Raw genomic sequence first — 461,373 nt, forward strand, 5'->3', positions numbered from 1 at the left:
AACCGGGTGAAATACATGGTCGTCGGCAAACCGCTGGACGAACTGCTTCCTTACATTCAGCAGAAATTCATGAAGGTTGCCGAATAGCGGCGGCCTGTCGGTGACCGTCAGTTGGGTTTAACCAGCGTCGGCGGAGAGCGTCTTCCTCAGAAAAGCCCGGTTAACCTCCAACAACCACCGCATAAAGGGCTACCCGTTGGGATACCCTTAACGCGAGGTGACCAACATGGAAGACAAACCCTATTTTTGCCCGAACTGCCGGTCCAACCGCTTCAAGTTCAGCCGGATCACCACCTTCTCCATGCCGTTCCGCAAGGACGCCATCTCCGGCGAGCTGCTGGAAAAGGACGATCCGATCCTGGTTCCGGACGAAGAGGATATGATTCAGTGCCAGGTCTGCCGGTTCACCGGCAACGAGATGCGCTTCATCAAGGCGGCGGAACGGGAACCGCGCACCCAGACGTCGGTGAATTCCTCGTATACGTGACGGACATCGCGGTATAAATAACGCACAACCGCAACGGCGTCCAATGGCTCACTGTAAGCCGGAACAACAGAAAGCCCGCCCCATCGGCTCTTAGAGTCGTGGAGCGGGCTTTTTGCGTAGTCTGCTTAGGTTTTTGGCTTATACCTGGAGATTCCAGCCGAAGGTATCGGCCACCTTACCGGTCTGAATGCCGGTGATCGCATCATACAATCTATGGGACAATTCGCCGATGGTTCCGTCGCCGATCCGCATGTCCTCCTGCTTCCAGCTCAGCCGTCCGACCGGCGAGATCACCGCCGCCGTTCCGGTTCCGAAGGCTTCCGTCAGCTTGCCGTTCTTGTGGGCTTCGGCCAATTCCTCGATGGAGATCTTGCGTTCGGTCACCGCAATGCCCCAGCTCCTCAGCAGGTCGATGACCGAGCGGCGGGTGATGCCGTCGAGAATGCTGCCGTTCAGCTCCGGCGTAATCACTTCATCGCCGACCTTGAAGAAGACGTTCATGCTGCCGACCTCTTCGATGTACCGCTGTTCGATACCGTCCAGCCAAAGCACCTGATCGCAGTGGTCCTGCTTGGCGATGACCTGGGCCTTCAGGCTGGCGGCGTAGTTGCCGGCCGTCTTGGCGAAGCCGGTGCCGCCGCGGACGGAGCGGACGTAGGCATCCTCCACGCGAATGTGAACGGGAGCCAGGCCGCCGCTGTAATAGGCGCCGCTTGGCGAGAGAATCACGGAGAAGAGGTATCGGTTCGCCGGACGAACGCCGAGGCCCGCTTCCGTGGCGATGACGAACGGACGGATATAGAGGGAAGAGCCTTCCGCATCCGGAACCCAGGCTTTCTCCACTTCGACCAAGGTGCGGATGGATTCCACGAAGAAGGCTTCATCGAAGGCGGGGATGTTCAGCCGCTCGCAGGAGATGTTGAACCGGGCCGCATTGCGGTCGGGCCGGAACAGCAGGATGCGGCCGTCTTCGGTCTTGAAGGCTTTCATTCCTTCGAAGACGGTCTGTCCATAATGGAACACCATCGCGGAGGGGTCCAGCGAGAACGGGCCGTAGGGAACGATTCGGGCGTCATGCCAGCCCTTTTCCTCGGTGTAGTCCACGAGCAGCATGTGATCCGTAAAGTATTTGCCGAAGCCGAGATGCTCCGGATCGGGCTTCGGCTTGAGGGCTTCCGAACGGACGATGCGGATATCGGTGGATTTTGCGGTTGAGGCCATGGATCATCTTCCTTTCCGACTGAAATGCCAAGAGCTTTTCTCTAACTATAAAAGAAATTGTCCGCAAAGTACAATACCGTGCGCAAAATGGAAGGCTTTGCCGCCAGGCGATCAGGAAATGAACAGGGTAAAATTCGAATATTTTGTGAAATCGGTTGATTCCCAGGTTTAATTTGCTATTTTCCAATTTGTCAATAAAATAGAGTATAGACACAACTGATTTTTCATGGGATTCAAGCGCAAACAGGAACGGTTCTCGCACTTATCTGATGGGAGGAACGGTTGATGAACATCCATGAGTATCAAGGCAAGGAAGTTCTCCGGCAGTATGGCGTTAGCGTGCCCCGGGGAAAAGTGGCGTTCACCGTAGACGAGGCCGTACAGGCCGCGGAGGAGCTCGGTTCGCCGGTTACGGTGGTGAAAGCCCAAATCCATGCGGGCGGCCGCGGCAAAGCGGGCGGCGTGAAGATCGCCAAATCGCCCGACCAGGTCCGGGTTTATGCGGAGGAGCTGCTGGGCAAGGTGCTGGTAACGCATCAGACGGGTCCGGCCGGCAAGCAGGTCAAGCGGCTGTTGATCGAAGAAGGCTGCGATATCCGCAAGGAGTATTACATCGGCTTGGTACTGGACCGCGCAACCGGGCGGATCGTGCTCATGGGCTCCGAGGAAGGCGGCATGGAGATTGAAGAGGTGGCGGCGCGTTCGCCCGAGAAGATCGTCAAGGAGACGGTCGACCCTGCCGTGGGCCTGCAGGTCTTCCAAGCCCGCCGGCTGGCTTACGCAATCGGCATTCCGGGGGAACTGGTGAACAAGGCGGTTCGCTTCATGACCAGTTTGTACACCGCTTTCATTGACAAGGATTGCTCCATCGCCGAGATCAATCCGCTCGTCGTTACCGGGTCGGGCGACGTAATGGCGCTGGATGCGAAGCTGAACTTCGATGCCAACGCCTTATTCCGCCATAAGGACATTCTCGCGCTGCGCGATCTGGATGAGGAAGACGAAAAGGAGATCCAAGCCTCCAAATTCGACCTGTCGTACATCGCCCTCGACGGAACCATCGGCTGCATGGTCAATGGGGCGGGGCTGGCGATGGCGACAATGGACATCATCCATTACTACGGCGGCGCGCCTGCCAATTTCCTGGATGTCGGCGGCGGCGCCACGGCCGAGAAGGTCACCGAAGCGTTCAAGATCATCCTGTCCGATCCTCAGGTGAAGGGAATCTTCGTCAATATATTCGGAGGGATTATGCGCTGCGATGTCATCGCCGAAGGCATTGTCCAAGCGGCCCGTCAGGTCGGGCTGAGCCGGCCGCTCGTTGTCCGGCTGGAGGGCACGAACGTCGAACTGGGCAAGAAGCTGCTGCGGGAGTCGGGGCTGGCCATCATCACGGCGGACTCCATGGCGGATGGGGCGGAGAAGATCGTCGCCGAGGTGCAGAAGGCATCCTAGAGGCCGTTAACCGGTCAGGAACCGGAACGAAGCAAACGCACGAAGCATGGGCCTTGCGGTTACTCCGAGCGATAGCCGCAGGCGGGGAGAATTCGGGGAGAAGGGTGGAAACGAAGGCATGAGCATTCTGGTAAACAAGGATACCCGCGTCATTACGCAGGGGATTACCGGCTCGACCGGACTTTTTCATACAAAAGGCGCTCTCGAATACGGAACGAACCTGGTCGGCGGCGTGACTCCGGGGAAGGGCGGAACGAACCTGGACATCGCGCTGGACAGCGGAAAAACAGTGACGCTGCCGATCTACAATACGGTGCGGGAGGCCAAGGAAGCGACGGGAGCGAACGCATCGGTGATCTATGTTCCGCCGGCGTTCGCGGCGGACTCCATTCTGGAAGCGGCGGAAGCCGATCTGGAGCTGGTCATCTGCATCACCGAGGGCATTCCGGTGCTCGACATGGTCAAGGTCAAGCGATACCTGGAAGGACGGAGAACGGTGCTGATCGGGCCGAACTGCCCCGGCGTCATCACGCCCGGCGAATGCAAGATCGGCATTATGCCCGGCTATATCCACACCCCGGGCCATGTTGGAGTCGTGTCGCGCAGCGGCACCTTGACCTATGAGGCCGTGCATCAGCTGACCGTGCGGGGCATTGGGCAATCGACGGCCGTCGGCATCGGCGGCGACCCGGTGAAGGGCTCGGAGTTCATCGACATTCTGCGGCGCTTCAACGAGGACCCCGAGACCTATGCCGTTATCCTGATCGGCGAGATCGGCGGCAGCGCCGAGGAGGAGGCCGCCGAGTGGATCGCTGCCCACATGAAGAAGCCGGTCGTCGGCTTCATCGGCGGGCAGACCGCCCCTCCGGGCAAACGGATGGGGCATGCCGGGGCGATCATCGCCGGCGGCAAAGGGACGGCTGCGGAGAAGGTGGCCGCGCTCACCACCGCCGGGATTCGCGTATCGCCGACTCCCGCTCAGATGGGCGAGACGCTCGTGGCAGCGCTCGAGGAGAGAGGGCTATTGGAAAGCTGCGTCACCGTCAAGGCTTCCGTCGGTTCCTGAGGACCTGGAGGGCTTCGTGCTTGAGGGAACTGCCCCGGTACGAAATGCCCTTGACGTCCGGCTGCACGGTCTACTATGCTTGAGAGAGCGGCGTTCGGTCGCTGTTCCTTAGCTTGCGCTCATTATCTTAATAGAAGAGTTTGGATCGGTAAGCAACCTTTCCTGGCCTACACGGCGGGAAAGGTTTTTTGTCTTGGGCCTTACGGAGGCATTCTAGCGCGGGGATAACCCGGCGAAATCGGGAGGAAGTTCGATGGAAGCACGGACGGTTTTGCTCGCATTGCAGGAAATGAAGGGAATCGGCTGGAAGACGATTCTGAAGCTGATCTCGGAGGTGGAGGACCTGTCCCGGCTGCCGCGGATGCGGCCGGACGAGCTTACCGCGCTCGGGCTTCCGGAGGGGCGGGCGGCGGCCCTGGCCGGATCGCTTCGCGAAACCGATGCGGCGGCTCTGGAAGACGGCTACGCCAAGCGGCGGATTCGGGCCGTCACGTGGCTGGACGAAGCGTATCCGCCACTGCTGCGGGAGACTTCGCAGCCTCCTTGGGTGCTCTATGCCCTGGGCAGGCTCGAGCTGCTCGACCGGCCCGCCGTCGCCGTGGTCGGAACGCGGACGCCCACCGCTTACGGCAGCCGGACGGCGGAGGAGCTGGGCCGGACGCTCGCGGAAGCCGGCGCCGCCGTCGTCAGCGGTCTCGCCCGCGGCATCGACGGCGCCGCCCACCGGGGAGCGCTCTCCGCGGGCGGCGGCACCATTGCGGTGGTCGGCGGCGGGCCGGATGTCGTCTATCCGCCGGAGCATCGCCCGCTCCATGCCGAGCTGGCGGAGAAGGGGCTCATTCTCTCCGAGTTTCCCCCGGGCACGCGCATCTCGCCAGGCTTGTTCCCGCTGCGCAACCGCATCATCGCAGGGCTGTCGCTGGCGACGGTGGTGGTCGAGGCGGCGCTCCGCAGCGGTTCGCTGATCACCGCGGATCAAGCGCTCGAGGAGTCGCGGGACGTCTTCGCCGTTCCCGGTCCGATCAGCTCGCCGAAGAGCCGGGGCGCCAACGAGCTGATTCGACAAGGGGCGAAAATCGTCACCGAACCGGCCGACATCGTCCGCGAATATCCGTCTTATTTCGCGCTGCCCGCTGCCCGCTCCTCCGCGTCCGGCAGCCTTCCCACGCTTCCGCCGCTGAGTCCGGAGGAGGCCCGATTGCTCGCCGCTTTTCCCGACGGACCCGTCACACTGGATGCGCTTCTTGCCGGGACTCAAACAAATTTTGGACATTTGCATGAACTTCTGCTAAATTTAGTTTTGACCAAAAGGATCAAAGCGCTGCCAGGTGCGGCCTATGCCAAAATAGAAGATTGCAGACAGTAAGGAGGTCGGGCGCATGGCAGATTCTCTGGTGATCGTGGAATCACCCGCCAAAGCGAAGACGATCGGAAAATATTTAGGAAGCAAATATATCGTCAAAGCCTCCATGGGACATATTCGGGATTTGCCGAAGAGCCAGACCGGCGTCGTCGTGGAACACGGCTTTGAGCCGAAGTACATCACCATCCGCGGCAAGGGAGCCATCCTGAAGGAACTTAAGGATGCGAGCCGCAAAGTCAAGAACATCTATCTCGCGGCTGACCCTGACCGCGAAGGAGAGGCAATCGCCTGGCACCTGGCCCACTATCTGAACGTGGATGAGAACAAGACGTGCCGGGTCGTCTTCAATGAAATCACCAAGCAGGCCGTGAAGGACGCCTTCAAGACTCCGCGCCCGATCAACATGGACCTGGTCAACGCCCAGCAGGCTCGACGGATTCTGGACAGGCTGGTCGGCTACAAGATCAGCCCGCTCCTGTGGAAGAAGGTCAAGAAGGGCTTGTCGGCGGGCCGCGTCCAATCCGTAGCCGTCAAGATCATCATCGACCGGGAGAATGAAATCCGGGATTTCGTCCCCGAGGAATACTGGTCGATTACCGCCAAGCTCCATCAGGAGAAGGCGACGTTCGAAGCCAAATACTACGGCTCGGACGGGCAGAAGCGGGAGCTCGGCAACGAAGCCGAGGTGCAGCAAATCCTGAAGGAGCTGGCCCAGTCCGACTTTGTCGTCGTCGAGGTCCGCGAGAAAGAGCGGCTGCGCAACCCGTCTGCCCCGTTTATCACCAGTACGCTGCAGCAGGAGGCCGCCCGCAAGCTGAATTTCCGGGCAGCCAAGACGATGTCCGTAGCCCAGCAGCTGTATGAAGGCATCGATCTGGGCAAAGAAGGAACGGTCGGTCTCATCACCTACATGCGTACCGACTCTACGCGCATCTCTCCCGTCGCCCAGGAAGAGACGAAGGAATTTATCACGGGGAAATACGGGGCTGCCTTCGTGCCCGAAACGCCCCGGGTGTACGTGAAGAAGAACGCGACCACCCAGGACGCCCACGAAGCCATCCGTCCCAGCTCGGTTCTGCGCGAGCCCGAATCGATCAAGGAATTCCTGTCCCGCGACCAGTTCCGGCTCTACAAGCTGATCTGGGAACGCTTCGTGTCGAGCCAGATGGCGTCCGCCGTGATGGATACGGTCACCGCCGACCTCGCCGCCGGCCGTCACCAGTTCCGCGCCGCCGGCTCCCAAGTGAAGTTCCCCGGGTTCATGAAGGTGTATATCGAGGGAAGCGACGACAGCGTGGCCGAGGAAGAAGGGCTGCTCCCGCCGCTTAAGGCCGATGACCGCCCGGCCGTCGAGGGCATCGAGCCCAAGCAGCATTTCACCCAGCCGCCTCCGCGCTATACGGAAGCGAGGCTCGTGCGGGCGCTGGAGGAGATGGGCATCGGCCGCCCCAGCACGTATGCGCCGACGCTGGAAACGATCCAGAAGCGCGGTTACGTCGCTTTGGAGGAGAAGAAGTTCGTCCCGACCGAGCTCGGCGAGCTGATCACGGCCCAGATGGAGGAATTCTTCCCGGAAATCATCGATGTGGAATTCACCGCCCACATGGAACAAGACTTGGACCACGTGGAAGAGGGCAAGGAAGACTGGGTCAAGGTGCTGGAGACTTTTTACGGACCCTTCGCCAAGCGGCTGGAATATGCCGAGGAAGAGATGAAGGAAATCGAAATCCAGGACGAGGTTTCCGACGTCATCTGCGAGAAATGCGGCAAGCCGATGGTCTACAAGATGGGCCGCTTCGGTAAATTCCTCGCCTGCTCCGGGTTTCCGGATTGTCGCAACACCAAGCCGATCATCAAGGACACCGGCGTGACCTGTCCGAAATGCCATCAGGGCAAAATCGTCGAACGCCGCAGCAAGAAGGGACGCGTCTTCTTCGGTTGCGACCGTTATCCCGAATGCGATTTCGTCTCATGGGACCGGCCGGCGGGAAGAGACTGTCCGGACTGCGGAGAGATGCTCATCGTCAAGAACACGAAGAATGGCCCAGTCGTGCAGTGCACGAAATGCGATTACAAGGAAGAGCCTCAAGATGAAGAGGCAACGGCCGATCTGGATTAGAAGCTAGTGATCCGAAGCGGTACCCGGAAACGGACGCCGCCGTTCCTTTGCGCTGGCAAAGGCGGCGGCGCCGTTTCTTCTTGTGCTTGAAACCGATTGGAAAGGGGAACCCAACATGAACACAAACGACCGAGTTACCGTCATCGGCGCCGGGCTGGCCGGCAGCGAGGCGGCCTGGCAAATCGCCAAACAAGGCGTCCCGGTGCGGCTCTACGAGATGCGGCCCGTCCGCAAGACGCCGGCCCATATATCCGACAAATTCGCCGAGCTGGTCTGCAGCAACTCCCTGCGGGCCAACGGCTTGACCAACGCCGTCGGCGTGCTGAAGGAAGAGATGCGGCTGCTGGATTCGCTCGTGCTGAGAAGCGCGGACAAGCACGCCGTGCCGGCAGGCGGCGCGCTAGCCGTCGACCGCGACGGCTTCTCCGGCGAGATCACCGAGATTCTCTCCAGCCATCCGCTCATCGAGGTGGTTCGCGAGGAATTGACCGAGCTGCCCGAGGGACCGACGGTGGTCGCTTCCGGCCCGCTCACGTCGTCCGCTCTCTCCGAGAAGCTGCGCGGCTTGATCGGCGAAGAATACTTGTACTTCTACGATGCGGCGGCGCCGATCGTCGAGAAGGATTCGATCGACATGGACAAGGTATTCGTCGCCTCCCGCTACGACAAGGGGGAAGCCGCCTACATCAATTGTCCGATGAGCGAAGAGGAGTTCAACGCCTTCTACGAAGCGCTCACCACCGCCGAGACCGTACCGGTGAAGGAATTCGAGAAGGAAATCTACTTCGAGGGCTGCATGCCGGTCGAGGTCATGGCCGGGCGCGGGCGGCAGACGCTTCTGTTCGGACCGATGAAGCCGGTTGGCTTGCCCGACCCGCGGACAGGCAAGCTGCCCTTCGCCGTGCTTCAGCTTCGCCAGGACAATGCCGCCGGTACGCTCTACAACCTCGTCGGCTTCCAGACCCACCTGAAATGGGGAGAGCAGAAGCGGGTCTACTCACTCATACCTGGCCTGGAGCAGGCCGAATTCGTCCGGTACGGCGTCATGCACCGCAACACCTTCCTGAATTCGCCGAAGCTCCTTGAGCCGACGTATCAGTACCGCTTGCGGAGCGATCTGTTCTTTGCCGGGCAGATGACGGGAGTAGAGGGTTACGTCGAGTCCGCCGCATCGGGTCTGCTTGCGGGCATCAACGCCGGGCGGCTCATGCGCGGGCTGGAGCCGGTGGTCTTCCCGTTGGAGACGGCTCTCGGCGGAATGGCGCATTATGTGACCCATGCCGATCCGGCGGCCTTCCAGCCGATGAACGCCAATTTCGGGCTGTTTCCGCCTCTCGGCGAGAAGATTCGCAACAAGCAGGCGAAGAACGAGAAGCTGGCCGAACGGGCGCTTGCCTCGGTCCGCAGCTTCCTGCCTTCGCTCGGGTAACCGGGCGCCCGCCGCCTGTGCGCTTTGAACTTGTATGGCCAAGCACCGTTGTGTTACGATAGGTATGTTTGTCGCATACCGACGTAACCTGACAGGTGCTTGTTTACGCCGTTCTGAATATTCAGTCAACTGCCGCCGCAAGGGGCAAAATGGAAGGAGGAGCAATAATGGGGGATTTTCACGCTACGACGATCTTCGCCATCCGGCATAACGGCAAAGGGGCGATCGCCGGAGACGGGCAAGTGACCTTCGGCGAGAACATCGTCATGAAAGCGACTGCGAAGAAGGTTCGCCGGCTGTTCCGCGGCAATGTCGTCGCAGGCTTTGCCGGTTCGGTAGCCGACGCCATCACCCTGTTCGAGAAGTTCGAGGGCAAGCTGGAGGAGCATCACGGCAACCTGCAGCGCTCTGCCGTCGAGCTGGCCAAGGAATGGCGGTCGGACCGGGTTCTTCGCCGGCTCGAAGCCATGCTCATCGTCATGGACCGCGAATCGCTCTTGCTCATCTCCGGCAACGGGGAGATCATCGAGCCGGACGACGGCATTCTGGCCATCGGCTCGGGCGGCAACTTCGCCCTGGCGGCGGGCCGGGCGCTGCACCGCTATTCGCCGGATATGGAGGCGAAGGAGATCGCCAAGGCGGCTCTGGAGATGGCGGCCGACATTTGCGTCTACACCAACCACAACATCGTGGTGGAAGAAATTTAACGCGGGAACACCCAGAAGGAGGCGGTCTTTCATGAAAAAAGAGACGGCTCTAACCCCTCGCGAGATCGTGACGGAGCTGGATAAATACATAGTCGGCCAAGCGAAGGCCAAACGGTCCGTGGCGGTTGCGCTGCGCAACCGGTACCGGCGGAGCAAGCTGGACGAGGCGCTTCGGGACGAGGTTGTCCCGAAGAACATCCTGATGATCGGCCCGACCGGCGTGGGCAAGACCGAGATCGCCCGCCGGCTGGCGAAGCTGGTCGGGGCCCCGTTCGTCAAGGTGGAGGCGACCAAATTCACGGAGGTCGGTTACGTAGGCCGCGACGTGGAGTCGATGGTGCGCGACCTGGTGGAAACGGCGATCCGCATGGTGAAGGCGGAGAAAGCCGAGGAGCTGAAGGAACCGGCCGCGAAGCTCGCCGAGGAGCGGCTGGCGGAGCTCTTGGTGCCTTATCCGGAGGCGGCCAAATCCGGCAAGAATCCGTTCGAGATGCTGTTCGGCGGGCAGACCAAGGATTCGGCGGAGCCGCCGGCCAAGGACCCCGCGCTTGAGGCCAAGCGGAAGGAGACCCTCGATCGTCTGCGGGCGAAGGAACTGGAGAACGAAACGGTGGAGATCGAGGTCGAAGACAACGCTCCCAGCATGCTCGACATGCTCGCCGGTCAGGGCAACGAGCAGATGGGGATGAACTTGCAGGAAATGCTCGGCTCCATGATGCCGAAGCGCCGGAAGAAACGCCGTCTGCGGGTGGCGGAAGCCCGCCAGGTGCTGATCCAGGAAGAAGCCCAGAAGCTGATGGACATGGACGAAGTGATTCAGGAAGCGCTCAGGCGCGCCGAGCAATCGGGGATCATCTTCATCGATGAGATCGACAAGGTCGCATCGAGCGGACGCGGCAGCGGTCCCGACGTGTCGCGCGAAGGCGTGCAGCGCGATATCCTGCCGATCGTGGAAGGCTCAACGGTCACGACCAAATACGGCGCGATTCACACCGATTATGTGCTGTTCATCGCCGCCGGGGCGTTCCACACGGCTAAGCCTTCCGACCTGATCCCGGAGCTGCAGGGCCGTTTCCCGATCCGGGTGGAGCTGTCCAACCTGAGCGAAAGCGACTTCGTGCAGATTTTGACGGAACCGAAGAACGCGCTGACCAAGCAGTACACGGCTCTGCTGAAGACGGAGGGAATCGAGATCGGCTTCTCGGACGAAGCGATTGCCGAAATCGCCAAGATTGCTGCCGAGGTCAACCGGAACACGGAGAACATCGGTGCCCGGCGGCTGCATACCATCCTGGAAAAGCTGCTGGAGGATCTGTCGTTTGAAGCGCCGGAGCTTCACCTGGAGTCCTTTACAATCACACCGGAATACGTTCGTGACAAACTGGCTGAAATTGCCAAAAATCGCGATTTGAGCCAGTACATTTTATAGGTAATTGGTCCTATTAGTAGCCCATTCGGATCAGGGCGAAACAGACCATATTGATGGGAGTTTATGGGGGTAACGAGATGAGCTTACTGGGCAAGACACGGACGCTGAACCGGCTGCTGCAAAAAGCGGCGGGCAAGGCGGTAAACTTCAGGGAAATGGCAGAGGTGCTTCGGGACATCCTCGGCGCAAATGTATTCGTCATCAGCAGACGCGGCAAGATCCTGGGCTTTGCCGTTTCCGGTCCCTTCGGATCGAAGGAAGCGGAGATCCAGATCGGACAGGAACGGAGGATCTCCGCCGATTACAACCATCGGCTGCTGAAGATCGACGAGACGCTGTCCAATACGGTAGACCCGGAGCATGCCTGGTTCGCGCCTGGCGTTCTGACCGTCATTCCGATCATCGGAGCCGGAGAGCGCGTGGGCACGCTGGTGCTGTCCCGCCCGAACGAGCCGTTTACCGACGATGACCTGATCCTCGCCGAATATGGCTCCACCATTGTCGGCATGGAAATTTTACGGGAGAAGGCCGAGGAATACGGCCAGGAAATCCGCAGCCGGACCGTCGTTCAGGTAGCGGTAAATTCCCTCTCGTACAGCGAGCTGGAAGCCGTCGAGCACATCTTCGAGGAACTGGGCGGCAAGGAAGGCTTGCTCGTCGCAAGCAAGGTCGCGGACCGGGTCGGTATCACCCGGTCGGTCATCGTCAACGCCCTGCGGAAGCTGGAAAGCGCCGGTGTCATTGAAACCCGTTCGCTCGGCATGAAGGGAACATATATCCGAATTCTGAACGATCAGCTGCTGACCGGGCTCGACAAGGCCAAGGTTCAATAAGTTGTCACAAAGCAATTGTTACCTGCGGACCAAAAACAAAGCACTATCTTCGAGAGAAGATAGTGCTTTTTTCATATTGCTGTAATTGGTGAAAAAAGGAATAATCTAAACGTACCCTAAACGCGGTTATGCGACAAAAGTTGCATTTTTCATTAACCATGTCGAATCAAGAAGGGATTGATGCGCCATCCGACGAATTACACTGCAAAGCAGTGAAGGCGGGCTTTTTGCCCGGCCGTATGAGACCCAAAAAAGACGAGGGGGCCAATGACGACTTTGCTTACAAATACCACTTTTCGGCTGTTGGAAAGCAGCATGGACGCTACCGCTCTTCGGCAGCGGGTGCTTGCCAATAATGTGGCCAACGTCGAGACGCCGAACTTCAAGCGCTCGGACGTGGATTTCGCCCAGGTGCTGAATAACCAGATGAACCAGACGAACCAAGCCTTCGCCATCGAGGCCAAGCGGACCGATCCGCGCCATATCGCGTTTACGGCGGCGGGTACCGGCCATGATCCGCGCGTTGTCACCGATGAGACTTCGGTCATGAATAACAACAAGAACAATGTCGATATCGATTCCGAAATGAGCAAGGTCGCCGAAAACCAGCTGAGCTACTACACGCTCGTGCAGCAGGCCAACTACGACATCAAGCATCTGCATACCGCGATCGGAGGGAGATGATAGTCGATGAGACTGAGCACCGGTTTTGACATCAGCGCCTCCGCGCTCACGGCGGAACGGCTCCGCATGGATGTCGTCTCTTCCAATATTTCAAACGCCGGAACGACGCGCGGCAAGCTGGTCGACGGCAAATGGGTTCCCTATACGCGCAAGATGGTCGTGATGGAGCCGAATTCCGCTTCGTTCCAATCGTATCTGCAAACGGAGATGAACAAGGAAGCGGGGCAAGGGGTCAAGGCGACCAAAATCGTCGAAGACACCGCTCCTTACAAGATCGTCTACAATCCGACCCACCCGGACGCGGACAAGGACGGCAACGTACTGATGCCGAATGTCGACGTCCTGAAGGAAATGGTCGATATGATCGCGGCGACCCGATCCTATGAAGCCAATGTCACGGCATTGAACGCCTCCAAGGCGATGGTGACCAAGGCGCTGGAAATCGGCAAATAACGCGGCATTCTCAAGCGACGGTTAAGGGGAGGACTCCTATATGATTAACCCAATTTCCATTCAGAGCCTGCAGCTGGCCAAGGGAACGGGCAACGGTTCCGTAACCGGCTCGGATCTGGCGGGGCAGTTCGGCGACATGCTGAACAACGCCCTCTCCAAGATCAATGAAGCGCAGGCCGAGTCAGACAAGCTGACCACTTCGTTCATTCAAGGACAGACCACAGATATCCACGCGCTGATGATCGCGCAGGAGAAGGTGTCTCTCGGACTTGAACTCACCGTCCAGGCACGCAATAAAATGATCGAAGCCTACCAAGAGATCATGAGAATGCAGATGTAATACAAAATCATTTATTGCCTGTTCAGATGGGGTGACACGGTGAACGAAACGATTCAACGGTACTGGAGCGGCGCTCGCGATCGGTGGGCCCGGTTTGGTAGAAACCAAAAAATAACCATTGTCGCCATTCTGCTGGTAACGGTCATCTCAGTCCCGATGCTGATCATGTACTTCTCGCGGACTGAATATTCCCTAGCGTTTACCGATTTGCAGCCCAATGATGCGGCATCGATCAAGAACTACCTGGAGTCCAGCTCCATTCCTTATCAACTCAGTACGGACGGCAAGAATATTTCGGTTCCGCGAAGCAAGGTCGCGGAGGTCAAGATCGACGTGGTTCAGCAGGGGCTGAACCAGAACGGGGCGATCGGCTACGAATCGCTGAAGGACAGCGCCTTCGGCACCACCGACCGCGAGTTTGACGTAAAGCAGCTGTCCATGCTGCAGGGCGAAGTCGAGAAGATGCTCAATACCTTCGACGCGGTTTCCCACTCGAACGTGATGGTCAACCTGCCCAAGGAATCGGTATTTCTCACCGATGAAGACAAAGAAGCTTCGACCGCAGCCGTCATTCTGACGCTGAAGCCGGGTTATGTACTCGATCAGCAGAAGATCGACACGATGTATCAATTGGTATCGCACAGCGTGAAAAATCTGCCGGTCGCCAACGTCACCATCTCGGAGGCGAATGGAGATCTGCTTCCCTACTCCAAGTCGGATGAAGCGGGCAGTGCTACGACGGCGGCATCCACGCAGTATCAGATCCGCAAGCAGTTCGAACGGGACATCCAATCGAATGTGACGCGAATCTTAAGCGAAGTCATCGGCTCGGAGGGGAAGGTCGTCCCCATCGTCATCGCCAGCCTGAATTTCGACAAGAAGACCAGCGAGGAAAACCTCGTCAAGCCCGTCGTCGACAACGAAGGCATCGCCATCAGCGTTCAGGAGATCCAAGAGAACTACTCCAGCGACGGCGCGGCCTCGGGCGGTGTGGCCGGAACCGGGGAAACGGATGTCCCCACTTATCCGTCGGGAACGAACAGCGGCAAGACGACGTCCGAGAAGGTCCAGAAGACCATCAACAACGAAGTGAACCGCATCCATAACGTTATCGAAAAAAGCCCGTACTTCATTAATGATTTATCCATTTCCGTCGGCATTGAAACACCTGAGGGTAAACAATTGTCGGACGAACTCAAAACAAACATCCAGAAGCTTCTGAAGAGCATCGTCAGCGCGTCTCTTGCCAACCGGGAAGATGCCACCCCTTTATCGGACGATCAACTTGCCTCGAAAGTTACGGTGTTTGAAAACAATTCGGTTACGTCCACGGCTGCAAGCGGCAAAAAGGCGGTCAATTGGTTCCTCCTCGGGGGAATCGGCGCGGCTGCGCTTGCCTTGGCGGGCTTCGGCGGTTACGCATTATCACGGCGCAGAAAGAATGCGGCCATCGAGGAAGCGGAGCCGGTACCGGCGCGGGTGGAATATCCGACGATCGATCTGGAAGCCGAGAGCAACGAGGCTCAAATGCGCAAGCAGCTGGAAATGCTGGCCAAAAAGAAGCCGGAGGAATTTGTCAATTTGCTCCGGACCTGGCTGGTTGACGAATAGGGGTGTCGATTCTTGGCAAAAGGGTATGCTCAACAGGGCTTAAGCGGCCGGCAAAAAGCGGCCATATTGCTGATCAGTCTTGGGCCGGAGGTCTCGGCTCAAATCTTTAAACATCTGCGCGACGAGGAAATCGAGCAGTTGACCCTGGAAATCGCAAACGTCCGCAAGGTGGATTCGGCGGAAAAAGAAACGATTCTAGCGGAATTTCATCAGATCTGCATGGCCCAGGAGTTCATCTCTCAGGGCGGCATTACGTATGCGAGAGAGATTCTGGAGAAGGCGCTCGGGCCCCAGAAGGCGATCGATATCATCAACCGGCTGACGGCGACCCTGCAGGTCCGTCCGTTCGACTTCGCCCGCAAGGCGGACCCGGCCCAGATCCTGAACTTCATTCAGAACGAGAACTCCCAGACGATTGCCCTCGTGCTGTCGTACCTGCAAGCCGACCAGGCTTCGATGATCCTGTCGTCGCTCCCTCAAGAGAAACAGGCCGAGGTTGCCAAGCGCATCGCCCTGATGGACAGCACCTCGCCGGAAATCATCGCCCAGGTCGAGCGCGTCCTGGAGCAAAAGCTGTCGGCGACGGTCACTCAGGACTACACCTCCGCTGGCGGCATCGAGGCGATCGTTCAGATTCTGAACGGCGTCGACCGCGGAACGGAGCGGACGATTCTCGATTCCCTGGAGATTCAGGACCCCGAGCTCGCCGAAGAAATCAAGAAGCGGATGTTCGTGTTCGAGGACATTGTCAATATCGACAACCGCTCGATTCAACGGATCATCCGCGACATCGAGAACGCCGATCTCCAGCTTGCGCTTAAGGTGGCGAGCGAAGAAGTGCGCGAAGTCATTTTCCGCAACATGTCGAAGCGGATGGTCGAAACCTTCCGCGAAGAGATGGAATACATGGGTCCGGTCCGGCTGCGCGACGTAGAAGAAGCCCAAACCCGGATCGTGTCGACGATCCGCCGACTGGAAGAGGCCGGAGAGATCATTATCGCCCGCGGCGGGGGGGACGATGTCATTGTCTAATCTCATCAAGCCGGACGGCTATGTGGCCTTGGAGCAGGCGAAGCTTGTCAACAACCTGGAGAAGTGGATACTGGAACGCCGCGCCGAGAGCATGAAGAAGAGTCTGGCCGATGGGGAAGAGCCCGGGGAGAATGAGGAGTTGGCCCGTACCCGCGTCATGAAGGACGAAATCATCCGCGACGCGGAACGGATGGCGGAGGAGAGGCTGCTGCAGGCGCAGGAGGAAGCCGAAGCGCTGCGCGCCCAGACCGAGTCGGAGCTGTCCGCCTGGTGGGAAGAGCGTCGGTCCCAAGACGCCGAGGAGGCCGAACAGGCGCGTAAGCTCGGGTATCAGAACGGATACCGCGAAGGCATCCTCAAGGCCGACGAGGAAGTCCGCCAGGAATATGCGGGCATGATTGAAGAAGCATCCGGCGTGTTGGAGCAGGCTTACCGGCTGAAGACCCAAATCGTTCAGGAAGCCGAGCCCTTCCTGATCGAGCTGTCTGCAGCGATCGCCGAGAAGGTGATCGGGCGGCAGCTTACGCTCGAGCCGGATTTCATCCGCGACATGGCCCGCTCGGTTCTCTCCCGTCGGAGGGAGAAGGGCGTCGTCACCCTTTGCGTGGCGCCGCAGCACTTCGCTTACTTCCATGAGGCGAGGGAGGAACTGCTGCTCGCAGTGGATTCCCAGGCGGAGCTGGTCATCCTGCCCGATTCCACGGTCGCCGATTACGGCTGCGTGGTCCGGACCGAATTCGGCAGCATCGACGCCCGAATCGATACGCAGCTGAAGGAGATCAAACAAGCGCTCGGAGCTTTGGCGGCGGGCGGGCCGACGGATAGGGAGGAAGCCCCATGACCGACCGACTCGATGCTTCCCGCTACTTGGAGCATCTCCGCCAGCTCGATCCGATCATCGTAGGCGGACGGGTGACTCAGGTCATCGGCCTCACGGTGGAGTCCGAAGGTCCCGACGCAAGCGTCGGCGATGTCTGCCTGATTTATCCCTATAAGGGAGGCAAGCCGCTGCAGGCGGAAGTCGTGGGCTTTCGCGACAACAAGGTCATCCTCATGCCGCTTGGCGAGCTGAACTCGATCGGGCCGGGCTGCGAGGTGGTGAGCACCGGCAAGCCGCTCACCGTTCAAGTCGGACACGAGCTGCTCGGCAAGGTGCTCGACGGGCTCGGCCAACCGCTGGACGGCTCCAAGCTGCCGCCCCGGATGGCCCACTACTCGACCAACAACCAGCCGGGCAATCCGCTCAAGCGTCCGCGCGTGCTGACGCCGATCAGCGTCGGCATCCGCTGCATCGACGGACTGCTGACGATCGGCAAGGGCCAGCGCGTCGGGATCTTCGCGGGCTCCGGCGTCGGCAAGAGCACCCTGCTCGGCATGGTCGCGCGCAACACCTCGGCGGATGTCAATGTGATCGCCCTGATCGGGGAACGCGGCCGCGAGGTGCTCGATTTCATCGAGCGCGACCTGGGTCCCGAGGGCCTCGCCCGCTCGGTCGTCGTCGTGGCGACCTCGGATCAGCCGGCGCTCATTCGCATCAAGGGGGCGCTGATCGCGACCAGCATCGCCGAGTATTTCCGCGACCGCGGGCTGAACGTGATGCTGATGATGGACTCGGTTACCCGCTTCGCCATGGCTCAGCGGGAGGTCGGCCTCGCCGTCGGCGAACCGCCCGCTACCCGCGGGTATACGCCTTCGGTGTTCGCCATGCTGCCGAAGCTGCTGGAGCGGTCCGGTACGGGGCCGAAGGGCTCCATTACCGCCTTTTATACGGTGCTGGTGGATGGGGACGACATGAATGAACCGATCGCGGACGCGGTGCGGGGGATACTGGATGGCCATATCGTGCTGAATCGAAACATTGCCAACAAAGGCCACTACCCCGCCATCGATGTGCTGGCCAGCATCAGCCGGGTGATGAAGGAAATCGTGCCGGAGGAGCACCAGGATGCCGCGGAATTCCTGAAAAGACTGCTTTCCACCTATAAGGATTCGGAGGATTTGATCCATATCGGGGCGTATCAGCCGGGCTCGAACCCCGAGATCGACCTCTCCCTCCAGTACATCGGTGCCATCAATCAGTTCACGCGGCAAAAGACCCATGAAAAAGTCAACTTTGAGGAAGCGCAAGAGCGGCTAGTCGCCGAGTTTGCCGGAGGTGGATCGCAGTGAATTTCCGCTACGCCTTTCAAAAAATCGTCGATCTGAAGTCGAACGAGAAAACCCAGGCCGAATGGCTGCTGTCTTCGGCGGTCACGCAGCTTCGGGAGGAAGAATCATCCCTGAGCGAGCTGCGCATCGAGCGCCAGGGCATCGAGAACCTGCTGGTGGACGCTTCTGCGGCGAGCACGACGGTCTCCGAGCTGATGCTGTTCCAGAATTATCTGACGCACATGGACCGCCGCATCGACGCCAAGCTGAGCGACGTCCTGAACGCCGAAGAGCAGGTAACCACGAGCCGGCACCATCTTTCCGAGAAGGCGAAGGAAGAGAAGGTCTGGTTCCGCGCCCGCGACAAAGCGCGGGACCTGTTCCTGGCGGATTCGCTAAAGAAGGAACAGGATGCGCTCGACGAGATGGCGATTACCCGGTTCAAGCGGCCTTCCTGACGAAGCGCGGAACGGAAGCGGGGAACAGCGAGAGAAGGTGAACGTGGTATGGATACGGAAAAGGCCGAAATGAACGCATTGGAGCGGTTCCTGCTGTGGTTTCTCGTCCCGGTCGTCTTCGGGATCGTGCTGGTCATGGTGCTCATGACCCTGTTTGGGGTGGATGTCAAGCAGGAAGCGAGGAACTTGGGCAACCGGATTCCGATTATCGAGAAGTGGGTGCCGGACAAACCCGCTCCTTCGGACGGAGAGCCCGCGACGCAGCCTCTGACGGAGAAGGCCAGCGCCAGCTTGAAGGAAAAAGAGAAGCAAATCGCCGACCTGACCGCCAAGCTGAAGGAGCAGACCGCCGATGCCGGCCAATTTCAGGCCTCCTATTTAAAGAAGGATCAGGAACTGAAGGACCTGCAAGTGAAATATGACAAGCTGCAGGAAGATTTGAAGAAGATGGAATCCAGCAACGAGGCGTACGATCAGGCCGTCTCGGAGACCAGCAAGGTCTACGCGGGGATGAGCCCCGGCAAGGCGGCCCCCATTCTCGAGGCGATGACCACGGCGGAGCAGGTACTGATCTTAAGCGGCATGAAGGCCGAGGACCAGACTCGCATCCTGGAGAAAATGACTCCCGCCAAGGCAGCCGACGTGTCGGTGCTGCTCAAGGATCAGGTGCCCGCCCGGGACCGCGAGCTGCTCGCTCTGCAGGAGCGGGTGAAGAAATTATCCACGACGACGGCCGGCACCTCCTTTACCATGAGCGACTTGGGCAAGACGGTCGCGGGCATGAACGCCAAGCAGGCGTCCGCTCTGCTGCTGGAAATGTACAAGACGAGTCCGGCGAAGGTGATCGGCGTGCTCAAGGCGGCCGATTCCACGGCGCGGTCCTCGATTCTCGACGCCATGACGGCGGCGAATGCCCAGAAGGCGGCCGAAATTTCCACCAAGCTGACCCCTTGATCGTATGCGACCTTCATACTCCACGAAAGGAGGTGAATCAATATGGATATCGGAATCGCTAATCCTATCGTCGCGGCAGCTTCCGCTCCGCCAGACGCAGGCAAAACCGGCAAGACTGCCGTTCCCGCGGGGAGCGCAGGAGCAGCCGGAACCGCCGCGGCCTCCAAGAAACCTGCGTTTCAGGACATTCTGGACCGGGTGAATGCGCATGGGGACTCCAAGCCGTTGACCGACTCGGCTGACTCGGCTTCCCCCGAGGACGCGCAAGCGTCGGCGGCGCTCTCCGAGGCGCTCATCGCCCTGCTGCAATCGCAATCGGACCAAGCGGAATCGGCTGAAGGAGACGGCCTGCTGAAGCTGATTGAAACGGCGCTCGCCCATTCGGAAGAACGGAGCAAGCTGCTGGAGTCGGATGAAGGCCAGTCATGGTTGGCGCAAGCGGCTCAGTTGCTCGGCGCCATGGGGTACCTTAACGCCAATGCCGCGATCGTGCCCGCGGTCTTGCAGCCGGAGAATGCCTCACCGTCGGGACTGTCCGCTTCCCAGACTCAACAAACCGCCGCACAGACGGCCGATCCCGTCACCGTGCTGGCCGGTCTGCTTGCCGCCATGAAGCAGGAGCCGGACGGCGTCCTTGTGTCCCAGCTCGGCGAAGGCTTCGCCAAGCTGCTATCCGCCGAAACGAAAGAATCGGCGAGCTCGCCCGACGCGTCGACTCCGGCGAGTCCGCAGGCCGGAACCGGAGCCAAAACGGAAGACCTCCTTCCGGTTCAAGTGGAAACCCGGACAGTCAAGCCCCGCCATTCCGCTTCGGCCCTCGAAGCGATGAATTTCCGCAAGGGACTGAGCGCGGAGCAACTGAAGGCACTGGCAGACGCTGCGGAAACGCCAAGCCCGGAAACGGCCCAGGCCGCCGCAAACGCACAGCCGGCGTTGACCGAAGAGTCGGCCGGAATAGCCGCACCGCTTCCGTCCGCGAAGGGCGATGCCGGCGAACCGAGCCCGGCCGCGAGTCCCTACACTGCGGCGGAGCCGCCGAAGGGCTCGGCCTCAACCACTCCCGCGGTCAAGCCGGAGGTACCGGTCAACCTGCGAAATTTCGCCGACGACGTATCCGCTTTTATGCTGAAGAGCGCGAAGCCCGGAAGCCTGGGAACCCTGACGGAAGCCCGACTGCTGCTGCGGCCGGAGCATCTGGGAGCGGTCGACGTGCGGATCACGCTGCAGAACGGTCAACTGGTCGCCCATTTCGCCGCTCAGCAATCGGCTGCGAAGGACGCGTTGGAAAACCAGATGGCGCTGCTTCGCCAAAGCCTGCAAAGCCAAGGCTACCAGGTGGACAAGCTGGAGGTAACGCACAGCCCGTCTCTGCAATCGGGGATGTTCCAAGGCGAGCAAGGCCGTCAGCCTTCCCGCGAATCGGATCAACGGAGCCGCGGCGGAGAACGCCGGAACCGCTCGGCGGAAGAGGAAGAATTTACGGTGAGCATTCCGAAGACCGACCCGCTTCGCGGGGGGATCGCCGGCGCGACCGTCGACGTCACGGCTTAACGGCCGTAAGCGGAAAGGAGGAAACGCAGTATGGCAGACGCGATTAGCACCAAGAACATGTGGCCTTATTATTCCAGCGGGAACACCGGCACCACCTCGACGTCGGGAAGCTCGCTCGGCAAGGATGAATTCCTGAAGATCCTGCTGGCGCAGCTGAAAAACCAGGACCCGATGGAGCCGCTCAAGGACCAGGACTTCATCGCTCAGATGGCCCAGTTCAGTTCGGTAGAGCAGCTTTCGAACATGGCGAGCGAGATGAAGCTTTTGCGCCAATCGACGGGGCTCAATCCCGAGCTGATCGACAAGAAAGTCACTTGGGAAGAAAAAGACGCCACCGGCGCGACCGTCACCAAGTCGGGCATCGTCACCGCCCTTTCGATGAAGAAAGGCGTCCAGTACGTCCAAGTGGACGGCAAGGACATCGACGCTTCCCAGCTCACCCGGGTCGAGAAGGCGGGGGTGTGAAGCGATGAACGAACCGATCTCGGTCGGAAGGCTATATCCCAGCCCGGTGCCGCCGGGCATCGCCAAGCGGCCGGCTCAGCCGGCAGCGGAGCAAGCCGCCTCCGGCGCCAAGTTTCAGGATCTGCTGCAGGAGCAGCTGCGCCTCAGCAAGCATGCCCAGAACCGGCTGCAAGAGCGCGGAATTCACTTGAAGCCGGAGCAGATGGAACAAATCCGTTCCGCCGTCGACAAGGCGGAGGCCAAGGGAGCGAAGGAATCGCTCGTCCTGATGAAGGATATGGCGCTCATCGTCAACGTCAAGAGCAAGACCATCGTCACCGCGATGGATGGAGCATCCATGAAGGATAACGTATTCACGCAGATCGACAGCGCCATCGTCCTCTGAGCAGCGCAGGTCGATCATTACACGGGCTGGCCCGAATCAGGAAGCCCAGAACCGCGGACCGACAGAAGCGGTTCCATTCCATACTCATTTCAGGAGGTATTCATTCCATGCTTAGATCCCTGTATTCCGGCATTTCGGGTATGCGCGGCTTCCAAACCAAGCTGGACGTCATCGGCAACAACATCGCCAATGTGAACACCATCGGCTTTAAATCGGGACGCGTCATGTTCAAGGACATCCTCAGCCAGACCGTCGCCGGCGGAACGCCGCCCACCGATGCGACCGGCGGCGTCAATTCGAAGCAGGTCGGTCTTGGGGTGTCGATCGGCACCATCGATACCGTCCACACGCCCGGCAGCGCCATGACGACCAACGGCCCCACCGATCTGCGGATCGACGGCGACGGCTTCTTCGCCGTCAAATCGACCACGGACACCGACTCGATCTATCTTACACGAGCAGGCAACTTCACCCTCGATTCCAACCGCCGGTTGGTCAACGGCGACGGCATGTTCGTCCTTGCCTCCGGCGGGGAGCCCATCCAACTGGAAGACACCGTAACGGCCTTCACTATCGGCCAGGACGGCACCATCAACTCGATCGATGCGGACGGCAATGCAACGCCGCTCGACGTGAAGATCGGGGTCGTCAAGGTGCCGAACCCGGGCGGTCTGGAGAAGCTCGGCGGCAACCTGTACCGTCCCAACACGACCGCGATGGGCGGAGAAAATGCGGAAGTGACCGTCGGGAACGCCGGCGAGGAAGGCAACGGCAAGATTATCGCCGGCCAGCTGGAAATGTCCAACGTCGACCTGACCAGCGAGTTCAGTGAAATGATCGTGGCTCAACGCGGTTTCCAGGCGAATTCCCGGATCATCACCACCTCCGACGAGGTGCTCCAGGAAATCGTCAATCTGAAGCGCTAAAGGAGCTCGGGGACCGGATGAGGTCCGGCCCCCGTCTTTTCTCCATAAATGACCTTATGTTAGGAGGGAACTTATGATTTCGGTTACGCGGCTGAACGGCAAGACCATCACGATCAACGCCCTTCTCATCGAGAGCATCGAGGAAACGCCGGATACCACGATCACCCTGACCACCGGCAAGAAGCTGATGGCTCTGGAGCCGATGACGGAGGTCAACGACCGGATTATCGCTTATTTAAAGCAAATCGGTCTGCTCGGGGCCAGCGTAATGAGTATGAAAGTGGAGGAATCGTAATGGTAAAGAAAAAGTTGATCCCGTTGGTTCTGGCTTTGCTGGTCGTTGTCGTGCTGATCGCGTTTGCGGCGGTCTGGGTGTTCAATACCCTGGACAGCAAGAACAGCATTGCCGACCCGGGTCAAAAAGCCGTGAATTCGGTCGAATCGGTAGAAGGAAAAAAGGTTTCGGCCGCCGAAGTGAAAAAGCTCACGGTCAGCATCGACAATGTCATCACCAACCTGAGCGAACCGAACAAGGCCGTCAAAGCCAGCTTCGCGTTCGAACTGAGCGGAGAAAAGGGCAAGACCGAATTCGAGAATTACGACGCGCGGGTGAAGAGCGTCATCAATTCGACCCTGGCCGACCTGACCTTCGAGCAGTTGTCCGGCAGCAAGGGGCAGGATTACCTCGCTTCGCTTTTAATGAACAAACTCAACTCCTTCCTGACGGAGGGCAAGGTCAGCCGAATCAACATCACGGAGCTGATCGTCCAATAAAGCTCCAACCAACTTTGAATTCTTCGCTACGGGGAGGTGACCGATTTGGTAGACGTACTCTCGCAAAATGAGATTGATGCGCTTCTCGCCGCCCTTTCTTCGGGTGAGATGGACGCGGAGGAGCTCAAAAAGGAAGAGACCCAGAAAAAAATACGCGGATACAATTTCAAGAGAGCTACGAGATTTTCCAAGGACCATCTCCGAAGCTTGACGCGGATACATGAGAATTTCGCCCGGTTTCTGACGACCTACTTTTCAACTCAGCTGAGGACCTTCGTCCAGATCAATGTCGTGCAGGTGGAACAGCTGCCGTACGATGAATTTATCCGATCTATTCCGAAAATGACCATTCTGAACATTTTCGAAGCGGAGCCGCTGGAAGGCCGCATGGTGCTTGAAGTCAATCCCAATGTCGCTTTCGCCATGGTGGACCGAATGCTGGGCGGCAGCGGCCAATCCACCGGCAAAGCGACGGTTCTGACCGAAATCGAAACGATGATCATGGAGAAGATGTTCGGGCGGGCTCTGGAAAGCCTGCAGGAGGCCTGGAAGACCGTGGCGGACCTCAGTCCCCGCCTCGATTCGCTGGAGACGAATCCGCAGTTTATGCAGATCGCGTCCGCCAACGACACGATTGCGCTGATTTCGCTCAGCACCAAGATCGGAGAGACGACGGGGATGATCAACCTCTGCATCCCGCACGTCGTCATCGAGCCGATGATGCCTCGCCTGTCCGTGCACCACATGTTCGTCACGCAAAAGAAGAGCAAGACCCAGGAAGAGTACGAGGCGCTTCAGGACCGGGTGAACAAAGCCCCGCTCACGATGATAGCCGAGCTGGGGGAGTCCCGGCTGACGGTGCAGGAATTCCTCAGCCTGGCTCCGGGAGACGTCATCTCCTTGAACAAGCCGGTCGAGGAGGGGTTGTTGGTCAAGATCGGAAGCCAGACCAAGTTTATCGGCAGTCCGGGTACGATGAAGGGCAAGGTCGCCTTGCAAATCACGCAGATTGCCAGCGAGGGAGTGGAAGAACATGACGAGTAACAGGGATTATTTGTCCCAAGAAGAGATCGACGCCCTGCTCAGGCAAACGTCGGACGACAGCGGTGACGCCGGCTTAGGGAGCGGCCGGCCCGAGCTCTCCCAGTATCTGTCCGGAATGGAGCAGGATGCGCTCGGAGAGATCGGCAACATCACCTTCGGCAGCGCCGCTACCGCGCTTTCGACCCTGCTCGGCAAAAAGGTGGATATTACGACGCCGCAGGTTTCCCTCTTGCTCCGGTCGGAGCTGCAGCAGGAATTTCCCAAGCCGCACGTCACCGTCCACGTCAATTATGTCGACGGCTTCCACGGCATCAACCTGCTGGTGATCAAAATCCGGGATGCTCAGGTCATTGCCGACCTGATGATGGGCGGAGACGGCACGGGGCTGGATAACACCGAACTGAACGATCTGCACATCAGCGCCGTCCAGGAAGCGATGAATCAAATGATGGGATCGTCGGCCACCTCGATGTCGACCATCTTCAATCGGATGGTCAACATCTCGCCTCCGGGAATTGATATCATGGATCTTACGGCAGAAGGAGGAAAAGCCAATCTCCCTGCCGAAGAAGTCTTTGTCAAAATTTCGTTCCGACTGAAGATCGGGGATTTGATCGACTCGAATATTATGCAGTTGCTTCCTGTCGATTTTTCCAAGGAGATGGTGAATATTCTGATGGGCGGTTCCGACTCCATCGAACCGGAGCCCGCATACGCACCGCCTTCCTCATACGCGCCGCCCGCGGCTTCCGGGCAGATGCCGGTCTCCCCTCAGGCGGATCCGGCGCCTGCTCATGTCCCGCCGGCCGCCGCAGCACCCGGAACCCCTCCGGGCTATGACTCCCAGCAGGCTCCTCCCGGTTATCCGCCGCAGCAGAATCCGTACTACCCGCCTCCCGGTTATTCCATGCCGGCGGCGCCGTACGGGTATCCGCCTTATGCCGGCCAACCGATGGGGATCCCCGCGCCGGCGCCGGGACCGCAGAATTACGGAGCTCCCGCGAACCGCAACGTCAACGTGCAGCCCGCCCAATTCAGCGGCTTCACGCCAGGGCTGATTCCGCCGGCCGAGGAAGGCAACCTCAACCTGTTGATGGACATTCCTCTTAAGGTTACGGTCGAACTGGGACGATCCAAGATGCTAATCAAGGACATCCTGCAGCTTTCCCAAGGCTCCATCATCGAGCTGGACAAGCTGGCCGGCGAGCCGGTGGATATCCTGGTCAACAACAAGCTGATCGCCAAAGGAGAAGTCGTGGTCATCGACGAGAACTTTGGGGTGCGCGTAACCGACATCATCAACCAGTGGGAACGAATTCAGAAGATCCAATAATTAGGAGGACTGTTTACTAATGTCGAATCGTATTTTGATCGTGGACGACGCTGCCTTTATGAGAATGATGATCCGGGACATTCTGACAAAGAACGGGTACGAGGTATGCGGAGAAGCCAACGACGGCGCGCAGGCAATCGAAAAATTCAAGGAATTCCGCCCCGACTTGATTACGATGGACATTACGATGCCCGAAATGGATGGAATCAACGCCCTGAAGGAAATCAAGAAGATTGATCCGAACGCCAAGGTCATCATGTGCTCCGCCATGGGTCAGCAAGCGATGGTCATCGACGCGATCCAGGCAGGCGCCAAGGACTTTATCGTCAAGCCGTTCCAATCGGACCGCGTCATCGAGGCGATTCGGAAGACCCTGGGCTAAACGGATGGGGTCCAGCACCGGCGGCATGATTTTGATGATCGTTTTTTACCTCGCACTTATCATTGGGTTATTCCTGGTCATCATCCGGCTGATTGCCAAGCGCAATCGGCTGTCCCTGCCGGGCCGGATCGTCCGAACCTTGGGCGGAGCGCCGCTCGGAAGGGATAAATCGGTGCAGGTCGTGGAGATCGCCGGAGCCTACTACATTCTCGGAGTCGGCGAGAGCATTCAGCTCGTCGCGAAGATCGAGAACCCGGACGAGCTCGACGCCATTCGGCAGATGACGCAAGGGTCGGAGCCGACGGCGCGCTCCTTTCCCACGATGGCGCAGTGGTGGGCGAGACGCAAGGAAGTCCGCAAGCCCGCGGAAGAGTGGTCGGAATTTGATCAGATTTTTCAAGACCGAATGAAGACGATGAAGGACAGTCGAAGAAGCGTCAGCGAGCTTCTGGAGCAGGAACAATCCCGTGAAGAGCGGAAGGATACGATTCATGAATAGGAAGTTTGCGACAGTTCTGCCGCTTCTCGTGATCGCGAGCTTTCTCTGGATCACGGCGGCGTTTGCGGCACCGGAAGCCACGCCAAGCCCATCGGCCTCGCCGGCCGCCTCGGCTTCGCCCGGTCTCACGGTTCCCAACCTCAGCCTTCAGGTCGGCTCGGACAGCTCGGGGGGATCGGACACCGTGTCCATTATCCTGATGCTGACGGTACTCAGCCTGGCTCCGGCCATCCTGATTATGATGACCTGCTTCACGCGGATCGTCGTCGTTCTCGGTTTTGTGCGCACCTCGCTCGGAACGCAGCAGATGCCGCCCAACCAGGTCCTGATCGGACTAGCGCTGTTCCTGACGTTTTTCGTGATGGCCCCGACGTTCGGCACCATCAACGAGACGGCGCTTCAGCCCTACTTGAAGCACGAGATCAGCCAGCAAGAGGCCTTCACCAAAGCCGCAGTTCCGCTCAAGGAGTTCATGGGTAAGCACACCGAGCCCAAGGACCTGCAGCTGTTTCAGGAGTACTCCAAGGCTCCGAAGCCGAAGAGCATTCAGGACATTCCGCTGACCAGCCTGGTGCCCGCCTTCGCCATCAGCGAATTGAAGCGGGCGTTCATGATGGGCTTTATGATTTTTATTCCATTCCTGGTGATTGATATGGTCATCTCCAGCACACTCATGGCGATGGGAATGATGATGCTGCCGCCGGTGATGATCTCCTTGCCGTTCAAAATCCTGCTGTTTGTGCTGGTCGACGGCTGGTATCTGGTTGTCGAGCAATTGCTGAGAAGCTATGGAACCTAGCCGCGCAGGAATGAGCAACAGCGGGAGACGACCCGCTTGCCGCCGAAAGGGAGGAAGACCGTGAGTGCGGAATTTATTGTGAAGCTTGCCGGTCAAGCCGTCTATACGGTGCTAAAAGCAAGCGCTCCGATGCTGGTCGTCGCCTTGGTGATCGGCCTCGTCATCAGCATTTTTCAAGCGACCACCCAGATTCAGGAGCAGACCCTGGCCTTCGTGCCCAAGATTCTCGCCGTTCTGCTCAGTCTTCTGATCTTCGGCCCGTGGATCTTGTCCACCCTGGTGGATTTTACGTACAACCTGCTCAGCAACCTGTACCAATACGGCGGATAGGAAGGGAAGCCATGGACGCGATCCTCAACGCCTTGCCTGCCTTTCTGCTTATCTTTTGTCGAATCGCCGCTTTTTTTGTCACCGTTCCGGTCTTTTCGGCTCGAAACGTCCCGACTCCCTTCAAGATCGGCTTATCGTTCTTCATCACGCTCGTGACCTACGGAACCGTATCCGGGGGGACGGTTGCCATGGACGGCATGTTCATCCTGCTTATCGCCCGGGAGACGCTCATCGGCCTTCTGCTCGGCTTCGTGGCGTATCTGTTCTTCACGGTCGTGCAGATTGCCGGCTCGTTCATGGACATGCAGATCGGCTTCAGCTTGGCCAATATCATCGATCCGATGAGCGGCACTCCGAGTCCGATCCTCGGGAATTTCAAATTCATGGTCGGCACCATGCTGTTCCTCGCGTTCGACGGCCATCATGCCCTCATCAAAGGCATTATCGGCAGCTACCGCTGGGTTCCGTTGGACAATCAAGTGTTCGCCCAGCTCTATCACGGCAGCGTAAGCGAATTTCTGGTCAAGTCGCTTTCCCAGGCCTTCGGCCTCGCGCTGCAAATGTCCGCGCCGATCGTCATCGCTTTGTTTCTCGTCGACGTGGGCTTGGGCATTCTCGCCCGCGTGGCGCCGCAATTCAACATCTTTGTGGTCGGGGTTCCGGTCAAGCTGCTGGTCGGGCTCCTGCTGCTTACCTTATTCGTCACGGCCTTTCCCATGCTGTTCCGGGAACTGTTCTCCACCATGTTCGCCGCCATGGAGAATCTGCTCCGCCTGCTCGGCGGAAGCGCCGCGTCCAAAGCCAGTGCCGGCTAAAGGGGAAATTCACGTTGTCCAGTGTTCGTTATCCGATCGACCTGCAGCTGTTTGCCGGAGAGAAGACAGAGCCGGCTACGCCCAAGAAGCGCCGGGAAGCGAGGGAAAAAGGCCAGGTGGCCAAAAGCCAGGAGCTCCCCGGGGCCCTTGTCCTGCTGGCCTGCTTTGCTTCCTTCTCGCTCTTCGGCGGTTTTATGAAGGATCGGTATTTCCTGCTGTTTCGCTCAACCTTCCAGGATTACCTGCTTTCGGAAGTCACCGTCCCGAATGTGGTCTCCCTCTTCGGGAACCTGCTGCGGGAAGGGCTGCTGCTGCTGGCCCCCATCTTCCTGGTCAGCGTGCTCGTGGCGCTGCTCGCCAATTTCTTTCAAGTGGGCGTCTTGTTCACAGGCGACCCGATGAAGCCCAAGTTCAGCAAGATCAATCCGCTTCAAGGCTTTAAACGCATGTTCAGCCCGCGCGCCCTGGTCGATTTTTTGAAATCCATCCTGAAGATGACCATCGTGGGATTCGTCGTGTACCAAACCTTCTGGTCCGAGCGGGGAAAGCTGCTCGTGCTGGGTCAAGTCCCGCTGAGGGAATCGCTCTCCTATGTGGCTGACCTGACGGTCGGCTTGGGAATCAAGATCGGTGTCATTCTGGCGATCCTCGCGGTGTTGGATTACTTCTATCAAAAATTTGACTACGAAAAAAATCTGCGCATGTCCAAGCAGGACATCAAGGATGAATATAAAAAGTCTGAAGGCGATCCCCTGATCAAAGGCAAAATCCGCGAAAAACAACGCCGCATGGCGATGCAGCGGATGATGCAGGAGATCCCGAACGCCGATGTCATTATTACCAACCCGACTCACTTTGCTGTAGCTCTGAAATACGACGCCAGCGAGATGGCGGCGCCGCGGGTGATCGCCAAAGGGGCCGACTACGTAGCGCAGAAGATCAAGGAGAGAGGCAAGCAGCACGGCATCGTGCTGATGGAGAACAAGCCCCTCGCCCGGGCACTGTTCAGTCAGGTGGAAATCGGTCAGGCGATCCCGGCGGAGCTGTTCCAGGCCGTGGCGGAGGTTCTGGCGTATGTGTATAAGCTCAAGGGGAAAGCCCGTTAACCAGTCCGATACCAGAGAGAGGAGGAACGAATCATGAAGGCGAAGGACCTTACCGTCCTGATCGGCGTCATCGGCATTATTCTCATGATGATCGTTCCCATACCGATTTTCCTGCTCGACGTTCTGCTCGTCATCAACATCACGCTCGCGATCCTGATCCTGCTCGTGGCGATGAACACCCAGGAAGCGCTGCAGTTCTCGATCTTTCCGTCGCTCCTGCTGATCACGACGCTGTTCCGGCTTGCGCTCAACGTTTCGACGACGCGCAACATCCTGGCAAAGGGAGAGGCCGGCGACGTGGTTCACACGTTCGGCTCCTTCGTCGCCGCCGGCAATCTGGTGGTCGGCCTCGTCGTGTTCCTCATCCTGGTCATCGTCCAGTTTATCGTCATCACCAAGGGCTCCGAGCGCGTAGCCGAAGTGGCCGCCCGCTTTACGCTCGACGCGATGCCCGGCAAGCAGATGAGCATCGACGCCGACCTGAACGCCGGCCTCATCAACGAGCAGCAGGCCCGCGAACGCCGCTCGAAGATCGAGAACGAGGCGGACTTCTACGGCGCCATGGACGGCGCCAGCAAATTCGTCAAGGGCGATGCCATCGCCAGCATCATCATCATGATCGTCAACCTGGTCGGCGGCTTCATCATCGGCATGATGAACGGCCAGTCCTTCACCGATTCCGCTGCGCAATATACCATCCTCTCCATCGGCGACGGCCTCGTCAGCCAGATTCCGGCTTTGCTGATCTCGACCGCTTCCGGTCTCATCGTCACGCGCGCCACCTCCGAGGGCAACTTGGCCAGCGATCTGACCAAGCAGCTGTTCGCTTACCCGAAGCTGATGTTCATCGCGGCCGGCACCCTCGTCCTGCTTGGCACCTTTACGCCGATCGGCATCTTTTCCACCTACCCGATTGCGGGGCTGCTGGTCTTCGCCGGCATCAAGATGAACGGCAACTTGAAGCGTAAGCAGGCCATGGACGATCAGCTGGAAGAAGAGCAGCAGATCGAAGAGGTACGCAGTCCCGAGAGCGTCATCAGCCTCCTGCAAGTGGACCCGATCGAATTCGAGTTCGGGTATGGCCTGATCCCGCTCGCCGACACCGGGCAAGGGGGAGACCTGCTCGACCGGATCATCCTGATTCGACGGCAATGCGCGCTTGAGCTGGGGATCGTCGTCCCCGTTATCCGAATCCGCGACAATATTCAACTAAAACCGAACGAATATGTCATCAAAATTAAAGGAAATTCCGTAGCCCGCGGTGAATTACTACTTAACCACTATTTGGCGATGAGCCCCGGCTTCGAGGACGACGCCGTCAGCGGAATTGAGACGGTGGAACCGGCCTTCGGCCTGCCGGCCATCTGGATCGACGACGCCACGAAGGAGCGGGCCGAGCTGTCCGGCTACACGGTGGTGGACCCTCCATCGGTCGTGGCCACCCATTTGACCGAGGTCGTCAAGCGGCATGCCCATGAGCTGATCGGCCGTCAGGAGACCAAAGCGCTGGTGGACAACGTCAAGGAAGCCTATCCGACACTGGTGGAGGAGCTGGTGCCCGGGGTCTTAAGCATCGGCGATATCCAGAAGGTTCTGGCCAAGATGCTGCGCGAGAAGATCTCCGTACGCGACATGGTCACCATTCTCGAAACCCTCGCCGATTACGGAACCTATACCAAGGATCCGGATATCCTCACCGAATACGTGCGTCAAGCCTTGTCGAGGCAGATTACCCAGCAGTACTCCTCGGAGGGCGATTCTCTTAAAGTCATTACGGTCGGCCCGAGTCTGGAGCGAAAGATCGCCGAATCGGTTCAGCAGACGGAACAGGGCTCGTACCTGGCTCTCGATCCGTCCTCATCCCAGATAATTCATCACCGGATCTCGGAGCAGGTGACCAAAGCCGTCCAATCGGGGCAGCAGCCGGTGATTCTGACTTCTCCAACCATCCGGATGTACCTGAAGCAGCTCCTGGAGCGCACCCTGCAGGATGTTCCCGTCCTGTCCTACAGCGAACTGGAGCCGAGTGTTGAAATTCAAAGCCTGGGAGTTGTGAATCTATGAGGGTAAAACGCTACGTGGTTGACACGATGCCCGAAGCGCTGCAGCGCATTCGCAGCGAGCTCGGCAACGACGCGGTCATCCTCAGCACGAAGGATATTCGAACGGGGGGCTTCCTCGGCTTGTTCGGCAAGAAGCGGATCGAAGTGGTTGCGGCGACGGATACCCAAGAGGGGACCGCTTCGCCTGCTTCCCGTCTGCAGCCCTCCGCTGCGCCTCCCGTCGCTTCCGCCCCGGCCGTCGTGCCCAAGCAGTCGGCCGCGAAGGCCTACGGAGGTCAGCCGGCAGCGACTCTTCCCGCTCAGACCAAACCAGCCGGGCCGCTGACCATGCCGCATGTTCCCGATGTGCTAACGGAGCGGGAGACCGCCGCCGCAGCCGGGCCCGCTCCCCAGCGTCCGAAGCCCCGTCCGGCGGTCGAAACTGCGCCGAACCCCGCTCCGCCGAACCGGCAGGCGGCCGGAGCGGCGGACAACGAGCTGGCCCGCGAAATTCGCCAGATGAAAGAGCTGATGAAGAGCCTCGCCGCCCGGGGCGATCTGCGCCAGGACAGGCATCCGCTTATCCAGCGATGGGCCGATCGGCTCGCCGAACAGGATCTGTCACCGGCTATCCTGGAGGATGTCATCGGTTCGCTGGAAATGAGAGCGGCGAGCGATCCGGATTTTCTCACCGAGGAGAAGGTCAGAGGGCAGGTCCGCTCGGTTCTCTGCGGAATCGTCGGAGGGCGGGGAGGAACGCCGATTACCCCGGAGACGAAGGTGATCAATTTCGTTGGACCGACGGGAGTCGGCAAGACCACGACCATCGCCAAGCTCGCCGCCGACCAAGTGCTGCGCTCCCATCGCAAAACCGGATTCATTACTTCCGATACGTACCGTATCGCCGCCGTGGAGCAGCTCAAAACCTATGCGACGATCCTCAATGTGCCGATGGAAGTGGTATTTTCCCCGGCGGATCTGCAAAAGGCCTTTGACCGCTTGTCCACCTGCGAACTGCTGTTCATGGATACGGCCGGACGGAACTACCGCAATGAGAGGTACGTCTCCGAGCTTCACTCGCTGCTGAATGCCCATGGCGGAAGCGAGACCGTGCTCGTTCTCAGCCTGACCAACAAGTACGCCGATATGAAGGTGATCGCGGAGCAGTTCGTGAACTTCGGCGTCGAGAAGGTGCTGTTTACGAAGTGGGACGAGACCGGCTCTTACGGTTCCATTCTCAACCTGCTCTACGACTACCCGCTCCGTCTGTCCTATGTGACCAATGGGCAGAACGTTCCCGAAGACATCACCCTGCTCACCGAAGACCTGCTGGTGGACGGGATCTTGGGAGAGCGGAGGGAATGAGCGATCAGGCTGAACGGCTGCGGAGGCTGGTCGAGTCCCGGCAGCAGGCGACTCCCGCCGCCCCGCGCCCCGATAAGGAACGGGAGACCCGGGTCATCACCGTCACCAGCGGCAAGGGGGGAGTCGGGAAATCAAATTTCACGCTCAATTTTTCCATCGCTCTTCAGCAGTTGGGGTACCGGGTCCTCATCTTTGACGCCGACATCGGTCTCGCCAATATCGATGTGCTCATGGGCATCCACTCGCAGTATTCCTTGTACCATCTGCTGAAGAAAGAAAAAAACATTTTCGACATCGTGCAGATTGGAACCGAAGGCATCCGTTTCATCGCCGGCGGGTCCGGCTTTACCGACCTGCTCAATCTCAGCGAGGCCGAACTGAATGATTTTGCCGATCAGATCGGCCAATTGAACGGCCACTTCGATTACATCCTGTTCGATACCGGAGCGGGGCTCTCCAAGGAAACGATGAAATTCATTCTGGCTGCCCACGAGACGCTCGTGGTGACCACGCCCGAGCCTACCTCGCTCACGGATGGCTACGCCGTCATCAAGATGGTTCACCAGCAGGAGGAAGCCGTTCGGTTCCGGCTGGTGGTCAATCGGGTTGCCGACGACCGGGAAGGCCAGGCGACCGCCGACAAGATCACGCTCGTGGCTAAGCGCTTTCTCGGCATTGAGATTCCCGTGCTGGGGTACGTCTATGACGATCCGCACGTTTCCCGCGCCGTCCGCAAGCAGATGCCGTTAACCGCCGCCTTCCCCGATAGCCGCGCAGCGAGGGACATTCGCAGGATGGCCGAACAGTATGCAGGCTCGCACCGGACCGAGACGGACCCGTCCGCCGGAATTCGCGGCTTCCTGTCCAAGATGCTCCGTTTGCTCGCTAATTCGAAGCCTTGACCTTCCTTACGATCAGGAAACGGAAAAGGACTACATCCAGAAACGCAAAGGAGGTTATCCGGTGCCCATTCCAAAGGAAGACTCCGTTCCGATGAAGCCGGATCGGCTGCGCCAAGCGCCGCCCTTCCAGCATTTGATCGCCATCGGCACATCCACAGGAGGACCCCGGGCTCTGCACGCCGTCCTGACCGCAATGCCAGCCGATCTTCCGGCGCCGGTTCTGATTGTTCAGCACATGCCGCCCAAGTTCACCAAATCGCTGGCCGATCGGCTAGACGCCGGCAGCGCCATTACCGTCGTCGAAGCGGAGGACGGAATGAAGGTGGAGAAGGGAGTCGCGTATCTCGCTCCCGGCGGGTATCACATGGTGATGATCCAGGATAGCTCCAATGTCTACCGGATCAAGCTGTCCACCGACGATCCCGTTTCCGGCCACCGGCCATCGGTTAATGTGCTGTTTCATTCCCTCGTTCCCTTCAGCGGCTTTAAGAAGTACGTCGTTCTGATGACCGGAATGGGCAGCGACGGGGCCAAGGGCATGCAGGAGCTCGCGCTCTCGGGTGCGGCCGCCACGATCGCCGAATCGGAGGAAACCTGCGTCGTGTACGGCATGCCGCGCGCGGCCGTCCAGCTCGAATGCGTGACTCATGTCCTTCCGCTTCACGAAATTCCCGGCAAATTGTCGGTAATGATACAGGGTTAGAATGACTCGGAGGTGCAACGCCTTTGGAACTCAATCAGTACTTGTCCATGTTTATCGATGAATCAACGGAGCATTTGCAAGCGATCAATGAAAAGCTTCTGGAACTGGAGCAAAGCCCGGAGAATCTGGATATCGTCAATGTCATCTTCCGTTCGGCGCATACGCTCAAAGGAATGGCGGCCACGATGGGGTTCGAGGATCTGGCTTCGCTCACCCACCAGATGGAGAACGTGCTGGATCTCATGCGCGGCGGAAAGCTGAGCGTGGATTCTTTCATCTTTGACGGCCTGTTCAAGAGTACGGACGCGCTGGAGGCGATGCTGGCGGATATCATCGCCGGGGGAACGGGCAAAGCCGACGTGACGGCGATCGTAGCTGTGCTGAAATCCATCGTAAACGGCGAATACAAGCAGGCCGCGGCGGCAGCCGCTTCGCCTGCGGCTAACCCGGAATCGGCGGCGGACGACGCGGTGGCGCTCGATCAGTACCAATTCTCGGTGCTGGAGCAATCGCTCGATTCCGAATTCAACGTTTATTTTATTCGCACCGAGCTCACCGACGAATGCGTGCTGAAGGCGGCCCGGGCGTATATGGTATTCCGGGAGCTGGAGGACAACGGAGAGATCATCAAATCCTTCCCGTCCGTGGAAGAGATCGAGCAGGACAAGTTTGACCGGGCCTTCTCCCTGTACTATGTGTCCAAGCTTCCGCAGGAAGAACTGGTTCACCTCATCGAAGGCATCTCGGAGATTCGTTCGGCCACGGTAACGCCGCTCGATCACGACAGCTTGCACCTGATGGCCCAGACGGCCGGAGCGGCGCAGGAGACCGCCGCCGCGGTGGAAGCTCCCGCCCGTCCGGAGGCTAAGCCGAGTGCAGCCAAACCGGAGGGGAAGGCGGCTCCGGCCGCAGGGGCCGGGCATGCGGTGGCGAACCGGACCATCCGCGTCGACCTCGACCGGTTGGATCATCTGATGAACCTGTTCAGCGAGCTCTTGATCGACCGGGTCCGCCTGGAGCAGCTCGCTTCGGAAATTCGCCGGAGCGACTTGACCGAGACCGTCGAACACATGGCCCGCGTAAGCAGCGACCTGCAGAACATCGTGCTCAACCTGCGCATGGTGCCGATCGATACGGTCTTCAGCCGCTTCCCGCGGATGATCCGCGACGCGGCCAAGACGCTCGGCAAGAAGCTGGACCTGGTCATTACCGGCGCCGACACGGAGCTGGACCGCACGGTCGTCGACGAAATCGGCGATCCGCTCGTACACCTGCTGCGCAACTCCGCCGACCACGGCATCGAATCGATCGAGGAGCGCAAGCGGCTGGGCAAGAGCGAGACGGGGACCATTCAGCTGCGGGCTTACCACAGCGGCAACCACGTCATCATCGAAGTGTCCGACGACGGCGCCGGCATCAACCGCAACAAGACGCTCGCCGCCGCGATCAAGAAGGGCGTCATCACCGAGGCGGAAGCCGAGCGGATGCCGAACGAGGAGGTATACCGGCTCTTGTTCGCAAGCGGCTTCAGCACGGCGGATAAGATTTCCGACCTGTCGGGACGCGGTGTCGGTCTGGATGTGGTGAAGACCAAGATCGAATCGCTCGGCGGGCAGATCCTGATCTCTTCCAAGGAAGGAGTCGGCACAACCTTCTCCGTGAATCTGCCGCTCACGCTCTCGATCATCGGCGCGATGCTGGTGGCAGTCGGTCCGGAGAAATATGCGATTCCGCTTAATTCCATTGTCGAGACGGCGGCGGTCGACGTCGGCAAGATTCGCCGGCTGCACGGCAACGATCATTTGGAATACCGCGGCAGCGTTATCCCGGTGGTCGACCTGGCTCAAATTCTCGAAGTCCCCGGCTACCGGCCACAGGAAGTCGGAGAGCGTAACCTGGTCATTATCCGCAAGCGGGAGAAGCTTGCGGCGCTCATCGTCAGCGATTTTATCGGCCAGCAGGAAATCGTCCTGAAGAACCTGGGCAAGTACCTGAGCAAGGTGTTCGCCGTATCGGGGGCGACGATCCTCGGAGACGGCCAGGTCGCGTTGATCATCAATCCGAATGTACTGATCAAATAAGCAGGAAACCGAACGGATCCGCCAAAAGGAGGCAGTTGCTTTATGGGTGAGGAAATCAAAGTAATCGTGTTTAAGCTCGGCAAGGAAGAGTACGGGGTGGAAGTGGAAAAGGTGGAGACCATCGAACGGATTGTCCACCTGACCCGCGTGCCGAAAACGCCTCCTTTCATTAAAGGTGTCATGAACCTGCGGGGCATTGTCGTTCCGGTTCTCGATCTGCGCGGCCGGTTCGGTCTGGCCGAAACCGAGCACACGGACAGCAGCCGCATCATTATCGTGAACGTAGGCGAGCTGAAGGTCGGCATGATCGTCGACTCGGCCGACGATGTCATCGACGTGGACAGCGGTACGATCTCCGACCCGCCGGAAATCGTCGGAGGCATCAAAGCGAAATACCTGCGCGGCGTGGCGCGGATCGGGGAAGAGCGCTTGCTGATCCTGCTCAATCTGAAGGAAGTCCTGAACAAAGGAGAACTCGTCCAACTGGAAGAGTTAGAGGTATAGTCGCGTGACGTTCAAATCATTGGCTGATTTTCACCTGGATGTCTTGAAGGAAGTCGGCAACATCGGCGCCGGCCACGCCGCAACGGCGCTGTCGACCCTCTTGGACAAGCCGGTCGACATGCAAGTCCCCCAGGTCAAGCTCGTCCCGTTCGAGGAGATTTCCGAGAGCGTCGGCGGCTCCGAGAAGGTGGTCATGGCCATCTTCCTCCGGGTAGAAGGAGAGACCCCCGGCAACATGTTCTTCATCCTGTCCATGGAATCCGCCCGCCATCTGCTTAAGCGCCTCGTCGGGCTCGAGTGCAGCGACAAGGAGGAGCTGGACGAGATGGAGTTCTCCGCCTTAAGCGAGATCGGCAACATCCTGGCCGGCTCCTACCTGACCTCGTTGGCGGATTTTACCCAACTGAACATGTTCCCGACCGTTCCCTCGCTGGCCGTTGACATGGCGGGCGCCATTCTCAGCTACGGGCTGCTCCAATTCGGCGAAATGGGAGACCACGCTTTGTTTATCGATACCAAATTCCTGCAAAATGGCGACGAAGTGGAAGGACATTTCTTCCTGATTCCCGATCCGGAATCCTTTGATCGGATTTTTGCTGCCCTGGGAGTCGCTGCCGAATGATAGAACGGACTTTGATCAAAGTGGGAATGGCCGACCTCAACGTCGCCGTTCCCGTCGGCGTGCTCAAGACGACCGGGCTCGGCTCCTGCGTCGGGCTGACCTTGTACGATCCGGTCGCGAGGGTAGCGGGAATGGCCCATGTGATGCTGCCATCCTCGGAAATTGCCAAGGAGGGCCAGCTCAACCGCGCCAAGTACGCCGATACCGCCATTCCGATGATGATCGAGCGGATGGTCGAGCTCGGAGCGGCCATCAGCCGGATGGAATCCAAGATGGCCGGGGGCGCGCAGATGTTTGCCTTCACGACCGGAGCGGGAGACACGATGAGAATCGGCCCGCGCAATGTGGAATCCTGCAAGGCCATGCTGGCACAGTACAAGATTCCCCTGAAGGGCGAAGACACGGGAGGAAGCTATGGCAGAACCATTGAATTCGATTCCGCGACCGGAATCCTGCTTATCACTAGCGTCCAGCAGGGCAGCAAGGAACTGTAGGGCATGAAGAGCGCCTTCCGTATCAGCTTGGGTCTGGCACTCTTCGGGTTTATCCTGACCTTGTTCCTGTCCTTGTCGAACAATATCTTCAGCACTTCCCTGATCCGCGCACTTGTGAGCGGCGGGCTGCTTTTCCTGGTCGGAATCGCCGTACAATGGATTCTGCGGCTGATTGCGGAGCCGGGGAACCCACTGCCGCCCATAGAACCGCCATCCGGAAGAGAGAGCATCGGAAGAACGCTCGATCTCTCCACCCCGGACGAACAGGACGAATTGAACCGCATCATCCGGCAGTCCGAAACGCCGCCGACGGCGGAAGCCGCCTTTGAGCCGCTTCATCCTCCCAAACTCACGACCAAGACCGATCAGAAGGCTCAGGACCTCGCCGATGCGCTAAGGACGATGACGGAAAAGTAAGGTGGTGACGAAGACCGTGAAAGACAGCGGGAAACCTCTCAAAATCGGAGCGGACCTGTGGAAAAGATGGAGGGAAGAAGGCGATGAGAGCGCCAAACGGGAGCTGATCGAATCCTATCTTTCCCTGGTGGATTATGCAGCCGGGCGGTTGGCCGTGGGCCTGCCCAAATCCGTTGCCAAAGAAGACCTCATCAGTACCGGCATTCTCGGTTTGATCGACGCCATCGAGAAATTTGATTATGAACGCGGGCTCCAATTCGAGACGTACGCCTCCTGGCGAATCCGCGGCGCGATGATCGACGGCCTTCGCCAGAACGATTGGGTGCCCCGATCGGTGCGGGAGAAAGCCAAGAAGATCGAAGAAGCTTATCAGGTATTGGAGCAGCGCCACATGCGCAGCGTCTCGGATCAGGAAATCAGCGAATACCTGGGCGTGAATGAAGGCGATTTTCGCCAAATGCTTCAGGAAGTGGCCGTTTCCACGATCACCTCCATCGACGAACCGGTAAAGGATGACGAGGTCGAGTCCCGGCTCGCTTACCTGGTCGACGAGAAGGCGAAGAACCCCGATCACAAGGTTACCGTTTTTTTTCAAAAAGAGACGCTGGCCAAAGCCATCGATCGCCTGACGGAGAAGGAGAGGATCGTCGTATCCTTGTTCTATTACGAGGAGCTTTCGCTCAGTGAGATCGCGGAAGTGATGAACCTGTCTCCCTCGCGGATCTCGCAGCTCCATTCCAAAGCGATTTTGCGGCTTCGGGGCGGTCTGAACCGATGGAAGGAGCAGTTGCTGTCGGAATAAGGTTTTTATCAGATTCATGGGCATAGGGGGGAAATGACGTGGGATCGAGCCGGTATTCGATTGACCATTATCTCAAGCTCAAAGTATCGGACGATAAATTGACCGCATGGATGACCTTGGAAGAATGGGACGACAGCTTTGCTTTTACGCTAGACGATATCACCCATTTTCTCCGTGCAAACGGAGTTATTTTTGGCCTGCAGCAGAAGAATTTGGCGGCGCTGGCGGCTTCTCCCCAGTCGTTCCGAAATATGCTCATGACCGTCGCCGCCGGATCGCCGCCGCGGGACGGCAAGGACGGCTCCGTCCGGCTGCTGTTCGACCTGGAGAGCTCGGCGAGGCAGCCGAAAATTCTCGAGGACGGAACGGTCGATTTCCGGGAGATGACCCGGATTCACAATGTCAATCAGGGCGACCGCATCGCCGAGCGGATTCTCGCCGAAGAGGGCGCGCCCGGCATGAACGTCAAGGGCGAACCGATCACCTGCAAGCGCGGCAAGGAAGCGCGGCTGAAGATCGGCAAGAACGTGATGGCGAATCCCGAACAGACGGTCCTCGTCGCTTCGATCAGCGGTGTGATTTCGCTCACCGACGGGGATAAAATCAATGTTTTCCCGATCTACGAAGTAAACGGGGACGTCGACTACAACATCGGGAATATTGATTTTGTCGGCTCCGTGGTCATTCGGGGAAACGTCCGGAGCGGCTTTCGGGTCAAGGCGTCCGGCGATATCCGCGTTACCGGCGGAGTCGAGGCCGCCGAGCTGATCGCCGATGGGTCCATCGAGATTTCCGGCGGTATCCTCGGCCAGAATAAGGGAATGGTCAAGGCCGGAAAGACGATCAAAAGCTCGTTCGTGCAGGAAGGAAGGGTCGAAGCGGGAGAAGACGTCGTCGTCTCGCAGAGCATCATGCATTCGATCATACGGGCGGGCAGAGCCGTGGTCTGCACCAGTGCCAAGGGCCTCATCGTCGGCGGAACGATCCAGGCCGGCGAGCGGGTGGAGGCGAGAACGGTCGGCAACTCCCTGTCGACCGTGACGGTCATCGAGGTCGGCGTGCTCCCGGAACGGCGCAACGAGCTGCTTTCCCTGCGCAGCCAGGTGAAGGAGAGTACGGAAGCGCTGCGCAAGACCGAGCAGGCGCTCGCGCTGCTCGATCCGCTGGCGGCGAGCGGCCAGCTCTCCATGGAGAAGATGGCGCTCAGGATTAAGCTGGGCCATACCAAGCGGAAGACCGTGGAGGAGATCAACGCCATGAAGGAGCGGCTGTTGGAGCTGGAGACGCTTCAGGAGCAATCCAATGCCGCCGTCGTCGAAGTGGCCTCGATCATCTACGGCGGCGCCAAGATCGTAATGGGCCGCTACACGCGGTTCGTCAAAGATCCGGTGTCGAGGGTGAAATTCCGGATCGTCGACGGAGACATCGGCATGTTCACCGGAAACTGATCCGTCGTTCTTCAAAGCGGACAGGGCTTCGCCAAAGGAGGCGAAAGAAGCATGAGCTTTAAGTCCATCGACATGCAGATCGCCGTACATAAGCATCATGAGGCCGGACGCGTACAGAGCCAGCTCTCCGAGAAGCCGGTGCTGGATCAGATGGCCGCCGCCGCCAGCCAGTTAAAGCAAGATGCGGTCGAACGGCAGCGCAGCCCGCAGGCCACCAAGGCGGAAGGGGGAACGATCAGGAACCCGGACAGCCGCAAGAAGCGCAAGGGCGAAGCGAAGAGCGCGCCGGGCGGTTCGGTTCCTGCGGCGGAGCCCGAGTTGAATGAATCCCCGCATCCGTACAAGGGCCATCGCCTGGATATCACCTTATAGCGGAGGAGCAAGGACAGGAGGCAGACATGAATATGGAACCCTGGGCGGTCGTGGTCATCATCGGAATTTTGTGCGTCGTGTTCTCGTGGTTTGTCAAAGAACAGGGAGCCCCGCATTCGTCAGCATCGGAGATCGAGGACGCCCTGGACTTGGTGTCGGCCAATCTGGAGGAGGAGAACCGCAGGCTGCTAGAGGCGATGAGCGGCATGAAGAAGGAATATGCCTTACGGGCGGAAGCTTGGGAGGATAAAGCGTCCGCGCTGGAAGCGCAGGTAAGGGAGTTGAGCGCTCAGGTGCAAAGCCTGTCCGCCGCTCGTACGGTGCAGCCTGCGCCAGCGGCCTATCCCGAAGCGGCGCACCCGGCACAAGCGGCCTCCGAGCCCGGATTGGAAGCCGGACAGGCGCATGATCTGTCCGAAGCCTTCCGCCGCCGGCGCAGCGAGCTGGAGCAGCCGGAGAGCCCGCTGCCGCATGAGCCCGCGGCAGCCGCCAAGCCGGCAGCGGCCGGATCGATCCGCGAGCGGTATCCCGAGCTGTTCCGGCTGGATGCGCAGGGGCAGTCCATCGAACAGATCGCCCGCCGCGCAGGCTTAAGCAAGGGCGAGGCCGCCCTGATCCTGCAGCTTGCCAGGCAGGAGGAAGAAGGCCATGCTTAAGAACCGCAAATTTCTGTTCGGCTTGGGAACCGGCATCATGCTCGGAGCGATCCTGGTTCAGCTGAGCTTTATCGGCTCGACCGCTTCGACGCCCGACGCCGCAAGCACTTCGCCTGCGCCGACGGCTTCCTCGCTGTTTGCCGACAACCCTTCGGCTTCACCGCAAGCGACGCTTTCGCCCGAGGAGTTGGCCTCGGCGGCCAAGCGCCAAGGGAAGGTTGTCCTGAGCCAGGAGGAATACGCCAAGCTGAAGCAGCCCGCCGCCGCTTCCTCGAAACCGGCAGAGGCAAAATCGGAGAAAAGGTATCTCTACATCTATAAGGGAATGGATTCCGACTCGGTGGAGGAATACCTGTACCAGGCCGGCGTCATCCGCGACCGGCTCGCCTTCCGGGAGCGGCTTAAGGAGAAGGGGCTTACCCAGAAGATCGTCGCCAACCTGTACGGGTTCGAGCCCGATTCCGACATCAATGCGGTAATCGCCGCACTCACGGAAGCGAAGTAGACCGGCCGATTCGCGGATAGCGCTGCGGCCGGTTTGCTTCTTTTTTACGCTTGGCGAGGGAGTGCGAACGGAATTGAAAGGCTTGTCGAAGAATGGTTGCGCTCCGTTGGTTAGCTATGGTATAGTAATTAGCGGTGTCACGAACACACACGCCTTTTAATTCGGTCGGAGGTGCTGCCGGACCGGCAGTCCCGCACGAAAATGAGAAGGGCGGAGGAACAAATAAACCATATTGAGGAGGTGTGTGAAGATGGCAGTAATTTCCATGAAACAGCTGTTGGAAGCTGGGGTACACTTCGGTCACCAAACCCGTCGCTGGAACCCGAAAATGGACAAATACATCTTCACCGAAAGAAACGGCATCTACATCATTGACCTGCAGAAGACGGTCAAGAAAGTAGAAGAAGCGTACAACTTTGTTAAGAGCGTAGCGGCTGAGGGGGGCACGTTCCTCTTCGTCGGAACGAAGAAGCAGGCTCAGGATTCCGTCAAGGAAGAAGCCGAGCGCTGCGGTATGTTCTACATCAACCAACGTTGGCTCGGCGGCACGCTGACCAACTTCCAGACGATCCAGAAGCGTATCGCCCGTCTGCACGAGCTGGAAAAATGGGCCGAAGACGGCACGTTTGAACTCCTTCCGAAGAAGGAAGTCATCCTGCTGAAGAAAGAACAGGAACGCCTTGACAAGTTCCTTGGCGGCATCAAGGGCATGAAGAACCTGCCCAGCGCCCTGTTCATCATCGACCCCCGCAAGGAACGCATTGCCGTAGCCGAAGCCCGCAAGCTGGGTATCCCGATCGTAGGCATCGTTGACACGAACTGCGATCCGGACGAAATCGACTATGTCATTCCGGGCAACGACGACGCCATCCGCGCCGTCAAACTGCTCACCTCCAAGGTGGCAGACGCCGTTGTCGAAGCTCACCAAGGCGAGCAAACGACTGCTTAAGCAAGCTTAAACTTACGAGATATAGCGGGGTGGGTTGGAGGTCTAAGAACCGACGCCCACCCTTTCTTTATAGCCTCGGCACCCGATTCGCCTATCCATTTCCCCCAATAACAGGAGGTAACACCCATGGCCGTAACTGCAGCCCAAGTTAAAGAACTTCGTGAAAAAACCGGAGCAGGCATGCTCGATTGCAAGAAAGCGCTCGATGAAGCAAACGGCGATATGACCAAGGCTTCCGAAATTCTCCGCGAGAAGGGCCTTGCCGCAGCGGCGAACAAAGCCGGACGCATCGCGACCGAAGGCGCTGTCGGTTCCTACATCCACGGCGGCGGACGCATCGGCGTGCTCGTCGAAATCAACTGCGAAACCGACTTTGTTGCCAAGACCGACGGATTCCAGGCTCTGGTGAAGGATATCGCCATGCAGATTTCCGCTACGAATCCCCGTTATGTCCGCCGCGAAGAAGTTCCCTCCGACGACATCGAGAAGGAACGCGAAATCCTCCGCGCCCAAGCCCTCAACGAAGGCAAGCCGGAGAAGATCGTCGAAAAGATGGTCGAAGGCCGTCTCTCCAAGTTCTATGAAGAATTCTGCCTGATGGAACAAGCCTTCATCAAAGACCCGGACAAGACGATCGCCCAACTGCTGAACGAGAAGATCAGCACGATCGGCGAGAACATCACCATCCGCCGTTTTGCCCGCTTTGAGCTTGGCGAAGGTCTGGAGAAGAAGCAGGACAACTTCGTCGAAGAAGTTATGGCTCAAGCCAAAATGTAATAACCGGTTCATTCGGGGAAGGGGCGCCTGGTGTGTTCCTTCCTTTGAAATGCAATCCTGCTTTTTATCCTAATCAGTGGAGGTAACCGGTTTGGAACAGCCTAAGTTTAAACGGATCGTGCTGAAGCTCAGCGGCGAAGCATTGGCCGGCCCTGTCGGGTTCGGTATCGATTCTCAGACCATTCTGTCGATCGCGGAACAAGTGAAGAGCATTCACGAGCTCGGGGTGGAAGTCGCCGTGGTATGCGGCGGCGGCAACATTTGGCGGGGGATTGCCGGAAGCTCCAAGGGAATTGACCGGGCAACCGCCGACTACATGGGCATGCTCGCCACGGTCATGAACTCCCTTGCCCTGCAGGATGCTCTTGAGAATGTGGGAGTACCCACCCGCGTCCAAACCTCTATTTCCATGCAGCAAATCGCGGAGCCGTACATCCGCAGACGGGCGATTCGCCATCTGGAAAAGGGCCGTGTCGTGATCTTCGCGGCCGGAACCGGCAACCCTTACTTCTCCACGGATACGACCGCCGCTCTGCGCGCGGCCGAGATCGAAGCGGAAGTCATCCTGATGGCCAAGAACAAAGTCGACGGCGTCTATTCCGCCGATCCCTTCAAGGACGAGACGGCGATCAAATACGAATCCCTGACTTATCTCGAAGTCATCAGCAACAACCTCGGCGTCATGGACACGACGGCCTCCTCTCTCTGCATGGACAACAACATCCCGCTGATCGTGTTCTCCATTATGGAAGAAGGCAACATTAAACGAGTGGTACTCGGCGAAAAAATCGGAACAATCGTTAAAGGGAGTGTGTGAAATGCCAGCATCCGTGAAGAAAAACGCGGAAGACCGCATGGAAAAGGCAATGACCGCCCTGAAGCGGGAAATGGCCAGCCTCCGGGCCGGCCGTGCTTCCGCATCCCTGCTTGACCGGATTCAGGTGGAATATTACGGGTCGATGACGCCGCTGAACCAAATGGCGGGCATCACCACGCCGGATTCCCGCACTTTGATGATTCAACCTTGGGACAAGTCGGCGATGGGCGCCATCGAGAAGGCGATCCTCAAGTCGGAACTGGGCCTGAATCCTTCGAATGACGGCAGCATCATCCGCATCGTCATCCCGGCTTTGACCGAGGAGCGGCGCGCCGAACTCGCCAAGATGACCCGGAAGTTCGGGGAAGAGGCGAAGGTGGCCGTCCGCAACATCCGCCGGGACGCCAACGACGACATCAAGAAGCTGGAGAAGACCGACGGGCTGTCTGAAGACGAATCCCGCCGTCATCAGGACGACATCCAGAAGCTGACGGACCGGTACATCGTGGAAGTGGATAAGATTCTCGCCGCCAAAGAAAAAGAGATCATGGAAGTGTAACGGTCTCTGCCGTTTCGACGGCACCCCATTTGCATATCGGTTCAAGAGGCGTTTTTGAGTCCCGGCCTGCCGGGTGAGAAAACGCCTTTTTCCAAAAAAAGACGAATGACGGCTCTGGCTTAGCAGTTGAGCCGCATCGGCAGCTGCGGTGGAGGTAACCATGGTTCGAATTTGGAAGAAGTCGAAGCCGGAGTCGGACGCTGCGTCCATTCCGGATCCGCATAACGTTCCGAAACACGTGGCCGTCATCATGGACGGGAATGGAAGGTGGGCGAAGCAGCGAGGCTTGCCGCGGATTGCCGGCCATCATGCGGGGATGAAGGCGGTCAAGCGGGTAACCATCGCCGCCGATCATATCGGAGTCAAGGCTCTGACCATGTATGCCTTCTCGACGGAGAATTGGACCCGTCCCCAGGAGGAAGTCGACTACTTGATGAAGCTCCCTCAGGAGTTTCTCGCGATTGAGCTGCAAGAATTGATCGAGAAGAACGTTCAGGTTCGCATGACCGGCTGGCGGGAAGGCCTGCCTGCCCATACCTTGGCCGCGTTGGATCAAGCGGAGGCGGATACCCGCCACAATACCGGACTCATTCTTAATTTTGCATTGAACTACGGCTCCCGGCGCGAGATTCTGGAAGCGGTCAAGACACTGGCTCGGGAAACGGCCGATGGACAACGCGATATCGATGCGCTGACGGAGGAGGAGTTTGCCCGCAAGCTTCTGACCTCGGGCCTTCCCGATCCTGACCTCATGATCCGCACAAGCGGAGAATTGCGGTTGAGCAATTTTATGCTCTGGCAATCCGCCTATACCGAGTTTTGGTTTTCCAACCGTTACTGGCCGGAATTCGGCGAGGCCGATTTTTATGAGGCGGTCAAAGAATACCAGCGCCGGACCCGCCGCTATGGCGGTCTGAAATGACCGAAGGGAGTTAGTGACTCATGCGCACTCGGATTATCACCGGCGTGCTTGCGGGCGGAGCCTTCATTGCCTTGCTCATGGTCGGAGGATACGCTTATGCGGCGTTGATCGCCCTTATGGCGTTGATCGGGTACGACGAATTCATCCGAATGAACAAGCTCGGACGGACCGGGGCGGCCGCGCTATGCGGCTTCGCCGGGTTAATCCTGTTTTTGCTTCCGGCCTTCGATCCCGGAACGGGTTATTTGAATACGGTGACAACGGAGCGGCTCGTTTGGTTTTTAGTATTTGCGCTTCTCGCGGTCACTGTGCTGAGCAAGAACCGCACGACGGTGGACCAAGCGGCCTATCTGTTTCTGGGAGCGGTTTACTTAGGAATCGGCTACTATTACATGATCGAGACGCGGCTTTCCGGTGAACACGGCCTCTTTTGGACGCTGTTCGTCTTCCTCGCCATCTGGGCGTCGGATGCGGGCGCCTACTTCACCGGCAGCTTGATCGGCAAAGCCAAGCTGTGGACGCTGACCAAGCTGTGGCCAGCGATCAGCCCGAACAAGACAGTGGAAGGCGCGCTAGGCGGAGCGATCCTGTCGGTGCTCGTTGCACTTGGGTTTCATCTGGCCCGGCCGGAGTGGATCAGCCTGGGCCGGGCGGCGGCGCTTGGCGTCGTCATCGCCGTGATCGGAACCCTCGGCGATCTGATGCAGTCCGCCTATAAACGGGTGAAGGGCGTCAAGGATTCCGGCAACCTGCTGCCCGGTCATGGCGGCATCCTCGACCGCACGGACAGCTGGCTGATCGTATTTCCGTTCCTTCATTTGATCGGATTGCTATAGGAGGATCACCTGTGATGAAGAGACTATCGATTCTCGGCTCCACCGGCTCCATCGGAACGCAAGCGCTCGATGTGATTGCCAACAGCCAAGAAGACTATGAGGTAGAAGCGCTGGCTGCAGGCAGCCGGGTCGAGCAGCTCGCCGAGCAGATCCGCCGGTTTCGGCCCAAGCTGGCTTCGGTACATAGCAAGGAAGACGCCGAGCGGCTCCGACTCCTGACCGATTCCTCCGTGAAGATCGTCTGGGGACCGGAAGGGCTGAAGGAAGCGGCGGCGGGCACAGAAGCGGACCTTGTGATCACGGCCGTTGTCGGCAGCATGGGCCTCGGTCCGACGCTGGCCGCCATCGAAGCGGGCAAGGATATCGGACTGGCCAACAAGGAAACGCTGGTCAGCGCCGGGCATTTGGTCACGGAAGCCGCGGCGAAGCGGGGAGTTCGGCTACTCCCGATCGACAGCGAGCATTCTGCCATTTTTCAATGTTTGAACGGAGAGAAGACCGAAGCGGTCCGCCGGCTCATCATCACCGCCTCCGGCGGCTCCTTCCGCGACCGAACCCGGGAGCAGCTGCGCGGCGTCACGGTGAAGGAAGCGCTCAACCACCCCAATTGGTCGATGGGCGCCAAGATCACGATCGACTCCGCTACGATGGTCAACAAGGGGCTGGAAGTGATCGAAGCCCACTGGCTCTTCGGAATGGACTATGACCGGATCAGCGTCCTGCTCCATGCCGAGAGCGTTATCCATTCGATGGTCGAATTCCGGGACAATAGCGTAATGGCGCAGCTCGGCAACCCCGATATGCGCGTTCCGATTCAATATGCGCTCACCTATCCCGAACGTCGGCCGACGCCGACCGAACCGCTGGATTTGACGAAGATCGGCCTCTTGCATTTCCGGGAGATGGATTACGAGCGGTTCCCGCTGCTGAAGCTCGCTTACGACTGCGGAAGGGCGGGCGGAACCCTGCCGGCCGTGTTCAATGCGGCAAACGAAACGGCGGTGGCCCGGTTTCTGAACGGCGAGATCCCGTTCCTCGCCATCGAGGAGATCATCGCCCGAACCGTGGAAGGGCAATCCCGCGAGGCGAATCCGGGCTTGGACGAGCTGCTGGAGGCCGACGCCGCGGCGAGACGCCGTGCGGCGGAAATTCGCCCCGAAGGATGATGCCGGGCATAGCAGACCCGCTCCCCGCATAGGTTTACGTGAAACGGCCCGGCTTGTATTGTTCTTTGGAATCATGGTAATCTTAGGTCAATGAAACCGAGAACCGCTTTCGGGTTGTCAAACGTACGAGCAAGGAGGGCGAGAGAATCCCTATGCATTCGATAGAAATCGGCTTACAGATCATCTTGATGTTTTTCGTTCTGGTCTCGCTTCACGAGTTCGGTCATATGTTCTTCGCCAAGCGGGCGGGGATTCTGGTTCGCGAATTCGCCATCGGCTTCGGTCCGAAGCTGTTTTCCTATAAGCGCGGAGAGACGCGGTATACGCTGCGCCTCCTGCCGATCGGCGGCTTTGCCCGGATGGCGGGAGAGGACCCGGAGATTCTTCAAGTGGCGACCGGCCAGACGGTCGGCGTCCGCCTGCAGAACGGGAAGATCGCCCAATTGTTCACCGACCGGTTCGAGCGCCTTCCCAATCTGTTGGTCGGCGAGATCGAGGACTTCGATCTTGAAGACCGGCTGTTCGTCACGCTGAAGGTGGACGGTGAAACCCACCGCTTCGATGTTCTGCCCAAAGCGGAAGTGGTGAGCGAGGGCAAAGAGACGCAAATTGCGCCGAAGGATCGTCAGTTTGGCAGCAAAACCGTGTTCCAGCGGTTTTTGACCATCTTGGCCGGCCCTGTGATGAACGTCCTTCTGGCGTTCGTCCTATTCCTGATCTATACGCTTGCGGCCGGAGTGCCGACCCACATCAAGCTGGGGACCATTGAAGCGGGCAGTCCCGCCGCTCAGGCCGACCTGAAGCAAGGCGACGTGATTCTGTCGGTAAACGGCGAGAACATCGGCTCGGACTCCAACCGTCTCGTCGAACTGATCCAGAATTCTGCCGGAGAACCGGTCCGGCTGATCCTGAATCGCGGCGGCGAGCAGATTCAAAAGGAAGTGACCCCGGTCAAGCTGGGCGACACGATCCGCATCGGAACGGCGCTGGGCTTTGAGACCCGGCGCACGCAGGCGGGCGAAGCCATCACCGGCGCCTGGAATGACATGACCTACATGACCAAGCAGATTCTGGTCGGCTTCAAGAAGCTCGTCACCGGCGACTTTAAGATGGACGATCTGGCCGGTCCGGTCGGCACCGTCAAATTTACCGCCGAGATCGCATCGGCGGGGGTAGCCCCGATGATTCGCTGGTCCGCGCTCTTAAGTTTGTATCTTGCGATCTTCAACCTGCTGCCTGTCCCGGCGCTGGACGGCAGCCGTCTCGTGTTCTTGCTGGTCGAGGCGGTGCGCGGCAAGCCGGTCGATCCGAACCGGGAGAGCTTGGTGCATTTTATCGGCTTCGCCATGCTGATGCTGCTCATGATCGCGGTTACCTACAACGATATTCTAAACCTGTTCCAGGGCTGATCGAGCGGCCCGCTGCCTGCGGCGGGGCCTGAACGATCCAAGAAACCGGAACTGGCACAACGCAATAGACGCTCGCCTCTTGAGGGACAAGAGGCGGCGTACGCATTTTTTAATAGGGGCTGGAGGTCGCCATGTCGAAGGATAATGAAAAGCAGTTTGTCAAAGAAATCACCCCCCAGAGCGAAGACTTTTCCCGCTGGTACATTGACGTCATCAAGAAAGCGGATCTCATGAGCTACTCGCCGGTTCGCGGCTGCATCGTGTTCAAGCCGGACAGCTACGAGATTTGGGAGCTGTGCCAGCGTTTTCTGGATGCCCGGTTCAAGGAGACGGGTCACCGCAACGCCTATTTCCCGCTCTTCATTCCGGAGAGCTTCTTCCAGAAGGAGAAGGAGCATGTGGAGGGCTTCAATCCCGAGCTTCCCTGGGTAACGGAAGCGGGCGGAGAGAAGCTGGAGGAGCGCTTGGCCATCCGACCCACTTCGGAGACGATGATCGGCCATATGTATTCGGAATGGATCAACTCCTACCGCGACCTGCCGCTCTTGATCAACCAATGGGCGAACGTCGTCCGCTGGGAGAAGCGGACGCAGCCGTTCCTGCGCACCAGCGAATTCCTCTGGCAGGAGGGCCATACGGCCCATGAGGACGAAGCCGACGCCCGCCGGGAAACGATGCAGATGCTCGAGATCTACCGGGAGTTCGTGGAGGAAGTGCTCGCCATTCCGGTCATCATGGGCCAGAAGACGCCGTCCGAGAAGTTTGCCGGAGCCGTCGATACCTATTCGATCGAAGCGATGATGAAGGACGGCAAGGCGGTTCAAGCCGGTACCTCGCACTACTTGGGAACGAACTTCGCCGTGGCGTTCGACATCAAGTATTTGAACCGCGAGAACGTGCATACGTTCTGCCACACGACCTCGTGGGGCGTCAGCACCCGTTTGATCGGCGCGATCATCATGGTTCACGGCGACGACCGCGGACTCGTGCTGCCGCCGAAGGTGGCTCCGACGCAGGTGGTGATGATCCCGGTCGGTCCTCCCAAGCTCCGCGAGCCGGTCGTGGCGCGCGTAGAAGAACTGCATGCGGCGCTCAAGCAAGCCGGTGTCCGCAGTAAGGTCGACGCCGACCCGAACCAGAGCCCGGGCTGGAAATTCAACGAATACGAGATGCGCGGCATCCCGCTGCGGATCGAGATCGGTCCGCGCGATATGGAGAATGGGCAAGCCGTCCTCGTCTCCCGCGTGTCGGGCGAGAAGAAAGTCGTCGCTCAGGAAAACCTGGTGGCCGAGGTTCAGGCGATGCTCGAGCAAATCCACCGGGATATGTTCGAGAAGGCCAAGCAGTTCCGCGAGGAGCACTTCACCTCGGTCGAAACCATGGCCGAGCTGAACGCCTTCCTGGAAGAAAAGAAGGGCTTTGCCTACGCCGGCTGGTGCGGATCGGACGCCTGCGAAGCGCAGGTGAAGGAAGAAACCGGCGCCACGAGCCGCAACATCCCCTTCGAGCCCGCGGTTACCAAATCGACCTGCGTCTGCTGCGGCGAACCGGCCAAGCATACCGTCGTCTTCGGTCGCGCTTATTAAGAATTTCATAAGCCGTGTTCCCAGTCGGGGCACGGCTATTTTGCATGTCGAGAACGTTTAGGGGGAAACCGATTACCATGGAAAGCGCAACCAAACAGCGGCTATCCGAAGCCGCCATTCGCAAGCTGGCCGAACAGGCCTTTCCTGGAGAGAGACTGCTTGCCGCAAGCGAGCTGACAGAAGGATATTTCAACACAGCTTATCGGCTTCACTATCAGAGTGGACGGGAAGTCATCATGAAGGTGGCTCCAAACCGGGACATGCCCGTCATGACACATGAAAAAGCGATCATGCGGGCCGAGGCGGAATGCATGCGGCTTGTTCGGGAACAGACGAATGTTCCGGTGGTGGAGGTATTGGCTTATGACGACAGCCACGTTCATTGCGAGTCCGACTGCCTGTTTATGTCTTGTATGGAAGGCCGGAGCTATAATGCCTTGCGCGACTCTCTGAGCGAGGAAGAGCGGGATCGGGTCGAGTTCGAACTTGGCGGGTATAACGCCCGGTTGAACGAAATCACGAACGACCGTTTCGGTTACTTCGGCCAACCCGACAAACAAGGAGCGGAGTGGTATCCCGTATTCGCTTCGATGCTGGAGGATTGCTTTGCCGACGCGAAGCGGCTGTCCATCGAGCTGGGCGTGTCTTCCGACGCGGTTCGTAAGCTGCTCGCGCGGGACTCGTCTTGGTTTGCCGAAGTGCGTCCCCCCCGATTGGTTCATTGGGACCTCTGGGCGGGGAATGTGTTCGTGGAGGACGGCCACGTGGTCGGCCTGATTGATTTTGAACGCTGTCTGTGGGCGGATGAGTTGATGGAGGTCGGCTTCCGATCCTTCAACCGGCACCCGCAGTATCTCGCCGGTTACGGCGCATCCGAGTTGACGAACAGCCAGCAACGACGCATTCTCTGGTACGATCTGTATCTTCACTTCATCGCGGCGCTGGAAACGGATTATCGCCAGTATCCCGATCGCGGCCTGTATGATATGGCTACGAGATCCATAAACAAGACCATGGAGAGGCTGCGGCAAGCGGACTCAACGGGCGCTTGAGTCCCACGCCATAATCCGCCTGCGCATTCATACGTCTGCCGCTACGACTCAACGAACGCTTGATAGCCGACCGGCCGAATTCACGGTACGATGTGGACATGTCAGAGGAAAGGATGGATGTTTCCATGTTCGATATGAAACAAGTGGGACAAGTCATCGGAGAGCTGCGTAAAGCCGCTAACATGACCCAGATGGAATTGGCCGATCGGCTCAGCATCAGCTATCAAGCGGTCAGCAATTGGGAGCGAGGGCTGTCGATGCCCGATATCGCCAAGCTTCCGGAGCTGGCCGGGATTCTGGGGGTAAGCGTCGACACTCTGCTCGGCGATGCACCGGTATCCGGTCTGCTTCACAGCGCATTGGAAAACCGGATGGACGAGTATTTGGAGTCGCATCCCGTCAGCGGCGAAGAGGTGGCGGAGCTGGCGCCGATCTTGAAGCCCCGACAGACGGAGCAAGCGGCGGCGCGGTTAATGAAGGGATCCAGCCTGGAAGATTTGACGGAGCTGGCGCCTTACCTCAGCCGGGAAACGCTTGACCAGTTGGCTGTCGCAGCGGCGGCGACCGGCGATACGGACGGCATCGAGGAGCTGGCGCCGTTCCTGAGCCGCGACATTCTTGGCTCCATTGCCGGCGGAATGGCCGAGCGCGGAGAAGATGTGGAGGAATTGCTGCCGCATCTGGGTCAAGCGGCGGTAGACCAGCTTTTGCTGAAATGGGCTTGGCGAGATGGGGATCTCGAAGAATTGGCTCCGTTCGCAAGCAGGGGGGCTCTGGCGGAGGCGACGAAACGGCGGCTGCAAATCGGCGACCTCGATGATGTGGAGGAGCTGCTTCCCTTCCTTGGAAAAGATCAGTTGGGAGAGCTCGCCGAGATCATCTATCGCAGGGAGGGCCTGGAAGAGCTCGAGGATCTGTTTCCCCATTTGGACAAGGAGCTCATCGTCCGCTTGGCTGTCGATGCGATGGAGAAACAAGGCATCGAGGCATTGGGACCGGTGCTGCCTTTTCTGCCGAGAGGATCGCTGGACGAGTACCTGCGCGCTAGAATGAATCCATCCCAACCGAAAGGGGATCGCTGAGATGTTCGATATGAGACTTGTAGGGCAGACCATCAACGAACTGCGCAAGAAAGCCGACATGACCCAAATGGAGCTGGCCGACCGGCTGGGCATCAGCTATCAAGCCGTGAGCAATTGGGAGAGGGGAACCTCCATGCCGGACATTTCCAAGCTTCCCGATCTTGCCGAGCTGTTCGGGGTAAGCGTGGATACGATTCTGGGGAATTCCGCTTCGGCCGGTTTGCTGCACAGCCTGATCGAGGATAATGTGGAGACCTATCTCGAAGCCCATGCCGTCGGGGTGGACGAGGTCGCGGAAGTGGCGCCGATCCTGAAACCGGCGCAGACGGAGGAGATGGTCAACCGGATCGGCGTGCCGAATCGGCTGACCGACCTGGTCGGGCTTGCCCCGTTTCTCGGCCGCGAGTTCCTTGATCCGCTTGCCGTACAAGCCGATGCGGAAGGGGATTACGACGGCTTGGTCGGCCTCGCCCCCTTTGTCAGCCGATCTGTGCTCGACGGGTTAGCCGAATCGGCCATCGGCAAGACGGGAAGATTGAACCAGCTGCAGGCACTGGCTCCGTTTGTCAGCCGGGAGGTGCTCGACCGACTGGCCGAACAGCTGGCGGATACGGGAAGGCCGAAGGATATCGTCCCGCTCGCCCCGTTTGTCAGCCGCTCTGTGCTGGATCGGTTGGCGGAAAGTGCCGCCGAGCGGGGCAGCTTCAGCCGCCTGGAGGCGCTCGCTCCGTTCGTGAGCCGGGAGGTGCTGGACCGTTTGGTCGCGGATTCGGCGAGGAGCGGCCACTATCAGAATCTAATGGCGCTTGCCCCGTTCGTCAGCCGCGAGGTACTCGACGGGCTGGCGGAGCAAGCGGCCGCGAACGGGCAGTACGTCCCCTTGTCCGGGTTGGCTCCCTTCTTGAGCCAGGAAACGCTTGCAAGCTTGGCTTTGCGCAAGTAAGGGCGAGTACGCGACCGAATCTTCTTTTTTCAAGTGGTAGAAACCCCATCAATCCGCTACAATAGAAAGAGCACGGGGATGGACCGGAGAAACGGGTCCGTTCCTTTGCTCTTTCTTTGCATCGGTTTATTCCCTTTGCGAGAGAGAGCTAACCTGAGAGACTTGAGTTTGAGGTGACCCCATTTGAGCAGCTTGGCCGACAAGAGAACACGCTTCGAGCAGTTGATGCAGTCTGCCGAAGTTCCGCAGGAAGTGGCAGCGTCCTATTTCGCCGACGGCTACATCGATCAGGTCGTAGTGAGTCCGGGGAACAAGGCCTGGACCATCCATTTGGCCAAAGAAACTCTGGTGCCTGCCGACGTCTACCGATCCTTTTGCCGGATCATTCAAGAGAAATTCCAGCATATCGCCAAGGTGCGGTTTGTCATTCGCTATGGGGAAACGACGCCCGGCGACAAGCTGGTGGAAGCCTATTGGGGAATGCTCATCGAGTGGATTCAACGCGAGGAGGTCTCCATCAACGGCTGGCTCACCAAAGCCCGCTACGACGTGGACGGCTCCCGGATCACGCTGCATTTGCTCGACCGAATCGGCCTGGATCTTGCCCGCAAGAAGCAGCTCGACAAGCTGATCATTCGCTTTTTCCGCGAATTCTTCGGATATGACTGCCAAGTGACGCTCCAGATTTCCGACAACCGGGACCAGGAGATGGAGCAGTTCGCGAAGCTGATCGAGGAAGAAGGCAACAGCGTCGTTCAAGAGATTTTCACCTCCATCGAGAGGGAGAACGAGACGGCGAAGCTGGCCGAAGCGGAGATCAAGCTCATGCTGGGCTATGACATCAAAGAGCCGCCGGTCCCCATTCAGACGATCCAGGACGTTGAAAAGAAGATTACCATCCATGGCATGGTGTTCGCGCTCGATTCCCGGGAGCTGAAGAACGGCAACATGCTGTTTATGTTCAATTTGACCGACTTTACCGATTCCATCATGGTCAAGGCATTCGCCCGCAACAAGGAAGATGCGAAGGTCTACGGCCTGTTGGAGAACGGAAAATGGATCAAGGCGCGCGGCAAGGTCGAATACGATACCTTCTCCCAGCCGCCCGAGCTGATGTTCATGCCGTCCGACCTCTGCGAGGTCTCGGCTCCGCCCGCACGCAAGGACAACGCCGAGAAGAAGCGGGTTGAATTTCACCTGCATACCTCGATGAGCACGATGGACGGCATCACCCCGGTGGATGAATACATCAAGACCGCGGCCAAGTGGGGCATGAAGGCAATCGCCGTCACCGACCACAGCACCGTCCAGGCTTATCCCGAAGCGGGCAAGGCGGGAAAGAAGCACGGCATCAAGGTGATTTACGGCGTGGAGGCGAATGTCGTCAACGACGCCGTCCCCATCGTGCTCCAGCCGGACGACCGTTCGATTGCCGATACCGAGTATGTGGTCTTCGACATCGAGACCACCGGCTTGTCCGTCGTCAACAACAAGATCATCGAGATCGCGGGCGTGAAGATGCGCGGCGACCAGGTCATCGACCGGTTCTCCACCTTCATCGATCCGCACGAGACGATTCCATACAACATCACTCAGCTCACCAATATCTCCGACGATATGGTGAAGGGCGCTCCGGAGCTCGAGGAGATGCTGCCCAAATTCGCCGAATTCATCGGCGACAGCGTCATTGTGGCGCATAACGCCCAGTTCGACATGGGCTTCATTCAGGCGAACCTGAAGCGTCTCGGGCTGCCGATTCTGCCGAACCCGATTCTGGATACCCTGGAGCTGGCCCGGTTCATGTACCCGGATCTGAAGAACCACCGGTTGAATACGCTGGCGGCCAAGTTCAAGGTCAGTCTGGAAAATCACCACCGCGCCATCGACGACGCCGAAGCGACCGGCGGCGTCCTTCATGCGATGCTGAAGGAAGGCCTCCAGGAGCGCGGGTTCTCCCGCTTATCCGCGCTGAACGATAACGTCGGCAAGGACCTTTCGAATCAGCGGCCGTTCCACTGCAACATCTACGCGCGGACGCAGGCGGGCAAGAAGAACCTGTACAAGCTGATCTCGCTGTCGCATACGGAGCATTTCAACCGCGTGCCGACCATCCCGCGCACCAAGCTGAACGAGTACCGCGAAGGGCTGATGGTCATCTCGGGCTGCGAGAAGGGCGAGCTGTTCGAGACCGTTCTGAACAAATCGCGGGAAGATGCGGAACGGGTTGCGGAATTCTACGACGTGCTGGAAATTCAGCCGCTGGACATGTACCTTCACCTCGTGGACAAGGGACTTGTCGGCAGCAAGCTGGATCTGGAAAAAGCGGTCCGCACCATCTGCGAGATCGGCTACAAGCAGGGCAAGCCGGTCATAGCCACCGGCAATGTCCATTACCTGGAACCGCGCGACAAGATCTGCCGCGACATCACGATCCACGGCATCACCGGCTTCAGTCCGCTGAAGGACCAGCGCAAGCCGGATGCGCACTTCCGCACGACCGAGGAGATGCTGGAGGAATTCGCCTTCCTCGGCGCAGAGAAAGCCCGCGAAGTCGTCATCGAAGCGACCGACCGGCTGGCGGATGAGTTCGAGGAGATTCAGCTGTTCCCGAAGAAGGGCGGCCCGACCGACAACGGCCTCTTCTCGCCGATCATGGAGGGAGCGGAGGAAGAAATCCGCAGCACCTGTTACGCCACGGCCAAAGCGATGTACGGCGAACCGGTTCCCGAGATCGTCACGGCGCGCCTGGAGAAGGAGCTAAAGCCGATCATCGGCTACGGCTTCTCGGCGAACTACCTGATCTCGGAGAAGCTGGTGAAGAAGTCCAACGCCGACGGCTATCTGGTCGGCTCCCGCGGCTCGGTCGGCTCCTCGTTTGTCGCGACGATGCTCGGCATCTCCGAGGTAAATCCGTTGCCGCCGCATTACATCTGCCCGGCCTGCAAATTCAGCGAGTTCTTCACCGACGGCCGGATTCCGTCCGGATTCGATCTTCCGGACAAGGCCTGCCCGAATTGCGGCGGTCCTCTCAAGGGGGAAGGCCAGGATATTCCCTTCGAGACGTTCCTCGGCTTCAAGGGCGACAAGGTTCCCGATATCGACCTGAACTTCTCCGGCGAATACCAGCCGGAGGCCCATAACTTCACGAAGGTCATGTTCGGCGAGAAGAACGTATTCCGGGCCGGCACAATCGGAACCGTCGCGGATAAAACGGCCTTCGGATACACGAAGAAATACGAAGAGCACATGGGCAAGAGCTGGCGAAAGGCCGAAGTGGAGCGGCTCGCCATGGGCTGCACCGGCGTCCGCCGCAGCACCGGCCAGCACCCCGGCGGCATCGTCGTCGTGCCCGATTACATCGATGTGGAAGACGTGACGCCGGTCCAATATCCCGCCGACGACACGAGTGCGGATTGGATGACGACCCACTTCGATTACCACTCCTTCGAAGAGAACCTGCTCAAGCTCGATATTCTCGGACACGATGATCCGACGATGATGCGCATGCTTCAAGACCTCACCGGCGTGGACCCGACGACGATCCCGATGAATGACCCGAAGGTGATGAGCCTGTTCAGCTCGACGGACGCGCTCGGGGTCACGCCGGATCAGATTCGCACCCCGGTGGCGACCTACGGCATTCCCGAGATGGGGACCGGCTTCGTCCGGCAGATGCTCCAGGAGACGCATCCGACAACCTTCGCCGACCTGCTGCAGATTTCCGGTCTGTCGCACGGAACCGGCGTGTGGCTCGGCAATGCCCAGGAGCTGATCAAGCGCGGCGTCTGCACCATCAAGACCGTTATCGGCTGCCGCGACGACATCATGCTCTATCTGATTTACAAGGCGGGCATGGACGCGGGGCTCGCATTCAAGATCACCGAGAGCGTCCGCAAGGGCCGCGGGCTGACAGACGAGTGGAAGGAAGAAATGAAGAAGTGCAACGTCCCGGCCTGGTACATCGACTCCTGCGAGCGAATCAAGTACATGTTCCCGAAGGCGCACGCTTCCGCGTATGTCATATCGGCGGTTCGGACCGCTTACTACAAGCTCTATCATCCGATCGCCTACTATGCCACTTATTTCTCGGTGCGGGCGGAGGATTTCGATATCGAGCTGTTCTGCCAAGGCTATGACGCTATCTTAAAGAAGCTGATCGAGATCGAGAACAAGGGCTTCCAGGCCGCCCCGAAGGAAAAGGCGATGTGCCCCATCCTGGAAATGGGGCTCGAAATGACCGCGCGCGGCTTCACGTTCAAGCCGCTCGATCTCTACCGGTCGCATGCGACCAAGTTCCTGGTCGACGGCGATTCGCTGATTCCCCCGTTCTCGGCCATCGCCGGAATCGGCGACAATGCCGCGAGGCAGATTGCGGCCGCCAAGGAGGAGGGAGATTTCCTCTCCATCGAAGACTTCCAGCGCCGCTCCCGGGCGTCGAAGACCATCGTCGAGCTGCTTACGGGCATGGGCTGCTTCCGCGGCCTGCCGGAATCCAATCAGCTGTCGCTCTTTTAAGGAAGGAACCTTTGCCGGCGATAGGCAAAGGTCCTTTTTCCGCGGAGCGGCGACCTCCCGATAATTGTAAAGGCTTTTTGCTTTACGGCTATTGTAAGGGTTCACCGGTTATGGTATAATTTTTTTTGGCAATAATGAAAGTAAACGTCCGTTTGCGAGAGAGTGGGGAAACCCACTCTTTACATTTATAAATCAGACCTCATGGCTTCTCGGCACCTATGCCGTTCTGATTTGTCGGGTAAACGGCCCGTTCATCCTGTTCACAGGGAAACGGTCAGCCGTCTATCGTCATGCGTCAGAGGAAGTTGCGGTCGGATGGAACGCGAGAAGGCCGAGCCGGCTAGCGGGAACGGACTGGAGACACACGATGGTGATAAGGGGGTTAGCCGCTTGAGCGCAAGCATCAAGTCAACCGTGGAAGCCTTTGCCCTGCCGTGGCTTACGGAGCACGGATTTGAACTGGTGGATGTGGAGTACGTCAAAGAAGGCAGCAACTGGTTTTTGCGCATCTATGTAGACAAGGAAGGCGGCATCGACATCGACGATTGCGGCCAGATCAGCGAATTCATGAGCGCGAAGCTCGATGAGCTCGACCCGATTTCGGATGCGTATTTTCTCGAGGTGTCCTCGCCGGGCGCCGAACGGCCGCTCAAGAAGCCCCAGGACTTTCTCCGGGCCGAGGGCAAGCACGTCCTGATCACCACGTATGAACCCATTCAGGGATTGAAAGAATTCGAAGGACGGCTCGCTGCGGTGACCGATGATACACTGACCGTTCAGGTGGGGAAGAAAGAGTATGCCATTCCCCGCGACAAGGTGGCCGGAGCCCGGCTCGCCATCGTGTTCTAGCGGAGAGAGGACCGCAACTATTTGGAAGGGGGAATGAAAAGCGCTATGAATACCGATTTTATCGAGGCGCTGAACGAACTCGAATCAACCAAGGGAATCAGCAAGGATATCATTATCGAAGCGATTGAAGCCGCACTGATCTCCAGCTACAAACGCAATTTCAACACCGCCCAGAACGTCCGGGTGGACATCAACCGGCAGACCGGCCTCATTAAGGTCTACGCCCGCAAAACCGTTACCGAGGATGTGCTCGATCCGCGGATGGAAATCTCGCTCGAGGCCGCCCGCGAGATCAGCGGCAGCTTCGTGCTCGGGGATATCGTGGAGATTGAAGTCACGCCGCGGGATTTTGGCCGAATCGCGGCCCAGACCGCGAAGCAGGTGGTGACCCAACGCATCCGCGAAGCCGAACGCGGCCTCATCTATAACGCCTTCATTGAGAAGGAAGAGGACATCGTTACCGGGATCGTGCAGCGGCAGGACACGCGCAGCCTGTTCGTCGACCTCGGCAAGGTGGAGGCGGTGCTTCCCTTGACGGAACTGATGCCGGGAGAGAAATTCAAGCACAACGACCGGATCAAAGCTTATATTACCAAAGTGGAAAACACGACGAAGGGCCCGCAGATCTTCCTGTCCCGCACCCATCCCGGTCTCTTGAAGCGCCTGTTCGAGCTGGAAGTGCCGGAGATTTACGACGGGGTCGTCGAGATTCGCTCCGTTGCCCGCGAAGCCGGCCTGCGCTCGAAGATCGCCGTTCATTCCCGCAACTCCGAGGTCGATCCGGTCGGCTCCTGTGTCGGCCCGAAGGGCGTCCGCGTGCAGACGATCGTCAACGAGCTGCGCGGCGAGAAGATCGATATCGTGCGCTGGTCCGATGCGGTGGAGGAATACGTGGCCAATGCCCTTAGTCCCTCCAAGGTGTTGGAGGTTAACGTGTTCGAGAACGAGAAGATGTCCCGGGTTATCGTTCCGGACCATCAGCTGTCGCTTGCCATCGGCATCAAGGGGCAGAACGCCCGCTTGGCCGCCAAGCTGACCGGCTGGAAGATCGACATCAAGAGCGAATCGCAGGCGGAGCAGGAATTCGGCCGTCCGAGGTCGCTCACCGACGAGATGCCTCAGGACTCGATCAGCATCGACTGACCGGGGGCAAGACCAAGACAGGCGGTGTAAACCATGAAGCAGCGAAAAATCCCCATGCGCAAATGCGTGGCGTGTCAGGAAATGATGCCCAAGAAAGAACTGATCCGTGTTGTCCGCACCCCGGAAGGGGAAACCGAGATTGATCTTCGGGGCAAAAAGTCGGGCCGCGGCGCCTACCTGTGCGGCAAATTGTCCTGCTTCAAGCTCGCAACGAAGAACAAAGCGCTCGATCGCGCCCTCAAGGTGCCGGTCGGAGCGGAAATCTACCGGAGGCTCGAGCAGGACTTCATCAAGTCGGAGGATGAATTTCGGGCTGTGCAGGCTGAGGCGGGAGACGGCGATGAATAATCTATTTTTCAACCGGCTGGGGTTGGCTATGCGGGCGGGCAAGGTCGTGCACGGAGATTCGGCGGTTCTCGCCGCCATCCGTTCACAGGAAGCCAAGCTGGTGCTCCTCGCAGCCGATGCGTCGGACAATACCCGCAAGAAGTTTGCCGACAAGTGCAGCCATTATCATATACCGCTTGTGGAACACGGAACCCGGAGCGAGATCGGAGCCGGGATCGGAAAAGAAGCTCGTGTAGTCGTGGCTGTCGTCGACAACGGTTTTGCCAAGCTGTTGACCGAGAGCCAGGGAAAACCTGCGGAGGTGGAACGATTTGAATAAACAAGACAATAATAAAGATAAGCTCAGGGTGTACGAGTACGCCAAATCCTTGAATATGAGCAGTAAGGAGATTATAACAATTCTTAAACGACTGAATATTTCCGTTAATAATCACATGAGCGTCATGGAGAACGATTCCGTGCAGGCCGTGGAGAAATTCTTCCACGACGTCAAATCGAACGCAGCCGCCAAGCGCGCGCAAGAGGGCGGCCAGGGCGGCAAGCCCGGCCAGGGCTCGCATTCCGGCAACTCGCCGAAGAATCAGGGCGGCCACAATCGCCCGCAGAACCAGAACGGCGCCCCGGCGGCTTCCTCCGCGCCGGCATCCGGCGGCCAGCCCGCCGTGCAGCGCGCTCAGGACGAGGCAAGCCCTTCGTCCGCGCCGCAGGGCGAGCAGCCCGTGCGCAATGACCGCGGCGGCGAACGCAACGACCGCCCGCAGGGCCAGGGCGGCTATCAGGGCAACCGCGGCGGCGGTCAAGGCCAGGGCAACCGCCCGCAAGGCCAAGGCGGCGGGTACAACCGCGACGGCCAGGGCAATCGCCCGCAGGGTCAAGGCGGCGGGTACAACCGCGACGGCCAGGGCAATCGCCCGCAAGGCCAAGGCGGCGGGTACAACCGCGACGGCCAGGGCAACCGCCCGCAAGGCCAAGGCGGCGGGTACAACCGTGACGGCCAGGGCAACCGCCCGCAAGGCCAAGGCGGCGGGTACAACCGCGACGGCCAGGGCAATCGCCCGCAAGGTCAAGGCGGCGGGTACAACCGCGATGGCCAGGGCAACCGGCCGCAAGGCCAAGGTGGCGGGTACAACCGCGACGGCCAGGGCAATCGTCCGCAAGGTCAAGGCGGAGGCTATCAGGGCAACCGTCCGCAGGGCCAAGGCGGCGGCTTCAATCGCGGCGGCCAAGGCGGCAATCGTCCGCAGGGCCAAGGCGGCGGTTTCAACCGCGACGGCCAGGGCAACCGCCCGCAGGGCCAAGGCGGCGGCCGTCCGCAAGGTCAAGGTGGCTTCGGCCAGCGTCCCGCGACCAGCGCGCCGGCTTCCTCCACGGTCAACCGTCCGGAACCTCGCCGTCTCAAGGAGAAGGAGAAGGACAAAACGCCAAACCGCAGCCACGATGCCGGCGGCCGTCCGAACCGCAATGCGTTCGTGCCCGCAGGCGTGGACGAAATGGATGTAAAAGCCAACGAGGGCGTCGCCTCCAAACGCCAGAAAACCGGCAAGCGGTACGATGACCGCGCCGGCGGCCGCAATAACCGCGGGCGGGGCAGAGGGGGAGCGCAGGTTCCCCGCAAGGAGAAGATCGACAACACCCCGAAGAAGATCATCGTGCGCGGAAGCATGACGGTCGGCGAGACCGCCAAGCTGCTGCATAAGGACCTCTCCGAGGTAATCAAGAAGCTTCTGCTCATGGGAACGATGGCTACCATCAACCAAGAGCTCGATATTGATGCCATTCAACTGCTCGCTTCCGAGTTCGGCGTGGAAGTGGAGCTCAAGATCGCCGTAGACGAAGACAACTTCGAAACGATCGAAGAAGTGGACGACGAGGCCGATCTGCATGAGCGCCCGCCGGTCGTTACGATCATGGGCCATGTCGACCACGGCAAGACCACGCTGCTCGACGCCATCCGCGAATCCAGCGTCACCGAAGGCGAAGCCGGCGGCATTACCCAGCACATCGGCGCGTACCAGGTGGAAGTAAACGGCAAGAAAATCACGTTCCTGGATACCCCGGGTCACGAAGCCTTTACCTCCATGCGCGCACGCGGCGCCCAAGTCACCGACATCACCATTTTGGTCGTGGCCGCCGACGACGGCGTCATGCCGCAGACGGTCGAAGCGATCAACCATGCCAAGGCGGCGGGTGTTCCGATTATCGTCGCCGTCAACAAGATCGACAAGCCGGGCGCCAACCCGGATAAGATCAAGCAGGAGCTCACCGAATATGAGCTGGTTCCGGAAGAATGGGGCGGAGACACCATCTTCGTCAACATTTCCGCCAAGCAGCGCACCAACCTCGAAGAGCTGCTGGAAATGATCCTGCTCGTCGCGGAAGTCAAGGAACTGAAGGCCAATCCCGATAAGCGCGCCCGCGGTACGGTCATCGAAGCCGAGCTCGACAAGGGCAAGGGTCCGGTCGTGCGCGTCTTGATCCAGAACGGTACGCTGAAGGTCGGCGACAGCTTCATCGCCGGGGTATGCTTCGGCCGCGTCCGGGCGATGGTCAACGACAAGGGCAGGAAGCTTAAGGAAGCCGGTCCGTCCACCCCGGTGGAAATTACCGGTCTCACCGAGGTTCCGCATGCGGGCGACCCGTTCCTCGCTTACGAAGACGAACGCAAGGCCCGCGACATCGCCGAGCGCCGCGCCCAGACGCTCCGCCAGTCGGAAATGGGAGCCAACGTCCGCGTCACGCTGGATGATCTGTACAAACACATCCAGGAAGGCGAGATCAAGGACCTGTTTGTCATCATCAAAGCCGACGTGCAAGGGTCCGCCGAAGCGCTCAAGAGCTCACTGGAGAAGATCGACGTTCAGGGCGCCCGCGTGAAGATCATCCATTCCGGCGTCGGTGCAATCACCGAATCCGACGTATCGCTGGCTTCGGCCTCGAACGCCATCATCATCGGCTTCAACGTCCGCCCGGAACCGCAGGCCAAGTTGGCGGCGGACCAGGAGAAGGTCGATCTGCGCCTGCACCGGATCATCTACAACGTCATCGAAGAGATCGAGCAGGCCATGAAGGGCATGCTGGACCCGATCTTCAAGGAAAGCGTCATCGGCCACGCCGAAGTCCGCAACGTGTTCAAGGTATCCAAGGTGGGATCGATCGCCGGTTGTATGGTTACCCAAGGCAAGATCAGCCGTTCGGCGGAAGCCCGACTCATCCGCAACGGAATTGTGGTATACGAAGGCAAGATCGACTCGCTCAAGCGGTTCAAGGACGACGCCAAGGAAGTCGCCCAAGGCTACGAATGCGGCATCACTCTCGAAAAATACAATGACATCAAGGAAGGCGACGTCATCGAAGCCTTCGTTATGGAAACCGTTGAGAGGTGATTGAACGATGGCCAGAATCCGAACCGGCCGGGTTGCCGAAGAGATCAAAAAGGAACTCAGCCAGATACTCCAATTGGAATTCAAGGATCCGCGCATCGGATTCCTGACCATTACCGGCGTCGAGGTCACGAATGATTTGACGCAGGCGAAGGTATACCTGAGCGTCCTCGGCTCTGAAGAACAACGGGAAGCGACGCTGAAGGCGCTGGCTCGGGGCAAGGGCTTCCTCCGCTCCGAGCTCGGCAAGAAGATCCGGCTTCGAGTCGTTCCCGAGCTCATCTTCAAATTCGACAACTCGATCGATTACGGCAGCAAGATCGAGGCGCTGCTCGCCGACCTGAACGAAGGGAAGGCCGAGGAATGAGCGGGCGTCCGCTCCCGCTGGCCGACCAGCTCGATGCGGCGTGCCGTTTTCTGCGGGAGGGAGACGATTTCCTGGTGGCGGCTCATGTCAATCCCGACGGAGACGCCATCAGCTCCACCCTCGCAGTCGGCGAGATTCTTCGCCGGCTGGGCAAGCGGTACACGTTAATCAATGAAACCGGAAACCCGCCGAAATTTGCTTTTTTGGCGGGAGACCGGGTGATTGAGGATGATTCCCTTCAGCCGAATCTTGCCTTTAGCCGGGTCGTTACGGTAGACTGTGCGGATTATGACCGGCTCGGTTCCGTTCGCCGCCATATTCTGCCGGATACTCCGCTGCTCAATATTGATCATCATCCGACCAACGACGGGTTTGGCACTGTGGCGCTGCTGCAGCCGGAAGCGGCTGCGACGGCCCAGATTCTTTATTCCTTGATCCAGAAGCTTGGACTGGAGTGGGACAAGGAGCTGGCCACCTTCGTTTATACCGGTCTTCTGACCGATACGGGCGGTTTCCGCTACGCCAACACCACGCCTGAGGTGATGGCTACCGCGTCCGAACTGCTCGGCTGGGGAGTACCGGGAAGCGAGCTGGCCGAACGGCTGCTGGAACGGCTCACCTTGAAACAGGTTCGTCTGCTGCAGCGGGGCTTGTCCAGTCTGAGCTTTTCCCATGGCGGCCGTTTGGCCTGGGTCAGCGTTTCCCATTCCGATATTCAGGAGCTGGAAGCGACGAGCGACGACTTGGAGAATCTCGTCAACTACCCCCGCAATATCGAAGGGGTGGAAGTGGGCCTCTTATTCAAAGAAATCAAGCCCGGCAGCGTTAAGGTCAGCCTGCGTTCCGCCGGTACGGTCAACGTGGCCGAAGTCGCCCGTTTGTTCGGAGGCGGCGGACATGTTCGCGCTGCGGGGTGCACCGTAGAAGGCAGTCTGGAGCATGCCGTCGAGCGGGTGACCGGGGAAGCGGGGAAAGCATGGAGCTGAAAGATTCAGAGAAGGAAGCGTACGAAGGAGTGCTTCCGGTCTGGAAGCCGGAAGGGTTTACCTCGCACGATGTGGTAGCCAAGGCCCGCCGCCTGCTCGGCATTCGCCGAATCGGGCATACCGGAACCCTGGACCCCGCCGTAACCGGCGTTCTGCCGCTCTGTGTGGGACGGGCCACCCGAGTTGTCGAATACATTCAAGAGCTTCCGAAGGAATATGAAGCCGTGCTCACCGTCGGCTATGCCACCGATACCGAAGACGCAACCGGCACCGTAACGGAGCGGGTGGAACGCGCCGAGCTCTCCGGGGAGCAAGTCGAAGCCGCCTTGAAGAGATTCGTCGGAGAGATCGAGCAAATTCCGCCGATGTATTCCGCCGTCAAAGTGGAAGGGAAGCGGCTCTACGACCTGGCCCGTGCCGGCGTGGAAGTCGAGCGCAAGCCGCGGCGGGTCGTGATCTATGAGATCGAGACGCTGTCGATGGAGCTTGACCGGCCTCATCCCGTCTTAAAGCTTCGCGTTCGCTGTTCCAAGGGAACCTACATCCGCACCCTCTGCTCGGATATCGGCAGGGAGCTCGGCTATCCGGCCGTCATGTCCGGGCTGGTACGAACCAGCACGGGCGGCATCGGCCGCGAACGATGCGTGACCTTGGAACAAATCGCGGAGAAGCGGGAGAACGGGACGCTGGAGGAATGCTTCCTTCCACTCGACGAAGCCATTGCCCATCTTCCGGCGATCCGGCTGCCGGAGAGGGAAGCCGTCTTCGCTTTGCAGGGCAGAACCGTCCGCACGGCGGGACTTCCCGGCGGCGAGGATTGGTCGGACGGGTTGAACCGGGTTTATGGTCCGGCGGACGGAGAGAACGGGGAACGGTTCCTGGGGCTTTTTCGCTACGAGAGCGTTCCAAAGCTGTTGAAGCCGGAAAAGGTGTTCACCTGATTCACGGCAGAAATTCTATAGAAGAACCGGAGAACGAACATGCGTGTAATCGAATTGAAGCAACCCTATCCCGATTCCATCGCCGGAGAGAAGGGAGTGGTGATGGCGATCGGGGATTTCGACGGGGTCCATCAAGGACACCGGGAAGTGATCCGGCGGGCGTCCGCCCGGGCCAAAGAACGGGGGCTCGCCTCCGCCGTCATGACGTTCCATCCCCATCCCCGCGAGGTTCTCGGATTGGATGTGTACCGCCAGATTCTGACCCCGCTGCCGGACAAGCTTCACCTGCTGGATCGGCTGGGCCTGGACTTTACCTTCCTCGTCCACTTCGATCAAGCGTTCTCGCAGCTCTCGCCGGAGCAATTCGTGGAAACCGTCCTGATGCGGCTGAATCCGGAGACGGTCGTCGTCGGCTTCGACTTTAAATTTGGCCGCGGCGGCGAAGGAACGCCGGATACCCTGGCCGAGCTCGCCAAGGGGCGTTTTACCGTCGAGGTGGTTCGTCCGTTTCACGCCGACGGCCGAAAGGTCAGCAGTACCCTGATCCGGGACTGCCTGCTCTCCGGCGATCTGAAGGAAGCGAATCTGCTCCTGGACCGGCCTTACGCCGTCAGCGGGGAAGTCGTTACCGGAGCAGGAAGAGGGCGTACCATCGGGTTTCCCACCGCCAATGTGCTGCCTTCCTTGCCCTACGTGATTCCCGCCAACGGCGTTTACGCCGTCCGGATCGACGCCGGCGGGCAGACTTACGGAGGCGTGATGAACATCGGAGTCAAGCCGACCTTCGTCGACGATCGGGAGCGAACGCTTGAGGTCCATTTGTTTGATTATTCGGGCTCTCTCTATGGAGAAACGGTGCGGGTCGAATTTGTTTCCATGCTTCGGCCCGAGCGTAAATTCGATTCCGTGGAGCACCTGGTGGCGCAGATCGCCCGGGATGCCGATGAAGCGAGAAAACGGCTCGAAACGGCCGAATGAAGATCTTGCTGAAGCGCATTTACTTCTCTCGGACATCTATGCTATACTGATTAACGGTATTGCTACCGAACCTTTGCTTGGATTCCCGCACTCACCGGCGGTTTCTGGGCATACGGGGATGCTTGAGAACTAACAGGATAAAGGAGGTGAGCGTACATGGCATTGACCCAGGAACGGAAACACGAGTTGATTTCCGAACATCGGGTTCACGAGACGGACACGGGCTCTCCCGAAGTTCAAGTCGCGATCCTGACGGAAAACATCACGAACCTGACCAACCATCTGCGCATTCACAAGAAGGATCACCACTCCCGCCGCGGCTTGCTCAAGATGGTCGGACAGCGTCGTAAGCTGCTGTCTTACCTGAAGAACAACGACGTGAAACGGTACAGCGCGCTGATCGAGAAGCTTGGTCTCCGCAGGTAATAAGCGAAGTGGGAAGCAACCAATGTTCCCCCGTGCGTCGCCGCATGGGGGACGAGGTTGCTTTTTCTTGGATTTCTCGGCCTTCCAGAATGCACCTGTCTTGGAGCGTTCCTTCTTCCCGAGGGACAAGCTGGATCGGCCCCTGGTGCGAGTACTCCCGTCCGGCGGAATCATTGAATACATTCCGGCGGGCGTTTTTCCTATAAGAAACCAACCGCCTATGAACGTATGGAATTAAGGACATACTGGCTAATATGCAAATTAGCCATGTCCTCGTTTTTGGAGAAGGCAAGAATTCGTTTTGTTGAGTAGGAGGCAGCTATGGAAAAGATTATTCAATTTGATTTGGCGGGCCGGACATTCAGTCTGGAAACCGGCAAATTAGCCAAGCAGGCGAACGGAGCGGTTATGGCTCGCTACGGCGACACGGCCGTTCTCTGTACGGTAACCGCTTCGTCCGAACCGAAGGACCTCGACTTTTTTCCGCTGACGGTCAACTATGAAGAACGCTTATATGCCGTCGGCAAAATTCCCGGCGGATACATCAAACGCGAAGGCCGCCCCACCCAGAAGGCCATTCTGGCCAGCCGCCTGACCGACCGTCCGATCCGTCCGCTGTTCCCGGAAGGCTTCCGGAACGATGTGCAGATCGTCAATCTGGTCATGAGCGTGGATCAGGATTGCGCGCCCGACATCGTCGCCATGATCGGTACCTCGGCAGCGCTTACCCTCTCGGATGTGCCGTTCAGCGGTCCCATCGGCGGCGTCATCGTCGGCCGGATCGATGGAGAATTCATCATCAATCCGACCGTGGAGCAGGCCGATAAGACCGAGCTGTTCCTCGTGGTAGCCGGCACCAAGGACGCCATCATGATGGTCGAGGCGGAAGCCCACGAGATTCCGGAAGAAGTCATGCTCGAAGCGATCATGTTCGGACATGAAGAAATCAAGAAGATCGTCGCCAAGATCGAAGAGTTCGCTCAGGATACGGCGAAGCCCAAGATGGAAGTCAAGCTGCATCAGGTCGATCCCCAGGTCGACCGCGATGTCCGCGAATTCGCCGCCGCCCGTCTGGTGGAAGCGGTCCGTATCAACGAGAAGCAGGCGCGTCAGGATGCGATCGACGCCGTCAATGCCGAAGCCGTCGCTCATTTCCAGGAGGCGTACGAGCTCGATGCCGACAAGATCGGCGACGTGAAGGAAGTGCTCTATGACATCGTCAAAGAGGAAGTCCGCCGCCTGATTACCCACGACAAGGTTCGTCCGGACGGACGGGCGCTTGACGAGATTCGTCCGATCAGCTGCGAAACCTCGCTGCTGCCGCGCACGCACGGCTCCGCGCTCTTTACCCGCGGCCAGACTCAGGCGCTCAGCGTCTGCACCCTGGGCGCACTGGGAGACGTTCAGATTCTCGACGGTCTCGACCTGGAAGAATCGAAGCGGTTCATGCATCACTACAATTTCCCGCCGTTCAGCGTCGGCGAAGCCCGCCCGCTGCGCGCGCCCGGCCGCCGCGAGATCGGCCACGGCGCCCTCGGCGAGCGCGCCTTGGAAATGGTGCTGCCGGATGAAGCCGAATTCCCGTACACGATCCGCCTTGTCGCGGAAGTGCTGGAATCGAACGGCTCCACCTCGCAGGCCAGTATCTGTGCCAGCTGTATGGCGATGATGGATGCCGGGGTTCCGATCAAGTCTCCCGTCGCCGGCGTAGCCATGGGTCTCATCAAGGATGGCGACCACGTGTCGATCCTGACGGACATTCAGGGCATGGAAGACCATCTCGGCGACATGGACTTTAAGGTGGCCGGCACGAAGAAGGGCGTTACCGCCATTCAGATGGACATCAAGATCGACGGCATCAACCGCGAGATTCTTGCCGAAGCGCTCCAGCAGGCCTACAAGGGCCGCCTGTTCATCATGGACAAAATGATGGGAGCGATCAGCGAACCCCGCAAGGAGCTGTCCAAATACGCTCCGAAGATCATCATCATGCAGATCAACCCGGACAAGATCCGCGAGGTCATCGGCGCCGGCGGCAAGATCATCAACAAGATCATCGAAGAAACCGGCGTAAAGATCGACATCGAGCAGGACGGCAAGGTCTACATCGCTTCTTCCAACCAGGAAATGAACGAGAAGGCCCGGTCCATCATCGAGGGGATCGTCCGCGATGTGGTTATCGGCGAGATTTACGTCGGCACCGTCAAGCGGGTTGAGAAGTTCGGCGCCTTCGTCGAAGTTCTGCCCGGCAAGGAAGGGCTCGTTCACATTTCCCAGCTGTCCACCGAGCGGGTGGCGAAGGTGGAGGATGTGGTCAACATCGGCGATACGATCACGGTGAAGGTAACCGAGATCGATCCGCAGGGCCGCATCAACTTGTCCCGCAAAGTCGTGCTGGACCCCACGGCTTCCGCCGAGATCGTCCGCACGCCCCGTCCCGAAGGCGGGCACGGCGGCCGTCCCTCGGGCGACCGTCCGCGCGGTCCGCGTCCGGAGAGAAGGCCGTAAGCCGTTAAGCAATGCGGGTCGGCCCGCCAAGGATCGCCGCTCGCCAATCGAATATAAGCAAACAGGGAGACCTTCGGTTCTCCCTTTTTTTGCATTGAACGGCCTGTCTCTCGCATCGGCTCCTCATAATGACCGCATGCTTCTAAGCTTGGCCCGCCCGGCATACGCTAGAACCAAAAGGCGCTATCATGCCCGGAAACGGAGGGATGTCCCTCATGCGGAGACCGAATGAGCGAACGGCGGTAATCCTGGGACTCTTGATTGTGTTTATTCTCTGGTCAAGCGGGCCTTGGTTGGGGATTGACGCTTATGTAGCCAAAGTCAAGCAAGAGCGGATGGGAGAGGCCAAAACCGCGCTCGGCGGGGAAAAGCCGGAGAAGCGCGGCATGACGGAGGACGAGCTGCGGGAGCGAATCCGCCAAGAAGCGGCTTCGCGGTATGTCGCTCCGGTGGATGCCCGGATCGACCGCGTGTGGAAGGCCATCCCCGGCTACAACGGGCTGGAGGTGGACGAGGCCCGAACCTTGAAGCTGGCCCTTGCCCATAAGACCGGACCGGAAGACCCGCTGCCGTTCGTCTACAATGAACGGGAGCCGAAGATCCAGCTGTCCGATCTTCCCGCCGAACCGGTCTACAAAGGCAACCCGAACAAGCCGATGGCCGCCCTGATGATCAATGTGGCCTGGGGCGAGGAATATCTGCCGGACATGCTCAATACCTTGCTTAACGAAAACGTTCATGCTACATTCTTCTTTGACGGTTCTTGGCTGTCGAAGCATGTGGAGCTGGCGAAGCAGATCGGCTCCTACGGGCATGAATTGTCTAATCATGCGTATTCCCATCCCGATATGAGCAAGCTGAGCAGGTCGTTGGCGGAAAGCCAGATCGTCAAGACCCAAGCGCTGCTTCAGGAAAAACTCGGCGTCCGGAACACGCTGTTCGCCCCGCCCTCCGGCGATTTTGACGCAGAGACGGTACAGATTGCCCATGAGCAGGGGCTGACGACCGTTCTATGGACGCTGGATACGGTGGATTGGAAGAACCCGCCGCCCTCCGCGATCCTGCGCCGCATCGCCCCGAGGCTGGAGCCCGGATCGCTGATCCTGATGCATCCGACGGCCTCCACCCGCGACGCCCTTCCCGAACTCATCCGCGCCATCAAGCAAAAGGGACTGGCCCTGGGCACCGTGAGCGAGCTTTTGTCATCCAAGCGGCTTCCCTCTCTGGAATGGAAGGGGAACCTTCCGCTCGCGGATGCCGAGTCGTTTCTCACTGGACCGAGATAATGCAAGAGGAGGTATTCCGTGATTAAACAGCAATTGTCGAATGGCCTGCGGGTCGTTCTTGAACCCATTCCCACTCTCCGTTCCGTCTCGTTCGGCATCTGGGTCAAAGCCGGATCGCGCAACGAGTCCCCGGAGCAGAACGGCATCACCCACTTTATCGAACACATGCTGTTCAAAGGCACCGACCGCCATACGGCCAAGGATATTGCCGATATCTTCGACGGCATCGGCGGCAACGTCAATGCGTTTACGACCAAAGAATATACCTGCTATTACGCCAAGGTGTTGGATGAGCATCTGCCGATCGCCGTCGACGTTCTCTCGGACATGTTCTTTCACTCCCGCTTCGAGCAGGAAGAACTGAACAAGGAAAGAGGCGTCATTCTCGAGGAAATCTCGATGTACGAAGACACGCCGGATGACCTGGTGCACGATTTGATCGCGAAGGCAGCCTACGATCATCATCCGCTGGGCTATACCATTCTGGGAACCGAAGCGAATCTCAAGCGATTCACGCCGGACACGCTGCGCGATTATATGAAAGAACGGTACCGGGTCGAGGATATTGTCATCGCCGTCGCGGGGCATTATCCGGAATCGATTCTGGAGCTCTTGGAGGAAAAGTTCGGCTCATATCGGAACACCGGCCCGGAAGCGGCTACCGAACCGCCGATCTTTCAATCGGGGCTTGAATTCTTCCGCAAAAAGACGGAGCAGAACCACATCTGCCTGTCGCTGCCGGGCTGCGGCCTGAACGACGACCGGCTGTATTCCATGATCCTGCTGAATAACGCGCTCGGCGGCGGAATGAGTTCGCGCCTGTTCCAGGAAATCCGCGAGAAGCGGGGACTCGCCTATTCGGTCTATTCGTATCATTCGGCACACGCGGACAGCGGGATGTTCACGATCTATGCGGGAACGGCTCCCAAGCAGACCGACGAGGTTCTGAAGCTGACATTCGAAATTCTGAACGAGGTCATCGAGCAGGGGCTGAGTCCCGAGGAGCTCCGCCGCGGCAAAGAGCAGATGAAGGGAAGCCTGATCCTCGGCTTGGAGAGCTCCAGCAGCCGGATGAACCGGATCGGCAAGAACGAGCTGATGCTGGGCAAGCATCCGTCGATCGACGAGCTGCTTAACCGCATCGAAGCCGTAACCCTGGAGAACGTCCGCGAGCTGACGCGCGACTTGTTCTCCCAGCCGTTTGCCGCTGCCATGGTCGGCGGCAGCGACAAGGCGATTCAAGCCGTGAGGAGGGATTCCTTTGCTTCATCAAGTTCTCATTAAGAAGCTGCCCGGCACGGAAGACATCCCTCTGCCCACGAGGATGTCCGAATGGGCTGCAGGCTTCGATCTGTACGCGGCGGTAGCCGAGCCGGTCGAGCTTAAGCCGGGCGAGCGGGCATTGATTCCGACCGGGTTCCAGATGGCTATGCCCGGCGAGCTGGAAGCGCAGGTCCGCCCGCGCAGCGGCTTGGCGCTGAAGCATGGCATCACCTGCCTGAATTCGCCCGGCACCATCGACGCGGACTACCGCGGCGAGGTGAAGGTGCTGCTGGCGAATCTGGGGACGGTTCCCTTCACGATCAACCGCAAGGAGCGGATCGCCCAGATGGTCTTTCAGCGGATTCCCCAGGTCGAACTGGCGGAAGCGGATGAGCTTCCCGAAACGGCTAGGGGAGAAGGCGGCTTCGGCCACACCGGCCGCCGGTGACGAAGCGTTCCGCCCCGCGGTTCGCCTGGATGCAGGCGAAGAAGAGGGAAAGCGAGCGAAAAAAAGCTGCCCGATCGGGCAGCTCTTTTGCTGTTCGGCGGGGCAAAATCTTGAAAAAAACGGAATCCGGGAGTAAGCTTAGTCTGCTGTGTTCGAAGCGGACGACCCTTACGGGAAAAAAGCCCATCCGATCGATATCGCGAGTAACCGGCGATAGGCGGTTCATCCTAAGCGGATAAGCCGAACGCATGACAACAAACAGGCGGCCGCAGCCGCGGCGGCCGGGAGGAAACCGTATGGACCGTTTAGCCAAAAAGTCGTTTTGGACATCGCCCTTTTTTATTTTTACGATATTGATGATCTTCAAAATTTATTTGTCCTGGTTTGTGATCTTCGGAGCCGGGGTCGAAGCGCTGCCGCTTGTGACCGCTTTGTTCTCCGTATGGACGATCTTCTGCCTGATCGAGCGGCTGGCCGGCAAGCGGAAGTACCTGTGGTATATGATTGTGGACGTCATCCTGACCTCGGTGTATTTTGCCGCCATTATGTATTACAAATATTACGGCGTCATCGTCACCTACCGGGCGCTGCAGCAGGCCAATCAGGTCACGCAGGTCAAGGGCAGCGTGTTCCATCTCATGCATCCCTACTTTTTGCTGATCTACGTCGACATCGTGGTGTTTCTGCTGCTGCAGCTGTTCGTCAAGCGGTTTCGCGGTTGGGGCAACGGAAAGACCCCCTTCCGCAGCTTGGCGACGGCGGGACTCGTCGTCTCGCTCGCCTTCTCCGTCGGCATAACTTGGTTGAACCGGGATATCGTCAACGAGGTGAAGAAGGCCCAGCACATGGGGGTCGTCAATTACGAGGTTTACACCATCGCCTCGGACTTGAGCAAGCGCTCGGCCAAGCCGTATCCGGTCACCCCGGAGATGGTCGAACAGATCAAGGGAACTACGCCGCTCAACCCCTCGGGAACGGCTGCCTTAACCGGAATCGCCAAAGGGCGGAATGTCATCGTCATTCAATTGGAAGCCTTTCAGGACATCCTCATCGACAAATCGATCGACGGGGTCGAACTGACTCCGACCATGAACAGGCTGGCCCGAGAGAACGTGTACTTCAAGAATTTTTTTCAGCAAGCGGGACAGGGCAATACCTCGGATGCGGAATTCCTGACCAATACCTCGCTGTTTGTTCCGCCGAATGGAGCCGCCTCGCAGACCTATACGGACAAAGACCTGCCGAGCCTGCCCAAGATGTTCAAGGACATCGGGTACCGCGCCGTCACGTTCCATACGAACGACGTGCAGTTCTGGAACCGCAAGGAGCTGTACGATGCGCTCGGATTCGATCACCATTACGACAAGACCTTTTTCAAGGACGAGGACTTTCTCTTCTTCGGCGCCTCCGATCCGGTGCTCTACCGCAAGACGGCGGAGGAAATGGGACGGCTGCAAAAGGAAGGCACCAAGTTCTACGCCAACGTGATCTCGATGTCCAGCCACCATCCGTTTGACCTGCCGGAAAATCGCCGGCTGATCAAGCTGCCGGACAACTACCAGAATACGTTCGTCAACGATTACATCACCGCCGAGAATTACGCCGACCATGCCCTTGGGGAGTTTGTGGACGAGCTGAAGGCCAACGGGGTTTGGGACAACAGCCTGATCGTCATCTACGGCGACCATATGGGAATGCCGGTGTACTCCTTGACCGACCACGAGAAGGGGCTCTTGAAGGAGTTCCTCGGCCGCGAATACAATTACCAGGACATGCTGAACATTCCGCTGATCGTCTCGGTGCCGGGCAAGCTGGCGGCCCATACCTACAGCCATGTAGGCGGCCAGATCGACATCCTCCCGACCATCGCCAATCTGATGGACCTGTCGCTTGCGAACCGGGTAATCTTCGGCCAGGATATTCTCAACAACCGCAACGACCTGCTGCCGGAGCGCTATTATCTGCCCTCGGGATCGTTTATCACCAATAAAGCGATCTTCGTTCCGGGAAAAGGCTACGAGGACGGGGAGACCTACCCGCTTCCGGAAGGGGAGGAGCCGCAGGGGGGTCCGAATGAAACAACCAAGGACCAATACGAACGGGCGCTCAAGCTCATCCAGCTCTGCGACGATTACGTCAAAACGCTGCCCGAACGCCCTTGAGCCTCCCTGCAATCCCGCAACGCCCATTTCAACCGCTTGCTGCCGTCCGTTCGGCACAGGCGGTTTTTTTGCGTTTAAGTCGTCGTGCGACCAGGCATCTACCCAAGTGGGGTATGCGAATCACCCATCCGCACAGAGGGGCATAGGATAGCGTATCGACAACGGCCAGAAGGGTGTGACCACATGCTTACCGGAATCCGGGTAACCATCATCGGCGGGGATGCGAGACAGCTGGAAGTGATCCGGCGGCTGAGCGAACTGGATGCGACTGTGCAAATGATCGGATTTGACAATTGGGAGTGCCGGCTCAGCGGGGTGCGCAAGGCCGAGCTGACTCCCGCAGCCGTCGCGGCATCCGACGCCATCCTGCTTCCGGCTGTGGGCACAGACGACGCCGGCCGGATTGAATCGGTTTTCTCGGCCTCCTCCCTGGTATTCACCGAGGAACTCGCGGCTTCTCTTTCTGCCGATGTGCAGATTTTCACAGGAATGGCAAAACCTTATTTGCGCGATTTGTGCAAAAGACATTCGCTCGCGCTCACCGAATTGTTCGACCGCGACGACGTGGCGATTCTGAATTCGATCCCCACGGCCGAAGGGGCGGTCATGATTGCAGTGCAGAACACCGATTTCACCATTCACGGCTCCCGCAGTTTGGTTCTCGGTTTTGGACGCACCGGCTTCACGATGGCCCGTGTGCTTCAGGGATTGGGCGCCCGTGTAGCCGTGATGGTCCGCAAGCCCGAGCATTTCGCCCGCGCCAGCGAGATGGGCTTTCATGCATTCTATCCCGACAGCCTCGCCGAGGAAGCGATGAGCGCCGACCTCGTCTTCAACACCGTTCCGTCCCTCGTCCTCACGGCGAAGGTGATCGCCAAGCTTCCGGCTCATGCGTTCGTGCTGGATCTGGCCAGTAAGCCGGGCGGAACGGATTTCCGCTATGCCGAGAAGCGGGGGATCAAAGCCATGCTTGCTCCGGGCCTTCCCGGCATTGTGGCGCCAAAGACGGCGGGAAAGATCATCGGAGAAACCCTCAGCCAGCTGCTGTCCCAGACCTTAGACAACGGGAGGAGCCCAACATGAATTTTGCCGGAATCACTGTCGGCTTTGCCTTGTCCGCTTCCCATTGCACGTTCTCCGAAGTGGTGCCGCAGATCGACCGGCTGGTGGCCGCCGGAGCGGATGTGGTGCCGCTTGCGACGCCTTCGCTCCTGTCCACGGACACCCGCTTTGGAACGAGCGGGTTCTGGCAAAAAGAGTTGAAAGAACGTACCGGAAATGATATCATTTCTACAATTGTGGAGGCGGAACCGCTCGGTCCATCCAAGCGGTTTGACGTTCTCGTCATCGCGCCTTGCACCGGGAACACCACCAGCAAGCTTGCGAACGCGATGACGGACAATGCGGTTCTGATGGCGGCCAAGGCCCAGATGCGGAATCATCGTCCGGTCGTGATCGCGCTCTCCACGAACGACGGCCTCGGTTTGAACGCCGCCAATATCGCTAAGCTTTTGGCAGCCAAATCGATTTACTTCGTGCCGTTCGGCCAGGATGCTCCCTTCGCAAAGCCGAATTCGCTCGTGGCGAAGATGGAGCTGATCCCCGAAACCTGCGAAGCCGCATTGGCCGGCAGGCAGCTGCAGCCGCTCCTCGTCGAGCGGTTCGGTTAATCGCCGGAACGAATAGGCAGAACGGCTTTTTCCGCCTGGCTTCCGGTGCACCCGGGGGCCCGGCGTATCTGTTTTTAACCACGCACCGTTGCTAGCAAGATGCCATCATCCAAGAACCGATGGGTAGGAAAAGAGGGAGAACCGTGCGGATTCTCGTGCAGAAGTTCGGTGGCACATCCGTATCGAACGCGGAAGCAAGAACACATGTGATTCGGCATATCCGAAAGGCGCTTCAGGATCAATACAAGCTTGTGGTGGTCGTCTCCGCCATGGGTCGCAGGGGAGATCCCTACGCGACGGACACGCTGTTGGAGCTGGTCTCCGGCTCGGGAGGCAAGCTGCCGGAGCGCGAGAAGGATATGCTGCTCTATTGCGGGGAAATGATCTCGGCGGTCACGCTTTGCAGCTTGCTTCACGCCGAAGGCATCACAGCCTCCGTGCTGAACGGGGGACAAGCGGGAATCCTGACCAACGATCACTTCGGCAATGCCCAGATCCTGTCGATCAGCCCGACCCGGGTGGTCGAAATGCTGGAGGATGACCAAGTCGTCATCGTCACAGGGTTTCAAGGCAGGACCGCGGCCGATGACATCACTACCCTCGGCCGGGGAGGAAGCGATACGACCGCGACCGCCCTCGGAGTCGCTCTCCATGCCGAGATTGTCGATATTTTCACGGACGTGGACGGCATTCTGACCGCCGATCCCAAGATTGTCCACGACGCGCGGCAGCTGCCGCAAATTTCCTTCACGGAAATTTGCAACATGGCCTATAATGGAGCAAAGGTCATTCATCCCCGCGCCGTCGAAATCGCCATGCAGGCGAACATGCCGGTTCGCGTACGCTCGACCTTCTCGGAATCGGAGGGCACGCTCGTCACCGGCCTGCCGGAGGCCCGGGAGCTCGGGGGACGAGTGGGCGACCGGACGGTTACGGCGATCGCCCATGTGGCGAACGTCTGCCAGATCCAAATCGTTCAGGAGGAAGGGCAATACGACCTTCAACTCCGGGTTTTTAAAGCAATGGCTCAAGAGGGAATCAGCGTAGACTTCATCAACGTCTATCCGTCCGGATTGGTCTTCACGGTCTCGGATGCCGTTGCGGAGCGGGCTGCCGATACCATAAGGGCAATGGGTTACGAACCGAAGATCCTGACCGGCTGCGCCAAGGTCTCCGTCATCGGCGGCGGCATCAGCGGCGTACCCGGCATCATGGCGCGGATCGTGGAAGCTTTAACCGAGCAGGACGTTGCCATTCTACAGTCGGCCGATTCAAACATCACCATCTGGGTGCTCGTCCACGGCGATGAGATGATCCGGGCTGTGCAGGCGCTGCATGCCAAATTTCTATTAAACGCATGAACCGCTTACTACCGGGGGAACTTCCCCCGGCTTTTGGGGCCTGATACGAACAAGCCATATAGACGGAACAAACGAAAGCCGGAGAAGAGGAAGGTCGTGAAGAAGCGAAGCGTTCGCCTTTGATACCGGATTTCTCCTAAAAAGTTCATTCCGAAAATCTGGGATCAACAGCGATCGGAATGATCTTCCATCTGTGCAGGCGTAAAATGGCAAGTTCAGTCTATATAGACAGGAACGGAGGAGCTGCTTTGGATTTCGGAAGATTGATAACCGCTATGGTTACTCCCTTTGATCAAGAGCTGCGGATCGACTGGGAGCAGTTGGAACGGCTCGTCGAGTACCTGATTGTAGAACAGAAAAGCGAAGCGCTGATCGTCAGCGGCACGACCGGAGAATCGGGCACGCTTACCGATGACGAGAAGGAAAGCCTGTTCCGCGAGACGGTACGGCTGGCCGCCGGACGCTGCAAAGTCATTGCCGGAACGGGGAGCAACGATACCGCTCACAGCATCGAAATGACCCGCAAAGCGAAGAAGGCCGGAGCGGACGGCATCCTGTTGGTTGCGCCTTATTACATCCGTCCCAGCCAGGAAGGAATTTATTCGCACTTCAAAGCGGCAGCCGAGGCGTCCGACCTGCCGGTCATGCTCTACAACATACCGGGCCGCTGCGGGGTCAACGTCGAGCTCTCCACCGTCGAGCGCCTCATGGAGCTGCCGAACGTCGTCGCCACCAAGGAAGCGCATGAAGACCTGAACCACATCACCCAGCTGCTGCTCGCGGCAAAGCCGGGCTTCAAGGTGTATTGCGGGGAAGACGCTCTGACGCTGCCCTACTTGTCGGTCGGTGCGCACGGCGTGGTCAGCGTCGCCAGCCATGTCATCGGCGCCCGGATGAAGGAACTGATCGATACTTACTTGTCCGGGGATATCGTCCGGGCTGCGGCTCTGCACCGGGAGCTATATCCCGTGTTCAAAGGCTTGTTCTTCTGCCCGCACCGCGTCGCCAGTCCGGCTCCGGTCAAGAGCGCCCTGCAGCTTCACGGCTTCGAAGTCGGCGGAGTCCGGCTGCCGCTCGTCCCTTGCACGGAGGAGGAGGCCCGGTTTATCCGCGGGCTGTTCCCCGAACGGGCAATCGTCTGACCTTCCAGAATATGACTATCAGCCGGCGCCCCGTGGCGCCGGTTTTTTTGTAGGACTGCCGGCAGCGGCATGCGGAAGGCAGGCGCGGGCAACACTAACCCCATCGACGGAAATGGACGAAATGACGGGACAAGAGCGAGGCCCAAACGGACTCCCGGAGAAGGGAAACGGGGCCCCGCTTGTAATTGCCGATTGCCATCCTGTATAATGGTACCAAGTGACTGGTGCGGGTTCATATTCGGTTTGGCATATAAAATCGTCGTCCAATTCAAGAAGGAGGAACTGTTTTGGCAAAAAAGAACGCAGACAAGCTTCAGGTCTTTGCCCTGGGCGGCGTGGGCGAGATCGGTAAAAATATGTATTGCATCCAATACGGCAACGACATTGTCGTGGTCGATTCGGGATTGAAATTTCCGGAAGAAGACATGCTCGGGGTAGACATTGTCATTCCGGACATCTCTTATCTCATTGAGAATAAAGACAAGGTTCGCGGCATCCTGCTCACCCACGGACACGAAGACCATATCGGCGGCCTTCCTTACGTGCTCCGTCAGTTGAATGTTCCGGTCTACGGAACCAAGCTGACGCTGGGACTGGTGGAAGGAAAGCTGAAGGAAGCCGGTCTCCTTGGAGAAACGAAACGCATTCTGATCGATCCGAGCTCCGAGTTGACCCTCGGCGCTTTGAAGGCCAGCTTCTTCCGGACCAACCACAGCATTCCCGATTCGGTCGGGATCGTCGTGGAAACTCCGGAAGGCGTCGTGGTTCATACCGGGGACTTCAAATTCGACCAGACTCCGGTCAACGGCCAGTATGCCGACTTGCACCGCATGGCGGAAATCGGCAAGAAAGGCGTCCTGCTGTTGCTGTCGGATAGCACCAATGCGGAGCGTCCCGGCTATACGGGCTCGGAGAAGAGCGTCGGCGCTGAGCTGGTCGATGTCTTCCGCCGGGCGAAGCAGCGCGTCGTCGTAGCGACCTTCGCTTCGAACGTCCATCGCATCCAACAAGTCATCGACGCAGCCGAAATCAACCGCCGCAAGGTGACGGTAGTCGGCCGCAGCATGGTGAACGTCGTGAGCATCGCTTCCGAGCTCGGCTACCTGCGGATTCCGGAAGGCATGCTGATCGAGCCGGAGGAAATCAACAAGATGGCCGCCGACCGGGTTGTCATCCTTTCGACCGGCAGCCAAGGGGAGCCGATGTCGGCGCTCACCCGGATGGCGCGCAACACGCACCGCAAGGTGGAAATCCTTCCGGGCGACACGGTCGTCATCTCGGCGACGCCCATTCCCGGCAACGAGAAGTACGTCGGACGGACGGTGGATGAGCTGTTCCGTCTGGGCGCTCATGTCATCTATGGCCCCGGTTCGGTATCCGGCGTCCACGTATCGGGCCACGGCAGCCAGGAAGAGCTCAAGCTGATGCTTAACCTGATGCGCCCCCGTTACTTCATGCCGATTCACGGCGAATACCGGATGCTTCGCCAGCACGGGAAGCTGGGAGAATCCGTCGGCATAGCTCCGGAGGATATCTTCCTGACCGACAACGGCGACATTCTGGAGATTCAGAACGGCGTTGCCCGCAAGAGCGGGAAAGTGCAGGCCGGCAACATCCTTATCGACGGCCTGGGCATCGGCGACGTAGGGAATATCGTGCTGCGCGACCGGAAGCTCCTGTCGCAGGACGGCATCCTGGTCGTCGTAGTTACCCTGAGCAAGCAGGAGGGAACGATTCTCTCCGGACCCGACATCATCTCGCGCGGCTTTGTGTACGTGCGGGAGTCGGAAGGGCTGCTGGAGGAATCCAGCCGGATCGTCACCAGCACCCTGAACAAATTGATGAGCGAGAACGTGAATGAATGGGCTTCCCTCAAAACTCATGTGAAAGAAGCCCTGGGACGCTTTTTATATGAACAAACCCGCAGAAGGCCGATGATTCTTCCCATCATCATGGAAGTCTGAAGCCGAACCCCATCAGTCAGTCACTTGACCGTTACCGTATGACTTAACTCCTCGGACCCTCGTCCGGGGAGTTTTTTTGAGGTTCACGCCGGAACGGAAAACTCCGGGCATACTAGAGACATTGCCATTTTGCCCAAGGAGGGAATCCCGTGGAATTTCGCAGCGAACAAACGCCTCCCGAACAGCCGGAAGATCCCCGGCGCAGCCCGACGCTGGAAAACATTCAGCAGCTCGGCCAGATCAATGTCCCCACCGTGGAGAGCAACATCTTTTGCATGTCCGTGATCGGCCAGGTGGAGGGGCATATGATCCTGCCTCCGCAAAACAAAACGACCAAGTACGAGCACCTCATCCCGCAGCTCGTGGCGGCCGAACAGAATCCCCGAATCGAAGGTATCCTGATCGTGCTGAACACGGTCGGGGGTGACGTCGAAGCGGGGCTTGCCATCGCGGAGATGATCGCCAGCCTGTCCAAGCCCACCGTCACGCTGGTCCTCGGCGGCGGGCACAGCATCGGCGTACCGATCGCCGTATCGGCCGATTATTCGATCATCGCCGAGTCTGCCACGATGACGATCCATCCGATCCGCATGACCGGCCTCGTCATCAGCGTCCCGCAGACGTTCGAGTATCTGGATAAGATGCAGGACCGGGTGAACCGGTTTATCGTCGGCCACTCCCGCATCTCCGAGGAGAAGCTCAAGGAGCTGCTGTTTAAGACCGGCGAGGTCCCCCGGGATATCGGAGCGACCGTAGGCGGACCCGACGCCGTCCGATTTGGGCTGATCAACCAGGTCGGCGGCATCGGAGAAGCGATCGCTGAACTAAACCGCCGCATCGGGGAGCGGCGCAATTCCAGGGAGCAGGCGGAGGTGCCGCTGCAATGACCCTGCATACCATCCTTCCGCATGAGCTGGTGCTGGCCGGATGGGAGGAGGCCTCGTACGCTTACCAGGATGTGGTCATCGACGGCATCGGCATGCAGGTGGAGTTCCTCGGCTCCGCCCGCGCCAAGATTATCCGGCTGTACAGCGGCAATCTGTCCGATTACTTGAACCCCCTCTACGCGCCCGGGTCCATCATCCATTTCGGTCCGACGAACGCACGCGAATAAGCCCTGGGGAAGCGGGAGACGAGCTATCTGAATCTCCGTCCGATATGCTATAATGGCTGTCGGAGGTGAAAATATTGGCAGCGACACAACGCAAGCGCAAACGAGCCAAGAACCGGGCCAAATCCGTCCTGAAATATGAATTGTACGGAATCGGCATGCTGATATTTTCCCTGATCGCCCTGTTTCGGGCGGGATCGGTCGGCCGTTCGCTGACGATCCTCACCCGCTTCTTGGTTGGGGTTTTGGACTGGGTTATTCCGCTGGCGGTGATGTATATCGCCTTTTACGTCATGATCAACCGCGCCTGGCCGCGAAAATGGACGCCGAAGAAGACCGGCCTCTTGCTGTTCTTGGCCGGTTTTGTCCTGCTCATGGAAATGGCGATGATCCGCAGGCTGGTTCCCGCGCCGGGCGATGTGACGCCCTCGTTCATCTGGAACGAAACGTGGCATACGTTGACCGAGGGCATCCGCTCCTATCCGTCCGAGAACGATATCCTGTTCCGGCAGGTGGGCGGAGGGGTAATCGGGGCTGCGCTGTATGCGTCGCTCGATTACCTGTTCAGCTATGAAGGCACGGTCATCGTCGCCGTCGCCTTATTCGCGGTGGCGGTGATGCTGGTGACCGGCATCTCCTTCGTCGAAGTGGGACGCCGCATCCGCGCCTTCTTCCGGGCGGTGGGCCGCGGCATCGGCCGCAAGCTGGCCTTTCCCGCCAAGCGCGGCGGCAAGAAGCCGAAGACGGGCGGTACCCGAAAGCCCGCTTACCTGCGCGGATCGGTAAACGACGCGCCGTTTGACGAAGAAGACGACGAGGAGAACGCCGGAGCCGTACCGCTGCCGGTGCTGAAGCAGAAGGGCCAAAAGGCGCGCACGGTGGTGGACATCACGCCGCTCCGGGAGGGTGAACCGGAACTCTCCGGCTATTCGCCGGAGGAGGACAGCGGCGGTTTTCCGGAGGAAACGCCGCTGGTCCGCGATTTTCTCGACCATGTGCAAGCCTCCTCGGAGCCGGACGAGTTTCCGCCGCCGGCGGTTTCGGCACCTCCCGGCGGAGCCGCAAAAGCGGAGCCGGAGGGATTATCCGCCGGCGAAGACGCGGGCGAGGTCATGCTCAACCTGCAGCAGATGCCGCCCGCCAAGCCTTATCAGATGCCCGGTATGAACCTGTTGAGCCGGCCGGCGAACGCCGGAAAGGGCACGGAGCTCAGCGATTACAAGGCGAATGCCCGCAAGCTCGAAGCCACGCTGGAGAGCTTCGGCGTCCGGGCCAAGGTATTGGAGGTCGTTCGCGGTCCGGCGGTTACCCGGTATGAAGTGCAGCCGGACGTCGGGGTCAAGGTCAGCCGGATCGTCAGCTTGACCGACGACATCGCCCTGGCGCTCGCCGCGAAGGACATCCGCATGGAAGCGCCCATTCCCGGCAAATCCGCCATCGGCATCGAGGTGCCGAATTCCGAGGTATCCATCGTCACCCTGCGAGAAGTGATGGAGACGCCGCTCTTCCAGGATGCCGCCGCCAAGCTGACGGTCGTGCTCGGCCGGGATATATCCGGCCAACCGATCGTGGGGAACCTGGCGAAGATGCCTCACCTTCTGGTCGCCGGGGCGACCGGCTCGGGCAAATCCGTCTGCATCAACGGCATCATCACCAGCATCCTGTACAAAGCGAAGCCGGATGAAGTGAAGTTCCTGATGGTCGACCCGAAGATGGTCGAGCTGAACGTCTACAACGGCATTCCCCATCTGCTGGCTCCGGTGGTCACCGACCCTCGCCGGGCTTCGCTGGCCCTGAAGAAGATCGTGGTGGAGATGGAGAAGCGCTACGAGCTGTTCTCCAAGACGGGGACCCGCAACATCGAAGGCTATAACACGCATGTCACCGATCCGAACAACCCGACTCCGGAAGCGCCGCTGCCGCTCATCGTCGTCATCGTCGACGAGCTTGCCGATCTGATGATGGTAGCGGCGGGAGACGTGGAGGATGCCATCTGCCGCCTGGCCCAGATGGCCCGCGCCGCCGGCATTCATCTGATTATCGCCACCCAGCGGCCGTCGGTGGATGTCATCACCGGGGTCATCAAGGCGAACATTCCGTCCCGCGTCGCCTTCGGCGTCTCTTCCCAAGTCGACTCGCGGACCATCCTCGACATGGCCGGAGCCGAGAAGCTGCTCGGCCGCGGCGATATGCTCTATCTGCCCGTCGGGGCCTCCAAGCCGGTTCGCGTCCAAGGCGCATTCTTGTCCGACCAGGAGGTGGAGGCCGTCGTCACCTTCGTCAGCCATCAGGAGAAAGCCCAATACCAGGAAGACCTTGTTCCGCAGCTCGACGAGACTCCGGAACAGGAAGACGTGTTCGCCGACGAGCTGTACGATCAAGCCGTTCAGATCGTCGTCGAAGCCAAGCAGGCCTCCGTCTCTCTCCTGCAGCGGCGCATGCGCGTAGGATACACGCGCGCGGCCCGGCTGATCGATGCCATGGAGGCAAAGGGAGTCGTCGGCCCCTACGAGGGCAGCAAGCCCCGCGAGGTGCTGGTCTCCATCGAACAGTTCCAACAGAATCAACAGGCGCGCGCCACTTCTTAAGAGGCGGCGTTCCCGTAAAGCCCTGCCGATGCGGCAGGGCTTTTTTCGCATGGGGCGGGGAGAGGACGGCGGAATAGAAATTCCCGGAGGTTGAATACTAAGGCAGACAGAGGAACCACGAACAGGAAGGAAGGGAATGCGATGACCATGAAGAAATACCGGTACCTCATCCTCTCCATGGCGCTGATTTTGGTCTTGCTCGCCGTCGTTCAGCTCAAACACCCCGGGGGACAGGCGATGCAGCCGGCACAGGAAGTCTTCAGCAAGCAGATCGTCCGATATGGAGCGACGGGCTCGGATGTGTATGAGCTGCAGGGAAGGCTTGGCTACCTCGGCTTCTACACCGGTAAGCTTGACGGAATCTACGGCTGGCGAACCTTGAAGTCGGTCAAATGGTTCCAGAGCGAATTTGGCCTTCAGGTCGACGGGATTGTCGGCGGCAAGACCAAGCTGAAGCTGTGGGAAGCGACCAAGAACTGGAAGCCGACCGGCGCTTACAAAGAGGAAACCTCCTCCGCTCCGGAAAACACCGACTCCACGGCGAGCTCGCACCCGGGCATCAGCGAGAATGACCTCAAGATCATGGCGAACGCCGTCTACGGGGAATCCCGAGGCGAACCTTACCGAGGCCAGGTCGCCGTAGCGGCCGTTATCCTTAACCGGGTCGGGGATGCGAACTTTCCGAACAGCGTATCCGGAGTCATTTTTCAGCCGGGGGCGTTCACAGCCGTTGCCGACGGCCAAATCTGGCTAACGCCGAACGAAACCTCGAAACGGGCCGTTCAAGATGCGGTCAACGGGGTCGATCCGACCAACGGCTGCACGTATTACTTCAACCCGGAGACGGCCACGTCCAAGTGGATCTGGAGCCGTCCGCAGGTCATGAAGATCGGCAAGCATATCTTCTGCAAATGACGCACGCCGTCCCGTCCGGCTTCAGTCCGGAAGGAGGCGAGGAAAGAAGCGGCCGCTCGGTTGCTTCTTTTCTTGCGCAAGGAATATAATGGATAGACCAGTATCTATACAAGGAGAGTGCTTGGATTTGACGGAACCTGGATTTCGCCGAACCACAGTCGGGAACGTCCGGCTGCATGTGCTGCCGACCGATCGTTTCAAGACGTTCGCCGTGGCGCTGTATATGGGAAGCCCTCTGAGCGAGGAGGATGTTACCCCGAACGCGGTGGCTCCGTTCGTTCTGCGAAGGGGAACCCAGTCCTATCCGACCACCCAGCTGTTTCGGGAGAAACAGGCGGATCTGTACGGAGCCGGCTTCGGCTTCGACATTTACAAACGGGGAGATTACCAGCTCGTTCAATTCCAGCTCGATATCGTCGACGACCATTATGTAAGCGAGAAGGAATCGCTGCTGCGCCAAGGCTTGCAGTTTCTCGGCGAAGCGGTGACCAAGCCCGCCCTCGAGGACGGCCATTTCGTGGCCAAATACGTAGAGGACGAGAAGGAAACGGTGCGCAAGAAGCTGGAGTCCATCATCAACGACAAAGCCCGCTATGCGGCCGAGCGATGCATGGCGGAAATGTTCCGCAACGAACCGTATCGGCTGCATCCGCTGGGTACCCTCGACGCGATTCCCGCGATCACCCCGGAGTCACTCTATGCTCATTACCGGAACACGCTGAAGAGTGCGCCGATCGATTTGTATATCGTCGGCAACACGACCGTCGAGGAAGCGAAGGCGCTGGTGGAGGAAGCCTTTGATTTTCCGGATGGAACCGCATCCCCCGCCTACCACAGCTCTTTTGCTCCGGCCCAGGTGGACCAGGTCCGAACGGTCGTCGAAAAGCTGGATGTGAATCAAGGAAAGCTGAACATGGGCTTGCGCAGCGGGATCTCCTACGGGGACGACCGCTATACCGCCGCCTTAATGTACAACGGAATTCTTGGGGCCTATCCGCACTCGAAGCTGTTTCTCAATGTCCGGGAAAAGGAGAGCCTCGCCTATTACGCGGCATCCCGCTACGACGGACATAAGGGGATCGTCACGATCCAGTCGGGCATCGAAGTCGGCAATTACGAGAAGGCAGTACGGATCATTCGCCAGCAGCTTGACGATATGAAGGCCGGCAAGTACAGCGAGACCGAGCTGAACCAGACGAGAGCGATGATTCTCAACCACCTGCAAGAGATCGGTGACTCGGCTTTTGAAATGATCGCGTTTGATTTCAATACCGTGCTGTCGGGCAAAGAACGGACGGTGGATCAGATCGCCGAGGATATCCGGACCTGCACGCCGGAGGCCATTCAGGAAGTGGCGCAGACCGTGGAGCTGGACACCATTTATTTCCTGAGCAACCGGGAGGGGGAATAAACCGATGGACGTCATCGAGATTGAACGCTTGCAGGAGAAGCTGTACAAGGAAGAGCTTCCGAACGGACTCACGGTTTATGTGCTGCCCAAACCCGGCTTCAGCAAGACCTTTGCCACCTTTACAACCGACTTCGGCTCCATCGACAACCAGTTTCGGACGAACGACGGCCGAAAGATGCGAGTGCCGGACGGGATTGCCCATTTCCTCGAGCACAAGATGTTCGAAGAGCCCGAAGGCGATATTTTTGCCACCTTCGCCTCCCACGGGGCTTCCGCCAACGCCTTTACGGGCTTTGAACGGACGACTTATCTGTTCTCGGCCACGGATCACGTCTACGAGAACCTGCTCACCCTGGTCGATTTCGTCCAACATCCGTATTTCACTGATCAGAACGTGGAAAAGGAAAAAGGGATCATCGGCCAGGAAATCAAAATGTACGAGGATAATCCGGATTGGCGCTCGTATTTCGGCTTGATCGCCGCCATGTACCGCGATCACCCCATTCGGATCGACATTGCCGGAACGGTCGAATCCATATCCCGGATCGACAAGGAAACCCTGTACGAGTGCTATCACACCTTCTATCACCCGAGCAACATGATCCTGTTCGTGGTCGGCGGAGTCGATCCCGAGAAGGTGCTTCAGCTCGTGCGCGACAACCAGGCCGCCAAAACGTTCGGCCCCCAAGGGGAGATCGAACGCTTTCAACCCGAAGAGCCCGCCGAAGTCGGCGAGAAGAACGTCGTCGTGTATTTGCCGGTCTCGCTGCCGAAGATGTACTTCGGCTTCAAGGAACCGGCCGGCGTTCCGAAGGGAGAGCGGCTCGTTCGCCGCGAGCTGGCGGCGAAGGTGATGCTGGACGCCCTCATCGGCCCGAGCACGCCGGTATATCAGACGCTCTACGACGAGCGGCTCATCTCCGATTCCTTCGGGCATGAATACAACATCGCCCCGGACTATGCCTTCTCCGTCATCGGCGGCGATACGCCCGATCCGGACCGGCTGCTCGCCCGCTTCCGCGAATTGGTCGAACCGCTTATCGCGGCCGGCATTCAAGCGGCCGATTTCGAACGCACCCGCCGCAAGCGGATTGGCTCGTATCTGCGGATGCTCAATTCGCCGGAGGCGATTGCGAACGAATTCACCCGGTTCCGCTTCAGCGGCGGCAATTTGTTCGAGCTGCTCCCGCTCTACGATTCGCTGACGCTTGCGGAGATCAACGACCTGCTGCGCGAGCACTTCGACTGGGGTCGCCTTGCCGTCTGCACGGTCAGAAGCGAGGAAGCATGAGCAAAGCTTTTCCCGAGCAGACCGTGTTGATCACGGGAGCAAGCCGCGGCATCGGCGCCGCGATCGCCGAGCGGTTCGCCACCGCCCGGTTGAACCTGATCCTTCATTATTTGCAATCGCACGAAGCGGCCAACGAAGTGGCTCGCCGCTGCATGGAGCTGGGTTCGCGGGTTCTGACGGTATCCTGCGATATCCGGTCCCGCGACCAGCTCCGGCAAATGAAGGACAAAATCGCCTCGCACGGGTTTGCGCCGCCGGATATTCTGGTCAACAACGCCGGAGTTTCCCATTACGGCCTCCTGGCGGACTTGACGGACGACGAGTGGGACCGCGTGCTGGACATCAACCTGAGGGGCTCGTTCCTGACCACCCAGTTGTTCATGGAGGAGATGGTCCGCCAGAAGTATGGGCGGATCATCAACGTGTCCTCCATCTGGGGCCTCACCGGAGCCTCCTGCGAGGTCGCCTATTCCGCCGCCAAGGGCGGACTGAACGCGTTCACCAAGGCGCTGGCCAAGGAGCTGGCTCCCTCCGGCGTTACCGTGAATGCCGTTGCGCCCGGTCCGGTGGATACCGAAATGATGAAGGGCTTCAGCGATGCGGAAAAGCAGGCGATCGAGCAGGAGATTCCGGCCGGCCGGTTTGCCCGTCCGGACGAGATCGCATCGCTGGTTTATTACCTGTCGCTTCCCGAATCGGGGTACATCACCGGCCAGATCGTCAGCGCAAGCGGCGGCTGGGTGACCTGAAGCCCGCCGAGTATCCGGTTCATTCCCGCATAAGCCTGCCCCTCCGGGGAATCCTAAGGATTGCTTTCATCCTAACCGAGAGGAGCTGTCCATCGATGGCAACGGTACTCAAATCCTTCGACAAATGGAAGAGCTTTTTGGGCGACCGCGTGGAAGAAGCGGAACGGGTCGGCATGAACGACCAGACGATCATCTCGCTCGCTACGCAGATCGGCAATTACCTGTCGGACAAAATCGATCCGGAAAATCAGGAAGAACGGCTCTTGAAGCAGATGTGGGACGCAGCGGACGAGCAGGAACGCAAGAGCATCGCCTGCGTCATGTTCAAGCTGGCCAAGAACGCCTGATCACCGGTTCGCAAGTGGTTCCCGACGGCGCAAGACCTCCCAGGCAAGACCGGGAGGTCTTCGCCGCTTCTGGGGAAAGCGAGAGTTCCCGCCCCGTGCTATTGAAGCTTGGTGTCTTATCCTGTAGAATAATGAACGAAACCATTTCTCTTCAGGAACGGGTGTTTTTTTGTGGAAATGAAGCAGTGGTACATGGAATACAAAATTCATAAGAACCGTCCGGGCCTCTTGGGCGACATCGCTTCGCTCATGGGGATGCTGGAAATCAACATCATCACCATCAACGGGGTGGAAGACCGTACGCGGGGCATGCTGCTCCAAACCAACGACGATGAGAAGATCGAGCTGCTCGGGCGGCTCCTGCAAAAGGTGGACAATATCACCATCAACGCCCTCCGGGCGACCAAGCTGGTGGATATCCTGGCCGTTCGTCATGGCCGCTACATAGAACGCGATTCCGACGACCGCAAGACCTTCCGGTTCACCCGGGATGAGCTTGGCCTGCTCGTGGACTTCCTCGGGGAAATCTTCAAGCGGGAAGGCAATCAGGTCATCGGGCTTCGCGGAATGCCCCGCGTGGGCAAGACCGAATCGATTATCGCCGGCAGCGTCTGCGCCAACAAGCGCTGGACCTTCGTCTCCTCAACTCTGCTTCGCCAGACGGTTCGAAGCCAGCTGTCCGATGACGAGATGAACCCGGGCAATGTGTTTATCATCGACGGAATCGTTTCGACCATCCGCTCCAACGAGAAGCATTTCAGCCTTTTGCAGGATATCATGAAGGCTCCTTCCACCAAGGTGATCGAGCATCCGGATATCTTCGTCCGCGAATCCGAGTATGATTACAGCGATTTTGACTATATCATCGAATTGCGCAATACGGTGGACGAAGTCATCTCCTACGATGCGTTTGCCGATCAATACGAAGGCTTTTGAATCCTTTCGGCGGCTTAAGCCGTCTACTTTAGAAGAGGACTAATCCAAGGGAGGTGACTTTCGTGTTCGAACTTGGCCAGATGCTCAAGAAGGCGAGGCTCGACAAGGGCATTTCGATCGACGATCTTCAAGAGATGACCAAGATCCGCAAACGGTACCTGGAAGCGATCGAGGAAGGCAACTTCAAGGTGCTTCCCGGGAATTTTTATGTCCGCGCGTTCATCAAAAGCTACGCCGAAGCGGTCGGACTGAATCCGAACGAAGTTCTGGGTTTATATAAGAACGTGATCCCCTCGCCGATGCCGGATGCGGTGCAGGAGCCGCTTCGCCGAAGCCGCTCCAAGCCCAAGGTGTCGATCAAATGGGGGAGCTGGGTGACCGGACTCCTGCTGTGGGCGTTTTTCATCCTGATCATCGGAGTGCTCTACTATTTCATCAGCAGGGACACGAACGACCCGGGCAAGACGCTGTCGGACCGGGATCAGAACAAAATAACCGAGAAGACCCCCATGCCGACCGCAAGCGGCATCAGCGCCGTTCTGCCGAGCGAGACGGCGACTGCGACTCCAACGCCGACTGCGACCCCGACGCCTACGCCGGAGGCGGCCGTGAAGCTGATCAAGTCGGTCGGCTCGACCGATTATTATGAGATCAGCGGACCGGCCTCCATGAAGCTCGACCTCGAGATTATCGGAGACGCCTGCTGGTTCAGCCTGGAGTCGCTTAACGACGGCAAGAAGGAATTGGTGGAGCAGGCTTCGCTCAAGGGCGGCGACAAGCGCAGCTGGGAATCGACCAAGGGGCTCTTCCTCCGCCTGGGACGGGCCAACGCCGCCAAGGTGACCGTCAACGGTCAGGACCTGCCGGTTGGGCCGAACCCCAGCACGAAGAAATTCCAGATCGAATTCAGCACCGACTCCGGAGCCGCGGGCGCCACGAACTCTCCGCAGGGTTCGGGAGACGGGGCTACGACCAAGCAAGGGAGTGAGACGGGTGGCGAATGACAATTCGTTCGACGTGGTATCGAAGATTGATATGCAGGAGCTGAATAACGCGCTGAACCAGGCGAATCGGGAGCTGGAGACCCGGTTCGATTTCAAGGGCAGCAAGAGCAGCATTACGCTCGAGAAAGAAGAGCTGATTATCGTCTCCGACGACGAGTTCAAGCTGCAGAACGTGCTCGACATTCTAACCTCCAAAATGGCCAAGCGGGGCATCTCGCTGAAGAACCTCGACTACGGCAAGGTAGAGCCTGCTTCCGGCAGTCTCGTTCGGCAGCGGATCAAGCTCCGTCAGGGAATCGATCAAGAGATCGCCAAGAAAATCAACATCATGATCCGCGATTCGAAGCGCAAGGTAACGAGCCAGATCCAGGGCGATCAGATTCGGGTTTCCGGCAAGAGCCGCGACGACCTGCAGGCGATCATCCAACTGCTCAAGCAGGCCGATCTGCCCGTCGAGCTGCAATTTTTGAACTTCCGATAAGCGGGCAACTTTGGGCGCGGGGCCGCCGGTTTACTACAGAAACCGGCGGCCCCGCTTGTTTTGACACGTTTTCGGGCATGTATTATACTTGTAACGATAGTTTAAGGGACATCATTGGAGGCTCCGCCATGACTGAAAAGATCAAGGTGGTTACGCTCGGCTGCGAGAAAAATCTCGTCGATTCCGAGATTATGTCCGGCCTCGTTCATGAGCGCGGCTTCGCGCTGACGGACAAGTCGGAAGAGGCGACCGTAATCATCGTCAACACCTGCGGATTTATCGATGCGGCCAAAGAAGAATCGGTGAACACCATTCTGGAGCTGGCCGATCTCAAGGAAACCGCGGAGCTTAAAGCGCTCATCGTATCCGGCTGCCTGACGCAGCGGTACAAGGAAGACCTCCTGAAGGAGATGCCGGAGATCGACGGGATCGTCGGCACCGGCGACTTTGATAAGATCAACGAAATCATCGACAAAGCGCTCGAAGGCCAGAAGCCGGCTTATGTCGGCAATCCGATTTTCAACTATGAACAGAAGCTGCCGCGCAAGCTGTCCACCCCGAGGCATACGGCGTATGTGAAGATCGCCGAAGGCTGCGACAATGCCTGCACGTTCTGCAGCATTCCGCTCATGCGCGGAGCTTTCCGCAGCCGCTCGATGGAATCCGTCGTCGAAGAGGTTCAAGGGCTTGCGGAGCAGGGGGTCAAAGAAATCAGCTTGATCGCCCAGGATTCCACGCATTACGGCATGGACCTGTACGGCGAGCACCGGCTTCCGCAGCTCATCCGCCGGATCAGCGAGGTGGAAGGCATCCGCTGGGTTCGCCTGCACTATGCTTATCCGGGATTCTTCACCGATGAGCTGATCGAAGAGATCGCTACGAACCCCAAAGTGTGCAACTATATCGACCTTCCGCTGCAGCACAGCGAGGATGCCATATTGAAGCGCATGCGCCGTCCCGGCAGGCAGCGCGACAGCCGCGAGTTGATCGCCAAGATCCGCGAGCGCGTTCCCGGCGTATCCCTTCGCACCTCCCTTATCGTCGGCTTTCCCGGAGAGACCGAGGAGGAATTTGAACGGCTGGTGGATTTCGTCAAGGACGTCAAGTTTGACCGGCTCGGCGTGTTTACCTACTCCCAAGAAGAGGATACGCCGGCATCCCGGCTGCCTCATCAGGTACCGGAGGACGTGAAAGAATACCGAGCCAGCCGCCTGATGGAGATCCAGCGCGAAATCGCCAAGGAAAAGCACGGAAGCCTGATCGGACAAGTCATCGATGTCCTGATCGAGAAATATGACGGCCGCAATGACATTTACGTGGGCCGCTCCCAATTCGACGCTCCGGAAATCGACGGAGAAGTCTTCGTGGCGGGATGCCGGACCAGCATCGGGGAGATCGCCAAAGTGCGCATAACACATTCGTTTGAGTTTGACCTATCCGGGGAGGAAATCGCATGAACCTGAACCTTCCCAACAAGATTACGCTGGCTCGGATTTTTCTCGTGCCGATCATCGTCATCTTCCTGCTGATCAACACCAACTTTCCGACGATCAAGATTCCGGATTCGCATTTCACCATCACGTACAATGAGATCATCGGCGCGCTGATCTTCATTCTGGCGGCCAGTACGGACAGCCTGGACGGGTATATCGCCCGCAAGAACAAGCTGGTCACCAACCTCGGGAAGCTGCTCGATCCGCTGGCGGATAAGCTCTTGGTGACCGCCGTCCTGATCTGCCTCGTCGCCCTGGACAAATGCCCGGCCTGGATGGCGATCGTCATCATCAGCCGCGAATGGGCGGTTACCATGCTGCGGCAGATCGCCGCGCTGGAAGGCCAAGCGCTCGCTGCAAGCAAGTGGGGCAAATGGAAAACGGCCACGCAGATCACCGCGATCATCGCCCTGTTGATCAATAATTTTCCGTTTGCGCTCGTGAATTTTCCGTTCGCACAGATCGTCATGTGGATTGCCGTTTTGATCACCATCTACTCGGGTATCGACTATTTCGTCAAGAACAAGAATTTGTTGAATCTTGAACACGCCTAATGCAGCCGCTCTTCTTCTGCGGCTTCCTGCTTGCTCGGCATCAGCCGAAGGGGGAAGCGCGGAAGGGGAGCTTTTCTTTCCTTCGGTTCGCCCGGAAGCGGCTGGAGCTTCTCGAAGGAATCGCCAACGAAAGGGGTACGGTAAAATGAAAGCGGAATTGATCGCCGTCGGAACCGAGCTCTTGCTCGGCCAGATCGTCAACAGCAACGGGCAATACCTGTCCCGGCAGTGTGCCGCCCAAGGGGTGGATGTCTATTATCAAACGGTGGTGGGCGATAATCCGGAGCGGCTGAAGCAAGCGTTGGCCGCTGCGGAAGACCGTGCCGACCTCATTATCTGCACCGGAGGTCTCGGCCCTACGCAGGATGACCTGACCAAGGACGTTCTGGCCGAGCGCCTGGGTCTGCCGCTGATCGAAGACCGAGATGCGATGGAGCGGATCCGCCGGCTTTTCGCCGAGCGGAATGCGGTGATGGTGGAGAGCAACGCCCGGCAGGCGATGACGCTTGAGGGCAGCGAGACCCTTCCCAACGATACCGGGCTTGCCGTCGGAACGGCGGTCTCGAAGGCAGGCAGGCACTACGTGCTGCTTCCCGGGCCGCCCAAGGAAATGAAGCTCATGTTCGAGAACTATGCGCTTCCCTGGATCCGGGAGCGGATGAGCGGCGAGCAGCCGCTGTTCAGCATCATGCTGAAATTCGCAGGCATCGGGGAATCGAACCTGGAGCATGCGCTGTTGGATTTGATTCAAGCCCAGACCGATCCCACTATCGCGCCCTATGCGAAGGAGGGGGAAGTGACGATCCGGCTGACGAGCCGCGCGGCCTCCGAAGCGGAGGCGAGGGCCAAGATGGAGCCGACGAAGGCCGAGATCGCCCGCCTAGTCGGCGAATATCTCTACGCCGAAGAGGAGGCGTCCATCGAAGAGGTCATCCTACGGCTGCTCAAGGAGCGCAGCCGTACGCTGTCGGTGGCGGAAAGCTGCACGGGCGGCCTGCTGTCCGACCTTCTTACCGCCATCCCGGGCAGCTCCGGCAGCTTCAAGGGCGGAGTGGTCTCCTACTCCAATGAGCTGAAGGCGGCGCTGCTTGGTGTGCCTGTGACGCTGCTGGAAGGGCCTGGGGCGCCTGGCGCGGTCAGCCGGGAGACGGCCCGCGCCATGGCGGAAGGTTTGCTCTCGCGGACGGGAACGGATTATGCCGTTTCCGTTACCGGCGTGGCCGGACCGGACTCCTCGGAGGGCAAGCCGGTCGGACTGGTGTATTTCGGCGTAGCGGAAGCGGGAGGCCCGACGGAAGTCTTCGAAGCCCGCTTGAACGGCAACCGCGAGACGATCAAGCTTAAATCGGCCAAATCCGCTCTCTACCATCTGTGGAGACGGCTCGGCGGCCAGGGACGATGATATAAACGGATCTTAAGATCCAATGAGCCAATCAAGTGTAATCGGAACGACATGCCGTCTGTGCAGGCGCGAACCGTGAGGTTCCGTCCCCTATAAATCCGTTTGACGGGCTTCGCGGACGGACGGTATAATAACGGCAAGGACGGACAGCGGAAGCACCGCGGCGAAGAATCGATTCTTCGCCGCGGTGCTTGTCGTTTGGCGGACGTTCAAAAAAATACGAATATATGTTCGAAAAATGCTTGGCAAACGCTTCGGAATCGGGTAAAATAAACCTATAAAGCGAGAAGGATGTGAGTCGATTGTCAGATCGTCGCGCGGCGTTGGAAATGGCACTTCGCAACATTGAGAAACAGTTCGGCAAGGGGTCCATCATGAAGCTCGGGGAATCCACGCACATGCAAGTGGAAACCATTCCGAGCGGCTCCCTGGCACTTGATATAGCGCTCGGAACCGGCGGGTTCCCGAGAGGCAGAATTATTGAAATCTACGGACCGGAATCCTCCGGTAAGACGACCATCGCCCTGCATGCGATCGCTGAGGTTCAGAAGACAGGCGGACAAGCCGCCTTCATCGACGCCGAGCATGCGCTCGATCCGCTCTATGCCCGCAAGCTCGGCATCAATATCGACGAGCTGCTGCTGTCGCAGCCGGACACGGGCGAGCAGGCGCTGGAGATTGCGGAGGCTCTCGTCCGCAGCGGCGCCGTCGATATTATCGTCATCGACTCCGTAGCGGCGCTTGTGCCGAAAGCGGAAATCGAAGGCGAGATGGGCGACTCCCACGTCGGCCTTCAGGCGCGCTTGATGTCTCAGGCGCTGCGGAAGCTGTCCGGCGCCATCAACAAATCGAAGGTAATCGCCATCTTCATCAACCAGCTTCGCGAGAAGGTCGGCGTTATGTTCGGCAACCCGGAGGTTACGCCGGGCGGACGTGCCCTTAAATTTTACTCCAGCGTGCGCCTGGACGTTCGTCGCATCGAATCCCTCAAGCAGGGCAACGACGTGATCGGCAACCGCACGCGGATCAAGGTCGTCAAGAACAAGGTGGCTCCTCCCTTCAAGCAAGCGGAAGTTGACATGATGTACGGCGAAGGCATCTCCCGAGTAGGCACCCTCGTCGATATGGGCACCGAGATGGACATCGTCGACAAGAGCGGCGCCTGGTATTCCTATGAGGGCGAACGCTTGGGCCAGGGCCGCGAGAACGCGAAACAGTTCCTCAAGGAAAATCCGAAGATCGCCGATGCGATCGAACAGAAGATTCGCGAGAACAGCAACCTGACCACCTCGGTTCCGGCTGCCCAAGACGACGAAGAGGAAGAGCAGGACGAGTTGACTTTCGAATAAACCGGAGAAGGCGTCCCGGCCTCTAGGGACGTCGCCATCCGTACCGCTTGAACCTCGATGCCGCGCCGGTGCGAACCGGTTGCGGCATTTACCCTATCAACGGATATATGGCCAGAGCAAGGAGACGGAACAAGCATGGACGAGCAGGAGAAACCGACAGCGGCCGTCATCACCCAGGTGGAGCAGCAGAAGAAGAACCGCAGCCGCTACAATCTCTATCTGGACGGGGAGTACGCCCTGTCCGTTCACGAAGACCTTCTCATCCAATACCGGTTGCTGAAGGGCGAGACGGTAGACAAGCTTCAGTTGGAGGAAATCCTGCGGGCCGACGAGAAGCATCGCGCTTATCTGGATGCGATCCGCTTCATCAGCGTCCGGGCCCGATCCGAGGCGGAGGTCCGCAAGAAGCTGGTCACCCGCGGCTATGAGCCGGAGCTGATTGCCGGGGTCCTTCGCCAGTTGGGCGAGCAGGGCTATCTGAACGACCGCGACTTCGCCGAGCTGTGGACGAAGGAGCGAATCACCTTGCAGAAGAAGGGACGCAAATGGGTGGAGCAGGAGCTCCGCCAGAAGGGCATCGAGAAGAAGCTGGTGGCCGACGCCATCTCCAAGATCGACCCGGACGAGGAGAAGGAGCAGGCCCTGGCCATTGCCGTCAAGCGCTGGAAGCAGATGAGCGGAGATCCCGCTGACAAGAAACGTAAGCTTTACGCCTTTTTGGCTCGCCGAGGCTATCCGCCGCACCTCACCTCCGATGTCGTTAAGGAAGTAACTGCCAGCGAACCCGCAGGAGAGGAATGGGAATGGGAATATTAGGGGGGAACCTCCGTTTCATCTGTCGGGAAACTTGACAAGAATCTGAACAAAAAGCTAAAATATTGATAACTCTTTATAACAAGAGGGAGATTCGCAAAGTAAAATCGCCAATTTTTACTTTTATCATTAATTCCGCGAATCGCAAGCGCCGAATCGGCCGATTCGGCACACACCCCTGATATTTGTGCATTGCCTGAAAATGGAATGGGTTGAAAACCAAACAAATCCCAAGCTAGTCTGTAGGGGAGTAGCGAGGAGGTGAAACAGGATGACCATGCCCGTATGGGCAGCGGCATTGATCGCCATCTTCGTTGGCCTAATTGGCGCTGGGATTGGATATTTTATCCGGAAGTCTCTTGCTGAAGCGAAAATTTCGAGTGCCGAGCATGCGGCCGAATTGATTGTCGAACAGGCGAAAAAGGACGCCGACGCCTTGAAAAAGGAAACGGTGCTGGAAGCCAAGGACGAAATTCACAAACTTCGTACCGAAGCCGAAAAAGAAATTCGCGAACGTCGGAACGAAACCGCCCGTCAGGAGCGGCGTTTGCTGCAAAAAGAGGAGTCGCTGGATAAAAAACACGAATCTCTGGAACGCAAAGAAGAACTTATGGCCAACAAAGAGAAGCGGATCGATGAAACGCAAGCTCAAATCGATCAGCTCTTGAAGAGTCAGGTTGCCGAGCTGGAACGGATTTCCGGACTGACGATGGAAGATGCCAAGAACATCATTCTGACGAACGTTGAACAGGAAATCCGCCACGAAACGGCCCAGATGATTAAAGAGATTGAAACTCAGGCCAAGGAAGAGGCAGACAAGAAGGCACGGGAGATCATCTCCCTCGCCATTCAGCGCTGCGCGGCCGATCACGTGGCGGAAACCACGGTATCGGTTGTCACCTTGCCCAATGAAGAAATGAAAGGCCGGATTATCGGTCGGGAAGGGCGCAATATCCGGGCACTGGAAACATTGACCGGGATTGACCTGATCATCGACGATACGCCGGAGGCGGTCATTCTGTCCGGCTTCGATCCGATTCGCCGCGAAGTTGCCCGGAATGCTCTCGAAAAGCTCGTTGCCGACGGCCGGATTCATCCTGCCCGCATCGAGGAAATGGTCGAGAAGTCCCGCAGAGAAGTGGACGAACGGATTCGCGAGTACGGAGAGCAGGCTACCTTCGAGGTGGGCGTGCACGGACTCCATCCGGATCTGATCAAGATTTTGGGCCGGCTCCGGTTCCGTACCAGCTACGGCCAGAACGTGCTCAAGCACTCCATGGAAGTTGCCTACTTGGCAGGACTTATGGCAGGAGAACTCGGGGAAGACGTGACTTTGGCGAAACGTTCCGGTCTTCTGCACGATATCGGCAAAGCGCTTGACCATGAAGTGGAAGGCTCGCATGTGGAAATCGGCGTGGAAATCGCCCGCAAGTACCGCGAGCATCCGGTCGTGATCAACAGCATTGCCTCCCACCATGGAGACACGGAAGCGACATCGGTCATCGCGATGCTCGTGGGAGCGGCGGATGCTTTGTCCGCAGCGCGCCCGGGAGCACGCCGGGAAACGCTGGAGACGTACATCAAGCGGCTGGAACGACTGGAAGACATCTCCGAATCCTTCGAAGGCGTCGAGAAGTCGTATGCGATTCAAGCTGGCCGCGAGATTCGCGTTATGGTACAGCCGGAGAAAATCGACGATACGGAAGCATTCCGTTTGGCTCGGGACATCACGAAGAAAATCGAGAACGAACTCGATTATCCGGGACATATCAAGGTTACCGTCATTCGGGAAACCCGTGCCGTGGAATACGCCAAATAAGCCAAGTCTCAAGAAAAGTGGCCGACCTTCGGCCACTTTTTCCCTTTCAGGGAAAGCTAATCGGCGACAGAACAAGCACAGGAAGGGGCAGGAGCGAGTGAGAATTTTATTTATCGGCGATGTAGTCGGCTCGGTGGGCCGGGAAGCCCTGCGCAAGCGGCTGCCCGGGCTGAAGGGTAAGCATCGTCCGGATTTTATTGTCGTCAACGGCGAGAACGCCGCACACGGCCGCGGCATAACGCGGCCTATCGTCACCAGCTTCTTCGAATGGGGCATTCATGGGATTACCATGGGCAACCATACCTGGGATCAGCGCGAGATCTATGAGTTCATCGAGGACGAGCCGAGGCTGATCCGGCCGGCCAACTTTCCCGACAATAACCCCGGCGCAGGCTGGGCCCTGCTGAAGGCAGGCGGCAAGGAGATGGCGATCATCAGCTTGCAGGGGCGGACCTTCCTGCCGCCCAGCGATTGTCCGTTCCGCAAGGTCGACGAGATTTTGGAGCGGCTGGAAAACCGGCGGATTCCGATCCTGGTCGATTTCCATGCCGAAGCCACCTCGGAGAAGATCGCCATGGGCTGGTATCTCGACGGGCGGGTCTCCGCCATCGTCGGCACGCATACGCATGTCCAGAGTCATGACGAGCGGGTCCTTCCGGACGGAACGGCCTATGTGACCGACGTAGGCATGACCGGTCCGCTGAACGGCGTGCTCGGAATGGAGAAGGAAGCCGTCTTGAACAAATTCCTAAGCGGCATGCCGGCCCGGTTCGTCGTGGATGAAGGCAAGTGGCAGCTGAACGGCGTTCTGATCGAGACGGACGAGAATACCCGCTTGGCCAAGTCGATTCAATTGATCCGGATGGACGAAGACCGCACCATCATCGAATAGGGCATATGGCCCGCTACGAAGGAGTCTCCGCGAGGGGACTCTTTGTCTTAAAGGGGTTTCGGCGGATAGTCTTGAATCGACGGATTTGTCTGTATAGGGGAATTAGCGCGCGTTCGGGCTGGCATGAATGGTCTTTTCGGCGAATAGGATGGATATTGGAAGCCATTCATCATTCCTGAGGAGGTACCTTTCATGGAAGTATTGAAAGTTTCAGCTAAATCCAACCCGAACTCCGTGGCCGGTGCACTCGCCGGTGTACTCCGGGAGCGCGGGGCCGCTGAACTGCAAGCAATAGGAGCCGGTGCACTCAACCAGGCCATCAAGGCGGTTGCCATTGCCCGGGGCTTTGTTGCTCCGAGCGGAGTGGACCTGATTTGCATCCCGGCTTTTACCGATATTGTCATCGACGGCGAAGATCGCACCGCCATCAAGCTCATTGTCGAGCCGCGTTGAATCATCTCGCAGGTGAAAAGAGGACGGGTCCTGTTTACTTTCGGGTAAACGGGATTTTCGTGCGTTCGGCGGGCTTGTCCGATCGGAGCTTCTTATCGGCACGGATGGCATTTTTTATTCTCTTGTCTTGAAAGCGATTAACACTCAATAAACAATCTCATTTTGATATCGTTTCCATCGAATAAAGCTATGCCTTTCCCAGGCCGATTTCCTTGCCTTTTGTGAAATTTTCTCATAAGCTTTGAGTAGATAATGTGACAAAGATGTTAACAATTAAAATTATTCTTCACAAACTTGCAGGATCATTCAAAGGGGATGGACGATCTGTGAAAAGGGAGTTGTCTTGGAAGATCGGCGGACAGCAAGGTGAAGGCGTAGAAAGCACGGACCGGATTTTTTCAACGGCATTGAATCGTCTCGGCTATTATTTGTATGGATACCGGCATTTTTCCTCCCGCATTAAAGGCGGACACACGAACAACAAAATCCGCATCAGCGTTGACCCGATCCGAGCCATTTCGGATGAACTCGACATTCTGGTGGCGTTTGACCAAGAGAGCATTGATTTGAACGCCGGAGAGCTGATCGAGGAAGGAGTGATCGTCGCCGATGCGAAGTTCGATCCGGTTCGTCCGGAGGGCTCGACGGCTCGGTTGTTCTCCGTCCCGATCACACAGCTGGCCGAAGAGCTGGGAACCTCTCTGATGAAGAATATGGTGGCGACAGGCGCGTCTTGGGCGCTGCTCGGCTTGCCCCTCGAGATTTTGAACAAGGCGGTGGCAGAGGAATTCAGCCGCAAGGGCGAGACGGTGGTAGCCAAGAACGTGGAGGCGGTTCGCCGCGGAGCCGACTATGTGCTTCAGCTTGCCGGAGGTCCGTTGGAAATGTTCCGGTTGGCGCCGGCCGACGGCAAACAAAAGCTGTTCATGATCGGCAACGATGCGATCGGGCTCGGAGCCGTAGCCGCCGGATGCCGGTTCATGTCGGCCTATCCGATCACCCCGGCCTCGGAGATCATGGAATACCTGATCAAAGTGCTGCCGAAGTTCGGCGGTACCGTCATTCAGACCGAAGATGAAATCGCAGCCATTACCATGGCAATCGGAGCCAATTACGGCGGAGCGCGGACGTTGACCGCTTCGGCCGGTCCCGGGCTGTCGCTGATGATGGAGGCCATCGGTCTCGCCGGAATGACCGAGACGCCGGTGGTCATCGTCGATACCCAGCGCGGCGGACCCTCGACGGGGCTCCCGACCAAGCAAGAGCAGAGCGACATTAACGCGATGATCTATGGTACGCATGGGGAAATCCCCAAGATCGTGATCGCGCCGAGCACCGTGGAAGAATGCTTCTATGACACGGTGGAAGCCTTTAACCTCGCCGAGATCTACCAATGCCCGGTCATTCTGGTGACCGATCTGCAGCTCAGCCTCGGCAAGCAATCGGCGGAGCCGTTCGACTTCAAGCGGGTCCAGATCGAACGCGGCAAGCTGGCGGACGAGATCGAACCGCGCGAGGACGGCAGCCTGTTCAAGCGGTACGAGCTGGCCGAAGACGGCATCTCTCCCCGATCCCTGCCGGGACAGAAGAACGGCATCCATCACGTAACCGGCGTGGAGCACAGCGAAGACGGCCGCCCTTCGGAGAGCGCCGCCAATCGGCAGAAGATGATGAACAAGCGCTTGTCCAAGCTGACCAAGCTGAAGATGACCGACCCGATCCGGGCCGATGCGCTCCATGAGCAGCCGGATCTGTTGCTGATCGGCATGGGCTCCACAGGCGGCACAATCGACGAAGCAAGGCGCCGGCTGTTCGCGGAAGGCATTACCTCCAACCATGTAACGATCCGGCTCCTGCATCCCTTCCCGGCGGAAGAGCTGCGGCCGCATCTGGCTCGCTGCAAGCGGATTGTCGTGGTAGAGAACAATGCGACGGCCCAACTGGCGAACCTGATCAAGATGCACCTGCCCGAGTATGCAGGGCTGCTTCACAGCGAATTGAAGTACAACGGCAACCCGTTCATGCCTTCCGAAATCTATAACGCCTGCAAGGAGATGTTCGCATGGCAACCTTAAAGGATTTCCGAAACAATGTGAAGCCGAATTGGTGCCCGGGCTGCGGCGATTTCTCGGTGCAGGTCGCGATTCAAAAAGCCGCGGCGAATGTAGGCCTCGAGCCGGAAAACCTGGCCATCGTGTCCGGGATCGGCTGCTCGGGACGCATCTCCGGCTACGTCAACGCCTATGGGTTCCACGGGGTTCACGGACGGTCGCTGCCGATCGCCCAGGGACTCAAGATGGCCAACCGCGATCTGACGGTCATCGCCTCCGGCGGCGACGGCGACGGCTTCGCCATCGGCATGGGGCACACGGTTCATGCCATTCGCCGGAACATCGACATCACCTACATCGTCATGGACAATCAGATTTACGGACTGACCAAGGGGCAAACCTCGCCCCGCAGCGCGGCCGGCTTCAAGACGAAGAGCACTCCCCAAGGCTCGGTGGAGCAGGCGTTGTCGCCGCTGGAGATCGCGCTGGCGTCCGGAGCGACCTTCGTGGCGCAGTCCTTTTCCAGCAACATCAAGCAGTTGACGGAGCTGATCGAGACCGCCATCCGGCATAAGGGCTTCTCGCTGGTGAATGTGTTCAGCCCTTGCGTGACCTTCAACAAGGTGAACACGTACGACTGGTTCAAGGAGAACTTGAAGGATGTGGAGACCATCGAGGGCTACGATCCTTCGAACCGGGTCCTCGCCATGACGGCCCTGATGGAATCGGAGGGACTGCTGACCGGATTGATCTATCAGAACAAGGCCCGTCAGAGCTATGAGGAGCTGGTGCCGGGTTTCCACCAGGAGCCGCTTGCGCATCAGGAGCTTTCCCTCAATGAAAGCCAATTCGATCAATTGGTGGCCGAGTTCCGCTAAGAGCTGATCCAGAAAAAGCGCCGAAAGAAGCGGGTTTTCCGAAAATGCGTGAAAAAATGACAGGTGTGTGATGCATCTGTCTTTTCTTTTGGGTAAAAAGGAGTACAATATAAAGGGGCTTTTTACGGGCTGCCAGTCCATCGCCCCTCAACATGTCTTCCCACTACGAGCAGGCGGCGGCAGCGGTCGTCCGCGTTGCTTTGGAAACCTAAGGAGTGAAGAGAAATGAAACAAGTTCCCGTAGGCGTATCCGCACGTCATATTCATGTAACGCAACAAGACCTGGAAACGCTGTTCGGCCCGGGCGCCGAGCTGCATGTCATGAAGGATCTTTCCCAACCCGGCCAATTTGCCGCCGAAGAACAGGTAGCGGTCATCGGCCCGAAGGGCAAGTTTGAGAAGGTCCGCATCCTCGGTCCGGTCCGCAAGGCCACCCAACTGGAAATCTCCCGTACCGACTCCTTCGCCATCGGCGTCAAAGCGCCGGTTCGCGAATCGGGCGACATTGCCGGAACCCCCGGGATCAAGATCGTCGGACCCGCCGGCGAAGTAGAACTGACCGAAGGCGCGATCGTAGCGGCCCGCCACATCCACTTCCATACGAGCGATGCCGAAAAGTGGGGCATTCAGGACAAGCAGCTCCTGACCGTTCGCGTAAACACCGAGCGTCCGCTGGTGTTTGAGAACGTCATTGCCCGCGTATCGGACAGCTTCGCGCTCGATTTCCATATCGACACCGACGAAGCCAACGCAGCGGGAGCCAAGACGGGCGATTTGGCCGAAATCATCGGCTAATCGGTCTGGGCCGGTTGTACAAAGGAATAAACCTGCTAGGCAGCCGCTTTTCCCTTTTGGCGAAAAGCGGCTTTTTGCTGCAGTTATTCCCGTTTTTCGCCATCCGTTGCGTGGAACCGGCGCTTGTTCTTATGGTATACTTGGATACTGGGCTGCGGCCCGCAAAGGCATGTTGAATGACCCGCCTAAATGATTTCCGAAGATAGAGGGTGTGATTTCATGAAGGACGAAAACCGCTCACCGGACTTAAAATCCGGCAAGGGCGAGCATGCGAAAGACTATTCCAAATACTTCGACTTCTCGGATGCGAAGCTGCTGTCGGAAGAAGAAGGCAAGGCTACGTACCGCATCAAAGGCCGCACGGTGCAGATCAATTCCCGTCCGGACTTCCGGGAAGGCAAGCGCCGGGGCAAGGAGTCGGTCGAGGTTCATTACGACTTTCAGGTTCCTGCGGATATGCGGGACATCGGAGCCGGGAAGCTCTATCACCTGACCACCTACGGCTGCCAGATGAACGAACACGACTCCGAGACCATGCGCGGTCTGCTGGAGCAGATGGGATACACCGCGACGGAGGATAGGCGGGAAGCCGATATCATCCTGCTGAACACCTGCGCGATCCGGGAGAACGCCGAGGACAAGGTGTTCGGCGAGCTGGGCCACCTTAAACATTTGAAGATCGAGAAACCGTCGCTCATTCTCGGCGTCTGCGGCTGCATGTCGCAGGAGGAAGCGGTGGTCGGCCGGATTATGAAAAAGCATCCGTTCGTCGACCTGATCTTCGGGACGCACAATATCCACCGGCTGCCGGAGCTTTTGCGCGAAGCGATGTTCAGCAAGGAGATGGTGATCGAGGTCTGGTCCAAGGAAGGGGACATCGTCGAGAACCTGCCCAAGAAGCGCGAAGGCATCAAAGCCTGGGTGAACATCATGTACGGCTGCGACAAGTTCTGCACGTACTGCATCGTTCCCTTCACGCGGGGCAAGGAGCGCAGCCGCCGTCCGGAGGATATTCTGGCGGAGGTCCGCGACCTCGCCCGCCAAGGGTTTCAGGAGATCATGCTGCTCGGGCAGAACGTCAACGCTTACGGCAAGGACTTTGAGGATCTCGAATATCGGTTCGGCGATCTGATGGAGGACATCCGTAAGATCGACATTCCCCGGGTGCGGTTCACCACCTCGCATCCCCGCGACTTCGACGACCATCTGATCCAGGTGCTGGCGAAGAAGGGCAACCTGATGGAGCACATTCACCTGCCGGTCCAGTCCGGCAGCTCGGAGATTCTCAAGAAGATGAGCCGGAAGTACAACCGGGAGCAGTACCTGGAGCTTGTGCGCCGAATCCGCGCCGTCATTCCCGATGTCGTGCTGACGACCGATATCATCGTCGGCTTCCCCGGCGAGACGGAGGAACAATTCGAGGAGACGCTGTCGCTCGTTCGCGAAGTCGGATTCGACAGTGCCTTCACCTTCATCTATTCGCCCCGGGAAGGGACGCCTGCGGCTTCCATGCCGGACGATATCGCCGAGGAAGACAAGAAGCGGCGGCTGCAGCGGTTGAACGAGACGTTGAACGAATTCAGCCTGAGCGGCAACGAGAAGCTGAGGGGACAGACCGTCGAGGTGCTGGTGGAGGGGGAAAGCAAGCAGAACCCGGACATTCTCGCCGCCCGTACGCGGACGAACAAACTGGTGCATTTTGCCGGACCCAAGGAGCTGATCGGCCGCCTCGTCCAGGTCCGCATCACCGAACCGCAGACTTGGCTGCTGCGCGGAGAATGGCTTCAGGAGCCGGCCCTGCGCCGCGCCTGAGGGGAGGGAGATTTAGATGGAACAGCGGATCAGCCGTGAGGAAATTCTTGCGAAGGCCCGCGAGCTTGCGACCAGCATCGCGAGCTCCGAGGAAGCGGAGTTTTTCCGCAAGGCGGAGGAGAAGATCGAGAAGAGCGAGCATGTTCAGCAATTGATTAAGGCCATTAAGAAAAAGCAAAAAGAGATCGTCGGCTTCGAGGCGCTCGGCAACGGGAGCATGGCGAAGCGGATCGAGCAGGAGATTGCCGTACTTCAGGAGGAACTCGACAACATTCCGCTCGTCCGGGAGTACCAGCAGATGCAGGTGGACATGAACGAGCTCCTGCAGTCCACGATCGGGGCGGTGAAGGATACCGTGTCGGCCAGGATTGAGCTGGAGCGCGACAAATAGAGCTTTACCCACAACAGGAAGCGGCCCGGAGGAAACATGGAACGGGCCGCTTTCTGCTGTCATTCGCCCATCATGAAAGGGGAACCCTATGATTCGTCTTCCCATGCTGCCCGAGAAGGGCCCCCGCCGCTGGAAGCCGCGGACCAGATCCCTCATCGGACTGCTTCTTGTACTGGCTGCCGGTATGCTCGGCTGGAGCCAGCTTCGGGGTTCGGCGCCGTCTAAATTGCCGGAGCCGCCCATGCCGAAAGAGTATGCATACGCGGCTTACTCGGCAGCCAATGGCGTGGAGCTTCATGCCATCCAGACAGACCCGGACAATGTCCAACTGGTGGCCATAACGAATAACGTTAACGCCGTTAACTACTATGGCGTCAATGGAGGATTCTTTTACGACAGCGCTCTGCTGAGCATTGCCGTCAATGATGGAATTCCCGTCATCGGCAAGGCGGGGGATTACGGCTCGGGTTGGATGAATGTGAAATACGCCCGGGGTACGCTGGTGTGGGACCGGACTGTCCGCCGATTCTCCGTCCAGCTGGCTTCCTCGGCGGAGGACCTGGCGGTCACCGACCGGAGCCGCTATTGGGCCCAGGGCGGGATCAGCATGCATCTGCAAGATGCCGGCTGGCATACGCTGGCCGAGGCGGAGCACATGCCCGGCATCGACGAGCTGCATATGCGGACGGGCCTGCTGTTCGACCGGGACAACCGGCTTCGTCTGGTCGTGACGAACAGCCTCTGCACCGCCGAGGAATTTCGCTCCGCCCTTCTCGAATGGAAGGGGAATGAACTTCTCGACGGGATATTTCTCGACGGAGACGGCTCCTCCCAATTGAAGATCAAGGAGATGCGTCTACCCGGAGACAGCCGCGCGGTTCGGCAGATGCTGGCGCTGATCCGTTGACTGGATCGTGATTCTCGTGTCTCTTCCTGCGGGAAGAGATTTTTTTTGCGGAGGGTGAACGATCGGGTCGTATTGTTCGTCTTAGAAGGGCTTAGAAGGAATCGAACCAGGGGGTGACGGAGTGGATACGGAAGCAAGTCTGGCGGAGCGCGCCCGCAGCGGCGATCTGACCGCTCTAGCCGAGCTGGTTCGGGCGAATTATTCCTTTTTGCACAGCTATCTGCTGAAGATTACCTTGGACCCCGAGAAAGCGGCCGATCTCACGCAGGAGACGCTGCTGCGAGCGGTGGAGAAAATCCGCCAATTTGACGGAACGGCGAAATTCTCCACCTGGCTCATCACCATTGCGACGAGGCTCGCCATCGACCACCATCGGCGCAAGAGCCGCGAATGGCGGTTTCTGCGCAGCCAAGCAAGGGAGGAGCCGGCCCGGCTCCTGCGCTGGCGGGTGGAAACGGCGGGAGCCGAATGGTCCGACTTGCTGGACGCGTTGGCCCGCATGCCGCAGGAGACCCGGCTGGCCGTTGTTCTCAAGCATTATTACGGCTATACCCAGCAAGAGATCGCCGCGATTGCAGGGGTGCCGGAAGGCACCGTGAAATCCCGGGTGCACCTCGGGCTGAAATGGCTGAGAAGGGAGCTGACCGATTATGAAAAAGACAAACGACAAAGACCGGCGAAATCCTGATCCGGCTTTGCTGAGCCCATTCCCGCCGAATGAAGCCGGGCGGCGAGCAAATGCCGAACCGGAAGGGAATGCGCCTCAGTCCGACGACGACGAACTGGTTCGGCGGCTGCAGACGGATCTGGCCTCGCTCGACGGCGTGCTGCCGATCCCCGAGCCGAGCTTGTCGGGTCTGGAGGCGGCGCTCGCCGAAGCCAAGGCATCCCTGCGTCGCCGCGAGCGCCGGGAGACGGCAGGCTTTTTCGCCGTCGCCGCGCTGATCTTGGCGTTCTTTTTTGCCATCGTCGGCTGGGCTCCGCGTCTCATTCTGCCGGTTCAAGCCGCCGGTGTAACCGTTCCGCTGCTGCTGCTCGCGCTGCGTTCGGCGAGGAGCGCCAAGGCGAAGAAGGTGAAGCCATGAGCGCCGTATTGGAGCTGCTGACCCGGCGTCTTCCGGATGGCGCGGCCTATAACGAAAGCCTGCCGGTCTGGGCTTGGCTGCTGATTGCCGCGCTGCTGCTGACACAGGGAACCTGGCTGTTTCGCGATGCGCGGAAGCGGGGGGCCTGGCATTGGTTATGGGGACTCTGGGGCTGCATCCAGTTTCCCACGCCGCTAATCGTCTACTGGCTGACGGTTCGGGGCGGAGCCAAACGTCTCATCAAGCGCAAGCCTTAGAAGCTTCCAAAGAAATCGGAACGAAAGGAAGGGGAAGATTCGATGGATAAGCTCGGATTCGACTGGAAGCTGCTGCTTCCCGTCTTTATTCTTCAATTGATCCTCATGGTCATTGCTGTGACCGATTTGATCCGCAGCGAGCCCGCTCGCATTCGCGGGTCCAAGTGGCTGTGGGCGATTGTGATCGTCCTGGGCGAAGTATTGGGCCCGGTCGTTTATTTCGTGGCCGGGAGGAGGAATGACCGATGACCGCAATCGCAACCGTCCAAAGCCTCACCAAGCGCTACGGAGCGGTGACCGCCGTGGACGGCATCAGCTTCACGCTGGAAAAGGGACGCTCCACGGCGCTGCTCGGCCCGAACGGTGCGGGGAAATCGACGACCCTGTCGATGCTTGGCGGCCTGCTTAAGCCGACCTCCGGCGACGTGCGCATGTCATCCCGCGATACGGATGACCGCCGCAGGAAGATCGGCTACCTGCCGCAGCATCCGGTGTTCTTCAACTGGATGACCGGACGGGAATACATGCGGTTCGCCGGCGAGCTGTTCGGCATGAAGGGCAAGCAGCTGGAGAGCCGGGCGAACGAGCTGCTCGCCCGGCTCGGCCTGGAGGACGCCGCCAAACGGCGGATCGGCGGCTATTCCGGCGGAATGAAGCAGCGGCTCGGGCTTGCCCAGGCGATGATCCATGAGCCGGAGCTGCTCATCCTCGACGAACCCGTGTCTGCCCTCGATCCGCTCGGCCGCCGGGAGCTGCTCGATCTCCTGCAGGAGTTGCGGCGGGAGACGAGCCTGTTGTTCTCGACCCACGTGCTTCCCGACGCCGAGGAGCTGTGCCAGGATATCCTCATCATGAACAAAGGAAAGATCGCGCTCGCAGGAGATATCGAGGACCTCCGCCTCTGGCACCGCAAGCCCTTGGTTACCATCGTCTCCGAGGAGCCGCTCGCCGGGTTTGCCAGCGCCATGGAAGGCGCTTCGTTCCTCCGTTCAATGGCATTGTCGGAGAACGGCAGGGAGCTTCGATTGGAGCTGAGAGAAGGTACGGATGCCCGGTCTCTGCTGCTTGCGGAGCTGGTCGGCCGGTCGATTCCGGTCGTGCGGTTCGAAGCGGCTTATTCGACGCTGGAAGCGTTGTTTATGGAGGTGGTGGGAGCATGAAGACCGGATGGGTCTTGTTCCGCAAAGAATGGTTGGACTTTCGCCGCAGCTACAAAGCGGTCTGGGTACCGCTCGTCTTCCTCGTGCTCGGCATCTCGCAGCCCGTTTCTTCCTATTTGCTTCCCGACTTGCTTAAATCCGCAGGCAACCTGCCGGAAGGGAGCATAATGCAGATTCCCGTACCGCAGCCGATGGAGGTGATGGCCGGTACGCTGTCCAACTTCAGCTCGGTGGGCCTGCTCGTTCTGGTGCTCGCCGCCATGTCCGCCGTTGCCGGAGAACGGACGAGCGGAGCGGCGGAGCTGGTGATGGCCAAGCCGGTGTCGGCCGCGGCTTACATCGTTTCCAAGTGGCTCGCCTATGTGCTGCTTTCCGCTGGTTCGCTGCTGCTGGGTTATCTGGGCGCCTGGTATTACACCGACCAATTGATCGGACCGGTCGATGCGGGCCGGGCATTCGCAGCCTTCGGCCTGTACGCTCTGTGGGTATCCGTCTACCTGAGCTTGACGCTTCTGCTCAGCGCCGGGCTACGCTCGGCCGCGGCTTCGGCCGCAGGCGCGCTCGGGGCGGCGGCGCTGCTCGGCATCCTTTCCGGCAGCCTGCCGAAGTGGTTCGGCTGGTCGCCGGGACGTCTTACCGCCCATGTCCGGGAGCTGCTGCTGACGGGAGCGCCGGGCGGGAGCTTCGGACTGTGTCTGGGCGTTTCCATCGGTCTCCTGTTGCTTATGACAGCGGGAGCGGTCTGGCTCTTTCGTCGTAATTCGTACACGGCTGCGAACGGATAAGCTGCCGGTTCGGGAACGGATCGGGTCACTTGCTTTCGCTTATCTCGTGTGAAAGAATAGAGACACGAGAAACGGTCCGCTTGCAGGACCGATCCTGCGGAAGAGAGGAAAACCGGCATGAACCCGAAGGATTCGCCGCAGGCCCTGACCCTCAACCGGTCCAGCGCCTGCCGTAAGCTCCTCCTGACCACCCTCTGCCTCGTGCTGCTTCTGGCCGGGTGCAAGCTCCAGAACTCCGAGGGCAAGAGCGGCAAGAGCATCCGACCCAGCCAGCTGACCATCGCCTTCAAGACCGTGCCCGACAAGGCCGTCACCGGCGAAGAGGCGGAGTTGGTCATCGACCTGACCGGCCCGATCACCTTCGACCAATCGGAGGTCTATATCGAAGTCAAGAAGCTCGTCGCCAGCGGAAGCGGCGAGCGGATCGATTTCGCGCTTGATTCCTCCCAGCCGGGACGGTTTGCGGCCAAGCATGCGTTCGCCGAAGCGGGCACCTACAAAGCCATGATCCATGTTTACAGCCCAGAGGTCCACAAAATGGACAATGCGGTTTTCTATGTGGAGGATAAGCCGCAGGCTTCGGCCTCCCAAGGCCAGTCGGCAAACACCGCCAACGGGCAAACGGCGGCCGTTTCGGCAGTTGCCGCCGCTGAACGGACGGCACTGGCGGCGCCGGTGCTACTGGGGAGCGGACAAGACGCGGCTACAAGGACCGAGATTCGCTTGGAGATGATCCAGGGCGAGGAGATCAACGACCCGGAGCCGGGCCCTTTCGAAGGACGTTCTTACATGGGCAACTGCGAGCTGTCCGCGTATCGGGACGGTCAGGAGCTGTACCGGTTTGCCCTGGCCGGCAAACAGAGCTTCCGCAAGCTCGGGAAGCCCTTCGCCATCCGCATCGCCGACTACAATGGGGACGGACAGCCCGATTTCACTATCGGCCAATGGGCCGGCAGCAATGGCAGCACCTTTGACCTGTACACCGCCGAAGCCGACGGCTTCCGCCTGCTCGAGTCCGGTATCTACACGGCAAGCCATGCGGATTCCGTGCTCTACCCGATGACGGGCAAAGCGGCCTTCGCCAATTATTATTACAGCCACGCCGACCCGGTCGGCTATTTCAAGACGGTGCGGGAGTGGCAGGCGCCCGCTTTTGCCAAGGGAGAACCGTCGATTGCTCCGGATACGGAGATCACCGCATTCGCGGAATCCAACTTAACTTAACCGGCTGAATGACTTCCGACTGATTCCTCTAACCCCCATACTCATAACAGGACCCCTCAACGGAATAGAGGGGTCCTGTTTTTGATACAGAGATCGACGTGCAGTGGGTAAGCCTGCCCTTGTCCCGGAGCCAATCGGTTCATTCCCAAAATGGCGCGCCGGTAAACAAAAACGCTTCCCCCTTTGCATACCGGCCGAATTCACGGGAAGCCGAATTTTGCACATCCGTCGACAGCCAATCGTAGGTACCGGGCAGACCCAGGAAGTGGATCATCGAGGTCAACCGCGTAGCGATAACGAAGCCTTCCAACCGGACTGCATATCCATGCACCGAATAATCAGGTGGCCTCCAGCGCTTCCGGTGAGGCTGAGGAAGGCGGCGACACGGCGAACTCGCGCTCTTTGGAGCTGCCGCGCATGAACAGCCAGACGCCTGCGAGCAGCAGCGCTCCCGCCGCTCCTTGCAGGGGACGAATCGCTTCTCCCAGGAGGAAATACGCCAAGATGGTCGAGCCCACCGGTTCGCCGACGATGGACATGGAAACCGTGGAAGGCTTCAGGTACTTCAGCAACCAGTTGAACAGGTAATGCCCGAACAAGGTCGGGATGACGGCGAGCAGCAGGAACATGCTGCAGTCTCGGCCAGAGTACCCGGTGAAGGCGGCTCCGGTACCCAGGTTGTATAGGGCCAGAACCGCGCCTCCCAGCAGAAAGACGAAATAGCTATAGACGAAAGCGGTCATCGATTCCCGCAGCTTGGAGCCGAGAAGGACGTGTACGACCACAGCGACAGTCCCAATCAGCGACAACAAATCGCCGTAAAGGCTGCGCTGCGACAGCCCAAAATCGCCCCAGCCGATTAGCACGGCACCGGCGATGGCGACCAACACGCCGATAACCGTCAGCGGGTGATTGCGGATTCGGAACGCCCAATACGAGCCCAGCATGACCAATACGGGCTCCAGGGCAACGATCGCCGTCGAGCTGGCGACCGAGGTGTAACGCAGGGAATTCATCCAGAAGAGAAAATGCAGGCCGAGCGCGAGACCCGACGAGGCGAGCAGCAGCCACGACCGGCCGTCGATGCGGCGGATTTCCCGGCGATGCCGGAACAGAAAAGGGGTCAGGATCGCGCAGGTGAGGAAGAGCCGGTACATGGCGATCACGGAAGCCGGTGCGGAGGACCAGCGGATGAAGATCGACGAGAAGGAGATGGCGATTACGCCGACCAGCATAAGCAGGCCAAACAGCCCGCTGCCGGACGAGAAGCGGCTGCGAAGGGAGGACATGGCGGCGGTTCCTTTCTGAAAGAAGAGTGTCAAAGACGGTTATTCCCCATTATACCGGACGCCGTTAGTCCGCGCATTCGAATCTTGGCTGGTCATATTTCCCGGCGTGTATTTCCCAGGCAACCGCAAAAACCGAGTCCGTTCCGGCCTTCTCGGCATTCGCGGCGAGAGGGAAAAGCGCAGTGTGACAAGAGTCTTGTTTCTTTTCGGCCGGGTTGTGGCTATAGGGAAATCAAAAACCGCCCCCCCAAACTACCGGGAAGGCGGCTTTTCGGAATGCGCCGGCCCCCGTTAGGATAGGCCCGGACCGCTGCTCTTGCGGCTTGCGGCAGGCCCGGAGGCCCAGCGGACCACGGTCGGGGCGAGGATCAGCAGGAAGCAGAGCGAGCCGACGACGCGTCCGGCGATCGAGATGTACATGATGCCCCGGAATTCCAGCCATTCGTAGAGCCGCATCCCGAGGATCGGAGCGAAGATGGCGGAGAGTTGGGACAGGGTGGTATAGAAAGCAATGGCCTTCTGCCGGGATGGAGCGGGCAGGATCTCCAATTGGCGGTTGAACAGCGCCTGCGTGTAACCGGCCGTGACGAAGGCGCCCATCAGGTCGATGACGTAGACCGCCTGCATGGAGGAGGCCCAAAACCACATGATCGGGTTGCAGGCAACGCCCATCGTCGCCAGGAAGATGGCCAAGCCGTTTCCCTTGCGGTCGGCGACCCGCAGCCACACCCGGAAGCCGATCAGCGAGCCGATGGCGGATGCGACCGTATCGATGCTGATCTCCATGTTGGTCGCGTGCAGCAGCTCCACCTTTACCTTGCTGAACACGGGCCACGCCATCATCCAGGCGAACGTAAAGATCATCGCGGCGGTGCAGAACAGATAGAAATCCCGACCCGCCTGAAACCGGAAGGTGTTGGTGAAGGCCTTGAGCCGTTCGCGGGCCGTCGCTCGGGGCGGCTCGGCTCCTTCGACTCCGATGCTAACGGCGGATGCGGCCGACGAGGAGGCGGCCAGGGCAGCATCCTCGCTCGGAATGCGGAAGCGAAGGAAATAGTAGCATTCGACGAGTCCGCAGACGGCGCCAAGCACATACGCGGTTTGGTAGCCGAGCGGGAACGAGTAATGGTCGATGTACCAGCCCGCCAGCAGCACGACGCCCATTCCGATAAAGTTGGAATAGACGTTGCGCTGCGCCACGACTTTATTGCGGTATTGGATCGGAATCAGCTCGCCCAGGATCGCCTGCCAGCTGACGGCCGATACGGTGTTGGCCGCGGTATACAGGCCGACGAGCACAATCAGCGTCCGCACCTGCTGGAAATGAAAATACGGCAGCAGCGCCATGAGCACGAACGACAGCCGGCTGGCGATCATGATCCCGGCGGCAATCCGCTTCTGGCTGCGGAAGCGGCCGATGAGCGCAGAAGCCGGCAGGGTGGCCAGAATGGTCATAAGGGCGGGAACGGAGTTCAACAGGGCATAATCCGTGTTGGTGGCTCCGAACTTGGCGGCGATCACCGCGAAGAACGGAACGGTAAAATTGACGCAGGAGGCCGAGGCGACGCCCATGCGCAGGTTGCTGGCGATGTTTTTTCGCAGATAGCGGTAGGTGAGATCCATGCTGCGTGTCTTCTCCTTTGAAAGAAAAGGCGCTTAGAAGCCGCGCCATGCTCCATTGTACCTTACCCGTTCGGCTCCATTCTTCCCCATCTATGAACAAATCGTGTCAGACGCGAGCCGCGGCCGGTGTCATTCCTTCCGGTTGTCGATCGCCTCCGACATCGTCTTGTCGGTCAGGTGGGCGTAGATCTGCGTAGTATCCGGAGAAGCGTGGCCGAGCTGCTCCTGCGTCCGGTACAGGTCATTCTGGAGATAATAATCGGTGGCAAAGGAATGCCGCAGTTTATGCACAGTCAGATAAGGCTTGCCGAAGCGTTTCGCGTATTTGATCACCATCTCCTGGATCGCTCGGCGAGTCATCCGCTTGCCCTCTTTTTGCCCGTTCGGTATGGTCAGGAAGAGGGCTTTTTCCTTCTTGGGGGCATGGTAGTGGGAGGAGCGCTGCTCCAGATAGAGCACAAGGTCCTCCAGGGCATCGCCGCGGAAGTAGACGGCCGTCTTGAAGGTGTCGTCGTTCTTGCCCTTGCGATAGACGTGGGCTGTCCGCTTTTTTACGTCCAGGTCGTCCACGTTGAGGTTCACGACCTCCGAAACGCGCAGCCCGGAGTTGAGAATCAGGCTGACGATGCAGGCGTCGCGGACCTTGTTGAGCTCATAGCTGTACAGCGCCTGCTTGTTCCCGGAGACGTCTTCTCCGAAGCCGCAACGGACATAATCGATGAATTCGAGAATCTCCGCCTCCTGCAGCAGCTTGCCTTCCAGCTTCGCCGCCGTATCCTTCGGCCGATGCGTCCGCTTGATCTCCACCTTGGCCATCACATTGCGCTTGAGCAGGGGATAGAAGTCCTCGTCTTCGGCGATCTGGCTGAGGTAATGAAACAGCGAACGAAGCGAAGAGAGCTTGCGAGAGATCGTCGTCTTCGTGTTCGCCCCGTCTTTCTTGGAGGCGAGAAACATCCGGAAATGGTCGATGGTGTCCATATGCAGCTTCTCCAGCACCTCGATGGGAATGTCCTGCATCCGGGCCGCATCCGTAATCCCTTCCGCCATCAGAAAATGAAAAAACGTTTCATAATCCCGCGTATACTCCAGTAAAGAGGAAGGAGAGAGATCGGGCAGCTTGTAGTTGATGAATTTTTCGACGTACCAGGGCATGGCGGGAATTCGCTTCTCCAATTCCTCCCGGTCATGGGCCTTGATGATGTTCATGGGTTCCCTCCTGTCCCGATGCTTGCGAACGAATCCGCGCTTTCATTGTACAGGATGGGCGGGGCGGGGAAAAGCGGGATTCCATTGCATTTCCGGCCAAAAGGAGCAATAATGAAGCTCGGACTTGCCAAAAAAGTCCAAGGGGGAGAGAGAAATGGGAACAAATAGGGGGAAGCTTGCCGCACCCGCGCTGGCTTTACTTGTTCTGCTGACAGGGGCGGGATGCACCAATTCCTCGACGGAACAGACGGCGTCGCCAATAACGACGCCGCAAGCGGCTTCGCCATCGCCGACCGAACTCGCGGCCGTCACGCCGACACCGACGGAGGAGCCTTCCGTCCCGGAAACGCAAACGCGGGTATCGATTACTGCGGTAGGGGATGTTTTGGTGCATTCATCGGTTTGGAAGGACGCCAAGCAAGCCGACGGCCACTTTGATTTTCGGCCGATGTTTAAGCACGTTAAACAACAGATGGCCGATAGCGACATTACCTTCGCCAATTCCGAGAGCATCATCGGCGGAGAGAGCCTGGGGCTCTCCAGCTATCCGGTATTCAACAGCCCCTTCGAGGTAGGCGACGCCCTGAAGGAGGCGGGGGTGGATATCGTGTCCATGGCCAACAACCATTCGATGGACTTCCGGGAGAAGGCTATCTTGCAGGCGACGGCCCATTGGAGCAAGCTGGGCATCCTGTATGCCGGTGTGAACCGCAGCGAGGACGAGCGGGACCAAATCCGCATCCTCGAACGAAACGGGGTCAAGGTCGCTTTTTTGGCCTATACCTATGGAACAAATGGCATTCCTATCCCTGCCGGGAAAGAGTACCTGGTTAATCTGCTCGACAAAGAACGGCTCGCGGCGGACATTCGCCGGGCGAAGAGCGAAGCGGACGCCGTCGTCGTCAGCATGCATTGGGGCATCGAATATTCCACGACGCCCAATGAAGACCAGAAGGCCTGGGCGCAGCTCGCGGCCGACGAAGGGGCCACGCTCGTGCTGGGACATCACCCGCATGTGCTTCAGCCGGTGGAGTGGGTGACGGGCAAAGAAGGCAACCGGACGCTGGTGTTCTATTCGCTCGGGAATTTCCTCGCCGCCCAGGAACAGTCCGATCCTCATCGGCAAATCGGCGGGATTGCCAAGCTTGACCTGGTCGTCCGGAAAAGCGCAGCGGGAACGGAGGCGGTGGCGGAAAACCCGACCTTCCGTCCCACCTACATTCAATTCCGCAACTGGCGCGGGTATGAGATTGTTCCGCTTAAGGAAGCTCCGCTCGATCTGCTGCCGGACCGCAGCCGATATATCAAAGACATTGCCGAGCTGATGCAGCGGTTTGCGCCTGACCTGAAAATAACGGGATAATTTTTTCGCATGCTATACGTATCAAAAAACCGCCTTCCCATGGGGAGGCGGTTTTTTTGATACCTTCCGGCGGAAGCTTGGACGGCAGTGTCAGGCGTTCCGGATGGGAAGGATGAAGGTTCACGTTAGGCGCGATTGCGGCCCATGGAGCGCAGAATCAGGCTGACGATGAACACCAGGACGACGGCTCCGATGAGTGCCGGAATCAGGTAGAAGCCACCGGTTTCCGGTCCCCATTCGCCGAGGATCAGGCTGCCCAGCCAAGCTCCGATGAAGCCGGCAATGATGTTGCCGATGATGCCTCCCGGTATGTCACGGCCCATAATCATGCCTGCGAGCCATCCGATAATCCCACCGATAATCAACGACCAAATGAATCCCATTGTTTGTTCCTCCTTTTGTATTGTGTCTAATGTATTGGGTGTTGCACCGTTCGATGGTAACTATTAACCTGTACGGCGGCACCTTAAACAGCATTGCCGAAGGAAGGATTTTCCTGTCGCCTGAAATGCCGATCCGCTGCCCCCTTCCGGCCGCTTCTAGCTGTAGTATCGACATCGGCTCCGCCTTCTATACCCGGAAGCGGGCGCGGCTGCAATACAGGCTTACCGACCGGAATCCCTGCAGCTACGGTTAAACCCCGACGCCTGGCAGGAATGAGAAAAGCCGTCCCGAACGGGGTGGACCCGCGGGACGGCTAAATTTCTTTTCCACGCTAAGCTTCATGTGTTAGGCGGTTCAAGGATAGACCTTGGCCGGATCGCGGTCCGGCATCGGCAGGAAGAGCAGGTTAACCGGCAGATTGGAGCCGAGACCGGTCATGAAGGTGATCTCGACGGTCTCGTCCTGATCGCCGGTGCGATACAGCACGCAGACCTGGTTGGGGTTGGTCAGCATGCTTTCGTCCGTGACCGGAACGACCTGCCCGTTGACCTCGGTAACCCCGGAGAACAAGCCGCCGCGGGCGTTGATCGCGACCATGGTATGGGCCTTGACCTGCAGGGTGGCACGGTAGAGAATGCCGTAATTGCCGCCGCTGTTCTCCGTGCGGCCGGTCAGCATATCGGCTCCGAACATATAGGGGTCGCGCTTGTTGTCTCCGTACAGGATGCGGTCGGCTTTGGCGCCGAGCGTCTGCTTGACGTAGAAGGTCCGGTCCGCTCCCATGAACGTACCCCGGACATGTCCGTCGCGGTCCAGGTTGGACAGAGTGGGCAGCGTCTTAAGCGGGTCGTCGCCGTCCTTGACGACGAAGGCCGTCAGGCGCACCGGCGAGGTCGTGTGAAGGTCGGCATGAATCGACAGCACGTCCTTGTAATTCAAGGCGACCGATCCGATGTTCGGCATGACCAGCTTGGTTTCTCCCGGCTGAAGCACCGTCTTGGTCTCCGTCCCCGTCAGCCGGCTCTTGAAGTAATTGGCTGCCGCCACTTTGCCGGTATAGGCACCGACCGGGTTGGGTCCGGCTTTGCCGGATGCTCCAAGGGTAACCGTCTCCGCCGTTCTTCCTTCATTCGTGGCGGCCAGGTAGATGCGCAGCTTTTGCTGCGAGGCGCTCTCGTGATAGATGAACATGCTCAGGTTGCCTTCCTGGGAGTCGCTGTAGAGAATCCCCGGCTGGGTCAAGCGTTCCGGGCTGTCGGAAATCATCAGCACCCGTTCCGTATCGGCATACTGATAAGGCACATCGGTCATTTTGAGCACGGTGCTTCCGTCGATGTTGAACTTCTTGCCGACGGGGGTGAACATCAGGTTATACTCGTCCTCCGTGAAGAGCACTTCATCGGTGACGGTGATGATTCGGCTGTAGTCGGAGGCCAGACCGTGCCGGTCTTCGACGTGCAGCGTGATCGTATGCTCGCCCGGCTCGAAATAGGCATCCTGCTTGCCGGTCCACTCCGTCTTGGCGATGGCGTTCTCGTCGTCCCCCGACATGTCGGTCACCTGTACGGGCTCCCCGATCTTGTATTCCGTCTTGTCGGTTTCAAAATAGGCGGTAGGCGGCTGGTTGGGCGGCTTCACCGTAACTTGAACCGAGTAAGGCGCGCTCCATCCGCCGGTCGCGTCATAGACGGAATGGGTGACCGTGTACGTTCCCGCCTCCGGGAAGACGGGATAATTGCCTTCCCAGCGCTCGTCGAGAATCCGATCCGGATTGGACGAGGTCGAGGTGTAGGTCACCTGGGTTTGCGTGGCGTAGATCTCGCCGGGGGTGACCCGAAAGTCTGCGGTTGCCTTCTTCTGGCCCCACGAGAGCGTGACGGTGCTGCCCGAAGCGGAAAGGGAAGAGCCCGTCGCGTTGGCCCAGGCCCGGACGGGCACCATGGTCACGCCTTTGGTCTCGTATGTCTTGCCGGTGAAGGGTTTAACGGCTCCGTTCAGCCGGTACTGCGAAGTTCCGGTCTTAAAGCGGATTTCGGTACCGCTTCCGGCCGCAACGGCTTCCTTGGTTGCGGCGTCGTACCGGACGGAATAGCCATACCGGGCGGCCAGGGTCTTGAGCGGAGCATAAGTGACTCCGGCTTGAACCTTGGCGGGCTGAAGAGAGGAATAGGCGGTCCCGTTCAGGGTGATTTTGGCCTGGTTGACGTATACGGTCAGTATGTACTCCGGCACGGTGCCCGCCGATTGGGCAGGGATAGCGGGAAAAGCCGTAAGCAGCAGGCATAGAATCAGAAGCACGGGCAAAACACGTTTGGCTCGTCTGGTTGTACCGTTCATCATACTCTCCTTTAGTGACATCAAATTTGGATGAATGAGGAAAAGGGGCGACAATGGATAGACGAGAAGAGGAAGAAAAAGTTGCGTTTTCGTCAAAATTGCTTCACATTTGTAGACAGATGCGGCATTTGCCGCTGCACAGCATATGGAAAAAGGCTTGGTGATGAATGTGGCGGCTTTGCCGATTGAAGCGGTTTTGCCGGAGTGGCGGGCAGCTTTGCGGGAACAGGGAACGGCGGTACTGATCGCTCCGCCCGGAGCGGGCAAATCGACACGAGCTCCTCTGTCGCTCCTGGAGGAACCTTGGCTAGCCGGCAAGAAGCTGCTCATGCTGGAGCCCCGCCGGCTCGCCGCACGGAGCGTCGCCCGCTATATGGCGTCTTTGCTCGGAGAAGAGGTTGGCCGTACCGTCGGTTACCGGGTGCGGCTGGACAGCCGGACAGGGCCGCATACCCGGATCGAGGTCATCACGGAAGGCATCCTCACCCGTATGCTCCAGGACGATCCGTCGCTTGACGGGGTGGGAGCCGTGCTGTTCGACGAATTTCATGAGCGGAGCCTGCAGGCCGATCTCGGACTCGCGTTGTGCCTGCAGGCCCGCGCGCTGCTCCGGGACGATCTCCGGCTAGCCGTTCTGTCGGCGACGCTCGAGCCGGAGCCGGTGGCCGAGCTGCTCGGAGGCGCTCCGCTTGTGGTCAGCGAGGGACGTTCCTATCCCGTGGAGACGGTCTACCGGGAGCGGCCGCTCGGCGACGGCTATGGGGCGCTCGAAACGGCCGTAGCCGCGACGGTGCTCGCTGCGATGGACCGCACGGAGGGCGACGTGCTGGCATTCCTGCCCGGAGCGGCGGAGATCCGCCGTACGGAGGCGGCCTTGCGCGAGCGGCTTGCCGGGGGCGGGCGGGGCGAGGTGCGTCTGGCTCCGCTGTACGGCGACCTGTCCGCGGAGCAGCAGGACCGTGCGTTGCAGCCCTCTCCCGCAGGTACGCGCAAGGTGGTCTTGGCGACGTCGATCGCCGAGACGAGCCTTACGGTCGAGGGCGTGCGGATCGTCGTCGACGGCGGCCTGATGCGCGTCTCCCGGTTCTCGCCGCGCACGGGCATGTCCCGGCTCGTCACGGAGCCGGTCAGCCGCCCGGCCGCCGATCAGCGCCGGGGCCGGGCGGGGAGGGTAGCCCCGGGCGTCTGCTGCCGGCTCTGGACGGAAGAGGAAGACGCCCGGCTCGCGCCCCGCAGCCAGCCGGAGATCCTATCGGCCGATCTCGCGCCGCTTGCGCTGGAGCTTGCCGCCTGGGGCGAATCGGACGCCGCCGGTCTCCGCTGGCTCGACCCGCCGCCTGCGGCCGCCCTGGCGCAGGCCCGCGAGTTGCTCGGCCAGCTCGGTGCGCTGGATGCGTCCGGCGCCCTGACGCCGGACGGCCGCCGGATGGCCGCGCTCGGCCTGCACCCGCGGCTGGCGAGGATGCTGCTCGAGGCCCGTCGGCTGGGCCTCGGACGCTCCGGCTGCGCGCTCGCCGCGGTGCTCGGCGACCGCGATCCCTTCCGCGGCGGCCCGGGTGCACCGCCGGACGCCGACCTGCGCGGTCGCGTCGCCGCCGTACTCGCGGCGCGGCCGGGCGGCGATTCGCCGCTCGCCCGGCTGGCGGCGGAGGCCGGGCGGCTCGCCCGCCAGCTGGCGCTGCCGGAGGGGTCGGCCGCGGAATCGGGCGAGGCGGAGGCGAGCGGACTCCTGCTCGCCTTCGCCTACCCGGACCGGATCGCGGAGCGGCGGCCCGACGGACGCTACCGCTTGTCCGGCGGCCGCGGCGCTGTCCTGCCCGGCTCGCAGGCGCTTTCCGCAGCGCCGTATCTCGTCGCGGCGGACCTGGACGATCAAGGCGCGGACAGCCGCATCCGGCTCGCCGCGCCGCTCGCCGAGGCGGAGATCGCGGAGCATGCGGCGGAGTTGATCCGGGAGGAAGCCGCGATCTATTGGGACGCCGAAGCGCAGGCGGTCCGGGCCCGGCAGCGCCGCTGCCTGGGCGCGCTCGTCCTGCGCGAGACGCCGCTTCCCGCCCCCGACCCCGAGCGGGTGCGGGAGGTGCTGATGGCCGGCATCCGCTCCGCCGGCCTGGAGCTGCTGCCGTGGACGAAGGGCGCGCGCGCCTGGCTGCAGCGCGCGGCTTTCCTCGCCCGGCTTCAGCCGCAGGAGTGGCCGGACGTCTCGGCGGAGGGCTTGCTTCGCACCCTCCCCGACTGGCTTGGCCCTTTCCTGACGGGGATGAAGAGCCGCTCCGACCTGGAGCGGCTGCCGCTGCAAAACGCGCTCGACGGCCTGCTGCCCTGGGACAAGCGGCGCCTCATGGACGAGTGGGCGCCGACCCATCTGGCTGTGCCAAGCGGCTCGCGAATTCCGGTCGATTACAGCGACCCGGAAGCGCCGGTGTTGGCGGTCCGCCTGCAGGAGGTATTCGGCCTCGCGGACACGCCCCGCATCGGCGGTGGCCGGGTGCCGGTGCTGCTGCACCTGCTGTCGCCGGCTCAGCGGCCGGTGCAGGTGACCCGCGATTTGGCAAGCTTTTGGCGAACGGGGTATTTCGACGTCAAGAAAGACTTGAAGGGGCGATACCCGAAGCATTATTGGCCGGACGATCCGACGTCGGCGGTGCCGACGAGCCGGGTGCGCCCGCGATAGGAGGAGGGGGAAAAGCGTGGACCGGCTGGCTTTTCTGATCTTGACGGAACGGGAGACGCTGCTTCCCGTATATACCCGAAGCGTGGGACATTGGGATCATCAGGAGAAGACGGTGCGCCCGGAGGGCTACCCGGCCTTCCAATGGCTCTACTGCAGCTCGGGAGAAGGCGTCCTGCGGGTGCGGGGGAAAGAGCATGCCGTCTATCCGGGAACAGGGATGTTTCTGTATCCGAATGAGCCCCACGAATACGAAGGGACGGAGCCGTGGGAGTTGGATTGGATTACCCTGTACGGCCCTGAGGTCGAGCCGCTGGCCCGCCTCGCCGATCTCACGCGTTCCGGCGTCTACAAGGTCCGCTCGCCGGAGCCGCAGCTCGCCCATCTGCGCAATGCGCAGGCGATCGCCCTCTCGCGCCGGCCGTTCGTCGGCATGGAATGCTCCAAGGCGGCTTACGCGCTGCTGCTCGATCTGGGAAACGGTCTGAGCGGAGGGCCTCCGGGCGGTTCGGAACGGGGCGCGGAGCGGCTTCAGCCGGTGTTCGATTACATGGAAGCCCATTATAAGCGGACCGTGACCCTGGATGAATTGGCGGAGGCGGCGGGCATATCCGCCAAGCACCTCTGTCTGATTTTTAAGAAAACCGTGCAGCTGCGGCCGATGGAATACCTCAATCTGCTGCGCATCCGCAAAAGCAAGGAAATCATGCTGCAGGAACGGCATGTTCCGCTCAAGGAGATCGCGCTGCGCGTCGGCTTCGAGACGCCGGGGTATTTCAGCCTGCTGTTCAAGAAATCCGAAGGCATGGCCCCCGATCTGTTCCGCAAGCTTAACCGACTAGTCTAACGAAGGAGGAAAGCCGATGGCCACCCATGAGAACGAAGAAGGACGGAAGGAAAGGGCAGAGAGCCCGGACGGGCAACAGCCGCAGCCGCTCTCTCCGGAAGACCGGGCCGCAAACGAGGCTGCCGCCTGGGCGGCAAGTCACAGCGCCCTGGAACGGACCCTGCAGGCGGGAATCCACGGAGCCCCGGAATTGCGCAAGGAAGAGAAGAACCTGTTTTTGGGCGAATTCCGCGAGCGGGTGCTGAAGACGCTGACCCGCCAGCAGATGGCCGAACCCGACGTATATGAGGAAATCCGCTCCGCCTTGAACGATCCGCGCGCCGATAAGCTGGTCATCGACGGCAGCACCCCCGACCGCCACAACGACAAATACGAAAAACTCGCGGCATCGCTCGGCAAGCCCTATACCGTCCGCCACGACACGGATTTTCAGGGGGAAATCGGCCTGTTGGTGGTCAGCGACCGGGCAATTGACGTTCCCGACGAGCAGATTCGGACCAAGTCCCGCGAGGAGAAGCTGAAGGAGAAGGGGATTCCCGAGCAATTGATCCGCGCCGCCGGCAAAAAAATCTGTGTGAAATGCTATGGTCTGATCCAGGAAAAGGCTCCCGAAGAGAAGGCGAAATACCGCGTCATGACGATGATGGACCGGTTGTTCGGCGAGAAATGTCCCGGACACGAGGAGATCGAATAGCGAGGGTGTTCGGGATTAGTACAGCAACCTAACTCTTTGGTAACAGACCAAGAACGCCTGTTCTAAAAATGTCCCATCGGGACCAAACACGACCCGACAATGTGACCGTTTTCACAAATGAGCAACCGTTTTTCCGCGTGAAATAGGCAATCGCTTTCATCGAGTGGGGAAAAAGTGAATCGGCGTCTCTAATCATGGTGAAAGCGATTTCTTATTCAAAGGTGATTCTTATCATTTCTCCGCTTTGGCAAAATCCCCTACAATTAGAAACAGGGAGGAGATAATGATGAAACAGTACTTTATCAACGCGGACCTGTACGATGAAGAGTATCAGCAGCTTTACAAGCGCGAAGAGAATGCGGAAGAAACGGAAACCGCTTACCGCTTGATCCGGGAAAAAACCGGTTCGGCGCTCCTGGTGCCTAAAACGGCCTGCCTGGAGCTGACTGCCGAAGAATATAACCGTCTGCGCGAGCTGAACGAAGGCTCCACCCAGTTTTCCCGCGAGGCCTTTGTCCTTATCTCCTCGAAGCTGGAGCAGGTTCTCCAATCGGTCTGACGGCCCGAAGGAAGGTATTTACAGATTCCGAATCATCCGCTATAATCGGTCACAGGATTAAACAAAGTCGATTATATCCAACATCAGGAAGCACCTGATTTAGCCAAACGGGCTATTTCGGGTGCTTTTTTGCGCTTACTGCCCTTTCGAAAGGAGGATGCGGAACATGAAGCTTCGCGGCTGGATCATCGGCATCGTCGGCGCAGCGCTGATGGCCGTCTCGGTCGTCGGGTATCTCCTGTTCATGCGAAACTATGACCGGAGTCAAGAGACGCTGGAAACCCTCATGCCGGTGAGGACGCTTCTGAGCGGCGAGCGCATAGAGGCGGCCGTCCTGCGCAAGGTTACGGTGCCGGTGGCGGCTCACCGGCCCGATGCAGTCCGCCGGCCTGAAGAGCTGATCGGCAAGTACGTCGTCGTCCCGATCGGCCGGGAGGAGGAGATCGCCGCCTGGAAGCTGTCCCGGGACAAGCTGGTTCCGGAGGAGGGCGAGCGCTATTACAGCTTTAAGACCGATGCGGCGGCCAATGTCAACAACATGGTAAGGCGGGGAGACCGCGTCGATGTTTGGGTCGAGCTCAAGCAGTCGGCGGGCGAACCGGGCGTGGAGCGGGCGTCGGCGCTGAAAGTGATCGAGGGCCTGCCGGTGGCCGGCGTCAAAACGGCGGAAGGCGCCGAGGTGACGGACAAGCAGGGAATGGATGCCCTGCTGGCGAGCGATGCCGCCCAACTTGCGGACTCCCGCGGGAAATCCGCAGGCAAGCCGGAGCTGAACACGTTCATCATGAACGACGAGGTTTATGCGGCCTATGCCGCAGCGGCGGCGGCGGGAACGATCCGGCTGGCGCTGCCGAATCTGACGCGGGAAACGGAAGCGCAGGCTCTGGTTACACCGGAGTTTTCCGCTTGGCTGGAGCGAAATGCGCCGTCCTCAGCCGCTTATCCCCTATCCCAGGAGGCGAATCCATGAAGCTGTTGATCGGCACATCCCATCCGGAAGCGTATTTGCGGTTTGGCGATTCCAGCCAGGGTCGCCTGCAAGCGGTAACGGTCTCGACGGCCGAGCAGGCTCTGTTCCGCCTCAGCGAATCGTTCGACCATGCGGCGTTTGAACTGCAATTGTTTGCCGATTGGTACCCATGGGAGGTGATCCGCGAGCTAAGCAAGCAACGCGGCCCCCATACGTCCATCACCTTGATTCCCGACGACAAGGTCTACGATTCCCTGTACCTGGAGGTGCTCGGGCGGCTTGCCGATTCGGCGGGAATCGCGTTGCTCCCCCAGGCATTAACGCCGCAGGAAGGAGCGGCGCTCCTGCTGGAGCGGCTGACCGATTCGCCGACGGTTCCCCGGACCGGGCAGGGCAAGGTAGTAGCCGTCTGGTCCGCCGGAAGCCGGGACGGGGCATCCACCGTCGTTGCCAATACCGCTCTCTTGCTCGCCTCTCAGACCGGATTGCGGGTAGGGCTCCTCGATTTGAATTTGAAGAACCCCACCCTGAGCGCCAACCTCAATCTGGAGACGGGCGGCAAAAGCAACGTAAGGCTCCGGCCCCGTTTGCAAACCCGAACGCTGACCCCGGAAGAGCTGCGCGCCGGCTGCATCCCTCTGCCGCGAATGAAGCAGGCGCTGGTGCTGCCCGGAACGCCGCGGAGGGATTCGGCCGGGGATTGCACCCCCGAGATGATCGATCACCTGCTCACCGCAGCGAGAAGCGCCTTCGATGTCACGCTGCTCGATCTGAATGGATACCCCGACAATGCGGCCACGGTTTGCGGTGTGCGCGGAGCCGACCTCCGCTGGCTGGTTGCCACGCCCCGGTTCGATTCCTACCGGACCTCGTGGACCGAATGGTATAACAGCTATTGGAAGTTTTGCGGTCTCAGCCCGGAAGATATCGGCCTTGTTCTGAACCGGGCGGCCGCGAAGGGGGAGGCGAACGCGGCGGCGACCTTTCTCGAAATGCCGCTCGCAGCAGAGCTTCCCGAGCTGCCCGGCGAGCATGCGCGGCGGGCGGTGGACGAAGGGGTTCCCTTCCACGAGCAAACCGGCGCCGAGCCGTTCCGGGAAGCCTTGGCTCCGCTGGCCGCCCAGGCCGCCAGAGCGGCGGGAACGGAGTGGGAACTTCGCCCCGACCGCCGCAAGACGCTGTGGCGGCGGATCGGCGGCCGCCTGGCTTGGAACTGACCGGCGCGAGGCTCGCGCGAAAGGAGGGAGAGGCCCATGGAGCCCGCGAGAATACAAGACCGGATGAAGCCCCGCCAGCCGTTTCGGCCCGACCGCTATCTGGAAGATTTGAAACAGCAGGCGGCGCTCCTGGAAAATCGGCTGCAGCGGGCGGATGTGTCCATCGGCGGGCGGATGAGCCTGACGGAAGCGGCCGCATTGGTGCATGAACACCTGACCGGACGGGCCTCCAAGGACCCGGTGCTGCACCGCGATATCCTGCAGGCCGGACTGGGCGACCCGCAGGCGAGAGAGGGCATGAAGGCGATCATTGAGACGCTCCTGATGGAATACCGGATCGACATCGACCCGGGAACCTTGATCGACGGCTGCACGCCGACCGAGAGCATCTATGCGGAAACTTGCGGCGCCAGCCTGATCGAAGATTTGCTGCAGCTGCCGGACGTCGAGGAAGTCCAGGTCATCGGCTGCGATATCTTCCTGCTGCGCAACGGAGAGCAATTCCTTCACCACCGCAGCTTTCCGTCCCTGGAAGCCGTTCGCATTCTCCAGGACCGGTTGGCTCTCTGCGGCAAGAAGCCGATCCACGAACGCCAACCGGTCCTGCAAACCTATCTCTGGAACCGGTCCCGCTTGGTCATGACCCGGGAGCCTTACACCGATGTGCCGAGCATTCACATCCGCAATTTTATCGTCAAGGACGTCAATCTCGATAAATTGGTGGAGCTGGAGACGATCGATGAGTCCTCCGCGCATCTGCTTAAGCGGCTGGTTCGCTATCATGCGAGCTTCCTGATCGGAGGCTCGACCAACACCGGCAAGACGACGTTTCTGTTCGCTCTGGCCCAGGAAACCGGCGAGCAGGAGCGGATTCGCACCTTGGAGAAGGATTTTGAGATCGCCCTGCGGGAAAGGTTGAAGGGCAAGCGAAACATTCTCGCCGCAAGAGAAGCGGAAGACCTGCACCTTACGATGGAAGAGGCCTACAAACCGCTGCTCGTCATGTCGCCCCATTGGGTAATCCTCGGCGAAGCCAAGGGAGCGGAGGTGGCACAGGCGGTGCAGGGGTCGCTTCGCGGCCATGACGTCATGGCGACGATGCACACCAAATACCGGGAATCGTTCCTGTCCGACGTGGAAGACATGATTAAGCAGGACGGGCGTTCGCACGATCATGGGGACACCCAGAGCCGCATTGCCCGGGCTTTCAACATCGTTGTTTTCCTCCGGCTGCTTCGCATCAACGGCCGGAACCGCCGGGTGGTAACGGAAATCACCGAACTGTACGTAGACGGCGAGGGGGAGGCCCGGGCCAAGCCGCTGGTGGAATGGTCGTTCGCCGACCAAACCTGGAGGCGGACCGGCGAGCCCTTAAGCACACCGCTGATCAACCACCTCATCGCTAGTGGCGCCAGCTTGAGCGAACTTCAGGAATTGGGGGTGGCCGATGTTCGCTGACGCCTCGGGAAACCCGCTGCTGCAGGAAGCGGCCAAGACGGTATTCCTCAGCCTTTGGATTGTCGGCAGCTTCCTCCTGCTGGTTCTGGTCGGTCCGCGCTTGGCCAAGAAGCGGCTGCGGCAGCGAAGAATCCGCAGCTTTCGGGAGCCTGCAAAGCCGCGTGAGGGAGGCTTCCTGCAGAAGATTGCCGGTCGGCTGCAGCTGGCGGATGAACTGGAATTTGCCGAATGGAAAATCGCTCCGGAGCTGCTGCTGGCAGGCGCGCTCGCTTTCCTCCTCATCGGAATGTTTGGTTCGCAGCTGGCGATTAAGCTGCTGCAGGAACAACTTGCCACGGGTGCAGACCGCTTTGCCCGCCTCAACCCCTGGGTGCTCAACGCCTGCATCGGGCTGATTACCGGAGCGCTGCCGATCTTCCTATTGAAGTTTGCGGTGCAGAAGAAGCGCCGCCGCATCGCGCTCAAGATGATCATGCTCACGCAGAATATCATCGGCCATTACAGCCCGGCGCTCACGTTGACGGAGGTGCTGACGAAGTCGGCCAAGACAATGCCGATCGACGTCCGCAAGGAGTGGAACCGGCTGATTCTGAATCTGCATATGGAGTCGGCCGAACAAGCCCTGCACGACTTTGCCCGCCGAATCGACAACCATTGGGCCGACGATTTGGCCGACCTGATGCTGATGGGGGCCCAATACGGCACAGATATTACCCAAGCCCTGCATAAGCTGGTCTCCAGCATGCAGAAAGCCAAGAGCAACGAAGAGAAGCGGATGGCGATGGTGGCCGCCTATCGGATCGGGACCTTGCTGATGATCGGATTTGCCGTCTTTGCCGTGCTGTTCAATTGTTATGCCGACACGGGCAACTTCCGGCATTACTTCCTGGAGTCGGGAGGCCGCCGGATCATCACCTTCGCGGTCCTGGTGCTGTTTGCGTCGCTCGCCATGGTCGTCCGCTCGGGCCGCAAGCCGTTCTGATCCAAGCCCTAGATAAAGGAGGGAAATTTATGCATCCCGAGTGGTTTTGGCGAAACGGGTGGATCCCGCCGCTGCTGTTCGCGGTGTTTCTGGCCGGGGGCGCCTTGTTCTGGTTTACCTGTCTGGGCCGAATCCGGTTCACCCGCATGAGCCGGGTCGGCCTGTGGAGAGGCAAGCGCGGCCGTATCCCACAGTCGCCGGTCCTCCGCAAACGGGAGATGGCGTTTGACGAAAGCCCGCTCCGCGTCCGGACCTTCCTGGAGCGGGCCAAGCTGGCCGGACTCGACGAGAGCTGGACGCACAGCCGGTTCCAGGCTGTCCAGGCGATCGCCTCAGGCTTGTTCGGTATCTTGGCTCTGCTCTATCGGGTCGTTCCCGTTGGAGCGGCTCCCGGCGGCGGTCTCCCGGTCAAAGCCCTGCTTTTTGCGGGCTTGGCCGCCTTGGTGGGCTGGTGGCTGCCGGAGCTGGCTCTTGTCGGCTTCGCCTCGCGGGCCCGCAGCCGATACCTCTCGGAGATTTCGATGCTGGCCGAGCGGCTTGCCTTATGCATCAACGAGAACGCCGATTTGCGGGATGTCCTGCTTCGCGCAAGCCGCCCGCTCGTCCTGCTTCGCCCGTGCATCCTGGAGCTGGCCGCCATGTGGGGGAAGAACCAGCAGGAAGCGATCGAGCGGTTCAAGGATGCGGTCGGCATTACCGAAGTGTTTCCTCTCGTCAACGCTCTGTATGCGTTAAGCCGCGCCGAGACCAAAGATGTCGTTCGGGTCCTTCGGGAGCAGGCGAAAAGCATCGAAGCCACCCTGGAGGCAGATATCGCCCGAAAGATCGAGAACGCGCCGATCTGGATCAGCTTCTATATCATGATTCCTTTCGCCTGTGTGGTGCTGCTGTTTCTCTATCCTTGGCTGATTACGGTACAAACTCAGCTGTGGAGCACATATTCCATTTCCTGAAGCAAGGAAGGATGCACATGAGCAAGCTTGTGGTCAGCGTCTTGCTGACGGTATTGATGGCCGGGGCGGTTCTGGCGGTGGTTGGAAATCAACTGCTGCCGGCGACGAACACGGCCGGGACCCATACCCGGGACCAGATTCGGCAAGCGTTTCAATAAGGCCTCAACCATTCCCATAAGAAAGCAGGTAAGACTATGTCCAAATTGATCGTAACGATTTGCCTCGCGACTCTGCTCGCAGGCGCAGCTCTCTATGTAGGCGGCAAGCAGGTAGCACCCGGCGTGGTGACCAAGGGAACGAGCATCAATTCGTCGATTACCACAGCGACGGTCAATACCACTTCCGGCGCCGCCACCGTAACCGCACCCTGATCCGGCATGAGCAAGCTGATCACGACATTGCTGCTGACCGTCTTGTTATTCGGCATGGCCGTCTATCTGTTCAACGGCGGCGGAAGCTTGAAGGAAACCCTGCGCACCGGCCATTCCAATGTCACCGGCACGGTGCGCAGCTTCGATTATGTAACCGATTAGAACCGACTGGAAGAAGACAACCCCGTCGATGCGACGGCGTTTTGTGGAACCGGCTGGAAGACGAAGGGTAGAGCGAAAGGGACGGGTGACCAAAGATGCGATTCGGAAGAAGCGGGTGGTTGGAAGAGTCGCGGCTGAAAAAGCTGTGCAAGGATGAGCGGGGAATATCCAACCTGCTCGTCATGCTGATGGTCCTGCCGGTCCTGCTGTTTCTGTGTCTGATGATCGTTCCGTTTTTCGTCTACACCATGAAGCTGGACCACCTGAACACGATTGCGAACCACGCCTTGAAGGAAGCGGAGGCGGTCGGGTATGTGAGCCCGGCGATTGAAGCGGCAACGACGGAACGAATGGAGCGGCTCGGAATGGGAGAGCTGACTGTGAAGGGTGTCATCTATCCCGATTTCGAGGGCAGTACGGAAGCGAAGGTTCTGCGGGATTCGGCGGACCCGACGATCACCCTCGTCGTCCGTTATCCGGCACCGCCGCTGACCCGGATGCTTTCGGCGATCGGCGGCTCCTCTTCCGGCGCTTCCTCGGAAGGCAAATTTCGGGTGATCTTGTATGGACGAAGCGAGGCGTACGAATGAGGAAGGGAGCGGCCATGCTGCGGGCTTTTCGGCGGAACGAACAGGGCGGGATGGCCATTTTGCTGATCGCTCTACTGGCGGTTGTCTCGTTGACGGCCCTCTGGCTGATGACCTTCAATTGGGGCAGACAGACGCTTATCCTGAACAAAACCAAGCCGATCGTAGACCAAGCCACCCGTGCAGCTTCCCTTGACGTCGATCTCGCAGAGCTGGGAGAAGGGCGGTTGGCTTGGGACGAAGCAGCCGGGGCTGCGAGTTTCCGAACCTATCTCTACCGCAATCTTCGGCTTAACGCGGATGGAACGCCCGAGGATGGTTCTCCGCTGGACCAGCCCCCTGTCATTCATACGCTGGAGTTTGTTGCTGCGCCGTCCTATCCGTTCAAGCTGCACCGAAGTGTTACGCTTCATGCCGGAACCGGCGATGAGACGACTCGCGGGGTCGATGTGACCTTGTACGGTCCTTCGGTGTTCGCCGTTGTGGAGTTCTTCTTTCGGGGCTTGGGGGAGAGCCGCGAGGAGCCGGTGGTGATCAGCAGCGTCTCCAGCATCCGGTATCGCTAGACTCGGCTTCAAGTCCGTAGGGAAGGGGAACACAAGAAAACCGCGCTGACGTCTTCTCCTGGATGGAGAGGCGCTGCGCGGTTTTTGGTCTGGCTTCGACCGGCGCTCCATTTCTTCGGAAGCCGGATGAATGACTACGACAGAGAACTTGCCACCGGAGCGGCAGCTGGGTCAAGGGAAGCGGCCGGTTTCTCCGGCACGGGTTCCTCCTCGGAGCGCCGCCATTCGGTGACGACGATGCCGATCATGATCAAGGCCGCTCCGACGATGGCTTGCGCTGCCATCCGCTCCCCGGCGACGAGGAATCCGCCGAGCGCGGCGAAGATCGGTTCACAGGCGAAGATGAGGGCGGTGTGGCTCGGCGTGGTAAACCGTTGAAAATAGGTTTGCGCCCAATAGGCAAACGTGGTGGCGAAGAGGGAGCCGGCGAGCAGGGCCAGCGCCACCCGGGGAGTGAGCAGAACCTCGGGACGGAACGCTTGGCGCCAATCCTCCGCCGCGAACGAGGAGACCAAGCAGAGCGCAGATACGGCGGCAAGCTGCACCGTTACCAGGGGATAGACGTCATGTCTGGCGGTGATCCGGTCCGTCAGGACGATATGCACGGCAAATGCCAGCGCTCCGACGAGAATGAGCGCGTCTCCCCACCGGAACGGCTCCGCTTTGTCGACGGACAGCAAGCCAAGGCCGACGAAGGCGATGCCGATGCCGATGCCCATGCTAAGGGTGATGCGGCTGCCGAAGAACATCCGGGCGATAATCGGCACCAGGATCACGAGAAAGCCGGTCAGGAAGCCGGCTCGGGAGGCGGTGGTAAACGTCAGCCCGACCGTCTGACCGGCGAAGCCGCCGTATAAAAAGATCCCGAGGATCGCTCCTGCGATCCCGGTATTTCGGGTGAACCTCCCCCGCGAAGCGGCAGGCGACAGCCGACGGACCGCCAGGAGAAGCACCGAGGCCAAGCCGAAGCGCACGGCCAGATAAGCAAAGGCCGGCATGGCATCCAGCGCGTTCTTGACCACGATGAACATCAAGCCCCAAATCAAGGTAACTCCGAGCAGTACGGTGTCTGCGACATAGGATTTCTTCAACAAAAGCCCCTCCGACCGGTTCCGCTTTTCCGCCGATTGTAGCACAGCCCCGAATCGGCGGCAATGCCCGTTTATCGTTGCCGCTCCAAGGTGTGGAGCAACGGATAACGGGGAACAGTAATAATCGTTCCTATGAAACGGGAACGCGCCGGGACAAAGCCAACTTAACAGGCGAGGAGGAAACTCATGAAACTCACGAACAACGGATCTTATCATACGCTCGGCAAAGAGGAAGTGCTGAAAGAGCTTGGCAGCGGCGATGCAGGGTTGACCGCGGAAGAAGCGGCTTCTCGCCTGGAGCGGCATGGGCGCAATGAGCTGAAGGAAGGCAAGTCTAAATCGCTCCTGCAAAAATTTTTCGAGCAATTCAAGGACTTTATGGTCATCGTCCTGCTTGCTGCAGCCGTCATCTCCGGATTTCTCGGCGAAATCGCGGACGCGGTGATTATCTTTCTGGTAGTGATTCTTAACGCTGCGCTCGGTGTCTTTCAAGAAGCCAAGGCGGAGAAGGCGCTGGACGCCCTGAAGCAAATGTCTTCACCGCAGGCGCGAGTAAAACGCAATGGACAAGTGGCCGTGGTGCAGGCGGCCGAACTCGTTCCCGGGGACATCGTCCTGCTGGAGGCGGGCGACTATATACCGGCCGATGTCCGGCTGCTTGAGGCGGCCAGCCTGAAAATCGAGGAAGCCGCGCTAACCGGCGAATCGGTCCCATCGGAGAAATCCACCGGGACGCTGACCCAAACGGACCTGGTCATCGGAGATCGGGTGAATATGGCCTATCTGGGCAGCAGCGTCACATACGGACGCGGGTCAGGGGTCGTCACGGCAACCGGCATGGAGACCGAAGTCGGCAAAATAGCGGGGTTCCTTAGCGGAGACGAGGAAGAGGTCACTCCATTGCAGCGTAAGTTGACCGAGCTCGGAAAAATTCTCACCTTCGGCGTGCTGGTCATTGCCGTGATCATCTTTGCGGCCGGAATGCTCCAGGGCAGGGGGTTCCTCGATATGTTCCTGACCGCAGTGAGCATCTCCGTCGCGGCGATCCCCGAAGGCCTGCCTGCGATCGTTACCATCGTATTGGCGATGGGCGTGCAGAAAATGGCGAAGCGCAATGCCATTATCCGCAAGCTTCCTGCCGTAGAGACGCTCGGCAGCACGGAAATCATCTGTTCCGATAAAACCGGTACGCTCACCCAGAACAAGATGACGGTTCAGCGCCTTTTTGCCGGAGGGGAGTGGCTCCCGGATGATCCTGAGGGAACAGGTACAGATGCAGCATCGCAGCGCATTCTGCAGATCATGAGCTTGTGCAACGATGTGAAAATGTCGGGAACCGGCGCGGAGGGCGAGTCGCCCAAGCTCATCGGGGATCCTACCGAGACGGCTCTCGTCGCTTATGCCCAGACCCGAGGCGTAGGGAAGCCGGAGCTGGAGGCACGGCTGCCCCGCCGGGCAGAAATTCCATTCGACAGCGATCGCAAGCTGATGACGACCTTCCATGAGGAACAGCCCGGAAGCTATTTGATGCTTACCAAGGGAGCGCCGGATATCCTGGCGGGCCGCTGTTCGTCCATCGAGATTGACGGTCAGATCGTGAGCATGAATGACGAGCATCTGAAACGCATCCATCAGGCGAACCGCCAGATGGCCGCGCAGGCTCTTCGGGTGTTGGCGATGGCCTACCGCCGGACGGGTGTCCTTCCGGATCACCTTCAGCCGGACGAGTGGGAACGGGACCTGATTTTCGTCGGACTCGCGGGCATGATCGACCCGCCCCGCGAGGAAGTGAAGGCGGCCGTAGCCATTTGCCGGGAGGCGGGCATCCGGCCGGTGATGATTACCGGCGACCACAAGGATACCGCTGCGGCGATCGCCACGGAGTTGGGAATCCTTGCCCCGGGTGACGAAGCGATTACCGGCAGCGAACTCGACAAGCTGTCCGCCCAGGAATTCGACGAAAAAGTCGGCCAGTATTCCGTCTACGCCCGTGTCTCGCCTGAGCACAAAGTGAGGATCGTCAAGGCCTGGAAGGATAAAGGCAAGGTCGTCGCCATGACCGGTGACGGGGTCAATGATGCACCTGCGCTGAAGGCGTCGGATATCGGCGTCGGTATGGGCATCACGGGTACCGATGTGTCCAAGGGCGTGTCGGATATGGTTCTCTCGGACGATAACTTCAGCACGATCGTCGTGGCCGTCGAGGAAGGACGCAAGGTTTACGGCAATATCAAGAAGGCGATTCAATACCTGTTGTCCGCCAACATCGGCGAAGTGGTGACGTTGTTTATCGCCACTCTGTTCGGAGCCGTGATTTTGTTCCCCATTCATATCCTGTGGATTAACCTCGTGACCGATACTTTTCCGGCCCTGGCCCTCGGAATGGAGAAAGCCGAGAAAGGAATCATGAAGCGCCCGCCACGGCCGGCCGGAGCGAGCGTTTTCGCCGAGGGAGCCGGGTGGACCATTCTGTACCAAGGGATACTGGAAGCGGGGATCGTGCTGGGCATCTTCTTTTATGCGCTCAACCGGTATTCTTCCCCGGAGGCGATCACCATGGCGTTCGGCACGCTCGGGTTTATTCAAATTACGCACGCCTTCAATGTCCGCTCGCAGCGGGAATCCATCTTTCGCATCGGGCTGTTGTCCAACCGCTGGCTGCTGCTGGCTGCCGGAGCTTCCTCGCTTCTCCTGCTTGTCGTCATGCTGGTGCCGGCTCTGCGCGATATCTTCAACCTGACCGCCCTGAACGGAGCGCAGTGGAGCCTCATTCTTGGAGGTGCTTTGCTATTGGTTGTGTTGGTGGAAATCATCAAGATTTTCAAGCCCCGGGAATCCTCTCTCCCTTGAGATGACAGTTGTTCTTGCTCGGGAAAGGACTGCCAAATTGGTTTTAATCCTTTTCGGTCTTGCCCGGGTTTGACCCTCCCCTTACAATGGTAGAAAAACAGTGGGGGTTTTTACCATGGAGCAAGCGGTTGAACGGGTGTTTACGGAAGCGGTGGTCCAGCGGGCGCTGCAAGCCTTCGGCTTATCGGCCGAAGGAATGAAGGAGCTGGGCAGCTTCGAGAATTACGTGTACGAAGCTTACCGGGAAGGCGAGCCTGTGATTCTCCGCTTTACCCACAGCAGCCACCGGCAGCCGGCCGAGGTAGAGAGCGAGCTGGATTGGGTGCTGCATCTGGCGCGGGAAGGCGTCGAGCTTCAGGGACCGCTTGCCGCGAGTAACGGCGCGTATGTCGTTCCGATTGCCGCCGAAGACGGTACGGTATTCAGCGCCAGCCTGTTCGAGAAAGCGGAGGGGCATCATGCGCGCTTTGCGAACCCCGAGGAATGGAACGAGCGCTTGTTCCGGGAGTGGGGCCGGAAGACGGGCGAAATCCATCGGGCTACCTGCCGCTACGTCCGTCCCGAGCATTTGCCGATGCGTTCGCATTGGGACGAAGACGATCTGCTGCAGAATGCCAGGGACTATATCGATGCGGACGATGAGTGGATGCTGGAGAAGTTGGAGGCCTTATTCCGCCACTTCAAGGGGCTTCCGCGCACGGCCGATGCTTACGGTCTGCTGCATACCGATATTCATCCCGGCAATTTCTTCGTGGACGGCGACAGGCTGCGGGTATTCGACTTTGACGACTGCTCCTACACCTGGTTCGCCCACGATCTGGCGATCCCGCTATACTACGCGACGGCATGGGCCACGCCGGAATCGTATCAAGGCGACTGCGACCGGTTCGCGGCGGACTTTTTCCGTGCATTCTGGAGCGGCTATGCCGAAGAGTATACACTCGATCCCGTCTGGCTGAACGAAATTCCGGCCCTCCTGAAGCTTCGCGACCTAACCTTGTATTTGGTCATCAAGAAGAAAGTCGGCCCCGAGGAACTGGAAAAAGACGCAGGAGCCCGGCGGATCCTGAAGGAAAACCGGGAGCGCATCGAGCGGGATGTCCCGATTGTGACGGTGGATTATCACGCTCTCCTCCAAGGATGAGCAACCGTGAAAATAGTCACAGCTTGGCCGAATGCGGAATCTTATACTAAACGGGATCGCATTCAATAAGGAAAGGCGGTAAAGTCATGCCTCTCATTACCCTGGAGCTCGGCCAAATCACGAAGGAACAGAAGGCGGCGCTCGTGAAGGAGCTCGTTGCCAAGGCGAGCGAGATCACCCACATTCCGGAACAAGCGTTCATGACCATTATCCGGGAGAATAGCATGGACAACGTAGGCAACGGCACGATGCTGCTGTCCGACCGCAAGTAAGGCAACCAACTGGAAGAAGAGAAGCTTCGGTCCGCCCGACCGGGCTTTTCTTTTTTTAGCCAAGCCTATAAAGATAAAGGGGGGAAACGCGGTGATAGGATGGACCTCGCGGCACTTTGATTTGGAGGAAGCGGCAGAAGGCGTCTACGCGGCCATCGCAAGAGAAGAGGGAGGGGCGATGGGAAATGCGGGATTCGTTGACCTCGGCGATCGGATCGTGGTCTTCGATACCTTCAATTCGCCCCAAGCCGCACGGGATTTACGCGCAGCCGCCGAACGGATGACCGGTCGAACGGAGTTTCTCGTCGTCAACAGCCACTGGCACGGTGACCACGTTCGTGGCAATCAAGTCTTCGAGGAGGCTCCGATCCTGTCCGACCCGGAAACCCGGCGACTCATGGAAGCGGAGCATCCCGCCCGCATCCGCCGTCAGCAGGAGATGCTGCCTCAGCTGGACCGGGACATCGAGGAGCTGGAGCGGCAATGGGAAACGGCTGTCGAGGCAGGCGGCGAGGAGGGGCTTTCGGCCCGGATTTCCTTTCTGAAGGAAATGCGGCTAGCGCTGCCGGAGCTAAGGCTGACGCTTCCGACCGAGACGATCGCGGCCGAGCGGCGGATCGACGGTCCAGCCCGATCGGTCCGGCTTATCTCCTGCGGAGCCGGGCATACCGCGTCCGACCTCATCGCAGAGGTTCCCGAAGCGGGCGTCCTGTTCGCCGGGGACCTCGTCAGCGTCGAGAACCATCCCATGCTGGAGGGCGGAGATCCGCCCGGCTGGGTGAACACCTTGACCAAACTGGAGCGCGCGCACTATGCTAAGGTCATTCCCGGACACGGTCCGGTCGACGGCTCGGGGTCCATTACCGCCATGAAGGCTTACCTGCAGGACCTTCTTCGGTTAGCGGGCGATCCAGCCGCCGGGGACCGGGTTCCCGACGCTTACCGCGCTTGGAAGGCCGATTTTTTGTACATACCGAACCTGGAATACATCCGGAAGAACGCCTTTCCTCAATAGAAAGAGAGTCAAACGGGAGAAAGAGATAGGGCAGGACATGTCGGCGAGGAATAAGGCGCGGAAATCAACAGCCTGGAGGAACACAGCATGTCGGACAGCAGCAGTACCGTTATTGGAGTGGATGCGGGGGGAACCCTGATCAAAATCGCATACAGCCGGGGAGCGGGAATGGAAGCGCCGCATACGCTGAAGATTCCGACTGCCCGGATCGGAGAAGCGGCAGACTGGATTGCCGGACATCCGGGGGCCCGAGTTTGCCTGACCGGAGGAAAGAGCCGCGTGCTCGCCGGGCTTCTTGGCCGGGTAAACGAAGAGCTCCGCGAGCTGGGCGAGTTCGAGGCCACCGTTCGCGGAGCGCTATATCTGTTGCAACAGGACGGTCAGGCGCCCGACTCGTTCATTCTGACCAACGCGGGTACCGGCACCTCGGTGCATCAGGTGAATGCGGACGGCTCGCACCGGATCATCGGGACGGGGATAGGCGGGGGCACGGTGTTGGGCCTGTCGTCTCTCCTGACCGGGGAGCGGGAGTTCGATGCCATCATCCGCGAATCGCTTGACGGAGACCGGGAGCGGGTCGATCTGCTCGTCTCGCATATCTATGAGGGAGCGGAGCCGCCCATTCCCGGCGATCTGACGGCAAGCAATTTTGGAAATGTCCGGACCGGCGCCGCTGCTCCCGGGAAAGCGGATATTCTGCTGTCGGTGTTGGGGCTTGTCGGCGAGACGATCACCACCGTCAGCGTCATGGCTGCCGCCATGGCAGGAACTGGCAAGGTGGTCTATGCCGGCTCTCTGTTCGAGGGCAATGCGCCGCTGTCCGCTATCGTGGAAAGGTACACGCGCATCCGCGAATGCGAGCCGGTTATGCTGCGTAACGGCGGCTTCTGCGGGGCGATCGGCGCTTGGCTTAGCTTGACGCGTTAATCCCGTCAGGGTTTTCGGGTTTTCTGAAGAATGGCGTACAGACTCGCCGGCTGGCCGGTCTGATTGAAATACAGCTCGCCGTTTTGGATGCGGTCGATGTAGAGCACGCCGTCGAGATGATCGATTTCATGCTGGATGCAGCGGGCCAGGTAGCCTTCCGCCTCGAGCGTCGATGGATGGCCCGACCGGTCCATTGTCGTGATCTTCACCCGGTTAGCCCGGCGGACCATGCCGTAATAGCCGGGATAGGACAAGCACCCTTCCGACCCGTACTGCTCTCCGCTCTGCTCCACGATGACCGGATTGATCAGTTCGATCAAGCCTTCGCCGCAGTCCATGACGATGACCCTTCTCAGGACGCCGATCTGCGGGGCGGCAAGACCCGCGCGCCCTTCGGCGGCATACAGGGTCTCCGCCAGATCGTCCAGCAGCCGGAACAGCCGGTCGTTGAATTCGGTTACCGGCTTGGCGGTTTTGCGTAAAATGGGATCTCCGAACGGGAGAATCGGTCTTGTCGTCATCTTCGGTTTCCTCTCTTAAGAACTCTTGAAATTGTCGGGACAGCCGGCTTAACCGGCCGTCGCCCCGTCCTCGACGGTAAAGCACCACAGGTCGTTCGGCGTGCAATCGAGCGCCTTGCACAGCGCATCGAGGGTTTCCGCCTTCATCTGCTTGGGCTGTCCCGTGATGAGCGCACTGAGCGATGGAGCCGACAGCTCATAGCCCGCCTTCTCCTTCAATAATCGGCCCAGCGCAGCGCCGGACCAGATTCCCCGGGCCGCCATGACTTGGCGAAGCATCCAGATCAACATGAGCGTTCATCACGACCTTTTCGAGGAGGGTTAGGCGCCGCCATAGAATGTTTGGCGGCGCCTAACCATCTTATACCGAGGCTCGCATTTCCGCAACCACACTTTAAAAAGTTAAGCCGAAAGCCGGGTTAAGCTAAGCTTTTCTCGTTTTTTTCGAAAAGGTTTACAGCGGGGAAAGCCGAGTATATGATCGGCTTAATCTTAGGTAAGGGCAGGGTGAACAGCATGGACTCCATCGATCGGGCGATTGTGGAGGCGCTCAAACGGAACAGCCGCATGTCGGCATCGGAGATTGGGAGACAGGTCAAGCTCTCCATTCCCGCCGTTTCCGAACGCATTCGCAAGCTGGAGGAAGGAGGGGTCATCGAGGGATACACCGTCAAGCTCAATCGGACGCGGATGGGTTGGAGCTTGCTGGCGTATGTCTTCGTGACGCTGGGCGATCCGGAACGGGCGCAGCCCTTCCGGGAAGCCATGGCGGAATGTCCCGCCGTCCTCGAATGCCATCACGTCGCCGGGGAATACGATTATCTGTTGAAGGTGCTGGTCGAGGATACGCAGGCCTTGGAGTCCTTCATCGGCGATTCCCTCAAGCGAGGTCAGGGAGTCCGCAAGAGCAATACGGTCATCATCCTGTCCTCCTCCAAGGAATCCATGAATCGGTGAGGGATGACGACGATGATCAAGGAAGGCTTTCGCTTCGGCATGCTACTGCAGCTGGCCGTAGGCCCGGTGTGCCTGTTTGTTTTTCAGACGGCAGCGCGCGGCGGCTTTGGTTCGGGGGAGCGGGCGGTGGCGGGCGTGGCGCTCGCGGACGGTCTCTTTATGGCGCTGGCCATGCTGGGGATTACCGCTTTTCTGGCCCGCGGACAAGTCAAGCTTTGGGCTTCGCGGTTGGGGGCGGCCGTTATCGGCTTGTTCGGGTTGGATCTGATGCTGGGAAGCTTCTCGGTCTCCGTGCTCCCTTCTTTCCAGGGCTTCTCCGCCGCATCGGGCTACGGCCCGTTTTGGCGCGGGTTTCTGCTGACGGCTTCAAATCCGCTGACGATCCTCTTCTGGGCGGGGATCTTCACCACGCGGATCGCCGAGAACCGCAGCCGCGATATCGGCTTATTCGGAATTGGGGCGCTCGGAGCGACGCTCTGCTTCCTGAGCCTGATCGCGGCGGCCGGAAGCGCGGCGGAAAGTCTGCTCGGCCCCTCCGTGATCCGCTTGCTGAATGCGGCGGTCGGGCTGCTGCTCCTCGGGTTCGCCTGGAGCAAGCTGCGCGGCCCGCAGTCCGGTTCCGGGCATTCGGGCGAGGGACTGCCGCAGGCTTCGGATGTGGGCAGCGGCTCCGAATGAGGGTAATACTAGAGTAAGAAGAGGAGGGATTGACGATGCTCGATCATTACCGGATCAGCGGCAAAAGCAAGACACCCTTGGACAAGTATGACCCCGAGGACACGGGGAAGATCAAGGACCGCGAGGAAATCGAAGAGGAATTCGAGAAGCTGAAGAAGGAATTGCGGGAGGAGCAGGAGAAGCTGTTCGCCGGCAAGACCAACGGCGTGCTCATCCTCTTCCAGGGAATGGACTGCAGCGGCAAGGACGGCGTCATCAAGAAGGTGTTGTCCGAGCTAAACCCCCAAGGGTTTCGGGCCGAGAGCTTCAAGGCCCCGACCACGGAGGAAGCGGCCCATGATTTCCTCTGGCGGACGCATAAGGTAACCCCGCCCAAGGGCTTTATCACGGCCTTTAACCGGTCTTATTACGAGGACGTGCTGATTACCCGCGTTCATAAATTGATCGACGACGATGAGGTGGAGCGACGGTTTAAGCACATCGAACGCTTCGAGAAGCTGCTGACCGACAGCGGCATTGCCATCGTCAAGCTCTTCCTGCACATCTCTTCCGATTTTCAACTGAAGAAGATTCAAGAGCGGATGGTCAATCCGGAGAAGCTGTGGAAGTTCGACCACAGCGACTTGGAGGAACGGCGGTTCTGGGACGATTACCAAAACGCGTACAACGACGTTCTTTCCACGACCTCGACCAAGCGCAACCCGTGGTATGTCGTGCCGGCCAACCACCGCTGGTTTCGCGATTTCCTGGCGCTGAAGATCATTGTCTCGGCCTTCAAGGATTTGAACCTGGCTTACCCGAAGGTCGACCTCAGCCGGTATCAATCGCTCATCGAGGACGATCCCCTGGCGCGAAAGACCGCGGAAAAGGCTGTAGAACAGCTGGAGACCGGCCAGAAAAAGTAAGATGGGGAAAGCTCGGATTTGAAAAAGCGTTCGCCCGAAGGCCGACTGCCTTCCGGGCGAACGCTTATTTCTATTGGCCGCTTACAGGCCTGGATAGCCGGCGAGCGGCCGGTTGAATGGGCCGTTAACTGCGCTCGCGGCCGGTCATCTGCTGCCAGACGGATCCGGCGGCCTCTTCGCCGCTCTCGATCCGCTGGATCGCCATGCGGATCTGCAGCCGCACCTCGAATTCGGGATCGTCCTCGGCCGCCCGCAGAGCGGGCAGCATCCGCTCGTCCCCCGCTTCGTAGAGAAAACGGGCCGCCCGCCACCGCACCAGCTTGTTGCGGTCCAGCAGAGCGGTCGCCATCGGGCCGGCAGCCTCCGGATCGCCGATGTCGGACAAGGTGTCCCCCACGGTCCGGCGAACGATGGCGGAGGAATCCTGCAGGGCGCCGTACAGCAGCTTCATCGCTTCCGGAGTCCGCACATCCCCAAGGTAGACGGCGGCGAGTCGACGGATCGATACCTTCTCATCCGCCAGCGCCGCCGCAAGCAGGGGCAGGGCTTCCTCGGACGGCTTGATCCGCTCCAGCGCCGCATAGCGGACCTGCCAATCCTCATGCCGCAACGCTTCCTCCGCTTCGGTGAGGGATACGTCCTTGCGCTCCGGGGTTTCTCCCGGCACCAGCTGCGCGGCGCCTTTCACCAGTTCCCGGAGCCGGTCGTCGGAATAAGCCGCTTCCAGCTCGGCGGCGACCTCCGCGAGAACATCCCGCAGCTCGCCGTAGCGGATTCCATGCTCCTCCAGCTTGCGCTCCTTGATCAGGTTAGGCGAAGCCAGCCCCGCTTCCATGGCCGCGGCGGCAAAGCGGGGGGGAAGCGCCAGCCGCTCCTCCGTATCGGCGGAATAAGCGCGGATCTGCATCGGAATGCCGCGGAAGTATTGCACGGCCACCCGCACCTCTCCCCAGGCTTCGGTCAAAAGCGCCTGCGGCACCCCGCCGTCTCCGGCAGCGGAAGTGCCCTGCGTATCGGCACGTTCGGCCGAGGCATCGCCGAACAGCTCGCGCACCCGGCGCAGAATCGGCTGCCAGTCGCTCTTCGGGTGACGGTCCAGGGCCATGAAGTCGGCCGCGTGGTACAAGCCGGTTACCCCGGGAATGGCCAGCAAGCCGCGAGCCGGTTCGGGGGCGCGGTCGACATCGTCCGGCGTATACGTGCGACGGTCGCCCGCAGGCAGCGTTTCATCGAGATTCAGCTTCATCGAGTTGGGACTCGGCGTCGGTTCAATGGACAACAGCTTCATGCCATTCACATCCTTTCACCGCCTAGGCGGATATCTGCTTTCTCTATAGTACCACAGAGACTCGCCCAGACCGAAAACCAGGCGGTTGTCAGCCATGACCAGCGGATTCGTCGGAGGATTCGGCTATAACAAAAGGTTCCCGGTGTAGAATCCCGAATATGCATTGCATTCCGAAAGAGCTTGGAGTAAAGTAAGTACTTGTTGTGCTCACGCAACAGCCTATATAGAGGGGGTTACCATATGTACAAGAAAGCAATGCTTGGCGCACTGATTTTGTCTTTGTCCCTGTTCGCAGCGGCTTGTTCCTCGGACAAGAAGAATGCGGAATCCGCTTCTCCGACTCAATCGGCTTCGGCCGCTCCGACTGCCGCTCCGACGGAAGACGCCGCCATGTATCAGGCGAAGGCATACATTGCCGGACGTCTTGCCGAAGAGAAGATCGGCCAGTTGTTCGGTCAAGAAACGACGGAGGACGGCAAGCCCGTCTTGAATCCGAATATCGCCACCACGAAGGCGGCGGCGGTGGATTTCCTGAATGCCTACCTGGACCCGGCTTTGACGGATAAGGTGGTCGCCTATTACATCGCCGACGATTCCAAGGCCCCGATTCTGGTCAAGGCGGAACCGTTCGTCACGGCTTCCATCCTGGCTACCGCATCCAAGGACGACGTAACGTTCTCGGGCACCGCCGACGAAGTCAAGATGACCTTGAAGGACGGCGGAGTCTACACCGCCAAGAAGAATGCCGACGGGAATTATATCATTAGCGACATTGCGAACCCGTAAGAAGAGCTCTGCTCTTGGGGAGCTCTGGCAAACCAATCGAGCATGTAAGGGAAAAGGCAATTCTCCAAGCGGCCCATCCGCCGGAGAGTTGCCTTTTTTGAGTTGGGAGAAGCACGCACGCCCTTACCCGGCGAAAATAAGACCGGTTTCCCGGAGGTAACGGCGGCAACCTTCGTAGAGGGAAATGGAGTGAAAGCATCCAGCCGGAACGTGCTCCGTTCCGAATAAAGGGCAAGACGCCTCCATTCCCCTTTTTGAGTGGGTATGGAGGCGTCTCTCGGTTTAATGCGGTCCGTCGGCCGACGGCTTGGGTCCGGGAGAGGAAACCTCGACCCGCTCGCCGCCCATACCGGCGACCGCCACAGCCGCGAAAGCGAGCGGAATCAGCGCCAAGAGAAAGATGTGGGTGATCGAGGAGGACATGGCGCTCACGATCTTGTCGAGAATCTGCGGCGGAATTTTGGCCCGTTCGGCATCCGTGAACAGGGAACGCGTGTCCCCCGAGCCGAAGGAAAGACCGCCAGACGCCCCTTGGCCGCCGCCCATTCCCTGGAATTGCTCGGCCAGCCGGTTCAGGAACGTTCGGTTCTGAATCGCGCCGAAGATGGTGATGCCGAGCGTCATGCCGAGCGAGCGGAGGAACGAGTTGGTCGAATTGGCCGTTCCCCGGAAGCGGGGTTCCAAGCCATGGCTGGAAGCGGTCGGCAGGAGCGAGAACGAGAAGCCCACTCCGAAGCCTGCCAGTGTCATATAGAGCGTCAGCAGAATTCGCGGGGTCTCCGGATCGACTGTCGATAACAGCGCCATGCCCGCCAGGAAGGCGATGATGGACAGCACCATCAGGCTGCGGAAGCTGGTCTTGGTCTGGTAGACGCCGCTGATGGCGCTCCCCACAACCGAGCCGAGCATCATCGGGGTCAGGATGAGCCCCGCAGAGGTCGCGCTGCCTCCATAGACGGCCTGGACGAAGATCGGTATGTAAATGGTCAAGATGATGAAGGTCGCGCCATACAGGAGAGCGAGGACCTGAGAATAGGCGAACAACCGCTTGCGGAACAGCCAGAAGGAAATGATGGGCTCCTTCGCCCGGCGCTCGATAAGGAAGAAGGCGACCAGGAATACCGCGAAGCTGGCGAATAACAGCAGGAGGGGAACCGAATCCCAGGCGAGCTTCTTGCCGCCCAGCTCCAAGGCGAACATCAGGCTGACGACCGAGATGACGAGGGAGGCTGCCCCCAACCAATCGATGGTTTGTTTCTCGTGAACGGGAGACTCGTGATAATAGCGGAGAATGAGCACGAGCGCCACCGCCCCGATCGGCACATTAACGTAAAAGACCCAGTTCCAGGCGATATACTCCGTCAAGTATGCCCCGAGCAGAGGCCCCAGTACGCTGGCCGAGCCGAAGGTAGCCCCAAGCAGAGCCGTGATCTTGCCGCGCTTCTCGGGCGGGAAGATATCGAACACAATCGTGAAAGCGATCGGCATGAGCGCCCCGCCGCCGATGCCCTGAAGCGCCCGGAACAAGCTTAGCTGAACGATATTCTGGGATATTCCGCACAGCATGGAGCCGATGAGGAACACAACGAGGCCGAACACGAAGAACCGTTTCCGCCCGTACATGTCGGACAGCTTGCCGAAGATCGGCATACCTGCCATGGTCGCCACTATGTAGGCCGAAGTGACCCAGATAAACTGATCGTACCCGCCCAGCTTGGAAACGATGGTGCCCATCGCGGTTGCGACGATGGTATTGTCCATTGCCGACATGAGAATGCCGAGGAGCAAGCCGGTGATGATGAACTTCAAATTGCTTTTCTTGGATTCCATTGCGCCAACTCCTTCATGAGGTCCGCCGACTTAAGCCGTCTGCGAGGTGCAGAAGGCGATCGGTTCCATTTTCCATTTTCAGTGTAAGAGGGGCATGGGGCAAAGTCAAATAACGGACAAGATTGAACGGCAGGAATAGAGGAAGCAATGGCTAATAGCAAAGTTGATTTCCGGGGTCAAGGGGCTTTTGGTCCTTTATCCGGTAAACTGGATTCAATCGTGACAGCTTGGAGAATTTTTGCACATGGGGGGACTCGGAGAACCTCTTCGAAACCGCTGTTTCGCCCGTCGGTATCCGATTTTTCGGCTGCAGCCGAGCGGATCGAAGAGGGGCCGGTAATCTTGACAGGCACTATATCTTGAAGTATTGTTTGTTTTGCTATACTACATATGGACACAATTACGGATTTGCTACAGGAAAATTCACCGAATGGAGAGCAGTGCCTCAAGGAATTGTCAAGGGGTGTATGCGCTTTATTTTTTCTGTGCTCTTGTGGCAATTGTCACATTTTCAGGTAAGGGGATAGCCATCATGCTCATGAAAATTCGCAAGCGGGACGGCCGGGAAGCGCCGTTCACCATCGAGAAAATCGGACAAGCCATCTGGAAGGCGGCTTCGGCGACGGGAGAGGCGGGCTATGAGGAATCTCTCCATCTGGCCGAGCAGGTGGCCTTGGAGCTGGAAAAGGATCTGGCCCACCGCGTCCCCCATGTGGAGGACATTCAGGATACCGTGGAGCGGACGCTGATCAAATCCGGACTCGCCGAAACCTCGAAGGCCTATATCTTGTACCGGGCGGAGCGGACCCGGTCGCGCGAAATGAACATGCGGCTGATGAAGGTCTATGAGGACCTTACCTATCAGGAAGCCGAGGCCAATGACCTGAAGCGGGAAAATGCCAACATCGACGGCAACACGGCGATGGGCACGATGCTGAAATACGGGTCCGAAGGCGCCAAGCAATTTTACGAGCTGTTCGTGCTGAAGCCGGAGCATGCCGCCGCCCACAAGCAGGGCGATATCCATATCCATGATCTCGACTTCCTGACGCTGACGACCACCTGCTGTCAGATCGACATCCAGAAGCTGTTCGAAGGCGGCTTCGGCACCGGCCACGGTGAGCTGAGGGAGCCCAACGACATCAACAGCTATTCGGCTCTGGCCTGCATCGCCATTCAATCCAACCAGAACGACCAGCACGGCGGGCAGAGCATTCCCAACTTCGATTACGGCATGGCGGGCGGCGTCGTCAAGACGTACAATCGCTTCTATAAGAAGAACCTGCTGAAGGCCGCCGAGCTGCTCGGAAACGATGACCAGGCAGCGAAGGCACGTCTGACGGAGCTCTTCCAAAGCTGGACGGAGCGCGGCATCGTTCCCCGGTTGGTTCGCACCGATGCGGAGCTCGAAGCGGAGCTGACCGAGCTGACCGAGGCATTCGGCGAACCGCTCTTGGCCCGGAAAGCACAGCAGTTTGCCCTAGCCGACGCCAAAGCCGAGACCGAGCGCAGCACCTATCAGGCGATGGAAGCGCTGATCCACAACCTGAACACCATGCACAGCCGGGCCGGAGCGCAAATTCCGTTCAGCTCGATCAACTACGGCACGGACCGCTCCCCGGAGGGCAGGCTGGTCGTCCGCAGCATCCTGCTCGCGACGGAAGCGGGACTCGGCCATGGCGAGACGCCGATCTTCCCGATCCAGATCTTCCGGGTGAAGGAAGGCATCAACTACAATCCGGGCGATCCCAACTACGATCTGTTCCAACTGGCCTGCCGGGTCAGCGCGAAGCGGCTGTTCCCGAACTTCTCGTTCATCGACGCCCCCTTCAACCTGCAATATTACCGGGAAGGGCGGCCGGAGACGGAGATTGCCTACATGGGCTGCCGCACCCGCGTGATCGGCAATATTCACGATCCGGAACGGGAAGTAACCCACGGCCGCGGCAACCTGAGCTTCACGACGATTCCGCTGCCGCGCCTTGCGATCAAGCACCGGTCGGACATCGACGGCTTCTTCGCCGAGCTGGACCAGAAGATCGATCTGGTTATCGATCAGCTGTTGGAACGCTTCGAGATCCAGGCGGAGAAGAAAGTAAAGAACTTCCCGTTCCTCATGGGACAGGGCATCTGGATCGATTCCGAGAAACTGGGCCGCGAGGATAAAATCCGCGAGATTCTCAAGCACGGCAGCCTGTCGGTCGGCTTCATCGGACTGGCCGAATGCCTGAAGGCGCTCATCGGCGAGCACCACGGCGAATCGGAGGCAGCACGCGAGCTCGGGCTCCGGATCGTCCGGCACATGCGCAAGCGGATGGACGACGCCGGCGAGCTGTACCGGTTGAACTTTACGCTGCTGGCCACTCCGGCGGAAGGCACGGCGGGACGGTTTGTCAAAATGGACCGCAAGCGCTTCGGCTCCATTCCGGGCGTGACCGACCGCGATTACTACACGAACGGCTTCCATGTTCCGGTCTATCACCAGCTGAGCGCCTTCGAGAAGATTCGCATCGAAGCGCCTTACCACGAGCTGACCAATGCCGGGCATATCACCTACGTCGAATTGGACGGCGACCCGACCTTCAACCTGCCGGCCTTCGAGAAGGTTGTCCGCGCCATGAAAGAAGCGGGCATCGGCTACGGCTCGATCAATCACCCGCTGGACCGCGATCCGGTCTGCGGCTACTCCGGCGTCATCGAGGAGAGCTGCCCGTCCTGCGGACGGACCGAAGCGGACGGCCGGGGGTCGTTCGAACGCATCCGCCGGATTACCGGATACCTGGTGGGCACCCTCGACCGGTTCAACGATGCCAAGAAAGCGGAAGAACGGGACCGCGTGAAGCATGGATAAGGAGCGCAGGATTCCGGACGGCATGCTTCGGCTGGCGGGCTGGGTGGACGATTCCATCGTGGACGGGCCCGGCCTGCGGTTCACCGTCTTCACCCAGGGCTGCCCGCATGCTTGCCCTGGCTGCCATAATCCCCACACGCACGCGTTCGAAGGCGGGACGCTCGAATCCGTTTCGTCCCTGTTGGACCGGATTCGGGCCAACCCGCTGCTCGACGGCGTCACGCTGAGCGGCGGCGAGCCCTTCGAGCAGGCGCCTGCCCTGACGGAGCTGGCGTCGGGCGCGCATGCCCTCGGGCTGTCCGTCATGACCTATTCCGGCTATACGCTGGAGCGTCTCATCGCCCCGCAAGGGGAGGCCAAGGGCTGGCCTAAGCTCCTGGCGGAGACGGACATTCTCGTGGACGGGCCGTTCGTCGCCCGCCTGCGCAACCCGCTGCTTCGCTTCCGCGGCTCGTCCAATCAGCGGATTCTCGACGCCGGGGCGTCGCTCCGGCTCGGACGCGCGGTTCCCTTGGAGGAAGAAGCGCTCCTGCAAGCGTGCTTTGCACGGATCGGGACAACCTGAAGCCATCCGGCTTCGGGTTGTTTTTTTATGGTATACTTCCAGCAGACAAGCCGACCGGGAAAGGGAGAGACAACATTGGAATACCGCTATGCAACCGTTAAACGAAACGAAGAGGATTTTGCCAGCGGCCGGGTTTTGTTCAGCGCGCACGGAACCACAGCGTTCCCTGTCCGGCTGGCGAGCGAGCTCGTGCAGCGCGGACTCGCGGAGCTGCGCCGCAAGGGGCGCACCGGTCCCTGCCGGCTGTATGATCCGTTCTGCGGCGGCGGCTACTTGACGGCGCTGCTCGGCTTCCTGCAGCCGGGCGCCTTCAGCCGCATCGACGGCGCCGATCTGAACGAAGAGGTGCTGCCGGTCGCCCGCCGCAACCTCGCGCTGCTGACTCGGGAGGGCATGGAAGAGCGAATTCGCCAGATTGGGGAACTGGCGGAGCTCTACGGCAAGCCTTCCCATCGCGATGCGCTGCAGAGCGCCGAGCGGCTGAAGGCCCTGCGGGCATCCGCGCCGGAGCCCGAGTGGGCCGTTCACCATCACGACAGCACGGGCGCCGAGCCTCCCGCCGGGGTCCGGGAGGTCGATCTCGTCCTAACCGACCTTCCTTACGGCGGGCTCGTGGATTGGCAGGGAGCTGCGGAGTCGCCCGTCCAGGCCTTCCTCGGCCAGTTGACCCAATGCCTCCATCCCGACGGTGTGGTCATCGTCGTCGCCGACAAGGGGCAGAAGCTTGCCCATCCGGCTTACCGGCGGCTGCAGGGCGGGAAGATCGGCAAGCGGCAGTTTGTCATCCTGGAGCGGGAAACCGAAGCGAACCGGATCGCCCGCTACTGGGAGGACCGGTTCGCCGAGGAGGGCGAAATCTGGAACGAAGAGCCCAGCCCCACCGCGCAGGATGCGGCAGACTGGTTCGCCCGCTCCGGCGCCAGGTCGGTGCTTGTGGCGGGAGCGGGCTATGGACGCAACAGCCGCGTCTTCTCCGACCGGTTCGAGGTAGACGGAATCGAGGTGTCGGAAGCGGCGGTCCGGCTCGGGGAGCGGTTCGACCCGTCGACGCGGTTTCTCTGCTGCTCCGTGTTTGACCCGGAAGGAGCGAGAGACCGGTACGATGCGGTATACGCCTACAATCTGCTCCACCTGTTCCTCTCGGAGGACCGGAAGCGGCTCATGGAACGGCTGCTCGCTTGGCTGAATCCGGGAGGCTTGCTGTATGTGACCGGCTTTTCCGACGAGGATGACCACAACGGCCGGGGAGAGCGCTTGGAGGAAGGCACTTTTGCGTACAAGCCGGGAAAGTACGGGCATTTTTTTACCCGGGATGAGCTTCGGGACATGGCAGCGGGGTGCGAAATTGGCGAGGAACGAAGTTGGATTGAACCGTTTCCGACCGCGGATGACCCCGGACGGGTCTATCGGATTCGCAGCTTAGCCGGGAAGAAGCGGGAATTGGAAGCCAAATGAAACGATAGCCGGGATAGAAACGTACATCGTACCATATCCTGGTAGAGGGGAGGGAACCGTTATGGGGATGGCGTTTGCAGGCGGACTGAGCCTGTTTGCCATGCTGATCAACCTGGTTTTTCTGGGAGCGGCCATCTATCTGTTTGTCCTGCTGGTCAAGCTGGCGCATCGGGGCATTCAGGCGCTTGATCTGTATATCGACGAGAAGAGAAGGTTCCGTCCCTGAAGCGGCATAGGGAACCGTCTGGGCGCTCCGCGCATACACTGCTTAGGAATCTTCCGGCAAAGGATGTTGCCCATGCCTTCCGTCGTAGGCGGCTTCAAGATCAATACGGTCGGCCCCAGCTCGATCGTTCACATCGGTGATTCGCTGATCCTCAATCCCGCCAGCACGTCCAAGACGTTTGCCGGTTCCGGCTCCTTCAATACCGGAGATTTCCCCGTCACGAACAATGCGGTAAGTGCGACCGTCACGAACGATCCGGATGGCATCGACGACTCCTTGTCCAAGGTGGCGAGCCCGTAAGATGATCGTCTATCAAACGATTGGCATTCACATGCTGCGAATCGACTTGGTGAGCAACGCCTCAGTCGTGCAGATCGGAACGGCGGGCTCGATCCAGGCTCTGGCCAATCTGCACGACACGGGAGGCTTTGGCCCGGCGGCGGAGGAAGAAACCGCAGGCGTCTCCCCGATTGTCGTCCCGCTTCCTGCGCCTCGTGTCTAGAAGGGTTGACCCGCTCCGCTTTCCCGTATGCCGGGAGTCATCCAAGCATACATTGAGGGGGAGAGGAGAGAGCGGGATGAACTGGGATGGACGGCTCTATCAACTGCAGCAGCAGGTTGCTTGGCAGAGCGGAAAGATTCTTGAGCTCGAAGCGGCGATCAAGGACTTGGCCGACAAGGTCGGAAAGCTCGGAGCGGTTCCGCAGACCCGGATTGACCGGATCGACTACCGGTTCGACCAGCTCAAGGTAGAGAAGCTGGAGGGGGCGCTCCATATCGGGATTTCGCCCGCCGGCAGCCAGGACCTGATCAAGCAGTGGCAGAGCGGCTCCAAAGAAGCCTTCGATGTCGGCTGGACTGATTCGGGCTCGCCCGGGGCCCCGCCGTCCGCCGAGAGTCCTCCGGACGACAGCTCATCCGATGACGAGGCGGATACGGCCGTCTCCGGCGCTTCCGGTTCCGCCCCTCCGGGAGGCGGGGAGGAGGTCCGATTCGGGATGCCCGGAATTCCGGCGAACGCCGACCCTTACCGTTCGGTAGATCGGTTTATGGCCGAAGAGCTGCCCCGGATGATCGAGCAATACGCCCGCACGTTCCAATTGCCGATCGAGCCCGCTTACCGGCAGGGGATGGCCGATTCGCTGCGCGGCCAGGTCGGCGACCGGATGAATTATTATTTGGCGGAGGCGCAGAAGCAGTTGGACTCCGCCGGGATTCCCGATCTGGAGCGGATCGCAGAGCAGGTCAAGCGGGATGTGGACCTGGCGATCCGCACCCACATGGAAGAAATCCGCCGGGCGGAGGAGGAAGCCGATGAACCTGCAGGTGGTCAATAAGGATATTCATATCGGCGTCATCCGGGTAATCGGCGTGGCCAGCTCGTCCCTGCTGCTCGTCGGAGACGCCTGCAACATCAACCTGTCGGCGATGGCCGATACCCCGCCCGAGGCAGTCGGACCAATCGTGCCGCTGCCGCCGCCGAGGTGATCCGGTGACGCGGCTATCCGTTATCGGCTTTATCGACATCGACAACGTCTCCTATGCGTCCACCGTGTTCATCGGGGACAACTGTGCGATCGTTCCCCGCACGCAGGCGATCGCGGTTCGGCGCGATTTCACGTCGTATTACGGCAACGAAGGAAGCTTTGCCGATTACCCGATCTTCCGCCGGCGGTGGCCGCGTCTTCCCGTCCCGACGGACGTGCGGGTCACCAAGCGGGACGAGGGCGTCATCCGCGTCGATTTCATCCAGATCAAGAGCATCTCGACCTCGGCCGTGCTGCAAGCGGGCTCGACCCACACGGTAGACGCAGAGTTCCGCGTCAAGCAGTTCCGGCAGCTCGCCTCCCAGACCCCCGGAGCGCCGGCGCCGGATGAGGTCCGCTGAAGCCCGCCTTCACGCGAGGAGTTCTCGCGGATGGCGGGTTTCTGCTATAATGAGAGCGATTCGAGGTGATACCATGGCGAAGAAGAGGAAACAAGCTCCAGTCCCGCGTCCCGAGCAGGCGGACAAGCCTGCGACCCTGGCGGATCTGATCCGCCCGGAAATCCGGGATCAATTGAAGGCGCAGGCCAAGAGCCAGGCGGAAGCCCAGCGAACGGCGGAGGAAGCGCGCCGGCTGGAGGAGCGCAAGAAGGCGGAGGAGGTCCGCAAGGCGGAAGAAGAGCGGCGCAACAACGACTTTGCCTATCTGCTGGAGAACAGCAAGCTGGACTGGAAGACGTACAAATCATCGGGCGAGTGAGTCCGGAAGGGACGGGGCAGGAATGGATTGCATTTTCTGCAAGATCGTAAACGGAGAGCTTCCTTCGAAGAAGGTATACGAGGATGAGCATGTGGTGGCGTTTCACGATATTTCGCCGATCGCCCCGGTGCATGTCCTGACCATCCCCAAGAAGCATATCGCTTCGGCGATGGAGCTGGGAGAGGGAGACGCCGAGCTGTTGGCCCAGCTTCACCATGCCATTCGGGAGGTCGCCCGAGCGACGGGAGTGGCGGAGAGCGGGTTCCGGATCATCTCCAACATCGGCTCGGACGGCCAACAGACCGTTCCGCATCTTCACTTCCACGTGATCGGCGGCCGACAGCTGGAATGGAAGGCGTAAGCAAAAAAAGGCTGTCCGCAAAGCGGGCAGCCTTTTTGCCGGGCGGGAATCCGCCGGGATTACCGAGAGGAACGAACCGGGCGGATGCGGGTCAGTTTACGGAGGATGGCCGATAACGTCTCAAGGCGTCCAACCTTTTTGCCCGATCAACCGCTTTATGTAAATACGCTTCGGCCGTTAACGCTTCATAGTCCCAATTCATCGCCTCGATGGCGGTAGCGCCGGAGTAACCCGTTTTCGCCAGCTTCTTCATCGCGGTTTCCCAATCGATAGGACCGTCGAAGGGCAGCTGATGTTGGGCCCGAGCTCCGCCGATGTCATGCAGATGCAGAGCCATCAACTGGGAGCCGTACCGATTTAATAGATCGTGGTCCGGGAAGTAGCTGTAATGATGCCCGCAGTCATAGCAGAAGCCGATCCGCCGGGAATCTACCTGTTCCAGCACATGCGCCAAATTGGTAAGGTTCCATAAGTTCTCCAACGCGACATTGACCCCAAGCCGTTCGGCGGTTTCGGCTATTCGCTTGATTCGGTCTAGTCCCAAGGCGGTATAGGGATGATTCTCATCGGGCAGATGCACCACCATCGCCGGAATCTCGAATTCGGCGCAATCGGCAACGCATTGCATATAGCAAGCGGATAAGGCTTCTCCGTCCAGATTATCCAGCCAGAGGTTATTCTGGTTGAGGACCGGTGTATGGATATTCTCGACAATAAGACCCGTTTCCCTCGCCAATTGGGGCCCGTTTCGATAATCGCCCCGACCATGCCGGTCACGGCCAAAGTCATCGCTCCACCACAGCATTACGCCGTCAAATCCGGCTTCTTTTATCAACCGATAGCGGTCCTCTATCGGCAGCTCATACCCAAACCAATCATAAATCGTAAGCATGCAACGCTTCCTCTCCTGGATATCGTGCCACTCGATTATAGCAAAAGAGAAAGCGCTTGCGATATTTTTCGAGGGTGATTTTCGTCTGCCGCTCTGAAATGCTATAATAGAAAAAGATGGGTAGGAAGGGAGAGGGTTCGCTATGATCAGTGATGAGTTGCTTGAGAAATTAAACGAACAAATGAATTTTGAGTTCTATTCCGCGCAGTCTTATTTGGCGCTTGCCGCCTACTGCGCCTCGGAGAGCTGGGACGGGTTCTCCAATTGGTTCATCCGCCAGGCGGAAGAGGAAACGGAGCACGGCATGAAGATTTTCCGGTTCATCAACGCCGTCGGCAAACGGGCCATCATCACCGGTATGGAAAGCCCGAACAACGAGATTCGCTCGGTTCTGGGCGCATTCGAAGCGGCTTACGCGCATGAGCAGGAAGTCACCCGCCGGATTTATGCAATTTCGGATATCGCCTTGGCCGACCATGAGCATGCAACCTACCAGTTCCTGAAGTGGTTCATCGACGAGCAGGTAGAAGAGGAATCGACGGTCGACAGCATCGTTCAGCGGCTGCGCCGCATCGGCAACGACGGCAACGCCCTCTTCATCCTGGACGCCGAGCTGGGCAAACGGGGCACGACCGCCGCGGCTCTGTAATCGCCGGCGATTCGCCTTGTCCGTTTAACCCGCAATGAAAGCCGTTTCGCGCTCGAACACGGGCGCGGGCGGCTTTTTTCGTCATACGCAATTTGTTGGGAATTAGCGGAAAATTATTTGAACCCCCGAGCTTCATCGGGTATACTGTTGTGCGATAATGATTCTCACCAATAGCTTCCATGAAAGAGGTCGACGCAAGTGGAGATGGACATGGAACAAGCGGCGAACCATAAGAGCCTTCAGGCCGCCTGGCTCGGACGACAGGAGTATCAAACGGCCTGGGATTTGCAGATGCGGCTGGTCCGGGAGGTGGACTTGGGAGTGCGGGAGGACACCCTGCTGCTCCTGGAGCACCCGCCCACGTACACTGTCGGCTCGCAGCGGCATCCCGAGCATCTGCTGCTCGATCGGGAGGAATTGGCCCGGCGGGGCATCGGCTTGTTCGAAATCGACCGGGGCGGCGACATCACCTATCACGGCCCCGGCCAATTGGTCGGCTACCCGATTCTTCGGCTGAGCGGACCGGGCATCGACCTGCACGCCTATCTGCGAGATTTGGAGGAAGCGCTGATCCGTTACCTGGCCTCCTTGGGCATCTCGGCGGGACGCAAGCCGGATTACACCGGAGTCTGGGTCGGCGACCGCAAGATCGCGGCGATCGGCGTCAAGGCCAATCGCAGCCGGATGCGCAGGGGCTTCGTCACCAGCCACGGGTTTGCCTTCAACATCAAGGCAGGCATCGAGAACGAGGGCTTCGCCGGTATCGTTCCCTGCGGAATCCGCGATTATGGCGTGACCTCGCTGGAGGAATGCCTGGGACGATCAATCACGGTCCGGCAAGCGGCGGTTGAGCTCTTGCCCCATTGGACTGAAGTATTTGGCTATCCGGCAACGATGTTGCCGGATCGAAGGGAGGAAGAAGCATGAGCAAGGCCAAGCTGCCCAAGCCGGACTGGATCCGGATCAAGCTCAATACGGGCGACAACTATCAGGAAATCAAGTCGATGATGCGGGACAAAACCCTACATACGGTCTGCGAGGAAGCGCGCTGTCCGAATCTGTTCGAGTGCTGGGCCAACCGGACGGCCACCTTCATGATTCTCGGCAGCGTCTGCACCCGGGCCTGCCGCTTCTGCGCCGTGAACACGGGCCTGCCGACGGAGTATGACCTCGAGGAACCGGAGCGTGTGGCCGATTCGGCGGCCCAGATGGGGCTTCGCCACTGCGTCATTACCTCCGTCGCGCGGGACGATCTGGCCGACGGTGGCGCTGCGATCTTCGCCGAGACGATCCGGGCGGTACGCCGTAAGCTGCCCTTCTGCTCGGTCGAGGTGCTGATTCCCGATTTCCAGGGAAGCCGGGAAGCCCTGCAGACGGTGATGGACGCGAAGCCCGACATCCTCAACCACAACATCGAGACCGTGGAACGGTTATCGGACCGCGTGCGCGCAAAGGCCAAGTACCGCCGGTCGCTGGAGCTGCTGCGCCGGTCCAAGGAGATGGCGCCGGCGATTCCCACCAAATCCAGCATCATGCTCGGCGTCGGCGAGGAGTGGGATGAAATTCTCCAGGCGATGGACGATTTGCGGGAGGTCGATTGCTCGATCCTGACGGTCGGCCAGTACCTTCAACCCACCCCGCAGCATCTGGCCGTCGAGAAGTATTACCATCCCGACGAATTTGCCCGGTTGAAGCAGGAAGGCCTCGCACGGGGCTTCCGCCATGTCGAATCGGGGCCGCTTGTGCGCAGCTCGTATCACGCCCACGAGCAAGTGGAGTCCGCCAAAGGGCGGGAAGCCACGGCGGCGTCGGCCCATCGGTAAAACCGAAGTCGCTTGAAGAACAACGGGTACCAGTCAGCGTCAGCGAGGGAGCAGTCCCGCGCTGGCGCTTTTTGGTTTGGCCGGATGGGCTGCCTGCCCGGTTTCGGAAATTCGGCGCCGAATGGAAATCGGCCGGCATGGGAAAGATTTCATGGGAAGAATCCGGCGGAAGGAGTGGGCGGCTTGAACAAGCGATCGAACGAAGAGAGCGGTGCGAACCTGAAGGCGCCCGTGCAAAGCCCTTTCCGGATCAGCGCATCCTTGGAGGACAACCTGAACCAGCTTGAGGATCGGTTCCGGGGCGACGAAGCGCTGTTCTTTCATCGGCTCGAGATCCGTACCGCGAAGCCGGTGCCGGGCTGTGCGGTTTTCCTCGAGGGACTGGCCAAGCCGGAACGGGTCAGCCAGTTTGTGATTCAGCCCATCCTCGGGTTTGCGGACAACGGAGAAGGGGAGAATCGGGATGTCTTGGAGCTCTTGAAAAGCCGCGCGGTTTCGGTGGGGCGCATCAAGCTGTCCGACGATCCGGATCTCGTTCTGTCGGCATTGCTCTCCGGCGACACGCTCTTGTTCGCAGAGGGCTGCGAGCGGGTGCTCGTCGTTGGAACAGCCGGGAGCAAAACGCGTTCGATTACCGAGCCCGAATCGGAGAAGCTGATCCGCGGTCCGCGCGAGGGCTTCACCGAATCGATCAGCACGAATCTGTCGCTGGTCCGCAAGCGGATCAAGCAGGATAAGCTCAAATTCCTCTACATGGAGATCGGGCAGCGGACCCGGACGAACACCTGCGTGGCGTATCTGGAGGATGTCGCGTCGGACAAAATCGTCCGGGAGCTCATCAAGCGGCTGGAGAGTATCGACATCGACGGCATCCTCGATTCCGGTACCATCCAGGAGCTGATCAAGGATAATCCCTATTCTCCGTTCGACACCGTCGGGTTCACGGAACGGCCGGATGCGGTGGCGGGCAAGCTGCTGGAAGGAAGGGTGGCGATTTTCGTAGACGGCAGTCCGAATGTCCTGACGGTTCCCTTTCTGTTGGTGGAGTACTTTCAAGTGCCTGCGGACTACTACAACAACTACATTCAAACCTCCTTTAACCGGATGATCCGGTTTCTCGGCGCGTTGCTGTCCATCAGCATTCCGGGGATCTATGTGGCGCTCGTTACCTTCAATCAGGAGATGATCCCGACACCGCTTTTGCTCAGCATTTCGGAATCGCGAAGAGGCATTCCCTTTCCCACCATCCTGGAGGCCGTCCTGATGATCGTCATCTTCGAGATTCTGCGGGAGGCCGGAACCCGCATTCCGGCGCCGGTCGGCCAGGCCGTCAGCATCGTCGGCGCTCTGGTTCTGGGCCAGGCCGCCGTCGATGCCCGCATTGTCAGCGCGCCGATGGTCATCGTCGTCGGCCTTACCGGGATTACGGCTTTGCTCACCATCAAGCTGCAGGGTGCGACCATCGTCATCCGCTTCCTTCTGTTGTTCCTGTCATCGTTTATCGGCCTATACGGGTATTTGATGGGGCTGATCGGCCTGCTCATCCACGTGATGAGCCTCCGGTCTTTCGGTGTCGTTTATGCCTCGCCGCTTACGGAAATCAATGCCGAGATGATCGAGGACACCGTGATCCGGTCTCCCTGGTGGGATATGAAGCTCCGCCCGGCCCGCATCGCCTGGAAAAACCGCGTTCGCCAGACGGGAGGGCAAGGGGGGAGGCGGCATTAACCGACTCATTGCCGTGTTGGCCGCCGCTGCGCTGCTGGCTGCAACTCTTACGGGCTGCTGGAGTTACCGGGAATTGGACAGCCTGATGATCGTCAGCGGACTCGCTATTGACAAGGGGGAGCAAGACGGGCAAATCATGCTGACGGTGGAAGTCGTCGACGTGCAGAACAGCAGCAAGAATTCGGCCAACAGCAGCCACGTGATTACCATGACGGGCGATTCCATGTTTAACATTGTCCGGGATTTCATCTCCGTCACCGGCAAGAGGCTCTATTGGAGCCATGCCAAGATCATCATTTTGAGCAAGGAGATTACGAGGGAAGGCGTCAACCGTTATTTGGACTGGTTCGCCCGCGATACGGAGACCCGGGCCGACATGTTCGTGCTGATCGCCGATCACGGAAAGGCGAAGGATATTTTTAATCCCGCTATCGGCAAGCGGCGGATCATTTCCTTTGAAATTGCCGATATTCTCAAAAAAGAAAAGAACCTGGAGCGGGCGCCCATGGTGGAAATCTGGGACATGATCAACCGCATCGAGCGGACCGGCAAATCGCCGACGGCGCCGCTCGTCCGACTGGTTCCGTTTGAGAAGGGTTGGACCGAGCAGGTGGAAGGCTTGGCTGTATTGGAACTCGGCAAATACGTCGGAGATCTGGACGGGGAGCAGACCCTATACTGCTTGTTCGTCAAGGACCTCATCCGGGGGGGAGCTCTCGTTATCGACGGAAAGACCATGAAGAATGCGATCAGCCTGGAAATCGACTCCAGCAAGACCGCCAAATCGCTCGTTTTCAAAAACGGCAAGCCGGTCTTTTTGCTTCGGATCAAAACCGAAGTCAGCCTGGACGAGGTTCGCGAGGAGGAGCCGTTCTACACGAGAAAAGAGCGCGACGAGCTGGAAGCCAGAGCCTCCAAGACGCTGGAGAGGCGGATTTCCGAGCATATCGAACGGGTTCAGAGCCAGTACGGCGCGGATATCTTCGGATTCGGCAACTACATTCACGAGCACCATCCAGAGCTCTGGAAACGATACCGTTCGAACTGGCACGAGGAATTCCGGAAGCTCGACGTCCGGGTCGCAGCGGAGGTCAACGTTAAAAGCACGGGCAAAACCTCGGAGCCGATCAAGGTGGTGGAGTGAGTTGGTTGTGCTGGTATTGGGCATTTACCTCATCCTCGGGCTGTCCGACCCGTACCGGAGGTTTAAAACCGGTAAACGCAAGGATTTCTATGCCTCTGCCATCCTGTATGCAGCCGGTTTTATCCTGGCCCTGCTCATGGCGTTGGACATTCCCATTCCCAGCCCATCTGCACCGCTTCAAAAGATGGTTAAGCTCGTCATCCACAGGTCTGGTTGAGGAAAGGACGGTTCCCGATGGAGCTCAGCAAAACCCAAGCGTTCTGCATCCTGATTCTCTTCCTGGTCGGAACCTCGCTGTTCATGGGCAGCGCCGGAGCCTCGCAGAGCGACAACTGGATCGCCATTCTGATCGGAATGCTGATGGCGTTTCCGTTGATTCTGCTGTATGGAAGGCTCCACCGGCTCTATTCCGGCAAGGACTTGTTTGACATGCTGTTCACGGCGTTCGGCCCGATCTTCGGCCGGATCGTTGCGCTGCTGTATGCCTGGTACGCATTTCATCTCGGATCGCTCGTTCTCCGCAATTTCGGCGAATTTTCCAAATCCGTGTCCATGCCGGAGACCCCGATGCTGGTGCCGATGGGAATGATCGGCCTTCTCTGCATTTGGGTGATCTTCGAAGGGATCAAGGTGTTGGGCCGGTCCGCGCTGATCATCGCTTTCGGCATGGCGTTCGTGTACCTGTTCGTTCAGATCTTGGGGCTGTCCCGGCTGAATCTGCAATTCCTGTTGCCAGTGCTCGAGAATGGCTGGCTTCCGGTAATCAAAGCCGGATTTTCGGCCTGCTCCTTTCCCTTCGCCGAATCGGTGCTGTTTCTCAGCTTATTTCCGTACCTCAAGCAAGGCCGCATGAGCTATAAGGTGATGCTGGGCTGCCTGATCGCCTCTGCGGTCATCATGGTGCTCACCTCGATCCGCAACACGGCCGTGCTCGGGGCGGAGGTCGTCTCCAGCATGTACTTTCCCTCCTATGTGGCCGTCAGCCGGATTTCCGTCGGAGACTTCATCCAGCGGATCGAAGGCTCGGCCGCCGTCGTCTTCGTGTCGGCTCTGTTCGTCAAGGTGAGCATCTGCCTGTACGCGGTAAGCCTGGGCCTTTCTCGGATCTTTAAGCTGTCCTCGTATCGGGTCGTCCTGGTCCCGATCGGGCTGCTGATGATCTACCAATCCTCCTTCATCTACGACAGCATGATGGAAATGACCGATTGGGCCTACGAATATTACCAATATTACGCATTTCCTTTTCAGTGCTTCCTGCCCGTGCTGTTCTGGCTGATCGGCGAGGTGAAGAACCGGCGCGGCCAAGCGCTTAAGTCCGCTTCAAGCGGCGTTTAATTCCCGCCGCCTCAGCCGCCGCCGCGGTTGCCGTTCATCCGCCGCCATCCCGCTCTGCCCGCTCGAGAGAGAAATCTTTCGAGCCTTTTGTATGGAAATGTGATACAACTAGAAGGGCGAGCAAACTTTTTCAAACCCCGCATCGTCTATTCTGTGGGGGGTTGGGGGATGAGCATTCAAGTGGAATGGGACTATCTGAAGTCCATAACGGAGAGCGACGATCGCAAAGCGATCATCGCCGATCTGATGAACTCATATGGAAACGATGTTTGGAATTATGCCTTCAGTATCACACGCAAGCGAGACCTGGCGGACGATATCACGCAGGACGTCTTCCTCAAGGCTTACCGCAGCTTGTTTACGCTGCGCAAGGAAGGCTCTTTGAAGTCCTGGCTGCTGACGATCACGCGGAACACGGCTTACGACTACCGCCGTTCGGCGTTTTTCCGCAAGGTTGTCCTGTTTGAAGCGATCGAAGAGACCGCAGCGGGCAAGTCGGCGGAGGACGAGGTCATGGGCCAATACGCGGTCTCGGAAATATGGGAATTGGTGATGAGGCTCCCGGTTAAATACCGGGAAGTCTTGATTCTATACGGCCACCATCAATTGGCCATGAAGGAGATTGCTGTCATGCTGGGGATTACGGAAGGGGCCGTGAAATCCCGTTTGTTTCACGCCCGTTCCAAAATCATGAAGATGAAGGAGGACCAGTCTCATGAATAACCAACACGATGATTGGTTCAAAGGCCTGGAGCGGGACCCGTTCCCGGAAAAAGGATTTCAACCTGAACTCAAGCGGAGGATCATGAGGGAGATCGACCGCAAGCCGGCGGCGAAGCCCCGTCCCAATTGGCGGCTCGCCGGAATTGCGGCGGCTTGCATGACCGTGGTCTGCCTGCTCGTTCTGTTGCGGGTAGAGCTGTTTCCGAATACTGCGCCTCTGGCGAACAACGCGAGCCTGAATGCCGGCTCGCCGCTGACGGAGGTGCTCGACAAGAAGGAGATCAAGTCCGTGCTGCTGCTCGGACTTAGACAGGATAATGCTGCGGCGAACGAGCAAAATTCCACCTACCGCAGCCTGATGGTGGCCAATCAGAACGGCCAGGTGAAGGCGGTCGCCGCCGGAAACGGCATTCTGGTGCCTTACGGCCAGGTGTTCTGGAAGATCGACAACGCGGCGGACCCCAAGGCGGAGGGCAAGACGCTGCACATCGCCCAAGCGGGAAAAGCCGCGGCGCCGAGTCCGACGGCGATCGGTACGCAAGCCGTTCCGGAAACGAAAGAGCCGGCCGTCCGCGTGGAAAAGCTGCTGTATGCGGGGAACAAGTACTTGTCGCTGGAAACCGGGGATGCGGCCACCGGCTCAAGCGAGCTGTGGAACGTCGATCTGAAGGAATATGCGAACGGAGGCGACCCGCTCTTCTCCCGGCAGAATCTCTCCGAGTTCACCGAAGGCCGGTATTCCTCCGACTCCTGGACGGTTCTGCGCCAGACAGGCAGCTGGAAGGCGGCTGTCCGCTCGGCCGAAACCGGGCTCGAGATCAACCCGAAGAGCAAGCCCCTGACTCCGGCCGGTATTCCGCTCACGTTGGTGAATACCGAGCTGTCGGATCGGCTTGTCAATCACGATACGCTTGACCGTCCCTGGGAAGACATTCTGGCCATCGAGCCGGAGGCGACGGATTCGGTTACTTCGCCGGACCGCGACCTGATGGCCATCTTCACCGACCATTCCATTGAGTTCTTCGAGTTCTCGGCGCAGGCGGGAGACCAACCGCTTCTGACCGTGGCCCGCAACAAAGGCGAGCAGCTGGTGATGGTCCAGTGGGCGCTGGAGAAATACGCTTCCAAGTGGATTCAGGCCGGCGAATCGGAGCTGCTGCCTTAACCTTCCCGAAAGGATGGATGCCATATGACCGCAACCTTGCAGTTGATCCGCCATGCAACGCTCGCGATCTCCTATGGAGGGACCGTGTTCCTCCTCGATCCGATGCTCGACGAGGCCGGCCGTCGGCCTCCGATCGCGGGTTCGGCCAATGACCGGAGGAATCCGCTTGTGGATCTGCCGTTTCCGCTTGCGGAATTGCCGAAGCCGGATGCGCTTCTCGTCACTCACCTACACGCCGATCATTGGGACGAAACGGCGGCCCGCTCGCTCGATCCGGATATCCCGGCGTTCACTCAGCCGGGCGCCGGAGCGGCTTTGCGGCAGGCGGGCTTCCGGCAGGTCCGCGAGGTGGAAGCGTCCGTTCGGATCGGAAGGGTGACCGTCCGCCGAACGGGCGGTCGGCACGGAACCGGCGACATCGGCGAACGGATGGGCGCCGTGTCCGGCTTTGTCCTTACGACGGAGGGAGATCCTTCGCTCTATATCGCCGGAGATACGATCTGGTGCGAGGAAGTGAAGGAGGCGATCGACCGGTACGCTCCGGAATGGATCGTTGTCAACGCCGGAGGCGCCCGCTTCGCGGAAGGCGATCCGATCACCATGGATGAAGAAGATGTCATCCGGTTGGCCGAGTATACGCCGGATAGCCGCATCATCGCCGTCCATATGGATTCGATCAACCACTGCCTCGTCACGCGCGATGCCCTCAGGGCCGCTCTTAAGAGCCGGGGGCTCTCGGATCGGGTGCTTCTGCCCGCGGACGGAGAGAGCGTGACGCTCGGCCTGTCTTGACTTTTCGACAACTCCTGCGGCACAATGGGCATAGAACGCGCGAAGGAAGGGATGCCGCATGGCTCAAAATCAGCAGGTTCAGGAAATGGTGGACGCCATGGCGCGGAGCGGCTGGAGAATCACCGATCAACGCCGAACGCTCGCGCGAATCTTTTCCGAGACGGACGGATATCTGACTCCGAAGGATGTCTACGAGCAGATGCGCGAGACCTATCCCGGGGTGAGCTTCGATACGGTTTACCGCAACCTGCGCATGCTCAGCGAGATGGGCGTACTGGAGCAGGTTTATTTCCAGGAAGGCGGGTTGAAATTCAAGGCAAGCTGTCTCCATCACCACCATCACCATTTAATCTGCGTCAACTGCGAGAAGACGCTGACCTTTGATTATTGCCCGATGGACCAGATGGTTCAGCTGCCGGGCCATTTCCAGATCATGAATCACCGGTTTGAAATTTACGGCCTGTGCGAAGAATGCAGCCGGCAGGCAAGCGGCAAAGAGGGCGTCGCGGCCGGAAACGGATAAGGCTGCCGGAACGCCGCGGAGGGGTTGATCGAATACGATCAACCCCTTCGCTATTTTTTTGTGCAAATTGTGAAACTTGGGACGCCGGTTCGACGTCTTTTTTCATGACAGCGATCCAACGAGGAGGGATATCCCAATGAGCGCGCATTCTCCCTAAAACCAGACCGGCCAAGAAGCGAATAGGTTGTCCAAGGCCCGGGAAGCGGCTCCGGCGTCTTTTGGTCTTGTCGAATATTGTCGAAAAAAGGTTATGGCTTCATTCCTTGCAATAGAGAGAAAAGGAGAGCGACGTTTCATCATGAGCAAGTCTTACCGTTCCACCTCACCCTCCGCCCGCACCGTGCAGGCACGCCGCTCCCATACAGAGGATTCGGCTTCCTCGGGCAGCCGTTCCGGCTCCCTCCGCTATATGGGTGGATTGGATGGCCTGCGGGTCATCGCAGTAGCCGCCGTCATTCTCTATCACCTGAATGAACGGTGGGCCTCCGGCGGCCTGCTCGGTGTGGGGATTTTCTTCGTCCTCTCCGGTTATTTGATTACGGACATCCTCGTTTCCGGTTGGAAGCGAACCGGCACGGTCAAGCTTGGCGTCTTCTGGCTCCGGCGGGCGCGGCGCCTGCTTCCGGCCATGCTCACGGTGGTGGCTGCGGCTCTCGTCTGGACGGCGGCCACTGGCCTTCGCATTCCCTCGCTCTCCGGAGATGCGCTTGCTTCGCTGTTCTATGTCAACAACTGGCGGCTGATCTTCCACCAGGTCTCGTACTTCGAGAGCTTCGGGACGCCGTCGCCGCTCGGTCACCTCTGGTCGCTGGCTGTGGAGGAGCAGTTCTATGTGCTCTGGCCGCTCATTCTGCTGGTTGCGCTCCGGTTGTCGCCCAAGCGCGGCCGCTTGATCGGTCTGACCCTGGTGCTTGCGCTTCTGTCGGCGCTGCTGATGAAGCTGCTGGTCGTTCCCGGGCTGGACCCTAGCCGGGTCTACTACGGAACGGACACCCGCGCCTTCGGTCTGCTGATCGGAGCCGCGCTCGCGGTGATCCGTCCGAGCGGCAGCCTGGGAGCGAAGCCTCTCCGGCCGCGAAAGCGGCTGCTGCTGGAAGCCTCCGGCGCGCTGTCGCTGGCCGGAATCGTGTGGATGATCTTTCATACGGACCAATACAGCGCTTCTCTCTACCCGGGCGGCCTGCTGCTGCTGTCGGTGCTGACCGCGGTATTGATCGGCACCGTCGCCCACCCCATGAGCGGCCTTGGGGCACTGCTCGGATGCCGCCCGCTGCGGTGGCTGGGCAAGCGCTCCTACGGGATTTACCTGTGGCATTATCCGATCATCGTGCTGACCAGTCCGGCCGTCCATACGCAGGGAACCGGTCTGCTCCGCAGCCTTCTTCAGGTGGCGGCGACCCTGATCGCGGCGGCGCTGTCCTACCGATATATCGAAGAACCGATCCGCCACGGAGCGCTTGCCCGCTTGCGGAAGAGCCTCGCCAGCCGCGGCGGCCGGAAGCTGGCGCTGCGCCAGGCGGGCTACCTGGCCCTGGGCTTCTCCTTGTTCTTCGGCTGCGCCTCGCAGCTCGTGCCCGGGGCGCTGGCGAGCGGCTCGGCCTCGCCCGGCCCGGACGTGTCCGCACCGGTATTTTCTCCGGCACCCGCCACCCCGTCGGGAGAGCCGCGGCCGGATAGCCCGCCGCCGTCCGTCACGCCCGGCCGCCCAACCCCAACGGCCTCGGCGGCGGGCGGGACTGCGGTCTCGGCCAAGCCGAGTCCCGGGCGAACTATGGTGCCGTCGCCGTCCATGGCTCCTTCGGCTGCCGGAGGCAAGCCCTCGGCGGGGTATTCTGCACCGCCTGCGGTCTCGGGCTCCGGAGCAGGTAAGCCCGTTACTCCTAAGCCGTCGCCGTCCGCCGTTCCCGAGCATCCCTCGCCGTCCGCTTCGCCGGACTCGTCCGAGATGCCTGCTCCGACGCCGGGCATCGGAACCGGGACGACGGCGATCGGCGATTCGGTTATGCTCGATGCCGAGCCCTTTCTCAAGAAGCTGGTACCGGGAATCGCCGTGGACGGCAAGATTGGCCGGCAGATGTGGGACGCGCAGGACATCGTCGACAGCCTGAAGGCCTCCGGCAAGCTGGGCAACCGGGTCATCTTCAACCTCGGCACCAACGGAGCTTTTACCAAAAAGCAGTTAGTGAAGCTGTTGGATTCCCTCCAGGATGCGGAGCAGGTGATCTTCGTCAACGTGCGTGTCCCCCGGCCCTGGGAAGCAAGCGTTAACTCGATGCTGGCCGGGGTCGTCGGGGACTATCCGAATGCTAAGGTGGTGGACTGGTACGCCGCCAGCGCCGGGCACGACGACTATTTTGCACCGGACGGCGTCCATCTGGAATCGGGCGGCGCCGAAGCCTATGCCAAGCTGGCAATCAAGGGCTTGGATTCCGAGTGAGAAGTGTTCTTTGGTTTCGATTCGCTCTCGGCGGGTAAGTATGCGTGGAAGCGCTGAGCTGCTTACCCTTCAACGAGACCAAGGAGGAATCCGAACATGACAACCCGTAAAATCGCAGGTGTTTTCGATAACGAGACGGACGCGGCAAATGCCATTGAAGACCTCCAGAGACACGGAATCGCCCGAAATGATATTTCCATCGTCGGCAAGAAAAAAGATGAGGTCGGCGAGCTGGCGGACCAGACCGGAACGAAAGCCGTGGAAGGCGCAGCGACCGGCGCGGCCACCGGCGGAGTGCTGGGCGGCGTTGCCGGACTGCTCGCCAGCCTGGGCGCTCTGGCCATCCCCGGGATCGGCCCGATCCTTGCGGCAGGCCCGATCGCCGCTACCCTCACCGGCGCTGCCGTGGGAGCGGGAACCGGCGGCCTGGTCGGCGGCTTGGTCGGCCTTGGCATTCCCGAGGACGAGGCGAAGGAATATGACACCTATGTGAATGAGGGCAAGCTGCTCGTACTGGTGGATGCCGACGAGAACCAAATCCCGCTCGTGCACGACACCTTCCGCACGTACCGTTCCTTGAACTCTCCGCGCTACGAGCACGATTGAGAACGGCCCGCTTCAATCGGTATATGAGAAGAGCCTTCGCCTCCGCGGCGAAGGCTCTTTGCCTAAGGGGATTTCCGGGAAGCGGCTGTCCGAACCTGTCAAACTTTGCTACAATCAAGGAATGTGCCGCTGCCGAACGCTCGGCTTAAAGGAGGGGGGCGGAGCCGTGAAGCCGTTTCAGAAGGTTTACCTCGAGATCGCCAGCGTTTGCAATTTATCTTGCTCCTTTTGCCCGCCGACCTCGCGCCGAGCCGAGTTTGTCGGACCGGACGAATTCCGCCGGAGGCTGCGGGAGGTCAAGCCGTTTACCTCGCTCGTTGCACTGCATGTGAAGGGCGAACCGCTTCTGCATCCCAGGCTCGGGCTTCTGCTGGACATCTGCGCGGAGGAAGGGATGCAGGCGGTCCTTACCACCAACGGAACCCTGATTGCGAAAGCGCGCCCGGCGCTGCTCGGCAAACCGGCGCTCCGGCAGATCAACCTGTCCCTGCACAGCTTCGAAGGAGCCGATCCGGACCGGCTGGCCGCCTACCTCGATCCGCTTCTGGCGTTTGCCGGGGAAGCGGCTTCCCGGGGAACGGCCGTATCGCTTCGGCTTTGGAACGGGGAAGCCTCTGCGGACGGAAGCGGAAGCTGGAATCAAAGCCGGTTGCTGCTCGCGAGGCTAACGGAGCGGTTCCCGGAGGCCGGGGACCTGGAGCGGCCGCTTGCGCCGGGCAGCGGAATCAAGCTGGCGGAGCGCGTGTACTTAAACCGCGATCTGGTCTTCGATTGGCCGTCCTTAAGCGCGCCGGAAGATGACGGAACGGGCTTTTGCCATGGGCTGCGAAGCCACGCCGCCGTTCTGGCCGACGGAACCGTCGTTCCGTGCTGCCTGGACGGCGAGGGCGTCATTGCGCTGGGACAGCTGGGCGAGGCGACCTTCGCCGAGATCTTGGCCTCGGAGCGGGCGCTGCGGCTGAAGGAAGGGTTTTCCCGGCGCCGGGCGGTGGAGGAGCTCTGCCGCAAATGCGGGTACCGGAAGAAATTTGGTTAAACGGAAGCGACAAGCAAGTTTCCGAAACATCGGGAAGGGCTGCTTCGTATTGACATCAGGAATGGAAACGGGGAGGCGAAGAATTTGGACGAAGGGATGCCGGTCGTCTTGTATCAAAAGCTGGAAACCGGTGAGCTGTTTCTTCTGGAAGAGCGGCTCTGGAGCCGGACGATGGTCGCAGCGCTCGATCACGTCAATTATCTGATCGTGGACGGAAGCGAATTCGAAACGGTCGAAGGGCGCTTAAACGTGGACGAAGGCAAGCTGGAGCTGCTGCTCGTTTCCGTCAAGCATGGCTGAAGTGAAGCTGGAGGGATGAATCATGAAGGAAGAAGACAAAGCTTGGAGGGAAGGCTGCCAAGCCGCGATAGGACAACCGCAAAGCGACGACAGCCGGGGGCCCGCCTGCTTCGTGCTGCCGGAACCGGCGGCAGGAGGCGAAGGCAAGCCGATCAAGGTGCTGTCGACCTCGCTCGGCATCGCGCTGTTCGCGAGCGCCTTTCTCGGAACGGGAGCGGTCACGGCGGAAACGTCCGGCAGTGCGGGCTCGGACGAGCCGAAGCTGGTGTCCTGGTCGACCGATGAAGTGAAGGCATATTTCGATAAGAACGCCGACTGGAGCCTGCCGCTTGATGAAAAGGACGAGACGGAAAACGGCGGCGCCACCTCCGGCGAATCCGGAGGTACCGGAGGAACAACCGTCATCAACAATTACGGCGGTTACGGCTATCATTCCGGGTTCGGCTGGGACGACGTGCTGCTGTACCACATGCTGTTCAACAGCGGAGCCCGCTATTCTTCGGCTACCTACTATCAAGACCGGCGCGCCTATTATGCCGGAACCAACCGAGCTTATCAACCGAAGAGCTATTCCAGCAGCGCCTTCCAGAATAAACCCGTTGCCGGTTCCGTCGTGAAGCCGAAGACCTCGGCCTCGAGCGGAACGTTCAAGAGCCGCGGCACTTCATCGACCAAGGGAAGCATCGGCGGCAAATCGAGCGGTCTCAGCTCCTCGGGATCGTCCAAATCCGGCGGTTCCAAATCGGGCATCTCCGGCAGCAAGTCTTCGGGATTTGGAGGCTTCGGCGGATGACCGGTCGCGAGCGGCAGACTCCCGTATTCTCCGTCTTTGGCGCTCCGCACCCGGACCGGGAGGCCCGGGTTCAGGCGCTGGCGGAGCTGGGCTTTACCTGGGCCGATCTGGAGGAAGAGGCCTACTGGATCGATCAGATTGCCCTGATGGACCGTCCGGTTTACGACGAGCTGGAAGCGGCGGCATCGGCCCTGTGGGAGATCCTCGACAAGACGGCCCGCTACCTGCACAAGAACCCGGTGTTCTATGAGCTGCTCGGCATTCCGGAGGTGCTCTGGAAGATGCTCGACGTCTGCCCGATACCGCCTTCCGGGCTGATCAGCCGGTATGCCCGGTTCGACTTTGCGATCGACCAGGCCGGCGGGATCAAGCTGCTGGAGCTGAATGCGGATACGCCGACCGGCTACGTCGAAGCCTCCGTCGCCACTCCGTGGGCCTGCGAACAAGCCGGAGTCGCCAGCGTGAACGGCGGAATGGCGGAAGCGGTCCGCGCCGCATGGGCGGACTATCGCCCCGATACGATGGCCTGTCTGGCCTACGGTGAACATCTGGAGGATACCGGCACCATCGAGGTCCTTGCCCGGCACAGCGGACGAACGGTCCGCTTCGCCGATTGCTTGGATTTGTCCGTCGACAAAGGCGTCTTAAGGGACGCAGACGGCCGTGCCATCGAGCGGCTGTTTGCCCTCTACCCGAAGGAATGGATGGCGGTGGATGAGGGGGGAGATGCGCTCGCCTATGGAGTTGAGACCGGACGCGTTGCGCTGTTGAACCCGCCGCACAGCATCTTGCTGCAATCCAAAGGGCTGATGGCTGCGGCATGGGGTCTGTTCGAGCTGGGCGTGCTCTTCTCGCCGGAGGAGCGGGAGGCGATACAGCGTTACCTGCTGCCGACCTACAACAAGCCGGTCTTCTCCGGCAGCTTCGTCTCCAAGTCGATGTTCGGCCGCGAGGGCGGTTCGGTCCGTCTCTATGACCGCCAAGGCAACCTGGAGGTCGAAGACCATGACGGGTTCGATACCAGCGCGTTGTTTCCGACCGTATACCAAAAGCGGGCGGAGCTGGCCACGATCGCCACAGCGGAGGGCGACTTGCACTTGCTCACCGGTTTATTCATGCTTAACGGCAGGCCCTGCGGCCTTCTCGGCCGCGCCGGCGGGCCGATCACCGGCAATACGAGCCACTTTATTCCCCTGGGAGTGAGAGAATCATGAGGAAGAATCGACCGGGCCTTCGGCTCTGGCAAGGCGCCGCCGTCCTCTGTTTGGCGCTCGGGCTCACCGCCTGCGCGAGCGATGCGCAGAGCGTGTTTCACACGAGCACCGACGAGGAAACGGCCGCAGCGGAGAATTCCGGCAGCGTGCCTTGGGACTATCGGATCGTCGAGAACACCGTCGGCGATCTGGTCGGCAGCGACATGACGGTGCTGCCCGATAATGTGCTTTTGCCCAACGACGACAACTATGCCACCGGCGACAAGGTCTGGACGCTGCAGTTCATGAGCGCCGAGCTGACCGCGGACGAAGGACAGCGCACCAGCGTCAAGCTGTCCGCCTGGGACACCTTGAAGTCCTACAAGGCCAAGAAGCAGGCCGACGACGACCTGGCTAACCTCAAAGTGACAGTTAAGACCGAAGTGGGCGTGGTGGGAGTCTACAAGACGGAGTATCAAAAGCAGACCCGCGATTTTGCCGTTCTGGAGCTTCCGTCCGGAAACCGGGTGAAGCAGCCGATCGACGAGGATCGGTACAAGGCGCTGGAGAAAGCCAAGACCGCGCAGGTCGTGCTGGAGGAAATACACGATTATTCGGATTACGATGCAGCGTATGCCAAATTCCGGGGGTGGGCGGATTGACCGCAGTCATCAATATTGCAGTAAGCATCATCGTTATGATCGTTTTACAGCTCATCGGCATGATCATCTTCCAATGGATGACGCCGTTTAACGACATGGAAGAATTGAAGCGCGGCAACGTGGCGGTGGGTCTCGCGCTCGGCGGGAAGTTTCTCGCGACGGCCATCATCCTCGGAGTCGCAGCGTTTACCAATACGTCGATTTGGTATATGATGCTGTGGTTCGCCGTCGGCTATGCCTGCCTGATGGCCGCTTATTGGATCTTCGAGCTGGTCACGCGCGGCTTCAATATTTCCCAGGAGCTGCAAAAGGGGAACCGGGCCGTGGGCATTCTGCTGTGCCTGGTGTTCGTCGGGACGGCCTTCGCCGTGAGCAGCCTTATCATCTAATCCCTTCCGGCATGCCCGTTTCGGGCCGGGGACGATCCGAAAAAAAACGAAATGATCAGGGGACTCCTGAAATGAACGTCGAAAAGTGTACCGAATGTAAAGCGATTTTTGATGATCGTTACGAAAAATGTCCCAAATGTGGTCACCCTAACCCTAAACAAAGATGCTTAGTGTGTGGCGGTGAACCTATATATTGGGAGGGCTACTGTGCCGGCTGTTACTACACGGTCAAGGGGATACGTTGAGTGTGGCTTTTATTCCCCCAGCTCGTTCAGTTGGGAGGCTCGAGCGAACGACCGGCTCTAAGGGGCAAGCCCCCAAGAGCCGGTAGGTTCCATCGAGCCTCTTTTCCTCCTTTGCGTTCCGAAGCAAACCCAAGCATGCCGGCAACCGGCATGCTTTTTTTGCCCGGTTATCGCGCGATTCTTTTCTTGCGTCGCTTACTTGGGGCAGGAATAAAAATTTCGTTCCTCCGCGTCAACCCGTTAAAGAGATGCAGGACTTTGGTATCGTTCCGCCCTCGACCTTAGTCGAGCCGCGGCCCCGTTCGCAAGTGCGAAGACAGGAATTCCGGAAGCCTCTATTCTGAACATGGAATACATAACGCCCCGCAAGGGCACACATGATTCAAAAAAGAGAGTGGAAGGGAGACCATTTGCATGAACCGCATTACCCGTTGGTCCTTTCGCAACAAATCGGCGGTCGGCCTCTTGATCGTCATGATTCTCACCGTGGGCATACTGAGCTATTTCCGGCTGCCCATGGAGCTTCTGCCATCGGCGGACGATGTAACCTTGACCGTAACCGTCATCGGTCCGGGCTACGACGCCAAATCGATGGAGCGCGAGGTAACCTCCCCGCTGGAACAGGCATTAAGCGGAATGAAGGGCAAGACGAATCTCTTCTCGACGTCCGGCGACGGCTACACCAAGCTGGACCTGTACTACGAATCGGATACCAACATGAAGGACGCCAAGCGGGAGGCGGAGGAGGCCTTGGCGCAGGTGCAGCTGCCCGAGCGGGTATCGAAGCCCTACGTCATGCAGTACAACACCAGCATGATCCCGATCTCCCAGCTGTCGATCGCCATCCGCGAGGGTCTGTCCCAGCAGGAGCAGGAGAAACTGGAGAAGGAAGTCGTCGATCGCCTGCAAAAGGTCGATGGCGTAGCGAACGTGATGGTTCAAGGCAAGAGTGCACCCGTTGTCGCCGTAACCGCCGATCCGGCGAAGCTCGCGGCGAAGGGAGTGCCGCTGCAAAGCCTGCTCGGCGTGCTTCAGGGCCGCAACAGCACGGTGTCGGTCGGGGAGCGGACGCTGGACGGCCAGAGCGGCAACCTGCTCGTCCTCTCCTCGCTGTCGGATTTGGAGCAACTGAAGCGGCTGCCGGTGGCGCCCGGCGTCGCGCTGCAGGATGTCGCCGCCGTCGAGACCAAGACGGTCAGCGAGAGCATCAGCCGGCTGAACGGCAAGGACGCACTGTTCGCCGCCGTGAACAAGGAAGCGAAGGCCAATGCGGTAACCGTCAGCAAGTCGGTGAGCCGCGCGGTCGACGAGCTGAACAAGGAGTACAGCGGCAAGCTGCAGGTGGATGTGTTCTTCGACACCTCGGATTTCGTCGTCGATTCCGTCAACAGCATGATGCGCGAGGTGCTGCTCGGCGCGCTCTTCGCCACCCTGGTCATCCTGTTCTTCCTGCGCAGCGGGCGGATCACGCTGATCACGATCGTCTCCATCCCGCTGTCGCTCGCGCTTACCTTGTATCTGCTGAGCCTGTCGGGCGTCACGCTCAACGTCATTACCTTGGGCGGCGTAGCCGTTGCGGTCGGACGCTTGGTGGACGACAGCATCGTCGTCATCGAGAACATCTACCGCCGCTTGCAGAAGGAAATCTTCTCCCGCGACCTCATCATCGATGCGACCAAGGAGGTCGCGACCGCCATTACGGCTTCGACGATCACGACGGTGGCCGTGTTCCTGCCGATGGGGCTGCTTAAGGGGAACATGCAGGCCATGCTGCTGCCCTTCGCCCTTACCGTCACCTATTCGCTCATCGCTTCCCTGTTGGTAGCGCTGACCGTAGTTCCGCTCTTAAGCGCGCTTCTTCTGCGCAAGGCGCCGCTGCGCGAGCCCCGCACCCCGCAGGGCTTCACCCGCCTGCTGCACTGGTGTCTCAGCTATAAGGCCGTGCCGCTCGTCCTGGCCGTGCTTCTGTTCGCGGGTTCGATTCTGGCCTATGTCTTCCTGCCCAAGGGGGCGGTCAGCACCCAGGATTCCACGTTCATGAGCGTCACGCTGGAATACCCCAGCGATACGCCGATCAGCAAGGTCCAGGAGCAAGGCGCCAAGCTGGAACGCTTCCTGACCGAACAGCCGGAGAGCAAGTATGTGCTGCTGCAGAGCGGCAACAGCGCCGACAACGCCAAATGGGGCTCGGTGGTTTCGCCCACCCTGGTGGACATCTCGATCGTCTTGAAGGACGGCAAGGAAGCGAAGAACCTGGAGGACCGGATCAACGGGCTGAAGAGCGCCTATCCCGGCGCTTCCCTTACCGCCGGTGTCATGAACTTGATGGGCGGCGGCTCTACGGCGATCCATGTCGACCTGGTCGGCGACGATCCCGATTCGCTCCAAACGGCGGCAGCCGAAGCCGTCAAGAAGATCGGCCAGATCAAAGGCATCGAGAAGGTGGAAAGCAACCAGCAGAACACCAAGCCGGTGATCCGGGTGGAGGTCGATCCGGCCGTTGCCGGTGGACTTGAGATCGGCCAGCAACTGCAAGGCATGTTGAATCCCATTCCGCTCGGCACGATCACGCTGGAGAACCGGACCTCTACGGTTCAATTGGAGCCTCTGGCCAATCCGAAGAAGCTCGACGAGCTGAAGGGCCTGAGCGTCACGACGGCGAGCGGCCCGGCGCTCCTCTCCGGCATCGCCAAGGTGTATACCGACGAAGAACCCAGCATGCTCTATCACAAGGACGGGAAGACGTATGTGCGCATCACCGCCCAGGCGGACCCGCAGAAACTGTCCGTGGTCGGCAAAGAGGTGCAGAAAGCCGTCGACGCTCTGAAGGTTCCGGACGGCGTTCAGGTTCTGGTCGGCGGCGCTTCGGCCGACCAATCGTCCGACATGTCCAGCCTGTTCCTGGTTCTCCTCGTCTCGATCGGGTTGGTTTACCTGATCATGGTGTTGACCTTCAAGACGTTGAGAGCGCCGTTCGCCATTATCATGTCGCTGCCGCTTGCCGCCATCGGCGCCGTCGGCGGCCTGCTGATCGCCCGAGTGACGCCCGATTACACAGCAATCTTCGGGGCTCTGATGCTGGTCGGCATCGTGGTGACCAACGCCATCGTGCTGATCGACCGCGTGAAGCACAACGAAGAGACGATGCCGATCCGCGAAGCGCTCGTGGAAGCGGCGGGAACCCGGATGCGCCCGATTCTGATGACGGCGCTCGCCACGATCTGCGCCATGCTGCCGCTCTTGTTCAGCGAAGCGGAAATGGGCAGCATCGTCTCGAAGAGCCTGGCGATCGTCGTGGTCGGCGGCCTCACCGTCGCCACCTTCCTGACGCTCATCATCGTTCCGGCCGTGTATGAACTGCTCTACTTCCGCAAGTCCGCCCGTCAGCGCAGACGGACCGCAGTTATCGTTCCGGTGGATGCGGCAGAAGTGCAGGTCGGTTGACAGAGTTGGACCGGCGGAGTTAAACTGCAGCAAATGGAACAAGGTGGAAGAGAAAGGCCGGAGGAAGTTGCCTTCGGCCTCTTCTCTATCCAATCGGGGGGGACGATATGGGGATGATTGTAGCGATCGGCGGCGGAGAGTTGTCGCTTGGAGAGACGCGGAGCATCGACCGCGAGATTATTCGGTTGACGGGCAAAGAGAATCCCAACGCTCTGTTCCTGCCGACGGCGAGCGGAGACGCCGCCGGTTATTGCGACACGTTCGAGCGGGTCTATGGAGCGGAGGAAGGCTGCTGGACGCGGGTGCTCAAGCTGGTTGACGAGGCACCCGACCCCGTCTCGATTCGGGAGTCGGTGGAGTGGGCCGACCTCATCTATGTCGGCGGAGGGGATACCGGCGAGATGCTGCGGCTGTGGCACCTTCACGGCGTCGACGATCTCCTGCGCGAAGCTTACCGGCGCGGAACGGTGCTGGCCGGGCTCAGCGCGGGTTCCATCTGCTGGTTCGAACAGGGCCACAGCGATACGGAGCGGTTCGCCGAAGACGGGGATTGGGTCTATATCCGGCTGGAAGCTCTCGGCCTCATCCCCGGTTTCCATTGTCCCCATTACGACGAGGACGGCCGGAGACCCAGCTACCTGAAGATGGTCCAGGAATCCGGCTTGGCGGGCGTTGCCCTCCAAAACCGGTGTGCCCTGATCCTGAAGGATGGAAGCTACCGGGTCCTGACGGCCTCGCCGGAGGCACGTGCTTATTGGATAGAGGCGGAGGACGGAGAGGCCAGAGAGCGGGAACTTCCGGTGCTGCCGGAATTTCGCCCTTATCCGCCCGGGAAAAGGAGATAAAACCTGCAGGAAATCGCGTTTAACCTCCGCCGCGACCGGGTAAGGAAGAATAACCGAACGACAGTTGGCCGTTTATTCTTACTCGAACTTAAGCAAGGAGGGACCTGCGATGTCGACAGACAACAGGGAGAACAAAGCCTCGCAAGAGGAGCTTCGCGATAAAATCCACAGCAAATCGGAAGAGACCAAAATCAAGCTCAAAGAGCTTTCACAAAAGATGAATGGCATCATCGGCAAGCTGAATGAAATGCCCGAGGGCTTTGGATTGCCGCTTGCCCAGCGCACGCGGGACAATCGAGACAGCCGGACCGATCCGGTTCGCTCGATGCATCCCTCCGGTCGCGGCCAGCAGCCGGAGCTGCATCCGTCCGGCAGGGGCGGCATCCACGATTTGCATCCGTCGGACCGGATTCTGGAAGACAATTGGAATCGCCGGAATTCGTCGGAGAAGGCAAGCGCCGCCGGCCGCCTGCGCTCCCCGGAAACGGAGCGGTAAGGGTCCGGTATTCGATTCAGAGCCATTGCATATGCATCTGTAGAAACGGGTTCCGTTTCGAAAGGAGGCGCAGGCAATGGCTTTTAAGTTGTCGGCTGAGCGGGTTTCCTTGATGACCGTGCGGCCGGAGGATGCTCCGCTCATCGCCGCCTGGCTGAACGATCTCGACGTTTCGCTGCCGCTGGGCGGCGAAGCCTACACGCCGACGTTTGCCGAGCGAACCCGGCGGGAGATCGAGACGGACGCGCAGAACCACGCGTTCCTCATCGTTCACCGCGAAGATGGGGTAGCGATCGGCCGGTGTGCATTGTTTGGCCTTGACCTCATCAACCGCAGCAGCAAAGCGGGCCTGTTCATCGGGGAGAAGGCCTATTGGAACCGGGGGCTGGGCCTGGAAGCGCTGAATCTGCTTTTGGATTATGGTTTCAACCTGCTGAACCTGCACAGCATCATGCTCGGGGTGTTCGATTTCAACGAGCGCGCCATTCGCTGTTACCGGAAGGCGGGCTTTCGGGAAACCGGCCGAATGCGCGAAGCGCGGCTGATCGCCGGCCGCTATCATGACGTGATCCTCATGGATATGCTGGCGGAGGAGTATTCGGCGGGAAAATTGGGGGTTGGAACGGGAAACATGGCGAATCTGGATACCGTGCAAGGGCTTTGAACGACTTTCTGCCGATTGTTTAAAAAGACGCAACGAGAAAAAGGTTGCCGGAGAGGCAACCTTTTTGCTTTGCCGATGGACAGTCTGCATGTCCGGCTTCAGGCATGGCCGATATGCTGCAAGGTTTGCAGGAAGATCTGCTCGATATGGGTGTCATCGAGGGAATAATAAACCGTCTTGCCCTGTTTGCGGCGCTTGACGATCCGGGTATTGCGCAGCGCGCGGAGTTGATGGGACACGGCCGATTGACCCATGTCCAGCAGGACGGTCAAGTCGTGCACGCAAAGCTCTTTTTGCAGAAGGGCGGCGATGATGCGGATTCGCGTCGGATCGCTGAAAGCCTTGAACCAATCCGCCATCTCCGATGCGGCCTGGAGACTGATCATCTCCTTCTTGATGGGGCGCAGATCCGTTTCCGTTCCCGAGCAGGCGGAGTCGCATTCGTCCAGTTTATCCAGTTCGCTGACCATAGAAACCTCCATTTTTGCTTTGCTTGACCCTATTATAGCCAATGCAGCGACGGAACGGAACCGAAGATGAAGGATTGACAAAAAAGCGGTCCAGTGAATATACTATATATGAACAGTTGCTCATATGTTATTGTTGAGGAGGAACGGATATGGCAGCCTCGAACGAGTTGGTCAGACGCGAGCTGACCCTGGAAGGACTCGACTGCGCGAGCTGCGCGGCCAAAATAGAACGGAATGTCGGCGGTCTGGAAGGCGTAGCCCGCTGTACGGTGAATTTCGCCAATCAATCCATGATGGTGGAGGTTCCGACCAGCCGGGAAGCCGGACTTATCCAGCAGGCGGTCGAGCTCATCCGCAAGCTCGAGCCGCAGGTGCGCGTGCGCCCGGCGGGTTCCTCGGGCGGGCCTGCGGCCCTGGCCGCGGGAGGCGCCGAAGCCCATGGGCATTCCCATGATGATAACGACGCCGATGAACACGGGCACGGCCATTCCCATGAGCATGGGGAAGGCGGCTCGGAGACCCGAGTCCTCATCGGCCGGCTCATTGCCGGCGCTGTGGTGGCCGCGGCAGCCTGGCTGTTTCCCGAAGGAGCGTGGATTTCCATCGCCCTGTATGTGGGCGCCTATCTGATCGTCGGAGCGGATATTGTGCTGCAGGCGGTCAAGAATATTATTCGGGGACAAGTGTTCGACGAATTCTTCTTGATGTCGCTCGCCACCATCGGCGCGTTCGCCGTCGGACAATATCCCGAGGGCGTGGCGGTTATGCTCTTCTATCAGGTCGGGGAGCTGTTTCAGAGCCTGGCCGTGAACCGCTCGCGGCGCTCGATCAAATCGCTGCTTGCCATTCGGCCCGATTACGCCAATGTGCTGCGCGACGGGGCGGAGGTCAAGCTGTCGCCGGACGAGGTTCACATCGGCGACCGGATTCGGATCAAGCCGGGAGAGCGGGTGCCGCTGGACGGCGTGGTTCAGGAAGGCAGCTCGTTCCTCGATACGTCCGCTCTGACCGGGGAGTCCGTTCCCCGGGAAGCCTCCGTCGGCAGCACGGTGCTGAGCGGCTCCATCAACGGGGGCGGCGTGCTTCTCGTGGAGGTCACCAAGGAGTTTGCGGAATCCACCGTCTCCAAGATTCTGGAATTGGTCCAGAACGCCAGCGCCAACAAGGCCAAGACGGAGAACTTTATCACCAAATTCGCCCGCTATTATACCCCGGCCGTTGTCTTGACCGCTCTTGTACTCGCCATTCTTCCGCCGCTTGTGATCAGCGGGGCTGCCTTTTCCGATTGGCTGTACCGGGCCCTGATCTTCCTGGTCATCTCCTGTCCCTGCGCTTTGGTGGTCTCCATCCCGCTCGGATTCTTCGGCGGCATTGGGGCGGCCTCCAAGCAGGGCATTCTGGTCAAGGGCAGCAACTACCTGGAAGCCCTGAACGATGCGCGCTATGTAGTGTTTGACAAGACGGGCACCTTGACGAAAGGCGTCTTCCAAGTGAGCGAGATCAAGCCTGCCGGTTCATTCTCCGAAGAGGAACTGCTGGAATATGCCGCCGGAGCGGAGGCTTATTCCAGCCATCCCATCGCCGTGTCGATCCGCGCCCGATACGGCAAGGAGATCGAGGCGAACCGCTTGTCCGATTATTCGGAGATCTCCGGACACGGCGTTCGCGTCGTCTACGGGGGGAAAACGGTGCTTGCCGGCAATGCCAAACTGATGGAGCGGGAGAACATCGCCTACGGATCGGACGATGATGCCGGTACGGTCGTTCATCTGGCGGTCGACGGCCGCTATGCGGGTTCGATCCTCATCGCCGACGAGGTGAAGGAGGATTCGGCCGAAGCGATCCGCGAGCTGAAGGCGTTGGGCGTCCGCAAGACGATCATGCTGACGGGCGATACCCGCCGAACTGGCGAGGCCGTCGGCCGCAAGCTGGGACTCGACGAGGTGCATGCGGAGCTGCTGCCCGAGGGGAAGGTTCGCGAGATCGAGCGGCTGGAGCGGGAGAAGGCTCCGAAGGAAAAAATTCTGTTCGTCGGCGACGGGATCAACGACACGCCCGTGCTGGCACGGGCCGATGTCGGAATCGCCATGGGCGGACTCGGCTCCGATGCCGCCATTGAAGCGGCCGATGTCGTCATCATGACCGACCAGCCCTCCAAGATCGCGGAGGCGATCCGCCTTTCGCGCCGGACCCGGCGGATCGTCTGGCAGAACATCGTATTCGCCTTGGCGGTGAAGGGCATCTTCCTGCTGCTCGGAGCCTTCGGCTTCGCCACGATGTGGGAGGCGGTATTCTCGGACGTCGGCGTGACTGTCCTCGCCGTCCTCAACAGCATGCGCGTCCTTCGGGTTAAGGCAAAGACCGCTTAAGCGGCAACAAGAAGAAGGCGGCTCGATCAGAGCCGCCTTCTTTGGTGTGCTGCGCATAGCTTAGGGTTGGTTCAATTAGAAGAAGGATTTCAGGATGATGACGAGCAGAACGAACAGCACCAGAACAAATGCGAAGGAAGAACCATAGCCGCCTGCAACAACTCCCATCGTGACTCACCCCTTCCAATGGAACTTCCGTATTATATGGCTGCCGGGAAGGGTTGGTATAGACGTATCCCCAGACTCCGCAAGCTGGGCTAATCGATAGCGGACGCTTGCGCTTATACGGATCGGGAGCGGTTGGGCATTGCGCATACGAAGCGGCTGATGTACCCTGAGGTCAGGCCTGCCGGGCCGCGCTGTCCGCAAGCCAGGTCAGGACGGCCGCCGCCACGTCGCCGCGGCTCGTTTCGTTGTGAAGCTCGTGCTTCAGCCCCGGCCACTCGCGGTAAACGCATAGCTCGCCGGCCCTGTCGGCGAATCGTCGGCTTGCCGCACGCGAAGTGACGCCATCGTCGCCGCCATGCATCAGCAGAAGAGGAACCGAAAGCCGGGAGGCTTCGCCGATCGCCCAGAGCCCCGCCTTCTGAACGCCGAAGAAGAAGCCGGCGCTGATGCTGCCGTGCACGAGCGGATCGGTGCGGTACCGGTTCTGCATCTCCGGATCGGCGGTGAGATCCTCCGCCTTCATCGGCCGCTTGCTGCTGTACTGCGGATAGAGGCGGGAGGCGAGATAAGCGCCGGCCATCTGAAAGATCGGCGGCCTAAAGGCCAGCTCCAGCCAAGGACCGGTCACAATGGCCCCGGCTATGGAAGGCTGGCGACGCAGCAAGTAGTTCAGCGTCGTATTCCCGCCCATGCTGTGCCCGTAGAGGTAATAGGGGAGATCGGGGTACAGGCCCTGGGCCTCCTGCGTCATCCGGTCGATGCCGGCAAGCAGCGACTCGTAGGAGGGGGCATGCCCGCGGCGGCCTTCCGATCGGCCGTGTCCAATCTGATCGAACGCCAATACGGCATAGCCGGCTTCGTTGAGGTAGGCGGCCACGTGCTCGTACCGGCCGGAATGTTCACCCATGCCGTGCACGATCCCGACCGTTCCCCGGAGGGGAACGGAGGGAGAGGGATCGGATTGCCAGGCGTACAGGCGGGTGCCGTCGGCCAGCGTCCAAGACAGCTCTTTTTGGTAACTCAGAAGAGGGCTCATGTTCAACTTCCTTTCCCCGGCAGTCCGGCGGCAGATTGTTTATGGAAGAAGAGAAATTCGAATCCTAGATAGCGGAGGTTCATTTATGGAAAGCGCAGCCAAGAGCAAACTAAATCGGGAACAGCTCGACCGAATCGTTCTCGACAACCTGAACGGGAAAATCGCCGAGTGCCGGGAGCTCACCGACGGCTGGGCCAATTCGGCTTATCGGCTCAAGCTGGAAGACGGCCGGGAGGCGATTTTGAAAGCGGCTCCATCCAACCGCCAGGGCCTCATGCGGTGCGAACGGGACAACATGCGCGCTGAAGTGGAAGCGATCCGGCTTGTGCGGGAGCACGGCATTGTCCTGCCGACTCCGGAAATCTACGCTTACGACCCGTCCCGTTCTAAGGTTCCGTGCGAGTATTTTTTGATGCAAAGGCTGGAAGGCGAACCCTACAACAAAGTCAAGGAAGGCTTGAGCCAGAACGAGCGGGACGCCATTGAGCGCGAGCTGGGGGTACTGAACCGGCGGCTTCATGAGCTGAAGGGCAGGCGGTTCGGCTATTTTTGCCTGGACAACGGCTCAGCCGACACCTGGACGGATGCTTTTCGCCTGTTGATGGAAGACTTGCTGCTGGACGGAGAAGAGGCGGGCGTCGAGCTGCCGGTCCGTTACGCCGACATCCGCCGCGAGGTCGAAGCGCGCATCGGCGCCTGCTCCGAGGTCAAGGAACCGACGCTTGTCCACTGGGACCTCTGGGACGGTAATGTCTTCGTCCAAGACGGCCGCATCACCGGCATCATCGACTTCGAGCGCGCGCTCTGGGCCGATCCGCTCATGGAAGCCTACTTCGGCAAGTGGCAGGAAGCTTCGGCTTACCGGCAGGGCTATGGGAAAGAACGGCTCACCGAAGAGGAAGCCATCCGCCGCCAGCTGTACATCCTGTACCTCGACCTGATAATGGTGATCGAATGCAAATACCGCCAGTACACCAACCGGGACCATGTCGCCTGGACGCTGTCCAATCTGAAGGAGGGGCTCACCGGCTTGCTGAAATGAAACCTTGCTTGCCGCCTTGCCGTATGAATGAAAATACTGCGAACGCGCGGGCAAGAAGGAGAGAAGAGAGAGCATGCACCTTAGAAACGGATTGAAATCCATCCTGCAAGCCAACCTGCTGGTCCGGGCGGTGCTGGTCATCCTGTTGATCGGCCTGACCATTCTGGTCTATTCCAAGATCGGCTTCCTGTTCCGGCCGCTGACCGTCTTATTCAAGACGATAGCACTCCCCGTAATTCTAACCGGAATCGCCTATTATCTGCTGAACCCCATCGTCGATTACCTGGAGACGAAGAGACTCAAACGGGCTTATTCCATCCTGCTCCTGTACCTCGCCATCGCCGGTCTCCTCGTGCTGCTGGTGCTGAATGTCATCCCGTTTCTGTCCCGGCAGATCGCCGGACTGATCGAGAACCTGCCGCTCTACAGCACTCAGGTTCAGGAGCAGGTGAAGCAGCTCATGGCAAGTCCCTATCTCAGCCAGTTCAACCAATGGACCGGGAGCGACCCGGTGGCGTGGACGGACAACCTGTCCGGCGACGTGAGCGGCTTCCTGACCAACATCATGGGCGGCCTCGGCTCCTTCATCACGGCGCTGAAGGACATCGTCCTGGCGCTGGCGATGCTGCCGTTCATCCTGTTCTATCTCTTGAAGGACGGCAAGAAGCTGCCGAAGTATCTCCTCAGCTTCGCCCCGACCCGGCTACGGAACCGCTCCTTCCGCATCATGTCGGAGATGAACGGGCAGATCAGCTCGTATATCCGCGGGCAGATTATCGTCAGCTTCTGCATCGGCGCGCTTCTCTACATCGGCTACCTCATCATTGGCTTGAAATATTCCCTGGTGCTCGCCCTCATCGCCTCTTGCACGAGCATCATTCCTTACCTGGGACCGGCGATCGCAATTACGCCCGCGCTGATCGTGGCCGCGGTCACTTCGCCGGCGATGCTGCTCAAAATGATCGTCATTTGGACCATCGTCCAACTGATCGAGGGGAAGTTCATTTCTCCCCAGATCATGGGCAAGAGCCTACATGTCCATCCGGTCACGATCATCTTCGTCATCCTGACCGCCGGCAACCTGTTCGGCGTCGTCGGCGTTATCCTCGCGGTACCCGGCTACGCGGTGCTGAAGGTCGTGGCGACCAACGCGTTCGCCTGGTTCCGGGTGCGCTCGGGCTGGTACGCTCCGCTTCCGGCCGCCGCCGATGCGCCTGAGGCTGCCGAGGAATCGTAGCTGCCGCTTAAAGCTTCGGCTAGATCATTTGAACCTGCCCCCTGTGCGGCAGGTTTTTTTGCGCAGGGCTGGAACCGGACGGATCTCCGTCAGCCGATACCTGTTTGAAAAGTAGAGTTCGTCTTGAACCATATCCTATTCGACAAACTCCTCTACCTTATCCGCGAGGAACAAGCGGTAGATCAGCACGACGATGATCTTGACCACCAGATAGATCGGCAGCGCAGCGAGAATGCCGACGATGCCGAGCAGATCGCCGCCTACCAGAACCAGAACGACCGTGGTGAGCGGATGGACGTCGAGCCGTTTGCCGTAGATATGGGGGGCGAGCAGATTGCCTTCAATTTGCTGGGCCACCAGGATGATCACCAGCACCCAGACGGCCGTGGTCGGGGAGTCGATGAAGCCGACGATCAAGCAGGGAACCGCCCCGAGAAATTGGCCGATGTACGGAATCAGGTTGAAGAACAGCGAGACTACCGCAAGCAGCAGCGAATAGGGAAGGCCGATGAAGAGAAATCCGATGTACATCATCAGCGCGAGCAGCGAGGTAATCATCACCCGGCCGACGATATACCCGCTGAGAGCGGTGTCCATGTCATGGAGCGCAACTTTGACGTCCCGGCGGTATGCCCGCGGCACCAGCTTCAGGATTCGCTTCGGCAGCTTGTTGCCCTCTTTCAGGAAGTAATAGAGAATAAACGGCACCGTCGACACGACGAACAGGAAGTTCGTAAACGCCGACACGGAGTTGGTCACGTAATTGGTCACGTACGTGATGCTCTGATCCAGGTATTTCGTCAGGTTCTGCGTCCAATCCGTTCCCTTCGATCCGATCATCGAGAACAGCTTGCTGTCCTGCAATTGATTGAGCTGGCTCTGAAACCCGCTGACGAGCTGAGGAATGTTATCGAGGAGCGTCTGAAGCTGGGTTCGCAAGAGCGGCCAGACGAGCAGAGACAGCACGATGATGAAGGCCGTCAACAGAAAGTACAGCAGCAGAATAGACGCTGACCGGTTCAGCTTCCGGCTGGACAGGTAGTTGATGGACGGCCGAAACATGTAATAAAAAAAGCCCGCCAGCATGAAGGGGAGAGCGAGGATTTTCACAATCGAGACGACGGGATTCAGCAGAAAGCTGACCTTGGTCACCAGATAGATAATCAACAGAACGGCAATGATCTTCAAAGAATTGCGAAAGAACCGGCTTTGCAGCATCGCGGCACCCCTTATCGGCAAACTATCCTATGTAATAAAAGAGTATTACCCGAAATCGGGTCCGCATAACCTATTCCCTCTCAAAACGGCAAAATCCTGCTTTTGACAGATCGCAAGATTTCCCGGCTCCCTCCAGGTTCGGTTTGCCTGTAAGGGAACCGGTTCCCGTCAATGCTTGAGCTTGATCAGCTCGGTGTTCTCGGCGAGTGTCGACGTGTTGAACAACAGCAGGACATCCGTGATTCCGTTGCTCTTGACGTAGTCGGCCAGGCTGCCGTTGTAATAGCGGATATCGATCACATCGACGGCCGCTTCGTGCTGCGTCAAAAAAGGAATGACGCTGTGGGCGTACGAATCCTTGATCACGAGCAGCTTACCTTGGGCCGCTTGGCCTTCGGGCAGCTCAGTCCGGATTTGGACCAAGGCGTGCACGCCTCCGAGAAAATACGAATACTTGTCCTTCTTGGCCAGGAATTCCGGAAATACGAGGCTGGAATAGGTTTCTCCGTTGTCCACGACCGTGAGGGTCGTCGGGTGGGATACCCGGGGGACATAGTTCTGAATGCGGTCGGGCTTCACCCCGGTAAATTGGCTGCGGGTATGGAAGCTGCCGAGGAACGAATCCGTCACCGTGCGGATCTCAAACGCATCCGGCTTGAACGGGGTCCAGCCCCGCTCTTGGGCATAGGCCAAGTAAGCCAGGTAAGCGCCGTAGGTGGTCCAGTGGTGGTCCGTTCGGTAGTACAGCGGCTCGTCGGAGCGCCTGGGCAGGAAAGCGTAGCCGTTCAGATACGCGATCTTCCCTCCAATCCGTTCTCCGACGAAGGCATTCACCTTCTCCTGGGGGAACGCTTCGGCGAAGAGAGGCAGCTTATCGCGGTTCATTCCGATGGAAGTGGGCGCGAGCAGGAGGCTGACGCGGCTGTCCGGAACCCGGTCGGCAAAAGACTGGATGGCGGCGGCGTACTCGGCCAGACGGCCGAAATCCGGCTTACCGAAGGTCTCCAGCAGATAACCGTCTTTCCCCCGGAAGATGCCGTTGCTTTCCTGTTGAAGCCTCAGCCGCTCCAGCGCCGACTTGACCGCTACCCACGTTTCGCGCAGCGGAAAGTGATCGGCGAGATAGGCGTCGATGCCGCGGGTAAATGCCTTGTTCTTCACGCTCTCCCAGGAGAAGGCCGGAAACGCCGCCAGCTTGCGGTTCTCTGTCTCCGAGAAGCTCTGAACCGGCAGAACGAGGAACAACAGCGAGGCGGCGAACAACAGAGCGACGAAACCGGCCGCCACTCCCTTGCTTTGTCTGGGTGTCATCGAGGTCCCTCCTTAGAACCGGAAATAGAGAAACGGATTATAGCTGGCGTTGACCAGATAGGCGACCGACAGAAGGAACAGCGCGGCCAGTCCGGCGGCGGCAAGCGGAAACGGCACGCGGCGCGAAAGTTCCCGCAGCCGGCGGGGCGGGGGGGCCGAGGCCGCTGCGAGAAGGACGAGCAGAACGGCGTTCGTGTAGAGCAAATACAGGGTATGCGTGTTCCACAGCGGCTCCGTGCCCACGCCTGCGAGCGCTTGGATATACCCCCACATGTCGGAGAAATCCGGGAAGGCGAAGAACACCCAGCCGATCAGAATCAGCAGAATCGCATAAGCATGCTGCAAGATAGGAGGAAGCTTCGCGAGCAGCTTTAATCCTCCGGTTTTCTCGAACATCAGAATCAGACCGAAATAGAGGCCCCAAAGCACGAAATTCCAGCTTGCACCGTGCCAGAGCCCGGTGAGCAGCCAGACGACGAGAAGGTTCAGGAGCTGCCGCGGCAGTCCCCGGCGATTGCCGCCGAGGGGAATGTAGACGTAATCGCGGAACCAGCTGCTGAGCGAGATGTGCCACCGGCGCCAGAAATCGGTGATGCTGGTTGCGGCATACGGCTTATTGAAGTTCTCGCGGAAGCGGAATCCGAACATCAACCCCAGCCCGATCGCCATATCGGAGTATCCGCTGAAGTCGAAGTAGATTTGAAAAGCAAAGGCCACGAGGCCGAGCCAGGCGGTAGCGGCAGGGAGCGAGTCCGCGGGCGTGGCGAGGATCGAGTTCCAGACGAGCCCGATGGTATTGGCGAGCAGCACCTTCTTCGCGAGACCGATGATGAACCGGCGCACCCCTTCGGCGAAATCGCTTGCGGTTTCCCGACGCGACTTCATCTGCCCGGCGACCGTGTTGTAGGTCACGATCGGTCCGGCGACGAGCTGGGGAAACAGCGAGACGAACGCACCGAAGTCGATCCAGTTGCGCTGCGCCTTCGCTTCTCCCCGGTAAACGTCGATGATGTAGGACATGGACTGAAAGGTGTAGAAGGATATGCCGATCGGCAGCGGCAGCTCGGTGAGCGGCCAGGAGGTACCGAGCAGGCTGTTCAGGTTGCCGATCAGGAAATCGGCGTATTTAAAGAAGCCAAGCAGGCCGAGATTGACGACGATCGACAGGGCGACGATTCCCTTCCTCTGGCGGGCGGTCCGCTTGGAATTATCCAACAGAAGACCGAAGCTGAAGTCCGTAACCGTCGACAGGAGCATGATGGCGATATAGACGGGCTCGCCCCAAGCATAGAAGATCAGGCTGACGACGAACAGAACCAGGTTTCGGATGCGCTGGGGAGCGGCATAATAGAGAAGAAGCACCGCCGGCAGGAAGAGAAAGAGGAAGACAAGGCTGCTGAATACCATCGCGGATTAAGACTCCGAAGCGAAGTAGCCTTCGAACAGCTCCGCCAGCTTGTCCGCTTGGTCCGAGATCGCAAACAGGACATACGGGCCTTTGACGATTAGCTTATACTGCTCGGCGATCTCGTATTGATCCGGCAGGTAGTGTTCAAACTGCTTCTGCACCGCCTCCGCGCGCTCCTTGATGCCTTTCTCTACAGCGGGCAGGTCTTTCGTATCTTTCACCTGAAGGATTGCGAGTTCATGGGCCTTCACGTTCATGAGCGGCAGCTTGATCGCATGGCCTTCGAGCAGCGCAGGATCGATGTGGTACGTCTCCTGAATCGCATCGGCGTTCAGCTCGTTCAAGGCCGGCTGCTCCACCTGCTTCAGCATATCGTCGGCCATCTCTTGGACGGACAGCATGGGCTTCGGCTGCTCGGCACTCGGCTTCGCTTTACTTGAACAAGCGCTTGCAGCCAAGCTGAGGCAGAGGATCGTTAGAAGGAAGAGAGGAATACGGGAACATTTTCTCATGGCGGTTCGCTCCTTGTGTGGGTTCTGGTTGAAATCGATGATAGGGTCGCTCCTTCTAACGGGAGGAATCCGAAAATTGTTGCAGAATGCGGCATTCCATGTTTTCCTGCTTGATTTCAAGGAATTTGAAGGAGATGCGGCGAACATCGTCGAAGTGTAAAAGCGTACACGTACATAATCGGTAGGAGGCTTACCCCATGGAGTTCAAACAATGCTTGGAAAATTACGCGGAGCTCGCGGTAAAGATCGCACTGAACGTGCAGCCGGGCGAGACCGTATGGATCAACTGCTCCCTGCATCAGCCGGAATTCGTCCGGCTGGTTGTCCGCAAGGCTTATGAAGCCGGAGCGAAGCAGGTGCATGTCGAATGGTCGGACGACGAAGTGACCCGGCTCCGCTATCAGCTGGCGCCGCAGGATTCCTTCGGCGAGTATCCGCAGTGGCGCGCAGACGCCGTCACCCAGGTCGCGGCCGAAGGCGGAGCGTACCTGCTCATCGAATCTCGCGATCCCGATCTGCTTGCCGGCACGGACCCGGCCCGTTCGACCGCTTTCCAGAAGGCGGCCGGAGCAGCGCTCGCCAAATGGCGGGAGTACACCTATACCGACCGGGCTACCTGGTCGATCATCGCGGCTCCGTCCGTAGCTTGGGCCGAAAAGGTGTTTCCGGAGCTTTCGGGCGAGGAAGCCGTACGCGCCTTGTGGGAAGCGATCTTCAAGGCGACCCGGGCCGACCGGGAAAATCCGGTGGAAGCCTGGAAAGCGCACAATGCGGCTTTGGACAAGCGGGTTCACCAGCTCAACGCGAAACAGTACAAGAAGCTCCATTACCGCGCTCCCGGCACCGAACTGACCGTCGCTCTGCCCGAGCAGCATGTCTGGAGCGGAGGCAACACGGTCAATGCCAAGGGCAATGACTTCAACCCGAACGTTCCCACCGAGGAAGTGTTCGTTTCCCCGCACCGCGAAGGAACGGAAGGCTACGTGACCAGCACGAAGCCGCTCAGCTATAACGGCACGCTGATCGAGAACTTCACGCTGACCTTCAAGCAGGGACGGATCGTGGACTTCAAGGCCGAGAAGGGCTACGACAGCCTGAAAGAACTGATCGAGATGGACGAGGGCTCCCATTACCTGGGGGAAGCGGCGCTCGTGCAGCACGATTCGCCGATCTCCAACGCCAATCTGATCTTCCTGAATACGCTCTTCGACGAGAATGCTTCCAATCACCTCGCCATCGGCCGCGCTTTCTCCAGCTCCTTGGAGGGCGGAGCGGACTTGTCCAAGGAAGAGCTGGCGGCGAGGGGGCTCAACGATAGCCTGACGCATGTCGATTTCATGATCGGTTCCGCCGAAATGGATATCGACGGCGAACTGGCGGACGGCACCCGCGAACCCGTATTCCGCAACGGAAACTGGGCGCTGGTTTAACGCAGATCGCTCCCTGGGAAGAACCGCTCGCGAAGCGGTCTTCCCGGGTTTCTTTTTTAGGAACGCCAATCAGGAGAGGAAGAGGATCGGATGCTGGTCTCTTGTGCCGAACTGCCGCAGGAGCAGATTGTGGAGTTTTTGACGAAGAGATGGGGGACCACCCGGATGGTGGTCAAGGGGAGGATGCATCATCTGGACGAGCTGCCGGGAGTGGCTTACCTGGAAGACGGCCAGATCGTCGGCATGGCCACCTATCGGATGGAAGGAACGGAATGCGAGCTGGCGTCGCTTAACAGCACGGTTCGTCACAAAGGAATCGGCCGCTCGCTGCTTCAGGAAGTGGAGCGGCTGGCCCGCGAGTCCGGCTGTACCCGGCTCTGGTGTATCACGACGAATGACAACATCCGGGCCATCCGCTTCTATCAACTGAACGGGATGAGCCTATGCCGGCTCTACCCCAATGCTCTGGAAGCCGCCCGCAAGCTGAAGCCGGAAATTCCGCTCACGGGCCAAGACGGGATTGCCATCGAGCACGAGCTGGAATTCGAAATGCGCTGGCCCGCCTGACGGACAGGGAAAGGCGTCCCATTAGGCTCTCTCTGTAGGATAGCGGCGACTTTTTCGGCCGCAGCACGCGGAGGAAGAGGACTTTTTTTTGGCCTGGCGGGTTCCGGATTGGAACTTATCTCCTCGATGCGCCGTCTTATTGGTGGTTCGGTATTCCCTGCCAGGCGTAAGAAAGAAGTGTACCGCACGAATGCATGCGCGGTTGCTTTTTGGGAGATACCGAATGAAAAAGAGCGGGCCCGGCCCGTCAAACCACAGTGCAGAGGAGCCAAAACCATGAACCATCAACCGAAACTGCCCGCCGCCATTCCGAGCCAACGCAAAGCATCGGCCCGCTGGGCCGTTCTGCCGCTTGCCGCCGCTCTGCTGACCAGTGGAGCCTTGCTCCCCGCAGGCATTCCCGCGGCTCAGGCCGCTTCCCCGGTATATGTCGGCGAAGCAACGCCGCAGGCACAGTCGCCGATCGTACCCAAGACTCTAACGATGAAGATAAACGGCAAGCTGCAGTCCGTTCCGGGCGCCGTCTCCCGCGATGGCTCTACGACCTATGTCGCCGTCCGGTTCTTAAGCGATAAGCTTGGGCTAAAGGTGGCATGGAACCAGCAGAATCAAGCGTCCACGGTGAGCGGAAGAAATGTCACCATCGTGACGAAAGCGGGCGAACCGCTGCCGTATACGATCAACGGACAGCGGATGTACGGCACAGCGCCCGTCGTCCAGAACGGAACTACTTACATTCCCATGAGGTTCTTCCTGCAGACATTCGGCTATAGCGTCGATTACAACAGCAAGACCCAACAGATCACCGTGACCCCGCTTCCGGTGAATCCGCTCACGCTCACGACCAAGACCATCAACGAGACGAACAGCAAGCAGGAATTCGTCATTCAATATCCTCAGCTTACCGGATTGGCCGACAAGGAGGTTCAAACCAAGATCAATAGCTTCCTCCAGTCGGAAGTGAACAAAATGGCGGCGGCGGCGCGCAAGGAGCTCAAAGAAGCGGAGCCGGGCAGCCCGAACGCCAAGAACGGCTTTACGGCCAATTATGTGGTGAAATCCAACATGAACGGCAAGCTGAGCCTCTATCTGGAATCCTACCTCTATACCGGCGGGGCGCATGGCATGCCGGCAAGGCAGCCTTACACCTTCGATCTGTCCACCGGCAATACGCTGACCCTGAAGCAAGCGATCGGAGGCAACGCCAATTACAAGCAGATCATCAATAAGGTGGTCAAGGAGAAGTTCAGCCATGCGGATTATCTGCTGGCTCCCTTCGAGTCCATCTCCGACGACCAGCCGTATTTCCTGCAAAACAATGCCGTTGTCGTCTATTTCGAGCCGTATCAGTACACCCCGTATGCCGCCGGGTTCCCGGAATTTCCGATTCCGCTCAGCCTGTTCCACTGATCGGCAGCATCCGCAGCTAATAAGAAACCGCACCGCCTCTTATCCGGCGGTGCGGTTTTTTGGTATGCCGACCGGCGCTGATTCAAGCCAGCCGTTCCCGGACGAATGCAGCGATCCCGCGGATCGCCGCCTCCGCTTCGGGGAGCATGGGGGCTAGTGCCTGGAAGGAGCACCACAGCCCCTCCCAGATCTGCAGCCGGACGGGAACCTCGGCGGTATCAGCCCGTTGCGCCAGCCGGACGGCGTCGTCGAGCAGCACTTCGTCGCCGCCGGCTTGAATGAACAGAGGCGGCAGGCCGGAGAGATCCAGGCGAAGCGGCGAGAGGATGGGAGCGTAGCCGGAATCCGGTTCCGGGTTGGTCCGGCCCCAGTAATCCGCCAGAATCCGTTCGTTGGCCTCCCGGCTGCTGGTCGGATCGCTTGCGGCGTTGCTCTCGTAGGATTCTCCGTCCAGATGGACGAGATCGGCATGCGGGGAGATCAGGAACGCCCCCGCCGGAAGCGGAGAGCGGTCGTCCCGCAGACGGAGCAGCGTCATGAGGGCAAGGGTGGCGCCGACCGAATCGCCGCCGAGCACGATGCGCTCCGGCGGGATGCCTTGGTCGAGCAGAGAGCGGTAGGCAGCCAGCGCGTCTTCGTTGGCGGCCGGGTAGAGATGCTCCGGGGCCAGCCGGTAATCCGGAGTGAACAGCCGGACGCCGGCGGCCAGAGCCAGTCGAGAGGTGAGATTTCGATAAACCCGGGAACTCCCGGCAATGAAGCCGCCCCCGTGGAAATAGAGGAGGGTGGCGTTGCCCGGCTTCTCCGGTTCTTTCGATGCTTCCGTCGGCAGGGTCCACTCGCCGGGGAAGCCGGAATCCGTTTCGCTCCAAGCGATGCCCGTCGGCAGAGGGGCAAGCTGCGCCTGCCGCTCCAGGCCGGAGCGAATCGCTTCGACCGATTGGCTGGCGTAGCTCGCCTGCTGACGGAGATAGGCTTTCAATTGGACAAGGCGCATAGGCTCAGCGGCGGAAATGCGTTCGATCATGATCGAGACTCCTCCTTCGGGTTCGCCGGCTGCACCGGCGGTCAAGAGGAGCTTACACCCTGTAGGCGGGTACAAGGTCAAGCGCTAATTTATCCGCAGCTCGCGCAGCACGCCGGCGATATCCGGGTCCGGCTCTTTGCGGCGGATCTGATTCTGGAGGTAATCCAGGACGCGTTTGCGCCGTTCCAGCTCCTGGATCTGCCCGTCGATCTCGGCTCGCTTGCGGTCGATCACCTCGGAGAAGGCATCCGGTGCAATGCCCTCGTTTCCTTCGGCTTTCACCAGGGCCTTCTTGATTTCCTTCAGCGTAAACCCGCTCGACTTGGCATTTCGGATGAAGATAAGCCGCGTCAGCGCTTCTTCGGAATACAAGCGGTAGCCCGCTTCGCTCCGCCGGGGAGAGGGGAGCAGGCCGCAGCCTTCATAGTAACGCAGGGTTTCGAGGTTCACGCCGGCCTGTTCGGCCAACTGGCCGCGAAGGTAGTCCGTCATTGGAAGTCCTTCTCCTTTTTTAATCTAATCATACCGCGTCTGAAGGCTAAAGGGATATAGCGAGTTTCCGAGTAGAACCGACCGATTTCGGATACCACTATAAGGTAAAGGCGGAAGCAGCGCGAACGAAAGGGGAGGGCTTGATGGACCAGGATGCGTCGAAGCTGGGCGAGTCGCTGCTGGAGAACTTGAAGGAGATGCAGCGGCAGCTTCACAAGCCCGATGATATGCAGATCAAGGCTATCCGCACCGGCTCGTCGGATACAGCCTGCTTGGTCATTTACCTGGACGGCTTGTCCGACGACCGGCTGATTCAAGAGGATATCGTGCATTTCCTGCAGGAAAAGAAACTCGGTTCCGAGGAACCGAGCGTTTCCGACTCCCGAAGCATGGAGCGTTTGTTGGCCGGGATCGAGGAACGGCTGCTGCCCGTCGCCGCCGCCAAACGAACGGTCCTCTGGATCGAGGTGATTCCCTCGTTTCTGTCGGGGGATACCGTGCTGCTGTTCGAAAGGTGCCCGGAAGCGCTGATCGTCAAGACGCGAAAATGGCCGGAGCGCGCCCTGCAAGAACCGCAGACGGAGAACGTCGTGCGCGGACCGCGCATCGGGTTTACCGAGAGTATCTTCCGCAATCTGGCGCTCCTGCGCCGACAGCTCCGCGACCGGGAGCTGGTCTTCGAGACGCGCACAATCGGACGCCGGTCCAATCAGGTTCTGGCCGTCTGCTATATCGACGACATCATCAACAAGAGCATCGTGACGGAGGTCACGCGCCGCCTCGATTCGCTTGACATCGACATGGCGCCCGAGTCCGGCACCATCGAGCAGTGGATCGAGGACAGCTTCCTGTCGCCGTTCCCCCAGCTTCTGCATACGGAGAGGCCCGACAAAGTCGTCGCCGCCCTGCTCCAGGGAAAAGCGGCGATCCTGGTGGATACCACCCCGTTCGCCCTGATCCTTCCCATTACCTTTGTTTCTCTCATTCAATCTCCGGAGGATTACAGCGAACGCTGGCTGATCGGTTCGCTGATCCGGCTGCTGCGGGTGATCGCCGTCGTCATCACCCTGTTTCTTCCGGCGTTGTACATCTCGCTCGTTTCGTTCCATCAAGGGCTGATTCCGTTCCGGATGGTCTTTCAGGTTGCCGCCGCGCGCGAGGGCGTGCCGTTTCCCGCCTTTCTCGAAGCGATCTTGATGGAGGGGACGCTGGAGCTGCTGCGGGAGGCGGGGCTTCGCATGCCCAAGCCGGTCGGGCAAACCATCAGCATCGTCGGCGGCTTGGTGATCGGGGAGACCGCTATCCGGGCGGGGATCGTCAGCCCCGTCATGCTCATCACGGTTGCGGTCACGGCCGTCGCTTCCTTCGCCATTCCCTCCTACAGCGCGGGCATCACCTTCCGCATTCTCCGGTTCGCGACGATGATCGCATCCGCCGTCTTTGGCCTCTACGGCATTATCCTGGTGGCCATTATGATCGTGATTCATGTTCTGCGGCTGCAGAGCTTCGGGATTCCGTTCTCGGCGCCCCTATCTCCACAGCTTGGAGGCGATTGGAAGGACCTCTTCATCCGGGCGCCGATTACGATGATGAAGAAACGCCCTCGCTTCACGCAGACGAGGAACGTCCGCCGGGCAGGAGGAAAGAAGAAGGGGGATTCGCCATGAAAACGCTCGATTATGCCGATGCCATGGTCGATTCGCGAACGGTTGCGTTCATGGTCTGCAAGATTGCCATGGGGATCGGGATCTTGATCCTGCCCGATGCGGTCACCAGCGTTACCCATACGTCGGATGGCTGGATTCCGATTCTGGCCGGGGGGGCGATCGCATGCCTGTTCACCGTTCTGATTGCGCTCCTGACACGGAGATTTCCGCAGATGGATTACCATGACATGGTGAGCCGAATCGCCCATCCCGTTGTGGCGCATATCGTGGTCTTCCTGTTCTCGCTCTATTTGTTTCTGTTCACCTGCTACGAAATCCGCGGACTCTCCAGCATCGCCAAGCTGTATTTGTTTGACAATACGCCGATCGAAGCGATCAGCCTGGCATTCTTGCTCGTGCTGGTCTATGGCGTATCGGGCCCGAGCGTGACCCTGCTTCGGATCAACACCTTATTCCTGCCGGCCATTCTGGTCGTCCTCGCGTTGGTCATCGCCTTTGCTCTTAAAGATTTTGACATTCAAGCACTGAAGCCGGTCTTCGTCACACCGCCCGTTATATTGGCGAAAAGCTTGAAGGAGACTCTTTTCTCCTATCTCGGCGTAGAGGTGTTGTTGTTCTACAACCTGTACATCAAGAATCCGGACAAGACAGCCAAGGCGGCGGTTGCCGGCATGGCAGGAGCCTGCTTCGTCTACCTTGCCGTATTCGTCATGTCCATCGGCGTATTCAGCGAAACGGTGGTCGAAAACACACTTTACCCGCTGGCGGAGCTCGCCAAGCAGGTCGAGATTCCGGGCGGCCTCATGGAGCGCTTTGAAGCGCCATTTTTTCTGGCTTGGGTGCTGAGCTTGTTCTGTACGGCGGCGATGAGCTTCGATGTGACCCTTCTCGGCATTCAGTCCATTTTCCCCAAGGCGAAGCGGATGCCCCTGATCTACCTGTTAAGCCCGCTGCTCTTGCTCGGGGCGATGATGCCGCGCAATCTGATCGAGACGCGTAGAATTTCCACGCTCGTCAGCTACATGGGAATGGCCTTCGGTTGGATGCTGCCCGCCTTGTTCCTGTTCGTTGCCGTCGTCCGGGGAATTCGGGGCGCTCCGCCGGCCATAGCGGAAGACTCGAAGAAGGGGTGAACTTCGATGCGGACCCGAATCGTGAGGGGAATTGCAGGTTTAGCCGCGCTTGTCGTTCTCGGCGGCTGTTGGGATCAGACCGAGATCGAGCAGCGCGGGTTCGTCGTGGGAACGGCGCTGGATCAAGCCGACGAGGGGCAGATCCGGGTCACCTACCAGATGGCGGTCCCCAAAGCGATGCAGAAGCCTTCCGAGCAGGACGGAGGATCGTCCAAGCCCTTTCTCAACCTGTCGGCAACCGCCCGGACGGATTTCGGCGCAAGCCGGGATATGGCCAACGAAACGAGCCGGCCTCCCTACCTGGAGCATAACCGCGTCATTCTGATTTCCGAGGCGCTCGCCCGGGAAGGGAACGTCAGCAAAGTTCTCGACGTCTACGTTCGGGATGCCGAGACCCGCCGGGCAGCCAAGGTGATGATTACCAAGGGAGAGGCGAGTCCGCTGTTCAACATCCTTCCGCAAACGGAGCGCCTGCCGGCGGAGTACATCGATTCGACCGCCGAGAATCCGCGGAAAACGGGGAGTATCACACCGGCAACCAATATCGGCGACGTCCATCGGTTCTTGCTTGAGAAAGCCAGCTTTGCTCTTCCGGTCGTGACCGGGGTACCCAAGGAGAATAAGATCGTCTTGAGCGGTTCGGCGGTATTCAACGGCGAAAAAAACCAGCTTCGAGGATTTCTCGACGGGGAAGAAACCACCGGCCGCAATATGCTGACCGGATCGATTCGGTCCACTACCATTGAAACCGAGGTATACGGCAAAAACATTGTATTTGAGCTCAAAAAACTGAGGCGGAGCATCCGGGCCGACGTCACCGATCCGCATCGGCCGTCTTTTCGGGTCAACCTGCATGTCTTCGGGAACTTGGGGGAATCGCATCTGGAGATCTCCGTATTCAATGAACGGGTAATCGGGGATGCGGAGCGGGCGATTGCGAAGAAAATCCGGGATATGGCCGAGGCGGCTCTGGAAAAATCCCAAACCGAGCTGGGAAGCGACATTTTCAAGTTCGGAGAAGAGCTTGAGCGCAATCATCCCGCGGTTTGGAAAGGGCTGCGCAACGATTGGGACCGAGGAGAGGGAGTATTTAAAACCTGCCGTGTCCAAGTGAACGTGGATGTGCAGGCCAGCATGATCGGCGCGATTCTGAAGACGGAGTAAAGGAGGGAGAATCGTGTCTGCACCGGATGTGACGGTCTGGTTCTATGCGGCTGCGGCCTTTGTCATTCCGTTTGCCGTTCATCGGGTAAACCGGTTGTTTCACCAATATGGAGATCCGCCCTGGAAGACACAGGCGGAGAAGAACCCGAACGAACAGCCGACGAGCGACCGGCAAGTGCCCGAGGATGCCCGGAAACCGGCCGGTTGTGAAAAATGATACGTTGTCAAAACTCTGTCACTTGTAATTTGTAAGTGGCTGAGGTACACTCATGAAAGAAAGCAATACGATAACAGTGATCTTCGGGGCAGGGTGCAAGTCCCTACCGGCGGTAACGTCTTCGGACGAAGCCCGCGACTCCCGGTTCAAGCAGGGATGGATCTGGTGCAATTCCAGGGCCGACGGTGATAGTCCGGATGGTAGAAGATCGACAAGCCGCTTGAGGAAGCGTTGTTTTCCCATGCGTGTTTGACCGAGCCCCTGTCCTGCGATTGATGCAGGAAGGGGCTTTTTTACCGAACGCGTCCTGAATGTCAGAGGGAGAGAACCATGAGTCGGATGAACAACGTCAACGTAACCGCAACACCCGCTTTGCGCGTACCCCGCGTGCGCATGGAATTCTGGTTCGTCGTGATCGGCGCGGCGCTGTGGGGCATCGACCCGCTGTTCCGCAATCTGCTGCTGAAGCATGTCAGTTCCTGGCAGCTCGTGTTTCTGGAGCATATCCTCCTCGTGCTGGCGGCGGCCCCGGTGTTGTGGAAGAACCGGGCCGATCTGAAGGGGATCGGCGTTCGTCAGATGGGAGCGATTCTGTTCATCTCCTGGGGCGGATCGGCCATTGCCACGGTGCTCTTTACCCAGGGAGTCGCTTACGGAGATCTGAACGCCGTGCTGCTGCTGCAAAAGCTCCAACCGCTGATGGCGATCCTTCTGGCCCGGATCGTCCTCAAGGAGGCCTTGCCCAAGTCGTTCGGCATCTTCGTCGTCATCGCGCTTATCGGCACGTATCTCTTGACCTTCGGCTGGAATCTTCCCTTCGGCGAGCACGTGAACTTCATCAAACCCGGCAACCTGTTCGCCATCGGCGCAGCCCTTCTCTGGGGCGGTTCGACCGTCATGGGCAGCTACCTGCTGCGGTCGATGAAATACGAGACGGTGACCTCGCTGCGGTTTAGCATGGCGCTGCCGCTCTTGCTCGCGATGGTGCTGATCAACGGCGGAAGCTGGCATCTGCCGACGGAGCTTGGACCGATCGCCGGATTTACGGTCAACCTGCTCCTGCAGGCGCTCCTGCCCGGGCTGCTCAGCATGCTGCTGTATTACAAGGGCCTCAGCGCCGTTAAAGCCTCCTACGCCACGCTGGCGGAGCTCAGCTTTCCGATCGCCGGCGTCCTGGTCAACTGGCTTGCCTTCAAGTTAGGCTGGCTGACCGACAAGCAGATCATCACCTCGGCCCAGTTTGTCGGGTTCCTGCTGATCTGGACGGTGCTGTTCATCATCTCGCGGCAGAAGGAAACGGCGAATATCTTTAACGACTAACGAGTAAGCCATGCCGGCTTCCTACGAAAAAGAGGTTTTCTCCAAACAAGGAGAAAACCTCTTTTTGCAATTCGAAGGAATCGCGGGATACGAAGCGTTCCTATTCCGAAATGTTACCGGCCATCTTCAATCGCTTGGCGATCTCCTTGAAGTCCTCGGCGGAGATCCCCGGGGCAAATTCCTCCTCGACTGCCGGCGCATCGGGAATGGGGAAGCCTTCCGGCGCGCCTTGAATCACTTCCAGGGGCAGTCCGTCCTCGGGGTGGGTTCCCTTCCAGATTTGGTCGATCGAGCTGAAATCGTTCTCGCTCCAGGTATACAGCTTGGTGTGAACGCCTTTTTCCTCGTATTTGTGGGCTTCCGTAAAGAGCTTGTTGCTGAGCGAGGGAATGGGGACCAGCTTGGTCACGTTTACGCCTGTCGCCACTTCAAGCGCCTTGGCGTAAGCCACGACATGGACGCCGCCGCGAACGAGCAGGAAGCCGACGACGGCCCGGGCGGCCGGATGGTCGGTCATCTCATAGACCTTCATTTTATGGGTGCGTGCGCCGCATTCTAGGAAGAAGTTATGCAGCAGATCCTCGACCAGATTGCCGCTGTTGAAGACATAGGCTCCGGTCCAGGGATTTCCCATCGAATCGAAGGGCATCGCTCCTTGGGCCCCGGCGAGGAAATGGTAGGAGAGACGGGCATCCTTTACGGCCTCCAGAGGGGATTGGTCCGGCTTCTTCCGCTTGGTGGAACCGTTCAGGCATTTATTGACCGCATGGGAGACTAGCTCGACATGCCCCAGCTCCTCCGCCGTGATGCTCATGATGAGATCGTAAAAAGGCTTCAGCTGCCTTTTCGACCGGAAATTAAAGGATTGAAACAGGTAGTTGTTCAGGGTCGACATCTCGCCGAATTTGCCTCCAAGCAGCTCCTGAACCGCCGCCGCCGCGTTGGCATCCGGTTTTTCCACTTCCGGGATTTCGATCATGATCTCATTCATTCGTTTGAACATGCTGCATCCTCCTGATCGGTTTTCGATTCCCTCAAAAAGGGTAAGGGGATTCCGGGCGACACGGTCTTTATTACACTCGTTGGGAGGAAGCTAACCAATTCGTCCCAATCCATCACCCCAGCAATTTCCACAATGTTGACGATGATTTGACTCGCTATCGAAAGATGCTTATAATTACCTTGAGTAACTGTTAACAATGGTAACTATATAAACGAATCGAGGTGGGTTGTATGGAAGGCTTTTTGAGCCGGTTTTTCTCGCTGCACCGTCCGCTGCAAACGGCCCTGAACGATAGGCTCGCACCGTATGATCTGTCCTATTCGCTGTGGCAGGTCCTCTATTATGTGGAAAACCGGGGCCCGTCGATACTGGTCGACATCGCCGCTTATTATAACGTAGAGAAGCCGGCCATCACCCGGCGGGTATTTCGTCTGGAAGAGCTTGGGATCATCGAGCAAATCGACGGACCCGACCGGCGGGGCAAGGTCATTCGCTTGACGGAGCACGGCCGGGACATTTATCGGACCTGCCGCCGGAGCATCACGGAGCTGGAGCATCGCCTCATGGACGGCATTCCGCATGAAGAGGCGGCCATTACCTTCCATACGATCCCCAAGCTTCTAGTAAACCTTGCCCGTCTGGAGGAATCGCCGCATGACTGAACCAAAATTATGGACCAAGGACTTCCTCATCGTGTCCATTGCCAACTTCTTCTTGTATTTTACCTTCTATCTGCTGATTGCCACCATCACCGTCTACGCGACGGACCGGTTTCACGCCACGCCCAGTATGGCGGGACTCGCTTCCGGCATCTTCGTCATCGGCACCTTGATCGCCCGGCTGTTTGCAGGCCGTTCCATCGACCGGGTGGGACGGAAGAACATGCTGACGATCGGCTTCGTCGCTTTGCTGGCGGTGACCGTCCTGTATTTCTTCGTCGACCGTCTCGCCGTGCTGATGCTCGTCCGGTTCCTGAACGGGGCGGCGCTCGGTTTGGCCTCGACGGCGACGGGCACGATCGTCGCCCATATCGTACCGAGCGAGAGGAGAGGGGAAGGGACCGGCTATTATGCGCTCAGTACGACGCTCGCCGCCGCGTTTGGCCCTTTTCTCGGCATAATGCTGACCGAACGCGCGCCGTTCTCGGCCAACTTCGTGCTGTGCCTGTCGCTCCTTGTGATCAGCTTCGGTTCGACCCTGTTCTTGAAGGTCGAGGAGCCCGTCCCAAGCGCGGCCGCTACGAACGGGAAGGCGGATTTTTCCCTGCGCAGCTTCTTCGAGCCCAAGGTGTTTCCGATCGCCTCGATCGGTCTATTCGCGGGACTCGGCTATTCGAGCATCCTGAGCTTCCTGACTCCGTTTGCGCAGGAGTTCAGCCTGAGCGCCTTCGCCAAGTTCTTCTTCCTCGTATACGCCGTGACCATTCTCTTGACCCGGCCCTATACGGGCCGCCGCTTTGACCGCAAAGGCGAAAATTCGGTGATGTACGCCGCCTTTCTTCTGTTTGCCGCAGGCTTGTTCCTGCTGAGCCAGCCGTTCCATGGCTATATGCTTCTCCTGGCGGGCGTGTTCGTCGGGCTCGGATACGGCACATTCTCGTCCGGCGGCCAAGCGATTGCGATCAAGATGGCTCCGAAGGATCGGATGGGGCTGGCCACCTCAACATTCTTTATCTTCCTCGATGCGGGAGTCGGCATCGGTCCGTTCCTGCTTGGGCTGGCGGTGCCGGAGATCGGTTACCGGGGGCTGTACGCTGCGATGGGGATCGTGCTGCTTCTTTGCACTTTGCTTTACTATCCTTTGCATGGGAAAAAGGCAATTCAATCCCGGCAGGAAGCGCGGCAAGCCTAAGCCTGACCGGGCATTGGGAACGGCGGCTGGAATCAAATACGCGCACTATACGCAAAAAAGAAAGGCGGCCGCGTGCCGTCTTTCTTTTTGTGCTTCATCGTTTCCACACAACTGCTGGGTATAGTAGTGGCGTATGACATTTATCACACTTGAATCCGACAGGAGGACTTCCCATGAACCGATGGATTAAACTGGCTGCCGCGGCCGCGCTGGCTGCAGGCTCCCTGGCCGGCTGCTCGGCGGACAAGGCTTCCGGCCGAACCGACTCTGCGAATTCTGCGACTCCGGCAACGGCCGCGGCCGCACCGTGGCTTGCCACCAAGAACACGACCCGCATCCAATCCTCCGATCCGGTCCAGGCGGCCGTATGGGTATCGCAGACGCTGTGGCCCGCGCTGTCGAAGGCGAGCCGTCCAGCAAGCGTCGTCCTGACCGATTCGGCCGACTGGCGGATCGCCGCGGCGAGCGCCGATCTGATTCACCATCCGAGCAACGGCCCGGTGCTTTATCTCGGCAAGAATGAGGTTCCCGCCGCGACGCTGGCGGAGCTTAAGCGGCTGAATCCGCTCGGTGCGGAGGGCAATCGCGGCGTACAGGCCGTGATTGTGGGCGATGTCGGCGACCAGGTGAAGGAAGAGCTGAAGCAAGCGGGCTTTAAGACTGACCAGATCCCCGGCAGCGATCCGGCGGAAGTCGCCCGGGCCGTCGACCGCTATTATGCCAATACGGCGGGAGAGCTGCCGCAGAGCGTGATTGTCGCCTCCTCGGAGCAGGCCGAGTATACGCTGCCCGCAGTGAACTGGATCGCCCACATGCCGGAGCCGCTGCTCTATGTCGGGAAGGACGACATCCCGGCCGCGACGGCCGAGGCCTTGAAGGAAAGGGGCGGCCGCGCGCATATCTATCTGCTCGGGCCCGAATCGGTCGTTTCCGCCAAAGTCGCGGATGCGCTGAAGGAATACGGCACGGTGGTCCGCATTGCCGGAAACGATCCTTACCAGAACGCAGTGGCGTTCGCTTCCTACAAAGACGCCGCGACCGGCTTCGGCTGGGGGATTAGCGCGCCGGGCCACAACCTGTCGTTCGTCGCGGAGGGACAACCCGAACTTGCCATCGCGGCGGCTCCGTTCTCCCACCTCGGCAAGCATGCCCCGCTGCTCCTGACCGACAAGGGCTCGATGCCGGACGCCGTGATGAAGTACGTCATGAGCCTGGAGCCCAAATTCAAGGACTCGCCCGCGGAAGGACCGTACAACCATGCCTGGATCACCGGCGATGCGGCTTCGATCACGCCGGAGGCTCAGGATGAGATCGATCAGATGCTGGAGATTGTTCCGGCGAACGGCATGGATCAACATTCCGGGCATTGACCGATTCGAATGAGAGCTGTTGGCGGCGATGCCATGGACAGGCGGATACGAATCGTCAGCCGATCATCGGGTGCAGTCTTCCGTTCGAGAAAAGAGGCTGCGATGGACCGGAAAGCGTGTTGAAAGAAGCGGAAAGCGGGGCATCTAGCCCCGCTTTCCGCTGTCCTGCGCTTCTGCGGCCAGCAGCCTCTGCCATTCGCGCCGGACTATCTCTTCGTCCAGTTCCAGCCCGATCAGCACCAGATAGGGCTCGCCTTCATACCGAGCGCGGCTCCATTCAGCCCGCCCGCCGGCGAATTGCAGCAGCAGCATACCTTCGCCGGCGCAGACCGCATAGCCCTTGGCGCGCAGCAGCGGGCGGCCGAGACGGGCGAGGAACCGCTCGAGCTCCCGCCGCGGCAGGGCGGAGCTGTACGGGAACTCCAGCGTCAGCGTCTGCACGCGGGAGAAGGACGGTGCGTGCGGCGGTTTCTCCGGCGCGCCTGCTTGCACGCGCGCGGCCGGAGCCGTCCGGCCGGTTTGCTCCGGTCGGAAGCCGGAATCGCGCCGGACCGGTACGGTCGCTGTGCTCGCCCCCGCGCGGATTCCACCGAGCAGCGGCTCCGGGTCGAGCTGGCTGCGCACCGTGTGTTCCAGGGAGGCGTGCTCGTTCAGCCTGCGGACAGTCTTGGCGATCTTCGCCAGGACGGCGGGCGAGACAAGATCCGTCTTGTTGACGACGATCCGGTCGGCGACCTCGATCTGGCGGCGCAGGGTTCGCACCAGCTCCTTGTCGGCGGAGAAGACGCTGTTGTATTCCAGCAGATGCTCCGCATCGAGGAGGGTTACGATCTGACGGATGCGGACCTTGCCAAGGAGGCCGGGCTCGGTCAGGGCGTCCGCCACCTCTTCGGGATTGGCTACGCCGGTCAACTCGATGAGCAGCAGATCCGGCTTGGTCCGGATGAGCGTATCGAGGCCGGCGGCAAGCTCGCTCTTTTTGCTGCAGCAGACGCAGCCGTCGAGCAGCCGGGAGACGGCGGGGTCCCCGTTCTCGCGCAGAATCTCGCTGTCCACATCGCGTTTTCCGAGCTCGTTCATCAAGATGCCGGGACGAAGGCCGCGGACATGGGACGCCTCCAGGAGACGAAGCAGGAGGGTGGTCTTACCGCTGCCCAAAAAACCGCTCAAAATCAACACGGGAAGGCTCATACCATAGCTCCTTCATCGAGGTCTTCCTAGATAGATATGGGCCAAACCTCGGCCCTATTCCGATTGCGGAAGCGTACGGCATACCTTGTCCGGAACGCGAATAAGGTATAGATAAGACTTGCCACCCGTCTCCATTGGCGAAGGGAGGGTTATTGCGATGCGCGATTGGAGCTTGCGAACAAGCCTGCCATGGCTTGCTCTGTTCGGCCTGATATCAGCGACCGCGGTCATCCGGTTCGACCCTGGCTCCGGACGGCCGGGGAATGCCCGTCCGCCCGCCACCGAAGCCCTGTTGACCTTCAAAACCATGCTCTTCGGCATCGTGCTGGAAGCCCTGCCGTTCCTCCTGCTCGGGGTCGCCGTCTCCGCCTTCATGCAGGCTTTTGTCAGCGACCGGACACTCCGCCGCCTGATCCCGAATCATCCGCTCGGCGGGATCGCCGCGGCCGCCGTGCTGTGCCTGTTGTTTCCGCTCTGCGAATGCGGAATCGTGCCGATCGTCCGACGGCTAATCGCCAAAGGCATGCCGGCTTACATCGGAGTCGTATTCCTGCTGGCAGGGCCGATCTTCAATCCTGTCGTCTTCGCCGCAACCCGGGCGGCGTTCCGGACGGAGCCGCAGATGGCCTACTGGCGGCTGGGCTTCGGGCTGCTTGTCGGATGCTTAATTGCATTAATAGTTTATCTCATTAAAATGGACCGCCCGCTGAAATTCACCCGGGAAGGATTAAGCGGGCAAGCGGAGTCAGCCGAACCGGAAGCAGAGCCGCCGCTCTCCTTGTCCGAGCGGATCGCCCAGGCGGTTTCGCACGCAGGGCACGAATTCTTCGAGATGGGCAAGTACCTGCTGATCGGCGCGACTCTGACGGCGGTCATTCAGAGCGCCGTACCCCGCAGCGTGATGGCGGGCATCGGCCAAAGCCCGCTGACGGCCACACTCTTGATGATGGGACTTGCGTTTGCGCTGTCGCTGTGTTCCACCTCGGATGCCTTCGTTGCCTCAGCCTTTGCCGGAATGCTGCCGTCCGGCTCGCTGCTTGCGTTTCTCGTGCTGGGCCCGATGCTGGACACGAAGAGCCTGTTGATGATGCTGTCGGCGTTCCGGGGAAAGTTCGTACTGCTGCTGATCTTGCTCGTCGTGCTGCTGGTTCTCCTGGGTGCGCTGGTGATCGAACGGTTGGGGCTTGTCGGGAGCGGGGGGTGAGGATTCGGCGATGGGCATGAACCGAATGCCGGAGTTTCCGGAGGAAGCCAAGCGTAGGGCCGAGCGCAGCCGCGCCCGGCATTACCTCTTCCGGGCCGCGCTGCTGCTGGCATACTCGTGCTTTATTCAGCGTCTCGCCCGAAGCGGGAGCTTGCTCGAATACATCGCTCCGCGGATGGAAACGGCCGTCAAGCTGGCGTCGATCGGCCTGATTCTGCTCGCCGGAGCGCAGATCTGGATGGCGTTGGGAGGCAACCGCGGGCATCGGTTGTCCTGCGATTGCTGCGAGCCTGCGGCGTCGCCGAACGGCTTTCGTTCCGTCGGGCTGCTGTATGCGCTCTTCCTGCTGCCGGTGGTCTATGCCGTTCTGCTTCCGAACGGCATGAGCGGCAGCGGGCTGGCGGGCTCCCTGGGTCTTGCGCTCAGCGGGCCGGAGGGGTCGCAGGTGTCCGCCGTCCTGTCGGCTCCCGTCGACACCTGGGAAGGCAACGGTTCCGTTCCCGAAGCGGCGGGTCCGGCGGAGAAGGAGCCGGCAGCGGATGGGGCCGAAGCCTCCGCCACCGGCCACCCATCCGAACTTGCGGCACTGGCCCGGCGGTTGTATGGCAAGCCGGAAATTCTCGTCCCGGAGACCGGTTATCGGGAGGTGCTCCGCGCCGTCGCTCTCCATCTGGACCGGTTCGCCGGGAAGCGGATGACCGTAAGTGGCTTTGTCTTTCGGGAGAAAGCGATGCAGCCGAACGAATTTGCCGTCGCCAGGCTGGTGATGTCCAGCAGCGCCGCAGACGCTTCCCCCTTTGGCGTACTGGTCCGGACTTCGGGAAAGACCGATTTTCCGCAAGACACCTGGGTCTTGGTGAGCGGCACGATCGCAAAAGAGACGTACGGCGGCGAGCCGGTTCTCGCGCTGCGGGCCGACCGGGTGACCCGGGTTTCGGCTCCGTCCAATCCGTACGTCTATCCCTATGACGGGGCTTATGAGGATTTGGCGAACTGGCTGTCGATGCCATCCGAGTAGCGGGGCATGGAGGGCAGGACGGCAGGGATGAGCGTCCGCCGACCGGTTAACGGAATCGGCAGCGCCCGGTCCGTCGTTACCGGGGTTTGCGCAGTAGCCGGTTGACGGTTTCCCGCCTCAGGCCGATGAACTGGCCGATCTCATCCTGCGTCAGCAAATCCGTCAAGGTCGCCGGGGCGATATAAACCCTCAGCCACTCCTGCAATTGCTGCAGCTTCCCGGCCGGCGATACCTCCGTGAGTTGATCGACGCGCTGCTGCATCATGCGCAGCTTGTCCTGGAGCTGTTCGGCGATGGCGCGGAGCCGCTCGGGATCGCCTTCCAAGTCGCGGTACCATTCGTTCGAGGGAAGAACCGCGACCTCACTCGGCATAAGGGCGATGGCCGTGCCGTAATAAGGGTTCGGACTGATGAGCGAATGATGGGGTATGATTTCGCCGGGGAGAATCAGGTTGACCAGGAACTGGGAGCCGTCTTGGTGGACGCGGACGATTTTCAGCATGCCGCTCTCCAACCGATACAGCGGACCCTGCTCCCCTTGACGAAACAAGGTCTCGCCTTTTTGCAGGAACATGGGCAGCCTCCGTATCCTGCCCTTCGGGCAGGCTGTTAGGAATTACGTTGGTTCTCTTCGCATTATACGGGTTTAGGCCGCCGTGTCCAAGAGTCGGTTTTCAAAAAAACGGACCTGCCGATGGCAGGTCCGTTTTGGGTCTTAGCAGCATGGGAGAAGAGGCAGCCGCAGTTGTTCTCAGACGGCCGGGGGAGCCTGAATGAGCATGACATACAGGCTGGAACGGCCATCCGCCGAGCTGCTGTAGGAGAAGTCGGCATCGCCGGACAGGACTACTGTTTCGCCTTCCTTTACTTCGGTTTCAGCTCCGTCGGCGGTCACCGTACCCGACCCTTCCAGAACGAGAAGGTGCAGCTTGGTTCCGGGATGCTTGTGAACGGGCAGACGTTGACCAGCGTCGAAGCTGAGCACGAAGGCGACGAACTCCGGCTCGCGGTAGACGAAATGCTTGACGAACTTGCCCTCCTGATAATCCTGGAACTGTCTGAGCGTTTGGGTTTCCATGGTCATCCATCCTTTCGGTTCTTATCTGCTTCCATCTTTACATGAGAATGAGAATCAATTAGTGATTCAAATCACAAAAACCCTTTATCCGCCGTGCTAATTTGAAAAGGAAGAGTACAGCACCGAGTGAGAATGAGCGGCGGGCGCTGCCCATCCGGAAGAAGATAAGTCCTAAAGGAGAGTGCCATAGATGAGTGAGCTGATCAACAACCGCGAGCAGGCGGAGACGCTGAGTCCCGAGCGGCAGCGGCTGCTGCAGGAGATTATCCGGGACCTGCACAACGGGAAGACGGTCGACGAGGTGAAGGCCCGTTTCGACGAGGCCGTCGGGGATATCTCAGTGGCGGAGATTTCTCGGCTGGAGCAAGCCCTGATGGAGGAAGAAGGCATCCCGGTGGCGGAGGTGCAGCGCTTATGCAGCGTTCATGCCGCCGTATTCAAAGGCTCCATTAACGAAATCCATCGCTCGGCCAAGCCGGAAGAACAGCCCGGTCATCCGGTGCATACTTTCAAATTGGAAAATCGGGAGATCGAGCGCCTCCTCGGCTTCACGATCGCGCTGCATCGGGACCAATACACCCGCAGCCGGGACGAAGCGGGCCGCCTCAAGCTGGTCGAGGATCTGAGCCTGCTGTTTGATCTCGATAAGCACTACAGCCGCAAGGAAAATCTGCTGTTTCCCTATCTGGAGAAATACGGAATCTACGGTCCGACGAAGGTCATGTGGGGAGTCGATGACCGGATTCGCGCCGGGATCAAAGAATTGAAACGCCTGTGGACGGACGGGACCGCCGAGGACAGCGACCGGCTTGGGCTTCTGGAGCAGGTCACCCAGGATATCACGGAAATGATCTTCAAGGAAGAGAACATCCTTATGCCCATGGCGCTGGAAAAGCTCACGGAGGACGAATGGCTCAAGATCGCCCGGGAGAGCGGGGAAATCGGCTACTGCCTGGCCTCGCCCGAACGGCAGTGGGTGCCCGAACGGGCCGCCGATCCGGCCGAGGCGGCGGAAGCGGCCGGGGGAAGCGGCGCGCTGCCGGCAGCGGACGGCTTTGTCCGGATGGAGACGGGAACGCTGTCGGTGCTCCAGCTCGAGACGCTGCTCAATCATCTGCCCGTGGACTTGACCTTTATCGACGAGAACGATGTCGTCCGGTATTTCTCCTGTGGGAAGGAGCGGATCTTTGCCCGAACCAAGGCGGTCATCGGCCGGACCGTTCAGAACTGCCATCCGCCGCAAAGCGTTCACATCGTGGATCAGCTCCTGGCCGATTTCAAAGCCGGGGTAAAGGATGCAGAGGACTTTTGGATTCCGTTCAAGGATAAATTCGTCTATATCCGTTACTTCGCCGTGCGCGACGGGGGAGGGCGGTACCTGGGTACGCTGGAATTCACCCAGAACATCAAGCCGATCCAGGAGCTGGCAGGCCAGAAACGGATCATGTCCTGATCCGGCGACATCGTGTAACCGTGGTTGGATGACGCATCGAAACCAGCTGTCCGCATCCTCCCCGAAGAATGCATAACGACAAAAAAAGCTTGCCCGATACGGGCAAGCTTTTTTAATGCAGCAAGCAGAAGGTTGGTTGAAATACGGAGGAAGGAGAGGCGAGAGCAGTGGGTTTCCCGTCCCCCGCCTGCCTCAGAAGCTGCGATACACGTAAGGATTCTTCGGAGCGTCTATGCTCTGCCAGGAGGTGACCTCCAGCACGGGAAGCGTCTGTTTGAACGGCTGGTACAGCTCGGAGGAGAGAGTGCCGGTGACATGGACCCAATCGTCGTCCTTCAGCACGGTGCCCTTGGGGAAGTCGACCAGCATGCCGAAGACGCCAGAATCGGCGGCGCAATGGATAAAGCCGAAGCGGAATACGAAGTAATGGTTGCCCTCCACCTGTTCCCCCTTATACACGAAGCCGTCGAAGGAAACCGTCTTCCCCATGAATTCCCCGGGGAAATTGTAGAGCACTTCCATGCCTTTGAGGTAATTCGGGTCCGTCAGGGCGATGCTGTCCTTGCCCGCGAACTCGGATAATTCCTTCTTCTTAAGCTTGTCGTAGCCTTCCTTGCCGTAAAAGATACTGGTGTCCGGGCGAAGGAATTGGTGATTGCCCGGGTTGTCCGCCGAGACGTCGAGGCTCGGAAATGAAAAGCCTTTCGCTTTGACGAAGCTCGAATCCAGCGTCTGCGCAGGGAGGAAAATGCCCGTATAGATAGGAAAACAAAGAACCAGATAGGTAAAAGCCCGCTGCAGCCGCGTCGAATTGCCGTGCGAGTGCCCGTCATGCGCATGACCGTGATTGGGAGTCTGTCCGTGCGCGTGATCATGGCCGTGATCATGCTTGTGGTCATATCCGTGATCATGTCCGTGATCGTGCTCGTTAGAGTAATGGCGAACGGACTCCTGGTGATGATTCCCCTCGGCATAATCGGAATGATCATGCATATGAACGTAGCCCTCCAAAGGAGGCATAGGTGTCGTAAACTCGCCAGCCAAATCCTCCGCCCGGAGCGTCTCGACAGCCTTCCGGCTTCTTTCTTCGCTTCTCTGCGCGGCCGCTTCTTTACGCTTCTCTTCTTCCCGTTCCTTCCGGAACACCCGGATGAATTCTACTGCGCAGAGCAGCGACAGAATGCCAATCGTCAGAACGGACAAATAAGAATAGCGCGTATTGATGTACATATTGAGGTTGCCCTGCACCCGAATATAGACGAACATCATCACGAAGCCGAGCATGATGACAAAGCGCTTCATCCAAACCACCTCCCGACGAGCAGAGAGCCGATCAGCGTGAACAGGGTGACCAGACCGATCAGGCTGAAGACGAACCGTTTGCGAAATGTGCCGAGCAGCATCAGCGTGTTCTTGATGTCGATCATCGGACCGAAGACGAGGAATGCCGACAGCGGTCCGACCGAGAAGGTGCTCCGAAAAGAGGAAGCGATAAAGGCGTCCGCCTCGGAGCAGAGCGACATGATAAACGCGAGTGTGATCATGACGAGGCTGGCCATGATAGGCGTATTTCCCAGCTTCATCAGGTACGAGGTGGGAATGAAGGTCTGCATGGAAGCGGCAATGAAGGCGCCGATCACCAGGTACTTGCCGACGGAAAAGAACTCGTCAATGCCGTGCAGGCACACCTCGTAGAATCGGCTCCCCAAGCGGCGAATCTGCGCGCCGAAGGCAGGCGGCGGAGAAAGCGGCTCCTTGCGGATCGAGGAACCGGCTGCGCAAACCGCTCCCGCTTTCCCGGAAGCGTCCGTTTCGGCGCAAGTCGGATTTTCTTCGGCGGAAGCGGCCGTTTCGGCGGCGAAGGAAGGGATGCCCGCAAAGGTATATTCCTTCAGCGGCATCGCCGGAAACAGCAGGCTCAGCGCCAACGAGACCAAGACGGCTACCGCGAACGCCATGCCGCAGCGAATCAGCACCATTTTCCAATTGTTGCCGAAGGCGATATAGGTGGCGAACAGGACGATCGGATTGATGATCGGTCCGGTCAGCATGAATCCGATGCCCGCCTGCAGCGGAACGCCTTTGTTCAGCAACCGCTTGGTAATCGGGACGATGCCGCATTCGCAGGAAGGGAAAAAGACGCCGATGCTCGCGCCGAGGAGGGCGGATAACACACGGTTCTTCGGCATAATCCGGGCGATCCAACGCTCGGAGATGAAGGACTGAATCATTCCGGAGATCAGCACCCCGACGAGCACGAAGGGAATGGCTTCCATGATCATGCTGAGAAAGATGGTGTTGAGCTGATAGAAGGTCTTCATAGAGGCACCTGCCAATCTATCAAAATAAGCACCTTCTACTATACTCCGATTTTGCCTAGGGGCAACTTAATTCTGAATTTGGCTGCGGCAAGCAACAGATTGGAGCGGAGCTCTGTGTCCAATGCGCTTGACGCTCGTTTCGGCAATCCTTACTATTAACACAATTGCACAAACTCGCCTCGGGTTCCCGGCCGGTTTCGGCCTGACGGGGACGGCTCGAAGCGAAGGAACTTCACCTACTCGGCAGGAGGATTTTTTTATGAACGTGATTGAACGAAGAATACAGGATTTGGAGGGCTTTTTGCCGGAGCGGACGGCGCAAGCCGATTTGGAGGAATTCTGGGACCGCACGCTTCGGGAGGACAAAGAGGCCGCCTGGGCCTGCGAGCGTACACGGGTGGATTCTCCGCTCATCGGCGCCGCCGTTTACGATACGGTCTACACGGGCTATGCCGGAACGCCGATTCACGGCTGGCTGCTGCTGCCGGAACAGTCCTTCCGGAAGCCGCTGCCTTGCATCGTCCTCTACCACGGCTACACCGGCTCACGGGAGCTTCCGGAGCACCATGCGGCCTGGCTGATGATGGGATATGCGGTGTTCGCCATGGACGTGCGCGGCCAAAGCGGCAAGACGGGGAACACGCTCGACCAGACGAACGGCATGGTCAAAGGCTGGGTGACCCAGAATCTGCATGACAAGGATTCCTACTATTACAAGGCGATCACGGTGGACGCCTTGCGGGCCGTTCGCTTCGTCCGCGAGCAGCCGGAGGTGGACGCCGACCGGATTATCGTCATGGGCACGAGTCAGGGCGGAGGCTTGACACTGATGGTCAGCTCGCTCGCGCCGGATCTGATTAGCGCCTCGGTTGCGTCCTTGCCCAACATGTGCCATCTGGACTTCGGCATCCTGAATTCGGTCGGCTCCATCACGGAAGCCGCCGATTATGTTGCCCGGCATCCCGAAGAGCTGGACTCGGTGCTTACGACCTTGAGCTATTTCGACGCGATGAACCTCGCCCATCGGGTGGTCAAGCCGATCCTCTGTACCGTCGGACTCAAGGACCCGGTCTGCATGCCCGAGACGGTCTATGCAGCCTATAACCGGATTACCGAAGCCCCGAAGGAAATGATCGTGTATCCGTTCAACGGGCATTGGACCGGACCCGATCACATGCGCAGGGTTAACGCGTTTATCCGCAAGCAGCTCGGGGAGGGCGATAGGCCCGAATGAAGCGGAGGGGGATTCTGCTGGTCCTGGCGGCCGCTTCCCTGTGGGGGATCTCCGGTTCCGTCGCGCAATTTCTATTTGAACGCAAGGGCTTCCGGCCGGATTGGCTGGTGGATGTCCGCCTGTTGGCGGCCGGGACGGGAATGCTGCTGATCGCCTCTCTCGGAGGCTCCCGCAAGCGGGTGCTGGCGATATGGAAATCGCCGAAGGATGTCCGGGAGCTGCTCTTGTTCAGTCTCTTGGGCATGCTGGCGGTTCAATATACTTACTTCACCGCGATCCGGCATTCCAACGCGGCTACGGCTACCGTGCTGCAATACCTCGCTCCGGCGCTGATCTGCTGCTACACCGCTTTTCGGCGGCGGAAGCGCCCGTCGGTCCGGGAAGGGGTCGCCGTCGGCCTTTCCTTTGCCGGGATTCTGCTGCTCGCTACCCACGGCCGGATTGGGACGCTGGCGATGACGCCCGCCGCGTTCTTCTGGGGCCTGGCTTCCGCCGTCGCGCTCGGCTTCTACAGCGTGCAGCCGGTGCGGCTGCTGCGCGCATGGGGCTCGGGCGTCGTGGTCGGCTGGGGGATGCTGATCGGCGGAGCCGCGCTCAGCGTCGTTCGGCCGCCATGGAGCTTCCGGGGGCAGTGGGACGGAGAAGCGGCGCTTGCGACCGGCTTCATTGTTCTGTTCGGCACGCTGATCGCATTTTTCTGCTACATGGAGAGCCTCAAACAACTGGAGCCGGCGGAGGCGAGCATCCTCTCCTGCCTGGAGCCGCTGACTTCGGCCTTGCTGGCGGTGGTCTGGCTGGGCACGCTGTTCGGGACCTTCGACTGGCTTGGGGCGGCCTGCATCGTCGGCACGGTTGTTCTGTTATCCTGGTCCCGGAAGCCGGCTGTGCCGGTTCAAACCGGGGAATCCTCCATCACCATCCAAGGAAAGGGCGGGATAATCCCATGAATCCGATCGAACTTATCCATACCGAGGTACAGCCGGGGATTCTCGCCTATCGGGCCCTCCCCGCCGACGAAGCCGGGCTCGCCAAGCTGATGCTGGATACGGCGCGCTGGCTGAAGAGCACCGGTTCGACGCAGTGGGGCAAGCTGCTGACCGGGCAGGACGACCACCGGATGCCGGAGGCGATCGCCCGCGGCGATGTCTTCGGCTTCCGCGAACCCGACCGGGAAGAGTGGGCCGGAATGGTCATTTTGCAATGGAGCCCGAGCGATTGGGACCTCCGGCTGTGGGGCAACGCCGACGGCAAGCTGGAGAAAGCCGTCTACCTTCATCGGCTGATGGTCAACCGCCGCTATTCGGGGACGAAGCTCGGCTCCTCGATCCTGGCTTGGGCCGAGAACGGCTTGCGGTATCCGGGCAAGGAGGCTCTCCGGCTCGACTGCATTGCTACCAACGAGGCGCTGAACCGGTTCTACCCGGCGAGCGGCTTCCGCTTCTGCGGGGAATCGCAAGGCTTTCATCTGTATGATAAACTGATCCCGATTCCCTGAACGATTCCGGGACGTTGGAGGGTTACTCACGGCATGCTGGAATTGGACGAGCATTTATTGACCCGCAAGCGGGGAATTGGCTTGGTTTATTTATCGCTCGGCCTCCTGCTCGCAGGGTAAGGCTTTTCTTCCAACCGATTCGGATTCGCCCAATCCGGCGATCCTTGTGCGAAGATTCGGTGACAATCCCCACCGGTTAACCGGGATTTGATAAACTGGGAGCAAACGGAAAGCGGGGAGATCGCATGGAGTGGAAGGATCTGATCGAGGAGCGTTACAGCGTTCGTTCCTATGAGAAAACGGCACCGGTCGAGCGGGAAAAGCTGAAGCGGGTGCTGCAAGCCGCCGTGCTGGCCCCCACCGCGGCAAACCGACAGCCCTTTCGGGTATATGTCGTGCCCACGGCGGGCCGGGAGGACGAGTTGATGGAAGTTTACCCGCGGGAATGGTTCGCGGAAGCGCCGTATGTGCTGGCCGTCTGTTCCGAACCGGAGCGGGCCTGGGTACACCGCAACGGCAAAAATTACTGCGACGTCGATGCGGCGATCGCGATGGATCATCTGGTGCTTGCGGCGACGGCCGAGGGGCTCGGAACCTGCTGGGTGGCCGCCTTCGATTTCGAAGCGGCCCGCCGCCTGCTCGGGCTGGACTCCGGTCAGGAGCCGGTCGCCTTTACGCCCCTCGGCTATGCCAAGAGCAACCGGCCGGCGGATCGTCCAAGGAAATCCGTAGAGGAGATTGTCGTTTGGCTGGATGATCGGAAAGGGGGAGACGAATGATGGCGGAATTTTCCGAGATTGCCCCGCTTGAGCTCAGCGAGAACGTCTTCCGGTTGATCGGGGAGGACTGGATGCTGATCACCGCCGGGACGCGGGAGCACTGCAACACCATGACGGCCAGTTGGGGCGGCTTCGGTGTGCTCTGGCACCGTCCCGTCGCCTATTGCGTCGTGCGCCCGACACGAATGACCTACGAATTCCTGGAAGCGGGCGATACGTTCACCTTATCCTTCTTTCCGGAAGAATGCCGGGAAGCCTTGCAGGTTTGCGGCAGCCGCTCGGGAAGGGATGGGGATAAGATCGCCGACGCCGGGATTACGCCCGTCGAAGACAAGCCCGGTATGGTATATTTCCGGGAAGCCAGGCTTGTGCTCGAATGCCGCAAGGTCTATCTGCACGATATCCAGCCCCAAGGATTCGCGGACCCGGCTCTGGCCGACTTTTATCCAAACCGGGATTACCACCGCCTCTACGTCGGAGAGATCACCCGCTGCCTGATCCGATCGGAATCGAACGGCGGTCCCTGGCTTAGGTAGCCTTCCGCCGAACGGAAGGCTTTTTTGCTTAAGTCGAAGCGATTCATTGCGCCGCTGTAGAGAAGGTTTGCCGCTCGGCGATTATCAAGCAAAGAAGGGACATCATGAACCTGCTCGTTCGGGAATCCGGTTTTTACAAGCGCTTTTTCTCGCTCACCTTCCTCATCGGTGCGCAAAACCTGATCTCGCTGGGCGTCGGTCTATCGGACAATGTGATGCTGGGCGCATACAGCGAACCGGCCTTGTCCGGCGTGGCACTGGCCAATCAGATTCAATTCCTGCTGCAAATGCTGGTGATGGGCGCGGCGGAGGGGGTGGTTATCCTCTCGTCGCGAGCGTGGGGAGCCCGCGATTTGGAGACCGTTCGCAAGGCATCCGGCGTTGGAATGCGCATAGCGCTTACGGTGGCACTTCTGCTCGGAGCAGCGGTGTTCGCTTTTCCGCACGGGACGCTATCCCTATTTACGGATGGCACGGCAGCGGTGGCGGAAGGCGCGAAGTACCTGAGGATCATCTGCTTCTCTTATTTGTTATTTGCCGCCACCAACATCCTGCTCGCTTCGCTTCGCAGCGTCGAAATCGTCCGCATTGGGTTCTTCGTCTCGATTTCGACGCTCCTCATCAACGTGAGCCTAAATTATCTGCTGATCTATGGGCATCTGGGGCTGCCGCGGATGGGAGTGCGGGGATCGGCCGTCGCTACGCTGACCGCCCGTATCATCGAATTCGTCATCGTTCTGATCTTCCTGAAGCGGGCAGATACCCAAATCGGTCTGCGGGTTCGGAATTTCCTGACGCTTGATATGACGCTCGTCAAGTCGTATATCCGCGTGGGATCTCCGATCCTGTTCTCCAACGCCTTGTGGGGATTCGCCATGGCGGCGCAAGCCTCGATCCTCGGGCATATGGGGGAAGCGGCGATCGCCGCCAACAGTATCGCCACCACGATCTTCCAGATGGTTACGGTCGTAACCTATGCGTCGGCAAGCGCAACGGCCGTAGTGATCGGGAAGACCATCGGTGAAGGAAGGACCGACCGGGTCAAAGCTTATGCGAAGACCCTGCAACTGCTGTATCTGTTTATTGGACTATTAACAGGGCTTATGCTTTACGTCATTAAGAATCCGGTGATCGGATTCTACTCGGTCACTCCGGAGGCCAAGTCCCTGGCGCTGCAATTCATGGCCATCCTGTCCGTAACGGCCGTCGGAACGGCTTATCAGATGCCGGTGCTCACCGGTATCGTCCGCAGCGGAGGGGACACCCGGTTTGTCCTGTACAACGATTTTATCTTCATGTGGCTGATCGTGCTGCCCGCCTCGGCGCTCAGCGCCTTCGTCTGGGGATGGTCGCCGGCGGCGGTTTTCCTGTGTCTAAAGTCCGACCAGATCCTCAAATGCCTGGTCGCCGTCGTCAAGGTCAACCGCTTCCGCTGGATTCGTTCATTCGGCCGGACGGGAGGACAGACCGAGTAGCAAATAGGCGGCGGGTTACATACCCTGAGAACAGACCGCGCACCGGTCCGGCCATCTCAAGGAAAAGGGGCATCCGCCATGCCGTCTCTCATCATCGGAGGAATCAAGATCCTTAGCGTAAGCTCCGGTTCCAACATCCAGTTCGGAGATACGGCGCTCATCAACCTGACGAGCAATTGCAAGGTGTATTCCGGCGCCAACTCGTTTTCGCCGGGGGATGCGATCGCGAGTCCGCAAAATTACATTAATGGCGGGCCCAACACGGTGGACCCGGATGTCATCGATATGCCGGCAGCCGGAACTCAGCTTTGAGCTCTATAATCGAAACATAATATATATTATGTTAACTTGTCTCAATCTATCGAAGAGAGGTGTCCTATTCTTATGGATTTGAAGGAATGGTGGACCTGGATGCATGCGCAGCCGTTCGGTTCCGAAACCTACCGCGAATGGGAGGAAATGCAGACGGTGGTTTGCCGTCTGTACCCCGGTCAGGCGGAGGAAGTTCGAATGGCTCTGGAAGAGCATCCGAATGCAGGATACCTGCATTGGGGCGCCGCTAAGCCGGAAGCGCTGGTTGAGGCAGTGAGGAAGACGCTTGTTCCCGATCTGGACAAGGCGTCCGGTGAATCCGGCACGATCAAGCTCGAATTTGTCCCACAGCCGTGCGTGGCCGGTCTGCGCGAGCTGGGCTTTGAGGTGACCGGCTGCTTTGTGGATTATTGGAGCGGGCTGGAGGAAGGAGATCCGGAAAGCCGCGATTCCTCCCCCAAGCCGTTACCGTACCTTATTCGCCCCTTGAGTGCAGAAGAAGCCGGACAAGCCAGCGACGTGACGAAGGCCTGCAGCGGGCAGTCGCGGGGCTTTACCGGAGAAACGGCTGAATTCGTGTCCGAATGGCTGGAGGAGCCCCATGCCCGGATTATCGCCGCCGAGCTAGATGGAGCGCTGTGCGGTTTGGTCTTCGTCCAAATCTACGATTGGGACAGCGAGAAAGGGCCGGTTCTCTGGATACGGGAATTGGCGGTTCATCCCGGATACCAGCGGCGCGGCATCGGCGCGGCCTTGCTCGATTCCGCCCGAAGCTGGGGGAGAGAAGCGGGGGCCGTCCGAAGCTTCCTGGCAGCGGATACGGAGAATGCCGGCGCGGTGCGGTTGTACGAGCGCTTGGGCTACCGGCGTTCTGCGGGAGAGGGGCAGATCAATATGGAGCGCCCGTTCGGCTGAAGGAGGCTCGGCGAATGAAGATCGAGCACGCTGCCTTGTGGACAGGCGATCTGGAACGGATGAAAGCGTTCTACATTCGTTATTTTCATGCGGTTTCCAGTGAAAAATACACCAGCTCCAGCAAGCCCTTCGAGAGTTATTTCCTGACCTTCGACGAAGGAGCTCGTCTGGAGCTCATGCAGAGTCCGGCCGTCAGCGAACGGCCCGGGCCAGAGGAGCTCCGGGGATACGCTCATCTGGCGGTATCCCTCGGCAGCAAGCAGGCCGTCCGCGAGCTGACGGAAACGATGCGGCGGGACGGTGTCCCGGTCTTGAGCGAGCCGCGAACGACGGGCGACGGGTATTATGAAAGCGTCGTGCTGGACCCCGACGGCAACCGGATCGAGCTGACGGTGTAAACCGCCTTTTCCGAATACGCGACATCCTTTAAGGAGAGATTCTATGAGACTGTTGGTTTCCCAACCAAAGCACGAGACCGGCCTGGAGCAACTGATCCGCGAGGTGGAGAGTGTCCCGGATTTGGACGCGGTGCTTTATCCCGAGGGATACGTCGTCGATGAGGCTTCTCTATCCCGCTTATGCGAGATCGCGCGTGAGCATCAGTTGGTGATCGCGAGCGGGTCCAAAGACGGTTCCGGTAAAGATCGCGCGCTTGTCATCGGCGCTGACGGCAACCTGCTCCTGGAACGCGCGAAGACCCCGCGGGGAGAGCGGCTGTACGGTCCTTCCGTGGCAGAAGCGAAGGGACTCCGGGTCGGATATCTGCTCTGCATGGAGATTCTGCAGGGCTTCGAGGGCTTCAACGAGCTCGGACCAGTTCCCGAGCTGGTTCTGCATCCGATCGGCGTCGGGATGTTCAGCGATGAGCAATATGACGAATGGATCGGGGAAGCGCGAAGGATCGCCTTGCGCTATCGAACGGCGGTCATCGGCACCAGCCATGCCGACGGCTCTTACCGCAATTGCGGCATCTCCCTGCCGATCTCGTACTGGATCGATGAAGCAGGGGAGCCGGTTTACCTTTCCAAGTGCGATACGCGTTCGCGCGTTTTGGATTTGGACAAACGGACCGTGGAATGTCTGCCTGTCGCCTAAGCGGAAGAAACCGCTAAAGTGAAAAAAACCGCTGCCCCTTCTGTCCGGTTGTGTTAGGCTAGAGCCGGACATCTCTATCGTCAAAAGGAAAGGAGACCTGGCATGCCTGCACGGTTTAACGCCAATTCACTTCCGTTCCATCCGAAGCAATCCCCGATTCCCGAATACGCCTGGCACACAAGCGAACGGTTATCGGGCCTCGTGAAGTCCAAACATCTCACCTTTGACATCCGCTCGCTGGACCCCGGGTTCTATTCGTATCCGTACCATTATCACCACAATGCCGAGGAAGTCTTCGTTATCCTGGACGGCTCGGCCATGCTCCGTACGCCCGAAGGTATCTCCGAGGTCCAGGCCGGGGACGTGCTGTTCTTCGAAATGGGAGAGAGCGGAGCGCATCAGCTGTTCAATCACACGGATTCGCCGTGCCGTTATCTCGACATTCGCACGGAGCAAGGGCTGGATGTCGCCGAATATCCGGATTCGGGCAAGCTGAACGTCATGCTCCCGGGCGGTCAACGGGTATTCGAGCGTTCGGCGGAAGTGGATTATTACCTGGGAGAAGACCAGGTGAAGGACAAATGGGCAGCCGCAGGCTTCAAGCAAGCCGGGGCGAAGAAGGAGGAAGGGCAAGGATGAACGAACGCTGGGAGTACAAGTCCATTCATTTGAAGACCGGAGGCGTCATGGGAGGCCTCCTGGACAAGGATGAGTTTGAGGAGCGGCTGAATGCCTTGGGTCATGAAGGATGGGAGCTCGTCTCGGTCTTTGATACGAATCAGGGGTATGGAGCGACACGCCAAGTGGTGGCCGTCTTCAAACGCCGGCAGTAAGACCGAAGAACCGTAAGTCCGAAGAACCCGGTGACAGACCCCTGCGAAAGGACGCCCTGGATGCGAAAATATGTGGAGCTTGGAATCGGAAACCGCTGGCTTCTGCGAACGGAAATCGAACAAGCGGACGGTACGGAGACGGAGGTCCGCGGCTGGCAGCGGCCCTTCCGTGTCCGATCCGGCTATATCCGGGTCTGGCTCGGGTATCGGGTAATCGTTCTCGACACCCGCGATGGTCTGAAGCGCAGCCGCAAGACAAGGCGAGGGTTCAAGCTGCTGTTGGGCTTGACCGGAGAATAGCCAGCCTCATCTACAGCCGGTTTCCTAGCCGCGGTCTCTCCGGGCGGCAGGGAAATCGGCTGTTTTCCTACCGTGCCGCCCCCCGTCAGCCCCGGCCGAAGCTGAGACTGTGGAAGCGGGTGATCTCTTTGAACAGCGCTTCTCCGTCTTCCGGCACCGGAACGCCCGGATGAAGCGGCAGGAGAAGAGCCCGATAGGGTTCGGGCACCCAGCGGTATTGGTGGACATAAGCGTTGGGCTCAAACCCGAGCCCTTCCCAGAATCGGAGACGCTCGCGGTTCTCCGGGGTGTCTTCGGCTTCCGCTTCGATCAAGACGGAATCGACCTCGGCGGTTTGCACCGCCCAATCCCGAAGGTAGCCGAAGAACTGCCGGCCGATCCCCTGTCCGCGGGCTTCGCGCTCCATCGCCAAATAATCGATCAGCAGCCGGCAATGCGGCTTGCCGGCCGATTCGGTGCGGCTAAAGCCGGTAATTGCCATGCCGGTCGGCCGGTCGCCCTCGTAAGCGCCGTGCAGCGACGCGAGTCCCCGATCGACCATCCTTCGCAGGATGCGTTCGGGTTTGGCTCCATGGGGAAAGCTGTCTTTATAGATGGGGGCGAGCTCCTTCCAGCGGGATTTCTCCCATTGCTCGAAGGTCGTGAAGGTGAGGGACACGGTATGCGCTTCCTTTCCTGCGGCTTCGTGAGCGGTTCCTTGGTGAATTTCCATTCATGGTATCATAAAAAAAGGGATCATCGCCATTTTGCCAAGTCGAGGACATATGTCCTATCCGCTCTTCCCGCTCTGCCTTTACAGTAGTAGGAGACGAAACGGAGGAGAGAATCATGAAAGGAATGCTGTACGCTCTGCTCGGCGGAGCCTTCATCACCCTGCAGGGTGTCGCCAACACCGCCATCGGCAACGATATCGGAACCTTGCAGGGGGCGGCGCTGACCCAACTCACCGGGTTCCTCGCCTGCTTGTTCATCCTGCTGTTCATCCGGGACGGAAGCCGCGGAGGCATCCGCCGGGTGAAGCCGCTCTACCGCATCAGCGGAGCGTTTGGAGCGGTGATCATCTTCGGAGAAGTCACCTCCATTCAACGGATCGGCGTGACGCTGACGGTCTCGGTCCTGCTCATGGCCCAGTTGGTCCTGACCTTCCTGATCGACAAGCATGGCTGGTTCGACGGGGAGAAGCGTCCGATGAAGCTGCCGCAGTACCTGGGCATCGGCCTGATGCTGTCGGGCATTGCGGTTCTGGCCTTATAGAACACCCGAATTGCGGCGGGTCTGTCCGCCCGCAGGTTGACCCGACTGGAGAGGAGCTCTTATGAAGGAATATGCCCAAACCGAACGAATCGAAGCCGCCCTGCGGGAGCACGGCTTGACCGGTACGTTTCCCGAGCCCCTGTATTCGCATATGACCTTATGCCGTTATGAGGTTGGCGATCTGATCTGTTCGCAGGGAGAGCGGGCTTCCTCGCTGTTCCTGCTGGTGAGCGGCAGGATTAAGGTCTATACCACCTCGGAAGAAGGCAACGTGCTCGTGCTGTCGCTCATCGAGCCGCTCGAGCTGATCGGCGACGTGGAGTATATTCGGGGAATCCCGATCATGAACACCGTGATGGCCGTGACACCCGTCGAGATGCTTCGCGTACCGTACGGACCGCTCACGGAGCATGGGAGGGACTACGCGCCGCTCCTGCGGTTTTTCCTGACGATCATCATGGAGAAATTTCAACGTAAATCCAGCTTCCTCAGCTTCAATTTGCTGCATTCCGTGGAAGAGCGACTCGCCGGCTACCTGCTGTCCGTTACCTCGGACCGAAAGGGAGAAAGGTCGGGAGGGCGGGTGGACATCCCCAGTCTGCGGGATGCGGCGAACCAGATTGGAACGAGCTACCGCCATCTGAACCGGGTTCTGAAGAAGCTGGTCACGGACGGCCATGTCCGCCGGGAAAAAGGCTTTCTTGAGATTTTGGACCGGGGCGCCTTGCGGAAGCTGGCCGGCGAGGAATTTGAATGAAGCCGGACTCGAAGAGAAGTTTTCGGCAAAAGGAGGAGAATCGCGATGGGAATCGGCATGCTTTTGGCGTTTATGGCCGGATCGCTGGTCAGTCTGCAAAATATCTTCAACAGTAAAATGAATGAACACAACGGTTCCTGGACCACCACGGCGGTGGTGCTGGGCCTGGGCTTTGCCGCCTCGACCGCGCTCGGGCTCCTCTTAAACGGGAACGGCTTTTGGACCTTCGGTCATCTGAAGCTGTGGTACCCGTTCAGCGGACTGTTCGGGATCGGCGTGGTGGTTTGCCTCGTGCGGGCAATGCGGCTTGCCGGACCGACGCTTGCCGTATCGCTGGTCATGACCTCGCAGCTCACGCTGGCGCTGATTCTGGATTCGGTTGGCGCCTTCGGACTCGAGCGTGTTCCGTTTCAGACCAACAAGCTGATCGGGGTGCTGATTCTGATCGCAGGGGTGGCGGTCTTTCAAATTCGCGGCGAAATGAATCCTTTACACCGCTTGTCGCGTAAGAGTATGATAACTACCGAACCCGATTTGGCATACGAACGGAAAGAGGCGAGTGAGTAACCGTGGACATCAAAGAAGCATACGGACGACTCGGTCTGGGCGAGACGACGACCCAAGAAGAGCTGGACCGCGGATTCGACCTGCTGCTGAAGCGCGAGAAAACAGCCCGAACGAACGGAGACAGTGAAGCGCTTGCCGGGCTGGAGCTGGACATCGAAGCGTATCGCACGATCTTCGATTACCGGGCGAAGCGGGAGGTGGACCAAGCCGAGGAGCAGCGTCTGCGCAAATTCGGCAAGCTGTCCGGGACCGTCAGCCGGTCCGAGGATTTCTTCCGGATCAACCGAACGAAGATCTTCGCGGCCATCGGCATCCTGGCGGGGCTGATCATCATCGGCTCCATCGTCGGGAACATCATCCAGCAGCGGCGCTATGAGGCTTCCTTGCCGCCCGTGGATCTGAATATCATGTTCCTCGGAAACATGCAGGCGAACGACCAGGAGCAGGAGAGCAAAACCGTGCAGCAGGCGATCCTTGATCAGTTCCCCGACTGGAAGCGGGTCAAGGTGCGGATTCTGTTCCAGCCGCCGGCGGGATCGGACGCGGGAGGCCTGGGTGCGGCGAACCAGCAAAAAGCGATGGCCGAGCTCGTCGCCGATTACCCGGATATTCTGGTGCTGGATAAGGAAACGCTAAACTGGATGAGCGGACAAGATTCGCTCGCCGACCTGACGGACCCGGTCTTTGCGAAGATTTACGAAACCGCCAAGAAGAAGGGCACCGTCGTCAACGGCAAAGACCCGAACAGCGGAGAAGAGCACGCTTACGGCATCGACTTTACGAACACGGAGTTTGCCAAAGCCCTGCCGATGGCCCACGGCGGCGATCTGGTCGTGGCTTCAAACCCGCAGAAGAAAGGGGACGCCAAGATCATGGAATTCCTGGAAAAGTGCGCGGGGGTGACCCCATGAGCGGCGCAATAGACAAGGTGGCCTGGCTCTTGTTGGAAGACGGCAAGGTGCTATGCGCGCGGTCGCGAGGCAAGGATACGTTCTATCTCCCGGGCGGCAAGCGCGAGCAAGGCGAAACGGATGAAGAAACCCTCCGCCGGGAGGTGGAGGAGGAGGTCTCGGTGCGGATTGAACCGGACCGGATCGACTTCTTCGGTACCTTTGAGGCGCCGGCCCACGGCAAAGCGGCCGGTATTCCCGTGCGGATGGCCTGTTACCGGGCCGATTACACCGGAACCCTGGCGCCTGCGGCCGAGATTGAAGAATTGGCCTGGCTCGGTTACGCCGACCGTGAACGGGTCTCGGCTGTGTGCGGTCTGGTGTTTGACCGGCTCCGTGAGCAAGGGCTGATCGAATAGCGCCGAGTTGGGTAAGGATATGGGCAGGGCTTGTCAGCCGGGCAAGTCCAATCCATACCCCCAAGGAGGACGTCATCATGTCTCATGAAGCTTATCGAGCCTGTATCGAAGAATGCCTGCGTTGCATGGTCGCCTGCAATCACTGCTATTCGGCCTGTCTGAAGGAGAAGGACCTCGAGATGATGAGGGATTGCATCCGGCTGGACCGGGAATGCGCGGATCTCTGCGAATTCGCCGCCCGGATGATGGCTGCAGGCAGCTCCTATACCCGTGAGCTCTGCCGCCTCTGTGCGGAAGCGTGCCTCGCCTGCGGCAACGAATGCAAGAAGCACGATCACGAGCACTGCCAGGCTTGCGCCAAGGCTTGCTTCTCCTGCGCCGAGGCTTGTCAGGCGATGTTGGGCTTGCAGAGCGCTTGATTCCGGCTTCCTCCGATTTCCCGCAGCCGATATGAAAGCCCATACGTCCGAATCCGCGGACGCATGGGCTTTTTGCGTTGCGGCGGTTCCGCTTGACTTCGGTCATTCAATTGTTTACGATTTAATTAAATCGCAACCAGTTGAGACAAGGGAGGCACCGCGATGAACGAACCGCTGCTGGAACCGGACGGCGAACGGCTGAAGCTGGATAACCAGCTCTGCTTCGCATTTTATGTATGCTCCAAGGAGATCATCAAGAAATACAGGCCGCTCCTGACCCCGCTCGGTCTTACGTATACCGGCTACATCACGCTGCTCGCCCTCTGGGAGAAGGACAACATTCCCGTAAAGACGCTCGGCGAACGGCTGTATCTCGATTCCGGCACGTTGACTCCGCTCCTCAAGAAGCTGGAATCGCAAGGCTTTATCAAGCGGACCCGCAGCGACAAGGACGAGCGTCAGGTGTTCGTCTCGCTGACTGAAGCGGGACGGGAACTGAAGAACCAAGCGGCGGGCATTCCGCAGCAATTGGTCGAATCCTTCGAAATGGATGAATGCCAGGCCAAGCAGTTAATCGAGAGCCTGCACGGCCTGATGGAACAGACGGCCAACTGAGGCATCGAGCAGCCCTTCCGCGCTCCTCTGCCTTCCGCGTTTTGCGGAAGCGGGGAGGGGCGCCGGGGGCTGTTTTTGGTTTCAACGCCTTATCCGCGCCTTATTCGGGCACGCTGCCGGTTCGCTGCCGGTTCGCTGATGGGCGCTGCCGGTTCGCTGCCGGGCCGCGCCGCAAGCTGAACGGGGCGGATGCGTTACCGGAACAGGTTGCGCAGCACCAGTCCCAGATTCGCGGGCCTCTCCGCCAGCCGGCGGGTGTAATAGGGATACCAGTGCGTTCCGTAGGGCACATAACAGCGAACGCGGTAGCCCTCCTTAACGAGCCGCCGCTGCTCCTTCATTCGCAGGCCGTACAGCATCTGGATTTCAAACCGGTCGGAGGCGATGCCGTTCTGGCGGGCGTACTGGACCGTCCAATTGATGATCTCGTCGTCGTGGGAAGCGATCGCCGTGTAGACGCCGTGATCGAGATGCAGGCGAATCAGCGACTTGAGGCGGGTAACCACCTCCGTGCGGCTCTGCCAAGCGATGGCTGCAGGCTCTCGGTAAGCTCCCTTCACCAGACGCAGAGGGATGTTTCGATGAAGCAGCTCCCGCGCATCCTGGACGGATCGGTGCAGATAGGCTTGGAGGACGGTACCGCAACGGGTGTATCCTTCTTCCCTCAGCCGCATCGCCAGGGAGAGCGTCGCATCGGTAGCCGAGGAATCCTCCATGTCGATACGCACGAAAATATTCTTTTCCGCCGCGCTCGCAACCACAAGCCGGATGTTGCGGTAGCAGGCCTCCGGATCGAGCCGCAATCCCATCTGGCTTGGCTTCAAGGACACATGGGCGCGTACTCCGGCGTTTGCGATATCGTCCAGCAGGCGGAGGTATTCATCCCGGGATGCTTCCGCCTCGCCCGGCGTGGCGACTCCTTCGCCGAGAAAGTCGAGCGAAGCTGCGATTCCATCGGCATTCAGCGAGCGGACGGCTTCCAATGCGCCGATCCGGTCCTCGGCGGCAATAAAGCGTTTGGCCAGGCGCATGCCAAACTTGGTTATTCCCCGTTCCACCAACCGATTCGCGGATACCGACAGGACGGCTTTGCGGTACCATTCCGATCTGTTGCCCATGCGAATTGCCACGCTCCTTTCCGATGGAACCAGTATATGCGGGTTTCGCAACCGGTTGGTCCGCGTTTTGCAGATGATTTTCGGCTCCGGGGAAAAGCGTGGAATCGCCTACCATCTGCGTAGAAATGCATCTTATGGAAAAAAACGGATGAATCTATAATGAGGGTGTAATTTGACCCGGCTTAAGCCAAGGAAGGAGGGAGGAGCGGACAGGCTCTTGCAATGGAAGAAGGGCAACGGACCGGCATTCTTGTAAACGCTGTCATTCAAGAATCTGTGAAGCACCCAGGACCCGGCACCAGAACAAAAAAGAGGAGGAAGATTATGCGCAACAAAGCGGTAACTTGGCTCTTAATCTCCGTTCTTGTCTTTTCCGGTTTCTTCACAGGCGCGGGAACCCCCGGTAAGGCCTCTGCCGCGGGGGGACCCAATCTGGCTATCGGCAAACCCGTTGCCGCCAGCGGCCAAGCGGATGTTTATCGGCCTGCCAACGTCAAGGACGGCGATGCGGGGACCTATTGGGAGAGCACGAACAATGCTTTTCCGCAGTGGATTCAAGTGGATCTCGGCGCAAGCGTCGGCATCGATCAGATCGTACTGAAGCTCCCGCCCGGCTGGGGAGCCCGGACGCAGACCCTCTCCGTGCAAGGGAGCGGGAACGGCTCTTCCTTTAACGAGCTCGTCGCTTCCAAGAGCTACACCTTCGATCCCTCGACCGGCAATACGGTGACGATCAGCTTCACGGCAGCGAGTACGCGATACGTGCGGTTGAATGTGACGGCCAACACCGCTTGGCCGGCGGCACAGCTGTCGGAATTCGAAATCTATGGAAGCGGAACGGTTGTCCAAGCCTCCGTCTATCAGGCGGAAGCGGCTGCGCTTGCGGGCGGAGCTCAGGTGAACACCGATCACAGCGGCTACCTGGGGTCCGGATTCGTGGATGGCTATTTGAACCAAGGAGCCTCGACCGCCTTCAGCGTCAATGTCGCATCCGCAGGGAGCCGCAATGTCACACTGACCTATGCCAATGCCAGCGGAAGCGCCAAGACGGTCAGTATTTATGTTAATGGCATTAAGATTCGTCAAACCTCTTTGCCTAGCCTGGCCAATTGGGATACATGGAGCACAAAAGCGGAAACGCTTACGTTTGCCGCCGGAAATAATACCATCGCGTACAGATACGACAGCGGCGACACCGGCAACGTGAACCTGGACCAGATCGCAATCGACCCGGTTGCCGCCACTCCGACGCCGACGGGCACGCCAACCGTAACCCCAACGGCGACGCCGACCATCACGCCAACGGCCACCCCGACCATCACCCCAACGGCAACGCCGACTTCTACGCCGACGGCCACCCCGACGGCTACACCAACCGCCACTTCGACGACTACGCCAACGGTCACGCCAACCGCAACCCCGACGGCGACGCCGAGCGGCGGCAATATCGCGGTCGGCAAGACGATAACCGCCTCCTCGGCTACGCAAGCCTTCGTTGCGGCCAATGCCAACGACAATGATGTCAACACCTATTGGGAAGCGAGCGGATTCCCGGGAACGCTGACCCTGGATTTAAAAGCCAACCAGAACATTACCTCCCTGGTTCTGAAGTTGAATCCTGCCTCAGCGTGGAGCACGCGCACCCAGACGATTCAGGTGCTCGGCCGCGCCCAAAACACCGGCACGTTCAGCAACCTGGTTTCCTCTGCGACGTACACCTTTAATCCGGCAACCGGCAACACGGTAACCATCCCCGTCACCGCCACGGTCAGCGCCCTCCAGCTCGCCATCACGGCGAACTCCGGAGCGGGAGGCGGGCAGATCGCCGAAATCCAGGTCTTCGGCACTCCTGCGCCGAACCCCGATCTGACGATCACCGGCCTGTCCTGGTCGCCGGCCTCGCCGGTGGAAACGGATGCCGTCACCTTGAACGCCACGGTGAAGAACATCGGCAGCCTGGCCTCCGCCGCCACGAGCGTGAATTTCTATCTGAACGGCAGCTTGGCGGGCTCCGCGTCCGTCGGGGCGCTCGCCGCAGGAGCCTCGTCCGCCGTCTCGCTGAACGCCGGAGCGAAAGCGGCCGGAGCTTACACCCTCAGCGCCACAGTAGACGAGGCGGGAAGCGTAATCGAGGCGGACGAAAGCAACAACGGCTCTACGAGTGCCGCCACCATGGCCGTCGCACCCGTCTCCAGCTCGGACCTGATCGGGGCCGTTGTCTGGTCGCCGTCCACGCCGATCGCGGGCAATGCCGTCGCCTTCACGGTGGCCTTGAAGAATCAGGGCACAGCGGCTTCCGCAAGCGGGGCGCACGGCGTCGCCGTCTCGCTCAAGGATGCGAGCGGCACAACGGTTCAGACCTTCACCGGCTCCTACAATGGAGCGATTGCCGCGGGCTCGACGGTGAATGTCGCCCTGCCGGGAACCTGGACGGCGGCGAACGGCACCTACACGGTCACGGCGACCGTCGCCGTCGACACGAATGAAGTGCCGATCAAGCAAGCCAACAACACGAGCGCAGCGAGCCTGATCGTCTATGCGCAGCGCGGAGCCAGCGTGCCCTACTATCGTTACGACACCGAGGACGCCCTGGCTGGCGGCGGTGCTGTCCTGCAGACGGCGCCGACCTTCGATCAATCGCTGATCGCCTCGGAAGCCTCGGGGCAGAAGTACCTGTCGCTTCCCGCAAACGGAGCCTATGCCCAGTGGACGGTCCGCTCCGGCCAAGGCGGGGCGGGCGTCACCATGCGCTTCACCATGCCCGACTCCTCCGACGGAATGGGGCTGAACGGCTCTCTCGACGTCTATGTCAACGGGAGCAAGGTCAAGACCGTGCCGCTGACGTCCTATTACAGCTGGCAGTATTTCTCCAGCGATCAGCCGGCCGATGCGCCGGGCGGCGGACGTCCGCTCTTCCGCTTTGACGAAGTGCACTTCAAGCTGGATACGGCTCTCAAAGCCGGAGACACGATCAAGATTCAGAAGAGCGGGGCCGATGCCCTCGTGTACGGAGTTGACTTCCTCGAGATCGAACCGATCCCGGCGGCGATCGCCCGCCCGTCCGGCGCGGTGTCGGTTACGGATTACGGCGCGGTGCCGAACGACGGCCAGGATGACCTCGACGCCTTCAATTCCGCCGTAAGCGCTGCGGCGGCTGGCGGCAAGACGCTGTATATTCCCGAAGGCACCTTTAGCCTCGGCAGCATGTGGCAGATCGGCTCGGTCAGCAGCATGATCAACAACCTGACCGTCACCGGCGCGGGCTATTGGTACACGAACCTGCAGTTTACCAACCCGAACGCGGCAGGCGGGGGAATCTCGCTGCGCATTTCCGGAAAGCTCGACTTCAGCAATGTCTATATGAATTCAAACCTGCGTTCGCGGTACAACCAGAATGCCATCTACAAAGGCTTCATGGACGATTTCGGCGTGAACTCGCGCATTCATGACGTGTGGGTCGAGCATTTTGAATGCGGCATGTGGGTCGGCGATTACGCCCATACGCCGGCGATTGCCGCGACCGGACTGATCGTGGAGAACAGCCGCATTCGCAACAACCTGGCAGACGGCATCAACTTCGCCCAAGGCACCAGCAGCTCGACCGTGCGCAATACCAACCTGCGCAATAACGGCGACGATGCGCTGGCGGTATGGCCGAGCAATACGAATGCGGCCTCCGTAGGCAACAACGACACCTTCTCCTACAACACCATCGAGAACAACTGGCGGGCGGGGGGCATCGCCTTCTTCGGCGGAAGCGGCCATAAGGCCGATCACAATCTTATCGTCGACAGCGTCGGCGGATCGGGCATCCGGATGAATACCGTCTTCCCGGGCTATCATTTCCAGAACAACACGGGCATCACCTTCTCGGACACGACGATCATCAACTGCGGAACCAGCAAAGATCTGTACAACGGAGAACGCGGCGCGATCGACCTTGAAGCGTCCGGAGATTCCATCCAGAACGTCACGTTCACCAACATCGACATCATCAATGCTCAACGGGACGCGATCCAGATGGGCTATGGAGGCGGCTTTACGAATAACGTCTTCACGAATGTGACCATCGACGGAACCGGCCGCGACGGGGTGACGACCTCGCGCTTCTCCGGCCCGCATCTGGGCGCCGCTTTCTTCTCCTATACCAGCAACGGCTCGGCGACCTTCAACAACCTGGTCACGCGGAATATCGCCTATTCCGCTCTCTATTACATTCAGAACGGCTTCGTTCTCACAGTGAAGTAACCCGTTGGTCTGTCCGGCAGTGCTTCAAGCGAAAAAGAGCTCCCCGGAGCTCTTTTTTTTGCTGGATTTTAACAGGAAATCCGGTACTATAGACTATAAAAGAATGGTTCAAACGCAAATGATAGACAATCTTGGCAGAACAACGCTACCAAACCTAAGATTTATACGTAATATCCATTACTTGGTCCATGGCGTGGGTCGGAGGAGGGGCGGACGGGTTCCGCCCGGGGAGGGATGGAAAATGCGCGGTTCGAATGCCGGCAAGCTCGCGCTTCTGGTCGGAGGGGTCGTGCTGGCGAATGTGATCCTGCTGTCGCCCGGTCTGGCCGGCTTTACCGTCGGCGGGGGAGACGCTTTACAGACGGCGGTCGGCGTCACCGTTCTGGCCGTGAGCTTGCTTGTCGTCTTATACGGCAGCTATTCGCTGCTCTTCGTGCCGGAGCCGAAGCCGGCGGTGACCCAACTGGAGAAGCCTGAGGATTACGTCCTGGCGTTGCAGCATTACCGCTCGGTGCAGGCCGTCCGGGAAGATGTGGCGCTGGCGCTGGAACAAGTCGACCGGATGAAGCGGAAGCAGGCAGCTCTGGAGGAGACGCTCGGCCAGCGCTTCGACGCAGGTGAGCTCAGCTATCAGAAGTTTATCGGCGCCATTCGCGAGGTGGAGCGGCTGTTCTACCGGAACATCCGCGGGATGCTGACGAAGCTGGGAGCGTTTGACGAGACGGAAATGGAGCGGCTGTCCGCTTCAGCCGGGAGCAAGCGCTATTCCGGCAAGCTGCTGCAGGAGAAGGCGGCCCTTTTTCAAGAGTACCTGACGCATATTTCCGGCTACGGGAACGCCAACGAGGAGATTCTGCTGAAGCTGGACCGGCTCATTCTGGAGCTGTCGAAGCTGGACGGCGCCGATTACGCCGGCTTGGAGGAAATGCCCGGCATGGTCGAGATCGATGCTTTAATTCAGCAGACCAAGCATTACAAATAAACCGAGGGAGGGATGCCGGATGAAAAAGGGGAAGGCGTTTGCCGTATTGGCGGCGATTGCCGTGGTGGTTTTTGTTCTCGTCTATGCGGGCATCAAGGTGACGGCCAATCTGGGCAAGGACCGCGCACAGGTCACGCAGGAAAATGCGTCGGAGCGGCTCGGCAAGCTGTACAAGGGAATTACCGTGGAGACCGCCGAGCCGGTAAAGGGGCAGATCGATCTGGACCCCGCTAACGTAGGAGATTCGCTGCCCGACATTTCCAAGTTCGCGGTATCGGTGGAGAACTCGACGGATGCTTTCATCGAAATCTTTTCCTCCACCGAAAAGTCGGGAACCGGCAACGACGGCTGGCTGAACGAGGTGGCGGCCGATTTCAACAAGGCGGGCATTCAGGTGAACGGGAAGGCCGCCTCCGTCAAAATCCGCAATATCGCTTCCGGAACGGCCGCCGATTACATCCGGTCCGGCAAATACGTTCCCGACGCCTACACCCCCTCCAATGAGCTGTGGGGCGAAATGGTGAAGGCCCAGGGGGTGAAGGCGGAGCTGATCGCGCCCAAGCTCGCGGGCAATGTCGCCGGCGTGGTCATGGCGAAGGCCAAGTATGATGCGCTCGTCGATAAATACGGAGCCGTGAACCTCAAGACGATCACCGACGCTATCGCCGACAACGAGCTGGCGATGGGGTATACCGATCCGTTTGCCAGCTCGACGGGACTCAACTTCCTGATGACGGCGCTGCAAACCTTCGACCGCTCGAATCTGCTCGGGGAGAAGGCCGTACAGGGCTTTGAACGCTTCCAGGCTAACGTGCCGTTTCTGGCTTCAACCACCCTGCAGATGCGGGATGCCGCCAAAAGCGGCATGCTCGACGCCTTCGTGCTCGAATACCAGATCTATGCCAACGCTTCCGAATTGAAGAGCGGCTACGTGTTCACCCCGTTCGGGGTGCGGCATGACAGCCCGCTCTACGCCCTCGGCGACCTGCCGCAGGAGAAGCGGGAGATCGCCAAGAGGTTCGCCGAGTTCGCCTTGCAGGCGAAGTACCAGGATACGGCGAAGGCGATGGGCTTCGGCGGTCTGGACAGCTACCGCGCCGAGATGCCGGCGGCGGACGGGAACACGCTGATCGCGGCCCAGAAGCTGTGGAAGGAGAAGAAGAACGGAGCCAAGCCGATTGCCGCGGTGTTCGTGGCGGACGTCTCGGGCAGCATGGCGGGCGAGCCGCTTAATCGGCTGAAGGAATCGCTCATCAAGGGACAGAAGTACCTGGGCCGGGACAACAGCATCGGCCTCGTGTCTTATTCGAATGATGTGTCCATCCGCCTGCCGATCGCCAAGTACGACGCCAACCAGCAGTCGATGTTCGTCGGCGCGGTGGAGGGCCTGCAGGCGGAAGGAGGCACCGCCACCTTCGACGGCATTCTCGTGGCGATGAAGATGCTCCAGGAAGAGATCGCGAAGAATCCCGGCGTGAAGCCGCTGATCTTCGTCCTGAGCGATGGGGAGACGAACCAGGGGCACTCCCTGAACGACATCCGCGGGCTCATCGAGACGTTCCGGATTCCCGTCTATACGATCGGCTACAATGCGAATATCAAGGCGCTTCAAAGCATATCGAGCATCAATGAGGCGGCCAGCATCAATGCCGATACCGACGATGTAGTGTACAAGATCGGCAACCTGCTGAACGTCCAAATGTAGAAGGCATCACCATCAAGCCCAGGGAGGGAAGGCCATGTCGTTTTCCATGGAAGTGGTCAGTCCGGAGCAGTTGAAGGCGGCGATCGAGGAGGAGGTCAAGCCGGAGCCGGCGGAGGTAACCCGGCTGAAGGAGCAGGCGGCCGCCAATGTGGCGAGCATTCTGAATATGGACGTCGAAGCGCTCGACCAGCGGCGTCAGGTGCTGGAGTCGATCGACAGCTTCGGAGCGGGGACCCTGCGCTCCTCCGCCGAGAAGAATTCGCTTTTGCAGGTAGCCGTCGGCAACCTGGCGAAGACCGGGGATGAAGGAGGGCAGGTGGCCAAGGGCTTGACCGAGCTGCAGCTCCAGCTCAAAGACCTCGATCCGAGCGTGGTCGATTTTGCCAAGAGCGGCTTCCTCGGTAAATTCTTCAATCCGCTGAGAGCCTATTTCGCCAAATTCCAGAAGGCCGATGCCGTCATCTCCGATATCATTGCATCTCTGGACAAAGGCAAGGCCGTTCTGAAGAACGACAACACGACCCTGGAGCTGGAGCAGCAGGCGCTGCGCGAGCTGACCAAGAAGCTGCAAAGGGAAATCGAGCTCGGCGCGCTGATGGACCAAGAGATCGAACGGCAGGTGGAAGTCGCCAAAGCGAGGGGCGAATCCGAGGACAAAATCCGCTTCATTACGGAGGAAGTGCTGTTTCCGCTCCGCCAGCGGGTCATGGACATGCAGCAGATGCTTGTGGTCGACCAGCAGGGGATCATGGCGATCGAGGTAGTCATCCGCAACAACAAGGAGCTGATCCGCGGCGTCGACCGGGCCCGCAACGTCACCGTGTCCGCGCTGAAGATCTCGGTGACCGTGGCGAGTGCGCTCTACAACCAGCGAATCGTTCTGAAGAAGATCGAGCTGCTCAACCAGACGACCGATACCCTCATCAGCGGCACGTCGCGGATGTTGAAGGAACAGGGAACCGCCATTCACAAGCAGTCGCTGGAGACGAGCATCTCCGTTGACACCTTGAAGCAGGCTTTCGCGGATGTGCTCTCCGCATTGGATTCGGTCAGCACCTATAAGCAGCAGGCGCTGCCGAAAATGCGGGAAACCATCCAACAATTCCGGGAGATGGCGGACAGCGGCGAACAGCAGATTCAGCGGCTGGAGAAGGGCAAGGCGCTGGGGCTGTAAGCCCGGATAGGCGAGTCCATACCCTTGTTGACCTGGCCTGAGCCATTTTCGGTTGAGAGGTAACAAAACCGGCAGGGGAGACCCTGTCGGTTTTCTTCGTTAGGAGTAGGCGATTCCTTTCATGTGCTCAGTCGGAGTATGGGTTTTGTACTTCTTGAATATCCTTCCAAAGTAAGTGGTGCTGGTGTATCCAACCTTCAAGGCAACTTGCTCAACCGAATAAATTCCGGTTCTCAGAAGTTGATCGGCCTCATGGATTCGCAGCAGATTGACATACTCCAGCAAGGTTTTTCCGGTTGCCTTCTTAAATAACGTACAGAAGTAATTGGGGCTGACGCAGCACATTTGCGCAGCTTTTTCGATTGTGATGGGCTCGTGAAAATGCTGGCTTAGGTGGACAAGCAGGGGTTGAATGGCGGTTTGAGGTTTGGTTGACTTGGAATCGCTTAATGACCTTAATTCATATTGAAAGGCAACTCCCAGAGCGGAGAACAAGGAAGATTTGATGAGCAACTCATATCCGAATCTTTTCTCCTGGAAATCCTTGGCCAGTTTTACGATGGCGGAATGAATGGGAAACGTTCCGGCTTGTTCGGCCAGATAGAAAGGCGGCAAATGAATCTCATGATGGAGTAAAGGCTGAATGTATTGGGTCTCCGTACTGTCAAGAGAGCTATTTCGAAGCAAGGCGTCATGGAAGACGACGGCATACAATTCACTATTTTCATCAATGGGAAAGGCCGAATGGATCTCTCTCGCATTAACGAAGATAGCATCGCCTTCCCGCATATCTTCGAATCGGTTATCCACTTGAACACGGAAGCTCCCTTTCGTAACAGCGATCCATTCCAAGTACTCATGCCAATGGGGAGGAATGATCTGATGATAGCCCCGGTGCAGGTGGAAAATATTGATGGGGAATGTGAAATCGGGGATGTCCGTATGTTCTTTTTGTGACAGAGAGTTGCAGGCGCTCTGCATAACGTACAGCCTCCTGGAGAAATCGTAATATCGTATGAAAACTTCGGAATTATCGCGGTAGATATGCCATTTTTACCACAATATAATAACCTTGTACACTCCTTTGATTACCCCATTACCCAGAACAACGGAGGCCTGTGAGATGTTTCGTTCCGAAAATTCCCGGTTGATTAGAGAGTATGATCATGAACAATTATGGATTGAGCCATGGGGAGATCATGCACTCCGCGTACGAGCCTCTTTTTCAGCCATTTCAGAAGAAGATTGGGCGCTTCTTCCCGCACCTCCATCTAAACCGATTATCGCCATCGATTCGGATTGTGCCACCATAACGAATGGTAAAATCAAAGCCGTAATTGCACGCAGCGGTCAAATGACGTTTTATAATCAAAAGGGCCAAATCTTACTTCGCGAGAGTGAGCATACCTACCAACTCAAATATGGCGGCCGCGAACTGATCGCCCATCCGGGAAGCAGCGATTTCAATCTCACCCTTCGGTTGGAATCCGATCCTACAGAGAAGCTATACGGCATGGGTCAATACCAACAACCCTTTCTTAATCTAAAAGGCTGCCAAGTGGAACTTACCCATCGTAATTCACAATCCAGCGTTCCCTTTGTCATGTCCGATCTTGGATATGGCTTTCTGTGGAACAATCCGGCAATCGGTCGAGCTCATTTTAACTTGAATATAACGGAGTGGAGCGCCCCTTCTACGAAGCAACTGGATTATTGGATCACCGCAGGGGACAAGCCTGCCGACATCGAGGAAGCCTATGCTTCCGTCACGGGAAAAGTTCCAATGATGCCGGATTACGGGATGGGGTTTTGGCAATGCAAGCTCCGTTACCGGAATCAGGAGGAACTATTGGAGGTTGCCCGCGAGTATAAACGGAGAAATCTGCCGTTATCGGTTATCGTCATTGATTTCTTCCATTGGACCAATCAAGGGGATTGGAAGTTTGATCCCGAATACTGGCCGGATCCCAAAAAGATGGTTGAGGAACTAAATGAGATGGGGATCGAGCTCATGGTGTCCGTATGGCCGACCGTGCAGACGGAGAGCGACAATTACCAAGAGATGCTGGAGAGGGGGTACCTCCTTCGCTCCGACCGTGGTGTTCGCACCCAGTTTCAGTTCCTCGGGCAAAATGCTATTTTTGATGCGACAAACCCGGAAGCGCGCCGTTACCTCTGGAGGATTATCAAGAAAAATTACTATGATCATGGCATAAAGATGTTCTGGTTGGATGAGGCGGAACCGGAGTTGACCGTCTATGATCATGATATCTATCGCTATCATATCGGTTCGAGCAAGCAAGTGGGGAATATCTATCCTGCTCGATATAGCCAAACCTTCTATGAAGGAATGGAGGCGGAAGGTCAAACGAACATTATCAACCTGGTTCGCACGGCTTGGGCGGGCAGCCAGCGATTCGGCGCTCTCGTCTGGTCGGGCGATATTGCATCGACCTTTGAGGTGTTCCGTTATCAGGTAGTGGCCGGACTGAACATGGCGATTGCCGGTATCCCTTGGTGGACGACGGATATCGGTGGATTTCATGGAGGCGATCCGGACGATCCTTCCTTCCGGGAGCTGATCGTGCGCTGGTTTCAATACGGCGTCTTCTGCCCGGTGTTCCGCCTTCATGGTGACCGCAAGCCGTGGAATGCTCCTGTTGGAACCTCCGGGGGAGGGTTGTGTCCCAGCGGCGGTCCGAATGAAGTGTGGAGCTATGGAGAAGAGGCTTACGAAATAATGGCAAGCCATCTACATCTGAGGGAACGTCTTCGCCCTTATCTTACCGAGCTGATGCAGCAAGCCCATAATAAGGGTACGCCGCCGATGCGGCCTCTGTTCTATGACTTTCCGGAAGACAAGAAGGCGTGGGACGTGGACGACCAATATATGTTCGGGCCGGATTTACTCGTGGCGCCCGTTTTGTATGAAGGGGCAAGAAGCCGAAGCGTCTATCTGCCGGCTGGCTCCGTCTGGACGGATGCCTATATCGGCATATCCTATGAAGGTGGAACCACTATAACCGCCGATGCTCCATTGGAGAGGATTCCCCTGTTCCTAAGGGACGGTGCGAAGCTTCCGATCCGCTAGAAGAGAGGTTGCCACACACCGCGCGACAACTCCCTGGCTTTAAAAAGAGCGAATCAAGACCGGAGCCTCAGCTCCGCTTGATTCGCTCTTGCCGTATTGTGTGCCCCGTATCCGGTCCGCGGGAAGCTCGCGCTTTAGACGCCTTCCGCTTCCAGCAGGATCTGGACGCCGTAAGGAGAAAGTGCGGCTTGGTCGCAGATGGCCTCGCCCGACAAGGCATCTACGTACCGGCCTTGAAGCTTCACCAACGCATCCGTGTTGGCGTGGTTGAGCAAGACCAAGTAGCGGCGTCCGTCGGCCGCTCTCCGGGACACCGCCTCCACGCCGGCAGCCGCCTGCGGCGGAATGGCTCCGGCAATGCCTTCCTGCTCCAGAATGTACCCGAGCAGCCGTTCGGCTGCCGCATCGTCCAGGTCGCAGCCGACATAGTAGACGCGGCCCTGGCCGAACCGGTTGACGGTGACGGCCGGGGTTCCCGCGTAGTAATGGCCGGCGTAGTCGGCCAGCGGCTCGGCGCCGGTGAGCTTCAGCACGTCGCACCACTGGGCAGCCGTGCCTTCTCCGAAGACGCCGGCGACAGGCACCGTCCGGCCGAAGTTGAGCGAATCGAATTCCTCCAGCTCGACGCCTGCCAGCTTGCGGAACAAGCCGGGGAAGGTCTTCTCCGTCATCCGGTTGTTCCAGGTTCGGGTACCCGAACGGAAGGTGAGGACGAGCGAGCCGCCCCGGGCGACGAAGGCTTCGCATTTCGCGGCGATCTCTTCGGTTACCAGGTTGAACACGGGCATCATCACGAGCTTATAAGGCGAGAGGTCCGTGTGAATGCCAGTGACGTCCAGCCCAACCTGGCGGCGCGCGGCGGCTCGATAATATTGGTCGAGGAGCGCGCCGTAGGAGAAACGCAGGTTGTGCGGCTGGGCGCGGTGGCTCCATTCGTTGTCGTAGCTCTTAATGAGGGCCGTCCGGTTCGGGTTGGCCGCGCCGACGAACAGGCCGGAGAGCTTCTCCAGTTCCTCGCCGATTCCCGCGATCTCCCGGTACCGCCGGCGGCCGATGCCGTCGTGATCGAGAATCCCGTGCCAGTATTGCTCAATGCCGAACAGGCAGGCCCGCCAGCGGAAATAGACCATCCCCTCGGCACCGTGGGCGAGGGCCTGGTACGTCCACAGCCGGAGCTGACCGGGCTCGGGCGTGTCGCCCATCGCGTGCCAGCCGCAAGGTCCGCTCTGCTGCTCCATCATCCAGAAGTTGCGGTTCTTCACGCCGCGCATCAGGTCATGGGCCATGGCTACGCTGGCCGGGGAAGATTTGCCCCACATGTTGTTCGGGTAGTTGTCCCAACTGACGACGTCGAGGTCCTCGGCGAGCTTGTAATAATCCAGCTCGCTGAAATGCCCCATGAGGTTGTGGGTGATCGGCAGCTCGCTGAAGCGGCGGATTTCGTCGATTTGCAGCCGCTGGTAATCCGCCGTCGCGTCGGTGAAGAAGCGCTGGTAATCGAGCTGCAGCCCGGGGTTGTGGTTGAAGGGAGTGGTCATCCGGGCGCCGCCGCCGTTCTGGCTGAAGCCGTCGCTTGCCGCATAGGCGGGGAGGATGATCTCGTCCCAATCGCGGTAGGTCTGGCTCCAGAACACCGTGCCCCATTCCTCGTTCAGCTTGTCGATGCTGCCGTATCTCAGCGCGAGCCATTCGCGGAAGGCTTCCAGGTCGCTTTGGCAATAGCAGGCGCCGCCGAACTCGTTGTCGATCTGCCAAGCGTCGACGGCGGGATGATCCCGGTAATGCTCGGCCATCGCCCGCACGATCCGGCGCGAATACTCTCGGTAGACGGGATGATTGACGCAATAATGGCGGCGGGTGCCGAAGCCCTTCGTCAGGCCGTGCTCATCCACGGGGTACATGTCGGGCCGCTTGTCCATCAGCCATTTGGGTGCCGCGGCGGTAGGCGTTCCGAGAATAATCCGGATTCCCTCGCGGGACAGCGTGTCGATGGCGCGGTCCAGCCAGGCAAAGTCGAAGACGCCGTCCTCGGGCTCCAGCTTGGCCCAGGCAAACTCCGCCAGACGAACCACATTGATCCGCGCTTCCTTCATCAGGCGAGCGTCGATGGCCCAACGCTCCTCCGGCCAATGCTCCGGGTAGTAATCGACCCCGAATTTCACTTGCGTCATCCCCTTATCGTGATAATGTGTTACGATTATGCCAAGCAAGAGCCCAGGCGAGTTCATTATAAAACGGCCCTTCGCCCGGGTAAATCACAGGATTTTGACCGCGATATCACGATTATGCTTTTTCGGAGGAATGCAGGTGCGCATCCATCATTTTTTGGCTCCGCCACGGTTCGGCCGCTTCGTCTGCTATCCGGAATCGTTCGGTCACTATGCGGGCGATTCCTCCCACAGCGAGCATCGGCTGGCCGGGCAAATGGCGGCCTATAACCTGCACATCGTGCGCAGCGGCAGAGGCGTGGTGCAGAAAGGAGACCGCTTGGAGGCGCTGGAAGCGGGCTCCGGCTTCCTCTTCGGCCCGGGCCTTGAGCAGCGCTATTACGCCGATGAAGCCGATCCTTGGGACGTTCGCTGGGTTCACTTTACAGGGCCGGCGGCGGCCGAGCTATTGGGCGAGAAGGGCCGAGCCGAGCCGTGGCTGTTTAGTTGGAGAGAGGCGGAGCGGGTGGACCGCATCTGGGACGAGATGCTGGCTCTCGGCGTTCCGGCCCTGCACGGAACGGACGAGGCCCGACTGTCGGCGCAGCTCTATGAGCTGGTCGCGGTTCTCGCGCTGCTGGGCGGGAATGAGCGGAGCGAACCGGCGGCGGGCGGCCGAAACCGCATCCTGGGAGCGGCGGAGTGGATACGCGCCCACAGCGCCGAGCCGCTGACGCTGCCGCGCATGGCGGCGGAGGCGGGCTACAGCATCTCTCACTTCAGCCGACAGTTCGCCGCGCTGTTGGGCCGGACGCCTATCGAGTTTTTGACCGAGTGCCGGATTGTACATGCCAAAGCCCTGCTGGCTTCCACGGACCGGAGTGTGAAGGCGGTCGCCGAGCAGGTGGGGTTTGCGAGCAGCGCTTATTTCATCCATCGCTTCCATCGGGCGGAAAAGGTCACGCCGGAGCAGTTCCGCCGGGCGATGGGGAGGTAACGGTTGTTATTGACATCCGTTGGGGTAGCCCGGTACGATAACGGAGAAAACCGCCCGATGCGCAGGAGAACGGGAATTTCCGGCGGGATCGAGTCACCTACCGGCTGACCGATAGCGGCAGGCAGGAATGGAACCATTGGATGGAATCCGACAACGAGAAGGCTTCGAGCCGTAATGAATGTTTGCTGAAGCTGTTCCTGTCCACGGATCGGAACGCCGGCAGATCCTGGCGGTGCTGGACCTCGGCATTCGCCGGAACCGGCTCTATGTAGATTGGTGCAAGGAAAGGCTGAGCGAGTAGAGGGGATTGGTTGGACGAATGAACGGACTCATGGACTATTTCGGACAGAATTTCGGGTTTTCTTGGAGGGGGCTGCTGGCGGCGGTGCTGGTCATGCTGCCCAACCTGCTTTTTGCGGTGCGGAGTCCGAAGTCCATGCCGGCCAACTTGCAGAGCGCTGGAACCGTCGTCGAAATTCTCGAAAACGGCTCGAGAATCGCAACTATGGCGGGCTTTGTCCTGCTGACCAAACAGGGGCACGGCAGCCCCCTGTTTTTGGGCCTTGGTCTGGCTGCGCTAACCCCTTACTATGGAATGTGGATTCGCTATTTCTTCACAAACCGCCCGTTCGCAAGCTTGTTCACGGAGAAGTTCTGGGGAATGCCGCTGCCGATGGCGGTGTTTCCCGTGCTGTTTTTCTTCTTCATGGCGTTATGGCTGGAGAGCCTGCCGCTCGTCGGGATCATCGCCGTCTTCGGCGTTTGCCATCTATGGAATTCCTATGCAACCTTAAAGCAATTGCCGTGAGGGGCGCGACCGATCAGCCGCCTTTTTCAACCGCGCCCGGCGCGGTTTTTTTTATTTGTAAAAAAGCAGCCGATTGGCGTATACGTTCCGATATTCCGATGGGGTCAGTCCGGTCGTTTTCTTAAACGTTTTCATGAAAGGGTGGCTGTCCGGGAACCCCAACTGCTGGGAGATCTCATTGATCTTTCGGTTGGTATCCGTGAGCAGAAACTTGGCGGCTTCCATCTTTTCCTGCAGGATGTACTGCTTCAAGGAGATACCGCCAATCGATGAAAATAAACTCGACAGGTGCTTGGCATTGTAACCGAAGTGCTTCGCCAGCTCGGCAACCCGCAGGTTTTCTTGCCGGTTCCACTTGATATAATCCACGATATCGTTATAGAGCTGCTGCTTCCGCGGCTTTTCCGATTGGTTCTGAACGAAGAACATCTGGTTATACAGCTCGCACAAGATACCCGTAGTCAGATAATGGTTCAACGTTTGTTCCCCGTAGCTCCGTATGGAATCCTGCAGCTGCTTCATCATCACGATCAGCTTTTCGGGACTCCGCAGCCTACCGGTTTGGGGAAGCACGATGACCCCCGGCTCGTAGACGTGCCGGCTCTCGTCCGTCACCATCGTTTCCTCTTCCGGAGCGGTAAAATGCAGCCAGTAAAAGCTGCAATCGGACCCCTGATAGCCATGCTGATGAGCTCGGGGAGGCATCAAGAGAAACTCGCCCTCCTTCAAGGCATAATCCTCGTGGCCGCTCGAGAGATACAGCTTACCGCGGGTCTGCACGATCAGCTCGAAGTCCATGAGGATGCGGCTCATGTGCTTCCATTCGGGAGAGGGAGACTCAAACTTCCCGGTCATCTCCAGCCTAACCGGACCGGCTACCCGGAACCGATAGTGTTCCATGGATCTTGCCTCCTGCGAAATCGGACTTTTTCACCCTATTCTGAACATGATCTTACCAGAAACCATCCGAAATTTGAATATGCTCGAATGGAAACCCCTGCCTTTTTGACACATAATCCAACCTTCTGTTATTTCTCGTCCAGGCGGAAACCGATATGCTTGATCTGTCTCCTCGCGAGAACAGCGCTGCATGGGAAGGGGTTTTTGGATGATGGAGTGGAAGAATGCGGTTGTGCAAACGGCAGCCTTGTGCGATTTTGACCTGAACCGGGTTACGCTGACCGGAGATTACCCGATGAATGCGTTTCAAAAGGAGTTGGCCTACTTAACAAGGTTTGACCCGGACCGCCTGCTGGCCGGGTTCCGGGAAGTCGCCGGGCTGCCGGCGAAAGCCAAGGTGTATCCCGGATGGGAGGATACCGAAATTCGCGGACACACCCTGGGACACTATCTGAAGGCATGCGCACAGGCTTATGCGCAGACCGGCAGTCCGGAGATTCTGGCGAAGCTGGACTATCTCCTCTCCGAGCTGGCCGCCTGCCAATTGGAGAGCGGGTATTTGTCGGCGTTTCCCGAGACGCTGTTCGATAACGTAGAGAATCGAAAGCCGGCGTGGGTTCCGTGGTATACGATGCACAAGATCATCGCCGGGCTGATCGAGGTCTATCAATCCACCCGCATTCAGACCGCTTATGACGTCGCAGACAAACTCGGGGATTGGGTGGCGGCCCGCACGTCCCGCTGGACGGAGGAGCTGCAGGCCACGGTGCTTGCGGTGGAATACGGCGGGATGAACGATTGCCTCTACGACCTGTATCGCCTGACGGGAAAACGCGAGCATGTGGAAGCCGCTCATCGGTTCGACGAGATCCCCTTGTTCGAGAGCCTTTGGCAGGGCCGCGATATCTTGCAGGGCAAGCATGCCAATACGATGATCCCCAAGTTTATCGGCGCCCTGAACCGGTACCTGACTCTGGGTGAAAGCGAGGTCTTTTACCGCGAGGCGGCCGAAAGGTTCTGGGAACGGGTTGTGTTCCATCACAGTTATGTCACGGGCGGGAACAGCGAATCCGAGCACTTCGGGGAACCGGACATCCTGGATGCCAAGCGCTCCGATATCACCTGCGAGACCTGCAACAGCTACAACATGTTGAAGCTGACGCGGGAATTGTTCAAGCTTACCCGAGATGCGAAGTATGCCGAATTCTACGAGACCACCTACTTCAATGCCATCTTGTCCTCCCAGAACCCGGATACGGGAATGACGATGTATTTTCAGCCGATGGCAACCGGGTACTTCAAGGTATACAGCTCTCCCTTTGAGCATTTCTGGTGCTGCACCGGCACGGGCATGGAAAGCTTCACCAAGCTGAATGACAGTATCTATTTCCATTCGGACCATGAAATCTATGTCAATCAATATATCGGCAGCACGCTGGATTGGACCGATCAAAAGGTGCGAATCGCACAGACGACCGACCTTCCCCTCACCGATAAGGTGCGTTTGTCGATCGCCGTGGCCGACGGACATGAGCGGCGCTTTGCCTTGATGCTGCGGCTGCCGCAATGGACGGGTGGCGATCCCGAGATCGCCGTGAATGGAACGGCTGTTCCTCCCACGATGGTGGACGGCTACCTCGCCATTGAGCGAGCTTGGAAGGACGGAGATGAGGTTCAGCTTCGGCTTCCGCTGCGTGCCGCTTATTCCAGTCTGCCGGACGCGCCGAATGCGGTCGCTTTCCGTTACGGACCGCTCGTCCTCAGCGCCGGATTGGGCAAGGAGGACTGGGTCGAATCCAAAACGGGCGTCAACGTCAGCATTGCGACCAAACGGATGCCGATCAAGGATTTTATCATTCCCCAAGGAATGAGCGTGCGGGAGTGGTTTGACGGCTTTGAAGGGAATTTCATCCGAAGGGATGGCGAACTGGCCTTCGTCCTCCGCCACACCGATGAAGAGGAACTATTGATTTTCACGCCCCACTACAGGCAACATGAGGAAAGATACGGAATCTATTGGAGATTCGTGGAGGCTGATTCGGAGGAACTGCAGGAGCATCTGGAGAAATCCCGGCAGGAGCAGCGCCTCAAGGAAATTACCATCGACAGCGTGCAGGTGGGCAATGATCAATATGAGTTGGAGCATCGGATCGAGGGCGAGAGGACTCACTCCGGCACCTGGGAGGGCTTGAACGGAAGGAGAGCGGAAGCCGGGGGCTGGTTCCAGTATGACATGAGCGTTGAACCCGGCATCCGGAGCGGCTTGTCCGCCACCTTCAACAGCGTCCACCGGAACAGGAGCATGGAGGTCTGGATCGACGGCAACCGGCTCGCAATCGAAACCTTCCCGGACGAGTGGAAACGGAATTTCTTTGAAAAGACCTACGAAATCCCTCTGGAGTGGACCCGGGATCGGAAGGCCGTCAAGGTGAAATTCGTTCCCATCGGAGCGGGCAACGGCCTTTATGGCATTCTACGGACCGTAAGGCTGTAGATTTACCCGATGATGCGGAGCCAGGCGTACAGACCGAGAAGCGTGGCGAGAAGAACGGGAACGGTCAGAACGAGCCCCGTTTTGAAATAGGTTCCCCAGGAAATCCGGACTCCTTTGCCGGACAGCACATGAAGCCAGAGCAGGGTGGCAAGCGAGCCGATCGGCGTGATCTTCGGTCCCAGATCGGAGCCGATCACGTTCGCATAGAGAAAGGCTTCCCGCAACAGGCCGGTTGGGTGCGTGCCGTCGATTGCGAGGGCATTGATCATCACAGTGGGCAGGTTGTTCATCGCCGAGGAGAGCAGGGCGGCGATGAAGCCGCTGCCTACGGTGGCGGCGAGCAGTCCTTGCTCGCCCAGCCATTGGAAGGCTCGGCCCAGCTCGGCGGTCAGTCCGGCATTGCGCAGTCCGTAGACCACGACATACATGCCGACGGAGAAGACGACGATCGACCACGGTGCTCCCTTGATCAGCTTGCGGGTGTCGACGCCGCCGCCGCGATGAGCGAGCAGCAGCAGGATGGCTGCGGCGGTCCCGGAGATGGCCGAGACCGGAATTCCGGTCAGACCGCTGCTGAAATAGGCGAGAAACAGCACGGCCAGGATCGCCCAAGCCACCTTGAACAGCTTCGGGTTCTTGATCGCATCGGCCGGGGCCGGAAGCTGCGCCGCTTCGAAATCGGCGGGTATGCTATTTCGGTAATAGAGGTACAAGACCAAGAGACTCGCCGCCACCGAGACCAGGGTCGGGACGATCATCCGGCCGGTATATTCCGCGAAGCCGACATGGAAGAAATCGGACGAGACGATGTTCACCAAGTTGCTCACGGTGAAGGGGAGAGAGGCCGTATCGGAGATGAACCCGCATGCCATGATGAAGGGGAGAACGAAGCGTTCGTCCAGCTTCAGAGCCCGGACCATGGAGAGGACGATCGGCGTCAGAATCAGGACGGCGCCGTCGTTCGCAAAGAAGATCGCCACGCCTGCCCCGAGCAGAACCACATAGACGAACATCCGTCTGCCGTTTCCGCGGGAGGCTCTTGCCACATGCAGGGCGGCCCATTCGAAGAAGCCGATCTCATCCAGTACGAGCGAAATGAGAATAATGCCGACCAGCGTCAGCGTGGCATTCCAGACAATGTGCGTCACATCCAGGACGTCTTGCCCGTCCACGACACCGCAGAGCAGGGCGATGAGCGCTCCTCCTCCGGCAGGCCAGCCGATGTTGAGTCCGCGGGGCTGCCAAATAACCAGAAACAAGGTAATCAGAAATAGGATGACGGCGAGTAAGAGCATAAGACCTCCGGTTTAGCAGGGATTCGTCGGTTGTGCGGGAGCATCGCCCGCGGAAGGAAACCGGTCAATCTTTCCTATCATATAGACAACCGCTTCTCCCATCAAGAGAATCTTTTTTTCGTCGGGAGGAAAAGAAAACGGAGCGGCCGCCCCCAATTTCCCGGAGGGCGGCCGCTCTTTCTTGCTTGGAAATGTCTGTTAAATGACAACTGCTCGATATTGTCAGTTTCCTATGGCAAGCATTCCTGCATTGCCGACTATCCTTATGCGATCGTGAGGCCGGCGCTTGCATAGCCGGCGACCGTCGTCGCGACATCCACGCCAGCCGTAACCGTCGCGGAGAAGACGAGCAGCAGCCGGGTTCCGGCAGCGACCGGAATGCTCAAGCCGCTGGTGATCCCGCTCGAGATGCTGCCAAGAGCCAGAATGCCGGTGAGCGCCGGAGCGAGTGTGACCGTTGCTCCCGGAACCGCCGTGAACGTGTTGTTCGGCGTCGTGGATTGATACAGCTGCGCGGTAATGGTCACGGTGCTGCCGATCAAGCTCAGGGCCGCCGTCGTACTGAAATACCCGGCGAGCGAAGTGATCGTACCGGCCCGCGGTACGGAGAAGGCAAAGTTGAGCAGCGTGCCTGCGGCTCCGGTGAGATCAATGGTACCCCCGGCAACCGAGATTCCGGACACATTGTTGCCAAATCCGACCAAGCCGGAGGTGTTGAGAAGACCGCCAAGTACCGTCGTGAGGGTCGTCGGCAGACCGGACGCATACGGAATGACAGCCCCGGAGCCCGTGGCACCGGTAGCGCCGGTAATGCCTGTGACACCCGTTACACCGGTCGCACCGGTCGCACCGGTTACACCCGTTGCACCAGTCAAGCCCGTCGCACCCGTGACACCCGTCACGCCGGTTGCACCAGTTGCACCAGTCAAGCCCGTCGCACCCGTGACACCCGTCACGCCGGTTGCACCAGTTGCACCAGTCAAGCCCGTCGCACCCGTGACACCTGTCACGCCGGTCGCGCCGGTTGCACCTGTTGCTCCAGCCAACCCGGTCGCACCCGTGACGCCGGTAGCACCGGTAACACCCGGTAAGCCCGTAGCACCCGTTTCACCTGTTACACCGGTAGCGCCGGTTGCACCAGTCAAGCCCGTCACACCTGTTACGCCGGTAGCGCCGGTTATACCAGTCAAGCCGGCCGCACCGGTAGTACCAGTTATGCCAGTAGCGCCCGTAGCACCAGTCAAGCCCGTAGCACCGGTAACCCCGGTTGCTCCAGCCAACCCGGTCGCACCGGTAACGCCGGTAGCGCCCGTTGCACCAGCCAACCCGGTCGCACCGGTAACGCCGGTAGCGCCCGTTGCACCAGCCAACCCGGTCGCACCGGTAACGCCGGTAGCGCCCGTTGCACCAGCCAACCCGGTCGCACCCGTAACGCCGGTCGCGCCGGTTGCTCCCGTAGCCCCCGGCAATCCGGTCGCGCCGGTAGCCCCTGGCAAACCCGTGACACCCGTAGCTCCGGTGGCCCCTGAGAGACCCGTCGCACCCGTTTCACCTGTTACACCGGTAGCACCCGTTACCCCCGGCAATCCGGTCGCCCCAGTTGCCCCCTGCAAGCCCGTCGCCCCGGTCGCGCCGGTAGCACCCGTTGCCCCGGTGGCCCCGACTCCCGTCGCGCCGGTAGCACCCGTTGCCCCGGTGGCCCCGACTCCCGTCGCGCCGGTAGCCCCTGGCAAACCCGTCGCACCCGTAGCCCCGGTGGCTCCGCCGCCTGTGGCGCCGGTAGCACCTGTCACGCCCGGCAAGCCTGTCGCGCCGGTAGCCCCTGGCAAACCCGTCGCACCCGTAGCCCCGGTGGCTCCGCCGCCCGTGGCGCCGGTTGCCCCTGTCAGGCCAGTCGCCCCGGTAGCGCCGGTAGCACCCGGCAGACCCGTCGCACCCGTTGCTCCGGTGGCTCCGCCGCCCGTGGCCCCCGTAGCGCCAGTAGCGCCGGGCGCTCCTGTAGCGCCGGTTGCCCCGGTAGCACCGGTTATGCCGATGGTGCCCGTGGCGCCGACCGCTCCCAACAGCTCAGACGATACCAGACGGTGAGCGTCGACCAGTTGTCCCGCCGCGTTTCGGCCCCAGAAGGAGATCACCAACGGATCTTGCGACGCGGAAGGCGCCGAAGTTGTGAACGTGTATTCCAATGCGTCGAGGTTAGCGTAATAGGTGCGGGTAATCGCTCCCCCCGGAGGAGCGGATACCAGTTCATCGACGTACAGAACGCGAACGGAGGTCATGTAATAGCCTTGAATGCGCGTGCTGAGGGTGCTGGCACCCTGGTTGTCGATCCGGATGACCACCTGCTGCGTCGGCCGCACTCCCGTGCTCGAATTGATCCCGTTCTCGATTGGTCCCGTTGAATAAAAAGTCACGATTCTCCCACTTTCTTTTTTTGATTTGGTTCTTCCTTAGGCCCGTGGAGTCAGCTCGTGCGTCACAAGCCGATGCACGGCGTTCAACTCTCCGTTCGCCTGCTTTCCGGAGACAAATATACCCACCAACGAATCGTTCGGATCGTCCACGATGAATCGAAACTCCACCCCATCCAGATTGGCGAAATAGGTCCGTACAGCCGTCTGCTCGGGAGCCAAGGAGACGAATTCGCTGACATACAGAGAACTCGTCGCTCCAAGCGTGTAGCCTTGAATCAAGACCCCGACCGTTTCATCGGAATGACCGTTCGTCAATCGAACGACCAGCTGCGTTGTGATGCGAGCATCACCCACCGGCGGATTGTCAATTGGACCCGTCGATAATACCGGCACTTTGTTTCACCTCCGTCCACCCGCAGCAAACAGCGGATTGCCGTATTCTATGAGAAGAACTCCCTATTGGTTTGGATCACTGCATAGCAAGGCTCCAAGATGGGGCAGGCTGTTGAGTGCAAAGCCGGAGATTCTGCGCCATTTCCTGAGCTTGCCTTTTTTCTCGCATCGTAAAAAGTGCGCCGTTCTATCACCTGCACCCCCTTCTGCGGGCAAGCGGCCCGTTTCTTACCTTCGGAAAAAAGAGGGGCTGCGGCGGAGGGATCGCGAAGCGAGGGGAGGGACGGCTCGCACAAAAAAGCGGCAGGAGGCGTCTCTTTCGACGCCTTCCTGCCGCTATGGCTTTTGAACGGATTATCCTGCCAGTAGACCGAGCAAGACAAAGCCCGCTTCTTCCGAATCCTTCACAACCGTGAGAGAAACCTCGATTTCTTGCTCCGCGGGACTGTCCCATACCCGGGCACAGACCGGATTTTGCCAGCCGAATACGCCGGTTCCGGCGATGAGCGCCATTTCTCTGCCGTTTACCTTGACCGACAGCCGGCCATAGGCATCGCCGGGATCACCCAGCTCGTAGAGCACGAGCAGACGGCTGCATCGCATCTTGAACATAAGCGGTCCGTCGCCGTCCGGGCGGCTAACCCAGCCATAGGGGAACCTTGCATGCGTAGCGGAGGGAACAAAGCTTCCAAGCGTCTGTGTTCGCAGGTTGCGGTGATCGTAATAAACCGGGTTTTCCAGCGATCGGCCGAAGAGGCAGTCTTCCGGAATACCGGGAGGGTGGACGGGAGATTGCCGGAAAGTCGCCGTTTCGGCATCCAGGACCGTTTCGAACAGGCGAATAAGACAGTCGGCGATCAGCCGATGCCCCGCTTCCGAGGGGTGGGCGTTGTCGCAGGCGTACTCCTCCCAGCGGCGCCCCTGGCTTTTGCCCAACTCCAAAGCCGATTTTAACCCAATGACAGGCAAATCGTAGCGAAGCGCAATGTCGGCCATGTAAGGCTCACAGGTATAGCCCGATTCCAAACATGCGCAGATCACCACGACGGACAGCTCGGGACTATGCTTCAAGAGCCTGCGGATCAAGCTTTCAAAGCTGTCGGCGCTGGCTTTATCGAAGCCGTTGTTGACCGCGAACTCCACGAAGACCAAGTTCGGGTTCAGGAGGTCCAGCTCCTTGGCGGCGGTTGCCAAGCCCATATCGGAATGGTAACCGGCCAGACCGAGGTTAACCTGCTCCAGCTCTGGACCGCCAGGCAGTCGTGTCCGGCACCAGTCGGCGACCCGCCGGGGATAAGGGGTATCGACTCCTCCTCCCGGCACATAGCCTTGGGTGATCGAACCGCCCAAGAACAGCAGCTTCAGGCGGGAGTCGGCGTGAACCCGGCGGATAAACCGCGCATTCGCGGGAGGAAGCTGGATGGAGGAATCGAGCAGACAGCGGTATGCGGTAGAGTCCATCGGTTATCGCTGCCCCCAGGTTCCGCTGGAGATCAATTCCTTCAGGATCTGGCTGTAGATGACGGCCGCTTTGGTCAAGTAACGGTTTTTTCGGACGATCAGACAGATCTCGTTTTGAACAAATCGGCTCTTCAGGGAGAAGTAGCTTGGATGGTTCATCAGATTGCCGTATTTGATGAAGCTGTCCGGGATCAGAGCGACCCCCATACCGGCGAGTACAAACGACATCACCGTATGGAGATTGCCGGTGCGGATGGAGATTCTCGGCTGAACTTCCGCCTCGGCCAACAGCTTCGAGGTGAGACGGGAGATGTTTTCCCCATGCTCGAACAGGACAAACGGCTCGTCGCGGAACGTCTCGATGCCGCATTCGGGAGCTTGAAGCAGCCTCAAGGTGGGGGCAGAGATATCCTCCGCGGTAAGCCGATAGTCCGCCAGCCGTTCCGAAAGCGGGTTTTGGCTGGCCATCGCCAGGTACAGCTTCTCCACAGCCAGGCTTTCCACATGGAAGACCTGCTCGTCGAACGTCCCGGAGGCGATACCGAGGTCGAGTTCCCCGGTCAGCACGCCTTCCAGCACATCCTCCACACTTCCTTCAAAGATCGCAATGCTCACGCCGGCGTACTCCCGGTGAAATTGGCGGACGCTTTGGGAGAGCAGGGTCGAGCCGCGGAAAGGGGTCGTCCCGATCCGCAAGGTGCCCAGCTTCAAATTTTCCAGGTCGGAGATTTGATTCTTCAAGCTTTCCTGGATCGCCTTCGTTTGCAGGACCGCCTGATGGTACGCTTCGCCGGCTGCGGTCAGCTTGACGGGGGAGGAGCTTCGGTCGATCAGCTTGGCGCCGATCTGATTCTCCATTTTCATGATGAATTGACTGAGGGAGGGTTGGGTTACATATAATTTCTTGGCCGCCTTCGAGAAGGATTTTTCTTCGACCAAGGTCAGGAAAAACCGGATTTGCTGCTCGGTCATATAACCTCCGGGTTATGGCTTTTATATCAATATACCAATTTGGTTATATGTCGGCAATTTGATAGAGTGGTACTAAATGCATGCTTTTAAAGTCGCCCCGGCTTAGGCGGCGGCTCTGCATATCTTTTTCCTTTCAGGAGGTACTAACGCACATGGCAAAAGAACCCTTCTCTCCAATCGATACCCGAAGCTATCCGGCGACGGACCCTTATGTGAAACGGATCGGACGAACCTGCTGCCTGAACGGGGCGCTTTGGCTGGCTTTGTCGGGAAGCGGAGTGGAATTTACGTTTACCGGCAAGCGGGCGGAGCTCGTTCTGCTGGGCGAATCGGTTCCCCCAAGCCCCGGGAATCAGCCGAGAATCGGCATTTACGTCAACGGCCGCCGCGTGATTGACGACATGGTGGACGAACCCAGCAAGACGTATACCGTATGGGAAAGCGAAAGCGACGAGAGGGTAACGGTCCGGGTGGTCAAGCTGTCGGAGGCGGCCATGTCGACCGTCGGAATCCGCGAGATTCGAATCGTCGCTCCGACTCCGATTCAGCCGACTCCGGTTAGCCCGCGCAAAATCGAATTTATCGGCGACTCCATTACGGCGGGGTATGGGGTAGATGACGAAACGGCGCAGCAGCCGTTTTCCACGGCGACCGAGGATGTGACGAAGACTTATGCTACACTGACGGCCCAGGCGTTCGAGGCGGACTGCAGCATCGTGGCCTACAGCGGGTACGGCATCATTTCCGGCTATACCGAGGAGGACCGGAAGCTGACCTCGCAGCTCGTGCCCGATTATTACGACAAGGTCGCCTATTCCGTCGGGAGCTTTGGCCCGGGGGTGAAACCGGAATCGCTCGACTGGGACTTCCAAGCCTTCGCCCCCGATCTCATCGTGATTAACCTGGGGACGAACGACGATTCGTACACCAAGGACGTGCCGGAGCGGCAAGCCGAGTATGCGCAGCGCTACGCCGAGTTTCTGCAGCAGGTCAGGGACCGCAATCCGCAGGCCCGCATTCTCTGTACGCTTGGCATCATGGGCGACCGACTGTTTCCCTTCCTAGAACAAGCGGTTGCCGACTACGCAGGGAAAACGAGCGACGACCGGATCGGAACAATGAAGTTCGACGTCCAGCTGGAGGCCGACGGGTACGGCTCGGACTGGCATCCTTCCGGGACGACGCAGCGCAAGGCGACGGAGAAGCTGACCGCGAAGATCAAGGCGTTCATGGGATGGTAAGGCTCAACGTTCCGGACAGAAAGGGAAATGCCGACAGATGCACAAGAAAATGATGTTGGTCGTCCTGGCGGCCGCCATGCTGCAAACGGGGGGCTGCGCGAGCGGAGGCCGCGCAGCCGCCCATCCGGCTGGAACAACCCGATGGCGACGCCCGTCTTTCGGGAGCAGGAGACGAAGAAGCATCGGGTGGAGATCAAAATGGGCATCGGTTCGGAGCAAAAGGATTTTTCCATATTGGCGATTGGTATCGTCAAATAAGCGGGGAGAAGAGAGGATGGGGAGCATGAAGATTCGTTGGAAGCGACTTGGAAGCGCTTTACTCGCGATCGGACTGAGCTTGAGCCTATTGGTCCAGCCACTGGGCGGTAAGTCGGCTTATGCGGAGCCGGCCAAGACGGACACGAAGCTCCAGCAAGCAGTCGAAGCGATGCAGCCGGGCTGGAATCTGGGCAATACCTTTGAGGCGAGCGGCGACGAAACCTCCTGGGGCAATCCGACCGTCACCAAAGAGCTGATCCAGGCGCTTAAGGCACAAGGCTATCGCAGCATTCGGATACCGATCACCTGGAACCACCGGCTGGGAGCCGCCCCGGATTACCCGATTCAAGCGGATTTCATGAAGCGGATTCAAGAGGTCGTCGACTGGTCGATGGACGCCGGACTCGCGGTGATCATCAATGTCCATCACGATTCCCAGTGGATGCTGAACATGGAGACCGAGCGCGAAACCGTGATCGCCAAATACACGGCGGTTTGGAAGCAGATTGCCGCGCATTTCAAGAATTACCCGAGCACGCTGCTGTTCGAAAGCGTGAACGAGCCCAGGTTCTCCGACGATTGGAACAAGGACGAACCGATCTATTTCGAGATGCTTGATCAGCTGAACACGACATTCCAGAAGATCGTCCGGGCGAGCGGCGGCAAGAACGCGACGCGGCCGCTGATTCTCGATCCCCTTACGGCCAATCACTCACAGGCCCGGCTTGACGAGCTGTACAAGACGATCCAAAAGCTGAACGACCCCAACCTGATCGCAACGATTCATTATTATGGCCTGTATTCGTTCAGCGTGAACGTGGCGGGATCGACCGTATTTGACGAAGCCGCGAAGAACGATGTCACACAGGCATTCGACCGGGCATACGACACCTTCGTCGCAAAAGGCATTCCGGTCATTATCGGCGAATTCGGGCTTCTCGGCTTCGACAAGAGCGTGGATACGGTCGAGCGCGGCGAAATCCTGAAGTACCTCGAATATGTCACCTATTACGCGAAGGAAAAGAAGATGCCCGCCATGCTGTGGGACAACGGGCAGCATTTCGACCGGAACGCTTTCGCGTGGAAGAATCCGGAATTTTATGCCGTGATGAAGGCCGGTCTGACCGGCCGTTCCTCGAACGCCGATTCGGACCTGATCTTCCTGCGCCAAGATGAACCGGTCGCCGATACGACCATTCATCTTAACCTGAACGGCAATACGCTGAAAGCCGTCAAGAGCGGAGACCGCGAGCTGTCGGCCGGAACCGATTACGTCTTGGACGGCGAACAGTTGACCCTGAAGGCCGATCTGCTGAAATCGCTCGTGACGGATCAATTGGGAGAGATTGCCGCCTTGACATGCACCTTCTCGGCCGGAGCGGACTGGACCTTCCATCTCCTCTCGTACAAAACGCCGACTACGCGCAGCGTGGAAGGGGGCTCGCGCGAGCTGTTCGTTCTCCCGGTCCAGTTCAACGGCGACAAGCTGGCGACGATGGAAACAGCCTACGCCGACGGGGGCAATGCCGGTCCCGACGATTGGACGCCATATAAGGAATTCGGCAAATCCTTTAGCCCGGATTACGACAATAACCTCATCCAGATGCCGAAAGCCTTCTTCGAGCAGGTCAAGGACGGAGAGATTCGGGTTAAGCTGCATTTTTGGAGCGGAGCCGTGTTGGATTACACGATGACGGTCAGCGGAGATGCAGTCAGCGGCGTATCGCCGGATGAACCGGCGAGCCAGCCAAGCCCATCCGCAACCGCCGTGGCAAGTCCGACGGCGCAAGCGTCGGAAGCTCCTTCGTCGGAGCCGACGAAATCCGAGGAACCGGGCTCTTCGCTGTACGTATGGATTGGCATTGGCCTTGCGGTCCTCGCAGCCGCCGCGCTGACAGCCATCGCGTATCGGAAAAAAGCGCGGAAGTAAGGAGCGTCTTCCTATCTAGCAAAGCGATTCCACCTAAACAGAAAGAGGTCCTTCCATGCCCAACCAGCTAACCGATACCGGTTTTCAAGAATGGGTGAAGCGGCAATGGAACACACCGCCGATCCAAAAAACCGAATCCCTCGGAGAATCCCCCTCCCGAGTCCTGCGGCTTGTGTTTGCCGATGACTCTGTCGGGTTTGTGAAGAGAATAGAATCCGAGGAGCGGCTTGAACGGATCCTCCGCATCCATGCTGCCTTGCGTGACCATGGCGTGCGGACGGCTGAACTTCTCCAAGCGGAAACCGGGCACTGGCATGCGGTCAGGGAGGGGGAAATCTATATCCTTGCCCGTGAGTTGAGAGGCGTCATTCATTCCGAGCTGCACCCCCGGCTGGCTGCCTCGTATGGCAGGGGGCTCGCCCGACTGCATAGCGCGCTGCTTTCCGTGGACCTGGATAGCCGGTCGCCGCGGATGGACTTCGCCCAGCAGCTGAGAGACTGGGCGATGCCCGGAACGCGGCAAGCCGCCGAACGGCTGGGCCTGGCGGAAGAATGCGGAGCTTTTATCGACATCATGGACTCCGTCGGCATTCCCCTGATGGAGCGGCTGCCCAGGCAATGGATTCACCGGGACCCTCATCCGGGAAACATGGTCTATGCGGAAGACGGAGAGGTCGGCTTTCTCGATTTTGATTTGTCGGTAACGGGAATCCGGCTGTTCGATTTCGGTTACCTCTGTACCTCGCAGTGGCTGGCCGCTTATTCCGATTCCCGGCACCAGGAGGGTTGGCTGGAGCTGATTCGCGCGCTGAGGCAAGGGTACGAGAAAGAGTCCGTTCTGACGAGCGAGGAGAGGGCAGGGGCGTTTTACGTTCTTTGCGCCATCCAAATGATTTTTGTTGCCTTCTGGCAAAGCCAGCGGAAACAAGACCTGACGATCATCAATGTCCAAGCATTGTTGGAGTTGATTCGGCTGAAAACCAAGATCGACGACGCGTTCGGCAAATAACACGGGTTGCCCGCTGCACCAGGGAAGGCGACGGCTACGAAACTTTTTTGGCGCTCCATCCGTCTTTTCTAGAGATTGGAAAGGGACAGCGAAGGAGGAAGCGCCATGACCCCGGTTCGTAAAAAACTCGTGTTAACCGTAACGCTGCTCGGAACGGCTGCCGCCTTATTGTTTGGCGGGAGTCCGTTCCTCGACGCCAAAGCCAAGCAAACGGCGCTGAACCGGCCTGTTCAAGAAGAAACTCGGCTCCGGCAACCCGCGGACCGCGATTCGCTTCGCCGGCTAGCGGACACCTGGGCGAACGCACTCAAGACCCGAGACGGCAAGCCGCGCTACGACCTTATGACGGAAAAGGCGAAGAAACAGTTCGAGCAGGAGCAGATCGATCGGAGCGGCAAAGACTGGAATTACAACATCGGCGTGTCCAGCCCTTGGGTGGTGGATTATACCATCGAGCTTGACGGCCTGACGGCAACTATCACCTACCTGACGGAAACCAGCAAGCCGGCATACTACCGTTCCAAGGAAACGGTCACCTTTGTCCGGGATCGGGGCCAACTGCGGGTCGATGATTACCACGCGAGCGAGGAAGAGTGAGCGAAAACCGCCTCTCAAGATGCTGATGAAAGAAGCCGCCGGAGTGCGGCTTTTTTTGCTGTCCGTCCGACAAAGTCTCCGCATTCCCCAATCGCCAGGAAATATCTTCTAGTTCCCATTTCTCTAATCTTTGGTAAGGTAGAGAGGAAACCGTAGATTTCGAGGTGATGGTGATCTTGAAGAAAAAACACTGCTTGTTCTGCGATGAACGGGTCGCCATTCAGCCGGATGGCGATTCCGACCGGTTCCTGGGCTGCGCCTGCGCCCCGGGAGGAGCTTACGGTTTGCGCAGGGAGGACTACGATTTATTGAACGCCTATTCCCATGCCAAGAAGCGCAGCCTGTTTCCGCTGGTGTCCGCTTATATCCGGGAACGGACGGATGGCAGGGAGAGCGTCTCTCTAACCGCCGACGATATCGAATCCCTGATCAACGATCCGGCCATTCCGGTTACGGTGGAGGATAAGGGACTTCGTCTGCTGCAATACCTGTACCGGCATGCGAAGGCGCCGGGAGAACCGGTCTTCATTCATCCGCTCTCGCAAAATTACAACCTGACGTATTCGCCCAATTTGCAAGAGTTCGTCTATATCATCGACTTGTTCATCGGCAAAGGGCTGCTTATCCGGGAAGGGATGAGCTTTACGCTCACGGAAGACGGTTGGCGGGAAGCCGCCAGTGCCGGAGGAAAACGGGGCAAGCCCTGCTGCGTCCTCTTGCCGGACAGCGAAGAATGGCATGCCGAGTGGTTGGAAAAAGTGCTGCCCAAGCTGGAGCAATGCGGGTACCAGCCTCGCTTGCTGACCCGTTCGAGCGGACAGGCCGGCGACAAGTCGCCCTTGGAGCTGATTGGCAAGAGCGAGCTGATTCTGGCGGACTTAACCGGGCATTCGCCGGAGGTCTATTTTGCGGCGGGGTATGCATGCGGGTCCGGCATCCCGGTTATATGGACTGTAAACCGCAGCGATGCCGGTGAGCGGACTCCCCTGGAGGACATCCGTCCGATTGCCTGGGATTCGGTCGACGAATTGTCCGTCATTCTCCTCCAGAGATTAAGCCTGAACGCTTAAAATAAGCAAGCACAGAAAGGCCGCAGCCCTGCGATGCAACGGGCTGCGGCCTTTCGCTTGTCACTTAAGCGGATCGTGACCGATCAATTGACGCCTACGGCGCTGTAAGCGTTGGCGACGGCGGTAGCTTCCGCCGAGGTCGTGCCGTACAGGTCCTTGGCGGATTGAATGGCGGCGGCGCGGGTGTCGCTGAAATCGGAATAGACGGACAGGTAGTACACCAGCGTGTGGTAGTAGATCTGGACAGCCTTCTCGCGGCCGATTCCGGTTACGGTTACGTTATGGAACGTTCCGCCCTGGGCGAGCAGGTAGAAGGCCTTGTTGTTGATCCCGCTGTTGGTATGAACGCCGCCGTAATCGGAGGTGCCGGTGTAGCGGTTCGGGTAGTAGTCCGGTTGGCCGTACAGCGTCGGATTGGACAGCGACCGCAGGGCGTCGCCGGCGGTTCCCGGCGTATAGACATCGTCGCCGACCAGCCAGTTGGTCCCTTGGATGGAGTTGCCGATGATATCCGAGAAGGATTCATTCAGCGCTCCCGGCTCGCCGTAGTAATCGAGGCCGGCCGTATTTTCGGTGACGCCGTGGGTCAGCTCGTGCCCCACCACGTCCAGATCGCCGGACAGCGAGATGAAGGTGCTGCCGTCTCCGTCCCCGTAAACGATTTGGGTACCGTTCCAGAAGGCATTGTTATAATTCTTGGAGTAATGAACCGTGGATTTGATCAAGAGCCCGTTTCCATCCAGGCTGTTGCGGCCGAATTTCGTCTTGTAGTAATCGTATACCCGTTCGGCATACGTATGGGCATCAACCGCCGCGGGGTCCGACCAGGTGGTGCTGGTGCTGGTCAGAAGCGTTCCCGGAAGAGACGAGCCGTTCTTGGCCGTATAGGTTTGGATGCCGTTGCCGCGGGTCGTGTCCTTCAACTGATAGGTCGATCCGGACAACGTGGTCGTGAACGTCTTCGTATCGCCGAGGACGCCTTTGCCGGTTCCGGTTGCGGTTTCCAGCAAGCTGTATTTGCGGACAATGTCGCCGCTGACGGCATCAATGAAGTAGCGGGTCCGAACGGGAACCGGGTCCAGTGCATTGACTTCCGTCACATAGACAAGCAGCGACTTGCCGTCCAGGTTGAACAGATAAAGGTCCGCCTTGGGCGCAGTCTGGATATCGCCGAGCTTGCCGGTTTCCTTCTCGGTATCGGCGAAGGCGAGCGAGACGGCATCGCTGCCGGCAAGCTTGGGTTCCAGCCCGTTCGCGCTGTTGGCCGCATCCGGGAACACCTTGCCGAGATAAGAGGTCACGTTTCCGGCGGCGTCCAGATGGACGGTCTGCTCGGCGCCGTAGACCGGAATGCCCTGCGCATATTGCTGCAGCTTGTAATGCTGCGTACCGGAGAGCGCATCCGTTTGGCGGCTCTTGATCTGGAATTGCTGCTTCACATCTCCGAGCTGAAGGGCGTCCTTCTGCTTTTCCAGGTACCCGAAGACCTTGTCATCGTTGGACAGGCCCGCAGGGGCGGTCCAGCTCTCATCGATAAAACTCGGAATCTTTGCGTCCGCCTTAGCCGGCGCCGCCGCTCCTGTCGATACCACCGACGTTAAGATAAAGGTTCCCGCCACAACCAAAGAAGTCCAAGATTTGGCCATCGTATCCACTCCCGTTCTTTTTTTGCCTCCGGGGAGGCCTGTCCGTTCCAAGCATCGTCGGGTCAACACTAGCGCGGGTCGCAAGAAGTAGAGAGCTGCGGGTCGTATCTGGGTTGGGGTGAAACGGGGGTAAATCCAAATCGCTAGATTCGCAGCATCACCTCTTCCGGATAAAAAATGGCAACCTAATTTCCGGATGCGATTGTCTCCGAAGGAACGGTTGACAGCCTTTAAAAGTGGATGCTCATTAGGTATGTGACCGATTATAGTATCCTATACCATTTTATGTCAATATAATATCAGAAAATATATAAAAGTTTTATATTTTTCCATAAATTACATGACATGTTAGTTCTTAAAAGAACAATGTTTCCTGAGCATAGTGCATGGGAGAAGACGTCGAAAACGGTCGATTTTCGGTGCAGAACAGAAAAAACCCCCACTCGGACCGACCGGCTGGTGGTCCAAATGGGGAGACGGTGGAAGACAAGCCCGGCAGCGAAGTCAAGGTCGCCCGCGACCTCAACCGGATGAAGGGCGACCCCGTATCCCAGCTCTGGGTATGACCCCGGAGGATTCTTGGGAGTCCCGGTAAGATGTGAATGGGTCTTCGACGCGGCAGCGGTTAAGTGAACGGGACGCTGTTCTCTTCCGTCGCGGGATGTCGTTTTTTGTGCTGCTTCAGGGAAGCGACGATCAGGAAGCTGACGATGACGAGCAGATGCCAAGAGCTGACCTTGCCGAGGTCGACCAGCCGCCAATGGTCGGCTTGATTCGGGTATTCCCACGCTTGGAAGAAGGTGGCGACATTCTCCGCGATCCAGATGAAGAAGCCGATGAGCACAAAAGAGAAGGCGAGCGGCATCCGGTAGCGCGCACGGCCAACTTCATAATGAACCCACGTTCGCCAGAATACGACGATTACCGATGCGGACAGCCACCAGCGCAGGTCGGCCCAGTAATGGTGAGTGAAGAAATTCAGGTAGATGCAGGCGGCAAGCGGAGCAACCAGCCCGAGCGGAGGCCAGCCGGACAGCTCGACCCTTAAGCGCCGCCAAGCCTGGCATAGATAGCTGGCCACGCTGGCGTACATGAAGCCGCTGTACAGAGGAACCCCGTTCAGCTTCGACCAGCCTTCCTCCGGGTAAGACCAAGACCCCGCATGCACCTTGAACTGCTCCAGAGCGAGGCCGATCAGATGGAAGACGGTAATAACCTTCAACTCGTCGCGGGTTTCCAGCCCGGAGCCAACCATGGCGATCTGCGCAGCCAGGCAAATGATCAGCAGCCAGTCGTACCGGGGCAGCCAAGGAAGAGGAGTGAGCTTGGTCAGCGCGAGCGAAGCGAAGATGACCACGGGAAATATGCAGGATAGCGATTGCTGCCAGCCGAACCGGATCAATTGCCGCATAACTCTACAGATCCTTCCGCCCGAATGCCCGGCAGCCCAACAGGAGCAGGAGCGCTGCATACCCTGTTGTATACAGGAGAAAAGCATTCGACGGCACGCTTGCGATGGAGAACGGTCCCAAGTCGGACACCGCAAATCCGGCCCAATCGGAGCCGCCCACCAGCTCGTAAAGGCTTCTCCGGTAGACGGAATCCGTCGGAACGAGCAGGCCGATGACAAAGGTGATCTTCACCAGGACGGGCGGGGCGCCTCCATAGCTCGACAGCCCATCGACCAGCCCGCCGAAGAGGGCGAGCCCATACGTCAGCGCGGCGCAGATTCCGCTGCCCAGCATCGGTAAATAGACCGAGGCGAGCATGGTGAGCGTAAGCAAGAGTAGCGGCATCCAAATAAACAGAGCGAAGCCGCGCAGCAGATCCCCGGGCAGCAGGGGAACTTCGGCAAAGCGGTGGGCGGCCCAGACGATCGACAAGAACAGCAGGGCACTGTACACCGCAATCCAGACGGCGTGTCCCAGCCATTTGGCCAAATACAGCTTCCAGCGGGGGAGAGGGCGGGCGGCCACGGCCAGCAGCAGACCGTTCTCCTGCTCCCCGGTTATGGTTCCCATCGCCGAGAACAGCACGAAGAACGCGGCGAGGAATTGGGCGAAGAACATGCCCAGCACGGTGATCGTCAGGCTGCTCACCAGCCGTTCGGCGGGGGAGATCCCAGCTGCGGCCGTGCCGGTGATTCCCCGGACTCCAAAGGCGAACAAAAGGAGGAAGACGAAGGTCAGCACGAGCGTCACCAGAAAGACCCGTTTGCGGGTCAGCTCCTTGAAGGTAGCGGAAATATACGCCGTCACTTCGGATCGCCTCCATGACGGGATTCGGTCATCCGCAGGAACCAGGCTTCCAGGCTGTACCGTTCGGGTCCCGACTCGAACAGCGTCAGCCCGCTGCGCACAAAGAGGGAGCACAGATAACCGGCTTGCTCGGGGTCCGTTACGCAGGCGGTCAGAAGAGCGTCCCCGGCGTCGTTCTGCTCGGCCAAGCGGAGCCGGAAGGACTGCACGCCGAGGTCGCTGTTCAGTTCGTCCCAGGTCTCCGGGAGCCAGCCGCCGAGCCGGAAGCGCCAATTCGGCCCGCTCCCGCCTGCGCCGCCGATCAGGGTTCGCAGCGGGCCCGCCGCCAGCAGCTCGCCTTTGTGCAGGAAGGCGGCTTCATCGCACAGGTCCTCGACATCCTCCAGCAGATGGGTGTTGAGGAAAACCGTGACGCCTTGGTCCCGGAGCCGCTTGAGCAGGCTGCGAATCTCGTAGCGACCGACCGGGTCGAGGGCCGAGGCCGGTTCATCCAGAATCACCAGCTCGGGGTCCAGCAGCAGCGCGACGGCCAAGCCGAGGCGCTGCTGCATGCCCTTGGAGAAGCCGCCGACCCGCCGGTCTGCCACATCGGAGAGACCGACCTTCTCCAGCGTATCCCGGACCCGGCTGCGGAAGGCAGGCGTCCGGGTATCCGAGGCGCGAAGGCCTCCCAGCCTGCCATGGAAGCGGAGCACCTCCGCCGGCGTCAGCCAATCCGGATAGCGGAACAGCTCGGGCAGATACCCGAGCTTGCGCCGCGCCTCCGGCCGGCCGAGCGGTTGACCCAGGATGGTGGCGCGTCCGGAGTCGGGGCGATGCAGGCCGGCCAGCATTTTCACGAACGTACTCTTGCCGGCGCCGTTTGGCCCGAGCAGGCCGAAGATGCAACCCTCCGGCACCTGAAGCGTGATGCCGCGGCAGCCGCCGCGGCCATGAAACGTCTTGGTAAGCTCCGCCGTGTCGATCATCATCGCCGCAGCCACTCCTCGGCGGCCTGCCGGAAATCCGATACGGCGTGAAAATCCTCCGTATTCGCGCTCAGCAAGCGGATTTGATCTCCATCCAGCCAGAGCAGATAACGATGGGACTCATCGCTGGACAGGACGGCGTCATGACCGTCCACCTGCAGGGCGGAGATGGCGCCATCGCGGGTAGGAACCGGAAGCGTGTTCCGCCAATCGCCGATCGCCGCCAGCTTGGATCGCAAGCTCTCCGGAAGAACGGGAAGCCCCAGAATCGCCTCCCGGACGGAAGCCGGGTCGATGCCCTCCTCCACAGTCAGCTCGGGCCTGCCGAATTGGAGCAGCCTCGCCGGATGGCCGGACAAGGTTCCCTCGGTGTCCACGCTGTCCGGAACGGCAAGCCGGATGGCTTTTCCGTCCGCAGCGGCGGGCAGAGGGGCGTTGCCTCCCAGACGGGTAAGCAGCCGATTGACCGGCTTCACCTGCAGGCGGAAGGTGAGCGTAGTGGCGGGCCGGTAGGAGGGGACGGAGGCGTTCTCCAACCGCAGCAGGGAGCCGCCCATGAGCCGGTCGGCTTCCTCCCAGGAGAGAGGGCGGTCCGGTCCTCCGCCGGATTGGGTCAGGCTGCCGAATTGGGCGAGCGAGAAGCTCCGGTCTCCCTCGGGCGAGCCGTGGTCCAGAAGGCCGGAGATGGCTGCCATATCGTCCGCGGTTATCCCGACGCCGACCATGTGCTGGATTCGGAAGGAATGCTGCATGGAGGCCAGCACGCGGTCTCCCCAGGGGGTGACGAATAGGCCCAAGGCCAGTACGGCAGCGGCGGCTCCCGCCGTCCATCGCCGCAGCCGCTGGCGGGTCGCTCGCTCCGTCTGCCAAGCACGGCCAGAATCCGCGTCTCCGGCCGCCTGCGCAGCCGCAACCGGACGTTCGTTCATCCCTCGAAGGGCTTGTTTCATTTTCCATTCACGCTCCTTTTCCCAGTCCGTGGGGTTGTCCTCTATTCGTATTTCATTCATGCTCTTGTCCGCCGGCAGCTCCTGCTCCGTCAGATGCCCCTTCTCCGCCCGACGCCAGAAGTCCGGCGCCGGCTCCTGAGCCGCAAGGGCTTCAAACCGTTTCCACGCCCGTTCCGAATCAAAAGCCGGATTTTCGGCGGTCCGTTTCGTTTCCTCCGTCATCGCTCGGCTCCTCCTCCTGCGCGTATTTCTTCTTCAGCCGCTCCTCCGCCCGGGCGAGCAGCGTGCCGACAATCTTGGGGTTGACCCCCAGCCGGGAGGCGATTTCCCCGTAGCTGTAGCCTTCTTCGCGAAGGAGCAGGGCGGTCCGGTCCCGGTCCGTCAGCTTTTGCAGCACCCGCCGGACCACATCTTTTTCCCACTCGCGAATGGCCTCGGCTTCTCCCGAAGGGGAGGAGACTTCCGACCAAGCCGCGAGGCGGGCGGCTTCCTTTTCCACAATCGCCCGATTCGACGACCGCTGTCTTAAATAATCGTATCCGATCCGGGACAGCACCCGGTGCAGCCAGGCGCCGACGGCCTCCAGCCGGTCGGGCGGATTGCGGTACAGCCGCAAGAATACCTCTTGGGCCAAATCTTCCGCAGCCGAATAGTCGCCGGTCAGTGCGTACAGCTTCCGGGCGACCTCGGGATAATGCTCCCGGAACAGGCGCCGGAACCGCTCGGGTATTTGCGAGGCTTCCTCCATCTTGCCGCCGTCCCCCTTTCCCTTATAAGACGAATGCCGGGTGCGATTTATAGCAGGGTCCACGAAATTACCTAACATAGAGAAGCCATGGGGATTAGATCAAAATAATTTGATTAAGGGATTGAATACAGGGCCCCCTTGAAGTACACTCTATATATCAAGAAAAATTGATAAAAGGATGGCTGCAGGTATGGTTGCGTTACCGGATAATCTCCTCTCGTTCATTGTGGACAAAAATCTGGATTTTTTTCAAGGGCAATTTGGCTTGGAAAAAGAAAACGTTCGGGTCGACGGGGAAGGCAGGCTTGCCTTGACGCCTCATCCGCCGGCCTTTGGTTCCAAGTCGGATAACCCTTATATTCAAACCGACTTTTCGGAGAGTCAGATCGAAATGATCACGCCGGTCTTTCCCTCGATTGACGGGGCCTATCGCTTCCTCGAAGCTTTGCACGATCTGGTTTCCGTCGAATTGGAGGAGCGGGGGGAGTTTCTGTGGCCCAGCAGCAATCCGCCGATCCTGCCGGACGAACGGGAGATTCCCGTGGCCCATCTGGAGAACCCGGCCGAGGAGGCTTATCGAAACCGGTTGGCTGACAAGTACGGCCGCAAGCGGCAGCTGCTCAGCGGGATTCACTTTAATTTCTCCTTTCCCGAAGAACTGTTGAGGGCGCTGCATGAGGGCATCCGGCCGCAGGAGTCGTACCCGGCCTTCAAGAATGCCCTGTATCTGAAGATGGCCCGCAACCTCCTGCGGTACCGCTGGCTGCTGATCTATCTCACCGGGGCCAGCCCGGTGTTCGACAAGACGTATATCGAAAGATGCGTCGCGCTCGGCAGCACGCACGATCAGCTGAGCTATTCCTTTCCCCATATGAATTCGCTGCGCAACAGTCCGTGCGGATACCGCAACCCGGACCCGCTGGCGGTGTCCTTTCAAACCTTGGAGGAGCATATCGCCGATTTGAACCGGCTCATTCAGTCCGGAACCCTGCTCAGCGCCAAAGAATTTTACAGCCCGGTTCGCCTAAAGCCCGCTCAAGGCGGTACGGAAACGGACCCTCTGCGGCTGCTTGGTCGGAATGGAATCGAGTATCTGGAAATTCGGCTGCTCGATCTGAACCCGCTGGACAAGATCGGAATCCGCAAGGAAACGATGCGGCTCGTGCATCTGTTCCTCCTGTGGTCGCTGGTCAAGGAAGACGAGCCTTACGAGTTTGAGGATCAGATGATGGCCCAGCTCAATCAGGATCAACTGCTTGAAGTAGGCATCGAAGGCTACCTGTACGATCGCGAGTCCCGCCGGATCGAAATGAAGGAGAGGGCCGGGCAGGTCCTGGACCGGCTTCTGGAGCTGGCAGAGGCCTTAGCGTCGCAGGATCAGACTTGGGTCGCTCTGCTGGAGGGAGAACGGATGAAGCTCCTTCATCCCGAATGCAGCTATGCGTCAAGGGTAAAAGCGGAGATTGCGTGCTCCTCGTTCATGCGGTATCATCTGGCCAAAGCGAAGGAGTATGCCGGGCAGAGCCGGCAATCGGGTTACCGGTTCGGCGGGTATGAAGACCTGGAATTGTCGACCCAGCTGCTGCTGAAGGCGGCGGTCAAGCGCGGCATCGCTTTCGAGCTGCTCGACCGAACCGAGAATTTTGTGGTATTGACCAAGGGAGACCGACAGGAGTTCGTGAAGCAGGCGACGAAGACGTCTCTGGATTCGTACAGCACCGTGCTTATCATGGAGAACAAGCTTGTGACCAAGGAAGTGCTCAAGCGAAACGGGATTCGCGTGCCCCATGGAACGGCCTTCCACAACCGGGAAGAGGCGCTGGCGGCCTATCCCGCCTATCGGGATAAACCTTCCGTGATCAAGCCGAAATCCACGAATTTCGGGCTGGGCATCACGATCTTTGATCGCGGCTGTTCGGAGGAGGATTATGCACGCGCCGTGGAGATGGCGTTTGCCCATGACCGAACCGTGCTTCTGGAGGAATTCATTCTGGGCAAGGAATATCGGTTTCTGGTCATGGGCGACGAGGTGGTCGGCATCCTCCACCGCGTTCCCGCCAACGTGGTCGGTGACGGAGTGAGCACCATCGAGCAGCTTGTCCGGGAGAAGAACCGAGATCCTCTGCGGGGGAAGGGGTACAAAACTCCCCTGGAACAGCTTCAACTGGGCGAGGCGGAGACGATGTTCCTCAAGCAGCACGGATGGAACCGCGCCGCTGTTCCGACCGCCGGAACGGCGGTCTATCTGCGGGAAAATTCCAATATCAGTACGGGCGGCGACAGCATCGACATGACGGACGAGATACCGGACAGCTACAACCGGCTTGCGATCCGTTCCGCGCAAGCCGCCGGAGCCGCGATCTGCGGCGTGGACATGATGATTACGGATACGGGCGAAGAGGCGACGGAGACGAATTACGGCATCATCGAGATCAACTTCAATCCGGCGATCCACATCCACAGTTATCCTTATCGGGGCAAGAACCGCAAGCCGGCGGAAAAGATTCTCGATCTTCTGTTTGGACCGCTTGCGCTGCCCATGCCGAGTCCACTCGCGTCTGCAACGAGATAAGGAGGAGAGCGGATGAGCATCGAAAGTCCGGAGAAGAAAACTCAGCCGGCACAAGCTAAGTTTGCGGAGTATGAACAGAAATTTAAAGCGTTGGCGGATCAGAAGCGGCTGCAAATCCTATTCGAGCTCTGCCAAAAGGGCGAGGTATGCGTCTGCGAACTATGCGACATCGTGGAAATGCAGCAGTCCAAGCTTTCGTATCATCTGAAAATCCTGGCGGATGCCGGGCTCGTTGACAAGGAAACCCGGGGAACCTGGAGCTATTACCGGCTGAACCGGGAGACGGTGGGTCAATTGCTCTCTCCGGCTTTGTGCGGCATCTTAACCCATGCGGAGTCCGCGTGCGGCTGCGAAGCCCGAGGCGGCCATGGGGACGACCGGCAAACGCAGCAAGGAAACGGGGGATATTGCTGTGAATGAACTGCTTCCCAAGCGGCTATCCTTTCTGGATCGTTATTTGACCTTGTGGATTTTCCTGGCAATGGGGATTGGGATTGGCTTGGGTAATGCTTTTCCCAATATTACCGGTTTGTTAAACCGATACCAAGCGGGAACGACTTCTATTCCGATCGCCGTCGGACTGATTCTGATGATGTATCCACCCTTGGCAAAGGTGCGTTATGAGGAATTGGGCAAGGTGTTTCGTGACTGGAAGATTCTGCTGCTGTCTCTCGCCCAGAATTGGATTATCGGCCCGATTTTGATGTTTGTTTTGGCCATCGTGTTTCTGCGGGGTTACCCGGAGTATATGACGGGGTTAATCATGATAGGGCTTGCACGCTGCATAGCCATGGTGATTGTCTGGAATGATTTGTGCAAAGGGGACACGGAATATGCTGCGGGACTGGTGGCTTTCAATTCCCTTTTTCAGGTTTTCTTCTATTCGGTTTACGCTTATTTCTTCGTGACGACAATGCCTGGATGGTTCGGGCTGGCCGGCATGGCGGTAGACATCACCATCGGCGAGGTAGCCAAGAGCGTATTCCTTTATCTAGGTATTCCCTTTGCGACAGGAATGCTGACTCGCCTGATTCTCGTCAAAGCGAAGGGTCGGCAGTGGTATGAGCAAGTCTTTATTCCGGGGATAAGTCCGCTAACGCTGATCGCTCTGCTATTTACCATCATCGTCATGTTTTCTTTAAAGGGTGAAATGATCCTTGAATTGCCGTTGGATGCCGTACGCATTGCGGTTCCTCTTCTGATCTATTTCGTCATCATGTTCCTCCTCTCGTTCGTGATGGGAAAGAGAGTGGGGGCCCGGTATCCGGTCACTTCGACACTGGCCTTCACAGCCGCGAGCAATAATTTTGAATTGGCCATCGCGGTAGCCGTAGGGGTATTCGGCATTCATTCCAGCGTCGCTTTCGCCGCTGTCATCGGACCGCTTGTGGAAGTTCCCGTTATGATCGGATTGGTCCATGTCGCGCTCTGGTTTCAAAGGAAGTATTTTTCGGAAAAGCCTGGCGATATACAACCAACTCAAGGGGGAAGATGATTCACCATGATAAAGAAACCGCTCGTTTATTTTCTTTGCACCGGCAATTCTTGCAGAAGCCAGATGGCGGACGGGTTCCTGAAGGCTTTGGGCCAAGACGGCTATCTCGTAAAAAGCGCGGGGTTGGAAGCCCATGGCCTTAATCCGCGGGCCGTTCAAGCGATGCAGGAGGTCGGCATCGACATCAGCCGGAATACCTCGGATGTGATTGATCCCGAAATCCTCAACCGGGCGGACTACGTGATTACCTTATGCGGTCACGCCGACGAGCACTGCCCGGCGATTTCAAACCGGCAAGTCGTGAAATGGCATTGGGGCTTCGATGATCCCGCGAAAGCGGCGGGTACGGAGGAAGAAATCATGGCCAAGTTCCGGGAAGTTCGCGACTCGATCAAGAATCGGATCGAGCTTTTTATCCGCGAAGGGAAATAGCAGTCTGCAATGGGGCATACGAACCGAATGGCGGGATTGGGAAAGTTGGCTTTCGTGAGCTCGAAGCTTTGTGAAACATCAAATTTGCTTAAAGCTAGTGGAAGGAGAATTACATGCCAAAAGAAATTACACCGGTAGAAGCATGTCTGCTTGGTATTAATACCATACATCAAGTCATGGATAATGGAGAGCGAAGATTTAGGCTGGTAAGTTCAGATGGAACTTCATACATACGCACCGAAGCGTCCGCTATGGGAGCTTGGCAAACTAGTCATTATCATAAATCGCTTCATGAATTTTATTTGGTGCAGGAAGGTTGGATGGTTTATGCCGAATACGAAATAGAAAGGGAGTTTTCGCTTCGCTTGCTTGAAAGCGGTGAGAGTGTAACCGTGAATCCGCATGTTCATCATAATATATATTTGTCTGCAAAAACCATTTTGCACACGATAAAGTATGGTAACGGTATTTCGAACGATTGGTTCCCCTCTCCTGAATTAGACGAGCTCACCAAGCAGATATCTGAGTCGGAAATATTTAATAATCATCGATTTCTGGAATGAAATCATTAACACGATATTCACGCTAAAGTTGGGGAGGTATTCTTATGGGATTCAAATCAACTATTCTAGTGGTTGAAGATGTGGTTCGATCAAGAATGTTGTACGAAGAATTACTTGGATGCAAAGTAGAAGCAGATTTTGGCATTTTCAATGTTGGCTTTGAGGGCGGTTTTGCTCTTTATAAAAAATCGCTTTTTGCAGAACTGATTAATAGTGATAATATTGTATCCAAAGCGCAAAATTTAGCGGTTTACTTTGAATTTGACGATATTAACTCGGTAAGAGATAAGATTATCGGCAGCGGATTCGAGCTTTTGCATGATATTAAGGAACAACCGTGGGGCCAGAAGGTTTTCCGTTTCTATGATTATGATAACCATATCCTTGAGATTGCGGAGGATATGGATACGGTCCTCATTCAAATGCATAAATCCGGTATGTCGGAAGCAGCCATTGCCCAGAAAACCGGCTACACCGAAGCGGATGTGAAAAACATATTAAAAATCATTACAGATTCTCAGGAAACGGTTTGAAGCTTATGATGTTTCTGAAACCGTTTTCGCGAAGAATAACCAAGAGGATAGGATAACTTAATGGGAACCCGTTGAAGAAATATTGGGATTTGAGAACGATGGCGGTTGGCCTATGGAGAATCCTGCCTATTATGATTTTAAGTCTGAAGAAGGAGCCAAGTTTGCGATAATGGAAGTTAAAGGTGAAAAGTCGCATGGCAGAATTAACTTTGAGATCGAGAATGTTGATGAACTCTGGGGAGCTTTAAAAGACAAGGTCGAGGTGGTTGAACCTTTGTTTGATACCCCCTGGGGAACACGAAAATTTACAATTCGAGATTTGGATGGAAACGAACTGGGGTTTGGAGGAAAAATTCATGATCGTTAAGTACCATTGTGTCAATATCTCATCGGTTAACCCGAAAGCGTTGGTGGAATTCTATAATGAAACGTTAGGGATTCCTATCGTAGAATCCGATGAAAATTATGATGGTGTTTCTTTGGGGTTTAATGGAGAAGCTCCCGTCATCGTCATTTGGGATGAAACGAAATGGGGCAAATCAAGTGAAGGGAAAGTAAACTTCGTATTTAATTGTGACGATCTGGATAAAACCTATGTCGAATTAAAAGAGAAGATTGCGGATATAGAGCCGCCCACAACGGCAGTCTGGGGAGGCAAAGAGCTTGCCTTTTACGATCCCGATGGAAACAAAATATTGCTCTTATAAGATTAAGATTATAGGAAATTAAAGAACCGGCGACCCAATTGGCTGCCGGTTTCTTTTGGAATTGCATCTATACAGGCGTAATGATATAATCAGAGCGCAACTCTGTCTTGGGAAATCCGGATACAAGTATCTTATCTTACATCTTTATTGTACCATACCGATGACCCTCTGTCAAACGGTTTTTCAATTTTTCTGGTGAAGGGGAGAAGGGAATGAATTCATTGGTGCTCGGGCTTCGGGAAATGAAGCAAACGCAGCTGCAACTCGTTGGCGGAAAGGGGCTGAACTTAGGGGAATTATCGAAACTGGAGGGAATCCAAGTTCCGGAAGGATTCTGTGTGACCACGGCAGCCTATCAAGCCGCCATCGAGCAGAATGAAGCATATCCTGCTTTGGTGGAGCAGCTCTCCAGGCTTACAGCCGAAGATCGGCAGCAAATCGGGGAGATCAGCCGGAAGCTCCGGCAAAGCATCCTGGAAACCGAAATTCCTTCCGCCGTGGAGAAGGCCGTAACCCTCTATCTCTCCCGCTATGGCGAAGACCAGGCTTATGCCGTGCGCTCCAGCGCGACAGCCGAGGACCTGCCGCATGCCTCTTTTGCCGGCCAACAAGACACCTACCTCAATATCATCGGCACCGAAGCCATCCTTCAGCATATCCGCAAATGCTGGGCTTCCCTCTTCACGGATCGGGCGGTTATCTACCGGCTTCAGAACGGGTTTGACTCCCGCCACGTTTCGTTGGCCGTTATCGTTCAAGAAATGGTCTTTCCGGAGGCATCGGGGATCTTATTTACCGTCGATCCCGCTACGTCCAACCGAAAGGTGGTGTCCATCGATGCCGGATTTGGGCTCGGAGAGGCGCTGGTCTCCGGCTTGGTATCCCCCGATGGCTACAAAGTGCGGGATGGAGAGATTATTGAGAAGCGGATTGCCGCCAAGCAGCTCGCGATCTTCGGGCGAAAGGAAGGAGGCACGGAGACCCGGGAGATCGCCCCTGATCGGCAAACGGTTCAAGCGCTGACGGATTCCCAAATCATTCAGCTGGCTCAGATCGGAAGACAGATTGAAGCCAGGTTTGGCTGCCCGCAGGATATCGAATGGGGGTTGACGGAGGGAATTATTTATGTTCTCCAGAGCAGGCCCATCACGACGTTATTCCCGATTCCCTTAGCGAACGATCAAGAAAACCACATCTATCTCTCGGTCGGCCATCAGCAGATGATGACCGACGCGATGAAGCCGCTCGGACTGTCCTTTTACTTGCTAACCACGACCGGAAACATGATTACGGCAGGCGGCAGGCTGTTCGTCGATGTCGCTCCCATGCTGGCTGCACCTGCCAGCAGAGACGCGTTCGTCCACATGATGGGGAAATTCGATCCGCTTATTAAGGACATCATGATGACCGTGCTGGAGCGCGAGGATTTTATAAAACCGATCCCCGCCGGTCATCCCCAGCCGGCTCCCCGTCCAAGCCATAAAGCGCTGGGCTCCGAGGTTTCCGAACCGCTGGTCGAATACGATCCCGTCCTGGCTGCCGACTTGATTAAACGGGCTGAAGCCTCCATCGAAGAGCTGAGCCAAACCATCCAAACGAAATCGGGCCCTGCGCTATTCGAGTTTATTCTGGAAGACCTCCAGGAGCTGAAAAGGATCTTGTTCGACTCGCAAGGCCTCCGGTTTATTACGGATTCGATGGACGCTTCGGTCTGGATCAATCAACAGATGTATGAGTGGCTGGGTGAAAAGAGCGCGGTCGATACGCTCTCTCAATCGGTGCCTCACAATGTGACTTCGGAGATGGGGCTCGCGCTGCTGGATGTGGCGGATGGGATACGGCCTTATCCGCCAATCGTGGATTATCTGCAGCACGCCAAGGACGATACCTTCCTGGAGGAACTGCCGAGGTTTGAAGGCGGGCGGGAGGTCCGGGAAGCGATCCTTGCTTTCCTCCGCAAATATGGAATGCGGTGTACGGGAGAAATCGACATCTCGCGAACCCGCTGGAGCGAAAAGCCGGTAACGCTGCTTCCCATCATCCTCAGCAATGTCAAAAACTTTGAACCCGGCGAAGGAAACCGGAGATTCAAACAGGGACGGCAGGAGGCCCTGGAAAAAGAGCGGGAGCTGCTGGATCGTCTCAAAGCATTGCCGGACGGTGAACAAAAGGCCCGCGAGACCAAACAGAGAATCGATCTGATCCGCAACTTCAGCGGGTACCGCGAGTTCCCCAAATATGGCATGATCAGCCGCTACTTTATTTACAAGCAGGCTTTGCTGAGGGAAGCCGAGGGGCTTGTTCAAGCGGGGATTATTCAGGAGAAAGAGGATATATTCTTCCTTCGGTTTGAGGAGCTTCAGGAAGTCGTCCGCACCCGCCGCCTGGATTACTCGACCATCGTCAAGCGCAAAGCCGAATACGCCCTCTATGAAAGGCTCACTCCGCCGCGCGTGATGACATCCGATGGCGAAATCCTGACGGGCCGGTACAAACGGGAGGACCTTCCCGCCGGAGCGATGGTCGGACTGCCCGTGTCTGCCGGAGTGATCGAGGGACGGGCACGCGTCCTCTTCCGCATGGAGGACGCCGTACTGGAAGAGGGCGACATTCTGGTGACGCCCTTCACGGACCCCAGCTGGACGCCCTTGTTCGTGTCCATCCAAGGCCTGGTCACCGAAGTGGGCGGACTGATGACCCATGGAGCGGTGATCGCCCGGGAATATGGCCTTCCGGCCGTTGTCGGGGTGGAGAATGCCACCAAACGGATTAAGGATGGGCAGAGAATCCGCGTCAATGGAACAGAGGGGTATATCGAATTGTTGTAGGGGAGGGTCCTTCATGACCGGTTTAGGAGAGGAATGATTCGATGGGCAACGTGGATAAACGAAATCGTCTCGATGAAGAAGTATTCACTTATCAGACAACGAAAGACAACAAGGTTTTCATTTACTGGATGGGCAGGAAAGTTACCCTTCTTTCAGGGAAGGCGAGTGAAAAATTTTTAAAAGCAATAGAAGGAAAGGACCACAAGGAGACCCAGTTGGCCATGGCTAAGGTAACGGGGAACTTTAAACGCGGCAATGAGAAAGAGAATAAAACGAAATAGCCGTCACTGAGGGATAAAAAGAAGCAGTCCGCCTCCCGGAAGGGGGCGGGCTGCTTTGCCGTTTGTCCTAATCCAAACGGGACAAAGCGCTGAAGGCAATATTGCGCAGCTTGCGTGTGATCGGCAGCGTGCCTGCGTCTTTTTTCTGAACCATGAACAGGATGGTGAGCTTATCCTGGGGACTGTTGCAGAAGTACGCCCCGAGCCAGCCGTCCCAGCCATACTCGCCCGGGCTGCCGATCACTCCGGCTTTCCCGGCGTCCGTCAGGATGCGCATCAGGTTCCCAAAGCTGTGGCCGCTTAAGGAATGCCACGGTTCGAAAGCCTTCTGCTGCCCGGCGGTCAACGCGGCCGAAGTCAAATAGCGGACGGTTTTGGGCCGCAGCAGCGAAACGCCGTTTACGCTGCCTTGATTCATCAGCATCGTCGTAAACTTGGCGGCATCTTCGATGGTAGAGGCAAGCCCTGCCCCTCCCGACTCGAAGGCGGGCTTCTGATCCAAAGAGTTGAGAACACCCAGATGGTTCCCCTCGTAAAGCTTTAATCCTTCTTCGCCGCCATCCTGATAAACATTAACGAGGCGGCTTCTTTGTTCTTCGGACAGCCAGAACCCGGTATCCTTCATACCGAGCGGCTCGAAGAATTCCTTTTGCAGAAATTCCCCGAATCTCATTCCGCTTACCGCTTCCACGACCGCACCGAGGACGTCCGCGGATGTCCCGTAGGCCCAGGAGGAACCCGGCTCAAAGGACAGGGGACCCTGGCCCAGACGATTGGCGAATTCCATCGTACTCATCGGGTTCTCCCCATCCAACCGGCGGCCCAACTCTTGGAACAAGGCGGAGGCGTGCTGCCCGGCTAAGCCGGGGCCGTCATAGACCAAGCCCGATGTCATGTTTAACAGATCGTGAATATCCACTTCCCGGCAGGCGGGAACCAGGACCCCGTTGTTCTCGACCTGCGGGTTACTGAAGCCCGGCAGGTAATGGCTTACCGGATCGAATAAATCAAGCTCGCCTCGCTCCAGCAGCAGCATCACGGCAGCAGCGGTAATCGGCTTGGTCATCGAATACAACCGGAAGATCGAATCCCTTGCAATCTTTCGGCCCGTCGCCAGGTCGGCTAAGCCCTCTTCCTGGTAGAACACTTCGCGGCCGTCCTGAATCACCATAAAGTTGGCGCCCGCAATCTCCTTGTTATGAACGCTTGCCCGCAAGGCGTTTTGAAGTTGATCCGTTACATCCTTCATCATCTGCAACCTGCTCCTTCGGAGAAAATAAGAACGCTTACCTCTATGAAACTTACCAAAAATAAAGCCAAAAGGATACCTCCATATTTCGATATAAAGGTGGTCGGATTTGGAGCATATGGCCCGTTTCCTTGAAATTGAATATACTAGAGGTATGGCACCAAGGCGGGGAGGAGCGGTCATGAACAAGGACGAGTTGGTCTTGAGGAAGTTCAGGGATTTGTTTAATAAAATGACCTGGCTGAATAAAGAGAAGATGGAAGACGTTCTTAAAGGGTATAGACCCTCCGAAGTTCATTGCATCGAATTCATTGAAAAGAATGCGGATTCCAACGTGACCAAGCTTTCGGAGTCGCTCTATATGACGAGAAGCGCCATCAGTAAGCTGATGAAGAAGCTCATGGAGCAAGGTCTGATCGAGAGCTATCAGAAGCCGGATAATAAGAAAGAGATCTACTTTCGGCTAACGGAGCAAGGCAGAGTGATCTATAACCTCCACGAGGAGTTGCACCAGGAGTTTCGGGAGCGGGATAGATCCGTCTTTAGCCAAGTAACCGAGGACCAATTCGACCTCATGCTGGGCTTCATTGAACGGTACAGCCGGCATTTGGATACGGAAATTAAGAAGCAGGGGATCGGTGTGAAGCCGGAATAATGGCTATCCTGCACTAGCAAGGAAACGAAACGCAGTCCGGGCTCAAGAATCGGGCTGCTTTTTTATGCCGCTATTTTTGTTGACAAGGAAACAAAGCCGTGGTAAGAATGGATTATCATTTTTGTTTCCTGGGAATCAAAAATGCTTCGGAAAGGAGAATTGCTCATGTTCAAAAATCAACCTCGGCAGGAACGGACGGCGGAATCGGCCGTCGATAAACATGCTTTGCTGTTCGGTCTTATTTCCGTGTTTCTGTGCGGAATCGGCTTCAGCATCATCGCGCCGGTTGTTCCGTTTTTGGTGCAGCCCTATACGGGCAATCCGGCGCAACAGGCGACCATGGTTACGCTGTTGACCTCGGTTTATGCCGTTTGCGTATTCTTTGCGGCCCCCGTCCTTGGAGCGTTAAGCGACCGGTATGGCCGCCGTCCCTTGCTTTTGGTATGCCTTTTGGGTTCGGCAACCGGGTACTTCGTGTTCGGCATAGGCGGGGCTCTCTGGGTATTGTTTGCGGGGCGAATCCTGGAAGGGATAACCGGCGGGAGCATCGGCACGATCTTTGCTTATTTTGCCGACATCATTCCGCCGGGGCAGAGAACCAAGTACTTCGGTTGGGCGAGTGCGGTCGTGGGGGTGGGCTCCGTGATCGGTCCGACGCTGGGCGGCTTGCTTGCCAAGTTCGGCAACTCCGTCCCCTTGTATTTCGGGGCGGTCATTACGCTCATCAATGCAGTTTATGGATGGTGCTTTATGCCCGAGAGTCTCGGCAAGAAGCACAGGTTGAACAAGATTCCCTTGGCGCGGCTTAATCCGTTTATCCAGCTCGCCGGTCTCCTTTCCACGAGGAGTTTAAACAGGCTGTTGGTCTCCGCATTCCTGCTATGGATTCCGGGCGGAGCTTTACAGGCTGTGTTTTCCCAATTTACCCTGGACACGTTCCATTGGAAGCCGGCGCTCATCGGACTCCTGTTTTCCATTATGGGCTTCCAAGACATCGTCTCGCAGGGTCTGATCATGCCGAGGCTGTTGATCAAACGGAGCGATAAACAGATTGCCGTTCTCGGGATGGTTTCGGAGATGATCGGCTATGGCCTTATTGCCGCATCGGCCTTGTTCGTCTTCTATCCTTTTCTCATTGCCGGAATGTTTGTATTCGGTTTTGGAGATTCGATCTTCGGGCCTTCCTTCAACGGGATGCTCTCCAAAGCGGTCGTTTCGAGCGAACAAGGCAGGATTCAAGGAGGCAGCCAATCCATTCAGGCTTTGGCAAGAATACTTGGGCCGATCGCCGGAGGTCAACTTTACGTCTCCCTGGGGCATGCCGCGCCCGCTTTTATGGGCATGGTCCTGATCGCGGCGGCCATACCCGTTTTATCGAAGAGACTCCTGGATTTTCGCAACCTTTCCTAGGCTTTTGTCTACCGACATGGCGGGCGATCCCGGCTATGATGAACCCAGGGAAGACGATCTTGTTCCAAATGGAGGATATAGCCATGCTAAGAGCAATCGATAAGCGAAAGGTAACGCTGCTGCCGGGGATTTTTCGGGAGAGAATGGCGGTTAACCGGGAGTACCTGATGGAGCTGGACAGCCAGTGTCTGCTGCAGAATTTCTATCTGGAGGCCGGGATTGTCATGCCGGGGCTTCAAGTGGTGGACGATCCGGCGACGGCCAACCTGCATTGGGGCTGGGAAGCTCCCACCTGTCAGCTCAGGGGGCATTTTCTGGGGCATTGGCTCTCCGCTGCGGCGGCCTATGTGGCCTCGGATCAGGATATGGAACTCAAGGCCAAGCTCGATAAGATCGTGTCCGAGCTGGCCCGATGCCAGGAGCTGAACGGTGGGGAGTGGATGGGCTCCTTCCCGGAAAAATACTTTCAAAAGCTGGCGGATAACCGGTATATCTGGTCGCCGCAGTATGTCATGCATAAAACCATCATGGGGCTAACCCACGCCTATACGGACGCGGGCAACGCACAGGCGCTGGAAATCCTGGATCGGCTGAGCGACTGGTACATCCGCTGGACCGATGCGATGCAATCGGTGAACCCGCACGCTGTCTACAGCGGCGAGGAAGGCGGAATGCTGGAGATTTGGACCAGCCTGTATGCCATCACCAAACAGGAGAAGTACCTGACCTTGGCGGAGCGCTACGGCAACCCCGGGTTATTCGGAAAGCTGCTGGAGGGCAAAGACGCGCTGACCAACTGTCATTCGAACGCAAGCATTCCGCTCTCTCACGGGGCCGCCAAGCTATATGATGTCACGGGCGAGGAGAAGTGGCGCACGATTACCGAGCAATTCTGGAGAAATGCGGTCACGGACCGGGGAGCGTATTGCACGTGCGGCCATAATGCGGGGGAATTTTGGGTGCCGCCGTTTAAGCACGGGCAGTTTCTCAGCGAGACCAACCAGGAATTCTGTACGGTCTACAACATGGTCCGAACCGCGTCCTATCTGTTTAGATGGACAAGCCGACCGGAGTATGCGGATTATATCGAGCGGAGCCTGTACAACGGGTTCCTGGCTCAGCAGCACGCGCAGACGGGAATGCCGACTTATTTCCTGCCGCTTACGGCGGGAAGCCGGAAAAAGTGGGGAAGCAAAACCCGGGATTTCTGGTGCTGCCACGGCACCATGGTTCAGGCGCAGGCGCTCTATCCCGAGCTGATATACTACGAGGACCCCGAGGCCGGCAAGCTGATCGTCAGCCAGTACATTCCTTCCCGATTGAGCTATCGCCGCGGCGAAGCGGAGATCTGCTTCGAGCAGACGACCGATATGAAATATTACAACGACCAGGCGTTCTTCGACGAGCGCGACGACAGCCAACTGTCCAGATGGGCCTTGAAGTTTACGGTCACCGCATCTTCGCCCGCCGCCTTTTCCTTGCTGTTCCGCGTACCCGGCTGGGTGAAGGGGAAGCCGACGGTCCAGATTAACGGCGAGTCCGTTGACGCGCCCGAGATCCGCGACGGCTACCTGAGTCTCACCCGGGAATGGACGAACGATACGATCCGGATCTTCTTCCCGAGCGGCCTGGTGATGGAAGCCCTGCCCGATATGCCGGAGCTGGCCGCCATCGTCGACGGACCGATTGTCCTTGCGGGGCTGACCGACCGCGACTGCGGACTGACAGGCGATTTCAACAACCCGCGGGAATTCCTGATGCCGCAGACCGAGCATACTTATGCCACGTATCCCTGGAAACAGAACAGCTACCGGACCCGTCATCAGCATCCCAATATCCTGTTCAAGCCGTTGTATGACATCACTGACGAGGTCTACACGGTTTATTTCACCCGCAAATAAGAACAGACATCCCAGAGACCGCCCCGTCTATCCTTGACTACGGGGCGGTTTAGGTTTTGTGAAAAGCGCTTTTGTACTGCATAGGGGTCAATCCCTCGTACTTTTTGAACACCTTCATGAAGTATTTTTCATCCCGGAATCCGCACGAATAGGCGGCCTCCTTGATGCTGACGTTATTGCTCGACAGAAGATTCTTGGATATCTCGACCCTCGATCTGTTCAGGTAGTGCATCAGGGTCAAGCCTGTTTCTTTCTTGAACAGGGAGGACAGGTAGTCGGCATTGTAGTGAAATTCTTCGGCGATCTCCCCCAGGGAAAGCGGCTTATGGCAATTGGACTTCACCCATTCTAGGAGCCTGTAAACGACCGGCGAAAGGTCGCGGTTGCGAGGATGGCGGCTGTCGAGAAACTCCTGCGTCATCTCCATCAGCAGCAGACTCAATGCGCAGGTGAGAATCGCTTCGGTATAGAGGGCTTCCTGACGCGAAAAGTCAATCAACTGCCGGAACAGCAGGCCGATGCGCTGAACGCCGGCGGGCGTGCCGTGTTCGGGAATGAAGTAGGCGAAGGCTTCCGGAAGCGGGCCGTCCGTCGAACCGGTTTGCCAGGGGGCTTCGGACGAAAAATGCACCCACAAATACGACAGCTTTCCGGTGGAGGCCCGGTGACCGTAATGTTCTTCTCCTTCCCGAAGGAACATGTATTGTCCCGAAGCGACCGAATGGGGGGCCCCCGATTGCGTGATGTATAAAGTGCCCTCGAGCACGAGGATCAGGACATGGCAAGTCATGATGCGCCGGTGATGCAAAAAACCGTCGCGGCTCATCAGATTGCCGCAGGTGTAATAGCGAAGAGGCTTGGATGGACTGGCGGAATAGACAAACTTCATCGGATCATCACCTTGGGGTCAAATGCGGATGCGTAACGGCATTGCTTTTATATGGAATACTATCATATTGTTTAGGTATTATCACACTTGACCTTAATCCAGTAAGAGAGGACGTCATTCCTATGGAAGAGGTATCCGATTCAGTCCGGTTGGAATCCACAAAATCGCTTCAATCGGCCATCCGTAAATCCGAAAATGCCTTGGAGCAAATGACGCAAAAGGCCGCAAATGTCACCTTGCTCCGACATCGGCTCCAGGCGCTGTCCGTGGGCTTGGCCCTGTTGGAAAGCGTTTGGCAGAATCAGCCCCACTCCTGCAGCCGAGAGGAGATAGCTGAAGCCCGCCGAGTGCTTGCCGGGTTGCTTCCTTCCCTGGAGAGAAGCTATGCGAAGTTGAAGGCAGGCAGTCCGCAAAGGACGCTGTTGGAAAGAAGAATGAAGGCTTTGGAGCTGGCCGTGCAGGCAATGGATGATCTTGCCTAAGGGGGAACCCATGGAACGCACAATCGCGATTAACGCGCCAATAGAGGGAAGCCGACGGCTGAACGCTGCGCTGGCGGCGGGTCGTCGTCATAGCGTTGGTCTCACGTCGAATGGAACGGTACTGGCCGCCGGGGACTCCAAACAAGGCGAGTGCCAGGTCAGCGGCTGGCAGGATATCGTGGCCGTAGCGGCAGGCAACGTCCACATGGCGACGAACACCGGCCATGCGCATACCCTCGGTCTTACCTCTGCCGGCACGGTGATGGCTGCCGGTTGGAACAAACATGGTCAATGCGAAGTGAGCGGCTGGCAGGATATCGTGGCCGTTGCGGCGGGGTGGCGTTATTCCATTGGCCTGAAGTCGGATGGTACCTTGACGGCGGTAGGCAGAAGCGAGGAAGGCCAATGCAACGTCAGCGTCTGGAGCGATGTCGTGGCGGTGACGGCAGGCGATTGGCATACCGTCGGGTTAAAAGCGGATGGTACGGTTGTAGCGACGGGGAATAACCGGTATGGCCAATGCGAGGTGAGCAACTGGCAGAACATTGCGGCGGTGGCGGCAGGTTATCTGCATACCGTTGGGTTAAAAGCGGACGGTACGGTCACGGCGGCAGGTTGGAATAAACATCGTCAATGCGAAGTGGGCGATTGGCGCGATATAGTGGCCGTGGCAGCGGGCAGCTCTCATACGATCGGTCTAAGAGCAGACGGCACCGTAATGGCGTTGGGATGGAATGAGCATGGCCAGTGCAAAGTGGACGACTGGCAGGATATCGTGGCGGTGGCGGCGGGATGCGCCCATACGCTCGGGCTAAAAGCGGACGGCACGGTACTGGCCGCAGGACTTAATGACGATGGCCAATGCGAGGTGAGCGGTTGGCGGGATATATTAACGTCATTAACCAAAATTTCTAAAGAGAAAGAGTGAACGGCCCCAAGTTGTCTGCTGAAACCATTCGCATCGTCAAATCCATCGTTCCCGTCTTGGGCACGCACGGAACCGCCATTACGAAGCATTTCTATGAGAGATTGTTCGCCGCCCATTAGGAGCTGCTGAATATCTTTAATCACGCTAATCAAAAACAAGGGAGGCAGCAGGCCGCTCTCGCGAATGCCGTCTATGCCGCCGCTGACCATATTGACAACCTGGAAGCGATCCTGCTCCAGGCGTGGACCGAAGCCTATAGGCTCATCGCTCAGGCCTTCATCGGAGTGGGGCATTTCCGAGGAGAGAATTCACTATGAATTCTTTGGCCCGGCCCGGATTTTGACCGCCTAAGGAAGGGGGCCGAACGCCGAGTCTTGAATTTGATTTTCCGAAGGAATATCGGGAATGCTTTAATCATTGCCGGAAGGGAGGGGATCACCATGGGGATCATCATCGGGAATACGATTCTGCTGGCTTGTATCGGAACGTTTTTTTTAAGAATAGCAGGCCGTAAATCCATATCCCAAATGACCATACCGCAGATCATGATCTTACTGGCCACCGGTACCGTGCTCGGTTCGGAGGTAAGCGGCAAGGGAATGGCGAATACGATCGGGGTCCTGGGAACCTTCATTTTAATCCTCATCCTGATTGAATGGATGACGCTTCGCTCAAAGCGGATCGAAGCCATCTTAAATGGAGAGAGCGTGCCCGTCATTCAGGAAGGTAAATTGGAAATGGCTAATTTGCGCAAGCTTCGAATATCGGTCGATGACCTCGAAAAACGGCTTCGAATGGCAGGGATCTCGCATATAGAAGATGTGAAGTCCGGTACGATTGAAAACAACGGCGAGCTTGGTTATGAGCTGTTCCCCGATGCCAAGCCCATCACCAAAAGAGACATGGAGCTTATGCTGAAAACGTATTTGCCTCAACCCCCAAGGGAGGCTCCATCTCTTTTTTCAGAGGTTCAAAAGGAACCCCATCGTGGCGAAGGTCCTCAACAACTGCAATAACAAAGGCAAATACGGGGCGGCAAAAACCCGGCCGTTAAAAAAACCGCGGAAAACCGCGGTTTTTTGGTCTTATTGGGCAGTCAATATCATCGGGCCATCCGCCGTAAGGGCAATCGTATGCTCGTACTGGGCGGAAAGGGAGCCGTCGGCCGTCCGGGCGGTCCAGCCGTCGGCATCCACCGTCATGAACGGCTTTCCGGCATTCAGCATCGGCTCGATCGTAAAAACCATCCCTTCCTTCAAGCGGAACCCTTTGCCCGGAGTCCCGATATGCATATAGTTCGGCTCCTCATGCAGCTCTCTTCCCACGCCGTGTCCGAGCAGATCGCGCACCACCGAGTATCCGCTTTGCTCGGCATGGCTTTGAACCGCGTGCATCACATCGCCAATCCGGTTGCCGACGACGGCTTTCTCGATCCCCCGGTACAAGCATTCCTTCGTAACCTGCATCAAGCGGCGGGCTTCTTCCGAAACCTTGCCGACCGCGTAACACCAGGCGGAATCGCCGATCCAGCCATCCTTCTCCGCGACGATGTCGATTTTGACGATGTCGCCTTCCTTGAGCGGTTTGCGGTTGGGAAATCCATGCGCGATCACATCGTTGACGGACGCACAGGTCGCAAACGGATAACCGTTGTAGCCCATGGTATACGCCCTGGCGCCATTTTCCTTCAGGAACCGCACCGCGAACGCCTCAATGTCGAGCGTCGTGAGGCCGGGCCGGATCAGATCGGCGACCCCTCGATGAAACGCCGCGACAATTTGGCCGGCTTTTCGCATTTCCTTTATTTCGGCCTTCGATTTCAGAGTAACCATGCCTTTATCGCTCCTTTGCCGGAATGCCCGAAAAGATCATGGCGACGATCCCATCCGCATCCATCTCGCTTTGCATATGGTGGTGAATGTTCAAAGCCACACAGCCGACCAGCGAGCCAAACAGCAGGTTGGCCGTCTTCTCCGGGGTGGGAGACCCGGTTCCTTCCCGGATTCGCTCCACAAACGGCAGATAGATCCGTTCCTGAAATTCGGCAAACAGCTTGCCGAAGCGGTTTCCCGGGAAGTGGTGAAAATTATCCGCAACTGTCTTAAGCAGAATAAAGACGGAAGGGTCCTCGATACACCTCTGCAGGAGCAGCCGGGAGAACGACTTCGCTTGAAGCAAACGATCTCCGTCCTCCGTTAAAGCCGGTCTTACCGCCGACTCCGTCCGGTCCAGCGCCTCCCACAGCAAATCCTCCAGAAGCATGTGCTTGTTTTTGTAATAATGATATACCGTTCCGTAGCCCAGCTCCGCCTGGACGGCAACATCCCGAATTTCCAGTTGAATGCCCTTCTCCAAATAGACCTCTGCCGCCGCTTGCATAATTTGGTTCATCCGCGTTTCCCGGATCGCGTCGTTCTGTTCCTTGGTACGAGGTGACATGGCTCCTCCTTTTTTAGACCTGCGGTAATGTCAATGTAAAATGACTATACCTCCTTTGGCCGTTAGGATCAAGTGTCAATTTTCTATTTTATCGGAGTCGCAAGCGTTTATGGATAAAAAAGGATTCTTCACAAAATTAGCGAATGCATACGTAAAGCGATTGATAAGGAGTAAAATCATGACCACTAATCAAGAGTTAGTCTTTGGAGAGAAAGCGGCAGGGGTTAGCTATCGGGATCGACCGGGAGTATATGCAGTTATTGAAACAGAAGGGAAAGTAGCTGTTATCACGACGAGAGAACGCGTGTTTTTACCCGGAGGCGGACTGGAAGGAGAAGAAACCCATTACGATTGCCTCCGAAGAGAGTGTGCGGAGGAGCTGGGATGCCACATTGAAGTCAGAGATTATATCGGTAAAGCTTCCCAGTATGCAATTTCATTTAAGAATAAGGAGCCTCTACGATTAATTGGACATTTTTACGCGGCCAAGATAACGGGGACGAATGCTTTGAAGATTGAAGAGGACCATGAACTGGTATGGATTTCGGCAGACGAAGCGGTCGATCGGATGTATGTGGAGTTCCAAGCCTGGGCAATCCAAGAATATCTTCACCTTACGAAATTCAGAGCCAGTATCCACACTCTGTGAAGGGACTCGGCTGCTGCCGACCGCATGCGAAAAACCGAGCATTAAGCAGAAAAACAATCAATTGCTTAAGAGAGAAGGCAAAGAATGCGTTTTCATTCAAGGCGGGCGCTTTTTTATGGTTCCTTATTCCATACGCCGAATTTTACAAGAAACGGTAACCGGCGTAAGATTCAGACAACAACCCCGTAAGCCTCGATGAGAGAGGATGAGCGCCCATGATCGTGTAACCGACCACGGAGAGCCCTGCCGCTGCTGTGGTCTTTTTGCTGTACCCCAATTGCTGGAAAGGAGAGATTCATTATCGTTCCCGTATTTATCGTATGCTTCTGGGTAGGGTTGCTGCTTCTGCTCAGCGGCGGGTTTCACGGCCATGGCTTGGCCGGACATCTGCACGCGGGCGGCGGAGATGCCGGCGGTCCGGGCTTCGTGCCCATCCTCCCTCTAATGGTGTTTGTCACGGTTTGGGGCGGCACGGGTTATGCGCTCACCCGGTTCAGTTCCATGAGCATGCCTTCGGTACTGTTAAGCTGCACGGCGGTCGCTTTGCTGCTCGGCTGTCTCCTGTATGCGGTGCTGGCCCGGTTGATGCGGCGATACGACAACAGCATGAATGAACTGGAGTATGATCCAACCGGTCACCTCGGGTACATCAGCATTGCGGCGGCGGACGGGTCGGTCGGCGAAATGAAATATGTTCTGCATGGAACGATGCGTTCCATGGGAGTGCGGGCCGAGCCCGGCCAGCAGCTCGCCAAGGGGGACAAGGTGATTATCTTGCGGGTGGACAAAGGCATGGCGGCCGTAACCCTCTTCGAGAGGGACATCGACCGAATCTAAACGAACAGGAAGTGTCGTAGCGAATGGTTATTCTGTACTCCATCGCAGCCATTGTTGTGGTTGTCCTGCTGGCCTTATTCAGCATCGTGAACGCTTATAAGAAGGTTCCGCCCAATCAGGCGATGATCGTGTATGGCCTCGGCGGGAAACGGGTGGTGCAGGGCGGCGGGACGTTCGTCATTCCCGGCTTCCAGAACAACAAGACGATCTCCATGATGCTGATGAGCTTCGATGTCATCCCGGCGCAGGCGATGTTCTCCCGGCAAGGGATCAAGCTTAACCTGGAGGCGGTGGCACAGATTAAGATCAAAAGCGATCCCACCGCCATTCTGACCGCGAGCGAGCAGTTTATCGACCGGCCGGAGGAGGACCGCGAGACGATCATCCTGCATTCGGTGGAGGGCCACCTGCGTGGTTTGATCGGGCAATTGTCCGTCGAAGCGATCTTGAAGACGCCCGACGAAATCAACAGCAAGATGCGGGAGACCTGCTCGGAGGACCTCGACAAGATGGGGCTTGAGGTGGTCAGCTTCACCATCAAGAAAATTACCGACGACAAAGGATATATCGACAATATGGGGGTGCCGGAAATTGAGCGCATCCGCCGCGATGCCAGCATTGCCAAGGCAGAAGCGGAACGCGACATCCGGATCAAGCAGGCCGAGGCGGAGAAGGAATCCTCCATCGCTCAAGCCAATGCGCATCAGGCGACCATCGAAGCCGAAACCGCTGCCCGCGCCAAGGAATCGCTGTTCGAGAAGGAGCTGAACATCAAGCAGGCGGACTTTAAGCTGGAGACGGAGGTCAAGAAAGCGCAGGCGGACCTTGCGTATGAGCTGCAGCAGAACAAGATCAAGCAATCGCTGGTAACCGAGCAGGTCAAGATCAAGCAGATGGAATCCGAGGCCAACCGGAACGTCCGTGAAATCGAGGTCGAGCTGAGGCAGAAGGAGCTGGAGGCCACGGTCATCAAGCCTGCCCAGGCAGAAAACCAGGCGACCATTATGAGAGCGGAGGCCGCCAAGCAGCGGCAAATTCTGGAGGCGGAAGCCGAGGCCGCCGCGACGACCAAACGCGGACTCGCTACGGCGGAAGCCGAGCTGGCGAAGGGGAAGGCCAATGCGGAGATCGTTCAACTGGCCGGTGCAGCGGAAGCGGTGGCGCTCGAGAAGAAGGCCGAAGCCTACAAGCAGTTCACACAAGCCGCGCTGACCGTGGAATTCCTCAAGATCCTGCCGGAGCTGGCTGAGAAAATCGCTTCCCCGCTGGCCAAGGTCGATAAGATTACCGTCGTGTCGCAGGATGGAACTACTTCGGGCGTGAACAAAATTACCGGCGACATCGCCAAAATCATGGCCCAGGTTCCCGAGCTGACCCAGACGCTTACCGGCATGAACGTAACGGAGGCGCTCAGCGGGCTGCTTGGCCGGGGAAAAGAGCAGTAAAACGGGGAGGAAGCAGGAGAGGGAGAACGGGGATGTGTTTTCTCCCTCCTGCTGGTTGGCCTCACGATTGGGGAGAAGCTCATCTGTAAAGTCGCAGACTATGCGGCTTTTTTCTTTTGGGCTTTATCCGATTAATTTTTCTTTGCAGTGAGGTTTGGTTACTATATTATCATCAATATCAGGAATTCACCTAAGGAGGCAGCAGGATGAGTCAGGGAAGCGGTTCCAATTCCTCGGATAAACCGGGATTCAAGTTAAATCAAGCAAAAGGCTATTTTGAAAGCCTGGGCGTGAATGTGATGGCCTTCGACGACATTTATCCGGAAGGGCATCAATCCGGCGTCAGCATCCTCATGCACGGCAATCGCGTCGCGACCAACGGCGATATCCGGTTTGAACAGACGCCCGGACAATGGCAGCCGGTGCCCAAGCAAGGGAAGCGCGAACTGGATGAAACGGCGAATACGATTACCACAACGCTTGGTTTTCCGGATACATCGAGGCATTTAAAGGGCTTTAATCCGATGATCTATCCGGATTTTCAATTCAACTATCAGGTTATCGTCCAAGGGGAAGGCGAGTCGGTCATCGTTACGGTGGACCTGGATCGGCCGATACCGGATAACTATGTCGGCAAGCTCTGCTTCAACCTGGAACTGTTCCCCGGCGCGCTGGTCGGAAAGCCGTGGATCATGGATTACCGGCAAGGGTTTTTCCCGCAGCAGCCGAACGGCCCCGTTCTATCGCAGCCGACCAACTATTCGCAGATCGGGAATTTCCGCGAACCCGATGCCCAGGCGGACCCTAAGCTCTTATCGGGCGACCACAAGGGATACAATCCAATCATCGCCGATGACCTCATTGCCGAACCGTACGCCGTGGGCAGACGGTTTACCGTGCGGCCCGACGATCCCTATAATCGCTTTACCGTTGAAAGCAAGGGAACGGAGCTGAAGTTACACGACGGACGCCTGAACCACAACAACGGCTGGTTTGTGCTCAGCAGCGAAGTCCCCGCCGGTGCCACCCGGCAGGCGATTCAATGGGTGATTACTCCCCATGTCGTCGAGGACTGGATCTATCCGGCCGTCGTGCAAACCTCGCAGGTGGGCTACCATCCGAGCCAAACGAAGACGGCGATCATTGAACTCGACCCGCGGGATAGCGAGCGCGAGACCCCCGTTCTGTTCCGAATCACCGAGGAAGGCGAGAACCCGGTTTTCTCGTCCGAAGGACAAGAGTGGGGCCCCTTCCTCCGCTATCGCTACTTGAAATTCGACTTTACCGATATCCGGGAAGAAGGGTTATACCGGGTTCAGTACGGTTCGTCCGCATCGGCGATTTTCCGGATCGCCCGCGATGTGTACGACCGGGGCGTCTGGCAGCCCGTGCTGGAATATTTCCTTCCTGTCCAGATGTGCCACATGCGGGTGAGCGAGAAATACCGGGTATGGCACGGCCATTGCCATGAAGAGGACGCCCGGATGGCTCCGCTCAATCTCAATCACTTTGACGGGTATACTCAAGGTCCTTCTACTTTAACCAAGTACGATCCGGGCGACTTTGTTCCGGGGCTGAATGTGGGCGGCTGGCACGATGCCGGGGATTTTGACCTTCGAGTGGAGTCCCAGTCGGCCGAATTCTATACCCTGGCCCTGGCGTACGAAGCCTTCCAGGTTCACTACGATGCCACGACCATCGACCAAGACAACCAAATCGTCGAAATCCACCAACCCGATGGCAAGAACGACATCTTGCAGCAGATCGAGCACGGCGTTCTGTCCGTCGTAGCGGGCTATCGCGCATTGGGTCGGCTCTATCGGGGAATTATCGAAAGCGACCTTCGGCAGTATGTACACCTCGGCGACAGCGCGAGCATGACACCGGGCCGTTGGGTGTTTACCGAAGAGAATCCTGCGCGCGAACTGACGACCGCCGCTCACCTGGCAGCCGCTTCCCGCGCTTTGAAAGACTTCAACCCCGCCTTAAGCGATGAGTCCTTAGCGGCGGCCTGTGAGCTGTTCAAGGCTACGGATGGGACAGGCAAGGCTCGAATGGCCAAGCTCCATGCCGCAACCGAATTGTTCCTGACCACCGGCGAATCGGAATACAGCGACTATTTACGCTCGGAAGCGGATTTTATCGCCAAGTCGATGGACAAGGCAGGCTGGTTTATCGCCCGAGCCGAAGCCAGGATGGGCGACCCTGCTTTCACCCAAACGATTCGCACTGCCCTGCCGGCATTGAAAGAACAAATTGCGCGGCTCAGTGCCGAGACGCCGTACGGAATTCCATATCGGCCGCATATCTGGGGCGCGGGTTGGGGAATCCAGCGACTGGCATACGAGTACTATTTCCTGCATCGGGCTTATCCCGATCTGTTCGATTCCGAGCTGATATTCCATGCGCTGAACTTTGTCCTGGGCTGTCATCCTGGCTCCAATACGATGTCGTTTGCATCCGGCGTTGGCGCCAAATCGGCAACGGTCGGGTATGGACTCAATCGGGCCGACTGGTCGTATATTCCCGGCGGCGTCATTTCGGGCACAGCGCTGATCCATCCCGATTTCCCGGAGCTGCTGGAGTTTCCTTACTTGTGGCAGCAGGTGGAATATGTGCTCGGAGGCGGCTCTTCGCATTTCATGTTTATCGCATTAGCGGCGCAGCAGCTTACCGCCGGAAAGGAATAGACGAGTGAAACTCAAGGTCTTCGGCGGGAAAATGAAGTAACCGGTAAGCGAACCGCATTGTACTCCTTGCGGTCAAGGGCTATCATGGGTCGTAGACCAACCATAGGGAGGAAGGACGTTATGGCCGTCGAACGGTTTCATATTCGCATTGCGGACGAAGTCCTGGATGATTTAAAAAGAAGACTCCAGCATACCCGCTGGCCGGAGCAACCCGTAAGCTCGGGCTGGGAGCGGGGAACGGATTTGACTTACTTAAAATCCCTGGTTTCGTATTGGCGGGACCGGTACGATTGGCGCGAGCAGGAAGCCAAGCTGAACCGTTTCTCTCAGTTTCGCTGCAGCATCGATGGACGGGATGTGCATTTTGTTCATGAACGCGGCAAGGGGCCCCATCCGATGCCGCTTATTCTGACTCATGGATGGCCGGACAGTTACCTGAGGTACCAGAAGGTCATTCCCCTCCTGACAGACCCGGCGAGCTACGGCGGCGACCCGGAGGATTCCTTCGATGTCATTGTTCCTTCCATACCCGGAATGGGGTTCTCCGGCAGTCCGGATCATCCCGGCGTCAACAACGCTCAGGTCTCCGAGAAGTGGGCAACCTTAATGACCAGAGAATTAGGCTACGATAAATTTGCCGCAGCCGGCGGAGATTTGGGCTCGGGAATCACCCGGTATCTGGCCTATCATCACCCGGAGCTAGTATATGGAATCCACTTGACGGATATTGGCATCCTCAGAGACCTTCTAGCGCATCGGGAGCCGGAGAAGCTGTCCGAAGAAGAGCGTCGCTATAAGGAGAAAGCAGCGGAATGGATTTCCCAAGAAGGCGGGTACATGTCGATCCAATCGACGCGGCCCCAGTCCCTGTCGTATGGACTATCGGATTCACCCGTCGGATTAGCGGGTTGGCTTCTGGAAAAATTCCGTGCTTGGAGCGATTGCGGCGGCGACCTTCAGCGAAGATTTACCGAAGACGAGCTCTTGACCCATATCATGATCTATTGGCTGACGAATACGGTAGGAACGGCGGCACATCTGTATTACGAAAATTCCCATTCGCTGCCGCCCTTAGGCTATATCCAAGTACCAACCGGACTTGCCTTGTTCTCGGCTGATATCCTGTTGCCGCCAAAAGATTGGGCGATGCGGAAGTTCAATATCACTCGCTGGACCCAGCTTCCTCGCGGCGGTCATTTTACGGCCATGGAGGAGCCTGAGCTTTTCGCCCGGGAGGTTCGCGCCTTCTATAAGCCATTTCGAGGGAAATAACCGCTTATTACGGCAAGAGAAGGATTGCCGACGGGTCCGCGGGGATGAAGAGCAAGGGGCGGGGAATCCTAAACAGCAGCAGAGCTGGAAGTCATAACCACAGTAAGTGGCTATGACTTCTTTTTCTTATCGACAGTGAGGATAAGTGAACCGGAGACCCGACAAAGGCGGTAGCTTCGGGGTGTTGACACATCGGAGACAAAAGGATAGTATATACATATACCCCTTAGGGTATATAGTCCGATACTGGAGGGAAAAGAGATGGCTATTGTCCATGTAACCGACCGGACCTTCGAACAGGAGGTTCTTCGTGCAACTAAACCTGTGCTGGTGGACTTCTGGGCTCCCTGGTGCGGTCCCTGCCGGATGATCGCTCCGGAGCTTGAACGCCTGGACAAGGAGATGGGGGACAAGGTGACGATCGCGAAAATCAACGTAGATGAAAATTCCACGGTGCCGTCGATTTACAAAATCCAAGGCATCCCCACCCTTAAGCTGTTTAAAGGCGGCCACGACGTAGAAACGGTTGTCGGTTTGCGACCGGGCAGCTATCTGAAGCAAGTCGTTGAAAAGCATCTATAATTGATACCCCTACAGGAGGGAAGGCAGAGGAACCATGAGCACGACTACCGTAATCATCATTGTCCTGGTCGCGTTTTTGGCCTGGATGTTGTATAAACAAGCTGCTCCCGTCAAAGGACTGCACTCGTTAGGCGAACAGGATTTTCGAAAAAAAATGGACGAGAACCGCGACAAACGGCTTTTGGACGTGCGGGAGCCCCATGAATTCAAGCAGGGGCATATCCCCGGGGCGACCAATGTTCCCCTTTCCCAGCTTTCGGGACGGTTCAACGAAATTCCCCGGGACAAACCCCTCTTTTTGTACTGTCAAAGCGGAATGCGAAGCAAGCAGGCGGCAAAGCAGCTGCTGAACAGCGGTTACCCGGATGTGACCCATCTTGTTGGCGGCATCTCCGCCTGGTCCGGCAAGAAAACCAAATCCTAAACACCGATCAAGCAGAGTCCCATCCCGGTACCCTGCTTTCTTTTTTACTGGAAGGAGGATGGACATGAGCACCATCGCTCTTGGACCTTTGCGGATGAGGTCCGATCTGGTTGTGTTCTTTTTGGCCGCTGCCTTTGGCTATCTGATTCTCCGCTTGCGGCTTCGGGGAAGGGAAGGGCATGCCGAAACGGCAGATCTCCTGGTAAACTCGATGCTACTTGGATTGCTCGTCTGGAAATTTAGCATGCTGCTGTTCAACCCTCTTGATACCCTTGCACATCCCCTTTCCCTTCTGTATTTCACAGGTGGAAAAAGGGGAATCTGGCTTGCTCTCGTCGTCGCGTCCGGGTATATCGGGAGACAGCTGAAACACAACCCGACGTTGATGAAGCCGCTGATCAAGGGAGGCTCGATCGCCTATTTGTCTTACCGCCTGGCAGAAGCGGCCATCTTGTGGGGGATAGAAGGAACAGCGGGGATGAGCCGTCCGATTGGGTTGCTGTTGTTTGCCACCCTCGCCGGTTGGGCCTGGCATCGATTCGACGCTCCTCTCCGATCATTCCTAAACGTGGGAATATGGTACTTTATCGGTTCTGTTCTGTTGGAATATCTTCACCCTTACCGGGAAGTTTCCCTGGCAGGACTATCGGTTCATCAGATCCTCTTCGCGCTGATTGCGATTGGATTCGTGCTGCTGGACAGCTTCTTAACCGAGCGGGAGAGGAGAAGACCCGCTAACCGCTATCGCCCTGAGGAGGAAAAGGATGCCTGACGTAACTTGGTTCGCCGCTTTTGCGGCGGGAATGCTGTCCTTTCTCTCGCCGTGCGTGTTCCCGCTGATTCCGGCCTATGTCTCTCAGATGACCGGTTCTACGGTAAAGGGAGGAAGGATAGAGGCGGATAAACGGCTGCTTCTGTTGCGTTCAATCCGTTTTATTTTGGGATTCAGCGCTATTTTTGTTTTGATGGGGGCTTCCGCCACGTTGATCGGCCAGTTTCTCGTTCAATGGCGTCCTCTGATCGAGAAGCTTGGCGGGCTCTTAATCGTTGTGTTTGGTCTGCAGATGGCAGGTCTTCTGAACTTGAAGTTGCTCATGAAGGAAATCCGCTGGCAGGGAAAAGGATTAACCGGGAAGGGAAGCGTGGATTCCTTCTTGATGGGTGTGGCCTTCGGAGCAGGATGGACGCCTTGTGTCGGCCTTGCCCTTTCCTCTATTCTGATGCTGGCCGGTTCGGCGGATACCCTATTCAGCGGCATGGGGCTGTTGCTGGTGTATTCTCTGGGCCTCGGTATTCCGTTTCTCCTCATCTCGTTTCTGATTACCCATTCGCTCGGATATATGAGACGGATCAACCGGCTGCTGCCCCTTCTGTCCACTATCAATGGGTGGATCCTCATCGGAATGGGGGTCCTTCTGTACACGGGGCAACTTCAAAAAATCAGTGCGTGGCTGTCCCGTTTTACCATGATCACGAATTAGGAGACGAACAACCGATGAAAAAGAATGGGATTGCCATCGTGGCTCTGCTCACGCTTATCTTGTGGGGAGCGTTTGACTACCTGAAAAAGGCCGATGGCACGCACTCCGTCGCTTCAGACTCCACGGCAACCGGCACTTTGGCAGAGGAGGGCGTTACTAAAGGCAAGCGGGCTCCGGACTTCCAGCTCACTGACCTGAACGGCAAAACCATACGTCTTTCGGATTACTCCGGCAAGACCGTCTTAGTGAATTTTTGGGCCACGTGGTGTCCCCCTTGCCGGATCGAGATGCCCCACATGGAGGAGTTTTACAGGAAGTATAATGACCAAGATACTGTCATTCTCGGCATCAACTTAACCCATACGGAAAAAAATCTGTCCGAGGTCCAAGCCTTCGTCAGCGACAATGCGTTGACGTTCCCGATCCTTTATGACAAAGACGGAAAAGTCAGCGACCGCTATCAAATCACGGCTTATCCCACGACCTTAGTGGTCGATCCCAGTGGAATCATCCTTAACAAGTTCCAGGGCGCCATCGATTTTGCCACCATGAAGGACGCGTTTCTTACGGCCAACAAAGGAAGCTGATGATTTAAACCGATGCGGCAAATGGCGGGAAGAATCGTTCCTCTCCTGAACGAGTTGACAAAAACCAACCCACACACTATTATACCCATAGGGGTATTGGTATGTGATAAATGTCATACTTCCTCCGAACCGACTAGGGATTAAGGTTCGAAGGAGAGGGAAACACTACCTTCGCCCGAGGAAGCCAAGGAAAAACCATTGAAGGAGGACTTAGCATTGCCGGACATTAAAGCAAATCAGACATTGGATTGCAAAGGATTGGCTTGTCCCATGCCGATCGTAAAAACGAAGAAGGCGATCGACCAACTTGAAGCGGGTCAGGTCATTGAAGTTCAGGCTACGGATAAAGGCTCGCTTGCAGATATGCAGGGTTGGGCCAAAAATACAGGCCACCACTACTTGGGGACAGTCGAAGAAGGCGATGTGCTGAAGCATTACATTCGGAAATCCATTCCGGAAGAGGTCAAGGAAGACAAGAAGCATCCGCATGTCATATCCAATGAAGAGCTGGAAAAAAAATTAACGGGGAACGATAAGTTTACGCTCCTCGATGTACGGGAACCGGCCGAGTACGCCTTTAACCGAATTTCCGGAGCAAGGTCCATCCCGCTTGGAGAGTTGGAAGAACGGCTTCATGAATTGAATCCCGAGGATGAGATTTATGTGATCTGCCGCACCGGCAGCCGGAGTGACTTAGCCTGTCAGTTGTTAGCTGAAAAAGGTTTCTCCAAGATAAAGAATGTTGAACAAGGAATGGCGAATTGGACCGGACCTACCGAAAACCATAATTAATCCAATAACTGGAGGTTGTCAAAATTGAGCACGAAAGTCGCTATGATTGCAAGCCATGGTGGAATGTTTGACGCTTATAAGGTATTTAATATCGCAACGGCTTCGGCGGCAACCGATGCGGAAGTGGCGATTTTCTTTACCTTTGAAGGCTTGAATCTGATTCATAAAGAGGCCCATCATCAGCTTCCGCTTCCAGCCGGTGCCGAACATTTTGCGGAAGGGTTTAAGCAAGCGAATATTCCTTCCATCCCTCAGCTGGTACAAATGGCTCAGGAACTCGGTGTCAAAATCATTGCCTGTCAGATGACGATGGACGTGATGAACCTGACCAAAGAGGACTTTATTGAAGGTATTGAAGTGGGCGGAGCCGTCACCTTCTTGGATTTCGCCAAGGATGCGAACGTCACCTTAACATTTTAGAGAAAAGGGGGAAACGCGAGTGGAGGCCAAAACAGAACTAAAGGCTATGACGGCTAAAGAACTTACCCGAATCGTCCTGTCAAAAGAAGAGTTGTTCATTCTGGACGTCCGGAATGAAACCGACTTTAACGATTGGAAAGTCGAAGGAGAGAGTATTGAAATCATCAATATTCCTTATTTCGACCTGCTGGACGGTGTAGATGCCGCCCTCGAACAGATTCCGGAAGGGAAGAAGCTGCTTGTCGTCTGCGCCAAAGAAGGCTCCTCCAAGTTCGTCGCAGAGCAAATCGCAGAGGCGGGCCGAAGCAACGTGTTCTACCTGTTGGGTGGAATGAAGTCCTGGAGCGAGTATTTGGAACCGGTAAAAATTGGTGAACTGAACGGCGGTGCTCTATATCAATTCATCCGGATCGGAAAAGGCTGCTTATCCTACATGGTGATTTCAAACGGCGAAGCCGCGGTAATTGACTCGCTTCGAATGACGGAGGTCTTCGAGCAATTTGCGAAGGAGCAGGGAGCTCAAATTAAGCACACCCTGGATACTCACCTGCATGCCGATCATATTTCCGGAGGACGCAAGCTGGCGGAACAGACGGGAGCCACCTATTGGTTGCCTCCAAAAGATGCAACGGAAGTAACCTTCGCTTACGAAAAGCTTGAAGAAGGACGGAATATCGCCGTAGGCGACACGACGATCCGGATTCAGCCGGTCTATTCGCCGGGTCATACCATCGGCAGTACATCGTTCATTATTGACGATTTGTACCTGCTGACGGGAGATATTCTCTTTATTGAATCCATCGGCCGTCCCGACCTGGCCGGGAAGGCGGAAGACTGGGTAGGCGACTTGCGCAACACGCTCTATAACCGGTATAAAGATCTTTCCCAGGATCTGATTGTACTGCCGGCTCATTTCGGCAAAGTGACGGAACTCGGCGAGGATGGACGGGTGATGGCGAAACTGTCCGATCTCTATAGAACAAATCCGGGCCTCAACATTCAGGAAGAGGATGTTTTCCGGCGTACGGTCACTGAAAACCTGCCGCCGCAGCCAAACGCCTATCAGAACATCCGTCAAACCAACATGGGGAAGCTTGCCCCAACGGAAGAAGAGCAGCGTGAGATGGAGATTGGTCCAAATCGCTGTGCCGTTCACGATAAATAAGCCGAAAGAAAAAATAGGGGAGGATCCCTGTGGATTTGTTGCTCTATCTCATCATGATGGTTCTGGGCTTAGTCGGTTCTTTTTTCTCCGGTTTGTTGGGCATAGGCGGAGCCATTATCAATTATCCTTTGCTCTTGTATGTGCCTTCCCTGTTTGGTGCGGCTCACTTTTCGGCACATGAGGTTTCTTCGATCAGTATGTTCCAGGTCTTTTTTGCTTCACTCGCCGGTGTTCTGGCGTTTCGAAAAAAAAGCAAAAGTGAACCGTCCGTAGTCAACAAGCCGCTGGTTCTCTATATGGGCAGCAGTATTTTAGTCGGTAGCCTAATTGGAGGATTCCTATCGGGTTTTCTGGACGGAGAGATCATCAATCTCATTTATGGTATTCTTGCTGTGTTGGCCGTGGTTCTCATGCTCCTTCCCCGCAAGGGGGCCGAGGAGCCCAAAGCGGAGCTTTCCTTCAATCGAGTGATCGCGGCGGTGTCTGCCTTCTTGGTTGGCATTGTGTCCGGAATCGTTGGAGCGGGCGGAGCGTTCATTTTAATACCCATCATGCTAACCGTTCTTAAAATCCCCACTCGGACAACGATCGCCTCTTCCCTGGCCATTGTTTTTATTTCGGCCGTGGGCGGCGTCCTCGGCAAGATTACCGGCGGCGATATTCCGCTATGGCCGACCGTCTTTACCGTTATCGGCAGTTTGATCGGCGCCCCGTTAGGATCAAAAGTCAGTGCCAAGATGGATGTTAAAGCGCTGCGGTACGCCTTGGTGGTTCTGATTGCTCTTACCGCCATCAAAGTTTGGTCGACCATCCTGTAAGGCTACCTGATGGCTATTCCATAAAAGGGGTGTAAGTTTCATTTTTTTGCTCTATACTATACCTATACCGGTATATTAGAGAGGGGAAAAGAAGCAATGGAATACCATTATCCAGATGAAATTAAAACGCGGTTACGGAGAATAGAGGGTCAGATTCGCGGTGTATTGCGGTTAATGGAAGAAGGGAAGCCTTGTAAGGAAGTCGTTGCCCAGCTTTCCGCTGTCCGCAATGCTTCTGACCGAGCCCTTGCCCAAATTGTGGCGGAGAACCTTCAGCAATGTATTTTAACCGAGCAGGAAGCCGGCAACAAGGATACGAAAAAAATGGTACAAGAAGCGGTTGAGCTGTTGGTGAAAAGCCGGTGAAGCTCTTCCGTTAATCTATACGGATGAGGAGGATCAATCAAATGGCATTCAAAATTCCGAAAGCAATAACCCCTCAAGAGGTCGCAGCCAAGATAAAGCATGGCGAGAAACTGAGCCTGCTGGATGTTCGTGAACCGGAGGAATGGGCAGCCGGTCATATTAAAGGAGCAAAGCACATTCCCCTCGGGCAGCTCTCCCAGCGCCTGAACGAACTGAATCCTGCCCAAGAGACGATTGTGATGTGCCGAAGCGGCAATCGCAGCGGTCTCGCCTGTGAATTGCTCAGCGAGAAGGGATTCGACGTCGTGAACATGACCGGTGGCTTGAACGAATGGAAGGACAAACTTGTGCGATGATCTTCCTATACGTCTTAATCGGAGCCATAGGCCTGTGGGTTCTGCGTGAACTGTGGCCGGTATCTTCTCTCCGCTATGTCGATGCCCAGGAATGGGAGGAAGCCCTCCAAAACGAATCAAGCCTGAAGCTGCTCGATGTCCGGGACTCCTTGGATTATCAGCAGGGGCACGTTCCCGGGTCGATCAACCTATCCCTCGGTCGGTTGCCTTATGTGTGGCAAAAGGAGCTTTCTCCGGATAACCCCGTCGTCATTCTGTCCGAAAGCCGCTATCAGAGCCATAAGGCCGCTCGCCTCTTGCATAAGCGGGGGTTCCGGCAGCTCTACGCGCTGAAGGATGGCACGGTTTTCTCGCCTGTAAACCAATTCAACAGGACAGAGTGCTTTAATCAAGGGTGCAGACGCTAGAATCCTTTCTTGAACAACCAGGACGTTCTCATTCACAGCCGCTAATCTAGCGGCTTTTTTGCTGTGCTAGATCCGGATGGTCGGTTAAGGGACGCCAAGACAATGCCAGAATCCCGATTCCGCCCGTGAGTCCAAAGATGACCCAAGGCCACAAGGAATTCGGAAAATGCTTGAGCGCCCAGGTTCCCAGATAATTGCCCATCGTGCCTCCCAAAGCATTGAACAGGGTTAACATTCCGAAGTAAACCGCCGTGTCTTGGGTGCGACTAAACTCCGCAACGGCTAAATCCATACTCGGCAGGGCGATCGTCTCACCCGCGGTAAAAATCAATACACAGACGATCACCCAAAGGATAGAGGGGAACAGGAAAGCACATCCTAGGCCGAGCGCCAGGAGGAAAAGGCCGACTTGGATCAGACGGACCGAACGGAACTTATCAAAGACCGGGCGAATGAAGAACATCAGAAGAAATCCAAACGCACCATTTCCAAGAAGGATCAGGCTGCTCCAACGATTATTTTCCGTAATTTGATACAGGTAGAGCGGAAAGGCAACGGTCAATTGAGCAAACAGAATCCAGAAAAAAGTAAGAATGAGGCAGAAAATCAGGAACTTGCGGTTGCGAAGCACCCTTTGCAGGCTGGGAGCCATCGAAGCGGCTTCCCCGGTTGGTTGAGGGAAGGGAGCGCTGACGAAGACATAAACCAAGAAAAGCAAGAGCGTAAGGATGGCACCCATATAAAAGGGCGGGATGTCCGATACATAGGCAAGAAGCAGTCCGCCCAGTCCAGCACCCAAGATCAATCCGCCGTTCAGGGCTTGATTATACAGGGTAAAGGCCTTCTGGCGCAGGCCCTCCTCCAACTGCCCCAGGGCTGAACGTGCGGCAGGATCATACAGAGCGGCACCAAGTCCAATGAAGAGTGAAGCCGCTTCAAACCCTGCAAACGAGGCAGAGCCCATCAGGATGAAGTATCCAATGGCTCCGAGCAGGCATCCCGACGCAACGGCTTGCCGATAGCCCATCCGTTCGGTGAAGGCACCCAAAAGGAGCGGGGCGGCATTGCTCAGAATCAAAGAGGTACTTAAAATGGTACCGACTTGCCATGGAGCAAAGGAAGCGGATTCCGCAAGAAATACGGCCAGAAAAGAAAAGGTGGAATACTTTGAAGCGTTTAACAGGAAGATGGAGGCGAGCAGCATCTTCACATGGGAGGGCATCGTTTGTACGCGATTCATGGCAGCAACCCCTTGTGTAACCTCCAAATCACATTTGGTGGTTACCATGTTTAATGGTATAATCGTATCCGAAAAGAAAAAGCGATGCAACCATTAAAAACAAGTAGGTGGTTACATGGGATCGGCAACGAACCAGGAAGCGCCGGAGAGCCTTGAAATCGTGCGCCAGTTTCTAAATACATGGAGGATTCCCAAACAAACCCGAATTCCGGCCGATTCTTTGGTAACGAAGGATGACGTTCGCTGCTTCGCAAACCAATACTTTACCAAGGATTTGCGTGTTGAGGACATAGAGGAAGTCCGTAAGCTGCGCGAAGAGCTGCGTCTTCATCTGGGCAGCGGAGATCTTGAGTTTCTTGCCAAATGGCTGGAAGAGTATCCAGTTACTTTGTGCATCCGTGACAACCAACTGGACTATTCGGCAACGGACAGCTTATGCGGAAGAATCATCGGCATGGTCATGAGGGCGGTCTCGGCAGGAATCTGGGATCGAATGAAGGCTTGCCCGGACTGCCAATGGGTATTCTATGATTCCACCCGCAACAAGGGGAAAATATGGTGTACGATGCTGGCCTCTAGTCCGGAAGGGAGATCCTGCGGTACGATTGCCAAAGTGAAGCGCTGGCGAGAAAAGCAGTAAGTTCGTCCCTAAATAATGGGCGAGAGGGTGAAGATCATGGCATTTGACAGAATGCTCGACAAAAATGTGATTCCGGCAAGAAGTGACATATATGAGTTTATGGGGAATCAAGCAACGGATGCTTGGATAGAAATTACCGATTTTCTGGATGAGAACTATGATTTTGAACCGGAGACTGTGTTTGGCGGGAATAATTACGGCTGGTGTGTCCGCTATCGAAGAAGCGGTAAAACACTATGCGCCCTTCCCACATAACCCGTTAACCATCGAGTGGCAAGAAGGTTCTAGGATTACAAGAACATAGTCCATAAGAGCCCGCGCCCAATGCGGGTTTTTAGTAACATAATCCAGACTTGTCCAAACGGAACTCCTGCCGGAAGTTGATTGATTATCTGTGTAATAATTCGGTTGGAATCATTCAAACAGGGAAAGAATAAATGCCGTTCCGTTCACCGAAAGTAATCGATCAAAGGAGAGATCGTCCATGTTCCATTATACGGTTGAGACGACGAAGACGCCTGAGCTTGCCATTGAAGCCTTGACGGAAAATTTGAAGACGGAGAAATTCGGTGTTCTGTGGCAGTTGGATATGAAGGAGAAGCTGCACGAGAAAGGTGTCGAATTCGAGATGCCTTATCAGATCCTAGAAGTCTGTAACCCGGTGGAGGCCAAGCGGGTTCTGTCGGAAAATGTGCTGGTTGGCTATTTCCTGCCATGCAAGCTCGCTGTATATGTAGAGAACGGTACGACCAAGATCGGCATGCCGAAACCAACGGCGTTGATCGGGTTTGTAGAGAACGACGAGCTGATGAGCATTGCCGCCGATATTGAAAAACGGCTTACCGCTTGTATAGACAAGAGTGTATAACCGATCCCTACTCCCAAGAACCCTAACTGATTTAGGGTTCTTTTTGGTTTTGTTACGCGTGTTGGGATTGGGCGGGACACGGAAGGATCCGGCCTTGGCCTGGCGATTGTATATGAGATTGTAACCCAAATGGGCGGGGCAGCAGGTCTACGCTTGGAGGGGGCTACCTACGTCTTCGTGGTGAAGCTGCCGGTTTGATTTCGGAGGAGCCGTCTCATGCTTACATTCCTATTTAAGTGGCTGCTCGTCTTCTGTATACTATTCAATGGCAGCCTTGTGCCTTTCTATATTCGTTAACGCTTTATCCGTTCCTTCTCCTTCCTGCATGGCATCATGATAGGCTCCGTGAAGGAATAGAGCCGCATTCTCCAACACCTGATAAGCATGGTCAAGGACGAGAGGCAGGGCCATGCCTGATCCATGAATCTGGTAAAGAAGAGAGGCTATCAACTTATGCAAATCAAACGCTGCAAAGACAACCCGATCGTTACACCGGGCCTGTACGACTGGCGAATGGCAACCGTATTTAATCCTGCGGTTATCTTCGATAACGGGAAGTTCTTCATGATCGAACGGGCAGCAGGCAGCCTGGATCCATTCCAATGCAACTTCGGCCTGTTAGAGAGCGATGACGGCGTGAACTTCCGGCATGTATTGGATAAACCGGTGATTCATCCGGAGCAGTTCGGTTTCCCTCACGGCAGCATTCAAGATCCGCGTCTGATCAAAATGGGGGATACCTATTATTTGAATTATGCGCTTCGGCCCTGCTCCATGAGCTACTATCCGACAGGAGTGGGCATCCCCAACAGCTCCAAGCCCGAATATCCCGACGGGTGGGGCAAGCCGGAGCATTGGCTCACTCGATCTTCCATCGCGACCTCGAAGGATCTGATTCAGTGGGAGTTCCTGTGCGACACGACTCCGCTAGAAATTAACGATCGCGACAATATCCTGTTCCCAGAGAAGATCGGAGGGCGTTACGCGCTGCTGCGACGTCCGGAAGAATACATAGGGCCGGAATATGGTACGGACAAGCCCGCGTTATGGATCTCCTATTCGGATGACCTCATCCATTGGGACAAGCCTATTTTAGTTGCGGTACCCGAGAGGGAATGGGAGTACAAGAAGATCGGCGGTTCCACGCCTCCCATTCGGACGGATAAGGGCTGGCTGACGCTGTATCACGGCGTCGGGCTTGATCATGTGTACCGGGTCGGAGCGATGTTGCTGAATCTGGAGCATCCGGAACAAGTCGTCGCGCGCGCTCCAGGCTTCATCATGGAACCGGAGACTTATTATGAGAAGTTCGGCTTGTTCATTCCGAACGTGGTGTTCCCGACGGCCAATGTCGTGAAGGATGGACTTCTGTACATCTACTACGGCTGTACCGATACCTCGATTGGCCTCGCGACCGTTCCGCTCGACGAATTGGTAGACTACGTCATCGAGCAAAGCGAGAAGAGATAATCTAAGGTTCGCTTGAAAATCGAACGGACTCGGCACAATGCCGACGAGGGTAAGAGGTATATTTAACGTTTCAGCATTGGAATGGGCGTACCATCCACGCAGTTTATGTTCAGAATGGCAAGGAAACGGTCTACCCTGTGTTTAGCAGCAGAGAATAGCTTCATCCAGGAGAAGCGGGTCCATCGGGGCTCGCTTTTTTTGTAGGAGGATTGGGTAAATAAAATAGCCGGTTTCAACTAATACGGATTCAGCCACATCAATGGAAACTTGCGCTTCAACGGATTTTCTGATATTTTAGATAGTATCATAATGTTATTAACATAATAGGAATAACAAAAGGCAGCAGAAAAATAGGGAGGATAGGCCATGATTTATAATCTCGATGAGTTAAAATTAGCCTGTATCGAGGGAGAAACGTTCAAGTTCGTATTCTTTTGGGGTCATACTCCGTCTAAGGATGGAAGTATCGACGAACGCTGCTTCAGCCAATGGTGGATGTGCCGTTTCACGGTAGAGGGGACGGAATACTCCTGTGCCGAGCAGTTTATGATGGCCGAGAAGGCAAGGTTGTTCGGTGATGACGAAATGCTGGAGTCGATCCTTCAAGCCAAGCACCCCAAGGAGATGAAAGCCTATGGACGTGCGGTACGACACTTTGACAAAGCGATTTGGGAAAAAGAATGCTATGGTATCGTCAAAAGAGCAAGCTTGGCTAAGTTCTCGCAGAATCCGAACCTTGGCGAATATCTCAAGTCGACAAAGAAGCGCATCCTCGTTGAAGCCAGCCCGCGGGACCGTATATGGGGAATCGGCATGGGTAAGTCTAATCCGGATGCAGAGAATCCCTTGAAATGGAGAGGCAGAAACCTATTGGGATTCGCGCTGACGGAAGCGCGAGATGAACTGCTGCGGGATTAGAGATAACCCCAGGCAAGCTGTTGAAATGGAGGGATGACCTTGAGGTATACCGACTACATCCGCCTGAAAACGGGCAGATACCAATCTGTAGGGAAATTTGGCGACCATATTTACGCCTATGAGGTTCTGACGGGGGTTACCGACTCCCCGGAGTACCATCAAATCTCGAAGGCGGAATTCGATTCGTTTGAAACCTGGAGTCAGGAGTACATTTTGGATCTTAAGAAAATGTATGAAATCATTAACCGCCCTGTCTTCTGCAGCGGCTACCTGGGAAGAGAGATGCTAGACCCATCACTGCTTCGCGATATTAAACTGCAAATGGTACATAAGGGAGAGTGCTAGGAATGGTAAGAGAGACCCATACAGATAAGCTCGAGCGATTGGTTCGCGAATACCAATTCGAACATGCGATGGAGTATTTGCAAGCGTCGGTGCGTCAAGGGATTCGCTTGTCCAAGAAGGAGATCGAAACCTACAGCGAAATCGGCGCCTCCCGTATTGGAGGCGATCCTGATCTGCCTGCCGGCATGGAGTGGCCGGCGGATTCGGCCGGAACTTCCATGACCTTTTTGGCCCAGCTGCGTTTAAGTGATCTGCTCCCTCACGATGATACGAACCGGCTGCCGGCAACGGGAATGTTGTACTTTTTCGTAGGGTTGGATGAACCCGCCTATGGCATCGAGCACAAGGTGATCTATCTGTCCGAAGATAAGCTTCAGGAAACGAAACGCCATCCTTCGCCTGAAGTAACGGCGGTTGAAGGAGAGTTTACCGGTTACCGGGTAAGCGCCAGATCATCTTTGGAGCCCCCGAATTACGGATATGTCGATGTTGAGATCGTGGAAGACGATGAGCACGATTACGACCTATATGAAGAGCTTTGCTTCGAGTTGACGGAGAAGAGTTCCAATGACTTGGCTGTGATGTTCGGTTATCCTTCCACCCAGCATGGGGATTGTGAATACGAAGCGGCGCTTCATCTGTTGACCGGCAAAACATACACCTATTCCATGGAAGCTGCGTTACAACAGATTACCGATCATTTCAAAGGAGATTCCGATCGAGCGAAGCAGGAGGTAGGAGATATGATGCTGCTGCTTGCGCTGGACTCCGATCCGGATGTGGGCTTCTGCTGGTGGGACGCGGGAGAGCTGCAATTCTTTATTCGCAAGGAAGACCTTCTCGCCGGGAACTTTGCCAATACCTATTGCTCCCTCTACTCGAGCTAAGGACGCAATTGGCCGCCAAGCCAGCGGATTGGTTTTCCAATCATCATTTCAAAGACGAACAGCAATCCAGTTTGACAGGAAACTGTTCGTCTTTGTTCATGCTCCAATACGAGATGCCAAGCATCTGTTGAGGCTATAACCACGATGATATTCAGTCATTCGTTGCCACTTTCTTTGGATTGTAGCGAAAAGCGCGGACAGCGATAAATCCAAAGCTTAAAACCATGAACAGGATGCCTATCCAAACAATCGATCTCGTCCCAAAATCAGCGATAACCGCTCCCCCGACAAAGGTTCCCAAAGCTATTCCCATATTTCCCAAAGCTACGAACAAACCATTGGCAAACGTAGGAGCTTCGAATGCTGCGGTAGTTATCGAATTCTGACAGATGTTAAGTCCAATTGTATACAATGTTCCCCACAAGGCAATCAACAGGGTCATAGGGATAGAGTAGTCTCCCAACACAAAGACCAGCAGGTAGACGATTCCGAAGATAATTGGAAAAACCAGTGCAGTTCGCATGGCACGTTTTTGCAGTAAGAAACCCGATATGACATTACCGATTAATCCCATTGTCCCAAAAATAAACAGCATAACGCTTATTTGCCTACCGTTCATTCCAGTAATTCCATCCAGGAATTCTGCAAAGAAGCTGAAAGTCGCGTACATGCCCGCATTCAGTAGAACCATGGTGATGATACTATTCCACACAATCGGTTTGCGCAGCACGCTTAATTGCGATCCATACGTAAGTTTTTCTCGGACAGGCATAGACGGAACAAAGATTATTATGAAGATTAGCGCAATCATATTAACGATGGCAAAGAAATAGAGGGATGCCTGCAGAGATAGTACATCTGCGAGCAAGGCTGCGATGGGGGATCCAATAACCATCCCGGCACTGCTGCCCATCAATATTCTGGAGGTTGCTCGCGCCACGTACTCTTCCCTTACGGAATTAGCTGCAGCAACGAAAGCAACCGAGAAAAAAACGGGGTGTAAGAAGGCCGGTATAATTCTCGCGACGAGAAGCACCTCGAAGCTTGGCGCATAAATCGAAACAAACCCAGATAAGGTGAACAATCCCATGGCAATTAGCATGAGGACTTTGCTGTTTATTCCCGAGAGAAGCAAGGGCATAAACAGTCCAGAAATCGCCACTGCCAGAGCAAATAAGCTGACAAGCAAACCCGCTTGGGATAATGAAATGTGAAAATGCTCAGTCAGATGAGGGAGAATACCAATAAAACCCATCTCGGTGTTCACAATCCCGAAAATACCGAATGCCAGAATGAAGATAATAAAAGATGATTTGTTACGAGACATTTTACCACTCCCATGTGTTATGTAGTTAATCGAGTAGGCTTTTGGATGAAAAACTTAAAGCTCAATGAAACAGCGTAAAACCATTCAGCTGTTTCATTGAGCTTTTGTGCGCTTCATAGCAGCCGATAAAATTGAGAAGTTATAGTTCTGTCGCGGGACAAGCGCATAAGAGAAGCAAGCCATGATCGGTCAGCCTACAAGTGCGTGGTTTAGGAATTGCTGAATTAGCTCACTGATCTCATTAACATGTGTTTCGAGAGCAAAATGCCCTGTATCAAGAAAATGGACTTCCGCAGATGGAATGTCACGCTTATAAGCTTCAGCTCCAGCAGGGAGGAAAGCAGGATCATTTTTTCCCCATACGGCTAAAAGCTTAGGTTGATACTTACGGAAATACGCCTGAAAGTCAGGATAACGATCCACATTTGTTCTATAATCAAGAATCAAGTCCAATTGGACTTCTTCAGCTTCCGGGCGCGACATGTAAGCAATATCTAAGGAATACCCGTCTGGTGAAACAAGGCTGGCATCCGCTCCATGTAGATACTGAAAATTGAGAATGGTCTCGGGGGTCAAGGAATCGCGGCATGCTTCACGATTTTCAGGTGTCGGAGAGTGCCAATACGTCTCCCAGGATCCCCAAGCGTCACTAAATCCCTCAAGATAAGCGTTACCATTCTGACTAATAATGGCTTGAACTCTGTGCGGGTGAGCCATTGCCAACCGATAACCAACAGGTGCGCCGTAATCAAACACATACAGAACATACTGGTCGAGTCCCAATGCTTCAGTAAAACCTTCAATAACTTGGAACAGGCTGTCAAATGTAAAGTGAAATTGACTGCGCGGCGGAGTTTTGGTTTGACCGAATCCAGCGAGATCAGGGGCGATGACACGGTATTGTTCTGCCAGCTTGGGAATTAGGTCGCGAAACATATGACTAGAAGACGGAAACCCGTGTAATAACAATATAACTTGACCGTCCTTGGGACCGGCTTCCCGATAAAAAACTTCGACATCTCCAACTTTTTGTTGATGATAATGAGTTCTCATTCTGACATCCCCTTGTGAATCAATTTATTAGTTGGTTTTGAACTACGGTTATCGTATTATAAAAATATATATTTGACTAACGAATAAATCGAATGTCTACTATTTCAAATTGAAATACAAAAGAGGGATCGATGTGATAGATTCATTAGAAGGCCGTTATTTTCTGGCGTTTATTGCCTTACTTGAAGAAAAAAGCTTCAGTCAAGCTGCAGATCGCCTAGGCTATGTTCAGTCCACCGTAACCACTCACATTCAACAGTTGGAGAAAATTTGCGGACAAAAATTGTTTCATCGATATCCACGGGGGATAGAACTTACAGAAGCGGGGAAGGTATTTTCAAAATATGCTTATCAGTATGTTCACTTAAGTCATTCCCTTAAAGAAAGTATGAACAAACTGGATCAACCAAGCGGAACGATACGTATGAGAACGCAAGAATCTTTTTTTCTTACTCGTATGCTTCCCTTTGTGCAGGAATATACGAGAAATTCTCCAAGTGTGACGTTGCGTATTGAACAAGGATCGCATCAAGACATCCTTAAAGGCGTACTGGATTATGAGCTGGATTTTGGAATTGTTCCTCGCGATCCGAAACGCCATGATATTCTTTTTTATCCATTAATGGAAGAGGAGATCGTTTTTGCAGCATCGGAGGAAATATCTCGGAGGGTGAGACATGCGGGAGTCCAGATTCTAAATGACGAGCTTTTTATAAGCAACGGCACATCTTGTTTGTATCATACGACTGCTGTAGAGGTTTTAAAAGAAGCCGGGGTTACGGTTAAAGATGCGTTAGAGCTATCCAGTCTTGACATGGTTAAACAATATGTAAGCTGTGGAAAAGGTTTTGCCTTAGTCCCTGTAATAGCCATTAACAACGAACTAAAGACGGGTACCCTAAAGATCCTTCCGTTCAATTCCAAAATGAGTTTTTCGCATGGTCTAATTGTTCATAAAAATCGAGAACTTGGTTTTACTGCAAAAAGTTTTCAATCTGAACTCCTACGTTTTTTTAATGGGGAGTAAGTTATTACTGAAGGAAGAAGGTATCTTAAGCGAGGATGAGTACCCAATCTGTGTCCTTTGCTATTACGCAATACCCGCCAAGTTAGAAACGAGGTGCAACTAATATGGTAACTCTTGAAGAAGCATTGGTGGAACAATCCTTAAGTAAATTAATGCTTGTACCAAAAAGCGACATCCACACTCATGGAGGTAAGGGCGGCCGGATCAAGTATTACTCGAAATGGGCCAATGCCGATATTAGTGCCTCCGAACGTCCTTTTGAAAACTTAGAAGGCATGCAAAGCTGGTTCAATTCAACCATTAAATTTATGATAACGGCAAGCCGGGATATCTAAAACGAATAGAAGCTGCATTTGCACAGGCGAAAGAAGATACTATTGTGGTTTTGGCATTGAGCTTTGGCTTGGAGGTAATCGATTTTTTGGGTGGGATTGACAACTTTATCAAGACAATAAATGTTTATCATGACGTTTATGCGCCTGAGACAAACTTCTATCCAGAATTATCGCTGGGGCGGGAATGTGATGTAAATGAAGCTTATGCGAGAATGGATGAGATACTGGAAAAGAAATGGTTTAAATCCATTGATATTTGCGGCAATGAACTTGCTCAACCCATCCATAATTTTCAAAGAATCTACAGAAAGGCTCGGGGGTATGGCTTAAGACTGAAAGCTCATGTTGGAGAATTTGGAACAGCCGATGATGTAAGAGAAGCGGTTGAATTTTTAGAGCTATCCGAAGTGCATCATGGAATCACGGCCGTCCAATCTAAGGATGTTATGAGATGGTTGAGAAACCATAGAATCCAACTTAATGTCTGCCCAACGAGCAATGTAATGCTTAAAAGAGCAACATCTTATGATCATCATCCAATCAAAGAGCTTTATGAAAATGGCATACCCGTAACGATCAATACGGATGACTTGCTTATCTTCGACAGCTCAATATCGGAGGAATATCTGAAGCTGTATAATCAGAAAGTATTCTCGGTCGCCGAGTTAGAACAGATTCGGCAAACTGGATTGAAGTCTTACGAAACGAATGAACGAACCCTAAAGATGAAAGGCGGAAATGAATGAAGATCCCTAAGTATCCCGATGTTCCAGTACTGACAGTAAACCAAATTGAAGAACTGACAAAAATAGTATTCTGCAGTGAGAAAGAACTCAAAAGCGCTGATCTTATTTTCATATTTGGTAGTACAGATCCAGGGGCTTATCATAAAGCACTGGATGCCTATAACAAAGGGCTTGCTAAGGAGATCCTAATCAGTGGCGGAACATCGGGGTTCGGATTGAAACATGAGAGTTGGATGGAAGGGGAAAAACCAGAAGCACAAGCAATCTTTGAAAAACTCGCAATGAATGGTGTGCCTGAAGAACGAATGCATATAGAAAATAAATCCCGTAATAGCAAAGAAAATGTTCTATTTGCCAAAGAAATTTATGATTTCTCTCAAGTAAGAAGTTTAATATTCGTTTCAAAATGCCATGCAGCTGGCAGACAATACAGAACGTTAAGAAAATACATAGAGGGCCAACTTGAGATTGCTCCATACTCCTATGAGTCAAAATTGAATAATAGTATTTATATCAATCAGTTTAACTGGATGGACTATCCGGATGGCAGATCAATTGTGTTTGGAGAATATTTAAGGATTTTATACTATGGCTGGAAAGGTGATATCGAAGCAGTTAAGGGAATTATAGAAGGACTGGAGAATCCAATAAAGAATTTAATCGAAGGCTAAATTAAGATCGGGTAATGCTGTAGACAACGGAGAACCGTTTCATATCTAGGGTGTGGACATACTCATATAGCACTGCTATAATGGATGCATGAACACATATGATAAAATATTGGCGGCTGCCCTTAAGGTACTCGAAGAGGAGGGCGGAGCCCAGTTTTCGACGCGTGCCGTAACTGCGATCGCGCAGGTTACGGCACCTACGCTCTACCACCATTTTGGCAATGCCGATGGACTCCTGAGTGCAGCAATTGTGGAAGCGTTCAAACAGTTATTTGAAAGCAAGATCGCCGCTGTGGAGTCCAACATTCCGGAGATGGCTCTTCGGCAAGGATGGGATGACTATGTTCGCTTCGCGGCAGCCCGTCCTCGGATTTATGCGGCGATGATGGGGCGGTTGCTCGAGGGCGCCCATATCGAGGCTGCAGATCAGTCGTACCAAGCACTGGTGCAAAATATTCAGAGAGTCGCCGCCGAAGGCAAGCTGGCTGTGTCGACCCAGGCTGCGGCAGATCTGGTCTGGGCTTCCGCCAATACGGCCTCTTGGCTGTATGTGACGGCCCAAATTCGCAAAGCGCCCCCACCCCAGCCCGACGTCGTTGACCTCATTCGGGAAAGCGTGATGCAGATCATTTTGATCCCAAGTCCGGACGCTGATTCAAACTGAGGGATTCGATGACAGAACCTTAAGACTCCAGGCAAAGCCCCCGATTTAGGGGCTTTGTTTTTTTTATGATAGAGGTGAAGCTTCAAAACAAAATAAAGACGCATATGAAAGATCGCCTATCCAACCTGGTCCTCCAGGAGGCCGGCGATCTTTTTTCAGACCGCAAAACAACACTTCGAAAAAATATAGCACCGCTATAGACAACTCAGTATAGCGGTGCTATAATATCGATATAGCGGTGCTATACAGTGATCCATATCTTATCCAACTTAGGAGGGGTACTATGTCAATCAATACTCAAGAACTTGTCGTCGTCACAGGTACGTCCAGCGGCATCGGCAGGGCTACCGCCGAGCAGCTCGCCTCTGATGGATTTCACGTTTTGGCGGGGGTTCGTCGTCAGGAAGACGCCGACAAAATCAAACGCAAAAATATCGAACCGGTAATCGTCGATGTTTCCAATATTGACACCCTAAAGGCACTGGCCGAACGGGTGGAGCAAGATCCGCTTGGTCGTCCTGTGCGGGCTGTGGTCAACAATGCCGGCATCGCCGTTAATGCACCTCTCGAGATGGTTCCGCTCGATGAATTTCGCCGCCAGATCGAAGTCAGTGTAATCGGACAGGTCGCGGTTATTCAGGCGCTTACCCCGGCCTTGCTGAACAGCGGCGGACGCGTAGTCAATATCGGTTCCGTTGGCGGCAAAATCTCGATGCCCGGTTTCGGAATCTATTCGGCTGCAAAGTATGCGATGGAAGCGATCAATGACAGTCTCCGCAGAGAGATGTCCTCGTTCGGACTCAAGGTTATTATGATTACTCCGGGGGGTGTCAGCACTAGTCTGTCGGAGAAAGGGATTACGACAGCCGATCGGCTGTCCAAGTTGATGACGCCCGATCAGCACAGCCGCCATGATCGTCTTTTTGACGCCGTGAAGGCTCAGGCTGAATCGTGGGCAACGGACGGTATCCCTCCTGAGAAAGTGGCAGAAGTGGTTTCACGGGCAATCCACGCAAGTAAGCCGCGCACCCGCTATACGGTCGGTCGCGATTCGGCACTGCTGACCCGACTGGTGCGTATTCTTCCTGACAAACTCCTCGATCGGATGCTCCGTAGCCAGATGAAGCTACAGTAACGGGAGAAGGAATGAAGCCACAAAAACAGTTTGAACATGCTGCGCCGTTTAGATGTGGTTCGTTAAGTATTTAAATTAGGAGGGATTAGCATGAACGATATAAAGAATGGTTACGTTACTGTACTCTGGGAGGCGAAAGCTAGGGCAGGGAGAGAAGCCGAGATGAAGGCATTCATGACGGCTGCCATCACCCCGTCGCGCAACGACCTGGGCAACATGGACTACGAGGCTCACGAGGTAGAAGGCCAGCCTGGCACATTCATCATCTACGAACGCTGGGAAAACCGGGATGCTCTCGATCGGCATCTGAACGCTCCCCGGATGCAGGAACTGGTGCCCCAGCTCTTAGAGCTGATGGAGGGATCCATTGAGGAAGGGATTCGACTCCTGCAACCGTTCCGCCCAGCGCAGTAAAATGCATCACCGAGGGGCTAAAGGAACGGGATGGAACCCTCAAGTACACTATGGAAGATGAAAACTAATGTGACTAATCCTTTTCGCGGAATATGGACAGGTACTATTTTCCATTCCATTGTAAAGGATTTTTCTTTTTGTGCAGCACATAAACATAGAAAATGATGAAATTTCTAAGATCATTCATGCAACGCTAGTGATTATTAATCAACTTTCAAAATTTGCACTTCTCCTTCAGTGAATGTTTTATCGGCATAACCGTCACCCCATTGACAAAGGGCTCTTAGAATCGGTTCAAGCGATTGCCCAAGCTCTGTGGTCGAATATTCGACCTTCGGAGGGACCTGATTAAACATTTTTCTGCTTACAAGTCCATCAGCTTCCAATTCTCTAAGCGTTTGGATAAGCATTTTTTGAGTTATATTGTGTACTAGTCGCTTTAACTCACTCGTTCGTTTTGGACCATGTATCAAATAATATAGAACTAGCCCTTTCCATTTCCCCCCAATTACCTCCAATGTAACTTCAAGGCTACAATAATAAACTTTCATGTAGTAAACTCCTCCAGTTTCAATTATTACTTTTTAGTTACTATATAACAAAAAAGTGGGTACTTCTATTATTATTACTTTTGATACATAATATCATTTGTGGGAAGTTATTAACAGTTTTTTTGAAAAAAAGGCAGTCAAGAGACAAAAATTAACCTTACAAGGAGAGTCATAACATGGGAAAATTTAATGGAAAAGTAGCGGTTGTAACAGGGGGTACTAGCGGCATCGGTCTTGCAACAGCGCAGAAGTTTGCAAAAGAAGGTGCACATGTTTTTATTACAGGACGCAGACAAAGTGAACTTGATTCAGCGGTGAAGTTGATTGGAGATAATGTAACCGGTATTCAAGGTGACGTTTCCAATCTGGCGGATTTAGACAGTCTGTTCGAAGCAGTGAAGCAAGAGAAAGGACATTTGGACATCCTCTTTGCAAATGCTGGGCTTGGGTCATTCCTTCCATTGGGTGAGATTACAGAAGAACATTATTACAAAACATTCGACGTTAACGTAAAAGGAACGATATTCACGGTTCAAAAGGCGTTGCCCTTGTTTCCGAACAATGTAGGTTCGATAATCATAACCGGGTCCACGGCTGGTTCCGTTGGAAATCCAGCGTTCAGTGTCTATGGCGCATCAAAGGCAGCAATAAGACAGTTAATTCGCAACTGGATTCTTGATCTAAAAGGAACTGAAATTCGTGTAAACGTCGTTAGTCCTGGATCCGTTCATACACCGGCTTATAATTACTTATTTGGAGCCGAGGTAGAAAAATTCCTTGAACATGCCAAGACCGTAACTCCACTAGGCAGAGTGGGAACATCTGAAGAAATTGCAAATGCTGTAATGTTTCTTGCCTCTAATGAAAGCAACTATATAAATGGAATTGAATTGTTCGTGGATGGCGGAGCTGCACAAGTGTAGTTCGGAGGTATACCACGAAGATGAATTAATGGCGGGAAAGTCTAACTGTAATCTCTCTTTTGCTTCAATATTGTGGGGAGGATTAACTAATGAGCAATGTTATTGATCTTATGAAGAGACATCTCGAAATTTGGAGTAATACAAACCATGAAAGCCGTAGAAAGGCAATCAACCAACCGTGATTTGCATAGTATCGAGATGAAGCCAATTGGCTACCTTAAAAACGCGAGACAAAACTTCAAGTTTTGTCTCGCGTTTTAGTTTTAGTTGTAGTAAGTTGTATTATCGCAGAAAGCTATCAAGGTATAATTTAGGCTACCAAAACTCATTTGCTCAATTTGCGCTTTTTGCTCATAAAGAGTTTCCGGAAATATTCGGAACGGGAGAGAGCAGAGCCATTCTTTATGCTGTCGTCAATAAAAAGCCATTCATGAGCCGGAAGGGTAATCGATACCTTAAGCGTGAGCAAACGGCCGACTTGAACGCGGTAGGTAGGCAGTAGCAAATCGTGACGAGTTTTAAGCTTTCGAGATCGCATTCCAATATTCGTAATCTGAGCAGCCAGAATGTGCGCATTGCGATCACGCAGACGTTTGACAAAGCTTCGGGAAGCCGTAATAATGGCGTCGAGCTCATTGCGAAGCAGAATTCGTTGATCCATGAAAATCAAACCTCCGAACGGGAAGTAACAAATGGGGGTAAAAGTTCCAAAGGCCTGAACTCAGCAGAATCGCCGAGCTCAGGCCACGTAAAGAAAGTCGTATATACATATGTATAAAATACGAGTTTTGCGAACATGTATGTCGGAAATGCCGTTTACCGTCGAAGTCCTATCGAATTTCATCTTCAACTGCTGCTGCATTCAATTTATGAATTAAGGCTTGAATTCGGTTGTTTTTGGTTTCTTCTTTTTTGGCAGCTTCAATAAAGTTGATCTGTTCCCGCTTCAGGTAATCGGGCTGTCTCAGGAACGCATTCAGACCGCGCTGTTCTTCAAGGATTGCTGTCAGATAATCCGGCACCGCAACCGTGCGATTCGTCTCGCATTTCTGTAAGCTCACATGCAGTTGGTCCCCGAGCTGTTTCTGTACCGAGCTTCGAATCCGTTCATTATAAACCAAATAATGCCCATTTTTGGACGGCAATAACGTGTGCTCAAACTCATGCCCGTCCACAACGATTTGAACCGGTACTTTGCCGTTTGTGTGGAATACTTCTTTTGCTGAGTATGGGAAATAAATCACATTCCACTTTATCTTACCGTCCAGCCGTTTGATTTCGCTATCAAATTCATAAACCATTGGACTCACGCTCCTGTAAGCTCATATCAAAAAAATACCAAGCCATCTTCCCCGTTTCTTCAACGTACTCTGCCATTTCTTCTTTCGTAGGATAGTCAGAACACTCCTGATCCTTCTGCCGCCTGAACCAAAATTTCATACTGGTTACAGCAAAACAAACCCCTCTCGATCTTAGCATGCGATTGGCAAATTTGTGAATCCCTTCCGACCAGCAAAAAGAGCCCCCGTCCAAGGGGCTCCTGTGGGAATGATTGTAGGTTCACCGCTCTTGGCGGGTCGGCCGAATGATCAATCGCTTATAGGGCACCTACGACGCGGTGAGGCACATACGGTTCCTCCAAGAATGCGATCTCTTCCGCTGTCAACGAAACGGCAAGTGCGGCTGTCGCATCTTCGAGATGAGAAAGTTTGGTTGCCCCGACGATAGGAGCGGTGACGGGATGCTTATGCAGCAGCCAGGCTAAGGCGATTTGCACGCGGGGAACGCCGTGCTCCTTGGCCAGCTCCGCCAGCCGCTCGACAATCAGCCGATCGGTATCCGCCGTCGCATCGTATTTCGATTTGGCCACTTGGTCGGTGTCGGAGCGATGGGTTGTCTCGCCCGGTTCGCGCGTCAGTCGACCGCCGGCCAACGGGCTGTAAGGAATCACCCCGATCTTTTCTTCCCGGCAAAGGGGGAGCATCTCCCGTTCCTCCTCGCGGTAGATCAAATTCAAATGATTCTGCATCGAGACGAAGCGGGTCCACCCATGCTTCTCTGCTGTATACAGCGCTTTTTGGAACTGCCAGGCGTACATGGCCGACGCGCCGATATACCGCGCTTTTCCGGCTTTCACTACATCATGCAGAGCCTCCATCGTCTCTTCAATGGGAGTGTCGTAATCCCAGCGGTGAATCTGGTACAGGTCCACATAATCCGTTCCGAGCCGCTTCAGGCTTTTGTCGATTTCGCTCAGGATGGCCTTCCGGGACAAGCCGCCGCCGTTCGGTCCCTCCTGCATCCGGCCGTGCACCTTCGTCGCAATCACGATTTCATCGCGGTCGGCATACTCCTTTAAGGCCCGCCCGACGATTTCCTCGCTTGCTCCACGGGAGTACACATTGGCCGTATCAAAGAAGTTGATGCCGAGCTCCAACGCTTGTTTAATGATCGGACGGCTCTGCTCTTCGTTCAGCACCCACGGATGAACCCAGCGCGAGGCATCGCCGAAGCCCATGCAGCCGAGGCAGATCCGCGAGACCTCCAAGCCGGTATTTCCTAGACGGGTATATTGCATGGAAAGATCCACTCCTTCTCTTCTTTGTAGATCAGGCGATTGCTTTGCCTATTCTAAGTGTACAGTCTGGAGTTAACTCCAAGTCAAGCGGCAGTCGGAGTTTATTTTGGGGGCCGTAACTCGTGTACCCACGCAAAAAACGATCTATCCTGTGAATTTGCCCGAACTAAGCTTAGTGCGGCCCGTTCACCTTTCAATCACAATGGAAAAAGCTTGGACTTATTAAAAAACATAATATATATTATGTAAACTTAAGATGGGCTATTTCAACTTTGATTTCAGCTTTTTCAGAGTCGGCGTGACCTAATTCTATTACTAGCTCTAATTCTGGAATCTTTTGAGATCTCCTCAATAAATTTGCCCCCTCTCAGCAAGGCGGCTTTTCTAAAGTATAGATCAACTTGCCAAAAGAGATATGACTAATGCCCGGGGCCCGAACGACTTATTCGTGCGAGCCCCCTTTTCGTTATAACCCCGCGATCAGCTGTTAAAGCAGTGCCCCTTGCAGCCTCACCGAGGTGCCTAGACGTGATCGGTGCGAGAGGAACGTCAAGCGAGACCGACGTACCGGTATGGCCCCGTCTGGCCGGGGAAAATCATACGTCCCTGCATCAGTCGCCGGCAGGCAGGAGAACCAGTTTGCCATGGGCGTGTCCGCTCTGACCGATGTCAACAGCTGTACGCCACTCGTCGAGGGCGAAGGTCTGGGCGACCGGGATGATGAACTTGCCGTCCGCGGCATGCTGGGCAAATTCGCCGATAACGTCATAACGCGGGGGTTGGCTCTCTGTGAAGGTAGTACGGACTCCGAGTCCGGCTGCTGCGGCGAAGTCGCTAATGGTTAGAACACGGCGGGGATCACCCCCGGCGATCTGGATCAGATCGGGCAGTACGCCGCTGACCGGTGCGGTGTCCAAGATCAGGTCCACCGGCTGCCTGGCCAGCTCGGTCACCCGCTCGACCAATCCGTCACCGTACGAGGTTACCTCCGCTCCCATCGTACGAAGCCGGTCGGAGTAAGTAGCACCTGTGGTAGCGACCACGCGGGCGCCGCGCATGAGGGCAATCTGGACGGCAGCGAAGCCGACCATTGTGCCGGCCCCGTGCACCAGCAGGATATGCTCCGATGTCACTCCGAGGCTTTCAATGCTCCGGTAGGCAGTCTCGACCGCCAGTGGCAGCGCCGCAGCCTGAACAAAGTCGAGTCCTGCCGGGATAAGGGCCCAGTGGTTCAAGATCGCTCGGTCCGACGCGCCGGCGCTCGAGCTGCCGGCGAAGTCGACAGAGCCCAGAACGGCATCGCCGATGGCGACTTCGGTGACGCCGTCACCGACTGCGTCCACAATTCCGGACACATCCAGCCCAATGCCGCGGGGCAGATTACCGGGATATAGCCCTCTACACAGGGCCCAGTCGGCCGGATTCAGTCCGCAAGCGCGCACCGTTACGCGAATGCGTCCGGGGCCCGGGTCAGGGATCGCTGTCAGTTCCATGCGCAGGACATCGGTCGGTTCACCGTAGTCGTGGAAGCGGATCGTCCGCATGGTGGCCGGGGTGGATGCGTGATTGTTCATTTCGATTCCCTCCATTTTGTTTGAGTAAATAGGATAAAGTCATTCTAGCATCCGCCCCATCCATAGGTGTGCCTATTCTTCGTCACTTTTTGCCCAATCCTACGAATCGGATTCGGAATTTCAATCGAGTCTATAGGTAGGCTTGCGAAGTCTGGCGATATCCCGGCTTGGCGGGTTTCCGAAAAAACGGCTGTAATCGCGGCTAAATTGGGAGTGGCTTACATATCCAACCAACCGATAGACGGTAACCGTGTCCAATTCGCCCGCTGCTAGCAGACGCCTTGCTTCGTGGAGACGCAGCGCTTTTTGGTATTGCAGCGGGCTCATGGAAGTGGCCGATTTAAAATGTTCATGGAAAGAGGACACGCTCATATGGACCAAATCGGCCAAGTCTGCAATCTTGATTTGTTGCGAGAAGTTGTCACGAAGCCAGGCAATAGCTTTGGCAACCCGCTACAGACTCGAATCCGCTACTCCTAATTCAGCAACGTGAACACCGACCGGACTGCACAGAAGCCTAATCAAAATCTCATCCATCACAAGCGGAGCAACGAAGTCGGCGGCCATGGAGTCCGACTGACATTCGATCAGCCTCGTCACTGCGTTAATCATGCTCAAATCAGCGTTGATGACATAACCTGCGCTTCTACGGCGGACGGAAGGCATGCCTTGGGAATATACTTTTAGGACTAATTCGGCGATTCTTTGTGGGTCCAAATCCAATCTAAGGCCTAAGAACGGCTCGGAAGGGCTGGCTTGAGTGATTTGTATACGGGCTGGAAAAGCTAAGGGAGCAACGAAAATACTGGACTTCGTGTACGTGTATACATCCGGTCCCACGGTAATTTTTTTTGTGCCTTGTACGGCGAAGCCTATGGAGGGGGTGTAGATGGTATATTGACCCTCTGCATAGATTCGAGAAGTGCGGCCGATATATAATCCGGGGATACGCCCGTCAAAAAGACCGTCAGTTGGAGCGTACGTATAGATCAATCGCGCGATCCGGGCCATTTCCGCCTCATGGACTCCTTGGGTGTCACCTGATACATTAGAAACCGCGCATTTTGGTATCTTCATATCAACCAACTCCTGTTAACTCAGACCTTTTGGCAGGCTGAAAGGTTTACTCAAGGTGATTTATATTATTAAAATAACACATAGTTTCGGTTCCCATTCCAGATTGTGCCGATCGTTTCGTATCCCTGCATACAGTGGTTTGACTGGTCTGCCATGATAAATCAAAAAACAGGGATCATTTATAAAGTCCGAGCACTATTCCCGGCAATCGCTTCACTCTTTCTGCTGAGGGTCCGACCCTTGCTGCGATTCGCCTTGTGAATTCAAACTCCCTACCCATCGGGACGGTTTCTTCGTGTGTCCCTAGAACCAATGACTTCCGTTTCTTGTCGATTCGGAGGTATAATAAGACAATTCGGCAGCATATCGATTATACCCCCAAAGGAGTCGTACCGTTTCCCATGAACTGGACCACCCTGTTTCTCGGCTTGATCCTCCTGCTTAACCTGATCTTTGCTATTATTGTCGTGTTCCAGGAGCGCAAGGATGCCGGGTCAACCTGGGCTTGGCTGCTCGTGCTGTATTTTATCCCGATTGCCGGGTTCGTGCTCTACCTTCTCTTCGCCCAGAATTTCCGTCGGACCCCTCTCTTTCATTGGGACAGCCGCGAGAAGCTCCGGCTCGAGGAAGCCGTGGTCGCTCAATTGGAGGAAATCCGGACCGGCGATTACAAATTCCAGAACCCGTCCTCCTTCCACAACCGCGATCTGATCTACATGCTGCTGAACAACAATCACGCCGTCCTGTCCGAGACCAACCGGGTCGATCTGTTAGTCGACGGCCACGAGAAGTTCGATCAGCTCTTCAAGGATATCCAGGATGCGCGCGAGTACGTTCACGTGCAGTATTACATTTTCCAGAAGGACTGGCTGGGCCAGAGGTTCATCGACCTCCTAACGGAAAAAGCCCGCCAGGGCGTCCGGGTTCGCGTTCTCTATGACGAGCTTGGCTCGCGGCGCCTGAACAATAAGTTCTTTCAGGCTTTTCGCGAAGCGGGCGGTCAAGCCCAAGCCTTCTTCCCGTCGCGGCTTCGGCTGATCAACATGCGGCTCAACTATCGCAACCACCGCAAGCTGGTCATCGTAGACGGCCGGATCGGCTATGTCGGAGGCTTTAATGTCGGCGAGGAGTACCTGGGCCTGGACCCCAAATTCGGGTATTGGCGCGATACGCATCTCCGCATTCAAGGACCCTCGGTGTTCTTCATGCACTGCCGCTTCATGCTCGATTGGAACCAGGCCGCACCCGATAAGCCGTTTCATTTCTTCCCGGAGCTGCTGCCCGCCCAACTGGCGGAAGGAAGCGCCGGGGTGCAGATCGTGACGAGCGGTCCGGACTCCGTGTGGGAGGTCATCAAGGACGGCTATATCAAGATGATCTCGTCCGCCAAGCGGTCGATCTACATCCAGACTCCGTATTTCATTCCCGATGCCAGTATGATGGATGCGTTGCGAATCGCCGCCCTCTCCGGCCTGGATGTGACGCTGATGATCCCGGATAAGCCCGACCACCCGTTCGTCCATTGGGCCACCCTCTCCTACATCGGCGAGCTGTTGAAGGCTGGAGCCCGGGTCTACTTGTACGAGAATGGGTTCATCCACGCCAAAACGCTGGTGGTCGACGAGGAAGTGTCCTCGGTGGGAACGGCCAACATCGATGTCCGGAGCTTCCGGTTGAATTTTGAGGTTAACGCCTTTGTCTATGACGAGGTGTTGGCCGCAAAGCTCCTGCGCTGCTTTCAGGCGGATATCGAGGATTCCCGGCTGCTCACGCTGGACCAATACCGGCGCCGCCCTTACCTGATGAGGATCAAGGAATCCTTCAGCCGCCTCCTCTCGCCCATTCTTTAGCGACAAACCTTCGTCAAAAAGCCGCCGACCCGCCCTTCTTGTGTAAGCAAGGAGCGCGGGTCGGCGGCTTTGTGCTTGTAGCTCGCTGTCCGGGTTTAACGAGTTTCGGCTTAGTCGAATCGGCTCAGTCGAAGATGGAACGCCGGGTCAGCAGGAACAGGTCGTTGACGACATAGGTCCAGGTGGAATCCGGCTTCTGGGGACCGTTTCGCTCGGGATCGAAATCTGCAGATGGCCGCAGGTTCTTCAGATAGCGGACGGTTTCCTCTTCGATCTTGCCGGGCAGCCCGGTGAAGGCTTGGATCAGGTTGACGTTGAACTCGTCCAGCGGGTTGCGGTTGCTCAGGCTGCTCAGATGGACGCTTTCCTTCAGATAGTTAACGTAGTCCAGATGGTCCGCCCAGCACTTGTCCATGTAATGCAGAGCGGCTAGCTTCTCGAGAACCGCGAGCTTCGATTCGCCGAGGGTTCCCCGCAGCCGCTCATAGTCGGACGGTTCGTAGACGGACAGCGGCGAGGACACGACCCGGTCCATCAGCACGTCCTCCCGCTCGCCGCGGAAAATGCGCCGCTGCTCTTCGAGCAGGTCGGAATACGAATTGAGGTTCTTGCGGGCCTCGAACTGCTGGCCGTTCGCCACCCGCTGGATATGCTCCAGCTTGCGCTCCAACGCCGGGGTGTTCACCGGCTCGTCCCGGCGGCGTCCGGCCCACTCCTTCGGCAGCTCGTCCGCCAGGCGGTAGCGGACCAGCACCTCGTCCTCCAGGCTGACGAGAAAGCGGGTGGTGCCCGGGTCGCCCTGCCGTCCGGCGCGGCCCCGGAGCTGGTTGTCGATGCGCAGGCTCTCGTGCAGATGCGTACCGATGACGTACAGGCCGCCGAGCTGCCGAACCCGCTCCATCTCGCCGTTCTTGCCTGCGCCGAGCACGATATCGACGCCGCGGCCGGCCATGTTGGTGGAGACGGTCACCGCTGCAAGCTCGCCCGCCTGGGCGATGATGCCGGCTTCTTCGCGGTCGTTCCGGGCATTCAGCACCCGGCAGACGATGCCGGCCGCCTGCAGCAGGGCGCTGAGCTGCTCCGATTCCTCGACGCTGGCCGTCCCAAGCAGGACTGGACGGCCCGTTGCGTGAATGCGAACCACCTCTTGGACGATGGCCTGCCGCTGCGCCTCCGCATGCGTGAAGATCAGCGGCGGCAGGTCTTCGCGGATATTCATCCGGTTAGGCGGGATGACGACGACCTCCAAGGAGTACGTCTCCTTAAACTCGTCGGCGGAGGTGAGCGCGGTGCCGGTCATTCCCGCCATGGACGGATACAAGCTGAGGTAATGCTGCAGCGGGATGGTGCCGAGCATCTGCCCGCGGCTCTGCGGGGCGAGGCCTTCCTTGGCTTCGACGGCGGCTTGCAGCCCATCCGGCCAGCGCCTGTTCTCGGCCAAGCGTCCAGTGGCCGCATCGACCTGGCGGGCTGCGCCGTCTTGGACGATGTAGTCGACATCCCGCACAAGCAGCACCTTGGCGTGCAGCGCGCAGTTTAGCCCGGTCAGCTCCGCCAAGTGCTCGGAGGCGTACAGGCTGCCGATGCCGAGCAGCTGCTCCGCCTTGAGCGAGCCTTCGTCGGTTAAGAACACGTTGCGCTTGAACTCATCGGTATCGTAATCGACGCCCGGCTCCAGCGCCTCCGCGATCTCCGCCATTCGGGCGGAAGCCCCTCCCTCCGCCGGTTTCGCTCCGGCGATGACGAGCGGGATGCGGGCTTCGTCGATGAGGATCGAATCGGCCTCGTCGACCAGCACATAATGGAGCGGGCGATGCAGCAGCTCTTCGGGCTTGCGGGCAAGGCCGTCCCGCAGGTAATCGAACCCGGCTTCTTTCGCCGTGACATAGGTAACATCCGCCGCATAGGCGGCGCGGCGCTCCTCCGGTGCGGTATGCGCCTGGATCGAGCGGACGGTCATTCCGAGCAGCTCGTAGACCGGCCCCATCCAGCGGGCGTCCCGCTCGGCCAGGTAGTCGTTGAAGGTCAGCACATGCACACCCTGTCCGCTTAGGGCGCGCAGGTAGACGGCGAACACGGCGGCAAGCGTCTTGCCTTCGCCCGTCTGCATCTCGACCAGCTTGCCAGCCGCAAGCGCCGAGCCGCCCAGAATCTGGCTGTCGTACGGCTTGATGCCTAGCTTGCGCGCAGCGGCTTCGGCCACCAGGGCGAAGGCCGGCACCAGCAGCGCGTCGGGCTCTTCTCCCGACCGGGAGCGCCGCTTCAGCTCCTCGGACATGCCGCGCAGCTCGGCGTCGGTCTTGCCGGAATAGTCCAGACCGCGCACCTCGCTAACCAAACGGGTATACGCCTTCAAGCGATGCTGGCGGAGGGTCTGATCGATGCGCTCGCCAAGTTTACCGAACAAGGGCATAGCAAGGCTCCTTTCTCCGTGCGAAATGGAAATCGATTCTACTCTAGTACGCGAAAGCTGCGGCTTCGTTGCAAGTTTTGCTTATTTCAAGAGAAAAAGCAGCCCTTCTCGGACTGCTTGCCGTCTTCCCGCAACGATCGGTTATTTCATCAGCTTGTGGATGGTGACGAGCAGCTCGTCGATTACTTCTTGGTCGCCTTCCTGCAGCCGTTCGGTCACACAGCTCTTCATGTGGCCTTCCAGGAGCAGCTTGCCGACGCCGGACAGGGCCGCCTGGATCGCGCTGATCTGATTCAGCACATCGTCGCAGTAGGTGTCCTTCTCGATCATGCCCTTGACGCCGCGCACTTGGCCTTCGATGCGGTTCAGCCGCGACATCAGGTTGCTCTTCAATTTATCGTTGTGATGGCTCTTGCGAACCCCCGACTCATCCGCATGGGAGCAGGCTTCGCTATCCGTCGCTTCCACTTCGATCTGTTCCATGGAGGTTCCTCCTTATCCGGCGGGGAACGGGGAAAGCCAGGGCGCCCTGCCCCGGCTCCCATTCGGCCGATTCCTTCCTTTTACCCTACCACATCATAGCCTTGCTCTTCAATGGCCGATTTCAAGGCATCCACGGTAACCTGGCCTTCCGCATAATCGACGGATACCTTCTTGTCGGCCAGCTCGACCTTCACCTTTTCCACGCCGGACAGCTTACCCAGCGCCTTCTCCACCGTTTGTACGCAATGGTTGCACGACATGCCTTCTACCTTCAATACCGCTTGTGCCATGATTCGTCATCTCCCATTTCATTTAGTGAGTGTCATCTATGCAAACCCTCTGTCGAGGAAGGATGCCGGGTTGTTGCGCAGATCTCCGGATTCATCGGGATTCATCGGGATTCATCCGGGTTAAAGCTTGATGCGCTTCAGCCGCAGGGCATTCAGGACCACCGAGACCGAGCTGAACGCCATCGCGGCTCCCGCTACCCACGGAGCGAGCAGCCCCGCCGCTGCAACCGGAATGCCGATGGAGTTGTAAAAGAACGCCCAGAACAGGTTCTGCCGGATGTTGCGCATGGTCTTGCGGCTCAGCTCAATGGCGTCGGCAATGCTGCCGAGATCGCCGCGCATGAGCGTGATGTCCGCCGCCTCGATGGCGACATCGGTTCCGGTGCCGACCGCCATGCCGATGTCGGCCAGCGCCAGCGCCGGCGCATCGTTGATGCCGTCGCCGACCATGGCCACCCGCTCGCCGCGGTCCTTCAGCTTCTGCACTTCGCCGGCCTTGTCTTCCGGCAGAACTTCGGCCAGCACGTCCCGGATGCCGACCTGGCGGGCGATAGCCTCGGCGGTGCGCCGGTTGTCGCCGGTGATCATGACGACCTTCAGGCCGAGCCCCTGCAGGCGGCGGACCGCATCGAGCGACGATTCCTTGACGGTATCCGCGACGGCGACGGCCCCGGCCGGTCGGCCGTCCACGCCGATCAGCATGGCGGTCTTGCCTTCGGCCTCCCACCGCTCCATCGCCGGTTCGAGCAGCTTCGCATCCATGCCCTCCCGCTCGAACAGCTTGCGGGTGCCGATGTGAAGCGTCCGGCCGCTCACCTCCGCCTTCAGGCCGAAGCCGGGAATCGCTTCGAACCGGTCGGAGGGCGTGACCTCCAGCCCCTTGTCCTCGGCTCCCTTCACGATCGCCTCGGCGAGCGGATGCTCCGAGGCCCGTTCCGCGCTCGCGGCAAGGGCAAGCAGCTCGTCGCCGTTCCAGCCTTCGAGGGAGAGAACGTCCGTCAGCTCCGGCTTGCCCTTGGTGAGCGTGCCGGTCTTATCCAGGATGACGGCCGTCAGCCGGTGCGCCGTCTCCAGGTGCTCGCCGCCCTTGATTAAGATGCCGTGCTCGGCTCCCTTGCCGGTGCCGACCATGATCGAGGTCGGCGTCGCAAGCCCCAAGGCGCAGGGGCAAGCGATCACCAGCACGGCGATGCCGTTCTCGAAGGCGCGGGTGAAATGGCCCGGGTCGATGACGAAGAACCACAGCAGGAAGACCAGCGCGGCCAGGCCGACCACGACCGGCACGAAGACGCCGGAGATCTTATCGGCGAGCCGCTGAATCGGCGCCTTGGAGCCCTGCGCCTCCTCGACGATCCGGATGATTTGCGCGAGCGCCGTGTCCTTGCCGATCTTGGCCGCTTCCATGACGAGCGCCCCGTTCTTGTTGATCGTCGCTCCGATCAGCGGATCGCCGGGCTTCTTGTCGACCGGCAGGCTCTCGCCGGTCAGCATCGATTCATCCACGGCGGTCGTTCCCGACAGCACGGTGCCGTCGACGGGAATCTTCTCGCCGGGCCGGACGCGGATCTGATCGCCGACCTTCACTTCCTCTACCGGAATGACCACATCCGCGCCGTCGCGGATGACGGTGGCATTCTTCGGGGCGAGGCCCATCAGCTTCTTGATCGCCTCGGAGGTGCGGCCCTTGGCGAGCGCCTCGAACCACTTGCCGAGCAGGATCAGGGTGACGAGGATGACGCTGACTTCAAAGTACACCTCCGGCATCTCGTTGTGATGCGCCGCGGCTCCGGCGAAGCGGAACGTCTCGATGACGCTGTAGACGTAAGCGGCCGAGGTGCCGAGCGACACGAGCACATCCATATTCGCGCTGCCGTTCTTCAAGGCCTTGTAGGCGCTGCGGTAGAACGGCCAGCCGATCACGAACTGAACCGGAGTGGCGATGGCAAATTGAAACCAGACGTTGGTGAACAGCTCCGGCACGTACAGGCTCAGGCCGAAGTGGGCGAACATCGCCCAAAGAAGCGGAATCGAGAGCACGGCGGAGACGGCGAAGCGGAGCTTCAGCATCCGCAGGTGCTTGTCTTGTTCCCGCTTCTGGCCTTCCTGGGTGGTGTGCGGCTTGGCCTTGTAGCCGATCGTCTCGATCCGGCCGATCAGCTCCGGCACTGTAATCTGGCTTGCGTTATAATGGACGGTGGCGCGCTCCAACGCCAGATTGACGGTGGCCTCCACGCCCGGCTGCTTGTTCAACACCTTCTCGATCCGCGTCGCGCAGGCCGCGCAGGTCATGCCCGAGATGTCCAGCTCCGCTTTCTCGCGGCGGACGCTGTAGCCGAGATCGGCCACCTTATGCTCGATCGCTTCCTGGGTGACCGCCGTGGAATCATAGACCACCGACGCCTTCTCCGTCGCAAGGTTCACGTTCGCTTGGCTCACGCCGGGAAGCCTGCTGAGTCCCTTCTCGATGCGGGTGGCGCAGGCGGCGCAGGTCATGCCGGAGACGCCGAAGGTCAACTGCTGCCCGGCTGGGGTGCTGTCCTTGGCTTGATTTTGCATTTACGATACCCCCCTACCCTATATTTGATACCCTTATGGTAGCACCAATGAGAATCGATTTCAAGCCCAAAACACAAAAAAAGGAAAACGCCCGGCCGCATGTTCGCGTCGACAGAGAGTTTTCCACCAATAAGGCTATTCCATTAAGCGATTCTGAATTTACCGAGCGTCGTCTGCAATTGTTCGGCAAGCGAGGCGAGCGCCATGGCCGAGCTCGCGATCTCTTCCATCGCGGCAAGCTGTTCCTCGCAGGTGGCGGATACTTGATGCGTCGCTTCGGCTGCCTGGTCGGCGGCGCTCTTGACCTCCGCCATCATGCCGGAGAGCTCCCGGCTTCCGCCGTCTACGGTCAGCACCGAAGCGCGGGCTTCATTCAGCTTGCGGGAGACTTCGGTGACTTTGGTCTGGATCAAGCCGAGCGCGGCGATGATCCGTTCGGTCATCTCGGTACCGGCAATGACCGCTTCCCGGTCATGGGTGATCCATTCCTTGGCTTCGCGGGTATCGTCCTGGATGACTTTGACAATCTCCGCCACCTGCTGGGCGGACGAGGCGGATTGCTCCGCCAGCTTGCGGATCTCCGTCGCGACCACCGCGAAGCCGCGGCCGCTCTCGCCGGCGCGGGACGCCTCAATGGCGGCATTCAGCGCAAGCAGATTGGTCTGCTTGGACAGGTTGCTCATAATCTGGGCGATTCCGCCAATCTCCCCGGAGCGCTCCGCGAGCTGACCGATCGACCGGAACGTCTGATCGGTCGACTTCATGACCTCCTGCATCTGCCGCAGGACCTCGCTGCCCGCTTCATAGCTCCGGTTCGCTTCTTGGGCGGCGAGCTGCATGCTCTCGACGGCATCCGCCGACAGCTTGGACATCTGGACGATTTCGTCCGCCATCGTCGCAAGCGTATCGGAGGTGCGGCGCACGAGCGCCGTCTGTTTTTCTGAGCCGTCGGCCAGGTTTTCCGTCAGCGAGCCGACATGCTCGGTGGAAGCGCTCGTCTCTTGGGCGATCGCGGACAGCTCCTCGGAGGAGGCGGCAACCTGGTGCGAGACGTCGCTGATGCTGCTGACGATTTGGTGCAGATCCTCGTTCATCTGATTGACGCTGTGCGTCAGTCGGTCTACCTCGTCCCGTCGGCCTGCCGGGAGCGAGGCCGTGGTCAAGTCCCCTTCGGTAACATGCTCCAGCTTATCTTCTATCCGGCTGAGGCGGCGGGTGATCCGTCGGGTGTACAAATACGAGAACAGGCCGGCGAGAACGACAACGACCAGCTCGATGAGCAGTATCTCATGCAGGGAATCCTTCCAGGAGTTGTCGACCACGTTCTTCAGCTTGGGGTCTCCCAGGAAGAGCATGCCGATGGTCGATCCATCCTTCGCCTTAATCGGCTTGTAGGCGGAAAAGATCGTCAAATCGGCCACTTTGGCATCGCCGTAATGGTTGTTCCCCTTGACCAGCACTTCATCGACGATTTGCGAAGAGGCCTTCGTGCCGGTGAGGCGTTTGCCCGATGCATCCTTCACCGACGTCGCAATGCGCGTATCGTTGAAGAAGAGGGTGGCGAGGTGGCCGCTCGTTGCGGCAACCGTGTCCATCACTTCGTTGTTATCGTTCATCAGCGTGCCGCCCTTGAACAGCTTGCCGTCTTTAACCTCCCAGTCTCCCGGGTACTTCGAGTCGAACATGGCGCTTTCCAGATTGAGCATTTCCCCCATGGATCGGATCGCGTCGGCCTTGACTTGGTCCTTCTGACCCTGAATCACGAAGGCGCCCATCGTTAAGACCGTTAAGAGAACAAGTCCCAATGATAACAAGAATACCTGCCTGCCAATCCCGAAGCTTCTCCAACCCGTCTTCTTTTTCCCCATACGTTCCCCGTCCTCTTAATCAACGTTTCCCCAGTTGTGGTGTCATCCGTGGGTGCCCTCATTATAAAGCAGAATCCGTTCAGAATCGACATGAATTTCACCGGATGTCAAGGAATAAGGAAGGATCCAGATGTTGGAAGGGAAACGGAAGCGAAAGGAATGCTTCGTCAGACGAGGCTTGGTTGTTCCGAACGGACCTAATCCTGTTTAAGCAGAGACAACCCGGCGAGCGCCGAAGCGCGGACGCGATAGGTGCCTTTGCCCAGGGTGCCCGTCACTTGCTGCCGCTTGGCGGATAGCGGCCAGTCGGTTCTCGCCTTGCCGAGTCCCGTCTCGCCCTCCACCGTGACATCCTGCCCTTCGGGCCAGGCGAGGGTCACGCTGCCGGCCGACGATTCCACATCCCAATCGCCGTGCACCTTCGAGCTTTCCACGCGGACGGTGCCCGTCGTGACCAAGGCTTTGACGAACGAGAATACCTCTGAAGCGGACAGACGGCCGGTCGTCAGCTCCACGTTCAAAGGCCCGTTGATCCGCTTCGCGACGATCTCCCCGTTGACCGCGGTGGCCTGAACTCCTTGTTTGGCATCGCTGATCTCAATTTTTCCGTTTACGAGGCGGAGCACCGCTTCTCCTTCCAGATGCTTCGCTTGAATGCGGCCGTTCTCGGTCGACAAGTCGACCCGACCGCCGGTATAGCCGTCGACGCTAAGGTCGCCGTTCACCTGCTCCGCCTGCAGAAGAGCCGTCATTTGCCTGGGAAGCGTAACGGTAAGCAGGAACCGGGGGGGATGAAGCGAGGCGGTTCCCTCTCCGTCGCTGAAAGTGGCTATTTCCAGCACGCTGCCCGAAGTTACCCGAAGTCCCGTCCGATCGGCGAGGGTCTTCGCTTCCTCCCGGCTCTTGTGATCCACCACGACGGTGACGTTAACTTCAACCTCAGAGACGTCTCCTTGCTTGAACGTGATCCCGCCGTTCCGGTTGGAGAATCGGATCTTCTCCGTCGTGTGGGCCAGCGGAATTTTCTTCTTCCCATGATCGAACGACCAAGAAGTGTACTCCGCATGTCCTCCGTTTATCGCTACGGGTAGATCGCTCAGGGAATCCAAGGCTGTCTGCGCTCCATCCCTAGCAGAAGAGACGGCGGCAAGCGCCCCGCCCGCCGCTTCCTTGGCGGCTTCCGCCAGCGAATCGACCGTCTGATCGATCGCAGCTTCAGCCGATTCGTCCGGAGGCGTCGCTGTCGGTGACGCCGTTGCCCGCGACGCCGCTGCCGGCGAGTTTGCAGATAACGGATCGCGCTCTCCTCCTTCTCGGCTTGTCGTACAGCCGGAACTCATGAGCACCATGCATAGCAGCAGAGCAAATCCCGTGTTTTTCACAGCTCCATCCTCTCCCGTCCTTGTTCTTGCTCCCATCTTACCTTTCCGCCATGAGAAGTTCATTACAAGCGGATTAGAAATCGCTGAAAAGAAGACCTTGAAATATTATAAGAAATAGATATACTGAAAAAAAAGAAATATTTAACATTCCATGACAGGGAGAGTAGCTGTGGGATAGAAAGCCCAGCGAGCCGGGAGAGTGAGAGCCGGTACGGAATTCCCAGCGAAGCGCACCCGAGAGAACGGCTTCTGAACGTCTAGTAAGAAGCCGCGGTGTAAACCGTTATCCTTTAAGAGTGGTTATACGTTTGTATAACAACAAGAGTGGTACCGCGAATGCAAAAGCTTTCGTCTCTTTTTGAGACGGAGGCTTTTTCTATCCCAGGAGGTGGTCAATGAATGTCAACCTTAAGTCAGATTCTAGCCAAAGAATTGAGAGAAGCGGTACGGAAGGTTTTCGAAGAGGATGGTAAAGACTATCCGGATGGTCTTGACATTCGGATCGAGCAGCCCGCTCTTCATGAGCATGGGGACTATGCGTCCGGTATTCCTTTGCAACTCTCTAAACGCTTATGCAGGTCTCCTCTGAATATCGCGGAACGTCTTCAAATCGGGATAGAGTTACAAGGAAGTGCAAAAGGCCTTCTTTCAAGAATTGAGATCGTCTCGCCCGGCTTTATCAACTTTTTTGTTAACTGGGATCAGTGGGCCCAACAGACATTCGAGTTGCCGCAAAACTCAGGGGAGAAAGTCATCTTGGAACACACTTCAATCAACCCGAACAAATCTGCACATATCGGCCATTTGAGAAACGCTTGCATTGGAGACACGTTGGCTCGCCTTTTTAGAAGAGCCGGTTATCTTGTGGAGGTTCACAATTATATCGATGATCTGGGGAATCAACTTGCTGACACGGTAGTCGGCTTGCTTCATCTTCCCCTCGAGCTTGAAACGGAACGCTTTGGAGACTATTGCTGGGAGTTGTATGCCCGATTGAATCGGCAATTTGAAGAATCTCCCGAATGGATGAGCGAGAGAGACACCGTGCTGCATTCGTTGGAAAAGGGAACCGGTAACATCGCCTGGATCGGTCGGATTGCGGCAGAGCGAATGGTTCGAGAGCATCTCCAAGAAATGAAATCGTTTGATATTGATTACGATTTGTTGATTTGGGAAAGCGATATTGTCCATGTGGGATTTTGGGAGGAGACTTTTCGTTTGTTGATGAAAACCGGAAGCTTTTTCCAGGAAACGCATGGTCCTCTAATGGGCTGCTGGATACTGAGACAGGGCCAGTCAGATGTAGAATTATCTGAATCTGAGCATATTGCAGACAAAGTATTGATTCGTTCCAATGGGGTCCTCACGTATACCGCAAAAGACATCGCCTATCACCTTTGGAAGTTCGGCTTGCTCGAACAAGATTTTCGGTATCGGAGTTTCGAGGACGGCATCCATTCGACGTATCGGTCCGGAAGTAAGGCGAGTTACGGTAATGCGACTCTGGTGGTCAATGTCATAGACTCTCGTCAGCAGTATCCCCAAGCCATGGTTAAACAGGCATTTGAACGGCTCGGATTCTCGTCTCAAGCTGAAAAGTTGAAACATGTCGGATACGGAGTTGTTTCGCTAAGCCCCACTGCAGCAAAGGAATTAGGTATTGATATATCGTCAGGTAAATCCTCCTACGCGATGTCCGGCAGGCAAGGTATCGGGATTAAAGTTTCCGATTTGCTTGACCGAATGGAAGCCGTTATCGAGAAGAAACGTTCCGATAAGAGTGGTTTGACAAGTCGTACGATCGCAGCAGCTGCAATCCGTTATTATCTGCTCCGATTTACTCTACCGACCGAGGTCGTTTTCGATATCGGGCAAGCAACAACGACAACGGGAAACTCGGGTGTTTACCTTATGTATTCCCACGCCAGGGCAGCCAGCCTTCTGAGCAAGGCGGCAAACCCTTGTTTTACCCAAAGCATATCTTTCCCGCTCGATAAAACCGAATTAGCCCTGCTAAGACAGTTGTCATTATGGGAAGATACGCTTCAACTGGCAATCGCCGAGTTGGCACCCAGTTCTATCTGCACCTATGCCCATCAACTTGCCGTTTGCTTCAACGCCTTTTACTCTACTTGCCCAATTCTGAAAGCGCCGGACAGCGTTCAAAGCTTCCGCCTTTGGCTGACGGTGCGTTTTCAAGCAACCATGGCGGACGCTTTATCGGTTTTGGGCATTCCCGCCCCTCAGCGGATGTAATCAAAATCTTAGGGGGATCGGGAACACCCTCTGCATAAAACCCGCCGATGCCGATCAAGCTACGGGATAGCGCAATGAAGCGCATCACTCCCCAGGAGGCGACAAGCGAATGGCCAAACCGGACAATCGGGCCGACAACGTCGAGCATCTTCAGGACAACATTCAGAATACGCTCGAAAACCTGCATGAGGCGAAGGATTATCTGAACGAGTTCTCCTCCGAGATCAGCGAAGAAGAACGCAGGTAGATCGAGAAGAAGAACGAACGCCGGGAAAAGAGCGTCGAAGGCTTCCGCGAAGAAATTCAGGACGAGCTTTAACCCTGCCCTCTCCCCGAACGCAACCAACAACCGACCAAAGAAAAGAGGCTCCCTTTAAAGCAGCCAGGCGAAAGAAACAAACCCTGCTGCGATAAGGGGAGCTTTTTTACGCCGATGGAACCTCACGGCCGAATCGTTTCAGAACGTCCTCCATGCAGACGGCGAACTCCCTGAGCTTCTCCGCGATCTTCTTCCGCCGGACGGGGTCCTGAAGGACCTCCAGCACAATATTGAAGCCGCCGCCGAGGGTCTCCAACTCGTTCCACAGCTCTCCTGTCCGGCTATAGCAATCTCGAACCCCCGATAGAAAGGTCAGATCTGGGAGTAATGTCTGGGCTTTTTCCAAAAAGCCTTGGCAGCCCCCGCTGTTGGTGGCAAGGTTGCAGACGTAGATCGTATAGTCCCGCCAAGCGTTGAATTCCTCGGATGTCAATCCGTCATACCGGCCTCGCTCGATATCCGCCGCCCAGTCGCGGAAGGCTTGCGGCCCGAAGGTGCAGCGGTTCACCTCCGGCATAGTCAGCAGCTCCGGGATGGCTTCGATCGATTTGCGGTAAACCTCCTCGAGGCAGATAGCCCGCTGCTTGGGACCCGCCCATATCCAATCCTCGTCACCGCCATCCTCGGCGTTCCACTTCACCGGCTCGGTATGATCCTCTTCCAAATAGAGCAGGGTACGTCCATTGTCCTCGTAGCCGCAGATGATCCGATAATTTCCGTCGTCGAACCCGTGATCGAAGGCCTGCTTCGATAGCACAGGCACTCCCCAGTCGATCTCGGCCATCACCAAGCGAAGATACCGTTCGCGGTTACGCCGGATTTCTCCGCTCGTGACATAGGTATATGCGTAGCCGCAGAGGCCAAAGATCTTATCGAAGAACGGCCGTTTGGGAACGACCACGGAGACGCAGTTGCAGTGCATCGGATAATAGCGGCCGTAGACCTGCGTGAAATGGTCGCCGCTGATTCCGGCGAAGAAATCGTAATTCAGCTGGTCTTTGTTCTCGCCCAGGCACTCCATCAGATACGCCATGCAGCCGTTGAAAAGATAGTTCTGCCCATAGTGGTAGGTGACGAGCGGATGCAGATTCGGCAGGACGTTGTTGCTCGGCTTTTGGGTTAAGGTGAGTTCGCCTCCCTTTACCTTTGGCTTCTTCGTCACCAGGATTCGGGAAACGCGGATCGACCGCAAGGTCACGACCTCGGCCGAGTTGGAGCCGATAATAATCGGGTGAGCGGGCAATTGGCCAAGGTCCAGCTTCATATAGGGGTATTGAATGCCGCAATGGCGAACTTCACCGTTGACCAGGACGGCAAAATGCGTTTCTCCTACGATCCAGGTCAGCCGGTTATACTCGTTCGGCTGGATTTTCCCTTGATGAAGGTCGATTCTTTCCGTCCCGAACACCGGATCGCGAACGAGCAGGCTGTCCTGGGTATCTCCCAGATCGAAGATGTTTCCCAGATTGACCATGACGGCCGCTTTCCCGTGGTAGAGGCGCAAGCTCGCCTCGGCGGTCTTGAAGGTGACATCCACGCGGAACGGAATGGGTACCTCGTCATTCGTGGAAAGCACCCGCTTGTCGATCCAGGTTTGAAACTCCGCCTCTCCCCGTTCGTTAATCCGGTAAACCGGGTCCAGAATCGGGGTGATCTCCCGAAGATCGATCTCCCGGCTGAAGAGGATGGGATTGGATCGCTCCAATTCCGCCGCCGAGACCGCTTCAAGCCGCTCGGAACGGGGAAAGATCGACGAGTCCTTAATTCGTTTTTTTACCGGAACCAACAGCTCCAGCCGTTCACGCTGCTCGTCCGGGGAAAGGACGGTTTCGATCAGAGTCTCGTGGCGAAGCCTTCCGCCATGAAGGTAATCGATCTCGTAATAGGGATTGGTATCGAAGGCCTGGACGAGTTGGTTAAACCGGGCGCGAATGTCTTCGTCGGCATAGACACCGACTGCGGCGAACAGTCCGGATTCCAGCCGGTACTCCTCGAAATCTCCCGTATCGTTCGCGTCCTCCGGAAGCTTCACGATCAGGACCGTCTCTCCGGGATGGCGGGGACTCTGAAATTCGAAGACCCCATGGTCGCCCGGACTGCCCAAGGGCAGCCCGACTTCTTGAATCCATCGCCAAAGCGCATCCGGATCGGATCGCCGATCTGTACCTTTGCGGTAGGAGGATACCGCAAGTATGGCAGGCAGCACAACCAGCCGAATATCGGCGGGCTTGGCCGTCCGGTCGGCCAACTCTGCGAGCTGCTGGTAGCTCCACCCCATCGGTTTCGCCTCGTCCAGATGGAGGTGTTTGTTCATCTCCTCGTACAAAAGGGGGAGCGCGGATATTTTTCGAATGCCGTGCTCCAGCATGGTTTGCAAGAACTGGTTAACCGCTGTCTTGAGTTCATTAAGGGCATTAACTTCTTCTTCGATAGTGCGAATCCGCTCAACGAAGGCTTCGACGACGAGACTCATGTCCTCGCTCTCGTAGATGCGGATGATGTCCTTGATGGGAATTTGCATTTTTCGCAGCACCAGAATCTGCTTGAGCCGTTCCCGTGTTGCCTCGTCGTAATAGCGGTACTTTTCGAATGCGGGACGCACGCTGCGGATTAAGCCAACCTGCTCGTAATACCGCAGGCTGCGGGGGGGTAAGACCCAACTGCTCGGATACGGCCGTGATCTTCATGAGTTCCAACCGCGTCACTCTCCTGTATTCTTCGATATCCCGAGTGTATCACTTGACCCTGCGTCAAAGTAAATGCCTATTTATTTATGATTGATCAACGTAGGCCCAAATAAAAAGCGCCGCAAGAGCGGCGCCGGAGTTTCGTCGGTTTATCGATTGCGGAACGGCTCGATGGCCTTACAGCCCAAGCCAAGCGCCTCGGCCATTTCCATGCGTCGCTTCGCACGCGTGTCTTCTTGGACGACGCTGTACACGTACCGTGCCCAGCCCTTACGGTAGCCGGGAGTCAGCGTGCGGTAGAAAGCCAGCGCTTCGGGAAACGGCTCCAGGTCCTTTTCCACCTCGGGGATTCGATCCAGGTAATCGTCCACGCGCTGACTGGGCTTGGCGGCCGAAGCCGACTTGCGCGGCTCGTTCTTTAAGCCGACGACCGTGAAGACCTCTTCGTACCCGACCATCCGAGCGAATTTCAAATCGCTCGTCCCGATATACCCGTCTTCATCGGCACCGAGACCGGCAAAGAGCTCGTCACGGTGAATGAAGGTCGGATAAACCGGGTTGCCCTTTTTGGGATAAGCCATGTACAGGTAACCGCTCGGAGTCAAGCAGCCTTGGTCGATTACGGTCTCGACCAGTTGCTGCATCGCCTTCATCTCCAGCACGAAAGCGAAGATAAGCTCATAGCCGGAGCCGGTAAGCGCAGTGTCGTAGGAAGAGAGCCCGGCGAGGCCGGTGTCCCCTTCCGGCCGGTTCAAGATTGCAGTTTTCTTGAATTTGTGCAGGTTCAGCTTCTCGACGATGGTTTTGGACATGGGAGCCTCCTCTGGATGATGGAACCGCTGAACCTCAATATCCCCGCGAGATATCGACGATATTCGGCAGCTCCTTTCCCTCTTCCCGCAGCCGCAGCGTATCCAGAAAGCAGTCCGCGCCTTCGTTCGGAGGCGTTACGGCCGAGATGTGCGGCGTAATCGTGACGCCGGGATGACGCCATAAGGGCGAATCCGCCGGCAGGGGTTCGGCGGAGACGACATCGAGCACCGCGGTGTGCAGCCGGCCCCGGTCGAACGCATTCAGCAGGTCGGCTTCCTCGACGGTCTTGCCCCGCCCGACGTTAATAAAGCCGGCCCCGTTCAAGCGGTCGAATACTTCCCGGTTGAAGTAGCGTTCCGTTTCCCCCGTCAGCGGCAGGGTGCTGATGATCCAATCCGCCTGCTCAAGAAGCGGCGCGCAGTCCCCCTGTTTAGCCACTTGCTGAAAGGGGGATTTGGCTTGTCCCGACCGGGAGACGCCGTCCACCCGCATACCGAGACCGGCCAAAAGCTCGGCGAGCTCCGTTCCGATCACGCCGGTGCCGAAGACGACGGCGCGCTTGCCCCGGATCGTCTCCGGCAGCTCCTCGCGTCCGCCCCACTTCGCTTGCTGCTGGAGCCGCTCGAAGGCGGCATGCTTCTGGTAATGGCGCAGCAGATACCCGAGGCAGTATTCGCTGATCATCCGCCCGAAGCTGCAGATGGTGCGGGTGAGCAGAACGGAATCGGGCCACTCGCGCCCTTTGACGAAGAAATCCACGCCGGCGCTCAAGGCATGCACCCAGCGCACGTTTCCGAACCCGCCCGTTTCGGGAAGCCGGTTCCCGACGTAGGTGTCCGCCCAGTCCATATCCTCCGGCGTCACTTCGGACACCCTCCGGGTCCTCAGCTCCTTGCCTAGCCCGCTTAGCGCAGCCTCCAGTTCGGCGGTCGTCCTGCCGGTATACAAGATTCGTTCGATCTTCATCCTGTCGTTCTCCTTCCCGGTTCGTAGCTGTCTTGGTCGATGCGGGACTTGCCTCGCTTGGAATGCCGGTGCAGACCGGCATAATAGCCGTCCTGCGCCAGCAGCTCTTCATGGCGGCCGATCTCGGCGATTCGGCCGTCTCTCATCACGACGATGCGGTCCGCCTTCTGGATGGTGGACAGCCGGTGGGCGATAACGAGGGTCGTTCTTCCCTCCGCTACCACCCCGAGGGCATTCTGAATCATCTGCTCGGTGTACGAGTCCAAATTCGCCGTCGCCTCGTCGAGAATGAGGACGCGCGGCTGGAAGACAACGATCCGGGCGAAGCTGATGAGCTGCCGCTCGCCGGTCGACAGCCCGCTTCCCCGTTCGGACAACAGGGTATCGTAGCCGTTCGCCAGCCGGCCGATCCACTCGTCCGCCCCTACCAGGCGGCAGGCCGCCTCCGCTTCTTCGCGGGAGATATCCTCGCGGAACAGCCGGACATTGTCGATGATCGAGCCCGAGAACAGGAACGGCTCCTGCTGGACGAGCCCCACCATCCGGTGCAGCTCCGCCTGCGGCAGCCGCCGGATGTCGACGCCGTCCAGCCGGACGCTGCCTGAGGTTACGTCGTAGAAGCGGGTAAGCAGCCCGACGAGCGAGCTCTTGCCCGCCCCCGTCTCGCCGACGATGCCGATGAACTCGCCCGGCCGGATGTGGAGGTCGAGTCCATGCAGCACCTCTGGGCCTTCCTGATAGGCGAACCGGATATGATCGAAATCGATTCGGCCTTGAAGCGAAGATTTCTTCAGCAGAGCCGACTCCTCTGCCGGAGGGTCTTGCACCTCCGGCTGGCGGGAGAAGATCGCCCACAGCCGTTCCACGGAGACGAAGGTCGATTGCAGCGTGTTCCACTGCTGCGTAATGCTGTTGATCGGCTGGAAGAATTGGCGGACATACGAGATGAAAGCATACAGCACGCCGAATTCGAGCCGCCCGTGCAGGACGGCCTCTCCGCCGGTCCATACGACGAACGCGACCGTCAGGTTGCCGAGGATATCGAAGGAGCGGTTGAATAGCACCGTCGAGCGAACCTCCTTCAAGGTTGCCTGCCGGTAATGGTGGTTCTGCTGGCGGAACCGCTCGGTCTGCTCGCGCTCCTGGTGAAAGGCCTGAATCAGGCTCATGCCGGCCAGGTTCTCGGCCAGGAAGGCGATCAGGCGGGAGAGCCGCGACCGGGAGACCTTGTACGAGTTGCGCAGCGTGCGCCGGAACAGGACGGTGATGAGCAGGATGATCGGGAACAGCAGCAGGCAGTACAGCGCAAGCCGGGCATCCAGCGCGAACATGAAGCCGACGGTCAGGAACAGCGACATGCCGTCTTTGACGATGCTTTGCAGGACGCCGGTGAAGAATTGGTTGATCGTCTCGGTGTCGCTCGATTCGTTGGTGACGAGCGATCCGCTCGGATGGCGGTCGAAGAAAGCCATCGACTGGCGGGTAATGTGGCGGAACAGGTCGCTGCGCAGCTTGGCGACGATGCCCTGCCCCGCCCGCTGCAGCAGGTTGAGCTGCAGGTACGTGAAGACCAGCGCCGTCACCGCGAGCAGCAGGTACAGCCCGCCGATGCCGAGAATCCGGCCGATGCCATGGCTTCCGGTCAGGAGCTTCTCATCGATGACGGTCTTGATGAGATACGGCTGCATCAAGTCCGCCGACAAGGCGAGCAGCGAGCAGACGGCCACGAGGGCAAAGACTTTTTTATAGGGGGCGGCGTAGGCGAGGAGCGCACGGAAGCCCTCCCGGCGGCTGATCGGCCGCTCTTTGCTGTCGCGTTCCGGTTTATCCGGCATCCGATTCCCCTCCTTCCTGGAGCTTCTGGAGGGAAGCGTAGAGCCCGCCGCGGGCCAGCAGCTCTTCGTGCGAGCCCCGCTCGAGGATTCGGCCTTTGTCGAGCACGACAATGCAGTCGGCGTTCTTGACGGCGCTGATCCGGTGGGCGACGATGATCGTCGTCTTGCCTGCGCGCACTCGCCGCAGGTTGGCGAGGATGTTCGTCTCCGTGATCGCATCCACGGCGCTTACGCTGTCGTCGAGCAGCAAAATCGGGGCATCCTTGAGCAGTCCCCGGGCGATGCTGGCGCGCTGGCGCTGCCCGCCGGAGAGCGTCATCCCCCGCTCGCCCAGGCGCGTCTCGAAGCCCTGGGGGAAGCCGGCGATATTCTCGTAGATTTCGGCGAGCCGGGCGGCCTGTTCCACGCGTTCCGGCGAGGAAGCGCGGTCGTAGAACGAGATGTTGTCGCGGATGGTCGTGCTGAACAGGAACCCGTCCTGCGGAACATAGGCGATCCGCCGGCGCAGGCTCGACAGCTTGATCTCGCGAATGTCCCGGCCGCCGACGAAGACGGTGCCCTTCGGTGGATCGTAGACGCGCAGCAGCAGCTTAACGAGCGTAGACTTGCCGCTGCCGGTCTTGCCGACGATGCCGAGCGTCTGCCCCGGCTTCAGGTCGAGGTCGATGGCCTCGAGCGACGGACGGGACGCCCCCGGATACGCATAGGTCAATCCCTTGAGCTCCAGGTGCGACTCCGTGAGCGGAAGGTCGACCGCATGTTCCTCATCCCGGATATCCGGCTTCGTCGCGAGAAGCTGGTCGATCCGGTCCAGGGAAGCCCTGGAGCGCTGCATGATGTTGAACACATTGCCGATCTGCTGGAGCGGAGTGACGATCATCTTCATATACAGGGTCAGCTCGACGAAGAGTCCGAGCGAGATCGTCCCGCGGGCGGTCAGGTACCCGCCGTAGGCGATGGCGAGCATCAGGGAAATCCCGCCCGCGAAAGGGATCAGCGACTGAAACAGCGAGGACAGCTTGACCAGCCGAAGCTGCTTGTCGCGGATCGCGTCCACCTTGGCGTCAAACCGCTTCCAGGCGATGGGCTCGACGGCGAAGCTCTTGGTGACCCGAACGCCGCCGAATTGCTCCTCCGCCGCTTCGCTCATCGAGGCGAGCGATTCCTGAACCTCCCGGGAGCGCTCGCGGATGCGCGGGCCGAAATACGTCACGAGAAACGGGATGGACAGAAGCGGCAGCGCACAGACGGCGATCAGATAGAACGGGATTCCGCTCGCCGCCATCATGAACAGCACCGAAGCGAGCAGCACGATGGCGTTCGTCAACTGGTTGAGGCCGTTTGCGATGGATTCGCGGACGGTGGTCACGTCGTTCATGACGAAGCTGAGCAGCTTGCCGACTCCGTTCTTGGCGTAATAGGCGTCGCTCAGCGTGGAGAAGTGGGCAAACAGCTTTTCGCGGGCCTTGAATTCGAACCAGCGGCCGGACCAATGGTTCAGGAATTGGCCGACGCCGAACAAGCCGCCGTAGCCGATTGCAATGAAGGCCAAGTACAGACCGTAGCGGGCAATAGCGGCTGAGGTTAAGCCGTCCTGCTCCAACGAGGCGGTGAAATTGCCGAGCACCTTGGGATAATAGGAATAGACCACATTGGCGCAAGCCAGAAGCACAAAAGCAAATCCGTACAGGGGCAGCTTGCTCCGAACATGACGTTTCAGCAGAGCCCTGCCCTCCGTTGTGCCGCTTTCCACTTTGTCAGGCTCCTTTCCGAAATGGGAGTGGGCTGGCGCGATTCCTCCTTTCAACGGGGATAACCGTAGCGAACTCTTTGCTATTATACCTCTCGCCCCGTAGCCCGGCAAAAGCCCACCTTCATTTCCGGGCAAACGATCCGCTCGTTTTGACCGCGGTGAAGATGCAGTAGCCGTCCGCCTCGGCGATCCTCACTCCTCCGAATGTGGAGATCAGCTTGTTCTTGTACCAATCCTTCCGCTTCGTAACCATGACCAGGCGTCCCCCGAGACGCAGCTTGTTGAAGCCCTTCTCAATGAACCCTTTGGCCACGCTGAAATCGGTATGGTACGGAGGATTGGACAGGATCAGGGTGAAGCCGAATTCCGGCACTTGCGCGAGACCGTCGCTGACGTAGGTTTGGATGCCGGGAACGCCGTTGCGTTCCGCGTTGCGGACGGCCAGCTCCACCGCGAGCGGGTTTACATCCGCCATCACCACCCGGTCGGCTCCGATGCGTTTGGCGGCGCAAATGCCGACGACGCCGTAGCCGCAGCCCAGATCAAGCACCCGGTCCTCCGGTGCGAATTCGGTGAGGGCCAGCATGGCGAGAGTTCCGGCATCGACGCTGCGCGGCGAGAACAGCTCGGGGTTGGTTTCAAAGGAAAATCGGTCTTGTCCAATCACGGCTTCAATCATGGGACATCCCCCTGGTTTTCTGCGATTTGAGGTATTCAAGATCGGGCGGAATGGATTCTCCGGGAAAGGGAACCCTGATAGCGGCCCGCATTTTTCCATTATAGCCCGAAAGGCGGGTTCGAATAGGAGAAAAAAAACGTAAAAACGATTTGCAACGGAGCGCAAACAGCTGTATCATAAAAACAAAGCTACTTACTAAATGGAGGTACATAACGAAATGACAGTTAATTCGAATTCGCAAAAAGCGGCCGATTTCTCGGCAGCGCTGAAGAATCGCCGGTCGATCTACGCCATCAGCAAGGATGTTGCCCTCTCGGAAGAACGCATCGAGCAGATTGTGGAAGAAGCTGTCCTGCACACGCCTTCCGCTTTCAATTCGCAAAGCGCGAGAGTCGTGGTTCTGTTCGGGGCACAGCACGACAAGCTTTGGGACATCACCAAGGAAACGCTGCGCAAGATCGTACCAGCCGAGAATTTCGCTTCCACCGATGAGAAGCTGAACGGCTTCAAGAACGGCTTCGGCACGGTCTTGTTCTTCGAAGACCAGCAGGTAATCGAGGGGCTTCAGCAGCAGTTTGCCCTGTACAAAGACAATTTCCCCGTCTGGTCCGGCCACTCCTCCGGCATGCTGCAGTTCGTGGTCTGGACGGCCTTGTCCGCCGAAGGGCTCGGCGGTTCCCTCCAGCACTACAACCCGCTGATCGACGAGGAAGTCAAGGCGACCTGGAGCCTTCCGGGCAGCTGGAAGCTGATTGCGCAGCTCCCCTTCGGCCAACCGACGGCAGCCCCGGGCGAAAAAGCATTTCAGCCGCTCGAAGGCCGCTTGAAGGTATTCAAATAATCTTATTTCCACGTAAAAAAGCCCCGGCTGGGTATCTCCCAGCCGGGGCTTTCGATCGTACGGAATGAAGCTCGCGATTACTTGCCGTCGCGGATTTCAATCCGCTTGCGGTCCGCCCGCTTGCTTTTCGGAATCTCCAGAGACAGGATACCGTCCTTCAGAGCCGCACGGATGCCTTCTTCCTCTATATCCTGGACATAGAATCTCCGTACATATTCGCCGTAGCGGCGCTCGCGCCGGATGACCTGATGTCCGTCGTTTTCCTCGTTGGCTTCTTCGTTGTGCACCGCTTTTATGGTCAGATAAGGATGGGCATAGTCGATTTCGATCTCTTCCTTCTTGAATCCGGGAAGCTCGGCTTCCACCAGGTAAGCCTGATCCGTCTCGCGGATATCGGCCTTGAAGGAAGTCGTCAGGGTTCGAAACGGCGTCAGCCACTCGTCATCGAAGATATCGTTAAACGAACGGGCCAACTGGCTAAACGCATCCTCTTTCCGCTTTTTGAAGGGAACCATCTCAAACATCATCCATTTCTCCTTTCTTTGACCTTGTTTGACCTTACAGCTTCATTATAGTCAGAGAACGTCAAAGCGGCAAAATCCATTTGCGGTTCTAAAAGCCGATGAGCGGGAATTTCCTGCGATTCTGGCGGTCGATCCGACTCGATCAAGCGATTTGACCTTCTTTGACCTTTTTGCTCGTTCGCGCTTTCTTCGAAATGATTAAGGTAGCAGAATTTGACGGTTCCCCCATCGGATGAAATAATTGGATAAGCTCAATCACGGCTGGAACAAAGGGGAATAAGTCGGATGATTCAGGACTATTTAGACGTAAGCGACGGACAACTATTTTATACGGTTACCGGAGAAGGCGATCCCCTTCTGATGATTCACGGCAATTTCAACGACCAACAAATCTGGAATGAACAGGTCCACTCTTTATCCTCCTGCTATAAACTCATCCGTTACGACTTGCGGGGATACGGTCTTTCCAGCACGCCGCTGTCTTCCTTCTCTCCTGTGGAGGATCTAAAAGCTCTGATCGATTCCTTGGAGCTGCACCGCCTTATCCTCGTCGGTTCTTCCTCGGGCGGAGGCATCGCAGCGGATTTTGCCCTGTCCTACCCCCATCTGGTTCGCAAGCTCATCCTGGTTTCGCCTTCGATCAACGGCAATCCCCTTCCCCGGAGTATGATGTGGCAGGGAATGAAAAATTTCCTGAATGTTAGTCTAAAAGGACGCGAAAAAGCGATCGAAGCCTTTATCCGGAATCCGTTCTGGCAATACTACTTTCCGGACTTCGAGCGAGAAGAAGCCCGAAGCCAGGTTATCCGTAACGTCCGGAATCCTCGTAACTTCTGCCGTTTCTCCCCCAAGCTCTCCACCGCTGTAACCCCTAATGCCTTCAATCGGCTGCCTGAGATTGCCATCCCTACCCTCATCATCGTTTCGGATCGGGATCATTTCGCCAATCGAACGACAGCCGACACCTTGCAGCGGAAAATAGAGCGATCCTCCAAAATCGTCATGCCCGGTTGCGGTCACCTTCCCTTTGTGGAGGAGCCGCACGAGTTCAATCAGTATGTTCTGGACTTCCTGTCGAATTCGAACCCGCTCTAGGATGCAAAAAACCGGCTCTTCCTGTGAGAAGAACCGGTTTTTCGGTTAAGGCTGCTTGTCTTCTTCGCTGGGTGAGGCCAGAAAGAGACGTTCCAGCTCTTGAAGCTGCCGCTTCCAGCCGGGCAGCCGGACGGGCCTCAGCAAGCCGGTCAGGCCTTTCAGCACGACAGCCTTCGGGGCCGTGGAGTTAAGCTCCGTTTCGAGGGCATCGAGGACCGCGAGCAGCTCCTCATTCTTATCCCCTTCCCGCCCGCCGCTCAGGCTGTTTCGCAGTTGGCTAACCAGTGCGATGGCTTGAGAATTTAATGGCATTAAACAGTCGATGCCGTTCTCGATGGCGTTCAGCATCCGGTCTTCGGGCAAGAGCGGCGGAGCCTTCCTCTCCAGGATGCTTTTCACCACCGCATCGAGCCGATCGGCGATCTCGCCCGCCGCCAGGCGAAAGTCCTTGGGCCCGGGCAGCAGCAGGCTCGCGTGCAGATAAGCTTCGCAATGGGAGATCAGCAAGGTGGCGGCGTCGAAGGAATACGGACGAACGGCTTCCCCGTACAACCGGAGCATCAACCGCCGGTTCAACAGCAGGTCCCGGCGCTGCAGGCTGCTTATCACCTGAAAAAGCTCATCGGTCACCTCGATGCGCTCCCTCATGAAGAGAGGCAGCAGCTTCTGATGCGAATCGCTGAACTCCAGGCGCTTGCAGAGCTGCCGGACCAGAACCTCCCGGGCGTCCGGGTTCTCCGAATCCACCTCGGCTTCGAGCAGGCCGAGAAACTCGCCGATGTATTTCTTGACGATCTCCACCAGCATTTCTTCCTTGGACTTGAAGTAAAAATACAGCGATCCCTTGGCCATGTTGAGCTGGCCGGCGATATCCTGCATGGAGGCGGCGTGATAGCCTTTCTCCGTAAAGCATGTTTCCGCCGCTTCCAGGATGAGGCTTCTCTTATCCGCCGTCATACCCTTCTTCCCCTCTCTGTCGCCCTACTCCCGTCCATTATCGCGGGACGGCTTGCGGCGGAAGCGGGCGAGCGCTTCATAGACCATCGGCACGATCAGCAGGGTGAGCAGCGTCGAGCTGGTGAGCCCGCCGATGACGGTAACCCCAAGCCCCTTGGAGATCAGCGCGCCGCTTGTGCTCTCAAAGCCCAGCGCCAGCGGCAGCAGAGCGCCGATGGTGGCGAGCGCGGTCATCAGGATCGGCCGCAGGCGGGTGACGCCGCCCTCCAGCAAAGCATCGCGCGTGTTGAGTCCTTCGTTCTCCTTGTGGCGAACCCGGTCGATCAGCACAATGGCATTGGTGACGACGATGCCGATCAGCATCAGCATGCCCATCAGCACGGAAGCGCTGATCGTCTCTCCGGTCAGGTACAGCGCGGCGAGACCTCCAATGACGGTGAAGGGCAGCGAGAACAGGATGGCAAACGGCGTAATCGCGCCGCCGAACGTGATCACGAGGAGCAGGTAGACGATCGCGATCGCGGCGAGCATGGCCAAACCGAGCTGGGTAAAGGTCTCGTTGATCTGCTCGGTAACGCCCGCGAATTCGACGCTGACTCCGTCCGGCAGCTTAAGCCCGTCGATCTCCTTCTTGATGGCGTTGGAGGCTTTGCCCACATCCTTGCCGACGACATCGGCGGTGACGTTCGCGTACAGCTTGCCGTCTTGGCGCGTGATCGTATTCGGGGAGGTGCCTTCCTCGACCTTCACCACGTCCTTCAGCGGTACGGAGATGCCGAGCGGGGACGCAATCGGATGATTTTCGATGTCCGTGATGGTCTGGAATTCGGTTTTGTCCGCGTTCACATAGACCTGGTATTCCTTGCCTTCGGCGGTTACGGTGGTCAGTACGGGACGGCTGCGCACCGGACTCAGTTCCATGGCGATCTGTCCGGCGGTAAGTCCCAGCTTGCTGAGCTTCTCCTGATCGGCGACCAGGGTATACTGCGCGTAATTCTCCGCGAGACTGTCCTCGACCTTCTCGAACGAAGCGTTCTTGCCGACCAGCTCGGAGATCTGCTTGGTTGCGGAGGCTACATCCTCCATGCGGTCCCCGAACACGTTCAGGGTCAGTTTGCTGCCGCCGAGCGCCGAGGACATATCCATCGTCGTCCAGCTTCCGTCCGGATCAAGCGTTTGAAGCTCTTTCAGCAGCGCGTTCTTTTCGGCCTTGAAATTCTTCGTCTTGGCATCGTACTCCACGTAGAACAGCGTCGATTTTTCATTGGTGCCGAAGCTGAAGCCGCCGGTGCCGCCCACGGAATATTGCAGGTTGACGACGCCGCGGTCCTTCCTCGCGAGGATTTGTTTTTCGGCCCCCAGCGCCGTTTGGTTTACGTCGTCCAGCGTCTTGCCGGGGCCGGGGCTATAGGTAATCGAGACGTTCTTCTGCTCCTCCTCGGGGAGGAAGCTGATGCCGATCGGCTTGACCAGCAGCAGGCTGGAAGCGAGCAGGACGACGGCGATTCCCGAGACGATCCACTTGTGGTTCAGGGACCATTCCAATACCCCGCGATAGAAGCGGGCGATGGCGCCGACCTTCTCCACATGCTTCCGGGATTCCTTCAGGCCCCGCCGGAACAGGAAGTGCGTCATGGCGGGCACGACGGTAATGGCGACCAAGAGGGAAGCCAGCAGCGCGAAGACCATCGTCTCGGCGAACGGCAGGAACAGCTCGCCGACCATCCCGCTTACGAGGCCGAGCGGCAGGAATACGGCGATCGTCACCAGCGTCGAGGCGAGAATCGGCAGGAACATCTCCCGGGTGGCGTCAATCACGAGAGCTTTGCCCCGCAGCGGCTCGTTCTTCAGCGACATCCGGCGGAAGTTGTTCTCGATGACGACGATCGAGTCGTCTACCACGCGTCCGATCGCCACGGTCATCGCACCGAGCGTCATGATGTTCAGCGAAATATCAAGCTGCTTCAGCAGCAGAATGGCGATGACGAGCGAGAGGGGAATCGACACGACCGAGATGATCGTCGTGCGGACATTGCGCAGGAACAGCATGATGATCAGGATCGCGAACAGCGCGCCGAACAGCGCCTTGTCGAGCATCGTGCTGACGGAATCCTCGATCGGTTTGCCCTGGTCGACCATAACGATCGAAGATACGTCGTTGTGGTCGTCGGTGAACCGCTTCGTTTCGTCCTTAACGGCATTAACGACATCGACGGTATTGGCATCGGTCGTCTTGGTGACCGTGATGCCGATCGACTCGTTGCCGTTCGTCCGGGAATACGAGCTGACGACCGAGACGAGCTTCAGGTCGGCGAGGTCGCCCAGCTTGACGGTGGGCAGGCCCACTGCTGCGCCTGCTCCAGGTGCCGGCGCCGTTGCTCCGCCGGGCGTCGGGGCCGCAGCACCGGAGCCGCTTCCGGCCGTGCCGCTCAGCGCACCGGCTGCCCCGGTCTGGGCCGCCGCGCCTGCGGCTTGCCCGCCGGCAGGCGCTTGCTGGCCGGCGGCATCCGTTCCCGCCGGCGCCTGCTGGCCCACCGCGCCTGCTCCGGAGGCTGCCTGCCCGGCAGCTGCGGCTTGATTGCCGCCTGCGCTCATGCCAGCACCAGCGCCCGCTCCGGCACCGCCGGCAGAAGGCACGATCGGGATCGCGAGGTTCTTCAAGTCGTCCAGGGTCGTGACCGCCCCGTCGACGACGATCGTCTTCTCCGTCTTGTCCAACTCGAACAGACCGAGCGGCGCTTTCACGGCGGAGCCTTGAACGATTCCCTTTACGGTATCTTCGCTCAGGCCGAGCTGCTTCATTTTATCCGCATGGAAGGTGAGCTGCACTTCCTTGGCCTGCTGGCCGGAAACCTCGACGGACGCGACACCGTCGATGCTTTGAAGAGCCGGGAGCAGATCCTCCTCGACCAGCTTGGTGGCGTCTTCCAGCGTTCCCTTCTCCGCGCTGACGCTGAGCGAGACGACCGGGAAGCTGTTGATGCTAAACCGGCCGATCTTCGGCTCCTGAATGCCTTCAAGAGTGAGCGCTCCGCTGATCGCGCTTTTCAGTTCATCCTCGGCTTTGTCCATGTCCTTGCCGTATTTGTACTGAACGATAATCGACGAAGCGTTCTCCAGCGAGGTGGAGCTGACCGTCTCGACCGAATTGAGGTTCTTGATCCGGGATTCGAGCGGTTTGGTTACCTTCTCCGTCACTTCCTCGGGAGCCGCCCCCGGATACACGGTCGTCATGGTGAGAACCGGAATCTCAATGTTGGGGATGGTTTCCTGCTTCATGTTCACGCCGGCATACAGCCCCGCAAAGGCGATGATCAACGTGAGCAGCGTGACCGCAAACTTGTTGTTGATGGAAAAGCCGATAATTTTCCGCACGTTACCACTCCCACTCCTTCTCTATTTATAAATGCAAGAATTGACCCACGGAATTGCGATTGGGTTGTGGGCTTTCTTCGCTATCATAATCGAACGGCATTCGAATTTCAAATCGAATGCCGTTCGAGAATTATGTGTTAACATAATAATTATTATGTTAACATTTGCTTAAGTACGTTAAATACGTAGTCCGCGTCTTGCAAAAATCAGAGCGCACGAGATCCCAATGCCGGTGGCCATCAGCAGCAGATCGCTTCCGCTCAGCTTAGGACCGGCTTCCTCCCGGCGATCGGCGGCCGCTGCCTGATACCCCCGTGCCTCCAGCGCGAAGGCCGTCTGTTCGCCAAGCTGCAGGATGGACAGGAAGAACGGAATCAGCAGCGGCCGCAAATCCCGCAGCCTCCGCTTTCCCTGTCCTCCGGCCCGGCGAATGTCGGCCAGTCGGGCGTATTTGGTCCACAGCTCGCCGATGAGCGTCACGTAGCGAAAGAGCAGCATCATGCCCAGGGAGACGGCTTCCACCGCCCATCCCCGCTTGGCAAACGGCCGCAGCGCTTGCCGAACCACCCGCTTGAGCTCCAATTGGCTGACGCTGAGCGGAAACAGCAGCCCGAGCCAAAGGATTAGGTACAGCACAAACAGCCGGCGGAACGATTCGCCCGCCTCGCTGAGCGAAAAGCCGAATGGTCCCAGCGCTGCTCCGCCTGCCTTCCAGGTGAAGCCCGCGACGAGTGCCGTCGCCACCGCAAGCCAGGCATAATACCGGCTCGTTCGCCACAGCACCGAAAACGGTACGCCGAATAGCCGGATCGCCGCGAGCGTGAGAACCAGGCCCGCGGCGGCGCCGATCCAATCCCGCTGCAGCCAGACCCCGACGCTGAGGGCCAAGGCGAACACCCACTGGGCCCGCGGATCGAACCGCTTCATGAACGGCTGCCGCCGGCCGCTTTCCTCGAGCGAATTGGAGTCGGAAGCAGCAGGATCGGGCGAATATGGCGCCCATTCCCGAACCGTTTCCCTCCCGGCCGGAATAGTATCGTCGGGAAGAACGCCGCAGCTCGCCTCACCTTCGAAACAGGCCTTGCCCAGCAGCTCGCGGGCGAGCCGGTCGACCGTCTCTTCCTCCGATTCTCTCAAGTCCGGCTTGACGAATCCGGCCTGCTCCAATCCGCAGGCAACCCGCAGCGTCTCCGGCCAGGCCAATCCGGCGTCCGTCAGAAGACCGGGTGTCTGCCAAATTTCCTCGGGACGGCCATCGAAGAGCAGCCTCCCCTGCCGCAGCAGCAGTACCCGATCGGCCAGCGGCAGGAAGAAGTCGGCTTCATGGGCCGCAATCAGAATGCCGCCCGCCCGGGACGCGCGGAACCGGTTCAATGCGAGGCGAAGGCTTTCCTTGCCTTCGGCATCCAAGCCGGAGGACGGCTCGTCGAGAAACAGCCAGTCCGGCTGCAGCAGCAGCGTTCCGGCGAGCGCGAGCCTGCGCTTTTGCCCGCCGCTTAAGGAAAACGGCGACCGCGCCAAAAATCCGTCGTCCGCCGGCAAGCCCGCATCGGTCAAGGCTTCGCGGATGAGGCGGTCCCGGAGACTCCGCTCGGGCAGCTTGCCGGTTCCGCCTCGGAGGCTGTAAGCGAGCTCTTCCTCGACCGAGTCGGCAAAGAGCTGCTCCTCCGGCTGGGCGCTCAGGTAACCGGCCTTCAACCGTTGAATTCCGCGGCCTCCGGAAAGCGCAGATGCTCCGGCTCTGTCTTCGGGAGTTACCTCAACGGTACCGCTGTCCGGGGCAAGCAACCCGGCTGCCGCCTGAAGCAGCGTCGATTTCCCGGCGCCGCATTCGCCCAGGATCAAGGTCAGGGTACCCGGCGTGAATTCCAGGACATGCGCCCCCAAGTCTAGAATCGGCCGGTCCCGGTGGATGGAGACGGCATTAAGCCTCAGCATCGGGTCGCCTCCCCCTGCCCGTTCCGACCGTACGGAGCTCCTTCAGGCGCTCCAGAAAAGCTTCGGACGTAAGCGGCGGCGGCTTTAGCACGATCCCGCGGGCCTGCAATCCTCTGGCGAGCCGCACGGGATAAGGCTCCGCCAGTCCGAGCCTTCCGCAGACGGACTCGTCTCCGTCCTCGGGATAGAAGAAGGCGGCGGGAGGCCCGTCGAAGACGGCTTTCCCTGCCTGCAGGGCCCAAACCCGGTCTGCGCACGCCGCTTCCTCCGGCTTCTGCGTGACCCAGACGACGGCGCGCTCCGGCCCGCATAGAGCGCGCGCCAGACGCAGAAGCCGTTCCGACTCGGCGGGATCGAGGAACGCGGTCGCTTCGTCGAATAAGAGCAGACCGGCGTGTGCGGCGAGCGCTCCGGCGACGGCGGCAAGCTGCTTCTGGCCGCTGGACAGCCGGCGCAAGGGACGCTGCTCCAGCCCGGCGAGCCCGCATTCTCCCAGCACCGACGCGAGCTCCGCCGTTCGGTTCTCGGCCGGAACGCCGGCCAGCTCCAGCGAAAAGCGGATATCCTCCTCCGCCGTTTCGCCCAGCAACTGGGCATCGGGATTTTGCAGGACGGCCGCAGACCGGCGTCCCGTCAGCCAGCCTTCGGTCCGTTCTCCCTTGGATAACGGAAGCAGTCCGGCAAGCACGCGGATGAGCGTGCTCTTGCCGCTGCCGTTTGCTCCGACAACGGCGACGAAGTCCCCGGGGTTCACCTGTAAGTTGACACCGTCCATGGCAAGGTGAACGCCGCCCTCTCCCTTTCGGTAGGCGACACTCGCTTGGCAGAGCCGGAACGGATGCGGTTCAGACATAAGGACCTCCGTTTGGTTTGTTTTTTAGGACATGGTCCTAAGAATATGCTATAATCACGGCGACTCTACTCCCGATAGGAGGATCGCAATCGTGAATGTCAATTCATCAACGCCGCCGATCCGGGCCATCGCCTATATTGCGCTGTTTGCGGCGGTATTCGTCGTCCTGAGCTGGGTGAGCGTTCCTCTGGGGTTCACGCCCGTGCCGGTCACGCTGCAGACGCTGGCGCTCTTGCTGGCCGGATCGATGATCGGCGGAGGCTACGCCTTCCTGTCCATCGCCCTGGTGCTCGCGCTGACGGCGCTCGGGCTGCCGCTGCTTCACGGCTCCGGCGGCATTTCCGTCTTCGTCGGGCCAACCGGCGGCTTCGTCTGGATGTTTCCTGTGACGGCGTTTGTCGTCGGCAAGCTGGTCCATCGGATCAAAGGCAGCGGGCCGGTCTCGATCTTGCTCTTGACGGCTGTTATGGCCTTCGCAGACGCTCTGCTCTATCTGACCGGAATTCCCTGGTTCGCCCACGCGGCGGGCACCTCCCTGGCCGAGGCTTTCTCGCTGGCCTGCGTCCCGTTTATTCCCGGTGACTTGATCAAGATCGGGGCAGCCGTCACCGTCACGGTCACGGTCCGCAAGCTTAACCTTATGCCCCGGTTAAGCGCCCTCGACCAAGTGGTGCCGCTCGATTGATCGGAAGACGGTGTTCGAGCGTTAACCCTGCTGTCCAACACCAAGGATCCGCGTTCCAGGTTTTCACTGATGCTTCTTCCGATCAACTGAGCCGCTTGACCATATGGGCATAGACGGCTCCCAAGATCAGCCGCTCTCCTTCGCGCTCATACCCCAAAGACCGATAGAGGGTTTCCGCCCGCGGCTTGTCCTCCGAGACGAGCAGCGAAGCCTTGCGGAAGCCCTTCCTTACCGCTTCCGCTTCGAAATCCCGAATCAAGGCGGTGCCGAGCCCCTTGCCTCTTTCGGCGGAGGCCACCGCAAGCGAGTCGAGATAGAATTCGTCGTCTTCCGCTTCCTTCACGAAAGCGGCCGGAGCAGAAGAAGCTTGCCTGCGGAGCCGCTCCAGCAGCGGCCGGTCCAGCTCGGGTCCTTGGCCTCCGGGATAAGCGAGCGACATGCCCACGACACGGCCCTCCGCTTCGGCGACCCGAATCTGCTCATAGCCGAGCCGGTTGCCGCCTCGGCGAAACCATTCGGCCATCGCCGTCAGCGCTTCTTCCGGAGCTGCGGTCCCGGTAAGCCAATAGGCGATATCGCCGATCGCGTCTAAGATCAGCGGGACGACGGCTTGCGCATCGTCCGGTACTGCCGGTCGAATCATGTTTTTTCCCTCCCGATCGGTATCTTTCTGAGTATAGCGCGTTGATTCCGGTTTTGCATCTGCCTGTCCGGAACGGAACGCGAGGAAAAAGGAGGAACCCGCGATGAAATGGAAGGTAACCTGCCTGCAGATGGATGTCGCCTTCGGCGACCCCGATGCCAATTATCGGCGAGCGGAAGAATTGGCGCGGCAGGCCGCAAGCCGTCGGGAATCCGACGGGAAAGACGCGGCAGGAGCCGCCGTTCTGGCGCTGCCCGAGCTGTGGACGACGGGCTACGACCTCGTCCGGCTTCCGGCGATCGCCGATTGGAACGGCAGCCGGACGCTTTCTTTCCTGTCCGAGCTGGCCGTCTCCTGCGGTTAGGCCATCGTCGGCGGTTCCTATGCCCGGCTGGAGGAGGACGGCATCCGCAATACGATGCCCTTCGTCGATTCGAACGGTCGGAACCTGGGCTCTTATGACAAGCTGCATCTGTTCGGACCGATGGACGAGCCGAGCTTCCTGCTTCCGGGCAGCCGCCTCGGCCGGTTTGCCTTGAACGGCATTCCCTGCGCCGGTGTCGTCTGCTACGACATCCGCTTCCCGGAATGGATTCGCGCCCACGCGCTTGCCGGAGCCGAAGTGCTGTTCGTGGCGGCGGAATGGCCCGCTTCCCGGCTGGATCACTGGCGGACGCTGCTGACCGCCCGGGCCATCGAGAATCAATGCTTCGTCGTCGCCTGCAACCGGGTCGGCTCCGATCCGGCAAACCGCTTCGCCGGGCACTCCCTCATCCTCGATCCATGGGGAGCCTTACTCGCCGAAGGCGGCGCGGAGGAGGAGCTCGTCTCGGCCGAGCTCGATTTGTCCCTCGTGCAGGAGGTGCGCTCCCGCATCCCCGTCTTCCACGACCGGCGTCCCGACCTGTACGGAGCCTTCGGAAGCTGAAGCGCTCCGCTGCCGTTCGCTATGCCGATGCCATGCCGCATAAACGGCAAACAAGTCCCCTCTTCGCTCACGCGAGGCAGGGGACTTGTTCGTAATTCGGCGCACGCCGGTTTAATCGTGCAGCTAGCAGCGCCGCCGCTTAAACTGCTCGCTCGGAAGAAATCAGAGCGAGGCGATCCGCTGTTCGATGCGCGGGAACAGCCGGAAGGCGTTGTGGTAGAACACGTCTTCGTGAAATTTCTCCGGCACCAGCCGACGGACGAACTCGGCGTAGAGGTCGATAGGCGCAAGCGGCCAATCGGTGCCGAACAGCATCTTCTCGTAGTGATCCGAATAGACGAGCGCTCTTCGGAAGTGATCCATGAACAGCGGCTCGTTCATAAACCGCTCGAAGTGAGCCTTGTCGCCGACGACAAGGCCGGACAAGTCGGCGAACACGTTCGGGTTCTTCGCCACGACCTCGGCGGCGTCCATCACCCAGGGATCGCCCAGGTGACAGATCATGAAATTCACGCCGCGCTGCTGAAGCGCCAGCTCATCCACCGTCAGCGGATGCGAATACTTCAGCAGTCCGTTCATGGAATACGTGTCGCCGGTATGGATGACGACCGGTACCTGATACCGGGCAGCAAGCTCGTAGACCGGCCCGTAGATTTTATCGTAGACGAAGTGATGGTAATAGCCGGCGTACAGTTTAATTCCGGCGACCTCGGGCGACCTCAGCCGGGCTTCCACCCGGTCCAGCTCCTCCTGGGCATGCTCGCCTGCGAGCCGGTTGGGGTTGATGCCCACGCATTCCATCAGGAACGGCGGTACCTGTTCCTCGAGGTCGAGTCCCATCGGATTCGGCGACGCCGAATCGGGGAACGCCCCCGGAGTCTGCTCGGTGACGCCCATTCCGATTCCCAGAATGACGCCGTTTCGGTCAAATTCCGCCTTCAGGCCGGCCGCCGTATATTCGACCTTAGACAGGTCGGCCGCCGTGCGGCGAAAGCTCTCGATATCCGAGAGATGAATGTGAATGTCGATCATCGGCATGAAGGGTCCTCCTTTGCTATATACACGGGATTAATCCGTGTTAGTGGAAAAGCTCAGCTTCCAGAGTCCTTGAAGATCCTGCTCCTTCAACGGCAGCTCTCCGAACAAGAGGAAGGTCGGCTGCGTCCAGGAGGTTTTATCGTTCGTCAGCGGCAAGTAGTGCTGAACCCCTTGCGAGAGCACTTGGTTGTTCAGATAAGCCCAGCCGGTCTGCGTGGGGTAGCGGTACGCGACATGCATCAGGTCTTTTCGGGAAGCGGAACCGATCCGCAAGAGGCCGTCGGGAGAAATCTCCACTTCGGTGATTCCCGCCTGGAAACGTTCTTTCCCGGGAATCTCCATCCACCCTTCCGCAAAGGTCGGGGAAGGCCGGAAGAAGTTGCGGCTCATGAAGGGGTAGCCGGATCGATAGAGCCCGCTTTCATCCTTGACCGAGAACAGCATGCAGAGCACCGGCACACCCGGCAGCAGGAGATAATGCTGGCGAATGGTTAAGCCGCGCCAAGCTTCCTTTTTCTCAATGCGAGTGGTAAGCCGCAGGCCCGTCCAGACGTTTCCGCACGAATCGGTCAAGGAAGCATGATCGGCGCTGCGCGGCTCCTCTTCCCGGCTGAAGCCGTTAATGCCGGAAATGTCGACGCCGAGACCGCCGTGCCAGGGATTCCACCACGAGCGGGGAGACGCTTGCGGATAAGAGTGATCCAGCCATTCCTCTCCTTTAAACCGGAGAGAATGCACGACGCTGCCAAATTGCGGCGCCGATTCCATCCGCAGAACGCCATTATCGGCCGTATAGAGCGAGCCGGCTTCTCCCTCCGATACCTCGCAGGCCACCGGACCGCCGCTTTGGGGCAGCCAGAGAGCGGTACGCTCCTGCCGCCAATCTTCGCCTTCATAGACGGCCCGCACTCTTGCGAGGCTGCCGGTGAGCGATTGGACCGATTCCGTTTCGAAACGGGCCGATCGCAGATCCTGCTCTCGCTCCAACCGGATCGAACTGACGGCCAGGTCCGTTGCTGCGGCATATTCCAGATAAAGATGTGCCTGACCGGCCATCGGCGCCGTCTTCGCATCCTCCAGCTTCGCTTGCAGCGGTTCCTCCGCAAACGGATTGCCCTCGCCAAGCACCAGCTCCAAATGATCGCTCAGCATCGGCAGGACGGGATCTCTGCGCTTCGTGGCGAAGGCACGGAATTCTCCCCAATTGGGGAAGGTGTTCAGAGCGAAAACCAACTCAGGGGTCTGGGCGGAGGATCCTGGCGTAAGCTTGCCCAGGTCGATTTCCAGTCCGAAGGGATATTCCGGCCGGAGCAGGGAAAGCGCCGGGTCCCAGGCGATTCCGTAGGTTCCGGTCTCCCCTTGGCAGAACAACCAATTCTCCGTCAACTGCTCGGTTTCCCAAAGATCCGGAGAGCTGGTGTATTCCTCCTTCATATCGATATAGTGTCCCCGGTAAGGCAGGATCAGCCGCCTTCCGAAGAAGCCGAAATTCATCATCAAGGAAAGGCCGTCCTCTGACTCCTCGATGTTTGCGTTGCAAACTTCGTGATGGAACTTCACAATCCCATTCGGCAGAAGCTTCGCGACCGTTTTGAGCTGATAGCCGGAGAAATCCTCCGATTCGTACAGAATCTCCAGAACCTGGCTGTCCCCTTCGGAATAGGTCTTGAATTCCTCCGCGGTTTTCTTGGAAAACTCCTCCGAAAACGGCTTGCCCAGCTTCGGGTAAACCAACCAGAAGTTGTGGTGGGAGCCCGGGCATTCCACCCACAGGGTATTGTTCTGCTTCGAATGGTGAATCGAGTACCGGCCGTTCGCCGCCAGCCACTGTTCCCCGGCGTCTCCGCCGAAGCGGCCTTCGGTTCCCTTCAAAAGGAGATACAGCCGCCGATTGAAGCGAACTTCCTTGCCGCTAACCGTTGCTGCGGTCACTTCGATCTCGTGCGAGAATAGCCCAAACGCCTTCAGGCGGAAGGGAACGGCAACGGATGCCTTCCCTTTACCCGGAACGGTAACGCGAACAAGGCGCTCCTCCCATTCTACGCTGTCGTCCTCCGGCCAAGCAAACGAGTACTCGGTCGGCTCGGCGTAGTTGTTCTCTACATTTACATATAAATCCCCGTGCATGCCGGGATTCAGCTCATACCACGGCAGCGCAAGCGATACTTTCGCCGGGAACTTGGGGGCGATGCCGATTCGGAATTCGGCCCTCCGGCCGCCGATGAGCCATTCGCTCATGACGACGGGATGCGTCTTCCAATCGTTCTGCTCCTCCTGGACCGGCTCCAGCTCGAATTCGCCTTCCAACGTTCGGGTTTCACCCGGTGCGAGCGTGAAGGAGAAGGTCGCCGAGAAGCGGATATTCTTGTCATCCCGGCCCTTGATCTCCACAGTGAGCGGGGAAGCGGATTTGTTCACGATTCGGTAGCGGACCGGATACGTTGCTCCGAACACCAGATCGTGCTCGTCCACCTCGGTCGATATGGCGTAATCTGGCGTCTCGAGCGCGGTCAGGCCGCGTCCCGTCTTCTCGAATTCCGCACGGATAGATAGGGCTTCCTTTTGCCAGGTATATTCGAAGAAATCGAAGTTGCGCTCCCGCCGTCCGTCCGGCTCGATTGCGATCGGACGGGTTCCGTCGGCGTACCAATCCAGCTCGGCAAAATACGGTGCGAGCGCCTCCGTCTGCAGGATGGTCGGAATGAAGTTCATCAGATGGACCGCGTCGTCTTTCTTTTCCCAGAAGAAGCCGCATTTCTTGTACATTGGTACGGCCTTGGTGTTGCCGGCCCAGGTGAAGAGGTCGAGGCGCGGCCAGCCCATCTCGACGGTTTTCCGGACGGCGTTCCGGATCAGATTGCGGCCGACCTTACGGCCGTGGTAATCGGGACGCACATTCAGCAGCGGAACGTACAGGGCGCCTTCATCCGAGCGGTAATGGGAGAAGCTGCAAAATCCGACAACCTCCTCTCCGTCGACGGCGAGAAACACATGAAGGTTGGTCGAGTTCGCCATTTCCCGCCGCACGCTGTCCTCGGTGCGCTGATGGGTGCCGCCGCCCCAGCTTTCGTTGCTGCGGTTCCACATCTCGGCGAGCGCCTTGGCGTAGGCAGGCTCATATTCCACAATGCGGATGGAATCCGCGGCGATGCTTGTTGACATGGTTGTACAGCTCCTTTTTATTCCATCCCGTTCGGGATGATATAGTTGTAATAATCCTGCACGGCAGTCTCGCGGAAGCCGCAGGACCGGTACAAACCGAGGGCGCCGTCGTTCTCGCATTCCACCTCAAGCCTGTAAGAGGTGCAGCCTTGCGTCCGAGCGAGCCTTATCGCCTCGCGCAGGATCGCGCGCCCCAGCCCTTGCCCCCGCAGCTCGGGGAGCACCGAGAAGCCGAAGAGATGCGCGGCCTGTGCTTTCATTTGAATGCTGATCTTGCCCGCCGGTTCCCCGTCTTCCCGAAAAGCGGCGTAGATGCGGTCGTCCGGGCTGTTCAACAGCACTTCGTCGACGTAAGCTTCCGTCGCTTCCCGGGTCATGTCGAAGCCCCGCATGTCAAGGAGGATGACCAGCTCCCGGTCCGCTTCGCTGCAATGCCGAAGCGATACGGCGGGAAGCTCGGTGCGGGCCTGCGCCGAACCGGCGGCTGCCTCCGCCTCCTCGGACCAGTCCATGACATATTCGGAGAAGCTCTTCTTCAGGCCGAGCGAGCCGATATAGCCCTTGCCCGAGAGCGAACGCTCGGGACTGATCAGGATCAGCTTGCGGAAGCCTTGGCGGAGCGCTTCCTCGGTACCTGCCTGAAACAGGTTCCGGAAGATTCCTTCGCGCCGCCGGTCCGGATGCACCAGGCCGACCACCTCGGCCGAATCCGGCTCGAAGCTGTTCAGTCCCAGGTAGCCGATCAATCGGCCCTCTGTATCCTCCCACAGAAAATCGCGCTTCGCTCCCGGCCGGCGGTTCTCCATCATGGTTTTATGCAGCTTGAGTTGAATGTCTTCCCGGGCCTCGCATGCTGCGGCCAATTCGGCCACGCGGTCCACGGTTTCCGGGTCCATTCCCTCGGGGATGCGGAGCGTACCGGTTGCGAATTGATTGTTTTTCGTCAAAACGAGTCCCCTTTCCGCAGGTTCTCACTCTCTGCAGGTTGCTAGCCTTAACAATACTTCATCGCGGACGTCGGGGCTAGGGCAACTTTCGCTAAACGGATTATCTCCCGATCGGCGGAGGAATTCCGTTTTTTTCTGAAGCGGCGGCATTGAGTTTCCCTGCGCACTCCGCTTATAATCAATAGGACTATACCAAGACAGGGAGTTTAATCGAGAACCCATGAGCATTCTTACCGTCAAGAACATCAGCCACGGCTTCGGCGACCGGGCTATCTTCAAGGATGTGTCGTTCCGCCTGCTGAAGGGCGAGCACATCGGTCTCGTCGGCGCCAACGGCGAAGGCAAATCGACGTTCATGAACATCATCACCGGCAAGCTGGAGCCGGATGCCGGCAAGGTCGAATGGTCGAAGAACGTTCGGGTCGGCTATCTGGATCAGCATGCCGTTCTGCAGAAGGGTCAGTCCATCCGCGACGCCCTTCGCCAAGCGTTCGCCTATCTGTTTGAATTGGAAGCGAAGATGAACCAGCTGTACGCCGATATGGCATCCGCTACTCCCGACGAGATGGACGCGATGCTGGAAGAAGTCGGAACGATCCAGGATACGCTCACCAACCACGATTTTTATATCATCGACGCCAAGGTCGAGGAAGTGGCCCGCGGGCTCGGGCTCCATGAGATCGGTCTGGATCGCGATGTCCATGATCTGAGCGGCGGCCAGCGAACCAAGATTCTGCTCGCCAAGCTGCTCCTGGAGAAGCCCGACATCCTCCTGCTCGACGAACCGACCAACTACCTGGACGAGCAGCATATCGAATGGCTGAAGCGGTACCTGCAGGATTATGAGAATGCCTTCATTCTCATCTCCCACGACGTACCGTTCCTGAACAGCGTCATCAACCTCATCTACCACATGGAAAATCAAGAGCTGAACCGGTACGTCGGCGATTACGACACGTTCACCCAGCAGCACGAGGCCAAGAAGATGCAGCTCGAATCCGCCTTCAAGCGGCAACAGCAGGAAATCGCCGATCTGAAGGATTTCGTCGCCCGCAACAAAGCCCGCGTATCCACCCGCAACATGGCGATGTCCCGCCAGAAGAAGCTGGACAGCATGGACATTATCGAGCTGGCGAAAGAAAAACCGAAGCCGGTATTTAACTTTAAAGAAGCCCGCGCCTCCGGCCGGACGATCTTCGAGACCAAGGAGCTGGTCATCGGGTATGGCGAACCGCTGTCGCGTCCCTTGACCCTGCTTATGGAGCGCGGTCAGAAGATTGCGCTCACCGGCGCCAACGGCATCGGCAAAACGACCCTCCTGCGCAGCATCCTGGGCGAGATTCAGGCGCTTTCCGGCACGGTCGAGCTAGGCGATTACCTGCACATCGGTTATTTCGAGCAGGAAGTCAAAACCTCGAACAGCAACACCTGCATCGAAGAGGTTTGGAACGAATTCCCCTCCCTCAATCAATTCGAAGTCCGGGCCGCGCTCGCCAAGTGCGGGCTGACGACCAAGCACATCGAGAGCAAGATCGAGGTGCTGAGCGGCGGCGAAAAAGCCAAGGTGCGGCTGTGCAAGCTGATCAACCGCGAAACCAACCTGCTCGTGCTCGACGAACCGACCAACCACCTCGACGTGGACGCCAAGGATGAGCTGATGCGGGCACTGAAGGCCTATAAAGGAAGCATCCTGCTGATCAGCCATGAGCCGGAGTTCTACCGCGAGATCGCAACGGACGTCTGGAACTGCGAATCGTGGACGACGAAGGTGTTCTAAGCACCAACAAGACCGGTTTATTTAACGTTCTTTGGGGCCTGTATAATAAAAGAGCTGCCAAGTCCTTCCCCGATTAAGGGTGAAAGGCTTGGCAGCTCTTTTTTGATTTGTTTTTATTTGGAGAGCAATTCTGCTCATCGATAACAACAAAAAAACGGCCTCGTCCTCCCCCGGAGAAACGGCCGCCAAATCTGCAGGTTGAATTTAGAAAATAAACGTGTTACACTAAATCAGCTATTCCCTGCCCAAACAAAAATAACGATACACCTTTATGTATCTGCAATTATTATAGCAGGCAGGTTCCGTTGTTGTCAACCATTTAATTTAAGGAGTGGAGCGAAATGGCCGAAGAGCGCCAGGAGCATATCGCGGAACAGGAGTGGGAGCGGGAGTTCCGCCGGGTGGATGAGGTGGAGACCAAGCTGCGCAAAGAGATTGAGCGTCTGAGCCCGCAGGTTGGCAGCCTGCGCGAGCAGGTTGTGGACATTCGCAAGAACTTTTGGGACGGCGTTTCGATCGACCTCAGCACCGCCGACGATGTACTGGAAACCCTCGCCTCCATGCGCCAGCAGGCTGAGGTGCTGACGGAGCGCGAGATCGGCCACAAGAACGTTGCGGACCGGCTGAAACGGATGCAGCGGCTTCTCCCCTCCCCTTATTTCGGCCGTGTGGATTTTACGGAATCGGGCGAGCGGATTTCCGAACCGTTTTATATCGGCCTCGCTTCCTTTCAGGAGGAAGACACCGGCCTCTTCTACGTATACGACTGGAGGACGCCGGTAGCCAGTCTCTATTATGACCATTCGCCGGGACCGGCCCGCTACGTCACCCCGGTGATGACCATTGAGGGCACGATGGACCTCAAGCGCCAATATGTCATCCAGAACGGCGAGCTCGTCATGATGTTCGACACCGGCGAGACGATCGGCGACGAGCTGCTGCAGCAGGCTCTGGGCCGAAGCGCCGATTCCCAGATGAAGAGCATCGTGGCGACGATCCAGAAGGAGCAGAACCGGATCATCCGCAACCTGACGAGCGACATGCTGATCGTCCAGGGTGCAGCGGGCAGCGGCAAGACCTCGGCTGCGCTCCAGCGGGTCGCGTATCTGCTGTACCGCCATCGGGATTATCTCAAGGCGGATCAGATCATCCTGTTCTCGCCCAATCCGATGTTCAACAGCTACGTGGCCTCGGTTCTGCCCGAGCTCGGCGAGGAAAACATGCTGCAGACCACCTTCCAGGAATATCTCGATCATACGCTGCGTCCGGATTACCGGGTGGAAGACTCCTATGACCAGATGGAATATGTTCTCGGCAGCCGGGGAGAACCGGGATATGAAGCCCGCTTGGAAGGAATCCGCTTTAAAGCTTCGGAGGCCTATCTCAATGCCATTCGGGCTTATGTTCAACGTCTCGGCGAAAGCGGGTTATGCTTCCGTCCGCTGGAACGGAAGGGCCGCATCTTCGTCAGCGCCGAGGACATCGCCGGGCACTTCTATTCCCTCGACCGGTCGATCCGGATGGCCAACCGCATGGACTTGACCCGGGAGTGGCTGGCGGAGCGGCTCCGCGAGCTGGAGAAGGCGGAACGGGACGCGGACTGGGTAGCGGATGAGCTCGATTACCAGGACCGCGACCGCTATCAGCAGGCTTATGTCCAGTTCCGCAAGAAGCTGAAGGACCAAGACCCCTCCTTCCATGACGGCATCCAGGAGGAGGATATCCTGCGCCGAATGATCGTAAGGGATTACTTCCGTCCGCTCGTCCAAGAAGCCGAAGCGCTCGCCTTCGTCGATATTCACGGCATCTTCGGGGAGCTGTTCCGGGACCCGGCGGAGATGGCGCATTATGTCGGGGAAGGCGAGCTTCCTCCCGCCTGGCCGGAAATCTGCCGCATGACCGCAGAGAAGCTGGCGGAACGCAAGCTTCTCCACGAGGATGCCACCCCCTTCCTGTACTTGACCGAGCTGATCAAGGGCTTCCAGACCAATACGCAAATTCGCCACGTGGTGATCGATGAGGCCCAGGATTACTCGGCGTTTCAATACGAGTTCCTGAAACGGCTGTTCCCACGGGCCCGGATGACGGTGCTCGGCGATTTCCATCAGGCCATCTTCGCCCATTCCACGACCTTGTCCGGGAATTCTCCCCTGCTCTCCCTCTACGGGCCGGACCGGACCGAGACGATCCGCCTGAGCCAGAGCTACCGATCCACTCGGCAGATTGTCGAATTTACCCGGGCGCTGCTGCCGGATGGAGACGAGATCGTGCCGTTCCGGCGCGACGGCGAGCTTCCGTCGGTGGTCCGGCTGGAAGAGGCTGCGGAGCGTCCGAAGCGCATTGCGAAGGACGTAGCCGACCTGCAAGCTGCCGGCTTCGGGACCGTGGCGGTGATCTGCCGGACCGCAGCTGAGAGCGAACGGGCGTACGGGGAGCTGAAGGATCTCCTGCCCGTGCGCTTGATTGCCAAGGACAGCCAGTCCTTCTCCAAGGGAGTCCTCGTCATCCCTTCCTATCTGGCCAAGGGCGTCGAATTCGATGCGGTTCTGCTGTATGACGCTTCCTCCGGCTCCTATGCCGACGAGAGCGAGCGCAAGCTGTTCTACACGGCCTGTACCCGGGCGATGCATCGGCTGGTCCTATACAGCCTGGGGGAACCGACGCCGTTCCTGCGCCGCGTGCCCGAAGAAACCTACCGTCTGCTTTCCTGATCTCCGCTTCACCTATATTGCGGCCTGTCCCCCTCGGGGATAGGCCGCTTTTTCCATAGGCCCCCCTGAACGATTTCGCCGTTCGGGAAGCGGGCCGGTCCCCGGCGATTTCTTTTGGCTTCCGGGACTCCCGTCGTGCCGCCTTGAACGGTTACCCATATAGTAAGGTAACGCCTGTTCCGACCGGCGCAATCGCAAGCGAGGTGATTATCCTGAAAATCCTGCTGTCGTGCTACTGGCTGATTCCCCATCTCGGCGGCGTCTGGCCGTTCATGCAACAGCTCAAGAACCAATTGGAAAAGCGGGGGCATACCGTCGACGTGTTCGGCAACGGCACCGATATCCCGCGATACCACATGCTCAGCCAGGACCGGGAACTGCTGAAGGATCACATCCTGCCCGTTCTGCAGCGGAAGCTGAACCATCCGGCCTTTCCGGACCTCGCCGGGAACAACTGGAAGTTCAACGCCGAGCTGGACCGCTATTGCATGGAGTTGTCCGCCGCTTACTTCGGCGTCGGCTCGTATGACGTCATTCATACGCAGGACGTCATTTCCACCCTGGCGATGAGCCGGGTCAAAGCCAAGCACACGGGTCTTGTGGCGAGCATTCACGGCTCCATCGCCCGGGAGGTGAGCTTGTCTTACGCCATATCCAACCTGGACCAAACCGGGCAAAATTCCGTTATCCGCTATTACCGCTCCGTCGAACATCACGGCGCTGCGGCGAGCGATATCACCATCACCTCGACGGAATGGATGCGCAACCTGCTGGTCCACGATAGTCAAATCCCCGCCGATCACATCGTTTCCTTCCCTTACGGGCTGGATACGGAGAACTTTTACCGCATTCAGGCCAAGGGCACGGACCTGGAACGGCCGTTCGGCAAGAAGGTTATCATCTGCCCGGCTCGGCTGACATTCATTAAGGGCATCCGGCATCTGATCGATGCGCTGGCGATCGTCAAACAGCAGCGGAGCGACTGGGTATGCTGGATCGTCGGCGATGGAGATCTCCGCGAATCGCTGCAAACCCAAGCCGCGCAGCTCGGACTCGGCCAGGACGTCCTCTTCCTGGGCAAACGCGAGGATGTTCCGGCCATGCTCACCAAGGCGGACATTCTTGCCCATCCGAGCATTCAGGACAATCAGCCGTTCTCCATCATGGAAGCGCAGATGGCCGGGCTGCCCTGCGTCGTCTCCGATGCAGGCGGGCTGCCGGAAGCGGTGCTGCATCATGTAAACGGCCTGGTGTCTCCGGTCGGCGACGCTCCGACCATGGCCTCCCAGCTCGCCTACCTGCTGGCTCACGACGACATTCGCCGGCAGTTCGGCGAGCGGGCGGCCAGCTGGGCCAAGGAGCATTGGTCGCTCGACATCATGACCGACCGGATGCTCACCTATTACGAGCTGGCAAGACAAAAAGCGGCAGGGGGGGCAGCTTATGCGTAAGGTCTTGGCCGATTTGTATAACGGAATCTTCCTGGTTCAGGTATCGAGCCCGGGAGCGGTCATCGATTACGACGTTTGGACGCGCATCTATGAAAATCTGCCGGAGGGTTACGTTCTGCCTGATCTTCGAACCGCGGTCGATCAGGAGAAGAAATAAAGCGGGCGAACGGTTCGGGGAAGGGAGAGAACCGGGCAGCCTCACACCTCCCCCGACCTATTCGGTCTGCCGTTTCGGTCATGGCAGATAAGGGCCGCTCTCCGGTTCCTTGAGAAGTTGGACATTGGTGAACATGTTGACGTTTTTGCCGTTCTTCCTCGCATAAATCATGAACCTGGCGTTGTCTCCCGTGAACCGGTTGGTGGTGAGCTTCAGATAAAACGGTCTGCCGTTCGTTGCGATGTCCTTCAACCGGATGATCGGAGGCTCCGGACTGCCCGCCGGAATCCGCTGAATCAGCTGAGTAACCTTCTTGCCTCGGACGAACCCTTCCAGGAGCAGCTCGAAATCCCGGTTTCCGAGGTTCATGACCTCGACCCGGATCGCTTGGATGCCGATGGGGTTGATGCGGTTGGTGCGTTCTCCCCGCAGATGATAGATGGACATGCTTTCCCTCCTGCCTCTGTAGACCCCGCCTCGGGCGGATGCTTAGACCTTCCCAAGAAGCCCTGCGCTTCGAAGCGTCTCGGTGAGACCTTGCTCCACCGAGTAAACCGGTTGTGTGTTTAATGCCTTTACCAATTTGCCGTTATCCAGGCAACTGTGGAGGATATCGCCCGGCTTCGCGGCCGCCCGAACGATGGGGACCGTTATTCCGGACAGCCGCAGCAGGGTTTCGGCCAGTTCGCGGATGCGGGTTGTGGCACTGCGGCTTACATTGAGCGTCTCTCCGTCGCCTTTCTCGGCCGCCGCCAGGTTGGCCGCCACCACATCGTCGACAAAAATGAAGTCCCGCGTCTGCTCGCCGTCGCCGAAGAGGACGAGCGGCTCCCGCTTGCGCAGCTTCTCCAGGTAGACGGCCACCACTCCCCCTTCCCCCTTGGGAGTCTGGCCAGGGCCAAACACATTGCCGTAACGCAAAATGGTGTAGCGCGTGCCAAACAGGGAATGATACAAACGAATATACTGCTCGGCCGTGAGCTTGGATTGGCCGTAGAACGAAACCGGGTTTACGGCATCGTCTTCCCGGATTCGCTCCTTCTGCAGCATGCCGTAGACGGCGGAGGTCGAAGCGAAGACGATCTTCCCCTTCCCCGTCTGACGCAGGGCCTCCAGCACCTGCAGCGTTCCCAGAACGTTCGTCCGGCAATCGGCGGACGGGTTCTCGATGGAGCGCTGAACGTCCGCCTGGGCCGCCAGATGGAAGACCACATCCGGAGCCAGCTCCGCCAGCCGCTCCTTGGTCTCGAGCGCAGCGACATCAAGCGGAAGAAAGCGGGCCTCTGGAGGGAGATTCTCTCTTTTCCCGCCGGACAGATCGTCAAGAACCGTGACGTCCGCTCCGATCCCGACAAGCGCATGGGCCAGACGGGAGCCGATGAACCCCGCGCCGCCCGTGATGACGGCCGATAGTGTTTGCACCTTTTGCCACTCCTCCGTTTTTTGTTATAGTACGCGAGAGCCCGGAGAATTGGCACTCTTGCCCGGAAAGGGGCGGAGCAAACGGCAAAAAGCGCCCTCCCTGCCGGCAAGCCGGAGAAAGGACGCTTTGGGGTCGAACGAAAGATGCGATCCGATGGTTAATCGAGGACGCGGGTTCCCGAAATGAATTTCTTGTTCCAGCTTCCCTTGGACAGGTCGCTGATGACCACGTCATACTTCGGGCTGAGGTTGTGAATGAACTTGCCGTCTCCGATATAGATGCCGACATGTCCGATCTTGCCCGGCGTGCTTACGCTGAACATGACCAGATCGCCGGGTTTCAGGTTGGAAATCTTGGTGATCTTCGCTCCGGACTTGGTCTGGGCATTGGCTCCCCAAGGAAGGGAGACTCCGACTTTACCATAGACGAATTGCGTGAAGGACGAGCAGTCGAAGATCAGCTTGCTCGGGTTGCGCTCGCCGTATACATATTGAACCTTGCCTTGATAAGACTCGGCAATGGAAATGACTTTGTTCGCTGCAATCTGGGCATCGGCAGCCGCCGAAACCGGAGCAGCCTGGAACAGCGTCGTGCCGAGAGCGAAGAAAGCGGCAAGAAGCAGTGCGGTCCATTTACTCGTACGTTTCATTGTGTTTTCTCCCCTTTCGGTGTCTGACACCACTGTAACAGGGCTGGAATCGCAATGAAACCGGCAATCCTTTCCACCCGGCAGCCCCATTGATTGAAAAGCGGCTGAAAACCGGAAGCAGCCTTCGGTTCGCGGCTTCCATTCCCTTCCATGGGAAATGCTCCGGTCCCGTTCGAAATACCGGGCCAAGAGTGCCGACAGGCGCCGCTCACCGGGTTTTTCCGGCAGTGGGCGCCTGCTTATGGTTAGACTTCAGTTAGAGTTAAGCGAATAGTCAAGTTATTTGATGACGCGGGTTCCCGAAATGAACTTCTTGTTCCAGCTTCCCTTGGACAGATCGCTGATGACCACGTCATACTTCGGGCTGAGGTTGTGAATGAACTTGCCGTTTCCGATGTAGATGCCGACATGGCCAATCTTGCCGGGGGTGCTTACGCTGAACATGACCAGATCGCCCGGCTTCAGGTTAGCGGTCTTGGTGATCTTCGTTCCGGACTTGGTCTGAGCATTGGCTCCCCAAGGAATCGTAATCCCAACCTTCTTATAGACGAATTGGGTAAACGAAGAGCAGTCGAAAATCAATTTGCTCGTGTTCCGCACGCCATATTGATATTGAACTTTGCCCTGATAAGACTTGGCAATGGAAATCACTTTGCTGGCAGTCGAGCTGGCGGTCGCGGCTTCTGCCTTCTTCGCGGGCAGCATCGCGGAAGCGCCGAAGGCGAGGACAGCGGCAAGCAGCAGGGCGGTGAATTTTTTGAACTGTTTCATGGGTTGTTTCTCTCCTTTCGGTGTCTGGCAACAGACTAACAAGGATTTCGGCCGAGTTAAACCGGAAATCCTTGGAACCGTTAGGGAGAGTTTGATGAAAATGGGATGAAAACCTTGCCTGGAAAGGGGTTTCAAGCTGCCATTCCCGTCCATGGGAATTTATCCCGGGCGGTTTCAAACCCGATTATTCGGGTTGATCCGCTCCGAAATCGACCTCGAAATTGCATTCCTCCAGCTTAACGACCTTCGTTTTCTTGGTCCATTTGTACCCCAGCCAGAAGGCCAGAAACACCGGAATGCCGATATACGAAGCGACCAAAAGCTGCCAATCCACCTGGCCTTCGGAGAAGGCCGACAGGCTCTGGCCGACGATGACCACGAGACACAGAGCGAAGGCGAACAGCGGTCCGAACGGGTACCATTTGGCTTTGTAGGGCAATTCCTCCAGCGGCTTGCCTTGGGCAACGTAGGCTTTTCGGAAGCGGTAATGACTGATGGCGATACCCAGCCAAGCGATAAAGCCCGTCATGCCGGAGGCGTTCAGCAGCCAGAGGTACACGACCCCATCGCCAAAGAACGAGGCCAAAAAGGCGAACAATCCGAACGCCGCCGTAAGCAGCAGCGCGTTGACGGGAACGCCTCCCTTGTTCAGCTTGGTGAGGAATTTCGGGGCTTTGCCCTCCTTGGCGAGCACCCACAGCATGCGGGTGGAGGCGTACATACCGGAGTTGCCGGCGGACAGCACCGAGGTCAGGATAATGGCGTTCATTACGGATGCCGCGAAGGCCAGACCTGCCTTTTCAAACAGGATCGTAAACGGGCTCATCTGCACGGCGTCGCTGGCCAGATTCTCGTTCGTGTACGGAATCAGCATGCCGATGATGAAGATGGCCAGGATATAGAACAGCAGAATCCGCCAAAATACGGAACGGACCGCCTTGGGAATGCTCTGCCGCGGGTTCTCGCTCTCCCCCGCCGCGATCCCGACGAGCTCCGTTCCCTGGAACGAGAAGCCCGCTGCCATGAATACGCCGAGCGCCGCCAGGAAGCCGCCGTGGAAGGGAGCGTCCCCTGACGTAAAGTTCTTGAAGCCGACCGCTTCACCGCCCAGAATGCCGAAGATCATCAGGATGCCGACCGCAATGAAGACGATGACGGTGACGATCTTAATGGTGGCAAACCAATATTCCGATTCGCCGTAGCCCTTGACCGAGAGCAGGTTCAGGCCGATCATGAGAGCCAGGAACAAGGCGCTCCACAGAAACGAGGAGCTGTTCGGCAGCCAGAACTTCATGATCAGCGTAGCGGCCGACAGCTCGGCGGCGATGGTGATCGCCCAGTTGTACCAATAGTTCCAGCCGATGGCAAAGCCGAAGGCCGGGTCGACGAAGCGGTCCGCATAGGTGCTGAACGCACCCGAGACCGGCATATAGGTTGCCATTTCCCCCAGGCTGGTCACCAGAAAATAAACCATGATGCCGATGATGGCGTAGGCGAGAAGCGCTCCACCCGGTCCGGCGGAATGGATGGCGCCGCCGCTTGCCAGGAACAGGCCGGTTCCGATGGCCCCGCCGAGCGAGATCATGGTCATGTGCCGGGATTTGAGCCCCCGGCGAAGCTGATCTCCGCCGGGCCCCTGGGCTTTGGGCTCGCGCCGCCCGTCGGGTATGGGTGTGAACGGTTCCACTTCTTTGGCATTTCTCACTGCTTGAACACTCCTTTTTGGGTTTGGTCCACTCGATACGACCGCGCCATGTCAGGAAGGATGCATGCCGGCATAACAACAAAAAACCGCAGAAACTGAATAACCGTTTCCTGCGGTTCGCAAACCGGCATCCCGCATCAAAAGACCTTCCATGAAGATAGCACAACACACGGGAAGCCTGGAAAGCTCCGTGTGACAGTTCCGTTCCTTTCGGAGACGGCCCCAGCAAGCGTCAGCCCGACGGCTGCGTCACTTCGGCGGTTTTTCTCTTCGACCGGCTTCCTCGGCGTGTCGGCGCCTCTGCCGGTGTACTCTTAAAAACCGCGACCTCTACCCCATCCACTTGTCCATGATGAGGGCATTGTTCAATTGTCGTACGTTCACCAGTATAGATCAGGTGAATCGCTCTTGGCAATGGCTATTTATGGATGGCTGGCCGGCACTCGTCCGAACAACCCTTCGGCCAGCTCCGCCATCCAAGCCTGATTGGCCGCTACCCGCTCCGGCTGATCGATCATCTCTTCCGGTTGTTGGATATATGGACCGGCCGGCCAATCGGACCGGGCCGCCTCGACGTACCCTTTAAGCAGCTCAGGCGTGTTCTCCAGATGGAACTGCAGGCCGACGACACGGTCGCCGTATACGAACGCCTGACGCCCGCAGGCTGCGCTCGACGCCAGCACCCTTGCTTCCGGCGGAAGCTCGGAGAAGGTATCGAAATGCCAATGAAAGACCGTGGCCTGCCGCGGGAAGCGGGCGAACAGCGGATGGTTCAGTGCGTCCGCCTTCCACTCAATCGGCCACCAACCGATCTCCGGCTCCGGATTGGCCGTCACCTTGCCGCCGATGGCATCGGCGATCAGCTGGCTGCCCAGGCAGATGCCCAGCACCGGCTTGTGCTGCTCGATCGTCTGCCGGATAAATGCCTTCTCTGCACGGAGCCACGGATAAGCTTCCTCCTCGTAGATATTCATCGGTCCGCCCATGACGATCAGGCCGTCCACCTCCGCATGTTCCGGCAGCGGTTCACAGGCGCTGAACAGCGTGCGGGTCATCGTGTGTCCGGCTTCCTTCGCCCATTCTAACAGGCTTCCCGGGGTCTCCAGCGGGATGTGCTGCAAATAATGAAGCTTCATCGCCCTTCCCTCCCCTATCTTTACGTTATTTTACCTTCCATCATACTTCCCGGAAGAACGATTCGGCAATGGTCTCGGAGCAAGTCGAGCTCATCAAAAAGCCGTTTTCGCAAGCGGCGCAGAGGCCGGCGAGCAAAAACGGCTTAAGACGAAGGGAGTCGCCGTGCGGCGGCCCCTAGTTGTGCTTGGGAAGCTGCTTGACGTATTCGTCGGACAGCTTCATCCATTCGAGAATGTACTCGTAATCGCTCTTGTATTGCGAGAAGTCGGTCACCTGCTCATGAGTCTTGAGCGAATAAGCGGTTCCGTCCTCAAACCCCTTGCCCGGAATGAACAGAATGTCGTCATTGAAGAAGGAGCCGGTCGGCAAGTAATAGCGCATGCCGATTACGTTCCGGTCGGCGTTCAGCAAATCCCGGCCAAACGGAATGAACTCGTCTTCGGACCAGGACAGACCGAACAGATTCGCGAGGGTCGGAAGGATATCGACCTGTCCTCCGGTCCGCTCCACCCGAGCCGCTTCGAGTCCGGACGCATGGACGATCAGCGGAATGTTGAACCGGGTGATCTTGCTGTGATAATCGATGCCCAGCTTCTGGGAGACATCCGCCGGATCGTTGTCCTTTTCCTGCAAGCCAAAATGATCGCCGTAGAGCACGAGAACGGTATTGTCCCACAGCCCTTCATCCTTCAGTCCTTGAATCAGCTTGCCCAAAGCCTTGTCGGTATAATGGACGGCCTGCAAGTAATTGCCCAATTGGGTGCCGGCGATATCCTCCGGTAGCGTCAGCTCCTGCTTGTCCTCCGGAATTTCGAATGGATGATGGCTCGAAAGCGAAACAAATTGCGCGTAAAACGAATTTCCCGAACCCGCTGCTTCCTTCAGCTTCTGCAGCCCCACCCGATACAGCTCTTCGTCCGAGGCGCCAAAGCTGTTAAAGTGGTCGTTGGTGTAGTACGGCTTGTCATAGTACGTCTGGAAGCCGAGCGCCGGATACATTTTATCCCGGTCCCAGAAGGTAACTTCGTTCGGATGCAGCGTCATGGTCGTATAGCCCAGATTGCCGAAAAGCTTCGGAAGCGACGGAAGGTCCTTGTTGGAATACCCTTTGGACATGGCAACGACGCCTGTCGGGTAGATCGAGGTATTGGCCATGAATTCCGCATCCGAGGTATTGCCCTGCCCGATCTGCTGGAAGACCTGCGGGAAGTAGAGGCTCTCCTTCACCAGCCCGTTCATCACCGGGGTGACTTCTTGCCCGGCGACGCTCAGGCCGATCACAAAGTTCTGGGTGGCTTCCAATTGAACCATCACCAGGTTCTTGCCCTTTTGCGAACCGAAGTAGGCAGGAGTTTCCGACCCCTTCGTCGAATTCGTGGCAGAAGTGGACGCAAACGCAGACTGAACCTTGCTTTCGAGAGCCTGCTTGGTCGCCGGAACGTCTTTCATCGGGATCTCGGGCTTTTCCCGTTTGGCGGAAAAGGCGTTCCAGATGACGGAAGCCTGATAATTGGAGAAGCCGACCAGCTCTGCCCGCTTCAACTCATTGGGAGTATCGGCGGAAGCCCGGACCGCGAAAACCGAAGAGATCAGCGTCAGCGCGACCAGGGCCGTTGCCAGGGAATAAGGAAGCTTGAAGCTTTTGCGGATCGGCTCGTAGGCGAGCATTCCGCTCCGGCTCCGCTTGCGGAACCGGCGGACAACCGCATAGACGACGAAGGCCAGCAGGTCGACCAGATACAGAGCCTCCATCGGTGTAATGAGCGATTTAACCGAGCTTTTGACGGCGGGAAGCTGGTTCAGCTCGAACAAAGTCGTGTAGGTGGCAACCGAGCCGAAATAGCGGTAGTAAACCGTGGCCCCGAGCAGCGCGAAGGTGGCAAGCACCCAGTACACGCCGTACAGAATCTGCCGCAACCGCCGCTGAGGCACCAGCTCGATCAGACAGGAAATGAGCAGTACGCTGAGAAAGTCAATGAACAGCCGAAGCGGACTCATGGCGGAAAAAACCGTTAGACGGAACAGCTCCGCCTTGGCCAGAATCAGCAGCGTGATGATGAAAAAGGGGCTTTTGCGAATATGCCGTGCAAAATCGGACACGACTCTCCCCCTCCTTTTTTTAGTTAGATTTAAGGAAACGACTATACCGCCATGTTATACTAAGCTAGCATTTCAACAGATAAACAGAATTGTAGCAAATCTGCTCACCGGTCGCTAGCGATTGTTAAAAAATTATTAATTCTGCCACGACCGCTCGAAGGAGGAATAATCATGCCTTCCAAAACGGTGAACGCTGTGCTGTTGCTCATACTGGTCACAGTGCTTGCCGTCTTCTTGATCCAGAGCGAGTGGGCTCCGGGTGCGGACAAAGCGTCCGAAGAGGTATTCGCCGACGCGAACACCCTGCCGGAGGTATCCGATCTTTCAAAGAACACAATCGAGGTAAAGGAACAGGTCGGACAACCCGATCACGACAAGCTGCCGGAATCGGCCCGGCTGGATGTGCCTAGTCTCTCCCAGCTCCCCGAATTGTATAACGGCTGCGAGATCACCAGCCTGACGATGATTCTCCAATATGCCGGACTCGATACCGACAAAGAGACCATGGCTCGGTTGCTAGATCAGGACACGACCCAGCTCGTTCAGTCCGCAGACGGAACCATCGTTTCTTGGGGTAATCCGCATAAGGGCTTCGTCGGCGATATCAGCGGAAACGCCAAGGGCTACGGCGTCTATCATGAGCCGATCGCCAGTCTGATAAATTCCATCGCGAAGGATCAAGCTCTCGATTTGACCGGCAAGCCTTTCGAAGAAGTGCTCGCCCAGGTTGCGGACGGCAAGCCGGTACTCGTGTGGACCAACTCTTCCTTCGGCCCGCTTGCAAGCGGCAATTGGATCACATGGGATAGCCCGGACGGTCCTGTCCGCGCCACCTGGAAAGAGCATGCCGTCGTGCTCACCGGATATGACGCCGAAACGCTGTACATCAACGATCCGCTGGACGGAAGCAAAGACAAGAAGGTCAACCGCGGGCTGTTCGAGCAATCCTGGGAACAAATGGGCGAACAAGCCGTCACCTATCGCTAATCCGCCCCGCTACAACATAGAGCGCGCGGCCTCTCCATCGAGGGGCCGCGCGCTCTGCTAGTGGTACGTGTTCTTACTATAGAAGAAACCGGATTAGACCGTTTCCAGGGGAAGCCGGGGAATGGCCGTTTGTCCGGCCGCTATGACATTGCGGGCGATCCAGACCCCCGCCGCTCCCGCTTGGGCCAAGCCGCGGGTGATCCCCGCTCCGTCGCCGCCGCAGTACAAGCCGCCGATCTCCGATTCGAACGTATCCTTCAGCTTCGGCCGGGCCGAATAAAACTTCGCTTCTACCCCGTAGAACAAGGTGTGCTCGGAAGCGATCCCCGGCGTCACCTTCTCCAGCGCCTGCATCATTTCCATTAAGCTGCGCATCGTATTGTACGGAAGCACCAAGCCCAAGTCGCCCGGCACCGCCTCCGGCAGCGTCGGCTCGAGGAAGCCTTCCTTGATCCGAGCCGTGGTAGAGCGGCGGTTCTTAAGGATATCGCCGTACTTCTGTACGATGACGCCGCCGTTCGAAAGATCGTTGGCCCGCTTGCAGATTTCGCGGGCGTATTCGTTGGGCTTGTCGAACGGTTCGGTGAAGGTGTGCGACACGAGCAGCGCGAAGTTCGTGTTGCTGGATCCGAGCGCCGGATCGCGGAACGAGTGGCCGTTCGCCGCCATCACCCCGGAATGGTTTTCGACCACCACATGGCCCGACGGGTTGCTGCAGAAGGTGCGGACCCGGGTTCCGACCGAGGTATTGAAGATGAATTTGCCCTCGTAGAGATGCTCATTGATCTCGCGCATCACCACATCGGAGGTTTCCACCCGTACGCCGACGTCCACCTGATTGTTGTACATGTGCAGGCGGCGCTTCTTCAAGATCTGGGTCAGCCAGGCGCTGCCGTCCCGTCCCGGAGCCACCAACACGGCGTCGGCGGAGAGGATATCGCCGCTCTTTAGCTTGACTCCGGTCACGCGGTGGGTATCGCCTTCCTTTACCGTCTCGATGTCTTCGACTTCGGTCTTGAACCGCATCTCCACCTTATCCCGCAGGTATTCGAAGATGGACTTCAGAATGAGCAGGTTTTCTTCCGTTCCCAAGTGCCGCACCTCCGCGCGCAGCAGCTTGAGTCCGGCCGCATAGGCGCGCTGCTCGATGTTCCGCACCGCTTCGGTTCCGGGATCGGTCAGGGCGGGCGTCGCTCCATGCTCCAGGTTGATCGCATCCACGTATTGAATGAGCTCCTTCACCTTCGAGGGGGCCAAGTAATCGGTCATCCAGCCGCCGAATTCGGTCGTGATGTTGAACTTGCCGTCGCTGTAAGCTCCGGCTCCGCCGAAGCCGCTCGTGATCGAGCAAGCCGGCAGGCAGCCCGCGAACTCCTTGCGTCCCGAGGGGGGCGGACAAAGCTGGATTTTCTCCTGGAGGATCGGGCAGTTGCGTTTATAGATATCGTGGCCTTTGTCGATGAGCAGAACCTTCGCTCCCGGAGCCTTCAAGGTCATTTCATAGCAGGCAAAAATCCCGGCCGGACCAGCGCCGACGACAATCAGATCGTATGCGTTCATTAGAATCAGCCTCCTGGGTAGAATCGCAAACAAAAAAACCCAGCCGAACGGCTGCCGCAGTGATGCGGAGCGGGGGCCGTCCAAGCGCTGGGAATCGGGATAAAGCTTTCTCTCTCTTCTCTCTTCCCTAGTTACTATATCCGAACATTGATGTTGTGTCAATGTAAAATGTTCGGGTATTCGCGATTTTTCGATTCAATGAGACCGATTTTCCGCGAAATTTCCTTTTTTTCGTCATTACTTTCGATAAGTCATTTGGGTTTCCCGCTCTCTTCCCCTTTTTGGTGCCCCCCACTTGGGCCGAATGTCTGCTTGCCGTATAATGGGGTTGAAACGGGATAAGCCATGAAAGGAAGCGGAAAAGCGAATGCCGATTATGGAAGTAACCATCGTTCCGGTGGGAACGGAAAACCCGAGCGTCAGCCGATATGTGGCCGATGTGCATCGGGTCCTGGAGCAGGCTCCGGAGCCTGTCAAATTTCAATTGACCCCCATGAGCACCATTCTGGAAGGCAGTCTGGACGACCTGTTCGCGGTCGTTCGCCGCATGCATGAGGTGCCGTTTGCCCATGGTGCCCTCCGGGTCAATACCTCCTTCCGGATTGATGAGCGGCGGGACAAGGCTTCGACCATGGAATCGAAGCTGGCCTCCGTGCGGGAAAAGCTGGAGCAGGACGAACCCCGCTCGTAAGCTGCGCCAGACGCCGGCTTCTCGCCGCACGGCAAAAAAACCTCCGTACCGGTCATCCTTAACGGATGATGCGGCAACGGAGGTTTTTTGAAATCGATGGCAATGAGGCGAAACGGCCGTTAAGCCTCCACCGCCTGCAGATCCCGGCGGATGCGCTCGTGGAACTCTTCGCCCAGCTTCTCGGCGGTCGCAACCCGCGGCAGACCGGGCATGGTCATGATGTCCCCGGTCAAGGCGACAATGAAGCCCGCTCCAGCGGAGAGCCGAACCTCGCGGATGGTCACCGTGAACCCTTCGGGACGACCGAGCAGCTTGGGGTTGTCGGACAGCGAGTACTGCGTCTTCGCCATGCAGACGGGCAGGTCGCCGTAGCCGATCTCCGCGAATTTCTTCAGCGAGCGTTCGGCTGCCGGCGTGAAGGCCGCTCCCGCTCCGCCGTAGATCTCGCGGACGATGCGGTTGATCTTCTCCTTGACCGGCAGCTCGCGCTCGTAGAGGAAGCGGAAGCCCGGACCGCCTTCCTCGACCAGGCGGACGAGGCTGCGGGCCAGCTCTTCTCCGCCCGCGCCGCCCTTCGCCCACACCTGGGACAGCTCGGCGGGTACGCCGGCCTCTGCGCAGAGCAGCTTCAGCTCGGCCAGCTCCGCCTCGGTGTCGGTTTGGAACCGGTTGACCGCAACCAGCACCGGCACGCCGAATTTGCGGACGTTCTCGATATGCTTCTCCAGGTTGCGAAAGCCCTTGCGCAGCGCTTCGAGGTTCTCGTTCGGGAGCTCGTCCCGGGCTACGCCGCCGTTGTACTTCAGCGCCTTGACGGTGGCGACGATAACCGCCGCCGCCGGGGTGAACCGGCCGGACCGGCATTTGATATCGAAGAACTTCTCCGCGCCGAGGTCGGCTCCGAATCCGGCTTCCGTCACGACATAGTCGGCCAGCTTGAGCGCGAGCCGCGTCGCCGCGACCGAGCTGCAGCCGTGTGCAATGTTGGCGAAGGGACCGCCGTGGACGAAGGCCGGACAGCCGTCGATCGTCTGGACCAGATTCGGCTTGATTGCGTCCTTGAGGAGCAGCGCCATCGCCCCGGCCGCATTCAGCTCGCCTGCGGTGACCGGTCTGCCGTCGTAGGCGTAGCCGATCACCATCCGGCCGAGCCGCTCTTCCAGGTCGACGAGGTCGAGGCTAAGGCAGAGAATCGCCATGATTTCCGAAGCGACGGTGATGACGAAGCCGTCCTCGCGGGTCTGTCCGTTGCTCTCCCCGAGCCCGATGACAATCTGCCTCAGGGCGCGGTCATTCATGTCGACCGCCCGCTTCCAGACGATCTTGTTCGGATTCAGGCCAAGCGCGTTGCCGTAATGGATATGATTGTCGATCATGGCGGCCAGGAGATTGTTCGCCGCGGTGATGGCGTGCATGTCTCCGGTAAAGTGCAGGTTGATGTCCTCGGCCGGTACGATTTCGGCCATTCCGCTGCCGGTGGCTCCTCCCTTCATCCCCATGCAGGGACCGAGAGAAGGTTCCCGCAGCGCCGCCGCCGCGTTCAACCCGATGTGGTTCAGGGCTTGGGTCAGCCCGATCGTGGTGAGGGTCTTGCCTTCCCCCGCCGGCGTCGGGTTCATCGCCGTAACCAGGATCAGCTTGCCGTCGCGTTTCTCCTTGACCCGGTCCCATACCTCGGGCGCCACCTTCGCCTTGTACTTGCCGTACAGCTCCAAATCGTCTTCGTCCAAGCCCAGTCTCGCAGCAGCCGCCGTGATCGGTTTCATTTCTCTCGTCCCACTCCTATAGATGAAATGACTTTCCGTCCATTATAGTGACCCCCCACCCAAAACGCAATATCTGCCAGCATTTCCGATAGGCGATTGTTCGGATGTCCCTTCTTTCGATATACTAAGAAAATTCGACACGGCTTGAAAGGAGGGCGACATGGCCAATCGAAAAAAGCTATGGCTTACGCTGCCGCTGTTTGCGCTGTTTGCCTATTCCTTGATTCAGTTCACCCTGGCCTCGGTCCGGTTGGGCGGGCTGGTGAAGCCGCTGCGGCCGGAAGCCGCTGTGGAGGGTACGGCGGTCCGGCGGGTTGTGCTGATCCCGCAGGAGCTGGACAACCCTTATTGGCGCCGGATCGGGAACAGCGCGATGGACGAAAGCGGGAAGCTGGAAATCCAGCTCGATTACACCGGTCCGCTGCGCATCGATCCCGACGAACAGCTGTCTCTTCTGGAGCAAGCCGTCGCCTCCAAAGCGGATGCGATTCTGGTTCAAGGCACCGGCCTGGAGCGCTCCCGCACGCTGCTCGCCCATGCGGCGGAGGCAGGCATTCCGGTGCTGACCTTGGACGCGGACGAGCCCGGCTCGGACCGGGCCGCTTACGTCGGCACCGACAACCTGGAGGCCGGCCGGCTCATGGGCCGCCTGGCCGCCGAGCGCTCGGGCGGCCGCGGCATCGTCGGCGTGCTGATCGGCACGGCGGCGAGCGACAGCCAGCAGCAGCGGCTCCAGGGCCTTCGCGCCGTGCTGGCGCAGCAAGCGGAGATGCGGATAGCCGACGTCCGCATCTCCAACATCTCGCGGCTCCAGGCCGCAGGCGAAACGAGGCGGCTCCTGAGCGAGCATCCCGAGGTGACCGACATCGTCGGCCTCAGCTCGCTGGATGCGCTTGGAGCGCTCGATGCGGCGGAGCAGACCAGGCGAACGGATATCCGCCTGTATGCGTTCGACGATTTGCCCGAAACGCGGCAGGCCATCGCCGACGGCAAGCTGGAATTGTCGCTGGTCCAACAGCCGGACCAGATTGGACGCGAAGCGATCCGGATAGCCGACGAGCTCTTGCGGGGCACGGCGGTGTCCGAAAGCCGGTTCACTCCGGTCACGGTACTTACCGCGGAAAGCTTGGCCCGGACGGAGGCGTCGCCATGACGATCCGCACCCGTCTGCTCATCGTTCTGCCGCTGCTCGTTATTCTGATGAACGCCGTCGCTTTTTTTCTGTTCCAGAGCGCAAGCCGGGTCCAGAGCAGCTATGACTTGACCATGAAGCGAGTCTTGCTCTATCAGGAGACCGTATCGGCCTCCGATGCCAGCTTGAAGGGCTTGTACGCGCTGCTCCTGAGTCCGCCAAACTCATCCGTTCCCGTCTATTTCGGCTCCGACGCGTTGACAGCCAAGCGGGACGAGCTGGCGGAGACGAACGCCGTCGCTTCCGGAGCCCCGATCTTCATCGGGTTTCTGAACCTGACCGAGACGCTCGCCGACCAGGAGCAGAGAGCTTACCGGCTCGCCCGAAGCGGCGACAACGAGACCGCCCTCACCGCCTACCTGGAAGCCGAAAAGACAGCCGGCTTCATCCGCTCGGAAGCGCAGCGGCTGACCGATGCTGAGCTGGGGTATTTCCAGCCGATCTATGAGCAGGTCCGCCGCGAGAGCCGCCGGTTGTTCGGCTTCGGCATCGCCTCGTTCGCGCTCGGCACCCTTCTCACTGTCTCCCTCGCGCTCACCCTTTCCCGCAGCGTCACCGAGCCGGTCAACGAGCTGATGGTGGCGGCCGAACGCGTGTCGGAGGGCGAGCTGGATATCGCCCTGCCCGAGCGGCGGACGAACGACGAGCTGGGCAGCCTCTATCAATCGATCCGCCGCATGCTGCTGGAGCTTCGCCGGTCCACCGAGCAGAGCCGGGAGCTGCATGAAAAAGAACAGCTCGTCCAAACGTTGGAGCTGCAAACGCTGCGCAGCCAGATCCAACCGCATTTTTTGTTTAACACGTTAAATGTCTTGTCGAAGCTGGCGCTCCTGGAACAGGCGGAGCAGACGAGCGGCCTGATCGTCTCCCTGTCCAACCTGCTGCGCTACAACCTGCAAACCCTCGACCGGCCGGTTACGGTTCGGGACGAAATCAAGCAGGTCCGGGACTATATCGCCATCCAGAAGGCCCGATTCCGCGACCGCATCCGCTTCGAGCTGGACTTCGACGAAGCCGTACTGGACCGGGCGATGCCTTCGCTGATAATGCAGCCGCTCGTCGAGAACGCCTGCTCGCACGGTGTAGCCGACCTGGAACAAGGCGCCGTTATTTCCGTCTCGGCCGGGCAGGATGAAGCGGGAAATGCTGTCCTGACTGTGAGCGACAATGGAAAAGGCATGGCCGAAGAAACCAGGCTCGCCTTGCTCAATCCCGAATCGCCCGATCCGCTGCCGTCCCGCCCCTCCACCGGCTTGGGAACGCGCAACGTCTTCCGGCGGCTCGCGCTGGTCTACAACCGCCGCGATCTCGTTGCGATCGAGAGCGCACCGGGCCGGGGAACCCGGATTCAATTGACGATCCCCGCACCCTCGATAACCGGAAAGGAGGATGCCGATGTACCGGATCCTGCTCGTCGATGACGAAGCGCTCGAACGCGAAGGGCTGGAATGGATCATCCGCCGTTCGTTTTCCGGCGAGTTCGAGGTGCTTCATGCCGAGAACGGCCGGAGGGCCATTGAACTCGCTGAAGAAAAGCGGCCGCACATCGTGTTCATGGACGTGAATATGCCGGGCATTCAGGGCCTGGCTGCGCTGCGGGAAATCCGCTCCCGGCTGCCCGACGCCAAATTCGTGCTGGTGACCGCCTATGATTATTTTGCCTATGCCCAGGAGGCGGTTTCGCTCGGAGCCAAGGAATATATCGTCAAGCCGGCCAGTCAGGAGCAGATCGTCGGCTTGCTGTACCGGCTGCGGGAGGAACTGAACCGGGAAAAGACCCGGCGGACGGAAGAACTGGCTCTGCGCGACCGAGTGTCTCAGCTCATGCCGATGGCGGAGAACGAGCTTTCCCTCTTGCTCATGTCCGGTCCCGAACTGGACGAGGAAGGCCGGCAGTTTGCCGAATGGCTGGACTTTCCGCTCGACGTCGGCCTCGCGATAGTGGCGGCGTTTCCCGAATCGGGCTATACCGGACAAGAACGCAAGCTGTTCCGCTCCTTCCACAGCCTGGCGGAGACCTTTGCCCCGGCCGTTTGCAGCTCGCTGATCAACCGGCACATGGTCTTGTTCCTGCGCAAGTCGCCCGGTTCGACGGCCGAAGCCTGGATGGCGGAGGTTCGGGACTTCGCTGCGAAGCTGGCACGCCAGACCGAGCAGCTCTTCCGGCTTCCGCTGCGCATAGGGATCGGAATGCTGAGGGCGCGGGCCGAAGGCTTGCACCACTCGTATTTTGAAGCGGTCTTCGCCTCCACCTTCGCCGAGGAAGGAGGAGAGCCCCGCTTCTTCGGCGAGCTCCGGACCGAAGCGGATTCGACGTATTCTCCGCCCCAGGCCCCGCCTGCCGCATCCGCAGCCGCAGCCAACCCGCTCTACGTGGCGAACGCTCTTCAGGCCATCCGCGAAGAACGGGAACAGGAAACCGCCAGCGTCATCGGCAAAGCCAAGCGGTTCATCGACGATCACTTCACCGAAGACCTGTCGCTCGATCAAGTGGCGGAGCATGTCCATCTCAACGCTTTCTATTTCAGCAAGATCTTCAAGCAGCGGGTCGGCGAGACGTTTATCGACTACCTGACGAAGCTGAGAATCGGCAAGGCCAAGGCGTTCATCGAAGAAGGCGCGCTCAGCTTGAAGGAAATCTGCTACCGGGTGGGCTACCGAGACCCCAATTACTTCAGCCGCGTTTTCCGTAAGGTGACCGGCATCACCCCGAGCGACTACCGGGACCGGGACCGCTGATCCGTTTCGGGCAGGAAATCCGCCAGGCTGGACAATACGTCTTGACCGGTCCACCGTTCAGTCCTTAAGGGGACTGGACTTTTTTGCGTTTGCTTCAGGCATAATAATGCTAGCGTTCGGCTTAGGAGCAACCAGCCTCTTCGAGGCGCATAAGAGTCTGGGTTATCGTCAAAATCGTGCTGGATACGGTTCCCCGACGAGACGGTCCCGCTTGCTACAATGAAAGCGATCGAAGGAACCGGCGCGGCTCGCTTTGGAAGCGCCATCCGAAAGGAGTCGACGATGATGTCCACCACCAAGAACACCCAATCGGGACCGAATCTGAAATTCGTCCTGCTCATTAGTGCCGTCGCTGCGCTCGGAGGCTTCCTCTCCGGGTTCGACACCTCCGCCATGTCCGGAGCAAACGGCTTCCTGAAGCAGCGCTTTGACCTGGGCACCGGCATGCTCGGCTGGACCGTGTCCTGCCTGATCATCGGCTGCACCGTGGGAGCCGCTTTCGCCGGAACCTTGGGCGACCGGCTCGGCCGCAAAAAAGTGATGATCGGCGCCGGCGTTCTATTCACGGCAGGCATGGGCTTCTCGGCGCTCGCTTCCTCGCTCCCCTTGTTCATCGCCTTGCGGATGATCGAAGGGTTGGGACTCGGCCTCACCTCCGCCCTCGGGCCGCTCTACAACGCCGAGGTCGCTCCGGCCCGCTACCGCGGCCGGCTCGTTGCGCTGAACCAGCTCGCGGTTGTCTCGGGCATCCTGCTCGGCTCCCTGCTCTCCTTCGGCATTACCGGGATGAGCGAGGCGAGCTGGAATACTTCCACCGGCTGGCGCGTTCTGCTCGGCAGCGGCGTCGTGCCGGGCATTCTGTTCCTCTCCCTGCTCTCTCTCGTGCCGGAGAGTCCGCGCTGGCTGATCAAGCACGGCAAGCCGGAGAAGGCCTTGCCGATCCTGCTGAAAATTCACGGCGAGGAACTCGCCCGCCAGGAAGTGCTGGATATCAAAGCCTCGTTTGCGGAGGAAGCGGGCATGGGCCATGCCTCCTTCAAGGAGCTGTTTGCCAACAAGCACCGGACCATTCTATTGATCGGCGTCCTGATGGCGGTCTTTCAGCAGATTACCGGGATCAATGCCATCATGTACTACGCTCCCGAGATCTTCCGTCAGACCGGCGCCGGGACGAGCGGCTCGCTCACCCAGACGGTCTTCGTCGGCCTGACCAACCTGATCTTTACCATCCTGTCGCTGTGGCTGGTCGACAAAGCCGGACGCAAGCGGCTGATCCTGATCGGCTCGGCCGTCATGACGCTGAGCCTGACCGTGATCGGCTACGCCTTCCACAGCGGTAATACCGCCGGACCGCTTGTATTGGCAGCGATCCTGATCTACGTCGCCGCCTTCGCGGTCTCGCTCGGTGCCGTCGTCTGGGTCATCCTCGCCGAGATCTTCCCGAGCCGCATTCGGGGACTCGCCACCGCCGTCTGCACGATGGCGCTGTGGGCGGCCAATTTCGCCGTATCGCAGTCGTTTCCGTCTCTGCTCGCCTCGGCCGGTCCGGCGGCGACGTTCTGGCTCTTCGCCGGAGCGTCCCTGTTCGCCTTCGTCTTCACCTGGGGAGCCGTTCCCGAGACCAAGGGCAAGTCGCTCGACGAGATCGAGGCCATGTGGCAGGAAAAGCGGGAACACAAGGATAGCCTGAAGCCCAGCCTGCAAAAGCCCTGACGTTTCCGCCCTATTTTGTTTCAAGCACACAACAACGAGCGGCAGCTCCGGAATACCGGAACTGCCGCTCGTTGTTTTTAGGATATGGACGGATTCGATCAGAACTCGAAATCCTCGTCGGTGAGCGGCTCCACGTTCAAGGCGCGAACGTAGCCGTTGCCCTTCTTCGAGAAGAAATCGTGCTGCTTCGTGTGCGTGCTGATGCCGTTGAAGACGATCGGGTTGACCTCTTCCTCGGGAAACAGCGGGTCAAAGCCGAGGTTCATCATCGCCTTGTTGGCGTTGTAGCGGAGGAACACCTTTACTTCTTCCGTCAAGCCGATCCGGCCGTAAATCTGCTCGGTGTACAGCTCCTCGTTCGCATGCAGGTACTTGAGCAGGCCGATCAGCGTTTCGTAGACGGCCTTCTGCTCGTCTTCGGGAAGATCGGCGTAGATTTCCTGGGCCAGCACGCCCACATAGACGCCGTGAATGCTCTCGTCCCGCAGGATCAGGTCGATGATTTCGCCGCTGCAGGTCATTTTGCCTTGGCCGGCTAAGTAAAGCGGATAGAAGAAGCCGCTGTAGAACAGGTAGCTTTCCAGGAGAACCGAAGCGGCCATCGCCAGGAAGAGCTGCTTCGGGGACTGGATGTCCACGTAATACTGGCGGATGGTCTCCGCTTTCTTTTGCAGGAACGGGTTAGCCTCGACCCAGCGGAATACTTCGTCGATCTCCTCGCTTCCGGCCAGGGTGGTAAAAATACTGCTGTAGGACTTGGCGTGAATCTGCTCCATCATCCCCATGAAGGCCAGCACGGCCTTGCGCTGCAAGCCGTCGACATGCTCCATGATCTGCGGCATGCCTACTCCGCCTTGAATGGTGTCGAGCAGCGTCAGGCCGCCCAGCACCTTCATGTAGGCGTCTTTCTGGTCGGCATCCAAGGTCATCCAGACCATCTTGTCGTCGGACAGCGGGATTTCGTCGTCGGTCCAGAATTGCATGATGTTCTGATCCCAGAACATCTTGGTAAACTCATCATCCGGCCGGTTCCAGTTCACGGCCTTCAGGGCATTGGCAGTCATGGCGTTCGTTCCTCCTATCGCTTGCGGCCGGCGGTTCGGGCCTGGGGTCTTGCCGTTAGACGGAGCAAGCCAGGCATTCCTCCACCGAAAGCTTCTTCGTCCGGGTGTAATAGAGAGATTTCAGTCCCTTGCGGGCGGCGTACAGGTAATACCGGGCGAGTTGGCGAGTCGTGACCTCGCTCGTCACATGCAGCACCGTGGAGATGCCTTGATCCACGTGAGCCTGAATCTCCGCGATCAGATCAAGCACCTTAAACTGGTCCATCTGGTAAGCGGATTTGTAGTAGAACAGGTTATCCGGCCGCAGGTATGGCATCGGGTAATAAGTGGTCGAATTGGCGTAGGTACGGGTTTCGATCCGCTCGACGACCGGCAGGACGCTGGAGGTCGCATTCTGGATATAAGAGATGCTCGCCGTCGGCGCGATCGCCATCCGGTAGGCATGGTAGAGCCCGTCCCGCATCACCTGCTCCTTCAGCTTCGCCCATTCGGCCGGACCCGGCAGGTCGATGCCCTCGAACAGCGCGCGCACCCGCTCGCTTTGCGGTCGGTAATCGACCGTCAAATACCGGTCGAAGTAAGCGCCGCTGGCGTAATCGGACCGTTCGAAGTCGGCGAAGCGCTCGCCCTTCTCGCGGGCGATCTCGCTGCTCTTCTCCAGCGAATAATAGTTCATCGCCATGAAGAAGGCGCGGGCGAACTCGATCGCTTCCGGGCTGTCGTAGGCGATCTTGTTCTTCGCGTAATAGCCGTGCAGGTTCATGACGCCGAGGCCGACGGAATGCATCTCGCGGTTGGCCTTCACGACGCCCGGAGCGTTCTGCACCGTGGTCATGTCGCTGACGGCGGTCAGCCCGATCATGCCCTCGTGGACGGAGTCGCGCAGCTTGCGGGACTCCATCACGTTCACGATGTTCAGCGAAGCCAGATTGCAGCTGATGTCGCGGCGGATGGTATCGGCCTGGCCGTAATCGGCGATCTCGGAGGTCTCCTGGAGCTGGAAGATTTCCGTGCAGAGGTTGGACATCTTGATCTGACCAATGCCGCCGAGCGCATGCCCCTTGTTCGCGTTCGAGCGGTTCATGATGTACGGGTAGCCGGATTCCAGCTGAACGGTGGCGATCTTGGTAAGCATATCGCGCGCGCCCATAACCGCCTTCTTCTTCACCCGGTCGTCGGCCAGGAGGACGTCGTACATCTCATCCAGGTCCATATCGTCCAGGTGCTGCCCATATGCCTTGTAGACGCTATAAGGAGCGAACACGTGCAGCGGCTGGTTGTCCCGGGCCAGCTCGTAGAACCGGTTTGGCACGATCAGGCCGATGGATAGGGTCTTCAGCCGCGTGCGCTCGTCGGCGTTGATCTTCTTGCTGTCGAGGAACTCCATGAGGTCCCAGCCGAAGATGTTGTAGTAGGCCGCACCGGAGCCCTTGCGCTGCCCCATCTGGTCGGCATAGGAGAAGGCGTCCTCCATCAGCTTGAGCACCGGCATGATGCCCTTGGCTGCGCCTTCCACACCCTTGATCGGTTCGCCCCGGCCCCGCAGCTTGGACAGATTCACCGCCACGCCGCCGCCGATCTTGGAGAGCTGCATGCAGGTGTTCAGCACGTAGTTGATGGAATTCAGGGTATCGTCCGTTTCCAGCAGGAAGCAGGAGACGAGCTCTCCCCGGCGGCTCTTGCCGGCATTGAGGAAAGTCGGCGTGGCCGGCTGCACCCGCTGCTCCATCATCGAGCGCGCCAGCAGGAGCGCCGTGTCCGCGTTGCCCCGGCCAAGATGAAGAGCGACCGCGGCTACCCGATCCGCGTAATCCTCCAGATAGAGCGAGCGGTCGTTGGATTTGACCGCGTAATCCTTATAGAACTTGGAGGCGGCCATATAAGAGGGGAATTCGAACCGATAGCCGTAACTCGCGTCAAACACCTTCTCGATGTCCTCCATCGAATAAAGAGCCAGGAAGTTCTCGTAATAGTCCTGCTCGATCATATAGCGAATCCGTTCGGCGACCGTGGAGAACGGGACGCTCTTCGCCCGGACCTCCTCCATGAATACCTGAACCGCCTCGCGGTCCTTGTCCAACTGATAGAACCCGTTCGGGTCCAGCTTCATCAGCATGTTGTTCAGTTCAATATGCCGCAACCCGGCTCACCTCCGTCTTAAACCGTTCGGCATCTCCCAGCGTGCCGGACAGTTCGAATTTGCCGATCACCGGCACTTCGTACCGTTCCGCGATCACATCCGCGCTGCGCGCGAACTTGTCTCCCCAGTTGCGGTTGCCGCTCGCCGCAACACCGCAGAGGCGGGTATGGTTTTCCTGAAGAAAGGCGCTCACCCGTTCCGGCACTTGGCCGAAGCCGGTCGTGTACGTAACCAGCACGAAGGGCTCCTCCACCTTCAGGTTATCTTGAATTTGCAGGGCGGGCAGCCCGAGCTTTCGCACAAAGCGCTTCACGTTGCCTGTCTTGGAATCATAGACGACCAGCACTCCGTCCGCCTCCAATCCGTTGTCCATCTCGTATCCTAAATAACCCGCGAACGATTGTTCGAAACACCATATGTAGTCGGCATAGCTAACTTTACCGTCTATATATAGTGATGTCAATCACTTAATTTTGCATTCCGGCGATTCGGAGCTACCTATAAAAACCAAGAAAACCAGCTTGTTCGACCGTCCCCGATTCGTTAAAAAACGTCCAAAAGTCGGACAATTGGCGGATCGGCCACAAAAAAAGAGCGTTTCGCGAACGCTCCGGAATTGGCAAAAACGCGCTGTGACCACTTTCACGAACTCCAACCATTAATCTATTAACCTCATGAATAATAAGTCAGGTAAAAGAGCGGCATTACGTCTCGAGCCGCGGGGGATTCGCAGGCAAAGACGCCTGCTTGGAGTCGGCTATCCGCTCGGCGGCCATCTCCGGCAGATGGCCCCAATACCGCTTGGGCATATGGTTCATTCTCGCCCGCGGATTGGCCCGCTCCTCGATCCCGATGGTCTCATAGAACCGCTGCCACAACTGCTGATACATGAGCTCCTCCCCGCTCTCCTCCGGCAGAGACAGCTCCTCGATGTCCAGAAAGACGTGCTTGCCCGGCCGATGCGCAAGCGCCTTGCGGTGGGTGCGGTCATGAATCAGAAACGCCTCTCCTCCGAACCGGTCACAGAAATGATCCGCGATCAGCGGCAGCACTTCGTTCTGGGGCTCAATCTCCGCGACAAGCACCGAGCCGCGCGCCGAGAAGCGAAGAAACCCCAGCCAGCTATGAGCTTCCCGGGTCAAGGCTTGGACGGCTTTGTTCAGCTCGTGGACCGTATCGTCCGTCAGCTTCTCCAGGATTCGGGGCCCTTCGGCAAGGCCCATCCGCACAAAGCGAAGCAGCAGCAGCTCTTTGCTCGGATGACAGGTCAGGAAGCCGTTGCGAACAAGCTCGAGGCCCTCGGCCCCCAGCTTGCGGCGGATTCCCTCCTCTACCCGGCGCGCCTTGACTTCGTCGACGGGAATATCCTTTTCATCGAACAAAATCAGCTCCTCGGCACCGAAAGGCCGAATGTCGAGCGGCTGTTCCTTAAGCCGGAAGCATTCAAAGACGCAGGTCAGCCAGCCTTCGAAGCTGCCGTCGTAGCGGTAGGCTACATCTGTCCGGTCAGGCATTGCACCACGTCCTCCCTCGTAACGGCCGATCCCGCCGGATGGGCGGGGTCCAGCTCGTTAAAGAAGCTGAGCTGCTCCGGCTGGGCCTCCAGCGGGAGCTTCTTGCGCATGCTGTCCGAGACGAGCGCCCGGAGGGCCGAATCCGGCGTGATCCGCAGCCCCTCCAGCGTTCGGCCCTTGCAGACGATGAAGTACTGCGCTCGCTTCAGCACCACGCCCAGCTTCTTCAGCCCGGCGTAATCCAGGGAGCCGGTGCGGCGGGCTTTGACGATCCGCTGAGCGCTCTTGACGCCGATGCCGGGAACGCGCAGCAGCATTTCGTACGGCGCTCGGTTGATTTCGACCGGGAAAGCCTCCATATGATGAATCGCCCAATTGCATTTCGGGTCGATCAGCGGATTGAAGTTGGGGTTCTGCTCGTCGAGCAGCTCCTTCGCCTCGAAGCCGTAGAACCGGAGCAGCCAGTCCGCCTGATAGAGCCGGTGCTCGCGCAGGAGCGGCGGCTTCGAGTCCAGAGCCGGAAGCAGGGAATGCTCCATCACGGGCGTATAAGCGGAATAGAACACCCGCTTCAGCTTGTAGCGCCGGTACAGCCCTTCCGTCAGGCTCAGAATCCGATAATCTGTATCGGGCGTCGCGCCGACGATGAGCTGGGTGCTCTGTCCGCCCGGAACGAACTTGGGCGCATGGCGGTATTTGACGAGGTCATGGCTGCTCTCGGCGATGCGGTTCTTCACATGCCCCATGGGCCCGAGAATCGAAGCTTTGCTTTTGTCGGGGGCAAGCAGCTTAAGGCTCTCCTGGGACGGAAGCTCGATGTTCACGCTCATCCGGTCGGCGAGATGGCCGAGCCGGGTTAGCAGCTCGGGCGAAGCTCCGGGAATCGCCTTCACATGGATATAGCCCATGAATCGGTATTCCGTCCGCAGCAGCTCCAGCGTCTGGATGAGCCGCTCCGTCGTGAAGTCCGCGTCCCGCATGATGCCGGAGCTGAGGAACAAGCCTTCTATGTAATTGCGCCGATAAAACTGAATGGTCAGATCCGCGAGCTCCCGGGGAGTGAAGGCGGCCCGCCGCGTCTCGTTCGATTTGCGGTTGACGCAATACGCGCAATCGTAGATGCAGACGTTGGTCATCAGCACCTTGAGCAGCGAGATGCAGCGCCCGTCCGAGCTGAAGCTGTGGCAGATGCCCATGGCCACGGCATTGCCGACCGTTCCCTCCGATCCCTTGCGATCCACTCCGCTCGAGGTGCAGGCAACGTCGTATTTGGCGGAATCCGTGAGGATGGTCAGCTTGTCAATGACGTCCATATCCGTGCCTCCTGTTCTTCTCCAGTATAGATAAGAACAAGTGTTCCTGTCAATGACAGACCGGGCAGCGGCCGATTCACCGATTGTCCTCATACCCAAAAAGACGCGCCTCCCGGCACGTCTTTCGCCATTAGCCGCTTCCCTGTCCCTTTCGGCTTCAGCCTCCGAGCCGCATCATCATCTTCTCCGAGACGAATTCACCGCCGACGAAATGCTCCTCCACAATCTGCGGCACGTCCTCGGGGGTCAGGTCGTAATACCAGACCCCTTCGGGGTAAACCAGCATGAATGCCCCGTTGCCGCATAGCCCGAGGCAGCTGCATTTGTTGATTTTGACTTCCTTCAGAAGGCCGTGTTCGGCCAATTGCTCCTTGAACGCCTCCATTACCGGCTCGGTCTCCTGGTTGTTGCAATGCTCGCTGCTGCAAAAGAACACATGGCGCTTCAGCGCCTTCATGCGCATGTTCATTTCTATCCGCCTCCTGCGTCATGGAACATGACGTTTTCCCAAGAGTATATCGGAGTGTCTCCGGCTTTTTCATGATTTTTATTACAGAATTGCCTCGATCCGACCATTGTACCAAAAATGTCATATTCAACGTCATCTTTCCTGACACATGTAAGGATTGCCCAACAAGAAAAGACCGCTTAAGCCCCGAATCGCAAGGCTTAAGCGGTCTTGAATGGCGCAAATCAGCGGACGTCAGCAGCTTTCAAGCGGAATACCGCACTGGCGTAATCGCCATGCAAGGCGTCAAAAGAGAATCCCATGTTCATCAGCCGGTCGCCGGCGAAGACGCCGATGCCTTCAATCTCATAGTCCAGCTCGGGATTAAGGCCCTTCAGCTTGAGCGTCTGCTTCGGTGCAAACGGCTCGGCCAGCACCTTGAAATAGGAGACGACGGCGTCCGTCTTGTCCGGGCTCACGAACATCCAAGCGGTCTCCTTGCCCTCGAATGGGCTTCTCAGGCGGTACAGGTCGCCCTGCTGGATGATGCTGCGGATCTCTTTGTACTGCCGAACCTGACGCTTGACCTCTTCCTTCTCGTCCTCGGTGAACTTGGTCAAATCCAGCTCGTAGCCGAAGTTGCCCGACATGGCGACATCGCCGCGCATCTTAAGCGGAGTCAGACGGCCGACCTGGTGGTTCGGTACGGCCGAGACATGCGCGCCCATGGCGCTGGCCGGATAGACGAGGCTGGTGCCGAACTGAATCTTCAGCCGTTCGACCGCATCGGTGTCATCGCTGGTCCATGTCTGCGGCATGTAATGGAGAATGCCCGGATCGAACCGGCCGCCGCCGCTGGAGCAGCTCTCGAACAGGATATGCGGGAACGCCGCTGTGATCCGCTCCATGAGCTGGTAGACGCCCAGCATGTAGCGGTGCGCGATCTCGCCCTGCCGTTCGGCCGGTGCGGCCGCGGAGCCGATCTCCGTCAAGCTGCGGTTCATGTCCCACTTGACATAGCCGATCGGCACCGTGCTGAAGATTCCGCTCAGTACGCCGTACAGGTAATCGACCACCTCCTGGCGGGACATGTCCAACACGCTCTGCGTCCGGGCGAGCGTGCGGCGGCGTCCTTCCACGTGAAGAATCCAGTCCGGATGCGCGCGGTACAGGTCGCTGTCCGGGGACACCATCTCCGGCTCGAACCAGAGCCCGAATTTGAGCCCTTCGTCGTTGATCCGCTTGCCCAGATCGGCCAGGCCGAGCGGCAGCTTCTCCCGGTTCTCGAACCAGTCGCCGAGCGAGGTCGTATCGTCGTTGCGCTTGCCGAACCAGCCGTCGTCCAGCACGAACAGCTCGATTCCGAGCTCCGCGCCGGTCTTGGCGATCTCCACGATCTTCTCGGCGGTAAAATCAAAGTAGGTCGCTTCCCAGTTGTTGACGAGGATCGGACGGACCTGGTCGCGGTATTCGCCGCGGCACAGCCGGGTCCGGTACAGCTTGTGGTAGGTGCGCGACATGGCTCCGATGCCTTCGCCGGAGTAGACCAGAATCGCTTCCGGCGTCTGGAACGAGTCGCCCGGCTCCAGAATCCAGTCGAAATCGAACGGGTTCAGCCCGATTTGCACGCGGACCTTCTTCATGGGATCGACTTCCGCCTCGGCCAGGAAGTTGCCGCTGTAGACGAAGCTGAAGCCGTAGACCTGGCCGTGGTCTTCGTCCGCGCCGGGGCTTGCCAGCGCCAGGAACGGATTGACCTGATGGCCGCTCATGCCGCGGCGGCTCTCGATGCGCGTTCCGCCGGGGCCGATCGGGCGGCGCTGGAGATGGGCTTCCCGGGCCCAAGCGCCGGCCAGGTAGATCATGTCGTAATCCGGCACGGACAGATCGACGCTGGCGCTGAGCGCGCGCAGCAGGTGCAGCTTCTGCGCCCCGCCGTTGGTCAGCTTCGCCGAGCGGGCGATTGCGTCCGATCCGGCAAAGACGGTATAGAGCAGCGTCACGCCAAGACCGGAATACGCGTCGCGGGCGGTAATTTCCAGCGTCATCGCCTCGTCGTCGCTCTCGGCGTAGACGGCGGGCAGCGCTTCCAACTTCGGCTTGCCGGGAACGATCCGATGGCTTTCATAGAGGATTTCGGTGATGCGCGAGCCGTCCTCCAGCTTGACCTGGTAAGCGGGCTGGCGGAAATCGCCGCTACCGTACTGCGGGTATTCCTGGGCGATCTGATCCAGGTTCATATCCCGCGGCGCATTGGGAAGGTCCTGAAAGCCGCCCGATTCGCGAAGCTTAGCCCCCCAGTATTGATGGACCAGTACGCCGTTTACGATCTGCAGCAGGTAGCTGCTGGTCTCTCCTTGCAGGTGGAAGAGCTTTTGCTCTTCGAGATACTGAATATTCACCACATACACACTCCCGTTCCTTCAAATTTCCTATTGACGGTCACCCAGCCATTATACCCCTTTCCCTCTACCGAAAGAATGTCATAGTGTCTGCACCGCCTGTCACGAAGGAACGGCGTTTTCACCAGGGCCGCCCCTTCTCCATCCAACCCCGTTCCCGCCAGTGGCCGAGATCGCGGGGGTTCCAATCATTTCGTTTCTGATTGAGCCGCATGATGGCGAACATAAGCCGAGTCTTGAGCGAGGGACGCCGTCCCGGCTTGCGCCGGGCAATCCGGTCGGCCAGCCGTGCGGCATGGCGCTCCAGCTCTTCTTTCTTGCCCGGCTTCACGCCCTCCCAATTGACCGCCGCTACATTCGCACCCCAGCGATAGATGCGCGGGACGCCCCAGTAGAACAGATTGGTCTTCAGCGCCTTCGTCACCTTGGAGGTCCCGGCGCCTGCTGCGGTGGAGATCGCCAGCCCCGTTTTGCGAAACATGGCCGGGTGGGGACGATGGGACATCCAGCGGTATCCCAGATGATCCATCAGCGTTTTGAGCTGACCGGTCATCCCGAAGACGTAGCAAGGCGAATCGATTATAATCAGATCCGCTTCCGCAAGCGCCCGGGCGATCGGTTGGACCTTGGCCGCATGCGGACAGCGGTCCTCTCCCTCGGTGAAGCAGCGCCCGCAGCCGATGCAGGGACCGGGACCGTCGCCCGGCAGGAAGAATTCGGACACCTGCAGCTCCCCTTTGCGTTCGGCGAGGCGATCCAGGACCATGTGGGTGCATTGGTAGGTGCTGCCGCGATGCTGCTGACCATGCACGACGGCGATGTTCATAGGCCCTGTCCCCTTCCGGCGTACAGCCGGTAAAATTGCCGCACGTGCCGGCGAACTTGTTCCAGCGCTTCGGCTTCCCGCTCGGGCTGATTGTCGTACTGGCAGAGAAGCAGGAACAGAGGCGCGTAGAAATGCAGCGCCGCCGCTTCCGCATCCTCCGCCGCAAATCCGCCCGAAGCGGACAGCAACGAGAACAGCTCGGCTTGATACCGGAGCGGAGCATCCAGGAAAACCCGGCGGAAGGCCTCTCCCGCCTCGTTGCTGCGGTACTGCTCGATCGTCAGCATCCGCCGGAATTTGGCGGCGTAGTCGTCATGGAGGTAATAGAGGAACAGCTCGACGCTTCGCTCGGCAAGTTGATCGGTACCGATCCCGCCATACAGGCCGGCATCCGGGACGGCCTCGCCCTTCATCCCCATCGAGGCCTCCAGGCTGCGGTAGCGCCGATTCATTTCGGCAAGCAGCGTATCGAAGATCTCCTGCTTGCCGGCGAAATGCTTGTAGAGCGAGCTCTCTTTAATCCCGACCGCCCGGGCGATACGGCGCATCGATACCCCTTCATAGCCATCCGTCGAAAACAGCTTCAGCGCTTCCCGGAGGATGCGCTCCTTCGTTCCCTCTGCCGGTAAAGCTTCGCCTTGACGGCTCTCTTCCAAAGCGTTCAACTCCTCATTAAGGCTAACGAACGATAGCTTCCCTTTTCCCCAGTATATCCGACTGTGCGTGCTGCCGCCATCTTTCTTTTTTGATAGACCCGATTTGACAAGCTTGCTTTCCGGTCCTATCATCGGAAGTAAACGTTTACCAGCAAAGGATGGCTCTCCGTGAATCCAACCATTAAAGATGTGGCGCGCGCGGCGAAGGTCTCGATCGCCACCGTATCCCGCGTATTGAACAACCTGTCCGGCTACTCCGAGGAAACGCGGAGGCGGGTCTACGACGCGATCGAGCAATTGGATTACCAGCCGAACGCCATCGCCCGCGGCCTGATCAACAAGCGAACCCGCACCTTGGGCGTGCTTGTTCCCTCCGTCTCCAGCGCCTTCTCCGCGGCGATTCTCCGCGGCATCGAGGACACGGCGCATGCGCAGGGTTACAGCGTAGTCGTCTGCAATACCCATTCCGAGGACCGGCGTACCCTGGAGTACCTGCAGGTGCTGGCCGAGAAGCAGGCAGACGGCCTCATCCTGGCAAGCGACCCGCTGAAGGATGAGATTCATGCCATGACGCGGCGGATGCGCATTCCGCTGGTCCTGGTCTCTTCGCTGTCTCCGACCCCGGAGGTGCCGCACGTCCGGGTAGACGACTACCGGGCCGCTTATGACGCCGTTTCCTACCTGATCGAAAAGGGCCACCGCCGCATCCTGATGCTGAGCGGTTCCGTGGAGGACCGCATCGCCGGCTTGCCGCGAATCGAGGGCTACCGGGACGCCTTGCAAGAGCATGGCTTGCCCTTCCGCTCCGAGGATGTCGTCCGCGGGGATTTCCTGTTCCGCTCCGGGTACGACGCGATGGAGGCGGTCCTTGCGGAGCGCCGCCCTCCGGAGTTCACGGCCGTGTTCGCGGCGAGCGACGAAATGGCGCTCGCGGTCATGGCCGCCGCCGGCAAGCAGGGGCTGCGCATCCCGGACGACCTGTCGGTCATGGGGTATGACGACACCCAGCTCGCCACGATGGTTTATCCGCCGCTGACGACCGTCCGCCAGCCGCTCTATGAGTTCGGCTGCCGCGCCTGCGACAAGCTGCTGCGGATGATTCAGACCGGCGATGCGGAAGCGAGCGAGACGCTCGGCCACTCGATCGCCGAACGGCTCACGGTTAAGCCGCTGAGCGAGTGAGAGGCTTCGGATCACAATTTCCGGAATGCCGTTCGGCCTCCTCTTCACCTGTAGGGACCAGGCCCGGGCCAAGGCGCTTGTTCCCGCCATTCCCGTCAAATCGAACAAAAACGGATGAATCCCGCGCAAGCTCGGGTTCATCCGTTTTTGTCATGTCACCGCTCGAAAGACCGTGCCGCCTTTTCCAAGAGTAAAACCGGTCAGAGCTTCACCGCGAACGCTTCGTAAGGACGCAGGCTGAGTTCTTCAAAATCGGCAAACTCACGATCCGCGTAATTGGCGATCAGCAGCTCGCGGCTCTTGCCCAGCCGGGGAACCTGCACGGCCGCCGCCGCTTGGCCCAAATTGGCCGCCACGGCCCACGTTTCCCCTTCATAATGCCGCAGGTAAAGGAACACCTGCTCCGGAACCTCCTCGATCAGCTCGAAGTCTCCCCAGACGACGAGCGGATTCTCCTTGCGCAGGCGGATCAGCTTGCGGTAGCAGTGGAAGATCGAATCCGGGTCCGCCAGGCTCGCTTCGGCGTTGATCTTCTTGAAGTTCGGATTAACCGGCAGCCAGGGGGTGCCTGCGGTAAAGCCGGCATTCTCGCTCCCGTCCCACTGCATGGGAGTGCGGGCGTTGTCGCGACCCTTGGCGTTGATCGCCCCAATGAGCTCCTCCTGCGAGTAGCCCTGCTCCAAGCGCTCGCGATACATGTTGCGCGCCTCGATATCCTGCACCTCGGAGATGTCGCGGATCGGGGAATTGGTCATCCCGATCTCTTCGCCCTGGTAGATGTACGGCGTCCCCTTCATTAGATGAAGCAGAATCGCAAACAGCTTGGCGCTCTCCCGGTGATAGATGCCATCATCGCCCCAACGGGAAACAATCCGCGGCAGATCGTGGTTGTTCCAAAACAGGCTGTTCCAGCCTTCGTTGCCGAGCGCCGTCTGCCACTTGGCCAGAACCTGCTTCAGCTCGCCGATCGGCAGCGGCTTGAGGTCCCACTTATCCTTGCCTTCCTGCTGATCGAGCAGGATATGCTCAAACTGGAACACCATGGACAGTTCGCCCCGCTTCGGGTCCGAATACAGCTTGGCGATCTCCGGCGTGGCGCCCCAGGTCTCGCCGACCGTAAGCACGTCGTATTTTCCGAAGGTCTCGCGATTCATTTCCTGGAGGTAGTCATGCAGCTTCGGACCGTTGCCGGTGATTTCCTTATCGGGAATTTTGCCGACCAGATCGATTACGTCCATCCGGAAGCCGCCGACGCCTTTTTCCAGCCAATAGTTCATCAGATCCCATACCTCGCGGCGCACCGCTTCGTTCTCCCAGTTCAAATCCGGCTGTCGCTTGCTGAACAAGTGCAAGTAATATTGGCCGCTCGCCTCGTCATATTCCCACGCCGGACCGCTGAACGTCGAACGCAGCGAATTGGGAACGTCGCCGTTCACCGGGTCGCGCCACACGTAATACTCGCGGTAGGGGTTGTCCTTGCCTTTGCGCGCCTCGACGAACCAGGGATGCTCATCCGACGTGTGGTTGACCACCAAGTCCATGATGATGCGGATATCCCTCGCCTTTGCCTCGGTGATCAATTCGTCCATGTCGGCCATCGTGCCGAACTCGGTCATGATGTCCCGGTAGTCACTGATGTCGTAGCCATTGTCGTCGTTGGGCGACTTGTAGACGGGACTGAGCCAGATGGCCGTAATGCCCAGCTCCTGCAAATAATCCAACCGGCGAAGAATCCCCCGAAGATCGCCGATGCCGTCACCGTCGCTGTCTTGAAAGCTGCGGGGATAAACCTGATACACGACCGCGTTCTGCCACCATTTCTGTTCCATGTTCGTCTCTTCCTCTCCCGTGATCCGCGATTTTTCCAGCAAGTGCGTAAACGTTTACTCAAACGGCAATAAAAAGTCGCGTAAACGTTTAACCTACCGAGAGTGTATCCCTTTTCATGAAGACTGTCAACGCGCAGAATGTTGATCCTCTATAGCCGTTAATCGATGCTGACTTTAGAGAAAAAGCAGCGACCGCATTCCGGTAAGTTCCGAATTGCAGCCGCCCATTCGTTTTACCGTTGTCTTTCTCGAAGGGACCGGTTTAAGCCCTTCTTCGATTCGAATCGCTATTGCAGCTTCGCAACGAGACGCCGTGTTGTAGACGATCGGCACGTTCAGAGCATCGCTTAATGCGCGGACCGGGAGATAGGTCCGGTTGTTATAGGTGATCGGAGCGAGTGGGTTCCCTGCTTCATCTTCGGCGACAAAATGGGTACCGTTCACCTGGACGTCGATCCTGTTGTCCAGGTAAGCGTTAATCTTCTGGAGGTTCGACCCTGCATAGACGCCCCCCGCCCCTGCCACGGTCATTCCGAGCGCCATTACACCGAATACGGATTTTTTCATCCTTTTCGTCATAGTCAACCACTCCTCGTATGATTTCCCGGCCATCTGCCGGCTGTCTCTCCCTCTCCCTTACCCATTTTCAACCAGACTATTCTCCAAATCCACCAACTTCAGGTGGGTGATGAATGTTATATAGAATAGGAACCTGGAATTAAAGCTGAAGTGTGGGGCTACTCACGGAATCGGAGGTCAAGGAAGGAAAATAGTCATTCGAGGGGGGGAACATACTGAGAAAGGTAAGTTTATTCATTCTAGCGGCAGTCTTGCTCGTCACGGGATTTTTCACTTATAGACAGCTAAATCCTCAAGTCATCCGACCGGATGCCGACTATTCCATCTATTCCTTAGATGAATTGGAAGGGCTGGCAACCGCAATCGTTGAGGTTGAATATGAACGAGAAACGTCTTCCGTAGTCCAATGGGATAAGAAGGACAAATTCCCGTTGGAGGCTAAAACGTTCTCTGAAGTAAAAGTAACCAAAATTTATAAAGGAAATGATACGATTAAGGTGGATGATACATTGTCCATTGTGGAATATTATGCCAAGTGGAAGGATCTTTATGGTTCTTATCAAGAAATGCCTAATAAAATTTATATGCCGCTGATAAAAGGCAAAAAATACTTACTGTTCTTATATCAGGGGCCCACTCAACCGCCCAACACCTATGAAATCATCGGAAATCACCAAGGCAAATTCGTGATTCCGGAGCCCGGTATCAAAGCCAAGGACATGACGGCTAAGCTCATGGATATCTACGAAGAAGATCAAGAGTACAGTCAGCTCTACGATAAAGTCGCTGAGAAGTATGCTTTTGACAAGCAAGCTGCGGTGAAATAAATACTTATTATCCAAGGATGTCCCGGGGTGCCCAGGGCATCCTTTTGTTTTCACAATTCGTTCAGTCGGAAAAGTAACCTGCCTTCACTCGCGCTCCCGGCCCAGATGCGCCAGGAATTCCCGGGCGGCGAAGCTCAGGTATCGTCCCTTGCGGGTGATCACGGCCACATGGTAAGGAATCTCCGGCTGTTCGAGCCGAATGGTCCGGATGCGCTGCGGGTCCAGCCTCCGGCAGAGCGATTCCGGCAGATAGGAGATGCCGAGCCCCTCTGCGACCATCTCGCCGATAAAATCCCATTGCGCGCTCTCGTAGACGATGTGCGGCTCATGCCCCAGCCGCTCGTAGGCTTCCCGCACGCTGCCGTAGATGGCGAAGCCCTCGCGCAGGACGATCAGCGGCTCCTCGACCAGCTCCGGCAGGGCGACGGAATTGCGCCCGGCCAGCGGACTGTCCTGCGCCGCGATGACCGCGAGCCTTTCGCGCAGGAACGGCTGGATGTCGAACAACTCCTCTTCCACCGGCAGCACCACGAGGCCCAAGTCCACGTCGCCGCGCTGCACGGCCTCCTCCACCCGCTTCGAGCCTCCCTCCGTCAGCCGGATGTTGATTCCCGGGTACCGGCGGCGGAAATCGGCGATAATGCCGGGAAAATACAAGGTGCCGATGATCGGCGGCATCCCGAGGCGCACGGTTCCTTTTTTTAGCTGCTGCAAGCCGTACAACGAATCCGTAAGATGGTCAAGCGACGCCAGGATCACGCGGGCCTCCGCCAGCACCGTTTCCCCTGCGTCCGTAAGCTCGATCCGCCGGGCCGACCGGTCGAACAGCTCGACGCCGAGCTCCTCCTCCAAGCTTTTGACTACCTTGCTGAGGGTCGATTGGGACAGGTGAAGCGACTGCGAAGCCCGGGTGAAGCCGCCTTGCTCGGCAACCTCCTTAAAATAGCTCAGTTGACGAAAATCCATCCGCCACCGCCTCCTTCTTCAACCTCGTCTGTTTTAGTATGACTATATGGAATAGTTTATATGAAATCTATGAATTTTACGAATACCGATAATCGCGTTACAATGAATCCAGCCTTGAAATGAAAACAATCATGAAAACAGGAAGTGAAGAAGGCGTGCGACGCATTACGGCCATTATCCTGCAAGTCCTGCTCTGCTCCGGCATCGCGCTCCTGGGCGATTACCTCGTCGAGCTCGCGCATCTGAAAATCTCCGGCAGCATTCTCGGAATGGTTCTGCTGTTCGTGCTGCTGAAAAGCGGCATTCTCAAGCTCCACTGGTTCGAAGGCGGCGCCGATTGGCTGCATTCCCGCTTGGTGCTGTTCTTCGTGCCTTCGGCGGTCGGCATCAGCCAATATGGCGCGCTCATGAAGAGCGACGGGGTATTCCTGCTATTGACCATCGTCATCAGCACCCTCGCCGTCATGGTCGTCACCGGCTGGAGCGGCCATCTGCTGAACCGCTTTGCCCGCAAGCCGATTCCCGCGCCGATTCCGGTCGCCGCCGAGGAGGAGAAGCTTCATGGCTAGTCTCATCGCCATCGCCGGTCTGCTGTCTACCGTCGCCGTCTACGCGGCCGTCCGCCGTCTCTACGGCCGCAAGCCGAGCGTGCTGTTCACGCCGATTCTGCTCGTGCCGATCGTGCTGCTTCTGCTGCTGGCCGTCACCGGAATCTCATATACGGCTTACAACAAGGGAGCCAACATCCTGACCTTCCTGCTGAAGCCCGCCACCGTCGCTTTTGCGATTCCGATCTACAAGCATTTCGATCTGCTGAAAAAGCATGCCTGGGAGATCCTCGGCAGCGTGCTGATCGGGTCGTTCGCCGGCATCTCCACGTCGATGCTGGTCGGCGAGCTGTTCCGCCTCAGCCCGCAGGTGGTCGGCAGCCTGGCTCCCCGCTCGGTCACCACACCGATCGCCATGGAAATATCGACGATGATCGGCGCCAACGCCACGCTGACCGCCGTGTTCGTGATCATTACCGGACTGCTCGGCTTCATCGTCGGCCCGTCCGTCATCCGCATGCTGTCCATTGAATCCCGCGTCTCCAAGGGCATTCTGATGGGCATGAGCTCCCACGGCGTCGGGACCTCCAAGGCATTCGAGCTGGGCGATGTCGAAGGGACCGTCTCCAGCCTGACCATGGTGCTGGCTGCCATCGCCACCTTCATGCTGGCTCCCTGGATCGTGCCGCTTTTGGGATAAAGTCCGTACGTTAAATCGGAGGACTCGCGCTCCGAAAGAAATAGCCGCTGTTCCGCTCCGGAGAAGTCCGGTCGGAACAGCGGCTTTTGGGTTTTGGTGGAGGCGGCGATACCCGTTCGCTTCATGCTTGCTTCGTGTACGATTCATGTTTGCTCCGTGTCTACACGGCGGACTCCATTCGGACATCAGCGCATTCAGACGCAAGCGATGCCCGTTTCCGTCGGCCCGCCTCCATCCGCCCTAGAATGCGTTCGAGATTTCGCTCCCGGCCCCGGAGCTCTCGGCGCGGACCAGATTGCCCACCCCGTTCAGGAAGCAGTCGCGAAGGGCGACCAGCAGCCCTTCTTCGGACGCTCTCAGTTCCCGGCACAGGGCTTCAAACGCGGCCGTCGCCGTCCGCCGCGTCCCCCTCAGCCGCATGAGCTGTCCTCTGGCCGCGTAGGCGAGGCGACGGGATTCCGCCAGCATCGGCAGCAGTTCTTCGCCGCTCCCGACCGATTGGAGGAACCGGGCAAACAGCTCGCGCGAAGACGCCAGGAAGAACAACGTGCGCTCCAGCGGAATCAACCATTCGGGATGACCGGCCGCCAGGTGTCCGGCCGCCTCGGCCGCGATCCGCTCATAGACCGTGAAATCGTCCAGGTACATGTCCAGATACGCTCTGGCCTCATCGACGAAGATGCGCAGGTCCGTCCGGTGAGCCAAACGGCTGTCAATGTCGTAGGAGGCAATGTACTTCGCGAAGGGATAATCGGCCAGATCGTAGCAGTCGCGGAGCACGTTTTCCTCGTACCAGCCGAAAAAATCCGGACGGGCGTGGTCCTGTACGTACCAGCGGGGGCCTGCCTCCCCCTCCTCATAGCCGGTCAGGAGGAAGTTATGCGGCTGCAGCCGGATGCGGTAGGTTTCGATCCGGTGGGGAATATAATAGCCGTCTCCGGAGAAAAATACCGCCTTCTTCTCGCCGAGCAGGCGGAGTATCTCCGGCTTGGCGTCGGCAAAGGCCGGGAACCGCCGGGTTACGGTCTCAACCCCGAGCAGATGAAGATCGAAGAACGGCGACGGATAATGCCAGCGGTCGCGGCCATGTGCGACGAAGCTGTGGTAAATCCGTTGGATCGGCTCCAGGCACTTGTAGAATACCCGCTCCACCGGGACGTCCCGGACCCGGAGGTAGCTGAGCAGGTGCCCCATGTAGCAATTGAAAAAATCCTCTTCATACCGCGGGATATCCTCGACGGCGTGTAGGCGGCCGGTCGTCTCCAAGCGCATCCTCCCTCTCCGGTTTCAGGCTTTCTCCAAACGGTCCAGCATCCGGTCGAGCCGGTCGTTCAGCTCTTCCGCACGGGACCACTGCCTTGCGGCGATCAGCGCGAACAGGCGGCCCTTGCAGCCCTCCCCGCCTTCCTCCCGGAAAACGGGCAGCGTGCCGGAGGTATAGACGAGCACGCCCTCGCCCGATTCCCGGTCGAAGAGCAGCTCCTCCTGCTCCAATTTCCCGCACAATTCGCCAAAAGACAGCGGCTCAGCCAGCGACAGGCGGAAATAGCGGCTGATGGCCTTCGTACGCTCGCCCAGGATCGGCGCGAGAAACGACAGATAAGTCGAGAGCGTAAACCGGCCGTTGATTTCGATGATCGGGATGATCTCGCCGTCCGTCGTGATGATCGAATCCACGCCGGCTACGCCCGAATATCCCTGTTCATGTAGCTTGCGACCGATCTCTTCCCCGTAACGCCGGTACTCGCTAACGGCTGTCTCGCCGATTTCAACGGGGAAGCGCGAACCGATATAGACGGTGTCCCGCAGCATCTGCTCCTTCATGGAGAAGATCTCCGTCTCTCCTTGCGGCGAGACATAGAGCTGGAAATTGATATCGGCGCTTTTGGGCTGCCAGCCTTCTACAAGCCAAGCCGCAGCGGTATTGCGCTTGGCGGAACGTTCCAAGCGGTGCAAGAGCGGCTCCAGCCGCTCCGGCGAATCGACCAGATACAGCCCTTTGCCGGAGGCTCCGTGCGGCTCCTTGATGATGACCTTCCGAAAGGCTCCTTCCCCTTCGGTCAGTTCCTTCCAGGCGCTGCGGATTTCCTCCGCGCTTCGGCAAACCCGGCCTGCGCACACCGGCAGACCGAGCTCCTCGGCCAGCAGCCGATTGGCAATCTTGTCGTTCACCGCCGCTCCGACGGATGACGGGGCCGCCATGAGCGCAAGGCCGCAGCGCTCGGCGATTCTCTCTTCCAGCAGCGTAGCGGCGTAGGGGACGAAGAACAGCGTTCCGCCCCTCTCTTCCTCGGCCCGGGCCAAATCCCCAAGCTCGCCGAGCAGCCGCTCGTCGGCGAGCACCAGTTCGGCAATCCCGGCCTGGTCGGGCCCGGGGGCGGGGACGAGAATCCGGGGAATCTCGAAGCCCCAGCCGCGAAGCCGGGCGAGGAAGGCTTCATCCGGCTGTTCCCGCAGAATCAGAAGGTCCTGCGGACGGCACAGCAGCAGGTTCATTTCCTCCATTCGAGAGACGATGCGGTCCTCGCTGCGGTCGGTGATCCCTCTCGGCGCCGGATTCCAATAACGCTCCGCACCGATGTTGAACAGCCAGAGGATCACTCCCTCTCCACGGTTCTCGCGCAGAAGCCGAAGCAGATGGAACGGCTCAGTCGCCGATGGACCAGACCGGTTCCCGGTCTCCGAGCGGTTGTTGGCCGGCAAGGAAATCATCCGCGTTCCCCCTTTCCCGCAGCAGCTCGTCCTTCCCCGGAAAAGCCAAAACCTCCGCAGGCAGCGGATGGCTCAGGAACATCGCCGGGCTGTGCGTAAGCCCGTATGCCCCCGATTGCTCCACCGCCACCAGGTCGCCCGGTTTGGCTGGCGCTAACCGAACCTTCTGGCCGATGACATCCGTCGGCGTACAGAGCGGCCCGACCACATGAACCTCCTCGGGAGGAGCGTCCGTGCCACCCGCCGGGATCAGCCGCATGGGGAAATTGTTGCGCACATACCGCCCGAGGAACGCGCTGGCGGCATGCTGATGGGAGCCGCCGTCGCACACCAGGAATTTGGTTCCCCGGCAGGTCTTGACATACTCGACCCGCGTGAGGTAAGTGCCCGACTCGGCCAGGAGGAAGCGTCCGCTCTCTACGGCGACGCGCACGCCCGCGAGACGATGCCCGAGGCGGTCCCAGAGGACGGCGAGCTCCCGCTTCAGGTAAGCCGTGTCGAGCGGTTTTTCACCGGGGAAATAAGGAATGCCGAAGCCGCCGCCCAAGTCGAGGAATGCGAGCTTCAGGCCCGTCTCCTCCGTCAGCGCAAGCGCCAGCTCGATGATCCGCTCCATCGTCTGCACCAGCACGGCCGCATCCAGCACCTGCGAGCCGGTAAAGATGTGCAGCCCGTTCAGCCGGACATGCGGCAGTGCAGCGATCTGGCGAAGCGCATCCGCCGCCTGCTCCTGTTCAATGCCGAACGGCGTCGGCACGCCGGTCATCTTCAGCCCTGCTCCCGCCGGGTGAAAGTCGGGGTTAATCCTTACAGCGACCGGGACTTCAACCCCCCGTTCGGCCGCAAGGCGGCTGATCAGCTGGGCTTCTTCCACCGATTCCACATTGATGCTGGCGATCCGGCGGTCAATGGCGAGCTCGAGCTCCCGCCGGGTCTTGCCGGGGCTCGTCCAGATGATGGAGCCGGCGGGTACTCCCGCCTGCAGCGCAACCGCCAGTTCGCCCTCCGAAGCCACCTCCACCGAACTGCCGAGACGGTGGAGAAGCTGGCAGACGCCGAGCAGCGGATTGCACTTCACGGAATAAAACACTTCAAAGCCCGAAGGCAGACAATCCTTCAAGGTCCGGTATTGGGTTTCGATCTTGACGCCGTCATAGGCATAGAGCGGCGTTCCAAAGCGGTCGGCCAGGCGCCGCAGCCGTTCGTCAGCGCTCGCGGCCGCTTCCGGTTGTTCATCCGCTTTCATCCTCGTCCCTCCTTCATATCGTTCGCATGTCACGGCTCCGAAGCCGAAGCCGCCTCGCGCGCGCCCGAAGCGCCGCCTGCACCCCGAGCCGCCAGCAGGCTCAACACCGCATGGATATCCGCTGCCTCGTCGGAGGCGTCGGCGGTCAGGATGCGGCAGCATTCCGTGCCCGCCGCCCCGCCGCCGTTCGCCGCTTCGGCGAAGAGCTCCAAGTAGCACGCCCGCATCCGCTCCAGGTAGCGCAAGTCCTTCTCGGGTCCGCTATCCCGCCGGAAGCTCCGGCTCGGATGATAAAGGGCCTTGCCCCGAGACGTGATTCGGTGACGGCACACCTCGGGAGCCGTGTCGCAGAAGAACAGCAGATCCGGTGCCGGCGCCGAGGCGCTCCACGGGCGTCCGATCCAGGCCGGGGCGCCGTTCACGGCATCCCGGGCGAGGCCGGTGTAAGTGTAGCGGTCGGCAATCACGACCGCCCCCCGCCGCAAGGCCGGGCCCACCCGCCGACGCCGGGAGAAGAGAAAGCCGCTCCACTGGAGCAGGCTGTAGATGCCCGGCGTCATGCAGCGGCAAGCGTCCAGAACGCGCACGGCGGCCCGAAGGAACGGGACATCGTTCCATTCGACAATGACGGCCGAGACGCCGAGGCCCTCCAGCGTCCGCTTCAGCCGGCGGATGCGTTCGCTCTTGCCGGACCCGCTGATGCCTTCGTAGACGATGAGGATGCCCTCCCTTCTGCGGGGATCGGCATCGGACTCCGGATGGAGCATCGTTGCCTGTCCGCCGCTTGCATAAGGGTTGACCGCCTCCGCATCCGGCGGAGGATGCGCGCCGGAGATGTTCCGCATGGGCTTCACCGCCTCCCCCCTGATCCCTCCGTCTTCCTTACCGTTTCTAAGCCTGTTGCTATGCCCGCGTCTGTCGAGGGACCCTGTCCCTCAAGCAGGTCCGGTGTTTCGCCCGCAAGCTGCTTCGCATAAATCTCCGCCAAATCAGGCGTAGTCCGAAGCGCTTCGCGGAGCCGTTCATGCATGTCCGCAAGCGGCGCTTCCGGGAAGCCCGCTTCCTTCCACGCGGCATACGGAATGCCGAAGCCGAGCGTTTCCCAGACGTGGGCGTTCACCTTCTCGTGCTCGCCGAACGGCTCGAGCATGAGGAGCGGGGTCGCCGCACCGAGCGAATCGATCATCGTTCCGGCTCCCGGCTTACCGATCACGGCGCGCGCCTGCGCCGTCACTTCAAACAGCCCGTGCCGCTCCGTTCCGCGGCGGAATTCCGTTTCCGTCCCCGCATCGACGCGGCCAAACGGCGGAAATCCGTAGCATCCGGATTCATCGGGCCGCCATGGCACCCAGGTCGGGTCGATCATATAGACCCGTTCCCCTGGCTCGGTGTCGGCCGCCTCTTCGGGTTCATAGGCGACCAGATCGAGCAGGAAGCCGCGGGCCCGCAGCTCGGGAATGACCTGGCGGTAGGTGCCCATGCCCCAACCGCCTCCGTGCACCAGGTAGCGCGGCTCCCGCGCTTCGTAAGGCACAATGGAGGCATCCTCCGTCACCCGCAGCGGGTGCAGCAGCTTGATCCGTTCGCCGTCATACAACCGAACCTCGGTATAGCCCTCGGCGTAATCGGGCCGATAATGCCGCAGGCTTTCCCAGGAAGGCGGCAAGCCCGCATCCACGTAGAGCAGGTCCGCCTTCGTCTCCGGCTGGCGCAGCCGGTAGCGCTCCAGGAGCGGCAGCCAGTGGCCGGACAGCACCAGGAACCTCCGGCGGTTTTCCCGTTCCCAGGTATCCAGCAGCTCCGCCGCCCGGCCTTCGTCCAGGCTGGACGAAAGGTCGAGCGGCCGGCGGGCCGCCATCTGCGCCACCGGAAAGCTGCGGTGATAAGCCTTGCGGCTGCGGAGGATGCCGGATTGCCGCTCTTCCGTCATCAGCGATTCGAACACCTCGACGGCGGTCGGCTGACCGATGGCGTTCAATCGCCCGGCAAGCAGCAGTCCGGGAATGTAGAGCCCGAGCCCGAAGCCGGAACCGAGCACGGTGAGCAGCTCTCTGTGCGGCTTGGTCCCGTCCATCAACTCGATTTCACGGCTTGAAACCGTTTGAAGCCCTCCGCCGTTCCTTCCTCCACGCTCAAGATCCGGTTGACATCGAACAGCCGGGTGAAGAAATCGTATTCCCAGACCGACGGCGTTTCGTTCTCGATGGCGTATTGATCCAGGTAAGCCAGATCGTCCGGGCGGAATGCTTCCCGCACCGCCTCCGGCACGATATCGCGGAACAGAAGCTGAAGGTAATGAAGGTTGTAATAGACGACCTTTTCCAGCCCGTAATGCCGCACCCGATCTTGGAAGCCGTCCCAGTCGATCTCGGACGAGAACTTACGGATGTACATGTACAGGTCGGCGAACTTGTACAGCTTGAGGTCCTTCAGGCTGCTGATCCAGACCATCAGCACCGCTTCCTTGTACAGGTGGCAGCAGAGTTGGATCAGGTTGTCGGCGTGATCGAGCCGGTAGCCGCGCTCTCCGTACAGCTCGATCGGCACGGCCCGGGCGATCAGCTCGCGGGTCGGCACCTTATAAGGGCAATTGCCCCGCCAGAGGATGTCGTGGTTGACGTCGACCTCCACCACCGGAGCGAAGGGATGATCGGTCAATTGGATGAACTCCTGTATTTCGTGGGTCGTCATCTGGTGGACCATCTTCGCTTTGCGCGACGAGGCCTTGATCTCATGGGCTTCGGCATCGTATTCCCCTTGAATATAGCCAAGACCCTCCAGCGCCTCCGTGACCGCATTGACGTCCTCCAGCTGCATGAGAAAATCAAGATCGTTAAACGTCCGCGTCTCCAGCGACGGGTAGACGGTATTGACCAGCAGATTCCCCTTCAGAACCGGCAGCACCACGTTCTTCTCCGCGAAGGCGCGCAGGGTTTCCGCAAGCTTGGCGGCATAGCTGCCGTTGCGTTCGCGGTACGCCGCCCATTGGAGGTTCAGCAGCCGCTTCAGCTCGCCTTCGAGCGGTTCGAACAGCCCGAATTTTTTCAGGTTGTACGTCAGCATGTTGAGCGTGCGGTGCGTGGTCATCTGGTAGAGGATTTCCGACCAGTCGAGCGTCGCGTCCAGCAGCTCCGTAAGGTGCGGACGGTCCGCTTCTTCGACTTCCACCGATGCCAGGAGCACGAGTTGCCGCTCCAACGAAAGTTCCAATCTGTTCATCGTAGCCCTCCAATAATTCGTATTTGACCTACATGGACAGAACTTCATTCTTACGCCTGCGCAGATGGAATGTCATTCCGATCGCTGTTGATTCCCGGTTTCCGGATTGAACTTTTTCGGAGAAAACCGGGATCAAAGGCGAACGCTTCGCTTCTTCACGACCTTCCTCTTCTCCGGCTTTCATGGGGTTCCGTCTATATCGCTAGCAAAAAGCAGACGTCTCGCCTGTTCAACTGCTCGCTTGCAGCAGAGCTCCGTAAAGCTCGCGGACTTCCGTCTTGTTGATCTTGCCGATGACGTTGCGCGGAATGGCTTCGACAATGTGAATCTCCTTCGGCGCTTTGCGGTCCTCCAGCCGGGCCATGCACCACCGCAGCAGCTCGCCGCGGTCGGCCGTCTGCCCCGGCTTCAGGCAGACGAAGGCGACGGCGCGTTGGCCGAGCTTGCGGTCTTCCACGCCGAGCACCACCGTCTCCAGGACAGCGGGGTGGGTCAGCAGAACCTCCTCGATGTCGACCGGGTAGACCCGGCTGCCCCCTTGGGTGATGAGGTCGTCGGACCGGCTCAGCACGAAATAGCGCCCTTCCTCGTCCCGATAGCCGATGTCCTTCACCCGCAGGCCTTGCGGGGTGAGCACCTCGCGGGTCGCCTGTTCCTGGCGGTAATACCCGTCCATCAGGTAGTCGCTTTCTATGAACAGCTCGCCGGTCTCTCCGGCGTCCGCTTCGGTACCGTCCGGACGGAGCACCCGGATTCGGCAGCCGTCGATCGGCTTGCCGATTACCCAGGGCAGAGTGGTCACGTCGTCGTGCATGCCAAGCGTCACCCGGGCCACCGCCTCGGAGGCGCCGTAGGCGTTGTAGACCCGGGCCCCAGGCATGGCCCGCGCCGCGTCCTGGTAGATGCCGAGCGGGTTGATCATGCCGCCGATCAGGACGCGCTTCACCGAGCTCAGGTCGTACTGATGAAGCCCCGGATACTCCAGCATCTGCAGGAGCATCGTTCGGACGATGTAGAATTGGTTGGCTTTATGATCCTGAATCGCCTTCAGGAAAATGGCGGGATGGAACACGTTGTTCATCAGGATGATCGCCCCGCCCCGGCTGATTGCCATGAACACATCGCCGGCGATGGGGCTGGCCTGAGCGAGCGATCTCGGCAGAATCGTCCGCTCGCCGGGCTGAAAATCCAAGCGCCGGGCGATCGCCGTCGCATTGCCGACAATGGCGCGGTTGGAGAGGACGATGCCTTTCGGGCGGGCCGTCGACCCCGAGGTAAAGCAGATGCCGAAGGTATCCTTCGCCAGCGCCGGCAACGGCCGGGCCGGCTTGTCCGGCACCTCGTGCACCGCGAAGGCTCCGTCCGGCTGAAGCTCCAGCACAACCCGGACGCCGAGGCGGTCCAACTGGCCGCCGAGCGCCTCCCACCCCTTCGCGTCGGTGACCAGAAGCTCCACGTCGGCATAATTCATCAGCTCGAGCAAGGCGTCTCCTTTAAATTGATAGGACAGGGAGACGAACACCTTGCCGCTGGCGTTCAAGCCCAGCATGCTGATGAGGAAGGCCGGGCAGTTCGGCAGGTAGACGCCGCCCATGGTAAAGCTCCACCGGTCAATCAACCGGGAGAACCGGACCGCCTCCTCGCGGATTTCCCCGTAAGAATAGTAGCGGTCGTTGTAGATCAACACCGGTTCCCCGGTATACGCTTCGCAGGCCGCATCGAACAGCTCCCACGGGGATTGCGGATTTCTCAAAGCGATTCCTCCTTATTGCTGCGGATGCCCTCATCCCGCCCGTTTCGAACTCGGTCTTCGGCGAGCCGTTCCAGTCGGACGACCGCCGCTTCTTCCGCCTGCCGGGCCGTTTCCAACTGCTCGGCCATGTCCTCCAGCAGGTCCGTCTTGCCGGTCAGCCCCAGCTTCAGGGCCAGGTTGGCCGCAATCTCCCAGCGCATCGCCGCTTCCCGCAGAGGTTCGGCCGTCTCCTCCTGGGGCGGCCAACCGAAGTGGCGCTCGGCGGCTTCCAGGAAGGCGGAGAACCGCCGCCGCTGGCGGGCGACCGTCTTCAGCGCCTGGTTGTAATAGAACCGGAAGCGGTAGCGCTCCGTCTCATCGAACGGCAGCGAGCGCCGCTCCCGCAAGCGGCCGACGAACGCAGCCTCGGCGGGAAACCCGCAGATACGGCCGTGCACGCGCTCCTCGCCGCGCATGCGGCGGCAACTGCCTTCCACGAGGCGGATGGCCGGGCCTTCCTCAAGCCGAAAGTCCGGATGCAGATGCAGCTCCATCCACAAGTACTCGATGGGCCTTACTGTCCGACCGTCCACCGGGTTCTCCGTGTCGCTCGGGGTCTGGCGTCCGGCGCGCACCTCCTCCATGGGCAGCTCGCCGTCGAAATCGCTGCTCGACATGGCGTACTTGTCGAACAGCGAGAACGTCTTGCGGTCCTCGTCATAGCCGGTGACCACCACCGCATGCACGCCATGCTGCCGCTGATAGGCGCGGTGATAGCTCATCTCAAAGAGATTGACGACGACAATGACCGGCTCGCCTTCGTCGATCCGCTGCTTCAGCCGGCCATGCGCGATCTCGGGCCCTGCCGCCGTATGCATCCGGATCTGGAAGCGGCGCTCGTCCAAAGCGGGACCGCCGTCTCCGTCCCGGTAAAGCGAGGTGGCGGGCAAGTAGCCGTAGCTCATGGACGAATTCAATTCTTCCTCGGTAAAGTAGAACGAGGCGGACGCCCGGTTCAAGAAATTGACTCCGATCCGTTCCGAGTCGGGATCGAACATGAATGACAGGTAATCGGCCAGCGCTAGTGCCGGTTCGATCCCCTTATGCGCGAGCAGCGCTCCATACGCATTGTTGAAGCAGTCGTTCACGTACGGCTGATAATACCTCGGCACCTCCGCGACCCGGCCTGCCCGCGCGACGGCCGCCCGGTTATGCTGCTCCATTTAAGCCGCCTCCAGCTTGCCGCTGACGTACCCGGCAATCGAGGCCGCCGTCGAGAAGAAATCGTCCGTCAGCGAGCTGCTGTCGAACAGAATGCCAAAGACCTCCTCGACCTCCACAAGCAGCTCGACCAGCGTCAGCGAATCGATGCCGTAGGCTTCCCTCAGATTGGCGTCGGGCTGCACCTCCATCCCCGCTTCCAACGCATAGCGGGATACAATCTCGCAGACCATCCGCGTGACTTCTTCCTTGTTCCGTTCCATCGCTTTGTCCACCTTTCGCATCCCTTCACGGGTTTATTGATACCGCTGATTGATCACCTGAATCCGGCCTTCGGTCTTCGGATTCACCGCGCCCTGCTGCTTCAGGTAAGCGGCCAGCACATCGCGCAGCAGCGCCCCTTTGCTGAGCTTGCGGGCATCCTTGAATTCCTCGTATTCGTCCCCGCCCGCCACCAGATAGTCATTGGTGGCCACCTTGTAGAGCTTGTCCTTGTCCAGCGGCTGGCCGTCCTTTGTAACGCTGACCAGCCGCTTGCCCGCCGGCTTGGAGCCGTCGAAGGAATAGGCGATGCCGGATACCTGCAGAAAGCCGCCGTTGCTCGACCCATAGGGCCAGGCTCGAAGCCCGCGCTCGATCGCTTCGTAGACCTTCTCGCCCTTCATTTCGACGGTCATGAGGGAATTTACGAACGGTAGCGGCTTGCCGACGTCGTACAGGCGGATGTCGCCCTTGCCGATGCTCTCGCGGATACCGCCTCCGTTCAGCAGAGCGAGATCGGCCTTGCCTTCCGAGCGCATCGCGTCCGTGATGAGATCGGCCAGGTTGGTTTCCTCGGTCCGCACATGCGTGCGCATCCCGTCCAGATCTTCGTCGGTTCGGCCCACCACCGCTTTGCCCGCTTCCAGCGCGATCTCATGATAGCGGTCGGCGACGGCGGCGACTTGCTTATCGGTCTTGGACCGGTCGGTGGATTGATGGAGCGACCATTTCACGGTTTTGACCTTGCCGTTCTTGAAATAGAGCTCGGCCAAGCCGACATGTGTCGTGTACGACCCTGCCTCCACGAGGTAAGTGTCGCCGATCTTGACCGGCTTCTTATACAGCCAGTGGTGATGGCCGCAGAGCACCAGGTCGATGCCGGGCACCTTTTTCACCAATTCCTTGTCCAAGTCGTCGCCCAAGTGCGAGACGAGGATGATCGCGTCGACCCCTTGCCGCTTGAGCTCCGCGATGCTCTTCAGCGCCGCTTCCTCTGGATCGGTGAAGGTGACGTCGGTTTCCCCGAACACGTTCATGTTGGACAGCGAATCGGGAACCGTGAGCCCGAACAGACCGATCTTCAGGCTGCCGACCTGCTTGACGATGGTTCCCGTAAAGGTCGGCTCTCCTTTGTACCGGGCATTGGCGGACAGAATCGGGAACTTCAACTCCTTCTCGATCTCCGAGAGCCGTTTGTAGCCAAAATCAAAATCGTGGTTGCCTGCCGCCATCGCGTCGTAGCCCATCAGGTTCGCCGCTTCCACGATCCCTTTGGCCTCCTCGACGTTGGCTTCATTGGTGCCGTGAAACATGTCGCCGCTGTCCAGGAACAGCGAGTTCGGGTTCTTCGCCCGGATTTCATCGGCAATGCCCTTGATGAGCGGCATCCCCATCTCGACATTGACCTCGTCCAGCGTGTAATAGCCGCCGTTGACCTCGTTGTAGACGAGGTTGCCGTGCATGTCCGCCGTGCTCAAGACGGCGAGCTTGTCATCGTAAAGGCCCGCCTTCCATTTCCAATCCTCCAGCGGAGCGAACCGGTAGGTCAGGTACCCGAGCGCGGCGAGGAGCAGGACGACGACCGCGATGAGCGGCTTGTACGATCGTTTCGTGGCTTGCGGATTCATGGATCGACCCCGTTTCCGTCAGTTGGGCCCGGCGGGCTCAACCGTACATCGAATTGCCGGTGCTCGTGTAGCTTCGCACGCCCTTTTTCCATAGCAGGTAGACCAGACCGAACATCAGGAGGCCGACCGCCGGAGTGAGGTACAGGTACCCGTCCCAGAACGACCCGAAATCCTCTTTGCGCAGGAAATACTCGGCCGGGAAAAAATTGACGAACGAAAACGGCACGGCGAAGATCAGCAGCTTCTGGATAAACACCGGATAGAAGGTGAGCGGATACCCGGCGATCCGCCGCGCGTTAAAGAAGAGCAGGTTGCGGACGTTCTCGGTTTTGACCGCCCAAAAGCTGAAGCAGGCGGAGAGCAGGAACAGCGACGCCTGAATGATCGTTCCGCCGAGGATGACGAGCACGTAGTAGAGCGCGTTGCGCCAGGTCCAGTCGATTCCGACCGAGAACGCGGTATTGACGAACAACAGGACTCCGACGATCCCGTGGCCGAGCGTCGCGGAAAAATCGATTCTCGCCGCGATGATCTGGTACATCAGGCCGAGCGGCCGGGTGAGCAGGCGGTCGAATTCTCCGGAATGCACCATATTGTCGAAGTCGCGGATGCCGGCGAAGAGAAATACGAACAGGCTGTAGCTAAGGAACAGGAAGCTGTAGAGGAACAGCAGCTCGTGCAGATCCCAGCCGCGAATGTGGAGGAACCTGAGCAGGATCAGGAACATCACCACGACGCTGATCATTTCCCGGCAGAAGATGGCGAGCGTAATCAGGCTGCGGTTGAGCTTGTATTCCAGCACCAGCTTGAGATTCATCCGCGCGTACCGGAAGAACAGCGCCGCCTTCTCGCCCGGCGTATGCTTATCCGTCTTGTCCATCGGTCAACCTCCTTGTACGCTCAGCCTGCGCGAGGCCCGAAGCCAAAGCGCGTATCCGGCAAGGCTGAGCGCAAGCACCCAGGCGACCTGCTTCAGGAGGCCGAGAAGAATCTCGTTCTCGGGAATCATCCCGAGGTAGATTTGAATCGGAGTGGAATAAATGGAAGCAAACGGCGTCGCCTGGACGAAATTCGCCAGCCACTCGGGCATGAACCACACCGGCACCAGCGCTCCCGAGAAGATCAGCACCGCCGCATCCTTGATCGTGACCAGGCTGAACGTCCAATAGAACCAGAACGAGCTGACCCAGACGAGGAAGTTCAGGCTGTACAGGACGAAGAAGCCGAGCAGCCCGCTGACCAAGAAGTAGAAGGTCATCTCCCAGGAGAACGGCGGCAGAATGCGAAACAGCAGGACCGACAGCACGAGCGCCGGCGCAAGCTGCAGCAGCAACCGGAAGACGAGTGTCCCCATGGTGTTCGCGAACACCATTCCGCGGAAGCTGATCGGCTTCAGCAGATCGGAGGAAATCAAGCCGCTGCGCACCTTCACCTCGATAAAGTATTCATCCATGATATAAAGCGTTTGCATCAAAAACGACAGCACCACGTACGTCGCCATCATGCGGAACTGCAAGCCGTCCAGCGCGCCGTCTTCCTCGTAAATCGCCCGCCAGATGGAGATGTTGACGAAGATCATGACGATGGCGTTCAACACCCCGGCGAGGTATTCCGCCCGGTAGACGAGGTTGTTCTGAAAGGCCTTCTTAGCTAACTCCAGATAGGCTCGGCTCAACGCGGATCCCCCCGAGGTAGATTTCCCGGATGATGCTCTCGATGTCCGGCTCCTGCACGGTCAGATCGACGATGGCCTGGGTCTGCGACAGCCGGGCGATCAGCTGGGATACCGGGATATCGTCCTTGCTGAATCGCAGCCTGAGCTTGCTGCCCTCCCGCTCCACGGTTTCGACGCCGGGAATGTAGACCGGTTCCGCCTTCTCCGCGAATTCCACGGCCAGAAACCGGTCCTTGCCGTACCGGCTTTTGATCGCTTCCATGGTTCCGTCGTATACCTTGCTGCCATGGTCGATGATGATCAGCCGCTTGCAAGTCTGCTCCAGGTCGTCCATGTCGTGGGTGGTGAACAGCATGGTGGTATTCTTCTCGCGGTTGACGCTGCGCAGGAACTCGCGGATCTTCTCCTTGGCCACCACATCCAGGCCGATCGTCGGCTCGTCGAAGAAGATGATCTCCGGGTCGTGCAGCAGAGCCGCCGCAATGTCGGCCCGCATTTTCTGTCCGAGGGACAGCTGACGCACCGGGGTGCGGATGAATTCCTGCAGGCCGAGCAGGTCGCCGAACATCTCCAGGTTGCGGTCGTACACCGCTTTGGGAATGCGATAGATGTGACGCAAAAGCTCGTAGGTATCCCCCACCGGCAGGTCCCACCATAGCTGGGTTTTCTGCCCGAACACCACGCCCATACGGGCCGCGATGCGCTTGCGATCCTTGGCGGGGTTCATGCCGCACACCTCAATGCGGCCCGAGGTCGGCATGAGGATGCCCGTGAGCATCTTGACCGTGGTCGATTTCCCCGCTCCGTTCGGGCCGATGAAGCCGACCGTTTCTCCCTTTTCAATGGCAAAATCAATCCCGTCCACCGCCCGGACGTATCGGTATTCGGGGATCAACAGGCTTTTGACGGCGCCGAAAATTCCCTTGGCGCGAACGTTTAAGCGATATTCCTTGGTGAGTGCCTCCGTTTCAATAATCGCCATGCTTATCCCCCCTTCGCCGCCAGCCGATTCAGCTTGTCTCCGACGATCCGCTCCAGCTTGCCGACGGTGTTCAAGCTCTCAAGCAGCAGCTCCTCGTCCTCGAAGACGATGCCGAACGCTTCCTCCAGGGAGACGACGATATCCATGCAGTTGAGAGAATCCAAGCCCAGCGTGCCGAGCGATTCCTCATCCGGCCGAGACTGAACGGCTTCGGCTTCTACCCCGAACACCGTCGCCAGAATTTCACAGATTCGCTTTCGAATGTCCATGTTTCGCTTCCCTCCTCTCCGGTGCTCCTTGTCAGAACGATGCGTAACGGGTCGCATCCTGCCGATGGCTTAAAAATACCGCAAACGGCGGCGAATCCCCAGATGCCGTCCGTCACCGATTTCGATCCGTTCGGACAAATCGCCGGATGACAAACAGAAGGATGCCTGACCGGAGTACGGTCAGGCATCCTTCAAACGGGCCAATGTCAGGCGGGACGCGCCTAAGCGCCGATGTCGTTCTGCACGGCATAGATCGCGAGTTGCACCCGTGTCTTCAGGTTGAGCTTCTTGAGGACGGCCGATACGGTATTCTTCACCGTTCCTTCGGACAGATACAAGCTTTGGGCGATCTCCCGGTTCTCCTTGCCGAGCTTGACTTCGCGGAGGACTTCCGCCTCCCGCTTGGTCAGCGGAACGTCCGGCGCGAACCTTCCGGCGGGGGAATGCGTGAGCCCGGAGCCGCCGAGATGGGGCAGAATGTTGTTCAGGGCATCGCCCTGGATTACCTGCAGCCCCATCGCCACTCCCTTGACGGCCATCACCAGCTCGAGCGGCGATATCTCCCAGCAGACGCAGCCGGCGATTCCGCGGCGAATCGCCCAAGCGATCCGCTCGCCGTCCCGGCGGTCCGAGAGCAGGATAATCCTCGTGCCGGCCCTGAGGGTAGCCTGCTCCCGGCCCTCCTCGATCTCCGCCTCGGCCAACTCGGCGCTCACCAGCAGGATGTCCGGTTTCTCCCGCTCGCACAAGGAAACGGCATGCTCGAAGGTGGGAACCGCCCCGATCACGCTGAGGTCGGCGTCTTTTTCCAGGATGAGCCGGATTCCTTCGCGCATAATCTTCCGGTTCTCCGCCACGGCCACCTTAATCATAATCCTAAGCCTCCTGACTTATTGGACTGGTCGATTCCGGGGTTGAGCCGCCAAGACACGCTCCGTTAGCCGGTTGTCCAACCTCGGAGTGACCTACGGCCAACGGCTCGGTTCCTAATGGACAAAACTCCAGCCGGTTGTCTCCATTATAATCCAAGGTTCCAAAATATTCCTTCGAGAAAAACGAGAAAATGACAAGATATCTGTCACTTATATCCATATATCCCGGGTTCCATACGGTTCGACTTTTCTCTTACAGCCGCAAGACTTTCCCCATCCGCTATCTCCGTCGGCCCAATCTGCAAGCCGACGACCGTCTGTTCAAAACAAAGAATGCCGACCGCGGGTGAAGCGCATGATTATTCCATTTTTTAGGCAAACAATAAACTCCTCTTCTTCCTCATGACGGCGGGTCATGGAGAATCGGAGAGCCGGAGAATGGAAACAAGATTTGGGGTGCGGCCGGGTGAAACCAAGCGCCTTATTTAACGTAATGACGTAGTATGGTTGGAAAGCCGCACTCACGGCTTACCCTTCGACAATGGCGTAGTATGTTTTAAAGCCTTTCTTCGTCTTTGCGAGCAGCACGTCATTCCGCTCTGCGGCCCGGTACAGCTTCGTTCCGGCGGGAAGCCGGTTTGCGTACAGCTCCTCGAAAGCTTCGCCCTTCCCGACTTGCTTGGCAATGATGCCCGCTTCCGCCGCCTTGGTGAGCTTCAAATCGTCCACCCAATCGATGCCGGCCTCATAGACGACGTTGCCGTACACGAAGATGTCCGCGCTCGGCAGCGAGGCGAGAAGTTCCTCGGCGGTCGGGTTATCGATGATAAAGACTCCCGGCGACATGGAAGGAGTTCCGACGCTCAATTCCGGCGTCGTGGCAGCCGCAGGGGAACGGAGGTCTGCCGCAGGCAGCGTTGCTTGGAGGGTGGCGGCCGGCTCGAGCAGCGTATCGCTTCCCGCAGAATGGCAAGCGGTCAGGACGGCTAGAAGGCCAAGAGAAAGAATTGTTCGATGCATGAATGCCGCTCCTTTGTCATTAACGTCCTTAAGTGTCGAACTCGCTGTTATTTCCTATAACGTCAACGGACGGAAGAAGGTTGCGCCGGAGCCGTTTTAAACACAAGAAAAGTTTGAACCCGAAAGCCAAAGCAGCTAAGATGAAAGAAGCCAACATTACCGCAAAATGAGGGAAGCCCGTGGAAGCCATCCAACGCTTTTTTTCACATCGAATTGTGAAACGCGTCACCTTTGTCCTGCTTGCCGTTTTACTGCTGTATGTAGTACGGAATCTGCTCAATCTGCTGCTTCTGCTGTTCGTCGTGACCTATGTCATGGGACGGCTTCAGAAGTTCCTCGTTCGCAAGCTCAGCCGGATCATTCCGACTTCTGCCACCTTCGTCACGGTCTTGCTCTATGTGCTTTTGATTGCCGGTCTACTGTCGGCTCTCATCAATTATGTTCCGCGAATTATCAGCCAAGTCAGCGATTTGTTTAATAGCATTAAATACTTCCTCGACTCCTCCAAAAATTCCGATCTTGCCTATAACCTGAACGAAATCATCGGCAAGATCAACTATGAATCCTACTTGAAGAATGTGATGACCTACATCAAGCTGCTCGGCCACTGGCTGGAAATCATCCTGATGGTCATTATTCTGAGCTTCTTCTACCTCTTGCAGAGCCGGAAGATCTCCGAGTTTACGCGGAAGTTCAAAACGAGCAAGATCAGTTGGCTGTACGGAGAATTCGAGTATTACGGCCGCAAATTCGTCTCGTCGTTCGGGAAGGTTATCGAGGTGCAGCTGCTGATTGCGGTGATCAACACCGTGCTGACCGTTATCGGCCTCGTGCTCTTGGGCTTCCCCTACCTGTTCGCCCTGGGTGTGCTTGTGTTCCTGCTCAGTCTGGTTCCCGTGGCCGGGGTGGTCATCTCCTTTATCCCCATCGGCATCATCGGCTTCCAGATCGGCGGGTTGACCACCGTGATTTGGACGGTCGTCATTATTCTCGTGATCCATGCCATCGAGACGTATTTCTTGAACCCGCGGCTGTACGCGCAGAAGACGAAGCTGCCGATGTTCTACACCTTCATCGTCCTGATCATCTCCCAGCATTACATGGGCATCTGGGGCCTTATCATCGGCATTCCGATCTTCATGTTCCTGCTCGACCTGCTTGAGGTAGATCCGCCAGCGCCGGTTCTGGACCTGGAGGCGTCCAGCACGCCCGGACCGCTTGATCCCGATGCATAGCCCAGGAATGGAACGGACCGTGCATGGAGAACGCCGGTTTAATTCAGGCGCTCCCATCGCACGGCCCTAAGGGAAACACACATTTCGGTTCTTATCCGGTCGTACCGGCGGCCGCCCAACCATTGAAACCAACGGGCCCGCCGATCGCTATCGGCGTCTCGGCGGCGGATATAAACAGCGTATAGCGGATTTGCCCGGCGTTTACCGCCGCAGCCGGCGGAAAATCGCTTGCCGTAATGCTCAACGGACTGAACGCCGCTACACCGTTGGTGTTAAACACCTCGACGTAGATGAGGGTACCCGAACCTGGCGTATTCCCTCCATTCCGTTCAATCGTCATGGTGATGGTGGTGATCAGTCCTTGATCGCCGGGGAGACCAACGGTTCCTTCGAGGGCGACCCTCACGTTCGAGGCGTTTGTCGTATTGGCCACGGAAGCCGTTTGCAGACCGATATCTCCGATTAAGAGCGGTGTATCCGTTGCAATCGTCGTCCCGCTGCTGTTGTTGGAGAATAAAGAAGTCCTCATATCGAGAAATTCGATAGGCAATCCTATTCACCTCCCTTTCTTTCTCTTATTCTATGCTTCTGAGTCGGGAAGGAACTGATTATATCTCCGGGTAACAATCGTCCATAATTGATATTTCGCTTCTCCGAATCTGGTCACGACACAAAAAAACGACTCGCCCGTGAGCCCGTATCCGGCTCCTCGCGAGTCGTTTTGCTTTATTCGGCCACCACCGTCAGCTTCTCCTCCAGCGGCGTTCGCGGACGACCCTCCGGCACTTGCTCCGGATACCCGACCTGCAGAATGCCAATGATTTTCTCCTCGGCGTTCACTCCGATGCGCTCCCCGAATGCCGGGTCGTCGATGTAAAGGCCGGTTGTCCATTTGACGCCGATTCCCCGCTCCCACGCGGCGAGCTGGAAATTCTGGATCAGCGCGCCCGCCGCCAGTATGTCTTCCTCCAGATCATGCGGATGTTCGCTGCGGTGAATCGCCACCGCAAGGTAAGCCGGTACCGTTAGCAGCGCGGCGGGGTCCTTCGGCTTCTTGGCCAGCTCCGTCATCGCTTGAACCAAACGCAGCCGCCCTTCCCCTTGAAACAAGATGAATCTCCACGGCTGCCGCATTCCGTGGTTGGGCGCCCACGACGAGAGCGTCAGCAACTCCCGGAGCAGCTCCTCGGGTACAGGCTCCTGCTTGAACTTCTTGATCGTTCGCCGTTCCCGGATGATCCGTGCGGCGGGATATTCCTTGGGTTCCATTCGTTCTCCTCCTCACCATGCGGCCGGTCGAATGCCGTCCTCTTGTCGAGACCATTATACCCTTGCCGCCAAGCGCCTCGCAAACCTGCGCAGTAGACCGAATCCATCCGATTCGGGGAAAGATGGTTCCGCAGACGCAGGCATGCTCTTCCGTTGTCCTCGCAGTCACGGCATCTTCGACGAACACCTGTTGATACTCGAGTTGATAGGCTTCCCGCGCCGTCGTATCCACGCCGATGGACGTTGAGATTCCGCACTGGTTTTTTTATTATCGAGGCGTGGTGTCGCCCTCGCTGCTTATTCTTGGGATTGCCGTTGTTCGAAAAACACCTTCGGGATCGTTCGCCAGGCATTCACGGCGATCACTCCCGAAGGTGTTTTTTATAAGGAAAAAGAAGCGGCTTCGTCTGCCGCAGCAACCCCCGTCAAACGAATCTCGTTCAATTCCTCTGCGGTCATGAGGCCGCAGCGATGCAGGTTGAGGTATTCCTGCGATACGCTTTGGTCAAAGATCAGCAAGTCGTCCGTGTTGATCGTCACCGGAACCCCTTGATCATATAACTGCCGGATCGGATGACGGCGAATGTTCTCTACTCGCCGCAGCATGACGTTGCTGGTGGGGCAGACATTCAGCCGAATCCGATGGTCGGCAAGCCAGCGCATTGCGTACGGAGACTCGGCCGCGGCAATCCCGTGCTGGACCTCATGAAGCTCGAGAGCGTCCACCGCCTCCAGAACGTCGTCCGCATTGCCGAATTCGCCGACGTGCGCCTTGAGCGTCAATCCGGATGCTCCGGCCTCCCGATAAAGGCGCTTAAACGCCTGGATAGGCCGAGCGGCTTCGTCGCCGCAAAGATCGGCGGATCGAAACCACCGGTACGATAGGAGCTCCGGCAATCGAGCGGCCGCTTGTTCCGGATCGCCGTTCCGGTCGAACGCCAGTTCCGGCAGAAAGACCGTCTCGGGGGCAAACGCTTGGTGCAAGCCGCCGATAGTTGCCATAAAAGGTTCCATCCCGCCAAGCGAGTCGATTTCGTCGATGCCGAAACTCAGCGCCAGCACCGCGATTCCGTCCGCCCGGGCTTGGGCGAATGACGCCTCGATGCGTTTGAGATATCCCGGCAGTCCGGGACACCGGCTCTTTACATGGGCCACAAACCACTCCTGCATGTGTGCGAGCGTCGGAAACGATTCCGACGGCGGATCGATGCGGACCTGGGCCCACGCTCCGATATACGCGAGCGTTCCTCCGCGGCCTGCATGATTGTGCAGATCGCTTTTGGGAACCTTCCGCAGCTTGTCCAGCGATTTCTCCGATAATGCCTGAAAGAACATTTCGTTCATTCTTCATCGCCTACCTTCGTCTCCGACGACGTTTGCGGAATCTGCTTTTTTCATTCGGGGAATGCTCTCATTGTACCGCTTTTTTACGAAAACGGTTCTTTCGAATTCCCGAACAATTTGTGTTGATTTTCAAATGAGATATGTTATAATAAATTCATCGAAGTTAATTACTAATTGTAAGTATCTTATTATATCGAAGGAGGAAGAATCATGACGAAATTGAACATTGGGATCATCTTGGGAAGTACTCGGGAAGGGCGGCTGAGCCCGCAGGTAGGCGAATGGGTTAAGAAAATCGCGGACGAACGCGGCGACGCCAATTATGAAATCGTGGATATTGCAGACTACAAGCTGCCTCTCCTGGGTGAAGCGGATGCTTCTGAGCAAGCCGCTGCCTGGAACGCCAAACTGGCTAGCCTCGACGGCTTCGTCTTCATCGTTCAGGAATATAACCACAGCATCAGCGCGGCGCTGAAGAACGCTCTGGATTATGCCCGCGAGACATGGAACAACAAGGCAGCGGGCATTGTCAGCTACGGTTCCGTCGGCGGCGCACGCGCAGCCGAACACCTGCGCGGCATTCTCGGCGAGCTGCTCATCGCCGACGTCCGCGTTCATCCGGCGCTGTCGCTGTTCACCGATTTCGCGAACTTCTCGGTCTTCAAACCGGCCGATCTGCATCTCGCCAACGTCAACGCTATGCTCGACCAGGTACTTGCCTGGAGCGGCGCGCTTAAGACGCTGCGGCAGTAAGCGACACTTCGGAAGTACTGCAACGCAAAGCCAAGAACAGGACCGGCCGAACTTCTCGGCGGTCCTGTTTGCATTGCAGGCGTTCGGCACTCCCGGCAAATTGGATACATTTTCCGGTATAATCGCCAAATTCTCCTATGCTACGATAGGAGTGAGGTGACATCATGAGAGACAAGCACGACATCCTTAGAACTGACTTTCCCCTTCCGGAACCATGCGACATCCTTATCCTTCAATGCCTGACGGCGGCGGCAGAAGACGATGACGAATGGCTGGCCGCCTCGCAGGCCATCCGCTCGTTGCGCAAGCATCACATCGTCTCCCTCGGTGATCTGCTCAATATGAGCTGGAACCGGTTCTCCAGGGCCTTATCCAAATCGGAGCAAGAGACCGTCGGCCTGCTCCTGCTCCGACTCTCGGATCATCCCGAACAATACTTTCATCTGCCGGAGCTGCAGGAGCGTTACGACGAGCTCACGTCTTCCCTCGATGAGAAATATCTGAAAAACCAGAAGATCCTCGATAAGCTCAGAGCGCTTGGCCTGATCAAATAGGCGATCAAAACAATGAGGGTCCGGCGCAAGCCCAGACCCTCATTGTCTTTATTTTCATATCTTCTTCTGCCTGCTTATTCGCGCGCATCCACGACAGGCACATTGCTGCCGTACCAGCCGGAGTCGCTGCTGATCCGGAAGGTGGGAAAACCCGGCTCCGCCTCTACCCGCATAACCTCGTCCAGCCTCTGCGCCTGCTGCGGATCGACCGCCATCTCGAAGAGCTTCCCCTGAATCCGCAGATCGGTATCGAGCGGCTCGTCCAGGATCTGCAAGATCAGAACTCCGTTGCAGCCGCAATCCTCAATATCATAGTACAGCTTGACGCAGCCCGGCCGGTCGCCGATGCGCTCCAGCAGCCTGCGCTCGGTTTCGTCGTTCATCTCGATTCTCATGGGCCATCATCTCCTTCACAATGGGTATTTTATCAAGCCGGGCGGCCGATGTACACCTCATCATGCGGAGCGACACCAGTTCAGTCCGCCATGGTCCACTGGAAGGCGTCGCGAATGCTTGCGTTCCAGAACTCCCAGTTATGACTGCCCGGTGTCTCCCGGTAAGTATGCGGGATGTTCTCAGCGGCAAGAAAATCGTGATACCTCCGGTTAACTTCCAATAAGAAGTCTTCGGTACCGCAGGCCATATAGATCTGGGGAATGTCCGTTCCCTGCGACTTTAACTGCTTGATCAGCGCCTCTGGGTCTTTGTCGCTGCCGAGCACACGGGTCAGATCGCCGAAGACGTTCCGATAATACGCATAGCCGGCAATGCCGTTGTGATAGTCCGTCGGGATGTTCGCAATCGTATAGGGAAGGAGCGCCGAAGACAATGCGATGATTCGGCCGAAGCGGTCGGCGTACTTCAATCCGTTCCGAATCGCCCCGTATCCCCCCATAGAGAAGCCGCCGATCCAGGTCTGCTCGCGCTCCTGGCTGAGCGGGAACATGCGGCGGGTGAATTCCACCAATTCCCGGCCGATGTATTCGCCGAACAGCTCTTCCTTTTCTTCATCGTCCAGGAAAAAGCGGTTCTCGCCCGACGGCATAAAGACGGCAACACGGTACTGATCGGCCAGCTCCCGAATGCGCGAGAAGTTGAGCCAGTCGTTATGACTTCCGGCATACCCATGAAGCAGGTATAGAGCAGGCAGAGGCCGTTTTGCCTCCTCCTCCGACCCTCCGCCGCTCTCCAGCGGAAGCAAAGCGTTAAAGGTGACTTCTCTTCGCATGCATTTGGAATAGAAACTGATTTGCAAAGTAGCCAAGTGAACCCTTCCTCCTCATCGTTCGTTTCTTCTAGCGGACATACCCAAATCCGAGAATGGTAAACTTCTTCGCTTCGTGGCCGGGCGCCATCTTGATTTCAACCGTGTGCTCCCGGGACTCCTGCTCGTTATACAGGATCGCCGCATTGCAATGGGTCCAGCTGTTCTCATGCGGATCGGCGGTCTTCACATGCCGGCCGTCTACGCGAATCTCTGCGCTTCCGAAATCGCTGCTTCCCGAATCCTTGAACACCAGAAGCAAGCGCTTGCTGTGAATCGTCATTCGGAAGCCGTCGTTCCCGACTTGGCCCTCGTGCATCCAGTTATGGGGAAACTGGGGCGAGCCGTACGGATGGTCGTCGAGCTCGGCCATCTGCAAATCGGTATCGGTTCCGCAAAAGCTGCCGGGCTCGATGAGGGCAATCTCGCTGCTGCTGAGGCGGTCCAAGAGCCGCGTCTCCACGAAGTCGTTTCCGATGACCGGCGGCTTGCCGGCCCATCCTTCCTCCCCTTCCGAAGCGGAATGGTCGGCCGCCTCGAACAGGAAGCTCAGACAATCGGCCATTACCCGGTGTCCGGCATTGGTCGGATGATAGATGTCATAGAAGAATTGGCGCTTCGAGATGACATTTCCCTCTGCCTTCGTCAAACGGAACTGCTCCACCACGGCGTCTTTGACACTGACCATGGGCAAATCGTACTGCCAGCCGACGGGAGCCAGCCGGTCCTGCAGATTCCAGTCATTCACGAACACGCTGAACAGCAGGATCACGGCGGGCCGGTTGGCTGCGCCGAGCGCCTTCAGCGCCAGACTCTCGAAGCAGTTTCCTTCCGTCTCGTCGCCCCCATCGTTGACGGCGAACTCGATGACGACGATATCCGGCTCTGCCGATCCATCCCGGAGCACATCCCGGTCGTAGCGAACGATGCCCAGCTCGGACGGCGTACCGCCGACTCCGGCTTTGATGAAGCGAACGGAATCGCCTTGGTCTTTTCCGAATTTTTGCTTAAAGATCGAATACGACCGGTATGCGTAACAGTTGGAGTTGAGCGGCACGGCCCCCGCCCCCTGGGTGATGGACCCGCCGATGAAGGCGACGGCGACCTCTTCGCCTCTCCTCGCTTTTTCGATGGCGGCCTTCAATCGCTGGGTATTGCCCTTATGCAAGAGAGACTTCGCGATCATCTCGCGATAGGCTGGCGAATCGAAGTCCACCGGAGGTTCGAATGCAACTTCGGGGACCTCGAACCCATCCTGCAGATAGAAGACCACGGTGGCCGTCGCCAAAGCGCCAGCCTTCCCGAACTCGAAAGCGAATTTGCCCAGCACGTCATCATCCGCAGACCATTCATAATCGTCCAGAACGAGAACGGTCTCCGTTCCATCGGCCGGGCAGGGTACCGTGAAGCGGGTCCCTGAAACGTATTTGTCCGTCTTCCCGTTGGCCTGCAGCGTGAAGGAAACCGTAGACACTTCCGGGTCCTGCGCCTTCACGCCGACCCCGATGCTGTGCACCAGCTCCCGAAAGCCGCTGCAGCTCTTAAGCCGTTCCAAAATGGCCTCATCTGTAACCCCGCCGGCATTTCGGGCCTGATCGACGATTCTGCCTTCCAGGTAAATCTCGTGCGAATTTACTCCGTTGGGACGCGGGCTTCCCTGGATCGTCGCTTCATACAAGAGACAAAAGCTGCTGCGCTTGGCAACAGGGTCCTTCGGCGCCACAGGCCCATTGCGAAGGGATTCCTTCGATAGGGCAGGCGATTCTTCGGGCATGGGGATTCAACCTTTCTCGTTTTTCATAGGTTCATCCATCCATTATAGAATTGGGGTCTTAGGCGGACCATGATCGATACTGACGGATAATTGATCCATTCTTCTCAAATAAATTGGCCGAAAAATAAAAAAATCCGTCGTTGCGAGAGCAACCACGGATCTTGTTTGTGAAGTTGGTGCGGTCGAGAGGACTTGAACCTCCACGGCTGTTACACCACTAGAACCTGAATCTAGCGCGTCTGCCAATTCCGCCACGACCGCATACTTGGTGCTGCATTGTCCGATTGGCTTTGTCGAACAACGAAGAACACTATAGCACGATCCTTGGCAGCTTGGCAAGCCTTTTTCTTCGATTCTATCGCACGCCTGCATAGAATCGGGATTCCCATGCTGTTTTCAAGTTTCGACACCCCAAATAAAATGTTAATATTTTGTCGAATAAATATATATTGACTTTTATACCAACCTTTTTTACAATAGGCCTGCAGTTAATTTGAGGGCAATGATTTAAACCAACAGGTTTAGACAACCCCGGCAACTCCTTTCCAGGAGAGGCCGGGGTTGTTGGCTTGTAAGGGGGGATGTTGTCCAAATTTGAAAAGGCTTAAGCGGTAAAAAGCTCCATCGTATCGATCGGTTCATCAAAAAGAGAGAGGTGGATTTCGATGTACAAAACGATGAAAAGATGGCTTACTGCGACGTCGCTCGCAGCGGTATTGCTCTTGGGCAGCGTCCTGCCCGGGGTAGCGTCCGGCACCGTTGCCGCCGCCCCGGACACCTCCGTCACCAACAAGCAAGACTTCAGCACGGATGTTATCTATCAGATTTTCACCGACCGTTTCCTGGACGGCAATACCTCGAATAATCCGACAGGCTCCGCCTTCGACGGCAGCTGCACGAACCTTAAGCTGTACTGCGGCGGCGATTGGCAGGGTATTATCGATAAGATCAATGCAGACTATTTCACCCATCTGGGCATATCGGCGCTTTGGATCACGCCGCCGTACGAAAACATCTATTCCGTCATCAACTACTCGGGAGTCAACAATACCTCCTATCACGGGTATTGGGCGAGGGATTTCAAAAAGACGAACCCGTACTTCGGATCGGTGTCCGATTTCCAGAATCTGATTGCAGCCGCCCATGCCAAAGGCATCAAGGTCATTATCGATTTCGCCCCCAACCATACGTCGCCTGCCATGGAGACGAATACCTCCTTTGCCGAGAACGGCAAATTGTATAACAACGGAACCTTGCTCGGCGGCTACACGGGCGATACGAACGGGTACTTCCACCATAAAGGCGGTACCGATTTCTCTACCCTGGAAAACGATACGTACAAGAACATGTACGACCTGGCCGATCTGGAGCAAAACAACAGTACGATCGACACCTACTTCAAAGAAGCCATCAAAGTTTGGCTGGATTTGGGCATTGACGGTATCCGCGTCGATGCGGTCAAACATATGGCGCTGGGCTGGCAGAAGAACTGGCTGTCTTACATTAACGGCTACAAGCCGGTCTTCGCCTTCGGCGAATGGTTCTTGGGCTCCAGTGCCGCGAACGCAGACAATACCAAATTCGCCAACGAGTCCGGAATGAGTCTGCTCGATTTCCGCTTCAACAATAAGGTCCGCCAGGTCTTCCGCGACAATGCGGACACCATGTACGGCCTGGACGCCATGATATCCGCCACCTCCTCCGATTATTCGTTTATCAACGATCAGGTTACCTTTATCGACAACCACGACATGGACCGTTTCAAGAGCGGCACCGTGAGCAACCGTTCCGTGGAGCAGGCCCTGGCCTTCATGCTTACCTCCCGCGGCGTGCCTTCCATCTATTATGGAACGGAGCAATACATGACCGGGTCCGGCGATCCGGCCAACCGAGCGAGAATCACGTCCTTCTCCGAAACCTCGGACGCCTTCAAAACCATCCAAGCGCTCGGCCCCTTGCGGAAAACCAATCCAGCCCTCGCTTACGGCACGACGCAGCAGCGTCGGATCAACAATGACGTCTACGTATACGAGCGCAAATTCGGCAGCAGCGTCGCCGTGGTCGCCATTAACCGCAATCAGTCAAGCTCCGCCTCGATCCAAGGCTTGATCACGTCGCTTCCCTCCGGCTCCTATACCGATGTGCTGGGCGGGCTGTTGAACGGAAATACCATCTCTTCCAGTGGCGGAGCCATTGCGAACTTCACCCTGGGAGCCGGTGCGGTTGCCGTATGGCAATACACGACGAACCAGACGACGCCGGTTATCGGCCATGTCGGTCCGACGGCGGAAAAACCGGGCGATACGGTCACCATTGACGGAAGAGGCTTTGGAACCGCAAAGGGAACCGTCTACTTCGGGACGACGGCCGTAACCGGAGCCAGCATTCTCTCCTGGGAGGATTCGCAAATCCAAGTCGTTGTCCCTTCTGTCGCAGCCGGAAAGTACACCGTAAAGGTCAGAAACGCCGGCTCGGTGGACAGCAATGCCTTTGCCAACTTCTCGATCCTGACCGGCCCCCAGGTTTCCGTCCGGTTTGTCGTGAACAACGCCAATACGGTATACGGAGAACAAGTCTACCTGACCGGCAATGTGGCCGAGATCGGCAATTGGACCCCGGCCCAAGCGATCGGTCCGATGTTTAATCAGGTTCTGTACACCTATCCGACCTGGTATTTCGACGTCAGTGTACCGGCAGGCACTCCGCTCGAATTCAAGTTCGTCAAGAAAAACGGATCGGTCGTGACCTGGGAAGGCGGAGCGAACCATACGTTTACTACCCCAACCAGCGGGACGGCTACGGTCGTCGTGAACTGGCAGTAACCTTCCTGGATCTGCCCCGCTATGCAGGGACAACCTCGACCTTTCTCGGTCGAGGTTGTCGCTTGTTTGCTACCGGGATCGCTCAACAAAAAACTCCTTCAGCATCGCTGAAGGAGTGATTTCTTAAGTTTAGTGCGGTCAAGAGGACTTGAACCTCCACGTCATTGCTGACACTAGAACCTGAATCTAGCGCGTCTGCCAATTCCGCCATGACCGCATGTCTTCGGTATTCCGTTCGACTTGGCTTGTCGAACAACCGAGGATCACTATACCACGATCCTCGGTCGCTTGGCAAGCTTTAATTTATTCAAACAGCTTTCGGTACTGCCCGTAGCCCTCTTCCTCCAGCTTGTCTTTGGGGACGAAGCGCAGGGCGGCCGAGTTGATGCAGTAGCGGAGTCCGCCCTTGTCCGCCGGGCCGTCGTTGAACACGTGGCCGAGATGCGAATCGGCTTCCTTGCTGCGCACCTCGGTCCGGACCATGAAGTGGCTGTAATCGCCCTTCTCCTTGACGCGATCCGCCTGCACCGGCTTGGTGAAGCTCGGCCAGCCGCAGCCGGAGTCGAACTTGTCCAAGGAGGTGAACAGCGGCTCGCCGGAGACGATATCCACATACAGGCCTTCTTCGTGGTGGTCGAAGAATTCGTTGCGGAAGGCCGGCTCGGTTGCATTGTTCTGTGTGACTTCGTACTGGATCGGGGTCAGCCGCTGCTTCAGCTCGTCGGGGTCCTTCTTGTTCGACCAAACCTCCTCCAAGAAACGGTCGCGGCCAGAGCCCTTGCGGTACTGCTTGTAATGGGCCGGATTCTTCTTGTGAAAGTCCTGGTGGTAGTCCTCGGCCGGGTAGAACGGCATCGCCGGGACGATCGGCGTGACGATCGGATGGCTGAACCGGCCACTCTCGTTGAGCTTCTGCTTCGAACGCTCGGCGATCTCCCTCTGCTCGTCGCTGTACGTGAAGATCGCGGTCCGGTAGGATTCCCCCCGGTCGCAGAACTGGCCTTCCGCGTCGGTCGGGTCGATCTGCTGCCAGAACACCTCGACCAGCTCTTCATACGGGAAAATCTCCGGGTCGAACGTGATCTGCACCGCCTCGACGTGCCCGGTGGTTCCGGAGCAGACCTCCTTGTAAGTCGGATTCTCGGTACGGCCTCCGGTATAGCCGGAGACGACGGAAACGATGCCCGGCCTTTCCTCGAACGGACTGACCATGCACCAGAAGCACCCTCCGGCGAAGGTTGCTTTTTCCAGCTTGCGGTCCGATCCGGCAGATTCGAATTCGCTCATTGCGGTTGCCTCCTCGCGGTTGTGTCGTTGTCTCGTCCAGTATAGCATTCGGATGGATCGGGGCTCAAATCGCATCCGCTCTTTTTCCCCTTCCCGGCGAGGGACGAATGGGGTATAATCGGGGATGCTGTTTTTCACGAGAAAGAAGGAGGAACCGTCATGACCCCGAGCCTGAACCGGCCGCAAAACCGGCTTCAAGTCCTGATCAGCATCGTCCTCGCCATGCTGGTCGCTTCCATGGATACCACCATCATCAACACCACGATGCGGATCATCGTCGATGACCTGGGCGGGTACCATCTGTATGCCTGGGCATTCGCTTCGTATATGATTTTCTCGACCGTGCTGACGCCCATTGCCGGCCGAATCTCCGACCTGTACGGCCGCAAGACGATCCTGTCCGTCGGGATTATCGTCTTCCTGGGCGGATCGCTGCTCTGCGGCTTCGCCCACACCATGCTCCAGCTCATCCTCTTCCGCGCCGTCCAGGGAATCGGCGCCGGAATCATGAACCCGTTCCCGGCCATCATCGCGGGAGACCTCTACCCCATCGAGGAACGGGGCAAAATCCAGGCGCTGTTCTCGGCGATGTGGGGGATCTCCGCCGTGATCGCTCCCTTGCTCGGCTCTTTGTTCACCGAATACGCCACGTGGCGGTGGATTTTCTACATCAATGTCCCGATCTGCCTCTTGTCCCTCTTCTTCCTGCGCGCCTACCGCGAGGAATACGAGCCCAAGCCGGCGGCGGTCGACTACGTCGGAGGCGTGCTGTTTACCATCGGGGTCAGCCTGACCCTTGCCGCCACCGCATTCGTGGAGCAGGCGGTCTGGCTCGTCGCCTCAGGCGTCGCGGTGCTTGTCCTGTTCGTTCTCTTCGAACGGAGGCAGGCATCGCCGATCGTGCCGCTCTCGCTGTTCGGCAACCGGCCGGTCCGCCGGATGAACATCAACGCGTTCCTGTCGAATGCGGCGCTGTTCGGAACAGCCAGCTTCGCCCCCACCTTCCTGCAGGAGCAGGGGCATTCCACCTTCATCAGCGGCGTTGCCCTGTTGGCCCAATCGGCCGCCTGGATGCTGATGTCGATTCCCGCCGGCAAGCTGATCCTGCGCTATGGGTATTATCGCTTGATGATCTTCGGGAACGCCCTGCTCGTTCTCTCCGGAGTGATGCTGTTCTTCCTGTCGGGCAGCAGCTCCTATGGCTTCGTGCTCGCCGCTCTGTTCATTCAAGGACTCGCCTTCGGCACCCTCGTCACCGTGACGATCATCGGCTCCCAACAGGAGGTCGAACCCGACCGCCGGGGCATCTCCACCTCGCTCATGATGTTCTCGCGGAACATCGGCACAGCGGTCGGGGTCACCATCATGGGCAGCCTGCTCACCGGAGCGGCCCAATTTATGACGGGGATTCACCACTTGTTCGTTTACGGGCTTATCGTGAGCGTGGTCTCGTTGGCAACCGCGTTTCTTGTGCCCAAGAACGTTACGGGTAACGAACCGCATATCGAAGCTGCTTAAGCGCGTGACTTGAACCGAACGCGAAAGGCCCATTTGACAAACCGTCAAAGGGGCCTTTTTTTCATGGCCAAGGAATCATTCGGTACCCAGCTTACTTAGCATTCGCCATTTCCTCAAGACGGATGTTGGGGTTGGTGTATCTGCCCTTTTTTTCGGTCCCCTTCCCAAATTGAACAGCCCGCTCGGGGCAATAATGCAGGCAAGCCAGACAGCCCGTGCAGCGCTGCCCCCATTGTGGTTTCTCCGCCACTTTGATGTTGTGGCAATTGCAGACCCTTTCACAAGTCCCGCAACCCGTACAATGGGAATCCGCATGGAATTTAGCCGTGTCGATTCCTTTTTTGACAAACATCGAATTCATCAAACCGGATAACGGCCGCGGCAGGTTCCCTTTATCGACTTTAAATTCTCCTGTTGCCTTTCGATCAATCGTGAGACTGATCTGCTTCAAGGTTTCCTCCGCCGCGGCAAGCTTCTTGCTTTCCTGCTCTTTGGAATCCACATCGCCCATGAGGATAAAGTTATTGGGCATCTTGATGGAAAATCCGCTGGCTAACGGGAGCCCCTTTTTGCTTAAATGCGCTTTCATCACGTTCATCGTATTTCCAATGCTGCCTCCGCATGTAGCAATCGAGAAGACGTAGTTGCCCTGATAAGGATGCAGTGCCAGCTTTCCGATAAAGTCCAGAACGATTCGGGGAGGCCCCCAGGCATACACGGGAAAAACAAACCCGATCTTTTCATCGTCCCTCAACTTGTATTCGTGGCCATGCTTATCGGCGTATTCGGCGGCAGAGATGGAGACCAATTCTTCCTTCGTATGACAAGCAATCGCTTTGGCGGCATGCAGGGAATTTCCCGTTCCTGAAAAGTAAAAGATCATCGGATCACCCATTCCATTTCGGAGTTAGTTTCACTGCGCTGCATCGAGTGCATTCTCAATCGCCTTGAGGTAAGCCTTGGAGGTCAGCGTCGCTCCGCTGATGGTATCCACCTGCAGCGATTGCGACTGAATGACCCTTCCGAACAATTCGTCTGAGGATGCAGCCGACTGATTCTGGGCATGCGCCAGCAGTTTAATGGAAGTGACTTTTCTCCCGGAAACGGTCACCTGGACTTGATTGGCCCGCCACTTGTATTTGCCGCCGGCGTACTCCCCGATATAGGTTCCATCTTGAAGCCGCTGGAAATTGACGGACTTGATCGGGAGATTTCGGGCTTCCCGCCGTTCTCCCTCCGTGAAGAGCAAGGCTCCTCCAGCCCCCAACACCAGAAGAAGCACCAGCGCCATAACCGCGATCCACATTCTGCGTCTCCCCTTTCTCTTCATCCCGATCTCTCCTGTCCGATTAATTGACGAGACTGACGCGCAATCCCTGCTCAGCCTGAAAGCTGTCCTTCAGCCCCCGCGTTAGATAAATATGCCAATCTGCATCGACTAGGACCAGCTCCGCTCCGGAAAACTGCGGAAGGAGCCGGAGCCCGGCCTCCATCCCGGCTACGAACACAAGCGTGGACAACGCGTCCGCGGTTATGGCGCGGTCGGCGACGGTGGTGACGCTGATCAGTCCCGCTTCGGCCGGATAACCGGTTGTCGGATTCAGGAGGTGATGCCGCCGCTTGCCGCCGCGATCGATAAAAAACCGCTGATAATCCCCGGAGGTGACCACGGCTTTGTCCGTAACCGATACCGCTCCAAGCAGTCGGTTATCCTGCCGGGGATGCCGGATACCCACGCGCCACGGGGAACCGTCCGGCTTCGTTCCGAGAGCGGCCACGTTTCCGCCGAGATTGGTGAAAGCCGATGAGATTTCGAATTCCCGAAACACCGCCAAGAATCGGTCACTGGCGAATCCTTTGCCGATGCCACCCAAATCCACGGACTGTCCGGCTCGTTTCAACCCGGCGGTCTGTTCGGAAGGATCGAGCAGCAAGTCGGCCCATTTTATGAGAGGAAGCACTCGCTTGATTCTTGCCGCATCGGGAGCTTCGGTCGAATGCTTGTAATCCCACAGATCGACTAACGGACCGATGGTGACATCGAATAATCCTTGGCTATCGTTCGCGTATTGCACCGCCCGGGACAGCACCTCAAAGGTCTCAGGTCCGACTTTCTCAAGCCTCAGGCCTGCGGAGTCGTTAATCCTGCTGACCTCGCTCCCCGGCACGAAACGGCTCAACCGATTTTCCAGCCGCACGGACTCCGCCATGACAGCTTTGAGCGCTTCCTTTGCATTCTTGCCGTAGACCTTGTGTTCCATCACCGTTCCCATTCCATAATCCGTGGTTTGAGCCTCGTCTTGAGCCAACATCAATCCTCCCTTAACTCGACATGGCCGAAGCGTATGAAGAAGTTCCTCTTATCACTAAAATGCGAATGAATACGAAATTATTCATTCATTTTCGGCCAAGCCTTTCATCACAAACTCGGTCAAGTAATCCAGCAGCTGCGGAAAATGCTGTACGCCGACTTCCTCCTTATGCGTATCGACCGTAATGATCGCCGTGAAGAGTGCCATGATCAGCTCCACGTTCAGATCGTGGCGTATCTTTCCCTCCTCCTGCCAACGGCGGAACAAGTCCGCGAAGCTGCCGTAGAGAAAGTCCACTTCTCCAACTCCATTGTCTTCCCGGTATTGGCGTTCCAGCTTGGCAAAGACATCCTTGTTGTACCATTGCTTCAGGATCGGGTTGGCGATCATGCCTTCCAGGTTCCGGGAAAGCAAGGTCTTGACCAAGGGCAGAGGCTCGTCGTTAAAATCCAGATCGTCCATTAACCGATGCTTGAGCTTGACGTTTTCTTCGAGAAAAATCTCCAGAAACAGCTTTTCCTTGGAGGGAAAGTAATTGTAAAAGGTTCCGACCGCCACCCCCGCCTTCCGGGTGATGTCGGAGATATTGGTCTCCTTGAAGCCCCGGGTGCTGAACAGATCCTTCCCGCTATCGTAAATTTGCTGCTTCTTGGCTTCCATTGCGGCCTCCTTCCTCCAGACGAAACCGGGACGGCTTGCCGGAGTGATGCATAATTGGGCATAATGTGAATGAACTAATTTTTATTCATTCAGATCATAGCATGAATTCCAGGATATGTCATGCCCGTTTTCTGTAGAAGCCAACAAAAAACAACCCTTCCGCCGGAAAGGTTGTTTCGGATATTCATGAAGTTAAGGTTGTCTTGTCCTGAGCCTCAATCAATCGGTGAACTCTTGAACCCATGCGCCGTTGTAATAGCCGACGCCGATTTTCTTGTAGTTGGTCTTCAGGATATTGGCTTTGTGGCCGGCGCTGTTCATCCAGGCGGTCATGACCTCCTGGGGAGTGCGCTGCCCCTTGGCGATGTTCTCTCCGGCGTAGGAATGCGGGATGCCGTAAGCGGTCATCATATCAAAAGGCGATCCGTACGTAGGAGACGTATGATCGAAATAATTGTTGACGATCATGTCCTTAGCCTTGTCGACGGCCATCTTGGACAAGGCCGAATCGAAGGTGAGCGGGCTGAGTCCGGCCGCCGCACGTTCCTGATTGACGATCGTGGCCACCTGCTGAGCATACTGCGTCGCCGTATCCGTGGCGGGAGTGCTCGTGGTCGGCGTGGATGGCTTGGTCGTCGTCGGAGTCGAGGGCTTCGTTGCCGGAGCCGAAGGCGTCGTCGCCTTGGACGGGATGGTGATGGTCATGCCGCCCCAAATGATGTTCGGGTTCTTGATCTGCGGGTTGGCGTTAATCAGCGAAGTCAGGGTAACGCCCTGGTTCACGGAAATCTTCCACAAGGTATCGCTATCTTTTACGGTATAAGCGGACGCGGCATGCGCGGAACCGGCCGAGAGAAAAGGCGCGGCGATCAAGCTGCCGGCGAGGGCGACGGTTAACAGGCGGCGAGGCGTTGCGGTTCGGGTTGCGTTCAAATCTGGCACTCTCCTTTGGCGGCCTGCGAGGTTAGCTGACGGATTCGGGAAAAAGTAGAGTAGATTCCCGGCCGCTCAAGTGAGCGGCTTCACCCCAAAACTGGGTTCCCCCGTGCTCCGGTCGGGAGCTTCGGCCTGAATGGGTATTGCGACCGCATTCATTCTATCACAAGGAGAGTGCTAGAGGGCGTGGTAATTACTGGTATATTCTGAGAATCGCCCAATGTACAAGAAAAAAACCGGTTTTCTCGCTTAGAGAGAAAACCAGTTTTGCGGCCCCATTCGGCGGGGAAACCGGATGTGCCGATAATCGTTGACGGCGGGATCGTAGCGGTAGTCCTCCTTCCAAAGCGGCGCGAAGCGTACGCTACGGCGGACCGCCTCGATGAGGAACGCCACTTCCCGGTCGGTCATGACCGGATGCAGCGACAGGCGGACCCAGCCCGGCTTCTCCCGCTGGTTCCCCTGCTCGACCTCCCGCCGGATGCGCCCGGATTCTTCCCGGTCCAGTTGAAACAGGAAGTGCCCGTAGGTTCCGGCGCAGGAGCAGCCGCCGCGCGACTGAATGCCGAACCGGTCGTTGAGCAGGCGGACCATGAGCGGATAATGCACCGTCTCAACGGTGAAGGAAACGATCGGCAGCCGCTCTCTCAGTCCGGCGTCCAGAATCGCCACGCCGGGTATCGCCTCCAGACCGGTCAGCAGGTGCTCCGCAAGCTGATGCTCGCGCTCGCAGATTTCGGCCGCGCCCATCTGCTCCTTGAGCACGAAGGCCAGCGCCGCCTTCGCCGCCTGCAGGTATCCGGGCGTGCCGCCGTCTTCCCGCTCCTCCTGGTCCTCCACGTAGACCGTGCCACCCCACCGGTCCGTCCAGCTTACCGTGCCGCCGCCCGGAAGGTCCGGCACCGGATTCGGGACGAGCCGTGCATCCAGCAGCAGCATGCCGCTTGAGCCCGGCCCGCCGAGAAATTTGTGCGGGGACAAATAGACGGCGTCCAGCCCTTCTTCCGCGTTCGGCGGATGCATATCGAGCCGGGCGTAAGGAGCGGACGCCGTCCAGTCGGCAAAGGCCAGCCCGCCGTGCCGGTGCATCGCCGCCGCCAGCTCGGTCAGCTCCGGCATCACGCCGGTGACATTGGAGCACGCCGTGAAGGCCCCGATCTTGCGCTTGCGGCGGGAATAGCGCCGGAGCTCTTCCTCCAGCCGCGCCGCGCTGACGCGGCCGCCGCTGTCCGGTTCCAGCACCACCACATCGGCGATGGTCTCCTGCCAGGAAATTTGATTGGAGTGGTGCTCCATGTGCGTGACGAAGACGACCGGCTTCTCTTCCTCGGGAAAAGAATCCGGCAAGGCCCATCCCGGCGGCAACCGGAGTCCGAGCATCCGCTGCAGCTTGTTGACCGCCGCCGTCATGCCGTTGCCGCAGAACAACAACAGATCGTCCGGCCCGGCGTGCACGCAGCGCTTGATGACCTGCTTCGCTTCCCGGTAAGCCTCGGTCATGGCCGCTCCCGTGAAGGTGGCTTCGCTGTGGGTATTGGCCGCGTAGGGGCCGAATTCCCGCAGGAGCTTCTCCTCGATCGGACCGTAAAGCCGGCCGCTCGCCGCCCAATCCGCATAGAGAATCCGCTTGACGCCGTAAGGGGACCGGAACGTGGCCCGATCCCCCACAATCTGCCCGCGGAAGCGGGAAAAATGCTGCTCCAGCTCGGTCCGGCTCCTCGTGCTGTTAACCAACCGGCATGCGTCCGTCATCCGCGCTCCCCCTCCATTCGCCCATGTCAGAATAGGGTATGCAGGGCGGAACGGGAAGGTTAGCTTTCTCAGATAAACAACTGCATGTCGGCTTCGAGTGCATCCTTCAGGTAGGTCTTGGCCTCGACGATCTGCAATTCGGGAATGAATTCCTCGGGCTTAAATCCCATGATCTCCACCGATAACTTGCAGGCGTAGAACTTGATATCTTTCTTCCTGGCCCCCTTGAGAAAAGCGGACAGCGGCGGAGCGTCGTCGTCCTCCATCATCTCAAGCAGCAGCTTCTTCCCCAAGCCGGCGTAGTTCATCCGCGACAAGGGCAGCTCGTCCGGTCCCTTCGGCGTCATCCGGCCCATCATCTTCTCGTAGAGCGTTTTGTCCTCGTCGGTCAGCTTCTCCGGATCACGCACAAGGAAGAGCCCCCAGAAGGCGAAGAACAGCGTCACCTCGGCGCCCAGCTCCCTGGTGCTGTTGGCCAGAATCAAAGCCGCCATCGCCTTGTCGTACTCCCCGCTGAACACGAGCAGGTTCATTCTTTTTTCCATTGGTGGTTTCCCATCCTTCCCGCCGAACCGGCAAATTGGCCGTACCCCGTATTGCATGATGTATGATGTAAGCCTGTGTTAGTTTTCACGAAGCGGCCGCGGGGTATGCACCGGCCGAGTGCGGGAGCTCGCCCGTGCCAGATTGTGACAAATGCCATTCCTCCGCTTCTCCCACCGGGAGCGCATGAAGCCAACGGCAAAAACCCCTTCAGGCGCAGGTGCGCCGAAGGGGTAAGGTACTCTATCGATATCGCAGGAGCTTGGAGAAGATAAACGTCGATTTACGCGTAGTACGCGTTGATCATGCGGCTGATGTCCGTGCTCGCTTCTTCCTCTTCATGAGACAGAAGGCCTTGTTCGGCCCAGCACTGACGGCAAATTTCTTCGGTGTGGCAGTTGGCGGCGTCATCGCAGGTATAGCAGAACTGCAGCAGGTTCATCGATACTTGATCGTGGTTCATCTCTTTCATCTCAATCACTCCCATCGTTGTTTACAAGTACATTGTAACACATTTCACATATAATAAAGTGATCTTTTTCACATTTTGCAAAAAAAGAATGAGAAATGATTTCAATGCCGGAACCAAAGCAAACTTGATTTCCATGAAGCCGGGAGCCTCCCCCCTCCATCCCTTCCGGCGATAAAGCATAGACACCGTTTACGGCGGACCAGCTCCTTCTCCTGGGCGATTAGGCGTCATTTATGATACTATCCCTGTATATCAAATTGCGGACAATCGGTCCGAAACCGAGGAGAAAGGCTGATAATGAGCAAATGAATGAAACGACGCCATCCTGTTTGACAGCTGAAGAAAAAATCCAAGCCGATTGCCGGGCTGTCCTGGCCGGCTATACGCTTCCCCCGCTTCGGGCCGTGGAGGCGCGGGAAAGCGGAATGAACAACACCACCCGGTACGCTGTCCTGGAGGATGGCAGCCTTCGGGTGGTGCGGATTTACGAGAACCATTCGGACGAAGCGAAGCTGCGGACCGAGCATGAGCTGTTACTGAAGCTTAGCCTCGCCCGGCTGCCCTTCGCGGTGCCTTGTCCCGTTGCGGCGGACAACGGCGCGACTTGGGTTACGACGCCGTCGGGCAAGCCGGCGGCGCTCTTTCACTACCTTGAAGGCGAGCGGCCCGGGCAGCAGGACCGCGCCTTGGCCGGCGAATACGGCCGCACCGTCGGCAGACTGGTGCAGGCGTTGGCTAAGGTGGAGCTCGCCGAGCCGCCGGCTTACCCCGCTTACGATGAGCTTCTGGACATGGCGGAAGAAGACATACGAAAGGTAACCGACTCTTTCCTGCGCTCGCCTGCCCTCGCTGCCGCGGCAGAGGATGCCGCGGAGCTGTTCGATCAGTTAATGGCCTTAAAGAAATTGGCGGGAGAGCTGCTTCGGCTCCCCCGCCAATTCATCCACGGCGACGTCTCGTTCGCCAATCTGCTGACGCAGGGCGGTCGCGTCTCCGCCGTGCTCGATTTCGAATTCGCCACGCGGGATATCCGCGCCATGGAGCTCGCGGTCTGCCTCGCCGAGCAGCTTTCCGTTCCCGGCGGGCTTGACGGGCAGCTCATTCGGGAGATGGTCGCCGGCTACGAAGCCATCCTCCCCTTGGAGGCGGAGGAACGAAGGTTGCTGCCTCTCCTCGTCAAGCTGCGCAAGCTGGACGTGTTCCTGCATTTCTGGCATCGCCGGGAGGCCGGACTCGACCCGGACGAGGTCCTGCTGGACCAAACGAAGCGGTCGGCCCGGGTCAACCGTTTCGTCGATGAAGCGCTTCGTTGAGCAGCCGTGCTCCACGAAGTGCTTCCGGAACGGCCGTCATGCTCCGGTCAGCGCTTCCCGAACGGCCGCTTCGAGCACATCCCCGATGCCTTCGCGGATCACCAGCTCCGCGTAGCGGTCGTAAGCGGTCGGCGTCCGGTTCAGAATCGCCAGCGGGCCATCCCGGTAATAGCCGATCAAGGCGGCGGCCGGGTTCACCGTGAGCGATGTGCCTCCCACCATCAACAGGTCGGCGTTCTGTAAGAGCCGGACGGCTTCCTCCAGAACGCCGAGATCGAGATTCTCCTCGTACAGCACGACCTCCGGTTTGATGATGCCGCCGCAGGCGGAACAGCGCGGGATTGGCTCGGAGCCGTCGGCAATCGCTGCAAGCGGATGCGGCTTTCCGCAGGACATGCAGCGATTCCTCAGCACCGAGCCGTGCAGCTCGACGACCCGACGGCTTCCCGCCGCCTGATGCAGGCCGTCGATATTCTGCGTGATGATCCCGGCCAGCTTGCCTGCTCCCTCCAAACGGGCGAGAGCGCGATGCGCTCCGTTCGGTTCTGCCTGCGGGTGCAGCAGCTTGCTGCGGTAGAAGGCGAAGAACTCCTCCGGATGCCGGTCGAAGAAGCTTCGGCTCAGCATCGTTTCCGGCGGGTAGCCGGTTCCCCCTCCGGTCCGATACAGACCGGTCGCCGAACGGAAGTCGGGAATCCCGCTTTCCGTCGAGGTTCCCGCTCCGCCGAAGAACACGATTCGCTTTGCTCGGCCGATCCGCTCCGCAAGCCGCTGCACGGAATCCATCACCGCTTCTCCCCCCTTTTCCTCTCCCTTTAGAATACGATGGACCCCTGCGCTTCTTTCAGCACCTCCGCCGAATGCTGCAGCTTCCGCTGCTCTTCTTCCGCCAGGTCCAGATGCAGCACCTCGACGATGCCGCTGCGGCCGACCACGCAGGGCATTCCCAGATAGGTATCGTCGAGGCCGTATTGTCCCTTCATGAGCGTAGATACCGTCAGGATGGAATGCTCGTCCCGCAGGATGCATTTGGTCAGCTTCGCCAGCGCAACGGCGATCCCGTAATAGGTCGCCCCTTTCAACTGGATGATCTGATAGGCGGCGTCGCGGACATTCGCGAAGATTTCGTCCAGCTCTTCCTTCTTCGGCGCCTTGTCCGGGTTGGCCTTGGCATACTCCGGCAGGCGCAAGCCGCCGATGTTCGCATGGCTCCAGACCGGCAGCTCCGTATCCCCGTGCTCGCCGATGATGTAGGCATGGACGTTGCGGGTATCCACCTGCAGATGCTGGCCGAGCAGGTACCGCAGCCGGGCGGTGTCGAGGATCGTGCCCGAGCCGATGACCCTCTCCGGCGGCAGACCGGAATATTTCCATGTGGCGTAGGTCAGCACATCGACCGGATTGGTGGCGATCAGGAAGATGCCGTTGAAGCCGCTGTTCATCACATCTTCCACGATGCCGCGGAAGATCTTCGAATTCTTGCCGATCAGATCGAGCCGCGTTTCCCCCGGAGCCTGGTTGGCTCCCGCCGTAATGACGACGATATCGGCGTCCTTGCAGTCGGAATAATCGCCGGCCCATATTTGGATCGGAGAGACGAAGGGCAGTCCATGGTTCAGGTCCTGCACGTCTCCGAGCGCTTTGTCCTGGTTCTTGTCGATAATGACCAGTTCCTTGGCAATGCCCCGGTTGAGAAGCGCAAACGCATAGCTTGCTCCAACCTGTCCCGTTCCGATCAGTACGACGCGGTCTCCTTTTTTGCTCATGACGGTGTCTCCTTTCGGCGTGCAAACCTCTTATGCTCTATGCTATCGTTCCAAATTCCAAACGGGCTTATGCCCTCGGGAGGTTGAACCTCCATGCGGTTGAATCCTGGAATGTTCCGCTTGGCTTCATCCGCAGGTTTATTTCGATGTTCGCATAAGATAGAAGGGATTGTCAAATGCTGCAAATCGAAACTCTCCGGATGGATGGAAAAGGCGATTGGAAGTTGTCTCCAATCGCCTAACTGAACTTTATTAGCCAACCAGAACTTCCTGAACCTGCTTCGCTTGCTCGGTCATCGGCTTGGCCTTTGCCATATTCCGTTGAGCCATGACGAGGCCGTGGTAAATCCCCTGCTTCTCCATGAGCTCGGTGTGGGTCCCTACCTCGGCGACCTTGCCTTTCTCCAGAACCAGCAGCCGATCCGCGTTCCGCAAGGTGGACAACCGGTGGGCAATGGCAATGGTCGTCCGACCTTTCGTTACCCGCTTCAATGCTTCCTGGATAGCCGTTTCGGCATCAATGTCCAAGGCTGCCGTCGCTTCATCGAGAATGAGAATCCTCGGATTGTTCAATACAGCCCGGGCAATGGCGATTCGCTGCCGCTCCCCGCCAGAGAGATTATTGCCGTTTTCCTCCACCTTGGTATCATACCCGTCCGCAAACTTGACGATAAAATCATGGGCGTTGGCAATCTTCGCCGCTTGAATGATTTCTTCCAGCGTGGCATTCGGCTTGGAGTATTTGATATTCTCCAGGATGGTGCCGCTAAACAGGAAGGTTTCTTGAAGGACTACGCCGATTTGAGAACGCAAATCCTCCTGCTTGATGCTCCGGATATTCATGCCGTCAATCTGAATGGAGCCTTCATTCACGTCATAGAAACGGGACACCAGGTTGATGAACGTAGACTTGCCGGAGCCGGAATGACCCACCAGCCCGATCATTTCCCCCTGCTTCACTTCTACGTTGACATCCGTCAAGACGGGCTCGTAGGACTTGTAACCAAAGGTTACGTTCTCAAAACGAAGCGCGCCTTGAATCTGATGTTCCTTGGATTCCACTGTATCTGCGATTTCAGGCTCTTGGTCGATTACCGAGAATACCCGGTCAATGGAGATTACCGCATTGGCAATCGTCCGAGGCAGGTACATCAGCCAGGTTAGCGGTCCATACACCATGCTGGCGTAGCCGGTAAATTGAATCAGCTCGCCAAGGTTCATATGCCCCCGGTTAATATACATGCAGCCAAGCAAGAGGATGATATACTGTCCGATTTGGATCAAGTAGTTGGATAAGGGCCACAGGACGCTGAACACCTGCTCCGTTTTCGTGGCAGCCACCGCAAAAGAGGTGTTATAGTCACGGAATCGGCTGATTTCCCGTCCTTCCTTGCCAAAGGATTTCACTACACGAATTCCGCTCAATACGTCGTGCAGAAAAGAATTCGCTTTGTCTTGGATCCGCCACTGCTTGTGAACCAGCTTCCAAATCACGTATTTCCAGAAATAAGCCTGCATATAGGCCACGATAGGAGCCGGAAGTATCACGATCAGCGCGAGCCGCCAATCTGCTTGAAACAGCAGGGCACTTACAGAAACGAGCATGATGGATTGGAAAAGAGCCGTTGTGAATACTTCTTGAATCAAATTCCGGATCCGATCCGTATCGGAGGAAATCCGGTTCATCAAGTCACCGGCCCGTTGAGAGGTAAGGAAGCCCAAGGACAAGGTCTGGATTTTGTCAAAAACCATCTTGCGCAAATCCGCCGCGATATTGGAGCTGACCGCCGCCATAATCCGGCCTTTGACGATATTCAGCAATTCTGTGGAAATCAGCGCGAAAGCCAACCCCGCGATAGCAAGCATAAACAGTCTTTCGTTGGGGCTTTCTCCGGCCGGAGGCTTCAATGCGGAGTTAACCAGCAGCTTTTGCAAATGAGGCCCCGTCAAAGATATCGCAGAGATCGCCACCAGCACAAGAAATCCCAGCAGTAACTTTTTCCAATGAGCTTTGGATATGTCGGCCAGCCGTCGCAGAACAGCCATCTTGTTCATGCATTTCGGGCATAGCCGGGTTCCCCCGATCAATGGCGCTCCGCATGTGGGACAGATGTATTCCTCTTCGTTATTGTAAATGCGGATTTTGCTGCGGGCAGCCATATGATTGAGAATTTGGGCGATATAGGCATACCGGGCCGCATGCTGCATCGACCCCCGGGCCAGAATCCGCTTCGCCCCATTCGTTTCCGTTTCCAGGATGGCATTGCCAATCAAGGGGATAACCTTATAATCGCGTCCTTCTGCGATTGCTCCCCTATCCTGAACCTTGCCGTCCTGGATAACCGCCCAATGGTCTTCCCCGATCACGAAGTACCCGGTGCTTTTCAAGCCACTCAGCGTTAAATCCGCCGGCACACGATAGTTAATCTCATCCCCTACGGCTTGTCGAGCCGCCTGCAGATCCGCTGCCGTCAATTCAAAACACAAATTCATTCCCGATCCTCACCCCTCTCCGGACCCATGCGGAAGTGTGCTACATGCACATCTCCACCATCCGGTATTCTTTATCGCTTAATTGGTCGATATGGGGAATGATAAACCGGTTTCCGTCCACGTCGGTGATTAACAGGGCTTGAGAGGATACCATCTTCACATTGCTTCCCCCGCTTTGCACCGTGAACCGGCAAGCCCCCGCCGTCGTTTGCGTATCCCAATAGGAATAGCCATACTCTTCCTTAATCGTTGACACCTTCGTGATTTCCGGTGCAAAATACCGCAGTTGGATGTGCTTCTCCAACAAACGAACGATTTCGTTCGGGAAATCATCCAGGGACTTGATGATCCCGATCTCCTTGTTCTCTATGGTTCTGATGGAAATGTACAACCGTTTATTCGTGTGGGGAAAAGAGCAGTGGAGGAATACCACCGGATGAACCTCTCCTCCTACGGTTGCCGCCAGCATTTGTCCTGTTGTTTCCTTGAACTCCGCATTTTCCGGGGTTAAGTAAACGATTTGGGCGGCATCCGTCAATTCGGATTTCTCCCTGATCTCCCGATTCCGGGTCAATTCCTGTTCTGCTGCGGTCATAACTATCCCACCCCTTTCATCTTCAGCGCTTCGTCGTGTTTCTTCACCAAGCTTTTGTAGATTCCATCCTTGCCCATTAACTCTTTATGGGTGCCCGCTTCGGTCACTTTGCCGCCTTCCATCACGATTAAATAATCCGCATTTCGCAGTGTGGACAAGCGGTGGGCGATGGCGATCGTCGTTCTTCCTTTGATCAGGGATTCAAGAGCCTCCTGAATGTGCAGCTCCGTTTCGGTATCGAGAGATGCCGTGGCTTCGTCCAGAATCAGGATTCGCGGATTGTGCAAAATCGCCCGGGCAATGGAAATCCGTTGCTTCTCCCCGCCGGACAGATTGTGTCCGCCCGTGCCGACGATGGTATCGTAACCGTCCGGCAGCTTCTCGATGAAATCGTGGGCTTTGGCGATTTTGGCGGCGTGAATGATATCCTCGGTGGTGCAGTCCGGATCGGCGTATGCGATATTTTCCGCAATAGACCCGATAAAGACGTAAACCTCTTGGGAGACGATCCCGATATTCTTCCGCAGCGAATGCATGGATAAATCCTTGACGTTGATACCGTCGATCTTGATCTCCCCTTCCGTCACGTCGTATAGACGGGAAATGAGATTGACCAGCGTGGATTTACCCGCTCCCGAGTGGCCGACAACCCCGATCATTTGACCCGGTTTGGCCAGCATATGGACTTCCTTGATAATCGGTTTGTTGGGCTCGTAGCCGAAGGTGACGCCCTCCACCCGAATCTCTCCCGCCATTTCTTCCCGGTGAACGGCATTTTCTTTCTCCACAACCTCCGGAACCGCGTCCTGGATTTCGAAAATCCGCTGGGCCGCCGACATACAGTACGACCACCAGCCGACGATATTGTTCATGAATTGGATCGGACCATACAATATGTACATGTAGTTAATGAAGGTCATGATTTTTCCGAAAGTCATATCTCCGTTCATAACCTTCCAGCCGCCAAAAGCCCAAATGATGAGCCCCCCGAATTGAGTTAGAACGTTTAAAACCGGAAATAAGGTACTGCCCAGTTTGTTGAAGGCTTGCTCCGCTTGCGAGAAGGTAAGATTAGCCGTTTGGAACCGCTCCATCTCCTTCTTTTCCTTCCCGAACGCTTTTACCACCCGCGTTCCACTGACGGTATCGCTGATTAGGGCGTTTAATCTTGCCACCCGTTTATGCCTTCTCCAGGACAGCCTCCAAAGCTTGGGGAAAATCCAACGAAGAATCACCAGGGTCACCGGCAGCGGAATAAAGCAGATCAGGGTCAGCTTCCAATCCAGGTACAGCAGAATTGCGGTAATTCCCACAATATTCATGGCATTAACAATAAAGTAGGGAATGCCGTCTACGAAAAAAAACTGCAGCTCCGTCGCGTCATTATTAACCCGGGTCATAAGCTGGCCGGTTTGCTTCTTGTGAAAAAAGCTAAGGGACAACCGCTGCATGGCGGTAAAGACGGTGGTTTTCAAATCAAAGGCCACGTTAGCCGCCAATTTCGCATTGATGAGGCCAAACAAGATCCCGAACAACAAGGACAAGGTTCGGAAAGCGACGATGAGCAAGATGACGAGCAGGATTTTCCCCGAGAACGTCCCGGTTTTGCCCAACGCCTGGTCAAACAGCACGGTTCCCTGCAGATAAGGTATCACCAGGCCCGTCGCTGAATTTAAAAGCATAAACAATACGATGAAGAAGATAGACCCTTTATAGTTCGTTGCATAAGACAGCAATCGAGCAAAAATCGCATGCTTTTTCATGCACTTGGGACAGACGGGCCGGTCTTTCTCCAGGTAGACCATTCCGCATTTCGGACAAGAACCGTTGTCTTCTTCCTCGTTCATATCCTTGGCTGTGATTTCTTCGTTCTTCTTCAGCTTCTTAAAGATGGATTCCAGCTTTGCCGCTTTGGCCATCTGCCCGTTGGTAAACGCGGCGATGGACCGCTCGAATTCCTCCTTGATCACAATCATCCCGGATGCCACCAGATTGACGATGGAAACGGATTCGATACGATCCATCGGAATGATCTCTACCTTCCACTCGCCATTGGATCTTGGCGGAAGCTGAGGAGGGTTCTTTCTCTTGATGGCGGTATAGCCTTTGAATGTTTTCTGCCGAGCCACCTCGTCATTGGTAAGAAGGATCAGATGGTCCTTGCCGAGGAGCAGATAGGTATCCGTAAAAGCCCCGTCCACTCCCCGGTCACAGACCATCCAGAAGAGGATCTCTTCCTGGGAAAGCCCGTTGTCTGATAAAACGCTTTCAATCGATTTCTCCAGTGTGTTCATCTCATCTCCGCGAACGCTCCGACATGGTAATGCTTGTACCTTCTTTTACAATACTGATCATTATAACCTTGGCATGAATTTACATCAAAGGGAAGATTGAATATAGGTTTTCTCCCCCAATCGACCCTTGGATGAATAGAAAAATCCCCTTCCTGTACACTCGTTCCCATGGTCATACATGGTTTTATCGAGTGAATACTTGAAGGGGACCGCTAAAACACTTATTCGGATTTCCTTTTTTTACAAATATGGATTCTCATGCTTCGCCTTCAGCATGTTCCAGCGCCGCTCCACTTCCTGCTCGAACGACGCGTACGCTTCGGCATACTCGGGCTTCAGCAGATGCCGCGTCTTGCCCATCGATTTCAGCCAACCGGAGAGGGGAATCTTCTTACCTTTCTCTTCCGGGTTGTAGGTGATCGTCGTGATCCCCTGCTCCACCTCGTAGAGCGGGAAGAAGCAGGAATCCACCGCCTCGCTCACGATCTCCGTTCCGAGGTCGTCCTCGGACAGCCAGTTCAGCGGGCAGGCGATGAGAATCTTGCCGTAGACCAGTCCCTCGTTCTGGGCATAGTACTGAGCCTTGGCCGCCTTCTTCAGCAGGTCCTGCGGGTAAGCCTCGCTGCCGGTGAAGACGTACGGAATGTGCGTGGCCGCCATGATCTGCGCGGTATCCTTGTGATGGAACGGCTTGCCGCCTTTGTCCTTGCCGACGTTGGAGGTCGAGGTCCGGTGTCCCATCGGCGTCGAATAAGACAACTGCGCTCCGGTGTTCATGTAGCCCTCGTTGTCGTATTCGATGATGATCATCTTGTGGTTGCGCAGGGCCGCTCCGATGGCGGGACCCATGCCGATGTCCATCCCGCCGTCGCCGGTGACCATGACGAAGGTGAAGTCGTCCTTCAGGCCGAGGTGATCCAGCTCACCGCGGCGCTTGCGCTCCCAGAACATCTCCACCACGCCGGAGAGCGTAGCGGCGCCGTTCTGGAACAGGTTATGGATATACGTCGCCTTGTGCGAGGAATACGGATAGCCCGTAGTCGTGACCATGGCGCAGCCGGTATGGAACAGCGTGACGATGTCGCCTTCGATGCCCTTGAAGAACAGCTCCAGCCCGGAGAATATCCCGCAGCCCGGGCAGGTGCCGTGCCCCGGCGCGATGCGCTTCGGCTTCTTGGTCAGCGAGCGCAGCGGCGGGATCTTGACGTTCACCTTGCCGCTCACCGCGTCGCGGGACACTTGGATCAGCCCGGTCTTCAGGTCCTCGTAGCGCAGCGGCTCCAGCACCCGCTTCGGCGCGTTCGCCGGATCGCCCGGCGTGTGGCCGTGGTAATCGAACGGCTTCTCGACGTATCCCAGGCGGGCGGCGTCGAGCGCATACTGGAAGAACGCATGGCCGTCCTCGGCATAGAAATCCTTGCCGCCGAGGCCATAGATGCGGCTGACGACCAGCGTGTCCGTAACGCCGTGGGTGAAGAGCGCCGCCTTGATCTCATTCACCATGTTGCCGCCGTGGCCGCCGTAGGAATCGGCGCGGTCGCCGACGGTGACCGCCTTCACGCCGCGGAGCGCTTCGGCGATTTCCTTCGCCGGGAAAGGTCGGATGATGTTCGGCGCGATGGAGCCGGCCTTGATCCCCTGCGCACGGAGCTGATCGACAACGTCCTTGATGAGCTCCGAGGCGGAGTTCATCAGGAACACCGCCACCTCGGCGTCCTCCATCCGGTACAGGTCGAGCATCGGATAGTCGCGGCCGGTTAAGCCGGCGTATTCGCGGCGGATGCGGTCGAACACCTCGCCCGCCTTATACATCGCCGTCGACTGCTGGTAGCAGTTGTTGATGAAATCCGGTTCGTTCATGTACGGGCCGACGGTGATCGGGTTGTTGCGGTCGAGCGTGTGCGCGAAGCCTTCCGGCGGCAGCTCGCCGACGAAGCTCAGCACGTCCTCGCGATGGGCGAAGGTCGAGACCCGCCGCTTCTGGTGCGAGGTGAAATACCCGTCCGACGCGACCATGACCGGCAGCCGCACCTCGGGGTCCTCCGCAAGCTTGATCGCCATAATATTCATGTCGTAGACCGCCTGCGGATCGCGGCACATGAGGATCGGCCAGCCGGTGTTCAGGGCGTAATAGAGGTCCGAATGGTCGCCGTGGATGTCGAGCGGTCCCGAGACCGACCGGCAGACCAGATTCAGCACCATCGGGAACCGCGTACCCGATTGGACGGGCATCTGCTCCAGCATATACAGGTAGCCGTTCGCGCTCGTGGCGTTGAACACGCGTCCGCCCGCCGTGGACGCTCCGTAGCAGATCCCGGCCGAGCCGTGCTCCCCGTCGGCGGCGATCAGCTTAATGTCGTGCTGCCCCTTCACCTTCATCAGATCAAGGAACTGGGCCACCTCCGTGGACGGCGAAATGGGGTAATACCCCATGATATGATAGTTGATCTGATGAGCCGCATAGGCGGCCATCTCGTTGCCGGATTCGTAGACGATCTTCTCTTCCACACGGGCCGGCAGCGTCTCTTTGTCGATTTCAATAGCCATGCATGAGCCTCCTTCCGGTTCGCCGCGGTGTGACCGCGCGGGACGAACCGCGAACATTTAAGCTTGATTGCCTGCCAGCCGATCCACGAGCCGGAACGAATGCGGAACGCGATGCTCTTCCGCGTAGCCGTCCGTCTCCCGGTACGAGGACAGCGCGTCGGTGGGACAGGCCTTGATGCATTTCAGACAGCCCTTGCAGTATTGGTAGTCGATCCCTTGCAGGAACAGCTGCGGCCGTCCCTTCTTGTCCGGCTTCTCTTCCCAGACGAAGCAGAAATCCGGGCAGACGGTGTCGCAGGAGGCGCAATGGATGCATTTGTCCTCGTCGAACGCCGGCATCAGGCCGGAGCGCGAGATGCTGAGGTCCTTCAGCACGCTGTTGCCCGGGTTGACCACAAGCCCGCCGATCGGCTGGGTCTCATAACCGAGCACCGGCGTATCCCAGCGCTTGAACTCCGGCATCGACAGCCCTTCCGGAACCGCGAAGGTCTGGAACTCCACTTCGTCGTATCCGCGCTGGAACGTGTTCAGCGCAGGCTGGACGGATTGCGGGTACTTGCTTTCCAGCGATTTGCGGATGACCCCCTTCATTTGGTCGGCGTCCAGGAACGGACACAGCCGGAACAGCGCCCCGAGCATCGCCATATTGACGCGGTTTTTCTCCTCCAGGGCGATGGCGGTCGCGTTGACCACGGCGATCGTCCCGCCCATGAGCTGCATCTTCGCCTTCAGCTCTTCCGGAGTCTTGGCCGAGTTGACCAGCACGGTGCTGTTCTCGTAGATCCCGCTGATGACGTTCACCGTCTTGGACAGCGATTCGTGGAAGACGCCGACGACATGGGGCCTTTCCACCGGAGATGTATCGCGAATGGGCGTCCCCATTTCACAAAAACGGATATGCGCTTTAACCGGTGAACCTTTCTTTTCCGAACCATATGAGGAAAAGCTCACACCGTTGAAGCCCGAACCGGAGACGCCGGCCTCCGCCAGCATTTTCCCGGCCAGGTTGGCCCCGAGACCGCCGATCGACTCCAGCCGAATTTCAAAAAATCCTAACTCATTCACGCGTGGCAATGAGGACATGCCGGCAACCTTCCTCTCTCTTCGCTTCCCTTGCGAAGCGTTCCTTCTCTTCATTATTGAGGATCGTGCAGCCGCCTGCAAGAGGGGAAATGCCAGGATTCCTATCAATTCTGTGAATAACATCACACATATTCGCTTATACCAAAAGCCTCCGCACCCCCAAGACCTTGTTTAAGACATGAAAAAACCGGCGGCCCTTCGGCACGCCGGTGAGATAAACGGTTAGTTCCTTCCAAATTACGCCGATAAGCCGGAACGGTTCCAACCGCCGGCGGTTTCCTTAAATCGCCAGCCCGCTGCGATCACCACCAGAAGAGCGAGGATCGGAGTCGCCCAGATGCTCCCTTCAATCCCGAAGGCCCCTCCGGACAGCCAGGCTTTTCCCACATCGTTCACCGGGATTAGGCCGCCTCCGCCCCCGCCGCTAACGGCTCCGCTGAACAGGGAGCCCTGGACGAAGTTCCAGGCAAAATGAAACCCGATCGGAAACCACAAGGACCCGCTGCGGACCGCGACCAGGGCGAAGACCAGCCCGATCAGCCCGATATTCAGGAAGGCCAGAGCCGTAACTCCCGTGTTGGCCCCATGCATGAGGGAGAACAAAAGCGAAGAAGCGACAATGGCACCGTTGCGTCCGAACGAACCGGTCATCAGCTTCAACCCATACCCGCGAAAGAGCAGCTCTTCGCCGATGGCAGGAAACAAACAGGAGGTAAAGATCGCCGCTACGTTCAAACGGTGCCAGTCCGCTCCCAGCAGACCATCCGGGAAAACCGCATACCCCAGCATGCCCAACAAGAGAATGACAACCAGACAGCTGACGCCTCCGGAGACGATTCCCGCCGCTCCTTTACCCCATCCGGTTAAAGGATTGGTCAGGCCGATCGAGCTCAAGCTCCACTTTTCCAATACCGCTGCCGCAAAGACCACCACGATGGCAAAATAGAGGCTGGGCGCTTTCAGGCTGTCCGTAAATCCGTTCTGCCCGAATAAAGTCCGGTCGTTTACTTTCAAGGACAACAAGCCGTTTACCACGAAATTCAACACCATACTTGCCGCGAAGACGGCGAGCAGCTTCCAGCCCATCCGCAGGGAGCCCTGCCGATTGATCCATATGCGCTTCATGTTTGAGTCCAATCTCCTTCATTTTCCCGGGTTGTCAAATTGCCTTTATCCACCATGCCACTTGCTGCCCGGTCTGTCCGTGAAATCTATCACAGCTTGCCGGCTTGCCGCAAAAAAGAGAGACCGAGAACCGGTCTCCCTGCTGCTTCGTATTCAATCATCCCTGTTTCCGGCCAAGGCTCGCGCCTTCTTCGAACATCCGGTTTTCGGCCAAGGGCCCCGGCTCAGAACGCAACGCCGATCCCGCCTTCACCCGCATACGTTCCGATGATCGGCCCCATATCGGAGAGAATGACCTCCCGAAACGGATATTTGGCCAAGATCATCCGAATCACCTCGCGGGCCCGCTCCTCGCAGTTGCTGTGGCAGACCGCCAACACCGCTTTTTCGAAATCGTGCTGCTTATCCTCCAGCTTCTTGACCAAGGCGTTCAGGGTCGCCGGCATTCCGCGGTGCTTCTCGACCACCTCGACCGTCCCTTCGTCGCTCACCCGCATGAGCAGCTTGATGTTCAGCACGGAAGCGACCGTGCCGCGCAGCTTGTCGAGCCGTCCGCCCTTGATCACATTCTCCAGCGAGTCGAGGGTGAAATAAGCGCGGATGTCCTTCGCATGCTGGGTGACCCATTGCTTGAGCTCGTGAAACGTCGAGCCGGCTTGCGCCATCTTCGCAGCGTGCGCCACGGTCAAGCCAAGGCCGAGCGAGAAGGTCTTGCTGTCGTAAACCTCGATGGAATTGGTATGCCCTTCGTCGAGGTACATCTCCCGGGCGATCATGGCATTCTGATAGGTGCTGCTGATGTTGGAGGACATGCATAGGACCAGGATGTCGGTCCCTTCCTCCGTCCGTTTGAACATTTCCAGAAAATCGTAAGGAGCCGGACTGGCCGTCGTCGGCAGCGACTTGGACTCTCTCATGCGGCGGTAGAACTCCTGGGCGCTGAGATCGGACGGCATTTTCTCATGATCGAAATGAACGGAAAGGGGCACAATGGAGACGTCGTGACGTTCCAGAAACTCCTTCGGGAGGTCCGCTCCGCTGTCGGTAATGATCTTGATGGTCATGTGAATCTCTCCTCAGGCTTTCATATAGAAAATGCCAACCGTCTGCCTGCCGCAATGGCTGGAAATGACGCATCCCGCTTCGGTAATCGGAATATCGCTTTGGCCGGTGTATCGTGCAAGCTCGTCGCGCAGGTATTCCGCTTCCTCCAAGGCAAAGGAATGGGCCACATAGATGGTGCCCGGCATCATTCGTTCGGCATTGGCGAGCGCGTTATCGAGAAGCTGCTGCAGCGCCTTCTCCCGCTTGCCGCGAATCTTGGCCGCGACGATCATCTTCCCGTCGATGACCTTGACGATCGGCCGAATCTTGAGCATGTTGCCGATGAAGGCTTGTACGCTGGAGCAGCGGCCGCCCTTATGCAGGTAATCGAGGGTATCGATGATAAATTCGCTTTCGATGTCTCCCTGCTTGCGGACCAGATATTCCTTGATCTCCCGGGGAGTTTTGCCTTCCTCGGCAAGCCGCGCCGCAAGCACCGCCTGCAGGCCGATGCCTGTGCAGAGGTTGAGCGAATCGACCACCGTAACCCGTCCTTCCTCGAACTGTCCGGCGACCAAGGTGGCGTTCTGGATCGTGGAAGACAAGCAAGAGGACAAGCCAATATAAAGGATATCGTAGTTGTCGTTCAAGTAAGGTTCAAAGTAAGATAGAAAATCGCCGGGAGCCGGGGCGGAGGTCTTCGGCAGATTGCCGGTTTCGTCCACTAGCCGGTAGAGGGTTCCGGGCACAATGTCGACTCCGTCCCGGTACGATGTTTCTCCGAAGACGACATATAGCGGAACGATACCGATCTCATAGCGGTCCAACAGCTCTGGCGTCAGGTCGCTCGTGCTATCGGTAAACACCTTGATTTTTCTCATGACTTCAGGGAATCCTCCTGTCTCGGTAAAAGCGGGAGCTTCAAAAAAACAATATTCCACCTTCTATTATACTTTCAGAGCCAGACCGGTTACAATAACAACATTCCGTTAGCCGGACCGCGCAAGGAGGACCCTTATGAAGCAAGCCGTATTTCTGGACCGCGACGGCGTTATCAACGAATGCCAAACCGACCGGGTCCGCCACGTCAATCATCCGCATCAGCTGTTTCTCTTCGCAGGCGTCCCGGAGGCGATCAAAGCGCTGAACGACGCCGGACTTCCCGTATTCGTCGTCACCAATCAGGGCGGCATCGGGCTTGGCTTCATGAAGGAAGGCTCGCTCACGGCCATTCATCGCCGCCTCGAAGAGTTGCTTCAGGAGAAAGGCGCGGTTCTCACGGACATCGCCTATTGCCCGCACCGGCCCAAGTCGGGATGCGATTGCCGCAAGCCGAGTCCGGGCATGCTGCGGAAGCTCGCCGAGAAGCACGGCCTTGAGCTGACCGCAAGCTTTATGGTAGGCGACCGGGAAACCGATATCCAGGCAGGGCGGGCGGCGGGCTGCATTACCGTCCGGATCGGGCCGCCCGATCCCGAAGCCGATTACTCCGCTCCCAGTCTGGCGGAAGCGGCGCCCTGGATCATCGAACAGGCCCAAGCCTCCGCGGCAACTGAGTAAACCGAAGGGCTGCCATGATGGGAACCGACTGCTAAGAATAAAGAAGACTCCTTCGCTCGCGGTATGGGCGTTGGAGTCTTCTTCGCTATTCGTTCCTTATGCGGATTCGCTTGCACCATGCCTGCCTTCATACGTCCGAATCTCGGCCCTGGTCCGCCTTCATCCGCAGGTAGATGTCCCGCTTCAGCTCCACGAATTCCGGCGTAAGCGGCAACTCCTCCCGGCGCGGCCGGGCGAAGGGAACCGCGATCTCTTCCACCACGCGCGCGGGCTTCGCCGAGAACAGATAGATGCGGTCGGACAGCAGGATCGCTTCGTCGATGCTGTGGGTGATGAACAGCACCGAGCGCTTCTCCTCCTCCCAGATATCGAGCAGCCAGCGCTGCATGTCGAGCCGGGTCAGCTCGTCGAGCGCCCCGAACGGCTCGTCCAGCGCGAGCAGCTCCTGCGGGCTCAGCAGCGCGCGGACGAACGAAGCGCGCTGCATCATGCCGCCGGAGAGCAGATTCGGATAGCTGCCGGCATACCCGGCGAGCCCGGCGCGATCCAGCAGCCGCTCCGCTTCGGCGCGGAGCTCAGCCTTGCGCTTGCCGCCCTTCAGTTCGCGGGCGAGGATGACGTTGTCGCGCACCGTCCGCCAGGGCAGCAGCGCCGGCTGCTGCGGCATGTAGCTGATCCGTCCCACCTGCCCGGCGATGTCCTCCCCGTTCAGCAGCACGCGGCCGCTGTCGGGCTTCAAGAGCCCGCCGATCAAGTGAAACAGGGTGCTCTTGCCCGAACCGGACGGCCCGAGGATGGAGACGAATTCCCGCCTGTCCACATGCAGGCCGATGCTGTCCAATACCCGCTCTTCCCGGCCGCGGTCGCGGAAGGCGAGCGACAGGGCTTCCAGCTCCAAGAGGTGACGGTCTTGCCGCTCCTGCGTCATGTATTCGTCTCCTTTCGGGCCGAGGCCGGCCGAACCAACCCTTTTTCCATCAGGCTGATCAGGCCGAACATGGCCATGCTGATGAACACGACCACGAAGATGGCGACGAACATCCGGTCGGACCGGTAGGTAGCCTTGGCGTTCATCATGAACACGCCGATCCCCTTCTGCGCGCCCATCCATTCGGAGACGACGGCGCCCATCACGCTGTAGGCCGCCGACAGCTTCAGCCCGGAGAACAGCGCCGGCAAGGCGTGCGGGAACTCCAGCTTGAAGAAGATCTGCCGCTTGGTCGCTCCCGACATGCGGAAGTAATCCATCATCGTCTCATCCGTCCGTGCGAGCCCGCCGAGCAGGGCGACCGAGACCGGGAAGAAGCAGACGAGGGTGATGAGAATCAGCTTGGGCAATAGCCCGAAGCCGAACCAGATCACCAGGAGCGGAGCCAGCGCCACGGTCGGAATGTTCTGGGACAGGATCAAGAGCGGATAGAAACCCGCTTTGACGCCCGGTATCCGATGCAGCAGGCAGGCGATCAGGATGCCCGCCGCCGCTCCGACGGCGAAGCCGATCAGGGTCGTCGACAGGGTCGCCGCCGTGTTCGTCCACAGCCGCGGCCAACCTCTTCCGGCCTCCCGCAGGATTTGCAGCGGACTCGGCAGCATCCAATTCGGCGTGGCGAACGCCGTCACTGCGGCTTGCCAAAGCAGGAGGAAGCCGGCAAACACCGCGAGCGGCGGCCAGATTCGTTTGGCAAACCGGAAGCGGGTCATCCGTCGTATTTCTCCGTCAGCTGTTCGATGGAGGCCCCCGACGGGTTGTGGTAAATCTTCACCTGCGAGATGATGTTCGGGCTGCCCATCTCCAGCATGGCGTCGTTCATTCGCTTTACCACGGCGAGCAGCTCCTCGAAGTTGCCCTCCATCGTCGTTTCCAGCGGACCGACGCGGTGCTTGATGCCGGCCTGTTGAATCACTTCGATGGCGCGGTCCACATACGGGATGACGTCCTCTCCGTGCGGCGTCTTGGGAATGATTTGAATCGACAACAGCGTATCGGCCATGATTAGTTCCCCTTTCCTTGACCCGGCAGGAAATCATTCGTGAATGCCTTCGCCGGATCGAACGGTTTCGTCAGGATCTTATGTTCCGTCATCCAATCGGCATAGCCTTGGTAGACCTCAAGCTTCTGGATTCCCCATTGGGACGCGTCCGCTTGATACTGCTTGCTGATCCACTCCTGGCTGGCCTTGACCAGCTTGGCATCGAGGTCCGGCGCTCCCTTGAGCAGAAGATCGGCGGCCTCGTCGGGATGGGCGATCGCGTATTCGTAGCCCTCGGACGTGGCGGCCATGAAGGCCTTGACGGTATCGGGATCATTCGCGATCAGCTTCTCGTTGGTCAGGAGCAGCGGCGTGTAATAATCCAGCTTGGGTGAGAAATCCTTCAAGTAAATCATATCCAAAGGCTCTCCCCGAAGCTGGGCCTCTATGCCCGTCCAGCCGTAATAGATCCAGGAGAAATCCACGTCCCGCTTCACGGCGGTAAAATAATCCGCGGAGCCGATGTTGATCACCTTGACGGTGGACGGATCGGCGTGGTCGGCTTCCATCAGCGTTTGCAGGATCGCCGTTTCGGAGGGTCCGCCGAAGCCGCCGTAAGTTTTCCCGGCAAAATCCTTCGGCGATTTGATGTTCTTCGCAACCGGTGCGGCAAACCCGGAGGTGTTGTGCTGGATGATCGCCGCCAGCGAGACGAGCGGAACGCCTTCCGTACGGGCGAACGTCAGCCCTTCCTGATAGCCGATGCCGAACTGTACCTCGCCTGAAGCGACCATGCTGTCCGCTCCGGCTTCGCCCGGCTGGATGATCGAGACGTTCAAGCCATGCTGTTCATAAAATCCTTTTTCCTTGGCGACATACAGCCCGGTGTGATTCGTATTGGGCGTCCAGTCGAGCACCACCTGGATGTCCTTGAGTTCCGGCTTGGGACTCGAACTGGCGGCCGAGTCTCCGTTCTCCTTGCTTTGTCCGCAGCCGGCAATCGCAAGCGCTAACGCGCAGATCCCCGCCGCAAGACGAACGCTGCTTCTCTTCATCCTGGTTCTCCCTCTCCTCTTCATGCTCTCATGGGGCTTAACCGATCGGGGCAGACGGGCAGTGAGAAGCGAACGCACAACAAAAGCCGTGCGGAATAACCGAACGGCCTAACGTTCCCTGCTATTCTCTACGCTGGCATTACCCAGATCAGATTATCCGGTCCACGATACGAGATCGTACTCTCAGCCTGACTTCATCAAGCTCCCGGCGCCTATGAAATTGTTGTTTCTACCATAGCGCGTTTAAACCGAATTTGCAAGCCTTTCCCGCTTAGCCCTCGGGTACGATCGACTTGGCGATCCACAAGCCCTTCTCCAGCGACTCGGCCGGGATGGGGCGGCTGATCAGATAGCCTTGAACCAGGTCGCAGTCATGCTCCTTCAGGTACTGAAGCTGCTCTTCCGTCTCGACGCCCTCGGCGACGACCTTCATCGCCAGGTTGTGCGCCAGGTTGATCAAGGAGCCGATAATGAGCTGGTCCTTCGGGTCCTGGTGCATCTCCTGAATGAACGAGCGGTCGATCTTGAGCGTATCGAACGGAAAATGCTTGAGATAGCTCAGCGAGGAATAGCCCACGCCGAAATCGTCGATGGAAATCCGCACGCCGATCTCCTTGAGCTCCCGAAGCAGGCGCATGGTGCGGTTGGTGTTCTGCAAGAGGATTCCCTCGGTGATCTCCAGCTCCAGGTAGCGCGGCGCCAGCCCCGTCCCGATCAGAGCGCCGCGGACGGTCTCGACGATATCGTCGCTGAGGAACTGCACGGAGGAAAGATTGACGGCGATGGAGATCGCCGGGAAGCCCTGCTCCTGCCACGCCTTGCACTGGCGGCAGGCCTCTCTTAGCACCCATTCCCCGATGGGCAGGATCAACCGGCTGCGCTCCGCTTCCGGGATGAACCGGGCCGGCGTCACATGGCCGAGCTCGGGACTCTCCCAGCGGATCAAGGCTTCAACGCCGATTACCTGGCCGCTCGTCAGATCGAGCTGCGGCTGGTACACAAGGAAGAACTCTTCCTTTTCCATCGCCCGGCGCAGGTTGTTCTGGAGGATCATCCGTTCCTCGATGGCGTTCTGCAGCTCGGCGGTATACAGGCAGTAGCCGTCGCCGCCGGAGTCCTTCGCCTTATACATGGCCGTGTCGGCGTTTTTGACGAGCGTCTGGGAATCCAGCCCGCTCTCGGGATAAATGCTGATGCCGATGCTCGTTGTGAGGTAGATGTCCTGGTCGTTCAAATGAAACGGAGCGGAGAGGGCATGCTGGATGGAACGCGCCACCCGGATGCATTCCTCCTCTCCCTGAATCCGCGACAGCAGCACCGTGAATTCGTCCCCGCCTAACCGGGAGATAAAGCTTGCGCTATGTATGGCTTCGAGTATCCGCCCCGACACTTGGCTCAGCAGGTTGTCTCCGCTGTGGTGGCCTTGGGTATCGTTGATGTTCTTAAATTGATCGAGGTCGAGGTACAGGAGTCCGAACCGTCCGTTGTTCGCTTGGGCAACCTCCAGCAATTCATCGAGCTTCTTATGGAAGAAGGCGCGGTTGGGCAGCCCGGTGACGGAGTCGTAATACGCCATCCGGTGGATGATCCGTTCCGCTTCCCTCTCGGCCGTCCGGTCCTTGGCGATGCCATAGATGCCGACCACCAGGTTGTCCACAATCGTCGGACCGCTCGTTACTTCGAATTCGCGCAGGATGCCGTCTTTATGGTAGATGGTCAGCGGAAAATGCTGGGGTTCGCCTTGGAACAAGCTTCCGAGCTTGTCCCGGAACTGCTCCATCTCCAGGATGTGAAACGCTTGGTCGATCGGTTTGCCGACAACTTCATGATCCGTGTATCCCAGAATCCTCTCCATCATGGGATTCACACTTGTAATGATCTGCTTGGAATCAAGGGTAAAAACGATATCGGGGTTTTGCTGGAAAAGCGACATGTATCGCTGGTTGCTCTCTTCGGCGAGTCGGTATTGCTTAGTTAGCGAGTTTGTATATCGGTTGATGATCGTCATCACAAAAACGGCAAAGAGCAGCTCAATCCATTGATAAATGTAATTAACTTGCACAACCGTCTTTATCAACATTATCAATCCGAAGGAGGTGGGCAATTGCACTTTAATCAAATACTTAATATTAAATTTCTCTTTGTTCACATTAATGGACTTGGTGATTCCCGACCATAATAATAATTGCGATATCTCAAAGATAATATAAGAGACAATTGCACGTAAAACGATATGCATATCCGGAAGAAACGTTAATGCAAAGGAACAAATTAGAACAGATGCATAGTTTACACCGAAGTTACAGAGCGCTTTGAACCAATTGATCTTGCGTTTATCCGGAGTCCAGATAAAGAAGAAAGCCAGAACATTTATAGAAATAGCTAGTACGCTGGCCCCAAAAGGATAAAATAGGAGCAGATATAAAACCACTACTCCGCTCCCATTGAAAGATAGCCCTCCGGGAAGAAGAATCGGCACGATTTGAAAAAGGATAGAGACGACAATAATAGGAAGGATCGTCATCCAGTTGTTGTTAACTTGAAAAAGAAAGAACACAAGGTGAAAGCAAGCAATGATTCCTAAGCCAAATAGAAATCGAGTGAAATAGTTTTTGTCCTTCATATGTTCCTCTTTGTGAAAAGATAGATTTGCAATTCATTATCGCAGATTTCTCCATTTATTTATATAGAAAAATAAAGAATCAGGCAACGATTGCCTGATTCTTTATTAAATCACGGTCCCCAATAATAAGCCAACAGAGAAATAAGTCCGAGCATGCATATCCCTCCTTATGGAGTTCTCTCGTTCGCCCTTATTATAATCGACGAAATAATTCCGGACAAGAGTGTCGCCGGAATTTTTTTACATAAACCCCAAAGCTTTTATGAATCCGACACGAGGTTGTGACGGCAAACAGCCTTGCAGCAAGGCTTTGCGGACTTTTTTTGGATAAAAATCGTGTCGAGCTTCCTTATTTCAGGTTCTCCGGATTCAGCCCTTCCAGCTCGGGCAGCACGAACCGGCCGTCCTTGCGGATCAGCTTGCCGTCGAACCAGATTTCCCCGCCGCCGTATTCGGGGCGCTGAATCGACACCATGTCCCAATGCACCGACGAATGATTGCCGTTGTAGGCATCGTCATAGCAGGCGCCCGGCGTAAAATGGAAGCTGCCGTCGATCTTCTCGTCGAACAGGATGTCCTTCATGGGCTCGCGGATATAGGGATTGACGCCGATGGCAAATTCACCGACATAACGGGAGCCCTCGTCGGTGTCGAGAATCTTGTTCAGGCGCTCGGTATCGTTCGAGGTGGCGTTCACAATCTTGCCGTCCTTGAATTCCAGACGGACATTCTCGAAGGTGAAGCCGTCGTACGGAGTGGGCGCATTGTGCGTGATGACGCCGTTGATCGAATCGCGGACCGGTGCGGTGTAGACTTCCCCGTCGGGGATGTTCATTTCGCCGGAGCATTTGATCGAGCCGATGCCCTTGATCGAGAAGGACAGGTCCGTTCCCGGGCCGACCAGCCGAACCTTGTCGGTGCGATCCATGAGCGCCTTCAGCGGGTCCATCGCCTGCGACATCTTGCTGTAATCCAGCAAGCACACGTTGAAATAGAAGTCTTCGAAGGCTTCCGTGCTCATCGAGGAGAGCTGCGCCATCGAAGGCGTCGGGTAACGGAGCACCACCCATTTCGTCTTCTTGATCCGCGTCTCGAAGTGAACCGGTTGGGTATAGAAGGACGAATACATCCGCAGATGGTCGGGGGGCACATCCGACAGCTCGGTGATGTTCTGTCCGCCTCTAACGGATATGTACGATTGCATTTGCTCCATTTGATGGTTGTCGATCTCGGCCCAGGTCTTGATTTGCTCTTCTGCCGCATCGAATAACAGAGCCCGGGTTACCCTCGGATCACGCAAATTCACATAAGGGTACGCGCCCTTGCGCCGTACCGCTTTGACAAGCTCGGTCACCAGGGGAGTCTCG

441 protein-coding genes, 2 tRNA genes, 6 pseudogenes, 3 riboswitches and 1 other annotated feature (2 of these 453 running past the window's edge) are annotated in these 461,373 nt (G+C 58.2%); of the genes and pseudogenes, 299 read left to right on the plus strand and 150 right to left on the minus strand.

Annotated features, from left to right (window positions below):
- Positions 1–87, plus strand: the final stretch of a protein-coding gene (locus ACSEXS_RS06915; RefSeq protein ID WP_438432425.1) for a hypothetical protein. Its footprint begins 342 nt before the window's first position; only the last 87 of its 429 coding nucleotides appear in the window; its start codon lies off the left edge, out of view; the stop codon is at positions 85–87.
- A 139-nt stretch (positions 88–226) separates the two neighbouring features.
- Positions 227–487: a hypothetical protein gene (locus ACSEXS_RS06920; RefSeq protein WP_438432426.1), complete on the plus strand. Its 261-nt coding sequence runs from the start codon at positions 227–229 to the stop codon at positions 485–487.
- Positions 488–625: 138 nt separating this feature from the next.
- Here ACSEXS_RS06920 and ACSEXS_RS06925 read toward each other — a convergent pair whose 3' ends face one another.
- Positions 626–1,708: a branched-chain amino acid aminotransferase gene (locus ACSEXS_RS06925; RefSeq protein ID WP_438432427.1), complete on the minus strand. Its 1,083-nt coding sequence runs from the start codon at positions 1,706–1,708 to the stop codon at positions 626–628.
- Positions 1,709–1,993: 285 nt separating this feature from the next.
- On the opposite strand from ACSEXS_RS06925, the gene sucC reads away from it, so the two are divergent.
- The 110 genes from sucC (at position 1,994) to ACSEXS_RS07475 (ending at position 113,899) form a co-directional block, all read left to right on the plus strand.
- Positions 1,994–3,163 (plus strand): ADP-forming succinate--CoA ligase subunit beta, encoded by a 1,170-nt coding sequence (sucC, locus tag ACSEXS_RS06930; RefSeq protein ID WP_438432428.1) that lies wholly within the window; start codon positions 1,994–1,996, stop codon positions 3,161–3,163.
- Between the two features lie 118 nt (positions 3,164–3,281).
- Complete coding sequence (gene sucD / locus ACSEXS_RS06935) at positions 3,282–4,229, plus strand: succinate--CoA ligase subunit alpha (protein ID WP_438432429.1); 948 nt, start codon at positions 3,282–3,284, stop codon at positions 4,227–4,229.
- A gap of 253 nt (positions 4,230–4,482) precedes the next feature.
- Complete coding sequence (gene dprA / locus ACSEXS_RS06940; RefSeq protein WP_438432430.1) at positions 4,483–5,595, plus strand: DNA-processing protein DprA; 1,113 nt, start codon at positions 4,483–4,485, stop codon at positions 5,593–5,595.
- Positions 5,596–5,608: 13 nt separating this feature from the next.
- The gene (topA, locus tag ACSEXS_RS06945; RefSeq protein ID WP_438432431.1) at positions 5,609–7,711 is read left to right on the plus strand and encodes a type I DNA topoisomerase; all 2,103 of its coding nucleotides are present in this window, start codon (positions 5,609–5,611) and stop codon (positions 7,709–7,711) included.
- Positions 7,712–7,826: 115 nt separating this feature from the next.
- Positions 7,827–9,140, plus strand: coding sequence for an FADH(2)-oxidizing methylenetetrahydrofolate--tRNA-(uracil(54)-C(5))-methyltransferase TrmFO (gene trmFO, locus ACSEXS_RS06950; RefSeq protein ID WP_438432432.1), 1,314 nt, complete (start codon positions 7,827–7,829; stop codon positions 9,138–9,140).
- Between the two features lie 167 nt (positions 9,141–9,307).
- A complete protein-coding gene (hslV, locus tag ACSEXS_RS06955) occupies positions 9,308–9,847 on the plus strand; it encodes an ATP-dependent protease subunit HslV (protein ID WP_438432433.1) in 540 nt (179 codons plus the stop codon).
- A 31-nt stretch (positions 9,848–9,878) separates the two neighbouring features.
- The gene (gene hslU / locus ACSEXS_RS06960) at positions 9,879–11,276 is read left to right on the plus strand and encodes an ATP-dependent protease ATPase subunit HslU (RefSeq protein ID WP_438432434.1); all 1,398 of its coding nucleotides are present in this window, start codon (positions 9,879–9,881) and stop codon (positions 11,274–11,276) included.
- Between the two features lie 77 nt (positions 11,277–11,353).
- Positions 11,354–12,109: a GTP-sensing pleiotropic transcriptional regulator CodY gene (gene codY, locus ACSEXS_RS06965; protein ID WP_438432435.1), complete on the plus strand. Its 756-nt coding sequence runs from the start codon at positions 11,354–11,356 to the stop codon at positions 12,107–12,109.
- A gap of 267 nt (positions 12,110–12,376) precedes the next feature.
- On the plus strand, positions 12,377–12,793 hold the full coding sequence (flgB, locus tag ACSEXS_RS06970; RefSeq protein WP_438432436.1) for a flagellar basal body rod protein FlgB: 417 nt from the start codon (positions 12,377–12,379) through the stop codon (positions 12,791–12,793).
- Between the two features lie 6 nt (positions 12,794–12,799).
- Positions 12,800–13,246, plus strand: a complete 447-nt coding sequence (gene flgC, locus ACSEXS_RS06975) for a flagellar basal body rod protein FlgC (RefSeq protein ID WP_438432437.1) — start codon at positions 12,800–12,802, stop codon at positions 13,244–13,246.
- 40 nt (positions 13,247–13,286) lie between these two features.
- The gene (fliE, locus tag ACSEXS_RS06980; RefSeq protein ID WP_438432438.1) at positions 13,287–13,586 is read left to right on the plus strand and encodes a flagellar hook-basal body complex protein FliE; all 300 of its coding nucleotides are present in this window, start codon (positions 13,287–13,289) and stop codon (positions 13,584–13,586) included.
- 39 nt (positions 13,587–13,625) lie between these two features.
- Positions 13,626–15,197: a flagellar basal-body MS-ring/collar protein FliF gene (gene fliF / locus ACSEXS_RS06985; RefSeq protein ID WP_438432439.1), complete on the plus strand. Its 1,572-nt coding sequence runs from the start codon at positions 13,626–13,628 to the stop codon at positions 15,195–15,197.
- A gap of 12 nt (positions 15,198–15,209) precedes the next feature.
- Positions 15,210–16,229 (plus strand): flagellar motor switch protein FliG, encoded by a 1,020-nt coding sequence (fliG, locus tag ACSEXS_RS06990; protein WP_438432440.1) that lies wholly within the window; start codon positions 15,210–15,212, stop codon positions 16,227–16,229.
- Positions 16,216–17,070: a FliH/SctL family protein gene (locus tag ACSEXS_RS06995; RefSeq protein ID WP_438432441.1), complete on the plus strand. Its 855-nt coding sequence runs from the start codon at positions 16,216–16,218 to the stop codon at positions 17,068–17,070. Before fliG ends, ACSEXS_RS06995 begins: the two co-directional genes overlap by 14 nt.
- Entirely contained in the window at positions 17,067–18,398 is a 1,332-nt protein-coding gene (fliI, locus tag ACSEXS_RS07000) for a flagellar protein export ATPase FliI (RefSeq protein WP_438432442.1), read from the plus strand. The genes ACSEXS_RS06995 and fliI overlap by 4 nt, the downstream gene beginning before the upstream one ends.
- A complete protein-coding gene (gene fliJ / locus ACSEXS_RS07005; protein ID WP_438432443.1) occupies positions 18,395–18,835 on the plus strand; it encodes a flagellar export protein FliJ in 441 nt (146 codons plus the stop codon). The genes fliI and fliJ overlap by 4 nt, the downstream gene beginning before the upstream one ends.
- Positions 18,836–18,883: 48 nt before the next feature.
- Complete coding sequence (locus ACSEXS_RS07010) at positions 18,884–19,789, plus strand: MotE family protein (protein WP_438432444.1); 906 nt, start codon at positions 18,884–18,886, stop codon at positions 19,787–19,789.
- A gap of 42 nt (positions 19,790–19,831) precedes the next feature.
- Positions 19,832–21,340, plus strand: coding sequence for a flagellar hook-length control protein FliK (locus ACSEXS_RS07015; RefSeq protein WP_438432445.1), 1,509 nt, complete (start codon positions 19,832–19,834; stop codon positions 21,338–21,340).
- A gap of 30 nt (positions 21,341–21,370) precedes the next feature.
- Positions 21,371–21,805, plus strand: coding sequence for a flagellar hook capping FlgD N-terminal domain-containing protein (locus tag ACSEXS_RS07020; RefSeq protein ID WP_438432446.1), 435 nt, complete (start codon positions 21,371–21,373; stop codon positions 21,803–21,805).
- A 4-nt stretch (positions 21,806–21,809) separates the two neighbouring features.
- Positions 21,810–22,190: a TIGR02530 family flagellar biosynthesis protein gene (locus ACSEXS_RS07025; RefSeq protein WP_438432447.1), complete on the plus strand. Its 381-nt coding sequence runs from the start codon at positions 21,810–21,812 to the stop codon at positions 22,188–22,190.
- A gap of 107 nt (positions 22,191–22,297) precedes the next feature.
- A complete protein-coding gene (gene flgG / locus ACSEXS_RS07030) occupies positions 22,298–23,116 on the plus strand; it encodes a flagellar basal body rod protein FlgG (RefSeq protein WP_438432448.1) in 819 nt (272 codons plus the stop codon).
- Between the two features lie 73 nt (positions 23,117–23,189).
- Positions 23,190–23,411: a flagellar FlbD family protein gene (locus ACSEXS_RS07035; protein ID WP_438432449.1), complete on the plus strand. Its 222-nt coding sequence runs from the start codon at positions 23,190–23,192 to the stop codon at positions 23,409–23,411.
- Complete coding sequence (locus ACSEXS_RS07040) at positions 23,411–23,890, plus strand: flagellar basal body-associated FliL family protein (RefSeq protein ID WP_438432450.1); 480 nt, start codon at positions 23,411–23,413, stop codon at positions 23,888–23,890. The genes ACSEXS_RS07035 and ACSEXS_RS07040 overlap by 1 nt, the downstream gene beginning before the upstream one ends.
- 45 nt (positions 23,891–23,935) lie before the next feature.
- Positions 23,936–24,934, plus strand: a complete 999-nt coding sequence (gene fliM, locus ACSEXS_RS07045) for a flagellar motor switch protein FliM (RefSeq protein ID WP_438432451.1) — start codon at positions 23,936–23,938, stop codon at positions 24,932–24,934.
- Positions 24,924–26,267, plus strand: a complete 1,344-nt coding sequence (gene fliY, locus ACSEXS_RS07050; protein WP_438432452.1) for a flagellar motor switch phosphatase FliY — start codon at positions 24,924–24,926, stop codon at positions 26,265–26,267. Before fliM ends, fliY begins: the two co-directional genes overlap by 11 nt.
- 19 nt (positions 26,268–26,286) lie before the next feature.
- Complete coding sequence (locus ACSEXS_RS07055; protein ID WP_347768011.1) at positions 26,287–26,649, plus strand: response regulator; 363 nt, start codon at positions 26,287–26,289, stop codon at positions 26,647–26,649.
- A gap of 34 nt (positions 26,650–26,683) precedes the next feature.
- A complete protein-coding gene (locus ACSEXS_RS07060; RefSeq protein WP_438432453.1) occupies positions 26,684–27,148 on the plus strand; it encodes a flagellar biosynthetic protein FliO in 465 nt (154 codons plus the stop codon).
- On the plus strand, positions 27,141–27,947 hold the full coding sequence (fliP, locus tag ACSEXS_RS07065; RefSeq protein WP_438432454.1) for a flagellar type III secretion system pore protein FliP: 807 nt from the start codon (positions 27,141–27,143) through the stop codon (positions 27,945–27,947). The genes ACSEXS_RS07060 and fliP overlap by 8 nt, the downstream gene beginning before the upstream one ends.
- A gap of 60 nt (positions 27,948–28,007) precedes the next feature.
- Positions 28,008–28,277, plus strand: coding sequence for a flagellar biosynthesis protein FliQ (gene fliQ, locus ACSEXS_RS07070; RefSeq protein WP_438432455.1), 270 nt, complete (start codon positions 28,008–28,010; stop codon positions 28,275–28,277).
- Between the two features lie 11 nt (positions 28,278–28,288).
- Positions 28,289–29,092: a flagellar biosynthetic protein FliR gene (fliR, locus tag ACSEXS_RS07075; RefSeq protein WP_438432456.1), complete on the plus strand. Its 804-nt coding sequence runs from the start codon at positions 28,289–28,291 to the stop codon at positions 29,090–29,092.
- A gap of 14 nt (positions 29,093–29,106) precedes the next feature.
- On the plus strand, positions 29,107–30,198 hold the full coding sequence (gene flhB / locus ACSEXS_RS07080) for a flagellar biosynthesis protein FlhB (protein WP_438432457.1): 1,092 nt from the start codon (positions 29,107–29,109) through the stop codon (positions 30,196–30,198).
- A gap of 33 nt (positions 30,199–30,231) precedes the next feature.
- A complete protein-coding gene (gene flhA, locus ACSEXS_RS07085; RefSeq protein WP_438432458.1) occupies positions 30,232–32,262 on the plus strand; it encodes a flagellar biosynthesis protein FlhA in 2,031 nt (676 codons plus the stop codon).
- Positions 32,259–33,605, plus strand: a complete 1,347-nt coding sequence (gene flhF, locus ACSEXS_RS07090) for a flagellar biosynthesis GTPase FlhF (protein WP_438432459.1) — start codon at positions 32,259–32,261, stop codon at positions 33,603–33,605. The genes flhA and flhF overlap by 4 nt, the downstream gene beginning before the upstream one ends.
- Entirely contained in the window at positions 33,602–34,507 is a 906-nt protein-coding gene (locus ACSEXS_RS07095) for a MinD/ParA family protein (RefSeq protein ID WP_438432460.1), read from the plus strand. The genes flhF and ACSEXS_RS07095 overlap by 4 nt, the downstream gene beginning before the upstream one ends.
- A 61-nt stretch (positions 34,508–34,568) precedes the next feature.
- Positions 34,569–35,210 carry a CheB methylesterase domain-containing protein gene (locus ACSEXS_RS07100; RefSeq protein ID WP_438432461.1) on the plus strand — a complete coding sequence of 214 codons (642 nt, stop codon included), beginning with the start codon at positions 34,569–34,571 and terminating at the stop codon, positions 35,208–35,210.
- 23 nt (positions 35,211–35,233) lie between these two features.
- Positions 35,234–37,291, plus strand: coding sequence for a chemotaxis protein CheA (locus ACSEXS_RS07105; RefSeq protein ID WP_438432462.1), 2,058 nt, complete (start codon positions 35,234–35,236; stop codon positions 37,289–37,291).
- 42 nt (positions 37,292–37,333) lie between these two features.
- On the plus strand, positions 37,334–37,795 hold the full coding sequence (locus tag ACSEXS_RS07110; RefSeq protein WP_438432463.1) for a chemotaxis protein CheW: 462 nt from the start codon (positions 37,334–37,336) through the stop codon (positions 37,793–37,795).
- Positions 37,796–37,799: 4 nt separating this feature from the next.
- Complete coding sequence (locus ACSEXS_RS07115) at positions 37,800–38,417, plus strand: chemotaxis protein CheC (protein ID WP_438432464.1); 618 nt, start codon at positions 37,800–37,802, stop codon at positions 38,415–38,417.
- On the plus strand, positions 38,414–38,911 hold the full coding sequence (locus tag ACSEXS_RS07120) for a chemotaxis protein CheD (RefSeq protein ID WP_438432465.1): 498 nt from the start codon (positions 38,414–38,416) through the stop codon (positions 38,909–38,911). Before ACSEXS_RS07115 ends, ACSEXS_RS07120 begins: the two co-directional genes overlap by 4 nt.
- 3 nt (positions 38,912–38,914) lie before the next feature.
- Complete coding sequence (locus ACSEXS_RS07125; protein ID WP_438432466.1) at positions 38,915–39,328, plus strand: hypothetical protein; 414 nt, start codon at positions 38,915–38,917, stop codon at positions 39,326–39,328.
- Positions 39,329–39,332: 4 nt separating this feature from the next.
- Positions 39,333–40,130, plus strand: a complete 798-nt coding sequence (locus tag ACSEXS_RS07130; protein WP_438432467.1) for a FliA/WhiG family RNA polymerase sigma factor — start codon at positions 39,333–39,335, stop codon at positions 40,128–40,130.
- A 38-nt stretch (positions 40,131–40,168) separates the two neighbouring features.
- Complete coding sequence (locus ACSEXS_RS07135; protein WP_438432468.1) at positions 40,169–41,578, plus strand: flagellar assembly protein A; 1,410 nt, start codon at positions 40,169–40,171, stop codon at positions 41,576–41,578.
- Positions 41,579–41,629: 51 nt separating this feature from the next.
- Positions 41,630–41,950 carry a hypothetical protein gene (locus ACSEXS_RS07140; protein ID WP_438432469.1) on the plus strand — a complete coding sequence of 107 codons (321 nt, stop codon included), beginning with the start codon at positions 41,630–41,632 and terminating at the stop codon, positions 41,948–41,950.
- Positions 41,951–41,976: 26 nt separating this feature from the next.
- Positions 41,977–42,606, plus strand: a complete 630-nt coding sequence (locus tag ACSEXS_RS07145; protein ID WP_438432470.1) for a hypothetical protein — start codon at positions 41,977–41,979, stop codon at positions 42,604–42,606.
- A complete protein-coding gene (locus tag ACSEXS_RS07150; protein WP_438432471.1) occupies positions 42,599–43,111 on the plus strand; it encodes a hypothetical protein in 513 nt (170 codons plus the stop codon). Before ACSEXS_RS07145 ends, ACSEXS_RS07150 begins: the two co-directional genes overlap by 8 nt.
- A gap of 250 nt (positions 43,112–43,361) precedes the next feature.
- Complete coding sequence (gene rpsB, locus ACSEXS_RS07155; RefSeq protein ID WP_438432472.1) at positions 43,362–44,060, plus strand: 30S ribosomal protein S2; 699 nt, start codon at positions 43,362–43,364, stop codon at positions 44,058–44,060.
- 126 nt (positions 44,061–44,186) lie between these two features.
- Positions 44,187–44,837: a translation elongation factor Ts gene (tsf, locus tag ACSEXS_RS07160; protein WP_438432473.1), complete on the plus strand. Its 651-nt coding sequence runs from the start codon at positions 44,187–44,189 to the stop codon at positions 44,835–44,837.
- Between the two features lie 91 nt (positions 44,838–44,928).
- Complete coding sequence (pyrH, locus tag ACSEXS_RS07165) at positions 44,929–45,654, plus strand: UMP kinase (RefSeq protein WP_438432474.1); 726 nt, start codon at positions 44,929–44,931, stop codon at positions 45,652–45,654.
- 1 nt (position 45,655) lies between these two features.
- Positions 45,656–46,213 carry a ribosome recycling factor gene (gene frr, locus ACSEXS_RS07170; RefSeq protein WP_438432475.1) on the plus strand — a complete coding sequence of 186 codons (558 nt, stop codon included), beginning with the start codon at positions 45,656–45,658 and terminating at the stop codon, positions 46,211–46,213.
- 160 nt (positions 46,214–46,373) lie between these two features.
- A complete protein-coding gene (gene uppS / locus ACSEXS_RS07175) occupies positions 46,374–47,135 on the plus strand; it encodes an undecaprenyl pyrophosphate synthase (protein ID WP_438432476.1) in 762 nt (253 codons plus the stop codon).
- Between the two features lie 20 nt (positions 47,136–47,155).
- The gene (locus tag ACSEXS_RS07180; protein WP_438432477.1) at positions 47,156–47,971 is read left to right on the plus strand and encodes a phosphatidate cytidylyltransferase; all 816 of its coding nucleotides are present in this window, start codon (positions 47,156–47,158) and stop codon (positions 47,969–47,971) included.
- A 14-nt stretch (positions 47,972–47,985) separates the two neighbouring features.
- A complete protein-coding gene (locus ACSEXS_RS07185) occupies positions 47,986–49,137 on the plus strand; it encodes a 1-deoxy-D-xylulose-5-phosphate reductoisomerase (RefSeq protein ID WP_438432478.1) in 1,152 nt (383 codons plus the stop codon).
- Between the two features lie 152 nt (positions 49,138–49,289).
- On the plus strand, positions 49,290–50,546 hold the full coding sequence (rseP, locus tag ACSEXS_RS07190) for an RIP metalloprotease RseP (RefSeq protein WP_438432479.1): 1,257 nt from the start codon (positions 49,290–49,292) through the stop codon (positions 50,544–50,546).
- 131 nt (positions 50,547–50,677) lie between these two features.
- The gene (gene proS / locus ACSEXS_RS07195) at positions 50,678–52,132 is read left to right on the plus strand and encodes a proline--tRNA ligase (protein WP_438432480.1); all 1,455 of its coding nucleotides are present in this window, start codon (positions 50,678–50,680) and stop codon (positions 52,130–52,132) included.
- Between the two features lie 77 nt (positions 52,133–52,209).
- The gene (locus ACSEXS_RS07200; RefSeq protein WP_438432481.1) at positions 52,210–53,184 is read left to right on the plus strand and encodes a phosphotransferase family protein; all 975 of its coding nucleotides are present in this window, start codon (positions 52,210–52,212) and stop codon (positions 53,182–53,184) included.
- Positions 53,185–53,309: 125 nt separating this feature from the next.
- The gene (locus ACSEXS_RS07205) at positions 53,310–54,266 is read left to right on the plus strand and encodes a helix-turn-helix domain-containing protein (RefSeq protein WP_438432482.1); all 957 of its coding nucleotides are present in this window, start codon (positions 53,310–53,312) and stop codon (positions 54,264–54,266) included.
- Between the two features lies 1 nt (position 54,267).
- Positions 54,268–55,209, plus strand: a complete 942-nt coding sequence (locus tag ACSEXS_RS07210) for a helix-turn-helix domain-containing protein (RefSeq protein ID WP_438432483.1) — start codon at positions 54,268–54,270, stop codon at positions 55,207–55,209.
- A gap of 183 nt (positions 55,210–55,392) precedes the next feature.
- On the plus strand, positions 55,393–59,724 hold the full coding sequence (locus tag ACSEXS_RS07215; protein ID WP_438432484.1) for a PolC-type DNA polymerase III: 4,332 nt from the start codon (positions 55,393–55,395) through the stop codon (positions 59,722–59,724).
- A gap of 390 nt (positions 59,725–60,114) precedes the next feature.
- Positions 60,115–60,573: a ribosome maturation factor RimP gene (gene rimP, locus ACSEXS_RS07220; RefSeq protein ID WP_438432485.1), complete on the plus strand. Its 459-nt coding sequence runs from the start codon at positions 60,115–60,117 to the stop codon at positions 60,571–60,573.
- 45 nt (positions 60,574–60,618) lie between these two features.
- A complete protein-coding gene (gene nusA / locus ACSEXS_RS07225) occupies positions 60,619–61,716 on the plus strand; it encodes a transcription termination factor NusA (protein WP_438432486.1) in 1,098 nt (365 codons plus the stop codon).
- Between the two features lie 33 nt (positions 61,717–61,749).
- Positions 61,750–62,064, plus strand: coding sequence for an RNase P modulator RnpM (gene rnpM / locus ACSEXS_RS07230; RefSeq protein ID WP_438432487.1), 315 nt, complete (start codon positions 61,750–61,752; stop codon positions 62,062–62,064).
- On the plus strand, positions 62,057–62,383 hold the full coding sequence (locus ACSEXS_RS07235) for a L7Ae/L30e/S12e/Gadd45 family ribosomal protein (RefSeq protein WP_438432488.1): 327 nt from the start codon (positions 62,057–62,059) through the stop codon (positions 62,381–62,383). The genes rnpM and ACSEXS_RS07235 overlap by 8 nt, the downstream gene beginning before the upstream one ends.
- Positions 62,376–65,447, plus strand: a complete 3,072-nt coding sequence (infB, locus tag ACSEXS_RS07240) for a translation initiation factor IF-2 (protein ID WP_438432489.1) — start codon at positions 62,376–62,378, stop codon at positions 65,445–65,447. The genes ACSEXS_RS07235 and infB overlap by 8 nt, the downstream gene beginning before the upstream one ends.
- Positions 65,448–65,454: 7 nt before the next feature.
- On the plus strand, positions 65,455–65,811 hold the full coding sequence (rbfA, locus tag ACSEXS_RS07245) for a 30S ribosome-binding factor RbfA (protein WP_438432490.1): 357 nt from the start codon (positions 65,455–65,457) through the stop codon (positions 65,809–65,811).
- A complete protein-coding gene (locus ACSEXS_RS07250; RefSeq protein WP_438432491.1) occupies positions 65,808–66,797 on the plus strand; it encodes a DHH family phosphoesterase in 990 nt (329 codons plus the stop codon). Before rbfA ends, ACSEXS_RS07250 begins: the two co-directional genes overlap by 4 nt.
- The gene (gene truB / locus ACSEXS_RS07255) at positions 66,788–67,738 is read left to right on the plus strand and encodes a tRNA pseudouridine(55) synthase TruB (RefSeq protein ID WP_438432492.1); all 951 of its coding nucleotides are present in this window, start codon (positions 66,788–66,790) and stop codon (positions 67,736–67,738) included. The genes ACSEXS_RS07250 and truB overlap by 10 nt, the downstream gene beginning before the upstream one ends.
- Positions 67,739–67,777: 39 nt before the next feature.
- Positions 67,778–68,716, plus strand: a complete 939-nt coding sequence (locus ACSEXS_RS07260) for a bifunctional riboflavin kinase/FAD synthetase (protein ID WP_438432493.1) — start codon at positions 67,778–67,780, stop codon at positions 68,714–68,716.
- A 156-nt stretch (positions 68,717–68,872) separates the two neighbouring features.
- Entirely contained in the window at positions 68,873–69,142 is a 270-nt protein-coding gene (rpsO, locus tag ACSEXS_RS07265; protein WP_438432494.1) for a 30S ribosomal protein S15, read from the plus strand.
- Positions 69,143–69,463: 321 nt separating this feature from the next.
- The gene (pnp, locus tag ACSEXS_RS07270; RefSeq protein ID WP_438432495.1) at positions 69,464–71,650 is read left to right on the plus strand and encodes a polyribonucleotide nucleotidyltransferase; all 2,187 of its coding nucleotides are present in this window, start codon (positions 69,464–69,466) and stop codon (positions 71,648–71,650) included.
- Between the two features lie 215 nt (positions 71,651–71,865).
- Positions 71,866–72,936, plus strand: a complete 1,071-nt coding sequence (locus ACSEXS_RS07275) for a polysaccharide deacetylase family protein (protein WP_438432496.1) — start codon at positions 71,866–71,868, stop codon at positions 72,934–72,936.
- Between the two features lie 18 nt (positions 72,937–72,954).
- Entirely contained in the window at positions 72,955–74,220 is a 1,266-nt protein-coding gene (locus tag ACSEXS_RS07280) for a M16 family metallopeptidase (protein WP_438432497.1), read from the plus strand.
- Positions 74,198–74,647: a dUTP diphosphatase gene (gene dut / locus ACSEXS_RS07285; RefSeq protein ID WP_438432498.1), complete on the plus strand. Its 450-nt coding sequence runs from the start codon at positions 74,198–74,200 to the stop codon at positions 74,645–74,647. The genes ACSEXS_RS07280 and dut overlap by 23 nt, the downstream gene beginning before the upstream one ends.
- Positions 74,648–74,943: 296 nt before the next feature.
- Entirely contained in the window at positions 74,944–76,809 is a 1,866-nt protein-coding gene (locus ACSEXS_RS07290; protein ID WP_438432499.1) for an LTA synthase family protein, read from the plus strand.
- Between the two features lie 183 nt (positions 76,810–76,992).
- On the plus strand, positions 76,993–77,892 hold the full coding sequence (dpsA, locus tag ACSEXS_RS07295; protein ID WP_438432500.1) for a dipicolinate synthase subunit DpsA: 900 nt from the start codon (positions 76,993–76,995) through the stop codon (positions 77,890–77,892).
- Positions 77,889–78,479 (plus strand): dipicolinate synthase subunit B, encoded by a 591-nt coding sequence (locus ACSEXS_RS07300; RefSeq protein ID WP_438432501.1) that lies wholly within the window; start codon positions 77,889–77,891, stop codon positions 78,477–78,479. Before dpsA ends, ACSEXS_RS07300 begins: the two co-directional genes overlap by 4 nt.
- 143 nt (positions 78,480–78,622) lie before the next feature.
- Complete coding sequence (gene dapG / locus ACSEXS_RS07305; RefSeq protein WP_438432502.1) at positions 78,623–79,840, plus strand: aspartate kinase; 1,218 nt, start codon at positions 78,623–78,625, stop codon at positions 79,838–79,840.
- A 248-nt stretch (positions 79,841–80,088) separates the two neighbouring features.
- Positions 80,089–80,982 carry a 4-hydroxy-tetrahydrodipicolinate synthase gene (gene dapA, locus ACSEXS_RS07310; protein WP_438432503.1) on the plus strand — a complete coding sequence of 298 codons (894 nt, stop codon included), beginning with the start codon at positions 80,089–80,091 and terminating at the stop codon, positions 80,980–80,982.
- Between the two features lie 287 nt (positions 80,983–81,269).
- Positions 81,270–82,946, plus strand: coding sequence for a ribonuclease J (locus ACSEXS_RS07315; RefSeq protein WP_438432504.1), 1,677 nt, complete (start codon positions 81,270–81,272; stop codon positions 82,944–82,946).
- 149 nt (positions 82,947–83,095) lie between these two features.
- Positions 83,096–83,833, plus strand: a complete 738-nt coding sequence (locus ACSEXS_RS07320) for a ClpP family protease (protein ID WP_438432505.1) — start codon at positions 83,096–83,098, stop codon at positions 83,831–83,833.
- On the plus strand, positions 83,830–84,060 hold the full coding sequence (locus tag ACSEXS_RS07325; protein ID WP_438432506.1) for a YlzJ-like family protein: 231 nt from the start codon (positions 83,830–83,832) through the stop codon (positions 84,058–84,060). Before ACSEXS_RS07320 ends, ACSEXS_RS07325 begins: the two co-directional genes overlap by 4 nt.
- Before the next feature lie 74 nt (positions 84,061–84,134).
- A complete protein-coding gene (locus ACSEXS_RS07330; RefSeq protein ID WP_438432507.1) occupies positions 84,135–86,645 on the plus strand; it encodes an FtsK/SpoIIIE family DNA translocase in 2,511 nt (836 codons plus the stop codon).
- A 141-nt stretch (positions 86,646–86,786) separates the two neighbouring features.
- Complete coding sequence (gene sleB / locus ACSEXS_RS07335) at positions 86,787–87,560, plus strand: spore cortex-lytic enzyme (protein ID WP_438432508.1); 774 nt, start codon at positions 86,787–86,789, stop codon at positions 87,558–87,560.
- A 127-nt stretch (positions 87,561–87,687) separates the two neighbouring features.
- Entirely contained in the window at positions 87,688–88,971 is a 1,284-nt protein-coding gene (gene yfmF, locus ACSEXS_RS07340) for an EF-P 5-aminopentanol modification-associated protein YfmF (protein WP_438432509.1), read from the plus strand.
- Between the two features lie 4 nt (positions 88,972–88,975).
- Positions 88,976–90,262, plus strand: coding sequence for an EF-P 5-aminopentanol modification-associated protein YfmH (yfmH, locus tag ACSEXS_RS07345; protein ID WP_438432510.1), 1,287 nt, complete (start codon positions 88,976–88,978; stop codon positions 90,260–90,262).
- Positions 90,259–91,011 carry an elongation factor P 5-aminopentanone reductase gene (gene ymfI, locus ACSEXS_RS07350; RefSeq protein ID WP_438432511.1) on the plus strand — a complete coding sequence of 251 codons (753 nt, stop codon included), beginning with the start codon at positions 90,259–90,261 and terminating at the stop codon, positions 91,009–91,011. The genes yfmH and ymfI overlap by 4 nt, the downstream gene beginning before the upstream one ends.
- A gap of 95 nt (positions 91,012–91,106) precedes the next feature.
- Positions 91,107–91,358 (plus strand): DUF3243 domain-containing protein, encoded by a 252-nt coding sequence (locus ACSEXS_RS07355; RefSeq protein WP_438432512.1) that lies wholly within the window; start codon positions 91,107–91,109, stop codon positions 91,356–91,358.
- Positions 91,359–91,529: 171 nt separating this feature from the next.
- Positions 91,530–92,294, plus strand: a complete 765-nt coding sequence (locus ACSEXS_RS07360; RefSeq protein WP_438432513.1) for a DUF3388 domain-containing protein — start codon at positions 91,530–91,532, stop codon at positions 92,292–92,294.
- Positions 92,295–92,356: 62 nt separating this feature from the next.
- Positions 92,357–93,298 carry a helix-turn-helix domain-containing protein gene (locus tag ACSEXS_RS07365; RefSeq protein WP_438432514.1) on the plus strand — a complete coding sequence of 314 codons (942 nt, stop codon included), beginning with the start codon at positions 92,357–92,359 and terminating at the stop codon, positions 93,296–93,298.
- Positions 93,288–93,779: a YajQ family cyclic di-GMP-binding protein gene (locus tag ACSEXS_RS07370; protein ID WP_438432515.1), complete on the plus strand. Its 492-nt coding sequence runs from the start codon at positions 93,288–93,290 to the stop codon at positions 93,777–93,779. Before ACSEXS_RS07365 ends, ACSEXS_RS07370 begins: the two co-directional genes overlap by 11 nt.
- Before the next feature lie 128 nt (positions 93,780–93,907).
- Positions 93,908–95,236, plus strand: a complete 1,329-nt coding sequence (gene rimO / locus ACSEXS_RS07375; RefSeq protein WP_438432516.1) for a 30S ribosomal protein S12 methylthiotransferase RimO — start codon at positions 93,908–93,910, stop codon at positions 95,234–95,236.
- 2 nt (positions 95,237–95,238) lie between these two features.
- Complete coding sequence (pgsA, locus tag ACSEXS_RS07380; RefSeq protein ID WP_438433105.1) at positions 95,239–95,826, plus strand: CDP-diacylglycerol--glycerol-3-phosphate 3-phosphatidyltransferase; 588 nt, start codon at positions 95,239–95,241, stop codon at positions 95,824–95,826.
- Between the two features lie 145 nt (positions 95,827–95,971).
- The gene (locus tag ACSEXS_RS07385; protein ID WP_438432517.1) at positions 95,972–97,228 is read left to right on the plus strand and encodes a competence/damage-inducible protein A; all 1,257 of its coding nucleotides are present in this window, start codon (positions 95,972–95,974) and stop codon (positions 97,226–97,228) included.
- Positions 97,229–97,530: 302 nt separating this feature from the next.
- Positions 97,531–98,577 carry a recombinase RecA gene (recA, locus tag ACSEXS_RS07390; RefSeq protein WP_438432518.1) on the plus strand — a complete coding sequence of 349 codons (1,047 nt, stop codon included), beginning with the start codon at positions 97,531–97,533 and terminating at the stop codon, positions 98,575–98,577.
- 135 nt (positions 98,578–98,712) lie between these two features.
- The gene (locus ACSEXS_RS07395; protein WP_438432519.1) at positions 98,713–99,393 is read left to right on the plus strand and encodes a RecX family transcriptional regulator; all 681 of its coding nucleotides are present in this window, start codon (positions 98,713–98,715) and stop codon (positions 99,391–99,393) included.
- Between the two features lie 274 nt (positions 99,394–99,667).
- The gene (rny, locus tag ACSEXS_RS07400) at positions 99,668–101,209 is read left to right on the plus strand and encodes a ribonuclease Y (protein WP_438433106.1); all 1,542 of its coding nucleotides are present in this window, start codon (positions 99,668–99,670) and stop codon (positions 101,207–101,209) included.
- Positions 101,210–101,306: 97 nt separating this feature from the next.
- Positions 101,307–102,101, plus strand: coding sequence for a TIGR00282 family metallophosphoesterase (locus ACSEXS_RS07405; protein WP_438432520.1), 795 nt, complete (start codon positions 101,307–101,309; stop codon positions 102,099–102,101).
- Positions 102,102–102,293: 192 nt separating this feature from the next.
- Positions 102,294–102,554, plus strand: coding sequence for a stage V sporulation protein S (locus ACSEXS_RS07410; RefSeq protein WP_006286829.1), 261 nt, complete (start codon positions 102,294–102,296; stop codon positions 102,552–102,554).
- Positions 102,555–102,880: 326 nt separating this feature from the next.
- Positions 102,881–104,629, plus strand: coding sequence for a 2-oxoacid:acceptor oxidoreductase subunit alpha (locus tag ACSEXS_RS07415; protein ID WP_438432521.1), 1,749 nt, complete (start codon positions 102,881–102,883; stop codon positions 104,627–104,629).
- A complete protein-coding gene (locus tag ACSEXS_RS07420) occupies positions 104,617–105,483 on the plus strand; it encodes a 2-oxoacid:ferredoxin oxidoreductase subunit beta (protein WP_438432522.1) in 867 nt (288 codons plus the stop codon). Before ACSEXS_RS07415 ends, ACSEXS_RS07420 begins: the two co-directional genes overlap by 13 nt.
- Before the next feature lie 225 nt (positions 105,484–105,708).
- Entirely contained in the window at positions 105,709–106,278 is a 570-nt protein-coding gene (pduL, locus tag ACSEXS_RS07425) for a phosphate propanoyltransferase (protein ID WP_438432523.1), read from the plus strand.
- Positions 106,279–106,497: 219 nt separating this feature from the next.
- Positions 106,498–108,090 carry a tRNA (N6-isopentenyl adenosine(37)-C2)-methylthiotransferase MiaB gene (gene miaB, locus ACSEXS_RS07430; protein ID WP_438432524.1) on the plus strand — a complete coding sequence of 531 codons (1,593 nt, stop codon included), beginning with the start codon at positions 106,498–106,500 and terminating at the stop codon, positions 108,088–108,090.
- A gap of 16 nt (positions 108,091–108,106) precedes the next feature.
- Positions 108,107–108,481 (plus strand): YlbF/YmcA family competence regulator, encoded by a 375-nt coding sequence (locus ACSEXS_RS07435; RefSeq protein ID WP_438432525.1) that lies wholly within the window; start codon positions 108,107–108,109, stop codon positions 108,479–108,481.
- 241 nt (positions 108,482–108,722) lie between these two features.
- Positions 108,723–109,388, plus strand: coding sequence for a hypothetical protein (locus ACSEXS_RS07440; protein ID WP_438432526.1), 666 nt, complete (start codon positions 108,723–108,725; stop codon positions 109,386–109,388).
- Between the two features lie 121 nt (positions 109,389–109,509).
- Positions 109,510–110,076 (plus strand): RNA polymerase sigma factor SigY, encoded by a 567-nt coding sequence (gene sigY, locus ACSEXS_RS07445; protein ID WP_438432527.1) that lies wholly within the window; start codon positions 109,510–109,512, stop codon positions 110,074–110,076.
- Positions 110,039–110,473, plus strand: a complete 435-nt coding sequence (locus ACSEXS_RS07450; protein ID WP_438432528.1) for a YxlC family protein — start codon at positions 110,039–110,041, stop codon at positions 110,471–110,473. The genes sigY and ACSEXS_RS07450 overlap by 38 nt, the downstream gene beginning before the upstream one ends.
- Positions 110,470–110,730 carry a sigmaY antisigma factor component gene (locus tag ACSEXS_RS07455; RefSeq protein ID WP_438432529.1) on the plus strand — a complete coding sequence of 87 codons (261 nt, stop codon included), beginning with the start codon at positions 110,470–110,472 and terminating at the stop codon, positions 110,728–110,730. The genes ACSEXS_RS07450 and ACSEXS_RS07455 overlap by 4 nt, the downstream gene beginning before the upstream one ends.
- 42 nt (positions 110,731–110,772) lie before the next feature.
- Positions 110,773–110,979, plus strand: coding sequence for a PLD nuclease N-terminal domain-containing protein (locus ACSEXS_RS07460; protein WP_438432530.1), 207 nt, complete (start codon positions 110,773–110,775; stop codon positions 110,977–110,979).
- Entirely contained in the window at positions 110,976–111,890 is a 915-nt protein-coding gene (locus ACSEXS_RS07465; protein WP_438432531.1) for an ABC transporter ATP-binding protein, read from the plus strand. The genes ACSEXS_RS07460 and ACSEXS_RS07465 overlap by 4 nt, the downstream gene beginning before the upstream one ends.
- Positions 111,887–112,675 (plus strand): ABC transporter permease, encoded by a 789-nt coding sequence (locus ACSEXS_RS07470; RefSeq protein ID WP_438432532.1) that lies wholly within the window; start codon positions 111,887–111,889, stop codon positions 112,673–112,675. Before ACSEXS_RS07465 ends, ACSEXS_RS07470 begins: the two co-directional genes overlap by 4 nt.
- Positions 112,676–112,792: 117 nt before the next feature.
- Positions 112,793–113,899, plus strand: a complete 1,107-nt coding sequence (locus ACSEXS_RS07475; protein WP_438432533.1) for an FG-GAP repeat domain-containing protein — start codon at positions 112,793–112,795, stop codon at positions 113,897–113,899.
- A 139-nt stretch (positions 113,900–114,038) separates the two neighbouring features.
- On the opposite strand, the gene ACSEXS_RS07480 is transcribed toward ACSEXS_RS07475, so the two are convergent.
- The 4 genes from ACSEXS_RS07480 to xerS all read right to left on the minus strand — a co-directional run bounded on the left by ACSEXS_RS07480 (position 114,039) and on the right by xerS (position 118,020).
- Positions 114,039–114,209, minus strand: coding sequence for a hypothetical protein (locus ACSEXS_RS07480; RefSeq protein WP_438432534.1), 171 nt, complete (start codon positions 114,207–114,209; stop codon positions 114,039–114,041).
- A 28-nt stretch (positions 114,210–114,237) separates the two neighbouring features.
- Entirely contained in the window at positions 114,238–115,188 is a 951-nt protein-coding gene (locus ACSEXS_RS07485; RefSeq protein ID WP_438432535.1) for a DMT family transporter, read from the minus strand.
- 291 nt (positions 115,189–115,479) lie between these two features.
- Positions 115,480–116,811, minus strand: a complete 1,332-nt coding sequence (locus ACSEXS_RS07490; RefSeq protein ID WP_438432536.1) for an MFS transporter — start codon at positions 116,809–116,811, stop codon at positions 115,480–115,482.
- A gap of 129 nt (positions 116,812–116,940) precedes the next feature.
- Entirely contained in the window at positions 116,941–118,020 is a 1,080-nt protein-coding gene (xerS, locus tag ACSEXS_RS07495) for a tyrosine recombinase XerS (protein WP_438432537.1), read from the minus strand.
- A 154-nt stretch (positions 118,021–118,174) separates the two neighbouring features.
- On the opposite strand from xerS, the gene ACSEXS_RS07500 reads away from it, so the two are divergent.
- Positions 118,175–119,383, plus strand: coding sequence for a CapA family protein (locus ACSEXS_RS07500; protein WP_438432538.1), 1,209 nt, complete (start codon positions 118,175–118,177; stop codon positions 119,381–119,383).
- A 125-nt stretch (positions 119,384–119,508) separates the two neighbouring features.
- Here the strand turns inward: ACSEXS_RS07500 and ACSEXS_RS07505 are convergent, their stop codons facing one another.
- Entirely contained in the window at positions 119,509–119,766 is a 258-nt protein-coding gene (locus ACSEXS_RS07505; RefSeq protein ID WP_438432539.1) for a GlsB/YeaQ/YmgE family stress response membrane protein, read from the minus strand.
- A gap of 355 nt (positions 119,767–120,121) precedes the next feature.
- Complete coding sequence (locus ACSEXS_RS07510) at positions 120,122–122,104, minus strand: stalk domain-containing protein (protein ID WP_438432540.1); 1,983 nt, start codon at positions 122,102–122,104, stop codon at positions 120,122–120,124.
- Positions 122,105–122,267: 163 nt separating this feature from the next.
- Between ACSEXS_RS07510 and hrpB the strand changes: the two genes are divergently transcribed.
- From hrpB to ACSEXS_RS07580, 14 genes are all read left to right on the plus strand, one after another.
- Complete coding sequence (hrpB, locus tag ACSEXS_RS07515; protein ID WP_438433107.1) at positions 122,268–124,778, plus strand: ATP-dependent helicase HrpB; 2,511 nt, start codon at positions 122,268–122,270, stop codon at positions 124,776–124,778.
- 16 nt (positions 124,779–124,794) lie between these two features.
- Positions 124,795–125,622: a helix-turn-helix transcriptional regulator gene (locus tag ACSEXS_RS07520; protein WP_438432541.1), complete on the plus strand. Its 828-nt coding sequence runs from the start codon at positions 124,795–124,797 to the stop codon at positions 125,620–125,622.
- A gap of 16 nt (positions 125,623–125,638) precedes the next feature.
- On the plus strand, positions 125,639–126,316 hold the full coding sequence (locus ACSEXS_RS07525) for a YueI family protein (protein ID WP_438432542.1): 678 nt from the start codon (positions 125,639–125,641) through the stop codon (positions 126,314–126,316).
- 286 nt (positions 126,317–126,602) lie between these two features.
- Positions 126,603–126,875: a hypothetical protein gene (locus tag ACSEXS_RS07530; protein WP_438432543.1), complete on the plus strand. Its 273-nt coding sequence runs from the start codon at positions 126,603–126,605 to the stop codon at positions 126,873–126,875.
- Between the two features lie 166 nt (positions 126,876–127,041).
- A complete protein-coding gene (locus ACSEXS_RS07535; RefSeq protein ID WP_438432544.1) occupies positions 127,042–127,845 on the plus strand; it encodes a CpaB family protein in 804 nt (267 codons plus the stop codon).
- Complete coding sequence (locus tag ACSEXS_RS07540) at positions 127,842–129,062, plus strand: CpaE/TadZ family protein (protein ID WP_438432545.1); 1,221 nt, start codon at positions 127,842–127,844, stop codon at positions 129,060–129,062. The genes ACSEXS_RS07535 and ACSEXS_RS07540 overlap by 4 nt, the downstream gene beginning before the upstream one ends.
- 36 nt (positions 129,063–129,098) lie before the next feature.
- Entirely contained in the window at positions 129,099–130,520 is a 1,422-nt protein-coding gene (locus ACSEXS_RS07545) for an ATPase, T2SS/T4P/T4SS family (protein ID WP_438432546.1), read from the plus strand.
- Complete coding sequence (locus tag ACSEXS_RS07550; RefSeq protein WP_438432547.1) at positions 130,510–131,502, plus strand: type II secretion system F family protein; 993 nt, start codon at positions 130,510–130,512, stop codon at positions 131,500–131,502. The genes ACSEXS_RS07545 and ACSEXS_RS07550 overlap by 11 nt, the downstream gene beginning before the upstream one ends.
- A gap of 29 nt (positions 131,503–131,531) precedes the next feature.
- A complete protein-coding gene (locus ACSEXS_RS07555) occupies positions 131,532–132,455 on the plus strand; it encodes a hypothetical protein (RefSeq protein ID WP_438432548.1) in 924 nt (307 codons plus the stop codon).
- Positions 132,456–132,472: 17 nt separating this feature from the next.
- On the plus strand, positions 132,473–132,613 hold the full coding sequence (locus ACSEXS_RS07560) for a hypothetical protein (protein ID WP_438432549.1): 141 nt from the start codon (positions 132,473–132,475) through the stop codon (positions 132,611–132,613).
- A gap of 36 nt (positions 132,614–132,649) precedes the next feature.
- Positions 132,650–132,826, plus strand: coding sequence for a hypothetical protein (locus tag ACSEXS_RS07565; RefSeq protein WP_438432550.1), 177 nt, complete (start codon positions 132,650–132,652; stop codon positions 132,824–132,826).
- A 6-nt stretch (positions 132,827–132,832) separates the two neighbouring features.
- Positions 132,833–132,988: a hypothetical protein gene (locus ACSEXS_RS07570; protein ID WP_438432551.1), complete on the plus strand. Its 156-nt coding sequence runs from the start codon at positions 132,833–132,835 to the stop codon at positions 132,986–132,988.
- Between the two features lie 95 nt (positions 132,989–133,083).
- Positions 133,084–133,578 carry a hypothetical protein gene (locus ACSEXS_RS07575; RefSeq protein ID WP_438432552.1) on the plus strand — a complete coding sequence of 165 codons (495 nt, stop codon included), beginning with the start codon at positions 133,084–133,086 and terminating at the stop codon, positions 133,576–133,578.
- Between the two features lie 14 nt (positions 133,579–133,592).
- Positions 133,593–134,141 carry a hypothetical protein gene (locus tag ACSEXS_RS07580; RefSeq protein ID WP_438432553.1) on the plus strand — a complete coding sequence of 183 codons (549 nt, stop codon included), beginning with the start codon at positions 133,593–133,595 and terminating at the stop codon, positions 134,139–134,141.
- Between the two features lie 134 nt (positions 134,142–134,275).
- On the opposite strand, the gene ACSEXS_RS07585 is transcribed toward ACSEXS_RS07580, so the two are convergent.
- A complete protein-coding gene (locus tag ACSEXS_RS07585; RefSeq protein ID WP_438432554.1) occupies positions 134,276–135,232 on the minus strand; it encodes a DMT family transporter in 957 nt (318 codons plus the stop codon).
- A 186-nt stretch (positions 135,233–135,418) separates the two neighbouring features.
- On the opposite strand from ACSEXS_RS07585, the gene ACSEXS_RS07590 reads away from it, so the two are divergent.
- From ACSEXS_RS07590 to coaW, 5 genes are all read left to right on the plus strand, one after another.
- Positions 135,419–138,082, plus strand: coding sequence for a cation-translocating P-type ATPase (locus ACSEXS_RS07590; protein WP_438432555.1), 2,664 nt, complete (start codon positions 135,419–135,421; stop codon positions 138,080–138,082).
- A gap of 115 nt (positions 138,083–138,197) precedes the next feature.
- Positions 138,198–139,226, plus strand: a complete 1,029-nt coding sequence (locus ACSEXS_RS07595; RefSeq protein ID WP_438432556.1) for a phosphotransferase enzyme family protein — start codon at positions 138,198–138,200, stop codon at positions 139,224–139,226.
- 86 nt (positions 139,227–139,312) lie between these two features.
- Positions 139,313–139,498 carry a 4-oxalocrotonate tautomerase DmpI gene (gene dmpI / locus ACSEXS_RS07600; protein ID WP_438432557.1) on the plus strand — a complete coding sequence of 62 codons (186 nt, stop codon included), beginning with the start codon at positions 139,313–139,315 and terminating at the stop codon, positions 139,496–139,498.
- A gap of 91 nt (positions 139,499–139,589) precedes the next feature.
- Positions 139,590–140,513: an MBL fold metallo-hydrolase gene (locus tag ACSEXS_RS07605; RefSeq protein ID WP_438432558.1), complete on the plus strand. Its 924-nt coding sequence runs from the start codon at positions 139,590–139,592 to the stop codon at positions 140,511–140,513.
- 87 nt (positions 140,514–140,600) lie between these two features.
- Positions 140,601–141,440: a type II pantothenate kinase gene (gene coaW / locus ACSEXS_RS07610; protein WP_438432559.1), complete on the plus strand. Its 840-nt coding sequence runs from the start codon at positions 140,601–140,603 to the stop codon at positions 141,438–141,440.
- A gap of 5 nt (positions 141,441–141,445) precedes the next feature.
- Here the strand turns inward: coaW and def are convergent, their stop codons facing one another.
- Positions 141,446–141,961 (minus strand): peptide deformylase, encoded by a 516-nt coding sequence (def, locus tag ACSEXS_RS07615; RefSeq protein WP_438432560.1) that lies wholly within the window; start codon positions 141,959–141,961, stop codon positions 141,446–141,448.
- A 48-nt stretch (positions 141,962–142,009) separates the two neighbouring features.
- Positions 142,010–142,252 carry a helix-turn-helix domain-containing protein gene (locus ACSEXS_RS07620; protein WP_438432561.1) on the minus strand — a complete coding sequence of 81 codons (243 nt, stop codon included), beginning with the start codon at positions 142,250–142,252 and terminating at the stop codon, positions 142,010–142,012.
- Positions 142,253–142,477: 225 nt separating this feature from the next.
- Here ACSEXS_RS07620 and ACSEXS_RS07625 point away from each other — a divergent pair, with 225 nt between their 5' ends.
- From ACSEXS_RS07625 to ACSEXS_RS07635, 3 genes are read left to right on the plus strand one after another with little or no spacing between them, the layout of a single operon-like run.
- Complete coding sequence (locus ACSEXS_RS07625) at positions 142,478–142,918, plus strand: Lrp/AsnC family transcriptional regulator (protein WP_438432562.1); 441 nt, start codon at positions 142,478–142,480, stop codon at positions 142,916–142,918.
- Positions 142,919–142,930: 12 nt separating this feature from the next.
- Positions 142,931–143,596 (plus strand): LysE family translocator, encoded by a 666-nt coding sequence (locus ACSEXS_RS07630; protein WP_438432563.1) that lies wholly within the window; start codon positions 142,931–142,933, stop codon positions 143,594–143,596.
- Positions 143,597–143,631: 35 nt separating this feature from the next.
- Positions 143,632–144,501 carry a PPK2 family polyphosphate kinase gene (locus tag ACSEXS_RS07635; protein WP_438432564.1) on the plus strand — a complete coding sequence of 290 codons (870 nt, stop codon included), beginning with the start codon at positions 143,632–143,634 and terminating at the stop codon, positions 144,499–144,501.
- A 124-nt stretch (positions 144,502–144,625) separates the two neighbouring features.
- Here ACSEXS_RS07635 and ACSEXS_RS07640 read toward each other — a convergent pair whose 3' ends face one another.
- Positions 144,626–145,789, minus strand: coding sequence for a virulence factor (locus ACSEXS_RS07640; protein ID WP_438432565.1), 1,164 nt, complete (start codon positions 145,787–145,789; stop codon positions 144,626–144,628).
- Positions 145,790–146,029: 240 nt separating this feature from the next.
- Here ACSEXS_RS07640 and ACSEXS_RS07645 point away from each other — a divergent pair, with 240 nt between their 5' ends.
- On the plus strand, positions 146,030–146,575 hold the full coding sequence (locus tag ACSEXS_RS07645; protein ID WP_438432566.1) for a hypothetical protein: 546 nt from the start codon (positions 146,030–146,032) through the stop codon (positions 146,573–146,575).
- A gap of 282 nt (positions 146,576–146,857) precedes the next feature.
- Here ACSEXS_RS07645 and ACSEXS_RS07650 read toward each other — a convergent pair whose 3' ends face one another.
- Positions 146,858–148,405, minus strand: coding sequence for an MDR family MFS transporter (locus ACSEXS_RS07650; protein WP_438432567.1), 1,548 nt, complete (start codon positions 148,403–148,405; stop codon positions 146,858–146,860).
- Positions 148,406–148,937: 532 nt separating this feature from the next.
- On the opposite strand from ACSEXS_RS07650, the gene ACSEXS_RS07655 reads away from it, so the two are divergent.
- The 11 genes from ACSEXS_RS07655 (at position 148,938) to ACSEXS_RS07705 (ending at position 156,109) form a co-directional block, all read left to right on the plus strand.
- Positions 148,938–151,256: an anaerobic ribonucleoside triphosphate reductase gene (locus tag ACSEXS_RS07655; RefSeq protein WP_438432568.1), complete on the plus strand. Its 2,319-nt coding sequence runs from the start codon at positions 148,938–148,940 to the stop codon at positions 151,254–151,256.
- The gene (locus ACSEXS_RS07660; protein WP_438432569.1) at positions 151,249–151,821 is read left to right on the plus strand and encodes a 4Fe-4S single cluster domain-containing protein; all 573 of its coding nucleotides are present in this window, start codon (positions 151,249–151,251) and stop codon (positions 151,819–151,821) included. Before ACSEXS_RS07655 ends, ACSEXS_RS07660 begins: the two co-directional genes overlap by 8 nt.
- 75 nt (positions 151,822–151,896) lie before the next feature.
- Positions 151,897–153,276, plus strand: coding sequence for a methyltransferase domain-containing protein (locus ACSEXS_RS07665; RefSeq protein WP_438432570.1), 1,380 nt, complete (start codon positions 151,897–151,899; stop codon positions 153,274–153,276).
- Positions 153,277–153,337: 61 nt separating this feature from the next.
- Positions 153,338–153,502: a hypothetical protein gene (locus ACSEXS_RS07670; RefSeq protein WP_438432571.1), complete on the plus strand. Its 165-nt coding sequence runs from the start codon at positions 153,338–153,340 to the stop codon at positions 153,500–153,502.
- A gap of 72 nt (positions 153,503–153,574) precedes the next feature.
- Positions 153,575–153,802, plus strand: a complete 228-nt coding sequence (locus ACSEXS_RS07675; RefSeq protein ID WP_438432572.1) for a spore germination protein — start codon at positions 153,575–153,577, stop codon at positions 153,800–153,802.
- 1 nt (position 153,803) lies between these two features.
- The gene (locus ACSEXS_RS07680; RefSeq protein WP_438432573.1) at positions 153,804–154,004 is read left to right on the plus strand and encodes a spore germination protein GerPB; all 201 of its coding nucleotides are present in this window, start codon (positions 153,804–153,806) and stop codon (positions 154,002–154,004) included.
- 76 nt (positions 154,005–154,080) lie between these two features.
- Positions 154,081–154,839: a spore germination protein GerPC gene (gene gerPC / locus ACSEXS_RS07685; protein WP_438432574.1), complete on the plus strand. Its 759-nt coding sequence runs from the start codon at positions 154,081–154,083 to the stop codon at positions 154,837–154,839.
- Entirely contained in the window at positions 154,817–154,990 is a 174-nt protein-coding gene (locus tag ACSEXS_RS07690) for a spore germination protein GerPD (RefSeq protein WP_438432575.1), read from the plus strand. Before gerPC ends, ACSEXS_RS07690 begins: the two co-directional genes overlap by 23 nt.
- A 4-nt stretch (positions 154,991–154,994) precedes the next feature.
- The gene (locus ACSEXS_RS07695; protein WP_438432576.1) at positions 154,995–155,390 is read left to right on the plus strand and encodes a spore germination protein GerPE; all 396 of its coding nucleotides are present in this window, start codon (positions 154,995–154,997) and stop codon (positions 155,388–155,390) included.
- Between the two features lie 73 nt (positions 155,391–155,463).
- Positions 155,464–155,748: a DUF3886 domain-containing protein gene (locus ACSEXS_RS07700; protein WP_438432577.1), complete on the plus strand. Its 285-nt coding sequence runs from the start codon at positions 155,464–155,466 to the stop codon at positions 155,746–155,748.
- 22 nt (positions 155,749–155,770) lie between these two features.
- Positions 155,771–156,109 (plus strand): histidine triad nucleotide-binding protein, encoded by a 339-nt coding sequence (locus tag ACSEXS_RS07705; protein ID WP_438432578.1) that lies wholly within the window; start codon positions 155,771–155,773, stop codon positions 156,107–156,109.
- Positions 156,110–156,200: 91 nt separating this feature from the next.
- Here the strand turns inward: ACSEXS_RS07705 and ACSEXS_RS07710 are convergent, their stop codons facing one another.
- On the minus strand, positions 156,201–157,001 hold the full coding sequence (locus tag ACSEXS_RS07710) for a sugar phosphate isomerase/epimerase family protein (protein WP_438432579.1): 801 nt from the start codon (positions 156,999–157,001) through the stop codon (positions 156,201–156,203).
- A gap of 142 nt (positions 157,002–157,143) precedes the next feature.
- On the opposite strand from ACSEXS_RS07710, the gene ACSEXS_RS07715 reads away from it, so the two are divergent.
- The 23 genes from ACSEXS_RS07715 (at position 157,144) to ACSEXS_RS07825 (ending at position 179,993) form a co-directional block, all read left to right on the plus strand.
- Positions 157,144–157,650: a ferritin gene (locus ACSEXS_RS07715; RefSeq protein ID WP_438432580.1), complete on the plus strand. Its 507-nt coding sequence runs from the start codon at positions 157,144–157,146 to the stop codon at positions 157,648–157,650.
- A 204-nt stretch (positions 157,651–157,854) separates the two neighbouring features.
- The gene (lipB, locus tag ACSEXS_RS07720; protein WP_438433108.1) at positions 157,855–158,577 is read left to right on the plus strand and encodes a lipoyl(octanoyl) transferase LipB; all 723 of its coding nucleotides are present in this window, start codon (positions 157,855–157,857) and stop codon (positions 158,575–158,577) included.
- Positions 158,574–159,473 (plus strand): lipoyl synthase, encoded by a 900-nt coding sequence (gene lipA, locus ACSEXS_RS07725; RefSeq protein WP_438432581.1) that lies wholly within the window; start codon positions 158,574–158,576, stop codon positions 159,471–159,473. The genes lipB and lipA overlap by 4 nt, the downstream gene beginning before the upstream one ends.
- A gap of 183 nt (positions 159,474–159,656) precedes the next feature.
- Positions 159,657–161,201 (plus strand): spore germination protein, encoded by a 1,545-nt coding sequence (locus ACSEXS_RS07730; RefSeq protein ID WP_438432582.1) that lies wholly within the window; start codon positions 159,657–159,659, stop codon positions 161,199–161,201.
- A 13-nt stretch (positions 161,202–161,214) separates the two neighbouring features.
- Entirely contained in the window at positions 161,215–162,345 is a 1,131-nt protein-coding gene (locus ACSEXS_RS07735) for a Ger(x)C family spore germination protein (RefSeq protein WP_438432583.1), read from the plus strand.
- A 1-nt stretch (position 162,346) separates the two neighbouring features.
- Entirely contained in the window at positions 162,347–162,562 is a 216-nt protein-coding gene (locus ACSEXS_RS07740) for a hypothetical protein (protein WP_438432584.1), read from the plus strand.
- 17 nt (positions 162,563–162,579) lie between these two features.
- Positions 162,580–163,680, plus strand: a complete 1,101-nt coding sequence (locus tag ACSEXS_RS07745) for a GerAB/ArcD/ProY family transporter (RefSeq protein ID WP_438432585.1) — start codon at positions 162,580–162,582, stop codon at positions 163,678–163,680.
- Positions 163,681–163,848: 168 nt separating this feature from the next.
- Positions 163,849–164,403, plus strand: a complete 555-nt coding sequence (locus ACSEXS_RS07750; RefSeq protein ID WP_438432586.1) for an RNA polymerase sigma factor — start codon at positions 163,849–163,851, stop codon at positions 164,401–164,403.
- The gene (locus ACSEXS_RS07755) at positions 164,396–165,568 is read left to right on the plus strand and encodes a hypothetical protein (RefSeq protein WP_438432587.1); all 1,173 of its coding nucleotides are present in this window, start codon (positions 164,396–164,398) and stop codon (positions 165,566–165,568) included. The genes ACSEXS_RS07750 and ACSEXS_RS07755 overlap by 8 nt, the downstream gene beginning before the upstream one ends.
- 24 nt (positions 165,569–165,592) lie before the next feature.
- Entirely contained in the window at positions 165,593–166,360 is a 768-nt protein-coding gene (locus ACSEXS_RS07760) for an MBL fold metallo-hydrolase (protein WP_438432588.1), read from the plus strand.
- A 58-nt stretch (positions 166,361–166,418) separates the two neighbouring features.
- Entirely contained in the window at positions 166,419–166,883 is a 465-nt protein-coding gene (locus ACSEXS_RS07765; protein WP_438432589.1) for a Fur family transcriptional regulator, read from the plus strand.
- 298 nt (positions 166,884–167,181) lie between these two features.
- Positions 167,182–169,320: an acyltransferase family protein gene (locus ACSEXS_RS07770; protein ID WP_438432590.1), complete on the plus strand. Its 2,139-nt coding sequence runs from the start codon at positions 167,182–167,184 to the stop codon at positions 169,318–169,320.
- 96 nt (positions 169,321–169,416) lie between these two features.
- Positions 169,417–169,926, plus strand: coding sequence for a general stress protein (locus tag ACSEXS_RS07775; RefSeq protein WP_438432591.1), 510 nt, complete (start codon positions 169,417–169,419; stop codon positions 169,924–169,926).
- A 166-nt stretch (positions 169,927–170,092) separates the two neighbouring features.
- On the plus strand, positions 170,093–170,962 hold the full coding sequence (locus ACSEXS_RS07780; RefSeq protein WP_438432592.1) for a radical SAM/SPASM domain-containing protein: 870 nt from the start codon (positions 170,093–170,095) through the stop codon (positions 170,960–170,962).
- An 84-nt stretch (positions 170,963–171,046) separates the two neighbouring features.
- Positions 171,047–171,262, plus strand: a complete 216-nt coding sequence (locus ACSEXS_RS07785) for a hypothetical protein (RefSeq protein ID WP_438432593.1) — start codon at positions 171,047–171,049, stop codon at positions 171,260–171,262.
- Positions 171,263–171,284: 22 nt separating this feature from the next.
- Positions 171,285–172,055: a hypothetical protein gene (locus tag ACSEXS_RS07790; RefSeq protein ID WP_438432594.1), complete on the plus strand. Its 771-nt coding sequence runs from the start codon at positions 171,285–171,287 to the stop codon at positions 172,053–172,055.
- Complete coding sequence (locus ACSEXS_RS07795) at positions 172,052–173,269, plus strand: glutathionylspermidine synthase family protein (RefSeq protein ID WP_438432595.1); 1,218 nt, start codon at positions 172,052–172,054, stop codon at positions 173,267–173,269. Before ACSEXS_RS07790 ends, ACSEXS_RS07795 begins: the two co-directional genes overlap by 4 nt.
- Positions 173,266–173,910, plus strand: coding sequence for a signal peptide protein (locus ACSEXS_RS07800; RefSeq protein WP_438432596.1), 645 nt, complete (start codon positions 173,266–173,268; stop codon positions 173,908–173,910). The genes ACSEXS_RS07795 and ACSEXS_RS07800 overlap by 4 nt, the downstream gene beginning before the upstream one ends.
- Positions 173,907–174,299 (plus strand): DUF350 domain-containing protein, encoded by a 393-nt coding sequence (locus ACSEXS_RS07805; RefSeq protein ID WP_438432597.1) that lies wholly within the window; start codon positions 173,907–173,909, stop codon positions 174,297–174,299. Before ACSEXS_RS07800 ends, ACSEXS_RS07805 begins: the two co-directional genes overlap by 4 nt.
- A 659-nt stretch (positions 174,300–174,958) precedes the next feature.
- Complete coding sequence (locus ACSEXS_RS07810) at positions 174,959–177,988, plus strand: efflux RND transporter permease subunit (protein ID WP_438432598.1); 3,030 nt, start codon at positions 174,959–174,961, stop codon at positions 177,986–177,988.
- Between the two features lie 107 nt (positions 177,989–178,095).
- On the plus strand, positions 178,096–178,833 hold the full coding sequence (locus ACSEXS_RS07815) for a Type 1 glutamine amidotransferase-like domain-containing protein (protein ID WP_438432599.1): 738 nt from the start codon (positions 178,096–178,098) through the stop codon (positions 178,831–178,833).
- A gap of 109 nt (positions 178,834–178,942) precedes the next feature.
- Positions 178,943–179,329: a hypothetical protein gene (locus ACSEXS_RS07820; RefSeq protein ID WP_438432600.1), complete on the plus strand. Its 387-nt coding sequence runs from the start codon at positions 178,943–178,945 to the stop codon at positions 179,327–179,329.
- A 76-nt stretch (positions 179,330–179,405) separates the two neighbouring features.
- Positions 179,406–179,993 (plus strand): GNAT family N-acetyltransferase, encoded by a 588-nt coding sequence (locus ACSEXS_RS07825; RefSeq protein WP_438432601.1) that lies wholly within the window; start codon positions 179,406–179,408, stop codon positions 179,991–179,993.
- A gap of 98 nt (positions 179,994–180,091) precedes the next feature.
- Here ACSEXS_RS07825 and ACSEXS_RS07830 read toward each other — a convergent pair whose 3' ends face one another.
- On the minus strand, positions 180,092–180,463 hold the full coding sequence (locus tag ACSEXS_RS07830) for an ArsR/SmtB family transcription factor (RefSeq protein WP_438432602.1): 372 nt from the start codon (positions 180,461–180,463) through the stop codon (positions 180,092–180,094).
- A gap of 149 nt (positions 180,464–180,612) precedes the next feature.
- Between ACSEXS_RS07830 and ACSEXS_RS07835 the strand changes: the two genes are divergently transcribed.
- Positions 180,613–182,832, plus strand: a complete 2,220-nt coding sequence (locus ACSEXS_RS07835) for a heavy metal translocating P-type ATPase (protein ID WP_438432603.1) — start codon at positions 180,613–180,615, stop codon at positions 182,830–182,832.
- A 75-nt stretch (positions 182,833–182,907) separates the two neighbouring features.
- Here ACSEXS_RS07835 and ACSEXS_RS07840 read toward each other — a convergent pair whose 3' ends face one another.
- On the minus strand, positions 182,908–183,000 hold the full coding sequence (locus ACSEXS_RS07840) for a YjcZ family sporulation protein (protein WP_438432604.1): 93 nt from the start codon (positions 182,998–183,000) through the stop codon (positions 182,908–182,910).
- 172 nt (positions 183,001–183,172) lie between these two features.
- Positions 183,173–184,036, minus strand: coding sequence for an alpha/beta hydrolase (locus ACSEXS_RS07845; RefSeq protein ID WP_438432605.1), 864 nt, complete (start codon positions 184,034–184,036; stop codon positions 183,173–183,175).
- A gap of 85 nt (positions 184,037–184,121) precedes the next feature.
- Here ACSEXS_RS07845 and ACSEXS_RS07850 point away from each other — a divergent pair, with 85 nt between their 5' ends.
- Positions 184,122–185,078 carry a phosphotransferase family protein gene (locus ACSEXS_RS07850; protein ID WP_438432606.1) on the plus strand — a complete coding sequence of 319 codons (957 nt, stop codon included), beginning with the start codon at positions 184,122–184,124 and terminating at the stop codon, positions 185,076–185,078.
- A gap of 73 nt (positions 185,079–185,151) precedes the next feature.
- Positions 185,152–186,315, plus strand: a complete 1,164-nt coding sequence (locus ACSEXS_RS07855) for an AI-2E family transporter (RefSeq protein ID WP_438432607.1) — start codon at positions 185,152–185,154, stop codon at positions 186,313–186,315.
- 135 nt (positions 186,316–186,450) lie between these two features.
- On the opposite strand, the gene ACSEXS_RS07860 is transcribed toward ACSEXS_RS07855, so the two are convergent.
- The 4 genes from ACSEXS_RS07860 to ACSEXS_RS07875 all read right to left on the minus strand — a co-directional run bounded on the left by ACSEXS_RS07860 (position 186,451) and on the right by ACSEXS_RS07875 (position 190,764).
- Positions 186,451–187,533, minus strand: coding sequence for an AI-2E family transporter (locus ACSEXS_RS07860; RefSeq protein ID WP_438432608.1), 1,083 nt, complete (start codon positions 187,531–187,533; stop codon positions 186,451–186,453).
- A gap of 168 nt (positions 187,534–187,701) precedes the next feature.
- Entirely contained in the window at positions 187,702–188,844 is a 1,143-nt protein-coding gene (locus ACSEXS_RS07865) for a DHHW family protein (protein WP_438432609.1), read from the minus strand.
- A gap of 12 nt (positions 188,845–188,856) precedes the next feature.
- Positions 188,857–190,251: an MBOAT family O-acyltransferase gene (locus ACSEXS_RS07870; RefSeq protein ID WP_438432610.1), complete on the minus strand. Its 1,395-nt coding sequence runs from the start codon at positions 190,249–190,251 to the stop codon at positions 188,857–188,859.
- 6 nt (positions 190,252–190,257) lie between these two features.
- Positions 190,258–190,764: a DUF4358 domain-containing protein gene (locus tag ACSEXS_RS07875; protein WP_438432611.1), complete on the minus strand. Its 507-nt coding sequence runs from the start codon at positions 190,762–190,764 to the stop codon at positions 190,258–190,260.
- A gap of 197 nt (positions 190,765–190,961) precedes the next feature.
- Here ACSEXS_RS07875 and ACSEXS_RS07880 point away from each other — a divergent pair, with 197 nt between their 5' ends.
- The 3 genes from ACSEXS_RS07880 to ACSEXS_RS07890 all read left to right on the plus strand — a co-directional run bounded on the left by ACSEXS_RS07880 (position 190,962) and on the right by ACSEXS_RS07890 (position 194,171).
- Entirely contained in the window at positions 190,962–192,194 is a 1,233-nt protein-coding gene (locus ACSEXS_RS07880; protein ID WP_438432612.1) for an aminopeptidase, read from the plus strand.
- 90 nt (positions 192,195–192,284) lie between these two features.
- Positions 192,285–192,761, plus strand: coding sequence for a GNAT family N-acetyltransferase (locus ACSEXS_RS07885; RefSeq protein WP_438432613.1), 477 nt, complete (start codon positions 192,285–192,287; stop codon positions 192,759–192,761).
- Positions 192,762–193,037: 276 nt separating this feature from the next.
- Positions 193,038–194,171, plus strand: a complete 1,134-nt coding sequence (locus ACSEXS_RS07890) for a stalk domain-containing protein (RefSeq protein WP_438432614.1) — start codon at positions 193,038–193,040, stop codon at positions 194,169–194,171.
- A gap of 82 nt (positions 194,172–194,253) precedes the next feature.
- Here the strand turns inward: ACSEXS_RS07890 and ACSEXS_RS07895 are convergent, their stop codons facing one another.
- Positions 194,254–195,198, minus strand: a complete 945-nt coding sequence (locus tag ACSEXS_RS07895; RefSeq protein ID WP_438432615.1) for an alpha/beta hydrolase — start codon at positions 195,196–195,198, stop codon at positions 194,254–194,256.
- An 84-nt stretch (positions 195,199–195,282) separates the two neighbouring features.
- A complete protein-coding gene (locus ACSEXS_RS07900; RefSeq protein ID WP_438432616.1) occupies positions 195,283–195,690 on the minus strand; it encodes a MerR family transcriptional regulator in 408 nt (135 codons plus the stop codon).
- A gap of 143 nt (positions 195,691–195,833) precedes the next feature.
- On the opposite strand from ACSEXS_RS07900, the gene ACSEXS_RS07905 reads away from it, so the two are divergent.
- The 5 genes from ACSEXS_RS07905 (at position 195,834) to ACSEXS_RS07925 (ending at position 201,191) form a co-directional block, all read left to right on the plus strand.
- Positions 195,834–197,357, plus strand: a complete 1,524-nt coding sequence (locus ACSEXS_RS07905) for a spore germination protein (protein WP_438432617.1) — start codon at positions 195,834–195,836, stop codon at positions 197,355–197,357.
- Positions 197,354–198,490 (plus strand): GerAB/ArcD/ProY family transporter, encoded by a 1,137-nt coding sequence (locus ACSEXS_RS07910; protein WP_438432618.1) that lies wholly within the window; start codon positions 197,354–197,356, stop codon positions 198,488–198,490. Before ACSEXS_RS07905 ends, ACSEXS_RS07910 begins: the two co-directional genes overlap by 4 nt.
- A gap of 6 nt (positions 198,491–198,496) precedes the next feature.
- The gene (locus ACSEXS_RS07915; protein ID WP_438432619.1) at positions 198,497–199,654 is read left to right on the plus strand and encodes a Ger(x)C family spore germination protein; all 1,158 of its coding nucleotides are present in this window, start codon (positions 198,497–198,499) and stop codon (positions 199,652–199,654) included.
- A 13-nt stretch (positions 199,655–199,667) separates the two neighbouring features.
- Positions 199,668–199,871 carry a hypothetical protein gene (locus ACSEXS_RS07920; protein WP_438432620.1) on the plus strand — a complete coding sequence of 68 codons (204 nt, stop codon included), beginning with the start codon at positions 199,668–199,670 and terminating at the stop codon, positions 199,869–199,871.
- Positions 199,872–199,946: 75 nt separating this feature from the next.
- Positions 199,947–200,084: riboswitch (FMN riboswitch) on the plus strand.
- Positions 200,085–200,210: 126 nt separating this feature from the next.
- On the plus strand, positions 200,211–201,191 hold the full coding sequence (locus tag ACSEXS_RS07925; RefSeq protein ID WP_438433109.1) for a DMT family transporter: 981 nt from the start codon (positions 200,211–200,213) through the stop codon (positions 201,189–201,191).
- A gap of 100 nt (positions 201,192–201,291) precedes the next feature.
- Here the strand turns inward: ACSEXS_RS07925 and ACSEXS_RS07930 are convergent, their stop codons facing one another.
- Positions 201,292–202,194, minus strand: a complete 903-nt coding sequence (locus tag ACSEXS_RS07930; RefSeq protein ID WP_438432621.1) for a manganese catalase family protein — start codon at positions 202,192–202,194, stop codon at positions 201,292–201,294.
- Between the two features lie 230 nt (positions 202,195–202,424).
- Here ACSEXS_RS07930 and ACSEXS_RS07935 point away from each other — a divergent pair, with 230 nt between their 5' ends.
- The 3 genes from ACSEXS_RS07935 (at position 202,425) to ACSEXS_RS07945 (ending at position 205,415) form a co-directional block, all read left to right on the plus strand.
- Positions 202,425–202,856 carry a MarR family winged helix-turn-helix transcriptional regulator gene (locus ACSEXS_RS07935; RefSeq protein ID WP_438432622.1) on the plus strand — a complete coding sequence of 144 codons (432 nt, stop codon included), beginning with the start codon at positions 202,425–202,427 and terminating at the stop codon, positions 202,854–202,856.
- A complete protein-coding gene (locus ACSEXS_RS07940) occupies positions 202,849–204,045 on the plus strand; it encodes an MFS transporter (protein WP_438432623.1) in 1,197 nt (398 codons plus the stop codon). Before ACSEXS_RS07935 ends, ACSEXS_RS07940 begins: the two co-directional genes overlap by 8 nt.
- Before the next feature lie 173 nt (positions 204,046–204,218).
- Positions 204,219–205,415 (plus strand): cell wall-binding repeat-containing protein, encoded by a 1,197-nt coding sequence (locus ACSEXS_RS07945; RefSeq protein ID WP_438432624.1) that lies wholly within the window; start codon positions 204,219–204,221, stop codon positions 205,413–205,415.
- Positions 205,416–205,559: 144 nt separating this feature from the next.
- On the opposite strand, the gene ACSEXS_RS07950 is transcribed toward ACSEXS_RS07945, so the two are convergent.
- Complete coding sequence (locus ACSEXS_RS07950) at positions 205,560–206,606, minus strand: CobW family GTP-binding protein (protein WP_438432625.1); 1,047 nt, start codon at positions 206,604–206,606, stop codon at positions 205,560–205,562.
- 157 nt (positions 206,607–206,763) lie between these two features.
- Here ACSEXS_RS07950 and ACSEXS_RS07955 point away from each other — a divergent pair, with 157 nt between their 5' ends.
- Positions 206,764–207,810 carry a permease gene (locus ACSEXS_RS07955; protein ID WP_438432626.1) on the plus strand — a complete coding sequence of 349 codons (1,047 nt, stop codon included), beginning with the start codon at positions 206,764–206,766 and terminating at the stop codon, positions 207,808–207,810.
- Between the two features lie 10 nt (positions 207,811–207,820).
- Positions 207,821–208,828 (plus strand): TIGR03943 family putative permease subunit, encoded by a 1,008-nt coding sequence (locus tag ACSEXS_RS07960; RefSeq protein WP_438432627.1) that lies wholly within the window; start codon positions 207,821–207,823, stop codon positions 208,826–208,828.
- 76 nt (positions 208,829–208,904) lie between these two features.
- Here the strand turns inward: ACSEXS_RS07960 and ACSEXS_RS07965 are convergent, their stop codons facing one another.
- A complete protein-coding gene (locus ACSEXS_RS07965) occupies positions 208,905–209,402 on the minus strand; it encodes a Crp/Fnr family transcriptional regulator (protein ID WP_438432628.1) in 498 nt (165 codons plus the stop codon).
- A 177-nt stretch (positions 209,403–209,579) separates the two neighbouring features.
- On the minus strand, positions 209,580–209,906 hold the full coding sequence (locus ACSEXS_RS07970; protein ID WP_438432629.1) for a cupin domain-containing protein: 327 nt from the start codon (positions 209,904–209,906) through the stop codon (positions 209,580–209,582).
- Positions 209,907–210,096: 190 nt separating this feature from the next.
- Here ACSEXS_RS07970 and ACSEXS_RS07975 point away from each other — a divergent pair, with 190 nt between their 5' ends.
- Positions 210,097–211,359 (plus strand): DUF438 domain-containing protein, encoded by a 1,263-nt coding sequence (locus tag ACSEXS_RS07975; RefSeq protein WP_438432630.1) that lies wholly within the window; start codon positions 210,097–210,099, stop codon positions 211,357–211,359.
- A 192-nt stretch (positions 211,360–211,551) separates the two neighbouring features.
- Here the strand turns inward: ACSEXS_RS07975 and ACSEXS_RS07980 are convergent, their stop codons facing one another.
- Positions 211,552–212,661, minus strand: a complete 1,110-nt coding sequence (locus ACSEXS_RS07980) for a TIGR03943 family putative permease subunit (protein WP_438432631.1) — start codon at positions 212,659–212,661, stop codon at positions 211,552–211,554.
- Positions 212,658–213,680: a permease gene (locus ACSEXS_RS07985; RefSeq protein ID WP_438432632.1), complete on the minus strand. Its 1,023-nt coding sequence runs from the start codon at positions 213,678–213,680 to the stop codon at positions 212,658–212,660. Before ACSEXS_RS07985 ends, ACSEXS_RS07980 begins: the two co-directional genes overlap by 4 nt.
- A gap of 259 nt (positions 213,681–213,939) precedes the next feature.
- On the opposite strand from ACSEXS_RS07985, the gene ACSEXS_RS07990 reads away from it, so the two are divergent.
- The 13 genes from ACSEXS_RS07990 to ACSEXS_RS08050 all read left to right on the plus strand — a co-directional run bounded on the left by ACSEXS_RS07990 (position 213,940) and on the right by ACSEXS_RS08050 (position 222,654).
- Positions 213,940–214,914, plus strand: coding sequence for an acetylxylan esterase (locus ACSEXS_RS07990; protein ID WP_438432633.1), 975 nt, complete (start codon positions 213,940–213,942; stop codon positions 214,912–214,914).
- Positions 214,911–215,861, plus strand: a complete 951-nt coding sequence (locus tag ACSEXS_RS07995) for a DMT family transporter (protein ID WP_438432634.1) — start codon at positions 214,911–214,913, stop codon at positions 215,859–215,861. Before ACSEXS_RS07990 ends, ACSEXS_RS07995 begins: the two co-directional genes overlap by 4 nt.
- Positions 215,858–216,409, plus strand: coding sequence for a GNAT family N-acetyltransferase (locus ACSEXS_RS08000; protein ID WP_438432635.1), 552 nt, complete (start codon positions 215,858–215,860; stop codon positions 216,407–216,409). The genes ACSEXS_RS07995 and ACSEXS_RS08000 overlap by 4 nt, the downstream gene beginning before the upstream one ends.
- 245 nt (positions 216,410–216,654) lie before the next feature.
- Positions 216,655–217,188, plus strand: a complete 534-nt coding sequence (locus ACSEXS_RS08005) for a nitroreductase family protein (protein WP_438432636.1) — start codon at positions 216,655–216,657, stop codon at positions 217,186–217,188.
- A complete protein-coding gene (locus ACSEXS_RS08010; protein ID WP_438432637.1) occupies positions 217,185–217,724 on the plus strand; it encodes a flavin reductase family protein in 540 nt (179 codons plus the stop codon). Before ACSEXS_RS08005 ends, ACSEXS_RS08010 begins: the two co-directional genes overlap by 4 nt.
- 104 nt (positions 217,725–217,828) lie before the next feature.
- A complete protein-coding gene (locus ACSEXS_RS08015) occupies positions 217,829–219,199 on the plus strand; it encodes an MATE family efflux transporter (RefSeq protein WP_438432638.1) in 1,371 nt (456 codons plus the stop codon).
- A gap of 78 nt (positions 219,200–219,277) precedes the next feature.
- Positions 219,278–219,511, plus strand: a complete 234-nt coding sequence (locus ACSEXS_RS08020) for a spore germination protein (protein WP_438432639.1) — start codon at positions 219,278–219,280, stop codon at positions 219,509–219,511.
- A 72-nt stretch (positions 219,512–219,583) separates the two neighbouring features.
- Complete coding sequence (locus ACSEXS_RS08025) at positions 219,584–220,426, plus strand: GNAT family N-acetyltransferase (protein WP_438432640.1); 843 nt, start codon at positions 219,584–219,586, stop codon at positions 220,424–220,426.
- A 14-nt stretch (positions 220,427–220,440) separates the two neighbouring features.
- On the plus strand, positions 220,441–220,824 hold the full coding sequence (locus ACSEXS_RS08030; protein ID WP_438432641.1) for a VOC family protein: 384 nt from the start codon (positions 220,441–220,443) through the stop codon (positions 220,822–220,824).
- 43 nt (positions 220,825–220,867) lie between these two features.
- Positions 220,868–221,521, plus strand: coding sequence for a carbon-nitrogen hydrolase family protein (locus ACSEXS_RS08035; RefSeq protein ID WP_438432642.1), 654 nt, complete (start codon positions 220,868–220,870; stop codon positions 221,519–221,521).
- Positions 221,522–221,623: 102 nt separating this feature from the next.
- Positions 221,624–222,160 carry a cupin domain-containing protein gene (locus ACSEXS_RS08040; protein ID WP_438432643.1) on the plus strand — a complete coding sequence of 179 codons (537 nt, stop codon included), beginning with the start codon at positions 221,624–221,626 and terminating at the stop codon, positions 222,158–222,160.
- Positions 222,157–222,354: a DUF4177 domain-containing protein gene (locus ACSEXS_RS08045; protein ID WP_438432644.1), complete on the plus strand. Its 198-nt coding sequence runs from the start codon at positions 222,157–222,159 to the stop codon at positions 222,352–222,354. Before ACSEXS_RS08040 ends, ACSEXS_RS08045 begins: the two co-directional genes overlap by 4 nt.
- A gap of 60 nt (positions 222,355–222,414) precedes the next feature.
- Positions 222,415–222,654 carry a DUF3977 family protein gene (locus tag ACSEXS_RS08050; protein ID WP_438432645.1) on the plus strand — a complete coding sequence of 80 codons (240 nt, stop codon included), beginning with the start codon at positions 222,415–222,417 and terminating at the stop codon, positions 222,652–222,654.
- An 85-nt stretch (positions 222,655–222,739) separates the two neighbouring features.
- Here ACSEXS_RS08050 and ACSEXS_RS08055 read toward each other — a convergent pair whose 3' ends face one another.
- A complete protein-coding gene (locus ACSEXS_RS08055; RefSeq protein WP_438432646.1) occupies positions 222,740–223,366 on the minus strand; it encodes a GNAT family N-acetyltransferase in 627 nt (208 codons plus the stop codon).
- Between the two features lie 116 nt (positions 223,367–223,482).
- Here ACSEXS_RS08055 and ACSEXS_RS08060 point away from each other — a divergent pair, with 116 nt between their 5' ends.
- The 7 genes from ACSEXS_RS08060 (at position 223,483) to ACSEXS_RS08090 (ending at position 227,575) form a co-directional block, all read left to right on the plus strand.
- A complete protein-coding gene (locus ACSEXS_RS08060) occupies positions 223,483–223,908 on the plus strand; it encodes a DMT family transporter (RefSeq protein WP_438432647.1) in 426 nt (141 codons plus the stop codon).
- A 61-nt stretch (positions 223,909–223,969) separates the two neighbouring features.
- Positions 223,970–224,665: a Crp/Fnr family transcriptional regulator gene (locus tag ACSEXS_RS08065; RefSeq protein ID WP_438432648.1), complete on the plus strand. Its 696-nt coding sequence runs from the start codon at positions 223,970–223,972 to the stop codon at positions 224,663–224,665.
- 45 nt (positions 224,666–224,710) lie between these two features.
- Positions 224,711–225,232 carry a DMT family transporter gene (locus tag ACSEXS_RS08070; RefSeq protein ID WP_438432649.1) on the plus strand — a complete coding sequence of 174 codons (522 nt, stop codon included), beginning with the start codon at positions 224,711–224,713 and terminating at the stop codon, positions 225,230–225,232.
- Between the two features lie 2 nt (positions 225,233–225,234).
- Positions 225,235–226,143 (plus strand): hypothetical protein, encoded by a 909-nt coding sequence (locus tag ACSEXS_RS08075; protein WP_438432650.1) that lies wholly within the window; start codon positions 225,235–225,237, stop codon positions 226,141–226,143.
- On the plus strand, positions 226,140–226,541 hold the full coding sequence (locus ACSEXS_RS08080) for an NUDIX hydrolase (protein ID WP_438432651.1): 402 nt from the start codon (positions 226,140–226,142) through the stop codon (positions 226,539–226,541). Before ACSEXS_RS08075 ends, ACSEXS_RS08080 begins: the two co-directional genes overlap by 4 nt.
- A 77-nt stretch (positions 226,542–226,618) precedes the next feature.
- A complete protein-coding gene (locus ACSEXS_RS08085; RefSeq protein WP_438432652.1) occupies positions 226,619–226,960 on the plus strand; it encodes a four-helix bundle copper-binding protein in 342 nt (113 codons plus the stop codon).
- 162 nt (positions 226,961–227,122) lie between these two features.
- Positions 227,123–227,575 carry a MarR family winged helix-turn-helix transcriptional regulator gene (locus ACSEXS_RS08090; protein WP_438432653.1) on the plus strand — a complete coding sequence of 151 codons (453 nt, stop codon included), beginning with the start codon at positions 227,123–227,125 and terminating at the stop codon, positions 227,573–227,575.
- 194 nt (positions 227,576–227,769) lie between these two features.
- Here ACSEXS_RS08090 and ACSEXS_RS08095 read toward each other — a convergent pair whose 3' ends face one another.
- On the minus strand, positions 227,770–228,693 hold the full coding sequence (locus ACSEXS_RS08095; RefSeq protein WP_438432654.1) for a proline dehydrogenase family protein: 924 nt from the start codon (positions 228,691–228,693) through the stop codon (positions 227,770–227,772).
- Between the two features lie 324 nt (positions 228,694–229,017).
- Here ACSEXS_RS08095 and ACSEXS_RS08100 point away from each other — a divergent pair, with 324 nt between their 5' ends.
- From ACSEXS_RS08100 to ACSEXS_RS08115, 4 genes are all read left to right on the plus strand, one after another.
- On the plus strand, positions 229,018–232,941 hold the full coding sequence (locus ACSEXS_RS08100; protein WP_438432655.1) for a discoidin domain-containing protein: 3,924 nt from the start codon (positions 229,018–229,020) through the stop codon (positions 232,939–232,941).
- A gap of 241 nt (positions 232,942–233,182) precedes the next feature.
- Entirely contained in the window at positions 233,183–233,923 is a 741-nt protein-coding gene (locus ACSEXS_RS08105; protein WP_438432656.1) for a hypothetical protein, read from the plus strand.
- Between the two features lie 19 nt (positions 233,924–233,942).
- On the plus strand, positions 233,943–235,628 hold the full coding sequence (locus ACSEXS_RS08110; protein ID WP_438432657.1) for a VWA domain-containing protein: 1,686 nt from the start codon (positions 233,943–233,945) through the stop codon (positions 235,626–235,628).
- Positions 235,629–235,662: 34 nt separating this feature from the next.
- Complete coding sequence (locus ACSEXS_RS08115; protein WP_438432658.1) at positions 235,663–236,802, plus strand: toxic anion resistance protein; 1,140 nt, start codon at positions 235,663–235,665, stop codon at positions 236,800–236,802.
- A 99-nt stretch (positions 236,803–236,901) separates the two neighbouring features.
- Here ACSEXS_RS08115 and ACSEXS_RS08120 read toward each other — a convergent pair whose 3' ends face one another.
- Complete coding sequence (locus tag ACSEXS_RS08120) at positions 236,902–237,783, minus strand: helix-turn-helix transcriptional regulator (RefSeq protein ID WP_438432659.1); 882 nt, start codon at positions 237,781–237,783, stop codon at positions 236,902–236,904.
- Positions 237,784–237,925: 142 nt separating this feature from the next.
- Here ACSEXS_RS08120 and ACSEXS_RS08125 point away from each other — a divergent pair, with 142 nt between their 5' ends.
- Positions 237,926–239,893 carry a glycoside hydrolase family 31 protein gene (locus ACSEXS_RS08125; RefSeq protein ID WP_438432660.1) on the plus strand — a complete coding sequence of 656 codons (1,968 nt, stop codon included), beginning with the start codon at positions 237,926–237,928 and terminating at the stop codon, positions 239,891–239,893.
- Between the two features lie 134 nt (positions 239,894–240,027).
- On the opposite strand, the gene ACSEXS_RS08130 is transcribed toward ACSEXS_RS08125, so the two are convergent.
- On the minus strand, positions 240,028–242,055 hold the full coding sequence (locus ACSEXS_RS08130) for a beta-galactosidase (protein WP_438432661.1): 2,028 nt from the start codon (positions 242,053–242,055) through the stop codon (positions 240,028–240,030).
- Positions 242,056–242,200: 145 nt separating this feature from the next.
- On the opposite strand from ACSEXS_RS08130, the gene ACSEXS_RS08135 reads away from it, so the two are divergent.
- Together ACSEXS_RS08135 and ACSEXS_RS08140 are read left to right on the plus strand one after the other, a co-directional pair.
- Positions 242,201–243,037, plus strand: coding sequence for a helix-turn-helix transcriptional regulator (locus tag ACSEXS_RS08135; RefSeq protein WP_438432662.1), 837 nt, complete (start codon positions 242,201–242,203; stop codon positions 243,035–243,037).
- A gap of 319 nt (positions 243,038–243,356) precedes the next feature.
- A complete protein-coding gene (locus ACSEXS_RS08140) occupies positions 243,357–243,845 on the plus strand; it encodes a hypothetical protein (RefSeq protein ID WP_438432663.1) in 489 nt (162 codons plus the stop codon).
- Between the two features lie 51 nt (positions 243,846–243,896).
- Here ACSEXS_RS08140 and ACSEXS_RS08145 read toward each other — a convergent pair whose 3' ends face one another.
- Positions 243,897–244,745 carry an AraC family transcriptional regulator gene (locus ACSEXS_RS08145; protein ID WP_438432664.1) on the minus strand — a complete coding sequence of 283 codons (849 nt, stop codon included), beginning with the start codon at positions 244,743–244,745 and terminating at the stop codon, positions 243,897–243,899.
- Positions 244,746–244,953: 208 nt separating this feature from the next.
- Here ACSEXS_RS08145 and ACSEXS_RS08150 point away from each other — a divergent pair, with 208 nt between their 5' ends.
- Positions 244,954–247,239, plus strand: coding sequence for a beta-L-arabinofuranosidase domain-containing protein (locus tag ACSEXS_RS08150; RefSeq protein ID WP_438432665.1), 2,286 nt, complete (start codon positions 244,954–244,956; stop codon positions 247,237–247,239).
- A gap of 2 nt (positions 247,240–247,241) precedes the next feature.
- Here ACSEXS_RS08150 and ACSEXS_RS08155 read toward each other — a convergent pair whose 3' ends face one another.
- The 5 genes from ACSEXS_RS08155 to ACSEXS_RS08175 form a co-directional block, all read right to left on the minus strand.
- Positions 247,242–248,534: an arsenic transporter gene (locus ACSEXS_RS08155; protein ID WP_438432666.1), complete on the minus strand. Its 1,293-nt coding sequence runs from the start codon at positions 248,532–248,534 to the stop codon at positions 247,242–247,244.
- 263 nt (positions 248,535–248,797) lie between these two features.
- Complete coding sequence (locus ACSEXS_RS08160) at positions 248,798–250,948, minus strand: exosporium glycoprotein BclB-related protein (protein ID WP_438432667.1); 2,151 nt, start codon at positions 250,946–250,948, stop codon at positions 248,798–248,800.
- Between the two features lie 36 nt (positions 250,949–250,984).
- Positions 250,985–251,341, minus strand: coding sequence for a hypothetical protein (locus ACSEXS_RS08165; protein WP_438432668.1), 357 nt, complete (start codon positions 251,339–251,341; stop codon positions 250,985–250,987).
- 354 nt (positions 251,342–251,695) lie between these two features.
- Positions 251,696–252,802, minus strand: coding sequence for an SGNH/GDSL hydrolase family protein (locus ACSEXS_RS08170; RefSeq protein WP_438432669.1), 1,107 nt, complete (start codon positions 252,800–252,802; stop codon positions 251,696–251,698).
- 3 nt (positions 252,803–252,805) lie between these two features.
- On the minus strand, positions 252,806–253,774 hold the full coding sequence (locus tag ACSEXS_RS08175) for a LysR family transcriptional regulator (RefSeq protein WP_438432670.1): 969 nt from the start codon (positions 253,772–253,774) through the stop codon (positions 252,806–252,808).
- A gap of 152 nt (positions 253,775–253,926) precedes the next feature.
- Between ACSEXS_RS08175 and ACSEXS_RS08180 the strand changes: the two genes are divergently transcribed.
- The 6 genes from ACSEXS_RS08180 (at position 253,927) to ACSEXS_RS08205 (ending at position 259,879) form a co-directional block, all read left to right on the plus strand.
- Positions 253,927–255,015, plus strand: coding sequence for an SGNH/GDSL hydrolase family protein (locus ACSEXS_RS08180; protein ID WP_438432671.1), 1,089 nt, complete (start codon positions 253,927–253,929; stop codon positions 255,013–255,015).
- Between the two features lie 27 nt (positions 255,016–255,042).
- A complete protein-coding gene (locus ACSEXS_RS08185) occupies positions 255,043–255,273 on the plus strand; it encodes a hypothetical protein (RefSeq protein WP_438432672.1) in 231 nt (76 codons plus the stop codon).
- Positions 255,274–255,298: 25 nt separating this feature from the next.
- Positions 255,299–257,203, plus strand: coding sequence for a cellulase family glycosylhydrolase (locus ACSEXS_RS08190; RefSeq protein WP_438432673.1), 1,905 nt, complete (start codon positions 255,299–255,301; stop codon positions 257,201–257,203).
- Between the two features lie 55 nt (positions 257,204–257,258).
- Positions 257,259–258,212, plus strand: coding sequence for a phosphotransferase enzyme family protein (locus tag ACSEXS_RS08195; protein ID WP_438432674.1), 954 nt, complete (start codon positions 257,259–257,261; stop codon positions 258,210–258,212).
- A 105-nt stretch (positions 258,213–258,317) separates the two neighbouring features.
- Positions 258,318–258,809 (plus strand): hypothetical protein, encoded by a 492-nt coding sequence (locus ACSEXS_RS08200; RefSeq protein WP_438432675.1) that lies wholly within the window; start codon positions 258,318–258,320, stop codon positions 258,807–258,809.
- 176 nt (positions 258,810–258,985) lie between these two features.
- A complete protein-coding gene (locus ACSEXS_RS08205) occupies positions 258,986–259,879 on the plus strand; it encodes a hypothetical protein (protein ID WP_438432676.1) in 894 nt (297 codons plus the stop codon).
- A gap of 83 nt (positions 259,880–259,962) precedes the next feature.
- Here the strand turns inward: ACSEXS_RS08205 and ACSEXS_RS08210 are convergent, their stop codons facing one another.
- On the minus strand, positions 259,963–261,525 hold the full coding sequence (locus tag ACSEXS_RS08210; RefSeq protein ID WP_438432677.1) for a M4 family metallopeptidase: 1,563 nt from the start codon (positions 261,523–261,525) through the stop codon (positions 259,963–259,965).
- A 419-nt stretch (positions 261,526–261,944) separates the two neighbouring features.
- Here ACSEXS_RS08210 and ACSEXS_RS08215 point away from each other — a divergent pair, with 419 nt between their 5' ends.
- The gene (locus tag ACSEXS_RS08215) at positions 261,945–262,091 is read left to right on the plus strand and encodes a hypothetical protein (RefSeq protein WP_438432678.1); all 147 of its coding nucleotides are present in this window, start codon (positions 261,945–261,947) and stop codon (positions 262,089–262,091) included.
- 59 nt (positions 262,092–262,150) lie between these two features.
- Here ACSEXS_RS08215 and ACSEXS_RS08220 read toward each other — a convergent pair whose 3' ends face one another.
- The 5 genes from ACSEXS_RS08220 to ACSEXS_RS08240 are packed head-to-tail and all read right to left on the minus strand — an operon-like array spanning position 262,151 to position 266,449.
- On the minus strand, positions 262,151–262,936 hold the full coding sequence (locus ACSEXS_RS08220) for a DUF817 domain-containing protein (protein WP_438432679.1): 786 nt from the start codon (positions 262,934–262,936) through the stop codon (positions 262,151–262,153).
- A gap of 4 nt (positions 262,937–262,940) precedes the next feature.
- A complete protein-coding gene (locus ACSEXS_RS08225) occupies positions 262,941–263,783 on the minus strand; it encodes an ABC transporter permease subunit (RefSeq protein ID WP_438432680.1) in 843 nt (280 codons plus the stop codon).
- Positions 263,780–264,754, minus strand: coding sequence for an ABC transporter ATP-binding protein (locus ACSEXS_RS08230; RefSeq protein ID WP_438432681.1), 975 nt, complete (start codon positions 264,752–264,754; stop codon positions 263,780–263,782). The genes ACSEXS_RS08225 and ACSEXS_RS08230 overlap by 4 nt, the downstream gene beginning before the upstream one ends.
- Positions 264,751–265,923: a hypothetical protein gene (locus ACSEXS_RS08235; RefSeq protein ID WP_438432682.1), complete on the minus strand. Its 1,173-nt coding sequence runs from the start codon at positions 265,921–265,923 to the stop codon at positions 264,751–264,753. Before ACSEXS_RS08235 ends, ACSEXS_RS08230 begins: the two co-directional genes overlap by 4 nt.
- Positions 265,880–266,449: a sigma-70 family RNA polymerase sigma factor gene (locus tag ACSEXS_RS08240; RefSeq protein ID WP_438432683.1), complete on the minus strand. Its 570-nt coding sequence runs from the start codon at positions 266,447–266,449 to the stop codon at positions 265,880–265,882. Before ACSEXS_RS08240 ends, ACSEXS_RS08235 begins: the two co-directional genes overlap by 44 nt.
- A gap of 190 nt (positions 266,450–266,639) precedes the next feature.
- Between ACSEXS_RS08240 and gshAB the strand changes: the two genes are divergently transcribed.
- From gshAB to ACSEXS_RS08290, 10 genes and pseudogenes are all read left to right on the plus strand, one after another.
- Positions 266,640–269,021 carry a bifunctional glutamate--cysteine ligase GshA/glutathione synthetase GshB gene (gshAB, locus tag ACSEXS_RS08245; RefSeq protein WP_438432684.1) on the plus strand — a complete coding sequence of 794 codons (2,382 nt, stop codon included), beginning with the start codon at positions 266,640–266,642 and terminating at the stop codon, positions 269,019–269,021.
- A 12-nt stretch (positions 269,022–269,033) separates the two neighbouring features.
- A pseudogene (locus ACSEXS_RS08250) lies at positions 269,034–269,372 on the plus strand (ArsR/SmtB family transcription factor); the annotation flags it as partial.
- Between the two features lie 70 nt (positions 269,373–269,442).
- Positions 269,443–270,516 (plus strand): ACR3 family arsenite efflux transporter, encoded by a 1,074-nt coding sequence (arsB, locus tag ACSEXS_RS08255; protein ID WP_438433110.1) that lies wholly within the window; start codon positions 269,443–269,445, stop codon positions 270,514–270,516.
- Positions 270,517–270,522: 6 nt separating this feature from the next.
- On the plus strand, positions 270,523–270,948 hold the full coding sequence (gene arsC / locus ACSEXS_RS08260; RefSeq protein ID WP_438432685.1) for an arsenate reductase (thioredoxin): 426 nt from the start codon (positions 270,523–270,525) through the stop codon (positions 270,946–270,948).
- Between the two features lie 113 nt (positions 270,949–271,061).
- Entirely contained in the window at positions 271,062–271,511 is a 450-nt protein-coding gene (locus tag ACSEXS_RS08265; protein ID WP_438432686.1) for a cupin domain-containing protein, read from the plus strand.
- A 44-nt stretch (positions 271,512–271,555) separates the two neighbouring features.
- On the plus strand, positions 271,556–272,044 hold the full coding sequence (locus tag ACSEXS_RS08270) for a VOC family protein (protein ID WP_438432687.1): 489 nt from the start codon (positions 271,556–271,558) through the stop codon (positions 272,042–272,044).
- Positions 272,045–272,126: 82 nt separating this feature from the next.
- On the plus strand, positions 272,127–272,411 hold the full coding sequence (locus ACSEXS_RS08275) for a VOC family protein (RefSeq protein WP_438432688.1): 285 nt from the start codon (positions 272,127–272,129) through the stop codon (positions 272,409–272,411).
- A complete protein-coding gene (locus ACSEXS_RS08280; RefSeq protein ID WP_438432689.1) occupies positions 272,401–272,751 on the plus strand; it encodes a VOC family protein in 351 nt (116 codons plus the stop codon). The genes ACSEXS_RS08275 and ACSEXS_RS08280 overlap by 11 nt, the downstream gene beginning before the upstream one ends.
- Before the next feature lie 212 nt (positions 272,752–272,963).
- On the plus strand, positions 272,964–275,579 hold the full coding sequence (ppsA, locus tag ACSEXS_RS08285; RefSeq protein WP_438432690.1) for a phosphoenolpyruvate synthase: 2,616 nt from the start codon (positions 272,964–272,966) through the stop codon (positions 275,577–275,579).
- 41 nt (positions 275,580–275,620) lie between these two features.
- Complete coding sequence (locus tag ACSEXS_RS08290; protein ID WP_438432691.1) at positions 275,621–275,860, plus strand: hypothetical protein; 240 nt, start codon at positions 275,621–275,623, stop codon at positions 275,858–275,860.
- A gap of 67 nt (positions 275,861–275,927) precedes the next feature.
- Here the strand turns inward: ACSEXS_RS08290 and ACSEXS_RS08295 are convergent, their stop codons facing one another.
- Positions 275,928–277,112: a serine hydrolase domain-containing protein gene (locus ACSEXS_RS08295; RefSeq protein WP_438432692.1), complete on the minus strand. Its 1,185-nt coding sequence runs from the start codon at positions 277,110–277,112 to the stop codon at positions 275,928–275,930.
- A 178-nt stretch (positions 277,113–277,290) separates the two neighbouring features.
- Between ACSEXS_RS08295 and ACSEXS_RS08300 the strand changes: the two genes are divergently transcribed.
- From ACSEXS_RS08300 to ACSEXS_RS08310, 3 genes are all read left to right on the plus strand, one after another.
- On the plus strand, positions 277,291–277,764 hold the full coding sequence (locus ACSEXS_RS08300) for a MarR family winged helix-turn-helix transcriptional regulator (RefSeq protein ID WP_438432693.1): 474 nt from the start codon (positions 277,291–277,293) through the stop codon (positions 277,762–277,764).
- Between the two features lie 165 nt (positions 277,765–277,929).
- The gene (locus tag ACSEXS_RS08305) at positions 277,930–279,174 is read left to right on the plus strand and encodes an MFS transporter (RefSeq protein WP_438432694.1); all 1,245 of its coding nucleotides are present in this window, start codon (positions 277,930–277,932) and stop codon (positions 279,172–279,174) included.
- Positions 279,175–279,257: 83 nt separating this feature from the next.
- Positions 279,258–281,075: a beta-L-arabinofuranosidase domain-containing protein gene (locus tag ACSEXS_RS08310; RefSeq protein ID WP_438432695.1), complete on the plus strand. Its 1,818-nt coding sequence runs from the start codon at positions 279,258–279,260 to the stop codon at positions 281,073–281,075.
- A 49-nt stretch (positions 281,076–281,124) separates the two neighbouring features.
- Here the strand turns inward: ACSEXS_RS08310 and ACSEXS_RS08315 are convergent, their stop codons facing one another.
- A complete protein-coding gene (locus ACSEXS_RS08315; protein WP_438432696.1) occupies positions 281,125–281,964 on the minus strand; it encodes a helix-turn-helix transcriptional regulator in 840 nt (279 codons plus the stop codon).
- Positions 281,965–282,086: 122 nt separating this feature from the next.
- On the opposite strand from ACSEXS_RS08315, the gene ACSEXS_RS08320 reads away from it, so the two are divergent.
- The 4 genes and pseudogenes from ACSEXS_RS08320 to ACSEXS_RS08335 all read left to right on the plus strand — a co-directional run bounded on the left by ACSEXS_RS08320 (position 282,087) and on the right by ACSEXS_RS08335 (position 284,390).
- Positions 282,087–282,446, plus strand: coding sequence for a hypothetical protein (locus tag ACSEXS_RS08320; protein WP_438433111.1), 360 nt, complete (start codon positions 282,087–282,089; stop codon positions 282,444–282,446).
- Positions 282,447–282,456: 10 nt separating this feature from the next.
- A complete protein-coding gene (locus tag ACSEXS_RS08325) occupies positions 282,457–283,374 on the plus strand; it encodes an RCC1 domain-containing protein (RefSeq protein ID WP_438432697.1) in 918 nt (305 codons plus the stop codon).
- Positions 283,371–283,661, plus strand: a pseudogene (locus ACSEXS_RS08330) (nitric oxide dioxygenase); the annotation flags it as partial. The gene ACSEXS_RS08325 and the pseudogene ACSEXS_RS08330, both read left to right, overlap by 4 nt.
- 153 nt (positions 283,662–283,814) lie before the next feature.
- Entirely contained in the window at positions 283,815–284,390 is a 576-nt protein-coding gene (locus ACSEXS_RS08335; RefSeq protein ID WP_438432698.1) for a DUF421 domain-containing protein, read from the plus strand.
- Between the two features lie 69 nt (positions 284,391–284,459).
- Here ACSEXS_RS08335 and map read toward each other — a convergent pair whose 3' ends face one another.
- Positions 284,460–285,206 carry a type I methionyl aminopeptidase gene (gene map, locus ACSEXS_RS08340; RefSeq protein WP_438432699.1) on the minus strand — a complete coding sequence of 249 codons (747 nt, stop codon included), beginning with the start codon at positions 285,204–285,206 and terminating at the stop codon, positions 284,460–284,462.
- 4 nt (positions 285,207–285,210) lie between these two features.
- Positions 285,211–285,813, minus strand: coding sequence for a TetR/AcrR family transcriptional regulator (locus ACSEXS_RS08345; protein WP_438432700.1), 603 nt, complete (start codon positions 285,811–285,813; stop codon positions 285,211–285,213).
- A 178-nt stretch (positions 285,814–285,991) separates the two neighbouring features.
- Here ACSEXS_RS08345 and ACSEXS_RS08350 point away from each other — a divergent pair, with 178 nt between their 5' ends.
- The 17 genes from ACSEXS_RS08350 (at position 285,992) to ACSEXS_RS08430 (ending at position 300,104) form a co-directional block, all read left to right on the plus strand.
- A complete protein-coding gene (locus ACSEXS_RS08350) occupies positions 285,992–286,462 on the plus strand; it encodes an NUDIX domain-containing protein (protein ID WP_438432701.1) in 471 nt (156 codons plus the stop codon).
- A gap of 315 nt (positions 286,463–286,777) precedes the next feature.
- Positions 286,778–287,299, plus strand: coding sequence for an NfeD family membrane protein (locus tag ACSEXS_RS08355; RefSeq protein ID WP_500796481.1), 522 nt, complete (start codon positions 286,778–286,780; stop codon positions 287,297–287,299).
- Between the two features lie 23 nt (positions 287,300–287,322).
- Positions 287,323–288,744, plus strand: a complete 1,422-nt coding sequence (locus tag ACSEXS_RS08360) for a flotillin family protein (RefSeq protein WP_438432703.1) — start codon at positions 287,323–287,325, stop codon at positions 288,742–288,744.
- A gap of 206 nt (positions 288,745–288,950) precedes the next feature.
- The gene (locus ACSEXS_RS08365) at positions 288,951–291,434 is read left to right on the plus strand and encodes a glycoside hydrolase family 9 protein (RefSeq protein ID WP_438432704.1); all 2,484 of its coding nucleotides are present in this window, start codon (positions 288,951–288,953) and stop codon (positions 291,432–291,434) included.
- Between the two features lie 120 nt (positions 291,435–291,554).
- Entirely contained in the window at positions 291,555–292,706 is a 1,152-nt protein-coding gene (locus tag ACSEXS_RS08370) for an epoxide hydrolase family protein (RefSeq protein WP_438432705.1), read from the plus strand.
- Positions 292,707–292,967: 261 nt separating this feature from the next.
- A complete protein-coding gene (trxA, locus tag ACSEXS_RS08375) occupies positions 292,968–293,288 on the plus strand; it encodes a thioredoxin (protein WP_438432706.1) in 321 nt (106 codons plus the stop codon).
- 34 nt (positions 293,289–293,322) lie between these two features.
- Positions 293,323–293,712 carry a rhodanese-like domain-containing protein gene (locus ACSEXS_RS08380; protein WP_438432707.1) on the plus strand — a complete coding sequence of 130 codons (390 nt, stop codon included), beginning with the start codon at positions 293,323–293,325 and terminating at the stop codon, positions 293,710–293,712.
- Positions 293,713–293,776: 64 nt separating this feature from the next.
- On the plus strand, positions 293,777–294,484 hold the full coding sequence (locus ACSEXS_RS08385) for a hypothetical protein (protein WP_438432708.1): 708 nt from the start codon (positions 293,777–293,779) through the stop codon (positions 294,482–294,484).
- On the plus strand, positions 294,477–295,193 hold the full coding sequence (locus ACSEXS_RS08390) for a cytochrome c biogenesis CcdA family protein (RefSeq protein ID WP_438432709.1): 717 nt from the start codon (positions 294,477–294,479) through the stop codon (positions 295,191–295,193). Before ACSEXS_RS08385 ends, ACSEXS_RS08390 begins: the two co-directional genes overlap by 8 nt.
- 14 nt (positions 295,194–295,207) lie before the next feature.
- Entirely contained in the window at positions 295,208–295,780 is a 573-nt protein-coding gene (locus ACSEXS_RS08395; RefSeq protein ID WP_438432710.1) for a TlpA family protein disulfide reductase, read from the plus strand.
- Between the two features lie 216 nt (positions 295,781–295,996).
- Positions 295,997–296,572, plus strand: coding sequence for a sulfurtransferase TusA family protein (locus tag ACSEXS_RS08400; RefSeq protein WP_438432711.1), 576 nt, complete (start codon positions 295,997–295,999; stop codon positions 296,570–296,572).
- Between the two features lie 24 nt (positions 296,573–296,596).
- Positions 296,597–296,992 (plus strand): DsrE/DsrF/DrsH-like family protein, encoded by a 396-nt coding sequence (locus tag ACSEXS_RS08405; protein WP_438432712.1) that lies wholly within the window; start codon positions 296,597–296,599, stop codon positions 296,990–296,992.
- A gap of 46 nt (positions 296,993–297,038) precedes the next feature.
- The gene (locus tag ACSEXS_RS08410; RefSeq protein WP_438433112.1) at positions 297,039–298,157 is read left to right on the plus strand and encodes an MBL fold metallo-hydrolase; all 1,119 of its coding nucleotides are present in this window, start codon (positions 297,039–297,041) and stop codon (positions 298,155–298,157) included.
- A 29-nt stretch (positions 298,158–298,186) separates the two neighbouring features.
- Positions 298,187–298,975: a sulfite exporter TauE/SafE family protein gene (locus ACSEXS_RS08415; RefSeq protein WP_438432713.1), complete on the plus strand. Its 789-nt coding sequence runs from the start codon at positions 298,187–298,189 to the stop codon at positions 298,973–298,975.
- 96 nt (positions 298,976–299,071) lie between these two features.
- Positions 299,072–299,341 carry a metal-sensitive transcriptional regulator gene (locus tag ACSEXS_RS08420; protein ID WP_438432714.1) on the plus strand — a complete coding sequence of 90 codons (270 nt, stop codon included), beginning with the start codon at positions 299,072–299,074 and terminating at the stop codon, positions 299,339–299,341.
- Between the two features lie 41 nt (positions 299,342–299,382).
- A complete protein-coding gene (locus tag ACSEXS_RS08425; protein ID WP_438432715.1) occupies positions 299,383–299,697 on the plus strand; it encodes a rhodanese-like domain-containing protein in 315 nt (104 codons plus the stop codon).
- Complete coding sequence (locus ACSEXS_RS08430) at positions 299,673–300,104, plus strand: rhodanese-like domain-containing protein (RefSeq protein ID WP_438432716.1); 432 nt, start codon at positions 299,673–299,675, stop codon at positions 300,102–300,104. The genes ACSEXS_RS08425 and ACSEXS_RS08430 overlap by 25 nt, the downstream gene beginning before the upstream one ends.
- 46 nt (positions 300,105–300,150) lie before the next feature.
- On the opposite strand, the gene ACSEXS_RS08435 is transcribed toward ACSEXS_RS08430, so the two are convergent.
- A complete protein-coding gene (locus ACSEXS_RS08435; protein ID WP_438432717.1) occupies positions 300,151–301,344 on the minus strand; it encodes an MFS transporter in 1,194 nt (397 codons plus the stop codon).
- 115 nt (positions 301,345–301,459) lie between these two features.
- On the opposite strand from ACSEXS_RS08435, the gene ACSEXS_RS08440 reads away from it, so the two are divergent.
- From ACSEXS_RS08440 to ACSEXS_RS08470, 7 genes are all read left to right on the plus strand, one after another.
- Positions 301,460–301,984 carry a CGNR zinc finger domain-containing protein gene (locus ACSEXS_RS08440; protein WP_438432718.1) on the plus strand — a complete coding sequence of 175 codons (525 nt, stop codon included), beginning with the start codon at positions 301,460–301,462 and terminating at the stop codon, positions 301,982–301,984.
- A gap of 36 nt (positions 301,985–302,020) precedes the next feature.
- Positions 302,021–302,239: a DUF3788 family protein gene (locus ACSEXS_RS08445; RefSeq protein ID WP_438432719.1), complete on the plus strand. Its 219-nt coding sequence runs from the start codon at positions 302,021–302,023 to the stop codon at positions 302,237–302,239.
- 229 nt (positions 302,240–302,468) lie between these two features.
- Complete coding sequence (locus tag ACSEXS_RS08450) at positions 302,469–302,852, plus strand: DUF302 domain-containing protein (RefSeq protein WP_438432720.1); 384 nt, start codon at positions 302,469–302,471, stop codon at positions 302,850–302,852.
- Between the two features lie 453 nt (positions 302,853–303,305).
- Positions 303,306–304,322, plus strand: coding sequence for a glycoside hydrolase family 130 protein (locus tag ACSEXS_RS08455; RefSeq protein ID WP_438432721.1), 1,017 nt, complete (start codon positions 303,306–303,308; stop codon positions 304,320–304,322).
- 366 nt (positions 304,323–304,688) lie between these two features.
- Positions 304,689–305,240: a riboflavin biosynthesis intermediates N-glycosidase gene (ybiA, locus tag ACSEXS_RS08460; protein WP_438432722.1), complete on the plus strand. Its 552-nt coding sequence runs from the start codon at positions 304,689–304,691 to the stop codon at positions 305,238–305,240.
- Positions 305,241–305,279: 39 nt separating this feature from the next.
- Positions 305,280–305,585 (plus strand): hypothetical protein, encoded by a 306-nt coding sequence (locus ACSEXS_RS08465; protein WP_438432723.1) that lies wholly within the window; start codon positions 305,280–305,282, stop codon positions 305,583–305,585.
- A 2-nt stretch (positions 305,586–305,587) separates the two neighbouring features.
- The gene (locus tag ACSEXS_RS08470; RefSeq protein ID WP_438432724.1) at positions 305,588–306,472 is read left to right on the plus strand and encodes a YwqG family protein; all 885 of its coding nucleotides are present in this window, start codon (positions 305,588–305,590) and stop codon (positions 306,470–306,472) included.
- A 151-nt stretch (positions 306,473–306,623) separates the two neighbouring features.
- Here ACSEXS_RS08470 and ACSEXS_RS08475 read toward each other — a convergent pair whose 3' ends face one another.
- Entirely contained in the window at positions 306,624–307,799 is a 1,176-nt protein-coding gene (locus ACSEXS_RS08475; RefSeq protein WP_438432725.1) for an MFS transporter, read from the minus strand.
- Between the two features lie 189 nt (positions 307,800–307,988).
- Positions 307,989–308,852 (minus strand): alpha/beta fold hydrolase, encoded by an 864-nt coding sequence (locus ACSEXS_RS08480; protein ID WP_438432726.1) that lies wholly within the window; start codon positions 308,850–308,852, stop codon positions 307,989–307,991.
- Between the two features lie 133 nt (positions 308,853–308,985).
- Here ACSEXS_RS08480 and ACSEXS_RS08485 point away from each other — a divergent pair, with 133 nt between their 5' ends.
- The 7 genes from ACSEXS_RS08485 (at position 308,986) to ACSEXS_RS08515 (ending at position 313,844) form a co-directional block, all read left to right on the plus strand.
- A complete protein-coding gene (locus ACSEXS_RS08485) occupies positions 308,986–309,879 on the plus strand; it encodes a LysR family transcriptional regulator (RefSeq protein ID WP_438432727.1) in 894 nt (297 codons plus the stop codon).
- Positions 309,880–309,983: 104 nt separating this feature from the next.
- Entirely contained in the window at positions 309,984–310,214 is a 231-nt protein-coding gene (locus ACSEXS_RS08490) for a hypothetical protein (RefSeq protein ID WP_438432728.1), read from the plus strand.
- A gap of 44 nt (positions 310,215–310,258) precedes the next feature.
- The gene (locus ACSEXS_RS08495) at positions 310,259–310,960 is read left to right on the plus strand and encodes an amidohydrolase family protein (RefSeq protein ID WP_438432729.1); all 702 of its coding nucleotides are present in this window, start codon (positions 310,259–310,261) and stop codon (positions 310,958–310,960) included.
- Positions 310,957–311,631 carry a YdcF family protein gene (locus tag ACSEXS_RS08500; protein ID WP_438432730.1) on the plus strand — a complete coding sequence of 225 codons (675 nt, stop codon included), beginning with the start codon at positions 310,957–310,959 and terminating at the stop codon, positions 311,629–311,631. The genes ACSEXS_RS08495 and ACSEXS_RS08500 overlap by 4 nt, the downstream gene beginning before the upstream one ends.
- Before the next feature lie 88 nt (positions 311,632–311,719).
- Positions 311,720–312,295, plus strand: coding sequence for a TetR/AcrR family transcriptional regulator (locus tag ACSEXS_RS08505; protein WP_438432731.1), 576 nt, complete (start codon positions 311,720–311,722; stop codon positions 312,293–312,295).
- Between the two features lie 283 nt (positions 312,296–312,578).
- Positions 312,579–313,430 (plus strand): SDR family NAD(P)-dependent oxidoreductase, encoded by an 852-nt coding sequence (locus ACSEXS_RS08510; protein ID WP_438432732.1) that lies wholly within the window; start codon positions 312,579–312,581, stop codon positions 313,428–313,430.
- A gap of 90 nt (positions 313,431–313,520) precedes the next feature.
- Positions 313,521–313,844, plus strand: a complete 324-nt coding sequence (locus ACSEXS_RS08515) for a putative quinol monooxygenase (protein ID WP_438432733.1) — start codon at positions 313,521–313,523, stop codon at positions 313,842–313,844.
- A gap of 203 nt (positions 313,845–314,047) precedes the next feature.
- Here the strand turns inward: ACSEXS_RS08515 and ACSEXS_RS08520 are convergent, their stop codons facing one another.
- Positions 314,048–314,395, minus strand: coding sequence for a winged helix-turn-helix transcriptional regulator (locus ACSEXS_RS08520; RefSeq protein ID WP_438432734.1), 348 nt, complete (start codon positions 314,393–314,395; stop codon positions 314,048–314,050).
- 176 nt (positions 314,396–314,571) lie between these two features.
- Between ACSEXS_RS08520 and ACSEXS_RS08525 the strand changes: the two genes are divergently transcribed.
- Positions 314,572–315,318 carry an SDR family NAD(P)-dependent oxidoreductase gene (locus tag ACSEXS_RS08525; RefSeq protein WP_438432735.1) on the plus strand — a complete coding sequence of 249 codons (747 nt, stop codon included), beginning with the start codon at positions 314,572–314,574 and terminating at the stop codon, positions 315,316–315,318.
- Between the two features lie 325 nt (positions 315,319–315,643).
- Here the strand turns inward: ACSEXS_RS08525 and ACSEXS_RS08530 are convergent, their stop codons facing one another.
- The 6 genes from ACSEXS_RS08530 to ACSEXS_RS08555 all read right to left on the minus strand — a co-directional run bounded on the left by ACSEXS_RS08530 (position 315,644) and on the right by ACSEXS_RS08555 (position 320,547).
- Positions 315,644–315,979 (minus strand): hypothetical protein, encoded by a 336-nt coding sequence (locus tag ACSEXS_RS08530; RefSeq protein WP_438432736.1) that lies wholly within the window; start codon positions 315,977–315,979, stop codon positions 315,644–315,646.
- A gap of 169 nt (positions 315,980–316,148) precedes the next feature.
- The gene (locus ACSEXS_RS08535) at positions 316,149–316,619 is read right to left on the minus strand and encodes a YdeI/OmpD-associated family protein (protein ID WP_438432737.1); all 471 of its coding nucleotides are present in this window, start codon (positions 316,617–316,619) and stop codon (positions 316,149–316,151) included.
- Positions 316,620–316,915: 296 nt separating this feature from the next.
- Positions 316,916–317,896 (minus strand): aldo/keto reductase, encoded by a 981-nt coding sequence (locus ACSEXS_RS08540; RefSeq protein WP_438432738.1) that lies wholly within the window; start codon positions 317,894–317,896, stop codon positions 316,916–316,918.
- Between the two features lie 611 nt (positions 317,897–318,507).
- On the minus strand, positions 318,508–319,485 hold the full coding sequence (locus ACSEXS_RS08545; RefSeq protein WP_438432739.1) for an NADP-dependent oxidoreductase: 978 nt from the start codon (positions 319,483–319,485) through the stop codon (positions 318,508–318,510).
- A gap of 105 nt (positions 319,486–319,590) precedes the next feature.
- Positions 319,591–319,908 carry a helix-turn-helix domain-containing protein gene (locus ACSEXS_RS08550; protein ID WP_438433113.1) on the minus strand — a complete coding sequence of 106 codons (318 nt, stop codon included), beginning with the start codon at positions 319,906–319,908 and terminating at the stop codon, positions 319,591–319,593.
- 15 nt (positions 319,909–319,923) lie between these two features.
- Positions 319,924–320,547 (minus strand): AraC family transcriptional regulator, encoded by a 624-nt coding sequence (locus ACSEXS_RS08555; protein WP_438432740.1) that lies wholly within the window; start codon positions 320,545–320,547, stop codon positions 319,924–319,926.
- A 401-nt stretch (positions 320,548–320,948) separates the two neighbouring features.
- Between ACSEXS_RS08555 and cls the strand changes: the two genes are divergently transcribed.
- On the plus strand, positions 320,949–322,397 hold the full coding sequence (gene cls, locus ACSEXS_RS08560) for a cardiolipin synthase (RefSeq protein ID WP_438432741.1): 1,449 nt from the start codon (positions 320,949–320,951) through the stop codon (positions 322,395–322,397).
- A gap of 124 nt (positions 322,398–322,521) precedes the next feature.
- Here the strand turns inward: cls and secA2 are convergent, their stop codons facing one another.
- The 6 genes from secA2 to ACSEXS_RS08590 all read right to left on the minus strand — a co-directional run bounded on the left by secA2 (position 322,522) and on the right by ACSEXS_RS08590 (position 331,389).
- Positions 322,522–324,804, minus strand: coding sequence for an accessory Sec system translocase SecA2 (secA2, locus tag ACSEXS_RS08565; protein WP_438432742.1), 2,283 nt, complete (start codon positions 324,802–324,804; stop codon positions 322,522–322,524).
- A 147-nt stretch (positions 324,805–324,951) separates the two neighbouring features.
- The gene (locus ACSEXS_RS08570) at positions 324,952–325,293 is read right to left on the minus strand and encodes a metal-sensitive transcriptional regulator (protein ID WP_438432743.1); all 342 of its coding nucleotides are present in this window, start codon (positions 325,291–325,293) and stop codon (positions 324,952–324,954) included.
- 80 nt (positions 325,294–325,373) lie between these two features.
- Positions 325,374–325,583 carry a copper chaperone CopZ gene (copZ, locus tag ACSEXS_RS08575; RefSeq protein WP_438432744.1) on the minus strand — a complete coding sequence of 70 codons (210 nt, stop codon included), beginning with the start codon at positions 325,581–325,583 and terminating at the stop codon, positions 325,374–325,376.
- Positions 325,584–325,703: 120 nt separating this feature from the next.
- On the minus strand, positions 325,704–328,139 hold the full coding sequence (locus ACSEXS_RS08580; RefSeq protein ID WP_438432745.1) for a heavy metal translocating P-type ATPase: 2,436 nt from the start codon (positions 328,137–328,139) through the stop codon (positions 325,704–325,706).
- A gap of 143 nt (positions 328,140–328,282) precedes the next feature.
- Positions 328,283–330,007: a methyl-accepting chemotaxis protein gene (locus ACSEXS_RS08585; protein ID WP_438432746.1), complete on the minus strand. Its 1,725-nt coding sequence runs from the start codon at positions 330,005–330,007 to the stop codon at positions 328,283–328,285.
- A 197-nt stretch (positions 330,008–330,204) separates the two neighbouring features.
- A complete protein-coding gene (locus ACSEXS_RS08590; RefSeq protein WP_438432747.1) occupies positions 330,205–331,389 on the minus strand; it encodes a DUF4097 family beta strand repeat-containing protein in 1,185 nt (394 codons plus the stop codon).
- Positions 331,390–331,531: 142 nt separating this feature from the next.
- Positions 331,532–331,748, plus strand: a binding site (T-box leader).
- A 40-nt stretch (positions 331,749–331,788) separates the two neighbouring features.
- On the opposite strand from ACSEXS_RS08590, the gene ACSEXS_RS08595 reads away from it, so the two are divergent.
- Both ACSEXS_RS08595 and tlp read left to right on the plus strand, forming a co-directional pair.
- A complete protein-coding gene (locus ACSEXS_RS08595) occupies positions 331,789–333,645 on the plus strand; it encodes an arginine--tRNA ligase (RefSeq protein ID WP_438432748.1) in 1,857 nt (618 codons plus the stop codon).
- A 109-nt stretch (positions 333,646–333,754) separates the two neighbouring features.
- Positions 333,755–333,964, plus strand: a pseudogene (gene tlp, locus ACSEXS_RS08600) (small acid-soluble spore protein Tlp).
- A 106-nt stretch (positions 333,965–334,070) separates the two neighbouring features.
- On the opposite strand, the pseudogene ACSEXS_RS08605 reads toward tlp, so the two are convergent.
- The 6 genes and pseudogenes from ACSEXS_RS08605 to ACSEXS_RS08630 all read right to left on the minus strand — a co-directional run.
- Positions 334,071–336,605 (minus strand): annotated as a pseudogene (locus ACSEXS_RS08605) (MerR family transcriptional regulator); the annotation flags it as partial.
- 195 nt (positions 336,606–336,800) lie between these two features.
- Positions 336,801–337,463 carry a YdeI/OmpD-associated family protein gene (locus ACSEXS_RS08610; RefSeq protein WP_438432749.1) on the minus strand — a complete coding sequence of 221 codons (663 nt, stop codon included), beginning with the start codon at positions 337,461–337,463 and terminating at the stop codon, positions 336,801–336,803.
- Positions 337,464–337,497: 34 nt separating this feature from the next.
- On the minus strand, positions 337,498–338,430 hold the full coding sequence (locus tag ACSEXS_RS08615) for a D-2-hydroxyacid dehydrogenase (RefSeq protein WP_438432750.1): 933 nt from the start codon (positions 338,428–338,430) through the stop codon (positions 337,498–337,500).
- A complete protein-coding gene (locus ACSEXS_RS08620) occupies positions 338,427–340,265 on the minus strand; it encodes an ABC transporter ATP-binding protein (RefSeq protein ID WP_438432751.1) in 1,839 nt (612 codons plus the stop codon). The genes ACSEXS_RS08615 and ACSEXS_RS08620 overlap by 4 nt, the downstream gene beginning before the upstream one ends.
- Complete coding sequence (locus ACSEXS_RS08625; RefSeq protein WP_438432752.1) at positions 340,255–342,018, minus strand: ABC transporter ATP-binding protein; 1,764 nt, start codon at positions 342,016–342,018, stop codon at positions 340,255–340,257. Before ACSEXS_RS08625 ends, ACSEXS_RS08620 begins: the two co-directional genes overlap by 11 nt.
- A gap of 121 nt (positions 342,019–342,139) precedes the next feature.
- Positions 342,140–342,697, minus strand: coding sequence for a class I SAM-dependent methyltransferase (locus tag ACSEXS_RS08630; RefSeq protein WP_438432753.1), 558 nt, complete (start codon positions 342,695–342,697; stop codon positions 342,140–342,142).
- A gap of 217 nt (positions 342,698–342,914) precedes the next feature.
- Here ACSEXS_RS08630 and ACSEXS_RS08635 point away from each other — a divergent pair, with 217 nt between their 5' ends.
- On the plus strand, positions 342,915–343,538 hold the full coding sequence (locus tag ACSEXS_RS08635) for a nitroreductase family protein (protein ID WP_438432754.1): 624 nt from the start codon (positions 342,915–342,917) through the stop codon (positions 343,536–343,538).
- A gap of 77 nt (positions 343,539–343,615) precedes the next feature.
- On the opposite strand, the gene ACSEXS_RS08640 is transcribed toward ACSEXS_RS08635, so the two are convergent.
- On the minus strand, positions 343,616–344,062 hold the full coding sequence (locus ACSEXS_RS08640) for an Hsp20/alpha crystallin family protein (RefSeq protein WP_438432755.1): 447 nt from the start codon (positions 344,060–344,062) through the stop codon (positions 343,616–343,618).
- A 285-nt stretch (positions 344,063–344,347) separates the two neighbouring features.
- On the opposite strand from ACSEXS_RS08640, the gene ACSEXS_RS08645 reads away from it, so the two are divergent.
- Positions 344,348–345,157 carry an alpha/beta fold hydrolase gene (locus tag ACSEXS_RS08645; protein ID WP_438432756.1) on the plus strand — a complete coding sequence of 270 codons (810 nt, stop codon included), beginning with the start codon at positions 344,348–344,350 and terminating at the stop codon, positions 345,155–345,157.
- A 45-nt stretch (positions 345,158–345,202) separates the two neighbouring features.
- Here the strand turns inward: ACSEXS_RS08645 and ACSEXS_RS08650 are convergent, their stop codons facing one another.
- The 4 genes from ACSEXS_RS08650 to ACSEXS_RS08665 all read right to left on the minus strand — a co-directional run bounded on the left by ACSEXS_RS08650 (position 345,203) and on the right by ACSEXS_RS08665 (position 352,280).
- Positions 345,203–346,114, minus strand: a complete 912-nt coding sequence (locus tag ACSEXS_RS08650; protein WP_438432757.1) for a TetR/AcrR family transcriptional regulator — start codon at positions 346,112–346,114, stop codon at positions 345,203–345,205.
- Between the two features lie 24 nt (positions 346,115–346,138).
- Positions 346,139–349,489: an efflux RND transporter permease subunit gene (locus tag ACSEXS_RS08655; RefSeq protein WP_438432758.1), complete on the minus strand. Its 3,351-nt coding sequence runs from the start codon at positions 349,487–349,489 to the stop codon at positions 346,139–346,141.
- A 177-nt stretch (positions 349,490–349,666) separates the two neighbouring features.
- Entirely contained in the window at positions 349,667–351,427 is a 1,761-nt protein-coding gene (locus ACSEXS_RS08660; RefSeq protein ID WP_438432759.1) for an ATP-binding cassette domain-containing protein, read from the minus strand.
- Complete coding sequence (locus ACSEXS_RS08665) at positions 351,414–352,280, minus strand: energy-coupling factor ABC transporter ATP-binding protein (protein ID WP_438432760.1); 867 nt, start codon at positions 352,278–352,280, stop codon at positions 351,414–351,416. Before ACSEXS_RS08665 ends, ACSEXS_RS08660 begins: the two co-directional genes overlap by 14 nt.
- Positions 352,281–352,371: 91 nt before the next feature.
- On the opposite strand from ACSEXS_RS08665, the gene ACSEXS_RS08670 reads away from it, so the two are divergent.
- On the plus strand, positions 352,372–352,965 hold the full coding sequence (locus tag ACSEXS_RS08670; RefSeq protein WP_438432761.1) for a biotin transporter BioY: 594 nt from the start codon (positions 352,372–352,374) through the stop codon (positions 352,963–352,965).
- A gap of 82 nt (positions 352,966–353,047) precedes the next feature.
- Here the strand turns inward: ACSEXS_RS08670 and ACSEXS_RS08675 are convergent, their stop codons facing one another.
- Positions 353,048–353,608 carry a GNAT family N-acetyltransferase gene (locus tag ACSEXS_RS08675; RefSeq protein WP_438432762.1) on the minus strand — a complete coding sequence of 187 codons (561 nt, stop codon included), beginning with the start codon at positions 353,606–353,608 and terminating at the stop codon, positions 353,048–353,050.
- 103 nt (positions 353,609–353,711) lie between these two features.
- On the opposite strand from ACSEXS_RS08675, the pseudogene ACSEXS_RS08680 reads away from it, so the two are divergent.
- Positions 353,712–354,536 (plus strand): annotated as a pseudogene (locus ACSEXS_RS08680) (carbon-nitrogen family hydrolase).
- A gap of 162 nt (positions 354,537–354,698) precedes the next feature.
- Here ACSEXS_RS08680 and ACSEXS_RS08685 read toward each other — a convergent pair.
- The 3 genes from ACSEXS_RS08685 to ACSEXS_RS08695 are packed head-to-tail and all read right to left on the minus strand — an operon-like array spanning position 354,699 to position 359,683.
- Positions 354,699–355,574, minus strand: a complete 876-nt coding sequence (locus ACSEXS_RS08685) for an amidohydrolase family protein (protein WP_438432763.1) — start codon at positions 355,572–355,574, stop codon at positions 354,699–354,701.
- Between the two features lie 30 nt (positions 355,575–355,604).
- Positions 355,605–358,736: a GNAT family N-acetyltransferase gene (locus ACSEXS_RS08690; RefSeq protein ID WP_438432764.1), complete on the minus strand. Its 3,132-nt coding sequence runs from the start codon at positions 358,734–358,736 to the stop codon at positions 355,605–355,607.
- Positions 358,737–358,753: 17 nt separating this feature from the next.
- Positions 358,754–359,683, minus strand: a complete 930-nt coding sequence (locus tag ACSEXS_RS08695) for a GNAT family N-acetyltransferase (RefSeq protein ID WP_438432765.1) — start codon at positions 359,681–359,683, stop codon at positions 358,754–358,756.
- A 220-nt stretch (positions 359,684–359,903) separates the two neighbouring features.
- On the opposite strand from ACSEXS_RS08695, the gene ACSEXS_RS08700 reads away from it, so the two are divergent.
- The 4 genes from ACSEXS_RS08700 to ACSEXS_RS08715 all read left to right on the plus strand — a co-directional run bounded on the left by ACSEXS_RS08700 (position 359,904) and on the right by ACSEXS_RS08715 (position 365,779).
- The gene (locus tag ACSEXS_RS08700) at positions 359,904–361,460 is read left to right on the plus strand and encodes an ABC-F family ATP-binding cassette domain-containing protein (protein WP_438432766.1); all 1,557 of its coding nucleotides are present in this window, start codon (positions 359,904–359,906) and stop codon (positions 361,458–361,460) included.
- Between the two features lie 341 nt (positions 361,461–361,801).
- Positions 361,802–364,171: an RNA polymerase recycling motor HelD gene (gene helD, locus ACSEXS_RS08705; protein WP_438432767.1), complete on the plus strand. Its 2,370-nt coding sequence runs from the start codon at positions 361,802–361,804 to the stop codon at positions 364,169–364,171.
- Between the two features lie 203 nt (positions 364,172–364,374).
- Complete coding sequence (locus tag ACSEXS_RS08710) at positions 364,375–365,622, plus strand: glycosyltransferase family 4 protein (RefSeq protein WP_438432768.1); 1,248 nt, start codon at positions 364,375–364,377, stop codon at positions 365,620–365,622.
- Positions 365,615–365,779: a hypothetical protein gene (locus ACSEXS_RS08715; RefSeq protein WP_438432769.1), complete on the plus strand. Its 165-nt coding sequence runs from the start codon at positions 365,615–365,617 to the stop codon at positions 365,777–365,779. The genes ACSEXS_RS08710 and ACSEXS_RS08715 overlap by 8 nt, the downstream gene beginning before the upstream one ends.
- Before the next feature lie 78 nt (positions 365,780–365,857).
- On the opposite strand, the gene ACSEXS_RS08720 is transcribed toward ACSEXS_RS08715, so the two are convergent.
- The 7 genes from ACSEXS_RS08720 to ACSEXS_RS08750 form a co-directional block, all read right to left on the minus strand.
- Positions 365,858–366,226 (minus strand): hypothetical protein, encoded by a 369-nt coding sequence (locus ACSEXS_RS08720; RefSeq protein WP_438432770.1) that lies wholly within the window; start codon positions 366,224–366,226, stop codon positions 365,858–365,860.
- Between the two features lie 42 nt (positions 366,227–366,268).
- Positions 366,269–367,201 (minus strand): NAD-dependent epimerase/dehydratase family protein, encoded by a 933-nt coding sequence (locus tag ACSEXS_RS08725; protein ID WP_438432771.1) that lies wholly within the window; start codon positions 367,199–367,201, stop codon positions 366,269–366,271.
- 158 nt (positions 367,202–367,359) lie between these two features.
- On the minus strand, positions 367,360–367,851 hold the full coding sequence (locus ACSEXS_RS08730; RefSeq protein ID WP_438432772.1) for a C40 family peptidase: 492 nt from the start codon (positions 367,849–367,851) through the stop codon (positions 367,360–367,362).
- A 279-nt stretch (positions 367,852–368,130) separates the two neighbouring features.
- A complete protein-coding gene (locus ACSEXS_RS08735; protein WP_438432773.1) occupies positions 368,131–368,622 on the minus strand; it encodes a C40 family peptidase in 492 nt (163 codons plus the stop codon).
- Positions 368,623–368,806: 184 nt separating this feature from the next.
- On the minus strand, positions 368,807–370,213 hold the full coding sequence (locus tag ACSEXS_RS08740) for an amino acid permease (protein ID WP_438433114.1): 1,407 nt from the start codon (positions 370,211–370,213) through the stop codon (positions 368,807–368,809).
- Between the two features lie 264 nt (positions 370,214–370,477).
- A riboswitch (Lysine riboswitch) is annotated at positions 370,478–370,668 on the minus strand.
- Between the two features lie 81 nt (positions 370,669–370,749).
- Positions 370,750–371,463 (minus strand): type 1 glutamine amidotransferase, encoded by a 714-nt coding sequence (locus ACSEXS_RS08745; protein ID WP_438432774.1) that lies wholly within the window; start codon positions 371,461–371,463, stop codon positions 370,750–370,752.
- Between the two features lie 175 nt (positions 371,464–371,638).
- Complete coding sequence (locus tag ACSEXS_RS08750; protein WP_438432775.1) at positions 371,639–373,564, minus strand: LTA synthase family protein; 1,926 nt, start codon at positions 373,562–373,564, stop codon at positions 371,639–371,641.
- A gap of 171 nt (positions 373,565–373,735) precedes the next feature.
- Here ACSEXS_RS08750 and ACSEXS_RS08755 point away from each other — a divergent pair, with 171 nt between their 5' ends.
- Positions 373,736–374,551 carry a C39 family peptidase gene (locus ACSEXS_RS08755; RefSeq protein ID WP_438432776.1) on the plus strand — a complete coding sequence of 272 codons (816 nt, stop codon included), beginning with the start codon at positions 373,736–373,738 and terminating at the stop codon, positions 374,549–374,551.
- A 93-nt stretch (positions 374,552–374,644) separates the two neighbouring features.
- Here the strand turns inward: ACSEXS_RS08755 and ACSEXS_RS08760 are convergent, their stop codons facing one another.
- Entirely contained in the window at positions 374,645–376,111 is a 1,467-nt protein-coding gene (locus ACSEXS_RS08760) for an NAD(P)/FAD-dependent oxidoreductase (protein ID WP_438432777.1), read from the minus strand.
- A gap of 367 nt (positions 376,112–376,478) precedes the next feature.
- Between ACSEXS_RS08760 and ACSEXS_RS08765 the strand changes: the two genes are divergently transcribed.
- Entirely contained in the window at positions 376,479–376,802 is a 324-nt protein-coding gene (locus ACSEXS_RS08765; RefSeq protein ID WP_438432778.1) for an MTH1187 family thiamine-binding protein, read from the plus strand.
- A gap of 119 nt (positions 376,803–376,921) precedes the next feature.
- On the opposite strand, the gene ACSEXS_RS08770 is transcribed toward ACSEXS_RS08765, so the two are convergent.
- The gene (locus ACSEXS_RS08770) at positions 376,922–378,568 is read right to left on the minus strand and encodes a formate--tetrahydrofolate ligase (protein WP_438432779.1); all 1,647 of its coding nucleotides are present in this window, start codon (positions 378,566–378,568) and stop codon (positions 376,922–376,924) included.
- 160 nt (positions 378,569–378,728) lie between these two features.
- Between ACSEXS_RS08770 and ACSEXS_RS08775 the strand changes: the two genes are divergently transcribed.
- The 4 genes from ACSEXS_RS08775 (at position 378,729) to ACSEXS_RS08790 (ending at position 384,212) form a co-directional block, all read left to right on the plus strand.
- Complete coding sequence (locus ACSEXS_RS08775; protein WP_438432780.1) at positions 378,729–379,721, plus strand: substrate-binding domain-containing protein; 993 nt, start codon at positions 378,729–378,731, stop codon at positions 379,719–379,721.
- Positions 379,718–381,181, plus strand: coding sequence for a sensor histidine kinase (locus ACSEXS_RS08780; protein WP_438432781.1), 1,464 nt, complete (start codon positions 379,718–379,720; stop codon positions 381,179–381,181). The genes ACSEXS_RS08775 and ACSEXS_RS08780 overlap by 4 nt, the downstream gene beginning before the upstream one ends.
- The gene (locus tag ACSEXS_RS08785; protein WP_438432782.1) at positions 381,156–382,499 is read left to right on the plus strand and encodes an AraC family transcriptional regulator; all 1,344 of its coding nucleotides are present in this window, start codon (positions 381,156–381,158) and stop codon (positions 382,497–382,499) included. The genes ACSEXS_RS08780 and ACSEXS_RS08785 overlap by 26 nt, the downstream gene beginning before the upstream one ends.
- Positions 382,500–382,784: 285 nt before the next feature.
- Entirely contained in the window at positions 382,785–384,212 is a 1,428-nt protein-coding gene (locus tag ACSEXS_RS08790; RefSeq protein WP_438432783.1) for a sugar porter family MFS transporter, read from the plus strand.
- Positions 384,213–384,310: 98 nt separating this feature from the next.
- Here the strand turns inward: ACSEXS_RS08790 and nrdF are convergent, their stop codons facing one another.
- The 9 genes from nrdF to ACSEXS_RS08835 form a co-directional block, all read right to left on the minus strand.
- Positions 384,311–385,276, minus strand: a complete 966-nt coding sequence (gene nrdF, locus ACSEXS_RS08795) for a class 1b ribonucleoside-diphosphate reductase subunit beta (RefSeq protein ID WP_438432784.1) — start codon at positions 385,274–385,276, stop codon at positions 384,311–384,313.
- 55 nt (positions 385,277–385,331) lie between these two features.
- Positions 385,332–387,416 (minus strand): class 1b ribonucleoside-diphosphate reductase subunit alpha, encoded by a 2,085-nt coding sequence (gene nrdE / locus ACSEXS_RS08800; RefSeq protein ID WP_438432785.1) that lies wholly within the window; start codon positions 387,414–387,416, stop codon positions 385,332–385,334.
- Positions 387,403–387,762 (minus strand): class Ib ribonucleoside-diphosphate reductase assembly flavoprotein NrdI, encoded by a 360-nt coding sequence (nrdI, locus tag ACSEXS_RS08805; protein ID WP_438433115.1) that lies wholly within the window; start codon positions 387,760–387,762, stop codon positions 387,403–387,405. Before nrdI ends, nrdE begins: the two co-directional genes overlap by 14 nt.
- Before the next feature lie 358 nt (positions 387,763–388,120).
- The gene (locus ACSEXS_RS08810) at positions 388,121–388,930 is read right to left on the minus strand and encodes a TIGR03915 family putative DNA repair protein (protein ID WP_438432786.1); all 810 of its coding nucleotides are present in this window, start codon (positions 388,928–388,930) and stop codon (positions 388,121–388,123) included.
- A complete protein-coding gene (locus ACSEXS_RS08815; RefSeq protein ID WP_438432787.1) occupies positions 388,909–390,243 on the minus strand; it encodes a putative DNA modification/repair radical SAM protein in 1,335 nt (444 codons plus the stop codon). The genes ACSEXS_RS08810 and ACSEXS_RS08815 overlap by 22 nt, the downstream gene beginning before the upstream one ends.
- 157 nt (positions 390,244–390,400) lie before the next feature.
- Positions 390,401–390,712 (minus strand): (2Fe-2S) ferredoxin domain-containing protein, encoded by a 312-nt coding sequence (locus ACSEXS_RS08820; protein ID WP_438432788.1) that lies wholly within the window; start codon positions 390,710–390,712, stop codon positions 390,401–390,403.
- A gap of 224 nt (positions 390,713–390,936) precedes the next feature.
- Complete coding sequence (locus ACSEXS_RS08825) at positions 390,937–393,093, minus strand: alpha-galactosidase (RefSeq protein WP_438432789.1); 2,157 nt, start codon at positions 393,091–393,093, stop codon at positions 390,937–390,939.
- A 121-nt stretch (positions 393,094–393,214) separates the two neighbouring features.
- Positions 393,215–393,919 carry a flavodoxin family protein gene (locus tag ACSEXS_RS08830; RefSeq protein ID WP_438432790.1) on the minus strand — a complete coding sequence of 235 codons (705 nt, stop codon included), beginning with the start codon at positions 393,917–393,919 and terminating at the stop codon, positions 393,215–393,217.
- On the minus strand, positions 393,916–394,575 hold the full coding sequence (locus ACSEXS_RS08835) for a TetR family transcriptional regulator (RefSeq protein WP_438432791.1): 660 nt from the start codon (positions 394,573–394,575) through the stop codon (positions 393,916–393,918). The genes ACSEXS_RS08830 and ACSEXS_RS08835 overlap by 4 nt, the downstream gene beginning before the upstream one ends.
- A 168-nt stretch (positions 394,576–394,743) precedes the next feature.
- Between ACSEXS_RS08835 and ACSEXS_RS08840 the strand changes: the two genes are divergently transcribed.
- Complete coding sequence (locus ACSEXS_RS08840) at positions 394,744–395,757, plus strand: LacI family DNA-binding transcriptional regulator (protein ID WP_438432792.1); 1,014 nt, start codon at positions 394,744–394,746, stop codon at positions 395,755–395,757.
- A 200-nt stretch (positions 395,758–395,957) separates the two neighbouring features.
- Here the strand turns inward: ACSEXS_RS08840 and ACSEXS_RS08845 are convergent, their stop codons facing one another.
- Both ACSEXS_RS08845 and ACSEXS_RS08850 read right to left on the minus strand, forming a co-directional pair.
- Entirely contained in the window at positions 395,958–397,586 is a 1,629-nt protein-coding gene (locus ACSEXS_RS08845) for an alpha-glucosidase (RefSeq protein ID WP_438432793.1), read from the minus strand.
- Between the two features lie 174 nt (positions 397,587–397,760).
- A complete protein-coding gene (locus tag ACSEXS_RS08850; RefSeq protein WP_438432794.1) occupies positions 397,761–398,165 on the minus strand; it encodes a stalk domain-containing protein in 405 nt (134 codons plus the stop codon).
- Positions 398,166–398,416: 251 nt separating this feature from the next.
- Here ACSEXS_RS08850 and ACSEXS_RS08855 point away from each other — a divergent pair, with 251 nt between their 5' ends.
- On the plus strand, positions 398,417–398,992 hold the full coding sequence (locus ACSEXS_RS08855) for a hypothetical protein (RefSeq protein ID WP_438432795.1): 576 nt from the start codon (positions 398,417–398,419) through the stop codon (positions 398,990–398,992).
- Positions 398,993–399,076: 84 nt separating this feature from the next.
- On the opposite strand, the gene ACSEXS_RS08860 is transcribed toward ACSEXS_RS08855, so the two are convergent.
- On the minus strand, positions 399,077–399,958 hold the full coding sequence (locus ACSEXS_RS08860) for a LysR family transcriptional regulator (protein ID WP_438432796.1): 882 nt from the start codon (positions 399,956–399,958) through the stop codon (positions 399,077–399,079).
- A 155-nt stretch (positions 399,959–400,113) separates the two neighbouring features.
- Here ACSEXS_RS08860 and ACSEXS_RS08865 point away from each other — a divergent pair, with 155 nt between their 5' ends.
- Both ACSEXS_RS08865 and ACSEXS_RS08870 read left to right on the plus strand, forming a co-directional pair.
- On the plus strand, positions 400,114–400,527 hold the full coding sequence (locus tag ACSEXS_RS08865; protein WP_438432797.1) for a CidA/LrgA family protein: 414 nt from the start codon (positions 400,114–400,116) through the stop codon (positions 400,525–400,527).
- Positions 400,520–401,206 (plus strand): LrgB family protein, encoded by a 687-nt coding sequence (locus tag ACSEXS_RS08870; protein WP_438432798.1) that lies wholly within the window; start codon positions 400,520–400,522, stop codon positions 401,204–401,206. The genes ACSEXS_RS08865 and ACSEXS_RS08870 overlap by 8 nt, the downstream gene beginning before the upstream one ends.
- A gap of 240 nt (positions 401,207–401,446) precedes the next feature.
- Here the strand turns inward: ACSEXS_RS08870 and ACSEXS_RS08875 are convergent, their stop codons facing one another.
- The 16 genes from ACSEXS_RS08875 to ACSEXS_RS08950 form a co-directional block, all read right to left on the minus strand.
- Positions 401,447–402,478, minus strand: coding sequence for a hypothetical protein (locus tag ACSEXS_RS08875; RefSeq protein WP_438432799.1), 1,032 nt, complete (start codon positions 402,476–402,478; stop codon positions 401,447–401,449).
- A gap of 15 nt (positions 402,479–402,493) precedes the next feature.
- Positions 402,494–403,918, minus strand: a complete 1,425-nt coding sequence (locus tag ACSEXS_RS08880) for a peptide ligase PGM1-related protein (RefSeq protein ID WP_438432800.1) — start codon at positions 403,916–403,918, stop codon at positions 402,494–402,496.
- Positions 403,854–405,164, minus strand: a complete 1,311-nt coding sequence (locus ACSEXS_RS08885; protein WP_438432801.1) for a type III PLP-dependent enzyme — start codon at positions 405,162–405,164, stop codon at positions 403,854–403,856. Before ACSEXS_RS08885 ends, ACSEXS_RS08880 begins: the two co-directional genes overlap by 65 nt.
- A gap of 29 nt (positions 405,165–405,193) precedes the next feature.
- Positions 405,194–406,009, minus strand: coding sequence for a dTMP kinase (locus ACSEXS_RS08890; protein WP_438433116.1), 816 nt, complete (start codon positions 406,007–406,009; stop codon positions 405,194–405,196).
- 5 nt (positions 406,010–406,014) lie between these two features.
- Entirely contained in the window at positions 406,015–407,238 is a 1,224-nt protein-coding gene (locus tag ACSEXS_RS08895) for a UDP-glucuronosyltransferase (RefSeq protein ID WP_438432802.1), read from the minus strand.
- Positions 407,238–408,383, minus strand: a complete 1,146-nt coding sequence (locus ACSEXS_RS08900) for a nucleotidyltransferase domain-containing protein (RefSeq protein ID WP_438432803.1) — start codon at positions 408,381–408,383, stop codon at positions 407,238–407,240. The genes ACSEXS_RS08895 and ACSEXS_RS08900 overlap by 1 nt, the downstream gene beginning before the upstream one ends.
- Before the next feature lie 229 nt (positions 408,384–408,612).
- Positions 408,613–410,136 (minus strand): class I adenylate-forming enzyme family protein, encoded by a 1,524-nt coding sequence (locus ACSEXS_RS08905; RefSeq protein WP_438432804.1) that lies wholly within the window; start codon positions 410,134–410,136, stop codon positions 408,613–408,615.
- Positions 410,133–411,338 carry a BtrH N-terminal domain-containing protein gene (locus ACSEXS_RS08910; protein WP_438432805.1) on the minus strand — a complete coding sequence of 402 codons (1,206 nt, stop codon included), beginning with the start codon at positions 411,336–411,338 and terminating at the stop codon, positions 410,133–410,135. The genes ACSEXS_RS08905 and ACSEXS_RS08910 overlap by 4 nt, the downstream gene beginning before the upstream one ends.
- Positions 411,339–411,599: a phosphopantetheine-binding protein gene (locus ACSEXS_RS08915; RefSeq protein WP_438432806.1), complete on the minus strand. Its 261-nt coding sequence runs from the start codon at positions 411,597–411,599 to the stop codon at positions 411,339–411,341. It abuts the gene before it with no gap.
- Positions 411,600–411,632: 33 nt separating this feature from the next.
- Complete coding sequence (locus ACSEXS_RS08920) at positions 411,633–413,225, minus strand: bifunctional metallophosphatase/5'-nucleotidase (RefSeq protein ID WP_438432807.1); 1,593 nt, start codon at positions 413,223–413,225, stop codon at positions 411,633–411,635.
- 37 nt (positions 413,226–413,262) lie between these two features.
- Entirely contained in the window at positions 413,263–414,105 is an 843-nt protein-coding gene (locus ACSEXS_RS08925; protein WP_438432808.1) for an ABC transporter permease, read from the minus strand.
- A 3-nt stretch (positions 414,106–414,108) separates the two neighbouring features.
- Entirely contained in the window at positions 414,109–414,900 is a 792-nt protein-coding gene (locus tag ACSEXS_RS08930) for an ABC transporter permease (protein WP_438432809.1), read from the minus strand.
- Entirely contained in the window at positions 414,872–415,882 is a 1,011-nt protein-coding gene (locus ACSEXS_RS08935; protein ID WP_438432810.1) for an ABC transporter ATP-binding protein, read from the minus strand. Before ACSEXS_RS08935 ends, ACSEXS_RS08930 begins: the two co-directional genes overlap by 29 nt.
- 2 nt (positions 415,883–415,884) lie before the next feature.
- Positions 415,885–416,151, minus strand: a complete 267-nt coding sequence (locus tag ACSEXS_RS08940; RefSeq protein WP_438432811.1) for an acyl carrier protein — start codon at positions 416,149–416,151, stop codon at positions 415,885–415,887.
- Between the two features lie 221 nt (positions 416,152–416,372).
- The gene (locus tag ACSEXS_RS08945; RefSeq protein ID WP_438432812.1) at positions 416,373–417,023 is read right to left on the minus strand and encodes a LuxR C-terminal-related transcriptional regulator; all 651 of its coding nucleotides are present in this window, start codon (positions 417,021–417,023) and stop codon (positions 416,373–416,375) included.
- Between the two features lie 528 nt (positions 417,024–417,551).
- Positions 417,552–418,043, minus strand: a complete 492-nt coding sequence (locus tag ACSEXS_RS08950) for a hypothetical protein (RefSeq protein ID WP_438432813.1) — start codon at positions 418,041–418,043, stop codon at positions 417,552–417,554.
- Between the two features lie 179 nt (positions 418,044–418,222).
- On the opposite strand from ACSEXS_RS08950, the gene ACSEXS_RS08955 reads away from it, so the two are divergent.
- The gene (locus tag ACSEXS_RS08955; protein ID WP_438432814.1) at positions 418,223–419,278 is read left to right on the plus strand and encodes an AI-2E family transporter; all 1,056 of its coding nucleotides are present in this window, start codon (positions 418,223–418,225) and stop codon (positions 419,276–419,278) included.
- Positions 419,279–419,369: 91 nt separating this feature from the next.
- Here ACSEXS_RS08955 and ACSEXS_RS08960 read toward each other — a convergent pair whose 3' ends face one another.
- From ACSEXS_RS08960 to ACSEXS_RS08975, 4 genes and pseudogenes are all read right to left on the minus strand, one after another.
- Positions 419,370–419,828, minus strand: coding sequence for a hypothetical protein (locus tag ACSEXS_RS08960; RefSeq protein ID WP_438432815.1), 459 nt, complete (start codon positions 419,826–419,828; stop codon positions 419,370–419,372).
- A gap of 176 nt (positions 419,829–420,004) precedes the next feature.
- Positions 420,005–420,547 carry a nitroreductase family protein gene (locus ACSEXS_RS08965; RefSeq protein WP_438432816.1) on the minus strand — a complete coding sequence of 181 codons (543 nt, stop codon included), beginning with the start codon at positions 420,545–420,547 and terminating at the stop codon, positions 420,005–420,007.
- Positions 420,548–420,644: 97 nt separating this feature from the next.
- A pseudogene (locus ACSEXS_RS08970) lies at positions 420,645–420,797 on the minus strand (isochorismatase family protein); the annotation flags it as partial.
- Positions 420,798–420,928: 131 nt separating this feature from the next.
- Positions 420,929–421,891 (minus strand): amidohydrolase family protein, encoded by a 963-nt coding sequence (locus ACSEXS_RS08975; protein ID WP_438432817.1) that lies wholly within the window; start codon positions 421,889–421,891, stop codon positions 420,929–420,931.
- 210 nt (positions 421,892–422,101) lie between these two features.
- Between ACSEXS_RS08975 and ACSEXS_RS08980 the strand changes: the two genes are divergently transcribed.
- Positions 422,102–422,644, plus strand: a complete 543-nt coding sequence (locus tag ACSEXS_RS08980) for an NADPH-dependent FMN reductase (RefSeq protein WP_438432818.1) — start codon at positions 422,102–422,104, stop codon at positions 422,642–422,644.
- A gap of 164 nt (positions 422,645–422,808) precedes the next feature.
- Positions 422,809–423,198 carry a hypothetical protein gene (locus ACSEXS_RS08985; protein ID WP_438432819.1) on the plus strand — a complete coding sequence of 130 codons (390 nt, stop codon included), beginning with the start codon at positions 422,809–422,811 and terminating at the stop codon, positions 423,196–423,198.
- A gap of 74 nt (positions 423,199–423,272) precedes the next feature.
- On the opposite strand, the gene ACSEXS_RS08990 is transcribed toward ACSEXS_RS08985, so the two are convergent.
- The 4 genes from ACSEXS_RS08990 to ACSEXS_RS09005 all read right to left on the minus strand — a co-directional run bounded on the left by ACSEXS_RS08990 (position 423,273) and on the right by ACSEXS_RS09005 (position 426,497).
- The gene (locus ACSEXS_RS08990) at positions 423,273–423,593 is read right to left on the minus strand and encodes an iron-sulfur cluster biosynthesis family protein (RefSeq protein ID WP_438432820.1); all 321 of its coding nucleotides are present in this window, start codon (positions 423,591–423,593) and stop codon (positions 423,273–423,275) included.
- Between the two features lie 80 nt (positions 423,594–423,673).
- Complete coding sequence (locus ACSEXS_RS08995; RefSeq protein WP_438432821.1) at positions 423,674–424,462, minus strand: alpha/beta hydrolase; 789 nt, start codon at positions 424,460–424,462, stop codon at positions 423,674–423,676.
- A gap of 31 nt (positions 424,463–424,493) precedes the next feature.
- A complete protein-coding gene (locus tag ACSEXS_RS09000) occupies positions 424,494–426,236 on the minus strand; it encodes an SGNH/GDSL hydrolase family protein (protein ID WP_438432822.1) in 1,743 nt (580 codons plus the stop codon).
- 174 nt (positions 426,237–426,410) lie between these two features.
- Positions 426,411–426,497 (minus strand) — tRNA-Leu (locus ACSEXS_RS09005).
- Positions 426,498–426,901: 404 nt separating this feature from the next.
- Here ACSEXS_RS09005 and ACSEXS_RS09010 point away from each other — a divergent pair.
- On the plus strand, positions 426,902–429,058 hold the full coding sequence (locus ACSEXS_RS09010) for an alpha-amylase family glycosyl hydrolase (protein WP_438432823.1): 2,157 nt from the start codon (positions 426,902–426,904) through the stop codon (positions 429,056–429,058).
- 133 nt (positions 429,059–429,191) lie between these two features.
- Here ACSEXS_RS09010 and ACSEXS_RS09015 read toward each other — a convergent pair.
- A tRNA-Leu gene (locus ACSEXS_RS09015) sits at positions 429,192–429,275 on the minus strand.
- Between the two features lie 86 nt (positions 429,276–429,361).
- Complete coding sequence (gene msrA / locus ACSEXS_RS09020) at positions 429,362–430,345, minus strand: peptide-methionine (S)-S-oxide reductase MsrA (protein WP_438432824.1); 984 nt, start codon at positions 430,343–430,345, stop codon at positions 429,362–429,364.
- 159 nt (positions 430,346–430,504) lie between these two features.
- Here msrA and ACSEXS_RS09025 point away from each other — a divergent pair, with 159 nt between their 5' ends.
- Positions 430,505–431,863, plus strand: coding sequence for an MDR family MFS transporter (locus ACSEXS_RS09025; protein ID WP_438432825.1), 1,359 nt, complete (start codon positions 430,505–430,507; stop codon positions 431,861–431,863).
- Between the two features lie 91 nt (positions 431,864–431,954).
- On the opposite strand, the gene ACSEXS_RS09030 is transcribed toward ACSEXS_RS09025, so the two are convergent.
- The 8 genes from ACSEXS_RS09030 to ACSEXS_RS09065 all read right to left on the minus strand — a co-directional run bounded on the left by ACSEXS_RS09030 (position 431,955) and on the right by ACSEXS_RS09065 (position 438,529).
- Positions 431,955–432,746, minus strand: coding sequence for an EFR1 family ferrodoxin (locus tag ACSEXS_RS09030; protein WP_438432826.1), 792 nt, complete (start codon positions 432,744–432,746; stop codon positions 431,955–431,957).
- 30 nt (positions 432,747–432,776) lie between these two features.
- Complete coding sequence (locus tag ACSEXS_RS09035) at positions 432,777–433,169, minus strand: FMN-binding protein (protein WP_438432827.1); 393 nt, start codon at positions 433,167–433,169, stop codon at positions 432,777–432,779.
- A gap of 43 nt (positions 433,170–433,212) precedes the next feature.
- Positions 433,213–434,175 (minus strand): FAD:protein FMN transferase, encoded by a 963-nt coding sequence (locus ACSEXS_RS09040; protein WP_438432828.1) that lies wholly within the window; start codon positions 434,173–434,175, stop codon positions 433,213–433,215.
- A gap of 81 nt (positions 434,176–434,256) precedes the next feature.
- A complete protein-coding gene (locus ACSEXS_RS09045; protein ID WP_438432829.1) occupies positions 434,257–434,835 on the minus strand; it encodes a TetR/AcrR family transcriptional regulator in 579 nt (192 codons plus the stop codon).
- A 219-nt stretch (positions 434,836–435,054) separates the two neighbouring features.
- Positions 435,055–435,768, minus strand: coding sequence for a CAP domain-containing protein (locus ACSEXS_RS09050; protein ID WP_438432830.1), 714 nt, complete (start codon positions 435,766–435,768; stop codon positions 435,055–435,057).
- Between the two features lie 5 nt (positions 435,769–435,773).
- A riboswitch (cyclic di-AMP (ydaO/yuaA leader) is annotated at positions 435,774–435,914 on the minus strand.
- A 106-nt stretch (positions 435,915–436,020) separates the two neighbouring features.
- Complete coding sequence (locus tag ACSEXS_RS09055) at positions 436,021–437,523, minus strand: aminotransferase class V-fold PLP-dependent enzyme (protein ID WP_438432831.1); 1,503 nt, start codon at positions 437,521–437,523, stop codon at positions 436,021–436,023.
- A gap of 68 nt (positions 437,524–437,591) precedes the next feature.
- Positions 437,592–438,068, minus strand: coding sequence for a DsrE/DsrF/DrsH-like family protein (locus ACSEXS_RS09060; protein ID WP_438432832.1), 477 nt, complete (start codon positions 438,066–438,068; stop codon positions 437,592–437,594).
- 281 nt (positions 438,069–438,349) lie between these two features.
- Positions 438,350–438,529: a hypothetical protein gene (locus ACSEXS_RS09065; RefSeq protein WP_438432833.1), complete on the minus strand. Its 180-nt coding sequence runs from the start codon at positions 438,527–438,529 to the stop codon at positions 438,350–438,352.
- Positions 438,530–438,867: 338 nt separating this feature from the next.
- Here ACSEXS_RS09065 and ACSEXS_RS09070 point away from each other — a divergent pair, with 338 nt between their 5' ends.
- On the plus strand, positions 438,868–439,851 hold the full coding sequence (locus ACSEXS_RS09070) for a phosphotransferase (RefSeq protein ID WP_438432834.1): 984 nt from the start codon (positions 438,868–438,870) through the stop codon (positions 439,849–439,851).
- Positions 439,852–439,887: 36 nt separating this feature from the next.
- On the opposite strand, the gene ACSEXS_RS09075 is transcribed toward ACSEXS_RS09070, so the two are convergent.
- From ACSEXS_RS09075 to ACSEXS_RS09120, 10 genes are all read right to left on the minus strand, one after another.
- A complete protein-coding gene (locus ACSEXS_RS09075) occupies positions 439,888–440,637 on the minus strand; it encodes an NAD-dependent protein deacylase (protein WP_438433117.1) in 750 nt (249 codons plus the stop codon).
- Between the two features lie 29 nt (positions 440,638–440,666).
- A complete protein-coding gene (locus ACSEXS_RS09080) occupies positions 440,667–441,617 on the minus strand; it encodes an L-lactate dehydrogenase (RefSeq protein WP_438432835.1) in 951 nt (316 codons plus the stop codon).
- 252 nt (positions 441,618–441,869) lie between these two features.
- Positions 441,870–443,672, minus strand: coding sequence for an ABC transporter ATP-binding protein (locus ACSEXS_RS09085; RefSeq protein WP_438432836.1), 1,803 nt, complete (start codon positions 443,670–443,672; stop codon positions 441,870–441,872).
- 478 nt (positions 443,673–444,150) lie between these two features.
- A complete protein-coding gene (locus ACSEXS_RS09090) occupies positions 444,151–444,705 on the minus strand; it encodes a DUF1854 domain-containing protein (protein ID WP_438432837.1) in 555 nt (184 codons plus the stop codon).
- A gap of 2 nt (positions 444,706–444,707) precedes the next feature.
- A complete protein-coding gene (locus ACSEXS_RS09095; RefSeq protein WP_438432838.1) occupies positions 444,708–446,999 on the minus strand; it encodes an ABC transporter ATP-binding protein in 2,292 nt (763 codons plus the stop codon).
- A 240-nt stretch (positions 447,000–447,239) separates the two neighbouring features.
- Complete coding sequence (locus ACSEXS_RS09100) at positions 447,240–449,546, minus strand: thiamine pyrophosphate-dependent enzyme (protein ID WP_438432839.1); 2,307 nt, start codon at positions 449,544–449,546, stop codon at positions 447,240–447,242.
- Positions 449,547–449,603: 57 nt separating this feature from the next.
- Complete coding sequence (locus ACSEXS_RS09105) at positions 449,604–450,629, minus strand: 2-oxoacid:acceptor oxidoreductase family protein (RefSeq protein WP_438432840.1); 1,026 nt, start codon at positions 450,627–450,629, stop codon at positions 449,604–449,606.
- A 237-nt stretch (positions 450,630–450,866) separates the two neighbouring features.
- Entirely contained in the window at positions 450,867–451,754 is an 888-nt protein-coding gene (locus ACSEXS_RS09110) for a CPBP family intramembrane glutamic endopeptidase (protein ID WP_438432841.1), read from the minus strand.
- A gap of 224 nt (positions 451,755–451,978) precedes the next feature.
- Positions 451,979–452,818: a DegV family protein gene (locus tag ACSEXS_RS09115; RefSeq protein ID WP_438432842.1), complete on the minus strand. Its 840-nt coding sequence runs from the start codon at positions 452,816–452,818 to the stop codon at positions 451,979–451,981.
- A gap of 12 nt (positions 452,819–452,830) precedes the next feature.
- Positions 452,831–453,679 carry a DegV family protein gene (locus tag ACSEXS_RS09120; RefSeq protein WP_438432843.1) on the minus strand — a complete coding sequence of 283 codons (849 nt, stop codon included), beginning with the start codon at positions 453,677–453,679 and terminating at the stop codon, positions 452,831–452,833.
- Between the two features lie 136 nt (positions 453,680–453,815).
- Here ACSEXS_RS09120 and ACSEXS_RS09125 point away from each other — a divergent pair, with 136 nt between their 5' ends.
- Positions 453,816–454,358 (plus strand): D-glycero-alpha-D-manno-heptose-1,7-bisphosphate 7-phosphatase, encoded by a 543-nt coding sequence (locus tag ACSEXS_RS09125; RefSeq protein ID WP_438432844.1) that lies wholly within the window; start codon positions 453,816–453,818, stop codon positions 454,356–454,358.
- Positions 454,359–454,485: 127 nt separating this feature from the next.
- Here ACSEXS_RS09125 and ACSEXS_RS09130 read toward each other — a convergent pair whose 3' ends face one another.
- The 6 genes from ACSEXS_RS09130 to ACSEXS_RS09155 all read right to left on the minus strand — a co-directional run.
- On the minus strand, positions 454,486–455,286 hold the full coding sequence (locus ACSEXS_RS09130; RefSeq protein WP_438432845.1) for an ABC transporter ATP-binding protein: 801 nt from the start codon (positions 455,284–455,286) through the stop codon (positions 454,486–454,488).
- Complete coding sequence (locus ACSEXS_RS09135; RefSeq protein WP_438432846.1) at positions 455,283–456,059, minus strand: ABC transporter permease; 777 nt, start codon at positions 456,057–456,059, stop codon at positions 455,283–455,285. Before ACSEXS_RS09135 ends, ACSEXS_RS09130 begins: the two co-directional genes overlap by 4 nt.
- Entirely contained in the window at positions 456,056–456,349 is a 294-nt protein-coding gene (locus tag ACSEXS_RS09140) for a thiamine-binding protein (RefSeq protein WP_438432847.1), read from the minus strand. The genes ACSEXS_RS09135 and ACSEXS_RS09140 overlap by 4 nt, the downstream gene beginning before the upstream one ends.
- Positions 456,350–456,351: 2 nt before the next feature.
- On the minus strand, positions 456,352–457,383 hold the full coding sequence (locus ACSEXS_RS09145; RefSeq protein WP_438432848.1) for an ABC transporter substrate-binding protein: 1,032 nt from the start codon (positions 457,381–457,383) through the stop codon (positions 456,352–456,354).
- A gap of 271 nt (positions 457,384–457,654) precedes the next feature.
- Positions 457,655–460,006 carry a putative bifunctional diguanylate cyclase/phosphodiesterase gene (locus tag ACSEXS_RS09150; RefSeq protein WP_438432849.1) on the minus strand — a complete coding sequence of 784 codons (2,352 nt, stop codon included), beginning with the start codon at positions 460,004–460,006 and terminating at the stop codon, positions 457,655–457,657.
- Between the two features lie 349 nt (positions 460,007–460,355).
- Positions 460,356–461,373, minus strand: partial view of an aminopeptidase gene (locus ACSEXS_RS09155; protein ID WP_438432850.1) — the 3' portion only. The gene runs 98 nt beyond the window's last position; the window shows 1,018 of its 1,116 coding nt (coding positions 99–1,116); the start codon falls outside the window, past its right edge; it ends in the stop codon at positions 460,356–460,358.

This window comes from Gorillibacterium terrae, assembly GCF_051594785.1.
GTDB lineage: Bacteria > Bacillota > Bacilli > Paenibacillales > NBRC-103111 > Gorillibacterium.

Bases quoted from the DNA above. Each gene is read 5' to 3' on its own strand.
- ACSEXS_RS06920 (WP_438432426.1), top strand. From the start codon at position 227: ATGGAAGACAAACCCTATTTTTGCCCGAACTGCCGGTCCAACCGCTTC.
- ACSEXS_RS06925 (WP_438432427.1), bottom strand. From the start codon at position 1,708: ATGGCCTCAACCGCAAAATCCACCGATATCCGCATCGTCCGTTCGGAA.
- sucC (WP_438432428.1), top strand. From the start codon at position 1,994: ATGAACATCCATGAGTATCAAGGCAAGGAAGTTCTCCGGCAGTATGGC.
- sucD (WP_438432429.1), top strand. From the start codon at position 3,282: ATGAGCATTCTGGTAAACAAGGATACCCGCGTCATTACGCAGGGGATT.
- dprA (WP_438432430.1), top strand. From the start codon at position 4,483: ATGGAAGCACGGACGGTTTTGCTCGCATTGCAGGAAATGAAGGGAATC.
- topA (WP_438432431.1), top strand. From the start codon at position 5,609: ATGGCAGATTCTCTGGTGATCGTGGAATCACCCGCCAAAGCGAAGACG.
- trmFO (WP_438432432.1), top strand. From the start codon at position 7,827: ATGAACACAAACGACCGAGTTACCGTCATCGGCGCCGGGCTGGCCGGC.
- hslV (WP_438432433.1), top strand. From the start codon at position 9,308: ATGGGGGATTTTCACGCTACGACGATCTTCGCCATCCGGCATAACGGC.
- hslU (WP_438432434.1), top strand. From the start codon at position 9,879: ATGAAAAAAGAGACGGCTCTAACCCCTCGCGAGATCGTGACGGAGCTG.
- codY (WP_438432435.1), top strand. From the start codon at position 11,354: ATGAGCTTACTGGGCAAGACACGGACGCTGAACCGGCTGCTGCAAAAA.
- flgB (WP_438432436.1), top strand. From the start codon at position 12,377: ATGACGACTTTGCTTACAAATACCACTTTTCGGCTGTTGGAAAGCAGC.
- flgC (WP_438432437.1), top strand. From the start codon at position 12,800: ATGAGACTGAGCACCGGTTTTGACATCAGCGCCTCCGCGCTCACGGCG.
- fliE (WP_438432438.1), top strand. From the start codon at position 13,287: ATGATTAACCCAATTTCCATTCAGAGCCTGCAGCTGGCCAAGGGAACG.
- ACSEXS_RS06995 (WP_438432441.1), top strand. From the start codon at position 16,216: ATGTCATTGTCTAATCTCATCAAGCCGGACGGCTATGTGGCCTTGGAG.
- fliI (WP_438432442.1), top strand. From the start codon at position 17,067: ATGACCGACCGACTCGATGCTTCCCGCTACTTGGAGCATCTCCGCCAG.
- ACSEXS_RS07010 (WP_438432444.1), top strand. From the start codon at position 18,884: ATGGATACGGAAAAGGCCGAAATGAACGCATTGGAGCGGTTCCTGCTG.
- ACSEXS_RS07015 (WP_438432445.1), top strand. From the start codon at position 19,832: ATGGATATCGGAATCGCTAATCCTATCGTCGCGGCAGCTTCCGCTCCG.
- ACSEXS_RS07020 (WP_438432446.1), top strand. From the start codon at position 21,371: ATGGCAGACGCGATTAGCACCAAGAACATGTGGCCTTATTATTCCAGC.
- ACSEXS_RS07025 (WP_438432447.1), top strand. From the start codon at position 21,810: ATGAACGAACCGATCTCGGTCGGAAGGCTATATCCCAGCCCGGTGCCG.
- flgG (WP_438432448.1), top strand. From the start codon at position 22,298: ATGCTTAGATCCCTGTATTCCGGCATTTCGGGTATGCGCGGCTTCCAA.
- ACSEXS_RS07035 (WP_438432449.1), top strand. From the start codon at position 23,190: ATGATTTCGGTTACGCGGCTGAACGGCAAGACCATCACGATCAACGCC.
- ACSEXS_RS07040 (WP_438432450.1), top strand. From the start codon at position 23,411: ATGGTAAAGAAAAAGTTGATCCCGTTGGTTCTGGCTTTGCTGGTCGTT.
- fliY (WP_438432452.1), top strand. From the start codon at position 24,924: ATGACGAGTAACAGGGATTATTTGTCCCAAGAAGAGATCGACGCCCTG.
- ACSEXS_RS07055 (WP_347768011.1), top strand. From the start codon at position 26,287: ATGTCGAATCGTATTTTGATCGTGGACGACGCTGCCTTTATGAGAATG.
- ACSEXS_RS07060 (WP_438432453.1), top strand. From the start codon at position 26,684: ATGATCGTTTTTTACCTCGCACTTATCATTGGGTTATTCCTGGTCATC.
- fliP (WP_438432454.1), top strand. From the start codon at position 27,141: ATGAATAGGAAGTTTGCGACAGTTCTGCCGCTTCTCGTGATCGCGAGC.
- fliR (WP_438432456.1), top strand. From the start codon at position 28,289: ATGGACGCGATCCTCAACGCCTTGCCTGCCTTTCTGCTTATCTTTTGT.
- flhA (WP_438432458.1), top strand. From the start codon at position 30,232: ATGAAGGCGAAGGACCTTACCGTCCTGATCGGCGTCATCGGCATTATT.
- flhF (WP_438432459.1), top strand. From the start codon at position 32,259: ATGAGGGTAAAACGCTACGTGGTTGACACGATGCCCGAAGCGCTGCAG.
- ACSEXS_RS07095 (WP_438432460.1), top strand. From the start codon at position 33,602: ATGAGCGATCAGGCTGAACGGCTGCGGAGGCTGGTCGAGTCCCGGCAG.
- ACSEXS_RS07110 (WP_438432463.1), top strand. From the start codon at position 37,334: ATGGGTGAGGAAATCAAAGTAATCGTGTTTAAGCTCGGCAAGGAAGAG.
- ACSEXS_RS07120 (WP_438432465.1), top strand. From the start codon at position 38,414: ATGATAGAACGGACTTTGATCAAAGTGGGAATGGCCGACCTCAACGTC.
- ACSEXS_RS07125 (WP_438432466.1), top strand. From the start codon at position 38,915: ATGAAGAGCGCCTTCCGTATCAGCTTGGGTCTGGCACTCTTCGGGTTT.
- ACSEXS_RS07140 (WP_438432469.1), top strand. From the start codon at position 41,630: ATGAGCTTTAAGTCCATCGACATGCAGATCGCCGTACATAAGCATCAT.
- ACSEXS_RS07145 (WP_438432470.1), top strand. From the start codon at position 41,977: ATGAATATGGAACCCTGGGCGGTCGTGGTCATCATCGGAATTTTGTGC.
- ACSEXS_RS07150 (WP_438432471.1), top strand. From the start codon at position 42,599: ATGCTTAAGAACCGCAAATTTCTGTTCGGCTTGGGAACCGGCATCATG.
- rpsB (WP_438432472.1), top strand. From the start codon at position 43,362: ATGGCAGTAATTTCCATGAAACAGCTGTTGGAAGCTGGGGTACACTTC.
- tsf (WP_438432473.1), top strand. From the start codon at position 44,187: ATGGCCGTAACTGCAGCCCAAGTTAAAGAACTTCGTGAAAAAACCGGA.
- frr (WP_438432475.1), top strand. From the start codon at position 45,656: ATGCCAGCATCCGTGAAGAAAAACGCGGAAGACCGCATGGAAAAGGCA.
- uppS (WP_438432476.1), top strand. From the start codon at position 46,374: ATGGTTCGAATTTGGAAGAAGTCGAAGCCGGAGTCGGACGCTGCGTCC.
- ACSEXS_RS07180 (WP_438432477.1), top strand. From the start codon at position 47,156: ATGCGCACTCGGATTATCACCGGCGTGCTTGCGGGCGGAGCCTTCATT.
- ACSEXS_RS07185 (WP_438432478.1), top strand. From the start codon at position 47,986: ATGAAGAGACTATCGATTCTCGGCTCCACCGGCTCCATCGGAACGCAA.
- rseP (WP_438432479.1), top strand. From the start codon at position 49,290: ATGCATTCGATAGAAATCGGCTTACAGATCATCTTGATGTTTTTCGTT.
- proS (WP_438432480.1), top strand. From the start codon at position 50,678: ATGTCGAAGGATAATGAAAAGCAGTTTGTCAAAGAAATCACCCCCCAG.
- ACSEXS_RS07200 (WP_438432481.1), top strand. From the start codon at position 52,210: ATGGAAAGCGCAACCAAACAGCGGCTATCCGAAGCCGCCATTCGCAAG.
- ACSEXS_RS07205 (WP_438432482.1), top strand. From the start codon at position 53,310: ATGTTCGATATGAAACAAGTGGGACAAGTCATCGGAGAGCTGCGTAAA.
- ACSEXS_RS07210 (WP_438432483.1), top strand. From the start codon at position 54,268: ATGTTCGATATGAGACTTGTAGGGCAGACCATCAACGAACTGCGCAAG.
- nusA (WP_438432486.1), top strand. From the start codon at position 60,619: ATGAATACCGATTTTATCGAGGCGCTGAACGAACTCGAATCAACCAAG.
- rnpM (WP_438432487.1), top strand. From the start codon at position 61,750: ATGAAGCAGCGAAAAATCCCCATGCGCAAATGCGTGGCGTGTCAGGAA.
- ACSEXS_RS07235 (WP_438432488.1), top strand. From the start codon at position 62,057: ATGAATAATCTATTTTTCAACCGGCTGGGGTTGGCTATGCGGGCGGGC.
- rbfA (WP_438432490.1), top strand. From the start codon at position 65,455: ATGGCCAGAATCCGAACCGGCCGGGTTGCCGAAGAGATCAAAAAGGAA.
- ACSEXS_RS07250 (WP_438432491.1), top strand. From the start codon at position 65,808: ATGAGCGGGCGTCCGCTCCCGCTGGCCGACCAGCTCGATGCGGCGTGC.
- truB (WP_438432492.1), top strand. From the start codon at position 66,788: ATGGAGCTGAAAGATTCAGAGAAGGAAGCGTACGAAGGAGTGCTTCCG.
- ACSEXS_RS07260 (WP_438432493.1), top strand. From the start codon at position 67,778: ATGCGTGTAATCGAATTGAAGCAACCCTATCCCGATTCCATCGCCGGA.
- rpsO (WP_438432494.1), top strand. From the start codon at position 68,873: ATGGCATTGACCCAGGAACGGAAACACGAGTTGATTTCCGAACATCGG.
- pnp (WP_438432495.1), top strand. From the start codon at position 69,464: ATGGAAAAGATTATTCAATTTGATTTGGCGGGCCGGACATTCAGTCTG.
- ACSEXS_RS07275 (WP_438432496.1), top strand. From the start codon at position 71,866: ATGCGGAGACCGAATGAGCGAACGGCGGTAATCCTGGGACTCTTGATT.
- ACSEXS_RS07290 (WP_438432499.1), top strand. From the start codon at position 74,944: ATGGACCGTTTAGCCAAAAAGTCGTTTTGGACATCGCCCTTTTTTATT.
- dpsA (WP_438432500.1), top strand. From the start codon at position 76,993: ATGCTTACCGGAATCCGGGTAACCATCATCGGCGGGGATGCGAGACAG.
- ACSEXS_RS07300 (WP_438432501.1), top strand. From the start codon at position 77,889: ATGAATTTTGCCGGAATCACTGTCGGCTTTGCCTTGTCCGCTTCCCAT.
- ACSEXS_RS07325 (WP_438432506.1), top strand. From the start codon at position 83,830: ATGACCCTGCATACCATCCTTCCGCATGAGCTGGTGCTGGCCGGATGG.
- sleB (WP_438432508.1), top strand. From the start codon at position 86,787: ATGACCATGAAGAAATACCGGTACCTCATCCTCTCCATGGCGCTGATT.
- yfmH (WP_438432510.1), top strand. From the start codon at position 88,976: ATGGACGTCATCGAGATTGAACGCTTGCAGGAGAAGCTGTACAAGGAA.
- ymfI (WP_438432511.1), top strand. From the start codon at position 90,259: ATGAGCAAAGCTTTTCCCGAGCAGACCGTGTTGATCACGGGAGCAAGC.
- ACSEXS_RS07355 (WP_438432512.1), top strand. From the start codon at position 91,107: ATGGCAACGGTACTCAAATCCTTCGACAAATGGAAGAGCTTTTTGGGC.
- rimO (WP_438432516.1), top strand. From the start codon at position 93,908: ATGACTGAAAAGATCAAGGTGGTTACGCTCGGCTGCGAGAAAAATCTC.
- ACSEXS_RS07385 (WP_438432517.1), top strand. From the start codon at position 95,972: ATGAAAGCGGAATTGATCGCCGTCGGAACCGAGCTCTTGCTCGGCCAG.
- ACSEXS_RS07395 (WP_438432519.1), top strand. From the start codon at position 98,713: ATGGACGAGCAGGAGAAACCGACAGCGGCCGTCATCACCCAGGTGGAG.
- rny (WP_438433106.1), top strand. From the start codon at position 99,668: ATGCCCGTATGGGCAGCGGCATTGATCGCCATCTTCGTTGGCCTAATT.
- ACSEXS_RS07410 (WP_006286829.1), top strand. From the start codon at position 102,294: ATGGAAGTATTGAAAGTTTCAGCTAAATCCAACCCGAACTCCGTGGCC.
- ACSEXS_RS07420 (WP_438432522.1), top strand. From the start codon at position 104,617: ATGGCAACCTTAAAGGATTTCCGAAACAATGTGAAGCCGAATTGGTGC.
- pduL (WP_438432523.1), top strand. From the start codon at position 105,709: ATGAAACAAGTTCCCGTAGGCGTATCCGCACGTCATATTCATGTAACG.
- miaB (WP_438432524.1), top strand. From the start codon at position 106,498: ATGAAGGACGAAAACCGCTCACCGGACTTAAAATCCGGCAAGGGCGAG.
- ACSEXS_RS07435 (WP_438432525.1), top strand. From the start codon at position 108,107: ATGGAACAGCGGATCAGCCGTGAGGAAATTCTTGCGAAGGCCCGCGAG.
- ACSEXS_RS07440 (WP_438432526.1), top strand. From the start codon at position 108,723: ATGCCGAAAGAGTATGCATACGCGGCTTACTCGGCAGCCAATGGCGTG.
- ACSEXS_RS07450 (WP_438432528.1), top strand. From the start codon at position 110,039: ATGAAAAAGACAAACGACAAAGACCGGCGAAATCCTGATCCGGCTTTG.
- ACSEXS_RS07455 (WP_438432529.1), top strand. From the start codon at position 110,470: ATGAGCGCCGTATTGGAGCTGCTGACCCGGCGTCTTCCGGATGGCGCG.
- ACSEXS_RS07460 (WP_438432530.1), top strand. From the start codon at position 110,773: ATGGATAAGCTCGGATTCGACTGGAAGCTGCTGCTTCCCGTCTTTATT.
- ACSEXS_RS07465 (WP_438432531.1), top strand. From the start codon at position 110,976: ATGACCGCAATCGCAACCGTCCAAAGCCTCACCAAGCGCTACGGAGCG.
- ACSEXS_RS07470 (WP_438432532.1), top strand. From the start codon at position 111,887: ATGAAGACCGGATGGGTCTTGTTCCGCAAAGAATGGTTGGACTTTCGC.
- ACSEXS_RS07475 (WP_438432533.1), top strand. From the start codon at position 112,793: ATGAACCCGAAGGATTCGCCGCAGGCCCTGACCCTCAACCGGTCCAGC.
- ACSEXS_RS07485 (WP_438432535.1), bottom strand. From the start codon at position 115,188: ATGTCCTCCCTTCGCAGCCGCTTCTCGTCCGGCAGCGGGCTGTTTGGC.
- ACSEXS_RS07490 (WP_438432536.1), bottom strand. From the start codon at position 116,811: ATGGATCTCACCTACCGCTATCTGCGAAAAAACATCGCCAGCAACCTG.
- xerS (WP_438432537.1), bottom strand. From the start codon at position 118,020: ATGAACATCATCAAGGCCCATGACCGGGAGGAATTGGAGAAGCGAATT.
- ACSEXS_RS07500 (WP_438432538.1), top strand. From the start codon at position 118,175: ATGGGAACAAATAGGGGGAAGCTTGCCGCACCCGCGCTGGCTTTACTT.
- ACSEXS_RS07505 (WP_438432539.1), bottom strand. From the start codon at position 119,766: ATGGGATTCATTTGGTCGTTGATTATCGGTGGGATTATCGGATGGCTC.
- ACSEXS_RS07510 (WP_438432540.1), bottom strand. From the start codon at position 122,104: ATGAACGGTACAACCAGACGAGCCAAACGTGTTTTGCCCGTGCTTCTG.
- hrpB (WP_438433107.1), top strand. From the start codon at position 122,268: ATGAATGTGGCGGCTTTGCCGATTGAAGCGGTTTTGCCGGAGTGGCGG.
- ACSEXS_RS07525 (WP_438432542.1), top strand. From the start codon at position 125,639: ATGGCCACCCATGAGAACGAAGAAGGACGGAAGGAAAGGGCAGAGAGC.
- ACSEXS_RS07530 (WP_438432543.1), top strand. From the start codon at position 126,603: ATGAAACAGTACTTTATCAACGCGGACCTGTACGATGAAGAGTATCAG.
- ACSEXS_RS07535 (WP_438432544.1), top strand. From the start codon at position 127,042: ATGAAGCTTCGCGGCTGGATCATCGGCATCGTCGGCGCAGCGCTGATG.
- ACSEXS_RS07540 (WP_438432545.1), top strand. From the start codon at position 127,842: ATGAAGCTGTTGATCGGCACATCCCATCCGGAAGCGTATTTGCGGTTT.
- ACSEXS_RS07545 (WP_438432546.1), top strand. From the start codon at position 129,099: ATGGAGCCCGCGAGAATACAAGACCGGATGAAGCCCCGCCAGCCGTTT.
- ACSEXS_RS07550 (WP_438432547.1), top strand. From the start codon at position 130,510: ATGTTCGCTGACGCCTCGGGAAACCCGCTGCTGCAGGAAGCGGCCAAG.
- ACSEXS_RS07555 (WP_438432548.1), top strand. From the start codon at position 131,532: ATGCATCCCGAGTGGTTTTGGCGAAACGGGTGGATCCCGCCGCTGCTG.
- ACSEXS_RS07560 (WP_438432549.1), top strand. From the start codon at position 132,473: ATGAGCAAGCTTGTGGTCAGCGTCTTGCTGACGGTATTGATGGCCGGG.
- ACSEXS_RS07565 (WP_438432550.1), top strand. From the start codon at position 132,650: ATGTCCAAATTGATCGTAACGATTTGCCTCGCGACTCTGCTCGCAGGC.
- ACSEXS_RS07570 (WP_438432551.1), top strand. From the start codon at position 132,833: ATGAGCAAGCTGATCACGACATTGCTGCTGACCGTCTTGTTATTCGGC.
- ACSEXS_RS07575 (WP_438432552.1), top strand. From the start codon at position 133,084: ATGCGATTCGGAAGAAGCGGGTGGTTGGAAGAGTCGCGGCTGAAAAAG.
- ACSEXS_RS07580 (WP_438432553.1), top strand. From the start codon at position 133,593: ATGCTGCGGGCTTTTCGGCGGAACGAACAGGGCGGGATGGCCATTTTG.
- ACSEXS_RS07590 (WP_438432555.1), top strand. From the start codon at position 135,419: ATGAAACTCACGAACAACGGATCTTATCATACGCTCGGCAAAGAGGAA.
- ACSEXS_RS07595 (WP_438432556.1), top strand. From the start codon at position 138,198: ATGGAGCAAGCGGTTGAACGGGTGTTTACGGAAGCGGTGGTCCAGCGG.
- dmpI (WP_438432557.1), top strand. From the start codon at position 139,313: ATGCCTCTCATTACCCTGGAGCTCGGCCAAATCACGAAGGAACAGAAG.
- coaW (WP_438432559.1), top strand. From the start codon at position 140,601: ATGTCGGACAGCAGCAGTACCGTTATTGGAGTGGATGCGGGGGGAACC.
- def (WP_438432560.1), bottom strand. From the start codon at position 141,961: ATGACGACAAGACCGATTCTCCCGTTCGGAGATCCCATTTTACGCAAA.
- ACSEXS_RS07620 (WP_438432561.1), bottom strand. From the start codon at position 142,252: ATGTTGATCTGGATGCTTCGCCAAGTCATGGCGGCCCGGGGAATCTGG.
- ACSEXS_RS07625 (WP_438432562.1), top strand. From the start codon at position 142,478: ATGGACTCCATCGATCGGGCGATTGTGGAGGCGCTCAAACGGAACAGC.
- ACSEXS_RS07630 (WP_438432563.1), top strand. From the start codon at position 142,931: ATGATCAAGGAAGGCTTTCGCTTCGGCATGCTACTGCAGCTGGCCGTA.
- ACSEXS_RS07635 (WP_438432564.1), top strand. From the start codon at position 143,632: ATGCTCGATCATTACCGGATCAGCGGCAAAAGCAAGACACCCTTGGAC.
- ACSEXS_RS07640 (WP_438432565.1), bottom strand. From the start codon at position 145,789: ATGAAGCTGTTGTCCATTGAACCGACGCCGAGTCCCAACTCGATGAAG.
- ACSEXS_RS07645 (WP_438432566.1), top strand. From the start codon at position 146,030: ATGTACAAGAAAGCAATGCTTGGCGCACTGATTTTGTCTTTGTCCCTG.
- ACSEXS_RS07650 (WP_438432567.1), bottom strand. From the start codon at position 148,405: ATGGAATCCAAGAAAAGCAATTTGAAGTTCATCATCACCGGCTTGCTC.
- ACSEXS_RS07655 (WP_438432568.1), top strand. From the start codon at position 148,938: ATGCTCATGAAAATTCGCAAGCGGGACGGCCGGGAAGCGCCGTTCACC.
- ACSEXS_RS07660 (WP_438432569.1), top strand. From the start codon at position 151,249: ATGGATAAGGAGCGCAGGATTCCGGACGGCATGCTTCGGCTGGCGGGC.
- ACSEXS_RS07670 (WP_438432571.1), top strand. From the start codon at position 153,338: ATGGGGATGGCGTTTGCAGGCGGACTGAGCCTGTTTGCCATGCTGATC.
- ACSEXS_RS07675 (WP_438432572.1), top strand. From the start codon at position 153,575: ATGCCTTCCGTCGTAGGCGGCTTCAAGATCAATACGGTCGGCCCCAGC.
- ACSEXS_RS07680 (WP_438432573.1), top strand. From the start codon at position 153,804: ATGATCGTCTATCAAACGATTGGCATTCACATGCTGCGAATCGACTTG.
- gerPC (WP_438432574.1), top strand. From the start codon at position 154,081: ATGAACTGGGATGGACGGCTCTATCAACTGCAGCAGCAGGTTGCTTGG.
- ACSEXS_RS07690 (WP_438432575.1), top strand. From the start codon at position 154,817: ATGAACCTGCAGGTGGTCAATAAGGATATTCATATCGGCGTCATCCGG.
- ACSEXS_RS07700 (WP_438432577.1), top strand. From the start codon at position 155,464: ATGGCGAAGAAGAGGAAACAAGCTCCAGTCCCGCGTCCCGAGCAGGCG.
- ACSEXS_RS07705 (WP_438432578.1), top strand. From the start codon at position 155,771: ATGGATTGCATTTTCTGCAAGATCGTAAACGGAGAGCTTCCTTCGAAG.
- ACSEXS_RS07710 (WP_438432579.1), bottom strand. From the start codon at position 157,001: ATGCTTACGATTTATGATTGGTTTGGGTATGAGCTGCCGATAGAGGAC.
- ACSEXS_RS07715 (WP_438432580.1), top strand. From the start codon at position 157,144: ATGATCAGTGATGAGTTGCTTGAGAAATTAAACGAACAAATGAATTTT.
- lipB (WP_438433108.1), top strand. From the start codon at position 157,855: ATGGACATGGAACAAGCGGCGAACCATAAGAGCCTTCAGGCCGCCTGG.
- lipA (WP_438432581.1), top strand. From the start codon at position 158,574: ATGAGCAAGGCCAAGCTGCCCAAGCCGGACTGGATCCGGATCAAGCTC.
- ACSEXS_RS07745 (WP_438432585.1), top strand. From the start codon at position 162,580: ATGGAGCTCAGCAAAACCCAAGCGTTCTGCATCCTGATTCTCTTCCTG.
- ACSEXS_RS07750 (WP_438432586.1), top strand. From the start codon at position 163,849: ATGAGCATTCAAGTGGAATGGGACTATCTGAAGTCCATAACGGAGAGC.
- ACSEXS_RS07755 (WP_438432587.1), top strand. From the start codon at position 164,396: ATGAATAACCAACACGATGATTGGTTCAAAGGCCTGGAGCGGGACCCG.
- ACSEXS_RS07760 (WP_438432588.1), top strand. From the start codon at position 165,593: ATGACCGCAACCTTGCAGTTGATCCGCCATGCAACGCTCGCGATCTCC.
- ACSEXS_RS07765 (WP_438432589.1), top strand. From the start codon at position 166,419: ATGGCTCAAAATCAGCAGGTTCAGGAAATGGTGGACGCCATGGCGCGG.
- ACSEXS_RS07770 (WP_438432590.1), top strand. From the start codon at position 167,182: ATGAGCAAGTCTTACCGTTCCACCTCACCCTCCGCCCGCACCGTGCAG.
- ACSEXS_RS07775 (WP_438432591.1), top strand. From the start codon at position 169,417: ATGACAACCCGTAAAATCGCAGGTGTTTTCGATAACGAGACGGACGCG.
- ACSEXS_RS07790 (WP_438432594.1), top strand. From the start codon at position 171,285: ATGAAGGAAGAAGACAAAGCTTGGAGGGAAGGCTGCCAAGCCGCGATA.
- ACSEXS_RS07795 (WP_438432595.1), top strand. From the start codon at position 172,052: ATGACCGGTCGCGAGCGGCAGACTCCCGTATTCTCCGTCTTTGGCGCT.
- ACSEXS_RS07800 (WP_438432596.1), top strand. From the start codon at position 173,266: ATGAGGAAGAATCGACCGGGCCTTCGGCTCTGGCAAGGCGCCGCCGTC.
- ACSEXS_RS07810 (WP_438432598.1), top strand. From the start codon at position 174,959: ATGAACCGCATTACCCGTTGGTCCTTTCGCAACAAATCGGCGGTCGGC.
- ACSEXS_RS07815 (WP_438432599.1), top strand. From the start codon at position 178,096: ATGGGGATGATTGTAGCGATCGGCGGCGGAGAGTTGTCGCTTGGAGAG.
- ACSEXS_RS07820 (WP_438432600.1), top strand. From the start codon at position 178,943: ATGTCGACAGACAACAGGGAGAACAAAGCCTCGCAAGAGGAGCTTCGC.
- ACSEXS_RS07825 (WP_438432601.1), top strand. From the start codon at position 179,406: ATGGCTTTTAAGTTGTCGGCTGAGCGGGTTTCCTTGATGACCGTGCGG.
- ACSEXS_RS07830 (WP_438432602.1), bottom strand. From the start codon at position 180,463: ATGGTCAGCGAACTGGATAAACTGGACGAATGCGACTCCGCCTGCTCG.
- ACSEXS_RS07835 (WP_438432603.1), top strand. From the start codon at position 180,613: ATGGCAGCCTCGAACGAGTTGGTCAGACGCGAGCTGACCCTGGAAGGA.
- ACSEXS_RS07840 (WP_438432604.1), bottom strand. From the start codon at position 183,000: ATGGGAGTTGTTGCAGGCGGCTATGGTTCTTCCTTCGCATTTGTTCTG.
- ACSEXS_RS07845 (WP_438432605.1), bottom strand. From the start codon at position 184,036: ATGAGCCCTCTTCTGAGTTACCAAAAAGAGCTGTCTTGGACGCTGGCC.
- ACSEXS_RS07850 (WP_438432606.1), top strand. From the start codon at position 184,122: ATGGAAAGCGCAGCCAAGAGCAAACTAAATCGGGAACAGCTCGACCGA.
- ACSEXS_RS07855 (WP_438432607.1), top strand. From the start codon at position 185,152: ATGCACCTTAGAAACGGATTGAAATCCATCCTGCAAGCCAACCTGCTG.
- ACSEXS_RS07860 (WP_438432608.1), bottom strand. From the start codon at position 187,533: ATGCTGCAAAGCCGGTTCTTTCGCAATTCTTTGAAGATCATTGCCGTT.
- ACSEXS_RS07865 (WP_438432609.1), bottom strand. From the start codon at position 188,844: ATGACACCCAGACAAAGCAAGGGAGTGGCGGCCGGTTTCGTCGCTCTG.
- ACSEXS_RS07870 (WP_438432610.1), bottom strand. From the start codon at position 190,251: ATGGTATTCAGCAGCCTTGTCTTCCTCTTTCTCTTCCTGCCGGCGGTG.
- ACSEXS_RS07875 (WP_438432611.1), bottom strand. From the start codon at position 190,764: ATGAGAAAATGTTCCCGTATTCCTCTCTTCCTTCTAACGATCCTCTGC.
- ACSEXS_RS07880 (WP_438432612.1), top strand. From the start codon at position 190,962: ATGGAGTTCAAACAATGCTTGGAAAATTACGCGGAGCTCGCGGTAAAG.
- ACSEXS_RS07885 (WP_438432613.1), top strand. From the start codon at position 192,285: ATGCTGGTCTCTTGTGCCGAACTGCCGCAGGAGCAGATTGTGGAGTTT.
- ACSEXS_RS07890 (WP_438432614.1), top strand. From the start codon at position 193,038: ATGAACCATCAACCGAAACTGCCCGCCGCCATTCCGAGCCAACGCAAA.
- ACSEXS_RS07895 (WP_438432615.1), bottom strand. From the start codon at position 195,198: ATGATCGAACGCATTTCCGCCGCTGAGCCTATGCGCCTTGTCCAATTG.
- ACSEXS_RS07900 (WP_438432616.1), bottom strand. From the start codon at position 195,690: ATGACGGACTACCTTCGCGGCCAGTTGGCCGAACAGGCCGGCGTGAAC.
- ACSEXS_RS07905 (WP_438432617.1), top strand. From the start codon at position 195,834: ATGGACCAGGATGCGTCGAAGCTGGGCGAGTCGCTGCTGGAGAACTTG.
- ACSEXS_RS07910 (WP_438432618.1), top strand. From the start codon at position 197,354: ATGAAAACGCTCGATTATGCCGATGCCATGGTCGATTCGCGAACGGTT.
- ACSEXS_RS07915 (WP_438432619.1), top strand. From the start codon at position 198,497: ATGCGGACCCGAATCGTGAGGGGAATTGCAGGTTTAGCCGCGCTTGTC.
- ACSEXS_RS07925 (WP_438433109.1), top strand. From the start codon at position 200,211: ATGAACAACGTCAACGTAACCGCAACACCCGCTTTGCGCGTACCCCGC.
- ACSEXS_RS07930 (WP_438432621.1), bottom strand. From the start codon at position 202,194: ATGTTCAAACGAATGAATGAGATCATGATCGAAATCCCGGAAGTGGAA.
- ACSEXS_RS07935 (WP_438432622.1), top strand. From the start codon at position 202,425: ATGGAAGGCTTTTTGAGCCGGTTTTTCTCGCTGCACCGTCCGCTGCAA.
- ACSEXS_RS07940 (WP_438432623.1), top strand. From the start codon at position 202,849: ATGACTGAACCAAAATTATGGACCAAGGACTTCCTCATCGTGTCCATT.
- ACSEXS_RS07945 (WP_438432624.1), top strand. From the start codon at position 204,219: ATGAACCGATGGATTAAACTGGCTGCCGCGGCCGCGCTGGCTGCAGGC.
- ACSEXS_RS07950 (WP_438432625.1), bottom strand. From the start codon at position 206,606: ATGAGCCTTCCCGTGTTGATTTTGAGCGGTTTTTTGGGCAGCGGTAAG.
- ACSEXS_RS07955 (WP_438432626.1), top strand. From the start codon at position 206,764: ATGCGCGATTGGAGCTTGCGAACAAGCCTGCCATGGCTTGCTCTGTTC.
- ACSEXS_RS07960 (WP_438432627.1), top strand. From the start codon at position 207,821: ATGGGCATGAACCGAATGCCGGAGTTTCCGGAGGAAGCCAAGCGTAGG.
- ACSEXS_RS07965 (WP_438432628.1), bottom strand. From the start codon at position 209,402: ATGTTCCTGCAAAAAGGCGAGACCTTGTTTCGTCAAGGGGAGCAGGGT.
- ACSEXS_RS07970 (WP_438432629.1), bottom strand. From the start codon at position 209,906: ATGGAAACCCAAACGCTCAGACAGTTCCAGGATTATCAGGAGGGCAAG.
- ACSEXS_RS07975 (WP_438432630.1), top strand. From the start codon at position 210,097: ATGAGTGAGCTGATCAACAACCGCGAGCAGGCGGAGACGCTGAGTCCC.
- ACSEXS_RS07980 (WP_438432631.1), bottom strand. From the start codon at position 212,661: ATGAAGCGCTTTGTCATCATGCTCGGCTTCGTGATGATGTTCGTCTAT.
- ACSEXS_RS07985 (WP_438432632.1), bottom strand. From the start codon at position 213,680: ATGAAGACCTTCTATCAGCTCAACACCATCTTTCTCAGCATGATCATG.
- ACSEXS_RS07990 (WP_438432633.1), top strand. From the start codon at position 213,940: ATGAACGTGATTGAACGAAGAATACAGGATTTGGAGGGCTTTTTGCCG.
- ACSEXS_RS07995 (WP_438432634.1), top strand. From the start codon at position 214,911: ATGAAGCGGAGGGGGATTCTGCTGGTCCTGGCGGCCGCTTCCCTGTGG.
- ACSEXS_RS08000 (WP_438432635.1), top strand. From the start codon at position 215,858: ATGAATCCGATCGAACTTATCCATACCGAGGTACAGCCGGGGATTCTC.
- ACSEXS_RS08005 (WP_438432636.1), top strand. From the start codon at position 216,655: ATGGAGTGGAAGGATCTGATCGAGGAGCGTTACAGCGTTCGTTCCTAT.
- ACSEXS_RS08010 (WP_438432637.1), top strand. From the start codon at position 217,185: ATGATGGCGGAATTTTCCGAGATTGCCCCGCTTGAGCTCAGCGAGAAC.
- ACSEXS_RS08015 (WP_438432638.1), top strand. From the start codon at position 217,829: ATGAACCTGCTCGTTCGGGAATCCGGTTTTTACAAGCGCTTTTTCTCG.
- ACSEXS_RS08020 (WP_438432639.1), top strand. From the start codon at position 219,278: ATGCCGTCTCTCATCATCGGAGGAATCAAGATCCTTAGCGTAAGCTCC.
- ACSEXS_RS08025 (WP_438432640.1), top strand. From the start codon at position 219,584: ATGGATTTGAAGGAATGGTGGACCTGGATGCATGCGCAGCCGTTCGGT.
- ACSEXS_RS08030 (WP_438432641.1), top strand. From the start codon at position 220,441: ATGAAGATCGAGCACGCTGCCTTGTGGACAGGCGATCTGGAACGGATG.
- ACSEXS_RS08035 (WP_438432642.1), top strand. From the start codon at position 220,868: ATGAGACTGTTGGTTTCCCAACCAAAGCACGAGACCGGCCTGGAGCAA.
- ACSEXS_RS08040 (WP_438432643.1), top strand. From the start codon at position 221,624: ATGCCTGCACGGTTTAACGCCAATTCACTTCCGTTCCATCCGAAGCAA.
- ACSEXS_RS08045 (WP_438432644.1), top strand. From the start codon at position 222,157: ATGAACGAACGCTGGGAGTACAAGTCCATTCATTTGAAGACCGGAGGC.
- ACSEXS_RS08050 (WP_438432645.1), top strand. From the start codon at position 222,415: ATGCGAAAATATGTGGAGCTTGGAATCGGAAACCGCTGGCTTCTGCGA.
- ACSEXS_RS08055 (WP_438432646.1), bottom strand. From the start codon at position 223,366: ATGGAAATTCACCAAGGAACCGCTCACGAAGCCGCAGGAAAGGAAGCG.
- ACSEXS_RS08060 (WP_438432647.1), top strand. From the start codon at position 223,483: ATGAAAGGAATGCTGTACGCTCTGCTCGGCGGAGCCTTCATCACCCTG.
- ACSEXS_RS08065 (WP_438432648.1), top strand. From the start codon at position 223,970: ATGAAGGAATATGCCCAAACCGAACGAATCGAAGCCGCCCTGCGGGAG.
- ACSEXS_RS08070 (WP_438432649.1), top strand. From the start codon at position 224,711: ATGGGAATCGGCATGCTTTTGGCGTTTATGGCCGGATCGCTGGTCAGT.
- ACSEXS_RS08080 (WP_438432651.1), top strand. From the start codon at position 226,140: ATGAGCGGCGCAATAGACAAGGTGGCCTGGCTCTTGTTGGAAGACGGC.
- ACSEXS_RS08085 (WP_438432652.1), top strand. From the start codon at position 226,619: ATGTCTCATGAAGCTTATCGAGCCTGTATCGAAGAATGCCTGCGTTGC.
- ACSEXS_RS08090 (WP_438432653.1), top strand. From the start codon at position 227,123: ATGAACGAACCGCTGCTGGAACCGGACGGCGAACGGCTGAAGCTGGAT.
- ACSEXS_RS08095 (WP_438432654.1), bottom strand. From the start codon at position 228,693: ATGGGCAACAGATCGGAATGGTACCGCAAAGCCGTCCTGTCGGTATCC.
- ACSEXS_RS08100 (WP_438432655.1), top strand. From the start codon at position 229,018: ATGCGCAACAAAGCGGTAACTTGGCTCTTAATCTCCGTTCTTGTCTTT.
- ACSEXS_RS08105 (WP_438432656.1), top strand. From the start codon at position 233,183: ATGCGCGGTTCGAATGCCGGCAAGCTCGCGCTTCTGGTCGGAGGGGTC.
- ACSEXS_RS08110 (WP_438432657.1), top strand. From the start codon at position 233,943: ATGAAAAAGGGGAAGGCGTTTGCCGTATTGGCGGCGATTGCCGTGGTG.
- ACSEXS_RS08115 (WP_438432658.1), top strand. From the start codon at position 235,663: ATGTCGTTTTCCATGGAAGTGGTCAGTCCGGAGCAGTTGAAGGCGGCG.
- ACSEXS_RS08120 (WP_438432659.1), bottom strand. From the start codon at position 237,783: ATGCAGAGCGCCTGCAACTCTCTGTCACAAAAAGAACATACGGACATC.
- ACSEXS_RS08125 (WP_438432660.1), top strand. From the start codon at position 237,926: ATGTTTCGTTCCGAAAATTCCCGGTTGATTAGAGAGTATGATCATGAA.
- ACSEXS_RS08140 (WP_438432663.1), top strand. From the start codon at position 243,357: ATGAACGGACTCATGGACTATTTCGGACAGAATTTCGGGTTTTCTTGG.
- ACSEXS_RS08145 (WP_438432664.1), bottom strand. From the start codon at position 244,745: ATGGAACACTATCGGTTCCGGGTAGCCGGTCCGGTTAGGCTGGAGATG.
- ACSEXS_RS08150 (WP_438432665.1), top strand. From the start codon at position 244,954: ATGATGGAGTGGAAGAATGCGGTTGTGCAAACGGCAGCCTTGTGCGAT.
- ACSEXS_RS08155 (WP_438432666.1), bottom strand. From the start codon at position 248,534: ATGCTCTTACTCGCCGTCATCCTATTTCTGATTACCTTGTTTCTGGTT.
- ACSEXS_RS08170 (WP_438432669.1), bottom strand. From the start codon at position 252,802: ATGGACTCTACCGCATACCGCTGTCTGCTCGATTCCTCCATCCAGCTT.
- ACSEXS_RS08175 (WP_438432670.1), bottom strand. From the start codon at position 253,774: ATGACCGAGCAGCAAATCCGGTTTTTCCTGACCTTGGTCGAAGAAAAA.
- ACSEXS_RS08180 (WP_438432671.1), top strand. From the start codon at position 253,927: ATGGCAAAAGAACCCTTCTCTCCAATCGATACCCGAAGCTATCCGGCG.
- ACSEXS_RS08185 (WP_438432672.1), top strand. From the start codon at position 255,043: ATGCCGACAGATGCACAAGAAAATGATGTTGGTCGTCCTGGCGGCCGC.
- ACSEXS_RS08190 (WP_438432673.1), top strand. From the start codon at position 255,299: ATGAAGATTCGTTGGAAGCGACTTGGAAGCGCTTTACTCGCGATCGGA.
- ACSEXS_RS08195 (WP_438432674.1), top strand. From the start codon at position 257,259: ATGCCCAACCAGCTAACCGATACCGGTTTTCAAGAATGGGTGAAGCGG.
- ACSEXS_RS08200 (WP_438432675.1), top strand. From the start codon at position 258,318: ATGACCCCGGTTCGTAAAAAACTCGTGTTAACCGTAACGCTGCTCGGA.
- ACSEXS_RS08210 (WP_438432677.1), bottom strand. From the start codon at position 261,525: ATGGCCAAATCTTGGACTTCTTTGGTTGTGGCGGGAACCTTTATCTTA.
- ACSEXS_RS08220 (WP_438432679.1), bottom strand. From the start codon at position 262,936: ATGCGGCAATTGATCCGGTTCGGCTGGCAGCAATCGCTATCCTGCATA.
- ACSEXS_RS08230 (WP_438432681.1), bottom strand. From the start codon at position 264,754: ATGATGATCGACACGGCGGAGCTTACCAAGACGTTTCATGGCCGCGGC.
- ACSEXS_RS08235 (WP_438432682.1), bottom strand. From the start codon at position 265,923: ATGACGGAGGAAACGAAACGGACCGCCGAAAATCCGGCTTTTGATTCG.
- ACSEXS_RS08240 (WP_438432683.1), bottom strand. From the start codon at position 266,449: ATGGAGGAAGCCTCGCAAATACCCGAGCGGTTCCGGCGCCTGTTCCGG.
- gshAB (WP_438432684.1), top strand. From the start codon at position 266,640: ATGGTTGCGTTACCGGATAATCTCCTCTCGTTCATTGTGGACAAAAAT.
- arsC (WP_438432685.1), top strand. From the start codon at position 270,523: ATGATAAAGAAACCGCTCGTTTATTTTCTTTGCACCGGCAATTCTTGC.
- ACSEXS_RS08265 (WP_438432686.1), top strand. From the start codon at position 271,062: ATGCCAAAAGAAATTACACCGGTAGAAGCATGTCTGCTTGGTATTAAT.
- ACSEXS_RS08270 (WP_438432687.1), top strand. From the start codon at position 271,556: ATGGGATTCAAATCAACTATTCTAGTGGTTGAAGATGTGGTTCGATCA.
- ACSEXS_RS08280 (WP_438432689.1), top strand. From the start codon at position 272,401: ATGATCGTTAAGTACCATTGTGTCAATATCTCATCGGTTAACCCGAAA.
- ppsA (WP_438432690.1), top strand. From the start codon at position 272,964: ATGAATTCATTGGTGCTCGGGCTTCGGGAAATGAAGCAAACGCAGCTG.
- ACSEXS_RS08290 (WP_438432691.1), top strand. From the start codon at position 275,621: ATGGGCAACGTGGATAAACGAAATCGTCTCGATGAAGAAGTATTCACT.
- ACSEXS_RS08295 (WP_438432692.1), bottom strand. From the start codon at position 277,112: ATGATGAAGGATGTAACGGATCAACTTCAAAACGCCTTGCGGGCAAGC.
- ACSEXS_RS08300 (WP_438432693.1), top strand. From the start codon at position 277,291: ATGAACAAGGACGAGTTGGTCTTGAGGAAGTTCAGGGATTTGTTTAAT.
- ACSEXS_RS08305 (WP_438432694.1), top strand. From the start codon at position 277,930: ATGTTCAAAAATCAACCTCGGCAGGAACGGACGGCGGAATCGGCCGTC.
- ACSEXS_RS08310 (WP_438432695.1), top strand. From the start codon at position 279,258: ATGCTAAGAGCAATCGATAAGCGAAAGGTAACGCTGCTGCCGGGGATT.
- ACSEXS_RS08315 (WP_438432696.1), bottom strand. From the start codon at position 281,964: ATGAAGTTTGTCTATTCCGCCAGTCCATCCAAGCCTCTTCGCTATTAC.
- ACSEXS_RS08320 (WP_438433111.1), top strand. From the start codon at position 282,087: ATGGAAGAGGTATCCGATTCAGTCCGGTTGGAATCCACAAAATCGCTT.
- ACSEXS_RS08325 (WP_438432697.1), top strand. From the start codon at position 282,457: ATGGAACGCACAATCGCGATTAACGCGCCAATAGAGGGAAGCCGACGG.
- ACSEXS_RS08335 (WP_438432698.1), top strand. From the start codon at position 283,815: ATGGGGATCATCATCGGGAATACGATTCTGCTGGCTTGTATCGGAACG.
- map (WP_438432699.1), bottom strand. From the start codon at position 285,206: ATGGTTACTCTGAAATCGAAGGCCGAAATAAAGGAAATGCGAAAAGCC.
- ACSEXS_RS08345 (WP_438432700.1), bottom strand. From the start codon at position 285,813: ATGTCACCTCGTACCAAGGAACAGAACGACGCGATCCGGGAAACGCGG.
- ACSEXS_RS08350 (WP_438432701.1), top strand. From the start codon at position 285,992: ATGACCACTAATCAAGAGTTAGTCTTTGGAGAGAAAGCGGCAGGGGTT.
- ACSEXS_RS08360 (WP_438432703.1), top strand. From the start codon at position 287,323: ATGGTTATTCTGTACTCCATCGCAGCCATTGTTGTGGTTGTCCTGCTG.
- ACSEXS_RS08365 (WP_438432704.1), top strand. From the start codon at position 288,951: ATGAGTCAGGGAAGCGGTTCCAATTCCTCGGATAAACCGGGATTCAAG.
- ACSEXS_RS08370 (WP_438432705.1), top strand. From the start codon at position 291,555: ATGGCCGTCGAACGGTTTCATATTCGCATTGCGGACGAAGTCCTGGAT.
- trxA (WP_438432706.1), top strand. From the start codon at position 292,968: ATGGCTATTGTCCATGTAACCGACCGGACCTTCGAACAGGAGGTTCTT.
- ACSEXS_RS08380 (WP_438432707.1), top strand. From the start codon at position 293,323: ATGAGCACGACTACCGTAATCATCATTGTCCTGGTCGCGTTTTTGGCC.
- ACSEXS_RS08385 (WP_438432708.1), top strand. From the start codon at position 293,777: ATGAGCACCATCGCTCTTGGACCTTTGCGGATGAGGTCCGATCTGGTT.
- ACSEXS_RS08390 (WP_438432709.1), top strand. From the start codon at position 294,477: ATGCCTGACGTAACTTGGTTCGCCGCTTTTGCGGCGGGAATGCTGTCC.
- ACSEXS_RS08395 (WP_438432710.1), top strand. From the start codon at position 295,208: ATGAAAAAGAATGGGATTGCCATCGTGGCTCTGCTCACGCTTATCTTG.
- ACSEXS_RS08410 (WP_438433112.1), top strand. From the start codon at position 297,039: ATGACGGCTAAAGAACTTACCCGAATCGTCCTGTCAAAAGAAGAGTTG.
- ACSEXS_RS08420 (WP_438432714.1), top strand. From the start codon at position 299,072: ATGGAATACCATTATCCAGATGAAATTAAAACGCGGTTACGGAGAATA.
- ACSEXS_RS08425 (WP_438432715.1), top strand. From the start codon at position 299,383: ATGGCATTCAAAATTCCGAAAGCAATAACCCCTCAAGAGGTCGCAGCC.
- ACSEXS_RS08430 (WP_438432716.1), top strand. From the start codon at position 299,673: ATGGAAGGACAAACTTGTGCGATGATCTTCCTATACGTCTTAATCGGA.
- ACSEXS_RS08435 (WP_438432717.1), bottom strand. From the start codon at position 301,344: ATGAATCGCGTACAAACGATGCCCTCCCATGTGAAGATGCTGCTCGCC.
- ACSEXS_RS08440 (WP_438432718.1), top strand. From the start codon at position 301,460: ATGGGATCGGCAACGAACCAGGAAGCGCCGGAGAGCCTTGAAATCGTG.
- ACSEXS_RS08445 (WP_438432719.1), top strand. From the start codon at position 302,021: ATGGCATTTGACAGAATGCTCGACAAAAATGTGATTCCGGCAAGAAGT.
- ACSEXS_RS08450 (WP_438432720.1), top strand. From the start codon at position 302,469: ATGTTCCATTATACGGTTGAGACGACGAAGACGCCTGAGCTTGCCATT.
- ACSEXS_RS08455 (WP_438432721.1), top strand. From the start codon at position 303,306: ATGCAAATCAAACGCTGCAAAGACAACCCGATCGTTACACCGGGCCTG.
- ybiA (WP_438432722.1), top strand. From the start codon at position 304,689: ATGATTTATAATCTCGATGAGTTAAAATTAGCCTGTATCGAGGGAGAA.
- ACSEXS_RS08470 (WP_438432724.1), top strand. From the start codon at position 305,588: ATGGTAAGAGAGACCCATACAGATAAGCTCGAGCGATTGGTTCGCGAA.
- ACSEXS_RS08475 (WP_438432725.1), bottom strand. From the start codon at position 307,799: ATGTCTCGTAACAAATCATCTTTTATTATCTTCATTCTGGCATTCGGT.
- ACSEXS_RS08480 (WP_438432726.1), bottom strand. From the start codon at position 308,852: ATGAGAACTCATTATCATCAACAAAAAGTTGGAGATGTCGAAGTTTTT.
- ACSEXS_RS08490 (WP_438432728.1), top strand. From the start codon at position 309,984: ATGGTAACTCTTGAAGAAGCATTGGTGGAACAATCCTTAAGTAAATTA.
- ACSEXS_RS08500 (WP_438432730.1), top strand. From the start codon at position 310,957: ATGAAGATCCCTAAGTATCCCGATGTTCCAGTACTGACAGTAAACCAA.
- ACSEXS_RS08505 (WP_438432731.1), top strand. From the start codon at position 311,720: ATGAACACATATGATAAAATATTGGCGGCTGCCCTTAAGGTACTCGAA.
- ACSEXS_RS08510 (WP_438432732.1), top strand. From the start codon at position 312,579: ATGTCAATCAATACTCAAGAACTTGTCGTCGTCACAGGTACGTCCAGC.
- ACSEXS_RS08515 (WP_438432733.1), top strand. From the start codon at position 313,521: ATGAACGATATAAAGAATGGTTACGTTACTGTACTCTGGGAGGCGAAA.
- ACSEXS_RS08520 (WP_438432734.1), bottom strand. From the start codon at position 314,395: ATGAAAGTTTATTATTGTAGCCTTGAAGTTACATTGGAGGTAATTGGG.
- ACSEXS_RS08525 (WP_438432735.1), top strand. From the start codon at position 314,572: ATGGGAAAATTTAATGGAAAAGTAGCGGTTGTAACAGGGGGTACTAGC.
- ACSEXS_RS08530 (WP_438432736.1), bottom strand. From the start codon at position 315,979: ATGGATCAACGAATTCTGCTTCGCAATGAGCTCGACGCCATTATTACG.
- ACSEXS_RS08535 (WP_438432737.1), bottom strand. From the start codon at position 316,619: ATGGTTTATGAATTTGATAGCGAAATCAAACGGCTGGACGGTAAGATA.
- ACSEXS_RS08540 (WP_438432738.1), bottom strand. From the start codon at position 317,896: ATGCAATATACCCGTCTAGGAAATACCGGCTTGGAGGTCTCGCGGATC.
- ACSEXS_RS08545 (WP_438432739.1), bottom strand. From the start codon at position 319,485: ATGGAGGGAATCGAAATGAACAATCACGCATCCACCCCGGCCACCATG.
- ACSEXS_RS08555 (WP_438432740.1), bottom strand. From the start codon at position 320,547: ATGAAGATACCAAAATGCGCGGTTTCTAATGTATCAGGTGACACCCAA.
- cls (WP_438432741.1), top strand. From the start codon at position 320,949: ATGAACTGGACCACCCTGTTTCTCGGCTTGATCCTCCTGCTTAACCTG.
- ACSEXS_RS08570 (WP_438432743.1), bottom strand. From the start codon at position 325,293: ATGGAACAGATCGAAGTGGAAGCGACGGATAGCGAAGCCTGCTCCCAT.
- copZ (WP_438432744.1), bottom strand. From the start codon at position 325,583: ATGGCACAAGCGGTATTGAAGGTAGAAGGCATGTCGTGCAACCATTGC.
- ACSEXS_RS08580 (WP_438432745.1), bottom strand. From the start codon at position 328,139: ATGCAAAATCAAGCCAAGGACAGCACCCCAGCCGGGCAGCAGTTGACC.
- ACSEXS_RS08585 (WP_438432746.1), bottom strand. From the start codon at position 330,007: ATGGGGAAAAAGAAGACGGGTTGGAGAAGCTTCGGGATTGGCAGGCAG.
- ACSEXS_RS08595 (WP_438432748.1), top strand. From the start codon at position 331,789: ATGTCAACCTTAAGTCAGATTCTAGCCAAAGAATTGAGAGAAGCGGTA.
- ACSEXS_RS08610 (WP_438432749.1), bottom strand. From the start codon at position 337,463: ATGTCCAAAACCATCGTCGAGAAGCTGAACCTGCACAAATTCAAGAAA.
- ACSEXS_RS08615 (WP_438432750.1), bottom strand. From the start codon at position 338,430: ATGAAGATCGAACGAATCTTGTATACCGGCAGGACGACCGCCGAACTG.
- ACSEXS_RS08620 (WP_438432751.1), bottom strand. From the start codon at position 340,265: ATGCCGGATAAACCGGAACGCGACAGCAAAGAGCGGCCGATCAGCCGC.
- ACSEXS_RS08630 (WP_438432753.1), bottom strand. From the start codon at position 342,697: ATGATTGAAGCCGTGATTGGACAAGACCGATTTTCCTTTGAAACCAAC.
- ACSEXS_RS08635 (WP_438432754.1), top strand. From the start codon at position 342,915: ATGACAGTTAATTCGAATTCGCAAAAAGCGGCCGATTTCTCGGCAGCG.
- ACSEXS_RS08640 (WP_438432755.1), bottom strand. From the start codon at position 344,062: ATGTTTGAGATGGTTCCCTTCAAAAAGCGGAAAGAGGATGCGTTTAGC.
- ACSEXS_RS08645 (WP_438432756.1), top strand. From the start codon at position 344,348: ATGATTCAGGACTATTTAGACGTAAGCGACGGACAACTATTTTATACG.
- ACSEXS_RS08650 (WP_438432757.1), bottom strand. From the start codon at position 346,114: ATGACGGCGGATAAGAGAAGCCTCATCCTGGAAGCGGCGGAAACATGC.
- ACSEXS_RS08660 (WP_438432759.1), bottom strand. From the start codon at position 351,427: ATGCTGAGGCTTAATGCCGTCTCCATCCACCGGGACCGGCCGATTCTA.
- ACSEXS_RS08665 (WP_438432760.1), bottom strand. From the start codon at position 352,280: ATGTCTGAACCGCATCCGTTCCGGCTCTGCCAAGCGAGTGTCGCCTAC.
- ACSEXS_RS08675 (WP_438432762.1), bottom strand. From the start codon at position 353,608: ATGATTCGACCGGCAGTACCGGACGATGCGCAAGCCGTCGTCCCGCTG.
- ACSEXS_RS08685 (WP_438432763.1), bottom strand. From the start codon at position 355,574: ATGCCGATGATCGACATTCACATTCATCTCTCGGATATCGAGAGCTTT.
- ACSEXS_RS08690 (WP_438432764.1), bottom strand. From the start codon at position 358,736: ATGTCAACAAGCATCGCCGCGGATTCCATCCGCATTGTGGAATATGAG.
- ACSEXS_RS08700 (WP_438432766.1), top strand. From the start codon at position 359,904: ATGAGCATTCTTACCGTCAAGAACATCAGCCACGGCTTCGGCGACCGG.
- helD (WP_438432767.1), top strand. From the start codon at position 361,802: ATGGCCGAAGAGCGCCAGGAGCATATCGCGGAACAGGAGTGGGAGCGG.
- ACSEXS_RS08715 (WP_438432769.1), top strand. From the start codon at position 365,615: ATGCGTAAGGTCTTGGCCGATTTGTATAACGGAATCTTCCTGGTTCAG.
- ACSEXS_RS08720 (WP_438432770.1), bottom strand. From the start codon at position 366,226: ATGTCCATCTATCATCTGCGGGGAGAACGCACCAACCGCATCAACCCC.
- ACSEXS_RS08730 (WP_438432772.1), bottom strand. From the start codon at position 367,851: ATGAAACGTACGAGTAAATGGACCGCACTGCTTCTTGCCGCTTTCTTC.
- ACSEXS_RS08735 (WP_438432773.1), bottom strand. From the start codon at position 368,622: ATGAAACAGTTCAAAAAATTCACCGCCCTGCTGCTTGCCGCTGTCCTC.
- ACSEXS_RS08740 (WP_438433114.1), bottom strand. From the start codon at position 370,213: ATGACCATGATCTCGCTCGGCGGGGCCATCGGAACCGGCCTGTTCCTG.
- ACSEXS_RS08745 (WP_438432774.1), bottom strand. From the start codon at position 371,463: ATGAAGCTTCATTATTTGCAGCACATCCCGCTGGAGACCCCGGGAAGC.
- ACSEXS_RS08755 (WP_438432776.1), top strand. From the start codon at position 373,736: ATGCCTTCCAAAACGGTGAACGCTGTGCTGTTGCTCATACTGGTCACA.
- ACSEXS_RS08760 (WP_438432777.1), bottom strand. From the start codon at position 376,111: ATGAACGCATACGATCTGATTGTCGTCGGCGCTGGTCCGGCCGGGATT.
- ACSEXS_RS08765 (WP_438432778.1), top strand. From the start codon at position 376,479: ATGCCGATTATGGAAGTAACCATCGTTCCGGTGGGAACGGAAAACCCG.
- ACSEXS_RS08770 (WP_438432779.1), bottom strand. From the start codon at position 378,568: ATGAAACCGATCACGGCGGCTGCTGCGAGACTGGGCTTGGACGAAGAC.
- ACSEXS_RS08775 (WP_438432780.1), top strand. From the start codon at position 378,729: ATGGCCAATCGAAAAAAGCTATGGCTTACGCTGCCGCTGTTTGCGCTG.
- ACSEXS_RS08780 (WP_438432781.1), top strand. From the start codon at position 379,718: ATGACGATCCGCACCCGTCTGCTCATCGTTCTGCCGCTGCTCGTTATT.
- ACSEXS_RS08785 (WP_438432782.1), top strand. From the start codon at position 381,156: ATGTACCGGATCCTGCTCGTCGATGACGAAGCGCTCGAACGCGAAGGG.
- ACSEXS_RS08790 (WP_438432783.1), top strand. From the start codon at position 382,785: ATGTCCACCACCAAGAACACCCAATCGGGACCGAATCTGAAATTCGTC.
- nrdF (WP_438432784.1), bottom strand. From the start codon at position 385,276: ATGACTGCCAATGCCCTGAAGGCCGTGAACTGGAACCGGCCGGATGAT.
- ACSEXS_RS08810 (WP_438432786.1), bottom strand. From the start codon at position 388,930: ATGCCTGACCGGACAGATGTAGCCTACCGCTACGACGGCAGCTTCGAA.
- ACSEXS_RS08815 (WP_438432787.1), bottom strand. From the start codon at position 390,243: ATGGACGTCATTGACAAGCTGACCATCCTCACGGATTCCGCCAAATAC.
- ACSEXS_RS08820 (WP_438432788.1), bottom strand. From the start codon at position 390,712: ATGAACATGCGCATGAAGGCGCTGAAGCGCCATGTGTTCTTTTGCAGC.
- ACSEXS_RS08830 (WP_438432790.1), bottom strand. From the start codon at position 393,919: ATGAACATCGCCGTCGTGCATGGTCAGCAGCATCGCGGCAGCACCTAC.
- ACSEXS_RS08845 (WP_438432793.1), bottom strand. From the start codon at position 397,586: ATGGAACAGAAATGGTGGCAGAACGCGGTCGTGTATCAGGTTTATCCC.
- ACSEXS_RS08850 (WP_438432794.1), bottom strand. From the start codon at position 398,165: ATGACGAAAAGGATGAAAAAATCCGTATTCGGTGTAATGGCGCTCGGA.
- ACSEXS_RS08860 (WP_438432796.1), bottom strand. From the start codon at position 399,958: ATGGATTTTCGTCAACTGAGCTATTTTAAGGAGGTTGCCGAGCAAGGC.
- ACSEXS_RS08870 (WP_438432798.1), top strand. From the start codon at position 400,520: ATGGCTAGTCTCATCGCCATCGCCGGTCTGCTGTCTACCGTCGCCGTC.
- ACSEXS_RS08875 (WP_438432799.1), bottom strand. From the start codon at position 402,478: ATGCGCTTGGAGACGACCGGCCGCCTACACGCCGTCGAGGATATCCCG.
- ACSEXS_RS08880 (WP_438432800.1), bottom strand. From the start codon at position 403,918: ATGATTTCCTTGCCGGCCAACAACCGCTCGGAGACCGGGAACCGGTCT.
- ACSEXS_RS08885 (WP_438432801.1), bottom strand. From the start codon at position 405,164: ATGAAAGCGGATGAACAACCGGAAGCGGCCGCGAGCGCTGACGAACGG.
- ACSEXS_RS08890 (WP_438433116.1), bottom strand. From the start codon at position 406,009: ATGCGGAACATCTCCGGCGCGCATCCTCCGCCGGATGCGGAGGCGGTC.
- ACSEXS_RS08895 (WP_438432802.1), bottom strand. From the start codon at position 407,238: ATGGACGGGACCAAGCCGCACAGAGAGCTGCTCACCGTGCTCGGTTCC.
- ACSEXS_RS08900 (WP_438432803.1), bottom strand. From the start codon at position 408,383: ATGAACAGATTGGAACTTTCGTTGGAGCGGCAACTCGTGCTCCTGGCA.
- ACSEXS_RS08910 (WP_438432805.1), bottom strand. From the start codon at position 411,338: ATGGAGCAGCATAACCGGGCGGCCGTCGCGCGGGCAGGCCGGGTCGCG.
- ACSEXS_RS08915 (WP_438432806.1), bottom strand. From the start codon at position 411,599: ATGGAACGGAACAAGGAAGAAGTCACGCGGATGGTCTGCGAGATTGTA.
- ACSEXS_RS08920 (WP_438432807.1), bottom strand. From the start codon at position 413,225: ATGAATCCGCAAGCCACGAAACGATCGTACAAGCCGCTCATCGCGGTC.
- ACSEXS_RS08925 (WP_438432808.1), bottom strand. From the start codon at position 414,105: ATGGACAAGACGGATAAGCATACGCCGGGCGAGAAGGCGGCGCTGTTC.
- ACSEXS_RS08935 (WP_438432810.1), bottom strand. From the start codon at position 415,882: ATGGCGATTATTGAAACGGAGGCACTCACCAAGGAATATCGCTTAAAC.
- ACSEXS_RS08940 (WP_438432811.1), bottom strand. From the start codon at position 416,151: ATGGACATTCGAAAGCGAATCTGTGAAATTCTGGCGACGGTGTTCGGG.
- ACSEXS_RS08945 (WP_438432812.1), bottom strand. From the start codon at position 417,023: ATGATTAAGGTGGCCGTGGCGGAGAACCGGAAGATTATGCGCGAAGGA.
- ACSEXS_RS08950 (WP_438432813.1), bottom strand. From the start codon at position 418,043: ATGCATCGAACAATTCTTTCTCTTGGCCTTCTAGCCGTCCTGACCGCT.
- ACSEXS_RS08965 (WP_438432816.1), bottom strand. From the start codon at position 420,547: ATGGAACCCAAGGAATATCCCGCCGCACGGATCATCCGGGAACGGCGA.
- ACSEXS_RS08975 (WP_438432817.1), bottom strand. From the start codon at position 421,891: ATGAACGAAATGTTCTTTCAGGCATTATCGGAGAAATCGCTGGACAAG.
- ACSEXS_RS08980 (WP_438432818.1), top strand. From the start codon at position 422,102: ATGACGAAATTGAACATTGGGATCATCTTGGGAAGTACTCGGGAAGGG.
- ACSEXS_RS08985 (WP_438432819.1), top strand. From the start codon at position 422,809: ATGAGAGACAAGCACGACATCCTTAGAACTGACTTTCCCCTTCCGGAA.
- ACSEXS_RS08990 (WP_438432820.1), bottom strand. From the start codon at position 423,593: ATGAGAATCGAGATGAACGACGAAACCGAGCGCAGGCTGCTGGAGCGC.
- ACSEXS_RS09000 (WP_438432822.1), bottom strand. From the start codon at position 426,236: ATGCCCGAAGAATCGCCTGCCCTATCGAAGGAATCCCTTCGCAATGGG.
- ACSEXS_RS09010 (WP_438432823.1), top strand. From the start codon at position 426,902: ATGTACAAAACGATGAAAAGATGGCTTACTGCGACGTCGCTCGCAGCG.
- msrA (WP_438432824.1), bottom strand. From the start codon at position 430,345: ATGAGCGAATTCGAATCTGCCGGATCGGACCGCAAGCTGGAAAAAGCA.
- ACSEXS_RS09025 (WP_438432825.1), top strand. From the start codon at position 430,505: ATGACCCCGAGCCTGAACCGGCCGCAAAACCGGCTTCAAGTCCTGATC.
- ACSEXS_RS09030 (WP_438432826.1), bottom strand. From the start codon at position 432,746: ATGATCTTTTACTTTTCAGGAACGGGAAATTCCCTGCATGCCGCCAAA.
- ACSEXS_RS09035 (WP_438432827.1), bottom strand. From the start codon at position 433,169: ATGTGGATCGCGGTTATGGCGCTGGTGCTTCTTCTGGTGTTGGGGGCT.
- ACSEXS_RS09040 (WP_438432828.1), bottom strand. From the start codon at position 434,175: ATGTTGGCTCAAGACGAGGCTCAAACCACGGATTATGGAATGGGAACG.
- ACSEXS_RS09045 (WP_438432829.1), bottom strand. From the start codon at position 434,835: ATGGAAGCCAAGAAGCAGCAAATTTACGATAGCGGGAAGGATCTGTTC.
- ACSEXS_RS09055 (WP_438432831.1), bottom strand. From the start codon at position 437,523: ATGACGGACGCATGCCGGTTGGTTAACAGCACGAGGAGCCGGACCGAG.
- ACSEXS_RS09060 (WP_438432832.1), bottom strand. From the start codon at position 438,068: ATGGAAAAAAGAATGAACCTGCTCGTGTTCAGCGGGGAGTACGACAAG.
- ACSEXS_RS09065 (WP_438432833.1), bottom strand. From the start codon at position 438,529: ATGAACCACGATCAAGTATCGATGAACCTGCTGCAGTTCTGCTATACC.
- ACSEXS_RS09075 (WP_438433117.1), bottom strand. From the start codon at position 440,637: ATGGATTCCGTGCAGCGGCTTGCGGAGCGGATCGGCCGAGCAAAGCGA.
- ACSEXS_RS09080 (WP_438432835.1), bottom strand. From the start codon at position 441,617: ATGAGCAAAAAAGGAGACCGCGTCGTACTGATCGGAACGGGACAGGTT.
- ACSEXS_RS09085 (WP_438432836.1), bottom strand. From the start codon at position 443,672: ATGAACAAGATGGCTGTTCTGCGACGGCTGGCCGACATATCCAAAGCT.
- ACSEXS_RS09090 (WP_438432837.1), bottom strand. From the start codon at position 444,705: ATGACCGCAGCAGAACAGGAATTGACCCGGAATCGGGAGATCAGGGAG.
- ACSEXS_RS09095 (WP_438432838.1), bottom strand. From the start codon at position 446,999: ATGAACACACTGGAGAAATCGATTGAAAGCGTTTTATCAGACAACGGG.
- ACSEXS_RS09100 (WP_438432839.1), bottom strand. From the start codon at position 449,546: ATGGCTATTGAAATCGACAAAGAGACGCTGCCGGCCCGTGTGGAAGAG.
- ACSEXS_RS09105 (WP_438432840.1), bottom strand. From the start codon at position 450,629: ATGTCCTCATTGCCACGCGTGAATGAGTTAGGATTTTTTGAAATTCGG.
- ACSEXS_RS09110 (WP_438432841.1), bottom strand. From the start codon at position 451,754: ATGAAGCGCATATGGATCAATCGGCAGGGCTCCCTGCGGATGGGCTGG.
- ACSEXS_RS09115 (WP_438432842.1), bottom strand. From the start codon at position 452,818: ATGACCATCAAGATCATTACCGACAGCGGAGCGGACCTCCCGAAGGAG.
- ACSEXS_RS09120 (WP_438432843.1), bottom strand. From the start codon at position 453,679: ATGAGAAAAATCAAGGTGTTTACCGATAGCACGAGCGACCTGACGCCA.
- ACSEXS_RS09125 (WP_438432844.1), top strand. From the start codon at position 453,816: ATGAAGCAAGCCGTATTTCTGGACCGCGACGGCGTTATCAACGAATGC.
- ACSEXS_RS09130 (WP_438432845.1), bottom strand. From the start codon at position 455,286: ATGACGCAGGAGCGGCAAGACCGTCACCTCTTGGAGCTGGAAGCCCTG.
- ACSEXS_RS09135 (WP_438432846.1), bottom strand. From the start codon at position 456,059: ATGACCCGCTTCCGGTTTGCCAAACGAATCTGGCCGCCGCTCGCGGTG.
- ACSEXS_RS09140 (WP_438432847.1), bottom strand. From the start codon at position 456,349: ATGGCCGATACGCTGTTGTCGATTCAAATCATTCCCAAGACGCCGCAC.
- ACSEXS_RS09145 (WP_438432848.1), bottom strand. From the start codon at position 457,383: ATGAAGAGAAGCAGCGTTCGTCTTGCGGCGGGGATCTGCGCGTTAGCG.
- ACSEXS_RS09150 (WP_438432849.1), bottom strand. From the start codon at position 460,006: ATGAAGGACAAAAACTATTTCACTCGATTTCTATTTGGCTTAGGAATC.